Origin of the sequence: Micromonospora sp. CA-246542, from assembly GCF_050942905.1 — a bacterium.
Lineage (GTDB): Bacteria > Actinomycetota > Actinomycetes > Mycobacteriales > Micromonosporaceae > Micromonospora.
The window spans coordinates 5,474,443-5,926,015 of record NZ_CP192040.1; the positions used below are offsets into that span (position 1 = coordinate 5,474,443).

Consider the following 451,573-nt stretch of genomic DNA (forward strand, 5'->3'; position numbering starts at 1 on the left):
GGGCGGGCTGCGATGTGTTGGGCCGGACGGGCGGTCGGGGCTACGCCGAGGCCGGGCCTCGTCGGTGCCGCGTCGGCCACCTCCGAGGGTCCTGCGGTCAGGGCGCCGGGGTGTCGAGGGCCGCGCCGAGGCGCGCGGCCAGGGCGAGGTGGGCGGCGCGGGCCTGGCCGAAGGCGTACCGGAACAGGGGTGTCGGCGCGCGCAGGGTGATGTCGACGTCGATGCGGACCAGACCGTCCGGCTCGGCGCGCAGCCGCGTGTGGTTGCGAACCGTGGTGGCGGGCCACTGGCGGGCCACGGTGACGATCTCGTCGGGCTCGCTGACCAGCACGTCCGCGTGGTACGTGGTGCGAAAGCGCAGCGGGCCGGCGACCAGTCTGTCGTTGATCGTGTAGCTGGCGCGGGCGCCCGGGCGGGCCGGCACCTCGCGGACCCGCACGATCAGGGGATGCAGTTCACCCTGACGGCTCAGGTCGCTCAACAGCGCCGCCGCGTCGGCGAGTGAGCAGCGGGCCTGGACGGTGTAGCTGAAGGTATCGCTGCTGAGCACACCGTCTCCCGACGTCGCTGGTCGCACGATCGTCCCGTACGCCGCCCAGGCTGGCAACGGCCGGACGGACACCGTGCGTTGTCCCGGCATTCGCGCAGCGTTCCCACTACGGTCGGCTGATGGGTAATCACCGCTTGTGACGAAGGGGGACACATGAACGGTGACGACCGGTGAGCGGGCACGTGATGGTCTTCGCGCCGACGCCGCAGCTGACGGTGACCGTGGACCAGCCGAACGACCAGCCCGAGCTGCACCTGCACCCCGGCGGTCAGGGCGTCTGGCAGGCCCGCATGGTGCTGTCCCTCGGGGTCGACGTGGTGCTCTGCGCCGCGCTCGGCGGCGAGATCGGCCAGGTGCTGGAGCCGCTGCTGGTCAGCGAGGGGGTCGATCTGAAGGTCGTGGTACGCGACTCCGGCAGCGGCGCGTACGTGCACGACCGTCGCGGCGGCTCCCGGCAGGAGGTCGTCGACGTGCCTGGCGAACGCCTGAGCCGTCACGAGTTGGACGAGCTGTACAACCTGGCGCTCGGCGAGGGGCTGCGCGCCGAGGTGAGCGTCCTCAGTGGCCCGAACGCGCCCTGGCTCGTCCCGGCCGACCTGTACCGGCGTTTCGCCGCCGACCTGGGCGCCAACGGCAGCCGGGTGGTCGTCGACCTGTCCGGTGACCACCTCGGCGCGGTGCTGGACAGCGGCGTGTTCTTCCTCAAGGTGAGCCACGAGGAGCTGATCCGGGACGGTCGTGCCCGCGACGGGAGCGGCCCGGAGCTGACGCGGGCGATGTACGACCTGCACGCCGCCGGCGCGGAGACGGTGGTGGTGAGCCGCGCCGAGCAGCCCGCGCTGGCGCTCGTCGACGGGGAACTCTTCGAGGTGGAGATGCCCCGGCTGGAGGCCGCCGACCCGCGCGGAGCGGGCGACTCGATGACCGCCGGCGTGGCGGCCGTGGTCGCCCGTGGCGGCGACATCCGTACGGCCATCCGCACCGGCGCGGCGGCGGGCGCGCTGAACGTGACCCGGCACGGGCTGGGCACCGGACGGGTGGACTCGATCACCGGTCTCGTGGAACGGGTCCGACTCGTCCCGACGGACAGCCGGCGACACGAACGGACCACCCCCGACGAGTTGGCCGACCGGGTGGTGGAGCGATGACGCTGCGGGTGCTCGTCACCAACGACGACGGGATCGGCGCACCCGGCATCCAGGCGCTGGCCCGGGCCGCCACCGAGCGAGGGTTGGACGTGGTGGTCGCGGCGCCGCTGGAAGAAGCCAGCGGCACCAGCGCCTCGATGAGCGCGATCGAGCGGGACGGACGGGTGGTGGTGAACGACCATCCGCTGCCCGACCTGCCGGGGGTGCCCGCGTACGGGGTCGGCGGCTCGCCGGGTTTCATCACGTTGATCGCGCTGCACGGCGCGTTCGGCCCGCCGCCGTCGGTGGTGCTGTCGGGCATCAACCGGGGCGCCAACGCCGGCCGGGCGGTGTTGCACTCGGGCACGGTGGGCGCCGCGTTCACCGCGGCCTCGAACGGGTGCCGTGCCATGGCGGTCTCGCTGGACGTGCTGAGCGCGGGCGAGGCCACGGCGGCCAGCGGTGGCGCCGCCGTGGACGCCGCGGGCCGGGTACGCGACGCCGAGCGGCACTGGAGCACCGCCGCAAGGGTGGCCCTGGACCTGCTCCCCCGGCTGACCTCCGCGCCGCCGGAGAGCGTGCTCAACGTCAACGCCCCCGACCTGCCGCACGAGCGGCTGCACGGGGTACGCCGTGGCGCGCTGGCCAGCTTCGGCCAGGTGCAGATGACGGTGGCGGAGTCGGGTCACGGCTTCGTGCGTACCTCGTTGGAGGAGCCCGGGCAGGCCGCGCAGCCCGGCACCGACGTGGCCTTGCTGGCCGCCGGGTACGCGTCGGTCACGGCGATCCGGGCGGTCACCGAGGTGACCGACGTGGACCTGACCGGTCTGGACGAGCAGGCCTGACGGTGGCAGCCGCGCCTCAGGCGCCGGGAAGCACCTCGGGCGTCGCCGTCCCCGCGAAGTAGGGCTCGGGCGCGCCGAAGAGACCGAGCAGGCCGGTCACCCAGAGCTGACGGTGCACGAACCGGCTCGGCTCGGTGACGACCAGCTTGACGCCACTGACCTCGGCGGTCTGGAAGCCGGCGACCATGGCGCTGATGCCCACGGAGTCGATGAAGGTGACCAGCCTCATGTTCAGCTCGATGCGGAGCGGGCGGCTCTTGGCCAGCACCTCCGCAATCGCCTCACGCACCTCGTACGCTGTGTCGACGTCGATCTCACCCCGCGGGGCGATCTCGACGACACCACCGGACAGGACCGACTTCACAATCGACAGGCTCACGCGAGCACCTCCACCCGCCCGTCCCCCGGGCGCCTCATCAGTACGCGGGCCGCGACCGAGAGTATTCCTCCAACGGCCTCGGTCGCCACCCCTCGGGATGAGCAATTCACGGATCCGAGCGGACAAAGTCGCCCATATCCTCACTTTTCGGCATCTGATCATTCAATACTTTTCGTTATCTGATCAGTCGACGATCGGTCGGAACCGACGCGCCGCCGGACCAGGGTAGCGGTCGCGGTCCGGCAAGCCCGACATCCGTACCGTCCCGCACGCCCGCCCCGCGTGGGACCGGCGTGTCGCGGTCGGACCCGCCAACGTGGTTGCCGACGCTTCCTAGCATCGGCCGGGACACCCACCGTGACGGAGAGGACCTTCGATGATCAAGCGACTGGCCGGGTTGGCCGGCGTCGGTCTGCTGCTCGCCCTCGTACTGGCCTGCGGTTTCGGCGGCGGAGACGACGACGATGACGATGACGACGACTTCGCCCGCGGCGTGGCCGCAGTGGCGGTGCGCTGAACTCCCGCGCGTGCGCCACGCGAGGCCGGGTTTGCGCGCGACCGGCCCGGGGCACTGCGCAGTCAGCGAACCGTGTCGCGCTGGACGGACGCCGAGGTCCGAAGTGGCCGGCGGCTTCGGCACCTGAGGAGGTAACCACGATGTTCGGAACCAACCTGCTGGACCGGCGCAGCAAGCCGGAGCGGATCGCGGACCAGGCGTGGGAGCAGCTGCTCTCCGCCGTCAGCTCCGCGGGCGACAGTGTCCGGGACACCGCGCGGTCGGCCCGTCGCAGCAGCGGCGACCTCGCCGACGGCGCCGGTGACCTGGTGGGCTCGGCGGCGGAGGAGGCACGGCGTCGCGCGTCGCGCGCCTTCGACGCGCTCGCCGGACGCCAGCCGGCGCTGCCGTGGACGCTGCTGATCGGCGCCGCGCTGGTCGGCGCGGCGGTCGGCTGGGCCGTGGGCTCCGCCGCCCGCGCCGCCGGCAGTCGGGACGACCGCGCCGTGGACGACGTCGAGTTCGTCGACGTCGACCGCCCCAACTCCCCGTCGGCCTGGACGACTAGCACCTTCGGTACGTGAGCGGGCCCCGTCGACATCGCGTCGGCGGGGCCCGCTCACGTACCGGTGGCGGCGCTGGGCGGAATTGCGCCCGGTCCGCCGGGGTGCCGGACCCCTCAGGCAGCCCCGGCGGACCGGTGTTCTGGGGTGGCCCGGGCGACGCCGGGCCACCGGGTCAGCGACTCGTGCAGCTCACCGAGGTGGGCGGCGAGTTGGTGCCGGTCCAGGAACCGAGGAAGCCGATCGTGGTGCTTGCCCCGGGGGCGAGCGCGCCGTTCCAGCCGCTGTCCACGACCGAGACGACCGCCCCGGTCTGGGTGTGGGTGCCGCCCCAGAGCTGGCTGACGCGCTGGCCGTTGGGGAAGGTCCAGCCGAGCGTCCAGCCCGCGATGGGCCTGGTGCCGGGGTTGCTGACCACGACCTCGGCCTGGAATCCGCCCGTCCACGAGCCGGTCACCCGGTAGGTCGCCGCACACCCGCCAACCGGAGGCGGCGTCGTCGGAGGCGGCGTGGTCGGAGGCGGCGTGGTCGGAGGCGGCGTGGTCGGAGGCGGCGTGGTCGGAGGCGGCGTGGTCGGAGGCGGCGTGGTCGGAGGCGGCGTGGTCGGAGGTGGGGTCGTGGGAGGCGGCGTGGTGGGAGGCGGCGTGCCGCCGGTGCGGTCGGCCACCAGGATGCCGCGACCGTTGGTGCCCAGGTAGACACGCCCGTAGACCCGGGGATCCCCGGTCAGCGCCTCGGTCGGGTTGCCGTACTGGTGGCGGTCGTCGTTGATGCGTACCCACGTCGTGCCGCCGTCGTCGGAGCGGTGTACGCCGGGCTGACCGTCCACCGTGCCGTAGAGGAAGACGGCGGGGTTGGTCCGCCCCGGCGCGGCCTTGCCGAAGCCGACGTTGCCGGAGGCGCTGACGCCGCCCAGCTTGGTGAAGCTGGCTCCGGAGTCGGTGGACCGCCAGAGCCCGCCCGGACCGGCCAGCCACAGCTCACCCGATTTGCCGGGCAACGCCTTGAAGCGCACGTCGGAGGTGGGCAGGCCGGTCGCCGCCGTCGCGGTGAAGCTCGCGCCGCCGTTGGTGCTCAGGTAGAGCCGGCCGCCGCTGAAGCCGTAGAACCGGTTGGGATCGACCCGGTCGGATTCGATCGTCGCGTTCGCCGGGATGCCGGTGGACGGCGCCCACGAGTTGCCGAAGCCCACCGCGTAGACGACGCGTTGGCCCGCGTCGCCGGGCGCCCAGACGAACCGACTGCCGTCGGCCGCCGCGGCGACCGTGCCGCCGGCGTTGACGCCCGACGGCTCGGTGCCCTGGAACCAGGTGGCCCCGCCGTCGGTGGAGAAGGCGACGTGGCTGTCGTTGGGCCGGTCGGAGTCGGTGAAGTTGCCGGCGCGTACCAGCACGGCGGGCTTGCTCTCGGCGTAGTCCAGGCTCGTGGTGCTGGTGAAGACCGGTTGGGTGAAGAGCATCGACGGGATGGTGTCCAGGTCGGTGTGCCGGAAGCCGCCGACGTCACCGAGCGCGCTGATCAGGGGCGCGCCGCTGGGCGGGCTGACCAGGTCGAGGACGGCCGTCTCCTCCAGGCCCCGGACCATCGGCCGGATCGTGAACTGAGCGCCGGTGTCCCACTTGGTGAGGTCGGTGGTGCCGTAGATGGTGGCGCCGGTGCCGTACATCATGCGGTTGGAGTCGTGCGGGTCGATCTCCACCGACTCGTTCATCCAGCCGAGCTTGGGCGTCTCCTCGGGAGGCGCCGGGTTGGTGCCGAAGGTCAGCCAGGGCACCGAGCTGATGTCCATCGTGTAGCGCTTGGACCGCTGCGGGTAGCTGGTGAAGTCCCAGATGCGGGTCCAGGTCGCCCCACCGTCGGTGCTGCGGAAGAAGATCGCGTCCGGCCACCAGGAGACCTGGGTGGCCACCATCAGTGTGTTCGGGTGCTGCCGGTCGATGGTCAGCCCGCTGTAGCCGAAGTAGTCGTCGCCGCTGGTGGAGGGGATCGGGCTGATCCGCGTCCAGGCCCCGGTGGACCGGGTGAACTTCCAGACGTCGCCCTTGCCGCCGTCGTACGGGCCACCGGTGTCGCTGGTGGCGATGTAGAGGTGACCGCCGACCGGGTCGACGACGCCCTTGTGCGCCAGGTAGCCGGTGGGCTGCCCGGGAATCCGCGCCCAGGTGACACCGCCGTCGGTGCTGCGGTAGACCGGGTTGTCCTTGTCGGCCACACCTACGTAGATCGTCTGCGTGGTGGTGCCGGCGGTGCCGGTGCTCTTGTCGAAGCTGACCCAGGTGAGGCCCTGGTTCTGCCCGTTGTAGCCGTTCGGGTCGCTGGGGTCGGCCCGGTAGTTGCCGACGTTGGGGAAGGCGGTGACCTTGGCCCAGGTCGCCCCGTAGTCGGTGCTGCGCCACAGCCCGTTGCCGCCCTCGGCGCCGTAGTAGAGGGTGCTGTTCCGGTTGGGGTCGACGGCCAGCCGTTCGCCCATGCCCCGGCCCGGCATGTTGCCGCCGTTCTTGAACGGCAGCTCGGTGACCTGCCAGGTGGCGCCCTTGTCGGTCGAGCGCAGGATCGCGCCGTTGTTCGGGTCCCAGCCGTTGGTGTACATGCCGACGGCCGCGTACACCCGGTTGGTCTGCACCGGGTCGGTGGCGATGCTGACCACGCCGTTGTAGCCCCAGCGGTCCGCGCCGACCCAGTCGAGCAGCGGCGTCCACGACTGGCTGCCCTGCTCCCAGCGGTAGGCCCCGCCGATGTCGGTCCGGGCGTAGATCAGATTCTTCTCGGTGGGGTTGAAGACGATGCCCGGCACGAAGCCACCGCCGCCGACCGGCACGTTGCGCCAGGTGTACGCCTCGGCGGCGGCCGGGACCGGCGCCGAACCCGCGGCGGTGATCGGGACGGCCACGACGGCCGTGGCGACGGTCAGCGCCGCGACGACGACGCTGGCCAGTGATCTGGGCATCTGCGTTCCTCTCGGGGGTGGGGACCCGGGAGTCGGGATCGACCGGGGTGGTGTCGCGGCCCGGGGGACGAGCACGGCGACGCGGGGACGGGTCGACCAGAAATGGCGCGTCGGGGCCCGGGGGACGGACGACGACGCGGGGGGACGGATCGGAGCTGCCCTGGCTCCAACCACCCGACGCGAGGCTCCCGCGATCGAGGAACGCACTCACCCTAACCGATCCGACGCCGCTATGGAAGCGCTCCCAACGCCGCTGGCGCGCCCGCCTGGCACGCAGGTCCGCCTGCTGGCCCACCTGCATCGGGTGAGGACGGGTAACCCGCCCGGCCGGCAGGATCGGACCTCGGCGGGCCGGTCACGGCCAACACCCCGGTCCGCCAGGCACGCGAGCGGATGGGAGGGGCAGATGGCCATCGCGACGATCACGCGTACCGACCAGGACATCCAGTCCGCCGTCCTCGACGAGTTGACCTGGGAACCCCGGGTGCAGCCGCACGAGATCGGCGTGACCGTGGCCGAGGGCGTCGTCACGCTGAGCGGACGGGTGGACAGCTACGCGAAGAAGTGGGCCGGGGAACGCGCCGCGCACCGCGTCGCCGGTGTCCGGGCGGTCGCCAACGACCTGACCGTGCAACTGGCCGGCAGCGACGAACGCGCCGACCCGGACCTGGCCGCCGCGGCCGGCGACGCCCTGGAGTGGGACGCGTTCGTGCCCATCGAGAAGCTCCAGGTCACCGTCTCGGCCGGGTGGGTGACGCTGCACGGTGAGGTCGAGTGGGAGTACCAGCGCCGGGCCGCCGAACGAGCGGTGTGCCGGCTGACCGGCGTCCGTGGGGTCAGCAACGGCATCACCGTCCAGCCGAACGCGACGCCGGACGGCGTGAACCTGGCCGAGAAGATCGTGGACGCGCTGGCCCGGGCCGGCGCCACCGAGGCCGAGCGGATCACCGTCCGGGTGCACGGCGACACGGCGGTTCTCGCCGGGTTGGTGCACTCCATGCCCGAACGCGCCGAGGTCGAGCAGGTGGCCTGGTCCGCGCCGGGCATCCGGGAGGTCCAGAACCACATCGCGGTCGCCCCGGTGCTGCGCTGAGCGCGGGTACCACCCGGGACGGGTGAGTCCGTCTCACCCGTCCCGGCGGCAGGCTGGTGGCATGAGTGATCCGAACGGGCTGATCCAACCCGGGCACCCCGCCCCCGGCTTCACCCTGGCAAGCACTCCGGACGGGCGTCAGACCGGCCCCGAGCAGTTCCGGGGTCGCCCGGTCGTCCTGGCCTTCTATCCCGCCGACTGGAGCCCCGTCTGCGGTGACCAGATGTCGCTCTACCAGGCGGCGGCGCCGGTGTTCGAGCAGTACCAGGCCATGGTGCTGGGCATCTCGGTGGACAGCATCTGGTCGCACCGGGCGTTCGCCGAGAACCAGGGCATCACCTTCCCGCTGCTGTCCGACTTCGAGCCCAAGGGTGAGGTGTCCCGCCGGTACGGCGCGTACACCTCGCGGGGTGAGTCGGCCCGCGCGCTGGTGGTGCTCGACCAGGCCGGGACGGTGGCGTGGAGCTACCTGTCGGCCCCCGACGTCAACCCGGGCGCGGACGGGATCTTCGACGCGCTGGACAACCTGACCAACGAGCGGAAGGTGATGGCCCGATGACCACGCCACTGCAGGTCACCGCGCGGCTGCGCGAGCCGCTGACCGTCGAGGACCATGTCCGCGGGCCGTCCGACGCCGCGGTGACAATCATCGAGTACGGGGACTTCCAGTGCCGGTTCTGCGGCGCCGCGTACCCGAACCTGCACGAGCTGCTGCGCCAGCGCGCCGACACGGTACGGCTGGTCTACCGCTACTTCCCGATCGCCAACGTCCACCCGTACGCCGAGCGGGCCGCCGAGACGGCGGAGGCCGCCGCGGCGCGTGGCAAGTTCTGGGAGATGCACGACTGGCTGTACGAGCACCAGGACCAGTTGGACCCTGTGCACCTCTCGCTCGGCGTCGAGCAGCTCGGGCTGCCGACGGACGAGGTGAACGGCGAGGTGGACCGCCGGACGTACGCCGACCGCGTACGTCGGGACTTCGTGGGCGGGATCCGCAGCGGGGTCAACGGCACACCGACCCTCTTCGTCAACGACGTCCGGCACGACGGCGGGTACGACCTGCCCGACCTGCTGGCCGCCGTGGACGCTGCGGCGAACGCCTGACGGCCGTCGGTTGATCCGGGCGGCGAACCGCCGCTCAGATCAGCCGCAGCTCGCGCGCCCGCCGGACCGCCTCGCGCCGGCGGGTCGCGCCGAGTTTGCGGTAGATGTTGCGCACGTGCGTCTTGACCGTGTTGACCGACAGCGACAGCTCGCCGGCGATCTCCACGTTGGACAGGATGCTCTGCAGGTACCGCAGGATGGTCAGCTCCCGCTCGGTGAGCGGCTCGTCGAGCGGGCCGCTCGGCTCGACCGCCGCTCGGGGCGTGCCCTCCTCGACGCCCCGGACCAGGTCACCGACCAGCGGGAAGTGCGCGGTACCCGCGTCGAGGTGGGCGGCCAGCAGGTCCCGGACCGACGGTTGCGCCCGGGTGAACGCCCGACGGGAGCCCTGCGGACCCGCCAGGTCGAGCACCTGTTCGAGGACCCGCCCGGCCCGTCGTCCGTCCCCGGCCCGTTCGGCGAGCACCGCCTCCAGGAGGCCGGCGTCCAGGCGTACCGACAGGGGCCAGGCCGCGGCCGGCGGCCCCTGCCAGTCCGGTAGGGCCCGCCCGGCGGCGCCGAGGTCGCCGGCCCGCAGCTCGACCCGGGCCAGGGCCACGTCGAGCGCCGGGGTGGCCGGGTCGCCGGTGACGTCCGCGAGCAGGCCCCGGGCGGCGTCCAGGTCGCCCCGCTCGGCGCGGGCGTCGGCCTCGGCGGCCCGGAGCAGACTCGACAGTTCGGCGGCGGCCGGCTCGTCGGGCAGTGCCTCGCGCGCGCCCACGAGCAGCCGCTGAGCGGCGGCCGGGTCACCGGCGTCCCGGGCCAGACCCGCACGGCACAGCGCCAGGACCGCCGCCGCCACCGGCTCGTCGCCGGGCGCGTCGGTGGCCGGTGCGGCCAGCGCGAGGTTCGCGGCGACCTCCTCGGGCTGGTCACGGTGCAGGGCCACCACCGCCAGGGCCAGGTACGCGTAGCCGCAGTCGAGCCGGCAGGACCAGCCCCGGCAGGGCGGCATGCCCAGCGCGTCGTGGGCCGCCTGCTCCGCCGCACGCAGGTCACCGCGCACGGCGAGCAGCAGCGCGGTGCGGCTGGCGGCGACCAGCTCGGTACGCGGCCGGCCGGCCTCCGGGCCGCCGCCCGGGCCCGGACGAACCGTGCGTCGGGCAGCCCGCCGGCGGACATCCCGACCAGGCCCAGCGCGGTCCCGGTGAACGCCCGCAGGTCGGCGTCCCCGGGCCGCGAGGAGTCGCTCAGTGGCCCGGCGGGCGGACCGTCGGGTGAGCCGGCGGTCGGTGCGGCGGTCGGGCGGATGCGCAGCAGTCGCGCTGCGGCCGCACGGGTCTGCGGCAGGTCACCGGCGAGCCGGGCCAGGGTCAGCTCCAGCGCGGTCGCCAACCGCAGGAACCGGTCCCGCCGTGGCGTCGGCAGCGCCTCCGCGTACGACGCGGCGGTGCGCAGGTGCCCGGTGGCGGCGCTCAGGTCGCCGGCGTACGCCCGCTCGGCGGCACTGGCCAGGGCCACCTCCGGATCGGCCTCGACCGCCTCCGGGGCGGCGACGGCGGCGGCGGGCCACCGACCGGATCGTGGTCGTAGCGGGTCAGCTCCGGCCAGTTCGCGACGAACAGCTCGGCGGCCAGGTCCCAGCGGCCGGCGGCGAGGGCGTGCCGGAGCCCGTCGGCGGGTCGGCCCGCGCCGGCGTACCAGTCGGACGCCCGCGCGTGTAGCTCGCGCACCTCGTCGCCGGGCAACCGGGCCAGCTCGGCGCGGAGCAGGTCGGCGAGCAGCGGGTCGCAGCGGTACCAGGGTGGTCGGCTGTCCTCCCGGCGTAACGGGCCGCCGGCCCCGGCCAGGTCGGCCAGCGCCTGCTCGGCGTCCGCGCGGCCGGTCAACGCCTCGGCCAGGTCGGCGCAGACGCTCTCGGCGAGGGCCGTACGACGCAGCAGGTCCTGATCGGCCGGGTCGATCGCGGTCAGCACCTCCTCGCGCAGGTAGCCGGCGATCTCCGGCTGGTCGCCGTCGAACTGCCCCACCCACCGTTCCGGGTCGGGCTGGCCGCGCAACGCCAGCGCGGCGATCCGCAACGCGGCCGGCCAGCCTCCGGTGCGCTCACGAAGCCGGTGTACGGCGGCGGCCGGCAGCGGCGCGGCGTGCGCGGTCAGCAGGTCGGCCACCTCGTCGTCGGTGAAGGCCAGCTCGTCCGTGCCGACCTCGGTCAGCTCGCCGGCGAGGCGGAGGCGGTGCAGGGCCAGTGGCAGCCCGGCCCGCGCGCCGACGACCAGACGCAGTCGCTGCTCGGAGTGCCGCAGCAGGAACTCCAACCCGCTCAGCGCGGCCGGGTCGGTGATGCGGTGCAGGTCGTCCAGGACCAGCAGTACGGGCCGCTCGGCGGCGGCCAGCCCGGCCGCCAGCAGCTCCAGCTGGTCGGGGCGCGGCGGGCCGGTCGGCAGGGGCGCGACCAGGTCGTCGTCCGCCGCGCCGGTGGCCGTGCCCAGGGCCGCCGCCAGGTACGCCCACAGCCGGTCGCCGTCGTCGCCGACCTCCACCGAGACCCACGCCGGCGCTGACGCGTCCTCCGGTTCGGTCAGCCGTACCCAGGAGGCGAGCAGGGTCGTCTTGCCCCACCCGGCGGGCGCGACAACCAGGGTGACCGGCCCGGCGCTGCCCTCGTCGAGGAGGCGCAGCAGGCGCGGCCGGGCCACCACCGGCTCAGGCGGCACGGTCGGCGTCAGCCGCGACGACAGCAGCGGCCGCCGCTCCCCGGCCGCACCGCCGCCGTGCCGACCCGCCCGGAATCCTGCTGTTCCGGCACCCGGCTCCCACCCCCACCACCCGCGTTCCGCCCCCGGTCGGCGAGCGGTTACCCGGCGGGGACCGGTTCACCCCTTCCGGGCGAGCCCGCTTCACCCGGGCCCGACCGACGATCGGGGGACGTGGACCGGGAGGACCGATGGGACGCAGGAGACGGCTGGTACGGGCGGGATCGGCCCTCGGCGGCGGCGCGTTGGCCGGGGCGGCCCGGCTGCTGCGCGTACCCCGGTGGCGCGGCCGGTCCGGCGCGGACCGCGACCTCACCTCGGCCGGGTGGGAGGTCGTGACCGTGGATCGGGCCCCGGGGCAGGTGCTTCCCGACGGCCGGTGGCCGGAGCCGTTGCGCCGCCTGGACGGCGTGGTGGAGGTGCGGGTACGACCGGCGCCGGGAGACCGGGGCACCGAGCTGGCCGCCCGGCCACTGGCCCGTGCCGCCGCGACGGCCGGCCTCGCCGCCCACCTCGTCGGCGACGATGCGCGTCTGCTGGTCCGGCGGACCCTGCGCCAGGTGAAGCAGCGCGCCGAGGCCGGCGAGGTGCTGCGCGCGGACCGTTCGGCGCTGGACCGCCCGAGGGTCCCCGGGTGAGGGCGCTGTGCTGGGTGGCCGCCGACGAGCTGGCGGTACGCGAGGTGCCCGACCCGGAGTTGCGCAACGAGCGGGACGTCATCCTCCGCGTCCGCCGCAGCGCCACCTGTGGCGGTGACCTGCCCCTGCTGGCGGGACGGGACCCGCTGCTGCGCGCCGGTGACGTGCTGGGGGCCGAGTTCGTGGGCGAGGTGGTCGAGGCCGGGCCGGCGATCCGGCGGCACCGGATCGGCGACCGGGTGGTGGTCGGCGCGGGCGTGGCGTGCGGTGGCTGCTGGTACTGCCGCCAGGGCCGGCACTCGTGCTGCGACAACGCCGGCGTCGACGTGCCGAGCGTCGATCCGGGCTGGGAACGTGCGGACGCCGGCTGCTTCGGTCGGCCCCGGGCGGCGGGCGGCTTCGCCGGTGGGCACGCCGAGTACGTGCGGGTGCCGTACGCCGACGTCGGCGCGTTCCGGGTGCCGGACGCGGTCGACGACGACCGGGCGCTCTTCGCCGCCGACGTGGCGCCGACCGGTTGGCTCGCGGCCGAACTGGGCGAGGTGCGACCCGGCGACGTGGTGGCCGTCTGGGGAGCCGGCGCGGTGGGCCAGTTGGCCGCCCATGCCGCCGTGCTGCGGGGCGCGGCCCAGGTGCTCGTCGTCGACCGGTACGAGGAGCGACTGCGGATGGCCGAACGGCACGCCGGGGCGGAGCCGCTGGACTACCGCCGGGCCGATGTGACGGCCGAGCTGCGCGAGCGCAGCGGTGGGCGGGGCCCGGACGTGTGCGTGGTCGCCGCCGGTCCGCCGCCACCCCGCTCGGTCGTCGACCGGTTGGCCGGCGGCGGCCGGCCGGACCCGGTACGCGAGGCGGTGCACGCCTGCCGCAAGGACGGCGTGGTGGTGGTGCTCGGCGGCACGCACGGGTCCGTCGACGGGTTCGCCCTGGGCACGGTCACCGACAAGCGGCTCACGGTGCGCGGGGCCCGCCGGCCGGACCTGCGGGACGTACCGATGCTGCTGCACCGGATGGCCCGCGACGAACTGCGGACCGAGCACCTGGCCACCCACCGGTTGCCGCTCGCGGACGGCCCCTCGGGGTACGCGCTGTTCGCCGACCGCGCCGACGGCTGCGTCCGGGTCGTGTTCACGCCGTGACCCGCCCTCGCCGGATCGGCGCGCGACGATGACCGGTGGCAGACTCGGAGGATGACTGGCGAGCGGGCGTACGACGTGGTGCTGTTCGGCGCGACCGGCTTCACGGGCGGGCTGACGGCCGAGTACCTGGCCCGGCACGCGCCGCCCGGGTTGCGCTGGGCCCTGGCCGGGCGCGACCCCGGTCGCCTGGCCGCCGTGCGGGACCGGCTCGCCGCGATCGACCCCACGCTGGTCGACCTGCCGCTGCTGCACGCCGACGTGGGCGACGCCGGGTCGCTGCGGGTGGTGGCCGAGAGCGCCCGGGTGGTCGCCAGCACCGTCGGGCCGTACGTCCACCACGGCGAGCCGCTGGTCGCGGCCTGCGCCCGGGCCGGCACCGACTACCTGGACATCACCGGCGAGCCGGAGTTCGTCGACCTGATGTACGTCCGCCACCACGCCGAGGCGACCCGCACGGGCGCCCGCCTCGTGCACGCCTGCGGGTTCGACTCCGTCCCGCACGACCTGGGCGTCTGGTTCACCGTCAAGCACCTGCCGGCCGGTGAACCGATCACCGTCGACGGTTACGTGCGCGCGGGCGCCCGGTTCTCCGGTGGCACCTACCATTCCGCGCTCACCGCCTTCGCCCGGACCGGGGAGGCCAGCCGGGCCGCCCGGGCCCGCCGGGCGGTCGAGCCACGTCCCACCGACCGCCGGGTCCGCGCGGTACCCGGCCGGCTGGCCCGCTCGGCGGAGCTGGGCATCTGGACCGTGCCGCTGCCCACAATCGATCCGCAGGTCGTCCGCCGGTCGGCCGCGGCCCGCCCGGAGTACGGGCCGGACTTCCGCTACCGGCACTTCGCGGCGCTGAAGCGGCTGCCGACGGTGCTCGTCGGCGCGGTGGGGCTCGGCGCGCTGATCGGCCTGGTGAAGGTGCCGCCCACCCGGCGGTGGCTGCTCGGGCGGCTCGCCTCCGGGCAGGGGCCCAGCGCGCAGCAGCGGGCGTCGTCCTGGTTCCGGGTCCGGTTCGTCGGCACCGGGGGCGGACAGCGCGTGGTCACCGAGGTCGCGGGCGGCGACCCGGGCTACGACGAGACGGCGAAGATGCTCGCCGAGTCGGCGCTGTGTCTGGCGCTCGACGACCTGCCGCCGATCGCCGGTCAGCTCACCCCGGTCACCGCGATGGGCGACGCGCTGCTCGACCGGCTGGTCCGCGCCGGACTCACCTTCCGGGTGCTGAAGCGGGACGAGGTCGCAGCGGGCTCGGCGGCGGCGGGAGCGACGCGCGACACGGCGGCGCGTGGGGCCGGGCCGGCCGCTTGACCCTCGACCAGGTCGAGGGGGCAGGATGCCCGACGTGGTGAGCGACCTGCACAGCATCGGCGAGTTGGCCCGGGCCAGCGGCCTGACCGTCAGCGCGCTGCGCTTCTACGACTCGGCGGGCGTGCTGACGCCGGCCCTGGTCGACCCGGTGACCGGCTACCGCTGGTACACCGACGCGCAGGTCGCCCCGGCCCGGCTGGTCGCCGGGCTGCGCCGGGTCGGTATGCCGGTGCCCGACATCGCCGCCGCCGTCCGCGCCGAGCCGGCCGAGGTGCACCGGCTGCTCGACGCGCACCTGCTCCGGCTGAGCGACGGGCTCGCCGACGCACGCCGTGAGATCACGCGGCTGCGTACCCTGGTCGATCCGGGCCCGGCCGTGGTGACCACGCTGCTGCTCTCCCCCGCCGAGTTCGCCGCCGCGCTCGACGCGGTCCGCTTCGCCGTCGGCGTCGACCCGGAACTGCCGGCCCTGTCCGGGATGCTGCTCGACGTCGAGCCGGACGGGGTGCGGCTGGTCGCCACCGACCGGCACCGCCTCGCGCTGGCCCGGGCCGGGGCCGCTGTCGACGGGCCGCCCGTGCGGGTGCTGCTGCCGGTGGACCTCGTCGACCGCCTGCGCCGGCTGCTGGACACCGAGGACGGGCCGGTACGACTGACGGTGGCCGGGCCCGAGCTGCGGGTCATGGTGGCCGGCCGGACGCTCACGGGCGTCGCCCTGCCGTACGACTTCCCGGACTACCGGCGGCTGCTGCGCGAGGCGGTCGGCGCGCGGCCGGCCGCGTACCGCATCCCGGTGGACGTGGTGGCCCTGCGCGCCGCGCTGCGCGACCCGGCCGCACCCACCCTCGCCCGCGAGTACGCGGGAACGCCGCTGGCGGTCTCCGTCCTGGGCCTCGACGAGGCGGGTGGCCTGCGGCTGCTGCACCCCACCGAGCTGACCGGGCTGCCCGCCGCTCCGAACGGCGAGCTGCGGTTCGGGGTGAACGGCGCGTACCTGCTCGAGGCGCTGGACGCGGCCGGCGGCCCGCAACTGGTGCTGGAGCTGGACGGGCCGATCGCCCCGCTGGCCGTACGCCGCCCGGACGACGAGGACACGTTCTCCGTCCTGATGCCGATCCGGTTGTAGAAACCCCTCGCGCTCCCCGTAGTCGGGTGGAAACGTGCGCGACGGTAACATCTGATGGTTCACCAGTGAACCCCGGACGGAGGCGTACGGAGCAGCATGCTCGACATGGAGTTGATCCGGAAGGATCGCGAGGCGGTGGCGACCGCGCTGGCGAAGCGACTGGATCCCGCCGAGGTCACCCGATCCCTGGACGAGATCCAGCGGCTCGACCAGGAACGCCGCGCCCTGATCACGGAGATCGACGCCGAGCGGCAACGCCGCAAGGCCGAGGCCCGGGCGTACGCGCAGGCCAAGCGCGCCGGCACCGAGCCGCAGGTCTCCGCCCCCGAGGCGGAGCGCAAGCAGCTCGCCGACCTGGAGTCCCAGTTGGACGAGGTGCAGGCCCGGCTGCGCGACGCGATGAGCGAGCTGCCCAACCTGCCCGCCGACGACATCCTCCCCGGCGGCAAGGAGGCCAACCGGGTCGTCAAGACCTTCGGTGAGCCGCCGGTGATCGAGAAGGTCCGCGATCACGTGGAGCTGTCCCGGGCGCTCGGTCTGGTCGACTACGAGCGCGGCGTCAAGCTCGGCGGCTCCGGCTTCTGGATCTACACGGGGATCGGCGCCCGGCTGGAGTGGGCGCTGCTCAACTACTTCGTCGACCAGCACATCAAGGCCGGGTACGAGTTCCTGCTCCCGCCGCACCTGCTGCTCGACTCGGCCGGGTTCGCCGCCGGCCAGTTCCCCAAGTTCTACGACGACGTCTATCACCTGGACGCCGCCTCCGCGCCACGTGGACAGTTCCTGCTGCCCACCTCGGAGACGGCGATCCTGGGCGCGTACCAGGACGAGATCCTGGAGACCACGAAGCTGCCGTTGAAGGCGTTCGCGTACACGCCGTGCTACCGGCGGGAGTCGGCCGGGTCGCACTCGGACGAGCGCGGCACGGTGCGCGGGCACCAGTTCAACAAGGTGGAGATCTTCCAGTTCACCCTGCCCGAGCAGGCGGACGCGGCGTTGGAGGAGATGCTCGCCCACGCCGAGAGCCTGGTCGAGGGGCTGGGCCTGCACTACCAGCGCACGCTGCTCTCGGCCGGTGACGCCAGCGCCTCGATGAAGAAGACCCTCGACATCGAGGTGTGGATGCCGAGCACGGGCAAGTACAAGGAGGTCTCGTCGGTCTCCTGGGCCGGCGACTACCAGGCGCGTCGGGCGGCCATCCGCTACCGCGAGCCGGGTGGCAAGCAGACCCGCTTCGTGCACACCCTCAACGGCTCCGCCCTGGCCACGAGCCGCCTCTTCCCGGCCATCCTGGAGCAGTACCAGCAGGCCGACGGCAGCGTCCTGGTCCCCAAGGTCCTCCAGGACCGCCTGGGCACCGACCGGCTGACCCCCCTGCGCTGAGTCAGTCGACGGCGGGGCTGGTGCGATCCGCACCAGCCCCGCCGTCGTTTGTTCGAACTTTCAGGCGGCGAACACCTCCACGGAGGTCAGCCGGGCGTCACCGGGCCGCCAGTCGGCGACCGCGACTGCCACGTACCGCCCGGAGGACGTGGTCGTGACGGTGGTCTCGGGCTTCGGCTTCGGCACCGAGGCGACCGTCTCGTAGCCGAGTCCGTCGGCCGAGGTGGCCACGGTGATCGGCCGCCGCCGACCGGGAGTCCAGGTCAGGCGGACCGAGGCCAGTTCCCGCGACGATCCGAGGTCGATCACCATTCGGCCGTTCGGGCCGGGTTGCCAGGCGGTCCCCGGGTCGCCGTCGACGGCGGCCGACGGGTCGGTCATGCCGGCCGGCAGCGGTGACGTCGGGTAGGTCGTCCGAGACCGGGCCAGGTCGCTGGTCGGCGTCACCGTTCCACCCGCGAACGCGACGTCCCTGCTGTGTCCGGCGGGAACCGTCACCCGCTGGCGGGCGCCGCCGGCCGCGGACTCCACCTGCACCTTCACGATGTGCCCGGCGGGCGCGGTGACTCGGAGGTGATGTGAGTCGGTGACGTCGAACCGGGTACCGGCGGGAATCGCCTTCTCCGGCTGTGCCGCGGTCACGGTGAACCGGGTCGGCTCGACGCGTGCGGTCGCGGCGGCAAGGTCGACCTGGTAGGTCGTGGTCCCCGATCCGGTGACCTGGCTTCCGTGGTACAGCCGCAGCGTGGCGGGCTGCGCAAGCGTGACGGCCGCCGCCGTGATGGCGCTGTCGGACAGGTTGAACAGGCTCAGGTATCCGTCCGCGTCACTCACCCGCAACGCCTCCGGACCGCCACCGGGCAGGGTTCGGGACGCCGCGGCGGCCAGGGCCGGCCGGCTCGCGCCCGCGTACCCCTCGATGATCAGCCGAGTGCTGCCGGTGGCCGGCCCGCTGGACAGGGTGACGGTGGTGGCGGTCACGGTGATCGGGTTCTTCGCGTTGTGGACCACCAGACCCGCTCGTCCGTCGATGTCCAGCCAGGAGCCGGCGATGGTGGGGCTGTCCGGCACCACCGCCGCGTCGCTCCAGTCGGAGCCGTCGAGAGAGGTCTGGATGACGTAGCGGGTGCCGTACGCCGACTCCCAGTCCAGGCGTACGCCGCTGATGTCGATCGGCTCGCCGAGGTCGACGGCGACCCAACTGTCCGCGCGGGCGCGTTCCTCCCGGGCGACCGCCCAGCGGGTGCCGGGATTGCCGTCGGTGGCGCGCGCTGCGGGGTAGGCGGGGTCGGCGGACGAGGCCGTGGCGGTCCGGCCGGCGGCGCGGTCGACCCCACCGGCGTCGAGCACGGCGAAGGTGAACAGGGAGTAGCCGTACTGGGTGGCGGGGGATCGGCCGAGCATCCGCACGTGCCGGGCGGGACGAGACGCGAAGCTGATCTGGTCGGTTCCGCCGTCGCCGACGCCCGATTGTGCGGCCAGGGTGACGGACCCCTGTTCGCCGGTGAAGGTACGGGTGCCGGTGAGCCCGGGTACGCCGGGCATGTCCAGGTTGAACAGGGTGAGCGTGCCCTCGTCGGCACTGATGCCGGTGGTGGCGTACACGACCGTACCGGTGGGCAGCGTGGCGTACCCGGCGGTGCCGTCGGCGACGCGCAGAACCGTCGCCGTGGCGTCGACACCGTCCCGGGCCACGGTGTACGCGGCGGAGGTGCGGCCGAGGACCGGCGCGGACTGCCTCGGCAGCAGCGAGGCGGCCCGGGTGTCGAACAACCAGTTGTCGTGGGCGGGCGCCCACTGGAACGAGACGAATCCGGTCTTGCTGACCGCCGCGGCGAAGGCAGCCGGGGTCTGTTGGGCGGTCAGCCCAGCCTGCTCCCCGAAGTCGCGGGTGCCCGCCGCCGCCGTGAAGAACGTGGTGCTGGCGACCGGCTGGACCACGCCGCCGTTGGCCGCCCGCCAGGAGTGGAAGAGGTAACTGATCGCGATCTCGGCCCGGGCCTCGGGCTCGTACTTCGGCTCGCCGCTGAACTTGGTGAGCCGATTCTCGGGCGGGTAGTTCAGGTAGGGCATGAGCCGGTCGGCGAGGTCCGCCTCGGCCCGGGCGGCGTGCCGGTCGCCCTGTACCTGCGCGAGGAAGGCGAGCGGCAGGACATCACGGCCGTACAGGTGGTAGCGGTCCGCGACCATCGGCATGAAGGGCTCGCCGGCGTCGCTGGCGAGCAGCCGCATGGTCCGCCACAACTGGTCGCCGCTGGGCTGGCCGGTGAGTGCCTCCGGGAGCGGTTGGCCGGCGGTCAGGAAGTGCACCGCGGTACGACCCGCGGTGCGCCACAGTTCTTCCTGGTAGTGCGGGCCGAAGGAGTTGTGGTTCTCGACGAGGAACGTGTCGTGGATGTTGTGGGCGGTGTTCCAGTCCGCGATGGCCCGCCCGTCGACGACGGCGGGGTTGGCGCGGTCGGCTGCCGGTAGTCCACTCGCGTTGAGCGTCCACATCGAGAACCGCTCGCGCCACGCCGCGGCGGCGGGGTCGTCCGACGCCCAGGCCAGGCCGGGCGCGATCGCCTGGGCGTAGACCCCCATCTCCTCGAGCTTGGTGTCACCGATCCAGCCACCGGTGCGGCCGTTCGGCGTCCAACTGCCGCTCAGCGGGTCGTTACCGGTGCCGAGGGAGTGGGCGTACGCGGCCTGCCCACGGGCGATGCGGTCGACGTTGTTGCGGGTCACCTCGTCCAGGTCGGACCAGAGCAGTCGGGCGGCCAGGACGAAGTACAGCTCGAAGGTGCTGTCCCAGAACAGCTGTCGTCCCCACTCAGTACCACCGGCGAGCCGGTTGGTGGCCGCGAACCGGCGGATGGTGGCGATGGTACGGGCGTGCAGCGTGTCCCGGTCGACGCCGGTCACCGCCGGGTCGTACCCGGGCGAGATGAGCAGGACCGCGTTACCGAGCACGACCGCGAACCGGAAGTCCGCGAGGCGGTACGCGTTGATCGCCGGATCCCACTGCTCCTCGGCCCATCGGGTGTGGGCGAGCAGTAGCGCGTGGTAGGTGTGGGCGACCGGGCCGGTGGCCGCAGCCGGTGGCGTGGCGGCGGCCGACGCGGCCTGGGCGGCGGCGGGTCGGGCGGTGGCGAGTCCAGCGCCGATGGCGCCGCCGAGGATGAGCAGCCGCCGCCTGCTCAGCTCGAATTCGGAGATACGCATGGTGGTCCTTCGGTGGTGACAACGTTGTCAGCCAGGCTCCGGTGATCATCCCCAGATGTCAAGACCCACATCACCGCCTCAGGCCTCCCCCGCGCCAGACCAGCTCACCCCGCCGATCTTGCACTTTCTGTCGTCTCGATGCCCCGATCCGCGTCTTTTGGGGCGACAGAAAGTGCAAGATCGCGGGCATGACGGCGGGAGCGTGCGCTGTGGGCTGCCAGGATGAGCAGCGCTGCCAGGGTGGCCAGGAGCACGGCCGGGCCGGCCCGGTCCACAGTGTCGGCCAGGGTGCGTTGGAGCTGGGCGGCTGCCTGGATGACCGGATCTCGCAGGGCTTCTCGCCGGCCGGCGACCAGCCGTAGCTCGTACCAGCCGTACCACGCGACGTAGCCGCCCGCCAGCAGCAGCACCAGGCCGCTGAGCCGGGGCACCAGCGCGCCGGCGACGCGCAGCCGGGCCACCAGCGAATCGCGCAGCAGCGCCACACCGACCGCGGCGACCGCGACCACCAGGCCCATCCCGAGGGCGTACGCGCCGAACAGCGCCAGCCCACGCCCGGTCGAGCCGGCCTGGAGGCTCGTCACCACGATGGCCAGAAAGGGCGCGATGGCGCACCCCAGCGAGGCCAGCGCGTACGCCGCCCCGAACAGCGCCATCGACGGCCACGACCTGGTCAGCCGGGGCGCCCGGGCGGTCCAGCCCGGCGCGGGCAGTCGTCGGCCGGCGAGCAGCCAGCAACCGGCCGCGACCAGCAGCACCCCGAGCACCACCGTCAGCCACGGCAGCCGGGGCCGCAGCCAGCCGGCCAGCGGCGCGAGCGCCAACCCGAAGGCGCCGAAGACCGCCACGTACCCCAGGGTGAGCCCGGCCGCCGCGGTGAGCGCGCGGCCGACCGCGCCGCGGACGTCCGACGCTCCGGCGACCAGCAGTGAGAGGTACGCGGGCAGCAACGCGAAACCGCACGGGTTGACCGCGCCGAGCATGCCGGCGGTCAGCGCGAGCAGCAGCGGGCCGGTCACGCCCCGGCCAGCGCGGTAACCCGGGCGGTGAGTGACTCACCGTCAAGGAAGCCCTGGTGGACGACCTTGCCGTCCCGGTCGATGATCACGAAGATGCTCTGTTCGGTGACCTTGAACCGCTTCCAGAGCACGCCCTTGCGGTCGTCGATCTGGGGCATGTCGCCGAGGTCGAACTCGGTGACGAAGTTCTTCATGTCGCGCTGCTCGCCCAGCCCGGCGACGCCGACGATCGGCACGGTTTCCCGGTACTTCGGGGCGATCTCGGCCACCGTCCAGGCCTGGCTGGCGCAGGTGGCGCACCACGGCGCCCAGAACCAGAGCACCACCGGCCGGCCGGCCAGGCGCGTCCCGTCGAAGGCGCCGCCGGCGAGGGTCGTGCCGGTGAAGCGCAGGGTGTCCGGGACCGGGGCCGCCGGGGCCGACGACGCCCCGGCCGAGGGGGCAGCCGAGGGGGTCGGGGAGCTGGTCGGGGCCGGCGTGGTCCCGGCGGCGGCAGCGTCGGGCGGCACCGTGCCGGTGCAGGCCGTCGTGGTGAGCAGGGCGGCGACGAGTACTGCTGCCGCCGTCGGCCCGATCCGCTTGTGCATCCGTGCTCCTCCACAGTCGTAAGGAAGGGCCCCTTCCTATACACGAGGCGTTAAAAAGGTGCCCTTCCTTATTCGGCCTTGGCGAGGCGCAGGGCGAGTTCCGGGCAGACCTTGACCGCCTTGAGGGCACCCTCGCGCAGCCAGGTCGGCACGGGCGTGGCGGGGAAGGCGGGGTAGCCGTTGGCGTCGAGCCGGATGAAGTCCGGCACCACGTGCGCGCAGAGGCCGTGCCCGTCACAGCGGGACCAGTCCAGGGTGAGCTTCTGCGGGTTCGGGTCGGGTGCGCCGGGCAGCCCCATGACGCCCTTGACCCGCCGACCGCAGCCATCGCCGGTGCTGTGCAACCGCAGGTCCTCGGCGAAGACCTCGATCGCCGAGAGCGCGAACCGGGCCGTACCGTCGGGGTGGCTGCACGCGCCCCGGCCCTTGACCTCGCCCGCGGCGGCGCGGACGACGTCGGCCGGTTGGCTGCCGGCCACGGCCAGGTCGACCGCGCGGGCCAGGTCCGGCAGGCCCATCTTGCACGGGCCGCACTGGCCGGCGGACTCGCCGGCCAGGTAGCGCACCACCTGCGCGGCCTCCCCGAGCGGGCAGGTGTCCACCCCGATCGGAATGATGATGCCCGCGCCCAGGGTGCCGCCGACCGCGGCGAGGCCCTTGCGGGAGACCTCGGCCTTCTCGGCCGCCTCGGCGGTGATCCACTTGCCGTGGTAGCCGCCCATCAGAATGCCCTGTACGTCCGGGACCTCGCACAGGTCGAGGACGTCACGCAGTGGCATGCCGGCGGTGCACTCCACCACGGCCGGCCGGGCCGCCGCGCCGGTCACCGTGAGCAGCACGGTGCCCGGCTCGTCGTCGGTGCCGAGGGCCGCGTACTCGTACGGGCCGAGTCGCGCGCCGACCGCGAGCTGTGCGTACGTCTCGGCGTTGGACAACAGGGTGGGCAGGCCACTGACCCCGGAGTCGCTGGAGCGCTTCTTGGTGCCGGGCGGTATGTGCGGCAGCCCGTTGATCCCGTTGACCAGGGCGCCACCCTCGCCGGAGATGAACCGGTGCGGCACGGTGACGATGGTGGTCGGCACCGGCATCCGGCGCTCGTCGAGGGCCTCCATCAGCGAGTCCCGGCCGACCCCGTCGTCCGCCACACCGATCACGATCTCGTCGGCGTCCAGCGCGTACGCGGCCAGCGCCGCCCCGTCGAGGACCAGGTGCGGGGCGCGGGTCAGCAGTACCTTGTCCTTCCAGCTCGCCGGCTCGCCCTCGGTGGCGTTCACCACCACCACCGCAGAGAGGTCCTGCCGCTCGCACGACTCCAGCACGGCGCGCATCTTGCGGGCGAACGGGAAGCCCGCGCCGCCCTTGCCCTTGAGCTGCATGCCCTCGGCGAGCCGGAGCAGCTGCGCCGGCTCCATCGGGCCGATCGGTCCGTGCACCTCCTCGTGCGCGGCCAGGTCGAGGCGTCCGAACTCGGCGAACCCGGCGGTGAGTCGAGGCTCACCGACGCAGGCCACCGGGGGGACGGTCGTCCGCATCACTTCGCCTCACCCCGCAGTCCGGCCCAGTACGCCCCGTCCACGGCGTCCGCGCTGGCCTTGCGGCGCTTGGCGGACCGGCCCTCGGCCCGCCGCGCGCGACGAGATGCCAGGTCGACAAGGGTCGGAGTGTCGTCGACGGGCGGCGGGACCTCGTCGGGGACGTACCGGGCCGGCGGGCGCCAGTAGTCCGGCTCCTCCGGCAGGTCGTCCTCCGCGCTGTGCCGGCCGCTGCCGCTGCGCGGCGCCGCCGAGATCGGACCGGCCGAGATCGGGCTGCTCGAGATCGGGCCGGCCGAGATCGGCTCGACCGAGACCGGACCTGCCGAGATCGGCTCGGCGGCCTGCCAGCGGCGCGGGCTGTCCCACGGCTCCTCCGGCTCGTCCACGGCCCGGCGGGGCGGGGCCGAGTACCGGGTGCCCTCGTCCTCGGTGCGGGACCGTCGTCCGCTCCGCTCGGCCGCCGGCTCCTCGGCGCGCCGCCGCCGGGTGGGGGCGGTCTCCTCGTCCCGGTCGCGGCTGCGCGACGCGCGCCGCCGGGTCACGGGCTCCATCTCCTCCTCGTCGCTGCGGCGGGCGGAGCGGCGGGTCGCCGTCGTCTCCATCTCTTCGCGGCGGTCCTGCCGGGCGGCGGGCTCCTCGTCGCGGCGACGGCGACTCGACCGGACCGGCTCGACCAGCGAACCGGGCTCGGGCACCACCGGAACGGTGAACCGCTCGGGGTCCCGCCGCCGCGGACCGGTCGGCGCCGTCCACGTGGCGGTGGTGGCCTCCGCCCAGGCCGGACGCTTGTCCTCGCTCTTCTCGCGGCGGCGACCCAGGCCGGCCAGCAGCGAGCGTCCACGGCCCTCGTCGGTGGCCCTCCCGGCCATCGCCGCGTTGCGCACGGCGGCCTGCTGCTGCTCGCGACTGCGCCGGCCGATGGTGACCGAGAGCCGCACCAGCAGCGCCAACACGACGAGCAGGACGCACGCGAAGTAGCTGAGGACCACCCAGGACGCCGCAGCCCGACCGGCGTTGAGGCCGTGGAAGATCGCGAACGGCCAGGCGAGGTAGGCGGCGGAGTGCAGCGTGCGCCACAGCCACTTTGGACCGACGCCGGCGAAGCGGGCCCGGATGATGCCGGTCCAGATCACGCTGACCATGAGCAGGGCGGCCACGGTGCCGAGGCCGACGTAGAGCCCTCGGCCGCCGATGAACGGCACGAGTGAGTCGGTCGGCGCGGCCCGACCCGTGGCGATCTTGGTGAGCACGTGGAAGACCAGTCCGGCCGTGCCCAGGACGCCGGTGGCGCGGTGCGCGGACTGCATCAGCACCCGGTGCGAGATGTTCAGCACCAGCCGGTCGGTGGCGAGCAGTCCCAGCATCACGGTGAGACTCAGCGACACCAGGGCGATCACGCCGGCGAAGAACTCGGTGAAGAAGAAGCCGTACGCGTACGCCATCTGACCGGCGCCGGTCAGCATGGTCGCCGCCCAGAACGCGGCGAGCAACGAGGCGATCAGCATCATCGTCGCCGAGCGGGACCGCGTCCGCACCCCCCGACTGCTGGTGCTGGTCCGGACCTCGGTGGCCTTCTGGTTCTGCTTTGCCCGGGCCATCTGCTCCTCGATCGTCTCGCGGCGGCGTACCACCGGCCGACCCCTGCTCCCCCATCCAGTACGGACCGGCGGCGCGCGCGGATCATCCGGGGGCGAAAAATTCTGGGCCGCCATCGAACCAAGTGACGTCGCGGTGCGTTGTGCACGCTTCCCGGCGCGTGACAGGCAGTGACGCAGGTCCATGCATTGACAGTCCTTGCAACACGCTTGTAACCTTTCGGCAAATTTTCAGCACGGATTGCAAGATCCGAGCAGTACTGCGCTCCCCCGGCACCACCACCCCCACCCCCGCTCCCGTCAGGAGTCCCGATGCGCCAACGTCGACGCGGCTCGGCGATCCTCGCCCTCGGCCTGGTCGCCAGCCTGTTGGTTCCCCTCACCGCGACGGCGTCCCCGGCCGCCGCCAGCCCGTCCGGCGCGAAGAAGGTCATCGTCCAGCTCTTCGAGTGGAACTGGCCGTCGGTCGCCAGCGAGTGCCAGAGCACCCTCGGCCCCAAGGGCTACGGCTACGTGCAGGTCTCGCCCCCGCAGGAGCACGTGCGGGGCAACCAGTGGTACATGGCGTACCAGCCGGTCAGCTACCGGATCGAATCCCGCAAGGGCACCCGGGCCCAGTTCCAGTCGATGGTGAACACCTGCCACGCGGCCGGCGTCAAGGTGATCGTCGACGCCGTCATCAACCACATGTCCGGCCAGGACAACGGCGGCACCGGTTGGGCCGGCTCGTCGTACGCGCACTACGACTACCCGGGCATCTACCAGACCCAGGACTTCCACCACTGCGGACGCAACGGCGGCGACGACATCGCCAACTACAACGACCGGTACGAGGTGCAGAACTGCGAGCTGGTCAACCTGTCCGACCTGAAGACCGAGTCGGACTACGTCCGTACGAAGATCGCGTCGTACCTCAACGACCTGCTGTCCCTCGGTGTGGACGGCTTCCGGATGGACGCCAGCAAGCACATGCCGGCCGCCGACATCGCCGCCATCAGGAGCAAGCTGTCCCGGTCGGCGTACATCGTGCAGGAGGTCATCTACGGCGCCGGCGAGCCGGTCCAGCCGACCGAGTACACCGGCAACGGCGACGTGCACGAGTTCCGCTACGGCAAGGACCTGGCCCGGGTGTTCCGCTCCGAGCGGCTGGCGTACCTGAAGAACTTCGGCGAGGGCTGGGGGCACCTGCCCTCCGGCTCGGCCTCGGTGTTCGTGGACAACCACGACACCCAGCGCGACTCCAGCGGCGTGCTGACCTACCGCGACCGGGGGATCTACGCCCTCGCGAACGCCTTCATGCTGGCCTGGCCGTACGGGTCGCCGACTGTCATGTCCAGCTACACCTTCAGCGACCGGGACGCCGGCCCACCCTCGGACGGCGGCAACAAGACCCTCAACACCACCTGCTACTCGGGCTGGGAGTGCGAGCACCGTTGGCCGGTGATCGCCAACATGGTCGGCTTCCGTAACGCCACCGAGGGTGCCGGCGTGGCCAACTGGTACGACAACGGCAACAACCACATCGCGTTCAGCCGCAGCGGCAAGGGCTACGTCACCGTCAACGACGAGGACGGCGCGGTGAACGGCCGCTCGTACTACACCGGACTGCCCGCCGGCCGGTACTGCGACGTCATCCACGGCACGTACGCGAACGGGTCGTGCAGCGGCCCGGTGATCACCGTGGACGGTAACGGCTGGTTCGCTGCGAGCGTGCCGGCGCACGACGCGGTGGCCATCCACATCGGCGCGCGGCTCTGACCGACTCCGGGGCCTCCGGTTGGCGGGTATCGCCGAACCGGGGGCCCCGGACCGTTCACCGCCCTAGAGTGGTTTAGTGCCGTTTGACCGAATGTCCCCGTCCCGTCGTCGCGCCGGCTGGATCGCCGGCGCGGTCGCCGTACCCGTGCTGCTGGTCGCCGCGCTGCTGATCGGCCAGGCTCTCACCCCGCGCTCGACGGCCCCCGACGAGCAGAACGTGGTGGTCGCCGACCCGACGCCGAACAGCGTCGAGCAGAGCCTCCAGGAGTCGGTCCCGCCGGCCGCGCCCGCTCCGGACGGGCTGCCGGTGCTCGACTACGACCCGGCGCCGAAGGGCTTCCCCGCCGATCCGGCCACGATGGACATCACGCCGCTGACCGAGGGCGTGCACCCGACCCGGCGGATCGCCGCGTACGACGCTCCCGGTGGCCGGCCGCTGGCTTTCGTCGAGCCGACGCTCGCGGGGGTCGAGCTGACCGTGCCGATCGCCCAGCGGCGGGCCGGCTGGACGGCCGTCCTGCTGCCGTCGGCGAACCGGCAGCTCGCCTGGCTGCCGCCGGGCGGCTTCGACACCGTGGCGCTGCGCGACCAGATCGTGGTGGAGCGCAAGGTGCACCGGCTGACCTGGTACCGGGCCGGCAAGGCGGTGCGCTCCTGGAAGACGAGCCTCGGCCAGTCGGGGCAGGAGACGCCGCTCGGGCGCACCTTCATCCTGGGCCGCACCCCGCCACCCGAGGCGGTCTACGGCGGCGTGGACATCTACGCCCTCGGCTCGGTGCCGGACGACCCGGAGGCGGTGCCGACCGGGCTCAAGGGCGCGCACATCGGCCTGCACACCTGGCAGGACGACGACGAACTGGGCGAGAACACGACCAACGGGTGCATCCGGGTGACCCGCAGCGGTCAGCGGGAACTGCTCGCCGAGGTCCGGCCCGGTAGCAGCCTGGTGGTCGTCGACCAGCTCCCCACCCCGCCGTCGACCGCCTGACGGGTCGCTCAGTCGCCGAGCAGCCAACCGTTCTGCTCGGCGATGCGTACGGCCGCCGCCCGGTTCCGCGCACCGGTCTTGCCGATCGCCGCCGACAGGTGGTTACGTACCGTCCCCTCGGACAGGTGCAGCGTCCTCGCCAGCTCGGCGACCGCGCCGCCGCCCCGCGCCGCCCGCAGCACCTCGGTCTCCCGCTCGGTCAACGGGCTCGCTCCGGTCGCCAGCGTCTCCGCGGCCAGGGTCGGGTCCACCACCCGCAGGCCGGCGTGCACCCGTCGGACGGCGTCGGCGAGCTGCCGGGCCGGCGTGTCCTTGACGACGAACCCGTTCGCGCCGGCCTCCATGGCACGACGCAGGTAGCCGGGCCGACCGAACGTGGTCACCACGAGCACCCGGCAGGACGGCAGCGCGGCCCGCACGGCCGCGGTGGCGGCGATGCCGTCCAGGCCGGGCATCTCGACGTCCAGCAGCGCCACGTCGGGCGTGTGCCGGAGCGCCTCGGGCACCACCTCGTCGCCCCGGCCGACCTCGGCGACGACGGTCAGGTCCGGCTCCAGCGACAGCAGCGCGGCCAGCGCACCCCGGACCAGCGCCTGGTCGTCGGCGAGCAGCAGCCGGATCGGCGTCGACGAGCCGCTCACCGGGCCTCCCCCGGGGCGTGCACCCGCAACACGAAACCGGTGCCGTCGCTACGCCGGCCCAGGGTGACCACGGCATCCAGCCGGCGGGCGCGCTCCCGTAGGCCGACCAGACCGTACCCGGCGGCGTCGGGTGTGGACGGGCCTCGCCCGTCGTCGCCGATCTCGACCCCGTCCGGGCGTACCCGGATCGTGCAGCACCGCGCTCCGCTGTGCCGGACCACGTTGGTCACCCCTTCGCGCACCGTCCATCCGAACAACCGGTCCCACTCGCGCGGTAGTTCCGGCACCTCGGCCGGCACCTCGGCCGCGATGCCCGCCGCGGCGAGCGCGGACCGCGCGCCGGCCAACTCCCCGGCGAGGGTGACCTCCCGGTACGCCCCGACGGTCTGCCGCACGTCCGCGAGGGCCTCCCGCGCCAGCCTCTCCACCTCGGCGATCTCGGCGGCGGCCCGGGGCGGGTCGACCTCGACGAGCCGCCCGGCCAGTTCGGCCTTGATCGCGACCACGGTCAGCGAGTGTCCGAGGATGTCGTGCAGGTCGCGGGCGGCGCGGGCCCGCTCCTCGGCGACCGCGAGCCGGCCGATCTCCTGCTGGGCCGCCTGTAGTTCGCTGTTGCGCTGGGCCAGCCGCGACACGCCGAACATGGCGAACGAGGCGAGCAGCACCGCGAAGACGATGCCGTTCTCCGCCTCCCATCCGCTCACCAGCCAGGACGTCAGCGCCGGGGTCACGGCGCAGAGCGCCACGGTGGCCGCCGCCTCCCACGCCGGCAGCAGGAACACCCCGGCCGCGGCCACGTAGACCAGCGTCGCCAGCCAGTCTCCGCCGGTGCCCGGGATGCTGACCAGGCCCACCGCGAGCAGCAGTAGCAGGCCCACGCGCGCCCGCCCGGCCGGGATCGGCAGCAGCAACTGACGCAACCGGCGGGCCCACTGGAACAGCAGCACGTAGCCCAGGCCGAAGAGGAGCAGGGCGGCCCCTCCGACGATCCGCCGCCACGGCTGCGGCTGGTGCAGCGCGGTGGCGAGCGGCACGTTGAGGAAGAACAGCCACACGGCGGCCAACAGCCAGCCGATGACCCGCCAGTGGCGGGTCATCGGCCGGGGCTGCCCCGCCGGGAGATCCATCGAGTCCACGCTAGCGGTCGCGGCCGTCAGACCCGAGCGGTGTCCCGACGGAACAGCCGGGTCGCGCCGACCCCGAAGGCCAGGGTCCAGATGACGATGTTGGCCACCGCCGCCATGCTCACGCCGTCGCCGGTCAGTGGCGAGCGGGCCAGCTCACCCATGCCGTACACCGGGGTGAACTTCGCGACCTGCTGGAGCACGTGCGGCAGCACGTCGACCGGCACGAACAGACCGCCGAACATGGCCAGCACCGCCAGGATCGGCCCGATGAACTGCATGACGTTCTCGGCCGGCACCAGGTAGCCGATGAACAGGCCGAACGCGGCGAACACCAGCGAGCCGACCCAGGCGGCCAGCCCGGACAGCAGCCAGACGTCCAGCGGGAGGCGGACGCCGGCCGCAGCCCCCACCAGGAACTCCACGACCACCGCGAGCAGGCCGAGGGTCATCGCGGTGGCCAGCTTCGTCGCCACGTACGCGGTCGGCCGCAGCGGGGTGAGCCGGAGCTGCCGACTCCACCCCAACGCCCGCTCGGTGGCGACCGCGCCACCCGCGCTGGTCGTCGCCACCATCGCCGCGTACACGGCGAGGCTGATCATGACGTACGCCGTGACGGGGCGGCCATTGTCGAGAGTCTGCCCCCGCTGCGGCAGACCGAAGATGAGGAAGAAGACGCCCGGCATGATCAGCGTGAAGGCGAGGGTGCGGCGGTTGCGCAGCACCCGGCGCAGCTCGATGCCGAGAACCGCCGGGGCGAAGCCACCCAGAGCGGACGGGCGGCGATCGGGCCGGGCAGGACGGTCGGTGCTGGTGGCCATGGGGGTGGACATCGTCAGGCTCCGATACGTTCGGTGGTCAGGGCGAGGAAGGCGTCCTCGAGGTTGCGGGAGGTGATCTCCACGTCCCGGGCGGCGGTCCGGGTGAGCAGGTGCCGGGCGATCGCGTCCGAGTCGCCGGTACGCACCAGCACGCTGTCGCCGCGTACCTCCACGGCGTCGACGCCGGGCAGCGCGGCGAGCGCGGCCTGGTCCGCGCCGGGCAGGGTGGCCCGCACCGTACGGCCGGCGGCCAGGTTCTTGATCTCGGCGGTGGTGCCGTCGGCGACGACGCGGCCCTGGCGGACCAGCACGATCCGGTCGGCGTACGCGTCCGCCTCGTCCAGGTAGTGGGTGGCGAAGATGACGGTCCTGCCGTCACGCGCGTCGCGGCGCAGGGCCTGCCAGAAGTCCCGCCGACCCTCGACGTCCATGCCGGTGGTCGGCTCGTCGAGGACCATCAGGTCCGGGTCCGGCAGCAGCGCCAACGCGAAGCGCAGCCGCTGCTGCTGACCGCCCGAGCACCGCCCGACGATCCGGTCGGCGATGTCGGCGATACCGGCGCGCGCCAGCACCTCGGCCGCCGGTCGGGTGTGCCGGTAGAAGTGCGCGGTCATCCGTACCGTCTCGCCCACGGTGAGGTCCTTGAGCAGGCCGCCGGTCTGGAGCACGGCGGCGATCCGTCCCTGGGCCACCGCCTCGTCGGCGGTGCCACCGAGAACGCGCACGGTGCCCGCGTCCGGGCGGGCCAGGCCGAGCAGCATGTCGATCGTGGTGGTCTTACCCGCCCCGTTGGGGCCGAGGAACGCCACCACCTCGCCGGGCTGCACCCGCAGGCTCAGTCCGTCGACCGCGGTGACCGTACCGAAGGTCTTGGTGAGGCCGTTCAGCTCGACGGCCGGATGCGTACTCGTCATGGCATTGATCCTGGGGTGTCGCGGACCTCGACTCCTGAAGCGGCCGTCACGTTCCGACCGTGACATTTGTCAGGGCCCGGACGGCACGGCGCAGAGCTGGGCCGGCACGCAGCGTGACGGGCCGGCGGGCGAGGACCCCGACGAGCGTGATGCCACCCAGTCATCAAGATGCCCCTGAGTCATCACGCCCACCGGCACATCCGCCCCCGACACAGGCATTCCGCGCCCGGCAGCGGGTAAGCGCGCCGCCGGACGCCGCGACACCGGGAGGACGCGATGGGTGCCACACCGCAGGGCCAGGTCGACACGATCGTGCTGATCCACGGGCTCTGGATGACCCCACGGAGTTGGGAGGGGTGGGCCCAGCGATTCACCGAGCGCGGCATGCACGTGATCGCCCCGGCCTGGCCCGGGATGGACCGGTCCGTGGAGCAGTTGCGCGACGACCCGAGCCCGATCGCCGAGCAGAGCATGGCCACGATCGTCGCCCACTACGACCGGATCATCCGGGCGCTCCCGCGTCCGCCGATCATCATGGGCCACTCGTTCGGTGGGCTGTTCGCCCAGGTCCTCGCCGACCGGGGCCTCGGCGCGGCGGTGGTGGGGGTGCATCCGGCGGCGATCAAGGGGGTGCTCAAGGTGCCGTTGAGCCAGTTGCGCTCCGGCTTCCCGATCCTGCGCAGCCCCGCCAACCGTGGAAAGGCCGTCCCGTTCTCCCCGGACGACTTCGCCTACACCTTCGGCAACACGCTGAGCCGCGAGGAGTCCGACCGGGCCTGGCAGCGGTACGCGGTCCCCGGAGCGGGCCGGGTGTTCTTCGAGGGCGCGTTCGCCAATGTCGACCCGCGCTCGCCCGCCCGTGTCGACACCGGACGCGTCGACCGGGCGCCGCTGCTGCTGATGGCCGGCGGGCAGGACCACGTGGTGCCGGCGTCGGTGGTCCGTGCCAACGCGGGGCTCTACCAGAAGTCCCGCGCGCTCACCGCGTACGAGGAGTTTCCCGACCGGTCGCACTTCACGGTCGGAGCGCCCGGCTGGGAGGAGATCGCCGACTACGCGCTGGACTGGGCGATGCGGGCGGCGGCGCTGCCCCGCGAGGCGACCATCGCCAGCGAGACGCCCCGCCGCTGACCCGTGCCGAGAGACGATCCCAGCCCAGACAAGGACCACCCGAGCGCCGCGTGTCGCATGGCTCGGCTGACCCGGGGTAAGAGCCCAGGATGAGGGCGAGTTTCCGGATCGGTCGGATCGCGGGAGTGCCGGTCGGCGTCAACTGGAGCGTGCTGGTCATCTTCGCGCTGATCGCGTGGGGGCTGGCCGCCAACCAGTTTCCCCGGTCGTACCCGGATCGCTCGCCCGTGGCGTACACCCTCGCCGGCCTGGCCGCGGCGGTGGTCTTCTTCGTCGGCCTGCTCGCCCACGAGGTGTCGCACGCCGTGGTGGCCAAACGCAACGGGCTGGAGGTCGACGGCATCACGCTGTGGCTGTTCGGCGGCGTGGCCGAGCTGAAGGGCGAGCCGCGTGACCCGGGCGCGGAGTTGCGCATCGCGGGCGTCGGCCCGCTGGTCAGTCTGCTGCTCGGGGCGTTCTTCGGCGTCATCGCGCTGCTGTTCGCGCTGGCCGGGCAGGGTGGGCTGCTCTTCGGGGCGATCGCCTGGCTGGCCGGCATCAACGTGCTGCTGGCGATCTTCAACGTGCTGCCGGCCGCGCCGCTGGACGGCGGTCGGCTGCTGCGCGCGGCGGTGTGGAAGGCCACCGGCGACCGGACCCGGGCGTCAGTGGTCGCCGCGCGGGCCGGCTGGGTGCTCGGCGCGCTTCTCATCGGCCTCGGGCTGTGGCAGTTCCTGTCCGGCGTCGGCTTCGGCGGGCTGTGGCTGGCGCTGATCGGCTGGTTCCTGATCGGGGCCGCCGGGGTGGAGGAGCGGCAGGCCCGCACCGGGACCGCGCTGCGCGGAATCCGGGTCGGCGACGTGATGACACCGCAGCCGCAGACCGCGTCGGCGGACATGACGGTCGCCGACTTCGTCGACCACTACCTCTTCGCGTACCGGCACTCGGCGCTGCCGCTGACCGACCAGGGGCGGCCGACCGGCCTGGTCACCGTGGACCGGGTGCGGGGCGTACCGGCCGAGCGGCGCGCGTCGACCACGCTGGCCGAGGTGGCCTGCCGGGCCGACGAGCTGGTGCTCGCCCAGCCGGGTGAACAGCTCAACGACCTGCTCCCCCGGCTCACCGAGTGCGCCGACGGCCGAGCCCTGGTGGTAGCCGAGGACGGCCGCCTAACCGGAATCGTCTCCCCCAGCGACATCAGCCGCGCAGTCCAACGCGCCACCCTACGCACCCCCACCCCTTCCCGCTGATCATGAAGTTGTTGCGCCGACACGCCGCGCCCAAGGGCAATAACTTCATGATCACCGGTGGTCCGGACGCCGGGGTGGGCCCGGGCGGGTCAGCGGGGGAAGTAGTGGTTCAGCTGGTCGGTTCCGAACTTGTTTTTCGGGTCCAGCTTCGTGAGCAGGGACGTGAAGTCGGCGTACCTCGGGTAGCGGCCCGACAGGTCCTCCGGGTCGGTGACGAAGACCTTGCCCCAGTGCGGGCGCGGAGCGAACGGGGCCAGGCGCGCCTCCACCTCGGCCAGCACGGGCAGTACCGCGTCGGTGTCGGCGACCCAGGTGAAGTGGACGACGAAGCTGTCCCGCTGGTGGTTGGGGCTCAGCCACAGCTCGTCGGCGGCCACCGTCCGCAGCTCGCACACGTGCAGGACCGGGGCGATCAGGTGCGCCACGTCGGCCAGGGCGGCGAGCGCGTCGGCCACGGCGGTACGCGGCAGGTGGTACTCGGACTGCAACTCGTCACCGCTGCTCGGGGTGAAGCCGAGCTTGAAGTGCGGCAGGCGCTCGTGCCACGGGCCCGGCTCGCCGAGTTGCGGGGTGCAGTTCTCCGGCGGCATGCCGAGCACCGGGTGCCGTGGCTGGTCGGCCGGGGTGGTGCCGAGCCAGTCCGCCGCCGGCGGCGGCTGGTCCGCGAGCTGCTTGCGCCACACCTCCCGCAGGCGCGGCGTACGCCAGTCGGTGAAGACACTCACGCTGTACGCCGAGTCGAGCGCCTCGTCCAGCGCGGCCGGGTCGAGGTCGAGCCGTACGTACTGGCGCAGTTCGAAGGCCGGCACCAGGTCCAGGGTGACCCGGGTGACCAGGCCGAGCGCGCCGAGCCCCACCACCATGCCGGCGAACGTGTCGTCGTCGCGGTCGACCCGCAGCAGGTCGCCGTCGGCGGTGACCAGCTCCAGGCCGGCGACGGCGCTGGCCAGGTTGCCGTGGGTGGGGCCGGAGCCGTGGGTGGCGGTGGCCACCGCGCCGGCGACCGAGATGTGCGGCAGCGAGGCCATGTTGGCCAGCGCGTACCCCTGGGTGTGCAGGTGTCCGGCGAGGTCGCCGTAGCGCATCGCGCCGCTCACGGTGACCTGACCGCGTTCGCGGTCCACCTCGACGGTCGGCGGCAGACCGGCCAGGCTCACCAGGTCGCCGTCGGTGTCGCCGAAGCGGTTGAAGGAGTGTCCCGTGCCGAGGGCGCGGACGCGCCGGCTGCCGGCGACGAGGCGACGCACCTCGTCGAGGGAGGTCGGTCGGTGGAACGTCCGGGCCGCGTACCGGACGTTGCCGGCCCAGTTGCGGCGCGGCACCTCGGAAGCTGCGGTCGACGTGGCGTTCGGTCCCGGGGTGGTCACGTGGCGGTCTCCCGATCGGTGGACTGCTGGTCGCTCAGAGCGGCGAGGAGGGCGTCTAGAACCGTATCCACCTGGAACGTGTGGTAACCACGTTGGGCGCGCGGCAGACCGGCCGCGGCGGCGCGTTCGATCTCACCGCGGGCCGCCTGCCGGGCCGCCTCGTCGCCGGACAGCAGGGCGTCCTGGCCGCGCCGGATCAACCGATCGACCCGGTCCATGGCGTAGCCGCGCAGGCCCACCGTGATGTCCGGGACGGCGAACGCGGCGCGCCGCAGAGCGAGCAGGTCGACGAAGCGGTCTCCGGCATGCCGGGTGAGCGCTTCGGACACCTGCTCGGGTTGCTCGCGGACCTGGTCGAGGACGAGCAGCTCGATGGCCGGCCGGCCGTCGAGCGGGTGGCGGGCGGTCACCAGCTCACGCGGCACACCCTGCGCGGGCACCAGCAGCAACCTCGGCGGGGTCGGGTAGCCATCCTGTCGAGGCGGCTCGTCGAGGACCACCGTGTCGACCTCGGCCCACCGGAACTCCCGGCGCAGGCCCGGCCGCCGGATGCTCAGACCATCCGCGTGGATCCCGAACCGGAACGGCCGCAACGCGCTGACCAGCGCCACCGCGCCGAGCGCGATGGCACCCACCGCGATGATCGTCCGTAGCAGGGCGCGGTCGCTGGGATAGGCCAGCAGGATCACCCCACCGAGTACGCAGGCCAGGGCGAGCGCACGGGCCCCCCGATTCCGGCGCAATTCCACCCGCGGACCCCCGTTTCATGACCGTGGCGTCGGTCCCGACATCTTCCGCCAGACCGGGCACCGAGGACACCCCACGATCGGGCACGGTTGTTCTCGCCGTCGTCGGGGAACCCTACGACCATGAGCAGCTACCGTGATCCGGCCGCGCGAGGTGACGTCTTCCCGTCGGAGGAGGAGCTGGACCCGACCGGCAGCGCGGTCGAGCCGGCCAGTGCGCCGCCGGGCGTCCGGTTGCCGAACCATCCGGCGCCCACACCCGGTCCCCGGCCGACGCCCGCTCCCGCGCCCGCCCCGACGCCCGTACCGTCGCCGGGGCCGCCGCCGCGCGAGCCCGGCGGCGAGTCGCGGTCGATCGTGACGAGGCACCTGGACGGGTCGGTCGAGATCGTCACCGACCTCGACGGCGATGGCGTGGCCGACGTCCTCCAGATCGACGTGGACGGTGACGGCGTACCGGACATCACCTATGTGGACAGCGACCGTGACGGCCGGTTGGACACGGTGCTGCGCGAGCCGGGCCGGCACGCGCAGTACCGCGCCTGACGGGTCACAGGTTCGCCAGTACCTCGCTCGCGACCAGGTCGAGGTGGTCGAGGTCGGCCAGGTCCAGCACCTGGAGGTAGATCCGCTGGCTGCCGATCTTGGCGTACCGGTCGATGGTGTTCAGGACCTCGTCGGGCGTGCCGGCGACGCCGTTGGTCCGCAGCTCGTCCGGGTCACGGCCGATGGCGGCGGCCCGGCGGGCCACCTCGGCGTCGTCGCGTCCGCAGCAGAGCACCAGGGCGTTGGACCAGACCAGTTCCGCCGGGTCGCGGCCGATCTCCGCGCACGCCGCGCGGACGCGCTCGAACTGCGCCGCCGAGTCCGTCGGCGAGGCGAACGGCAGGTTGAACTCGTCGGCGTAGCGGGCGGCCAGCCGGGGCGTCCGCTTCGGCCCCATCCCGCCGAGCAGGATCGGCGGGCGGGGCTGCTGCACCGGCTTGGGCAGGGCCGGCGAGTCGGTGACCGGGTAGTACCGGCCCGGGTGGCTGAACGTCTCGCCCGCCGGGGTGGACCAGAGGCCGGTGATGACCGCGAGCTGCTCCTCCAACCGGTCGAACCGCTCGCCCAGGGCCGGGAACGGGATGCCGTACGCGGTGTGCTCGTCGCCGTACCAGCCGGTGCCGATGCCCAGCTCCACCCGACCGCCGCTCATCTGGTCGACCTGCGCCACGGTGATCGCCAGCGGGCCGGGCAGCCGGAACGTGGCGGCGGTCATCAGCGTGCCCAGCCGGATGCGGCTGGTGTCGCGGGCCAGACCGGCCAGCGTCGTCCACGCGTCGGTGGGGCCCGGGTCGCCGCTCACCGAGCCCATCTTCAGGTAGTGGTCGGAGCGGAAGAACGCGCCGAAGCCGGCGTCCTCGGCACGTCGGGCCACCGCGAGCAGTTGGTCGTACGTGGCGCCCTGCTGGGGTTCGGTGAAGATCCGCAGTTCCATGCTCCGAGCATAGATAGCGGCCTCCGCCGCCGCTCCGGGACGGCGGCGACAATCGTATGCCTTGACAGACATATGACTGACGAGACATATTGGGGAGGTGTCCACCGACGCGTTCACCGTGCTCGCCGAGCCCACCCGACGCCGGATCCTCGACGCGCTCCGCGAGCGCGACCACAGCGTGAACGAGCTGGTAGACGGGCTCGGCGTCAGCCAGCCGGCCGTCTCCAAACACCTGCGGGTGCTGCGCGAGGCCGGCTTCGTCTCCTGCCGGGTGGCCGCCCGGCAGCGGATCTACCGCCTCGACCCCGGCCCGCTGCGGGCGGTCGACGGCTGGCTCGACCCGTACCGCCGGCTGTGGAGCCGGCACCTCGACGCCCTGCAACGGCACCTCGACAGTCAGGAGCAGTGAGATGGACCGCGACGCGTTCCGCCCCAGCCCGCCCGGCAAGGCGTGCACCGAACACGCCGACAGCGGCGCGACCCTGGTGCTCGTCCGCGACCTGCGGCACCCACCCAGCGCGGTCTGGGCCGCGCTGACCGAGCCGGCCCAGCTCGCGCAGTGGGCGCCGTTCCTCGCCGACCGTGACCTCGGCAGCCCCGGCGCCGCCGTGCTCACCCTGGTCGACGGCGAGACCACCGCCGACCAGACCGCGGTGGTACGCCACGCCGAGCCACCCCACCTGCTCGAATACACCTGGGGTGAGGACCTGCTGCGCTGGGAGCTGACCCCCTCGGGGGACGGCACCCGGCTCACCCTGCGCCACACCGTCGCGGATCCGGGCGCGCTGCCGATGGTCGCCGCCGGCTGGCACCTCTGCCTGGACGTGGCCGACCGGCTGCTCGACGGCGATCCGGTCGGCCCCATCCGGGGCGCGGAGGCCAAGGACTTCGGCTGGCCCGAGCTGCGCGACGCGTACGCCGAGCAGCTCGACGCCGAATGACCGGTCAGACGTACGGTCGGGTGGCGTACGCGGTGCGTAGCGCGGCCAGCCCGGCCGCCTTCGGCGACAGGGTGCCCCACCCGGAGTTGAAGTAGTTGGTCCGCGCGATGAGGGGACCCCGCTCGCCGTTGAGCTGCGCGATCGCCGCCGGAACGGTGGCGATCCAGGCCGCCTGGTCGGGAATCTCGGCCGAGCGCACTCCGTACTCGGCGATGATCACCGGCTTGGACAGCGCCACCGGGCCGAGGTCAGCCACCGCCCAGTCCTTGGTCCGGCGGAAGCGGGCCAGCGCGGTCTGCCCGACGGCTGTCGCGTAGGCGTTCCACTGGAGGTAGTCCAGCCGCGACATCAACGACTCGGGGTGGGTGCGCTGGAAGCACGCCCGGTCGAAGCCGCCCAGACCGACCGAGAAGGTCGTGCCGGTGGGCAGGGTCCGGGCCTTGAACCAGGTGACGATGTAGTTCACCGCCTGCACCGCCCGCGCGTCGGATTCGGCCCAGGTGTACGCCTTGCCGGCCTCGGTCGTACCGAACTCGTGGTCGGTGTCCAACTCGGACGCGAGTTGGATGTTCACGCCGAAACCGAGCGACCGGTACTGCGACAGGGCACGCGCGAACAGGCCGTCGCACTGGCCGTTGAGCACCTGGGTGTACCCGTACGCCTTCGGCCACGGGGTGACGCCCGGACGCTGCTGGATCGTCATCGACGGCGCGGGCACGGTGTAGGTGACGCCGTCCACGGTGAAGGTCTGCGGCCCGGCGTTGGCGGCGCCGTAGTGCTTCAGCTCCAGGACCATGTTCATCTGCACGCCGGCCTTGCCCAGATTGATCAGCCACGGTCGGTTGTAGCCGGGAAAGATGTACCCGTCGGCGAAGCTGCGGTACTGGGTCAAGGAGCGGAAGTTGCCGCCGGCCATGTCGGCGGTGGGGTCGGCCCCGCCGGACAGGTAGTAGCCGCCGAGCACCGGTTGGCGCACGGTGTAGTCGACCCCGGCCGTCGCCGTGTGTCCGGCGGCGTCGCGGACCTGGACGGTGACCCGGGGCATCACGCCACCGCCCGGTACACGGCAACCGAGCCGTTGTCGGAGACCCGGGTCCAGGTACGCCCGGAGTTGTCGGAGACGGTCACGGTGAGCGGGTCGATGACCGCGGTGACCTTGACCGGCGCGCTGCTGTTGCCCTGCGCGTCGGTGACCACGATGGTGACGGTCAGCGGTTTGGTGTCGGCGTCGGAGTACGTGACGGTCAGCAGCATCTGGTCACCCGGCGAGAAGACGGATGCGTTCAGGGCTGCGGTCGCGGTGGGAGCCGCCATGACAGGGCCTCTCTGATTCGGTCGCCCGGTCGGGCGCGCGGGTGAGCGACGCCGAACAGGGCGGGATCCACGATGCGCGTGGTCGACAGGGCACGTAGGCGACGTACCGGTGGGCGACGTCGCCGGCGGTGGACGGTGACACCGCTGCGGGCGCCTCCAGCGGTGTGGGACGGCCGAGCCGTACGCGTCGTCGGGCCGGCGGCTGTGCCGGGCCCGCACCGGCGGGGCCGGGCCGGCGAGGGCGGCACCGGAGCGGACGATGCTGTCCGTACCGGGCGCGCGGGTGGGGATGTGGCCCGACATCCCTCGCCCTCTCGCCTGCCTCAAGGGTCCTCTACCAGGGGCTTTACCGTCTTGTCCGGTTAGCGACATCTGTCCTCGACGGACGAATTGCCGACCTGCGCGGCCGGCCACCGCCGCGGCGCGGCGCACGGCGCGAGCGCTGACACATTCGTAAACTTGGACGGCAACTCGGCGGAAATGTGGCGGTTTCTACTGCGGATACCATGCGGTCGTCTCCGTCAGGTGCGACCGAAAAGGTGCCGAGTGCTCAGGACGGCGAGAAGAGTCAGCACGACGATGAGCATCTGGCGGCAGGGCCTGTGGCGGTACCGCCTGACCGCCGCTGGCGTCGGCCTGGCGATCCTGAGCGCGGCGACCGCCACGCAGAGCCCACCGCTGGCGCTCAGCGTCGCGGCGGCCACGGCGGGTCTTCTGGTCTCGACCCTGGAGATCCTCGCCAACCGTCGACGGACCCGGCAGTTCCGCTTCCATCCCCGCGACGGCGACGACTATCGGGACATCGTCGAACAGGTCCGGTACCCGAAGCGGGTCCTCACCAGTGCCCACAGCACCGGCATCATCCCCACCGACGAGAGTTCCCGGCTGCGGGGCCAGCGCATCCGCTGCGTCGTCTCGCCGACGAGCTACGTCCTCGGCCGGGACCTGCGGCGCTGGTCGTTCGACTTCCTGGCCCGGCACGCCCGGACGGCCGCCATGTACAACGGAGCGGTGTTGGGCCTCGCCGACGACCTGCCGACCGGTGCCGACGACCCGGTCGTCACGCTGCGGCCGGCGCACTACTTCGACTTCTTCTGCAGCAACCTGCTCGCGCCGTACGACGTCTACGAGGCAGGTCGGGACACTCGGCCGATGCGTGGCCGCGACCTGATCCTCGACCACCGGGACCGGCTGCGACGGTTCGCCGACAGTCGGCTGGCGAACGTGGTGGGCATCTCCACCCTGGCGTTCACCCTCGACGGACGGCTGCTGCTCGTCGCACAGACAAGGGACAACGTGGGCAGCCCCGGGCTCATCGCACCCTCCGGATCCGGTTCGTTGGAGCCCGGGGACGCGGCGGCGACGGTTACCGCGCCCAGCCTTCAGGAGGTCATCGTCGCTGGCGCGCTGCGTGAGCTGCGCGAGGAGTGCCACCTCGAACCACACGAGATAGCCGAGAGCGTGGTCCTCGGCTTCGGGCGGTGGATCAGTCGGGGCGGCGTGCCGGAGTTCTGCACGGTCACCCTGCTCAAGGTCACTGCCGAAGAGGTGCTGCGGCGGGCCGTCCTCTGGACGGAACGGCCGTACGTGGGTGAGGTACTCGCCGTACCCGTCCCGACCACCACACAGTGGGATCCCGACGACCCTCTCGCGCTGCTGCCCGCCGAGAACCGGCACAGCGTCTCGTGGCCGCTCGCCTTCGGTCTCTCCTGCCTCACTGACTGCATGACCGACGAGGCGTGGCCACAACGCGCGGCCCTGACGGCGCTCGTCGACCAGTAGGGGCGTAGGTCAGAGGCTCTGGTCGAGGTGGTCGGCGGGGGCCGACTGGAGCAGCCACGCCAACGGCATCTTCGCGTGCTCCTCGTACGACCCGCCTCCACCCAGCCGGTAGAGGGTGACCGTCTGCGCCCCGTCGCGGTCCACGACCCAGTACTGCGAGATGCCGGCCGACGCGTACTCACGGACCTTGGTCACCGAGTCCATCGCCTCCGAACCCGGCGAGACGATCTCCACTACGAGCGCGACTTCGGTCACCGACGCCCAGACACTGCGGCCCGGCGGCTTGTGCCAGACGCTGAGATCGGGAATCCGGCCACCGTCACCATCCGGGCCGGAGATCCGCACACCGACGGCTTGAAGCACCTGCTCGGCGGGCCAACCAGCCATGATCAGCCAGGCGAAGAGCCGGCTGGCGATCGTGGCGTGTTCCGAATCGGGCGGCGGCATGACCGACAGGACCCCCTCGGGGCTGGTCTCGTAGCGGTGGCCGTTCGGGTCGGCGGAGTTCATCGCCGCCACGTCGTCGAGCGTCACGACGGCGGGCATGTACATGCCTACGGCCTCGGCGCTCATGGCCCACATCCTAACGGCCGGTAGTGGGATCTGCGGCCGCGCGACAGGCGCGGTTACTGTCGAGCCATGCCACTGCGTTCCGACGAGGTCGAGGTGTTCGAGCGCTCCCGGCCCCGCCTGGAGGCGATCGCCTATCGGCTGCTGGGCTCGGCCAGCGACGCCGAGGACGCGGTCCAGGACACGTTCCTGCGCTGGCAGGCCACCGACCGGGAGCGCGTCGAGACGCCCGAGGCCTGGCTGACGAGGGTGCTCACCAACCTGTGCCTGAACCAGCTCACCTCGGCGCGCGCCCGCCGCGAGACCTACGTGGGCACCTGGCTGCCCGAGCCCGTCCTCGCCGGGGATCGGATGCTCGGCCCGGTCGACACCGTCGAGCAGCGTGAATCGGTGTCGATGGCGGTGCTCACCCTCATGGAGCGGCTGTCGCCCAACGAGCGCGCGGTGTACGTGCTGCGCGAGGCGTTCGGCTACCCGCACAGCGAGATCGCCGAGATCCTCGACCTCAGCGAGTCGAACTGCCAGCAGATCTACCGGCGTGCCAAGCAGCACGTCGCCGCCGGCCGGGCGCGCGGCGAGGTGGACGACGCCGCCGCCCGGAAGATCGTCACCGAGTTCCTCACGGCGGCCAACAGCGGCCAGATCCAGCGCCTGGTGGAGTTGTTGACCGGGGACGTGACGAGCATCGGTGACGGCGGCGGCAAGATCCCGGCCCGCACCACGCCGGTCGTCGGCGCGCTGGCGGTGGCGAAGTTCCTGCGCGGCCTCTTCCGCCCCAGCGACGTGAAACGGAACCTGGTGGGCGGCAGCAGCCCCGCCCTCTACGCCGAGGTCGTCAACGGCGGCCCCGCGGTCGTCGTCGTGACCGGCGAGCAGGTCGTCGGTGTCATGTCCCTGGAGATGACCCCCGAGGGAGTCGCGGCGATCCGCGTCCAGGTCAACCCCGACAAACTCGAACGCGTCACCCGCCAGTGGTCCGTCACCGCACACTCGGAGCCACTCCTGCACGTCTGGTGACCCAGGTCATAGCCGTCTTCTGTCAGCAACGGCGTCGCCGCCCGGTTCAGGTAGCGACCATCGCCGAGACAGGAGCGCCGCCATGAAGCACCGCATCGTCGTCCTCGGAGCCGGCTACGCCGGAGCAACCGCCGCCGGCCGCCTCGCCCGCCGGTTGCACCCCGACGACATCGAGATCACCGTTGTCAACGCCGAGGCCGACTTCGTCGAGCGGGTACGCATGCACCAGCTCGCCGCCGGCCAGGACCTCACGCGCCGCGAGCTGAGCCGGGTGTACGCGGGCACCGGCGTGCGGGTCCGCGTCGCCCGGGTCACCGCCGTCGACGTCGACCGCCGGACCGTCGCGCTGACCGACGCGCACGGCAACGACGAGATCGCGTACGACACGCTCGTCTACGCCCTCGGCAGCGCCTCGGCCGACCACGGCGTTCCCGGCGTCGCCGAGCACGCGTACGACCTCGCGGGCCGACCGTCGGCGCTGCGGCTGCGGGACCGTCTCGCCCACCTCGCGGCCGGGCAGCGGGTGCTCGTGGTCGGCGGGGGCCTCACCGGCCTCGAGGCCGTCACCGAGATCGCCGAGGCCCGGCCCGACCTCGACGTCGCGATCGCCGTCCGCGGCGGTCTCGGTGACTGGCTGAACGACAGGGCGCGACAGCACCTGCGGGGCGTCACGAACCGGCTCGGCATCTCGGTGCACGAGCACACCGACGTCGTCCGGGTCGAGCCGGCCGGCGTGGTCACCGCCGACGGCACGACGATCCCGGCCACGGTGACCGTGTGGACGGCCGGCTTCGCCGTCCACCCCATCGCCGCCGCCACCGGTCTGACCGTCGCGGCCACCGGGCAGATCATCGTCGACGACACCATGCGGTCCGTCTCGCACCCGGACGTGTACGCGGTCGGCGACGCCGGACTCGCCGCCGGGCCCGGCGGCAAGCCGCTACGGATGTCGTGCGCCTCGGGAACTCCGATGGCCTGGCAGGCGGCCGACGCCATCGCCGCGCGCCTGACCGGCCGGACGAAGATGCCGAATGCCCCGCTGCGCTACTTCAACCAGTGCATCAGCCTCGGCCGCCGCGACGGCATCATCCAGTACGTGACCGCCGACGACCGGGCCAAGCCGTCCCAGCTGACCGGGCGGCTGGCGGCCCGCTACAAGGAGGTCGTCTGCAAGGGCGCGGCCTGGGGGATCTCCCACCCGATCCCGTACCCGGTGCGCCGCCGCCGGGTCGTCGCGACCCGGACGCGGGCCACCGCCTCGAGGTGACCTCAGGAGAATGTGCGGCGTGCCCACGTCCGGAAGTCGGTCGTGGGCAGGCCGAGCGCCCGGGTGATGTCGGGACGGGCGGGGCTGCCGTTCTCGTTGATCCGCTCGACCGAATTGACCATGGCGGGAAGCAGTCCGCGTTCGACGGCTTCCCGCGGAGTGAGCACGGGCGCGGAGATCGTCCGGCCGGTGACCTCGCTGAGGATCGCGGCCACCTCGGTCATGGTGAGCAGGTCGCCGGCGAGTTCGACGTCCAGGCCGTCGAGCCGTCCCGGGTCCGTGAACGCGATCGCTGCGGCCTCTCCGATGTCGTCGACGGCGACCCAGGGAAGCTGGGTGTCCGCCGCGAAGCCGGTGATGATTGTGCCGCTGGACCAGTCACCGAAGAGGTACGACCAGCCGACGAGGTTCTCCATGAACGTCGAGGGCGCCAGGACGGTCCAGTGCGCGAAGCCACCGGTGCGGACCATCTCGTCGATCGCCGCCTTGCTCTCCCAGTAGTGCCGGTCCCAGCGGCCCTCGGCCCAGCCGGGCTGGCTGCGGTGGAAGTCGCCCGCGCCGGACACGCTGCTGTGTACGACGTGTGCCACGCCGGCCCGGCGGGCGGCCTCGACGACGTTCCGACCGCGCGTCAGCTCGGCGTCGCCCCGCAGGTTCGCCACGTCGGGAAACGGGATCGAGAAGAGGCCGTCCATCCCCTGGGCCGCGGCGAGCAGCGACGCGGGATCGTCCAGGTCGCCCTTGACCAGTTCGGCGCCGCGCGCGGCCAGAGCCTGTGCGCTGTCGGTGGCGACGTCGCGGACCAGGGCACGGACCACGACGCCACGGTCGAGCAGTGCTCGGGCGGTAGCCCCTCCCTGCTTGCCGGTCGCGCCGATGACGAGGACAGCCATGATGCCTCCAAATAAGTGGGGCGTCCCCCCACTTGTCGCCGGCTACGATATGGGGGACCACCCCACTTTGGCAAGGGCGGGCCATGAGAGCCGACGCACAACGCAACTACGACCTCATCGTGAAGGCGGCCGCCGAGGCGATCGCCCGCGATGGCGCGTACGCCTCGCTGGAGGAGATCGCCCGCTCCGCCGGGGTCGGCTCGGCGACCCTGCACCGGCGCTTCCCGTCCCGGTGGTCCCTGCTCCAGGCCGTCTTCCGGACCTGCGTGCAGAACCTCGCCGGTCGCGCCGAGGACCTGCTGGCCGAGCCGGACGCTCTCGCCGCCTTCACCACCTGGTTGCGGGAGGTCACCGTGTACGCCACGACGACCCGTGGGCTCGCGGTGACACTGCTGAACGCGCCACCCGAGGAGAACGAGACCTGCGGCGCGACGCTCAGCGCGGCGGGCGAGAAGCTGTTGCGTCGGGCCGTCGAGCAGGGAACCGTACGCGCGGATGTCGTCATGGCGGACGTGATGACCCTCGCCAACGCCATCTCACTCGCCGCCCAGCCGGCTGACGCCACGAAGGCGGAACGACTCCTGGCCCTCTCCCTGGCGGGAATCCAGCCCCCCGCACGGTGACCGACCTCGCTCCACGATGGAGTGTTCGGGGCCGGCGAGCTTGACTCGATCGTCATGCTGGAAGCCGATGCCCGCGCCCGTACCGTCGTTGGAGGACCCGTGCGCAAGCCAGCCAGGACCGCAGCCGTCCTCGTCGGGCTCGGCGTCGGCGGCGCGGTCGGTCCGGCCCTGGGGCCGGCCGCCCTCTGGTCCGGTGTCGCGGTCGCCGCGATCGGAGTCGCGCTCTCCCTGATCGGCACCGGCGAGTCCCACCTCGTCGAGGACGGCCTGGCCGACCGGGGAGAGGACGACCAGGCCGCCGCCGCTCCGCGACGACGCAAGCGGGAGACGCCGGCCCTCAGCGGCCTGGGTACCCGGGTGGAGCAGATCCTCGACCTCGCCGAGAAGCAGGCCGAGGACCACCGCGCCGTCGCGCGACTCGAGGCGGAGAACATCGTGACCGCCGCGCGGCGGGAGGCGGAGTCGATCCTCAACCGCGCGCACGAACAGGCGGCCGGGATTACCGGTACCCGCTGGGAGCCGCCTTCCTACGGCGTCGGCTCGCCGTAGCGTCCGAAAGGCGGGCGCGCGGGTCCGCGTGCGATGTCACGGGCCGACGATGCTCAGTGGTCAGTGCCGCACAGCGCCGTCTCGACGCTCTCGTTCACCTCGGCGAGCATCTGCTCACCGGTCGGCAGGCCGGTCACGGCGACCACGGCCCCACGGCCGTCGCGGGTCACCAGGTTGCGGGTCTCGAAGCCCTGGATGTCGCCGCCGTGGCCCCAGGCTTCGACGCCGCAGGGCAACTCGTGGCTGGCGATGCCGAGCCCGTACGCGTACTCGCCGGTCGGCTCGAAGCCGGGCGCGGGCACGGTGGTCATCATCGCCTTCTGCTGCGCGGGCTTGAGCAGGCGGCCGTCGACGAGCGCCTGGAAGAAGGTCCGCAACTCGTCGGGCGTGGAGACCAGTTGACCGGCGGCCCAGCCCAGCGACGGGTCCATGTCGGTGACGTCCACCCACGGTGCGCCGGGGGCCACTCCGACGTAGCCGTGCGGGTGCGTACCCCGAAGAGACTGCTCCCCCACCCCCGGCCAGTAGGTGTCGCGCAGGCCGAGTGGCCTGATGATCCGGTTGGTGATCTCCTCGCCGATGGGACGCTCGGTGACCTGCTCGACGATGAGCCCGGCGAGGACGTAGTTCGTGTTGCTGTACTCCCACCTCGCGCCGGGCGCGAAGTGCGGCGCGTTCGTCAGCGCGGCATCCACCAGCCGCCTCGGCTGGTAGTACGAGTGGCTCTTGTCGACGAGGTCCTGTGCCTCGGTGAACAGCACGTCGTCGTAGTCCGGCAGGCCGCTCGTCTGCTGCAACAGCTGACGTACGGTGATCGCGTCGCCGTCGTTGCCGTGACCTCGCACGACTCCGGGCAGGTAGTGCTCGACCGTGGCATCCAGGTCGATGCGCCCCTCCCCCACCAACTGCAGGACGACCACCGCGGTGAAGGTCTTGGTGTTGCTGCCGATGCGGACCTGGCCGTCCCGGGGAACCGGGCGACGCGTCTGGAGGTCGCCGACCCCGGCGGTGTAGTCGCGGACCCGGCCGTCGGCCCCCCGTACGGAGGCGAGGACGCCGGGGAAGCCGCTCTCGCTGACCAGGCCATCCAGTTGCCGTTGCACGGCATCGGGTGGCCCGGCCGGGCGACCGCTGTCGGTGGCGGCGAACGCGGCGGAGCCGGTCAGAATGGTGGCGGCGGCCAGTGTCGCGGCGACCGCCCGCAGGGCTCGGCGGCGCGTGGACGTGACGGCGTACGGCGGCATGACTGCTCCCTGAGGTTCGGAAACGCTTGACGCCATCAAGGGTTCAAGAATTCCGATCCAGGGACGATCCCCCCAGCTGCCCTCCTGCTGGTACAGCCTGCGCTACCGGGCCCACCCGGGTCTGCTCGACCGACCGCACCGGCGCTGGCGAGCGGTATACCTCGGTGGAATGGTCATTCCGCTGAGGTATACCGCTCCGCCAGGATCTTCCCGAGGAAGGTCACCCTCGACGGTCGGCGCGGCGGAGCATCTCCTCCATCTCGGGGTCGGCCATGATCTCCCGGACCTCCTGGGCGCAGCGGCAAGCGGCGGCGAACTTGGCAGCCCACCCGAGCGCCTCCTCGCGGGTTGCCACGTCGACGACCACGAACCCGCCGATGACCTCCTTGGTCTCCGGGTAGAGGCCGTCGGTGACCGACCCGTCCGTGGCCACGATGCCGGCCCGCTGCCGTTGAAGGCCGCCGCCGAACACCCAGACGCCCGCGTCCACGGCCTCCTGGAGCACGGCATGCGCCGCCTTGCCCACCTCGGGCAACTCCTCGGCGGGGATGTGGTCCATCGCGCCGTCGTTGAACGAGATCAGGTACCGCGCCATCTCAGAACTCCTCGTCTCCCGGGCGGCCTTCGCCGACCACCTCCACCCGTACCACGAACGGCCCGACCCCGATTCGACGGCGTGGAGTGACGTCCGTGGCAGCAACTTCGGGGATGTTGCTGTCTCCCGCGTGGCTGAGGCAGCAGCAACATCGGGGATATTGTGCAGATCTTGGCGTCGATCCGACCCCGTCAGCCGGTCTCCCGTACCAGGCGGTACAGGTCCTGGCGCACCGCCGGCCACTCCTCGCCGAGCGCATGCCGCGCGGCGCCCAGCGCGTCGACGCCGGCCTTACCCGCGCCCAGCGCCGCGTGCAGGGCGTGCGCGGCGTCGGCGCCGGCCCGGACGTCACCGACCCGCGCCGTGAGGCGGGCGATCCTCCACCGGGTCTCCGTGTCCACGCTCAGCCCCCGCTCGACGGCCTCGACCGCCTGCCTCGCCAGGTCGTCGTCGCTGAACCGGAGCCGCGTGGTCACCGCCCGTACGGCGTGCGCCACCGCCGCCCGCCGTACCTCATCCGGCGCGGCCCGCAGCCGCGCGTCCAGGTCGGGCTCGTAGTGACCGAAGTTCGACGGCGGCCTGGGGTCGGCCGGGATGTGCGGCAGCCGCACCGTCACCCACGGCCCGGCCTGCGGATCGGCCCCCTCGTCGCTCATCCACTCGGCCGGCAGCCGCACCCCGGTCCGCCGCTCGACGAACGCCATCGCCGCCGACCGCACGTACCCGGTTCCGCGCGCGGCGCGTACGTCGTCCAGGTCGTCGGCGAACGCGGACGGGTCGTCGCCGTGCCGCCGCTCCGGGTCGTTCAGGTCCATCCAGGCGAGCACCCGGCCGTACACCGCGTACGTCAGGCCGCCGTTGCCGTTCACGGTCCACTCGACGGTGTGCACCCGCGTACCGTCGCTGAGCCAGCGCAGCACCTCGGGCCGACTCAACGCGCAGCCATTGTCCTGGAACACCAGCACGTTCGGGCCGACCTGGGCCAGGTCGGCAAGCTCACCCGCCTGCCCGTCACCCGGCTCGACGCGCCTGGCCCGCAGCCGCTTGACGACCCCGTCGACGGTGGCCTCGGCACTCGCCGGCTGCACCACGGCCCAGCTCAGCCCCTCGGCGAGCCAGTCCCGCTCGGAGAGGAAGTCGTCGTAGTACCGCACCGCGTCCGAGACCATCGGAACACGGTACGACGATCATCGACGGCGATGGTGCCCCTGTTCCACCCGGTGATCTCCGGTGATCCCTACGAGGCTCGCAGCGCTTCCAACCGGCTGCCGAGCCGGCCGAGGAAGTCGCGGAACGCCGCCTCTCCGTGCGGCGTCTCGATCTCGTCGGTCAGCGGGCCGTCGTACCGTCCGGCCTGGACGATCGCGTAGGCGTAGGCGTCGGGACCGGCACCGAAGTAGCGGCGCTCGACCATCGCCGTAGCCATCTGGTCGGCCGTGTCGTCGTTCAGTTGAGGGGTGAACATCAACCCGTACAGGATCTGGTTGATGACGCCCTTCCATTCATCAGTGGCCACGCGCGGAAACCTTTCCCGGTCTAGGGCTGCACGTCGTTGGAAAGGTTTATCCGGATCCCCGTGTTGCGGTACCCGGCGCGACGGAAGGCGGCCGCCATGGGCGCGTTGCCCATGTCGGTGGTGGCGGTGATGCGCGACTCCCCGTTGGCCGCGTGAAAGCGGGTGATCTCGGCGAGCACTTCGTCCACGTAGCCGCGCCCGCGGAACTCCGGCACCACCCCGAGATAGCCGACGTTCACGTTGTACGCGGTCGCGGAGGGAATCGCCAAGCCCGCCACCTCCTCGTCGCGCGTGTGGGCGATCCGCCACCACTCCCGCTTGCCCGGCGCCCTGAGATAGAAGTCCATCTCCTCACGCGCGGTCTCGTCGATGCCCTTGGTGGCCAGGTTCGCACGGGTCTGGGCGTCCAGGCTGCCCTCGGCGATTCTCCTGAACACCGCGAGGAACTGCTCGTCGGAGGCCTCGGTGAACCGCAGCCGGCCGGTCAGGGGAGGTACCCCGTCGGCGGGTGCCCACTCGAACTGCAGCCGCTCCACCTCCCGGGTGAGCCCCGCCGCGTGCGCCGCCGCCCGTCGCCACTCGACGGCCGCCGAGGTGGCGGGATCGTCACGCCAGCCACCCGTGACGTTGATCCTGTACTGCACCGGTTGCGGAAACCCGGCCAGCGCGGCCCTCATCAGTTCGGCCGCGACGGCGGAACGGTCGCCCACGGCAGGATTCACGTCGAGGCAGTCGAGCGCGACCGGATGCGGGCTGCCCTTCGGACCCCACCACAACGCCCGCCCCACGACCCGGCCGTCGTGCTCGGCGATCCATGTCCATTCCGGCCGGTACATGCCGTCGGCCAGATCGGCCAGGTAACGGTCGGCGGGAATCCACCCAACGGGCTCGGTTCCGACCCACGCGGTCACGCGATCGAGGTCTGCGGGGGTGCTAGCGCGGTAGGAGATCACGTGCAGAGGCTAGCGATGCCGCGCTGCTGATGAACGCCGCCCAGGCGGCCGGCGCGAAGCTCCAACGCCGATCGCGTCGCTCCCGCGGAGACGCGGACCCGCCCCGTCGCCCGGGAGGCGCTGACCGCCGCGCTGCGAGCCGGCCCGACAACAGCCGACGTGGCCCGCTTGGCTGCCGCCGTCGGACTGTCCCGGCGATAGGTCGCTGTTCGAGTCGCAGAACATCGACGACCGTAGACTGCCCGCCGTGGGATATTCGGTGTGGCCATCGGGCCGTCTGCACCTACCGGAATCGGACGACGCCGCCGCGACGGCCGCCGCCAAAGCCGCCATGGCCGAACAGAGTCGCTGGTACGAGCCCGACATGGGTGAGGTGAATGATCGGCTCGTCGACATCGCGTGCGAGGCCAGGGCCTCGATCACCCGCGACGGGGACTGGATCGAGTTCGATCACGACGACGAGGGCGACCCCAAGTGGTCGAAGCAGGCCATCGCCTTCTACGTCGCGATCGCGCCGTTCGTTCGCTCGGGGGTCGTCCATTTCGAAGGTGAGGACGGCTCCCGCTGGTCCTACGTCTACGCCGACGGACGGATGACCCAACAGGGTTGGCTCGGGTGGGACGGATCGGTCGAGCCGTTCGGCGAGTACGTGGATCCCCCTTCCCCGAAGTAGGGAGGGGCAGAGCCTCGAGGTCTTGCTGCCCTAGCCTGGCCGCTCGCAGAAACCACCGCGTGCCGGAAGCATGGATCCGAGGCGTTCGCTGCCAAGCCAGAGGCGCATGGAAGATCGAATAAGCTGCCCGCGTGACGCGACACGTCCGTGACGCACCGTCCAGCCTGAGTGCCCGGGCTCGCCGCTTCGTGGCAGTCCATGGAGTTTGGCTCGACGTGCCCTCTATCAGTGACTGGCGCGAGCAGTGGGAGGCCAACGGCATTCCGTCGGAAGTCGTCGACCGGGCGGAGAGCTATCAGGCTCGCTGGGGCGGACTCGCCCTACCTCCGTCGTTCAGCTACGACGGAGGGCCGCGAATGCTGCGCGCCGACACACCGGAGTGGGAGAACGACCTCCCCGAGCCGGGCTGGTGGTTCGAGGCAGGACCGCAACGGACGGCGTTGCCGTACTCCTTCCTGATCGGACCTGACGGAGGCTTCGGCATCGCCATGGACAGCTGGGTGCCCCTGCACGTCCGCATCGAAGGCTGGGTCGAGTCACTGGCGCTCGCCCAGTCGGCAGAGCAGATCGCAGAGACGGTTACCAGGCTTTCTGGCGACGCGGTTGCCGACCTTGACCTCTCCGGTATGCGACGCGTGCCAGAGACTGCCGGCATTGTCGACACCTGGTGGCATGGGGCAGGCTCTCTGATCGCGATCTACAACGGCGAAGCGGAGCTGTTCGGACGTCCCGACTATCGGGTTGCGCGCGTCTACTCCGGCAACATCGACATGGAGTGGCTGTAGGAGGCATGGATCCGCGGCGTCCGAGGAGGCTGTCGCCCGTGGCAGAGCGGGATGAGCTCGATGTGGCCCGCCGTCGCTTGCCCGTGGGTGAACACGTCACGGGCCAGGTCGTCCACATACCGAGGCCCGGAGCGATCGGGCTGCTCGTGGACCTGGGCCAGGATGTGGAGGGCTTCGTCGACGTCCTCGTCCTGCCTCACGACCCGGCCGAGTGGCCCTCGGTTGGCGCAGTGCTGACGTTCGAGGTTCTCCAGCACCGGCCAGGTCAGGTGCGTCTCTTCCCACTCGACGCGTCGTTCCGCTCCCGGACCTACCTCCCCACCAACCTCAGCCCCGAGGAGTGGCTGGCCCTCAAGATGCGCTTCCCGACCGGCTCTGCGGTCACCGCCACCGTCACTCACCTCTTCACTTCGAACAGGGAGTACGTGGTGCGGTTCGAAGATTGCTCAGCAGCCCTGGAATGGACCGGCCAGGTCCCGAGGGTTGGCGCCACCGGCAGGTACACGATCACGCGCCACCTGGATCACACTCGACGCGTCGTGCTCACGCCGACCGATTCAATCCAGGATTGATCTGGACGGGGGATCCTTGCGAACCGCCCGCTCATCATCGGCATGACTTGATCAGCTCAGGGCCCGTCCGCGACCGCACTGCATTGCACCGGTGGAGATCTGGAACGGACGCTCGATGTGAGCCTTGCTCGGCGTTGCTAGCGTCGTGGCTAGGTCTGAGGGCGAACAGGTAGGACGGACGCCATGGCCAGCAGCGGAGGTACGGCTAGCTCGGCGAATCGGCCTGCTCGCGCGCCGATGTTCGTGATCGGCAACGTCGTGGCGTTGGCCGCCCTCATCGCGCTGGGGTACCGGCTGAGTACCGACCCGCGGGTCGGGCACGGAGCGGGCGTCATCCGCGTGGTGCTGGCTCCGGGAGCCTTTCTGGTGCTGTCCTGGCTCGTCCGCCTGGTTCAATGGTGGGGTGCCGCTCGTGCTCCCGCGAGGCGCGTCATGGTGACCGCGCATCTGGCACAGGGGAAGCAGCCGGGAAGCGCGGGGCTGGTCACCGCAGCGGCGCACGCGGTAAGCGCCGCCGGCGGGATCAACACCAGCCCCAAGGGATACTCCGTGTGGCTGACGGTGGGCGGCCGGGGCAGGGGCGTCGTCCTGCACCAACGTGTCGTCTGGGAACCGTGGTTGCGCGAGCTGACCAGGTCGCGTCAGGCTACGATCCGGCACGGGCCCGGCGTCAGCGTGGTCGACGTGGCCGGGTACGGGCGGCTCTGGCCGGCGAGTTTCACGCTGCTCCGTCGTCCCTACGGGGTCAGCCTCATTCCGATCCGCAAGGCCCATGAGTTGCCGAAGAGCGGGAGCCTCTCGTACGGCCGTCTGGCCTACCTTTTTCTCGTGTTCCTCGCGCTCGGCCTGGCCGACCTCGTCGGCCACGGTATGTGGGCGCTGCTCGGGTGGTGGGCGGCGTACCTCATCGCCTCAATGGCCGCCATCGGAGCCTGGTTCGGCCTCGTTCCGCCCGGCGTGCGTTGGGAAGCAGCTTCTCGGGGCCACGCCCCGACGACCTCCTGACCACGTACGCGATCGAGCGATCAGGCCGCTGCTGCGGACTGGGGGCGTCGGTCCCGACCTCGACGCTGGCCCGTCCGGACTGTCGGCGGCATGGCTGACCAGAGGGGTACGTGTTGGGGCGGGCGGGACTCGAACCCGCGACCGAGGGATTATGAGATCCAATTACCAGTGCCGGCGACCTGGACACGTCGGGTCTAGCAGCGGGAATCTCTCTCGACATCTCACACCGCTCCCCCGCTGTCCGTCGACCTCTTGCGGACCAGATGCGGACCGCTCTCCCTTTGGTCCGGGGGCCGAAGTCGGTCGACGTCTGGCGGGGTCAGCCGTTTACTCGGCGAAGCGGCTGCCACCCCCACCCGGTGAGCTTGGCCAGCACCGCCTCCCACGCAGCCGCGGTCAACTCCCGGGCGTGTTCGTCGCACAGCACCAACCGGACCGCGAGGTCCTGGACGGAGAGTTCGAGCTTGATCCCCTTCTGGTACTGCTCGATCCCATCCAGCGGTTCGTCGGTCCACGCCTGTCCACGCGTCGCCGAACGATGACAGCCATTCACCACGCAAGCCAGCATCAGACGATGCTCTCCCGCCGGCAAGACGGTCACCATCCAGGTCACCGACACCAAGCTGGCCATCGCCTGCGACGACGGCACTCGCATCAGACGACGGCACCCGCATCGTCCGACGCACCACCAGCCGGTCCGGAACCTGAATGCCAGCCAACCCCGCAAAGCGGCTGCCGGTGTCTAGGGCATCCGCAGCGCGCGGGCCACCTTCCGCTGCACCACCCGCAACAGCTTGATCGTCTCCTCATCGGAAAGCCCAGTGGTGATCGACCAATCCCAGCCAGAACCCACCACGTCGCTCGCGAAGACGATCTCAGTGGCCAGCACCGCCCTTCGCCACTGCGACCTCGTCAACGGCTCCCCGTGGTCCAGCGCCTCTCGCAGCCTGCGTCCCTCGCCTCGCCACAGGTCCTCCTTGCTGACGAAACCCATTGCCCGTGCGAGGTCATCCGTTGGATTGGCGGGTCCGCCCCACTCACCCAATCCTCGGCTCAACAGGAACCGCTCGTCTGCGGTGAGTTCGACCGCTACAAGGTCAGAAGCGCTCATGGGCACGATTCTGAGGCACAGCCCTACAGGGACTCACTCCGCAGGCCACATCCAGCAATGGTGGGATTAGACAAGGTGTCTGACCGACTGTCCTCCGTCGTCTGAGGTGCGACAGTCGTCCGCCAACTGATCCGCGACGTCAGCGCGGATGGTGGCAGGACAGACACTTCTGGGCCAGCCCGGTAAGCGCCGATCGCGTACCTTGCACCCATGCCAGTGCGAGCCCCCGACACGACGCAGGAGGCGGCGGTCCCTCCCCCACCACATCGCCGCCTCCCCACGGTTGCGTTCTCTCTGGCGCTGGTCGCCGTAGGGCTGATCGGCGGCTTCGGGGCGGCCAAGCTCGGCGACGAACCGCACACTGCCAAGGCGGAGCTGCTCGTCGGGACGGTCACCTGGTCGAACGACGAGACCAGGTCCATCGCGTTTGCCGAAGACGGGGCGCTCCGGAACCCTCTCGATGGCGACACGATCTACTCCGTGATCGCCGAGAGCTGGCAGGACGCGCGCGGGACACTGCACAACGACGGCACGTATCCCACCTGCCTGGTCGGCGAGGAGAACGAGCCCGCCTCAGCGGACCGGCGCCGTGTCGAACTTGAGGTCCTACACCGAGACACGGGCGGCGATCAGCCACAGCACATCGCCGTTCACGTCCACTGCCTCGATTGATGGCATCGGACCTCGATGCGGCTCGCCTGGTTCGTCGAAAGCATGGCCGACCAGAGGTAAGTGGTGGGGCGGGCGGGACTCGAACCCGCGACCGAGGGATTATGAGTCCCCTGCTCTAACCGGCTGAGCTACCGCCCCGGAACCGCGCGGATCTTATCCCGCCCGGTGGATCACGGGCCAGCGCCGATGCGGCCCCGTCCCATCACCGCCGCCGTCGCCACAGCAGCACGATGGGCAACGCGAGGATAACAGTGAGCAGCCAGCCTGCCACGACGACGCCCCAGAGCCACTCTTCGCCCGGCTCGGTGCCGGCGGCGACCATGACGTAGGTCACCAGGAGGCTCACGGCACCCGCCACGAGGACGGCGACGCCGCTGACCACGATCATCGCGACCTCCCACCAGGGGCGGTCGCCGGGCGCACGGGCCGGCTTCTCCGGCGCGGAGGGCTGCGGGATCTCGTCCGGCGTACGTGCCGGCATGCTGATGTGCCGGTCGGCCGGCACCTGGGCGTCGATGACCGGGAGCGCCGCCGGGTGCAGGTGGAACATCGTCGGCTCGATGTGCAGCACGATGGCGTCCGCGCCGATCAGTTGCCGTGCTCCGTCGGGCCAGGTGAGCATGGCGGCGCAGTCGGCGTAGCGGACGGTCAGCGGCTTGTCGCCCTGGAGCAGCGTCACCCCGTCGACGCCGATCCGCAGGGCGGCGTTGCCCTCCTTCGCCGAGTAGCCGGTGCCTTCCAGGACCTCCGTGGAGTGAGTGGGCGCGGCGACGAAGCCGGCCCAGTCGGCGGTGAGCCCTCGCGGCACCATGAGCAGCGCGGAGCCCATCACCTCGCCGGCGACCTCGTGCAGGTCGGCCAGGTTGACGGCCTTCAACTCGGCCCGGTGCTCGTCGATGGTGAGGTTGGGCTCCCCGGTGAGCACGTTCAGGGCGTACCCGGGAAGTCGCGCGGCATCGACCTCGGCGGTGCCGAGCAGATCCTCGCGCTTGGCCACGGTGGCGTCCAGGTCAGCCTGCTCGATCCGGCCGACCCGCAGCTTGGCGAGCACGTCGACGAAGCCGCCGAGAACAGCGTCCTGCTTCTCCGCCAGCGCGTCGGCGAGCGCCCGCAGCGTGGCGTTGCCGTCGCCGCGCGGGTCGTACCCGGTGGTGGCGGTGTAGGAGAGACCGGATTCCTGGCGCAGCGACCGGTACAGCTCCCGTTCGAGCACACCGGCGAAGACGGCCGCGGCGGCGCTGCGCCGCACCACGGCGTCGAGCACCACGGCCCGGGCGCCGTGCACGAAGTACGCGGGGGTCTGCGGCAGCGCCGACGAGACCGCCGGGACCGGCTGGCGTACCCCGGTCGGCAGCGGCAGCCGGAGCCCCGCGGGCACGCGGTCGCCGCAGATCCACAGCACCGCGTTCTCCCGGGTGAACCAGCGGGCCGTCCACTCGCGCAGGTCGTCGGCGGTCAGCGCGCCCAGGCCCCACTCCGGGTAGCTGCTGAGACCGAAGTCGCGGGCCCCGTGTCGCCACAGCGGGATGTCGTCGATCGCGGCGGCGCCCCGGCTGCTCCACTCGGTACGCAGGATGTCCTTCTCGACGTCGAGTCGCGCGACCGGCAGGTCGGACAGGTGCCCGCAGACGGCGGTCAGGAACGCCGCGATGTCGGTCTCGGAGCCCTGCGTGTGGAACATGGTGAACGCCGGCGCGGTCACGCCGTTGACGTGGTAGTCGGCCAGGCCGAGCGGCGCGAGCGCGAGGTGCTCGATGAGGTGGGTGGTGCCGGCGCGGGCGAGGGTCTCGTCGGCGGTGCCGACCCGGAAGGTCAGCCCGGCGCGCATCGGCCCACCGGTGGGGGCGAGCAGCGTGGGCACCCCGTCCACGTCCAGGTGCTGGATCACGACTGGCCACCCTTCGCGTACGCCTTCGCGCGGTACTTCGTGTAGCCCTCGGCGTCGTCCGCGTACGTCCAGGGGAATTCCGAGCCGAGGTTGCCGAGCGCTCTGAACTGGCTGGCCGCCGCGGACCACTGCTCGGTGAGGCTGAACACCAGCGCGAACGACGAGCGGACCCAGACCCAGCCGGGCCGGTCGACGAAGTCCGGGTGCAGCACGGACCGCTGCCCGGCCTGCATGATCTCGTCCACGACGGGGGCGCTGCGCACGTACGCGGCGCGTTCCCGCTCGGTGTCGAAGTCGAGCCAGCGTTCCAGGTGCGCCTCGGCGAGCACCACGGCGTTGGGCGCGCCGGCGGGCGCGGCCTGCGCGCACTCGCGGGCGAAGGCGAAGGCGCGGTCCCAGTCGCCGCTCCACTTCGGGCAGAGCTGCTGCAACAGCGTCGCCTGGGCGGGCGCGTGGTGGGGGTGGTGCTGGGCGAGTCGGTCGTAGCGGCGACGCGCCTCGTTCTGGCCCAGTTGCAGACCCCGGGCGATGGTGATGCGCTGGGTCCAGGCGGCCGCGTCGTCGGGGTGCCGGGCGGTGACGTCGATGAGGACCCGTTCGGCGCGACGCAGATGGTCGTGGAACTGGTCGAACTGCTCCCGGCTGACGTACCGGGCCCGGTAGCCGCTGCGGATCCGCCAGCCGGCGCGGATGAGGTGGTTGCCGAGCAACGTCCCCGCGAGCTGGTCGGTGGGGTCCGCGTCGTACACCTGGCGCAGGAACGACTCGGTCCCGACCTTGTCGCCGGCCGCGGCGACGAGCAGCGTGCGGCCGTCCGGGTCGCGGTCCGCGAACACCGCCCGCACCGCGGGCCAGTCGGCGGCGTCGAGCGCCTTGTGCAGGTCACTGACCTCGGGGTACGCGTCGGCGACGTCGAAGGTGGGCGCCGGGAGGGTGGCGGGCATGGCGGCGATCATAGGTGATCATTTACGGCTGCGGTGTCCTCTTTCGAGGCGCGGGGTCAGCCGGCGCGCAGCTCCTCCAGCACTGCGCCGGCGGCACGCCAACCGCTGGCGAGAGCGCCCTGGATCGATGGGCTGTCCCGGTGGTCACCGGCCACGAACAGCCCCTGCCCGAGCGCGACCGGCTTGCGCAGCCGTCCCTGCGGGGGTGGGGCGGCGGGCAGCGCGTCCGGTACGGACACGGTGGTGAGGTGCGTCCAGTCGGCGGTGGATCGTCCGTACAGCCGGGTCAACTCGGCCCGGATGGTCGGTTCGGGCGGGGCCGTCGGGCCGACCACCGAGGTGGCCACGAGGTGCCGGCCGGCCGGGGCGTAGGTCGGCACGGCGTTGCTGAGCACCACCGTGTTCGCCACGATCTCCCGACGGTCACCGTCGACGAGCAGGATCGGCTCGCGGAGCGGTGGTTCGGGAGCGCTGTGGTAGTACGTCGTGTAGCTGTGCATCCGTACCGTCGTCAGAGCCGGCAGCAGCGCGGCCGCGGCGGGCGGATCGACGGCGACCACGACGGCCCGGCATCTGATGTCGCCGGCCTGCGTGCGGACCAGGCCGGGCGCGACCTGCGCGACCGGGGTGTCCAGGTCGAGCAGGTCGACCGGGAGCGGGTCGGCGATGGCCCGGGGCAGCGCGGCCATCCCCTCGGCGGGCAGACCGATGCGGCCCCGGGCGAACGAGCGCAGCACCATCGCGAACACGTGGCTGGAGGTCACCAACTCCCGGTCGATGAACACACCGGACAGGAACGGCCGCAGCAACTCCTCGATGATCGCGTCGGAGAGACCGGCCCGGCGCAGCGCCGTCTCCGTGGTGGTCTCCGACGCGGCGAGCAGGCGGGACGCCGGCAGGGTGGCGGCACCGGTGGCGAGCGCGGCGAAGCGGATCCGGTCGAGCAACGAACCGACGCCGGCGAGGGCGGTACGCGGGCCGCCGGTCGGCTCACGCAGCGGGTTGACCAGCCGCAGCAGGTCGTCGCCCCGACGGACCAGCACGCCGGAGGTGAAGTATCCGAGGTTCAGGCGGTCCGTGTCGAGCAGCGTGCCGAGCTTCGGGTAGGCGGTGTTGAGCACCTGGAAACCACGGTCGATCAGGTACCCGTCGACGACGTCGGTGGCGACCCGACCCCCGAGCCGGCCACCGGCCTCCAGCAGCCGCCAGGGCACGCCCGCGCGGTGCAGCCGGCGGGCGGCGGCGAGGCCCGCCAGGCCACCGCCGACGACCACCACGTCGGTCTCAGCCAGCATCGCGCGCCTCCCGCTCGCCGTTCGTCCGGGACAACCGGCCCGGCCACCAGATCTTCGGCCCGATGTCGTACGTCAGCGCGGGCACCAGCAGCGACCGGACGATGATCGTGTCGATCAGTACCCCGATCGCGACCGCCGTACCCAGCTCGACAAGCACCACCAGCGGCAGCACGGCGAGGGCGGAGAACGTCGCGGCGAGCACGATGCCGGCGGACGTGATCACCCCGCCGGTGACGGCGAGGCCGGCGAGCACACCGGCCCGGGTACCCCGCTTGACCGACTCCTCGCGGACCCGGCTCATCAGGAAGATGTTGTAGTCGATGCCGAGCGCGACGAGGAACACGAACGCGAACAGCGGAAACGAGGAGTCCACGCCGGGAAAGCCGAAGACGTGGCGGAACAGCAGCGCGCACAGGCCGAGGGTGGCCGCGAAGCTGAGCAGCACCGTGCCGATGAGCAGCAGCGGCGCGAGGAGGGCGCGCAGCAGCAGGGCCAGGATCACCGCGATGACCACCAGCACCACCGGGATGATGACATTCTGGTCGCGCTTCGCGGCGTCCGAGGTGTCCACGTTGATCGCGGTGAAGCCGCCGACCACGGCGTTCGCGTCGGGCACCCGGTGTACGGCCTCCCGCAGGTCGCGGATGGTCCGCTCGGCACCGTCACTGTCCGGTGGGTCGGTCAGGGTCGCCTCCAGTTGCACCCGACCGTCGACGACCTTCGGGGCGGCGTTGCGGTCGGGCGGGCCGCCCTGTTGGCCGCCGCCGAACGGGCGGACGGCCGCCACCCCCGGCACGCCCTGCGCCACCTGTGCCACCCGCTGCGCGGACTGCTCGGTGGTGAAGATGGTGGCCGGGCTGCCGGTGCCGGCCGGGTAGTGCCGGGCGATCACCTCCTGACCGTCCACCGAGTCGGTGCGCTGGGTGAACAGGTCGGACTGACCGAGGATGGTCGCGCCGAGCTGGGTGAGGCCGAGCGTCAGCACCGCCAGCACGACGGCCGTGCTCAGCCAGATCGGTCGGGCGTGCCGGGCCACGAAGCCGGCGATCCGGCTCCAGATGCCGTGCTCGGCCTGCGGGTCGGCCTGGTCCACCCGGGGACGTCGGGGCCAGAACGCCCACCGACCGCCCAGCACCAGCAGCGCGGGCAGGAAGGTGAGCATCACCAGCAGCGTGGCGGCGATGCCGATGGCGGCGACCGGCCCGAGCGCCCGGTTGGAGTTCAGGCTGGACAGCAGCAGGCAGAGCAGGCTGACGATGACCGTGCCGCCGGACGCGATGATGGCCGGCGCCGCACCCCGCCACGCGGCACGCATCGCGCCCCACGGGCGGTCGTGCCGGTGCAGCTCCTCCCGGTAGCGGGCGATCAGCAGCAGCGCGTAGTCGGTGCCCGCGCCGAAGACCAGCACGGTGAGGATGCCCTGCGCCTGCCCGTTGAGTTTGAGGACGTCGGCGTCGGCGAGCAGGTAGACGAAGACCGCGGCGAGGGCGTACGACATCCCCGCGGCCAGCAGGGGGAAGACCCACAGGACCGGGCTGCGGTAGACGATCAGCAGGATGACCAGCACCACGACGAGCGTGACGAGCAGCAGCGGCCCGTCGATGGCGGAGAAGACCTCGATCAGGTCGGCGAGCAGACCGGCCGGGCCCGCGACGTCCACGGTTAGACCGTCCCGGTCGCCCCCGGCGATGTCGCGCACCTGTCGGACGACCGCGCCGATCTGCTCACCCTCGGCGTCGTCCACCGGCACGACGACCTGTAGCGCCTGGCCGTCCTCGCTGGGAATCGGCGGGGGCAGCGGCGTGACCACGCCGGGCACCTGGGCGAAGCGGGCCGCGTCGGCGGCGACCCGCTGCCGGTCGGCGTCGGTGATCCCCGACGACCGCTCGTAGACGACCAGCGCCGGAGTGGTCGGCCGGTCGACGAACCCACCGGCGAGATCCTGGGCACGGGTCGCCTCGGCGTCGGTGGGCAGGAAGGCGGCGTTGTCGTTGGTGGAGACCTCACCGAGCCGTCCGGCGTACGGGCCGGCCACTGCGCCGATCACCAACCAGGCCAGTACGACCACCACCGCGACCAGCGTGGCCCGGCCGAAGCCCCCTCGTCCGGACATTCGCGCTCACTCCAAGAATCGACGCAACAATCGACGCAGCGGGAGTCCAGGTCGACATCGTCATCCTGCCGGTCCCACGAGTCCCAAGCGGGCCGAACCTCTCATTCCGCCTCGCGCCTCGCGCCTCGCGCCCCGCGCCCCGCGCCCCGCGCCCCGCGCCCCGCGCCCCGCGCCCCGCGCCCCGCGCCCCGCGCCCCGCGCCCCGCGCCCCGCGCCCCGCGCCCCGCGCCCCGCGCCCAAGATCCTCACAACTTCACCGATGTTGCTGCATCCGCCACGCGGGAAGCAGCAACATCGCTGAAGTTGCTGCCTCGAACGCCGACCTTCCACCCCACACACCCGCGCGCCTTCATGCTTGCCGGCGCGATCGCGTCGATCTTGCACTTTCGGTTGTCGAAAGGCCCACTACATCCCTATATGCCACCGCACCAAGTGCAAGATCGGCGCGCAGGGGTGGGCCGCGAGGCCGAGGCAGGGGTTGGGCCGAGGCAAGGCGAGGCCGAGGCAGTGCCCAGGATGGGGTCGGAGCAGGACCGAGGGTGGAGGAGCCGGGCGGGAGCGCCTTCAGGGGCCAGGGCCGGGAGGGCCCGGCAGTGCCGAAGCGCGCCATGGCCGGGAGGGCCGGGGGCCAGGGACGACCCGAGGGCAGGGACGACCCGAGGGCAGGGACGACCCGAGGAGGCTGAGAGGGTGGGGATACGGGAACGCCCGTCGGCGTGGGCCGACGGGCGTTGGGTGGAGAAGCTCCCCCGATTGGACTCGAACCAATAACCTGCCGGTTAACAGCCGGCTGCTCTGCCAATTGAGCTACAGGGGATCGTGCACCGCTTGGTGTCCGGATCTCGCCGGCACCGTGCGACGGGGACAAGAGTACAGGACATCCCCGGGTGGTGGTCCAGTGGGTTCCACCCGCAGCCCACCAGCGGCACACCCCCAATCCACCCGCAGCCCACCATGATCCAGATCCGCAGGTCAGAGCTGGGAGCGCGTTCACAATCAGGGCAAATCGCCATCCGGGCACAAGCAGGCTTGAGCGGAGAGCAGGATGGGTAGTTAGCTGCGGACAGAGGACGCAGGCGCGGATTGGTCGCGTCCGGCGGGGCGACCCGACGGGGCGACGGCGCGTCAGGTACGGAAGGAGCCGCCATGCGCGGAAAGATCATGTTTCTTGGCGGGCTGGCTGCGGGATTCGTCCTGGGCGCCCGTGCCGGCCGGGAGAAGTACGAAGAGCTCGTGGTCCGGGGCCGCAAGGTGCTCGACCACCCGACCGTCCAAGAGGCGGCCGGGGTCGCGCAGGCCCAGGCCAACCGGCTCTACAGCGAGGGCAAGGACAAGCTCGGCCAGACCAAGCTGGGCGAGAAGCTGGGCAACGGCAGCACCGGCAAGCAGGAGCTGACCGCCGCCGACGACGCGTTCGCCGGCACGCCCGCCACCGTGGGCGCCAAGGCGGGCAGCAGCCCGGTCGGCACGACCTCCGGGTCGCCGTCGGCCACCACCCCCCGCACCAAGCCGTCCGGCTCGGGCACCAACGCAAGCACGCTCTGACCCACCCGCACGTCAACGGGCCGGCCGCCGCGAGGCGACCGGCCCGTGCTCTGTCCAGACCGTGCTCCGGCCGACCAGCCACCGGGCGACTGAGCCATCCGGCCGCCGGAAAACCTAGCCACCGGCCAACCGAGCCACCAGGCCACCGGGGGCCACCGAGCTACCGAGCCACCAGGCCACCGGGGGCCACCGAGCTACCGAGCCACCAGGCCACCGGGGGCCACCGAGCTACCGAGCCGCCGGGGCACCGAGCCACCAGGCCACCAGGCCAGACGAACCCGGCCCGGCCCGGTTGTCGCCGGGCCGGGCGGTGGCTCGTCAGTCCTTGCTGCTGAACGCGGCGTCGAAGGCGGCGCTCGGGGCGTCGAAGGCGAGCCGGCGGACGAACTGCAGCGCCTCGGGGGCACCGACCAGGCGGTCCATGCCGGCGTCCTCCCACTCGACCGAGATCGGGCCGTCGTAGCCGATCGCGTTCAACGCCCGGAAGCAGTCCTCCCAGGGCACGTCGCCGTGGCCGGTGGAGACGAAGTCCCAGCCGCGGCGCAGGTCGGCCCAGGGCAGGTGCGAGGCGAGCCGGCCGCGACGGCCATCGCCGGTACGCACCTTCGCGTCCTTGCAGTCGACGTGGTAGATGCGGTCGGCGAAGTCGAAGATGAAGTTCACCGGGTCCAGCTCCTGCCAGACGAAGTGCGACGGGTCCCAGTTGAGCCCGAACGCGGGCCGGTTGCCGATCGCCTCGAGCGTCCGCTTCGTCGTCCAGTAGTCGTACGCGATCTCGCTGGGGTGCACCTCGTGCGCGAACCGCACCCCCACCTCGTCGAAGACGTCGAGGATCGGGTTCCACCGGTCGGCGAAGTCCTGGTAGCCGCGCTCGATCATCGACGGCGGCACCGGCGGGAACATCGCGAGGGTGTGCCAGATGGACGAGCCGGTGAAGCCGACGACGGTGTTCACACCGAGCTTCGCGGCCGCCCGAGCGGTGTCCTTGATCTCCTCGGCGGCCCGCTGGCGTACGCCCTCGGGCTCCCCGTCACCCCAGATGCGGCCGGGCAGGATGTCCTTGTGCCGCTCGTCGATCGGGTGGTCGCAGACCGCCTGACCGACCAGGTGGTTGGAGATCGTGAAGACCTGGAGGTTGTGCTTGGCCAGGGTCTCCTTCTTGCGCTCGATGTACGAGTCGTCGGCGAGCGCCTTGTCGACCTCGAAGTGGTCGCCCCAGCAGGCGATCTCCAGACCGTCGTAGCCCCACTCGGAGGCGAGCCGGCAGACCTCTTCGAACGGCAGGTCGGCCCACTGGCCGGTGAAGAGCGTGATGGGTCGCGCCATTGTCCTTCTCCCCTGATGTGATGGGGATTCCGTTGTGCGGACCGGGGCGAGGGTGACCGGTCAGACCGGTACGTGGCATCGGGGCGGAACGCCGGTGGGTGCCGAGCGCACCTGAGCCCGGCGGGTTGCGCCTCCCACCGGGTCACCGGCCACCGTCACGGTCGCCGCCCCCACCCTATTTCCGCCGGGCCCATCGCGAAAGCCCCCGGCCGTCACCCGACCGCATCGCGAAGGCCCCCGACTGTCACCCGACCACTTTGCGAAGCCCCCGACCGTCAGCCGGCCGCATCGCGAAAGCCCCCGACCGTCAGCCGGCCGCATCGCGAGAGCCCCGGACCGTCACCCGGCCACTTCTTCGGGGGCCGGCAGGACCGCCCGGACGGTGAAGCCGCCGCCCGGGTTCGGGCCGGCGCTCAGGGTGCCGCCGACGCGCTCGACCCGACGGCGTACCGCGACCAGGCCGCCACCGGTCCCCGCCGGGCTCCGCACCGCTGCCGCGCCGTCGTCGCGTACCTCGATGGTGATGCCCTCGTCGTCGTAGCGCAGGCGGACCGCGACGGCCGCGCCCGGCGCGTGCCGGCACGCGTTGGTCAGGGCCTCTTCGATGACCCGGTACGCCGCCACGTCCACCGCCTCGGGCAGCGGCCGGGGCGCCCCGGCCAGGCTCCAGCGCACGGGCTGGCCCGCGACGAAGCCCTCCACCAGGGCATCGAGGCGGTTCAGGCTGGGTGCCGGCCCGGTCAGTGGGTCGGGCTCGTCGGCCGGGCGCAGCGCGTCGTGCAGCCGGCGTCCCTGCGCCTGGACCATCCGGCGCCATCGCGCGTAACGCCCCATGCCGGTCAAGGTACGGCAGCCGACTGGCAGTCGATCCGCGGCATCGGTCCGACGCGCGGTACGCCGTCGGCGCGGCGGCGGTGAGGTACCGCCGCGCCGACGGCGTCATCGGGTGGTACGCCGGGGCCGCCGGTCACGTCCGACGGCCCCAGCGGGCTCGGTGGGTCAGGGCAGGGTCCACTTCTGGTTGGCCGCGCCGTTGCAGGTCCAGAGATGGACGACGGTGCTGTCGGCGGAGTTGTTGCCGGACACGTCGAGGCACTTGTTCGAGGACGTGTTGCGCAGGCTGCCGTCGGACTGGGCCGCCCAGTTCTGCGCGCCGGTGCCGTTGCAGGTCCAGAGCTGGATCTTGGTGCCGTCGGCGGTGCCGCCGCCGGAGACGTCGAGGCACTTGCCGAGCGCCTTGATGGTCGAGTTCGGTGTCACGGTCCAGGTCTGCGCCGTACTGCCGTTGCAGGTGTAGATCTGGATCTGGGTGCCGTCGGCGGTGGCGCCGCTGCGGACGTCCAGGCACTTGCCGGCGAGCCCCTTGACCGGCCCGACGCCGGAACCGCCGCCGGTGCCCTTGACGAGGGTGAAGTCGTCCACGTCGAAGAGGCCGGTGCCGCTGCCGTTGAACGTCAGGTACAGGTTCTGGGTGCCGGAGGGGACGTTCGACAGCGTCGTGGTGACGTTGGCGTACGTGCTCCAGCTACCGGTGTTCGGCACCGTGACCGTGCCCAGCAACGGCCCGGTGGCCGAGCCGGTACGGACTCCGATGGTGCCGCCTGCGCCGCCCGAGACGACCCGGGTGGTGAACGAGGTGACGCCGGTCAGGTCCACGCCGTTGTACGCGGCCCAGTCGCCCGGTTCGATGTAGCCGAGCGTCTGTCCGCCGTTGGCGCCGGCCTTGGTGAACGCGCTGACGCCGTTGGCCGAGCTGAACGCCTCGGCCTGGACCGTGGTGTTGCCGGTCGGCGGGTTGCTGCCGCCCAGCTCCTTGATCCGGATGTTGCGGAAGTAGGCGTCGTCGCCCGTACCGTGGTTCTGGATGCCGATGTGGCCGGCCAGCGACCGTACTGGATTGGTGTTGGTGAAGTCGTTGATCTTCACCCCGTTGAGGAAGACCTGGAGCCGTTCCCCCTCGACCAGCAGCTCGTACGTGTTCCACTCCCCCGGCGCGTTGAGCGCCGCGTCCCGAGCCGCGATGTCGGCGGCCTTGTACGTGTAGACCGCGCCGGTGGTGCGGTCGACCGCGTCGGTCGCGTCGATCTGGACCTCGTAGCCGTTGTCGATCGCCGACTGCGGGTCGCTCGACGGCGGGAAGCCGATGAAGATGCCCGAGTTGTCGTCGCCGGCCAGCTTCCAGTCCAGCTTCAGCGAGTAGTTGGTGAACTGCTTCGCGCTGTACCAGTACAGGCCCATGCCGCCGACCGAGGTGAGGGTGGCGTCGGAGTTGGTGAAGTTGCCCGGGCCGGCCTGCGACCAGCCGGTGGTGGAGCCGTTGTAGAGCGGCGTGTAGCCGGTCTCGGGCCGGCAGTCGGCCTTGCTCCGGCCGGCCGCGTACCGGATGCCACCGAGCAGGTGGTTGCGGAAGGCCGGCTCGGCGTACGACGCCTGGGTGTGCCCGCTTCCGGTGTAGAAGGAGCGGCCGCCGCTGTAACTCTTGCACCAGGAGTGCGGGTGGTCCGTGCCCATCCCGCCGCCCGAGTACGACGACTCGTCGAGCGTGGCGAGCACGTGCGCCGTGGACCGGGCGTTGGTGCGGTAGTTGTACCACTCGTCGGTGCGGGTCCAGGTCTGCGGCAGGTGCCCGGTCGCGGCGTGCCCCCGGTCCTCCACCTTGACGTTGGCCTGCTGGATGGCCGGGTGCGAGGCGAACCACGCGCCGACCAGGTTGCCGTAGAACGGCCAGTCGTACTCGGTGTCGGCGGCGGCGTGCACGCCCACGTACCCGCGGCCCGAGCCGATGTACGACTCGAAGGCGGTCTGCTGGGTGGCGTTGAGCACGTCGCCGGTGGTGTTGAGGAAGACGACCGCCTCGTACTGGGCGAGGTTGCTCGTGGTGAACGCGGCGGCGTCCTCGGTGGCGGTGACGGTGAAGTTGTTGGCCGCGCCCAGGTCACGGATGGTCTGGATGCCGACCGGGATCGCGTCGTGCCGGAAGCCGGCGGTCTTGGAGAAGACCAGCACGTCGTACGGGGCGTCGGCGGCGCTGGCCGGGGTTGCCGGGGTGGTGCAGGCGATGACGGCGAGGACGGCGGCGCTCAGGCCGACCGTGGATCGCAGGAGTCTGCGCATGTCGCTCTCCTTCGGGACGGTGGGGAGGGGCTCCCGGGACGGTGGGAGCCCCTCCGCTCAGCTCAGGGCAGGGTCCACTTTTGGTTCGCGGCGGCGGTGCAGGTCCAGAGGTTCACCACGGTGCTGTCCGCGGAGTTGCTTCCGGACACGTTCAGGCACTTGCCGGACGCCACGTTGCGCAGCGTGCCGTCGGCCTGCGCGGCCCAGTTCTGCGCCCCGGTGCCGTTGCAGGTGTAGAGCTGGATCTTGGTGCCGTCGGCGGTGCCGGCGCCGGAGACGTCGAGACACTTGCCCAACGACTTGATGGTGGAGTTCGGCGTGACCGCCCAGGTCTGGGCCGCGCTGGCGTTGCAGGTGTAGATCTGGATCTGCGTGCCGTCGGCGGTGGCGGCGTTGCGCACGTCCAGGCACTTGCCACCCAGGCCCTTGATCGGGCCGGTCCCACCGGTCGGGGCCGAGCCGGTGACGAAGGTGAACGCGTCCAGGTCGTAGAGCGCGCCGGTGCCCGTACCCGCGAAGGTCAGGTAGAGCGTGGTGGTGCCGGTCGGCGGGTTGGTGATCGTCCCCGTGACGGTGGTGAACGTCTCCCAGCCACCGGTCACCGGGACGGTCGCGGAGCCGAGCACCGTGCCGGTGGCCGAGCCGGCCCGCACCTGGAGGGTGCCGCCGCTGCCCGCCGAGGAGACCCGGGCGGTGAACGAGGTGACGTTGCCGAGCCGGTACGGCTGGAACGAGATCCAGTCGCCGTTGTTGATGTCGCCGACGGTCTTACCGCCCTCGGCCGGGGTCTTGCTGAACACGTTGATGCCGGAGGAGCTGCCGAAGAACTCGGCCTGGCGGTGCCGCGGCGGCAGGGTGTGCTGGGTGTGCGTGGTCAGGCCGCCCGCGTCGGTGTACTCGGCGTCGAAGATGGCGAAGATGTTCGCCGCGTCGTCGTGTTCGCCGTCGACGGGGATGGTGATCGAGCCGGAGCAGCCGTTCTTCGAGGTGATCTGGTGCCCGTGCTGGTCGTGCCCGAGCACGTAGGTCATCTTGACCTTGGTGCAGTCGATCGTGCCGTCCTCCGGGTCGGTCACCGTGATGCTGTACGGCACGGTGTCACCGAAGCTGAACAGCTGCCCGTTGCCGGGGTTGTTGATGGTCACCGTGGGCGCGGTGTTGCCGACGTTGATCTGCACGCTGGCGCTGCCGGTGGCACCCTGCGGGTCCCGTACGGTCAGCGTCGCCGTGTACGTGCCGTTGGTGCTGTAGGTCTTCGTCGGGTTCGCCGCCGTGGAGGTGGTGCCGTCGCCGAAGTTCCACGAGTAGGTGAGCGTCCCGCCCTCGGGGTCGGACGAGCCGGCCGAGGAGAACGTCACGGCCAGCGGGGCCGCGCCGGACGTCTTGTTGGCGCTCGCCGAGGCGCTGGGCGCCCGGTTGCCGCCGCCGACGTAGTCGAAGCGGTAGAGCGCCGAGTTGGCGTCACCGTTGAAGTAGCCGGTGCCGTAGTCGAGCACGTAGTACGAGCCGTCCGGGCCGAACGCCGAGTCCATCACCTGCTTGCCGACCCACGGGAACGTGTCGATGGCGCCCCGGGAGCCGTCCGAGTTGACGTGGATGGGCTTGATCCAGCCGCGGCCGAACTCGGTGGCGAAGAACTGCCCGTCGAACGACTGCGGGAACTTCGTGGTGGAGGTCGACGAGGCGTTGTACCGGTAGACCGGGCCACCCATCGGCGACTCGGAGCCGCCGCCGAACTCGGTCGGGGTGCCGGCGTCACCGGCGTACCGGATCCAGGCCGGCTGGGCCGGCGGCAGGGTGGTCAGGCCGGTGTTGCGGAACGAGTTGTTGGTCGGCCCGCCGGTGCAGTTGTACTTCGCGCCGCCGGTGTTGGTGGCGAAGTCCCACTCGTTGTACGTCTCGGTGCTGGTGTTGGTGCCGGTGCAGTACGGCCAGCCGTAGTTGCCCGGGGCCGCGACCCGGTTGAACTCCACCTGGCCGGACGGGCCACGGGTGGAGCTGGTGGAGCCGGCGTCCGGCCCGTAGTCGCCGACGTAGACGACCCCGGTGCCCTTGTCCACGCTGATCCGGAACGGGTTGCGGAACCCCATCGCGTAGATCTCCGGCCGCGTCTTGGCGGTACCGGGCGCGAACAGGTTGCCCGAGGGGATGGAGTACGTCCCGTTGGTGTTCACCTTGATCCGAAGGATCTTGCCCCGCAGGTCGTTGGTGTTGCCGGCGCTGCGCTGCGCGTCGTACGCCGGGTTGCGGTTGGTCCGCTCGTCCAGCGGCGAGTAGCCGGCGGACTCGAAGGGGTTGGTGTCGTCGCCGGTGGACAGGTAGAGGTTGCCGGCGGCGTCGAAGTCGATGTCACCGCCGACGTGGCAGCACAGGCCGCGATCGGCGGGTACGTCGAGGACGTCGACCTTGCTGGACTGGTTCAGCGTGAAGTCGCTGTTGAGGGTGAACCGGGAGAGGCGGTTCACTCCCTGCCAGGCCGAGAAGTCGGTGCCGGTCGCGGGGGCGTCGCCGGCGGGGGTGGACAGCGGCGGCGCGTAGTAGAGGAAGATCTGCCGGTTGCTGGCGAAGTTCGGGTCGACGCCGACGCCCTGTAGGCCCTCCTCGTCGTGGTTGTAGACCGACAGGGTGCCGATCACCGAGGTGGTGCCGTTCGCGTCGGTGCGGCGCAGGGTGCCGTTGCGGGCGGTGTGCAGGACCGAGCGGTCCGGCAGGACGGCCAGCGACATCGGCTCGCCCATGTCGGTGACGCCCCGGGCGAGTTCGACCTGCTGGAAGTCGCTGGCGTTGATGGTGTGCGCCTGGGCCGGTGTCGCGCTGGCCGTGAGGGTGACCGTGCCGGCCGCGGCCACGAGGAGCAGGGCCGATCCGGCGGAGAACCATCGTCGGGACCGTTGGGTGGGTCTGTCCTTCATGGACATCTGTGCTGTCCCTTCCTGACGAAGAGGCCAGGGCGGGGCGCGCGCCGTCGCGCCGGATGCCGTAGCGGGTGGTGGGGTCGATGGGTTACCGCGCCGCCGGTTCACCTCGACGAAACATTGCTGTGTTGGCCCCGACACTAAGTCGCAAGTGTCGATGTGTCCATACCTTCCGGTGGTACGGCATGAACTTTCGTCGATTTGATCGAAAGTCGGCCGGTCAGGCGCGCCGGTCGATGGCCTGTCCGGCCAACGCGACCAGGGCCGCCCGGGCCTCCTCGTTCACCGCCGCGCTCCGCAACGCGGTCAGCGCGGCCTCGGTGCGGACCCGGATCATCTGCTCGATCCGGTCCCGCGCGCCGGTGGCCTCGATGATCTCGCGCAGGTCCGCCGCGCCGTCGGTGTCGAGCGACGGGTTGCCGAACAGTTCCTTCAGCCGCGCGGTCTGCGACCGGTCCGCGGAGCTGCGGGCCAGCGCCATCATCACCGTGGGCTTGCCCTCGCGCAGGTCGTCCAGGATCGACTTGCCGGTGACCGCCGGATCACCAAAGACACCCAACACGTCGTCGCGGAGCTGGAACGCGTCCCCCAACGGGTCGCCGAACTCGCCGAGAGCGGCGATCAGCTCCGGTCCCCCGCCGGCGAGCGCCGCGCCGATCTGCAACGGCCGGGTGACCGTGTACCGGGCCGCCTTCATCCTTATCACGGTGAGCGCGCTGGCGACCGAGCCGTCGCCCACCCCGGACACCAGGTCCAGGTACTCCCCCGCGATGACCTCGGTACGCATCAGCGCGAACACCGCGTACCCCCGGTGCACCTGCTCGGTCCCCAGCCCACACTCGTGGAACATCTGATCCGACCAGGCCGCGCAGAGGTCGCCGCAGAGCAGGGCGGTGTTGCGCCCGTACGCCTCCGGGTCGCCCCGCCACGACGACCGGGCGTGCAGGTCGGCGAAGAGCCGGTGCACCGACGGCTCACCCCGGCGGCGGTCGCTGCCGTCCAGGATGTCGTCGTGGATCAGCGCGAACGCGTGGAACAGTTCCAACGCCGCCGCGGCCACCACGATCGGGGTGGCGTCGGCCGCCCCGGCGCCGCGCCAGCCCCAGTAGCAGAACAGCGGGCGCAGCCGCTTCCCCCCGGCCAGCACGAACCGTTGCAACGCGGTGAACACCCCCCGGGGCGCGCCGTCGGGCCAGTCCGGCCCCTGCCGGTCGAGGAAGGCCGCCAGCTCCGCGTCGAAGCGCGCCCGCAGACCGCTGGTGTCGGTGGGCGCGACGGTGACGGTCACGTCCGATCTCCCGGACCCTGCGCACCAGCGGCGCTTAAACCGGCCAGCTCCAGTAACAAGCCCTTGACCTCGGTGGCCGCGATCCGGTCCCGGGCCGCGGACGCGTCGGAGCAGAGCAGGACCGGGGCGTCCGCCGGGTCGGTGGGAAGCCGCCCGTGCGAACCGCGGATCGCCCGGGCACCGGCGTCCAGGCCGACGGCGCTCATCAGGTAGCGCATGCCGAGCTTCTTCCGGGCCAGCGCCACGCCGGCGCGAGCCTTGGCGGCACCGGGATTGGCCGGGTCGAAGAACAGCTCGGCGGGGTCGTACCCGGGCTTGCGGTGGATCTCGACCAGCCGGGCGAAGTCGGGCGCGTTGGCGTCGTCGAGCCAGTAGTAGTAGGTGAACCAGGAGTCCGGCTCGGCCACCAGCACCAGTTCGCCGGCGCGCGGGTGGTCCAGCCCGTGCGCGGCCTTGCCGTCGGCGTCGAGCACCTCGGCCACCCCGGGCAGTCCGGCGCAGAGCTTCGCCACCGCCGGCACGTCGGCCGGGTCCTTGACGTAGACGTGCGCGATCTGGTGGTCGGCGACGGCGAACGCCTTCGACGTCCAGGGGTCGAGGTACTCCATGCCGGCCTGGGTGTGCACCCGCAGCAACCCCTCGCTGCGCAGCAGCCGGTTGACGTCGACCGGCCGGGACACGTCGGTGATGCCGTACTCCGAGAGCACCACCACGGTGGCGTCCCGAGCACGGGCGGCGTCCAGCAGCGGCCCGAGGACGGCGTCCAGCTCGGCCGCCGCCGTGGCGGCCTGCGGCGACGAGGGGCCGTACCGTTGCAGGTCGTAGTCCAGGTGGGGCACGTAGACCAGGGTCAGGTCGGGTGACACGTCGGCCAGGATCTGCTCGGCCGCCTGGCAGATCCACTTCGACGACGGCAGCGCGGCCGTCGGCCCCCAGTACGTGAACAGCGGGAAGGTGCCGAGCCGCCCGGTCAGCGCGTCGTGCAGCTCCGGCGGATCGGTGTAGCAGTCCGGCTCCTTGCGCCCGTCGGCGTAGTACACCGGGCGGGGCGTGACGGTCCAGTTGACGTCGGCGCCCATGGCGTACCACCAGCAGACGTTGGCGACCGTGTAGCCCGGCTCGGCCCGGCGGGCCGCGTGCCAGAGCTTGTCCCCGCCGACCAGCGCGTTGTGCTGCCGCCACAGCAACACCTCGCCCAGCTCCCGGAAGTACCACCCGTTGCCGACGATGCCGTGCCCGCTGGGCTGCTCGCCGGTGAGGAACGTGGACTGCACCGAGCAGGTCACCGCCGGCAGCACCGTGCCCAGCTCGGCCCGGAAGCCACCGTCGGCGACGCCGCGCAGTCGGGGCATGTGCTTCAGCAGTCGCGGGGTCAACCCCACCACGTCGAGGACCACCAGTCGCCGGCTCATCGCGTCACCTCCATGCTCGCGGTTCGGTCTGCGGTCAGCCCGAGGCCGACCAGTTCGTCGCGGGCGAAGGCCAACTCGGCGGCGATGCCGGCGGCCAGCTCCGCGTCGGTGCCGGGCCGCCGTGCGGCCGGCAGGACACCCCAGGTGTACGTCTCGACGTCGAGGTGGTCGCAGCCCGCGACCGACCCCTCGAAGAGCGCTCTCAGGGCCGCACGGAGAACCGGCAGGGTCGAGCCGAGCGGCTCCTCGGGCGGGGCGTGCAGGGGCACGTGGTAGTGCACCCGCCACGGACCGGGAAGCTCCCGGTCCAGGGCCTCGTCCAGATCGTCGGCGGCGTACGCCTCGTCGGCCGGGTCGGCCACGCCCGCGCAGCCGGCGCTGCGGGTCTGGTGCAGGAAGCGCGGCTCCACCCAGCGGCGCAGCGCGTCGGCCCCACCGGCCGGGTCGGCCGCCTCGACGGCGGCGGAGACCTGCACCTTCACCACCGGCAGTCCGGCCGCCCGCAGCCGGTCCAGCGCCGCCGCCGGCTCCTCCCACGCACAGGCCAGGTGCGCGAGGTCGAGGCAGACCCCCATCCGGTCGGTGTCCATGCCGGACAGCAGCTCGGCGGCCTGCCCGGTGCTCTCCACCACGCAACCGGGCTCCGGCTCGAACGCCACCCGCACCTCGCGGCCGGTGTCCCGCTGCACGTCGGCCAGGCCGGCCGCGAGCGCATCGAGCCGCCGCCGGGCGGCGTCCGCCAGGTCGGAGTTCCACGGGCGCCGCCAGGCCAGCGGCAGGGTGGAGATCGAGCCCCGGGCCGCGTCGTCGGGCAGCAGGTCGGCGAGCACCCGGGCCAGATCCAGGGTGTACGTCAGTCGCTGCTCGGTCGTCCAGTCCGGGTGGTACACGTCCTGCTTCACGACGGGGGCCTGGAAGGCCGCGTACGGGAAGCCGTTGAGGGTGACCACCTCCAGACCGCGCGCGTCCAGTTCGGCGCGGAGCCGGCGGCGCAGCGCCGGGTCGGCGGCCAGTTCGGCGGCGACCGGGGCGGCCAGCCACAGGCCGAGCCCGAGCAGGTCGCTGCCGAGCGCCTGACGCACCGGCACGGCGTAGGTGTCCAGTTGGGCGAGGATGCCGGCCAGGTCCTCGGCGGGGTGCACGTTGGTGCAGTAGCCGAGGTGGACCGTCTCGCCGCCGGCATGTCGCAGCCGCATCAGCTACCACCGCGCAGGATCGAGTTGCCCGTCTGCGGGTCCACGGCGACGGGCGCCTCCACGTCGCCGAGGTCGAGCCGACCCGACTGCCCGTAGAACTCCACCGGGTTGCGCCACAGCACCTTATCGACGTCGTCGTCGCTGAAGCCGGCCGCACGCATCGCCTCGCCGGTGGCCCGGGTCAGCAGCGGATCGGAGCGTCCCCAGTCGGCGGCCGAGTTGACCAGCATCCGTTCGGTGCCGTACTCGCGCAGCAGCTCGACCATCCGCGACGGGGTCATCTTGGTGTCCGGGTAGATGGAGAAGCCCAGCCAGCAGCCGCTGTCCTTGACGAGCTTGACGGTCACCTCGTTGAGGTGGTCGACCACCACGCGACCCGCGTCGATGCCGGACTCGGCGACCACGGCGAGGGTGCGTTCGCAGCCCCGGGCCTTGTCGCGGTGCGGGGTGTGCACCAGCGCCGGCAGGTCGTACGCCACGGCGAGGGCGAGTTGCGCGGCGAACGCCTCGTCCTCCTCGGGGGTCATCGAGTCGTACCCGATCTCGCCGACCGCCACGACCGCGTCCTTGTCCAGGTAGCGGGGCAACAGGTCGAGCACCGGGCGGCAGCGCGGGTCGTTGGCCTCCTTCGGGTTGAGCGCGATGGTGGCGAAGTGACGCACGCCGAACTGCCCGGCCCGGAACGGCTCCCAGCCGATCAGCGAGTCGAAGTAGTCGACGAACGACGCGGCGCTGGTGCGCGGCTGCCCCAGCCAGAACGCCGGCTCGACCACCGCGAGGACGCCGGCGCCGGCCATCCGTTCGTAGTCGTCGGTGGTGCGCGAGGTCATGTGGATGTGCGGGTCGAAGATGCGCATGTCACGCCTCCCGGGGCAGTGCGGCGGTGAGCCGGTGGAGCAGGTCGGTGGCGTCGGCGGGCAGGTCCCGGCCGGCGGCGTGCCGTTCGGCGGCGAGCGCGGCGAGCATCGCGGCCAGCTCACCGTCGGCCCGGCCGTCCAGGTCGGCCACCGCGGCGAGGGGCACCCCGCTGAACACGCACTTGAGCACCGCCTGCCGCCAGGCGGCCGCGTCGAGGTGCCGGGCGTACGGGCCGAGCGCGGCGGCGACCAGCCGGGTGTCGTTGGTCCGGATCGCGTCGTGCAACAGCGGCACCGCCTCGGCGCCGATCGGCAGCAGCGGCAGGGCCCGCAGCACGGCCCGCCGTTCGGCGGCGTCGCCGTGCCGGTAGAGGCTCTCGGCGTACGCGGCGTGCTCGCCGGGCAGGCCGGTGAGCAGCAGCACCCGGGCCGCGTCGTCGGCGGTCCAGCCGGGTGCGTCCGGCAGCGCGGCCCGACCGCACCGCCGGCCGGCGGCCGGAAAGAGCCGGGTGATCGCGGTGGGCTCGGCCGCGACCCGGCGCAGCGCCGTGTCCAGCCAGTCGGGATCGGGTACGCCCCGCAGCGCGGCCCGCAGTGAATCCGGTGTCATCCCGTCTCCTCCCCTTGTACTGCTGTGCTGCTGTGCTGCCGTCCTGCCGTGCTGCCCTGCGGCGGTCCTGCTGTGCCGCTCGGCGGGCACCCCGGGCTTGCCCTTTGCTCTGCTTCACTCCAGGAGACGGCCGGTGTTCGAATATCGGACGGTCGCTGTTTCCTCCGTTGAAGCAGAGCAAAGGACGTCAGCGGGGACCTCGCCCCCGGTGGGCCGGGCACCGGCCGTCGCGGCGGCCGAGGCGGCTACGGTGGCCGAGGCGGCCGATGTGGCTGCGGCGGCGCGTAGGAACTCGATCGACCGGGCGGCCACGGCGGGTGCGGCGTGCGAGTCGCGGGGTAGCTCGACCGCGACCAGGCCGCGGTAGCCGGCATCGGCCAGGGCGGCCAGCACCGGCGGGAAGTCGATCTCGCCGGCACCGAACTCCAGGTGCTCGTGCACACCCCTGCGCATGTCGTCGATCTGCACGTTGACCAGGTGCTCGGCGACCTCGGCGACGCACTGCGGCACCGGCTGAGGCTCCAGGCACCGGCAGTGGCCGATGTCGAGGGTGATGCCGAGGCGGGCCGGGGCGCCGAGCGCCGCGTGCAGTCGACGCCAGTCGGCGATGTCCTGCACCAGCATCCCCGGTTCCGGTTCGAAGCCGAGCGTCACACCCGCGCTGTCGGCGGCGTCGACCACGGTGGCGCAGCCGGACACGAGCCGGTCCCAGGCGCACTGCGGCGACACCGCCTCGGGCCGTACGCCGGCCCAGAACGAGACGGCCTCCGCGCCCAGGTCGGCGCCGATCCGTACCGCCCGGCGCAGGAACTCGATCCGCCGGGTGGGGTCGTCGTGCAGCAGCGTCGGGGCGTGCTTGTGCCACGGGTCCAACAGGTAGCGGGCCCCGGTCTCGATCACCACCGCGAGACCCAGCTCGGACAGCCGGCGGCCGACCGCGGCGATCCGGCGGGTGAGGCCGGGCGCGAACGGGTCCAGATGATCGTGGTCCAGGGTGAGCGCCACCCCGTCGTAGCCCAGGTCGGCGATGACGGCGAGCGCGTCGTCGAGCCGGTGGTTGGCGAAGCCGTTGGTGCCGTACCCGAGGCGCACCGTCGTCGCGTCGGCCCGGACCGCGTCGGCCTGCGCGATGTCCGGCCGGTCGGGGTCGAGCTGGGCCCGGCGGGACTGGGGCACGGTCATGTCGGCGAGACCTTCCGGGCCAGCCGACGGCCCAGTGGCGCGGCCGCCGCGACGGCCAGCCCGAGCAGTCCCGCGCCGCCACGGGCGGTGAGCGCTCCCTGGAGGGCGGGCAGGCCGGTGATCCCGGCGCCCACCGCCGCGCGGACCTTCCCGGCCGACGGATCCCGGACCACCTGCACCTGGGCCGCGCCGTAGCGGGCGGCGTACCACCCGGCCAGCACCGCCGGCAGCGCGGTGGCGATCCCGGTCGACCAGGCTCGGCCCGCGCCCGCGGCACCCCGCGTGTCGGTACGCCCGGGTACGGCGACGGCGGCGCTCGCGGCGACCACGGCGGTGCCGGCCAGGGTACGCATCGGCAGGGCGGCGTCCGCGCCACTGACCTCGCGACGGGACAGCGCGGTGACCGTCCAGGTGTGCGCCGCCACGGTGGCCGCCGAGGGCAGCGCCCGCGCCAGCCGGCCGCCGGATGCGCCCAGCAGCACGTCCAGCCCTCGGCAGGCGGCCATCACGGCGGGGCCGGCGGCGGTGTTCTTGGCCAGCAGGTCGTACCCCCAGATGCTGGCGGCCAGCGGCACCGCGAGCGCGGCGGCGCGGCGACCGCCCACGGCGGCGGCCAGGCCCACGCCGGCGGCGGTGAGGCCGGCGGCGAGACCCAGCGCGGCGTTCGGGGTGACCCGGCCGCTGGGGATCGGGCGCTCGGGGCGTTCGACGGCGTCGAGCCGCCGGTCGGACCAGTCGTTGGCGGCCATGCCGGCCCAGTAGAGCAGCACCGACGCGCCCGCCAGGGCGGGAGTACGCGGGCTCAACGCGCCGGCCGCCGCCGCGCCGGCCACGACGTCCCCGGGGACCGAGAGCGCGGCCGGCGCGCGGACCAGCTCGGCCAGGTCAGCCAGCGTGGTCATGGCCACCGTCCGGGCCGGCGTGCAGTCGCTGGGCGAAGTCGGTCAGCCGGGCCCACTGCTCGGCCAGCGAGTGGGTCGGCGTGCCGAGCGGGTCCTTGAAGAAGAAGCCCAGGTCGGCCAGCGGCCCGACGTGCCCGGCGGCGTGCGCGGCGGCGGTGAGCCGGGCCAGGTCGAGCACCAGCGGCGCGGCCAGCGCCGAGTCGCAGCCGTGCCAGGTGAACTCCATCCGCATGCCGGTGCCGAGGAAGCCGGCGAACGTGATCAGATCCCAGGCGGTCTTGAAGTCGCCCAGCTCCTCGACGTACTCGATGCGGGTGTTGCCCTGCGGCACGTAGCCGAGCGTCTCGCCGAGCACGCGTTGCTTGCTCTGCACCTTGGCCGCGTTGGCGGCCGGGTCGGCGAGGGTGGCGCCGTCGCCGCCACCGAGCAGGTTCATCCCGGACCAGGAGCGCACGGCGAGGTTGCGCATCGCGAACATCGGCGCGAGCACCGACTTGACCAGGGTCTCGCCGGTCTTGCCGTCGTGCCCGGCGTACGGCAGGCGGCGCTCCTGCGCCAGCGCGGCCAGCGCCGGCAGTCGCAGGCCGGTGGACGGCGTGAAGTCGACGTACGGGCAGCCGGCCAGCAGCGCCGCGTACGCGTACAGGGAGCTGGGCGGCAGCACCTCGTCGGTGCCGTCGAGGGCGGCGCGTAACGCGGCCGGGTCGGCGTGCCCGGGGTGCGGTCGGGGCACGGCCTCGGTGGCGGAGACGTTGACCACGACCACGCGATCCAGGTCGTGGCGTTCCCGGAAGCTGGTCAGGTCGCGGACCACGGCCGCGGCCCGGTCGGCCTGGGTGTCCCCGACCGGCGCGGGGCGCAACTCCTGCTCGACCACGCCCAACTCGTCGCGGAGCGCGGCGACCAGCCGTCCGGGGATGACGCCGGCGTCGGCGAGCGCCTCGGCGCGCTTGCACAGCGGGGTGGTGGCCACGTCGTGCCCGCCGAAGACCAGGTCCGCGAAGGACGGCAGGGCGGGACCACGCAGGTCCGGTAGCTCGGTCACACAGCCGGTGGGCCCGGCCAGGCCGGCTCGCAGCGCGAGCCCCCCGACGATGCTGGTGGTCGCGACGGAACCGCGCGCTCCTACCAGCCAGACACCTGTTCGCATGGTGCTCCTTCCCCATTTCCGAGGAACCGTCGGTACCGCTAAATATAGGAATATCAGAATATGTTTCGGAAAGATACGGCCCGGTTTCGGAAAAGTTTCGGGCCGGATGGATGGGCCCCGCCCGCCCGACCCGTACCGGTACGACGCCGGCCCGGCGTCGGCGTCGGCGGCGACGACGACGGACCGGATCTCGGCACGGGTACGGACAGACGGGGCTGGCAGGCAGGGTCGGTCGGCGTCTCGACCCTGCCTCCCCCGCATCCGCCGGCCGGGGCGTTGGCATGCCCCGACCGGACGTCTCAGGTTGCCGCGCCCACCGGATCCTCGACCGGGGTGCGGTCCGCCGTGCGGTGGCAGGCGGAGGCGGTACGGGTGGGGGCAGCGGCGGGCGATGTCATCGGGTCCTCCGGATCGCCGGGGGGTGGTGGTGGCGGTCCTCCGGTGCGGCCGGGGAATCCCGGTCCGGTCGCACCGGACGACCGTCCTATCCGTGCGCCACCGGGCCTCGAGGGCCCGGCTGCACACTCTCCGGAGCCGACCTCGTCCCGGCCGCGGGGCGCAAACCGCGGCCGGTCCCTCGCCGGTCGGCTCCGGAAAGCCGGTCGGGCGACGGCGGCGCGAACACCGCCGTCGCGGATGGTCAGGGGGTCAGACGGCGACCACGGTCAGCGCCGGTTCCACGTCGGTCCACGAGGAACCGGTCTCCGCCGAACGGGTCACCGCGTCCAGCACGAGCTGGACCTGCAACGCGTCGGCGAACGAGGGCGCCGGGTCGGTGCCGGTGGCGATCGCCTCGATGAGATCGCGCATCTGGTGGGTGAAGGAGTGCTCGTAGCCGATGATGTGACCCGGAGGCCACCACGCCGACATGTACGGGTGGTCGCCCTCGGTCACCAGGATCCGGCTGAAGCCCTGCTCCAGCACGGGCCGGGTGGCGTCGTAGAACTCCAACTCGTTGAGACGCTCCAGGTCGAAGACCACGCTGCCCAGCGAGCCGTTGATCTCGACACGCAGGGCGTTCTTGCGGCCCGTGGCGAAACGGCTCGCCTCGTACGTGGCCAGGGCGCCACCGTCGAGCCGGGCCACGAAGACCGCGGCGTCGTCGACGGTGACCGTCCCGGTGGCCGGAGCGCCGCCGTCGGCCGACTCGCCGTCGACAGTGGCCGCCAGCCCGCTCGACTCGGCCGGCAACGGCCGCTCCTTGACGAACGTCTCGGTGATCGCGCTGACGCCGGTGATCTGCTGGCCGACGACGAACTGCGTCAGGTCGATGATGTGCGCACCGATGTCACCGAGCGCGCCGGAGCCCGCCCTGTCCTTCTGCAACCGCCAGACCAGCGGGAACTGCGGATCCACGATCCAGTCCTGCAGGTACGACGCTCGGACGTGACGGATCACCCCGAGTCGTCCCTCGGCGACCATCTGGCGCATCATCGTGACCGCGGGGACCCGGCGGTAGTTGAACCCGCACATCGACCGCACCCCGGCGGCGCGTGCGGTGTCCGCCGCGGCGGTCATCGCCCGTGCCTCGGCCACCGTGTTGGCCAACGGCTTCTCGCACAGCACGTGCTTGCCGGCGGCCAACGCGGCGAGGGCGATCTCGGCGTGACTGTCGCCCGGGGTGCAGACATCGACAACGTCGATGTCGTCCCGGTTGACGAGGTCACGCCAGTCGGTCGTGTACGCGTCCCAGCCGAGCCGGTCGGCGGCGTCGGACACCGCTGTGGTGTCCCGGCCGCAGATCAGCGCCATCCGGGCCCGCGCCGGCAGGTCGTACACGCGGTTCACGGTGCGCCACGCCTGTGAGTGCGCGGCGCCCATGAACGCGTAACCGACCATGCCGATCCGCAGTTCTCTGTCTGTCGTGGACAAGGTGGGTCTCCCCCCGGTATGTCAGAACCCGAGCTTGTCGTAGCTGCTCGCGTTCTCCTTGGTGATCGTCTCGGAGGCGAGGGTCACTTCCTTGGGCACCTGCAGCTCCGTCAGGTCGCCCAGGCCCCGGCCCTGCGCGATGAGCCGCGCGAGCGAGATCGCCGAGGACGCCATCGACGGGTTGTAGGTGACCGTCGCCTTGAGCACCGAGTTGTCGGCCTTGATCGCGTCGATCGCGAGCTTGGAACCCGCGCCGCCGACCATGAAGAACTCCGACCGGTTGGCCTGCTTGACGGCCGCGAGCACACCGATGCCCTGGTCGTCGTCGTGGTTCCAGATCGCGTCGATCTTCGGCAGAGCCTGGAGGAGCTGGGCCGCCTCGCGCTGGCCGCTGTCCGAGGTGAACTCGGCCGAACGCCGGTTGCTCACCTTGAACCCGTAGGTCGCCAGGGCGGCCTTGAAGCCCTCGCTGCGCTCGACCGTCAGCGGGATCTCCAGGCCGGCGATCTCACCGATGACCGGGTTGGCGACGCCCTTGTCCTTGAGCTGCTTGCCGATGAAGTGGCCGGCGGAGACGCCCATGCCGTAGTTGTCACCCTTGATCACCAGCCGCGAGGCGAGCGCGTCGGGGAACGCCCGGTCGAGGTTGACGATCGGGATGCCGGCCTGCATGGCCTGGAGGGCAACGGCGTTGACCTCCTTGCCGTCGTGCGGCAGCACGACGATGATGTCCGGCTTCTGGGCGATCAGGGTGCCGAGCGTGGAGCGCTGGGCCTCCGAGTTCGACCCGCCGTCGACCTCCTTGAACTCCACGTCCGAGTACGCGGCGGCCTGCGCCTTGGCGTTGGCGTGGATCGCGCCCATCCAGCCGTGGTCGGCGGCCGGGGCGGAGAAGCCGATGACGACCTTCTTGCCCGGAGCGTTGTTGCCCTCGGCGTTGCCGGCGGCCTTGGTCTGGGTGCTGGCGGCCGGGGTGTCGTTACTGGTGCAGGCGGTCAGCAGGGTGGCGGCGCCAACCGCGGCACCACCGAAGAGCAACCGGCGGCGCGACAGGTCGCGACTGTTCTGGGTCATGAACGACCTCCTGGGAGCGGGATTTCATCTGGGTGAGGGTGTGCGAGGTCCGGCCACCGTCGAAGATCTCGACGTCGCCAGGACAACGGTGCGGTGCGTCAGGTTGTGGTGGTGACCCTGTTCCGCGCGAGGAGCCGGGTGACTGACTTGAACTTGAACTGCTGGATCAGGACGGCGGCGACGATAATGCCGCCCTTGACCATGTTCTGCGCCTCGATGGAGAGGCCGTTGATGGCGAAGAGGTTCGTGATCGTGGCGAAGATGATGACGCCGAGCAGCGAGCCGACGATCGTGCCCCGACCACCGCTGAGCAGCGTCCCGCCGATGATCGCGGCGGCGATCGCGTCCAACTCGTACAGGTTGGCCATCGCCGCCTGCGCCGAGGTGGCCTGCGAGGTGAGCATGATGGCCGCGATGCCGCAGCACAGACCGGAGAGCGCGTAGAGCAGCATCGTGTGCCGGCGGACGTTGATGCCGGCCAGTCGGGCCGCCTCCGGGTTACCGCCGACGGCGATGGTCCGCCGGCCGAAGGTCGTCCGGTTGAGCAGGACCCATCCGGCCAGTACGACCGCGCCGAGGATGTAGACCAGGATCGGGACACCGATGATCTTGCGGGCGGCGATGTCGTTGATGAACGTGCTGCTCGACACCTGCGTCTGCTTGTTGGAGATCGAGGCCGCCAGGCCGCGCGCGGCCACCAGCATCGCGAGGGTCGCGATGAAGGGCACCAACCTGCCGTACGAGATGAGCACGCCGTTGACCAGGCCGACGCAGATGCCCACCACGAGGGCCGTGAAGATCATGCCGCCAGCGCCGTAGCTCTGGGTGGCCACCGTGGTGCACCAGACCCCGGCCAGCGCGACGATCGCTCCGACCGACAGGTCGATGCCACCGCCGATGATCACGAAGGTCATGCCGACCGTGACCACGCCGACGACCGAGGCGAGTTGGAGGATCGCCAGGACGTTGTTCCAGACCCAGGTCGGGTCGCCGTACAGGTCCGGCTTGGTGATCGCGCCGACCACGACGAGCGCGGCCAGCACGCCGATCAGGCCGAGGTTGCGCTTCGCACCGTCGCCGCCGTCGCCCCGCCACCAGGAGAGCTTGCCGGTGGATGCCGTCTTTTCGCTGGCCACCGCCGTCTCCGCCGGGTCCACCGGCGGCGACTGGGCCGGAAGCTGCGGGCGCTCCGGTGTCGCGGTGGGTGTGGGAGTCGCGTCGCTCATGCCGGTGCGCCTTCCATCAAGGACCCCGCCATAACGAGGTCAAGCACAGTGTTCTCGTCCAGTTCGCCGGCCGCGGCCTCGCGGACGACCCGGCCTTCGCGCATCACCAGCACCCGGTCGGCCAGGCCCAGCACCTCGGGTACCTCGCTGGAGACCAGCAGCACGCCGACGCCCTGCGCGGCCAGTGAGCGGATCACCTGGTAGAGCTCGGCCCGGGCGCCCACGTCCACACCCCGGGTGGGCTCGTCGAGCAGCAGCAGCTTGGTGCCGCCGAGCAACCACCGGCCGACCACGACCTTCTGCTGGTTGCCGCCGGACAGGGTGCGTACCGGCCGGTCGACGTCCCGGGGACGCAGCTCCAGGGTCTCGGCGATCCGGTCCGCCTCGGCGCGTTCCGCCGCCGCGTTGGTGAAGCCGAGCCGCGCGTACCGGCCGAAGGTGGCCAGCGTGACGTTGCGGTAGATCGGCTCGCCCAGCAGCAGCGCCTGACTCTTGCGCTCCTCCGGGGCCATGCCCATGCCGGCCCGCACCGCCGCCCCGACGCCGGGGCGAAGCACCTTGCCGTCCATCCGCACCGTGCCGGCCTCCGCCAACCGGGCGCCGTAGATCGTCTCCAGCAGCTCGGAACGGCCGGAGCCGACCAGGCCGGCGATGCCGACGATCTCCCCGGCCCGCACGTTCAGCGAGACGTCGGCGAACTCACCGGTGCGGGTCAACCCCTCCACCTGGAGCAGCTCGTTGCCGGCGGTGTCATCGGTCGGCCGGTCCGGGAAGACGTACTCGATGGTCCGGCCGGTCATCCGGCTGACCAGGTCGCGGGTCGGGGTGTCGCGCGCCGGCAGGTTCGCCGCCGTGGTTCGGCCGTCCTTGAGTACGGTGACCCGGTCGCCGATCTCGCGGATCTCCTCCATGCGGTGAGAGATGTAGATGACGGCGATGCCCTGAGCGGTCAGCTCGCGGATGATCCGGAACAGATTGCCGACCTCGTCGTGGGCCAGCACCGCGCTCGGCTCGTCCATGATGATCAGTCGCGCCTCGTGCGACAGCGCGCGGGCCATGCTGACGATCTGCTTGCCGGCCGCCGGCAGCGAGCGGACCATCCGACCGGGCGGGATCTCGCCGTGCCCGAGCCGGCTGAGGATCTGCCGGGTGTGCCGGGCCATCCGGCCGCGCCGGACGAAGCCGAAGCTGCGGTACTCGTGCCCGAGGAACGCGTTCTCCGCGACCGAGAGGTCTTCGACGAGGTCGAGTTCCTGGTAGATGGTGGCGATGCCGGCCTTCATGGCGGCCTGCGGGTTGGTGAAGGTGGCCGGTTCGCCGCGCCACTCCACCAGCCCGGAATCCGGCTGGTGCACGCCGGCCAGCACCTTGATGAGCGTGGACTTGCCAGCGCCGTTCTGCCCCAGCAGGCAGTGCACCTCTCCGGCGCGTACCTCGAGCTGGACCCCGTCCAGGGCGCGTACACCGGGGAAGGTCTTGACCACGTCGGTGAGGCGCAGGACCACCTCGCCCGCGACGGTGTCGGGCGGAGCTTCGACCAGCGGCGCGGCGGCGTCGGCGTCGGCCGACCCGGTGGTGGCGGTCTCGTCGGACAGGGCCACGGTCTCCTCCTCGCTCATGATGCTTCCCCGAAGGCGACGTCACTGGCGAGCACGGCCGCACCGGCGACACCGGCCCGGCCACCCAACTCGGACAGCACGACGGGCAGGTTGCCGGTAGCCAGGGGCAGTGACCGGCGGTAGACCACACTGCGGATCTCGGCGAGCAGGATGTGCCCGAGCTGGGCCAACCCGCCGCCGATCACGATCATCGACGGGTTGGTGAAGCTGACCAGCCCGGCGAGCACCCCGCCGACCCGGCGTCCGCCGTCGCGGATCAACTGGATGCAGGTCACGTCGCCCTCGACGGCGCCCTCGGCGACGTCCAGCGCGGTCACCGTGCCCCGCGTGCTCAACCGCTCGGCCAGGGCCGGCGACGCTCCGCTGCGGGCCGCGACGAACGCGTCCTTGGCCAGCGCCGCGCCGCTGAACAGGGCCTCCAGGCAGCCCGCGTTGCCGCAGGAGCACATCGGACCGTGCGCGTCGACCTGGATGTGGCCGATGTCCCCGGCGCAGCCGTCGGTGCCCCGGTAGACCTCGCCGGAGAGGTAGATGCCGCAGCCGACACCGGTGCCGATCTTCACGAAGAGGAAGTCGTCCACCGAGTGGGCGACCCCGCCGTGGCGTTCCCCGATGGCCATGATGTTGACGTCGTTGTCGACCACCGCCGGGCAGGCGTGCTCGCGGCTGAGCAGCTCGCGGACGGGGAACCGGTCCCAGCCCGGCATGATCGGCGGCGACACCGGCACGCCGTCGCGGAAGCTGACCGGCCCGGGTACGCCGATGCCCACCGCGTCCAGCCGCTCGTACGCGCCGTCGACGCGGGCCTTGTGCAGCAGCTCGTTGACCCGTTGCAGGGTGACCTTCGGGCCGCTGCGGATGTCGGCCGGCTCGGCGTAGTGGGCCACCGGTTCGAGGCGACCGTTGACCACCTCGACGTCCATCGAGCTGGCGCCCAGGTCGACGGCGGCGAAGCGCAGCTTCGGGTTCAGCTCGACGAGCGTCGAGCGACGCCCGCCTCGGGACGCGGCGAAACCGGCTTCGGCGACGTACCCGAGCGCGACCAGCCGGTCCAGCTCGGCCAGCAGTCGCGGGCGCGGCATCTGGAGCCGGTCGCCCAGCTCGGCGCGGGACACGGCCCCCTCGTCGCGGAGCAACCGCAACAGTCGGACGTGCAGGGGGTCGACGGTCCGCACGCGCGGTTCACCTCTTCATCGGACTCGTTCACATCGACGCAATGTCGATGTGTTGTGTCCGACACAGTAGGAGCGCTCTGCGCCGCGTGTCCAGAGCTTCAGCCGTTCCGTTCCCAACTTTTGTCCGAAGGAACAAAAGCTAAAAGTGGATCAAGAAAAGGATAACGGCGTGCCCGCAGGCGCTCGCGTGCAGTTTCATCGACCGACACGAACCCGCCCCGCCAGCGGGTCCGTGCTGGCGGGGCGGGTTCGTGTCGGTCGGCGCTTGATCCACTCCAGGTCGGCGATGTGGTGCCATCCGGTACGGGGGATGCCGCCACGTCGGCGATCTGGTGTCGGTCAGGCGGTGCGGTCCCTCTTGCGGAGCTTGCGGTCGTCGCGCAGCTCGACGTACGGCTCGTCGTCCACCGGGTGACCGGCCGAGATGGCCCGGCCGCGCTCCAACTCCGCGTCGAACTCGGCGCCCAGCAGGATCGCGATGTTGCTCAGCCACAGCCAGACCAGGAAGATGATCACCCCGGCCAGCGCACCGTACGTCTTGTTGTACGAGCCGAAGTTGCTCACGTAGAAGGCGAAAAGACCGGAGATCACCAGCCAGATCACCACCGCCAGCACGCCGCCGGGGCTGACCCAGCGGAACCCGCCGTGCCGGGCGTTCGGCGACGCCCAGTAGAGGATGGCGAACATCAGGCTGACCAGGAGCAGCAGCACCGGCCACTTGGCGACGTTCCACACCGTGACCGCCTCGGAGCCCACGCCGATCGCGTCGCCGACCACCTCGGCGAGCCGGCCGGTGAACACCACGATCACCGCGCTGGCCAGCAGCAGCACGCCGATCACCGCGGTCACGCCGAGCCGGATCGGCAGCGTCTTCCAGATCGGCCGGCCCTCCGGCACGTCGTAGATGGTGTTCGAGGCGCGCATGAACGCGGCGATGTAGCCCGACGCGGACCAGAAGGCGGCCACCAGACCGATGATCGCCGCCACGCTGGCCAGCCCACCGCTGCCCTGCGCCTGCTTGATGGCCTCCTCGATGATCTTCTGGACGCTGTCGTTGGGCACCGCCTGGTTGACCGTGTCCTTGACACCCTCGGTGGCGCTGGTGCCCAGCAGCCCGAGGATCGAGATCAGCACCAGCACCCCGGGGAAGATCGACAGCACCCCGTAGTAGGTCAGCGCCGCCGCCCAGTCGGTCAGGCTGTCGTCCTGGAACTCGCGGACCGTACGACGCAGCGCCGCCTTCCAGCCACTGCCGGGCAGGTCGGTGGGGCTGTCCGGGCCGTCGTCGGGCCCGACCGGCCCGACCGGCGCGCTGGCCCGGTCCCGCTCGGTGCGGGCGCGCGTGCGGGGGTCGTGCTCGCTCCGGCCGTGCTTAGGATCGCGGGCGGTGCCGTCGTGCGCGGCGCTGTCGTGGGCGGTGTCGTCGTGGGCGGTGTCGTCGTGGGCGGTGTCGTCGTGGGCGGTGTCGTCGTGGGCGGTGTGCTGGCGCTCGCGCTGGGCGGAAGACTCGTCCGAGGCCATCGCCCCTCCTCGTCGTCGGCGGTGTCACCTGCCGACATGCCCCGTCGACGGCCTCCGATAACCCCCTACTTGTAGAGCATCCTGCCCATCCGGCGCGAGGCCACCAGCAGACCGACCGCCATCATCGCCAGCAGGTAGAGCACGTCGAGCAGCCAGAGCCAGCCGCCGGTGCCCACCGTGAGCCCGCGGAGCAGGTGCACCGCCCGGTACAGCGGAGTGACCTCGACCAGCCAGCGCAGCAGGGTCGGGTAGGCCTGCGCCGGCACGAACGTGCCCGAGAAGAAGAACAGGGTGAACTGGACCGACCCCACCAGGTCGAAATCCTGCCAACTGCGCATGACGGTGGCGACCGCCATGCCGAGCCCGCCGAACGCGAACCCGACCAGCACCGCCGCCGGCAGCGCGGTGACGGCCCGGGTCACGGTGGTCAGGTCGAGCGCGACCATGACCCCGAGGAACGCCGCCGAGTACGCGCTGCCGCGCAGCATCGCCCAGCCCAGCTCGCCCAGGGCGATCTCGAACGGGCGGATCGGGGTGGCGATCATCCCGTCGTACAGCTTCATGTACTTCATCTTGCCGAAGAAATTGAATGTGGTCTCCGAGATCGCCCCGGTCATCGCGGAGGAGGCCAGCATCGCCGGGGCCACGAACTCGGCGTACGACACGAGCCGCCCGTCGGGCAACGGCAGGTCCCCGACCAGCGTCCCCACACCCAGACCGATGGAGAGCAGGTAGAGCAGCGGCTCCACGAAGCCGGAGAGCAACAGCAGCCAGTAGACCGCCTTCAGGGCCGTGACGTTGCGCCCGATCACCGACGCCGACCGGCGGGACGCGCCGGAGACGTCGATCAGCCGGGGCAGGACCAGCGTGACCACGGGTTCCCCCTAGACGACGAGCTTGCGGCGGAAGGTGCGCAGAGCGAGCAGCCACCCAGCGACCGCCCAGGCGGCCAGGTAGAGCAGGTGCCCGACGATCGACCACTGTGGGGAGACCCCGAGCGTGGCAGCCCGGCACAGGTCGACGGCGTGCCACAGCGGCGTGGCGTACGCCAGCCAGCGCAGCGCCTCGGGCAGCGACTCGACCGGGAAGAACACCCCGGCGAACAGGCTCATCGGGATGACCGCGAACCGGAACAGCATGGCCAACCAGCTGTCGCTGGACACCGCCGCGGCGTACGCGAAGGTGGGCGCTGCCACGGCCAGCGCGAGCAACGCCACCACCGGCAGGGAGACCACCGCCCACGGCGACCGCAGCGCCCCGAACAACCCGGTGACCAGCAGGAACACCGCGATCGTGGTGACCACTCGGAACAGCACGAAGGCCAGGTGCCCGGCCAGGATGTCGCCCACGCGCAGCGGCGACGCGCTCTGCGCCTGGTAGCTCTTGACCCACTGGAAGTTGCTGAACACCGGCCACGTCGAGTCACCCACGGTCACCTGGAGCGCGGTCGAGGCGATCAGCCCGGGAACCAGCCACTGCAGGTAGGGCACCCCGTCGACGCCCTGGTCGATGTAGCCCCCGACGCCCACGCCGAACCCGAGCACGGTCAGCAGCGGCAGCAGGAACGACGAGAACACCCCGGCCCGCCAGGTACGCCGCAACCCGACCAGGTAGTAGCCGAACACCGCGGACGCCGGCGCCCACGGCGGTCCCGGTCTCGCCCGCGTCCGTTCCGCCACGCTCACCGCGCCACCTCCACCCGCGTCGACCACGACCTGTCTACCCAAGGGGTACGACAGACCGCGACCCGTTTACGCCGTGACCGGCCCGTCGCTGGTGTGACCGGCCCGTCGCTGGCGTGACCGGCCCGTCGCTGGCGTGACCGGCCCGTCGCTGGCGTGATCGACTCGGCTTCCCGGAAGTCGGGGTGTCAACGGCCGGGGGAAGCCCCAACATCCGGGAAGTCGAGTGGATCACGCCGCGCCAAGCCGGCGAGGGCCGCCCGCGCGATGATCCACTCCAGGTCGGCGACGTGGCGGCATCCCATCGCGCGGATACCCCCAGATCGGCGATCTGGTGTGGATCACGCTCGACGAGCAGCGTCGGACTCGACGAACGCGCGCCAGGCGTCGACCGTGAAGACCAGCGCCGGACCACCGGGATCCTTGAAGTCACGGACAGCCACCACCCCCGGCAGGTTGTCGGCCACCTCCACGCAGTTGCCGCCGTCCGGGCCGCTGCGAGTGCTCTTGCGCCACCGGGCACCGGTCAGTCCCATGTCTCCGCCACTTCCTTCGCCTTCGTCGGATGACTGCTGCTGCGGTAGTGCCTCATTGCAGATCAACTCGGGCTCGCAGAAAGCGGGGCGTCCCGGTCCCGCAGACACCCCGATTCGCAGGAAGCCGAGTGGACCTTGGTGCTGTGCAGAGCCAGACGGTCGGACCGCGCGACCGCTCAGGGGCCTACCGGGCCGGCGACCTACCGGACACCGGCACCGAGCCCGACGAACGCGCGCCACGCCTCGGGTTCGAAGACGAGCACCGGGCCATCCGGGTCCTTGGAATCGCGCACGGCCACCAGGCCCGGCAGGTTTTTGGCCACTTCCACGCAGGCGCCGCCGCTGCCGTTGCTGCGAGTGCTCTTGCGCCATCGGGCACCGGTCAGTTCCATGTCTCCGCCACTTCCGCGATCAGGTCGAGGGACTGTTGCTGCGATAGTGCCTCACCCCGGATCGACTCCCACACCTCGACCATCTGACGCACGTAGTCGGACCGGTCGATGACCTGCCCATGACGCTGCCCGTCCAGGTAGACGACATCTTCACCGGTTGCCGCCGTGGCGATCACGAAGGGGCCATCGAGCCCAGCGTAAGCACCAGTGGACAACGGCACGACCTGGATTCTGACCCGGGGTAGGGCCGAGCCGAGCTTCACCAGGTGCCGCAACTGCTCGCGCATCACCTCCGGCTCGCCGACGCGGCGGCGCAGCGCGTACTCGTCGACGACCACGCTGAGCAACGGCGGTCGGTCCCGGGTGAGCACGCCCTGCCGGTCGAGTCGGGCGGTCACCTGCTGCTCGACCTCATCAGGTGCGAACAGCCCGGCACCGGCCAGGATGGCGCGCGCGTAGCCCTCGGTCTGTAACAGGCCCGGCAGGTAGAGCGGCTCGAACCACCGCAGTGCCGTGGTTTCCTGCTCGATGCCGGCCCAGTCGCGGAACCACGGCACGACGGTCTCGCGGCTGATCCGCCGTTGGATGCGTTCGAACCGGCCGTCGGCGGCGAGGACGACGTCGCAGCGGCGCGCGAAGTCCAGGCTCGGCCGGCGTTCGGAGGTCTCCACCTTGGCGACCAGCGCGCCGGAGTAGCTCAACGCCTCGGCCAGCGCCGCCTGAGACAGGCCCCGGTCGGCCCGGGCCAGCCGTAGCTCCTCCGCGAAGTGTTCCAGCATGGACGAACTCTCCACGGACAACCTCCGTACATCTTCGTACCGTGCCGGGCCGACCGTCGCACGCGCTGGTCGTCGGCGCGCGGAACCTCCCACCGTAGTCGCGTCATCACCAGACTGTCACGCAGCGGAACCGCTCACGGGATCGGACGGCGGGCGGAACCAGGCCGGGGGCGCCCCGTGACCCCCGATCCGGGGCGCTCCCACCCATCGAGCACACCGGTTCACGACCATTGGAGGCGCCGATGCCCCGCTACCGCCCGCACGTGGCGGCGCGTCCGTCGTGGCGTTGCCGGGTCTGCGGTGCCGCGTGGCCCTGCTCGCCGGCGCGGCTGGCGCTGCTCGGCGAGTACCGCGAGAACAGGACCGGCCTGCTCATCTACCTCGCCACGCTGCTCGACGAGGCAACCGCAAATCTCCCCAGCACGGACCCCGAAAGCCTGACCAACCGCTTCCTCGCCTGGGCCAGAGCCCGATGAGCGAAGCTCACCGGCACACGTGGAGCAGATCTTGGACAGTTTCCGTTAGCTGCTAACGGAAACTGTCCAAGATCTGCTCAGCGGCCGCCTCAGTCGACGAGGGTGCGGCCGGTCAGGTGGAGGAAGACGTCCTCCAGGCTGCTGCGGCGGACCAGCACGTTGGCCGGCTGCAACCCCAGCGCGGTCACCTCGGCGACCGCCGCGTCGCCATCGGGCACGTAGAGCAGAACGCGATCGGGCAGCACCTCGACCCGCTCCCCCACGCCGTCCAGCTTGTCGGCGAACGGCGCCTGCGACTCGGCCGCGAAACGCAGCTCGACCACCTCGCGGGTGGAGTATCGCTCGATCAGTGCCCGGGGTGAGCCCTCGGCAACAATCCGCCCGCCGTCCATCACCACCAGCCGGTCGCAGAGCTGCTCGGCCTCGTCCATGTAGTGCGTGGTGAGCACCAGCGTGACGCCCTGCTGCTTCAGCCGGAACAGGCGCTCCCACACCAGGTGCCGCGCCTGCGGGTCGAGCCCGGTGGTCGGCTCGTCGAGCAGCACGATGTCCGGGTCGTTGACCAGGGCGCGGGCGATGGTCAGGCGTCGTTTCATCCCGCCGGAAAGCGGATCGACCTTGCTGTCGGCCCGCTCGGTGAGCTGGACGAAGTCGAGCAACTCGTCGGCCCGCGCCCGTGCCGCCCGGCGCGAGATGCCGAAATAGCGGGCGTAGACGGTCAGGTTCTCCCGGACGGTCAGCTCCGGATCGAGGTTGTCGAGCTGCGGGCACACCCCGAGGCGGGCACGGATGGCCGGCCCGTCGACCACCGGATCCAGACCGAGGATGCGCAGCTCACCGGCGCTCGGTGGCGAGGTGCAGCCGACCATCCGCATGGTGGAGGACTTGCCCGCGCCGTTCGGTCCCAGAAAGCCGAACGCCTCACCCGACTGCACCTCGACGTCGATGCCGTTCACGGCGGTGAAGTCACCGAACCGCTTCACCAGCCCACGAGCCTGAATCAGTGGTCGCCCGGTAGTCACCGCCCGACCCTAACCGCCGGGTCCGACACCCCTCCACGCAAATACGCGCGCGCCCGACCCGCCCGAAACGAAACGCCGATCAATGCCCCACGCCATCGGCCAATCGACAGGTATCGTCCCCCTGTGTCGCCCGCCAGCTCGCCCGATGGTCCGCCGCCACCCGCCCGACCAGCCAACTCACCCGGCGACGGGCCCGACACGAGTTCCGCCGACCGACCCGTCCCGAACGCCGCCGACGAGCCAGTCACGAAGGCCGCCGACGGGGCTGTCACGACTGCGGCCGACGGACCGCCCCGACCACGCCCAGCGGCCGAGACCGCAGAACCAGTCGACACGACAGAGCCCACCGAGACCCAAGAACCGACCGAGACCGCGAAACCGACCCAGACCGCAGCGCGGACCCAGACCGCAGAGCCGAACCGCACCGCACAACCGACCGAGACCCCAGAACCGACCGAGACCCCAGAACCGACCGGCCCGGGCAGCGCCGCCGAGCGGGCCACAGCCGCCGAGCTGGCCACAAGGGACATCGCGGCCCAGTTCGAGGACGAGAAGCCCGGCCGGGTGTTGGCCGGTCCCACCGCCCTCCTGCTCGGCACGGTGGCGCTGGCGGTCGGCGCGCTCGCTCTCTGGCAGGTGTTCCGCCCGCTCTCGCAGGGCAGCAAGTACTACCTGATCATCTTCTTGGCCGGTGTGCTCCCGCTGGTCTTTCTCGCCTACCCGGCCGACCTGCCGCGCTGGACCCGCCCGCCCAAGCGGCGACAAGCCGCCGACAGCAACCGACCCGCAGACAGCACGGCACGCCCCGACCACACCCGCCCCGCAGACAGCACGGCACGCCCCGAACACACCGACAGCACGGCACGCCCCGAACACACCGACAGCACCCGACCGGCAGACAGCACGGCACGCCCCGAGCGCACCGCCAGCACCCGACCCACCCTCGTCGACTGGCTGCTGGCCGCCCTGGCCGTGGCGGCCTGCCTCTATCCCGTCGTGCCGATCACGATCGGTACGGGTGGTGGCGGCTACAACGCGTTCCTCGACCGGCAGGGCCTGCTCGCGCCGATCGACCTGGTGCTCGGCACCGTACTGCTGCTCCTGCTGCTGGAGGCGTGCCGGCGTACGACCGGTTGGATCCTGCCGGCGGTCTGCCTGCTGTTCCTCGGGTACGGCTACTACGGCGGGTTGCTGCCGCAGTCGTGGCCGGTCGCGCACGCCGGGCTCGACTTCCGTCAACTCGTCGACGCGTTCTACAACTCCGACAGCGGTTTCTACGGCACCCCGTTGGACGTGGCCGCCTCGTACATCGTGTTGTTCACCATCTACGGCGCGGTGTTGGAGCTGTCCGGGGCCGGGCGGTTCTTCGTCGACCTGTCGGCCGCCGCGTTCCGCCGTTCCCGGACCGCCGCCGGTCGGACGGCGGTGGCCTCGGGTTTCCTGCTCGGCACCGTCTCCGGCTCGGGTGCGGCGACGACGGTGAGCATCGGCGCGGTCACCTGGCCGCTGCTGCGTCGCGCCGGCTATCCACCGGAGCGGGCCGGCGGCATGCTGGCGGCGGCCGGGGTGGGCGCGATCCTGTCCCCGCCCACCCTCGGGGCGGCGGCGTTCATCATCGCCGAGTACCTGGGCGTCTCGTACCTTCAGGTGCTGGGTTGGGCGACGGTGCCGACGGTGCTCTACTACCTGGGCATCCTGCTCTCCGTCGAGATCGACGCCCGCCGGTCCGGTGTACGTCCGGTCGTGCTCGACGTCGGCTCACCGTGGCGACTGCTGGGCCGCTTCGGCTACCACTTCGCCTCGCTGATCGCGATCATCGTGTTCCTCGCGGTCGGCGTCTCCGCGACGAGGGCCGTGGTGCTCGCCATCGTCCTCGCCGCCGTGCTGTCGTGGCTGGACCGCGCGCACCGGCTCACCCCGGCCCGGCTGGTGACCGCCCTCGTCACCGGCGTACGCGGGGTGCTCGCCGTCACCGCCGTGTGCGCCGCCGCCGGCATCATCACGGCGACCACCACGAAGACCGGGCTCGGGCAGCAGGCGGCGGCGCTGCTGATCGGCGGGGCGAAGGCGGTCACCGCCGACCCGACGCTGGTCCTGGTGCTCACGGCGCTGCTCGCGGCCGTCGCGCTCAGCCTGCTGGGCCTGGCCGTGCCGGTCACCGCCTCGTTCGTGATCGGGTGGGTGATCGTCGGCCCGGCCCTGCTCGACCTGGGCGTGGCCGCGCCCGCCGCGGCGATGTTCGTCTTCTACTTCGCCGTGCTGTCCGAGGTGTCCCCGCCGACCGCGCTCGCCGCCGTGGCCGCGGCCGCCGTGACCGGGGGCCGGCTGGTGCCGACCATGTGGCAGACCCTGCGGTACGCGCTGCCGGCGTACCTCACCCCGATCGCGTTCGTCATCACCCCGACCGGGCTGGGCCTGCTCGGCATCGGCGGCGTGCCGCGGATCGTCGTCGCCGCCGTGGTGACGGCGCTCAGCGTGTCCGTGCTGGCCGTCGCCGCGGGTGGCTGGCTGCCCGGCGTGGGTCCCGCCGGCGTACCGGAACGGGTGCTCGGCGTCATCGCCGGCGTCACCCTGCTCTGGCTGGAACCCGTGCCGGTCGCGGTGGGCGTGGCGCTGGCCGCCGTCGCGGCGGCGGGAGTGCTCGTCCGACGCGGAACCACGGACCGACCGCGAACAGCGACAGAGGGCCGACCGCGAACACCAACAGAGGAGAGACTGTGAGACGAACCGACGTACGGCTCGCGGCGGGCGTGGGCGCGCTCGCCCTCGTCCTGGCGGGCGTCACCGGCTGCGGCGGCCAGCAGGGCGACGCGGCCAAGGACAACACCGCCAGCGCGGTCACCTGCGAGGTGACCCGGGAGACCCGCGTGGGCATCGCCACCGGCAACTCGACGGGCGTCTACTACTCGGTCGGCAACGCCCTGGCCGGGCAGTTCTCCGGGGCGACCGGAGGCAAGCTCACCGGCACCGCCGCCGAGACCGGCGCCTCGGTGCAGAACGTGGAGCAGTTGGTCGGCGGCCAGTACGACGTGGCGTTCTCGCTGTTCGACACGGCGGTCAACGCGGTCGAGGGCAAGGGCAGCTTCAGCGCCCCGCAGCCGGTGCGCGCGTTGGCCCGCCTCTACGACAACTACACGCAGGTGGTGGTCCGCAAGGACGCCGGCATCACGTCGCTCGCCGGCATGCGCGGTAAGCGGATCTCCACGGGCTCTCCGAAGTCCGGCACGGAGGTGATCGCGAACCGCCTGCTGGAGGCCGCCGGACTCGACCCGGCCAAGGACGTCCGGGCGCAGCGACTCGACCTCGCCAAGACGGTCGACGGCGTCAAGGACGGCAGCATCGACGGGTTCTTCTGGTCCGGTGGCCTGCCCACCAGTGGCCTGACGGACCTGTTCACCACCGCCGGCGACACGGTGACGTTCGTCGACATCTCGACGCTGCTGCCGAAGCTGACCGCGCTCGGCCCCGGCTACCAGGCCGGCACGATCGGTCGGGACGTGTACCGGACGGCGAGCGACACCCCGACCATCGTCGTGCCGAACGTGCTGCTGGTTCGCGAGGACCTGGACGCCAACGTCGCCTGCGTGATCACCCGGACGGTGTTCGACAAGCGCGACGCCCTGGCCCAGGCCAACCCGGCGGCCAAGGGGATCACGCTGGAGAAGGCCCGCCGGACCCTGCCGGTGCCGCTGCACCGGGGCGCCGAGAAGGCGCTGAACGACCTGGGAGCGAGGTGACCGTCGGTCAGAGGTCGGTCGGCGCGGTGGCGGCACGGGCCACGCCGACCAGGCGGTCGGTCTCGGCGAGCAGCGCCTCGTCGTCCGCCGGTGTGCCGGGGTCGAGTCGGACCGTCCAGGTCAGACCGTCGGCCCCGGCCGCGCGGCGGGCCGCGACGCGCGCCGCGCCGCCGGGCACCGGGTGGTGTTCGGTGTACGCGACGGAGCGGGTCACCCGGGCGCGCACCTGGTGCGGCAGCTCACCGGGGTCGAGCAGCAGGTATGTCTCGGCCGGCCCGTCGGCGACCACCAGGTAGCCGTCGCGCTCGACGACGGTCTCGGCGGGCGTGACGGTCAGCTCCCGACCGGACCAGACCGCCTTGATCAGGTCGTGCCAGCCGATGCGGTGCCCCCGACCGGGCAGCCACAGCCCGAGGTTGCTGGCCACGACGACCCCGTCGCCCTCGCCGTTGCCCGCCGCCGCCCAGGCGAGCACGCGCTCGTCGGCGGCCAACGGCGGCCGGTCGGCCGGGGGCAGCTTCGGCTTGCGGCTGAACAATCCCATCTAGAGCCCTCCCGCGGCCTGCTCGCGCAGCGCCCGGGCGTGCTGTTCCAGCGACAGCAGCTCCCCGAAGGCGGCGAAGTACTCGTCCTTGTTGTTGACCGGGTTGATCCGCTGGATCCGCGACTTGAGGTCCCGGATGCGGGCCGTCACCGACCCGAACTGCACCCGGGCCATGGTGATCGACACGTAGCGCGGGTCGGGCTCACCGTCGATGCGGAGCGGCTCCACGGCCAGCTCGCCGACCAGCGCGGCGGCGGCCAGGTCCTCGCAGGCGTCGCGGACCTTCTCGATCCAGACCGCGCCTCCGGTCGCCGACGCGGCCCCGCCGGCAGCCGACACCGCCGCGCGGACGGCCACGTGCACCGGGTGGCGGTACTCGGTCGCCTCGACCGCGTCGAACATTGGCCCGGCCAGCACGGGCTGTTGCAGGGCGAGTTTCAACGCCTCGCGCTCGACCATCGACTGTGGGCTGTCCACGGCCGGCTCGGGGCGGGCCGGGGCGGGCCGTGCAGCGGGCGCGGCGTCCCGACCGCCGGACGGCGGAGTGTTGGCGGCGGCGAGCACGGCCCGCTGCACCGGCTCGATCTCCATCCCGAGGTCCATGGCGAGCTTGCGGACGTACTCTGGGCGCTTTTCCCGGTCCTTGAGTTGCGCGACCAGCGGCGCGGCCCGGCGCATGGCCTCGACCCGGCCGTCGACGGTGTCCAGGTCGAAGCGGCTGATCTCGTGCCGCAGCGCGAAGTCGACCAGCGGTTCACGGCGGGCGACCAGGTCCCGCACGGCCAGGTCACCCTTGGCCAGGCGCAGCTCACACGGGTCCATGTTGTCGGGGCTGACCGCGATGAACGTCCGCCCGACGAAGCGCTGGTCGTCGCCGAACGCGCGCAGCGCCGCCTTCTGACCGGCGGCGTCCCCGTCGAAGGTGAAGATGATCTCGCCGGCCACCGAGTCGGTGTCCAGCAGGAGCCGGCGCAGCACCCCGATGTGGTCCGCGCCGAACGCCGTGCCGCAGGTCGCCACCGCCGTCGGCACGTCGGCCAGGTGACAGGCCATCACGTCGGTGTAGCCCTCGACGACGACCACCCGGCCCTGCTTGGCGATCTCCCGCTTGGCCTGGTCGAGGCCGTAGAGCACGTGCGACTTCTTGTAGATCGGCGTCTCGGGGGTGTTCAGGTACTTCGGTCCGTCGTCGTCGTCGAAGAGCTTGCGCGCCCCGAAGCCGATCACGTCGCCGGCCAGGTCGCGGATCGGCCAGAGCAGCCGACGACGGAACCGGTCGATCAGCGTGCCCGAGCGGGACTCCCGGGACAGCCCGGCGGTGACCAGCTCCTGGTGGGTGAAGCCCTGCTGACGCAGGTGCTTGGTGAGCAGGTCCCAACCCTCCGGCGCGAACCCGCACCCGTAGCGCTCGGCGGCGGCCCGGTCGAAACCACGTTGGGCCAGGAACTCGCGCGCCGGTCGGGCCCCGGCGGTGCTGAGCTGCGCCCGGTAGAACTCGACGGCGGCGGCGTGCGCGGCGACCAGTCGCTGGCGCTGGCCCTGCTGCGGGCGCGGACGCGGGGTGCCCCGGTCGTCCTCGACGTAGCGGAGCTGGATGCCGGCGCGCCCGGCCAGCCGCTCGACGGACTCGACGAAGCTCAGGTGCTCCGCGTCCATCAGGAACTTGATCGCGTCGCCGCCCGCCCCGCAGCCGAAGCAGTACCAGACGTTGCGGGCCGGCGAGACGTTGAACGACGGGCTCTTCTCGTCGTGGAACGGGCACAGGCCCTTGAGGTTGCCGCCCCCGGCGGACTTCAGGGTGACCGTCTCGGAGATCACATCCCCGATCGAGGTGCGTTCCCGGACCAGCGCGATGTCCTCGTCCCGGATCCGCCCAGCCATGCGCCACCCCCTCGCCGTACATCCTGCCCTGCCGGGCCGACGAGACGCCGTCCGGGGGACGCCGGTGTGGCGGAGGCCGCCGCCGGGGTCACCCGTTTCCGCCCGACAGCCGGGTCCGCGCGGGGACCATGACCAGATGCGCAGGGTACGCGCCAACGGGCCCCGGCCGCCGCGATGGGTGTCCGGTCGGCTGCGGATGCGCGGGCAGGGTCCGCAGACGGACGACACCGGTGAACGGCACGCGACCTGGTTGGAGCTGTTCCTCGACCTCATCTTCGTGTACGCCCTGGCGGCGGTGGTACGCCGGCTGGGCGACGATCCCACGCCGTCGCCCAGCGCCGTGCTGGCCGTGCTCGGGCTGTTCGTGGTGGTCCAGTGGGCCTGGTTGGGCCAGGTGTTCTACGACACCCGCTTCGACCCGGACGACGTACCGCACCGGCTCCTGGTGTTGGTCGCGCTGGTCGGCGCGGGCACGATGACGCTCGGGGTGGACGAGGTGCCGGAGAGCGTGCTCCTGCCGGTGGGCTACCTGGTCGTGCGGGGTGTGCTGCTCGTGCTGTACCTGCGGGCCCGCCCGACCAGTCCGCAGGCGCGTACGGTGACCACGATCTACCTGTGCGGCTTCGGGTCGGGCTGGCTGATCTGGCTGGCCTCGCTGGCCGCCCCGGCATCCACGCGGCCGACGTTGTGGATCGTCGCCATGATCATCGAGCTGGCCACCCCGTGGGTGGGCAAGCGCTGGCTGAACCGGTTTCCGGTCGACGACCAGCACCTGCCCGAGCGGATCGGGCAGTTCACCATCATCGTGCTGGGCAGCGCGCTGGCCAACCTGCTCTTCGCGGTGCCCGACCATCCCCGGCCGCACATGATCGTGACGGCCGGACTGGCGTTCCTGGTGCCGGCGGCCGTCTGGTGGGTCTACACCACCTTCGTCACCACCCGCGAGACACGGCGACGGCTGCGCGGCGGCCAGACGTACGCCTACCTGCACATCCCGCTCGGCGCGGCGCTGCTGCTGCTCGGCTGGGCGCTCGGGCAGATGGTCCGGCTGGCCGACGACGCGGTGGTGCGGCTACCGATGGAGCTGCGGCTCGTCCTGGCGGCCTCGATCACCGTCTGGATGCTCTGCGGCCTGGCGTTGCACTGGGTGTGGAACCGGCCGAGTATCGGCCGCCTGGGCATCGCCGGCTACGGCATCGGCTCGGCCGTCCTGATCACCACGGTGGTGCACGAGCCGAAGCTGATGCTGGCCCTGCTCTCGGTGGCGGTCGTCGGGTACGCGGTGCTGCTCACCCGACGACTCAGCACGACGGCCGAGGATTGAGCCGACCGACGCTCAGGCGGCGGCCGGCTCCTCGACGCTCAGGCGGCCGCCGGCTCCTCGGCGGCGACCTGCCGGTTCCACTCCTGCTTCGACGAACGCCAGCCCTCGTCGTCCATGCCGCGTCGCCAGTAGCCGGAGATGGAGAGCCGGTCCAGCGGTACGCCACGCTCGCCGCGCAGCAGCCGACGCAGGTCCCGGACGAAGGCTGCCTCGCCGTGCACGAAGGCGTGCACCTGGCCGGCCGGGAACTCCAGCGAGCGCACCGCGTCGACCAGCGCCTCGCCCACCGGGCGTTCGCCGCGGTGCAGCCACGTGAGCGTGACCGCTCCGGGGCTGAGCAGCTTCTGCTCGTCCGCCGGGTCGGCGATCTCCACGAAGACGTGTGCCGGCGCGCCCAGCGGCAGCCGTTCCAGCGCGGCGGCGATCGCCGGCAGGGCGCTCTCGTCGCCGACCAGGAGGTGCCAGTCCGCGTCCGGGTCCGGCGCGTACGCCCCGCCGGGGCCGACGAAGTGCACCGGGTCACCGGGGCGCAGCGCTGCGGCCCACGGCCCGGCCAGGCCCTCGTCGCCGTGGTGCACCACGTCGACGGTCAGCTCGCCGGCGCGCGGGTCCCACCGGCGCACGGTGTACGCGCGCAGCCGGGGCCACTGCTCGCGGGGCATGTCCCGGCGGATCGCGGCGAGGTCGAGCGGCTCGGGGTACGCGACACCGGACTGCGGGAAGACCAGCTTGATGTAGTGGTCGGTGAACTCGCCCACCGGCAGGCCGTCCAGTTCGTCCCCACCGAGGACGAGCCGGATCAGGTGCGGGGTGGGTCGTTCGGTGCGCAGCACCCGGACCGAGGTGACGTTCCTGGGACGTTCCGTCATGCGGTTAGGCTAGCCTAAGTTGTCGAGCTGTCCACCAGACGGGTGTGCCAGTTCACCGCCGCCGGGTCGGTGAGCGAGGCGACCTGGTCGATCACGACGCGCAGCCGGGCGTCGTCGTCGGGCGCGGCCCGCCACAGCGGAGCGAAGATCGGATCGAGCCCGTCCGGCGCCCGCCGGACCAGTGCGGCGACCAGTTCGGCCAACATCGTCCGCTGCCGCTCGTAGCGACCCCGGAACCCGCTGCGCCGCATCACGTACCGCAGGGCGATGCCCTTGAGCAGCGCACACTGCGCCCGGACCCGCCTCGGCACCACCAGATCGGCGGCGTAGCGGCGGTGCGGTCCGGGGCCGTACCGCTCCTCGGTGGCCTCCACCGCCGCCGACACGAACCGGCCGGTCAGCCCGCTCGTGGTCGCCTTCAGCGCGACCTGGGCACGATGGCTGCCGTCGTACGCGGCGAGGGGAGCGAGCAGCGGGTCGGCCAGCAACGCGACCAGCACCTCGGCCAGGTCGGTCGAGGACTCCCCCGAGTACGTGGCGGCCACGTCGGCGCAGAGCGCGGCCCGTTCGTCGGCGTCGGCGAGCAGCGGACCCAGCGTGACGTACCCGCCGTGGATGCCGTCCTCGACGTCGTGCACCGAGTACGCGACATCGTCGGCCCAGTCCATCACCTGCGCCTCCAGGCAGCGCCGGTCCCCCGGCGCACCGGCCCGGAGCCACTCGAACACCGCCGTGTCGTCGGCGTACACCCCGAACTTGCGCTGCCCCGGGCGGCGCGGCCACGGGTACTTGCCGATCGCGTCGAGCGACGCCCGGGTCAGGTTCAGCCCGGCGGACGACCCGTCCGGGGCGAGCACCTTCGCCTCCAGCCGGGTCAGCACCCGCAGCGTCTGCGCGTTGCCCTCGAAGCCACCGCAGGGCGACGCGAGCAGGTCCAGCGCGGCCTCGCCGTTGTGCCCGAACGGCGGGTGCCCCAGGTCGTGGGCGAGCCCGGCGACGTCGACCACGTCCGGGTCACAGCCCAGCCGGGCGCCCATCTCCCGGGCGATCTGGGCCACCTCCAACGAGTGCGTCAGCCGCGTACGCAGGAAGTCGTCGGTGCCGGCGGTGTGCACCTGCGTCTTGGTGGCCAACCGGCGGAACGCGGCCGAGTGCAGCACCCGGGCACGATCACGCTCGTACGGCGACCGGCGGTGGCCGGTGTCCTTGGGCGGCTCCGTCACCAGCCGCTCAGCCGGGTCGCAGGGCTCTTTCACTGCTCAGGGAGCCGCTGTTGTTCGCGACTGCGGGGCTCGCAAAACCGGCTCACTCCTCGCGCTCAGGGAGCACGCAGAACTCGTTGCCCTCCGGATCGGCCAGCACCGTCCACTCGACGTCGCCCTGGCCGATGTCGACGTGCCGGGCGCCCATGTCGACCAGGCGCTCGACCTCGGCCTCCCGGTTGGTGGGGCGCAGGTCCAGGTGGAGCCGATTCTTTCGCACCTTGCCCTCGGCGACCGGGCCGAAGAAGATGGTGGGGGACCGATCCGGCGACTGGCGGATCTCCACGCCACTCGGCTTATCGGAAATGATCTGATAGCCGAGCGCCTCGGCCCACCAACGGGCCAGTCGGGCCGGATCACGGGCATCGACGGTGAGGCTCTCCCAGACGCTTGTCATTCAGTCACCCTTCCCGTTCGACGGCGTGCACAATCAGCCGTTTGCGAGCGAGCCAAGGTTACGCCCGTCACGGCCAATCGACGCGCCCCCGCCGCTTCGGCGAGTGCCGAGCGCCGACGGTGGCCGGGTGGTCCCCGGCCGCCGCGGCGCTCGGCGTCAGCGACTGTCCGAGCCGTCGGTCTCCACTGCCGCCCGGCCGGCCTCCAGGCGTGCCACCGGCACCCGGAAGGGCGAGCAGGACACGTAGTCCAGGCCGACCTCGTGGAAGAAGTGCACCGAGTCGGGGTCGCCGCCGTGCTCGCCGCAGACGCCGAGCTTCAGCCCGGGGCGGGCGGCCCGACCCTCCTCGGCGGCGATCCGCACCAGCCGGCCGACGCCGTCCCGGTCGATCGACTCGAACGGCGAAATGCCGAAGATGCCCAGCTCCAGGTAGCGCCAGAAGAACGCGCCCTCCACGTCGTCCCGGGAGAAGCCCCAGCCCATCTGCGTCAGGTCGTTGGTGCCGAACGAGAAGAACTCGGCGGCCTCGGCGATCTGACCGGCGGTCAGCGCCGCCCGGGGCACCTCGATCATGGTGCCGATCAGCACCTCGACGCCGCTGTCCCCGACCACCTCGGCGATGATCTTTTCGGCCTCGGCGCGTACCGTCTCCAACTCCTGCACGGCCCCGACCAGCGGCACCATGATCTCGGGGCAGGCCCTGCCGCCGGCGCGGACGACCGCGACGGCGGCCTCGGCGATGGCCCGGACCTGCATCGCGAACAGGCCGGGGATGACCAGGCCGAGGCGTACGCCCCGCAGCCCGAGCATCGGGTTCTCCTCGTGCATCCGCCGGACGGCCGCGAGCAGCGCCTCCTCCTTGGCCACGTCCTCGCCGCGCTCCTGGGCGACCGCCACGTTGACGGCGAGCTGTTCCAGCGGCGGCAGGAACTCGTGCAGCGGCGGGTCGATGAGCCGGACGGTGACCGGCAGGCCGTCCATCTCGCGGAAGATCTCCTCGAAGTCGGCTCGCTGCATCGGCAGCAGCGCGGCCAGCGCCTCGTCGCGCTCACCCTCGGCGCGGGCCAGGATCAGCCGCTCCACCAGCTCGCGCCGTTCGCCGAGGAACATGTGCTCGGTGCGGCACAGCCCGATGCCCTCGGCGCCGAAGCGCCGGGCACGGGCCGCGTCCGCGCCGGTGTCGGCGTTCGTGCGGACCGCCAGCCGCCGCTTCCCGTCGGCGTGCGTCATGATCCGGTGTACGGCCCGGACGAGAGGATTGTCGACGTGCTCGGCGTCGAGGCTGCCCTCGAAGTACTGCACGACCTCCGACGGCATGACCGGCACCTCGCCCAGGTACACCTTGCCGGTGGTGCCGTCGATGGAGACGACGTCGCCCTCGGTGACGGTCCGCCCGGCTACGGTGAACCGTTTCGCCGGCACGTTCACGTCGATCTCGTCCGCGCCGGAGACGCAGGTCTTGCCCATGCCCCGGGCCACCACCGCGGCGTGGCTGGTCTTGCCGCCGCGCGAGGTGAGGATGCCCTTCGCGGCGATCATGCCGTTCAGGTCGTCCGGGTTGGTCTCCCGGCGGACCAGGATCACCGACTCACCCTCGGCGGCCAGCTCGACGGCCCGCGCGGAGGTGAAGACCACCTTGCCGGACGCCGCGCCGGGTGACGCGCCGATGCCGGTGGCGACCGCGTCGAACTCGTGGTCGAGCTGGAAGCGGGGGAACATGAGCTGGGCGAGCTGCGCGCCGTTGACCCGGTGCAGCGACTCGTCCTCATCGATCAGGCCCTCGTCGACGAGCTGCCCGGCGATGACGAACGCGGCGGCGGCCGTCCGCTTGCCGACCCGGGTCTGCAACATCCACAGCTTGCCGCGCTCGATGGTGAACTCGATATCGCACAGGTCCCGGTAGTGCTCCTCCAACCGGGCCATGATCGACAACAGCTCGTCGTAGGAGGACTTGTCCAGCCGCTCCAGCTCCTGCAACGGCACGGTGTTGCGGATGCCGGCGACGACGTCCTCGCCCTGGGCGTTGGCCAGGTAGTCGCCGTAGATGCCCTGCGCGCCGCTGCCCGGGTCGCGGGTGAACGCGACGCCGGTGCCCGAGTCCGGGCCGAGGTTGCCGAAGACCATGGTCACCACGTTGACGGCGGTTCCGAGGTCGGCCGGGATGCGCTCCTGGCGGCGGTAGAGCACCGCTCGCTCGGCGTTCCACGACTCGAAGACGGCCCGGATCGCCAGGTCGAGCTGCTCACGCGGCTGCTGCGGGAACTCCCGTCCGGTGTGCTTGGCGAAGATCTTCTTGTACGCGTCGACGAGCCCGCGCAGGTCGTCCGCGTCCAGGTCCAGGTCGTTGTGCGTGCCCTTGGCGCTCTTGACCTCGTCGAGGGCGTGCTCGAACTCCTCGCCCGGCACCTCGCAGACGGTCTTGCCGAACATCTGGATGAGTCGGCGGTACGAGTCCCAGGCGAAGCGGTCGTTCTGGCCGGCCTGCGCGGCGAGTCCCACCACGCTCTGGTCGTTGAGGCCGACGTTGAGGACGGTCTCCATCATGCCGGGCATGGAGAACTTCGCGCCGGAACGGACGGACACCAGCAGCGGGTCTCCCGGATCGCCGAGGCGCTTGCCCATCTCGCGCTCCAGCGCCCGCAGGTGCGCCTCGATCTGACCGGCGAGGCCGTCGGGCTCCCGGCCGGTCGCGAGGTACGCCTGGCACGCCTCGGTGGTGATGGTGAAGCCGGGCGGCACGGGCAGGCCGAGGTTGGTCATCTCGGCGAGGTTGGCGCCCTTGCCCCCGAGCAGGTCCTTCAGGTCCTTGTTGCCCTCGGAGAAGTCGTAGACGTACTTGTGATCGTCGGTCTCTTGCGCTGCCACCAGAGCCTCCCACGCGCGCCGGATTGACACTTAACGAAGGTTCAGGGCGAAGGTTAAGCGAAGATCGGGTGACCTGGGACCGTTCGGTGACAATAGGCACAGCCATCACGACTATCCGCGTTCGTACCGGTTTTTGGGAACGCTTCCACGCGCACGATCACGCAATATCTCCGGTCCTCGTATTGTTGACGCCACTGGTTCTGCCGAAGCTCGCTTTTGCCATATCCAACGCGAAATAACCCCTTCCGGAGCCGTCGTCGTGTCCTCCCTCCCGATCTCCTCCCCCACCCCGGACCCGAGCACCGCCCCTCACCCCGCCGCCGCCGACGGGATCGCGCTGCCCGCGCACCAGCCGGAGGCCGGTGACCTGGCGGCGCTCGCCGCCCGGGCGGCCGGTGACGACCTGCTCGCCCCGCCGGTCCGCCTCGACGACGTCGTGCCGGCACCGGAACGGACCGAAGCGGACCCGGGGGTGACGTTCGTGCTCGACGGGGACACGGCCATCCAGGTCACCGCTACGCCGGGCACCCGAGAGGTGGCCGACCACCTGGCCCAGCTGCTGCGCCCGGCGACCGGCTTCCCGCTGCCCGTCGCCGACACCCTCGCGGCGGAGCCGGCCGGCACGGTGGCGCTCACCCTGGCCGGCACGACCCCGACGACGTTCCCCACCACCCCCGGCGAGAGCGCCGACCTCGGGGCGGAGGGCTACCGGCTCGACGTGACCACCACCGCGGTACGCGTCGTCGCCGAGACCGCCACCGGCCTCTTCTACGGCGTCCAGACGCTCCGGCAGCTCCTCCCGGCCGCCGTGGAGAGCCCGACCCCGGCGGCCGCCCGCTGGGCGTTGCCCGGCGGCACGATCCTGGACCGCCCCCGCTTCCCGTACCGGGGCGCGATGCTCGACGTGGCCCGACACTTCTTCGCCGTCGAGGACGTCCTGCGGGTGATCGACCACCTGGCCCGCTACAAGCTCAACCACCTGCATCTGCACCTCACCGACGATCAGGGCTGGCGCATCGCCGTCGACTCCTGGCCGAGGCTCGCCACCGTGGGCGGGGCGACCGAGGTCGGCGGCGGCCCCGGCGGGCACTACACCAAGGACGACTACCGGCGGATCGTCTCGTACGCGTCCGCCCGGCACGTCACCGTCGTCCCGGAGATCGACCTGCCCGGCCACACCAACGCGGCGCTCGTCGCGTACCCGCGCCTCGCGCCGGACAAGGTCGCGCCCGCGCCGTACACCGGCACCGAGGTCGGCTTCAGTTACGTCGACCCGGCCGACGAGCAGACGTACGACTTCATCGCCGACGTACTCAGCGAGGTCGCCGCCCTCACCCCGGGGCCGTGGCTGCACATCGGCGGCGACGAGGCGTTCAAGGTCAAGGGCGGGGTCTACACCGGCTTCGTGGAGAGGGCGCAGCGACTCGTCGCCGACACGGGCAAGACCGTGGTGGGCTGGCACCAGCTCGCCCCGGCCGCACACGTCGACGGGCGGGTCCTGCAGTGGTGGGGTACGAACACCGACGACCCCACCACCGCCGACGCCGTCCGGCGGGGCGCACGACTGATCGTCTCCCCCGGTAACCACGCCTACCTGGACATGAAGTACGCCGAGGACACCCCGATCGGGCACGACTGGGCCGGCCTCATCGACGTACACCGCGCGTACGACTGGGATCCGGGCACGCACGTCGACGGCGTGCCCAGCACAGCGGTCCTCGGTGTGGAAGCCCCGCTGTGGACCGAATCGGTCACCTCGCTGGCCGACATCGAGTTCCTGCTGCTCCCCCGGCTCCCCGCCATCGCCGAGCTGGGTTGGTCGCCCCGGGCGACGCACGACTGGGCCGGCTTCCGGGATCGCCTGGCCGGGCACGGCCCGCGCTGGTCCACCGCCGGGATCACCTTCCACCGCAGCCCCGAGATCCCCTGGCCGGCGACCCCCACGATCCCCCGCCAACACCGCGCGCCCCAGGACGACACGACAACCCACTGACGGCGCGGCACACCCCGGAGTTGCGGTCAGCGGCGGGCCGCCCCACCGACGGACACCGTGCACGCATGACTCGGCGGGCATGATCGTGCTCGATCCTGGATGTAGTGGCCTCGCCGGCTGGGTGAGGGCCCCTGTTTCCTGGATCGAGCACGATCATCCGGTGCCGTGGGGCCGCGCGGTGGTGATCCACTCGGGTTCGGCGATGCCGGGGTGTCCCGGGCGCTCGGATACCCCGGTATCGCCGATGGCGTGTGGATCAACTCCCGGCGGTGGCGGGTGTCCGTTTCCGGTGGGTGGTTTGGGTGGATTCGGCATTGCCGTCCCGTGGTCGGCGGCACCCTGGGGGCGGAATCGGGGACCCGGCGGGGTCGTTATACCTGGCATGGCGCCGCGAGCCTCGGGCTTCGGTGGCGCGGCAGCCGCCGGGAACACCCGCCCGGCCGCCACGGTTACAACCCCGCACCGCCGAACGGCACCACCGGCCCGGCCCGTGTGACAGCCGCCGGGAACACTCCGCCGGCGGCCACGGTTACACCCCGGCACGGCCGAGCACCACCGGTCGTCCCCCGGTCCGGGAAGAACGTCGGCGGAATGATTCGCCACCCCGGACCGTTGCACCACCCTCCGGGACACCCCCGTGCAGGCCCTCGCCGGGTCGCCGGGCCACGTCCCGCCGTGAACTTTCCCGCTCGGCACACGACCCCCGTTTTGTGTGTCGTTGCGGTATCCCCCGATGCAGAGGAGCACGCCATCATGCGTACCGATCTGATGCGTAAGACCGCTCTGACCGCTGCTGGCCTCGCCTTCACCGGCGGCGCCATCGCCGGCCCCATCACCACCGCCTACGCCGCGTCCGAGGCCAAGCCCGCCACTGCGACGCAGGCCGACCGCAAGCCTGCGGGTGAGCGTCAGCTGGGCGTGCGCTACGAAGCTCAGCCGAACTTCTACTACTGCGGCCCCGCCGCCGCCCGTAACGCCCTGAGCGTGCAGGGCAAGGACATCAGCGTGGACGCCATGGCCAAGGAGATGGGCACCACCGAGGCCGGCACCAACAGCATCAACGACATCACCCCGGTGCTGAACAAGGAGACCGGCAAGACCGACGCCTACCACAGCGTCGAGATCAGCAAGCCCGACGCCGACGCCACGCAGACCGACAAGCTGCGCGCCGACATCGTCAAGACCGTCGACAACGGCCGCGCCGTGGTCGCCAACATCGCCGGCACCAGCACCGACACCGACGGTGGTATCCACTCGTTCGAGGGCGGGCACTACATCAGCGTCGTGGGCTACCGCGACAACGGCAACGTGGTGCGGATCGCCGACTCGGCCGACCCGAACACCGCCGCCTACGACATCACCGTCGAGCACCTCGCCGACTGGATCGCCACCCGCGGCTACGCCACCAGCTGACCCACACACCAACACCAACCGACAAGGGCCGGACCCCACCACGGGGTCCGGCCCTTGTCGGCATGCCCGGGGTCATTCGGCCGCGAAGCGCGTCTCCGCCCCGCGCCGAACGGCCCGGTTCCTCAGCCCACTTGCCCAGGGCGTGAGCAGATCTTGGACAGTTTCCGTTAGCAGCTAACGGAAACTGTCCAAGATCTGCGGCGTTACGGTTGGACGACCGAGCCGACCCGCGGCGGCGCGGGTAGGGAAGTCCCCCTTGGCCATCGGAGCCACATCAGTGCCGGCGTCGGCTGGCACGACCGGCAGCTCGCGACGCATGGCCCGACCGGGGCTTCGGTAGGCCACCCGCGGCCACGGCCCAGCCCGCGCCGCCCAGCCCGTGCCGCCCAGCCGGTAGGCCACTCGCGGCCACGGTCCAGCCCGCGCCGCCCAGCCCGTGCCGCCCAGCCCGTGCGGCCCAGCCGGTGCGGGTCAGCCGGTGCGGGTCAGCCGGTGCGGGTCAGCCGGTGCGGGTCAGCCGCCGGAGTCGTCCATCTCGGCGCCCTCCGGGACGGTGTCGTCGTCCCGGCTGGCCAGCCAGCCGTCCGGCAGGGCGACCTTGCCCGGCGAGTTGGTACGCCCGCGCGGCTGACCCAGGGCGGCCACCGGGAACGGCTCCGCCGGGTCGAGCTTGCCGAGCAGGTCGTCGAGCTGGGCCAGGCTCTCGATCATCGCCAGCGAACGGCGCAGCTCGCCGCCGACGGGGAAGCCCTTCAGGTACCAGGCGACGTGCTTGCGGAAGTCGGTGCAGCCGTCGCGCTCGCCCCGGGCGGGGTTGCGGGCGCCGGCCACGAACTGGTCGACGAGCAGCTCGGCGTGCCGGCGCATGGTCAACGCCACCTCGCCGAGGGTGGGCAGCCGCCGCTCCGGCCGACCGTTGAAGGCGGCCTCCAGGTCGGCGAAGAGCCACGGCCGGCCCAGGCAGCCGCGGCCGACCACCACACCGTCGACCCCGGTGTGGGCGACCATCCGCAGTGCGTCGTCGGCCTCCCAGATGTCGCCGTTGCCGAGGACCGGCACGTCGAGGGCCTGCTTCAAGGTGGCGATCGCGTCCCAGTCGGCGGTGCCCGAGTAGCGCTGCGATGCCGTACGCCCGTGCAGGGCCACCGCGGCGACGCCGGCCTCCTGCGCGGCGAGCCCCGCCTCGACGTACGTCAGATGGTCGTCGTCGATGCCCTTGCGCATCTTGACCGTGACCGGCACGCCGGAGGGTGCGGCGGCGTCCACCGCAGCCCGCACCAGGCGGGCGAAGAGCCGGCGTCGCCACGGGAGCGCCGCGCCGCCGCCCCGCCGGGTGACCTTGGGGACCGGGCAGCCGAAGTTGAGGTCGATGTGGTCGGCCAGGTTCCGCTCGACGACGATCCGCACGGCGGCGGCGGTGATCTCCGGGTCGGTGCCGTAGAGCTGAAGGCTGCGTGGCTGCTCGTCGTCGCCGAAGGCGATCATGCGCAGCGTCTTCGGGTTCCGTTCGACCAGCGCCCGGGTCGTGATCATCTCGCAGACGTAGATGCCGCCGCCCTGCTCGCGGCAGAGCCGGCGGAATCCGACGTTCGTGATCCCGGCCATCGGCGCGAGCACCACCGGCGGCGACACCTGGTACGGCCCGAGGGCCAACGGGCGCAGCGCGGGAACGGTCGAGGCGGTCACCGCACAAGTGTACGGGGCCCCGACCGGCGCTTTCCGCGTCGGCCGGGGCCCCGTGCCCACCGTCTCAGCAGCCGGGGAGGCGCTCGATCAGGTAACGCTCGACCTGGTCCAGTGAGACGCGCTCCTGGCCCATGGTGTCCCTGTTCCGCACCGTCACGGCGTTGTCGTCCAGCGTGTCGAAGTCGACGGTCACGCAGAACGGGGTGCCGATCTCGTCCTGCCGGCGGTAGCGGCGACCGATCGCCTGCGAGTCGTCGAACTCCACCACCCAACGCTTGCGCAGCAGCGCGGCGAGGTCCTTCGCCTTGGGTGACAGCGCCTCGTTACGCGACAGCGGCAGCACCGCCACCTTGACCGGGGCCAGGCGCGGGTCGAACCGCATGACCGTGCGCTTGTCCACGCCGCCCTTGGTGTTCGGGGCCTCGTCCTCGTCGTACGCCTCGAGCAGGAAGGCGAGCACCGCCCGGGTCAGACCGGCGGCCGGCTCGATGACGTACGGCATCCAGCGCTCGCCCTTGGTCTGGTCGAAGTACGACAGGTCGACGCCGGAGTGCTTGCTGTGCGTGGAGAGGTCGAAGTCGGTGCGGTTGGCGACACCCTCCAGCTCGGCGAACTCGGTCCCGCCGAACTGGAACCGGTACTCGATGTCGACGGTGCGCTTCGAGTAGTGCGACAGCTTCTCGGCAGGGTGCTCGTACAGGCGCAGATTGTCCGCCGAGAGGCCGAGGTCGAGGTACCAGTTCCAGCGCTCCTGGAGCCAGTACTCGTGCCACTGCTCGTCGGTGCCCGGCTCGACGAAGAACTCCATCTCCATCTGCTCGAACTCGCGGGTCCGGAAGATGAAGTTGCCCGGGGTGATCTCGTTGCGGAACGACTTGCCGGTCTGCGCGATACCGAACGGCGGCTTCTTGCGGGCCACCGTCTCGACGTTCTTGTAGTTGACGAAGATGCCCTGCGCGGTCTCCGGGCGCAGGTAGTGCATGCCCTCGTCGCTCTCCACCGGGCCCAGGTACGTCTTCATGAGGCCGTTGAACATCTTCGGCTCGGTGAAGGTGCCCTTGTTGCCGCAGTTGGGGCAGTTGACCTCGGCGAGCGAGGTGGGCGCGTGGCCGTGCTTGGCCTCGTACGCCTCCTCGATGTGGTCCGCCCGGAACCGCTTGTGGCAGAACTGGCACTCGGTGAGCGGGTCGACGAACTCGGCGATGTGGCCGGACGCCTCCCACACCTTGCGGGCCAGGATCACCGCGGAGTCGAGGCCGACGACGTCGTCGCGCTGCTGGACCATGGTCTTCCACCACTGCCGGCGGACGTTCTCCTTCAGCTCCACGCCGAGCGGACCGTAGTCCCACGCCGACCGGGTGCCTCCGTAGATCTCGCTGGAGGGGAAGACGAAGCCTCGGCGCTTCGCGAGGCTGACGACGGCGTCGATACGGTCGGCTGGCATGTTTCCTCCTACGCCGGCTGGCGGTCGGCGGGGGCGAGATGTGGATGGAACGGTCGGTTCGGAACAACGGTACGACCACCGTCGCCCCGAGCCCAGCAGAATACCGGGGGCGGGTCAGCTCACCCCGCAGACCTCCATGCCACCGGTCTGACCGTCCTGACCCAGGCTGACCTGCTGCCGCTCCCGGTCGCCGCCGTCCAGCGTCACGTCCACCGGCACGGTCAGGTTGGTGGTGTCCACCTCACCCACCCGGAACGCGGTGACCTGCGGCTCGGCGGCCGCCCGCCGCTCGAACTCGGGGCGGGACTCGCGCCGCTGCGCGTCGTCGCAGAGCTGGTCGTACGCCCGGCCGTAGTTGCGCTCGACGAGCGCCTGGTAGTAGTCGCCGGTCACCGTGCGGCCCTGCTCGCGTACCGCCTGCACGCCGCTCACGGCCAGGCCGACGATGGCCGTGCCACCTCCGCCGCAGCAGAGCAGCACGGCGAGGGCGCCGACGCCGAGGCCGATCCAGAGCCGGGTACGACGCCCCTCGGTGGGAGGCGCGGCGAAGGGCGGAGCCACACCGGGACCGGGCGGCGGGGCGGGTGCGGTCATAGGAGCAGGGTAGTGCCCGAGTCTCAGCGGTAAGGACCTGCGGCCCGATCACTCTCGGCGACCACCACGGCTCCGCCCGGCGCGGCGCTGGCCAGCGCCTCGTACGCGGACGGCTCGTCCACCGACTCGGCGAGCAACGGCACCGCGCTCACCTTGACCTCGAACGCGCCCAGTGCCCGCCGGTAGGTGCCGACCGACTCCCACTCGGTGACCAGGGACCAGTACCGGGGGTCGTCCAGGGCCCGGACCAGTTGGCCGCGCAGGTAGCCGGGGCAGGCGGCCAGCGCGGTCAGGGCGGCGTGCGCCCGTTCGGTGAAGCCGTCGGCGACATCGACGTCGACCACGAACCGGTTGGTCACCAGCACCAGGGGTTCCTCCTCGTAGAGTCTGTGGGATGCAGCGTACGCAGCGCCCTCTGCTGGCCCGGTTGGCCGGGGCGAACCCGACGTCGGTGTTCCTGCTCACCCTGGTGCTGGTGCTGGTGGCGTTCTTCACGCCGGGAGTGGTCGGCGGCCTGCTGACGCTGGCCCTCGCCGCCGCCCTGATCGCCCTGTTGGTGACGACCTGGTCGGTTCAGGCGCCGCAGACGAGGGTGCTCCGAGTGCTGATGCTGACTCTGCTGGTGACGGTGGGCCTGGCGAAGCTGCTCTGACATGCAAGCATGCGTTTTTGACAATCATTGTCGTTACCACGGACAGTTGGCGACATGAGCAACCGCACCACGTCCCGCGTCCTGGCCGCCGCCGCGACCGCCCTGATCGCCCTGGGCGCCGCCACCGGCTGCTCCACCGGCGGCCCGGCCGGCGCCGATCCCCAACGGGTCGACGTGGTGGCCGCGTTCTACCCACTCCAGTTCGTCGCCGAGCGCGTCGGCGGCGACCTCGTCCGCGTCACCAACCTGGCCAAGCCGGGCGCCGAGCCGCACGACCTGGAGCTGAGCCCACGCCAGGTCGGTGAGATCACCGAAGCCGAACTGATCGTCTACCTCAAGGGCTTCCAGCCCGCGGTGGACGACGCGATCGCGCAGGACGACGACGCACCCGTGTTCGACGTGGCCAGCGTGCAGCCGCTGATGGACGCGAGCTCCGGCGGCCACAACCACGAGGGCGACGAGGAGGGCGACCAGCGGCCCGGGCACGCCAAGGACCCACACGTCTGGCTCGACCCGATCCGGCTCGCCACCATCGGCGACAAGCTCGCCCAACAGCTCGGCACGGTCGATGAGAAGCACGCCGCCGACTACACCGCCCGCGCCGCGACCCTGCGGGCCGACCTGACCACCCTCGACGGCGAGTTCACCAAGGGCCTGGCGAACTGCCAGCGACGCGAGATCGTGACCAGCCACACCGCGTTCGGCTACCTCGCCGACCGCTACCACCTCGACCAGGTCGGCATCACCGGGCTCAGCCCCGACGTCGAGCCCTCGCCACAGCGACTCGCCCAGGTCATCGAGGAGGCGAAGGAACACCACGCCACCACGATCTTCTTCGAGGCGCTGGTCAGCCCGAAGGTCGCCGAGACCATCGCCGGTCAGGTAGGCGCGAAGACCGCGGTGCTCGATCCGATCGAAGGACTCGCTGCGGGCAGCGACGCCGACTACTTTTCGGTGATGCGTACCAACCTGCAGACCCTGCGGACGGCGTTGAGCTGCTCATGAGCACCCCTGTCATCGCCGTCGAGCACGGCGCGGTCGGCTACGACGGCCGCAACGTACTCCGGGACGTCTCGTTCACCGTGACCGCCGGGGAGGTGGTCGCGGTGCTCGGCGCCAACGGCTCCGGCAAGTCCACGCTGATCCGCACGATCCTCGGCCTGGTGCCGCTCAGCTCCGGCTCGATCACCCTCTTCGACCGGCCGTTGCGCCAGTTCCGCCAGTGGCAGCGCATCGGGTACGTCCCACAGCGCCTCGGCGCCGGGTCGGGCGTGCCCGCCACCGTCCGTGAGGTGGTGGCCTCCGGCCGGCTGGCCCGCCGGGGCATCCTGCGCCCTCCCGGCGCCGCCGACCGGGCCGCCGTCGACGCGGCGCTGCGGGCGGTCGGGCTCGACGACCGGGCCACCGATCCGGTGTCCACCCTCTCCGGCGGTCAGCAGCAGCGCACCCTGATCGCCCGCGCGCTGGCCGGCAAGCCGGAGCTGCTGATCCTCGACGAGCCCACCGCCGGGGTGGACGCGGCCAGCCAGGAGGCGTTCGCGGGCGCGTTGCGCGACTTCGTCTCCGACGGCGGGACGGTGCTGCTGGTGGCCCACGAGCTGGGCCCGCTGCGACCGGTGATCAGCCGGGCGGTCGTCGTCCACCAGGGCGGCATCTGTCACGACGGCCCGGTTCCGGACCCGGCCGGTCACCACGCCGAGCCCGACCACGACCACGTGCACCCGCACGGTCCCGACGAGCCCGCCGGGCTGTGGAGCAACTGACGATGGAACTCTTCCAGTACCCCTACATGCAGCGTGCCCTGATCGGCGCGCTGGTGATCGGCCTGGCCGCTCCGGCGCTCGGCATCTACCTGGTGCAACGCCGACTGACGTTGATCGGCGACGGTATCGGCCACGTGGCGTTGACGGGTGTCGGCGCCGGCCTGCTCCTGAACCGCTCACCGGTGCTGGTGGCGGTCATCGTCGCCACCGTCGGCGCGATCGCCATCGAGCTGGTCCGCGCCCGCGGGCGTACCTCCGGCGATCTGGCCCTGGCCCTGCTCTTCTACGGCGGCATCGCCGGCGGCGTCCTGCTGGTCGGCCTCTCGGACGCGACGAGCGCCAACCTCAACGCCTACCTGTTCGGATCGCTGCTCTCCACCTCGACCGACGATCTGATCACCGTCGGAGTGCTCGGTGCGGCGATCCTGATCACCATGATCGCCCTGCGGCCGGCGCTCTTCGCGATCAGCCACGACGAGGAGTACGCCCGCGTCTCCGGCCTCCCGGTGCGCACGCTCAACCTGCTGATCGCGGTCACCACCGCGGTCACGGTGACCATCGCGATGCGGGCCGTCGGCGTGTTGCTGATCAGCGCGCTGATGGTGGTTCCGGTGGCCGCCGCCCAGCAGGTCACCCGGGGCTTCCGCAGCACGATGACCGCCGCCATGGCGCTCGGGTTCCTCGCCGCCGGCTCGGGTGTCTGGGTGGCCGCCAGCGCCGACACCCCGCCCGGGGCCTCGGTGGTACTGCTGGCCATCGCCTCCTTCCTGGTGATGGCCGTCGCCGGCACGATCTGGCGGAGGTTGCACCGCCGCACCGCGCCGGCGCTCGTACCGGCCGTGGAGCCGCACGAGGTCGTCCTGGACTAGGGCGTGTGTCAAAGCCCTCGGCCGGCCGGGGGCATTGGGCACACGCTCCGAGCCGGATCGGCGGAAGTCGGTGGTATTGGTTACCGTTGCAAGATGACCAGCGCAACAGGCTACGAGGGTTTCGACGGAGCCAGCGAGTTGCTTCGGGCCCTGTCAGCGCCCATCCGGCTGGCCATCGTCAGCGAACTCGCCGACGGCGAACGGTGCGTACACGAGCTGGTGGAGAAGCTGGGCGCAGCGCAACCGCTGGTCTCCCAGCACCTGCGGGTGCTGCGCGGAGCGGGCGTGGTGCGCGGCTCGCGTCGAGGCCGGGAGATCGCCTACAGCCTGGTCGACGAGCACGTCGCGCACATCGTGGCGGACGCGGTCAGCCACGCGGGGGAGGGATCATGAGCGAGAGCGGCGCCGCCGTGCGCAACACCCGGCAGCGCTCGGCGGTGAGCGCGCTGCTGGGCGAGATGGAGGGCTTCCACAGCGCCCAGGATCTGCACGCGATGCTCCGGCAGCGCGGTGAGCGGGTCGGCCTGACCACCGTCTACCGCACCCTCCAGGGGTTGGCCGACGCGGGCGAGATCGACGTGATGCGCCCACCGGGCGGGGAGCACCTCTACCGCCGGTGCAGCGAGGGCCACCACCACCACCTGGTCTGCCGGGTCTGCGGCCGTACGGTCGAGGTGGCCGGCCCGGCGGTGGAGAGCTGGGCCGACCGGGTCGCCGCCGAGCACGGGTACGCCGACGTCAGCCACACCATGGAGATCTTCGGCACCTGCCCGGCCTGCGTCCGATGACGGGCCTTCGGTTCACTCCCGTCCAGTCCGCGGGCACCGAGACGGCGCTGCGCGACTGGCAGCACATCCACAACTCGATCATCCCGACTGCGCCCCTGTCCGCCGACGAGATCGCCGCTCGCGCCCAGCGCCACATCCTCGAGGTCGCGTACGCCGACGGGGTGGCCGTGGGCTGCTCGACCGTACGCCCCCCGGCGCCCGACGCCGCGACCGTGATCGCCCGGGTGCTGCCCGGGAGCCGCCGGCACGGCTACGGGGAGCAGATCTACCAGCGCGGGCTGGCCCGGGCCCGTGAGCTGGGCGCGCAGACCATCGAGACCGTCATCCTGGCGTCCAACGACGAGGGGCTGCGGTTCGCCCGCCACCACGGCTTCGTCGAGACCGATCGGTACGTCCTGCCGGGCGACACCATCGCGTTCGTGGACCTGCGGCTCGCCTGATCGACGGCTGACTCCCGCCGTCCGGTCCGGCCACCGAATCGACGGGTGCCGGGCCGGAGCCGTTCGTGGCACGCTGTCCGGCGTGAAGATCTACGCCGATCGGTTTCCGACCGCCGTCCGCCAGTTGCTCACCGACCTGCTCGTCGTCGTCTGGGTGTACGTCGCGATCCGCGCCGCCCTCTGGCTGCACGACCTGGTGCAGAAGCTCGCCGTACCCGGGCAGAAGCTGGAGGGCGCGGGCAGTGGCCTCGCCGACAACCTCGCCGACGCCGGCGGCAAGGTCCGCCGGGTGCCGCTGGTCGGTGACGAGCTGACCGCGCCCTTCCAACGTGCCGCCGACGCCGCCCGCGGGCTCGCCGACGCCGGCCGGGAGCAGCAGCACCTGGTCGACCAACTCGCCCTCGCCCTCACCGTCGCGGTGCTGATCTTCCCGCTCGGCCTGGTGCTCTTCGGTTGGCTACCGCTGCGGCTGCGCTGGATGCGGCGTGCCGGATCGGCCGCGAAGCTGGCTGCCGGCCCGGCCGGACGAGACCTGCTCGCGCTCCGCGCGCTGGCCACCCAGCCGCTGGGCCGGCTCACCCGGATCGCCCCCGACGTCGCCGAGGCGTGGCGACGCGGCGACGACGACACCGTCGACGCCCTGGCCGCGCTGGAGCTACGCCAACTAGGCCTCCGCAACAAAGCCCGCTAATCCCACCCCCACCCCCACCCCCACCCCCACCCCCACCCCCACCCCCACCCCCACCCCCACCCCCGCCCGCGCCTCTGTCCCTGCCTACGCCGCGCCGATGTCCCCGCCCCGCCCCGCCCCGCCCCGTCGATCATGGAGTTGCGGTGGGTAACAAAACGCTAGCCAAGACCCGAAAACGGGCACCACAAGTCCGTGATCGACGAGAGGTCGGGCGGCGATCGCCCGCGATCTTGCACTTTCTGTGGTGACTTAAGGGGCGTATTACCCTGAATCGGCGACTGAAAGTGCAAGATCGGCGCGACTGGGGGTGTGGTGGGTGCTCGGGTCCGCCAGGGTGGGGCCGTTAAGGTCGTCGGGTGTTCTACTTCCTGATCGTCATCGCCGTACTGCTGCTCGGCTACGCCGCCGTCCTGGTCTCCTTCGTCCGCCGGGGCAAGAAGATTCCACCTGCGGCGTACCTCGCCCTGGCCGGGCTCAACGGTCTGATCCTGGCCGGGGTGCTGGCCTGGGCGGTCGCCCGCTGACACACCACGCCACAAGATCGTGCTCGAACCAGGAAGTAGTGGCCTCGCCGTCGGACGGATGCCACTAGATCCAGGATCGAGCACGATCTTGCGCCGCGACCAGCGAGCGCCGCGACCAGCGACCGGCGAGCGCCGCGACCAGCGAGCGCCGCGACCAGCGAGCGCCGCGACCAGCGACCGGCGCGAGCGGCGACCGGCGCGACCAGCGACCGGCGCGAGCGGCGACCGGCGCGAGCGCGCGGCGGGTTACGGCTTCGGGGGGATGCGGCGGCGGACGTCCTCGGCGGTGGACGGGCCGGGCTCCCAGCGGGCCACCCAGGGCAGTTCGGCGGACGGGGTGACGACGCCCTCCTCCACGCTCGCGTAGCGGCCCGCGAGGATCCGCTTGGCGGCGGCGGTGTCGACCGAGTCGGTGTTGTCCCAGAGGGCGGCGAACAGGGCGTCCACCCGAACGCGGGCCTGCCGGCAGAACAGGTCGGCCAGTTCGACGTTCTCCGGGTGGGTGTCACGTTCGGCGGTCGCTCGCACGCAGACGGCGGACATGGCGAACAGCTCCGCGCCGATGTCCACGATGCGCCCGAGGAACGCCTGCTTGCGCTCCATCTTTCCCTGCCAGCGCGACATCGCGTAGAACGTCGAACGGGCCAGCTTGCGCGAGGAGCGTTCCACCTGGCGCAGGTGGCCGGCGAGGGGGCCGAACTCGGCGTACGCCGATGGGCTCTGGCCCTTGCCGACCGTGAGGGTCGGCAGCCACCGCGCGTAGAACGCTCCCGCCCGGGCGCCGGCGCGGGCCTTGCGGCCGATCCCCGCCTCCGGGTCGATGATGTCGCCGGCCACCGACAGGTGGGCGTCGACGGCCTCCCGGGCGATCAGCAGGTGCATGATCTCGGTGGAGCCCTCGAAGATCCGGTTGATGCGCAGGTCGCGGAGCACCTGCTCGACGTTGGCCGGGCGTTCGCCCCGGGCGGCCAACGAGTCGGCGGTCTCGTAGCCGCGCCCACCCCGGATCTGGACCAGCTCGTCGGCGATCTTCCAGGCCATCTCGCTGGCGTAGAGCTTGACCAGCGCGGCCTCGATCCGGATGTCGTTGCGGTCGTCGTCGGCGAGCAGGCAGCACAGGTCGAGCATGGTCTCCATGCCGTACGTGGTCGCGGCGATGAAGGAGAGCTTCTGGGCGACGGCCTCGTGCTCGCCCACCGGCCGTCCCCACTGGACGCGGTCGGCGGCCCATCCCCGGGCCACGTGCAGCGCCCACTTGCCGGCGCCCACGCACATGGCCGGCAGCGAGAGCCGGCCGGTGTTCAGCGTGGTCAGGGCGATTTTGAGGCCCTTGCCCTCGCCGCCGATGACGTTCTCGGCGGGTACGAACACGTCGTGGAAGCGGGTCAGACTGTTTTCCAGGCCGCGCAGGCCGACGAACTCGTTGCGCCGTTCCACGGTGATACCGGCGCTGTCACCGTCCACCACGAACGCGGTGATGCCACCGCGTCGACCGTCGGCGGCGGGCACCCGGGCCATCACCACCAGAAGGGTGGCCACGGTGCCGTTGGTGGCCCAGAGTTTCACGCCGTTGAGCCGGTAGCCGGTGCCGTCGTCGGTCGGTTCGGCGGTGGTGGCGAGCCGGGCCGGGTCGGAGCCGACGTCCGGCTCGGTGAGCAGGAACGCGGAGACCTCACCGGCGGCGAGTCGGGGCAGGAAGCGCTGCTTCTGCTCGGCGGTGCCGAACATCTTCAGCGGTTGCGGCACGCCGATCGACTGGTGGGCCGAGAGCAGCGCCCCGATCGCCGGGCTGGCCGAGCCGGCCAGCATCAGGGCCCGGCAGTAGTGCAGGTTGCTCAGCCCGAGGCCGCCGTACTTCCGGTCGATCTTCATGCCGAACGCGCCGAGGTCGGCGAGGCCGTGGAAGACGGAGTCGGGGATGGAGGCGTCCCGCTCGATGGCCGCGCCGTCCACCTCGGAGGTGATGAAGGAGCGCAGCTGGTCGAGGAACTCCTCGGCGCGGGCCACGTCGTCCGGGTCGGACCGCGGCCACGGGTCGATGAGGTCGAGCCGGAACCGGCCGAGGAACAGTTCCTTGCCGAAGCTGGGACGGTCCCAGGTGGACTCGCGGGCGGCCTCGGCGACCCTGCGGGCCTCCTTCTCGGAGACCTGGCCCGCCTCGGCGGGCAGCGGCGCGGCGGTGCCGGCCGAGGCACCGGGTTCGGGGGCAGGACCGGATTCGGGGCCGTCCGGTGCCGGTCGGCCGTCCTGTGTCGTGGTCACGGCTGCCCCCTCGAAGCTCGGTGCGGCTGCTCAACGTGTGCGACTAACGCCACGCTACCCCCGGTTGTTACCCAGGGGTAGCGTGGCGTGAACATCGACGGAGGTCAGCCGACGGTGGGCGTCTCCGGGTCGTCGTCCTCGTCGTCGATGTCGTCGTCACCCCAGTTGCGCCGGGCGAACGGCAGGAGCACCCAGAAGACGAGGAACCAGAGCCCGGCCAGCGCGCTCAACACGAAGGCGATCGGCCGGTCCAGCACGAAGTCGGTGATCAGCAGCACCGCGCTGACCATGGCGATCAGCATGAAGGCGAGGCCGCCGGTCGCCATGCGGTGCGCGAACCGCACCAGTTCCGGCTTGCGCCCCTGGCGGAACAGCGCCCGGTGGAACGCCACCGGCGAAATGATCATCGCGGTGGCGGCGGCCGCGGCAAGCAGGGCGACGATGTAGACGTCGCGCTGGAACTCGCTGGTCCGGGTGAAGCCGTTGCTGAACGGCAGGGTGAGCAGGAAGGCGAAGAGGATCTGCACGCCGGTCTGGGCGACCCGCAACTCCTGGAGTAGATCGGCGAAGTTGCGCTGCCAGCGTTGCTTCTCGGTCTCCTTGGACACGCGCTACCTCCGGTAAGACGGTACTGCCGACGGTCCTGGCCGCCGGCAGCAACGCCAATGCCCCACACGACCGAGCGCGAAACAGGCTCACGACACCTGCCGTTCATCGCGCGGCAACGTCAGGAACCGCGACGGATCCGTCCGGCGTACCGGGCCTCCAGCGCGTTGTTGTGCGCGTCCCCGTCCGGGATGTTCGCCGACAGGTAGACCGGGGGCCGCTCACCCACCGCGAGCAGCCGAGCCACCACCTCCACGGTGATCTGCTGAGCCAGCAGCGCGGCCGTGATCGAGGAGACCGCGCCGACCGCGCCCCCGTCGGGCAACGGCAGCGTCGCGTCGCCGTACGGGGCGCCGTTGTCGAGCACCACGTCGGCGAGGTCGGCCAGCTTGCGCCCGGACGGGTGGCGGGAGCTCATCCGGCCGGAGTGCTGTGCGGAGGTGATCGCCACCAGCTTGTGGCCCCGTTCCTTGAGCAGCGTGGCGAACTCGACCATCGCGCCGTTGACCCCGGAGTTCGAGGCGAGCACGAAGATGTCGGAGGGCCGTACGGGAGCCAACGCCCAGAGCCGGTGCGCCACCGCCGGGTCCCGTTCCAGTAGCGGCCCGAGCACGTCGGCCGGCTCGCCGCCGAGCAGCACCAGGTCCCGCAGGGCGATCCGGTTGGTGGGTACCAGCCCGCCGGCCCGGCCGGCGATCTCCATGGCGAGGGCCTCCGAGTGCCCGGTGCCAAAGGCGTGCACCACCCCGTCGGCGCGTACCGCGTCGGCGATCAGGTCGGCGGCCCGGCCCACGGCCTCGGCCTGGCTGGCGGCCACCCGGGACATCGTCTCGGTCACCACCCTCAGGTAGTCCTCGGCGCTCACCGGCTCGCCAGGTGACTGACCACGAACCGTCATACGTCCTCCGTCCGTCTGTTGCGGGCGAACCACCGCACCGCGAAGTCGACCGCCGCCCGCTGGCGTACCAACCTCGCCGTCCCGGCGCCCACCGGACCGACGCGGACCACCGTCGTTTCGTCGAGGTCGCGGCCCAGCGCGCCGAAGTCGCTCCCGTCGATCCGGACGTCCTGCCACCACACCCATTCGCGGCCACCGTCGGCGGTCCGCACCGCCGCGCCCAGTCGCTCGCGGACGAGGGCGGGACGGCGGTACTCGGCCAGGTGCAGCGAGGTGTTGACGCTGTGGTCGACCCCGAGCAGCAGCACGTCGGCGTCCAGGTCGTAGAGCCGGGCCAGCGGTGAGACCTCGCCGAGCATGTCGGCCAAGGCGTGCCCGGCGACCACCCGCTCGGCCGTCGGGCCGAGCGCCGCGAACGACACGTGGGGGTGCGTGCTGCGGAGTGCTCCCGGCCAGCAGCGGACCGTCTCGGCGAGGACGCCCATGTAGCGGCTCGGCGTGACCGCCGGGTCGAAGCCGGGCATCTCGGCGCGGATCAGCGGCCACCAGTCCACCGGCACCGGCGGGTTGCGCCACTGCGCGGGGTCGCTGTTGTCGGGGGTGTGGGTGGGCACCGCGATCGTGCCGTCCGGGCCGAGCGCGTCACGCAGGGCGAGCACCAGCGCCTGCGGCCCGCCGCAGACGTAGCCCAGCGGACGCATCCCGGCGTGCACCAGCACCGTCGATCCGGGGCGTACGCCCAGCAGCCGGAGTTGCGCGGCGATCGACCGGCGGGTGCCCGGCCCGCCGACGGGAACGGTCACGGCTCTCCTCCGCCCGGCACGGCTCAGGCCGTCCCGGCGACCCGCGCCAGGACCGCCTCGGCCAGCGCGGCGGGCGCGGCGTCCGGGATCCAGTGGCTCACCCCGGCCAGGGGTACGAAGCGATAGTCGCCGGTCACGTGGGCGGCGCACGCCTCGGCGGCGGTCCGGCCGATCGCGACGTCCCGGTCGCTCCACACGTAGGTGGTCGGTACGGCGACCGGGCCGACGGCGGCCAGGTCGGCGCGGGACATGGCCCGGTACCAGTTCAGAGCGGCGGTGAGCGCGCCCGGCTCGCGCATCGGCTCGGCGTAGCGGTTGACCCGGGTGGCGTCGCCCACCCCGCCCAGCAGCTTGCGCAGCGCTGTCGCGTGCCAAGCGAGCAGCACCTTCTCGGCCTTGCCCGGCTTGCGGAACAGCGCGATGTACGACGACCGGGCCTTCTGCTGGCCGTCCGTGGCGAGCGCGTGTGCCATGGCCGCCGGATGCGGCACCGACACCGCCGTCAACGTACGGACCCGCTGCGGGTGCGCGGCGGCCACCGCCCAGGCCACGACCGCGCCCCAGTCGTGGCCGACGAGGTGCACGGCGTCCAGACCGAGCGCGTCGAGTACCGCGACCGCGTCGGCGACCAGCTCGGGAATCCGGTACCCCGCCACCTCGGCGGGGCGCGCGCCCGGCGAGTAGCCCCGCTGGTCGAGGGCGTACGTGCGCAGGCCGGCGGCGTGCAGCGGCGGGACGACCTCGTCCCACTCGCCGCTGTGCTGCGGAAACCCGTGCAGCAGCAGGACGGGGACGCCGTCGGACGGGCCGCCGGTGCGTACCTCGAATGTCAGACTCCGCGCGTCGACCTGCATGATCGTCAGCCTACCCAGCCGTCGTCGCGTCGACCCGGATGCGCCGGCCGCGGGGACGCCCTGCTGGGCTGTTACCCCTGGTCGGTGCTAGCGTCAGCGAGACAACTTCACATCCGACAGGGGAGCGCACAGCGCTGAGAGTGCGGGCACGCCCGCAGACCCTCGAACCTGATCTGGGTAATGCCAGCGCAGGGAGTTCGGTCGACCTCCAGCCGCGCCGTGGGTCCGGTGCCACCGGACGCGCGGCGTGCGTCTTCTCCTGGTTCGTTTCACTGAACTGGGAGCACAGCATGGACAACACCACCAACCGTTGGCGCACGATCGACATCGTGGTCGCCTCGGTGATCGCCGTCGCCTTCGGCGTCATCTTCTGGGCCTGGGGCCTGGTCTGGAGCGCCACCGAGGGCGCGTTCGCCTTCTTCCCGCCGGCCCAGACGCTGATCTACGGCGTGTGGCTGATGCCGGCCGTGGTCGGCGGGCTGGTCATCCGCAAGCCCGGCGCCGCGCTCTACTGCGAGACGGTGGCCGCGGTCGTGTCCGCGCTGCTGGGCAGCCAGTGGGCCGGCACGGTCATCCCGCAGGGCATCGTGCAGGGCATCGGGGCCGAGCTGGCGTTCGCCGCCTTCCGGTACCGGTCGTACCGGCTGCCGACCGCCGTGCTGGCCGGCGCGCTGACCGGCCTCAGCGCGGCCCTGTTCGACTTCTTCGTCTGGAACGCCGAGTACGCGCTTGGCGACTACCGCATCCCGTACGCGCTGCTCACCATCGTCAGCGCCACGATCATCGCGGGCGTCGGCGGCTGGGCGCTCACCCGCGCTCTGGCCAACACCGGCGCCTTGGACCGCCTCCCATCAGGCCGAACCCGCGCGCTGGTCTGACGCTGTCCCGTCCGACCCTGTCCCGCCCGACCCGGCCTCGTTGATCAAGAGGTTCGCGTCACCGCGAGGCGAAATTCTGACGCGAACCTCTTGATCAACAGGGGGACGATCCGGGAGGAGGGGTTGTGGGGGTACTGCTGCGGGATTTTGGGTGGCGGCACGCCGGGCGGCGGGCCTGGGCGCTGCGCGGGGTTGATCTCCGGGTGGAGGACGGGGAGCGAGTGCTGCTGCTCGGGCCCTCCGGGGCCGGCAAGAGCACCCTGCTCGCCGCGCTCGCCGGGCTGCTCCCGGAGGACTCCGGTGAGCAGGAGGGCACCGTCGAGATCGACGGGCTCGACCCGCGCAAGGGCCGGGAACGGGTCGGCATCGTCTTTCAGGACCCGCAGACCCAGTTGGTCATGGCACGCAGCGGCGACGACGTCGCGTTCGGGTTGGAGAACCGGGGCGTACCCACGGATGAGATCTGGCCGCGCGTCGACGAGGCGCTGCGGCGCGTCGGCTTCCCGTACCCCCGCGACCGCAACACGGCCGCCCTCTCCGGCGGCGAGCAGCAGCGCCTCGCCCTGGCCGGCGCGCTGGCGCTGCGGCCCGGCCTGCTGCAGCTCGACGAGCCGACCGCCAACCTCGACCCGGACGGCGCCGCCCTGGTCCGGGGCGCCGTGGCGGGCGCGCTGGACGCCGACACCACCCTGATCCTCGTCGAACACCGGGTGGCCGAGGCGTTGCCGCTGGTCGACCGGGTGGTCGTCCTGGAGCCTGGCGGCGGCATCCGCGCGGACGGGCCACCCGACGCGGTCTTCGCCACGCACGGCGACGCCCTCGCCGCCGAGGGCGTCTGGGTGCCCGGTCACCCCATCGCGCCGCGCCGGGCCACCGCCGCCGCCGGCGACGTGCTGCTCACCGCCGACCGGCTCGGCCTGCCGTCGCGGCTGGGGCCCACCGATCTGACGGTACGCGCCGGAGAGGCCCTCGCCGTACGAGGACCGAACGGTGCCGGCAAGTCGACCCTGGCGCTGCTGCTCGGCGGGCTGCTCAAACCGGGCACCGGCCGGGTCACCGCCTCGGCCGAGCTGGCCGGCGTCCACCATCGCACTCCCCCGCACCGCTGGCGCGCGCCCACGCTGGCGCGGCGCATCGGGTCGGTCTTTCAGGACCCGGAGCACCAGTTCGTCACCGGCACCGTCTTCGACGAGCTGGCGCTCGGCCCACGCCGGACGGGTCAACCCGAGGCAGCGGTCAAGGAGACGGTGGCCGGACTACTCGAGCGGTTACGACTGACCCGGCTCGCGGCGGCCAACCCGTACACCCTCTCCGGTGGGGAGGCGCGACGCCTCAGCGTGGCGACGGCCCTGGCCACCGCGCCACGCCTGCTGATCTGCGACGAACCCACCTTCGGCCAGGACCGGCGGACCTGGGGCGAGCTGGTCGACCTCTTCGCCGACCTGCGCGACGCCGGGCACGGCGTCGTCAGCGTCACCCACGACCCGGACTTCGTCGCCGCGCTCGCCGACCGCACCGTCACCCTGGAGCGGTCGTGAGCGCGGCGGCGCGCAACCGTCACCTCGGAGCGATCGTGAACGCGGCGGCGCGCCGCTACCGACGCCGCAGCGCCGAACAGGAGCCACGCCCATGATCAGCATCGAGCCGGTCGCCCGGCCCGGAGCACCGCTGGCCCGCCGGAACCCGGTGGCGAAGCTCGCCGCCGCGCTGGTCTTCTCGTTCGCCCTGCTGGCCACGCTCGACCCGGTGGCGCCCGCGGTCGCCATCGCCGTAGAACTCGCCGTGCTGCCGCTGTTCGGCCTGCGCTACCGGGTACTGGCCCGGCGGGCGCTGCCGCTGCTGCTCAGCGCCGTCGGCATTCTGGTCACGCTGGTGCTCTTCGCCGCCGACCAGTCCGGCCGCGTCCTGCTGCACGCCGGGCCGGTGCTGGTGAGTACCGGCGTGCTGCTCACCGCTCTCGGCCTGGTGCTGCGGATCTTCGCGGTGGCCCTGCCCGGGGTGATCGTCTTCGCCACCACCGACCCGACCGACCTGGCGGACGCGCTGATCCAGAACGCGAAGGCGCCGGCGCGGTTCGCCATCGGGGCGCTGGCCGCGTTCCGGCTCGTGCCGCTGCTCGGGCAGGAGTGGCAGATGATCAGCATGGCCCGCCGGGCCCGCGGCGTCGACGCGGGACGCAACCCGGTGGCCAAGCTACGACTCTTCGCGTCCACGGCGTTCGCACTGCTGGTCGGGGCGATCCGCCGAGGCACCCGGCTGGCCGTCGCGATGGACGCGCGCGGGTTCGACGCCGGCACACCCCGTACCGTGGCTCGCCGGCAACGCTTCCGGCTCGCCGACACGCTGCTGGTCGTCGGCGCGGCGGCGCTGGCCGGCGCGGCCCTGACGACGAGCATCCTGGCCGGAACCTTCCGCCCCCTACTCGGCTGACACCGGCCACACGCCAGGCCGGTCGCGCGCCAAGGCCCAGGCGCGCTGTGTCCCCGTGCGCCCGGCCGCTGGCAAGATCCGCGCAACTTCAGGGATGTAGTGGCCTCCCACACTGGCGAGGCCACTACATCCCTGAAGTTGTCGTCACCGAATCGTGCGCCCGCGCGGGCGCAACGGCTCGGTCAGCTACGCCGGAAGGCGTAGCGGCGGGTCTGCCCGGCCGGCTGGCTACGGCCGCCGGCCGAGCGGTTGCCCGCGCCCGTGGGCGGTCCGGCCGTCGGTGCCGAGGGTCGGCTGGCCGGCGTGCGCAGATCCTCCACCGCTGGCGCGTCGACAGCCGCCGGCACGTCGACAGGTAGCGCCGCGTCGGCCGGGACAGCTCCCGGCCGGAGCGGCTCGCCGGTAGCCGCCGGGTCGACCAACGCCGCCGCCAGTGGCAGGGGCTCAACCAGCGCTGCCAGTGGCACGGGCTCGACCAGGGCCGCCGGCAGCGCCGGCTCGACCGCGACATCGGGGCGGGTCGGCAGGGTCGGGCCGCGACCAGCCGCCGGGCCATCCCCGGCCACCGGACCGTGGTCGGCCGCCGGGATCTTTCCGGGCGGCGTTGTCTTCGGGGTACGGGACTTTCTCGGGTTACGCCTGGCGGGCATCCGGGCCTCCTTCGGTGCTGACCGTCCCGGCCGTTCCCGCGCTCCGGCGGTCGGTCGGGTCGGCTGGTGACCGTCGCGGCGCGACGGTTGGGTGGGAAGGGACTGCTCACCGGGGATCAGGCAGGCTCGACGCCGTCGAACGGCGGGGAGGGAGACGCGCGACGCCCGGGAGCGCACGGACCGCGACGCGGGGCGGCGGACCGGCTCGGAAGTGGGGCGTCAGTTACGCATGCCGGAACCCTAACCACCGGCTGGGCAGACGCGCATCCGAATTTACTGGCACGATCGGCAGATGCTGATCGCGTTCTCGATCACCCCGCTGGGCGGCGGCGACTCCGTGGGCGACCTCGTGGCAGAGGCGGTACGGGTGGTCCGCGAGTCCGGGCTGCCGAACCGGACCGACGCCATGTTCACCACCGTCGAGGGCGAGTGGGACGAGGTGATGGCGGTGGTCAAGCGGGCCGTCGACGTGGTGGCCGCGCAGGCGCCCCGGGTGAGCGTCGTTCTCAAGGCCGACGTCCGGCCCGGAGTCACCGATGCGCTCACCGGGAAGGTGGCGCGTGTGGAGGAACGACTGGCCCAGGGGTGAGCGGGTACCTCGGTCCGCCGGTGGACGCGGTGGACGGACGGGCCGCGACCAGGTAGTGACCCGCCGTGGGACGACCTGCCCGTGAGGCCGGATGCCGCGATACCGTCGCAGGGACAGTTCGACGGCGAGAGGTGGCGGCACGAATGGCTCAGCAGGCGACAGCGCAGATCGGCGTGACCGGGCTGGCGGTGATGGGCCGGAACCTGGCCCGCAACCTGGCCCGCAACGGCTTCACCGTGGCGGTGCACAACCGGTCCCCGGAACGCACCCGCAGCCTCGTCGCGGAGCACGGCGACGAGGGCACCTTCGTGCCCGGTGAGTCGATGGCCGACTTCGTGGCGTCGCTGGAACGACCCCGCGCGGTGATCGTGATGGTCAAGGCCGGTGCGCCCACCGACGCGGTCATCGACGAGTTGGTGCCGCTGCTGGACGAGGGCGACATCATCGTCGACTGTGGCAACGCCCACTTCGCCGACACCCGCCGGCGGGAGGAGTCGCTGCGCGCGCAGGGGCTGCACTTCAGCGGCACCGGCGTCTCCGGCGGCGAGGAGGGCGCGCTGCTCGGCCCGAGCATCATGCCGGGTGGCTCGACCGAGTCGTACGCGAAGCTCGGGCCGATGTTCGAGAAGATCGCCGCCCAGGTGGACGGTGTGCCGTGCTGCACGCACGTCGGGCCGGACGGCGCCGGGCACTTCGTCAAGATGGTGCACAACGGCATCGAGTACGCCGACATGCAGCTCATCGCCGAGGCGTACGACCTGCTGCGGGCCGGGCTGGACGTCACCCCGGCGGAGATCGCCGAGATCTTCCGCGAGTGGAACAGCGGCGAGCTGGAGTCGTTCCTCATCGAGATCACCGCCGACGTGTTGGCGCACACCGACGCGGCGACCGGCCGGGCGTTCGTCGACATCGTGCAGGACCGGGCCGAGCAGAAGGGCACCGGCCGGTGGACCGTGCAGAGCGCCCTGGACCTGGGCATTCCGATCACCGGGATCGCCGAGGCGACGTTCGCGCGCTCGCTGTCCGGGCACGTCGACCAGCGCGAGGCGGCCCGCCGGGCCTTCCCGGACGCCGGTGAGAAGTGGCAGGTGGCCGACCGGGACGCGTTCGTCGAGGACGTCCGCCGGGCGCTGCTCGCTTCCAAGATCGTCGCGTACGCCCAGGGTTTCGACCACATCCGGGCCGGCAGCAGCGAGTTCAACTGGGACATCGACCTGGGCGGTACGGCGACCATCTGGCGGGGTGGCTGCATCATCCGGGCCCGCTTCCTGAACCGGATCCGCGAGGCGTACGACGAGCAGCCCGACCTGCCGACGCTGCTGGTGGCGCCGTACTTCGCCGAGGCGGTCAGCGCGGGCGTGCCGAGCTGGCGGCGGGTGGTGGCCGACGCGACGCAGGCGGGTGTGCCGACGCCGGCGTTCTCGTCGTCGCTCGCGTACTTCGACGCGCTGCGGGCCGAGCGGCTCCCCGCCGCGCTGATCCAGGGCCTGCGGGACAACTTCGGCGCGCACACCTACCAGCGCGTGGACCGCGAGGGCTCGTTCCACACCACCTGGGCCGGCGACAAGACGGAGTCCCCGGCCTGACGACGCGGGCATGATCGCGCTCCAACCATGATGTAGTGGCCTTCCGCCGCCGGGAGGCCACTACATCCATGTTCGGGCGCGATCGTGCGAGGCAGCGCGAGCGCTCAGGCGACGGTGGCGTGCATCTCCCAGACGAGGATCTCCGCCGGCTCGTCGGCGGTGACCCGTCGACCGCCGGTCATGGTGAGCCTCGCCGCGTCGCCGGTGCCGAGTGGACCGCTGCCCTCCAGGGTGACCGTGCCGTCGGGCACGTACACGTGCACGAAGGGCGCGTCCGGGATGGTGACCTCGTCGCCGGGGCGGAGGCGGGCGGCGTGCAGGGTCGCGTACCGGTTGCGGATCCGGATGGCGGACGCGCCGTCGTAGCGGTCCCTTCCGGAGGCGATCGGCACCAGGCCGCCGCGCAGCAACTCGTCCTCGATCTCCAACTGTTCGTAGCCGGGGTCGACACCCTGCTCGTCGGGGAGCACCCACATCTGCACGAAGTGCACGGGGTCGCTGTGCGGCTGCTGGTTGTCCAGGCGCCAGGCGTCGTTCTTCTCCGAGTGCAGGATGCCGGTGCCGGCGCTCATCCGCTGCGCCAGGCCCGGATAGATCACCCCGGAGTGGCCGGTGGAGTCCTGATGTACGAGTGAACCCCGCAGCACCCAGGTGACGATCTCCATGTCCTGGTGCGGGTGGGTCTCGAAGCCGGCGCCCGGCCGGACCACGTCGTCGTTGTTGACCAGCAGCAGCCCGTGGTGGGTGTTGGCCGGGTCGTAGTGTCGGGAGAACGAGAAGGAGTGCTTCGAGTCCAGCCAGGAGATCCGGGTGGCGAAGCGATCCTCGGCGCGGCGTACGTCGACCGTCGGGGCGGGTGCGGTCACCAGGCACGCTGCCCGGCGTCGGGGATCGACGGCGCCCAGGTCAGGGCCGGCTCTCCGGTGGCCAGTTCGGCGATCTCACCGGTGCGCAGCGCGGGCGTGTGACCGAACTCGGCGCAGTGCTGCTCGGCGATCTCGGCACAGATCTCGGCGACCTGCTCGCAGATCGGGTCGCCCAGGTCGGCCGCGTTCAACGCCATGATCATCTTGTACCGCAGATCCCGCACACCCACCCCCACCCGACAGTTCCCGCTCCCCCTTGTCGAACCCTACCGACCCCCACCCCTCCAAGCCCCAAAACCCAAAACCCACCAATCCCCACCCACGCGCCCCACCCCACCCCACCCCGCCCCGCCCCGGCCCGCCCCGCCGATCTTGCACTTATGGTGGTCGATCGGTCCGGTTATACGCCTTTCGTCACCACCGAAAGTGCAAGATCGGCGGGGCGGGGGCGGCGCGGGGCGGGGGCGGCGCGGGGCGGGGGCGGCGCGGGGCGGGGGCGGCGCGGGGCGGGGGCGGCGCGGGGCGGGGGCGGCGCGGGGCGGGGGCGGCGCGGGGCGGGGGCGGCGCGGGGCGGGGGCGGCGCGGGGCGGGGGCGGCGCGGGGCGGGGGCGGCGCGGGGCGGGGGCGGCGCGGGGCGGGGGCGGCGCGGGGCGGGGGCGGCGCGGGGCGGGGGCGGCGCGGGGCGGGGGCGGCGCGGGGCGGGGCGGGGGCGGCGCGGGGCGGGGGCGGCGCGGGGCGGGGGCGGCGCGGGGCGGGGGCGGCGCGGGGCGGGGGCGGCGCGGGGCGGGGTGACGCAGCCGGTCCGTCATCCGGGGACGGAAGACGGACCGGTGGGGTGCATGGCGAGGCGGCGCCTCGCACGGTCAGCGCGAGGCGGCGCTGGGGTGGGTGGGTGGCGTTACCAGAACCGGCGACGCTTGGCTTTCTGCGGGCGGATCAGGTCCGCGCCCCTCGTCAGCAGCCGGGTCGCCCCGGAGGGACCACGGCGGGCCTCCAGGGTGTGGCTGAGTCGACGCGCGCCGGCCGCGGCCAGTGGCGCCGCGACGGCCATCACCGCCCACTGGGCAATGCGCTTCTGGATCATGTGGGTTCACCTCCGTCATTGGCTCCTGACGTTCCTGATACCCAGCGTGACGTGTGGGTAAGCCTCGCTCAGGCCGTCGGAGCCACCGGATTGGGCAGCGCGCCCCCGAAGCGCCGGTCCCGCTGGGCGTACAGCTCGCACGCGTACCAGAGGTGGCGGCGGTCGAAGTCGGGCCAGAGCGTGTCGAGGAAGACCAACTCGGCGTACGCGGTCTGCCAGAGCAGGAAGTTGGAGATCCGCTCCTCGCCGGAGGGACGCAGGAACAGGTCCACGTCCGGGATCTCCGGGTGGTAGAGGTACTTCGCGATGGTCTTCTCGGTGACCTTCGCCGGGTCCAGTCGACCGGCCGCGACGTCCCGGGCGATCGCGGCGGCGGCGTCACCGATCTCGGCGTGCCCGCCGTAGTTGACGCAGAACTGCAGGGTGAGCGTCGAGTTGTCGCGGGACATCTCCTCGGCGGTCTGCAGCTCGGAGATGACGCTCTTCCACAACCGCCCCGGGCGCCCCGACCAGACCACCCGGACGCCCAGGTCGACCAACTGGTCACGGCGTCGACGGATGACGTCCCGGTTGAACCCCATGAGGAACCGGACCTCGTCGGGCGAGCGCCGCCAGTTCTCGGTGGAGAAGGCGTACGCCGACAGGTAGGGGATGCCCATCTCGATGGCGCCCTCGATCGTGTCGAAGAGGCTGTGTTCCCCCGCCTCGTGCCCCTTGGTGCGGGGCAGACCACGGTCCTTGGCCCACCGACCGTTGCCGTCCATCACGATGGCCACATGCTTGGGCACCGCCCCCGCGGGCAGCGCCGGCGGCCGGGCTCCGGACGGGTGGGGCGTCGGTGGCGTCGGCTCGCGCCGACCGGACCTCGTCGATCGGATCACTCGGCTCTCTCCTTGCTCGTGCCGTCCGCTCCGGAACCGGCGTCACCGCCCGGCCGGAGCATCGCAGCCCCGGACCCCACGTCACCGCCCGGCCGGAGCATCGCAGCCCCGGACCCGACGTCACCGCGTGGGCGGAGCATCCCCGCCCCACCGCCACCCGGCGGCGGGACCGTACCGGCGACCGGGGTGGTGCTCCGGTCGACCAGCGGCAGCGAGCGTAACGCGCGTTCCAGGTGCCACTGGAGGTGCGCCGCCACCAGGCCGCTGCACTCCCGTCGTACCCCGGTGTCGGTGGCATCGGCGACCACCCAGTCGCCGGTGGTCAGCGCGGACATCAGGTCGATGGTGGCCGGCGCGGGGTGGGCCGCGCCCGGCGGCCGGCAGTCCGGGCAGACCGCGCCGCCGGCCGGCACGGAGAACGCGCGGTGCCGCCCGGGGGTGCCGCAGACGGCACAGGCGGTCAGCGCCGGCGCCCAGCCGGCGAGGGCCATCCCCCGCAGCAGGTACGCGTCGAGCACGAGGGTGGTGTCGTGCTCGCCCCGGGACAGCGCCTTCAACGCCCCCACGGTGAGCTGGAACAGCCGCAGCGAGGGTTCCCGCTCGACGGGTGTCAGCCGCTCGGCGGTCTCGGCGATCGCGCTGGCCGCCGTGTAGCGGGGGTAGTCGCCGAGGAACCGCTTGCCGTACAGGTCGATGCCCTCGACCTGGCTGACCGTGTGCAGCGAGCTGCCGTGGTTGCCCTTGGGGTCACCGGCGAGTTGCAGGTCGATGTGACCGAACGGCTCCAGGCGGGCGCCGAACTTGCTCATGGTGCGCCGGACCCCCCGGGCGACCGCCCGCAGTCGGCCGTGCCGGCGGGTCAGCAGGGTGATGATCCGGTCGGACTCGCCGAGCTTCTGCACGCGCAGCACCACCGCGTCGTCGCGGTAGAGCTGTCGGCGGTACCCGGCCATCGGACCATTCTCCCTCGGGGTGTGAAATCAGGGTCGCTTCGGGGTGGACGCGAGGATGAACCCCGATGTGCCGGGCCGGCGACCGCCCGTAGCGTGCTGGCCATGGCACCGCACCAGAGCACCGCCGTCCGTCGTCGCCGCGCCGCCGCGCCCGTCGCGTTGGCGTTGTCCACCGCCCTCATCCTGCTGGCCGGGTGCGACAACCTGTCGTTCCGTCGGCTCGACTACGACGACACCGAGCCGGTGAAGATCACCACCATCCGGGTGGACGGGGGCTCCGGGGACGTGATCATTCGAGGCACCGGCCCGGCGGGCGAGGCGCGGATCAAGCGGGTGGTCCGCTACCAGGGCGGCGAGCCCAAGGCGCGGTACGAGATCAAGGACAGCGAGTTGGTGTTGAACACCGACTGCGGTGACCGGTGCAGCGTCTCGTACGAGGTGACCGTGCCGGCGGGCGTGAGCGTGCAGGGCGACAGCGGCTCGGGCGACGTCGAGCTGACCAAGGTGGGCGCGGTGAAGCTGCGGCTGGGCTCGGGTGACGTGCGGATCACCGAGGTCACGGGGTCGCTCGACGTGGAGACCGGCTCGGGCAACATCGACCTGAGCGAGGCCGATTCGACGGTACGGCTGCGGGCCGGCTCCGGCGACGTCAGCGCCCGCCGGGTGGCCGGCGCGACGGACGCCGAGGCCGGCTCGGGCAACGTGACCATCGAGTTGGAGACGCCGACCTCGGCGCGGGCGCATGCCTCCAGCGGGGACGTCAGCGTGCTCGTACCGGCAGGCAGCTACCGGGTCCGCTCCAGCACCGGCTCCGGCGACGCGCGGATCACCGTGGCGGACGACCCGGCGGCGTCCCTGGTGCTCGACGGCTCGGCCGGCAGCGGCGACGTCACCATCAGCCAGCGTTGATCTCGACCGTCGCCGCCTCGGTGGGCAGCCGCTGCGCCGGCACGGTGGCCGGCCCCACGGTCTCGCCGACCGCACGCCGATCCGTCCCGCCGTTGCCGGAGACGGCCGGCGAGCCGACGGGAACCAGTTCCGGGCGGCGGCGGGCGGCGACGTCCTCGACCCAGCCGACGGCCAGGGTGACCAGACCGACCAGCGCGAAGACCAGCAGCACCCGTACCGCCAGTCCCACCGGATCCTGGTGGGACCAGCCGACCACGTCGACGAGCGGGGTGAGCGCCACCACGAACGGCATGTGCCAGAGGTAGATGGTGAGCGCCCGCCGGTTGACCACGGTCAGCGCCTGGTCGGCCAACCGGCTGCGCGACAGCCAGGCCACCCCGGCCGGCGCCCGGCCCAGGACGACCAGGATGAACGCGGCCGACCAGACGGCGTTGCCCAGGTGGTTGTCGTTGAGGTCGTACCCCCGTGGGCCGGGATGCGTGACGATCCAGGCCCCGCCGACGACGGCGAGGGCCAGCGCGAGCGGGTACAGCACCCGGCCGGTGAGGCGGCGCAGCATCCCGGCGTGGTGGGCGAAGCCCAGCACCCACGCGCCGAAGTACAGCCCGAACTCGCGCACGACCGCCGGCGCCGGGTAGATGCCCACCTCGATGGTCACCAGCAGCAGGTACGGGGCGAGCAGGGTGGGCAGCGGGGCTCGCCGGAACAGCCAGAACGCGACCGGTGAGGCGAGCACGAACCAGAGGTAGTCGCGCAGGTACCAGATGACGCTCAGCGCCAGGGCGCCCCAGTTGTTGGCCGGTGGGTCGGCGATCGGGAACAGCCACAGCAGCACCCGTGGGGACAGCGTCATCCCGGTGAACAGCATGGCCGGCACGAAGACCACCGCCACCACCCACAACGACGGCAGCAGGCGGCGCAGCCGACGGAGGACCGCCGCCGGGCCGGACCGGTCCAGCGAGGCGGCCATCAGCGAGCCGGCCAGCGCGAACATCACCGACATGGCGGGGAACACCAGGGTGAGGGTCGCCCACCCGGTGACGTGGTAGACGACGACTCGGACGATGGCCAGGAAACGGAGCAGATCGAGATATCTGTTGCGCATCAGCCTGCATCTGGATCGGGGGCGCGGGGGTTGCCCTCTCCCCTACCCGGCCCGACCCACGAGCCAAACGACGCCTCAGAAACCCAGCTTGCGCAACTGCCGTGGGTCGCGCTGCCAGTCCTTCGCGACCCGGACGTGCAGGTCCAGGTAGACCCGCGAGCCGAGCAGCTCCTCGATCTGACGGCGGGCGTTGGTCCCGACCTCCTTGAGCCGGCTCGCCTTGTGACCGAGCACGATGGCCTTCTGGCTGGGCCGCTCCACGTACAGGTCGGCGTAGATCTTCATGACCTGACCCTCGGGGATCATCTCCTCCACGACCACGGCGATGGAGTGCGGCAACTCGTCGCGCACCCCTTCCAGGGCCGCCTCCCGGATCAGCTCCGCGACCAGCACCTGCTCCGGGTCGTCGGTCAGCATGTCGTCCGGGTAGAGCTGCGGCGACGGCGGCAGGTACTTCGTCATCACGTCGACGAGGGTGTCCACCTGGTGCCCGGAGACCGCGCTCACCGGCACGATTTCGGCGAACTCTCCCAGCTCGCTAACCGCGAGCAACTGCTCGGCCAACCGGCGCTTGTCCACCAGGTCGGTCTTGGTGACGACCGCCAGCACGGTCGCCTTCAGCTCGGCCAGCTCGCCCGTGATGAACCGGTCACCGCGCCCGACCGGCTCGTCCGCCGGGATGCACAGGCCGATGACGTCGACCTCGGTCCAGGTGGAGCGGACCAGGTCGTTGAGGCGCTCGCCGAGCAGCGTACGGGGTCGGTGCAGGCCCGGCGTGTCCACCAGGACCAGCTGCGACTCCGGGCGGTGCAGCACCGCCCGGATGACGTGCCGGGTGGTCTGCGGCTTGTTCGACGTGATCGCGATCTTGGTGCCGACGATCGCATTGGTCAGGGTGGACTTTCCCGCGTTGGGCCGGCCGACGAAACAGCCGAACCCGGCCCGGTACGGGCGGGCCTCCGGGTCGCGCACCGGGCTCACTCGGTCACCGTGCCGAGGACCGTGCCGTCCGGGGCGGCGACGTGGATCGGCGCGTCCGGGGCGAGGTCACGCACCACCGCGTGCCCCGCGCCGTCCAGCGTCGACGCCTCGGTCACCACCGCCGCCGCCTCCAGCCGACTCGCCCCGGCGGCGACCGCCGAGGCCACCGCCAATTGCAGCGCGGTGAGGGTCAGCGAGGGCAGCGTCACGCTCGCCGCCGCGTACGTCCGACCGTCCTGATCCCGGACCGCGGCGCCCTCCACGGCACCGACCCGCGCACGGGCGCCCCGGGCCAGGACGACGAGCTTGCCGTCCTCGGCGCTCAGCGGCGCCGGCGCGCCGGGGTGGGCCGGGCGGTGGGCGCGGCGGGTGTCTCAGGCATCGGCGGCTTGCCTCTCGTCGTCTCGGTAGTGGTTCGGGTCGCTGCCGGGACCGGCGTGGTCGCCGCGCCCGGTGGCGTCCTGCGTGTCGCCCGACTCCACCCTGCTCACCAGGACGGTGTCGATCCGGTTGCGTCGACCGGTGGTGCCCTCGGCGACCAGCCGGAGACCGGCCACCTCGACCTCCGCTCCGGGGATCGGCACCCGCCCCAGCGACTGGGCGAGCAGACCACCGACCGTCTCCACCTCATCGGTGGGCAGGTCGGTGTCGAACAGCTCGCCCAGGTTCTCCACCGGCAGGCGGGCCGTGACCCGCACCGAGGAGTCCGCGAGGCGCTCGACCGGCGGGCGTTCGACATCGTACTCGTCGGTGATCTCACCGACGATCTCCTCCAGGATGTCCTCGATGGTGACGAGGCCACCGGTGCCGCCGTACTCGTCGACCACGATGACCAGGTGGTTGCGTGCCGCCTGCATCTCCGACAGCAGGTCGTCGACCGGCTTGGACTCCGGCACGAAGGTCGCCGGGCGCATCAGCTCGGCCACCGGCACCTGCTCGGCGCCCGGATCGCCGCCGCGCGACCGGCGGATCAGGTCCTTGAGGTAGAGCACCCCGAGTACGTCGTCGACGCTCTCGCCGATGACCGGGATGCGGGAGAAACCCGAGCGCAGGAAGAGCACCAGCGCCTGGGCCAGGGTCTTGCCCTCCTCGATCCACACCATCTCGGTGCGCGGCACCATCACCTCGCGGGCGATGGTGTCGCCGAGCGCGAAGACCGAGTGGATCATCTGGCGCTCGCCGTGCTCCACGACGCCACGCTGCTCGGCGAGGTCGACCAGCTCACGCAGCTCCACCTGGCTGGCGAACGGCCCCTCTCGGAAGCCGCGCCCCGGGGTGACCGCGTTGCCGATCAGGATGAGCAGCGACGCGAGCGGGTTGAGCGCGCGGCCCAGCCAGCGGACCAGCGGCGCGACCGCCCGGCCCACGGCGTACGCGTGTTGCCGGCCGATGGTGCGCGGGGCGACACCGACCACCACGAAGCTGACCACCGTCATCGCGCCCGCGGTGACCAGCGCGGCCCGCCAGCCCGCGCCGAAGCTGTCCACCGCGACCAGCGCCACCAGCGTGGTGGCGGTCAGCTCGGCGAGCAACCGCAACAACAGCAAAAGGTTGAGGTGCCGGACGACGTCCCCGGCCACGACCTGGAGGGTACGGGCGCCGCGCACGCCGTCCCGGGCCAGTTCGGCGGCCCGGGCCGGCGAGACCGCGGCGAGCGCCGCCTCGGTCATCGCGATCACACCGGCCAGCACTACCAGGCCGGCCGCGAAGACGATCAGTTGCAGGTCGGGAAGGCCGGCCGTGGGGCCGACCGCCAGTAACACAGACGTGGACATCACGGGGTACGGGTCGACCGCCAGCTCGTCAGCAGTCGCGCCTGGAGGCCGAACATCTCCCGTTCCTCCTCCGGCTCCGCGTGGTCGTACCCGAGCAGGTGCAGCACCCCGTGCACGGTGAGCAGGTGCAGCTCGTCGGCCGGGGCGTGCCCGGCGGTCGCGGCCTGCTTGGCCGCCACCTCGGGGCAGAGCACGATGTCGCCGAGCAGGGCCGGTTCGCCGCCGGCCGGGGCGCTCTCGCCCGGACCGTGGTCGACGCTCCCCTCGTCCATCGGGAAGGCGAGGACGTCGGTGGGGCCGTCCCCGCCCATCCAGCGGTGGTTCAGCTCGGTCATGTAGTCGATGTCGACCAGCAGCACGGACAGCTCGGCGAGGGGGTTGACCCCCATCTCGTCGAGGGCGTGCCGGGCGACGGCGAGCACGGCGTCGGTGTCGACGTCGACACCGGACTCGTTGGCGATCTCGATGGACAACTGCTTTCCTCTGCTTTAGCGGCGGCGGCCGGCCCGGCCGCCCTGGGCGGGTCGCCCGGGTACGGCATGGACGCCCTGCGCCTGCTGGTTCTCCCGTTCGGCGTCCCAGCGGGCGTACGCGTCGACGATCTCCCCGACCAGCCGGTGACGCACCACGTCGGAGCTGGACAACTGGGCGAAGTGCACGTCGTCGACGTTTCCCAGGATCTCCCGGACGACCCGCAGCCCGCTGCTGGTCCCGCCGGGAAGGTCCACCTGGGTGATGTCACCCGTCACGACGATCTTGGAGTTGAAGCCGAGCCGGGTGAGGAACATCTTCATCTGCTCGGGCGTGGTGTTCTGCGCCTCGTCCAGGATGATGAACGCGTCGTTGAGGGTCCTACCGCGCATGTACGCCAGCGGGGCGACCTCGATCGTGCCGGCGGCCATCAGCTTCGGGATCGACTCCGGGTCGATCATGTCGTGCAGCGCGTCGTAGAGCGGGCGCAGGTACGGGTCGATCTTCTCGTTGAGCGTGCCGGGCAGGAAGCCCAGCCGCTCGCCGGCCTCGACCGCCGGCCGGGTCAGGATGATCCGGTTGACCTGCTTCGCCTGCAACGCCTGGACGGCCTTCGCCATGGCCAGGTACGTCTTGCCGGTACCAGCCGGGCCGATGCCGAAGACGATGGTGTGCGAGTCGATCGCGTCGACGTACCGCTTCTGCCCGAGCGTCTTCGGGCGGATGGTGCGCCCACGGCGGGAGAGGATGTCGAGGGTCAGGACCTCGGCGGGCCGCTCGGCGCTGCCCTGCTCGAGCATGCCGACGGTACGCCGGACGGCGTCACTGGTCAGGGTCTCGCCTTTCTCGATGAGTTCGAGCAGCTCACTGAAGACCCGCTCGGCGAGGGCGTTGTCGGCGGGAGCGCCGGTGATGGTGATCTCGTTGCCGCGGACGTGCACGTCACTGGCGACCGAGCGTTCGACGAGGCGCAGGATCTCGTCACCCGCGCCCAGCAGATTGACCATGATCTTGGGGTCGGGCACGGTGATCCTGGTCTGCACCCGGGGCGGGCCGGGAGGTGGGGTGCCAGTCATAGGTCGGGCCGAGGGGCCCTGCGCACCTGCTCTCAATCTCGGCGCCGGCCCAGCTGGCACGGCGTGCGGACGTTACACCCATCGTATCGGGTCAACGCGGGCCGCATCGCGCCCATTTCCGCTGGCCGCGATCAACTCGCGACCTGCGGTCAAGAAGCGTCAGGGGCGGTGATTCGGGGGTTCGGTTTCCGCGTCCTCGCTCAGGGCCGAGGCCCACGCGTGGGACCAGCGGACGAGCGGGCGCAACGCCTGGTAGGCGCCGCGCCCCAGGTCGGTGAGCAGGTAGGCCGTGTCCGGCTGCTGGGCGACGAGCTGGGCGTCGAGCAGTTCGGTCAGCCGCTGCCGCAGGACGCTTGAGGACATGTTGTCGCAGCGCTGCTGCAACGCGCGGAACCCGAGCGGCCCGTGCTGCAACTCCCAGACGATGCGCAGGTTCCACCGGCGGCCGAACAGGTCGAGGGCGGCCATGAGGGGTCGCCCGGTACCCGATCCGCGTACCGGCTGGCCGGGCCTGGGTACCGTCATCGCCTTTGCGCCCCTCTTGATGCTCGATGTCCGATACGGCAGCGTCCAGTGCGTTGATTCGTCGCCTCAGTCACCGTCGCGGACGACCGCCAACCCGCCGACCCGCGTCGTGATGCCCGCCGGCCCCCGTCGGGCCGAAGCGAGCACGCTGGCCGGTCGACCGAGGGTGTCACCCTGCTCCACCTCGATCGCGACCGCCTGTGCCCCGGTCGAGTCGAGCAGGTGGGCGGCGAGGCAGCCGGTGCTGTTGGCGTTGGCGACGTCCTCGTCGACGCCGATGGCCGGCGCGAACATCCGCGCCGCACCCGGTTGGTCGCCCATCGGGGGTACGTAGACGAAACAGCCGAGGAGCCCGTACCGCCGGCACGCCGCAGCCAGTCCGCCGAGGTGTGGGCGGACTCGGACCAGCGCCGACCGGTCGCGGACCGGTACCAGCATGCGCGGTGCGCCGGGCACCGCGATCCGTGGCACGTCGTCCGGATGCGGATCGTCCGCCCTGAGCCCGAGCGCGTCGACGATCGCGGCCCGCTCGTGCGGTGCCGGGTGACGCAGTGCGACGGGTCCCTGGTCGAACCACACCTCGATGCCGCCGGGGCGGCGGATCGCGACGGTGTCGAAAGTGCGCCCGCCGGTGCGTTGGCGATCGGTGAGCTCAGCGCCCCCGGTGCGGGTCAACCGGACGGCCTGCGCGGCAACGGTGCCATGGCCGCAGCCGGACAGCTCACCGGCGGCGGTGAAGAACCGGACCGGCCAGGCGCCGTCCCGCGTCCGCCCCGGGCCGACGATCGCCGCGTGCGAGGTGCCGGCCGCAGCAGCCACCGCGCACCGGTCGGGGTCCGTCGCCGCCGGGTCGTCGTCGGTGACGGCAGTGGGGCTGCCACCCCGACCGTCGCGCCGCACGCACGCATCGACAACCGTAATCTCCGGCCAGACTACGTCGTTCACGGGTGCGCCCTGTCCAGCCAGTCGGTGATGAGGGGGATGGTGTCGCCGAGGGTGTCGACGCGGTGGTGTGCGCCGGCGAGTTCGTCGTCGGGATGGGTGGTGCGTACGGCGATCACTGTCATGCCTGCGGCTCGGGCTGCTTCGATGCCTGCGGGGGCGTCCTCGATCACCAAGCAGTCGGACGTCGGGAGGTGGAGTAACCGCGCCGCTTGCAGGTAGCCCTCTGGATCGGGTTTGCCGAGCCGGACGTGGCCGCTGTCGACCAGCACGGGAGGATTGGGTAAACCGCCTACGAGCAGGCGGTGCAGCACCGTCGGAGCTCGGCCGGAGGTGACGACGCCCCACCGCCGGCCCGTCAGCAGACGCAATACCGCGGCGGCATCGGGATACACGGGAAAAGCGTCGCCCTCGTCGGCCATGATGTCGCGGACCAGCCGGTATTCCGCTTCGGCATCGAGCTGCGGTGCAACGACCGCGATGGTGTCGACGGGCCGGCGGCCATGGGTGTGTGACCAGACCAGGTCAGGGTCGAGGTTGCGTTGCGTCGCCCATCGGCTCCAGATCCGGCGGTAGGCAGGGTACGAATCGACGAGCACACCGTCGACGTCGAACAACACCGCCTTGTCGGCAACGCCCGTGCCGATGTCGTGCAGCTGGTGTGGCCCTTGAGCCATCACACCACCAGGTCGTGCAGAACGCCGACCGTGGTGGCCGCCTGTACGGCCATGTCGTGGACCAGCCGGGCGGCGGGGAGGACCTCGTGGACGAGGTGAACCGACTGACCCGCGTACAGCGCCATGTCGTCCAGGTCGCCCGTCATGTCGGGCAGTGGCATCAGATCCCCGTACCGATAGTGGCTCCTCTCGGCCGCGTCCACCGCCACGACATCGCCCTCGCCGGGCCGATGCGGTGCCTGCGGCGAGCCGGCGGCCTCCCATCGGCGGAGGGTCGCGTTGCGCAACGCGCGGTGCGGCGCGTGCGGCCAGCCGCCGTCGAAGCACCGGGTGTACACGGCGTCCACGCCGGCGGCGGTGATCAGCTGCCGCCGATACACCTCATGCGTGGCAGCCTCAGCGGCAGCCAGGAAACGGGTGCCCAGCATGACGCCCTGGGCGCCGAGCGCCAGCGCCGCCGCGACCCCCCGGCCGTCCGCGATCCCACCGGCGGCAACCACGGGTACGGGGCCGACCGCGTCGACGACGGCGGGCACCAGGGCCATCGTGGACGTGCTGCCGCAGACATGACCGCCGGCCTCCCAGCCCTGCGCCACGACGACGTGCACGCCGCCGGCGACCGCGTGGACCGCTTCGGCGACCTCGCCGACCGTGTGCAGATGCAGCGCGGCCGCCTCGCGGATGCGGCCATTCACCGGCGACGGGTCTCCCCAGAAGGTGGAGATGATCGGCACTCCCTCTTCCAGGCAGACCGCCAGCTGGTCGTCCACCGGAAAATCGAGAACCAGGTTCGCGCCGAACGGTCTCGTGGTGAGCTCCCGAGTTCGCCGGATGGTGCGGCGCGCCTGCTCGGGGCTCTGCCAGGTCAACGCCAACATGCCGAGGCCGCCGGCCTCGGATACGGCTGCGGCCAGGTCCGGTCCCGCAGCCGAACCCACCGGTGCCTGGATGATCGGCAGCCCGATGCCCAGCCGTTCGCACAGGGTGGTGCGCAATCCCCTCACGACTCCCCCGACTGCTTCGGAAATCGAATCGATCGGCTCGGACGTTACTGCGTCGGACATCGAAGCGTCAACAGGGCGTGACGGGCCGTCAGCGGTAGTACTGGACCAGGCAGAACTCGTGGTCCTCCGGGTCAGCCATGACGACAACCACGCCCTCGTCGTAGTCGTGCCGCTCGCCGGTGTACCGACCACCGAGATCGACGACCAGGGCCATGGCCTCGTCGATCCGGTCGACGGAGATGTCGAGGTGGATCCGTACCTTGCCGGTCCTGGCCTCCGAGACCGGCTGGAACACCAACCGTGGCTGAGGCTCACCACGTTCACCGAGGTAGACCCAACCGTCCTGGGACGGACCGGGCTCGCGACCGAGCAGGCCACTCCAGAATCGGGCTACCCGCTCGGGGTCGAGGCAATCGATCGTCACACCGGACCAGACGTTGGCCATCCGCCGATCCTGGCAGAGCGTCGGGCCGGCCGTCAGGTCAGATCTCGGGCGAGCATCGGGCCGAGTGGCGCGCCGCCGAGCAGGTGGGCGTGCGCGTGGAACACCTCCTGCCCGCCGTACGCCCCGGTGTTGAACATCAGCCGGAACCCGTCGCCGAGCAGCCCCTCGTCCTCGGCCACCTCGGCGGCCGTGGCCAGCACCGCCCCGGCCAGCGCTGGGTCACCCTCGGCGAGGGTGGCCACGTCGGCGTAGTGCTCCTTCGGAATGACCAGGACGTGCACCGGCGCCTTCGGGTCGATGTCGCGGAAGGCGAGCGTGGTGTCGGTCTCGCGGACCACGGTGGCCGGGATCTCCCCGGCGACGATGCGGCAGAACAGGCAGTCGGATCCCATCGGGGCAGTGTAAGGAAGGGCACCTTGCTAACGCCTGAGGTATAGGAAGGGGCCCTTCCTTTCATCTGGGGGTTCTGGGGCAGGATGGCCGGCATGACGGATCGGGCGGTTCTGGTGACGGGATCCTCGCGCGGCATCGGCCGGGCGGTGGTGGAGGCGTTCGCCGCCAGTGGGGACCGGGTGGCGATCCACCACCGCGACTCCGCCGAGGCGGCCGAGGCACTACGCGCCGGGCTGCCCGGGTCGGGGCACGTGGTGGTCCGCGCCGACCTCACCGACCCGGACGCGGTCCGCAGCATGGTCGACCGGGCCGCCGAGCAGCTCGGTGGCCTGGACGTGCTGGTCAACAACGCCGGCACGTACGGCGACCGGGACGTCCCGCACCCGATCTTCGGCACCTCGTACGAGGAGTGGCAGGCTCGCTGGCGGCAGGTGCTGGAGACCAACCTGACCGGTGCGGGGAACGTGATCTGGTGCGCCGCCCAGCACCTGCGCGAGCGGGGTGGCCGGATCGTCAACGTGTCCTCCCGCGGCGCGTTCCGGGGCGAGCCGGAGCAGCCGGCGTACGGCGCCAGCAAGGCGGGGCTGAACGCGCTCGGTCAGTCCCTCGCCGTGGCGCTCGCGCCGTACGGCATCACGGTCGCCACGGTGGCGCCGGGTTTCGTGGCGACCGACATGACGACCGAGCACCTGCGCGGCGAGCGGGGCGCGGCGATCCGGGCGCAGAGCCCGTTCGACCGGGTGGCCCGCCCGGAGGAGATCGCGGCCGCGGTGCACTGGCTGGCCTCGCCCGAGGCCGAGTGGGCCTCCGGCACGATCGTCGACCTCAACGGCGCGTCCTACCTGCGCAGCTGACCGCCCGCTCCCGGCGCAGCTCGCGGCCGAGCACGGCCTTCGGGCCCCTGGCCTCCGGGCCACTCATCGCCTCCTTTGCTCTGCTTCCATCACGGCAACACTCGAGGGTCGAAACTGTTGCCTCCGCTGAAGCAGAGCAAAGGACGCCGACGAGGTTGCCGGGAACCGAACGCGACGGCCGAACACGGCGAGCGGGCACGCACGGCGGCCCGCCGCGGCGGAAGGTGGAACTACCAGCGGCCGAGGCGGGTGGCGAGCACGCTGAGCGCGGCCACGCCGGCCGTGGAGGTACGCAGCACCTCCGGCCCGAGGCGTACCGGCCGGCCACCGGCCTCACGGAAGGCCGTCAGCTCGGCCCGGTCGATGCCGCCCTCCGGGCCGACCACGAGGACGATCTCCCCGCCCGACGGCAGGTCGACGCCGGTCAACGGCTCCTCGGCCTCCTCGTGCAGGATGAACCCGGCGGCGGCCCCGGCGATCCGGCGGGCGACCGTGGCGGTGGATTCGTCCGGCGCTCCGGCCACGACGGGCAGCCAGGGCCGACGGGCCTGTTTCGCCGCCTCGCGGGCGGTGGCGACCCACTTCTCGCGTGCGCGTACGCCCCGGTCGCCGCGCCACTGGGCCACCGAGCGCGACGCCGCCCAGGGCACGATCTCGTCCACCCCGACCTCGGTCATCGCCTGCACGGCCAGCTCGCCCCGGTCGCCCTTGGCGATGCCCTGCACGGTGACGATCCGGGGTACGGGCGCGTCCGCGTACCCCCGGGAGGTGACGGCGACCTCCAAGCTGCCCCGGCCGACGGCGGTGACCACGGCGGCGGCCGTGCCGCCCCGACCGTCGGCGAGCAGCAACTCCTCGCCGACGCGCAGCCGCTGCACGGTGGCGGCGTGGTGCCCCTCCGGGCCGTCCAGGGTCAGCGCGTCACCGATGGGCAGCGCGTCCACCAGGAACAGCGGCGCCGACACCTCAGGCGTGCCCGTTGAACGCGTCGCGCATCCGGGAGAAGAAGCCGCCCTGCTTGGTCAGCTCGGCGACCTCCTCGCCCCGGGTCTTGGCGAAGTCGCGCAGCATCTTCTCCTGGTCGGGGTCGAGCTTGGTGGGCGTCCGGACGTCCAGGTGCACGTAGAGGTCACCCCGGCCGGTGCCGCGCAGGTGCGGTACGCCCCGGGCGCGCAGTCGCAACGTGCTGGCCGGCTGGGTGCCGGCCTTGACGTCGACGGTCTCCTCGCTGTCCAGCGTCTTGATGGTGAGCCGGGTGCCCAGCGCGGCGGCGGTCATCGGCACGGTGACGCGGCAGTGCAGGTCGTCACCCTTGCGGGAGTAGACGTCGTGCGGACGCTCGTGGATCTCGACGTAGAGGTCGCCGGCGGTGCCACCGCCCGGGCCCACCTCACCCTGCTGGGCCAGCCGGATCCGCATGCCGTCCTCGACCCCGGCCGGGATCTTGACGGTGAGCGACCGGCGGGTGCGTACCCGGCCGTCGCCGGCGCAGGTCGGGCAGGGGTGCGGGATGGTGGTGCCGTAGCCCTGGCAGACGGTGCACGGCCGGGCCGAGACCACCTGGCCGAGGAAGGTGCGCTGCACCGACTGCACCTCGCCCCGGCCGGCGCACGCCTCACAGGTGGCCAGGTGGGTACCGGCCGCGGTGCCGGCGCCCGAGCAGGTGGTGCAGAGCACGGCGGTGTCGACGGTGATCGGGGCCTCGACGCCGAACGCCGTCTCGTGCAGGTCCAGTTCGAGGCGCAGGATCGCGTACGCGCCCGGTCGGGTCCGTGGACGCGGCCCACGGCCGGCGCCGCCCGCGGCGCCACCGAAGAACGCGTCCATGATGTCCTGGAAACCGACGAACGGGCCGGCTCCCCCCGGACCACCCGGGCCGCCCGCGCCCCCGCCGCCGGGGGCGAGCGGGTCGCCACCCAGGTCGACGATCTGCCGCTTCCGGTCGTCCGAGAGGACCTCGTACGCGGCGTTGATGTCCTTGAACTTCTCCTGGGCCTCCGGGTCCGGATTGACGTCCGGGTGGAACTGGCGCGCCAGCTTGCGGTAGGCACGCTTGATCTCGTCATCGGAGGCTTCCCGGCTGACACCGAGGATGCCGTAGTAGTCCCTGGCCACTGCGTTCCGTGTCCTCATGTTCGTCTCGCGTTGCGCCGACCGGCGGCCGCAGCCGGCCGTCGGCCCTGACTGGTCAGTTCTGGGCCAGCAGCTCGCCCACGTAGCGTGCCACGGCGCGCACCATGGCGATATTGCCGGGGTAGTCCATCCGGGTCGGCCCCAGCACTCCCAGGCCGCCCACGATGGTGGCCCCCGGGCCGTACCCGGTGCTGACCACCGAGGCGGCACGCAGGTTGTCGAACTCGTTCTCGTCGCCGATCAGCACCCGGGTCGTGCTGGGCTCGGTCTCGCCGATGAGCTTGAGGAGCACGACCTCCTCCTCCAACGCCTCCAGGATGGGCCGCAGCGAACCCTGGAAGTCGAGCAGACCGCCCCGGGTCAGGTTGGCGGTGCCGGCCAGGGCGATGCGTTCCTCGTGCCGCTCGACGAGCGTCTCCAGCAGGACGGTGGAGAGCGTGGTCATGGCCGGGCGTAACTGCACCGGCGCCTCTTCCACCAGCGCCTGCACCAGCGGCGGGGTGTCCGACATGCGCTCGCCGGCGAGCTTCTCGTTGACCAGGCGACGCAGGTCGGTGACGTCGTCGGCGGGCACCGGCCCCGGCAGCTCCACCAGCCGCTGCTCCACCCGGCCGGTGTCGGCGATCATGACGAGCATCAGCCGGGTGGTGGAGATCGGCACCAGCTCCAGGTGTCGCACCGAGGAGCGGGCGAGGCTCGGGTACTGCACCACGGCCACCTGGCGGGTCAACTGGGCGAGCAGCCGTACGGTGCGGTGGACCACGTCGTCGAGGTCGACGGCCCCGACGAGGAAGCGCTCGATGGCCCGGCGTTCGGCCGGGCTGAGCGGCTTGACCCGGGACAGCCGGTCGACGAAGAGCCGGTAGCCACGGTCGGTGGGCACTCGGCCGGCGCTGGTGTGCGGCTGCCGGATGTAGCCCTCCTCCTCCAGCACGGCCATGTCGTTGCGGACCGTCGCCGGGGAGACCCCGAGCTGGTGCCGCTCGACCAGCGCCTTGCTGCCGACCGGCTCCTGGGTCGAGACGTAGTCCTCGACGATGGCGCGGAGCACGGCGAGTTTCCGGTCGTCCAGACCCATCCTCCGCACCTCCTGTCGCACGTCGGCCGCCGGCCCACCCGGGCCGACGGACCGTCCTGGCACTCGACTGTAACGAGTGCCAGTCTACGTCGGCGTGCCCGCCGACGCGATGATCAACGAACGCCCGTGACATCCCGCGCGGGCCGATCGGCCCGGACGGCAGGGCGATGTCGCTCTGGTGCGACGTTGCCAACGGCACCTACCGTGACAACCATGACTGAACCACCTCGCCCTCCCGGCGCGGGAGACCCCGGCAACTACCCGCCGGAGCCGAATCTCCCCGGCTCGTCCTCGTCGGCCGAGCCGCCCACCGCACCACTGTCCGGGGCGCCCGGCCCGGGCGGCTATCCCCCAGCCGGTGACTATCCGCCGCCCACCGGTGACCAACCGCCGTCGGGCGGCTACCCTCCGCAGGGCGACTACCCCCCACCTGGCGGTTACCCCCCGCCCGGTGGTTACCCCCCGCCGGGCGGCCCGACTGGCGGGTATCCGACCGGCGGAGCGTACGGCGGCCCCGGCGGCGGTTACGCCAACAACGAGGACAAGACCTGGGCGCTCGTCGCCCACTTCGGCGGCGCGGCCGGGATGATCATCAGCGCTGGCGTGCTCGGCTGGATCGCCCCGCTGGTGGCGTTGCTGGCCCGGGGCAGCCAGTCCCCGACCGTCCGGGCGCACGCCGTGTCGGCGCTCAACTTCCAGCTCATCTGGTCGATCGTCGGCCTGGTCGGCTGGGTGCTGTCCTGCATCGTCATCGGCTTCATCGGCGTCGTGGCGGCCGTCGTGCTCGGGGCCGTGTGCGGCATCCTCGCCGGCATCAAGGCCAACGAGGGGCAGCTCTACCGCTACCCGCTCTCCGCCAACTTCATCAAGTGATCCGGGCCGGCCGCTCCCCCGGCCGGTCCGGCACACCGCCGCCGGCCGGGCGGGCGTCCGGCTCAGGGCAGCAGGTCCCGCACGACCGCGTCGGCGAGCAGCCGGCCGCGCAGGGTGAGGACCGCCCGTCCGGCCGCGTACCCCTCGGCGTCCAGCAGACCGTCGGCGAGGGCCCGCGCGGCACCGGCCCGACCGGCGCCGTCGAGCACCCGCAGCGGCAGTCCGCTGGCGAGCCGCAGCCGGAGCATCACGTCCTCCATGTGCGCCTCGTCCGTGGTCAGCACCTCGCGGGCCAGGCCGGGTGACGCGCCGGCCGCCAGCCGCTGGGCGTACGTGGTGGGGTGCTTCACGTTCCACCAGCGCACCCCGCCGACGTGGCTGTGCGCGCCCGGGCCGAGGCCCCACCAGTCGGCGCCGGTCCAGTAGAGCAGGTTGTGCCGGCACCGGGCCTCGTCGGTGCGCGCCCAGTTGGACACCTCGTACCAGGAGAGGCCCGCCGCATCGAGGGCGGCCTCCGCCGCCAGGTAGCGGTCCGCCGCCACGTCGTCACTGGGGTACGGCAACTCGCCGCGCTTCATCCGCGCGGCGAGCCGGGTGCCGTCCTCCACGATGAGGGCGTACGCGCTGACGTGGTCGACCCCGGCGGCCACGACCTGCGCCAAGGTGGCGGCGAAGTCCTCGGCCCGTTCCCCCGGCGTGCCGTAGATCAGGTCCAGGTTGACGTGGTCGAACCCGGCCTCGCGCGCCTCGCGGGCGGCGGCGGTGGCCCGGCCGGCGCTGTGCTTGCGGTCGAGGATCGCCAGCACACCGGGCGACGCGGACTGCATGCCCAGCGAGATCCGGGTGTAGCCGGCCGTCCGCAGCAGCTTCAACGACTCCGGGGTGACCGACTCCGGATTCGCCTCGGTGGTCACCTCGGCGTCGGCGGCGAGCCCCCAGGTGCGGTCGATGCCCTCGAGGATGCGGGCCAGGTCGTCGGCGGGGAGCAGGGTGGGCGTGCCGCCACCGACGAAGACGGTGTCGACGCGGGGTGGCGGGTTGTCGCCGAGCACCCGGGCGGCGAGCGCCAGCTCGGCCAGCACGGTCTCGGCGTACGCCTCACGGCTCGCGCCCCCACCCAGCTCGGCGGCCGTGTACGTGTTGAAGTCGCAGTAGCCGCAGCGACTGGCACAGAACGGGACGTGGACGTACACGCCGAAGCCGCGCGCGCCGACCGCCGTGGTAGCGGTGGCGGGCAACGATCCGTCGACGGGGACGGTCTCACCATCTGGAAGGACGCCGGGCATGGCCACTAGTGTGCCCGGCATGACCTCTCCCGACGTGCTCGTGCGGGTCGCCACGGCCCGTGGGGTGACCACCCTCACCCTGGACAGCCCGCACAACCGCAACGCGCTCTCCACCGCCCTGATGACCCAGTTGCTGGCCGGGCTGACGGACGCGGTGGCCGACGACGCGGTCCGCGTGATCGTGCTCGACCACACCGGGCCGGTCTTCTGCTCCGGCGCGGACCTGAAGGAGACCGCCGCGGCGTACGCCAGCGGAACCGTGCCCGCCGGCATGCTGGGCGACGTGCTGGCGGCGCTCTGGGAGTGCCCGAAGCCGATCCTGGCCCGGGTCGCCGGGCCCGCGCGGGCCGGCGGACTCGGCCTCATCGCAGCCGCCGATCTCGCGGTCTGCGCCGACGAGGCGACGTTCGCGTTCACCGAGGTCCGCATCGGGGTGATCCCGGCGGTGATCTCGGCGACCGTGCTGCCCCGGCTGCACCCCCGCGCCGCCGCCGAGCTGTACCTGACCGGGAACACCTTCGACGGGCGGCGGGCCGTCGAGGTCGGACTGGTGACGGCCTCGGTGCCGGCCCAGGAGCTGGACGACGTGGTGCGGGGTTACTGCGACTCCCTGGTCCGTGGCGCGCCCGGGGCGCTGGCCGGCACGAAGGATCTGCTGCGCCGGCCGGGCACCGCCGAGCTGCGTGGCGACCTGGCCCGCCTCGCCGCGCTCTCGACCGGCTACTTCCTCTCCGAGGAGGGCCGCGAGGGGGTCATGGCGTTCCGGGAGAGGAGGTCGCCGCGATGGGTGGCCGCTCTGGACGCCGAACGCGGTGACCAGGCCGGGTAGGACCGGGGACGTCGGCCGGCTGCGGTGGCGGCGGGTGCCCATGCCCTCCCCACGTCCTTTGCTCTGCTTCAACAGAGGCAACACCCGAGGGCTCCGAGTGTTGCCTCCGGTGAAGCAGAGCAAAGGCCCCTCGATGGGGGTCGGGGCCCCGCCTGGAAGCGGCGGCGCCCCGAAGGGTCACCACGCCGTCGCGCCACCGTCGACCGCGTAGTTGGCGCCGGTGATGTACGACGCCCGGTCCGAGGCGAGGAAGACCACCAGCTCGGCGACCTCCTCGGGGCGGGCGAAGCGCTTGAGCAGCGTCTTCGCCGTGATCGCGTCCCGGGCCTCCTGGTCGTCCCCCAGGTCGCGTTCACTGGCCGGGGTGAGGATGGGCCCGGGGCTGACCGCCACCGCCCGGATGCCGTGCGGAGCGCCTTCGAGCGCGAGCTGGCGGGTCATGCCGATGACGCCGGCGTTCGCCGCCGTGTGGCCGACCATCGGCGGGACGTGACCTGCGATCATCCCGGCCATCGAGGCCGCGTTGATGATGACGCCGCCACCGCGCCGGACGAGGTACGGCCAGGCGAACTTCGACACCAGGTACGGAATGTCGAGTTCACCGGCGATCGTGTACCGCCAGTCGTCGACCGAGAAGTCCGGCAGGGGGCCGAAGCGCAGCGCGGCCGCGTTGTTGTAGACGACGTCGAGCCCTCCGTACGCGGCCACGGCGTCCTCGACGAGCTGACGGACCTGTTCCGGGTCGGTCAGGTCGACGGGCGCGATGCTCGTCATCTCCCCACCGGCGGCCCGGACGAGGTCGACCGTCTCGTTGTTGCCGTCCACCTGGATGTCGGCCCCGACGACCTTCGCGCCCTCGCGGGCGAAGGTCAGCGCAGCGACGCGCCCCAGACCACCGCCCGTGCCGGTCACGAGTACCACCTTGCCGTCCAGCGTTCCCATCGAATTCCTCCTCGGCTCTGGCACGTCCGATTGACGTGTCAACCGGGAAAGGTCCTTGGCCAGGCATTCTCTTCCGGCTGTTGACGACGGGTGACGCGGCAGACACGATCTCCATCCGCAGGTGAGTTCCGCGCGCCAGCGGGAACGTCCCGATCGGCACGTGACGGCCGAGCGAAGCCCGAACCGGTCGAACGGCCCGGATGACGCCGGCGGGGACGTACGCTTGTCGAACTGTCGATCAGGAGGTGTGGGTGCGAACTCGGGCAGCCGTGGCGGGCGGAGTGGTGCTCATCCTCGTCGCCGTGATCGCGATCTGGCTCGTCGCCCGGCGGGTTGGGGACGAACTGCGGCTGCCGCTGGCCGGACGCACCTGCACGGTCCAGGCCGACGGCCGGGTGGTCCTGGACGTGGAGCAGATGGCGAACGCGGCCACCATCGCGGCGATCGGCGTCCAGCGCGGTATGCCCGAACGCGCCGTGGTGGTCGCGCTGGCCACCGCGTACCAGGAGTCGGGGCTGCGCAACCTCGACCACGGTGACCGCGACTCGCTCGGGCTGTTCCAGCAGCGTCCGAGCAAGGGGTGGGGCACGCCGGAGCAGATCCGCGACCCCCGGTACGCGGCGAACAGGTTCTACAAGGCGCTCAAGAAGGTGCGCGGCTGGGAGAAGATGCGGGTCACCGATGCCGCCCAGCGGGTGCAGCGCTCGGCGTTCCCCGAGGCGTACCAGAAGTGGGCCGACGACTCCGAGGTGCTCACCAAGGCCCTGCTCGGCGACGCCACCGAGGCGGTGGCCTGCACGGTGGGGCGTACCCCGGTGATGCACGGCGCGGCGGCGGCCGCGCAGCTGACCCGCAACCTGGCGCTGGACTGGGGTGTGTCGAGCGCCGAAAAGGCCAGCCAGACCGGGCTGGCGGTGACCGCGCAGGACCAGCGCGACGGCTGGCGGTACGCGCACTGGCTGGTCTCGCACGCCCAGGACCACGGGGTGAAGCGGGTCCGCTTCGGCGACCTGGAGTGGACCGCCCGCAACGGCACCTGGGGCCAGGTGGCCGGCGAGCAGGGCCCCGCCGGCCAGGTGGTGGCCGAGGTCTTCGCCGAAGGCTGACCGAGCCCGGATCTCTTAACCGGCAGTGACCGCACAATCGGACAAAGACCAACAGACCTGGCCGGTGATCACGTAAATGTGACTCCCCGCACTGGTTCCGCTGCGCGCGGTCCGACCCCGGGCCGTACCGTCGCCGCTCGCCCTCCCACCGCCCCGGCACTCGCGTTACGATCGGCGGCCTGTGCCAGAAATGGTTTCACCTCATGGGGAGGGGTACGACGCGGTGTTCGATTACGGCGACCGGACCGGCTACGAACCGATCAGCGACACTGACCGCAAGGAGTTCCACGAGCAGGGCTTCCTCCTGCTGCGCAACGTCCTGACGGAGGACCACCGGGCGGCGCTGGAGGCGGCTGTCGACCGCGTCTACGCGGAGGAGCAGGCCAAGGGCACCACCAAGAAGGACGGCACCCTGCACCTGCTGGGCTTCCTGGAGCGCGACGAGCTCTTCGGCGAGCTGCTCACCCACCCGATCGCCTTCCCGTACATGTGGGGGCTGGCCGGCTGGAACATCTACACCCACCACAACCACCTGGACGTCACTCCGCCGGCCGCCGAGCCGGAGAAGCCGTACTGGGGTTGGCACCAGGACGGGTACCGCCAGAACTCCGACCCGGAGACGATGGACCCGAACCTGCCCCGGCCGATGTTCTCGCTGAAGGTCGGGTACGTGCTCTCCGACCTGTCGGAGACCGGCCGTGGCGCGACCAAGGTCATCCCGGGCAGCCACCTGTGGAACTCGCTGGACCGTCCCAAGGACCTCAGCGTGCACAACCCGGACCCGGAGGGCACGGTGGAGATCACCGCGAACCCGGGCGACGCGTTCATCTTCGACCGCCGGCAGTGGCACTCGCGCTCGACGAACCTGTCGACCATCACCCGCAAGATGCTGTTCGTCGGCTACACCTACCGGTGGATCCGGCCGCTGGACGAGCTGCACCCCGACGTGAACGGCGAGTGGTACCGCAACCGCACGCCCGTGCAGCGCCAGCTGATCGGTGAGGGCACCCACACCGCCAACTACTGGGGCATCAACTGGGACGGGTACGTCGACGACGAGATCCCGCTGCGCAAGGAGCTCAAGGAGCGCGGTCTGCTCGACCGCAACATCCCCTGGCTGCGCTGATCACCCGCTGCTGAGAACGGCCCCCCGCCACCGTCGGCGGGGGGCCGTCGCCGTATCCGCTTCCGGACCACCGGGTGCCGCGCTGTCGGTAGCGTGAGGGGTAGGCAGAGCCGGGGCGCGGCGCTCGGGCGGGCGCGGGGTGGCACAGGAGGCAGCCGCGATGACGTCCGCTCCCCTCCCCCGGATCCTTCGCCGTCGCGGGGAGCCGGAATATCCGACCTTCCTGGAACTCTTCTTCGACCTGGTCTACATCTTCCTGCTCTCCCGACTCTCCGCCAGCCTGGGTGATGACCTCAGCATCCGGAACGCGGCGCAGACCGCCGTCCTGCTGCTGGCCGCCTGGTGGGTCTGGGTGCTCACGGCCTGGCTCACCGACCTGTTCAACCCCCGGCTGCCGATCATCCAGGCGACCGTCCTGCTGGTCATGCTCGGCGCCCTGCTGATGGCCATCGCGACACCACACGCCTTCGGCCGGTACGGGTGGCTCTTCGTCGCCGCGTACTTCGGCATCCACCTGGTCCGGGACGCCGTCCTGATCCCCGGCACCCGGATCAACCGCCCGATCCAGGCCCGGAGCATCCGGGTCTTCTTCTGGTTCGGCGTCACCGTGACCCCATGGGTGGCCGGGGTGTTCGTGGACGGGACGGCCCGGCTGGCGCTGTGGTCGCTCGCGGTGGCGGTCGACCTCGGCTCGGCACGGTTCGGCTGGCCGACGCCGGGGCTGGGGCGTACCGAACTCGCCAGCCAGATCTTCACCGGGGTGCACCTCTCCGAGCGGCACCGGGCGATCTTCATCGTCGCGCTCGGCGAGTTGATCCTGACCGTCGGCACGGGGCTGGCCGGCAGCGGATTCACCGTCGGCCAGCTGACCGCCAGCGCGGTCGCGTTCGTCAGCGCGGTCCTGCTTTTCCAGCTCTACTTCCAGCGCGTCCGGCGGATCCTGGCCCCACCGGGCGTCACGACGGTGGAGCGGGTCCGCTCCGGCACCTCCACCTCGTACACCCACCTGGTGATGGTGGCCGGGGTGGTGCTGGTCTCGACCGGCACCTCGATGGTCATCGCCCGGCCGACCGGTCACGCCCCGGCGGACGTGATGGCGGCCATCCTCGGCGGACCGGCGCTGTTCCTGCTCGGCAGCGTGCTGTTCGACGCCGTGGTGACGGCCCGGATCCTCTGGTCCCGGGTGCTGGCGATCCTGCTGCTGGCGGCCGTGCTGCTGTGCGCGCTCGTCGCGCCCGACGTGTTCCGGCTGCCGCCGTTGGCCGTCCTGGTGGTGGCGAACCTGGTTCTGCTGATCACCCTGACCGGGGAGGGGCTGGCCGCACGTCGCAGCCTGGTCGAGGCCACCGCGCCGGCCCGGTGAGCGGTCGCGCGGGGTCTCACCCCAGCGTCGGCGGCGTCGGCGTACGAGCGTGTCGTCGGGTGCTGACCGTGTTCGCCACGGCGATCAGGGCCAGCACGACCATGGCGAGCAGCGCGACCCCGACCGGCGGTAACACAGCGGTGGCGGGCGCCAGGCATGCCAGCAGCACGATGCCAGCCAGCCGGGACCGTGAGATGCGTCCGAACACGGTGACGTCGAGCAGGCCCCGACCGAGCAGGTACAACGCGGGGCTGCCGAGGATGACCGCAGCCCAGGACGGGGGTGTCCCGCCCATCGGGCGACCCACCACGAGGTCGCTGGTGATCGCCGCACCGGCGATGCCGGCCACCATGATCAGATGGGTGACCGCGGCGGACTGGGTGAGCAACGCCGGGTCGGTCGACCGGGCGATCGCGTCGGTCAGCAACTCACCGGCACGGTAGATGTAGATCCGCCACATCAGCACCACCGTGCTGAACACCACGAGCAGCGCCCAGACCCTGTCCCGCGTGTAGTCGCCCCGGCTGAAGGTCGTCCCGGTGGCGAGGATCGACACGCCGAGCGCGATGATGACGAACTGCCGGTAACGCTCGACCACCCGCTCGTGAATGAGCCGCCAGTCGCGGGGGCGTGAGCGGCCGATCCGGGGCAGCGGCCAGCCACACGCCGCCCCGACGTACTCGACGACGATCGCGACCGCCCAGATCGGCAGCTGGGCCGGGCCCCCGACAAGCGCCCCGGCGATCCAGCCGACGCCGGTGACCGCCTTCCAGGTCTGGATCCGGATGGTCGAACGCGGCAGGCTCCGGCCCCTCGACACGACAACGGCGTAGTAGGCGCTGGTGCTCAGGGGAATGAACACGAACGTGATCGCGAAGATCAGCGCGTGCTCGTCGTACGCCTCGGCCGCGACCGCGGCCAACAGCAGGCTGGACGCGGCCACCCCGATGAGATGCCCCTGCCCGGACGGGCGGTCCAGGTCGATCGTGTCCGCCGTCCAGACGGTCAGCGCCCAGATCATCGTGAAGGCGAGCAGCAGCACCAGCGCCCTGGCGACGCCCGTGGCGGTCAGGTCGTCGGCCAGCATGGTCGCCAGGGTGACCAGCGCGAAGACGTAGACGAGGTCGAAGAAGAGTTCCAGGAACGCGGGACGCCCCAGGCTCGGATCGGTCGGCACCGTCGCGCCGCCGTCCGTTGCCCTCGACATCGCGCTCCACCCGGCCGCCACCGCATGCTCTCCAGGGGGACGATACGGGCACCGGGTCGCCCTCGGCCCCGTCATGCGGTTCTTCGCCGGCCGCCGGCCATCCCGACCTCGGCCGGCCCCGGTCAGCCGCGGGAGGCCAGGCGGCGGCGCGTCCTCTCCCGGATGGGCTCCGGCAGGTCGGTCGCGTCGAGCAGGCGGGGCAGCAACTCCGGCTCCAGGCTGGTCGCCCGGAACACCTCGCCGATGGTCACGCCGTGCGCGGGCCGCTCCACCACCTCGACCGGGTCGCCGGCGCCCACCTCGCCCTCGCGCAGCACCCGCAGGTACGCCCCCGGGGTGGCCCGGACCGTGAAGCGCTTGATCAGATCCGGTACACCCCAGAAGCCGGCGAACGTGGTGCACGGGGTGCGCGGCATGGTCACCTGGAGCAGCGCCGTACCCACCGACCACTGTTCGCCGATGACCGCGCCGGTTACGTCGACCGCGTAGGTGGTCAGGTTCTCCCCGAAGCCGCCCGACCGGATCGACCGGCCGATCTCGGCCGCCCACCACGCGGCGTCCTCCTCGGCGTACGCGTAGACGGCCTTGTCCGGCCCGCCGTGGTGGGCCCGCTCGCCGATGAAGTCACCGACCAGGCCCTCGGTCAGCAGCGACACCGGCCCGTCGACCGGACGCTTGTCGATGCCGCTGCGACCGCTCGCGTCGCCGGCCCACTCCGCCTCGGTCACGATGCCGAGGTTCACCGCTGCCACCCTGCCCGTCATGACGGCCAGCCTAACGGCGGCGCGGGCCCCCGACGGGCCCCGCGCTCAGCCCTTGACGGCGCCGGCCACCAGACCGGAGACCATCTTCCGCTGCACCAGCAGGAAGAAGATGATGACCGGCAGGGTGAACAGTGTGGAGGCGGCCATGACCGGCCCCCAGTTGGTGTCGTCGCGGCCGAAGAAGAACGTCATCGCCACCGGCAGGGTGTAGCGCCCCTGGTCGTTGATGAACGTCAACGCGAAGATCAGCTCGTTCCACGCCGTGATGAAGGAGAAGATGCTGGTCGCGACCAGACCGGGCGCGACCAGCGGGAACAGCACCCGCCGGAACGTCTGGGCCCGGCTCGCGCCGTCGATGGCCGCCGCCTCCTCCAGTTCCTTGGGCACGGCCGCGACGAAACCGCGCAGCATCCACACCGCGAACGGCAGCGAGAAGCCGAGGTACGTGAGGATCAGGCTGGGCAGGGTGTTGTAGAGCCCGAGCCGCTGGATCATCAGGAAAAGCGGGATGACCAGCGCCTCCAACGGGATCATCTGCACGATCAGCAGCATGATCAGGAAGCTGGTCCGGAGCTTGAAGCGGAACCGGGCCACCGCCGTCGCGGCGAGCAGGGCGACGAGCCCACTGAGCACCACCGTGGACACCGCGACGATCGCGCTGTTCACGAAGAAGTCGAGGAAGGTCACCCCGGGGATCAGGTTGCCGGTGAGGATCTCCCGGTAGTGCGCGAGCGTCGGATGGGTCGGCACCGGCTGCGGGGTGGCCGAGAAGATCTCGTTGCTGGGCTTCAGCGACGTCGAGATCATCCAGTAGACCGGGAAGGCCGCGAAGAGCGCGACCAGCAGCCCGGCGGCGTTGAGGGCGACCTTCTTCACGACTCGTCCTCCTGCTTGAGCACCATCCGCACGTAGAAGCCGGTTACCACGAGCAGGATCAGCGTGAGGATCACCGCGATGGCCGCGCCGAGCCCGTACTTCGGCGGCGGCGAGAAGGCCTCAGCGTACGAGTAGATCGAGAGCATGAACGTCGGCCGGTCCTGGGTGCCACCGGCCAGCACGAACTGCTGGGTGAAGACCTTGAAGTCCCAGATGGTGGAGAGCACGATCAGGATTCCGAAGACCGGTCGCAACAGCGGGAACGTGATCTTCCAGAAGACCCGCCACGGGCTCGCGCCGTCCACCCGGGCCGCCTCGTGCAGCTCACTCGGCACGCTCTTGAGGCCGGCGAGGACGCTCACCGCGATGAACGGGAACGAGTGCCACACGACCACCAGCGTGAGGATCGCGAAGAACAGCAGCGGCGAGTTGAACCAGCCGTAACCGGTCCAGTCGCTGCGACCGAACAGGGCGTTCGAGAATCCGTCGGGCAGAGCATTGAACAGCCAGGTGACCAGGCCGCTCGTGTCGTCGAAGATCCACTTCCAGACGATCGTGCCGGTCAGCGCGGGGGTGGCCCAGGCGAGCATCACGCAACTGGCCACGAAGGTCGCCATCTTGCGACCGAGCCGGTTGAGCAGCAGTCCGACCAGGGTGCCCAGGACCATCGTGAGCAACACGTTCGCCGCGGCGAACAGCACGGTGTTGCGCAGGACGGTCAGGAAGAACGGGTCCGTGAGGATGTCGGTGTAGTTGCCGAGCCCCACCCACGGCCACTCCCGGTCGCCCCGCAACTGCCGGACGCTGTTGAGCCGGTAGAAGGACATCGCCACCACCTGGCCGAGCGGCCAGAGCAGCAGCACTCCGATGATGACGAGTGCGGGCAGGAGCAGCAGGTAGGGCAGGCGGTCGACCCGGCGACGCCGCCGCGCGGGGTTCTCCCGCGCGGCGGACGTCTCCGGCACCTCGGTCAGCGTGGTCACTTGGAGTTGAGGATGCTTTCCATCTCACCGGCCGCGTCGGCGGTAGCCTTCTCGACCGTCTTCTGACCCTTCATGACCGAGCTGTTCATCGCCTGGGTCACCGTCTTCGTCCGGCTGACCTCCACCCACTTCGGGGTGAGCGGCGTGAGCTTGGTGTTCTGCATGGTGGTGGCGAAGGCCGCCATCACCTTGTCGTTGGCGTACGTGTCGCTGGCGACCAGGTCCTTGTAGACGGGGAAGAACCCGAGGCTGCTCGCGAAGCTCTGCGCGTTCTTCTTGTTCAGAAGCACGGTCAGGTAGTCCCAGGCGAGGTCCTGCCGCTCGCTGTCCTTCCAGATCGCCACGTCGGAGCCACCGGCGAAACCGGGCGCGGCCTTGCCGTCCGGGCCGGGGATCGGGAACGTACCCCAGACCTTCTCGATCTCGGGGTTGTCCTTCTTGATGGCGGCCTGCTGCCAGCTACCGGCGAACGCCATCGCGGCCTTGCCGGTGGCGAACTGCGTCCGCGCGTCGATCTCGTTCCAGCCGGCGGCGGCCGGTGGGGCGACCTTGTGGACGGTGACCAGGTCGGTCCAGTACTTGACGGCCCGCTGCGCCTCCGGCGTCGAGTAGCCGGACTTCCACGCGCCACCCTGGTTGGTGGCGATCTCCGCGCCAGCGCCCCAGAGGAAGGAGTAGAAGGGCAGTTCGGAGTTGCCCGGCAGCGCGATGCCGTAGGTGCCCTTCTTCTTGGCCTGCACGGCCTTGGCCACCGTCACCAGCTCGTCCCACGTCTTCGGCGGCTGCACGCCCGCCTCGGCGAACCAGTCGGTGCGGTAGTAGATGGCCCGCACGCCCGCGTACCAGGGGACGCCGTACTGCTTGCCGTCGAGCTGCGCGTTGCGCACCAGGTCGGGTAGCAGGTCCTTGCCGTCCGCCCAGCCACCCATCCGACCGCTGACGTCGGCGAGCGCCTCCTGCGCGGCCCAGCCCTGGGTCTCGGTGTTGCCCAGTTCGGTGATGTCCGGGCCCTCACCGCCGGCGAGCGCGGCCTGGAACTTCTTCGGCGCCTCCAGCCAGGGGATGTACTGCACCACCACATCGGTGTCGGGGTGCTTCTGCCGGAACTCGGTCTCCACGCCGTCGAGGAAGGCGTTCTGGGCGTCGCCACCCTCGCCCATCATCCAGACCGTGAGCTTGCTGTCGTCGGTCGCTTCCTCGCCGGAGCCCCCACAGCCGCCCAACACCATGGCGACCGAGGCCACCACGGCAGTGACCGGGGCCAACCGCTTCCACCTGTTCACGCCACTTCTCCCCTCGCGTCGCCTGGCACTAACCTTCTCCGCCGCACCTTAGTACGAAGAAATCCTTTACGACAGTGGGCGGGCAGGCCGAAGCGTGGCGACCGTACCGCAGGTGGACGGTGCCGCTGCTCGTGGAACCGGGCCGAACCCGGGCATTGACGTCACGAAAGAGCGCCCAGCCGTTTGGCCGGGCGCTCTTTCGAGTGGTGCGGTGATGCCAGGTTGTTACCGGGTGACGCGGCGGCGGCCACCCACACCGGCCACCAGAGCAACCGCGATAGCGGCCACCACGACCTGCACCAGCAGCTCCGTCCAGTCGATACCAGCGGTCTCGGTCGCGATACCCATCGCCCGCGCCAGCAGCGTACCCAGCAGAGCCGCGCCGACACCGATCAGCAGGTGCAGCCAGATCGGCATGTTCTGGCGACCCGGAACAACCAGGCGGCCGAGCGCCCCGACGATGAGACCAACAACGATGGCGGTGATGATGCCCCACACGGTGAGCTCCACGGTCGCCCTCCTTCTAAGAATGTCTGACACACAACGTGTGCTTCCTGTCGTGACCGCTAAGTTCCCGACCCACCAAAAAACCAAACCGACTCACCCGCACAAGAAGTTGCCGGTGTCGATGCCGATCGGCTGCGTCGGTTGGCACGGAGACACGTCCACACAGCTCAGACAACATGTTGCCCAGGGCGACAACCCCAGACCCCAACCAAAAAAAATCCGCCCCAACCCCCGACCACCGGCCGGTGATCAAGAGGTTCGCGTCAGAATCCGGGCTTCGGATGACGCGAACCTCTTGATCACCGCGGTGAAGGGGTGGGGAGGCCGGGGCGGGGTTACTACTTCTTGCCGGTGGTTTTGGCGTCGCCGGAGTCGGACGACAGGGCGGCGATGAAGGCCTCCTGGGGCACCTCCACGCGGCCGACCATCTTCATCCGCTTCTTGCCTTCCTTCTGCTTCTCCAGCAGCTTGCGCTTACGGCTGATGTCACCGCCGTAGCACTTGGCGAGCACGTCCTTGCGGATGGCGCGGATGGTCTCCCGGGCGATCACCCGGCTGCCGATGGCCGCCTGGATGGGCACCTCGAACTGTTGGCGCGGGATCAGCGTACGGAGCTTCGCGGCGATCGTGACGCCGTAGTTGTACGCCTTGTCCTTGTGCACGATGGCGCTGAACGCGTCCACCGGCTCGCCGTGCAGCAGGATGTCCACCTTCACCAGGTCGGACGCCTGCTCGCCGGAGGGCTCGTAGTCCAACGAGGCGTACCCCTTGGTACGGCTCTTCAACTGGTCGAAGAAGTCGTAGATGATTTCGGCGAGGGGCAGCGTGTAGCGCAGCTCCACCCGGTCGGCGGAGAGGTAGTCCATGCCGAGCAGGCTGCCGCGCCGGCCCTGGCACAGCTCCATGACCGCGCCCACGTAGTCGTTGGGCGTCAGCACGGTGGCCCGCACCACCGGCTCGTACACCTCGGCGATCTTGCCGGTCGGGTACTCGCTCGGGTTGGTCACGACGATCTCCTCGCCGTCGTCCGTGATCGCCCGGTAGACGACGTTGGGCGCGGTGGAGATCAAGTCGAGGTTGTACTCGCGCTCCAACCGCTCCCGGATGATCTCCAGGTGGAGCAGGCCGAGGAAGCCGCAGCGGAAGCCGAAGCCGAGCGCGCCGGAGGTCTCCGGCTCGTAGTCCAGGGCGGCGTCGTTGAGCTTGAGCTTGTCCAGAGCCTCGCGCAGGTTCGGGTAGTCGGACCCGTCGATCGGATAGAGGCCGGAGTAGACCATCGGCTTCGGGTCCTTGTAGCCGCCCAGCGGCTCGGCCGCCGGCCGGGCGTTGATGGTGACCGTGTCACCGACCCGGGACTGCCGGACGTCCTTCACACCGGTGATCAGGTAACCGACCTCGCCGACGCCGAGCGCCTCGGCCTTGACCATCTCGGGTGAGATGACGCCGATCTCCAGCAGCTCGTGCACGGCACCGGTGGACATCATCTTGATCCGGTCGCGGGCGCTGATCCGGCCGTCGATGACCCGGACGTACGTGACGACGCCACGGTAGACGTCGTACACCGAATCAAAGATCATCGCCCGGGCGGGCTCGTCGGCCTCGCCGACCGGTGGGATGAACTGCCGGACGATCTCGTCGAGCAGGTGCGGTACGCCCTCGCCGGTCTTGCCGGAGACCCGGATGCAGTCGGCGGGGTCACCGCCGATGAGGTGGGCCAACTCCTCGGCGTACTTCTCCGGCTGCGCGGCCGGCAGGTCGATCTTGTTGAGCACCGGGATGATGCGCAGGTCGTTCTCGAGGGCCAGGTAGAGGTTGGCCAGGGTCTGCGCCTCGATGCCCTGGGCGGCGTCGACCAGCAGCACGGCGCCCTCGCAGGCGGCCAGCGACCGGGACACCTCGTACGTGAAGTCGACGTGCCCCGGGGTGTCGATCATGTTGAGCACGGCGTGCTCGCCGGCCCGCTCGCCCTCGCGGATGGTCCACGGCATGCGAACGGCCTGGCTCTTGATGGTGATGCCGCGTTCGCGCTCGATGTCCATCCGGTCCAGGTACTGCGCGCGCATCTGCCGGGGGTCGACCACGCCGGTGAGCTGCAACATCCGGTCGGCCAGGGTCGACTTCCCGTGGTCGATGTGGGCGATGATGCCGAAGTTCCGGATGCGACCGGGGTCGGTGGCACCAGGGGCGTTCGCGCCGGGATCGAGCTTCGGTGGCACAGCGGTCCGTTCTGGTCGGCTGACGTGAACAGGCCGGCGCGCCGCCGACCCCCTCCATGTTCCCACGCCGCCGGGGTACTCCCACTGCGCGGGCGACGGATCGGTCCCCGGGACGCCTCACTCCATCGGCGGCTCCACGAAGAGCGCGGCCAGCCGGGGCAGCCGGCGGCGGGCCTCCTCCTCGTCGTCGAAGTCCCAGAAGTCGTTGAGGTCCGGCGTCCGGACCGGCTCGCGGTCCGTCGGCAGCTCCGACGCGGTGGCCTTGCGGTACGCGTCCCACGGCACCGCCAGCATCTGCTCGGCGGAGAACTCCTCCCCGCTGAGCGACGCGGCCCGCACCTGGGGCAGCTCGGCCAGCGAGTCGGGGTCGCCGACCGCGCGGGCGAACACCGCCCGACCCTGGGTCATCAGCCAGCCCCGGAAGTGCTCGAAACCCTCCGCCGACGCCCCACCGTTGATCAGGTACGCCGCGCCCCACAGGTCCGCCTTGTGCGAGGCGGCCAGCACTCTGACCTGGTGCTGGGCGTACCCGACGATGTCCTCCGGATCGCGCTCGGCGAGCAGCGCCACGGCCCGCGCGGCGACCGGCCCGGGCTCACCCCCGCCCCCGGCGCGGGCCTGGTCGATCAGCTGCCAGAAGTCCTCGGTCCTCATGGCTTGGCAGTCTGGCAGTGTCGCCGCGCGCCGCGCACGTACCCCGGGGCAGCATGGTGGGGTGTCCTCCCCGCTGCCGCCGGTGCCGTACCACGCGAGCGCGTCACGCCCGTCGTGGCCGGAGCTGCCGGCGGCGCTGCGGGCCGCGATCGCCGACCGGCTCGGCGCGCCGGTGGTCACCGCCCAGGTCGCCACCGCCGGCTTCACCCGGGGCTTCGCCGCCGTGCTGCACACCGCCGACGGCGGTCGGGCTTTCGTCAAGGCGGCACCCGCCGTCGCGCAGCCGGGCCTGGTTCAGGGGTACGCCCGGGAGGCCGCGATCCTCGACCGGCTGCCGGCCGGCCTGCCCGCGCCCCGCCTGCGGTGGACGCTGGACGGGGCCGGCTGGTTCGCGCTCTGCGCCGACGCGGTCGACGGCCAGCTCCCACGCCTGCCCTGGGCGCGGGCCGAGCTGGACGCCACGCTCGCGGCGTACGCCGAGGTCGCCGCCGCGCTCGCCGATCCACCGGCCGGCCTGACCGCGCTCGGCCTCCCCGCCTGGCCGACCTGGCCCGCTCGGACATCCTCTGGTGGGAGGAGGTCGCCGCGGGGCGGGAGCCGCTCCCCGCGCTGCCCGCCGCCGCCCGGGGCAGACTCCCCGAGCTGGTGGCGCTGGAGTCCCGCCTCCCCGCGTACGCCGACGGGGCGACCGGCGTGATCCACGGCGACCTGCGGGTGGACAACGTGCTCATCGGTCCGGACGGCCGGGCCTGGATCTGCGACTGGACGTGGGCCTGCACCGGGCCGGCCTGGTTCGACCTGGTCACGCTGCTGCTCACCGCGTACGACGGCGGCCTGGACGTCGATCGGATCTTCGCCGCGCACCCGGCGAGCGCGGGCGCTCCCCCGGACGCGCTGGACGCCACCCTCGCCGCGTTGGCCGGCTACTACCTCACCGGGGCGGACGCGACACCGGTGACGGCCTCGCCGCACCGGCCGGCGCACCAGCGGTCCAGCGGCGGACAGGCCCTCGGCTGGCTCGCTCGCCGGCAGGGCTGGCGATGACAGCGCGGGCGCGGGCGTCCTCGCGCGGGCCGTCCCGTGATCCACCCCGGCTTCCCCGAAATCGGGCGGTCAGCGGGCGGCGGATACCCTGGTCTGCAGGAAGCCGAGTGGATACGGCTCAAGCGCCCGGCTGGGCGCGGGAGTCGAGCAGGCGCGCTCGGGCGGAGCCGTTTTGGCTCGTCCGGGGCGACCTGGTAACCTGGCTTTTCGCGCGGCGATGACTCGTGTCGTCATTCCGCGCTCAAGCTGACCAACCCGAGCTATCAAGACGAGGCTGTCGCGTGGCGAACATCAAGTCCCAGATCAAGCGCAACCGGCAGAACGAGAAGGCCCGGCTGCGCAACAAGTCGGTCAAGTCGTCGCTGAAGACCGCCGTCCGGAAGTTCCACGAGGCCGCCGAGGCCGGTGACGTCGAGAAGGCCACCGCTCTCATGCAGGATGCCTCGCGCAAGCTGGACAAGGCCGTCAGCAAGGGCGTGATCCACGCCAACCAGGCCGCGAACCGCAAGTCGGCGATCGCGAAGCGCGTGGTGACGCTCTCCGCCTGACGCTTCATCGTCAGACTGATTCGGAAAGCCCCGGACCTCGGTCCGGGGCTTCCGTGTGTCCACGAACCGCCGCCCGACCGGCGCGCGCCTGCGCTTCGGCGGCCGTCAGTCCAGCGGGTCCCTGCGGCGTCTGGGCCGCACCGGGTCGGGTCGGACCACCACCGGAGTCACGGCGCTCCACTCGACCCGGGCCCGGCCGACCACCGGCTCCATCTGCCGGCGGAAGCGGTCCCGCTCCTGTTCGGGTACGAGCGCTGCGGAACGGACCACCACCGCGGCCACCATGTCGTTGAGCTTGACCATCGCCGCCACCACCACGGGCAGCACCAGCACCGCCCACCAGGTGACCAGCTCCGCGAGAGCGAGCAGCACGGCCAGGGCGATGGCGCCCTCGAAGAACAGGAAGCAGAGCACCCCACCGGGGTTGACGAACCGCAGGCCGAGGAGCCGGGCGTAGAGCGGCCGGTACCGCTCCTCGTCGGCGGACACGGTGGCCCACGCCGTACGGTTCGGCCCCGTCACCGGCTGCTGCCCTGCCGGGCCGCCGCCACCGAGAAGACCGCCCGTTCCAGGGCGTACGCCCGGTCGTCCGAGCCGCCCTTGACGGCCGCGTTGCACTCCGCGGCGACCTGCATGGCGCGGACCAGTCCTTCCGGGGTCCAGCCGCGCCCCTGTCGCTGCGCCCGTTCGATCTTCCACGCCGGCATGCCGAGGCTGCTGGCCAGCTGGTACGCGTTACCCCGTCCGGCCGACGCCACCCGGGCCACCGTCCGCACCCCGTCGGCCAGGGCGTCGGCGATGGGCACCGGGTCGACGCCGACGTGCAGGGCCCACCGCAGCGCTTCCAGGGCGGCCGGCACGTCGCCGACCATGGTGGCGTCCGCCACGGTGAAGCCGGTCACCTCGACCCGCCCCCGGTAGTAACGGGACACCGTCTCGGCGCTGATCCGCCCGTCGGTGTCGGCCATGAGCTGGGAACAGGCGGCGGCCAGTTCGCGCAGGTCGTTGCCGACCGCCGCGATCAGCGCCTCGGCGGCGTCGTCGGGGCACCGGCCGCCGGCCCGGCGGATCTCGTCGCGGACGAAGGCGACCCGGTCGCGGTGGCCCTTGAGCTTGGCCGCCGGAACCACCGTCGCGCCGGCCGACCGCAGCCCGTCGGCGAACGCCTTGCCCTTGGCGCCGCCCAGGTGCAGCACCAAAAGCTGCACCTCCGGGTCGGGATTCTTCGCGTACGCCAGCAGCGCGGCGACCAGGTCCTTGCGGGCGTCCTGGCCGGAGCGCAGGATGAGCAGCCGCCGGCCGCCGAACAGCGACGGGCTGAGCATCTCGGCTATCTCGCCGACGGTGAGCGCGGCCGCCTGGTACTCGCGAACGTCCACCTCGGGGTCGGTGGCGCGGGCCCGTTCGACAGCTTCGGAGACCGCGCGCGTGGCGAGCAGCTCCTCGTCGCCGAGGACGAGCACAATGGGGGCGAGGCTGGCGGGGGTCACGTCGCCCATATTCGCACGGCCCACGGCGGGTACGGGCCTGCTCATCCACCGCCCGGTCGGCGCAGCCCGCACTTAGCGCAAATCCAGACATTTATCTCGGTTCACCACCTAATCCGCAAATGACTGGGAATCCGGGTCGAGTGCGCGCAATTCCCACCCGATCGGCGGTCCCACTCACGGTGGCCGTCCCGGCGGTACCCCTCGACGGGCCACCGCCAGTCCGTCGGCGGTCCGGATCGCCGCCACGTCGCCGTCGGTGTCGGTTCGCAGGACCCGGGCGCCGTGTCGGCTCAACCGGGACAGCAGCGCCGGGTTCGGATGCCCGTAGGTGTTGCCCGTGCCGACCGGCACCAGCGCCACGGCCGGCCGCACGGCGGCGAGGAAGCTCTCGTCCTGGTATGCCGAGCCGTGGTGCGCGACCTTCAGCACGTCCGCCCGTAGCTGGTCGGGCGGCGTCCGGACCAGGACGGCGTGCTGCTCCTCGGTCTCGGCGTCGCCGGGCAGCAGGACCGAGACGCCGGCGACCGTGGCGCGCAGCACCAGCGAGTTGTTGTTCGGGTCCGAGCGGGTGCCGGCCAGCGGATACGGCGGTCCGAGCACCAGCAGCTCGACACCGCCGACCCGGTGACGTGCCCCGGCGCTGGTGTCCCGCATCGTGGCCCGGCCGTCGGTCGCCGCCACGCGGACGGCCGCCCGACCGCTCGCCGGGTCCGGCGACGGCAGGGTCAGCACGGCGGCCACCCGTCGCCCCCGGAACGCCCCGGCCACCCCGCCCACGTGGTCGAGGTGGAAGTGGCTGACCACCAGCAGCGACACCTCCCGGATCCCGAGCCGTCGCAGACAGGCGTCCACCGCGCCCGGCTCCGGCCCGGTGTCGATCAGCACCGCCCGTCCGGGCGCGACGGGCAGCACGAGGGCGTCCCCTGCCCCACGGCGCAGGCCACCACCACCCAGCCGGGCGGCGGCCAGCCGCTGGCGACCAACCGGACCCCGACAGCGCCCACCAGTACGGCGACCGCGACCACCGCCACCAACCGGCGCACCAGCGGGCGGCGCGCGGCCACCAGCAGCGCCACGGTCAGCCCGGCCAGCAGCAGGGCACCCCAGACCCCGCCCGGCCACGCCAGGGTGCCGGCCGGCAGGCGGGCGCCGTGGCGGGCGATGACGACCAGCCACCAGGCTGGCCAGCTCGCCAGCCACGCGACGAACCCGGCCCCGGCCGGCCAGAACGGCGACAGCATGGCAGCCGTCACGCCCAGCACCGTCGCCGGTGCGATGGCCGGCACCGCCAGCAGGTTGGCCGGCACCGCCACCAGGCTGACCGTGCCGGAGATCCCGGCGACGACCGGCCCGCAGGCCACCTGGGCGGCCGCCGGTACCGCCAACGCCTCGGCCAACCCGGCCGGTACGCCCCGGCGGCGCAGCCCGTCGCGCCAATGCGGCGCGAGCAGCAGCAGACCCCCGGTGGCCAGGACGGACAGCGCGAACCCGGCGTCGCCCGCCAACTCGGGGTCGACGAGCACCAGCACGGTGACGGCGGCGGCCAGCGCGGGCAGCGCGGCCCGGGGTCGACCGGCGGCCAGCGCGACGAGGCCGATCGCCCCCATCGTGGCGGCCCGTACGACGCTCGGTGACGGACGCACCAGGATGACGAAGCCCACCAGCGCCACCCCGCAGAGCACACCGGCGAGCCACGGGCCGGCGCGTGCCCAGCGCGCCACCAGCAGCACCGCACCCACCACGATCGCGACGTTGCTGCCCGAGACGGCATTGAGGTGCGTCATGCCGGTCGCCCGGAAGTCCTCCTCGACGGCGGGCGGCAGGCGGCTGGTGTCCCCCACCACCAGTCCCGGCAGCAGACCACCCGGGTCGTCGGGCAGCGGCGCGCAGGCCCGTTGCAGACCCGCGCGCAGGGTGCCGGCGGCGCGCTGTGCCCACGACGGCGTACCGCGCCGCTGGGGTGGACCGGTGGTCGCGAGGACCGCCGCGGTGAGGTCACCGCCGCGCGGCACGCCGAGCCGCCCCTCGGCGGTCAGCCGCTGCCCTGGCAACAGCCCTCGCCAGGCGGGGTCGGTGGCGAGGACCAGCACCCGTACCGACGCCCGGAGCGGCTGGCCGTCCGGGCCGGTCAGCCGGATCAGCTCGCCCGACACCAGCAGCATGCCGGGACGCCCGGCGGAGCGGATCGGGCGCGGATCGTCCCGCACGACGAGGTCGGCGGTGACCGGTGCGTGCTTCTCGGCCAGGGCGCGGACCGGCGGGGCGTCCCGCACGAGCAGCCGGGCCGAGGTCGCCGCCGCGCCGCAGAGGACGCCGAGTCCGACCGCGACGACGATCCAGCCGAAACGGCGGGCGAGAGCCCCTGGGCGACCGAGCCGACCGAGCAGTTGCAGGGTGCTCAGCGCGGTCGACACGGCTGCCCCGCCGGCCACCAGCAGCAGCGGTCGGGGGCCGAGGTGCAGGCCGGCGAGCGCGGTGAGCCAGGCGGCCACGGCCAGCCCGGCGAGCCGGAGGTCCGGTGGCGACGGGTCACCGACGACGGGTGGGACGTTCACACCGTCACCAGGTCCTTGAGCTGCTCATAGCGCGCGTCGCCGATGCCCTCGACCTGGCGCAGGTCGCCGACGGCCGAGAACCCGCCGTGCTGGTCCCGGTAGGCGAGGATGCGCTGGGCGAGCACCGGCCCCACCCCGGGCAGCGCGTCGAGCTGGGCGAGTGTCGCGGTGTTGAGGTTCAGCGCCGCGCCGGGGGCCGGCGCGCCGGCGGGGGCCGGACCGGCGGCGGGTCCGGGTGCCGGCGGGGGCGTCACCCCGACGACGATCAACTCACCGTCGGCGAGCTTGCGAGCGGGATTGAGCAGCGCCACGTCGACGCCGGGCAGCGGGCCACCGGCCTCGGAGAGGGCGTCGGCGAGTCGGGCCCCGGCCGGTACGCGCACCAGCCCCGGTCTGCGCACCTTGCCCGCGACCGTCACCACCAGCTCACCGGACGCCGACGCGCTGGCCTGCCCGGTCACGACGGCCGAGGTGGCCTCGCCGACCGGTGGGGTGACCGGTTCCGCGTGCGGTCGGGACCGCCAGGCCCAACCGGCCGCGGCCAGCACCACCACGAGGGCCACGGCGGCCAGCGCCCGTACCCCGCGTCTGCCCGGGTCGAATGCTCCGGGGCCGGGCAGCCGTGCCATACCGCCGGGATCGGCGGGCACGTCCGCTGCCGACGCGTCGACCCCCGAGGGAAGCGGCGCCGCGGCGGTCAACCGGCGCAGACGCTGGCGTACCGCTGTCTCCTCGTCCTCTGCCACGCCGCGACGCTAGGACGCCGGACGCCACGACGGCCGCCTCGCTGGCCCGACCTGTGGACAACCGAGGCCTCTGTGGACAACGCCCTGATCATGCGCGTGTCTGGTACGGCGCAGGGGCCGTCGGGAGGTAGCGCACATTCATGGATGAGGATTAATGTTAGCGCTATCATCACCCCCCACCACCACCGCCACCTGAGGGGAACCATGGACGTGAAGAGAAGGCTGCACCGCCTGCTGGCCGCAGCGGGGACCCTGCTGGTCCTCGTCGCCGGGGCCGGCGGCTACCTGCTCACGGAGACGCCCGGCGTCGCCCGGGCGGCCGGCACCGGCCCGTGCGACATCTACGCCTCCGGCGGGACGCCGTGCGTCGCCGCGCACAGCACCACCCGGGCCCTGTACGGCGCGTACAACGGACCGCTCTACCAGGTCCGCAGATCATCGGACAACACCACCCGCGACGTCGGCGTGCTGAGCGCCGGTGGCCTCGCCAACGCCGCCACCCAGGACACGTTCTGCGCCAACACGAGCTGCGTGATCACGATCATCTACGACCAGTCCGGTCGCAACAACCGGCTCACGCAGGCACCTCCCGGTGGCTTCACCGGCCCGGCGCCCGGCGGGTACGACAACCTCGCCGACGCGAAGGCGGCACCGGTCACCATCGGCGGCCAGAAGGCGTACGGCGTCTACATCGCCCCCGGCACCGGCTACCGCAACAACAACACCAACGGCGTCGCGACCGGCGACCAGCCCGAGGGCATCTACGCCGTCGTCGACGGCACGCACTACAACCAGTGGTGCTGCTTCGACTACGGCAACGCGCAGACCAACGTCCAGGCCGACGAGCGCGCGATCATGGAGACGGTCTACTTCGGCGCGAACAAGCAGTGGGGCTACGGAGCGGGCGCGGGTCCCTGGATCATGGCCGACCTGGAGTGGGGCCTGTTCTCCGGGGTGAACGCGGGCTACAACAACATCGCGTCCATCAACCACCGCTTCGTCACGGCCATGGTCAAGGGCGAGCCGAACCACTGGGCGATCCGCGGCGGGAACTCGCAGTCGGGGGGCCTGACCACCTACTTCGACGGTCGGCGGCCCAATGGCTACAACCCGATGAAGAAGGAGGGGGCGATCCTCCTGGGCATCGGGGGTGACAACAGCATCACCGGCCGCGGCACCTTCTTCGAGGGCGTGCTGACCTCCGGCTACCCGACGGCCGCCACCGAGGACGCCGTGCAGGCGAACATCGCCGCTGCCGCCTACACCCCCGCGAGCGGCGGCAACCCGCAGCAGAACGCCCAGATCGTGGGCGCGCAGTCCGGTCGCTGCGTCGACGTGCCGAACGGCGCCACCACCAACGGCACCCAGGTGCAGCTGTGGGACTGCATCAGCAACAGCGCCGCGCAACGCTGGACCTACACAGCCGGCAAGCAGATCCAGGTGTACGGCAACAAGTGCCTCGACGCCAACGGCCAGGGCACCACGAACGGCACCCAGGTGATCATCTGGGACTGCCACGGCGGCGCGAACCAGCAGTGGAACGTCAACGCCAACGGCACCCTCACCGGCGTCCAGTCCGGGCTCTGCCTGGACGCCAACGGCGCCGCCACCGCCAACGGCACCAAACTGATCCTCTGGGCCTGCAACGGTGGACAGAACCAGCAGTGGTCCCTGCGAAGCTGAGCGGACAGCAGTCGGGCCGTCTCCGGAGGGAGGCGGCCCGAGTGCACCGGATCAGCGGGCCTCCGGGTCGAGGCCGAGCACCGCCCGTCCCCCGTCCACCGGCAGGGTCACCCCGTTGACGAAGCTGGCGGCCGGCGACAGCAGGAACGCGACCACCTCGGCCACCTCGTCGGCACGCCCGATCCGGCCCATCGGGTGCAGCCGGGTCAGCTCGGCGTCGATCCACTCGGCCCGGGTGGGCTCCTGCGCGGCGAGGTACTCGGCGTGCCGCTCGGTGGCGATCGAGCCGAGCGCGACGGCGTTGGCGCGGATGCCGTGCCGCCCGTACTCGACGGCAAGCGCCCGGGTCAGCCCCTCCACGGCGGCCTTCGCCGTGGCGTACGGCAGGGCGCCCGGCACCGGCCGGCGGGCCTGGTGCGACGAGACGTTCACGATCGCGCCGCCCGTGCCGGCGGCCAGGAAGCGGCGCACCGCCACGGCGGCGCCCACCACGGCCGGGCGCAGGTTCAGCCCGATCAGGTCCAGCACGGTGTCGGCCGACGCCGTGTGCAGGTCCGCGTCCCGGAAGATCGCCGCGTTGTTCACCCAGCCGGTGAGCGGGGCGACGCGTTCGGCCACCTCGGCGGCGTGCGCGGCCACCCGCTCGTCACCGGCGTCGCCGACCACCGCGAGCAGGCGATCGGCGGCCGGATGCCCGGCGAGCCAGTCCACCGCCTCGGCGTCGCGCTCCACGACCACGACGGTCACGCCGGCAGTCACCAGCCGTTGCGTCACGGCCCGACCGACGCCACGGCCACCACCGGTCACCACGCACGCGCCGGCCACGATCTCAGCTGCCGGGCCGGCGGTGCACGACGACACAGGCCAGACCCGGCCCGGCGTGCGCCGCGACCACCGCGCCCGCCTCGGAGACGTACGTGTCGTGCACCCGTTCGCCCAGGCGCGCGGTGAGCGCGGCGAGCAGCGCCTCGGCGCGCTGCGGCGCGGCCAGGTGGTGTACGCCCAGGTCGACGTCGTCGTCGCCGGCCGCTTCGACGGCCAGGTCGACGAGCCGGGAGACTCCCCGACTGGCGGTCCGCACCTTCTCCCGCAGCTCGATCGCGCCGTCCGGCATGTGCATGATCGGCTTGACCGACAGGGCGGTGCCGAGCAGCGCCTCGGCGGCGTTGATCCGGCCGCCCCGGCGGAGGAACTCCAACGTGTCGACGTAGAACCAGACGGTGGTCCGGGCGACCGCGGCGAGCGCCGCGTCGCGTACGCCGACCAGGTCCGCCCCGGCCTCGGCGGCGGTGGCGGCGGCGATGGCCGGGAAGCCGAGGCCCATGCCGGCGGAGCGGCTGTCGACGACCTCGACCCGACCGCCGAGGTCGACGGCGGCCAGGCGGGCGGCCTCGACGGTGCCGGACAGGCCGGCGGAGATGTGCACCGAGACGACGCCGTCGGCGCCGTCGTCGAGGAGACGGCGGTACGTCCGGGCGAACTGTTCCGGCGCCGGGCGGGACGTGCTGGCCGACACCCGCCGCTCACCCAGCGCGCGGGTGGCGTCGGCGGGTTGGGTCTCCACCCCCTCCAATCCCTCCGCGCCGTTGAGCACGACGGTCAACGGGACGACGGTCAGCCGGTGCCGCAGCACCAGCTCGGGTGGGAGGTAGGCGGTGGAGTCGATGACAACCGCGACGGGCATGCCCGGCACGCTAGCCGATCACGACCCGCCGCGCCGAGGTGCGAGCGCCGACCCGGGCCGGATCGACGCTCAGACCGCGTCGACGACGGCCGGGGCGGTGACGAGGCCGACGTTGTGGCCACGGAGCTGCCAGCCCCGGACGTCGTCGTGTCGCAGCTCGGTCCAGTGGCAGTTGGCCAGTGAGCCGATGGTGCGCAGCACCTCGGGAGGCCAGCCGAGCAGGTGGCCGACGCCCTGGCGGGAGGCGCCGCCGTGAGTGGCGAGGACCACCGTCCCGCCGGGCGTCGCGTCGGCCGCCGCCAGTAACGCGGCGGCGACCCGCTCGCCCAGCTCGTGCAGCGGCTCCAGATCCGCGCCCGGCACCGGGTCGCCGGCCCGCCAGCGCGCGTACTCGCCGGGGAACCGCTCGGCGACCTCGGTGAGGTGCAGGCCCTGCCACCGGCCGAAGTGCCGCTCGCGCAGCCGGGCGTCGGTGCGTACCCCGAGCCCGGTGAGCGCGGCCAGCGCCGCGGCGGTCTCCGCGGCGCGGCCCAGGTCGCTGGAGACGATGGCGTCCGGTCGCAGCGACGCGAGCAGCGGCGCGGCGGCGCGGGCCTGGTCGCGGCCCAGCTCGTTGAGGGGTACGTCGGTCTGCCCCTGGACGCGGTTGGCGGCGTTCCAGTCGGTGTTGCCGTGCCGCCAGACGATCAGCCGGGTCATTCGGCCGCGGCGGACCCGCTGGCGTCGGCCTCGACCAGGTCGCGGTCGACGAACGGGATGGTGGGGCAGTCCTTCCAGAGGCGGTCGAGCCCGTAGAACTCGCGCTCCTCGGTGTGCTGGACGTGCACCACGATGTCGACGTAGTCGAGCAGCACCCAGCGGCCACCCCGCTCACCTTCGCGCCGGATCGGCTTGGCCTTCTCCGGAAGCTCCAGCAGGCGCTCCTCGATGGCGTCGACGATGGCGAGCACCTGGCGCTCGTTGGGGGCGGCGGCGAGCAGGAACGCGTCCGTGATGGCGAGCTGGTCGCCGACGTCGATGATCGCGATGTCCTGCGCCTTCTTGTCGGCGGCTGCCTGGGCGGCGGCGATCGCCAGCTCGTGCGCGCGTTCGGAAACTGTCACCGTTCTCCTTCGATCAGGCGTGCGATCCTCCAAGCGTCTCACACCCGGCGAGGTCCCGACCCGTCAGTTCTGGTCGGTTAGACGCACCAACCGGCACATACCGGACGTGATCAGGACTGATAGAGGCGTCGCTTGGCGATGTACTGCACCACACCGTCGGGCACCAGGTACCAGACCGGCTCACCCCGGGCCACCCGGGCACGGCAGTCGGTCGACGAGATGGACATCGCGGGCACCTGGATCAGGCTGACCGTGTCCGCCGGGAGGTGCTTGTCGGTCAGCGCGAAACCGGGACGGGTCACACCGATGAAGTGGGCCAGCTCGAAGATCTCGTCCAGGTCCTTCCAGGACAGGATGCGTTGCAGCGCGTCCGCTCCGGTGATGAAGAAGAGCTGGACCTTGGAGCCGTACTCGGCCTGGAGGTCGCGCAACGTGTCGACGGTGTAGGTCGGGCCGCTGCGGTCGATGTCGACGCGACTGACCTGGAAGCGGGGGTTGGAGGCGGTGGCGATGACCGTCATGAGGTACCGGTCCTCGGCGGGGCTGACCGGCTCGTCGGCCTTCTGCCACGGCTGCCCGGTGGGGACGAAGACCACCTCGTCCAGGCCGAACCGGTCCGCCACCTCGCTGGCCGCGACGAGGTGCCCGTGGTGGATCGGGTCGAAGGTGCCACCCATGATCCCGACCCGCCGGATATCTTCCTCCACCCGTTGATCGTAGGCCGGACGTCCGAACCGGTCGTACCAGCCCGAGGGCTGGCGACACGGATACTCGCGTGCGTATACTCGTCCACGAGTATTTGGGAGGTGCGTCATGCCGAAGCGGCGCAAGGTCGGCAATCTGCTGGCGCTGGCCGTGCTCTCCGCCCTCGTCCAGCGGCCCATGCATCCCTACGAGATGGCCAGCACACTGCGCGCCTGGGGCAAGGACCAGGACATGGAGTTCAAGTGGGGCTCCTTCTACACGGTGATCCGCAACCTGGACAAACACCAGTTGATCGCCGCCGTGGAGAGCGTCCGCGAGGGCCGACGCCCGGAACGCACCGTCTACCGGATCACCGACGCGGGCCGCGCCGAGCTGGTCGACTGGGCGCGGGAGCTGGTCGGCATGCCCATGGCGGAGCATCCCCGCTTCCGGGCCGGCCTCTCCGTGCTCGCCGCCCTGCACCCCGACGAGGCGACCGACCTGCTCCGGCAGCGGCTCGACCGCCTGGACGACGCGCTCCGCCGGGACCGCGAGACGCTCGACGCCCACCTGCGCGAGATCCCGCGACTGTTCCTGGTCGAGAACGAGTACGACCTCGCCATCCGGGACGCCGAGGCCACCTGGCTGCGGGCCCTGCTGGCGGAGCTGACCTCGGGAAGCTACCCGGGGCTGGACACCTGGCGGGCCTTTCACGAGACCGGCGAGATGCCGGCCGAGCTGGCCGAGCTGGCCGCAAGGACCAGCAGCGACCCCGACACCGCCGACTGAGAAGACAGCTCCGGCGGGGTGCGCCAACACCCCGCCGGAGCCCTACCCCGAACCGACACCTGAGCAGGCACCCGGCCCGAAGCGGCAACCACGAGGATAACCGGGTTCCCTCCCAGGACGGTTCGTCCGCACCCACGCGACGACACCAGGGAGAAAGAGCATGACAACGGTACGAACCGCACTCGTCATCGGCGGCGGCATCGCGGGGCCCGTGGCGGCCCTCGCCCTCCAGCGCGCCGGCATCACCGCCACCGTCGCCGAGGCGTACCCGGCGACCGCCAGCGGAGCCGGCGGCATCGGTGGCACCCTCGCGCTCGCGCCCAACGGCGTGGCAGCCCTCAGGGCCGTCGGCGCGGACGAGGCGGTGACGGCGATCGCCACCGGGATCCACCGCAGCGTCATGGCCGTCGGGGCCCGACGGATCGACCTGCCGATGCTGGCCGGAGTACCGCCGCTGCGCGTGGTGCACCGGGCCGAGCTGCACCGGGTGCTGCACGACCGGGCCGTCGCCGAGGGCATCACCTTCGCCTACGGCAGGCGACTGGTCGACGTCACGCAGACCGACGACGGCGTGACCGCGCGTTTCGAGGACGGCAGCACGGCGACCGCCGACGTCCTGGTCGGCGCGGACGGCATCCGCTCCACGGTCCGTGGCCTCATCGACCCGGCCGCGCCCGGCCCCCGGTTCACCGGACTGCTCGGCTTCGAGGCGGTCGCCCGGCACGAGGTGGACGCCGAGGAGGGCACGATGACGTTCGCCTTCGGACGGCGCGGCTACTACCTGTACTGGCCGGAGCCGGGTGGCGGCACCCGCTGGGGGGCCAACCTGCCGGGGCAGCGGCCGATGAGCCTCGTCGAGGCCCGTACGGTGCCCGCGCGGCAGTGGCTGGACACGTTGCGCGCCACCTACGGCGACGACGACCCGGGCCGGCAGCTGATGGCCACCAGCGCCGCCGACGACCTCCAGGTGGCCGGCGCGTTGCAGATCATGCCGCCCGTGCCGCACTGGCACTGGGGTCGCATGGTGCTGGTCGGCGACGCCGCGCACGCGCCGTCGAACAGCTCCGGGCAGGGCGCCTCGCTCGCCATCGAGAGCGCGGTGCAGCTCGCCCGCTGCCTGCGGGACCTACCCGACGTGACGTCGGCCTTCGAGGCGTACGTGCGGCTGCGTCGTACCCGGGTCGAGAAGGTCGCCGCCCGCGCCGCGCGGATCAACCACACCAAGGCGCCCGGACCGGTCGCCCGGACGCTGATGCCGCTGCTCATGCCCCTGCTGGTGCGCACGGCGATGGACCCGGAACGCACGATCGCCCACGAGCAGCGCTACGTCATCGACTTCGACGCCCCGGTCACGGCGGAACCCGCCCTGCGCTGAGCACGGGCGCGGGGTGGCCGCTCGGGCCACCCCGCGCACCGACCATCGCAAGCCGGGCCGCCCAACCACGGCGGCCGGCCGACCTCAGGCCGAGGCGGCGGCCACCGCCGTGCGCGCCACGAGCGCCCGCCGCAGGTCGTCGTCGGCGTCGGTGACGACCCGCCGCAGGCCCGCCGTCAGGTCGTCGCGGGCCAGCAACGCCGCGGCCGCCTCCCGGGTCGGCTGCGCCACGGCGTAGCGGGGAAACGCCAGCTTCGCCACCCGGTCGGCCGTCCAGGGGGTACGACGACGAGCGGCGGCCGGCATCTCGGCGAAGTACCGCCCGACGTACGCGGCGGTCAGCTCGGGCTGCTCTGGCTGCCAGAACCCCTCCGCCGTGGCCTCGAGCAGCCGGTTGGACAGCTCGGTGTCCCGCATGAGGATCTCCCATGCCGCCTGCTTGGCGGCCCGGTCGGGCCGGGCGGCCCGGCAGTACGCGGCCTGTTCCGCGCCGGCGGAGCTGACGTCGGCCCGCGTCTCTTCGGCGATCTCCGCCTCGCCCGCCGCGCCCAGCACCACGAGCCGGCGCAGCACCGCCCACCGCAGCTCCGCGTCGACGGCCAGCCCGGCCGGTACGTCCCGGCCGGCGAGCCAGCCGACGAGCAGGTCGCTGTCGGTGGTCGCGGCGATCCAGCCCCGGGCGGCGGCGAGCTGCAACGACTCCCCCGCCGGCGCGCCGTCGAGCAGACGCCGGCACGCCTCGGCGACCCGGGCCAGCGCCGCCGAACGGGCCAGCGGGTCGAGGTAACGGTCCACCAGCGACCGGCTGAGGACGAGCACGTCCTCCGCGATGATCACCTCGGTCTCGGCGGGCAGCGCCGCGACCATCAGGTCGACCAGGCCGACGACGGGCCGTTCGCCGTCGGTCACCGCGTCCAGCGCCTCGCCCCAGAGCACCGCCCGGGCGAGCGGATCGGTCAGAGAAGGCAGCACCACCGCGACCGCGTCCGCCGACGCCGCGTCGAGGCGTACCTTGGCGAAGGTCAGGTCACCGTCGTTGAGCAGCAGCACCTCGGCCGCCGGCTCGCCCGTCAACGCGCCGAGCACGGTACGACCGCCGTCGACGGCCGGATCGAGATCGACCTCCGTGCGCTGGACGGCGCCGTTCGCCGCGTACCGACCCACCCCGATGCGGTGCGGACGCAGCACCGGGTGCGACTCCGGGGCGGTCTGCACCACGGCGACCTCGGTGTAGCGCCCGTCGGCGTCGACGTCGACCTCGGCGCGCAACGTGTTGACCTGCGGCCGGCGCAACCACAGCTCGGCCCAACCGGACAGGTCCCGGCCGCTGGCGGCGGAGAGGCTGGTCAGCAGGTCGGCCAGGGTGGCGTTGCCGAAGCGGTGCGCGGCGAAGTGCGCGTTCAGGCCGGCGAGGAAGGCCTCGTCGCCGAGCCACGCGACCAGTTGCCGCAGCACGGCGGCGCCCTTGGCGTACGAGATGCCGTCGAAGTTGAGCAGGCCCTCGTCGGCGTCGGCCACCTCCGGCGGCGCGACCGGGTGGGTGGAGGGACGCTGGTCGGCCGCGTACCCCCAGGCCTTGCGGCGCATGGCGAACGTCGTCCACGCCTGGTCGAAGCGGGTGGCCTCGGCGGTGACCCGGGTGCCCAGGTACTCGGCGAAGGACTCGTTGAGCCACAGGTCGTCCCACCAGCGCATGGTGACCAGGTCACCGAACCACATGTGCGCCATCTCGTGGGCGATGGTGGTGGCCCGCACCTCGCGCTGGGTGTCGGTGACCGCCGAGCGGAACACGTAGTCGTCGCGGAAGGTGACGATGCCCGGGTTCTCCATCGCGCCGGCGTTGAACTCGGGCACGAACGCCTGGTCGTACTTGCCGAACGGGTAGCGCTCGGCGAAGAGCTGGTGGAACCGGTCCAGGCACCGTCCGGTGATGTCGAAGATCTCCTCGGCGTCGGCGTCCAGGTGCTCGGCGAGCGACCGTCGACAGTAGATCGCCAGCGGTATGCCGTCGTGCTCTGCGTGGCGGACGTGGTACGGCCCGGCGATCAGCGAGAAGAAGTACGTCGCCAGCGGCGCGGTCGGGGCGAACTCCCAGCGCCCCGGGGCCGGGGTGGCGACCACCTCGGCGTTGCCGGAGACCGTCCACTGCGGCGGCGCGGTGACCGTGAGGGTGAACGGGGCCTTGAGGTCGGGCTGGTCGAACGCGGCGAAGATGCGCTGGGCGTTGTCGAGGAACGACATCGCGTACAGGTAGGTCTCGCCGTCCGCCGGATCGACGAAGCGGTGCAGCCCCTCCCCGGCGTTGGAGTACGTCATCTCCGCCTCGACGACGAGGGTGTTCGTCGTGTCGAGATCGACCAGCGGCAGCCGGTTGTCGGTCAGCGTGGCGGGGTCGACGGCACGGTCGTTGAGGCGTACCGCGAGGAGGTTTGTCGGCCTGACCTCGACGAAGGTGGCGGCCCCGGCGGTCGCCCGGAAGCGGATCTCGACGCGGGACCGGAACAGATCGCCGTCGCCGGTCAGGTCGAGGTCCACCTGATAGGACTCGACAGTAATCGCCGCGCCACGCGCGGTCGCCTCTACACGGGTCAGGCTCGGCATCCGCTTATCCTGCCCGATGGGGATCGGCAGGCGGTCCCCACCTGGCCCCCTGCAGTGGAGGAAAGAACCATGGCGCAGCACCCCAAGGGCGATTTCGACCTCTCCCGCGCGGTCTGGCAACGGGCCGAGGGGGACACCTCCGAGAGCGCTGTCGAGGTCGCCTTCGTCGACGACCTGATCGGGATGCGCAACTCAGCCGAGCCGCAGGGCCCGGTGCTGGTCTTCACCCAGGCCGAGTGGGACGCGTTCGTGGCCGGCGCGCAGGACGGCGAGTTCGACCTCGACTGATCGACCGTGGCAGGTGCCGGTGCCCTCTTCGAGGAGGACACCGGCACGGGTCCCGCCGTTGGCTGCGGACACGCGGTGGGGGTTTCTCAGCGGGGTTAGGGCGGCTGTCAAAGCCCCTGGCCGGGGGACCGTGACACCCGCCCTAGTCGCCGTCGCCCCAGCCCAGACCGCCGGGGCCCGGCGCGTGGTGGAAGCCGGGATGCTCGGCGACGTCGACGCAGCGCTCCCCGTCCGGGCCGACCGCGCCGCAGAACAGCCGCTCGGCCCGGTGCCAGGCATCGGCCGGCGACAGGGCCGCCGCACCGAGCGCCAACTCCGGACGGAGCAGGCTCAGCGCCTCCGCGTACGCCACCGCCTGTTCGAGCGCCTCGGCCGTGCCCGGCGCGGTGAAGCCCAGGTGCACGGTGAAGAACCGGCGCGGTCGGGCCGGCCGGCCCGGCGGGCCGATCAGCGGCCGCCCGGCCCGGCCCGCACCCGGCGTCTCGACCGCCCGGCGCTGCCGCCAGCGCGGCGGCCTGTTGTCGTTCATGCGTCCTCCCCGTGGTCGTGGACACCTCGGCCCGACGGGGGGTCGCCACCGTCGTCCGACGATGCCGACCGGCGACGGCCCCACCGGCTAGCCAACCAGGTTCCGCCGCCCGTGGGAGGGGCCAGCGGACGCGCTGTCGACGCGGGGATTGCACGGCGGCCACGAGGGTAGACGTGCCCCGGCGGCGACGCGGGCCGCCGCCGGAACCTCGAGGAGGCCCGATGGCGACCATGCCGGCCGACCGCAGCCCGGACAGCACCCTCGCTCTGCTGCGCGCCGGCTACCGGTTCATCGGAGAACGCTGCGACCGCCTGGGCAGCGACGTCTTCTCGACCCGGATCCTGCTCGCGCCGACCATCTGCCTGCGGGGTCGGCCGGCCGCCACCCTGTTCTACGACAACGAGCGCTTCCAGCGCGAGAGCGCCATGCCGCTGCGGATCCAGCGGACCCTCACCGGCCGGGGCGGCGTGCAGGGGCTGGACGGCGCCGCGCACACCGACCGCAAGGCCATGTTCATGTCGATCATGACGCCAGCGGCGATCGGGCGACTCGGGCACCTCTTCGACGCCGAGTGGCGGGCACGGATTCCCGCCTGGGAGGCGGCCGGCGCGGTGCCGCTCTACGACGAGTTGGGCCGGCTGCTGACCCGGGTGGTCTGCGCCTGGGCCGGCGTGCCGCTGGCCACGTCACAGGTCGACCGCCGCGCCGTCGACCTGCACGCCATGATCGAGGGCCCGGCGGTCGTCGGCCCACGGCACTGGCGGGGCCTGCTCGCCCGCCGCCGCGCCGAACGCTGGATCGGCGACCTCGTCGAGCGGACCCGTGTCGGCATCCACCCGGCCCCGGCCGACAGCCCGCTCCGGGTCGTCGCCGAGCACCGCGACACGCGCGGGGCGCTGCTCCCCCGCCGGATCGCCGCCGTCGAACTGCTCAACCTGCTGCGTCCCACGGTCGCCGTGGACCGGTACATCGTCTTCGCCGCGCTCGCTCTGCACGACCATCCCGCCTGGCGACAGCGGGTCCACGGCGACGACGGGGCCACCGAGCAGTTCGTCCAGGAGGTACGCCGCTACTACCCGTTCTTTCCGATGGCCGCGGCCCGGGTCCGGCGCCCCTTCGACTGGCAGGGCCACCACTTCCCGCAGGGGCGGCGGGTGCTGCTCGACCTCTACGGCACGAACCACCACCCGGCGCTCTGGCCCGAACCGGAACTGTTTCGCCCCGAGCGGTTCGCCGACCGACGCGTGGACCCGTTCGCGCTGATCGCGCAGGGCGGCGGCGACCACAGCACCGGGCACCGCTGCGCCGGCGAGTGGATCACCATCGACCTCATGAAGCGGGCGGTCACCCACCTGACCGGCGGCATGCGCTACGACGTGCCGCCGCAGGATCTGCGCCTGGACCTGCACCGGATGCCCGTCCTGCCGCCCGGCCGCATGACCGTCACCAACGTACGCCGCGCCTGAGGTCGTCCCACCGGCGTTGTTCGGTGTCGGTGCTTCGCGCCGGTTTGGACGTCCGCCGTGCGGGCAGGTGCAGCGGACGACCGCGCACCGTACCCACCTGCCCAGGAGGCGCGATGCTCTCTCCGGCCCCCGGTGACATCCCGCGCACCGCGCGTCACGACACCGGCCGAACGCCTCTGCCGATGGCGTACGTCCTGCCGCTGCGCTGGCACACCGACGCCGGCCTGGACGAGCTGACCGGCTACCTGCGCCGGCTCAGCGGTCTCGTCGACGTGATCGTGGTCGACGGGTCACCTCCGGAGTTGTTCGCCCGGCACGCGGCGACCTGGCGCCCGCTGGTGCGGCACCTGCCGCCCGACCCCGCCCGGCGAGGGCTCAACGGCAAGGTGGTAGGGGTGCACACCGGCGTGGGCGTGGCACGGCACGAGCACGTGGTGATCGCCGACGACGACGTCCGGTACGACGAGGCCGGGCTCCACGCGGTGCACCGGCTGCTGGGCCGGGTCGACCTGGTCCGGCCGCAGAACTACTTCGATCCCCTGCCCTGGCACGCCTGGTGGGACACCGGACGGACGCTGCTCAACCGAGCCCTCGGAAACGACTACCCCGGCACCCTCGCGGTACGCCGCAGCACGTTCCTCGCCATGGGCGGGTACGACCCCGACGTGCTCTTCGAGAACCTGGAGCTGATCCGTACCGTCCGCGCCCACGGCGGCGTCGAGGCCGCGCCACCCTGGCTGTACGTACGGCGGCTGCCGCCGGACGCGGCGCACTTCCGGGGCCAGCGGGTCCGCCAGGCGTACGACGATCTGGCCCAGCCGGCCCGCCTGCTGACCGCGCTCGCGGTCCTGCCCGCGCTGGCCACGGCGGTCGCGACCCGCCGGCCGGGGCTGCTGCTCGGCATGACGGCCAGCGTCGTCGCCCTGGCCGAGGCGGGTCGCCGCCGCGCGGCCGGTGCCACCGTCTTCCCACCGACCACCACGCTGGCCGCCCCGCTCTGGCTGCTCGAACGCGGCATCTGCAGCTGGCTCGCGGTAACCCAGCGCCTGCTGAAAGGCGGAGTCCGCTACGGCGACACCAGAATCCGCACCCCGGCCCACCGCCACGAAGTCCCCGCGATCTTGCACTTTCTGCTGGGACAGAAGCCCCGTTAGCCGACAGAGCGGCAACCGGAAGTGCAAGATCGCGGGGAGATACGTCGACGTCGGTGGGTTTCAGGAACTGACCTGCTGGCGGGCCTGCTGTGCCTGGTCCTTGACGTCCTGGGCGGCCGAACGGCCGTCGTCCTTGACCGCGTGCACGGCGTCCTGGGCGGTGGACTTCACCGACTCGGCGGCGTGCTGGGCCGGCTCGCGCAGCTCGTCCTTGAGTTCGCTGGCAACCTCGCCCAGCTTCTCCTTGACGACTCCGCTGTGCTCGCCGACCTTCTCCTTGACCTGGGCGGCCGCCTGCTGCTCCCGGCGGGAGGCGGGGATCAGCGAGGAGGCCAGCCAGCCCACGCCGAAGGCGATCAGACCGGCGGCGAGCGGGTTGCCCTGCGACTTCTCCCGGATCACGCGGGGCGCGCTGTGGGCGGCGTCGCTCACGGAGGAGGCCGCCGAGTGCGCGGCGTCGTTGACGCTGGACGCCGCCGACGACGCGCGGTCGCCCACCGAGTGGGCGGCGTGGCCGGTGCCGTGGCCGAGGTCGGAAGCGGTTCCCATGACCTTGTCCCTCACATTCTGCAGCGCGGAGCGGGCCCGCTGCTTACGGTCGTCGACGATGCGGCTGGGGCTGACCTTGTACGCCAACGCGTCCACATCGGAGCTGAGGCTGTTGCGGGTGGCTTCGATCTCCCGGCGGATCTGGTCGGGGTCGGTGCTCATCGGGTGACTCCCTCCGGGTGGGGCTTGAGCGCGTCGGGGATCCGCTGCACGCTGTCGTTGGTCTGCTTGAGCCCGCGTACGTGCTGGGCGTTCTTCTTGGCCGCCGAGTAGAGGACGGCGGCGACCACGGCCCAGACCACGGCCACGATCAGCGCGGCGAGGCCGGAGTCCATGACGTTGTCCAGGAACTGCCAGATGGCGATCGACACGAAGAGGGCCACCATGTAGCCGCCGAAGCCGGCACCGCCGAAGAGGCCCGCGGCCTTGCCGGCCTTCTTGCCCTCCTGGCGGATCTCGGCCTTGGCCAGCTCGACCTCCTGGCGCATCAGCGTCGACAGGTCGGTGGTGACCTGACGCATCAGGTCACCGAGCGAACTGCCCTTCACCTCGGCCGCGGTGTGCGGGGCACCCGCGTCGGGGTGGTAACCGGAATCCAGTCCGGACCCCTGCGTCGGCATGCTCATGCCGCCGCCTCCCTTCGGATGACTCGGCGCCTCACGGGCGGGGGCTGCCGCTGGACGGCACGCCCGGCAGCGGGTCGGTCTGGGTCACCGGCGGCAGCGGCTGACCGGTGCTCGCCGGCTCGGTGTAGCCGCCCTGGCGGGCCGGGTCGGTGTACCCGCCCGGCGTCGGGTCGGTGTAACCGCCGGAGGTCGGCTCGGTGTAGGTGCCCGGGGTCGGGTCGAGGTAGCCGCCCGCCGGGGTGGCGTCCGCGGCCGTACGGGGCGCCGGCGGCGGGGTGGGGATCACCGCGGTCTGCTCCGGGTCGTACGCGCCCGCGCCGCGGTAACCCGCGGAACCGTTGCCGGAATCGTCACCGGAGGCCGAGATGCCCTTGGTCAGTCGACCGGCCAGCACACCCAGCACCGCCGCGCCGACCAGGAAGGTGCCCGGGTTACGTCGCGCGTAGTCGCGTACCTCGTTGATCAGGTCGCCGGGCTGGCGCTCCTCGAGCCAGCCGGCCACGCCGTGCACCCGGTCGGCGGCCTGGCGGGCGAGCTCGCTCACCGGACCGGCCTGGCCACCCTGCTCGGCCATCGTGCGCATCTCGTCGGCGATCGACCGCAGTCCGCCGGCCGCGCGGCGCTGCTGCTCACCGGTCTGGCTGGCGAGCTGCGTGCGGGCTTCGCCGTAGAGGTTGCGGGCCTGCCGGACGGCCTCACGGCCAACCTCGGTGCCCTGCTCCTTGGCGGTCTGGGCGACCGCGCCACCGGCGTGCGCCGCCTCGGACCCGACGTGCCGGGCCTGCTCGCGGACGCCGCCGCCGTTGGTGGACTCCTGGCCGTAGGTGGAGGAGGTGGGTGACAGATCGTAAGTCATGATTTCCCTTCCGCTCGGAAGTGTCGTCGCGGTTGTTCTGGGGGATGCGGCCGTGTCGCCGTGGCCGCTGACAACTCACCTACCCGGCGTTTTGGCTTCCATACCTGTTCGTGCATTTCTCTGCGCGAGGGTCGGGAGGGACTTCAAAATGGAGGATCGTCGGGCTGCGTCACGTCGCCGCTGCGGACAGCGACGTTCGCGGGACCGGGCAGATCCACGAAAGGGGCACCGATGGCACGAGACGCGCGGGGTGGCCGACCGGCCGCGCCCCGACCGCGGGTGCAGGTCGCCGCGCTGGTCGTGGCCGGGGTCTTCCTGCTGATCGGTGTCCTCGGCTACATCCCCGGCATCACCACCGACTACGGCGATCTCGCCTTCGCCGGGCACCACTCGGACGCCAAACTGCTCGGCGTGTTCCAGGTCTCGATCCTGCACAACGCCGTACACCTGCTCTTCGGGCTGGTGGGTCTGGTGTTGGCCCGCAGCGTCGCCGGCGCGCGGGTCTTCCTGGCCGGGGGCGGCGCGGTCTACCTCGCCCTCTGGCTGTACGGCCTGGCGATCGAGGCGATCGACGAGGAGGGCGGCGCGAACATCCTGCCCGTCAACGGCGCGGACAACTGGCTGCACCTCGCCCTCGGCTTCGGCATGCTGGCCCTCGGCCTGCTGCTGTCGAACGAAGCCGGGACCGGCGGACGCCTCGACACCCCGATCGACCGCCCCTGAGCTGCTACTTCACGCGTTTGAAAGCGAGCAGGCGCGGGGTACGTCACGGATGGTGATCCGTGAAGGGGGTCGATGATGCCTCGCTGGATACGCGACAACGCGCTGGCCGCCGCGATGCTGGGCGCCTTCGGAGTGTTCCTGGTGCTACAGAGCATCTTCGGCTGGCAGACCCACAACGAGGAGCTGGTCGAGTTCGGCGCGGCTCCGCTGAGCTGGCCCTCGTACCTCGCCAGCGGGCACTTCGCCGAGGCCGTCTTCGAGAACTGGGAGTCGGAGTTCCTTCAGATGGGCGGGTACGTGCTGCTCACCGCGTACCTGGTGCAGCGCGGCTCGGCCGAGTCGAAGCCGGTCGACCAGACCGACCGCCCGGAGGACGACGAGCGCCACGCCACCGCGCGGTCGCCGTGGCCGGTACGCGCCGGCGGCCTGCCGCTGGTGGTCTACCGCAACAGCCTCTCCATCGCGCTGCTGTTGATCTTCGCCGGCTCGTTTGTCGGGCACCTGCTCGGCGGCACGGCCGCGTACAACCAGGAGCAGGCGTTGCAGAGCGGAGCGCCGCCGATCAGCGCGTGGGACTTCCTCGGCACGAGCGACTTCTGGTTCCAGTCCATGCAGAACTGGCAGAGCGAGTTCCTGGCGGTCGGCGCCCTGATCCTGCTGAGCATCGTGCTGCGCCAGCACGCGTCACCCGAGTCGAAGCCGGTCACCGTCGCGCACGCCGAGACCGGCGCCTGACGCCGGCCGGACACCCGACGGATCGCCGACGGCAGCCGTCAGGCCGCGACCGGGAGCCGTTTGGCGAAGCAGACGCTGTACGGGTTGCCCACGTACTCGCCGTACACCGGGATCGGTTCGTAGCCGCACGACGTGTACAGCCCGACGGCCGCCGGCAGGTACGTGCCGGTCTCCAGGCAGACCACGGTGTGCCCCTGCTGGAACGCGCACTCCTCCAGGGCGGCGAGCAGTTGCCGGGCGATGCCCCGGCCCCGGTACGCCGGCCGCACGTACATCCGCTTGACCTCGCCGGTGACGGCGTCGAGCGACTGGAGCCCGCCACAGGCGACGGCCCGACCGCGTACCACCACGGCCAGGTAGCGGATGTCGTCGTGGGTGACGGTGACCTGCCCGTCCAACCCGCCGTCAGCGAAGCGCAGCTCACGCTGCTGGGCGACGACCAGGGCGGCGACTTCGGGATCGATGGCGGGCCGCGACTCGATCAGCATCACCCGACGCTAAGCGGGATGGATTTCGCGGAGGTTTCCGGCAATCAACCCGATCACGGAGCGCAACCGGCTACTCGGCGTCATCCTCGATGTCGTCGTCGCCCACGTCCGCGCCGATCTCGTCCGCGCCGGCCTCGTCCTCCGGGCGCACCCGGCGGGCCTTGCGCGCGGCGAGCCGATCCGCCGCCGACGCCCGGCTCGACTTCTCCTCCAGGCGTACGTCGGTGCCCCGGTTACCGGGCACGAACTCCACGCCCGCGTAGAGCGTCGGCTGCCAGTCGAACTCGCGCTCGCCGATCCGGACCAGGTCACCGGGCTCGGCGCCGGCCTTGGCCAGCTTGTCCTCGACACCGAGGCGGGCCAGCCGGTCGGCGAGGTAGCCGACCGCCTCGTCGTTGTCGAAGTTGGTCTGCTTGACCCACCGCTCCGGGCGTACGCCGCGCACGGTGAACGACCCGTCGGCCTCCGCCGTGATGGTGAAGCCGGCGTCGTCCACGGCCATCGGCCGGATCACGATCCGGGTCGGCTCGGCCGGCGGGGCGGCCTTACGCTCGGCCTCGACCAGCTCGGCCATCGCGTACGTCAGCTCCTTGAGCCCTTCCCGGGTGGCCGCGGAGACCTCGAACACCCGGTAGCCGCGCTCCTCGAGGTCGGGGCGGACGATCTCGGCGAGGTCCCGGCCGTCCGGCACGTCGACCTTGTTCACGGCCACCAGTCGGGGGCGGTCGGTCAGCCCGCCGTACTGGCTCAGCTCGGCCTCGATCGCGTCGATGTCGGCGACCGGGTCGCGACCCGGCTCCAGCGTCGCCGAGTCGATCACGTGCACCAGGACCGCGCAGCGCTCGATGTGCCGCAGGAACTCCAGGCCCAGGCCCTTGCCGGTGGCCGCGCCGGGGATCAGGCCCGGCACGTCGGCGACGGTGAAGGTGTGGTTGTCCAGCCGGACCACGCCGAGGTTGGGCACGAGGGTGGTGAACGGGTAGTCGGCGATCTTCGGCTTCGCGGCGGAGATCACCGAGATCAGCGACGACTTGCCGGCCGACGGGAAACCCACCAGGCCCACGTCGGCGACACTCTTCAGCTCCAGCACGATGTCGAGCTGGTCGCCGGGCTCCCCCAGTTCGGCGAAGCCGGGCGCCTTGCGCTTGGCGTTGGCCAGCGAGGCGTTGCCGCGCCCACCGCGCCCGCCCCGGGCCACCTCGAAGGTGGTGCCGGCGCCGACCATGTCGGCCAGCACGGTGCCGTCGGTGGTCTGCACGACCGTACCGTTGGGCACCTTGAGCACCAGGTTGTGGCCGTTGGCCCCGTCCCGGTTCGACCCGGCGCCGCCCTTGCCGTTGTCGGCCTTGACGTGCGGGTGGAAATGGAAGTCGAGCAGCGTGGTCACCTGCGGGTCGACCACCAGCGACACGCTGCCGCCGTGGCCGCCGTTGCCGCCGTCCGGCCCTCCGAAGGGCTTGAACTTCTCGCGGTGGATCGAGACACAACCGTGCCCACCATCGCCGGCCTGCAGATGCAGGACGACCCGGTCAACGAACGTCGCCACGGCGTCAATCCTTCCAGCGAGGGTCGTCCCCGCACTTCGAAAAAACCAAGCGGGCCGGGACCCGGAGGTCCGCGGCCCGCTCAGCGAAGAGAACTACTGCTGCGGAACAATGCTGACGGTCTTGCGACCGCGCTTGGTGCCGAACAGAACCGAGCCGGCGGCCAGGGCGAACAGCGTGTCGTCGCCGCCACGGCCGACCAGGTCACCGGGGTGGAACTTGGTGCCACGCTGCCGGATGAGGATCTCACCGGCGCTGACGACCTGACCACCGAAGCGCTTCACGCCGAGTCGCTGGGCCGCGGAATCGCGACCGTTACGCGAGCTGGACGCACCCTTTTTGTGAGCCATTGGAGGACGACCTACTTCCCGCTGGAGATGCCGGTCACCTTGACCTGGGTCAACGGCTGGCGGTGACCCTGGCGCTTGTGGTAGCCGGTCTTGTTCTTGAACTTGTGGATCCGGATCTTCGGGCCCTTGGTGTGCGCGGCGATCTCGCCGGACACCGCGACCTCGGCAAGCTTCGCCGCGTCGGTCACCAGGTCGTCACCGTCGACGAGGAGCACCGCGGTGAGCTTCACCGCGTCACCGGGGGCACCGGTGAGCTTCTCGACCTCGATCACGTCGCCCTCGGCGACCTTGTACTGCTTGCCGCCGGTCTTGACGATCGCGTACATCGGAGGCGGACTCCCTGTCGTTGAGGCTGCTGACTGGTCGTCCCCGCGGCGGCTCGCCGGGTAGCAGTGCACGGCGGCGCGGGCACGCGGGAACTCGGCACACCAAAGGTGGGCCGTAGGCAAGAGTACGGCATGGCGGGCGCGGACCCCAAACCGGCCCGCCCTGGTCACCGGCCGCAGAGCTGATCGAGGCGCTGCTGGAGCCGGTCCAGTTCGGTCTCGTCGATCGACTCGACGTCGACCCCGAGGGCGGTGACCTCCGTGCCGAGGTCACTGAGCAACGTCCTGAGCTGCGCGTCGGTGGCCTGAGCGCCCTGCTCCCGCAGCGCCGCCCGCCAGTCGGCCAGGGCCGCCTGCGCCCGGCTCCGGGCCGCGTCGGCCGTCACGGTGTCACCCGCGCCCACCGCGGCGACCATCTGGCCCAGCCCCTCGACATATTCCCGGACGGCGGTGGTCCCGGCCCGCCGCGCCTCGGCACAGACCCGGGCGTCACCGCCCGCCGCGCCACCGCCCAGCGGCGTAGCGGCCGAACCCGTCGGCGCGGGACCCCCGGTCGGGTCCGCACCACCCGGGCGGCCGTCGGAGCAGGCCGCCGAAGCCAGGAGTACGGCTACCAGCAGGGTACGAGCGAGCAGGCGACGCATCTTCTTCTCCTGACCGGGGCCGAGCGTTCCCGCGTCGCGGTGACCCGAGCGACGAGGTCCCTCCCCCGTCACATTGCCGGGAAAGGGACCTCGTCAAACACCGGGCCGGTCAGCCGTCAGGGACGGCGGGCGGGTCAGCCGTCAGGGGCGGGTCCGTCGGCGGGCGCCACCCCGGCGGGAACGACGACGTCCGGTGCCACCCTCGGCGGCCTCCTCGTCGCCGTCGGCGTCGGCGAGAGCGTCCGGGTCGTCCGCCGCGGCCAGCCGGGCCGACTCACCCCGCTGACTGTCGGACACCGCCGGAGCGGCCTCCGTCTCCGTCTCGTACCGGGACAGGTCGTACCCCATGGTGTCCTGGTAGTCGGCGTCCGGTTCGGCGAGGTTGTCGGTGTCGACGACCTCGACCACGGCGCGCTCGGCCGGGGCGCTCTTGCGCGCCCGGCGGCGGGAGGACGGCGTGCCGTTCTCCGCGGCCGGGGCGGCCGGGGCGGCGGACGGCGTCGACGACGCGACGGCCTTGACCTTCTCCGCGGCCCCGCCGTTGCGCGGCTTCTCCGGCACCGGCTCGGTGTGGATGATGACGCCCCGGCCCTTGCAGCAGTCGCAGGTCTCGCTGAACGCCTCCAGCAGGCCCGCGCCGATCCGCTTGCGGGTCATCTGCACCAGACCGAGCGAGGTGATCTCGGTGACCTGGTGCTTGGTGCGGTCCCGGCCCAGGCACTCGGTGAGCCGGCGCAGCACCAGCTCCCGGTTCGACTCGAGCACCATGTCGATGAAGTCGATCACCACGATGCCGCCGATGTCCCGCAGCCGGAGCTGGCGGACGATCTCCTCCGCCGCCTCCAGGTTGTTGCGGGTGACCGTCTCCTCCAGGTTGCCGCCGGAGCCGGTGTACTTGCCGGTGTTCACGTCGACGACCGTCATGGCCTCGGTCTTGTCGATCACCAGCGAACCACCGGACGGCAGGAACACCTTACGGTCCAGACCCTTGATGATCTGCTCGTCGATCCGGTACTCGGCGAACACGTCGTTCGTACCGACGTGCCGGCGGACCCGGTCGACCAGGTCCGGGGAGACGTGCGACAGGTACGACTCGACCATGCCGTACGACTGCTCGCCCTCGATGACCAGCTCGCGGAAGTCCTCGTTGAACAGGTCGCGGACCACCCGGATGACCAGGTCGGGCTCCTCGTAGAGCAGCACCGGGGCGCCACCCTCGGCGGCCTTGGCCTGGATGTCCTCCCACTGCGCCTGCAACCGCTTGACGTCGCGGGCCAGCTCGTCCTCGCTGGCGCCCTCGGCGGCCGTCCGGACGATCACGCCGGCGCCGTCCGGAACCAGCTTCTTGAGCACGTCCCGCAGCCGCTTGCGCTCGGTGTCCGGCAGCTTGCGGCTGATCCCGGACGCGTTGCCGTTGGGCACGTAGACCAGGTGCCGGCCGGAGAGCGCGATGTGGCTGGTCAGCCGTGCGCCCTTGTGCCCGATCGGGTCCTTGGTGACCTGGACCAGCACCGAGTCGCCGGAGCGCAGCGCCTGCTCGATCGAGCGGGCCCGCCCCTCCAGCCCGGAGGTGTCCCAGTTGACCTCGCCCGCGTAGAGCACCGCGTTGCGGCCCCGGCCGACGTCGACGAACGCCGCCTCCATGCTGGGCAGCACGTTCTGGACCTTGCCCAGGTAGACGTTGCCGGCCATGGTGCCGGAGGAGTTGCGGGTGACGTAGTGCTCGACCAGCACCCCGTCCTCCAGGACGGCGATCTGGGTACGGTCGCCGCGCTGCCGGACCGCCATCACCCGGTCCACCGCCTCCCGGCGGGCCAGGAACTCCGACTCGCTGAGGATCGGCGGCCGCGTACGGCGCTGCTCCCGGCCGTCCCGGCGACGCTGGCGCTTGGCCTCCAGCCGGGTCGAGCCGGACACGCCCTGGACCTCGTCGACCGTACGACGGGGTTCGCGGATCTTGACCACGGTCGGCACACCGTCGTCGGCGGCCCCCTCGGTGTCACCCGCGCCCCGGCGACGACGCCGACGGCGACGACGGGTCATCCCGTCCCCGCCCTCGGACTCCTCGTCCTCGTCGCCCTCGCCCTCGGACTCGGCCTCGGCGGTCTCCTCGTCGGCCTGCGCCGCCTCGTCGGAATCCTCGTCCTCGGCGTCGTCAGCGCCACCCTTGCCCCGGCCCCGACCACGGCGACCACGGCGACGGCGACGGCGCGCGGCGGCGCTGTCCTCGTCGTCCTCGTCCGCCTCGGTGGCCTCGTCGGCCTCCTCGGTCGGCTCCTCCTCGGCCTCGACGGCCTCGATCGGCTCCACCGGCTCGACCGGCTCCGCGTCGCGGCGGCCGCGCCGCCGACGACGGGAGGGCTCGGCCTCGACGGCCGGCTCCTCGGCGACCGGCTCGGGCTCGGCCGGGCGGGTCACCGGCACGGCGTCCGGCTGGGGTGCCATGAACAGCACGGTGGGCGCGGAGAGCGCGGCGCGACGACGGCGGGTCTTCGGCGGCTCGGCCTCGATGGCCTCGGCCGGCTCGACCGGCTCGTCGGTCACATTCGCCACGGCGACACCGGGCGCGACATCCCCGAACGCCTGCTCGGCCGTGCTCGGCGAGGTCTGCGCCTCGTCCAGCTCGGCTTCGGCCTCCCGCAGGTCGGACTCGGCCGGCGTCTCGTCGGCCGGGACGGGCTCGGTGACGGCGGCCGGCTCCTCGGCGGCCGGCTCCGACTCGACGGCGGCGGGCTCCGGCTCGGTGACCGCGGGCGTGGCCTTCTTCCGCCGGGTGCGGGTCACCTTGACCGGGGGAACCACCTCGGGGGACGACAGCTCCGCGCTGGCCGCGGCCAGCGGCTCCTCGGCGGTCGTCTCGACCGGAGCGGCCTTACGACGGCGGCGCGGGGTCTTCGGCGGGACGTCGAGGTCACCGGAGATCGGGGCGAAGACCTCCGCCTGCGGCGACTCGACGGCGCCGAGCCCACCGGTGGACGCCTCGACGGGCGCCTCGGCCTGTTCCGGCTGGTTGAGCGGGGCGGCCCGACGCCGGGTGGCCCGCGCCCGTCGCGGCTTCGCGGCGGGCTCGGCGCTCTCCGTCCCGGCCTGCTCCGCGCCGGCGGCCTGCTCGGTGCCGGCGGTGCTGTCGGTGCTGCTCTGCTCAGCGGTCTCCCCGGCCGGCTGTGAACCGGTCCGTTCGCCGCCCTCGGGCTCGTTCTCGAGCATGGACGTTCTCCAGTTCTGGCTGCCCCGGGCGCGGGTGAGCGCTGCCACGCAGGGTCGCCGCAAAAGTGTTTCCGCCGGGCGCGCGTGGTGCGCGACCGCCGAAGTCTGCCTGCAAGAGCGCTGACCGTCGGTCAGTGCCCAACGATGGCTGCCCCGCCGCGGTCCGCATCCAACGGATCCACGATCGCACCCTGCGCGGTCAGCGTGCCCTGAGCCAGCCGGGTCACCCTCGGCGAGACCGGCGGCTCCAGGTCGGCCACCACGCGGAGGCCGGAAAGGACGTCATCGGGTCGCACGGACGGAGTGACCTGCCGTACGACCAGTTCGAGTATCGCACACGGTACGGCCGGCACCCCGGAAGGCGTCTGCGTCGAGGGGAGGGCATCGATCGATATGACTGCCGCGCGAGCGTCGAAGGTGCGTCGCCCCTGCTTGGTCATCCGCTCGACCAGAACCTCGTCGGCGGCGGTGAACGCGTCCACGGCGGCGCGCAGGGTCTCCGTGTCGACCTCGGGCAGCTCGATGTGCCAGTGCGACGCCTCGATCCGGTCGGCCAGGCTGCCACCCTCGGCGATCACCACCTCCAGCACGTCCAGCCCGGGTGAGAGCGCGGCGTCGAGCGCGGCGCGCAGCGCCTCCGGGTCGACCGGGGCCTGAAGGCCGATCTCCAGGTACTCCGCCTCGCTGGCCACCCCGGTCGGGGCGGCGCTGGCGTAGGAGATCTTCGGGTGCGGGGTGAAGCCCTGGGAGAACGCGATCGGTACGGCGGCACGACGCAGCGCGCGCTCGAAGGCCCGGGCGAAGTCCCGGTGCGAGGTGAACCGCAACGGCCCGCGCTTGGCGTACCGGATGCGGGCGCGCTGGACGATCGGCGCCTGCCCACCCTCCGGCTGGTTTCTCTTACTGATCGTCTCGCTCCTCGAAACTCAGCACCTCGTTGATCATGAAGTTATTGTCGGCGACACGCCGTGGCGCGGGCAACAACTTCATGATCGACGCGAGCGACCCGTCGGGGTCGGTCAGGGGGCGGGGGTCTTCAGGGGGGTGATCGGCGTCAGGGGGAGGAGTTTCTTGCCCGTCGGGCCGATCTGGATCTCGGTGTCCATGGAGGGGCAGACACCGCAGTCGAAGCACGGGGTCCACCGGCAGTCGTCCTGCTCGAACCCGCTAACCGAATCCTGCCAGTCCTGCCAGAGCCAGTCCTTGTCCAGGCCCGAGTCCAGGTGGTCCCAGGGCAGGACCTCCAGCTCGTCGCGCTGGCGGGTGGTGTACCAGTCGAGATCCACCCCGAACGCGGGCAGCGTCTCGGCCGCCGCGTCCACCCAACGCTGGTACGAGAAGTGCTCGCTCCACCCGTCGAACCGGCCGCCGTTCTCCCAGACCCGGCGGATCACCGCGCCGACGCGGCGGTCACCCCGGGAGAGCAGCCCTTCGATGAGCGAGGGCTCGCCGTCGTGGTAGCGGTAGCCGATGGCCCGGCCCAGCGAGCGGTCCGCGTTGATGGCCTGCTTGAGGATCTTGAGTCGGTGGTCGATGACCTCCGGACGCTCCATCGCGGCCCACTGGAACGGGGTGTGCGGCTTCGGCACGAACCCGCCGATGGAGACCGTGCAGCGGATGTCCTTGGAGCCGGTGGCGGCCCGACCGGCCCGGATCACCTCGTGGGCCATCTCCGCGATCTCGAGGACGTCCTCGTCGGTCTCGGTGGGCAGGCCGCACATGAAGTAGAGCTTCACCTGCCGCCAACCGTTGCTGTACGCGGTGACGACCGTGCGGATCAGGTCTTCCTTCGACACCATCTTGTTGATGACCTTGCGGATCCGCTCCGACCCGCCCTCCGGGGCGAAGGTCAGACCGGTACGCCGCCCGTTGCGGGACAGCTCCTGCGCGAGGTCGATGTTGAAGGCGTCCACCCGGGTCGACGGCAGCGACAGCGAGACGTTCGTGCCCTCGTACTGCTGGGCCAGGCCCGAGCACATGTCGCCGATCTCGGAGTGGTCGGCCGAGGAGAGCGACAGCAGGCCCACCTCGTTGAAGCCGGAGAACTCCAGGCCCTCCCGCACCATCTGCCCCACCGTGGTGATCGACCGCTCGCGCACCGGGCGGGTGATCATGCCGGCCTGGCAGAAGCGGCAGCCCCGGGTGCAGCCCCGGAAGATCTCCACGGCGTACCGCTCGTGCACCGTCTCGGCGAGCGGCACGAGGGGCTTCTTCGGGTACGGCCACGCGTCCAGGTCCATCGTCGTGCGCTTGTGCACCCGGAACGGCACGTCCGCCCGGTTCGGCACGACCCGCTGGATCCGGCCGTCCGGCAGGTAGTCCACGTCGTAGAAGCGCGGCACGTAGACGCTTTCGGTGCGGGCCAGCCGCAGCAGCAGCTCGTCGCGGCCACCCGGGGAGCCCTCGGCCTTCCACTCCCGGACGATCGCGGTGATCTCCAGGACGGCCTCCTCGCCGTCGCCGAGCACCGCGGCGTCGATGAAGTCGGCGATCGGCTCCGGGTTGAACGCGGCGTGCCCACCGGCCACGATCACCGGGTCGGCGTCGGTACGGTCGGCGGCCAGCAGCGGAATGCCGGCCAGGTCGATCGCCGTGAGCATGTTGGTGTAGCCCAGCTCGGTGGAGAAGGAGATGCCGAACACGTCGAACTTGCGCACCGGCCGGTGCGCGTCGACGGTGAACTGCGGCACGCCGTGCGTGCGCATCAGGCTCTCCAGGTCGGGCCAGACCGCGTACGTCCGCTCGGCGAGGGTGTCGGGCAGCTCGTTGAGCACCTCGTAGAGGATCTGCACACCCTGGTTGGGCAGGCCCACCTCGTACGCGTCGGGATACATCAGCGCCCAGCGCACCGTCGCCGCGTCCCAGTCCTTGACGACCGCGCCCAGTTCACCGCCGACGTACTGGATCGGCTTGGAGATCTGCGGGAGCAACGGCTCGAGCCGGGGCCAGATCGACGGCTCCGAGCTGGAGCCGTCGCTCGAATTGGTCGCGGCCGCGCGCGGCGTCGTGGACGGGGCACTCATGATGCCCAAGGGTACGCGCCCGCCCGACGGTGACCGCGCGCACGCCACGATGCCGGCCGACCGGCCGCCCCGGGCACGCGCTCGGTGCCCGGGCGGCGGTGGTGGCGGCACGGTACTAACCTCGGACCGGCGCGAGAGGAGATTGCCGCGATGCCGGAGCCCCAGCCGGGAGCACGGCCGGCCGACGGGCGCACCCCTGGCCCGAAGCCGGACGACGCGCCGGCGGTCGCCGACGAGTCGACCTCCCCACCCGTACCCCGGATCAGCCTGCCGTCCCCGACGGCCCGGAGCCCCGGTCGAACCGACCGCCGCCGCCCCGGCGGAGGCGGCGACGCCCGAGCCCGCGGCGAAGCCGGACCCGACGCTGCCCGAGCCGGCAGCCGAGCCGGACCCGACGGCAAAGGAGCCGGCAGCCGAGCCGGACCCGACGGCAAAGGAGCCGGCAGCCGGGCCGGACCCGACGGCGAAGGAGCCGGCAGCCGAGCCCGAGCCGGCCGACAAGCCCGAGCCGTACCCGACTGCCCCCGAGCCCGCGGCCGAGACCAGGCCGGCTGCCGGGCCCGAGCCCACCGCCCGCGAGCGTGTGGGTGACGGCCCCGACTCCCCGCCGCGCCGCCCGCGCCCCGGTGGAGCGGGTCCGCGCCGGTTCCGCCTCCGCTGCCGCGTCGGCGCGCCTGGGGGAGTCGGCCGAGCCGACCCCGCCACCGCCGTTGCCGGAGCAGCCGCTGGAGCACCGCACCCCGGTCGACCCGTGGGCCGGGGTGGACACCGGTGGCTGGGACCTGCCGTCCGCCGAACTGCCCCCGCTGCCGCCGACGCTCGGCTACCCGGTCCCGCCGGCCACCCGGCAGTGGCCCGGGCCGCCCGCCGGCGCGCACCCCGTCTCACCACCGCCCGTCGGGACGCACCCCGTCTCGCCGCCGCCTCACCACCAACCCGCCGCCCACCCGCCACCGCCGGCCTACCTGCCGCCGGTCGCCTACCCGCCACCGCACGCCCGACCTGCCCCACCGCCTCCACCCACCGCCGCCGGGCCCGCCGCGCCGGTCCGGCCGGCGCCGCCCGCCCGGGTGCCGAAACAGCGCCGGGGGCGGGGTCCGGCCACGGCGCCGCCGGGTGGGGAGGCCTCCAAGGGGTACCCGCCCCCTCGACCACGCCGCCGCCGGCGTCGCTGGCCGTGGCTTCTGCTGCTCAGCCTGGCCTGCTGCTGTGGTTGCCCGGCCTACTACGGCCTGCCGATCTCGTCCCAGTACCCGGCCAGCGCCGCGCTGCCCGAGCAGGTCGCCGACCTGAGCCTGCGGCAGGACGACAGCAGCTCCGAGACGGCCAAGCAGTTGGAGAAGGAGGTACGCCAGGAGCACCTGCTGGCCGAGGACACCTTCGCGGGCGTCTACCGGACGGCGGATGGCAAGCAGGTGACGGTCTTCGGCGGCACCGGCTTCCGGCTGACCCCCGAGGCGGACGCGGACGAGGAGATCACGCGGCTCGGTGAGCGCTACGCGCTGGAGGCCCCCGAGACGGTGCGGACCGGCGTACGGGGTCGGTACGAGCGCTGCGCGATCGGTCGGCCAGCCGAGGGTGAGGTGGTGGTGTGCACCTCGGTCGACCACGGCAGCATCGCCACCGGGGTGTTCACCCGGCTCTCTGTCTCGGACAGCGCGACGTTGCTGGACACCCTGCGCACGCAGATCGTCCAGCCCAAGCAGGGCTGAGCCGCATCCGTGACGCTGGGTGAGGTCACGCGGACGACGTGGGGCGGGGCAGAGGTCAGACCTCGCTGGCCGGGTCGGTTTCGGCGCGCTTCGGGGCGTAGCGGGGGATGTACTCCTGGCCCGTGAGCTTCTGGATCTCGCTCATCACCTCGTCGGTCATCTGCCGCAGCGAGGTGCGATCGTCCGGGCGGCCGGTGAAGTCCAGCGGCTTTCCGAACTTCACGGTGATCTTGGCAGTGCCGGGGCGGGGTACCCGGGCCCCGATCGGCTGCGCCTTGTCCGTGCCGATCGTGCCCACCGGAATGATCGGCACACCGGCGGCGATCGCCAGCCGGGCCGCCCCGGTCCGGCCCCGGTAGAGCTTGCCGTCCGGGGAGCGGGTGCCCTCCGGGTAGACCACCACCAGATCACCGCCCCGCAACGCCGGGATCGCCGCGTCGAACGCGGACAGCGCGGCACGCCCACCGGCCCGTTCGACCGGGATGGCGCCCAGACCGGTGAGGACGAACTTCGAGAACGCACCCTTCGCGCCGGTGCCGGTGAAGTACTCGGACTTGGCCCAGAACGCCAGATGCCGGGGCACCACCGTGCCGAGGAACAGCTCGTCCGCCACCGAGAGGTGGTTGCCAGCGAAGATCGCGCCGCCGGTCTCCGGCACGTGTTCCAGACCCTCCACGGTCGGGCGGAACGCCAACCGCAGCGCGGGCGCCACGGTGAGCTTGCCGATGGTGTAGAGCAGGGGCACTGGTCCTCCGGCAGATGAGGTGCGAACAGGCGGTGTCACGGTAGCGGACGCCCCCACACCCCGCCGACGGAGGTGGGAGGCGTCCGCGTGCGTGTTCTACGACCGACGGACGGTGACCGTCACCCGCTCACCCTCGCCCACCTCACCGGCGAAACCGTCGAGGCCCTCGGCGAAGTCGACCGAGTCGGCCAGCACCTCACCGGCGACGAAATCGACGTACGCGCTCACCGCCGCGCGTACCTCCTCGGACGCCGACACCGACACCACGATGCGGTCCGAGACGTCCAGGTCGGCGTCGCGGCGGGCCTGCTGCACCACCCGCACCACGTCGCGGGCCAGGCCCTCGGCGGCCAGCTCCGGGGTGACCTCGGTGTCGAGCACCACCACGCCCTCGCCACCGGGCAGCGGCGCGGAGTGCTCGGCGTCGGCGGCCACGAGACGCAGCTCGTACTCGCCCTCGGCCAGGGTGATGCCGGCCGCCACCGGAGCGCCCTCGACCAGCTCCCAGTCGCCCGCCTTGACCGCCTTGATCACCTGCTGGACCTGCTTGCCGACGCGCGGGCCGAGCGCCCGCGGCACCACGGTCAACACCTGCTCGCAGTACGCGGACAGCTCGGCACTGAACTCCACCGCCTTCACGTTGACCTCGTCGGCGATCAGGTCGGCGAACGGGCGCAGTTGCTCCGCCGCCGGGGACGCCACGGTCAACGTCGACAGCGGCAGCCGTACCCGCAGCCCCTTGGCCTTGCGCAACGACAGCGCCGCCGAGGCGACCGCCCGCACGTTGTCCATCGCCGCGACGAGGTCGTGGTCGGCCGGGAACTCCTCGGCGGACGGCCAGTCGGTCAGGTGCACCGACCGCTCGCCCGTCAGGCCACGCCAGATCTCCTCCGCGGTCAGCGGCGCGAGCGGCGCCACCACCCGGCAGAGCGTCTCCAGCACCGTCGACAGCGTGTCGAAGGCGTTGGCGTCACCCGACCAGAACCGGTCCCGGGACCGGCGCACGTACCAGTTGGTCAGCGCGTCCAGGTAGGACCGGACGGTGGCGCACGCGCCCGAGATGTCGTACGCGTCCATCTGCGCGCCGACCGTCGCCACCAGCTCGTTGGTCTTCGCCAGGAGGTACCGGTCGAGCAGGTGCGTCGAGTCGGTGCGCCGCCGCGCCTGATACCCGTCGGCGTTGGCGTACAGCGAGAAGAAGTACCAGACGTTCCATAGCGGCAGCAGCACCTGGCGTACCGCGTCGCGGATCAGCGTCTCGGTGACCGCCATGTCACCGCCGCGCAGCACCGGCGACGACATCAGCATCCAGCGCATCGCGTCCGACCCGTACGAGTCGAACACGTGGTAGACGTCCGGGTAGTTGCGCAGGCTCTTGGACATCTTGCGCCCGTCCGAGCCGAGCAGGATGCCGTGGCTCAGGCAGTTGCGGAACGCCGGCCGGTCGAACAGCGCGGTGGCCAGCACGTGCATGGTGTAGAACCAGCCGCGGGTCTGCCCGATGTACTCGACGATGAAGTCACCCGGGTAGTGGTGCTCGAACCAGTCCGCGTTCTCGAACGGGTAGTGCACCTGGGCGAACGGCATCGACCCGGACTCGAACCAGCAGTCCAGCACCTCCGGCACCCGGCGCATCATCGACTGCCCGGTCGGGTCGTCCGGGTTGGGGCGGACCAGGTCGTCCACCGCCGGTCGGTGCAGGTCGCTCAGGCGTACGCCGAAGTCCCGCTCGATGTCGGCGAGCGATCCGTAGACGTCCAGGCGCGGGTAGTTCGGGTCGTCGGACTTCCACACCGGGATCGGCGAGCCCCAGAACCGGTTCCGGCTGATCGACCAGTCCCGGGCGTTGGCCAGCCACTTGCCGAACGAGCCGTCCTTGATGTGGCCGGGCGTCCAGTTGATCTCCTGGTTCAGCTCGACCATCCGGTCCCGGAACTGGGTCACCGCCACGAACCACGACGACACCGCCTTGTAGACCAGCGGGGTGTCGCAGCGCCAGCAGTGCGGGTACGAGTGGGTGTAGGTGTCCTGCCGCAGCACCACCCCCCGCTCCTTCAGCTCCCGGATCACCGGCTTGTTGACGTCGAAGACCTGCTCACCCTGGTACGGCGGGACGAGCGCGGTGAACCGCGTGTGATCGTCCACGGTGACGATGGTGGGGATGCCGGCGGCGTTGCAGACGTTCTGGTCGTCCTCACCGAACGCCGGGGCGAGGTGCACGATCCCGGTGCCGTCCTCGGTGGTGACGAACTCCGCGCCGAGCACCTGGTACGCGTTGTCGCCCGCCCGCTCGACGAGGAAGTCGAACAGCGGCGTGTAACGGCGTCCGACCAGGTCCCGGCCGTACACCGTGCCGACCTGCTCGTACCCGTCCAGTTCCTTGGCGTACGCGGCCAGCCGCGCCGCCCCCACCACGAACCGCTCCCCGCCCCGGTCGAGCACCGCGTACTCGATGTCCGGGCCGACGGCGAGCGCCAGGTTCGACGGCAGGGTCCACGGCGTGGTGGTCCAGACGCCCAGCTTGACCGGCCCGCGCAGCAACTCCGGGGCGGACTCGTCGGCGGTCAGCCCGAACCACACGGTCAGCGTCGGGTCGTGCCGGTCCCGGTAGACGTCGTCCATCCGGGTCTCGGTGTTCGACAGCGGCGTCTCGCAGCGCCAGCAGTACGCCAGCACCCGGAAACCCTCGTAGATCAGACCCTTGTCGTGCAGGGTCTTGAAGGCCCACATGACGCTTTCCATGTAGTCCAGGTCGAGGGTCTTGTAGTCGTTGGTGAAGTCGACCCAGCGGGCCTGCCGGTTGATGTACCGCTCCCAGTCCTGGGTGAACTCCAGCACCGACGTGCGGCAGGCCTCGTTGAACCGGGCAACGCCCAGGTCGATGATCTCGGCTTTGCTGGTGATGCCGAGCTGCTTCTCGGCCACCACCTCGGCGGGCAGGCCGTGGCAGTCCCAGCCGAAGCGCCGCTCGACGTGCCGGCCGAGCATGGTCTGGTAGCGCGGCACCACGTCCTTGACGTACCCGGTGAACAGGTGGCCGTAGTGCGGCAGGCCGTTGGCGAACGGCGGCCCGTCGTAGAAGACGTACTCATTCTTGCCGTCGGTCCCGGCGGGACGGGCCTCGATGCTGGCCTCGAAGGTCTTGTCGGCCGTCCAGTGCTCCAGCACCCGGCGCTCGACCGCGGGCAGGTCCGGGCTCGCCGGGACACCGGCGGCGGTCGGGTCGTGCAGTGGATAGGCCATCGCCTGTCGCTCTCCTCGCAGCTCACTCAACGTGGGTCTGCGAGGACGAACCGCCGGGGTACGCCGACAACGACGCTCCCCGGGTGGCCCGCGGTACCACCCCGCTTGGCGGTCAGGATCGACCGCCCGCTCATTGGCCGGCTGTGACGGGCCGGACCCGTCCGGTTCTACTGGGCCGGTCACCCGGCTGTTCTTCCGGAGGCTCACCGGTGATAGCCGGTTCATCGCCATACGAAACACAACGATACAAGACCCACCCCCACCCCCGCTCCCGCTCCCGCCCCCGGTGATCAAGAGGTTTGCGTCAAATTCGCGCCGGATCCTGACGCGAACCTCTTGATCACCAGGGCGAGGCTCCGGGTGGGGTGGGGTGGGGTGGGTCAGGGGGTTGGGAGGGTGGTGGTCCAGAGGGACGCGCCGTCGCGGTCGCGTAGGTGCACCGTCAGGGCCCCGGATTCGCCGTCGATCTGGACCTCGCCGAAGTGCTGGAAGCCCTCGGCCGGGGAGGTGTTCGCGCGCGGCGGGGCGTGCACGAAGACCGCCTGCGGTCCGAACGTGCCGTCGAGGGCGTTCGGGCCGAACGCGCCGGCGTGCGCCGGGCCGGAGACGAACTCCCAGAACGGCGTGAAGTCACCGACCGCCGCGCGGGACGGGTCGTAGTGGTGCGCGGCGGAGTAGTGCACGTCGGCGGTGAGGAAGACCATGCCGGTCACCCCGGCCCGGTGGGTCGCCCGCAGCACCTCGGCGAACTCCAGCTCACGCCCGAGCGGAGCGCCCGGGTCGCCCTGCGCCACGCCCTCCTGCGCCCCCGGACCGTCCGGCACCACGACGCCGATCGGCAGGTCGTTGGCGATCACCTTCCAGGTCGCCGTGGAGCGCTTCAGCTCCCGGATCAGCCACTCCCGCTGCTCGCGGCCGAGCAGACCGCGCTTCGGGTCGGCGTACGTGTTTCCGTCGTTGGGGTCCTTGTGCGTCCGCATGTCCAGCACGAAGACGTCCAGCAGCGGCCCGTACGAGATCCGCCGGTACAGCGGCCCGTTGTCCGGCACCGGCAGCCACTCGTGGAACGCCTGGCTGGCCCGCGCGGCGAGCACGTCGACCCGCTGCTCGGTGTAGCGCGGGTCGTCCAGGATCTCCCCCGGATACCAGTTGTTGAGCACCTCGTGGTCGTCCCACTGGTTGATCTGCGGCACCGCCGCCGCGAACTCTCGCAGGTGCTCGTCGAGCAGGTTGTAGGCGAACTGTCCCCGGTACTCGGTCAGCGTCTCGGCGACCTTGCTCTTCTCCGGGGTGACCAGGTTGCGCCAGATCCGCCCGTCGGGCAGCGTCACCGACTCCACGAGCGGGCCGTCCGCGTACACGGTGTCGCCGCTGCACAGGTAGAAGTCCGGACGGGTCGCGCCCATCGCCCGGAAGATCGACAGCCCGCCGAAGTTGGGATCGATCCCCCAGCCCTGCCCGACGATGTCCCCGGTCCAGACGAACCGCACGTCCCGGCGGCGGTGCCGACCCGGGGCGGTGGTGAACGACCCGGTCGACGGCTCGCTGACCACGCCGTGCCGGTCCAGGCTCTCCACCCGCACCCGGTAGTGCAGCCGCTCGGCGTCCGGCAGGCCCCGCAGCCGGACCTTGCCGGTGAAGTCCGCGTTCGGGCCCAGCACCGGGCCACGGAGCTGCCGCGCGCCACGGAAATCGGGGCGGCGGCTCAGTTCGACGAGCATCCGGCCCGGGCGGTCGGCCCGCGTCCAGACCAGCGCCGAGTCCGCGGTCACGTCGCCGCTCTGCACCCCGTGGGTGAGCACGGGGCGTCCCGCCGGACGCCAGGCCGGAGCGGCGTTCGCGCCGGCGCCGCCCAGCAGCGCGCCGCCGGCGACTCCGGCTCCGGCCACGAGGCCGGCCCGCAGCAGGGTACGTCGATCAAGCTCGGTCATGCTTCCTCCCGGTCATGGGTTGACCCCGTGGGTGTACCGGGCGCAGATGACCGCGGCCGGCGATCCGGGTGACCGGCGACGGAACGCCTGTTGTCCGAAGGACACGAGCGGGCGGCCAGCGCGGCTTGACCCCGGTGGCGGGCTCGCGCAGACTTCGCCGGTGCGTCCGCTCAACCACGACGAGTTCCAGGCCATGCGTCGATTCCCCGCGCTGGACGGCCTGCGGGCCGTCGCGGCCGTGATGGTCTTCGCCTTCCACTTCGGCGGCCCGTCCTGGGCCTGGTTGACCGGCTGGATCGGCGTACATCTGTTCTTCGTGCTCTCCGGCTTTCTGATCACGACGCTGCTGTTGCGGGAGGAACACCGCTACGGTCGGGTCTCGCTGCGCGCCTTCTACCTGCGGCGGTTCTTCCGGATCATGCCGGTGTACCTGCTCGTGCTGTTCCTGACCTGGGGCCTGGCCCGGCTCAACGGCACCGCCGACGCGGTCGAACGCTCGCTGCGCTACTACCTGCTGCTGCTCAACGACTTCCTGCCGGCCAACGCCCCGTACCTGCACTCCTGGACGATCGGGATCGAGCAGAAGTTCTACCTGCTCTGGCCGGCGATCGCCTTCGTGCTGGTGACCGTCGCCTTCCGTCGCCGGCTCGCCGTGACCCTCGGGCTCCTCGTGCTCCTCGTCGCGCTGATCCCCCCGGAGATCGGCTGGCTGAGCTGGCCCATCCACTACGTGGCGATCCTGCTCGGCTGCCTGACGGCCGTGCTCATGCACCACCCGCGTGGCTTCGCCCTGTTCCGGCCGCTGACCCACCCGGTCACCGCCAGCGTGGTGATCGTGGCCTTCGCCGCGGTGCAGGTGGCGGTGCGGTACTGGCCGGCCCGCTTCGGCCAGGAGGCGCTGATCGGCTGCTACGCGGCGGCGGCCGCGCTGCTGCTGCCGGCGCTGCTGTCGCGCAGCGTCCTGGCCCGTGTGCTGGGGCTGCGGCCGCTGGTGTTCGTGGGCGAACGGTCGTACTCGATGTACCTGGTCCAGGCCATCGCGGCGCGGGCGGCGGTCGGGCTGCTGCCCGCGGTGGGGCAGCACAACACCACCATCTTCGTGGCCGCCGTGGTGGTGGCGTTGGTCCTCGCGGACGTGCTCTACCGCTGGGTGGAGCTACCGATGATCAAGGTGGGTCGTGACCTGGCGGCACGGGTGTCCCGACCCGTACCCCGCGACCAGGACCGCCCGTCCGGTGACGTCGACGGCGTCGTCCGGATCCCCCGGCCCCGCGAGGTGCTCCCGGACACCGTCCCCGCGACCCGCGGCTGACCCCCTCGACGTGACCGGGCTCATAGCCCCGGTTGTCACAGCGCGACCGGTCGGACCGTCGTAGCGGTGTCGAACCGATCAAGGAGGTTGCCGTGCAACGGATGAAGCTTTTCGAGGTCGCGCCGCAGGGATACCAGGCCGTGTCAGGTCTGGAGAAGTACGTCCAGGCGAACGTCGACCACACCGTGCTGGAGCTGGTCAAGCTGCGGGCGTCGATACTGAACGGCTGCGCTTACTGCGTGGACATGCACAGCCGCGACGCCCTCGCCTCCGGCGAGTCGAGCCGGCGGCTGTTCGCGGTGGCCGCCTGGCGGGAGGCGCTGTCGTTCTTCGACGAGCGGGAGCAGACCGCGCTGGCGCTCACCGACGCGGTGACCCGGCTCGGCGAGCACGGGGTGTCGGACGAGGTGTGGGACGCCGCCGCGAAAATCTGGTCGGAGAAGGAGTTGGCCGATCTGGTCCTCGCGATCGCCACAATCAACGTGTGGAATCGCATCGCCGTGACGACGCACACGGAGCCCCCGGCGCAGGTGTGACGACCGAGGCGGCAGCGGCGGCCGGTGCGCTCCAGGCGCACCGGCCGATGCTGCTCGGACTCGCCTACCGGCTGCTCGGCAGTCGACACGACGCCGAGGACGTGCTCCAGGAGACGTACCTGCGCTGGTTGGGCGTGGACCGCTCGACGGTGGCCGAGCCCCGCCGCTACCTGTCCCGGGTGGTGACCCGGCTCGCGCTGGACCGGCTGCGGGCCCGGCAGGCGGCCCGCGAGACGTACGTCGGACCGTGGCTGCCCGAGCCCGTGCCGACCGAACCCTCGCCGTTCGGCCCGCTGGACCGAGCGGAGCTGCGGGACTCGCTGTCCACCGCGCTGCTGCACGTGCTGGAACGGCTGACGCCGCCGGAGCGCGCCGTGTACGTCCTGCGCAGCGCGTTCGACCTGCCGTACGCCGAGATCGCGGAGATCCTGGACCGGACCCCGCAGGACTGCCGTCAGCTGTACCACCGGGCGACCACGCGCGTACGTCAGGAGGACCGCCGCTTCACGACCAGCCGGTCCGAGCGTGAGCGGTTGCTGGAGGCGTTCCTCGCCGCCGCCCGGAACGGGGACCTGGCGACGCTCACGCACCTGATGGCCGCGGACGTCACGGCGTGGAACGACGGCGGCGGTCACGTCCGCTCCGCGCGCAACCCGGTGCGGGGCGCGGACCGGGTCGCCCGCTTCTACGCCGGGATCTGGGGCCCGCGCCGTGGGTGGACGGCGCGTCGGCTGGAGTTGAACGGCGAACCGGGCATCCTGCTCACCCGCGCCGACGGCGGCCGGTACACGCTGACCGTCGCCGCGGCAGCCGGCCGGATCACCGAGGTCTTCGTGGTGGGCAACCCGGAGAAGCTGCCCCCGGCCGACTGAACCGCGAGGCCGTCAGCCCAGCTCGGGGAACCAGAGCGCGATCTCGCGCTTGGCGCTGTCCGGCGAGTCGGAGGCGTGCACCAGGTTCTCCCGGTTGGAGAGCGACAGGTCACCCCGGATGGTGCCGGCGGCGGCCTTGCGGCCGTCGGTCGCGCCGACCAGCCCACGGACCACGTCGATGACCTGGTCGCCGGAGAGGACCAGGGCGACCAGCGGCCCGCCGGTCATGAAGTCCTTCAGCGGCGGGTAGAACGCCTTGTCGACGTGCTCGGCGTAGTGCGCGTCCGCGAGCGCGGCGTCCATGGTCCGGTGCACCATCGCGTCGATCCGCAGCCCTTTGCGCTCGAAGCGGGAGAGGACCTCGCCGACCAGGCCGCGGCGGACCGCGTCGGGCTTGATCAGCACGAGGCTGCGCTCTTCCGGGCTGTCGTTGGACACGCTGGGTTCCTCCTGTACGCGCAGAACGCTTGGGCTCGGTACGGTCAGCCTAGCGACCCGGTCCCGGCGCCGGCGCGGCGGCCGGTCTTTCCTCCGGTGGCCGATCCGGCCTAGCCTGGCCCTGACCCCCGGGAGGTCCACTGTGGCGAATGGCGGGAACCGGCCCATCGCGCCGGTACGCAAGCTGATCGGCACGGTGCTCGGCACCGTGGCCACCTTCGTCGTCCTCTTCGGGCTGGGCATGACGAGCTGGGCCATCGTCGCGCTCGGCGTCGCCCTGCTGGTGCTGGCGATCGCGCTGGCCACCGTGAAGGGCGGCGGACGCACCTGGGTGGTCGGCGTGGCGCACGTGCACAGCGCCTCCGAACCACCCACCCAGTACGCATTCGGCCGGTGCGAGCTGCAACTGGTCATCGACGCGCCCGGCCTGCCGCCCCGATCCAAGAAGATCATCGAGCCGCGGGTGCCGGTCTCCAAGTGGCCGTCGTTGGGCCAGACCCTGCCCATCCGGGTGGCGCTCGACGACCAGCGGCACGTCAAGGTTCTCTGGGACGAGGTGCCGACCCACGCCGAGACCGCCGCGGCCGTCGCGGACCTGCCGCCCGAGTTCGGCGACATCGACCCCGTGGACGAGGTGCTGATCGAGCAGGACGCCCCGCCGTGGGCGGACCGCGCGCCCGACGACGACTTCCGGGACGCGCGCGGCGGCGACCCGTTCGGCCCTGACCCGTTCGGCGACCCGCGCGGCCCCGATCCGTTCCGCGACCAGCGCGGCGGCGACCCGTTCCGCGACCAGCTCGGCCCCGACCCCCTGCGCGACGACCGGTCCGTCGTATCCGACGAGCGCGAGCCGGTGGTGGTGAGCCAGACCCCGGGCGGCCCGGTGGTCCTCGAAGGCGTCGTCGTCGAGCAGCAGCCCGGTTCGGGACTGCCCCGCCGGGCCACTCCCGCACCCCGGCCTCCGGCCGAGGAGCACTTCGACCAGCCCGACGTCGACCCGGCCGACCCGGACGACGTCCGTGCCGCCGAGTCCGACGACGACCGCGTGGACGCGGCAGCGCAGGCCCGGTCCGCGCCGAGCGCGGACCGGCCGGCCGACGCCCCGCCGGCGCAGCGGACCGGCCCGCTCGCTACCGACCCGCTGGACCCGCTGGACCTGCCGCTTGACGACCCGACCCCGGCGGGAGCGGCCCGCGAGACCGTCACCGCCGAGGCCCTGGACGAGGCGATCTTCGGGTACGACGGAGCGTCGGCGGCGGATCCGGCCGGTCCCATCAGCGGCGTCGGCCTGACCCTGCTGGTCACCGACCTGGCCCGGTCGCTCGGTTTCTACCGGGACATGCTCGGCTTCACCGAGGTCGACCAGGGCACCGGCAACGCGGTGCTCGCCTTCGGCTCGACCCGGCTGGTGCTGCGCGAGGTGACCGGGGCGGCGCCCATCAGTCGCCGGCTCGTGCACGTCAACCTCGAGGTGGACGACATCGAGGCGGCGTACGGACGGCTGCGCGGATCCGGTGTCCGCTTCACGTACGCCCCACGCGTGGTCAACCGGGGCAGCAGGCTGGAGGTGTGGGCGGCGGCCTTCCGGGACCCGGACGGCCACGGCATCGCCCTGACCCAGTGGCGCGAACGCGCCGACGCCTGACCGGACCCTCGGGCGTCAGCCGAGGATGACCCGGCGGACGTGCAGCGCGTACGCCCAGACCAGCGCGAAGATGATGCCCAGCACGAGCAGCGACCAGTGCAACAGCCCGGCCAGCATCAGCAGGCCCTGCAACACGGTGCCGGCGTGCCAGGCCCAGGGACGCCGCATCATGCCGGCCAGCAGGATGGCGGCCACCGCCAGCGCCACCACCACGGCGATCGCCGCGCCGCCCAGATCACCGCCGACCACCCGGATCGGTTGGATGGCCAGCAGCAGCACCAGCGCCTCCAGGCCGAGCGTTCCCGCGCCGAGACCCCGTACGGCCGCCTGCGGGTTCCGCAGGCCGGAGCGCCGTACCTGCCCGGCTTCCGGCTCCCCCGCCGTCGATGCGGCCGTGTCCTGGTCCAGAGCGCTCCGATCGCGGTCCGGACCGGTCGCCTCGTCGGTAGCGCGCGGGTCGCGGTCCAGGTCGGTCGCGTCGGTGGCGCGGGGGTCGCGCTCGGGGCCGGTCATCGCTTCAGCAGCCGGCGGGCGTCGGCGACCGTGACCACCGAACCCGTCACCAGGACACCGACGCCGCTGAGCTCACCGGGTACGTCCTCCTCGGCCAGCGCGACCGCCAGTTCGATCGCGTCCGGCACCTCCTCGGCCACCTCGACGCGTTCCTCGCCGAAGATCTCGACGGCGAGCGCGGCGAGCTCCTTCGTCGGCATCGCCCGTGGCGAGCTGTTGCGGGTGACCACCACGACGTCGGCCACCGGTTCCAGCAGCTCCAGCAGGCTGCTCGCGTCCTTGTCGGCGAGAACACCCACGAGCGCCACCAGCTTGCTGAACGCGAACTCCTCCTGGAGCGCGGTCACCGTCGCGGCCATGCCGTGCGGGTTGTGCGCACCGTCCAGCAGGACGGTCGGGGCGCTACGGACCCGCTCCAGCCGACCCGGGGAGCTGGCCGTGGCGAACCCCTCCCGGACGGCTTCGACGTCCAACTGCCGGCGGGCCCCGGCACCGAGGAACGCCTCCACGGCGGCGAGCGCCACTGCGGCGTTCTGTGCCTGGTGCGCGCCGTGCAGGGGGATGAACACGTCGTCGTAGACACCGCCGAGGCCCTGCAGCTTGAGCACCTGCCCACCGACGGCGACCGCCCGGCTCAGCACGCCGAACTCGGCGCCCTCGCGGGCGATGGTGGCGCCCACCTCCGAGCAGCGTTCGAGGAGGGGACGCGCGGCCTCCTCCTCCTGCGCCGCCGAGATCACGGTGGCGCCCGGGTGGATGATGCCGGCCTTGGCCAGCGCGATGTCCTGGAGCGTGTCGCCGAGCCACTCGGTGTGGTCGAGGCCGATCGGAGTGATCACGCAGACGCCGGCCTGGATGACGTTCGTGGCGTCCTCGGCGCCACCGAGACCCACCTCGACCACGGCGATGTCGACAGGCGCGTCGGCGAACGTCGCGAACGCCAACGCGGTTGTCATGTCGAAGTACGTCAGCGGCTCGTCCGAGCGCGCGTCGACCAGCTCCGCCAGCGGCTTGATCTCCCCGTACACCGCGGCGAAGCGCTCCTCGCTCACCGGTTCGCCGTCCAGGCTGATCCGCTCCCGGACGGTCTCCAGGTGCGGACTCGTGTACCTGCCGGTGTGCAGCCCGAACGCCCGCAGCAGCGAGTCGATCATCCGTGCGGTGGACGTCTTGCCGTTGGTGCCGGTGAGGTGGATCGACGGGTACGCCCGCTGCGGACTCCCGAGCAGGTCGAGCAGCGACTCGATACGGTCCAGCTCGAACACCATGCGGGTGAAACCGCGGGCGTTCAGCTCGGCTTCGGCGGCGGCGAAATCGGTACGGTCGGTCACGAGGTAAGCGTCTCCAGAGCGGCGTCGATCCGGACCAGGTCGGCCTCGGCGGTGGCGAGCCGGTCGCGGATCTTCGCGACGACCGGCTCGGGGGCCTTGCCGATGAAGGCCGGGTTGTCGAGCTTCGCCCGGGCCTGCGCGACCTCCTTCTGGGCGGCCGCGCGGTCCTTGGTCAGCCGGGCCCGCTCGGCGGCCACGTCGATCGACCCCCGGGTGTCCAACGCGACACCCACCGCGCCGGGCATGGCCAACGTCGCGCTGGCCTGGAAGTCGTCACCGGCCGGGTCGAGGCGAACCAGCGACCGGATCAGCGGCTCGTGGGCCGCGATGCCGGCCCCGGCCAGCCCGTCGAGGCGGGCCGCGACCCGCTGCGTCGGGCGTAGCCCCTGGTCGGAACGGAACCGGCGGATCTCGGTGACGACCCGCTGCACGGCGGCCAGCTCGACCTCGGCGGCGTCGTCGACCAACGACCGGTCGGCCACCGGCCAGGCGGCGGCCTGCACCGTCTCGCCGCCGGTCAGCGCGAGCCACAACTCCTCGGTGACGAACGGGATGACCGGGTGCAGCAGCCGCAGCAGCTGGTCGAGCACGTGGCCGAGAACCCGGCGGGTCACGTCGGCCCGCTCACCGCCCTCGGCGAGCACCGGCTTGCTCAGCTCGACGTACCAGTCGCAGACGTCGTCCCAGGCGAAGTGGTAGAGCAGATCACAGACCTTGGCGAACTCGTACGCCTCGAACTGCTCGTCGACCTCGGCGGTGACGTGCGCCAGCCGGGACAGGACCCACCGGTCGACGGTGGAGAGCTGCTCGACGGGCGGCAGCTCGCCGGTCGTGTGCGCGCCGTTCATCAACGCGAACCGGGTGGCGTTCCAGAGCTTGTTGCAGAAGTTGCGCGAGCCCTGGCACCACTCCTCGCTGACCGGCACGTCCTGGCCGGGGTTCGCGCCCCGGGCCAGCGTGAACCGGGTGGCGTCGGCGCCGTACCTGTCGATCCAGTCCAGCGGGTCGACCACGTTGCCGAACGACTTCGACATCTTCTTGCCGAACTGGTCACGCACCATCCCGTGCAACGCGACCACATCGAAGGGAGGCCGGCCGTCCATCGCGTAGAGGCCGAACATCATCATCCGGGCGACCCAGAAGAACAGGATGTCGTACCCGGTGACCAGCACGCTGGTCGGATAGAACTTCGCCAGGTCCGGGGTCTCCTCCGGCCAGCCCAGGGTGGAGAACGGCCACAGGCCGCTGGAGAACCAGGTGTCCAGGACGTCCTCGTCCTGGTGCCAACCCTCGCCGGTCGGCGGCGTCTCGTCCGGGCCGACGCACACGATCTCGCCGGCCGGGCCGTACCAGACCGGGATGCGGTGCCCCCACCAGAGCTGGCGGGAGATACACCAGTCGTGCATGTTGTCGACCCAGGCGAAGTAGCGCTTCGCCAGCTCGGCCGGCTCGATACGGACCCGACCGTCGCGCACCGCGTCTCCGGCGGCCTGCGCCAGCGGGGCGGTGTTGACGAACCACTGCAGCGACAGCCGCGGCTCGACGGTCGTCTTGCAACGCGAACAGTGACCGACGGCGTGCACGTACGGGCGCTTCTCGGCGACGATCCGGCCCTGCTCGCGGAGCGCGGCCACGATTGCCGGCCGCGCCTCGAACCGGTCCAGTCCCTCGAACGGGCCGGGCACGGTGATCACGCCGCGCTCGTCCATGACGGTCAGCGAGGGCAGGTCGTGCCGCTGGCCGATCTCGAAGTCGTTCGGGTCGTGGGCGGGGGTCACCTTGACCATGCCGGTGCCGAAGGACGGGTCGACGTGCGCGTCGGCGACGATCGGGATCCGTCGGCCGGTGAGCGGCAGCTCGACCTCGGTGCCGATCAGGTGCTGGTAGCGCTCGTCGTCAGGGTGCACCGCCACGGCGGTGTCGCCGAGCATCGTCTCGGCCCGCGTGGTGGCCACCACGACCTCGTCGCTGTAGCGGATCGAGATCAGCTCACCGTCGTCGTCGGTGTGCTCGACCTCGATGTCTGACAGTGCGGTCAGGCAGCGCGGACACCAGTTGATGATCCGGTTGGCCCGGTAGATGAGGCCGTCGTCGAAGAGCTTCTTGAAGATCGTCTGGACCGCGCGGCTCAGGCCGGCGTCCATGGTGAAGCGCTCCCGCTCCCAGTCGACGGAGTCGCCGAGGCGGCGCATCTGGCCGAGGATCTTGCCACCGGACTCGGCCTTCCACTGCCAGACCCGCTCGACGAACTTCTCCCGACCGAGGTCGTGCCGCGACAGCCCCTCGGCGGCGAGCTGACGCTCGACCAGGTTCTGGGTGGCGATGCCGGCGTGGTCCATGCCGGGCAGCCACAGCGCCTCGAAGCCCTGCATCCGCTTGCGCCGGGTCAGGGCGTCCATGAGGGTGTGCTCGAACGCGTGGCCCATGTGCAGCGAGCCGGTGACGTTCGGCGGCGGGATGACGATGGTGAAGGGGGGCTTGTCGCTGTCGGCGGAGGCCCGGAAGTGCCCAGCGGCTACCCACTGCTCGTACCGCCGCTGCTCTACCTCGCCGGGCTGGTACTGGCCGGCAAGCGTCGGGGCGTCGGGGCGTCGGGCATCCAGTCTCTCGGTCACCCGACAAGTCTACGAAGGGCTTCCGCGGACCTGACGTGCGCCACCTCTCGTTCGCGTACGGTGTCGGCTATGTCCGACGCACATCTCACCGACCGGTCGCTCGACCACGGCCGCGAGCCGGTCGAACTGACCGAGGAGCCGATCCAGCTGAGCACTCGGGACACCGGCGGCGATCCCGACGAGCGGTCCGGTGGCTGGTCCCGCCGCCGCAGGATCGGCTGGACGGTCGCCCTGGCCGTCGGTCTCGCGGGCGCGGGTGTGCTGGGAGTCGGTGGGTGGCGTGTGGCGCAGCAGAAGGACACCCGGCTGACCTCTCCCGAGCGGGCGGCGGGGTTGACGCGGGACGACAGCGAACGCGCCAAGAGCACGGCGGACTACCTGCGCAGCGGCCTGGCCGCCGACATCGACCTGGACCGGAGCTTCGGCACCGTCTACCGCGACCCCGCCGACGACAAGCGCGCGGTCCTGATCTTCGGCGGCACGACGCTGCTCTGGCAACCCGAGCGCGACCTGGACAGCCTCTTCGGCCTGATGTCCGACGAGACCGGGGCGGTGACAGGGCTGCGCGAGGTGCCCGCGGGCAAGCTGGGTGGCGTCATGAAGTGCGGCAGCACGAGCGGTGAGGGCGGCGACTTCGCGGTGTGCGGTTGGGCCGACCACGGCAGCGTCGTGATGGCGATGTTCCCCGGCAGGTCGGTGACCGACGCGGGCGCCCTCCTGGGCGACCTCCGCAACGAAATGCAATCCCGAACCTAACCCCTCCAGCTCCCCGCCAGACTCCCCCTCGCCCCGCCCTCGGCGGGTTGATCATGAAGTTGTTGCCACTGTCGTCGGCGGGTCGAGGCACTAACTTCATGATCACCGGCGCTGGGCGGGACAGGAACCGAGGCCGGGGGCGCCGAGCGCGGGTGGGGATTGTGGTGGGGGGATGCAGAAATGGCCACCCCCGATGGGGGTGGCCATTTCTGGAAGATTGTCCGGCGGTGTCCTACTCTCCCACACCCTCACGAGTGCAGTACCATCGGCGCTGGAGGGCTTAGCTTCCGGGTTCGGAATGTGACCGGGCGTTTCCCCTCCGCCATGACCGCCGTAACTCTATGAACATATCAACCATCACCAACACGGGTGGGTGTTTGTTCAGAGTTGCACAGTGGACGCGTAGCAGCTTAGTAGTCAAGTCCTCGGCCTATTAGTACCGGTCAACTGAACCCGTTACCGGGCTTACATTTCCGGCCTATCAACCCAGTCGTCTAGCTGGGGGCCTTACCCCACCAAAGGTGGGTGGGATACCTCATCTTGAAGCAGGCTTCCCGCTTAGATGCTTTCAGCGGTTATCCCTTCCGAACGTAGCTAACCAGCCGTGCCCTTGGCAGGACAACTGGCACACCAGAGGTTCGTCCGTCCCGGTCCTCTCGTACTAGGGACAGCCCTTCTCAAGTATCCTACGCGCACGGCGGATAGGGACCGAACTGTCTCACGACGTTCTAAACCCAGCTCGCGTACCGCTTTAATGGGCGAACAGCCCAACCCTTGGGACCTGCTACAGCCCCAGGATGCGACGAGCCGACATCGAGGTGCCAAACCATCCCGTCGATATGGACTCTTGGGGAAGATCAGCCTGTTATCCCCGGGGTACCTTTTATCCGTTGAGCGACACCGCTTCCACTCGCAAGTGCCGGATCACTAGTCCCGACTTTCGTCCCTGCTCGACCTGTCAGTCTCACAGTCAAGCTCCCTTGTGTACTTGCACTCAACACCTGATTGCCAACCAGGCTGAGGGAACCTTTGGGCGCCTCCGTTACCTTTTAGGAGGCAACCGCCCCAGTTAAACTACCCACCAGACACTGTCCCTGAACCGGATAACGGTCCGAAGTTAGATACCCAAATCAACCAGAGTGGTATTTCAAGATTGCCTCCACCCATACTGGCGTATGGACTTCACCGGCTCCCACCTATCCTACACAAGCTAACTCAAGTACCAATGTCAAGCTATAGTAAAGGTCCCGGGGTCTTTCCGTCCTGCCGCGCGTAACGAGCATCTTTACTCGTACTGCAATTTCGCCGGGCCTGTGGTTGAGACAGTGGGGAAGTCGTTACGCCATTCGTGCAGGTCGGAACTTACCCGACAAGGAATTTCGCTACCTTAGGATGGTTATAGTTACCACCGCCGTTTACTGGCGCTTAAGTTCTCCGCTTCGCCCCCGAAAGAGCTAACAGGTCCCCTTAACGTTCCAGCACCGGGCAGGCGTCAGTCCATATACATCGAATTACTTCTTCGCATGGACCTGTGTTTTTAGTAAACAGTCGCTTCCCCCTGCTCTCTGCGGCCATACAACGCTCCACCCGCGCGGGGCTTCACGTCTCCGGCCCCCCTTCTCCCTAAGTTACGGGGGCAATTTGCCGAGTTCCTTAACCACAGTTCGCCCGATCGCCTCGGTATTCTCTACCTGACCACCTGTGTCGGTTTGGGGTACGGGCCGCTAAGAACTCGCTAGAGGCTTTTCTCGGCAGCATAGGATCACTGACTTCACCTGAATCGGCTCGGCATCACGTCTCAGCCTCCATGTGTCGCGGATTTGCCTACGACACGGCCTACACGCTTACCCCGGCACAACCACCGGCCGGGCTCAGCTACCTTCCTGCGTCACCCCATCGCTTGACTACTACCCGCCAGGTTCCCACGCTCCCCAACCTTGACCCGAAGGTCGCAGCCGGTTTGGGTGGTTAGCACAACGAGGTTCATCAGGGACGCTCTTTCGCGGGTACGGGAATATCAACCCGTTGTCCATCGACTACGCCTCTCGGCCTCGCCTTAGGTCCCGACTCACCCAGGGCGGATTAGCCTGGCCCTGGAACCCTTGGTCATCCGGCGGAAGGGTTTCTCACCCTTCTTTCGCTACTCATGCCTGCATTCTCACTCGTGCCGCGTCCACAACTGGGTCACCCCGCTGCTTCACCCCCGGCACGACGCTCCCCTACCCATCCACACACCTGCACAAGGAATCAAGTCCAAGCGAGGTTAAAATGTGAATGCCACAGCTTCGGCGGTGTGCTTGAGCCCCGCTACATTGTCGGCGCGGAACCACTTGACCAGTGAGCTATTACGCACTCTTTAAAGGGTGGCTGCTTCTAAGCCAACCTCCTGGTTGTCTATGCGACCCCACATCCTTTTCCACTTAGCACACGCTTAGGGGCCTTAGCTGGTGATCTGGGCTGTTTCCCTCTCGACTACGAAGCTTATCCCCCGCAGTCTCACTGCCGCGCTCTCACTTACCGGCATTCGGAGTTTGGCTGATTTCGGTAAGCTTGTGGGCCCCCTAGACCATCCAGTGCTCTACCTCCGGCAAGAAACACGCGACGCTGCACCTAAATGCATTTCGGGGAGAACCAGCTATCACGGAGTTTGATTGGCCTTTCACCCCTAACCACAGGTCATCCCCCAACTTTTCAACGTTGGTGGGTTCGGCCCTCCACGCGGTCTTACCCGCGCTTCAGCCTGCCCATGGCTAGATCACTCCGCTTCGGGTCTAGAGCATGCGACTAAAGCGCCCTATTCAGACTCGCTTTCGCTACGGCTCCCCCACACGGGTTAACCTCGCCACATGCCACTAACTCGCAGGCTCATTCTTCAAAAGGCACGCCGTCACCCCGCAAGGCTCCGACGGATTGTAGGCGAACGGTTTCAGGTACTATTTCACTCCCCTCCCGGGGTACTTTTCACCATTCCCTCACGGTACTCGTCCGCTATCGGTCACCAGGAAGTATTTAGGCTTACCAGGTGGTCCTGGCAGATTCACGGCAGATTTCAGGGGTCCGCCGCTACTCGGGAACACCCACAGAAGGTCAACAGCTTTCACCTACCGGACTCTCACCGTCTACGGTCAGCCATTCCAGACTGTTCGACTAGCCATCAACTTTGTAACTTCTCCAACAGATGTCAGTCTGTTGAGCAGGGTCCCACAACCCCGACCACGCAACCCCTGACAGGTATCACACGCAGCCGGTTTAGCCTCAATCCGCTTTCGCTCGCCACTACTCACGGAATCACTAAATTGTTTTCTCTTCCTACGGGTACTGAGATGTTTCACTTCCCCGCGTTCCCTCCACACACCCTATGTGTTCAGGTGTGGGTGACACCACATGACTGGTGCCAGGTTTCCCCATTCGGACACCCTGGGATCACAGCTTGGTTGACAGCTCCCCCAGGCCTATCGCGGCCTCCCACGTCCTTCATCGGCTCCTGGTGCCAAGGCATTCACCGTTCGCCCTTGACAACTTGACCACAAAGATGCTCGCGTCCACTGTGCAATTCTCAACAAACAACCAACCCACAACCCAACACGCCCCACACCAAACCCGAACCAACGTTCGGCGGTATGTGAGGCCAGGCCATGCCTGGCAGACTCCCAGCCCCCACCAAGGAGGGCCGGCCAAGTCTCCGAAAGAAACAACCAAAGGTTGTTCTTTCAGGACCCAACAGGGTGCTTACATCCTTCCCCAGCCGCACCAGAACCCATCCGTTCCCACCACCCGAGGGTGGCTGTACTAGGTAGTCCCGGCCGTTGCCACGGACAGACTTGCCAGTGTCTCCGCCATCTGAGCACCCCGGTCCAACATTCGTGGACCGCGGGCTCCTTACCACCTTTCGGTGGAAGGTGCTCCTTAGAAAGGAGGTGATCCAGCCGCACCTTCCGGTACGGCTACCTTGTTACGACTTCGTCCCAATCGCCAGCCCCACCTTCGACGGCTCCCTCCACAAGGGTTGGGCCACCGGCTTCGGGTGTTGCCGACTTTCGTGACGTGACGGGCGGTGTGTACAAGGCCCGGGAACGTATTCACCGCAGCGTTGCTGATCTGCGATTACTAGCGACTCCGACTTCACGGGGTCGAGTTGCAGACCCCGATCCGAACTGAGACCGGCTTTTTGGGATTCGCTCCACCTCACGGTATCGCAGCCCATTGTACCGGCCATTGTAGCATGCGTGAAGCCCTGGACATAAGGGGCATGATGACTTGACGTCATCCCCACCTTCCTCCGAGTTGACCCCGGCAGTCTTCGATGAGTCCCCGCCATAACGCGCTGGCAACATCGAACGAGGGTTGCGCTCGTTGCGGGACTTAACCCAACATCTCACGACACGAGCTGACGACAGCCATGCACCACCTGTGACCGCCCCCGAAGGACCCCCCATCTCTGGAGGTTTTGCGGCCATGTCAAACCCAGGTAAGGTTCTTCGCGTTGCATCGAATTAATCCGCATGCTCCGCCGCTTGTGCGGGCCCCCGTCAATTCCTTTGAGTTTTAGCCTTGCGGCCGTACTCCCCAGGCGGGGCGCTTAATGCGTTAGCTGCGGCACAGGGAACCGGAGAGGCCCCCCACACCTAGCGCCCAACGTTTACAGCGTGGACTACCAGGGTATCTAATCCTGTTCGCTCCCCACGCTTTCGCTCCTCAGCGTCAGTATCGGCCCAGAGACCCGCCTTCGCCACCGGTGTTCCTCCTGATATCTGCGCATTTCACCGCTACACCAGGAATTCCAGTCTCCCCTACCGAACTCTAGCCTGCCCGTATCGACCGCAGGCTTGGGGTTGAGCCCCAAGTTTTCACGGTCGACGCGACAAGCCGCCTACGAGCTCTTTACGCCCAATAAATCCGGACAACGCTCGCGCCCTACGTCTTACCGCGGCTGCTGGCACGTAGTTGGCCGGCGCTTCTTCTGCAGGTACCGTCACTTTCGCTTCGTCCCTGCTGAAAGAGGTTTACAACCCGAAGGCCGTCATCCCTCACGCGGCGTCGCTGCATCAGGCTTCCGCCCATTGTGCAATATTCCCCACTGCTGCCTCCCGTAGGAGTCTGGGCCGTGTCTCAGTCCCAGTGTGGCCGGTCGCCCTCTCAGGCCGGCTACCCGTCGTCGCCTTGGTAGGCCATCACCCCACCAACAAGCTGATAGGCCGCGAGCCCATCCCAAGCCGAAAAACTTTCCACCACCAGCCATGCGGCCAGAAGTAATATTCGGTATTAGCCCCCGTTTCCGAGGGTTATCCCAAAGCTTGGGGCAGGTTGCTCACGTGTTACTCACCCGTTCGCCGCTCGAGTACCCCGAAGGGCCTTTCCGCTCGACTTGCATGTGTTAAGCACGCCGCCAGCGTTCGTCCTGAGCCAGGATCAAACTCTCCAACAAAAAACTAGTTGAACAGCTATCCCGGCAACAAACAAATGTTGCCAAAGGAATCCCAACCAACAACCCACCAAAAGCAGGCTGCCAGTCCGGGGTATAAATCATAATTGGCACTGGCTTTACAAGCACCCTGTTGAGTTCTCAAAGAACAACCACACACCGATCAGAAGCTCCACATTCCGTGGAACCCCGTTTCGGGGCAACCTCTCAAACCTACTTGGTCGAACTTTCATTGTCAACCTCGTATTCGAGGTGATCAATCTGGTTCGTCCGGACCCACGATGACGCACGCCGTATCCGGCGGTCGTTACTCTCGTGGGAAGCCGCAGACCGGCCGATCGCCGCTGCGCGGCTCTCCGCCCGGCTCCTGCCGGCCTCAGAACTCTACCCGGTCGGCTTCGCGTCCGCAACCCCGTCTCCGAGGTGTTTCGCACCGCCCGATCTCAGTCTCGCTCGGCGTCTCCGCCACGAGCCTGGCGCCCGCTCTCGGCCGGTTTGTCCGGCCTCCCTCGTGCAGAGAGAAAGTTACGCGGACGGCCGGTAGAAGGCAAATCAGGGTTCATCACTGGTTCGGGTCACGTCGACCGGCGCGCTCTCCACCGTGGTCGGCGACGCGGCACGCGTCGGCGTGCCAGAGTGTCAGTCATGGATGAGTCCGGGCTGGGGACCGCGGTGTTCGCCGAGGAAGCACTGCTCGGCATCCTCCTGCCGTTCTGGCAACTGGTGATCGGCGCGGTCGTGCTGGTGGTCCTGTTCTTCTCGGTCGGACGTCTGGCCCGCCGCGGTAGGTCCCGGATGACAACGGCCCTGCTGGTCACCGCCGCGGTGATCGCCGGGCTTGCGACGATCGGCGTCCTGCTCGAGGGCTGACTCTCAGAGCCGGCGGTTGGCGAGGCTCGGCAGCTCGGCCCGGATCACGGACAGCCGGTCAAGGTCCAGGTCGGCGACGGCCACCCCCGGCCCGTCGGGCAGCTGGGTCAGGACCGTCCCCCACGGGTCGACCACCATGCTGCGTCCGAAGCAGGTGCGGCCCGGCTCGTGGTCACCGGTCTGACCGGCCGCCGCCACGAAGCACTGGTTCTCGATCGCCCGGGCCCGGAGCAGGACCTCCCAGTGGTCCCGCCCGGTGTGCATCATGAACGCCGCCGGCACCACCAGGAGCTGAGCGCCGCCCTCGGTGGCGAGCCGCCGGTACAGCTCCGGGAAGCGCAGGTCGTAGCAGATCGACAGCCCGACCCGGAGGCCCTCCACGTCCACCACGACGGGTTGGGTGCCGGGCGCGACGGTCTCCGACTCCCGGTAGGAGACGCGACCGGGGATCTCCACGTCGTACAGATGGATTTTGCGGTAGCTCGCGGCCAGGCTGCCGGCGCGGTCGAAGACCAGCGAGGTGTTCCAGGTGTGCGCGGGGTCCGGGCCGGCTTCGTGGAACGACCCGGCCAGCACCCACATGCCCAGCCGCCGTGCGACCCCGGCGAAGAAACTGCCCACCTCGCCGCCGACCGGCTCCGGCTCGGGCAGACCGGCCTCCGGGCCGAGATAGTCGACGTACTCGGGAAGGATGGCCAGGTCCGCGCCGCCGTCGGCGGCGCGTTCCAGCAGCAGCTCCGCGGCGGCCAGGTTGGCCTTGCGGTCGTCCCGGGCATTGAGCTGGCAGACGGCGACGCGCATGAGAGAAGGGTACGACCGGACCGGCCGGTCTGGACAGCCTCAGATGCTCGCCAGCACGAGAGCCCCCGCCGCGAACCCGAGGCCGGCGACCTGGACCGGCCGCAGCCGTTCGCGATCGACGGCGAGCGCGAGCAGTACCGTGCTCGCGGGGTAGAGCGCGGCGATCGCCGCCACGATGCTGAGGTGTCCTCGCGCGGCAGCGGCCAGGAAGAGCGCGTTGGCGGCGCTGTCGAGCAGACCGGCGAGGGCCGCCCAGCCGAGCACCCGCCGGCCGAGCCGCAGTCGCACACCGGTGCCGGCGGCGAGGAGCAGACCGAACGCGATCGAGCTGGTCCGGACCGCGGCCACCGGCCACATGCCCGCGCTCTCGCTGGCCTGACCGAGCAGGGTGAAGAAGACGCCGAAGAGCGCGCCGGCCGCGAGGGCGAGCCCCACCAGTCGGGCCGGAACCCTCGAGCGACCACCGCCCTCGCCGAGGCTGACCAGGGCGATCGCCACCACCGCGAGGCCGGCGCCGGTGAGCGCCGGAGCGCCGGGGAAGGTGCTGGTGAACAGGCCGGCGACGATCGGCACCACGGCCGCAGTGATCGCGGTGACCGGCGCCACCACGGCCATCATCCCGCCGGCGAGCGCCCGGTAGAGCAGCACGATGCCGCCCGCGCCCGCCGTCCCCGCGAGCAGTCCCCAGGCGATGTCGGCGACCGTCGGTGACCCCGGCACCAGGAGCACCAGAGCGACCAACAGGGGGACGGTCAGCAGCTGGGAGATCACGGTCACCGCGATGGGGTCGGCGCGGCGGGACGCCTTTCCGCCGGAGAAGTCGGCGGTGCCGAACGCGACCGCGGACACCGCTGCCAGGAGAATGGGGAACATGCCACTGTCGTACCATAATAGTGACCGTGAAGGATAGTTTGATGACCGACGCAGGTGGCCGGGTCAGTGCGGTGACGGCCGCGGTGGCCCGGCAGGTACGGGAGCTGCGCGCCGCCCGGGGCTGGTCCTTCGAGGAGTTGGCCGGCCGGTCCGGCGTGAGCAAGGCGATGCTCGTACAGATCGAGAGCGCACGCACCAACCCCAGCGTCGGCACGCTGTGCCGGGTCGCCGACGCGTTCGGCGTCAACATCGCCCGGCTGCTCGAGCCCGACGAGGAGCAGACCGTGCGGATCAGCTCCACGGCCGAGGCGCCCGTGCTCTGGCAGGGCGAGCACGGCGGCACCGCCCACCTTCTCAGCGGGCTCGGCGAACCCGACCTCGTCGAGTTGTGGGACTGGCGGCTGGAACCCGGAGAGCGACACCGCTCCGCCGACCACCCCCGGGGTACCCGGGAGGTCCTGCACGTCCTCGCCGGGGCGGTGGTCGTCCACGTGGACGGGCAGGATCACGCCGTACGGGCCGGGGACACGATCGAGTTCCACGCCGACCGGGAGCACGGCTACCGCAACGACGCCGACGAACCGGCTCGGCTGATGATGGTGACGGTCACCCCGTCGGGTGAGTGGGACCGCCGGACACGGTCACGCCGGCCGCGTCAGTGACGGACGGCCGGCGTGACGTGAGGAGGATCAGGCCGACTTCTCCTCGCGGTCCCGCCGGGCCCGACGCCCGGTGAACTCGCGCGGAACGATCGTCGGGTTGACGTTCTCCAGGACGACCTCGCGGGTGATCAACACCCGGGCGGCGTCGGGGTTGCTCGGGACCTCGTACATCGCGGAGAGCAGGACCTCCTCGATGATGGCCCGCAGGCCACGGGCGCCGGTGCCCCGCAGCATGGCCTGGTCGGCGATGGCCTCCAGCGCCGGCTCGTCGAACTCCAGCTCGACGCCGTCCAGCTCGAACAGGCGCTGGTACTGCCGGACGAGGGCGTTGCGCGGCTCGGTGAGGATGCGCACCAGGGCGCTGCGGTCCAGGCTGCGCACGTTGGTGATCACGGGAAGCCGGCCGACGAACTCGGGGATCAGCCCGAACTTGAGCATGTCCTCCGGCATGACCTGGCTGAAGATGTCGTCGGTCGACCGCTCGGACACCGACCGCAGGCGGGCGCCGAAGCCGGTGCCACCCTGCCCGGTGCGGGACTCGATGATCTGGTCGAGGCCGGCGAACGCGCCACCGCAGATGAACAGCACGTTCGTGGTGTCGATCTGGATGAACTCCTGGTGCGGGTGCTTGCGGCCGCCCTGCGGCGGGACGTTGGCGACCGTGCCCTCCAGCATCTTGAGCAGGGCCTGCTGCACACCCTCGCCGGAGACGTCGCGGGTGATCGACGGGTTCTCCGACTTACGGGCGATCTTGTCGACCTCGTCGATGTAGATGATGCCGGTCTCGGCGCGCTTGATGTCGTAGTCGGCGGCCTGGATCAGCTTGAGGAGGATGTTCTCCACGTCCTCGCCGACGTAGCCCGCCTCGGTCAACGCGGTGGCGTCGGCGATGGCGAACGGGACGTTCAGCATCCGGGCGAGGGTCTGCGCCAGGTGGGTCTTGCCGCACCCCGTCGGGCCGAGCAGCAGGATGTTGGACTTGGCCAGCTCGACGGCGTCACTGCCGGAGCCCGGCGCGTTGGCCGCCTCTGCCTGGATGCGCTTGTAGTGGTTGTAGACCGCGACGGCGAGCGCCTTCTTGGCCTGGTCCTGCCCCACGACGTAGTTGTCGAGGAACTGGCAGATCTCCATCGGCTTGGGAAGCTCTTCCCACTTCACCTCGCCGGACTCGGCCAGCTCCTCTTCGATGATCTCGTTACAGAGATCGATGCACTCGTCGCAGATGTAGACCCCTGGGCCCGCGATGAGCTTCTTGACCTGCTTCTGCGACTTACCGCAGAAGGAGCATTTCAGTAGGTCGCCGCCGTCACCGATCCGTGCCACCTACGTTCTCCCTGCACTCATCGGCCGGAGACCCGGCCCTGACCTGCGGACGCTGCGCGCCGCCCGGCTTGGTTCGCTTCGCTGGCCCGACCGGCGAAGCGGTACGGACCCGACGTTACCCGTTGGCGGGGCATTCTCCGACCCCCAAAACGGGTGTGTCAGAGGCCGGCCGGGAACTTCACGCCCCGGCCAACCTCTGACCCGGTACAGCTCAGCTGGCGGAGTGGGTCGCCAGCAGACCCTTCTTGCGGCTGGTCAGAATCGTGTCCACCAGCCCGTACTCCTTGGACTCCTCGGCCGTCATGATCTTGTCACGGTCGATGTCCTTGCGGACCTGCTCGATCGGGCGGTTGCAGTGGCGGGACAACATGTCCTCCAACTGCGTCCGCATCCGCAGGATCTCCCGGGCCTGGATCTCGATGTCCGAGCCCTGCCCGTAGCCGCCCTCGGTGGCCGGCTGGTGGATGATGATCCGCGAGTTCGGAAGCGCCATCCGCTTACCCGCGGTGCCCGCCGACAGCAGCACGGCCGCGGCGCTGGCCGCCTGCCCGAGGCAGACCGTCTGGATGTCGGGGCGGACGTACTGCATGGTGTCGTAGATCGCCGTCATCGCGGTGAAGGAGCCACCCGGCGAGTTGATGTACATGATGATGTCGCGGTCCGGGTCGGTGCCCTCCAGCGTGAGCAGCTGGGCCATCACGTCGTTGGCCGACGCGTCGTCCACCTGAACACCGAGGAAGATGATCCGGTCCTCGAAGAGCTTGTTGTACGGGTTCGACTCCTTGACCCCGTACGACGTGCGCTCGACGAACGACGGCAGCACGTAGCGGTTGTGCACGGCCGCGAACTGGGGCGGCAGGCTCAGGTCGGTCATCGTCAGCTCCTCAGCTCAGGGTCCCGGCGCCATCCGGAACCTGAGCGGCCCCGATGATCACCTTGTCGATGAAGCCGTAGTCCATGGCCTCCTGGGCGGTGAACCAACGGTCCCGGTCCGAGTCCGCCTCGATCTGCGACTGGTCTTGGCCGGTGTGGTGCGCGACCCGCTCCTGGAACATCCGCTTCGTGTAGAGCATCTGCTCCGCCTGGATGGCGATGTCGGACGCCGTGCCGCCCAGACCACCGGACGGCTGGTGCATCATGATCCGGGCGTGCGGCAGGGCGTAACGCTTGCCCTTGGTGCCCGCGCAGAGCAGCAGCTGACCCATCGAGGCCGCCATGCCCATCGCCACGGTCGACACGTCGTTGTCGATGAACTGCATGGTGTCGTAAATCGCCATGCCCGAGTAGACCGAGCCACCCGGCGAGTTGATCCACAGGTTGATGTCGCGGTCCGGGTCCTCCGCGGCGAGCAGCAGCAGCTGCGCGCAGATGCGGTTGGCGACCTGGTCGGTCACCTCACTGCCCAGGAAGATGATGCGCTCCTTGAGCAACCGGTTGTAGACCGAGTCGTCGAGGTTGCCAATGGAGTCGCCACCGCGCGCGTCAATCGCCCGGAGCGACTTCTTGGGGATGTGCATGTCGGTCATGGCAGCCCTTCGCTCTCCGTACCGTCTTTCCCGACACTAACCGCTGTGCGGGGCCGCAGAGTCCCGGTCGGGGCACTGTTCGCTCTCAGCGCAGCTGTGTCGGGCACCCGCGGCGCGGGCCTTCCGGGCGTACCCCGGCAGCGCTCAACTCCGGACGTACCCGGCAGCGCTCAACTCCGGGTGTCCCCGGAAAGGGTTTGGCCGCCGTGCACCGCGCAGCGGCGGACGGCGGCCGCACCCGACGATCAGTGCTCGTGGTTGTGCTCGGCCTCGTTGGCGGCGCGCAGCGCGTCCAGGGTGACCGGGTTGCCGGCCGAGTCCTTGATCGTGATGCGCTCCATGACGGCCGCGAGCGCCTTGCCGCGCCGGACGTCACCGAAGACCGCGGCGGCGGCGCCGGAGCGCACCAACTGGTCGTAGTACTGCTGCGGGGCCATCCCGGCGCGCTGCGCCCGGTGCACGATCTCGTGCCCGAACTCGTCGTCGGAGACCTGCACGTCCTCCGCGTCGGCCAGCGTGTCGAGCAGGAGCTGCACCTTGACGCCCTCGGTGGCCGCCTCGGTCAGCTCGGCGTCGATCTGCTCCTCGGTCTTCTCCTCGGCCGCCAGGTATTCCTCCAGGGAGGCGCCGATCCGCTCGAGCTGGTCGACCATCGCCTGCTTGCGGCTGGCGACCTCCTCACGCACGACACCCTCCGGCGCCGGCACCTCGGCGGTCTCGACCAGCTGCGCCAGCGCCTTGTCCCGGGCGGCGTAGATCTGCTCGACCTGCTTGCCCTGGGTGACCCGGGACCGCAGGTCGCCGCGCAGCTCCTCGATCGTGTCGAACTCGCTGGCCATCTGCGCGAACTCGTCGTTCAGCTCCGGCAGCTCCTTCTCCTTGACCGTGCGCACGGTCACCGCCACGTCGGCGTCGCGGCCGGCGAAGTCGCCGCCCACGAGCTGGGTGGTGAAGGTGGTGCTGTCGCCGGCGGCGAGGCCGACCACGGCCTCGTCCAGGCCCGGCAGGAGCTGCTTGCTGCCCACCTCGTGGGAGATGTTGCTGGCCTGACCGCCCGGCACGTCCTCGCCGTCGACGGTCGCGTTCAGGTCGATCTGCACGTAGTCGCCCTCGGCGGCGGCCCGCTCGACCGTCTTCAGGGTGGCGAACCGCTCCCGCAGGTTCTTGACCTGCTCGTCGATCTCGCTGTCGTCGATCTGCAGCTCGTCGACGGTCACCTCGATGGTGGACGCGTCCGGGATGGTGATCTCCGGACGGACGTCGACCTCGGCGGTGAAGTTCAGCGAGTCACCGTCGTTGAACTCGGTGATCTCGACCTCGGGACGCCCCAGCGTCTTCAGGTCGTGCTCGCGTACCGCGGCCATGATGTTCTCCGGGATGGCCTCCTGGACCGCCTCGTTGAGGACGGTGCCCCGGCCCACCCGCTGGTCGATCACCGCGGTCGGCACCTTGCCCCGGCGGAAGCCCGGGACCTGGACCTGCGAACCGATCTCCCGGTACGCCTTCTTGAGGCTCGGCTCGAGCTCGACGAACGGCACCTCGATGGCGAGCCGCACGCGCGTCGGGCTCAGAGTCTCGACGGTGCTCTTCACAGGCGTACTCCTTGACGGATCTGGGTTTTGATTCTGGGCCTTCGATTGGCCCATCGAGTGTAGGCGAGCCGGCGGGGCCGGCCCGCAGCGCCCGGGGAGACCGGACGCGGACGACAGTCGGGGTGGCGGGATTTGAACCCACGGCCCCTCGCTCCCAAAGCGAGTGCGCTACCAAGCTGCGCCACACCCCGTGGCGACGTGCAGTCTATGCCGTCGCCGCGCCTCAGGCAGTGCCGGGGCGTCCGCCACCCGGACACATCCCCCATCTCATCCTTTTTCGCTGTTCAAGATCCGCGCGACCTCGGGGAAACTGCGGCTTCCCGGCGCGCGGATGCCACCACCTCGGTGAAGTTGTGCGGATCTTGAAAGGCGCCCCGTGGCGTCGCGACGACACGACGCCACGGGGGCGGTGGCGCGGTCGCGCGCCCAGGACCGGCATTGGGTACGCTGTCGGCGCGCCCCGTTCCGGCGGGGCCGAGCGCGGGCGTAGCTCAATGGCAGAGCTTCAGTCTTCCAAACTGACGGTGCGGGTTCGATTCCCGTCGCCCGCTCCACCCATGAAGCCCAGGCTCAGCGGCACATCCGCTGAGCCTGGGCCTTCCCCGTTCAGTCCTCGACGCGTTCCAGGACGACCACGGGGATCTCCCGGGTGATCCGCTGCTGATAGGCGGCGTACTCCGACCGGGCCGACACCATCAGACGCCACAGGCGTGGACGTTCCCGCGTGGTGGCGGTGCGCGCCCGAGCGGTGAAGGTCTCCGTGCCGACCTGCACGGTGACGTACGGGTCGGCGAGCAGGTTGAGGTACCACGCGGGGTGGTGCTCCGCGCCGCGGTTCGAGGCGGCCAGCACGTAACGGTCGCCATCGCGTTCGTACACGAGCGCGGTGCGGCGCAGCTCGCCGGTTCGTCGGCCACGAGTCGTCAGGAGCAGGTCGTGCACGCCCGGCCGTGGTCTGCCGCCGGTCACCTCGAAACGGCGGATGTGCTCGGCGACCCAGGTGTTCGGGCTGTCGTGGACCTCGGGCATCACACCTCCCGAACACTCAGGGCGGACCGGTGGTGGCGCGGCGTCTCGATCTCGTCGAGCAGCGCTATCGCGAAGTCCGGGTAGCTGATCCGGCTGGCCGGGTCACCGTGCTCGGCGACCCGACAGCGGCCGGTACGCGTGCCGTCGTGGTCGAAGTCGCCGGCCGGGGCCACGTACGCCCAGTCGAGATCGCAGGTCCGCAGCTCGTCGAGGCCCGCCGCGTGGCCCAGGTAGAAGGAGCGGTACTCGTCGGGGTAGCCGGGCTCGTCCATCAGGGCGACGCCGGACGCCCCGGGCATGATCGACGCGAGGCCCACCACCACCAGGCGGCGCACGCCCGCCTCGGCCAGGCCGGCGGCCAGGGCGCGGGACGACATCGGAAAGAAATCGCGTGGTGGCCGGGACAGGTCCACGGCGGCGCTGATCGCGGCGTCCTGCCCGGCGGCGGCGCGCGCGACGCTCGCGGCGTCCGTGACATCGCCCGCCACCACGTGCGCGTCGCCCAGGTCGCCGTGGGCCGCCGGGTCACGCACCACGGCGGTGACCCGATGGCCGCGAAGACGCGCCTCGGCGACGGCCTGCCGCCCGGCCCGGCCACCCGCGCCGAAGATCACGATGTTCATGGCGAACGCCTTCCACCAGGGCCGGAACCCGTACGCCCGGCCGGTTCGCCGACGCTATCGCCGGGGCTGGTTACCGCCGGGATACCAGCTATCGCCGGGCCTGGTCACCTCCGGGATACCAGCTATCGTCAGGCCATGAGGCAACCCCTGCCCGCCGACATGTTCGACGAGCTGTGCCCCTCCTCGCTCAATCCGATCCGGTTCGGTGACAAGTGGGCGGCCCTCGTCATCCGCTGCCTGGAAGACGGGCCCCGCCGCTTCTCCGAGCTGCGCGTGCCGCTGCGACGCGTCACACCCAAGGTCCTCACCCAGTCGCTGCGCTCCCTCGAACGGGACGGGCTGGTCAGCCGCACCGTCCACGCCGGAGCGGCCGCGCACGTCGAGTACGAGCTGACGCCGGTGGGCCGCAGCATGCTCGAACCGATCGCGGTCGCCTGCGCCTGGGTGGCGCAGCACTGGGACGAGCTGCTCGACGCCCGCGAGTCGTACGACAACGGGACCGCGATGCGCTGACCGGCGCCCCCGCACGGGCACGACAGGCGCCGGTCGCTCCGGTCGCGGGTCAGCTCGTCGGCACCAGGAGGTAGGCCCGGCGCGCGCGATCACCGCCCTCGGCGCAGTCGACGGGGCAGGCGAGGCCCACGATGACGCCGTCGTCGTTGACGTCCTCGGCGGAGCGCAGCGTCACCGTCGGAGGAAGGTTCCGCACCCGGGTGTTCAGGTCGACCATCCGACCGCCCTGCCAGAGGAACGCCCGCTCGTTGTAGAAGTCGGGGCTGCTGGTCCGGGCGATGCCCACCACCTGGCCGGTCTCGTTCACGGCCCGCGCCTCGGAGTAGTTGCCGCCGAGGGACCCGAGGTCGCGGATGGTGCCGTTGCGCCAGAGCGTCGCGCGCAGCTGGCCGGTGGTGTTCTGCGAGACACCGACGACGTGACCCCGGTCGTTGATGTCCCGGGCGTACGTGGACTCCGTGACACCGCCCAGGGTGCCGAGGTCCGTCAGCGCCCCACCGGAGTAGACGAAGGCGTGCAGGCCGCCGCTCGGCACGGCGGCGCCGCCGACGACATGCCCGGACGAGTTCACGCCGTAGGCGATGCTGTCCGTGCCCCAGGGGCCCGCCTGGCCGCCGAGCGTGCCCAGGTCGACGACTTTGCCGTTGCGCCAGACGACCGCCCGGGTCGGCGCGCCCTGCGTCTCGAACCGGCTGCCCACCACCACGCCGTCGTCGTTGACGTCGTACGCCGAGCTTCCGCTGCCCGCGCCGTAGCCGGTGCCGAGGTCGGTCATGACCCCGCCGGCAGAGCGGAAGGCGTGCGGAGGCTCCGTCGCGTTGACGTGGGTGGCCCCGACGACGACGCCCCGGTCGTTGATGCCCGCCGCGGAGCTCGCGCCGTACGGTCCGGTGTACAGGGCGCCCAGGTCGCTCATCACCCCGTTCGTCGAGGCGAACGCGTGAAAGTTGTAGACACCGTCGATCGTGGAGACGCCCACCACGGTACGGGCGTCGTTGAGGGCGTAGCCGTCGCTGGTGGGCGGTTCCCCCGTACTCGGCACACCGAGCGTCCCCAGATCCACGAACGTGTACGTGGGCAGCGCCGCGGCTGCCGACGCGACGCCCGGTGCGGTCGTCAGACCGGTGGTCAGCACGATCAGGAAGGCCAGACTTCTCCGTAGTCGACTCATCGACGGTCCCCTCGTTGGCAACGGATGGGGGAATGATGTCCGTCGACGTGACCGGATGACCTTACGTCGCCCTTACCGATCAGGAACCTTGACATGTGTCGATCGGTGCACTGGTGTAAGGACCACACGCATCGACGTCCGTCACAGGAGGGCACATGATCGTCCGACGACGGTGGACGGCTGCCGCCACCACAGCGATCCTGATCAGCGCGGCACTGTCCCATCCCGGCACCGCGACGGCGGCACCCGTCGCCGACACCGCCCCGATCACCCTGGCCGCCACCGAGACCGCTCTGGTCCGGGTGCAGTTGCGCGATCAGGCCCAGCTCGACAGGTTGGTCGCCAGCGGCGTCGACCTCGCCAACCGGCCCCGGGCACGGGACGGCCGGATCATCGCCGACCTGGTGTTGACCGGCGCGCAGCTCGCCGACCTCACCGCCCGGGGCGCTACCGCCACGCAGGTCGTGCAGCGGGCCGGCGACGGCAGCCGGCACTTCGCCGACAGTGTCCGCGCGGCGCGGGCGCGTACCGCCGCCGGGCTCGGCGCACCGGCCGCCGGCCAGCGGACCAGCAGCACGCCCTCCGCCGTCGACACCCTCGCGGTCCAGCAGGCGTACTGGTGGACCACCGGCGGGCAGACGTTCCTCCAGGCGCAGGTGGCCACCACCGCCACCGACGACCCGGACGTGGAGATCACCGTCGGCTGGCGGACCGCCGACGGCGCCACCGGGTCGTTCCCGCTCTACCGGTTCGAGGACTCGGGCGAGTACCAGTACCACTACAACGTCCCCCAGCCGGTGCCGAGCCGACCGGTCCAGCTGACCGCCACGTCCAGCCTCGGCGGCGTCAGTCGGGCCGTCACCCCGACGCTGTGGCCGAACGCCACCCCGCCGCCGCTGCCGGCCGGCTACCAGAAGGACTTCATCGACGCGTACCTGACGCCGGTGGACATCCAGGCGCGGATCAAGCGGCTGGCCCGCCAGTACCGGGACCTGGTCGACGTCATCAACCTGCCGAACAAGACCCAGGGGTACCGCCGGAACGCCGTCGCGTACCTGGGCGACCCGGCGGTCGCCGCCGTGGTCGTGGAGTCGGTCCGCTTCGGCGACCAGGGCATGAACGGCGTGCAGGTGCGCACCGTCGACCCGGGCCGACCCAACCGACCGCTGACCGTCGGCTACCGCGACCGCGTCCTCACGGTCACGCTCGCCACCGACACCGCGGGCAAGACGGTGAGCACCACCGACGACGTCGCGGCGGCCGTCAACGCCCGACAGGCGAACCGGTTCCGGGCCGCCGTCGAGGACGGCTCGACCGGGCTGCCGATGCCTGTCGCCGGCCCGGCCCGCCTCGACGACGGGCTCCAGGGCACCGAGGTGCCGGCGAAGCCCTGGACGGTGCAGGCCCTGCGTCTCGGCGTACACCGGGACGGCTCCCGGGTCGGCGTGCTGGCGTACTCCCAGGAACACGCCCGGGAGTGGGCCACGCCGCTGGTGACGCTGGAGTTCGCCGAGCGCATGCTGGCGAACGCCCGTACCGACCCGGCCACCCGTGAGCTGCTGGAACAGGTCGACGTGTTCGTCATCCCGACGGTCAACCCGGACGGCGCGAACTACTCGTTCAACGACTACAACTTCCAGCGCAAGAACCTGGTCAACCACTGCGAGGGACCGGCACGGGACCCGAAGTACCGCACCTCCTGGGGCGTCGACGTGAACCGGAACTACACCGTCGGGTCGTACTTCGACGGGTACGTGGGCGCAAGCGCGAACTGCCTCTCCGGCAACTACGCCGGTACGGCGGAGCTGTCCGAGGCGGAGAGCGGCAACGTCATCGCGCTGGCCAAGGCCCATCCCAACATCAGGTTCGCGATGAACGTGCACTCCTACGGCGGGTACTTCATGTGGCCGCCGGGCGCGTACCGGGCCGACGGGCGGATCACCCTGCCCCGGCCGTCGATCGACGAGTCGACGCTGTTCCTCGACAGCGCCCGGCGGATCGTCGGCGCGATCGCCCAGGAGCGCGGCACGGTCACCTGGCCGTCGCAGACCGGTCCGGTCGCCGACGTGCTCTACTCCGCCGCCGGCAACTCGGCCGACCAGCTCTACTACGAGCTGGGCATCTTCGCCTGGGACTTCGAGGTCGGCAACGACCGCTGGAACCCGACCACCGGCGAGTGGGAGGGCGTCGGCTTCCAGCCGCCGTTCGACGAGGCGCACGGTGAGTCCCAGGAGTACGCGGGCGGCCTCGTCGAACTGGTCCGGGTGGCCCGCGACCACGCCGCCGCCGAGGCCGCCGCCGGCTGACCCGCTCCCGGCTGACCCGAACGACGGACGCTCCGGCCGGCCACGGATGAACCGTGGCCGGCCGGGTAAGCAGCGGCACTGCCTGGTGGGGAGACGACCGGGTGCACGGGCGGGCGGCGCATTGCCGGCCCGTCCGTGCACGCCTCGTCACACGTTCGAGGTGATCCAGTTCCAGGCCGACACGACCCACTCGGTCTGCTGGAGCCAGGCCACGCCCAGGCCGACGAGGAAGACTCCGGTGGCCAGGTGAGCGCCCCGCGCGCCGCGCCGGACCCGTCCGAGCTGCCGCTCCAGCACCAACCGCCCCACGGCCCGGGCCAGGGCGAACAGGCCGACCGCCACCAGCAGGCTCAACACGAGCACGAGCAGCGGGCCGGACAGGTCGCCACCGCCGGAGAGCGCCCAGATCCCCCAGCACACGAAGGCGAACAGGCCACCCGCCGTGCTCCACTCGCCGCCGCGACGCAACTGCGCCAGCCGCCAGCTCAACGGCCGGCGCGGGGCGGGTTCGCCCGGCCAGCCCGTGCCGGTCGGCTCCTCGACCACGGGGAACGGTTCGGTGCGCGGGGTACGCGGTTGACCCACCGGCGCCACACCACGGCGGAAGCCGTCCCGCTGCGCCGGCACATCGACGCCGGCCTGCGGTGGGACCTCGACGGTTCGCTCCGCCCACGGCTGCGTCTGGTCTGCCATCTCGTCCTCCCCCTGACGGGCGGCCTCAGCACCGCCCGAACCCGAGGGTAGCCAGCCGGCAAATCGGTCGCAGACCGCCGTCCGGCGCGAACCCGGCACGCGTGCCGAATCCCACACCCCGCGAGGTACGGTCGGACGATGGGTGACCCGGACCGACGCCGGCGACGGCTGCGCCACCACATCGACTCCGACGCGGCCACGCGCAGCGCCGACGGCTCGACGGCCAGCACGGCGGGCGTCCACGACGGCGCAGACCCGCCACCGCGACGTCGAGGTGCCGGCGGCGACGACCGCGACGGCGAGCGGGGGCTACGCGGGCTGGTCGGCTCCGGTTCGTCCCAGGTGGGGCTGAGCGCGGCGCTGCGGGCCCGCGACGCCGCCCGGCCGAGCGACGACGACCTCGCCGACGCGGAGGCGCGGGTGGTGGTCGTGCGCCGCAACTGGGTGCCCCGCGAGGACCTGCCCCGCCCGCCGCGCTGACGGCGGGCGACGCGGGTCAGCAGGGTCAGGGCAGCTCGGGCAGCTTCCGGGTCTGCTCGTACTCGGCGACCTGGATGATCCGGCGGGCGTGCCGCTCGTTCCCGGAGAACGGCGTGTTCAGGAACGCCTCGACGATGCCCGTGGCCTCGTCCAGCGTGTGCTGGCGGGCGCCCACCGCGACGACGTTCGCGTCGTTGTGCTGCCGGGCGAGCTGAGCCGTCTCGACACTCCAGGCCAGGGCGGCACGAACCCCGGCCACCTTGTTCGCGGCGATCTGCTCGCCGTTGCCGGACCCGCCGATGACGACCCCCAGGGAGGTCTCGTCGGCGACCACCCGGTCACCGGTGTGCAGGCAGAACGTCGGGTAGTCGTCGTCCGGGTCGTAGCTGTGCGGGCCGACGTCGACCACGTCGTACCCCTGCTTGGCCAGGTGATTGGCCAGGTGCACCTTCAACTCGAAACCGGCGTGGTCGGATCCCAGGTAGACGCGCATACCGGGCAGTCTGTCAGGCCGCGCTCTCCAGCGCCGCAGGGGCGGCGCTGGAGAGGCGGGTACGTCACACGGTCGGGCGGTACGCGGTCAGCGGGGAAGCTCGGCGACCACCAGGCCACCGCGCGCCTTCGGGGTGAACCAGGTGCTCTTGCGGGGCATCTTCTCCCGGGCCAGGTTCACCGCGACGAAGTCCGCCACGGTCACCGGCGCGATGAGGACGGCCAGCTCGGCACGCCCGGCATCGACCTCCCCGGTGAGCCAGCTCGCCGGGTAGTCCCCGCCCACGTAGGTGATCCGCTTGTCGCCCGGGTCCAGACCCAGAGCGTCACGCAGCAGCAGCCGCTCGACCAGGGCGTGGTCCAGGTTCTCCAGGCGGGCGTCGGCGGTGGCGGGCAGGCGCACCGCGTACCCCTGGTCGGCCAGCCGGAGGTGGACGGTGCCGCCGGCCGTCGGGACCTCGACCGGGCCGTCGATCGGCTCGACCTCGGCGCCCGCGGCCCGCAACCGGTCGAGCAGCTCGCCCGGCGTGGTGGTCAGCTCGCTGACCAGCCGGTTGTACGGCTGGATGGCCACCGACGCCGGGGTGGTCACCACGGCCAGGAAGCGCGACAGCCCGCCGGTCTGGGCGGCCAGGCTGCGGTGGTTGCCGTCGGCGACGACCAGCTCGCCGCCGCCCGCCAGGGCGGTCAGCGCGTCCTGCTCCGGGCCCGGGCCGAGCAGCCAGATGGCGTGGGTGCGGCCCGCCTGGTCGGTGTCGGTCGCGGCCGGCGCCCCGGCCGCGTCGGTCGCCGCCGCGAGCGCGGCGTGCAGCTCGTCGCCACTGCCGGTCTGCAGCAGGAGTACGGGTGACAGCAGGTGACCCAGCGCCTCGGCCAGCGCCACACGCTCGCGCACCTTGGCGATGAACACGTCCTCGTTGCGGATGACCAGGCCCGGCTCGTCGGCGCTGGTGGAGATCTGGTCGGTGTCCACCATCGCGAACAGCCCGTACGCCGGTTCCTCACCCGGCGCGCTGATCCGGTACAGCACGACCACCTGCTCGGCGGGTGTGTAGCTGCCGTCGGCCTTGGCCTCGGCGAGTCGGGCCACCGAGGCCGGCAGCGCGTCGAGGAACGACGTCCCCAGGCTGTCCGGAGCACGGTGCGGCATCTCGATGCCGAGGGCACTGTGCGGGTTCGCCTCGATGATCGCGGTGATCTCCGCGTCGTCGGCGAACTCGTCGTAGTTCTGCGCGCCGGTGCCGCCAGTGGTGATCCAGGCCCGGGCGATCGGATGCACGACCGTCATGCCCACTGACGCTACCGGCGTCGTCGGACCGGACGACGGGGACCCGCGCGGCGTCCACCAGATGAAAGCGCCCGCACGTCGGCGCGTGGTCAGCCGGCGCGGCCGGACGCGCCGTTGTGCCGGCGGTGCCGGCCGGCGACGACCGGTCCGGCGTTGCCGCGCCGGCCGCCCCCGACGGGACCGGTGATCGCGTTTCGGCGAGGCGAGGCGGGCGGCCCCGGCACGGGACGCTCGGGCGGCGGCGCCGGAACGGGCCGCGGGTTCAGCGGCGGAGTGGGCACGGGGCGCGGCGCGGTGGGCGCCGGCGGGGGCGGAGCCGGTTCGGCCGGCGCGGCCGCCACCACGGCGACCGGTTCCAACGCCGCCACGGCCGGTTCCAACGCCGCGACGACCGATGCCGACGCCGAGGGCGCCGGGTCCACCGGCACGGGCGTCGCCAACGCGGCCCGCGCGGGTGTCAGGCGCGAGGTGACCGGCACCCGGGCCACGCCGACCACGATGGGCGGCGCGAGCAGGTCCGCCACGTCGGCGGGAAGGTCGGGGCGGACCGTCGGCCAGCGGGAACCGTCGACCGACCAGTACGCCGCGCCGGGAGTCTCGATCACCCCCTGCCGGGTCAGCTGATCGTCACCGGACGCACGGTGCTTGGCCATCGGGACTGCCTCCACGAGCTGCGGTGTGCGGCCCTGCCGGGCCACTGCGCGGACACCGAGGGAAACGACGCCCCCCGCCCAGCGGTGACGCTGTGACCGTTTCCGACCCCCGCAGCCGCGTCGGCCCCCCGGCGCGACGCACCCCCGCCCGGACAACCGACGGGGTCCGGACGGGGGCGTGTGGCGGTCGTGGTCAGTCGAAGATCGGGGACTGTTCGCGGGTGCGCTTGAGCTCGTAGAAGCCCGGGGTGCCGGCGACCAGGAGGACGCCGTCCCAGAGCCGTCCGGCGGCCTCGCCCTTCGGGCGCGGCGTGATCACCGGGCCGAAGAACGCGACCGGCTTGCCGTCCGGGCCGGGCGCGTGCACGACCGGGGTGCCGACGTCCTGCCCGACGGGGCGCATGCCGGCCTCGTGGCTGGCCCGCAGCGCCTCGTCGTACTCGGTGCTGTCGGCGGCGGCGGCCAACGCCGGGTCCAGGCCGGCCTCGGTCAGCGCGGCGGTGAACAACTCCGGCCCGAGCTGCTCCTTACCGAGGTGGATGCGGGTACCCAGCGCGGTGTAGAGCCTGCGGAGCACGTCCGAGCCGTAGCGCTGCTCGGCGGCGATGCACACCCGCACCGGGCCCCAGCCGTTGTCCATCAGTTCCCGGTACTCCGCTGACAGGTCCCGACCCTCGTTGAGCACCGAAAGGCTCATCACGTGGTAGCGGATGTCCACCTCGCGGACCTGCTCGACCTCCAGCAGCCAGCGGGAGGTGATCCACGCCCACGGACAAATTGGGTCGAACCACATGTCGGCGGTGACACGATCGGTCACGGTGAGGTCCCTTCGCGACGGGTGGCGCCGGCAGTCCGGCGTCTCACCTCGAATACTCACCCCACGGCGCATCGGCCGGCACCCGAATGAGAGCGTGACCTCGACCACCGATGGCAGGCCGTCCGTGGAAGACTCGGACCGGGCCGGACGTCACGAGCGGTCGGCAGACGGGCGCCGCCGGGCGTACGGCGAGACGTGGGATGGAGACGAACAGTGCCGGGAGTGCGTAACCTGACGCAGGTCGAGGCGACCGAGCGGGCCCGCCTGCTCGAGGTGACCGGATACGACATCAGGCTGGACCTGGCGACCGCCGTGCTGGCCGCCGACGGCCGCACCTTCTCCTCGACGACCGAGGTCAGGTTCCGCTGCGCCGAGCCGGGGGCGAGCACGTTCATCGAGGTGGCCGCCGAATCGGTGCGGTCCGCCACGCTGAATGGCGCCCCGGTGGACCTGTCCGACTGGTCGGCCGAGAAGGGCCTGACCCTGACCGGACTGGCCGGCGACAACACCCTGGTCGTCGACGCGGACTTCGCCTACTCCAACAGTGGACAGGGCCTGCACCGCACCGTCGACCCGGTCGACGGCGAGACCTACCTGTACAGCCAGTTCGAGACGGCCGACGCGCAGCGGGTGTTCGCCTGCTTCGACCAGCCCGACCTCAAGAGCGTCTACACCTGGCACGCGACGGTTCCCGCGCACTGGCGGGTCGTGTCCAACATGCCGGTGCGAAGCGAGGAGCCGGCCGGCGAGGACCTCAAGACTGTCCACTTCACCGAGTCGGCCCGGATGAGCACGTACATCACCGCGCTGTGCGCCGGCCCGTACCACGAGGTGCGCGACAGCCACGACGGCATCGACCTGGGAGTGTTCTGCCGGGCGTCGATGTCGCGCTATCTGGACTCCGACGACCTGTTCCTCATCACCAAGCAGGGCTTCGACTTCTTCCACGAGAAGTTCGGCGTGCGCTACCCGCTGCCGAAGTACGACCAGCTGTGGGTGCCCGACTTCAACGCCGGCGCGATGGAGAACTTCGGCTGCGTCACGCACGCCGAGTCGCACTACCTGTACCGCTCGCAGGTCACCGACTACGAGTACGAGCAGCGGGCCAACACGATCCTGCACGAGCTGGCCCACATGTGGTTCGGTGACCTGGTCACCATGCGCTGGTGGAACGACCTGTGGCTGAACGAGTCGTTCGCCGAGTGGGCCAGCCACTGGTGCAACACCAACGCCACCCGGTTCACCGAGGCGTGGACGACGTTCCTGTCGATCCGCAAGAACTGGGGTTACCGGCAGGACCAGCTCTCCTCCACCCACCCGGTCTACACCGAGATGCCGGACATGGAGGCCGTCGAGGTCAACTTCGACGGCATCACCTACGCCAAGGGCGCGAGCGTGCTCAAGCAGCTCGTCGCGTACGTGGGCGAGGAGCCGTTCGTGGCCGGGCTGCGGGCGTACTTCGGCAAGCACGCCTGGGGCAACGCCACCTTCGACGACCTGCTCACCGAGCTGGAGGCGGCCTCGGGCCGGGAGCTGCGCAAGTTCGCGGCGCAGTGGCTGGAGACCGCGCAGGTGAACACGCTGCGCCCGGAGGTGACCATCGGCGCCGACGGCACGTACGAGCAGGTCATCGTCCGGCAGGAGGCGCCGACGGCGTACCCGACGCTGCGCACCCACCGGATCGGCGTCGGCCTGTACGACCTCACCGACGGTCGGCTGATCCGCCGCGAACGGTACGAGGTGGACGTGACCGGTGAGCGGACCGAGCTCGCCGAGCTGCGCGGCCTCCGGGCGGCCGACGTGCTGCTGCTCAACGACGACGACCTGAGCTACACCAAGCTGCGCCTGGACGAGCGGTCGCTGGCGACGGTGGTGCGGCACATCGGTGGACTCGACTCGTCGCTGGCGCGCGCGCTGTGCTGGACGGCCGCGTGGGACATGACCCGCGACGCCGAGCTGGCGACCCGCGACTACGTGGCGCTGGTCCTGGCCGGGCTGCCCGCCGAGACCGACATCAACCTGGTCACCGCCACCCTGCGCCAGGCCACCACCGCGCTGACCCTCTACGCCGACCCGGCGTGGGCGGCCACCGGCTGGGCGGGACTGGCCCGCACGGCGAAGGACGCGCTCGCCGCCGCCGAGCCGGGCAGCGGCTTCCAGCTCGCCTGGGCCCGGGCGTTCACCTCGGCGGCCCGCTCCGAAGAGGACCTGGCCACGCTGCGCGGCTGGCTGGACGGCACCGGCGCTCCGGAGGGCCTGACCGTGGACACCGAGCTGCGCTGGACGGTGCTCGGCGCGCTGGTGGCCAACGGCGCGGCCGGCGCGGCCGAGATCGAGGCGGAGCTGGCCGGCGACCGTACGGCCAGCGGCGAGCGGGAGGCCGCGTACGCGCACGCGCTGGTGCCGACGGCGGAGAACAAGGCGGCCGTGTGGGCGCTGCTGACCGGCCCGGACGCGCTGCCGAACTGGCGGAACCGGGCGCTGTTGCAGGGCCTGGCCCACCCGGCGCAGGTGGAGCTGGTCACCCCGTACCGGGAGCGGTACTTCGCGGCGGTCGGGCAGGTGTGGGCCAGCCGGGACAGCGAGCCGGCGCAGGAGTTCGCCCAGCTCGCGTACCCGACGTACCTGGTGGACGACGAGACGGTGGCGGCCACCGACGCGTGGCTGGCCGGGGACGGCAACCCGGGCCCGCTTCGTCGCCTGGTCGCCGAGGGCCGTGACGGCGTGCTGCGGGCGCTCAAGGCCCGCGCGAAGGACGCCGAGCAGAGCTGACCCGGCGAGTACGCGGCCCGGGCCGGCGTGGGTGCGAACCCACGTCGGCCCGGACCCGTCCTCCTGGCCGCGCTGAGACAACCCCCGACACGTTGAAGCCCGACCCGCTGCGAGCGGGTCGGGCTTCGTCGTACGAGGGAGGAATCAGCCCTTGCCGGCGTGGCTGGCGAGCTGGTCGAGCCCGTTGATGATGCCGCCGGCGAGGTCGCCGCCACTGAACGCGCCGACCATCGAGAGCGCGGCCAGCTTGGCGTACGTGTCGGGGATGCGCTTGCGCGCGTGGCGCCCGGTGACGATCTCCAGCTGCCGCTGGTTGGGCGACAGGGCGATCAGCACCGACTTGTCCGGGTCGGCGAGCTGGCGGTGCAGCCGCTGGGCGTGCTCGCGGATCGGCTCGTCGAGGCCGCCGACGAACACCGAGAAGACCAGGCCGGTGCCCTTGTCGGCCAGGCGCAGGGCCTCGTCGATGCGCAGCAGCTGACGGGTCGAGAAGGGCCCGTCGAGCACCTCGGGCGGATTCTCCGTCCCGGTCGGCTTCTCACCAACGGTCACTTGCGCCTCCGGTTCCACCGGCCGGCGCCTCGACGCTGGCCTGCTCTAGCTTGTGGCTGGTCAGCGCGGGCGCCTGCGCGCCCGCCGTCAGCGCGGTGCCGGCCGAGTCGGCCAGCTGCTCCGGGCGGCCCAGGAACCAGACCGGAGTGAAGTCGAAGGGCCGGCCCGGCCGGTAGCGCTTGGCGCCACCACCACCGCCGGTGGCACCCCCACGGCTACCGGCGTACGACAGGCCGGCGATCACCAGCACTGCCGCCAACGGGATGCCGACGAAGACCAGCACCGTCTCGGTAACAGACAATCCCAACGCCCCCAGGCGGAAGAAGGACCTCGAACAAGCGGGTCGGATGGACGATCATGATGGCGACCGGCCAACTCCGTCGCCATTCACGTTAGCGGAGTCGACGGCCCGCCAGATTGCGGGGTGCCGATCCCATCCGTCACTGGCGTGCTCCAGTTGCGCAGCGGTAGCGATGAGCCGCGCGTCGTCGCCGTATCGGCCGGTGAGCAGCACCCCGACGGGCAGCCCGTCGGTGGTCGTGGTGCCCAGGGGCAGGGAGACCGAGGGGTCGCCGGTGACGTTGAAGATGGCGCAGTAGGGCGAGAAGCGGCGCTGCCGGTCGAAATCGGCCGCCGGGTCGCCGTCGGCGGTGAACCAGCCGACGGGCGCCTGCGGGGCGGCCAGAGTGGGGCAGAGCAGGAGGTCGCAGTCGGCGGTGCGGGCCGCGCCGAGGCGTACCTGCGCCTGTAGTTCCCCGAGGGTCGCGGACAGTGTCCCCGCGGACACCTCGGCGCCCCGGGCGCGGAGCAGCCGGGTCAGCGGCAGCAACTCCGGCTCGCGCTGCGCCGGGACCGGTGCGAGCGCGAGGACGTACCAGATGATCTCGAACAGCGGCCACACCGCCGGCGTGAGCGGCGGCGGCACCTCGACCACCTCGTGGCCGGCGGCGGCGAGCAGCGCGGCGGCGGAGTCGACGGCCGCGACGCAGTCGGGGTGCACCGGCTCGTCGGCGAGCATGGGCGTGGTGAACCGGCCGATCCGCAGGCGGCCGGGCTCGGCCCGGCGGGCGGCGGCCAGGTATCCGCCGGGCGGCGCGGGCGGCGACAGGTAGGGCTCGCCGGGCACCGGGACGGCCATGACGTCGAGCAGCGCGGCGATGTCGGCCACCGTCCGCCCGATCGGCCCGCTGGTGGGCAGCCCGAACGCGCCGGAGCCGAGCGGCCCGCCGGAGACCAGGCCACGGCTGGGCTTGTAGCCGATCAGGCCGCAGAGCGACGCCGGGATGCGCAGCGAGCCGCCGCCGTCGGACCCCTGGGCGACGGGCACGAGGCCGGCCGCGACCGCCGCCGCCGCGCCGCCACTGGAACCACCGGCGGTGTACGCCAACTGCCACGGATTGCGGGCCGGCGGCGCGACGCGGCCCTCCGAGTAGAGCGAGCAGCCCAGCTCCGAGGTGGTCGTCTTGCCGAGGCTGACGAGGCCGGCGGCCTTGATGAACCGGACCACGTCGGCGTCGACCGGCGGGACGAAGTCGGCGAAGGCGGCCGACCCGAAGGTGGTGCGTACCCCGGCGGTGAGGGTGAGGTCCTTGATGGCGGTCGGTACGCCGTGCAGCGGCCCGCGCGCCCGCGCCGGCGCGGCGTCGGCGGCGCGAGCGGCGGCGAGGGCCAGCTCGGGGTGACCGTGACGAACGCGCCCACGGTGTCGCCGAGCGCCGCCACCCGGCGCAGGGAGTGCTCGACCAGCTCGACGCTGGACAGCTCGCCGCGGGCGATGGCGGCGGCCTGTTCCAGCGCGGTCAGGTCGTGCGGCTCGGCCATGTCCTCATCCTGCCCGCTGGGAGCGGCTGTCGGCGGGTCGACACGGCGGTCGCCCTTCGCGGCGGAGGCTGCTGCTCCCGATACCGACCCGGCCGTGTCGGGAGGCAACCCCCTCACCGGTCGCCCGCTCGTCCGCCCGGCGGCGGGCCGACTACTGCCGGCGTCCTTTGCTCTGCTTCAACGGAGGCAACACCGGCGGCGGGTCGACTCCTGCCGGCGGCCTTTGCTCTGCTTCAACGGAGGCAACAGCCGATGTCCGTTTATCGGACACGTGGTGTTGCGTGGGTTGAAGCAGAGCAAAGGCAACAGAACAGGGTCCGTCGGCCCGTCGCGGCCGTCCGTCGTGCGGGGGCACCACCGGGGGTACGCCGTCAGCGCCGCCCGTGCAGGAAGCGCAGGGCGTTCGTGGATCGGAGCTTGTCGCGCTGGGCGTCGGTGAGGAAGTCGGCCGCGTCGACCACCGCGCCGACGGGCCGCTCCCCCAGCGGGTACGGGTAGTCGCTGCCGACCAGCACGCGGTCCTCCCCCAGCGTGTCGACCAGCAGCCGCAGCGCCGGCGGCGTGAAGACCACCGAGTCGACGCTGAACCGGTCGACGTAGCTGCTCGGCGGGGCGGCGGACGCGCCCCGGACCAGGTCGCCACGGCGGTGCCAGGCGTTGTCGGCGCGGCCTAGCCAGAAGGGGAAGCTGCCCCCGCCGTGCGCGAAGCAGATCCGCAGCGTCTCGGGCACCCGGTCGAAGACGCCGCCCAGGATCATCGCGAGCACCGACAGGTGCGTCTCGGCGGGCATGCCCGTGAGCCAGCGGGCCATCCAGCGGTCCAGCCGGGGGCTGCCGGGCATGTCCCAGGGGTGGACGAAGACCGGGGCGCCCACCTCGGCGCAGTGCTGCAGGAACGTCACCACCCCGGCGTCGTCCAGGTCCCGGTCGCCGACGTGGTTGCCGATCTCCACGCCCACGTGCCCGGCGGCGAGGCTGCGGTCCAGCTCGGCGCAGGCGGCGTCCGGGTCCTGTAGGGGCACCTGGCAGAACGGCACCAGCCGGTCACCGCCGGCCGCGGTGACCTCCAGGGTCAGGTCGTTGAAGATCCGGGCGACCTTGACGGCCTGGTCGGCCGGACGGTCGTAGCTGAAGAAGACCGGCGTCGGCGACACCACCTGCACGGCGACACCGTCGGCGTCCATGTCGGCCAGTCGGCGCGACGCGTCCCAGCACTCGGCGCCGATCGGCCGGAACTCCGTCTCCCCCACCATGATCATGGCGGCGCGCTCGGAGTCCACCCGCAACCACGGCCAGCCGGACCCGCCGCACGCCGCGCCGAGGTCCGGCCACCCCTTGGGTACGACGTGCGTGTGCACGTCGACCACATCAGCGGGCATCAGCCCTTGCCCGGGTGCAGGGTGCCGCAGTTCGCGCAGGTACGCGCCGACTCGTCCGCGTAGAACGCCTGGAACACCGGCGGCAGGTCGGCCGCGATGTCGCGGACCTGCAACTCCACCTCGTGCACCTTGTGCCCGCACTCCGGGCAGTACCACTGGAACGTCTCCAGCGTGCCCTCCTCGCGGACCCGCTCCACGACCACACCGATCGAGCCGGCCTCCGGCCGCTGCGGCGAGTGCGGGGTGTTGCGCGGCAGCATCCACATCTGACCCTCGCGCACGTGCACCGTACGCGGACCCTGCGGGGTCATCAGGTTGATGTGCATGTTGCCCTTGACCTGGTAGAAGAACTCCTCGTACGGGTCCACGTGGAAGTCGGTGCGCTGGTTGGGGCCGCCCACCACCATCACGATGAAGTCGTCCCCGCCGGGGAACATCTCCTTGTTGCCCACCGGAGGCTTCAGCAGGTGCTGGTTCTCCGCGATCCAGCCGGGAAAGCTGAACGGTTCGGCGATCTCACTCACGACTGACCTCCCGAGGGAAGAAGGGCCACGGCCTGGATCTCGATGAGCAGGTGCGGGTGCGGCAGCTGGTGCACCGCCACCGTCGTACGGGTCGGGCCGGACGCGTCGAAGAACTCCGCCCAGACCTCGTTGTAGCCACCGAAGTCGTTCATGTTGACCAGGTACGACGTCACCTGGACGAGGTCGGTGAGGTCCGCGCCGACCGACCGCAGCAGGTCGCCGATGTTCTCGATGACGGCCCGCGTCTGCGCCCGGATGTCCAGGTTCGTGGTGCCGAACTCGTCCACCTGGACGCCGGCGAAGCTGTTGTCCGGCCGCCGGGACGACGTACCGGAGACGAAGACGAACCCGCCCGCCACCTTGACGTGCGGAAAGGCCCCCCGAGGGACGGCCTTGCCGGCGACGACGACCCCGCTCACGACGACGCCCGCAGAGACGCGGTGCCGAGCTTCTCGACGACCGCGCGGACGTGCGCGCCCGGGCGCAGCGGGACGGCGGCGGTGGCCGCGCCGGCCAGGAACACCCAGCCCGACTCCAGTCGCACCCCGTGCCGGCCCGCCAGTCGGATGCCCTCGTCGAGCGCGCGGCGCGGATCGCCGAGGATCGCCGCCGTCGAGCCGACCTGCGCCACCCGGCCGTCGACCTCCAGCAGCACGCCCAGGTTGTCCAGGCCCGCCGGCACCGGGGACCACGGGCCGATCACGAACGCGGCGGCCGAGGTGTTGTCCGCGATGACGTCCGGCAACGAGAAGCGGAAGTCCGCGTACCGGGAGTCGATCAGCTCGATGGCCGGCGCGGCCGCGCGCACCGCCGTGGCGAAGTCGCCGACCGGCTCACCCGGCTCGGGCAGCCGGTCCAGCAGGAACGCCACCTCCGGCTCGACCCGGGGATGGATGTACGCGGCCGGGTCGACCGCGCCACCGTCGGGCACCCGCATCGCGTCGGTGAGCCGTCCCCAGATCACCTCGTCCACGCCGACCTGGGCCATCTTCGCCTTGCTGGTGAGCCCCATCTTCAGCCCGACCAGCCGCTCGCCGCGCTCCAGCCGGCGCTGCACCAGCGCGGCCTGCACGGCGTACGCGCCGTCCACGTCGAGGCCGGTCTCGGCGGCGAGCTGCGGGATCGCGGTGGCCGTGTCGGCCGCCGCGCCCAACTTCTCGGCGATCCCCGCGATGTCCGGTCCGATCATGATTGCTGCTCCTTGCCGGCCAGGTCGAGTGCGACGTCGACGATCATGTCCTCCTGGCCGCCGACCATCCGACGTCGGCCCAACTCGACCAGGATCGAGCGCACATCCACGCCGTACTTCGCCGAGGCCCGCTCGGCGTGCCGCAGGAAGCTGGAGTAGACCCCGGCGTACCCGAGGGAGAGCGTCTCCCGGTCCACCTGGACGGGCCGGTCCTGCAACGGGCGGACGATGTCGTCGGCGGCGTCCATCAGCGCGAACACGTCACAGCCGTGCTTCCAGCCGTGCAGTTCGGCGACCGCCACGAAGACCTCCAGCGGCGCGTTGCCGGCGCCCGCGCCCATCCCGGCCAGGGAGGCGTCGACGCGGACGGTCCGACCCGACGGCGACCCGAGTGGACCGTCACCGAGGACCCGGCCGTGCTCCACGGCGAGCACGCTGTTGGCAACGCCGAGGGACAGGTTGTGGTGCGCGTGGATGCCGATCTGCGTCTCCGGGTCGAGGACCTGCCGGTACGCGTCGACCCGCTGCGCCACGTCGGACATCAGCAGCCGGCCGCCGGAGTCGGTGACGTAGACGCAGTGCGCCCCGTACGACTCCATGAGTTTGGCCTGCCCGGCCAGCCCGGCCGGATCGTTCATGTGCGACATCATCAGGAACCCGGCCACGTCCATGCCGTTCTCCCGGGCCCAGGAGATGTGCTGGGCGGAGATGTCCGCCTCCGTGCAGTGGGTGGCGATGCGGACGCTCGTCACCCCGAGCGCCTGGGCGGCCTTCAGGTCGGCGATCGTGCCGATGCCGGGCAGCAGCAGGGTAGTCAGCTTCGCCGAGGTCAGCACCTCGGCGGCCGCGGAGATCCACTCGGCGTCGCTGGCCGCTCCGTGGCCGTAGTTGACGCTGGATCCGGCGAGCCCGTCGCCGTGCGCGACCTCGATGGCGGCCACCCCGGCGGCGTCCAGCGCGGCGGCGATCGTGCGTACCTGCTCGACCGTGTAGCGGTGGGCGATGGCGTGCATGCCGTCGCGCAGGGTCACGTCCTGGATGTACAGGTCGGTCATGCCACCGCTCCCGTCGCGCGCAGGGCCACCAGCCGCTCGGCGGTCCGCAGCGCGGCCGACGTCATGATGTCCAGGTTCCCGGCGTACGCCGGGAGGTAGTGGCCCGCGCCGGAGACCTCCAGGAAGACCGACACCTGCAGGGCGGTGAGCTGCCGTCCGAGCGACGGCAGGTACGCCTGCACCCGGTCGAACTGCACGTCCTGCTTGAGCCGGTAGCCGGGGACGTACTCCTGCACCCTCGCCACCATGTCGCTGACCGAGGCGGCGATGGCGGCGCGGTCGGCGTCGGCGTCCGGGCAGAGGCAGTAGACGGTGTCCCGCATGAGCAGCGGCGGGTCCGCCGGGTTCAGCACGATGATGGCCTTGCCCCGCTCGGCCCCGCCGACCACCTCGATGGCTCGCGCCGTGGTCTCGGTGAACTCGTCGATGTTGGCCCGGGTGCCCGGCCCCGCCGACTTCGAGGCGATCGACGCGACGATTTCCCCGTACGCCACCGGGGTGACCCGACCGACGGCGGCGACGATCGGCACGGTCGCCTGGCCGCCGCAGGTCACCATGTTGACGTTCGGCTCGTGCAGGTGCTCGTCGAGGTTGACCGGCGGCACCACGTACGGGCCGATCGCGGCCGGGGTCAGGTCGACCACGGTGCGGCCGTGCGCCCGGAGCACCTCGTCGTGACGGCGGTGCGCGCCGGCCGAGGTGGCGTCGAAGACCAGTTCGACGTCGGCGAACTCGGGCATCGCGACGAGGCCGTCCACACCGTCGGCGGTGGTGGCGACGCCGAGGCGACGGGCCCGCGCCAGGCCGTCGGAGGCCGGATCGATACCGGCCATCGCCACCATCCGCAGGCTGTCACTCAGCCGAAGAACCTTGATCATCAGGTCGGTCCCGATGTTTCCGGAACCGAGCACCGCCACACCGGTGGTCATGCGGACACCCCCTTGCTGAAGCAGGTGCGCACCGAGCCGAGCCCGGAGATCCGGGCCTCGTACGCGGCCCCGGGGGTGACCGGGACCATCGGGCCGAGCGCCCCGGAGAGCACCACGTCACCGGCGCGCAGCGGGTCACCGGCCCGGGCGAGGGTGGCCGCCAGCCAGTGCAGGGCGTGCAGCGGGTTCCCGAGGCAGGCCGCGCCCGCGCCCACCGAGACCGGCTCACCGGCGTGCTCCAGCACCATCCCGCACAGTCGCAGGTCGACGTCGGCGAGCCGCCGGGGCGTGGTGCCCAGCACGAACAGCCCGCTGGAGGCGTTGTCGGCGATCGTGTCCACGATGGAGATGTCCCAGCCGGCGACCCGTGAGTCGACGATCTCGATGGCGGGCAGCACGTGGTCGACCGCGCGGATCAGGTCGACCGTGGTGATCCGCTCCTCGGCGAGGTCGCCGCCGAGCACGAACGCGATCTCCGCCTCGACCCGCGGCTGGAGCAGCCGGTCGATCGGCACCTCGACGCCGTCGCCGACGGCCATCTCGTCGGTCAGCATCCCGAAGTCCGGCTGGAACACCCCGAAGGTCTCCTGCACCGCCCGGGAGGTCAGCCCGATCTTCGCGCCGACGCGGCGCTCGCCCCGGCCCTGCCAGGCCCGCGTCTGCAACTGCTGCACGCGGTACGCGGACTCGACGTCCCCCTCCGGCAGCAACCGGCCGCGCAGCGGCGGGCACGGCTTGCCGCTGCTGCGGGCCTCGGCCAGTTCCCGGTTGGCGGCCTCGATGTCGGCTTCCACGTTCACTCCCCCGGTCACGACAGGTCCACGCAGACGTTTGTGAGTTCGGAGTAGAAGTCCAGCGAGTGCACGCCGCCCTCCCGACCGATGCCGGACGCCTTCACCCCGCCGAACGGGGTTCGCAGGTCCCGCAGGAACCAGGTGTTGACCCAGACGATGCCGGCGTCCAGCCGCGCCCCGGCCCGGTGCGCCACACCGACGTCCCGGGTCCACACCGTCGCCGCCAGGCCGTAGTCGGTGCCGTTGGCCAGGGCGTACGCCTCGTCCTCGGTGTCGAACGGCGCGACGTGCACCACCGGGCCGAAGATCTCCTCCCGGTTGGTGCGGGCGTCCGCGCCGAGGCCGGCGAGCACCGTGGGCTGCACGTACGAGCCGCCGTCCCGGGCGTCGCCGAAGGTGGGCGTACCGCCGCCGGTCAGCACCTCGGCGCCCTCGGACCGGGCCAGGTCGTACGCGCCGAGCACCTTGGCCCGGTGCTGCGGTGAGATGAGCGGCATGGTGGCCGTGGCCTCGTCGGTCGGCCAGCCGTACGCCAGCTCGCCGGCCCGCTTCGCCAGCCGGGCGGTGAACTCCTCGAAGACCGGCCGCTGCACGTAGATGCGTTCGGTGCAGAGGCACACCTGACCGCCGTTGGTGAAGCTGGACCGCACCGAGCCGGCGATCGCCGCGTCCAGGTCGGCGTCGGCGAAGACCAGGCCGGCGTTCTTGCCGCCCAGCTCGAAGCTGACCGCCTTCACCCCGTCGGCGGCGGCCCGCATGATCGCGCCGCCGGTGGCCGACTCGCCCGTGAAGGTGATCGCGTCCACGCCCGGGTGGCGGGTCAGGAACTCCCCCGCCGAGTCCGGACCGAAGCCGTGCACGAGGTTGAACACACCCTCGGGTACGCCAGCAGCGGCCATCACCTCGGCCAGCACCGTCGCCGAGGCGGGTGTCTCCTCGCTGGGCTTGACCACCACGGCGTTGCCGCAGGCGAGCGCCGGGGCGACCTTCCAGGTGAGCAGCAGCAGCGGCAGGTTCCACGGCACGATGACCGCGACCACGCCGACCGGCTTGCGGACCGCGTAGTTGAGGGCCCGGCCGCCGGTCGGGGTGACCGTGGTGAACGACTCGGTGGGTGCGGTCGCCACGATCTCGGCGAACGCCCGGAAGTTCGCCGCGCCGCGCGGGATGTCCAGCGTACGGGCCTGGGCGATGGACTTGCCGGTGTCGGCGACCTCGGCGGTGACCAGGTCGTCGAAGCGGCGTTCCAGCTCGTCGGCGACCCGACGCAGCACCTCGGCGCGCTCGCGCTCGCCCATCCGGCCCCACGGCCCGCGCAGGGCCGCGCGGGCGGCGGCGACCGCGTCGTCCACGGTGGACCGTGACGCCTCGGCCACCTCGAAGACCGGCTCGCCGGTCACCGGGCTGACCTTGGTGAACGTCGACCCCGCGTCGACGAACTCGCCGCCCACGAAGTTGCGCAGCCGTGGCAGCCCGGCCGGCGCGTGGCCGGTCATCAACGTCGGGTCCCAGAGGTTCGTCACGCGCGCCTCCCTCGGTTGAGCACCGCCGTGATCGCACCGGCCAGCAGCAGCGCCGCCCCACCGGCGACCGCGCCGAGCACCCGGTGCTGCCGGCGCACCCGGCGGCGCACCTCGGCGTACGGGGTGGTGGAGAAGGACACCAGCTCGTACTGCGAAACGTACCGGCCGGGCAGGGCCCGTTCCAGCGCGTGCTCCACCCGCCGTCGTGCCTGGAAGACCGGGGACGCGACCTTGTCCCGCATCTCCACGAAGTTGGTCAACGCCATCTGCGCGATGGCCTCGGCGTTCTCCTGCCGGCGGCGCTGGAACAACGGCAGCGCCGCCGTCCACTCGTCGGCGCACTCGTCGAGGCAGCGGTCCAGCTCGACGACGTCCTCGAAGGCGCAGTTCGCGCCCTGGCCGTAGAACGGCACGATGGCGTGCGCGGCATCGCCGATCAGGCCGACCGTACCGTTGACCTGCCAGGGCGTGCTGCGGACCGTGCCCAGCACACCCACCGGGTTGTGCTGGTAGTCGTCCACCAGGGCCGGGGCCAGGGGAACCACGTCCGGGTACCGCTCGGCGAAGTGCGCCCGGATCGCGGCCGGATTGTCCAGGGCGGCGAAGCTGCCGGCCCCCTCGTTGGGCCAGAACAGCGTGCAGGTGAACGAGCGGTCCGGGTTCGGCAGCGCGATCATCATCGACGTGCCGCGCGGCCAGATGTGCAGGGCGTCCGGGTCGAGGGCGAAGTCCCCGCCCAGCGGCGGGATCGTCAGCTCCTTGTAGCCGTAGTCGAGGAAGTCCACGCTCTCGCTCAGCAGCCCGTGCGCCAGGAGCTGCCCGCGTACGGCGGAGCCCGCGCCGTCCGCGCCCAGCACCACGGACGCCTTGGCGGCGACCGGGCCCTGCGGGGTGTCGAAGCTCAACGAGCCGTCGGTCGGGTCGAGCCCGACGAGACGGTGGTCGAAGACGACCCGTACCCCGGGCAGCGCGGTTGCGGCGTCCAGCAGGGCGTTGTTCAGCGCGCCCCGGCTGATCGAGTTGATCGCCCGGTCGCCGGCCGCGCTGTACGACTGGAACTGCGGCTCCCCCTCGACCGGGTGGATCATCCGGCCGCGCATCGGCAGCGCGTCGGCCATCACCTGTTCGGCCAGGCCGATCCGGCGCAGCGCGTCCAGCCCGCGCTCGGAGAGCGCCAGGTTGATCGAACGCCCGCGCTCGGCCGTGCCGGTGCGCGGGTCCGGCCGCCGCTCGTACAGGGCCACCGGGTAACCCCGCCGGGCCAGGAAGCAGGCGGCCAGGCACCCGGCCAGGCCGGCGCCGATGATCGCGACCTCGTCGCGCCGGGCCGTCACGGGTTCACCTGCCCCACGGTCGCGGCCAGTGCGGCGGCGGCCCGCCAACAGTCGAGGTACGTCGAGTAGAGCGGCACCGGGGCGAAACGGACCACGTCCGGCTCCCGGGCGTCGGCGATGATGCCGTGTTCGTACCGTAGGCGTTTGGTCAGCTCGGCGGCGCTGCCGGCGCCGATGCGGACCGAGAGCTGGCAGCCCCGCCGCGCCGGGTCGCGCGGGGTGACCACCCGCAGCGGCCGGTCGACGGTGACCTCGTCGAGCAGCGACTCCAGCCAGCCGGTGAGGCGCAGGCTGCGGGCGCGCAGCGCCGGCATGCCGACCGCGTCGAACACCTCCAGCGAGGTACGCACCGGACCCATCGCGAAGATCGGCGGGTTGGAGATCTGCCACGCCTCCACGGTGGACGGTGGGCGGGACACCGGCGTCATCTCGAACCGGGTGGCCGCCGCGGTGCTCCACCAGCCCTCGAAGCGCGGCAGGTCCTCATCGCCGAGGTGGCGCTCGTGCACGAAGACGCCGGCCAACGCCCCGGGACCGGAGTTCAGGTACTTGTACGAGCACCAGGCCGCGAAGTCGACGTCCCAGTCGTGCAACGCGAGGGGCACGTTGCCGACCGCGTGGGCGAGATCCCAGCCGACCACCGCGCCGGCCGCGCGGCCGGCGGCCGTGATCGCCGGGATGTCCAGCAGCTCACCGGTGAGGTAGTTGACGCCGCCGAGGAGGACCAGCGCGACCCGGTCGCCCTCGGCGGCCAGGTAGTCGGTGACGTCCTCGGTGCGCAGCGCGTCCTCGCCGGGGCGGGGGCGCAGCCGGACCACCGTGTCGTCCGGGTCCAGGCCGTGGAACCTCGCCTGGCTGCGCACCGCGTAACTGTCCGAGGGGAAGGCGCTGTCCTCGATGACGATGCGGGTACGCGCGCCGGCCGGGCGGTAGAAGCTGACCATCAGCAGGTGCAGGTTGACGGTGAGCGAGTTCATCACCACGGCCTCCGCGGGCCGGGCGCCGACCAGTCGGGCGGCCGGGCCCGTCAACAGCTCGTGGTACGGCAACCAGGCGCGCTCGGCCTCCAGGTGCCCCTCGACGCCGAGCCGCCCCCAGGCGTCCAGGTCGGCGAGGAGCTCGTCGCGGGTGGCGCGGGGTTGCAGACCGAGCGAGTTGCCGGCCAGGTACGCCGATTCGGGGTGGTCGCCGCCGTCGGCGGGCGGCACGTGGAAGAGGTGCCGGTGACCCGGGTCGGCCTCGTCGAGGCGGTACGCCTCGTCAACAGGAATGTGCATGTCTCGCTCTCCGGTCACATCGCGGTGCGGGCCGACCACAGCTCCGGGAAGACCACCCGGGCCATGCTCCGTTGCAGCCACGCCAGGCCGGCGGAACCGCCGCTGCCGACCTTCGCGCCCATCGTCCGCTGCACCGCCTTGACGTGGTTCCAGCGCCAGTCGCCGAACTCCTCGGCGACACCGCTGAGCGCCTCGCCGAGCAGCCGCAGGTGGTTGTCGGGGCCGTTCTCGGCGTAGATCCGCACCCAGGCGGCCTCGACCTGCGGCTGCGGGTCGTGTTCGACCGCCACGTCGCGGTCCAGCACGTCGGCCGGGATGTCGAAGCCGCGCCGGGCCAACAGCGCGACGACGTCGTCCCAGAGGCTCGGGGCGGCCATCGCCGCGCTGAGGGCGGCGTGCACCTCGGCCTGCCGACGGAACGGGCGGATCAGCGCCGGGTCGCGCAGCCCGAGCAGGAACTCGAGGTGCCGGTACATGGCGGACTGGAAGCCGCTGCCCTCGCCGAGCAGGTTGCGGAACCGGTTGAAGTCGGCCGGGGTCATCCAGCGCAGTCCCTGCCAGGCGGCGTTCAACCCCTCCAGGTGCAGGGTGGCCCGGCGCAGCGGGGCCAGCGCGTCCCAGATCCGGTCGGCGCGCAGCAGTCGCTGGGTCTCGCGCAGTTCGTGACAGGTCAGTCCGAAGTACAGCTCCATGATCTGACTGACCATGAGGAACGACATCTCGCCGGGGTCGTCACTGAGAGGTTGCTGCAACTGGTGCAGCGCGCTGGCCCGCACGTACGCGTCGTACGGCACCAGGTCGGCGAACTCGAGAGTCGGCTCACCGCCGTTGCGTGCGGCGCGTGCCGCCCGTTGTCGCGGGGTCACCGGTCGCACCGTGGCGACGCGGTTCGAGGCCCGCCGCTCCGTCGATTCCACCAGTCGTCTCCCTTCCCCGAACTGCCGACGTCATGATCTCGCGGTGGGATCGGCGTACGGAATGCCGGATCAACGGGACTTGCCGTCCTGACCTGACGAACGGAAGGCAGCTAGGCGAATCCGGTTCACGAAAGTAAGGTGCGAGCGTGGACGACATGGACTGGGCGCTGCTGCGCGAGTTGCAGGCCGACGCCCGGCTCTCCTTCAGCGAGTTGTCCCGCCGGGTGCACCTGTCCCCACCGGCGGTCGCCGAGCGGGTCCGCCGGCTCGAGGAGACCGGCGTGATCACCGGCTACCACGCCCACGTCGACCTGACCCGGGCCGGCCGTACGGTGGTCGCCCTGATCCGGATGTCCTGCTACGGGTCGCGGTGCATCCTGCACGACCCGGAGGTGTCCCACTGGCCGGAGATCCTGGAGATCCACCGGATCACCGGTGACGCGTGCAGCATGCTCAAGGTGGCCGCCGGCTCGATCGGGGACTTCGAAACCGTCATCGACCGCCTGGCCCCGTACGGCCAACCATCGAGCACCATGGTCCTGTCCTCCCCCCTCCCCTGGCACCCCATAACCCCCCACCCCTAACCCCCCTCCCCCCCGCGCCCCCCGCGCCCGCCCCCTCTCCGCGCCGATCTTGCACTTTCGGTCGCCGAAATACGAGGAATGCCCGGGTATGCGGCGACAGAAAGCGCAAGATCGCGGGACCCCAGGCGTTGGCTCGGGGTCGATCATGGAGTTGTGGTGGGTAGATGGTGCTCAGATGCGCCTTTTGCGGGGCACCACAACTCCGTGATCGACGCGTGGGAGGGGCGGGGGCGGGTGGGGGTGGGGTTTGCCTTTGGGGTGGGGGGAAAGCAGCGCGCGTGCCCAGGGGAGGGTTCCGGCGGTCGTCGCCGGTTGGGGGGAAATCATGCAGGGTCTTCGCACGATCAACCGCGCGCTCTCGTCCGCTCTGACACTGGTCGGACTCATCGGGGCGTTCGTCCTGCTGTCGGTCACGCCGGCCCACGCGGGTGAGAACACCTTCGTCGAAGTGACACCGAACAGCGTCCCGGCGGGCAGCCGGGTCACGATCCGCGCGAGCTGCGACAACAACAACGACCGGCAGGCGAACGTACGCTCCGACGCGTTCGGGCACGTCATGCTCAGGCCGGACAACGGCTTCCTCAAGGGGGAGGTCACCGTTCCGGGCAACAAGGAGCCCGGTGACTACCAGGTCGACCTGCGTTGCCAGAACAACCAGACCGCGCAGACGATGCTGACCGTGCTCAACATGGCCTCGCCCAGCAAGGGGCCGGCGACGGGGGGCGGCGGCACCGCCGGCGGCCGGGGAACCGGCTCGGTCCTGGTCCTCGGTGGCGTGGCGCTGGTGGCCGCCGCGGTCGCGCTCGGCATGATGGGCGGTCGGCGTCGGCCCGGAGCCGGCTCCTGACCCGGAGCTGCCATGACCCGCAGATCCGCGCGTACGCGGCCGGACGGCCCTGCCCACTCCACGCGGCCGGATGGCCCGGCCCGCTCCGCGCGGTCGGACCGTTCGGCCCGCTCGACGCGGTCGGACCGTTCGGCCCGCTCGACGCGGCCGGACCGTTCGGCCCGCGTTCGGGCCGCGAGGACGCTGCGCGCCACCGGTCGGCTGGTGGCCCGGGCCTCGGGCCGGCTGCGGCGGGTCGCCGGGCAGGCGGTCTCCGCCAGTGTCGCCACCACCGACCCGGACGCGCGCCCGCTGCCGCCACGCCGTCCGGGCGGGCCGCCGTTGGCCCGCCGTCGGCTGGGCGGCGACGGGCCGGGGTTGCCGGTCCTGGTCATCGCCACGCTGATGGTGCTGATCGTGGCGATGCTCGGCGTCGAACGGGTGACCGGGGTGAGTCTGCTGCCGGACCGGATCAGCGCGGGCCTGCGGCCGCCGCCGAAGAAGTTCCCGGTGCTGCCGGCCAGCCCGCCGACCACCCTCGCCATCGACACGATCGACCTGCGGGCGCCGCTGCACGACGTGGGCATCGCCCCGGACGGCACCATCGCCGTGCCCGACGTGGCCCGCGCCCAGGAGGCCGGCTGGTACGACCAGGGCCCCACCCCGGGGCAGTACGGGCCGGCGGTGATCGTCGGGCACGTGGACACGACCACCGGGCCGGCCGTGTTCCACCGGCTCCGGGAACTGCGCTCCGGCGACCGGGTCGACATCACCCGCGCCGACGGTCGGGTGGCGGTCTTCGAGGTGGATTCGGTGGAGCGGTTCAGCAAGGAACGGCTACCGGTGGACGAGGTGTACGGCGACTTCAGCCGTCCCAGCCTGCGACTGATCACCTGCGGTGGCCGGTGGGTGGGTGGTGAGACCGGTTACTCGGACAACCTGGTGGTCTTCGCCTCGCTGGTCGAGGCCCGTGGCGGGTGACCTCCCGCGCCGTCGTCGAGGTACGCGGCGAGCCGGGCGGCTGCGGTGAGCATGGCCCGGCCGCGCTCGGTGAGCCGTCCGCGCCACTGGGCCAGCGACGCGGCCAGTGGTTCGGCACCGCCGGCGTCCCGTACGCGACGCAGCACGTCGGCGATGTGGCTCAGCCGGTACCCGCCCCGGCGCAGCAGGTGGGCGAGTTCGGCGTCCCGGACGTCGTCGGGCGAGTAGACGCGATGGCGGGTGACCCGGTCACGCTCCGGTCGCAGGATTCCGGCCGACTCCCACTTGCGCAGCGTCGCCGGTCGTACGCCGAGCCGATGCGCGAGCGCGCTGATCGGTACGGCCCGCCGGGTCTGCGGCGCGGGCTTCGTGGCGGTGAGCGTGCTGACCGCCACCTCGACCGCGTCCAGGGTCTCCCGGTCGCGTCGTAGCAGGCCGTGGCCGTCATCGATCGCCCGCAAGGCGGTGTCGAGCTCGCCCCGGTTGACGGCGCGCATGATGTCGCCGCCGGCCGCGTGACCGTGGCCCGCGACGAGGGCGAGGTAGGCGTCCAGTGCCCGGGCGTGCGTCTCGGTGAACCGGCGGTACCCGCTGGCGGTGCGCTCGGCCGGCGGCAGCACACCGTCGCGTTCGTAGTTGCGGACGGCCTGCGCCGACAGCCCGTGCCGCCGCGCGAGGTCGATCGGCCGGCGTACCCCCGGGTTTGAGGGTTTTGGGGTGACCACCGTGCTCCCCTGCTCTGAAGTCTCAACCGCTGGTTCAACGATACGGTCGATGCAATGACCACTCTTCTCGACCTGCTCGGCGGCTCACCGACCCTGCTCGCGATCGGCGAGCCGACGCATGGTGAATCCGCCTTCCTCCAGATCCGCAACGAGGCCTTCCTGACGCTGGCCGAGCACGGCTACCGCTCCATCGCCGTGGAGAGCGACCGGGCCGCCGGGTTGCTCGCCGACGAGTTCGTAAACGGCGGAGGCGTGCCGCTGGACCGCGCGCTCGCCGAGGGGCTCAGTCACGGCTTCGGCGCCGCCCCGGCCAACCGTGACCTGCTGCTGCGTATGCGGGAGTGGAACGACGGACGACCCACCGGGCAGCGCCTGCGGTTCCACGGTTTCGACGCGCCGCTGGAGATCGAGGGCGCCCCGAGCCCGCGCCGACACCTGACGTTCGTGTGCGACTTTCTCGGCCTGGACCGGTCGGCGGAGATCGACGACCTGGTCGGGGACGAGGCCCGGTGGAGTGACACGGCCGCCGTGTGGGAGCCGGGCCGGTCGGTCGGACGCTCGACGGACGCCCAGCGGCTGCGGGTTCTCGCCGACGACCTGCTGACCGAGCTGTATCTCCAGGCGCACCGCCGGTCCGCGGGCTGGCGGGCGGCCCACGTGCACGCCACGTCCGCGGTCGCGTTGCTGCGGTACCACGCCACCGCGGCGGCCGACCTCGCGCAGGAGGAACGGTTCGCGCGCCTGGCCGGCGTCCGGGACGCGCTGATGGCCGAGAACCTGCTCGCGATCCGGGCGGTCGAGGCCGATCGGGGACCGACGCTGGTCTTCGCGCACAACACGCACCTGCAACGCCATCCGGCCACCATGACGATCGGTGGCGCGACGGTGTCGTGGGCCGGCGCCGGCGCGATCGTCGGGGCGCTGCTGGGTGAGCGGTACGCGGTGGTGGTCGGCGCCCTCGGCGCGAGTCCCGCGCTCGGCATCGACGCGCCCGCCGCGTCGACCTACGAGGGTCGGCTCCAGCAGCGGGGCGACCTCCCCGGGTACGTCCCGACGGCCGACGTCGCGCCGGCCGAGCGCAGGACGCACGACTACCGCTACGTCCCGCTGGACCAGGCGACCATCGACAACGCCGACGCGGTGCTGCACATCCCGACCGGCGTCGACGCGGCCGTGCTCGCCGAGCGGATCGGCGCGCTGCCCGGCGTCGAACAGGTGGTGGCGAGCGCGGAGAACGGGTCACCGGAGGCCGCGTGGGGTGACCGCTTCTTCCACGTCGGGCCGGACCGCCGCCAACCGTTCGCCACCATCGTCGAACACGACGTGCCCGACTTCGACGAGGCCGGGCAGCTCGACCGCCCCGGCGTCTTCCGGCTGAACCTGGAGCTGGGCCGGACCGAGTTCGAAAGGGCGTTCGGCTTCGCGCCGGCAGCCTTCGAGGAGCACCGGGACGACTTCGACTACGCCCGGCTGGACACCCTCACGCCGCACCCGGGCTACGCGCTGTACGGATTCGCCAGCATCGTGATGCCGGGTCCGCAGATGCTGCCCGAGGTCGACCGGCTCCTCGCGATCGCGCACCGGCGGGCGGTCGACCGGCACGAGCGCGCGTCGCGTCGGGCCGCCGACCAGCAGGACTGAGCCCAGGCCGCTCGAACCAGACACGGAGCGCCCGACGCCGGGCCCCGGAAGGCCGTCCTGGGCCGCGGGGCGCGCGGGTGCGGCCGGGCCCGCACGGGTACGGGTCAGGCTGCCGCTTCGGGCTCGCGCAGGTCGAGCCAGTCGGCCCAGCGCGGGTCCGGAGCGCGGTGCCCGAGGACCCGCCACGCGGTGCCCTTCGGCGCGGCCGGCAGGGCGTGCAGCCGCCAACCCAGCTCGGCCGGGGTCTTGTCGCCCTTGGTGTGGTTGCACCGCGCGCACGCGGCGACCACGTTCTCCCAGGCGTGCCGGCCGCCCCGGCTACGCGGGAAGACGTGGTCGATGGTCTCGGCCGGGCCCCGGCAGTAGGCGCACCGCCAACCGTCCCGGGCGAAGATCGCCCGGCGGGACAGCCCGACGTGGGTGCGGTAGGGCACCCGGACGAAGCGGGTCAGCCGCACGACCGACGGCACCGGCAGCGCGTCCCGGGCGCTGTGCAGGATGCCGTCGCCGTCGGCGACGCAGACGGCCTTGGCCGAGAGGACGAGGATCGCGGCGCGACGCACCGACACGACACACAGCGGCTCGTAGGTGGCGTTGAGAACCAGCGCGCCGGAGCCCACCGTGGGTCGTATGTCAGGCATCGCGATCACCCTCCCGGTTCAGCGGCTGCTGCGAACCCGCCGCCGACCGGAGTTGGGCACGAGGGCCCGCACCGTCGACGCCCGTTCGATCACCGACGTCCGTTGCGCCAATAGTCCCTGATCGGACCCCGGATTGCACGTACTAATCCGGGGTCGGATGTGAAGCTCTTTTCCGCACCTGTCACGATGGCCGGTTCGCCCCGGTCCGACCCGGCGCTCGGGCGCATCTCACCCGGCTGGTGGGTCGGCGGCGGCCGGTCCGAGGTGTTGCGGTACGAAGACAGGGTGAGTGCCGCCAGCGTGACGCCCCTTGCCCTGCCCGACGCCGTCTCGGTGAACTGTCAGGGCAGCACATCCTGCGAGTGGATCTACGGGATCACCCGCTCGGCGTGGTTCGCCGAGGGCAGCTACTGGATCCTGCTCAAGCCACTGCGGGTCCTACTGATCGTCGTGCTGGCGATGGTGGCCCGTTGGGCGCTGCACCGCACGATCAACCGGCTGGTCCGGACGACCACCGACGGCGCGGTGCCGACGATGCTGCGCCCGCTGCGCGAGCGGGTGCCCACGGCGGCGGTCGACCCAGCCGAGTTCGTGCCGGAGCGGCGGCGGCAGCGGGCCGAGGCGATCGGCTCGGTGCTGCGCAGCCTGACCACGGCGTTCGTCTTCGGCATCGCACTGTTGATGATCCTGCGCGAGTTCAGCTTCGACCTGGCGCCACTGCTGGCCAGCGCCGGCATCGCCGGCGTCGCGCTGGGCTTCGGCGCGCAGAGTCTGGTCAAGGACCTGATCGCCGGTCTCTTCATGCTCATCGAGGACCAGTACGGCGTGGGCGACAACGTCGACCTCGGCGAGGCGACGGGCGTCGTGGAGTCGGTCGGGCTGCGCGTCACCACGGTCCGGGACGGACGTGGCGTGCTCTGGTACATCCGCAACGGCGAGATCATCCGGGTGGGCAACAAGAGCCAGGGCTGGGCGCTGGTGGTGGTGGACCTGCCGATCGGCTTCAGCGGTACGGAGGAGGCCAGCGCGGTGCTGCGTACGGCCGCCGCGTCGGTGGCGGTGGACCCGGACCTGTCGCCGGAGATCGTGGAGGCGCCGGAGGTGCTGGGCGTCGAGCAGATGACGGTGGACGGCGCCGTGATCCGGACGGTGGTCAAGACGACCGCCGACGGCCAGTTCGCGGTGGCCCGGGAACTGCGGCGCAGGCTGGCGGAGGCGTTGGAGAACTCGGGGATCACCGCGCAGATCGCCGCCGCCCGCATCTATCCCGGTGTGCCGAGCCGGCCCCTGCCGGAGGGTGAGACCGGTCAGGGTGGCGCCACCTGACCCGGTGGCACTGACCGGCAATCCAGGGGTCGCGGTCCGCCCGGCCCCTGGAGTATCGTCCGTTCGTTCAGTCGGGGATGCGACGAACGATCCGTTCGCCCTAGCTAGTCGTCGGACGATCGGGCAGAATCCCGAAGCACGCGTTCCCGCTGGAGCGCGGTCACGTCCTCGCTGATCCGACAGATCTGACGAGTGTTCCCGGCCCGGCGGCCACAAGCAGCCGTGCCCCGGGGGCCCGATGGAGGCGACGGTGCCCGACGAGCGACCTTCCGCGGAAGGTCCGGCCACTTTTCGCGAAGTGTTTGCCCAACGTGAATTCCGGGCTGTCTTCACCGCCGGGTCGCTGTCCTGGGTCGGTGACTACGTCGCCAAGGCCGCCGTGACCCTCCTCGTCTACCAGCAGACCAGGTCCGTCGCGCTCTCCGCCGCCGCGTTCGCGGTGAGCTACCTACCGTGGCTGCTCGGTGGTCCGCTGCTCGCCGCGCTGGCCGAGCGGCACCCGTACCGGCGGGTGATGGTGGCGTGTGACGTCATCCGGATGGTGCTGATGGTGCTCATCGCCCTCCCTGGTCTGCCGGTCCCGGTCGTGCTGATGCTCCTCTTCGCCACCACGCTGGCCAACCCGCCCAGCCAGGCGGCGAAGTCGGCGCTGATGGCGCGGATCCTCACCGGAGACCGGCTGGTGGTCGGACTCTCGTTGAACGGCAGCGTCGCGCAGACCGCGCAGGTCGTCGGCTATCTGTTCGGCGCCGCCGTCGCCTCGATCGATCCGACCGTCGCGCTGCTGTTCAACGCCGCGACCTTCGGCCTCTCGGCGCTGCTGCTGCGCTTCGGCGTCCAGAATCACGCCGCGATGGCCACCGCGCACCGCGGCCACCTGCTGCGGGAGACCGCCGAGGGCTTCGGGATCGTCTTCCGTACGCCGGTGTTGCGGGCCATCGCGGTGCTGGTGTTCAGCGCGATGCTCTTCTCGATCGTCCCGGAAGGGCTGGCCGCCGCCTGGGCCAACGAGGACGCCAGGAGCGGCATGGCCGCCGGTACCGCGCAGGCCGTCATCATGGGCGCCAGTCCGGTGGGCTTCATCCTCGGCGGGCTGCTGGTGAGCCGGTTGTGCGGCCCGGCCCGCCGGTTGGCGCTGATGCGCCCGCTCGCGGTGCTCGCCCCGCTGGCGCTGGTGCCCGCGCTGTTCGATCCGCCACCGCTGGTGGTGGCGCTGCTGGCCGCCCTGTGCGGCTTCGCGGTCGCCGGCATGCTCCCGATGGCCAACGGGCTGTTCGTCCAGGCCCTGCCGGACGGGTTCCGGGCTCGCGCGTTCGGCGTGATGGCCACCGGCGTGCAGGTCATCCAGGGCGTCGCCGTGCTGGTCACCGGGTTGCTCGCCGAACGGTTCCCCCTCCCGGTGGTGGTCGGCCTCTGGAGCGCCGCCGGGGTGCTGCTGATGGCTGTCGCCACCCTGCGCTGGCCGAGCCGGCAGACGGTGGAGGAGGCGGTGGCGGCAGCCACGGCCGCCAACGTCGCGCAGGCCCGCGCGGTGGGCGATGTCGCCGTCAACGGGACGACGGCGCTCACCGACCCCCGGGCAACCGGAGGCCACCGTCGGCACGCGGTCACGTGATCCACAGGGTGAGCCGACGCACGGCCTCCGGGTCGGGTCCACGGCCGGCGCACCTGGCAGGATGGAATGGTGAACCCCGCAGGTGAATCCGACCGTCCCGACGCGTCGATGACGCTCTTCGAAGCGGTCGGCGGCGAGCCCACCTTCCGCAGGCTCGTGGACGAGTTCTACGTCGGCGTCGCCAGCGACCCGCTGCTGCGACCCATGTACCCGGAGGAGGACCTGGGCCCGGCGGCCGACCGGTTGACCCTGTTCCTGATGCAGTACTGGGGTGGGCCGAACACGTACTCCGCGCAGCGCGGTCACCCACGACTGCGGATGCGGCACGCCCCGTTCCGGATCGGTGTGGCCGAGCGGGACGCCTGGCTGCGGCACATGCGCCAGGCGGTGGACCGGCTCGACCTGGAACCGCCGCTCGCCGTCGCCCTCTGGGACTACCTGGAGCGGGCCGCGTACTTCATGGTCAACGCCATGGAGGACCCGGCCGAGCGCGCCTGACGGCGCGCACCGGGCGTGCGGGCCGTCTCAGAGCAGGGCGCCCTCGTCGTGCAGCCAGTCCACGAAGCTGGTGGCCACGGCCGCGCCGCAGTCGAGCATCTCGACCAGCAGCGCGTCGTGCGTACCGGCGCCGAGGGGGACCTGCAGCTCGGCGTAGATCGGTAGCTGCCCGCGCTCGGTCGGATCGCCGATGTACGCCTTGCAGAAGCGGCGGGTGTGGTTCCACTCGTTGACCACCCGGTAGGCCCGGTCGGCCCAGTCCGGCGGGACCGTGGCGTGCGGGCGGGCCCGCATCACCAGGATCTCGTCCTCCGGACCCTCGAGGGTCACCAGCACGGCGTGGCGCTCCCACATGGCCAGCAGGTTGCCGTCACCGTCGGCCAGGTAACGCACGTCGAGCAGGTCGAGTGCGTCACAGACCCGGCGCAGGCTCACCGGCTCGATGGTGGCCGCCATCTCGGCCAGTACGGGTCGGTCGCTGCCCGGGCAGTCGTCCCCCGGCTGGCGAGGACTCGGCGGCCCGACCCGGACCGCGCTCTCCACTGTGATCCCGCTTCGGGTTTCCGGATCACCGCCGTCGGCGGGACCGGGGCGCCATGACCACCACGGCATCGCTCGTCGCACCTCACTCCCCAGCGGATCCAGACGCCTACGGTGCGTTGGATCCGAGGATGGACGGTACCCGGACAGCCGGGTTGAAGCACCCCCCCAACGACCCCACCGGCCCAGAAGAATGAATGGGGGTCATCCGTTCGGACGAGTAGATAGGGGAGTCACGGCGAGATCGGTGGCCTTCTGCAACCAGGCCGCTCCGTACGGTCCCACCAGGCCCACCCAACGTCCGGCGACCCTCACCCGCACCCCGGCGCTCGCCAAAGGGGCAGCCGGCTCGTCGACCGCGCCGAGGAAGCCCATCCGGACCAGTCCCTGCACCAGTCGCTGCGGCACCTCGACCGGCGGGCCCGGCGGATCGTCCGGCGTGACCACCACGGCCACGTGGTCGAGCAGCGCGTCGCGCAGGGCCCGCTGACCCACCGCGCGGCCCGCCACCCCTCGGCACTCGCCGTACGCAGGGTGCCCGCCGCCGCGTCCGCGATCCGGCGCATCTCGACGCCGGGCAGCACCTCGACCGGCTCGCTGCGCGCGGGCGGCAGGGGCCAGCGCCACTGCGCGTCCCGGCGCGCCGGCAACGCGGTACCGCCGCGTCCCAGCTCGGCCAGCAGGTCGGCCGCGCCCACGGTGACGTCCCCGGCGGCGTCGCCGGCCACCGTGGAGGCGACCAGCACCTGCCACGGCAGCCGGGCCCACAGGACGACCCGCCCGGGAGCGCCGGCCGGCCGCAGCCGCACCGGCGCCGCCGGGTCCAGCCGGACCAGCCGGGCCAGGAAGGCGCCCGCGTCGGCCACGCCGGCCAGGCCGTGGCCGGACGGCGACGCCGCTACCCGTTCCGGCCGCGTCACGATCCGCCGCCCTGCGGGGCGTACGTCAGCAGGAAGTCCCGCTCCTCGACGGTGATCCGCCGGGGCACCTGACGCGTCAGGTCGAACGGCACCAGCACCGAGCGGGCGCGACTGGCCAGCACCTCACCGTCGTACAGCTCGTAGGCGACGGTGAACCGGGACGCCTTGATCTCCTCCACCCACAGCTCGATGCGGACCGTCGGCGCGGACTCCGCAGTGGCCCGTCCGAGCGCGTAGTCGACCGGGCGCAGGTAGTCGACCTCGTGCCGGCGGATCACCACCCCGTCGGCGAACGAGCCCACTCCCCAGGCCCGGCCACCGGCGAACATCAACGCCACCCGCGCCTCCTCGTACAGCGTGAGGAAGCGCGAGTTGTTGACGTGTCCGTACGCGTCCAGGTCGGACCAGCGCAGCGTGCAGTGGTAGACGAACCGGTCAGTCACGGGTCAGCTTGCGGTAGGTCACCCGGTGCGGTCGGGCGGCCTCCGCGCCGAGGCGGTCGATCTTGTTCTTCTCGTACGCGTCGAAGTTGCCCTCGAACCAGAACCACTTGGCCGGGTCCTGGTCGTCGCCCTCCCAGGCCAGGATGTGCGTGGCGACCCGGTCCAGGAACATCCGGTCGTGGGAGATGACCACGGCGCAGCCGGGGAACTCCAGCAGGGCGTTCTCCAGGCTGGACAGCGTCTCCACGTCCAGGTCGTTCGTCGGCTCGTCGAGCAGGATGACGTTGCCGCCGATCTTCAGGGTCAGCGCCAGGTTGAGCCGGTTGCGCTCACCGCCGGAGAGCACCTTCGTCGGCTTCTGCTGGTCCGGCCCCTTGAAGCCGAACGCCGCGATGTACGCCCGCGACGGCATCTCGACCTTGCCCACCATCAGGTAGTCCAGACCGTCCGAGACGACCTCCCAGACGGTCTTGTCGCCGTTGAGGCCCTCGCGGTTCTGGTCGACGTACGACAGCGAGACGGTCGGACCGACCCGCACCTCGCCGCCGGTCGGCTCCTCCAGCCCGACGATGGTCTTGAACAGGGTGGTCTTGCCGACGCCGTTCGGGCCGATGATGCCGACGATGCCGTTGCGCGGCAGCGAGAACGACAGGTTGTCGATGAGCAGCCGGTCACCGAAGCCCTTGCTGAGGTTGTTCGCCTCGATGACCGTGCCGCCCAGGCGCGGGCCCGGCGGGATCTGGATCTCCTCGAAGTCCAGCTTGCGGGTCTTCTCCGCCTCGGCGGCCATCTCGTCGTACCGGTCGAGGCGGGCCTTGGACTTGGTCTGCCGCGCCTTGGCGTTGGAGCGGACCCACTCCAGCTCCTCGGTGAGGCGCTTCTTCATCTTGGCGTCGCGGCGGCCCTCGACGGCCAGCCGGGCGGCCTTCTTCTCCAGGTAGGTGGAGTAGTTGCCCTCGTACGGGTAGGTCCGGCCGCGGTCCAGCTCCAGGATCCAGTTGGCCACGTTGTCGAGGAAGTACCGGTCGTGCGTGATCGCCATGACCGTGCCGGCGTACTTGGCCAGGTGCTGCTCCAGCCAGGAGACGCTCTCCGCGTCCAGGTGGTTGGTGGGCTCGTCGAGCAGCAGCAGGTCGGGCGCCTCCAGCAGCAGCTTGCAGAGCGCGACCCGGCGCCGCTCACCACCGGAGAGCTGGGTCACGTCGGCGTCCGGCGGCGGGCACCGCAGGGCGTCCATGGCCAGTTCGAGCTTGGAGTCGACGTCCCACGCGTCGAGGTGGTCCAGCTCCTCCTGGAGCTTGCCCATCTCCTCCATCAGCTCGTCGGAGTAGTCGGTCGCCATCTGCTCGGCGATCTTGTTGAACCGCTCCAGCTTGGCCTTGGTCTCGGCGACCGCCTCCTCGACGTTGCCGAGGACCGTCTTGGCGTCGTTGAGCGGGGGCTCCTGCGCGAGCATGCCGACGGTGTAGCCGGGCATGAGCCGGGCCTCGCCGTTGCTCGGCTTGTCCATGCCTGCCATGATCTTGAGGAGGCTGGACTTACCGGCGCCGTTCGGGCCGACCACACCGATCTTGGCGCCCGGCAGGAAGTTCAGCGTCACGTTGTCCAGCACGACCTTGTCGCCGTGCGCCTTGCGCGCCTTTTCCAGGACGTAGATGAACTGGGCCACGGTGCGGGCTACCTCCGTCGGTTTGCTGTCGCCTGAGTGGGCGGCGCGGCGCGAGCTGACACCTCCGCCCGCCGCCGCCGGCCGGGAGCCGGCCGCGCGCACGCCATCGTCAATCCTGACAGGTACGGCGCGCTTCGCCCACATCACCCCGCCCCAGGAGTACGCCGGCGAGCCGCGCCGCCTCCAATCGTCGGGCTGTCGACAAGATCACCTTCAGGATTCACCGCACACTGGGCGGGTAGGAGACTCCGGCACGGGGGCCCAGACACCGCAGCTACGCTCAGTACGCTCATCGCGGTGGACCCGTCAGTACCCGGAGGTGGCCGATCGTGACCGTCCGTAGCTCCTTTGTCGTAGTGGCGAACCGTCTGCCGGTCGACGAGGTGAGCACACCCGAGGGACGGCAGTGGCGACGCAGCCCCGGTGGGCTCGTCACCGCGCTGCATCCCGTACTCGCCGAGCACCAGGGCACCTGGGTCGGCTGGGCCGGCGGCACCGGCGCCGCTCCCGAGCCGTTCGACCTGGAGGGCATCCGGCTGCACCCGGTCCCGCTGAGCGCCGAGGAGTTGGAGCGCTACTACGAGGGCCAGTCCAACGCGACGATCTGGCCCCTCTACCACGACGCGGTGGAGACACCGGCGTACAAGCGTCGCTGGCGTGAGGCGTACCGGCTGGTCAACGCCCGGTTCGCGGAGGCCGCTGCCGACGTCGCGGCCGAGGGCGCGACGGTCTGGGTGCAGGACTACCAGCTCCAGCTGGTGCCGGCCATGCTCCGCGAGCTGCGCCCGGACCTGCGGATCGGCTTCTTCCTGCACATCCCGTTCCCGCCGATCGAGCTGTTCATGCAGATGCCGTTCCGTACCGAGCTGCTGCGCGGTCTACTCGGCGCGGACCTGGTGGGCTTCCAGCAGCGGTTGGCCGCGCAGAACTTCGTCCGGCTGGCCCGGCACCTGCTCGGGCTCCGGTACGAGGGTCAGATGATCCAGGTCGACGGTCGGCAGGTGAAGGCGGGCGCCTTCCCCATCTCCATCGACACGCAGGAGATGGAGCGGATGGCGGCCGACCCGGCGATCCAGGCGCGGGCCAAGCAGATCCGTGCCGAGCTGGGCGACCCGAAGACGATAATCCTGGGCGTGGACCGGCTCGACTACACCAAGGGCATCGAGTTGCGCCTGAAGGCGTTCCGCGAGTTGCTTGCTGACGGAAAGTTGACAGTTCCGGACGCCGTTATGGTGCAGGTGGCCACGCCGAGCCGCGAGCGCGTCGAGCACTACCAGGCACTTCGGGTCAAGGTGGAGCGCGAGGTTGGTCGGATTAATGGCGAATTCGGCCGAGTCGGCGTGCCTGCCGTGCATTACCTCCATCAGTCGTACAGTCGCAGTGAACTGGCCGCGATGTACGTTGCTGCGGACGTGATGATGGTGACCCCGCTGCGAGACGGCATGAACCTCGTGGCCAAGGAGTACGTCGCATCCCGTGCCGACCAGGGCGGTGCGCTCGTGCTCAGCGAGTTCGCTGGCGCCGCAACGGAGCTGCGCCAGGCATTCCTATGTAACCCGCACGACCCGGACGCGGTGAAGGACGCCCTGCTCCGGGCCGTGCACGTGGAGAAAACCGAGGCACGCCGCCGGATGCGGACAATGCAACGTCACCTGCGTACCCACGACGTGGGGCACTGGGCCAAGTCTTTCCTCTCCGAACTGGGAGTTTCCGAGGCGGAGGCCGCGTGAACACGGCCGTCAACGACGGAACGGCGATCGCCACCGGGGTGATGGACCCCGAGCTGCGATCCGCCATCGGCCGGATCGCCCGGGTTCCGCAGCTCCTGATCGCCTGCGACTACGACGGCACACTCGCGCCGATCGTGGAGGATCCCAGCACCGCCGTACCGCTGCCCGAGTCGGTGGCCGCGATCCGCGCGCTCGCGGCGCTGCCGCAGACGAGCGTGGCCGTGGTCTCCGGCCGCGCCCTGCGCGACCTGGCCGCGCTCTCCCGGCTGCCCAGCGAGGTACACCTCGTCGGCAGCCACGGCTCCGAATTCGACATCGGCTTCGTCGAGCGCCTCTCCCCCGAGCTGGTCGCGGTCCGCACCCAGGTGCGCAACGCGCTGCGCGAGATCGCCGCCGAACACCCGGGCATCCGGCTCGAACGCAAGCCGGCCAGCGTCGCGGTGCACACCCGGGGCGTCGACCCGCAGGTCGCCGCCGCCGCCATCGAGGCCGTCCGAAACGGCCCGGCCGCCTTCGACGGCGTCACCGTGACGCAGGGCAAGGAGGTCATCGAGCTGTCCGTGGTGGCCACCCACAAGGGCACGGCCGTCGACCAGCTACGGACCCAGCTCTCGGCGAGCGCGGTGCTCTTCATCGGCGACGACGTCACCGACGAGAACGCCTTCGGCAACCTGCACGGGCCGGACCTCGGTATCAAGATCGGCCCAGGCGACACCAAGGCGAGCTTCCGGGTGGCCGAGCCGATCGAGGCCGCCCGCGCGCTCGGGCTGCTGCTGGAGACCCGCCGGCACTGGCTGTTCGGCGAGCGGGCGGTGCCCATCGAACGGCACTCGATGCTGGCCAACGGTCGTACCGTCGCCCTGCTCACCCCCGAGGCGAAGGTGAGCTGGCTCTGCCACCCCAAGCCGGACTCGGCGGCGATCTTCGCCGACCTGGTCGGCGGCAGCCCGGCCGGTCACTTCAGCATCGCCCCGGAGCGTGGCGGCATCCCGCTGGGCCAGCGCTACCGCTCCGGCACGATGACCGTCGAGACCCGGTGGTCCGGGCTCACCGTCACCGACTGGCTGGACAAGCCGGCCCGCGAGACGACGCCGGACGGTCCCGCCGTGGTCACCGGCGACTCGACCCTGGTCCGGGTCCTCAGCGGCAACGGCCGGGTCCGGGTGGAGTTCGCGCCGCGCCCCGAGTTCGGCCAGGTGGCCGTGCAGTTGCAGCCCGTCGGCGACGGCCTGCTGGTGCTCGGCTCGAACGAACCGGTCGCCCTCTACTCCCCCGGGGTGGAGTGGCAGGTCAACAACGACGGTGGGTACGAGACCGCCAAGGCGGTCGTCGATCTCTCCGCCGCTGGTGGGCAGGTCGTGCTGGAGCTGCGCTTCGGCACGCACAGCCTGGAGCACCACCGGGTGCCGATCCACGAGCGGCAGGCCGCTGCCGAGCAGCCGTGGAAGGACTGGGTGGCCTCGCTGCGGCTGCCGTCCACCTCCCGTGACCTGGTCGCGCGCAGCGCCCTCACCCTGCGCGGGCTCTGCCACGAGACGACCGGCTCGATCCTCGCCGCGGCCACCACCTCCCTACCGGAGGAGCTGGGCGGCGTCCGCAACTGGGACTACCGCTACTGCTGGCTGCGCGACGCCGCGCTGACCGCCCGCTCGCTCGTCGACCTCGGCTCCATCGACGAGGCCGAGGCGTTCCTGCGTTGGGTGGACGGTTGCATCGAGCGCACCGGCGGCCACCCGGAGCGGCTGCACCCGCTCTACACCATCGACGGGTACGAGCTGGGCGCCGAGGCGGTCATCGACACGCTGCCCGGGTACGCCGGCTCCCGTCCGGTCCGGGTCGGCAACCTCGCCAACCACCAGCTCCAGCTCGACGTGTTCGGCCCCATCGCCGACCTGATCGCGGCCGTCGCCGACGCCCGCGGCTCGGTCCGCGACGACGAGTGGCGGGTTCTGGAGAACATGGTCGAGGCGGTCCGCCGCCGCTGGCACGAGCCCGACCACGGCATCTGGGAGGCGCGGCTGCCACCCCGGCACCACGTCTTCTCGAAGGTGATGTGCTGGATGACCGTCGACCGGGCGCTGCACGTGATGCGCCAGCACGGCGGCGAGGACCGGCCCGAGTGGACGGACCTGCGCGACCGGATCGGCGCCAACGTGCTGGAGCACGGCTGGCACGACGACGTCGAGGCGTACAGCGTCGCGTACGGGGACGAGGACATGGACGCCTCGTCGCTCTGGATCGGCCTCTCCGGCCTGCTCCCGGGTGACGACCCGCGCTTCCTGTCCACGGTCCTGAAGATCGAGGCGGACCTGCGCAGCGGCCCGGTCGTCTACCGGTACCACTGGGACGACGGCCTGCCCGGCCGCGAGGGCGGTTTCCACATCTGCACGGCGTGGCTGATCGAGGCGTACCTGCGCACCGGCCGCCGCACCGACGCGGAGGAGCTGTTCGCGCAGATGGTGCTGACCGCCGGTCCGACCGGCCTGCTCCCCGAGCAGTACGACCCGCTCGCCGAGCGTGGCCTGGGCAACCACCCGCAGGCGTACAGCCACCTCGGGCTGATCCGCTGCGCCCTGCTGCTGGACAACATGCTCAAGCAGTAGTTCGACTCGTACGACGATCGGGGCCGCAGGCGCTTACGCCCGCGGCCCCGATCACGTTGTGCCGTCCCAGCGCGGGATCAGGGCGGGACCGGGGCGGGGGCGCGAGGGTGCCGTGGTCGTCCTTTGCTCTGCTTCAGCCGAGGAAACGGCCGCCGTCCGACAGTCGGACACGGGGTGTTGCCTGGGTTGAAGCAGAGCAAAGGACCGACAGGCAGCCATCGGGGGCCCGCCCGATCCGAGGTAGGGGACCCGCAGCGCCGCCGTCACTCGTCGAGCGCGCCCACCACGTCGCCCACCACGACCACGGCGGGTGGGCGCACCTCGGCCGCGTCCACGTCGGCGGCGACCGCACCGAGCGTGGAGCGCAGCACCCGCTGGGCGCCCGTGGTGGCCTCCTGGACGACGGCGGCCGGCGTGCCCGGCGGTCGGCCGTGCGCGATCAACGTCTCGGTGATGGCGGCGAGGTTCTTGAGCCCCATCAGGATCACCAGGGTGCCGCGCAGGCCGGCGAGGGCGTCCCAGCGCACCAGCGACGCCGGCGAGTCGGGCGCGACGTGCCCGGAGACCACGGTGAACTCGTGCGCCACCCCCCGGTGGGTGACCGGGATGCCGGCCGCGGCCGGCGCGGCGATCGAGCTGGTCACCCCCGGCACGACGGTCACCGGCACACCGGCCGCCGCGCAGGCCAGCAGCTCCTCGCCGCCCCGACCGAAGACGTACGGGTCGCCGCCCTTGAGCCGCACCACGGCAGCGCCGGCCATTGCCCGGTCGACCAGGATCTGGTTGATCTCCTCCTGGGCCCGGGACGGGCCGTAGGGGATCTTCGAGGCGTCCACCAGCTCGACGTCGGGGCGCAGCTCGTCCAGGAGCAGGCCGGGCACCAACCGGTCGGCGACCACCACGTCCGCCTCGGTGAGCAGCCGCCAACCCTTCACGGTGATCAGTTCCGGGTCACCCGGCCCGGACCCGACGAGCGCCACCCGGCCGCCGGTCGAGTGAGGAAGGGCCCCTTCCTCTACCCCAGGCGTCAGTAGGGGGCCCTTCCTTGCACCGAGCAGGTCGCGGATGGCGTCGCGGACGGTCATCGCCCGGCGGGGGTCACCGCCGCCGAGCACCGCGACGGTGACCGGGCCGTGCCGGGTGACCGCCGGAGTCCAGGCGGTGGCGGCCGCCCGGTCGTCGGCGCGTACGCAGAAGATCCGCCGCTCGTCCGCGACGGCGCTGACCGCCGCCGCCGCGATCGGATCGTCGATCGCCACCTGGACCAGCCAGGCCCCGTCCAGGTCCTCGGGCACGAACCGGCGCGGCACCCAGCGCAGCCGGGCCGCGTCGACCCGGGCCTGCAACGCCGGGGTCAGCTCCGGTGCCACCAGCAGGACGTCCGCGCCGGCGTCCAGCAGCGCCGGCACGCGCCGGGTGGCGACCGCGCCGCCACCCACCACGACCACCCGCCGTCCGTCGAGCCGCAGACCAAGGGGGTACGGGTTCGCGCTCATCCGGCACCACCGGACCGCTCGTTGGACGCGGTCACTTCTCGGCCACGCCGGCCGAGTCGAACGTGGCCACCTCGTGCAGTACCCGGACCGCGCCGGTGACCACCGGCAGCGCCAGCAGTGCGCCGGTGCCCTCGCCGAGGCGCAGCCCCAGATCGATGAGCGGGTCGAGGCCGAGGTGTCGCAACGCCACCGTCGCGCCGGGCTCCGCCGAGCGGTGCCCGGCGACCATGGCGGCGACCGCGTCCGGCGCGAACGCGGCGGCGGCGAGCGCGGCGGACACCGCGATCACCCCGTCCAGCAGGACCGGCGTACGACGGGCGGCGGCACCGAGAATCAGCCCGGCCAGGGCGGCGTGCTCCAGGCCGCCGACGGCGGCGAGCACACCCAGCGGGTCGGCCGGGTCGGGCTTGTGCCGGGCCAGCGCGGCCCGCACCACGGCCACCTTGTGGGCGTACGTCGCATCGTCCACTCCGGTGCCCCGACCCGTGGAGTCGAGCGGGTCGACGCCGGTGAACGCGGCGATCAGCGCGGCGGCCGGGGTGGTGTTGCCGATGCCCATGTCCCCGGTGAGCAGGATGCCGGCGCCGGCGTCGATCAGCTCGTCGGCGACCCGGACGCCGGTCAGGATCGCCGCCAGCGCCTCGTCCCGGGTGAGCGCGGCGGTCACCGACAGGTCGCGGGTACCGCGGCGTACGGATGCGTCGATCAGCCGCGGCGCGCCCAGATCCGACGCAGGCGCGGGCAGCGGGTGGGCCACCCCGACGTCGACGACGGTGACCGACGCGCCGGCCTGCCGGGCGAACGCGTTGACGACCGCGCCACCGGCCAGGAAGTTGCCGATCATCTGCGCGGTGACCTCCTGCGGCCACGGGGTGACGCCCTGGGCGTGCACCCCGTGGTCGCCCGCGAAGATCGCCACGGCGGCGGGCTCGGGCACCGGCGGCGGGCAGGCTCCGGCCAGTCCGGCGAGGCGTACCGACAGGTTCTCCAGCAGGCCCAGCGAGCCCGCCGGCTTGGTCAGCCGGCCGTGCAGCTCGCGGGCGGCGGCCATCGCCGCCTCGTCCGGGGGCCGGATCGCCGACGTCGTGGTCTCCAGCATCATGCCTCCATGATCTCGCGCAGCACCGCGATGAACGAGTCGGTGGTGTCTCGGTCGCGTACTGCCACCCGCAGCCAGTCCGGGCCGAGCCCGGGGAAGGTGTCGCCCCGGCGGACCGCCCAGCCCCGGTCGCGCAGGGCGGCCCGTACCCGGGTCGCGTCGGGCAGGCGCAGCAGGACGAACGCGCTGGCGGGGCGGCCGGCGACGCGTACGCCCGGCAGGTCGGACAGGCGGGCGACCAGGTGGTCGCGGTCGGCGGCGAGTTCGGCGGCGATCGCGCGTTCGGCCTGGACCGCGACGGGCGTGGCGCAGGCCTCGGCGGCGGCCAGCGCGGGCGTGGAGACGGCCCAGAGCGGCTGGACGGCGGCCAGGCGGGACAGCAGGCCGGCGTCGCCGAGCAGGTAGCCGATCCGCAGGCCGGCCAGGCCCCAGGTCTTGGTGAGGCTGCGCAGGACGAGCAGCCCGGGCAGGTCGCGCCGCTCGGCGAGCGACTCCGGTTCGCCGGTGTCCGCGCCGCCCGTGGTGTCGGCGAACGCCTCGTCGACGACCAGCACCCGGCCGGGACGGGCGAGCGCGGCGATCGTCCGCGCGGGGTGCAGCACCGAGGTGGGGTTCGTCGGGTTGCCGATCATGACCAGGTCCGCGTCGGCGGGCACCAGGGATTCGTCGAGGCGGAAGCCGTCGGCGGGGTCCAGCAGGACCCGCTCGACCGGGTGCCCGGCGGCCCGCAGCGCCGCCTCCGGCTCGGTGAACTGCGGGTGCACCACCACGGGCCGGCGCACGCCGCGCAGCGCCTGGGCGATGAGCACGAAACCCTCGGCGGCCCCGGCGGTGAGCAGTACCTCGTCCGGGTGACGCCGGTGCCGGGCGGCGACGGCGGCGCGGGCCGGGGCCGGGTCCGGATAGCGGGCCAGGTCGGTGAGGGTGGCGGCGATCGGATCGGCCAGCCAGGCCGGCAGCGGCGCCCGGCGGACGTTGACGGCGAGGTCGACCAATCCGGCGCTGGCCTCGGCGTCGCCGTGGTGCGCCAGGTCGGGCTCGGCGTCGACGAACGGCGACACCCCCCACGGCTGATCACGCATGTCCGCGATCCTGCCGGGAAGGCGGCCGGCGGGACAGTCGATGTCGACGTAAGCCATGTCACCACCTCGCGGGTTTATGAGTTCTTCTCATGTACGAATCGGAAATGTCATAACTTTGCGACGTGAGCAACCGACCCCTTGCTGCCGCTGGTCGTCTCGTTCCTCTCCTGCGCGCCGGACTCATCGCCGGCATCGTGATCGCTGCCGCCGCCTACCCGCTGGTCGCCCTCACCGGGCTCGGCGCGAAGGCCACCGCCCACGCCACGGAGCAGAAGACCCGGCTGCTGACCAAAGCCCTGCCCGCCGAGACCTCCTACCTGTACGCCCCGGACGGCAAGACCGTGCTGACCATGTTCTACGAGGAGTACCGGCAGTACACGAAGCTGTCGGACATGTCGCCGAACATCCAGCAGGCGATCGTGGCCGCCGAGGACTCCCGCTTCTACCAGCACCACGGCGTCGACCCGAAGGGCGTGGCCCGCGCCTTCGTGGCCAACGCCCACTCCAGCGGGGTGTCCCAGGGCGCGTCGACGCTGACCATGCAGTACGTCCGGATGGCCCTGCGGGACAGCGCCACCACTCCGAAGGAGGTCCAGGAGGCCACCCAGCAGACCAGCCTGCGCAAGGTCAAGGAGATGCGCATGGCGCTGGACCTGGAGAAGGAGATGAGCAAGGAAGACATCATGGAGCGCTACCTGAACTCGGCGTACTTCGGTCACCGGGCGTACGGCATCTACGCGGCCAGCGAGATCTTCTTCTCCAAGACCCCGAAGGACCTCACCCCGGTCGAGGCCGCCACCCTCGCCGGGCTCGTCAAGTCCCCCTCCGAGTACGACCCGGCCGACTCCGACCAGAAGGAGGCCACCGGGCGGCGCAACTACGTCCTGGACCGGATGAGCCAGCTCGGTTACATGTCCCCCGACTCGGCCGCCGCCGCGAAGTCCGAGCCGATCCGGCTGAAGCTCACCACTCCACCGAGCGACTGCGCCTCGATCATCGAGAAGTACCAGAGCTGGGGCTTCGCCTGCGACTACGTGAAGAACTGGTGGAGCGCGCAACCGGCGTTCGGCAGCAACCCCCTCGAACGGATGGACAAGCTGCGCCGGGGCGGCTACCGGATCGTGCTCAGCCTCGACCAGAAGGTCCAGGAGGCGGCCGAGAAGAACGTCGGCGCGAAGGAGGGCACCGGCAGCCCCTTCGCCAACGGCATCGTGGTCTCCGAACCGGGCACCGGGCGGGTCAAGGCGATGGCGGTGAACCGGAACTACTCCCTGGACCTGGCCGACAATCCACCCAGCTCCAATCCCGAGGCCGGGCCGAAGGTCAAGGCCAACTACCCGAACACGGTGGCGCCACTGCTCGGCGGCGGCGACCTGCCCGGCTACCAGGCCGGATCGACGTTCAAGATGTTCCCGATGCTGGCCGCGCTGGACTCCGGGATGACGTTGTCCACCTCGTTCAACGCCCCGTACCGCTACAAGTCGTCCGTCTACGACGGCTGGGCGCCGTCGAACGCCAGCGGCGCGATGACCGGCCAGCAGACCATGTGGTCGGGCTTCGGCAAGTCCGTCAACACGTACTTCGTGTGGCTGGAGGAGAAGGTGGGCGCGGAGAAGGCGGTCCGGCTCGCCGAACAGCTCGGCCTGCGCTGGCGCACCGACGTCGACCGGGAGCAGGCGTCACCGGGCAAGGCCAACAAGTGGGGCGCGTTCACCCTCGGCGTCTCCGACGCCACCCCGCTGGAGATGGCGAACGCCTACGCGGCCATCGCGGCCGACGGCCGCTACTGCGAGGCGATACCCGTACAGGCGATCATGAACCGGGACGGCACGCCGGCCACGTACGCCACACCGGGCGGCATCCAGCGCGAGGTGGCGAAGCCCCGCTGCCGCCAGGTGGTCAGCGCCGACGCCGCCCGCGCGGCCACCGACGCCGCCCGCTGCCCGACCGGGGACACCCCGGCACGCGGGGGCTGCGGCGGCTGGTCGACGGCCGACAGCGTCCGGGGTACGGTCGGCCGCCCGGTCGCCGGCAAGACGGGTACCACCGACAGCACCCGGTCCGCCTGGTTCGTCGGGTTCACACCGGAACTGGCTGCGGCGAGCTTCATCTCCGACCCGGACAATCCGTTCAACGCCGTCGGTGACGGGCAGTCCCAGATCCCGATCGCGGCGGTGGCACAGACACTGCGCGACGGCCTCAAGGGCACACCGACCCGCCAGTTCACGCCACCCTCGGACGCCATCGTCGGGTGACGGCGGGGGTCGGCCAAGATCCGCGTGGCGGCGGGGATCAGCGCAGACTCCGCCTCGCGGCGGGGTCAGCGCAGATCCGCCGCCACGAACGACCAGACTTCGAGGTCGACCCGGCCACCGCCGACGAAGCCGGCGTTGCGCAACAGGCCCTCGTAGGTGAAGCCGGCCTTCTCGGCGACCCGACGGGACGCCAGGTTGCCGGGCGCGACCCGCAGCTCGACCCGCTGGAAACCGTGCTCCAGGATCAACGCGATGGCCACCGCGTCCACGGCCTCGGCGGCCAGGCCGAAGCCCCGGGCGTGGGGGGCCATCGCGTAGGAGACCTCGGTGAGGCGGGCGCCCCAGTCGGTACGCCGGGTCCAGAGGGAGCCGACGACCTGGTCGTCCTCCCGGCGGATCACCGCGTAGTGGTCGCCCTCACCGCTGTCGCGTCGCTGCCGGGCCAGGTCGGTGCACCAGGCGTGCCCGTCGATCGGGCCGGAGTCGCCGGGCAGCGGCAGCCAACGCCGGGTCAGCTTGTCGGCGAAGATCTCGCCGGCCGCCGCCGCGTCGGCCGCGGTGAGCCGGCGCACCTCCGTACGCGGGGTGGAGACGGTCAACGTCGGAAACCGGCGGACCGCCACCTGACCGATCACGCGGGCACCACCGGCGGTGACACCGCCTCGGCTGCTGGCTCGCCCACCGCCGCGGCCACCACCCGGGCGGCGGCCGCCGGATGACCGGCCCAGTGCAGGGTGAGCTGCGAGGCGTGCACGTTGCGCCAGACGAACCCCTCCGGCGTGCCGCCGTCCCAGCTCCACGCCGGGCGCTGACCGGCGCGCGGGGTGAGCACCGCCCGGTGCTCCTTGTGCCCGACGACCACCGTGCCGCTCTCGGCGACCACGCTGTCGGTCCCGGCGGTCGCCTCCCGGTAGCCCACCACCAGACCATCGCGGCTCGCGCCCACCGCGTCCAGCACACCGCACATCGGCAGCCCGTCCAGCTCCCGGGCCAGCCAGAGCAGACCGGCGCCCTCGGCGACCACCGGCCGGCCGGTACGCGCCAACTCGGCCACCGCGATGCAGAGCCGACGGTTGGCCGACAGCTGCTCGGCGTACGCCTCGGGCAGCGCTCCCCCGACGACCAGCGCCCGGGTGCCGACGGGCAACGCCTCGTCGCGCAGCGGGTCGACCGTGACCACCTCTGCCCCGGCCGCCGTCAGCAGCTCGGCGGTCTCCGGATGGCTGAAGCTGCCACCCGGACCGCCCGCCACCGCGACCAGCGGACGCATCGCCGGCACGACCAGCTCACCGAGCGCGTCCCCCGGCGACCAGGCCACCGCCGGCAGGGGCGGAGCGGAACGGGCCAGCCCGAGCAGACGTTCCAGGTCGACGGTGGCGGCGACGGCCTCACCCAGGCGACGCACCGCGCGGACGGCGTCGGCCGAGGAGTCGACGACCGGCGCGACCCCGTGCCGGCGGGACGGCAGCACGGCCGGCAGGTCCTGGCGGCGCAGCGCGCCGTAGACCGGCACGCCCACGTCGTCCAAAGCCTCGCGCAGCATGCTCTCGTGCCGCGACGACGCCACCCGGTTGAGGATCACCCCGCCGAGCCACAACTGCTCGTCGTACGAGCGGAAACCGTGCACCAGCGCGGCCACCGACTGACCCATCGCGGCCACGTCGACCACCAGCACCACCGGGCTGCGCAGCGCCGCCGCGGCGGCGGCCGTGGACTCCTGCTCGGGCCGGCCGCCCACCGAGTCGTACAGGCCCATGCTGCCCTGCACGACCGCGAGACCGGCACCGGCGGCGCCGTGCGCGACCAGCGGGGCGAGCCGGTCGACGCCGACCAGCCGGGGATCGATCACCCGGCCCGGTCGGCCGGCGGCGAGACCGAGGTACGCGGCGTCGACGTGGTCCGGGCCGAGCTTGAACCCGGCGACGTCGACACCCCGCTCGGCCAGGGCGGCGAGCAGCCCGATCGCCAGCGCGTTCTTCCCGTGCCCGGAGGACGGCGCGCTGAGCACCAGGCGCGGCACGACGGTCATCATCGACTCCTCGCGGGCGGCGGCGGGTACGCGACGGACAACCGAGGGGGTCGATCCGTCGGCGTGACGATACCCGCCCGCACCGACGGGCGAGCACCGCCAACCGGGGGTCGGCGGACCGTCCCGGCCCGGTCGCGGTGAGTGGTCCCGGTCATACGGGTAGCCTCGGTGCCGTGTACCGGTTCCTGCTGAGCCCACGCTGGTTGGGCGCCCTCGCGCTGACGCTGGTCGCCGCCGCCGTCATGGTGTGGCTCGGCAACTGGCAGCTGGACCGCTACCGAGGTCGTACCGAGATCAACGAGCGGATCGACGCGGGCGAGCGGATGGCCCCGGCGCCCCTTGCCGACGCGTTCCGTCCGCCGGCCGGTGGCCCCGGCACCGCCGGTCCGGCTCCCGCGAAGGACCGGGTCTGGACCCGCGTCACCGCCACCGGCCGGTACGACACGTCGAACACCGTCCTGGTGCGGGGCCGGACGGTCGACAGCCGGGTCGGCTTCGAGGTGCTCACCCCGCTCGTGCTCGCCGACGGCACCGCGCTGCTGGTGGACCGGGGCTGGATCCCGCCCGCGCCGGGCGGCGCGACCGCCCAGCCGTCGGTGCCCACCCCGCCGGGCGGCGATGTCACGGTCAACGGCCGGGTGCACGAGACCGAGAGCGGCGCCGGCGCGGTGGACCGCCGCGACGGGCGGCTGGAGACGCGCCGCATCGCCGTACCGCGGCTGGCCCGCGAGCTGCCCTACCCGGTCTACGGCGGCTACCTGCTGCTGGACGAGCAGACCCCGGCCGCCGACCCGGCGTTCAAGGCCGTTCCGGTCGGGCACACCAACAACTGGCAGAACTTCGGCTACGTCGTGCAGTGGTGGCTGTTCGCCGCGATGGCGATCTTCGGCTATGGCTGGGTGGCCCGCCGCGAGGCACGCCGGGCCGCCGGCCTCGACGGCGCGCAGTCCCCGCGGGACCGGGCGGCCGAGCCGACGCCCAGCGCGTCCGCCTGACCCCGCCCTGCCAGCCTGGACCGGCGTCCGCCGGTGGGCTGACCTGGACCGGCGTCCGCCGGTGGGCTGGCCCCGCCCGGCGTCAGCCGGTGACCCGGCCCGCGTGGATGGCGCGGACGGCGTCGATGGTGTCGGCCTCGGCGGCGGACTTGTCGTCCCGGTAGCGCACCACGCGGGCGAACCGCAGCGCCATTCCACCGGGATAGCGGGTGCTCGTCTGCACCCCGTCGAACGCGATCTCCACGACCTGCTCGGGGCGTACCCGGACCACCCAGTCGCCGCGCTCGACGGCGAGGCCGAGGAAGCGCTCGGTCTGCCACCGCAGCAGCTCGTCGGTGAGCCCCTTGAACGTCTTGCCGAGCATCACGAAGTCGCCCGTGCGCGGGTCACGGGCGCCGAGGTGCAGGTTGGAGAGCCAGCCCTTGCGCCGGCCGCTGCCCCACTCCACGGCGAGCACCACCAGGTCGAGGGTGTGTCGGGGTTTGACCTTGACCCAGGCCGCCCCACGACGGCCGGCGTCGTAGGGGGCGTCCGGCGCCTTGACCACCACGCCCTCCTGGCCCGCGTCGAGGGCGGCGGCGAACGCCGCGCCGGCCTGCTCCGGACCGTCGACCTCCATCCGACCGACCAGCAGCGACGCGTCCACCGCGCCGGCGAGCGCGGCCCACCGCTGGTGGCCGGGCAGGTCGATCAGATCCTCACCGTCGAGGTGCAGCAGGTCGAAGAAGTACGGGGTGAGCACCGTCGTGCCGGTGCTGGCGGCGGCCGCGAGTACCGCCGGGGCGACCGGCGTACGGCCGGTGGTGCTCGGTGTGGTGCGCCGGGCGGCCCGGCTGGAGGTCTGCTGGAACGGCAGCGGGCGGCCCGTCTCGTCCAGACCGATCGCCTCGCCGTCGAGCACCAGCTCCCGGCCGGGCAGGGCGCGAACCGCCGCGACGACCTCGGGCACCCGGCTGGTGATCTCGTCGAGGCTGCGGGTGAACACGGCGATGTCGGCGCCGGAGCGGTGCACCTGGATGCGGATGCCGTCGAGCTTCACGTCGACCACTGCGGGCGTGCCGGTCGCGGCCAGCGCCTCGTCGACCGAGGGTGCGCTCTGGGCGAGCATCGGCGCGAGCGGCCGGCCGACCCGCAGGCCGAAACCGGCCAGCTCTGCGGCCCCTCCGCGCAGCGCGGCCACCGCCACGGCGCGCAGGTCACCGGCGAGCAGCAGGGCACGGCGGACGGTCGCGACCGGCACCTCGGCGGCCCGGGCCACGGCATCGGCGAGCAGCCCGGCCTGCGCGCCCTGGCGCAGTTCACCGCCGAACAGGCCGGTCAGCAGCCGTTGCTCGTCGGCGGTGGCCGCCGCGTAGAGGGCACCGAGCAGAGCGCGGCGGCGGGCCTGTGCCCCCGAGCCGTGCACAGCGGCGATCTGGGCGATGGCCGCGTCGACGGCGGCCACGGTCAGCGTCGGCTCGGCGGCCGGCGCGGGCAGGTCACGCAGGCTCGCGTAGCCCACACCGGTCTGGCGTTGCCGCAGCTCGCCAGCGAGATAGCCGGCGCCGGGCTCCACCTCGGCCGGGTCGAGCCGGCGCAGGGCGTCGGCGAGCAGCTCCACCTTGGCCCGTCGGCCACTGGTGGCGCCCACGGCGGCGGAGGTGGCCGCCAGGTCGATGAACCGCACGACGCTCATCCTGCCAGTCACCTCCGACACCGCCCGGGCATTGCCGTGCCCGGGCGGTGTCGGCGCGGTGCCGCAGCCCGCTGGCCCTGGTTCTCAAGGCATTCAAGGGGCGGCGGGAATCAGGCGGAGACGGGCTCCTCGATGCGCAACCCCCGGGCGCGGACCTCACCGGCCACCCGGGAGAGCACCGAGTCGAGGGCGACCAGGGCGGCGGAGAGCTCACCGAGCTGTTCGTTGAGCGTGTCCTCGGACCACGCGGAGACGTCGACGTCCCCCAGTGCGCTGACGGCGGCCCCCAACCGGGCCATCACCTCGTTCGTACTCATGTTCGAAAGCCTATAACAATCCCATCGACGACACGCCGTAAACACGCAGTTCAGCCGCAAACTTGCCGTTATCACTCGGCCGCTGCGGCCACCTTGCCCAGCAGCAGGGCCTCGGCGAGGCAGACCTTGGCGAACTCGCCCAGGTGCAGGCTCTCGTTCGGACCGTGCGCGCGGGCGTGCGGGTCCTCCACCCCGGTCACCAGGATCGCCGCCTGCGGGAACATCTCCTGGAAGGTGGCGATGAACGGGATCGAACCGCCGATACCGATGTCCACCGGCTCGGTGCCGTCCCAGGCGGCCTGGAACGCCGAGCGGGCGGCGTCGAACATCGGCCCGGACGCGTCGATCACGCACGGGTCGCCGTCGTGCTCGATGGTGACCGTCACCTGCGCCCCCCACGGCGCGTGCTTCTCCAGGTGGTCGCGCACCGCCGCGTACGCCCGCTTGGGATCGTCGCCCGGGGCGAGGCGGACGCTGAGCTTGGCCTTCGCGGCCGGCACCAGGGCGTTCGGCGCCTCACCGGTGGCCGGAGCGTCGACACCGAGCACGGCCACCGCCGGCTTGGTCCAGATCCGGTCGGTGATCCGGCCGGTGCCGATGAAACGCACACCCTCGGCCAGTCCGGACTCGGCGCGCACCCGGTCCTCCGGGTAGTCGACAGTCGCGCCCTCGCGACTCACGAGGCCGTCCACCGCCACGTCGCCGGCGTCGTCGTGCAGGGTCGCCAGCAGCCGGACCAGCGCGGTCAGCGCGTCCGGGACGGCGCCGCCGAACATGCCGCTGTGCACGGCGTGGTCCAGCGTGCGCACCTCGACGAAGCAGTTGACGATGCCGCGCAACGAGGTGGTCAGCGCCGGTACGCCGATGTCCCAGTTGCCCGAGTCGGCGATCACGATCACGTCCGAGGCGATCTCGTCGCGGTGCTCGACGAGCAGCCGCTCCAACGAGTCGGAGCCGAACTCCTCCTCGCCCTCGATGAACAGCACCACACCGACCGGCAGCGCGTCCCCGTACGCCCGCAGGGCCGCGACGTGCGCCATGATGCCGGCCTTGTCGTCGGCCGCGCCCCTGGCGTACAGGCGGCCGTCGCGCTCCACCGGCTCGAACGGGTCGGACTCCCACAGCGACCGGTCGCCGACCGGCTGTACGTCGTGGTGGGCGTAGAGCAGCACCGTGGGCGCGCCGGGCGGGGCCGCGCGCCGGCCGATCACGGCGGGCTGCCCGCCGGAACGCACGATGTCGACGTCCAGGCCGCAGCCGCGCAGCAACTCGGCGACCGCCTCGGCGGAACGCTCGACGTGCGAGTGGTCGAAGCCGTCGAAGGCGATGCCGGGAATGCGGACGAGGCGTTCGAGGTCGGCCCGGACGCCGGGCATCTCCCGCTCGACGGCGGCCCGCACCTCGGACTCGGACATGATCGGTGAGGTCATGACCGGCATCGTATGCCGGCCTTACCCAGGCCGGCCGGCGGAGCCCGTACCCGCTGGGGGGACCCGCACGAAGTAGCGCGACGCGTCGAGCGGCAGCGTCGGCGCGCCGTCGACCACCAGGTCGGCGTGCGCGACGGTGTCGTCGGCGGCGAAGTGCGCCCGCTCGCCGGCATGCCAGCGGCGCAGCTCCGGCAGGATCTCCGGCCCGTCCCGCTCGACCGCGCGGGCCAGCCGCAGCGGCGCGGGCGCGGTCACGAAGACGGCGAGCGTCAGCTCCGGCCGGACGACGGCACGGGCGGCACTGACCCCCTCCACGATCAGCACCGGCGTCACCGGCACCGGCACCGGGCTGGGCAGGAAGGACCGCCGCACCCAGCTGTACCGCCGGTACGCGCCCGGCTCACCCTGGCGCAGCCGGGCCAGCACCTCGCCGTCGAGCCGGGGCCAGAAGGTCAACTGGTCGTCCCAGCCGTCGAGCAGGTCGTCGGTGTGCACCACGGGCGGCCGCCCGCCGGGCAGCGCCGCCAGGGCATCCGCGAGGTGCGCCGCGAACCGGCTCTTGCCCGCGCCGCTCGGCCCGTCGACGGCGACCAGCCGGGTCCGTCCCAACCGCGCCGGGCCCGCGAGCACCCGGCGCGCGACCTTGGTGTACGCCTCGACGACTGCCACCGGCGCCACCTGCGCGGCGGAACCCTCGGTCGGGCCGTCGGCGTCGTCCCGGTGTCGAAGGGTGCCGGGCTCACGCAGCGGCGGACCCTTACGGCCGAGCGGTCCCCTGGCGGCGAGTCCGTGCACGACCGCAGTATGCCGCTAGTCCACGCTCGCCGGGCCAGCCTTGATCAACTCGGTTTCACGGATGTCGCTCTCTTGCGCCCGCCACGACACCCCAACCTCACGGAAACCGAGTCGATCACGCCGATCTCGGCCGTATGACATGTCTGACTGAGCCTGTTGGGGCGGCCATTCTCACGTCCGGGGGAATTGGGGTGGCGAGGGGTGACGGGCGGTGCGTTCGCCGCGCGGGCCGGTACCCGAGTCGGCATGATTCGGTGGTGCTCCGAGACGTGATGAGCCCCGGCATCGACGCCCTGCTCGAACAGGCCCGCGCCGGGCTGCACCGACTGACTCCACAGCAGACCGTCGAGGCGGTCCGCGGTGGCGCTCTGCTTGTCGACACCCGTACCGACACGCAGCGCCGCGAACAGGGTGACCTTCCCGGGGCGGTGGTCATCGACCGCACGGTGCTGGAGTGGCGGCTCGACCCGGCCAGCGCCTGGCGCATCCCGGAGGCCACCGCGTACGACCGGGAGATCATCGTGGTGTGCCGCCAGGGCTACAGCTCCAGCCTGGCCGCCGCCAGCCTCCAGACCCTCGGGCTGCGCCGGGCCACCGACATGATCGGCGGCGTCGACGCGTGGCTGGCCGCCGGCCTACCGACCACCGACCGCCCCGCCGACATCCGCCTCTGACCCGCCCGCCCGTTACCCCGCCCCGCCGATCAAGTAGTCGTGGTGCCGGACGTAGGGCGCTATCAGCGACATATCAGGCACCCCGACTTCATGATCGACGCCGGAGGCGGTGGTCCGTCGCGGGGGTGGGGCTGTTGACGCCGGAGGCGGTGGTCCGTCGCCGGGGTGGCGTTCAGGTGGGTGGAGCGCCGGGCGGGATGAAGGGGAGAGTCTCGGGTGCGCCGGTCTCGATGAGACGCCAGAGGGCGTCGGTGTCGAGGTGCTCCTCGACGAGGTCGCCGAGCAGGTCGAGCGAGCGTTCCCGGGCGGCGGCGAAGCTGGTGGCCGGCGCGACCCGGAAGCCGGTACGTCCGGCCAGCCGTGCCGCCTCGGTGAGGAACCAGCGGCGGAAACCGTCGGACTCGAACGCGCCGTGCCAGTGCGTGCCGTGCACCGCGCCGAGCATCGCTCCCTCGCCCGCGCCGTCGGCCCCGGTCAGCAGCGGGGGCAGGTCCGGGTCGGCCTGCGACACGTACCCGTGGTGGATCTCGTAGCCGCGGACCGTCACGTCGCCGGGGCCGGCGCCCACCGACTGCCGGACGGTCTTGCGGGGATCGAAAGTGATCTCGATGGGCAGCAGACCGAGCCCGGGTACGCTGCCCTGCCGACTCTCGACCGGGTCGTGGATGGCTCGGCCGAGCATCTGGAACCCGCCACAGAGGCCGAGCAGCGGCTTGCCGGCTGCCGCGTGGACGGCGACCGCGTCGGCGAGGCCGGTCTCGCGTAGCCAGGCCAGGTCCGCGACTGTCGACTTCGAGCCGGGTAGGACGATCACATCGGCGGAGGCCAGTTCGGCCGGCTCGACGGTGAGACGCACCCGGACACCCGGCTCGGTGGCGAGCGCCTCCACGTCGGTGGCGTTGCTGATGCGGGGCAGCCGGACGACGGCCACGTCCAGCCATTCGGTGCCGTGCGGTGCGGCGGGACGACCGAGTACCCGGCCGTAGGCGAGGGAGTCCTCCGCGTCCAGCCACAGGTCGAGCGACCACGGCAGCACCCCGTACGTGGGACGGCCGGTCACGTGACGCAGCATGTCCAACCCCGGCTGGAGCAGGCCGAGGTCGCCCCGGAACTTGTTGATCACGAAACCGGCGACGAGAGCCTGGTCGGCCGGGTCGAGCAGGGCCACCGTGCCGAACATCGACGCGAAGACGCCGCCCCGGTCGATGTCCCCGACCACGATGGCGGGCAGGTTGGCGTGCCGGGCGAGCCCCATGTTGACGTAGTCCCCGGCCCGCAGGTTGATCTCCGCCGGGCTGCCCGCGCCCTCGCAGATCACCACGTCGTACGCCGCGCGCAGCTCACCCAGCGCCGCGTACGCGGTCTCGGCGAGCCGGGGTCGCAGCTGCCGGAAGGTGCCGGCGGTGATCGTGTCGACCGCTTCGCCGAGGAGCACCACCTGACTGGCGAGATCACTGCCCGGCTTGAGCAGCACCGGGTTGAAGCGCAGGTCCGGTGCGAGCCCGCACGCCGCGGCCTGCATGGCCTGGGCGCGGCCGATCTCCCCACCCCGCCCGTCCGGACCGACCACGACGGCCGAGTTGTTCGACATGTTCTGCGCCTTGAACGGCGCCACCTTCACGCCCCGCCGGTGCAGCCAGCGGCAGATGCCGGCGGTGAGCACGCTCTTGCCGGCGTCCGAGGTGGTGCCGGCGACCAGCAGCCCGCCGCTCATCGCCCGCTCCCCCGCCCCGTGACGCCGCCGATCCGGCCACGCTCCGCCCCGACGGGCCCTGGGCGGCCCGCCCATCGGCCACGCTCCGCCCCCACGGGCCCTGGGCGGCTTGGCCATCGGCCACGCTCTGCCCCGAGGGGCAGCGAGAGGCCTGTCCACGGGCCGCGCTGAACCGCCTCTCGGGCCGGCACAGGGCCGGCACCCCGCCCGGTCACCGCTCGCACGCCCCGCCGCGCGGCCGCGCCGGTGAGACGACCGACGGTCAGCGGGTAGGCGGCGGCCAGCCCGAGGGCTGCCAGGCCGACAGCACCGGAGATACGCGCGGCCCGCTTGAGGTGTCGCGCCTCGGGACGGGGGCCGTCGCCCAGGAACGGGCGGACCTCGGAGCGCCCGAAGTACCTGTTGCGGCCACCGAGGCGGACGCCGAGCGCGCCGGCCATCGCCGCCTCGCACTGGCCGGCGTTGGGGCTCGGGTGGTCGTTGCGGTCCCGCCGCCACACCCGCCAGGCGCGGTCCCGGTCGCCGTGCGCCACCGGAGCGACGGCGATGGTGAGGAGCCCGGTCAGCCGGGACGGCACGAGGTTGAGCAGGTCGTCGAGCCGGGCGGACGGGGTGCCGAACCGCGCGTAGCGCTCCGACCGGTGCCCGACCATCGCGTCCAGGGTGTTCGCGGCGCGGTAACCCAGCAGCCCGGGCAGGCCGGCGACCGCGCCCCAGAGCAGCGGGGCGACCACCGCGTCGGAGGTGTTCTCCGCGACCGACTCGACGGTGGCTCGGGCCAACTCCGACTCGTCCAGGGTCGACGGGTCCCGGCCGCAGAGGTTGCCGAGGCGTTCCCGCGCGGCGGGCAGGTCGCCGTCGCGCAGCGTCCGACCCATGATCGCGGCCTCGCGCCGCAGGGTGCGGCCGCCCAACACGGTCCAGGTGCCGGCGGCGACGAGGACCGCGCGGCTCACCGGCCGGTGCCGGGTGGCCAGCGTGGCGGCCACCCCGAGCGCCACGGGCCCACCGACCGCCAGTGCCGTGAACGCCGCCCCGGCGGTCCGGTCCGGGCGGTGCAGGCGACGCTCCAGAGCGCCGGCCACCTGGCCGAACCCGGCGACCGGGTGCCACCGGCGGGGGTCGCCGAGCAACCGGTCCAGGGCGTAACCAGCCACCAGGCCCACCGCGTTCGCCACCGGTGCTGTCCGTCGCACGCTCACCACCCCCGGCCGGCCAGCCTAGACGAGCACCGCATGCGCCAGCCGCGCCTGCCGTACTCCACCGGACTCTCCTCCACCCGCGCTGCTCACGCGGGGTGACGACGCGAGCCGCGCCGCCACCCCGCCCCGTCGTGCCCCCGGCGCGTACGCCGTCGGCCTCAGGCGGCCGCGCTGCCGCCCCGGGACCGGACACTCATGCCGGCTGCGGCACCCGGCCTCGGCCCCGCCGGCCCCGACCGGACGACGGGACACCCGGCTGGCCCTCGTCGGGTACCGGCCCCAGCTCGTCGTCGGGGTCGTCCTCCGGGTCGGCGTCGTCCGCCGTCGCCGCGAGTGTGAGCCCGTCGTCGTCCAGGGCGACGTCGAGCGGACCGTGGCCCAGCGGACTGGTACGCGGTGCGGCGTACTCGGGCAGCTCGAAGTCGTCGTCGAGCGGGCCGTCGTCGGGCAGTGCCGGGGCCTCCTCGGCGGGTACCGGCTCGGTGGGCTCGCCGTGCACGCGGCTCTCGGTCGCGGCGTCCTCGACGATGCTGGTGGTCATGGTCGGCCGGTTACGGAGGAAGCGGGCGCGCCCCCGGGACAGGTCGTGGCCGACCGCGACCGCCTCCAACTCGTAGAGGGTGCGGTGGGTGCCGGCCTCGTCGATCCAGTCGCGGGTGTAGAGCCGACCGCAGACCACCACCGGGTCGCCGACCATCACCGACGCGGCGACGCCCTCGGCGAGCTTGCGCCAGCAGTTGACGCGGACGCGCAGCGAATTCCCGTCGACCCAACGGCCGCTGTCGCGGTCGAGGCGGCGTGCGGTGGAGGCGACCTTGAAATTGGCCACCAGCGTGTTGCTCTCCTTGGTCCGACGCCACTCGGGCGCCGTCAGAATATTGCCGACGATCGTGACGTACGTGTCGAACATCGTCCCTCCAGGGGATCGGGGGTGTGCCAGCTCGAGTCGACTCGGCATCGAGCCTGTGCGATGTCGACGGCCACCGCCAGCGCCGCCACCCGGACCTGTGGACAACGGGCCACCTGTGGACAACGCCCTGATCAAGCCCCTGCTGTGGTACGGCCGACCCACCTGAACGGCCGAGGGCGGTTCCGGAGCCGACCGAACTGGGTATGGATTTGATCAACGCACCACCGACAAGCTCCACGTCGACGAGAGGTCAGCACCATGACGATCACTACTTTCGGCTCCGCGACCGTTTCCGAGGTGCGGCGATGAGCGCCGTGGCGAACCCGGCGACCGTGGGCGAGTGCCTGCGGGTCGGCGCGGGGTTCTCGCAGGGCGACCGCAACTGGATCGCCGAGCAGTTCGCCACCCTCGACGCCCGACTGGCCGGGTTCCACGCCGACGCCACCGAGCTTGAGGTGTCGGTGAAGGACCGGGAGGCGCGGGGTCAGAAGGTCACGCTGGAGTGCTGGATCGCCGGCCGGCAGAAGATCGTCACCACCTCCACCGAGGAGGACCTGCACGCCGCCCTCAACGACGTCCGCGACGACCTGCGTCGCAAGCTCAACGACGCCAAGACCCGCCAGGAGCCGAGGAACAACAAGCACCTGCGCGACATCCCGCAGCCCCAGGGCGAGCCCGACCCGATCGACGAGGACCCGGCCCGCGCCGACGCGGAAACGGTCTGACCCACCCACGCCCGGCCCGCCCAACGCGCCCGACGCGCCCGACGCGCCCGACGCACCCGACGCGCCCGCGATCTTGCACTTTCGGATGCCAATATGCGGCTTTCCAGTAGTTATGCCGCAACAGAAAATGCAAGATCGCGGGCGGGGGCGAGGCTGGCGCGGGCGGGGGCGAGGCGGACGCGGGCGGGGGTACCGCTGGGTAGGCAGGGCGGCGTAGCGTCGCGGTTGTGGAACCGGACGTGTTGGGGCTGCCCTACGAGCGGCGGACGATCGACCTGGGCACCGACGACGAAGGTCCCGTTGTCGCGACCCTGGTCCGGCGGCGGGCCGAGCGCCCCACCGGGCGGGCGGTGCTCTACGTGCACGGGTTCGTCGACTACTTCTTCCAGACCCACCTGGCCGACTTCTTCGCCGAGCGTGGTTGGGACTTCTACGCGCTCGACCTGCGCAAGTACGGTCGTAGTCTGCTCGCGCACCAGACGCCGAACTTCTGCCGCGACATCAGCGACTACTTCCCCGAGCTGGACGCCGCCGCCGAGATCATCCGCGGTGAGGACGAGCATGACACCCTGCTGGTGATGGGCCACTCCACCGGCGGCCTGATCATCTCGCTCTGGGCGGACGCCCGCCGCGACGCCGGTCTCGTCGACGGTCTGGTCCTCAACAGCCCCTTCTTCGACCTCAACGCTCCCTGGGCGGTCCGTCGACCCCTCGCGGCCGCCGTCGCCCGGCTGGGCCGCAGGGCGCCGCACCGCGTCCTGCCGTTGGGCCTGGGCACGGTGTACGGCGAGAGCCTGCACGCCGACCACCGCGGCGAGTGGACCTATGACCTGGCCTGGAAGCCGCTGGCCGGGTTCCCGGTGCGGGCCGGCTGGCTGAACGCGATCCGCACCGGCCAGCGTCGGCTGCGCGCCGGCCTGGACATCCCGGTTCCGGTGCTGCTGGCCTGCTCGACCCGCTCCTTCCGGGGCAAGAAGTGGCACGACAACGCCACCCTGGCGGATGCGGTGCTGGACGTCGGCCACATGGTGAAGTACGCGCCCCGCCTCGGCCAGCACGTCACCCTGGCCCGCTTCGACGGCGGGTTGCACGACCTCACGCTCTCCGGCCCGGCTGTACGGGCGAAGGTCTTCGACGAGGTCGGCCGCTGGGCCGAGGCGTTCCTGGCCGCCGGCCCCACGGCTCCGGCCGACGACGATGCCGACACCGACGCGCCTCCGCTGCCGCACAGCCGCCGCCCGTCGACCGACACCGCCGAGGTCACAGCGGTGGGCGACTGAGCGGTAGAGCCGGGTTCAGGCGTCGCCGCGCGCGGCCGACAGGACCGCGCCGATCCGGTCGAAGGTCGCCACCGGGTGCCCGCCGACGCCGGGCAGCACCAGGCCGAGGCAGTACAACGACACGTCCCCCGTGGCGTCGGCCCGCACGACGAAGACGGGCGCGCCCACGTACCCCGGTGGTAGTTCCGTGGTGATCCGCACGTCGTCCCCGTCGCGGACCACGCGCTCGATCGCCACCTCCAGGGGGCGGGAGCCGTCCTCTCGTACCCCATGGGCCAGCACGAAAGCGGAACTGGCGTCGGCGCCGAGGTCGGCGACGGCCTCGGGCCCGGCGGCGATCCCCGCCGGTACCGGCTGCACGCGCCACCGCCAGCCGCCGTCGCCCGCGTAGCGGTGCAGGCCGGCGGTCGGCAGCACCGCGACCCCGTCGCCCGGAAAGCTGGACCAACCGGGCACGATCTCGCCCTGCGCGACGGCGTCCGGCGCGACGCCCGCCGGCTCGGTGACGCTGGCCCGCAGGCCCAGCTCACCGCCCACCGCGCCGACGAGGTCGGCCGCCGTCAGCAGCGCCTCCCCCACCGGGTCGTCGCCACTCTGGAAGAAGAAGGCGGTGCCGTAGGCGTCGGCCGCCCGGTAGGGCAAAATCGCCCGACCGACGACCTGGCACAGCTCGTAGGCGACGCTGCTCTCGGCGTCGGGGTCCAGCAACACCAGCCGAGGGTACGGGGAGACGACCGGCCTCCTCGCGGGAACCCGGATGCCGACCGGAGCCGCCTCGTGAGACTCTGCACGGCAACGTGGAGGCGGCACCCGTCGACCTGACGCGCGGCGGGTCGGCGGTACCCTTCTGGCGCGACTTCCACGCCGCGCGCCCGTAGCTCAGCGGATAGAGCAGGGGACTTCTAATCCCAAGGCCGCAGGTTCGAATCCTGCCGGGCGCACCACCGTTATCGCGTGTCGGCGGCTTGGCGCTTCGGTCGATTCGATCACCACGGCCTCCCGACGAAGAGATCAACTCCAGCGCTTGGCGCTACGCCACTAGGGTGCGACGGTGCTCACCATCCGGATGAACGAAGCCGGCGCAACCGCACTACAACCACTGGCGGCCACTGAGTTGCCAACCCTGTGCGACGCCCTCGACCAGGACCTGCAAAACCTGCTCGCGTGGGGACTCACGGACAACGAAGGCGCTCTGATCTTCACCGCGCACAAGGACCGTTGGCCCGCTGCGCCAGCCTCCGCATCTGACGCCGTCGCCAAGATGGGCTGGCAGGATCTGACCGGCTACGAGTGCAACTACAACAGCTTCCACCTGGAGGACTACGCCCCGGTACAGGTCACGATCCGCGACGATGGGCAGCCCCAGATCAGCACTGACGACCAGGGCGTTCTGCTACGGCTCGGCATGGTCGTGGCTGACGCCGTGCTGCGCCTCGTCCGAGCCCTACCGCGACCAACAGCCGTACGCTGCATCATCCTGGCGAACGACACCAACGGCACGTTTCGATTCCACCGAATCCGACCAGGCGAAGACTGGATCGACCTTGAGGACCTGGAGCGGTACCCGAGGGAGATGACCGTCGTCGTCGACAACCAGCCGTGATCGGCTGACCGCTCCAAGAGGGCGGAACGAGCCCCCGGCGCCCGGCATACTTCCCCGCATGAGTTACGACCTGGCGGTGTGGGAGGGCGACAAGCCCGACGACGATGCGGCCGGCGAGCTGTACGAAGCGCTGTACCAGCAGTACTTCGAGTACGAGGAGCTGCCGCCGACGCCCCGGATCCGCGCCTACGTCGACGCCGTCGCGGAACGCTGGCCCGACCTCTACGGCCACGACGCCGGGCTCTACCCCCTGTCGAACGGACTCGTCGACGAGGCGTCCGGCCCGATGGTCTACTTCACGATCCCCTTCAACCGGGCCGACGAAGTCTCATCCGCAGCAGCGCAACTAGCGGCCGATCATGGGCTCGTCTGCTACGACCCGCAGGGGGAACACCTACGGCCCGCGGCCGCTCACGAAACCTGAGCCGGCGGCTGACCGGGGTGACGTACTCATTCACCGGCCAACCCGACACGGGCGCGGTCGCGTGATGCTCCGCTGACTGCTCAGGATCACGGCGACCCACCTCGGCATCCTGGATGCCGCCGCGCTGCTCGTGCCGAGCGTGACGGACGCGCAGCGGGTCCGCTGATAGCGTCGCCGCGTGTCGATGTTCCGAACCCCTCAGGTGATTCTCTTCAGCGAGGACGTCCCTCGCGCCGCCGAGTTCTATAAAGGTCTCGGCTTCGCCGAGACCTTCCGGGTGCCGACCGAGGGCGAGCCGATCCACATCGACCTGACGCTCGACGGTTACAAGATCGGTATCGCCTCGGTGGCCTCCACGCGCGAGGACCACGGACTCGATCCTGTGCCGCAGGGTCAGCGGGCGGCGGTGATCCTCTGGACCGACGACACCGCCGGCGCGTACGCGGCGCTCACGACCAACGGGGCCCCCGCCCTGGCCGCACCGCACCGGTGGCTCGACCGCCTGCTGATCGCCTGGACGGCCGACCCGGACGGCAACCCGATCCAGATCGTCCAGCAGCTCTGACGACTCCGATCGTCTGCGGCGAAAGGCCTAGCGCCTACTCGTAGAAGCAGCCGGCACGCAGGGCGTCCGCGAGGAGTTGCCAGGTCGGTTGCGCCGGGAGAGGTTGGCCGGCACGTTTCTGCACGCGGCTCCGGTCCTGGAGGTACGCCGCGCACGCCTCCAGGTAGCGGTCTGTGGTCATGTTCTCGACCGCGTCTGGATCGCGAGCGACATCATCAGCTATCCATCGCAGCCAGGTGACCAGGTCGTCCAGGCTGTCGACCCGCTTCAGCGGGCGGTCGTCGTCCTCGGTCATTGCCGCCTCTCTCGCATCCCGCCGCCACCATCCGCGATGTTCTTCTCATTACGGCGCCGCAGGTTCGAATCCTGCCGGACGCACCCTCATCACCACAGTCCAGCGGCTTGCCTGAAGATGCATCGGACGGCCCTACGTGATCGTGAAGAGCTGCTTGAGCCGGGCCTGGATCAGCGGTAGACCGGCGGTGGAGACGTCGTAGTGGCCCGCCCCTTCGAGGACGGCGAGGTTGACGTCGTTGTCGTTGATCAGCATCTTGTTGACGACGTTCCAGGTGACCGTGGCGGGGCTGGTGATGTCGTCGGTCCCGTACAGCCAGAGGATCGAGCCCGGCAGCGTCGCGTTCTCCAACCTGCCCTGGTTCTCCGCGTAGAACCGCCTGTTCTCCGGCAACGAGTTCGGTGTGTCGCCACGGATGCCGGGATAGGTGGTGAGCCGGTTCGCCGGGGACGCGGCCAGGTAGTTCTGGATGTCCTGCTTGACCAGGCGGTTGAGGTCGTCCAGGCAGGTACGCCAGTTCTCGCGGTAGAACCTCAGCATGTTCGGGCCGTAGATGGCGGTCGGGTCGATGTCGTAGCCCGCGTAGCGTTCGGTCCTGGTGAAGTAGATGGTTTCCGCGTTGGCGAAGACGAGCTGTTCGATCTGGTGTTCTGTCGGTGGCAGTCCGGAACGCGCGGCCTGCTCGATGTCGTTCCACAGCACCCGGTTCATGGCGGGCACGTCCGGTACGGGAGCGAGGGTGATGGTGCCGCGGTACTCCAGGGCGGGATCCGCCATCGCGGCCCGGTCGGAGTAGTACGCCGCGGCCAGGGCGGCGAAGCCCCCTTCCGACCATCCGGCCGGCGCCCATTGACCCGACAGCCGGTCGCCGAGGAGTCGCTGCGCGGCCACCGCCGCGTAGACCATCGAGTTTCCCTCGCTGGCCAGGTTGTAGTAGCCGTGCCCCTCCGGAACGCCTTCGGCCACCGGACCGAGTCCTTCGTAGTCCGGGGCGACCACGGCGATGTTCATTTTCAGGATGGCCGCCAACAGGGCGGCGTTCGGTCCGTCGGCCCACTTGCCGTGCTCCTGGAGTTGCACGCTGGGTGCGCACTCCGGGGCCCACCCGACGGTGCCGTGCCCCCAGACCACGAGTGGCCAACCGCCGGCCGGGGGTGCCTGCGTGGGCAGGAACAGCATCGCGGTGGCGTTGATCTGGTTTCCCTGAATGCCGGGCATGCGGTAGACGATGAGTTCGCCGTCGGCCACGTCGGCGATGACCGAGGGGACGTTGCGCAGGGGTGTGGGAGAGCCGACCACGTCCCCGTCGGAGGCCACCTCGACGGTGCCGGTCGGACCACCGTCGGCACCCCACGCCGGCGGGGCGGCGTTCAGCAGCCCGGCCAGCAGAAGCACCAGCGCGACCCGGGACCGGAAGCGGCCTTGGTGTGCGCGTTGTGCGATGGGGTGGCTGGTCATCGTGCCCCCGTCGTGGTGAGGAAGCGGTGCCGTCGGGCGTGACGGGGATCCGGATCGGAGCGCCAGGACGGCGTGGCAGACCGCGCGATCTAGCCACCACGTCTTTCGTACCTTTTCAGGTGTCTTTCCCACCCGTGGCAGGAAGCGAGGATCCTCCGGATTCGGTGCCTACCGGATGAGAATAAGCAGGTGCGGGCGGTGGGGCGGTGGTTTTCCCCGGCTGGCCCCGGGCGTCATGGCGAATCGACCCCGGCGCGGCCGCACCGACGAATCTCGCTCGATGTGCTGGTCGGTAGGTCGATAGCGGCTTACGGAAGACTGGCACGATGCGGAAACTGACCTTCGGTATGAGCGTGAGCCTGGACGGCTACGTCGCCGCGCCCGGTGACGACCTCGGATGGGGTGTGCCGAGCGACGAGCTGTTCCAGTTCTGGTCCGACCGGGTGGCGGCGACCGGCACGGCGCTGTACGGGCGCAGGCTGTGGGAGGCGATGAGTTCCCACTGGCCGACCGCCGACCAGCAGCCGGGTGCAACACCGGCGACGATCGAGTTCTCCGGCCGCTGGCGGGACATGCCGAAAGTGGTCTTCTCCTCGACGATCGACACGGTCGACTGGAACGCCCGCCTGCACACCGGCGACGCGGTCGCCGAGATCACCCGGCTCAAGGACGGGGACGCCGGTCCGCTGGACATCGCCGGCGCCACCCTCGCGGCGGCGGCGATGCGGGAGGGGCTGATCGACGAGTACGTGCTGGTCACCCACCCGGTCCTGATCGGCGGCGGCAAACCGTTCTTCACCGCCCTCGACAAGTGGGTGAACCTGAGCCTGGTGGAGACCCGGACGTTCCCCGGCGGCGTGCTCCTGACCAGGTACGAGACAAGAAACTGAGGTGCCACCTCTGTCGGGGTCAGGAGCGGTGTGGGCTCAGGTCGACGTGATGCTCGACCGAGCGACGTACCGGCCCGGTGTATTCGGTGAGCATGAACCGACGATGGTCATCCGAGGGATGAACGCTGACCGCGACATTGCTCTCGTCCTCGAAGCGCAGCGTGAAGACGGGATCGAGATCGCACAGGAAGGCAAAGCCGTCGCGGTCGTCGTCCGAATCGCTGACTCGATCCGCTGTCTCCGACGCCGATGTACGTGCAGCTCGCAGACGTGATCGCCAAACGGATCGAGGCCGGCGAGCTGCCACCCCGGCGGCCGATCCCCAGCGAGTCCACGCTTCAGCAGGAGTACGGCGTCGCCCGCGGAACGGTCCGGGCGGCAGTGCGCCTGCTACGCGAGCGCGGACTGGTCATGACCGTGCCGCAGCGCGGGACCTACGTCAGCGACAAGTAGTCGGAACGGGTGTCTACGGGCGGCCCGGCCGCCGGCGTTAATAGGGCGTGACGTTCGAGGAATACGCGTTCGCCCGCACTTCGGCGCTGGTGCGGCTCGCGCGGCTGCTGACCGGCGACGAGCATCGGGCCGAGGACCTGGTTCAGGATGTCCTGGCCCGGGCGTACGCCCGCTGGGGGCGAATCTCGCGGACGGATCAGCCGGATGCCTACGTCCGGCGCATGCTGGTCAACGCCCACCACTCGTGGTGGCGTCGTCGTAGCAGCCGGGAGGTCACCGTCGCCGCCGTACTCGATCGGGCGGGTGACGTGGACGAGGCCGCCGGCGTCGCCGAGCGCGACGCGCTGTGGCGGCTCGTGTCCGACCTGCCGGCGCGTCAGCGCACCGTGATCGTCCTGCGCTACTACGAGGATCTCGACGACACGGCGATCGCCGGGATCCTCGCCTGCTCGACCGGCACGGTACGCACCCACGCGAAGCGCGCCCTGACGACGCTGCGCAGACGGCAGGAAGCACCAACCCCCGCACGGGCAGGAGACCTCTGATGGTCAGCGACCTCGATCGGCGGCTCGCCGCCACGCTCGCGCATCGCGCCGGTGGTGACATCGACCCGACGCCCATCGTCGAACACGCCCGCCAGGACGGTCGTCGTCTGCGGCGACGTCGTCGTGGGCTGCTCGCCGCGAGCGCGGCGGCGGCGTGTGTGGCCCTCGCCGCGGTGGGCCTGACCATCCCCAGCGCCGATGACCCGATGCCGCCAGCCACAACGCTCCTGCTGCCGGAGGCAACCGTGCAGAACGGGCTGGCCGTCGGCGCCGACCCCACCACCGTGCACTTCTCGGCGGACGCGCTGGTCGATGGTGCCGAATACGCGACGTGGCGGGCGGGGCGCGGCTCCGAGAGCGTCGAGTTCCGGGGCCCGGACGGCGCGGCGCGTTTCGCGCTGGCGCGCAGCGTCGCGGCGCTGGACGCGTTGCCGCAGACCCTGTCCTCGTCCGGCCGGCCGCAGCCCCGGACCGACGTGCGGGTCGGCGACCGGCCAGGGGTCGCCTGGTTCGATCCGTCCGGCGACCAGAAGCTGTGGGTCGTCCGCTGGCAGCCCGCCGACGGGCTCTGGGCGCAGCTGGACACGTACGCGGCCACCAGCGACGAGGCCATCGGCACGGCGGGCCGGGTGCGGTTCGACGGTGCCCGCCGCTGCGTGGTGCCGTTCCGCCTGGAGGCGCTGCCGGCCGGCGCACGGCTGCTCGAATGCTCGGTCACCCTCGGCCGGTCCGAGAAGGGCGCCTTCGTCGAGGGTTCGCTCGTCGTCGGCGATGACGCCGGCCGCTGGCTGACGGTGCGGGCGCAACCCGCTCCGGGCCAGCAGGTCAGGTCCGCCGACCTCGTCGCGGGTCCCTACCGGGCTCGTCGCCAGGGCAGCGACGTCCTGGAGATGACCGTCGAACCCTGCTTCGTCGAGGCGTTCCGCAAGGGCTGGGGAAACGGCTACACCGAGGCGGACGGCCTGGTGATCCTCGGCGGGTACCGGCCGACCGGCGACCTGGTCCGCCCCGACACCTGGCGGTAAGGCCAACCAGGCCGCACCGGAAGTCGGTGCCGGTCCGTCGCGGCGGTGCCATATGCTGCCCGCGTTCGACACGGGGGCACGGGGAGAAACACATGCGACGGTACGGCTGGACGGCGCTCACGGCTGCGTTCCTCACGCTGGCGCTGGCGGGCTGCGGCACGCCGGCCGGCACGGACGGTGACCTGTTCGACGACTGGCAACCGATGGCGGCGGCGCAGCAGTTCGTCCCGAAGGCCGACGAGTGCCACCTCATCGACGAGGCCACGTCGTACCTGAGCAGCTACTCCCCCGTCGACTGCGCGAAGACGCACAAGGTGGAGACCTTCCACGTCGGCACCTTCACCGGCGCTCTGGCTACCCGTACCGCTCCGCCCAAGACGGAATCGGCGACGATGCGGTCGACCTTCGCCGACTGTGACAAGCGTGCGAAGCAGTTCGTGGGCGGCGACTGGCGCGATGCCCGCCTGTCGGTGCAGGTCGCGCCAGCGTCGCCGGCCGCCTGGTCGGGTGGCGCGCGCTGGTACCGGTGCGACATCTTCGAGCTGGACGAGGTCAACGGCCCGAACGGCGAGAGCGATGCGGCGATCCAGCGGGGCGGATCGCTGCGCAACGCCCTGGCCAGCCGCTCCCCGCTGCACTACGGGTGCATGAACGAGGACAAGTGGCAGATGCTGCGGCCGGTCGCCTGCACCGCCGGACATCAGTTCGAGTACGCCGGCACCTGGATGGCGCCGGATCGCTCCTGGGCGGACGCGACCCGGGACGAGGACTCCATCCACGCGGCCTGCCGGAAGGTCATCGCCCGCTACGCGAAGGTGCCGGTGGACGGCGATCTGATCTACCGCACCGGCACCTCGTACCGCTTCCCGAACCGCCTGCTGTGGGAGCGCGGCGACCGTGGCGTGCGCTGCTACTACTGGTCCGGCGGCACCAACGTCAAGCGATCGATCGCCGGCGGCGGCGTGAAGGCGCTGCCGATCCGCTGAGCCGGGTCAGCTCGGTCCCAGCAGCGCCGCCAGCGCGGCGTCGCCCTGCCCGAGCTGCGACCCGCCGGGCGGTGCCACGACCAGGAAGCGCCGGCAGGCGTCGAGTTCGACGTACCACTCGGGGCCGCTCCCGTCGACGCCCTGGAGCACCGCGAAGCGGGACGCCGGGGTGGCGCATTCAGCCGCCGGTGGGGTGCTGGCCAGCGCCCGCAGCACGTCCGCCTGTCGCTGCGGTGGCAGCGGCCGGCCGTACACGAAGTCACCCCCCGGTTTGCCGCTGCCACGCTCGGACGGTGGCACCTGGTAGACGCAGAGGCGCAGCGGTCCGGCCTTCGGGCCGGCGCCCGGCGCGACGCGGCCGGGACGGCCGAGGGTGGCCTCGACCCACACCATGTCCGACCAGCGCTGCGCGCACCCGGCGGCCTCGGCCTCCGAGGATTCGACCTGCCCGACGGTACGGCTGTCGACAGTGGTCAGCCGCAGCCCGTCCAGCGCCGCGCGGACCTCCGGGCGAGGCTTGCCACAGGCATCCGTCGGCAGGTACGGCCGCAGCCACCGACCCCGGTCGTCGAGCAGCGCCAGCCAGGGTGGGACGAGCATGTCGGCGGTGCAGGCGACCTCCCCCCGACCCCGTTCCTGGTCGGCCAGGCCCAGCGCGGCGACGAGCGGGCCGATGTCGTCGGCGCGGCGTTCGGTGGCCACCTGCTCGCGGCCACCACCGGCCTTCGGCACGACGTCACGGCCGCAGAGCACGGCGGTGGACGGGACGAAATTCCCGTCGATCCGCCCGGCCCGCGGCTCGACCCCGGCCGGCGTCGCCGACCCGCCCGCCCCCGGGGGTACGGGCAGCACGGCGCCCGCCTGCGGCGCGATCTTGGCGCACGAGGTCCACTTCTCGACGATCTCGGCCGGGCCGGGATCCTTCGACGTGGTGCCCGGGCCCCCGGTGTCGGCCGGGCCCGCGCAGCCGGCCAGCACCAGGCCGCACAGCCCCATGCCGAGCAGCGCCGCGACCAGAGTCGTTCCGCCTGAGCGCATCCCGCTCACCACCTCTCTGCCGTCGGATCAGACGAGTGGGAACCCGGCGCGGTTCCAGCGTGACGCCGCCGACCATGGGCGACGCTGCCCGCCGGGGCCGGAGCGCCCGTCGGCAGAATGGCCGGATGGCACATCTGGGACTGGTCGCGCTGCTGGTGAACGAGTACGACGAGGCGATCGACTTCTACGTCGGCGGGCTCGGCTTCGAGTTGGTGGAGGACACGCCTCGCCCGGACGGCGCACGCTGGGTGGTGGTGCGCCCTCCCGGCGCACGTGAAACGGCCCTGCTGCTGGCCCGCGCGAGCGACGCCGAGCAGCGGGCGCGGGTGGGCGATCAGACCGGCGGCCGGGTCGGCCTGTTCCTGCACACCGAGGACTTCGCCGCAGCTCACGCCCGCATGGTCGGGGCCGGCGTGCGGTTCCTGGAGGAGCCGCGACACGAGGCGTACGGGTCGGTGGCGGTCTTCGTCGACCTGTACGGCAACCGCTGGGACCTGATCCAGCCCCGCAGCGCAGAGTGACGACAAGGCGACACCACGCGCACGATGGGTGAACGCTCGGCATCCGCCATGCTATTCTCCGATGTCGATCTCCGCCGTGCGGACCCGGGACCGGGTCGTTGTCGGAAGGACACCTCCCGATGCCGGCGACTGCCGCCCCGACCGTGCCACCGCCCACCCTGGACAATCCCGCCGGCGGGGCGTTCAGTTTCATCTTCACCACCCTGCCGGCCCTGCTGCGGCTGACGTGCGGGCTGGTCGGCGCCGCTGTGGCGTTGTCGGTGCGTACCCCACCGGTGGACGCGGCCCTGCTGCTGCCCGGCGTGGCCGCGCTGACCGGGTGGTCGCTCTGGTACGCGGTCCGCGCGCTGCGCCACGGGATCACGCCGGCGCTGGTCGCCGGTGACGTCGCGATCACCGCGGTGGCCTGCCTGCTCATTCCCCACCTGGTGGCGCCCGAGGTGTTGCCCGGCGAGGGCAGTTGGATCGCGGTGCTCGCCAGCACCACGGTGATCAACGCGCAGGCCACCGCTAGGGCCCGCTGGTCGATCCCGGCCGGGCTGCTGGTCACCGCCGCCTACGTGGCGGGCGCGCAGGCGGCCGGCGACGTCACCGAGGCCCGGGCACACGCCGCCACGCTGCTCGTGCAGACGGCCTGCACCGCGATGATGACGGGGGTCATGCGCCGCCGGATCGGCCGGGCCGACCACGCGTTCGCCGAGCACCAGCGGCTGACCCGGGAGGCGCTGGTCGCCCGGACCGCCCGGCAGGCCGAGCGCCAGCAGAACCGGGACCTGCACGACACGGTGCTCGGCACCCTGACCATGGTGGGGCTGGGCGCGGTTCCCGGCCCGTCGGCCATGTTCCGCGAGCGGTGCGCCGCCGACCTGCGTACCCTCGTCGCGTTGACCGACCGCGGCCCGACGCCCGGCGACGGCCCGGTGCCACTCGACGAGCGGCTGCGCACGGTCCCCGACCGGTTGCCCGAGCTGCCGGTGAGCCTGGAGCTGACCGCCTGCGCGGTGCCCGCCGGGGTGGCCGACGCGATCACCGAGAGTGCCTACGCGGCGCTGTCCAACGTGGTCCGGCACGCCCCGGGCGCGCGGACCACACTGCGGCTGAGCCGCCACGCGGTCGCCGTCGTGGCCGAGGTGGTCGACGACGGCCCCGGCTTCGACCCGGCCACCGTCCCCGCGCACCGGTACGGTCTGCGCGAGTCGATCCAGGGGCGGATGGCGGCGGTCGGCGGGCGGGCCGAGGTGTGTTCCGCGCCCGGCGCCGGCACCCGGATTCGACTGGAGTGGCCCGGTGGCGGCTGACCTCGGCGCGACGGCGGACCGCGCCGGCATTCGTTCCCTACCGGTGCCTCGACCCGGCCCGGTCGACGGGCCCGAGCAGTCGGTGCTCGCCGCGCCCGCCGCCGTGGCCCAGGCCTCCGACCGGGGCGCCCGGATCGTCGCCGTCGCCATCGCGCTGGCCTGGCACGTCGCGATCGGACTGCCCGCCGTGCTGGCGACCCGCGCGCAGTTCTCCGCACCGACCGTCGTGCTCGGCGGCTGGGTGCTGGTCGCCGTGGCCGGAGCGGTGGCCGGCGTCCGGCTGCTGCGCGGCACGCCACTGCCGCCGTGGCCGCTCGCCGGGCTGCTGGTCGCCGTCGACGCGGCGGTCTTCGCGGCGGTCGGCGAACGACACCTGTTCACCGCCGCCAACTGGGTGTGGGGCACGCTCGGCTGGTTCTTCGTGCTCGCCATGTGGGGGCGGCGGGTCGGCGGTCTCGTCGCGCTGCTGACCACCCACGCGACGATCGCGCTCGCCGCCGTCCTCGCGTACGCGCCGAGCGCGGCCGACCTGGCCCGCTACACCATGTACGTCTACGGCACCTTCACGCTGCCGGTGGCGGTCTTCGCCGGCAGCGCGGTGATCGTCGGCCTGGCCCGGGACCGGGCCGCCGCAGCCGCGGCGATGCACACGATCGCCGCCGAGCGGGCCGCCGCCGAGCAGGGCCGGCAGGAACGCCGTGACCGGCTCGCCCTGGTGGGCGCTGCGGCCGGGCGGGTGCTCGGCGAGCTGGCCGACGGGGAGGCGGACCCGGCCGACCCGGAGGTGCAGCGCCGGTGTGTACTGGCCGCGGCCCGGCTGCGCCGCCTGATCGCCGAATCCGACGACGTGCCCGACCCGCTCCTGCACGAGCTGCGGGCCGCCGTTGACCTGGCCGAACGCAACGGGCTGCCGATCGACCTGGTCGCCATCGGCAACCCGCCGCCGCTGCCGGTGGAGGTCCGTCGCCGGCTGGCCGACCCGCTCACCAGCCTGCTCGCCGACGCCGGGGGGTGGGCCCGCCTGACCGTGGTGTCCGGCCCGGACGAGGTGGTGGTCAGCCTCGTCACGCCGGATCGGGAGGGGCCGGACGCGACCGGCCCGCCCACCGAACACCAGGACGGGCCGGTGCGGCACCTTTACGAACGGGACGGGGACATCAGATGGGCGCAGACCCGGTGGTCGGGGTGACCGGTGACCGGCCGGTCGGGGTGGCGATCGTGGACGACCATCCGGTGGTCGTCGACGGGGTACGCGCCTGGCTCGCCAGCGAACCGCGACTGACCGTGCTGGCCACCGGGGACGACCCGGACGAGGTGCTGCGCGCCGCGCCGGACGCCGACGTCGTCCTGCTCGATCTGCGGCTGCACGGCCGGATGGCGCTGGACAAGCTGGCCGAGTTGAGCGCCACCGGGCGGCGGGTGGTGGTCTACTCGGAGCACACCGACCCGGAGACCATGCTCGCCGCGCTGGACGCCGGGGCCGTGGCGTTCCTAGCCAAGCACGAGGGCCGCGAACACTGCGTGGCGACCGTGCTGGCCGCGGCGAGTGACCGCCCGTACGTGCCTCCGGCGCTGGCCGGCGCGATGGTCGGCGACCCGAGACCGGACCGACCGGCACTGTCCGACAAGGAGCGCGAGGCCCTGCTGCTCTGGTTCCAGTCGATGTCCAAGGCGTCGGTGGCGCGTCGCATGCAGATCAGCGAGCACACCGTGAAGCAGTACGTCGACCGCGCGCGGATCAAGTACACCCGCGCGGGGCGGCCGGCAGCCACAAAGGCGGCGCTGCTCGCCCGTGCGATCGAGGACGGCCTCGTCCGCCCGGAGGAGATCGGCATCTACCGGTCACAGGCGACGCACGACCGGCCGACCCCCTAACGGGCGTCATGACAGTGGCCGACGAATCGGCGAAGCTCAACGCACAGCCAGTTCACCGGGAGGTCGTGACGATGCAGGCCGACGCGTCCCCCTTCTTCATCGGCCCGCACCGGTTCGACGCGCCGGACGACGACGCCGGCCCCACCCTCGACCGGCGGTACGACATGCGCCCACTGCCGGGCGAGAAGGTGCTCGGGCGGCACCGGCTGCTCGTGGCGGGCTACCTGCTCGGGCCGACGGAGACACGATGCGCCTGGCAGCTCCCCGGACCGGTCTCGGTGACCGTTACCGACCAGCGGATCTGCTGGGTCGGCACCGGTTCGCAGCTCTCGCTGGTCGCCGACGACACGCCCCGGCCCCGGCCCACCGGCCGCGTGACCGGCCTGATGACCGGCCAGATCCGCTGGCAGTGGCCGTCCCGGCTGGAGCTGCCCGCCGAGCCGCCGCAACTGATGATCGTCTGCGACGCGTTGCGGACGATCCAGCAGCCGGCGCTGGCCCTGGGTGGGTCACCGGGCGAGGTCGTCGCGCTGGCCCAGCAGGTCCGCCGGGCGGTGGCCATGTTCCGCCTCACCCGCCCGCAACTGGTGGACCTCTCCGCCCAGGAGCGCGACGTCCTGCTACTGCGGGCCGGCCCCGCGCTGCTCGCCGGGGACACCCGGATCACCCTGCCCGGCTCGCTGCCGGTGGAGTTCCGCTCCCGCGACGACTACTACCGCTCGGGGCCGGAACCCAGCTCGTGGGACGGCTTCGCCGACGGCACGTCCGGGCGTCACTGACGCGAACACCGGCCGCCGCCGGCGTACCCGGATGTCGCGGGCTGCGTCCGGCGGTCACCGGCGGCGTGCACGGCCGTCAGCGGTGGCGTAGCCGGGCACGGCCGCGCCATTCCGGGCGTCCTCAGACGCTGGGGGCGCGTTCCTCCCCTTCGGCGTCCAGCGCGGCAGCCTCCTGCGGCGTCGGCGCGCTCCCACCGAGGTGAGCCGGCAGCCACCAGGTGTCCTCCGGGCCGGCCGGCGCGTCCGGGTACTCGCGCTGGGCCCGCTCCACGAGCGCGCTCAGCCGGGTGGTCAACTCGGCGGCCAGCACGTTCGGGTCCGGAAAGTCCGCCGGCAGGATCGGCTCGCCGATGAGGATCGTGATGGGCGTGTGCCGGCGGGTGAGGGTGCGGGGACGGCCCTTGGTCCAGAGTCGCTGGGTGCCCCACAGCGCGACCGGCAGGACCGGCACCTTCGCCGAACGCGCCATCCGGACGGTGCCGCTCTTGAGTTCCTTGACGGTGAACGACCGGCTGATGGTGGCCTCGGGGAAGACGCCCACCACCTCCCCGCGCTTGAGCGCGTCAACGGCCGTACGGAACGAGGCCGCGCCGGCCTGCCGGTCCACCGGGATGTGGCGCATGCCGCGCATCAGCGGGCCGGAGATCCGGTGCGCGAACACCGACTGCTTGGCCATGAACCGGACGAGCCGACCCGAGGCGTTCGCGCCCAACCCGGCGAAGATGAAGTCGAGGTAGCTGACGTGGTTGCTGGCCAGCACCGCCCCGCCCGTGCGAGGCACGTGGTGGGCGCCCTCGATGGTGATCTTCAGGTCGAGGACCCGGAACAACGTCTTGGCAGCGGCGATAACGGGCGGGTACACGAGCTCCGGCATCCGCAGAATCTACCGTGCCCGGCTGGGCATCGCCTGGGTGGCGGCCCGGCGGCGACGCGGGTGGCGCGCCGCCGCCGGTGCGCCTCGCGCGCGGCTCAGTCGGCGAGGCTGTGCAGATCGAGCCGACCTCGGGCGAAGGCGTCCACCCGCCCCCAACGGCCCGGAATGTCCAGGACCTCGATCCGGCCCATCCCGACCGGGAGACGCGGCTCGACCGCCAGGTGCCCGTCGTGCGGTTCGAGACCGAGCATGGTGCGCAACAGCAGCAGCGGCGTACCCGTCGACCAGGCCTGCGGGCTGCACGCCGTGGGGTACTCGACCGGGAACTTGGTCAGCTCCCGCGGGTAGCCGCCGAACGCCTCCGGTAGCCGCCCGTCGAAGTAGGTGGCCGCGTCGAGGATGCCGTTGGCGATGGTGGCGGCCTCCTCGGCGAACCCGTAGCGACGCAGGCCCCAGGCGATGAACGAGTTGTCGAACGGCCAGATCGTGCCGTTGTGGTAACCGATGGGGTTGTACCGGGCCTCCCCCTCGGCGAGCGTGCGCACCCCCCAGCCGGAGAACAGTCGCGGCCCGACCAGGTGCGCCGCCAGCTTCTCGGCCCGCGCCGGATCGACGATCCCGCTCCACAGCAGGTGACCGATGTTGGAGCTGAGAATGTCGCACTGGCGACCGTCCGGGTCCAGGGCCAGCGCGTAGTACTCGCCGTCGTCCACCCACCAGTCCCGGTTGAACCGCTCCTTCAGCTCCGCCGCCTCCCGCTCCAACTGGTCGGCGAACTCCGGGTCGTCCCAGAACAGGCGGGCCATCCGCGCCGCGCGGACCTTCGCGTCGTACGCGTACCCCTGCACCTCGCAGGTGGCCCGGGGAAACGGCGGCAGGGTGCCGTCGGAGTAGGAGATCGAATCCCAGGAGTCCTTCCAGCACTGGTTCTCCAGGCCGGTCTCGGTGTTGCGGCGCTCGTACCAGATGTAGCCGTTGCCGACCAGGTCGGCGTAACTGTCGATCCACTTGAGCGCGGCCCGGGACTCCTGCTCCAACTCCTTGACCAGCGCCACGTCCCCGCTCCACCGCTCGTACTCGTCGAGCAGCACGAGGAACAGCGGAGTCGCGTCCACCGATCCGTAGTACGGCGAGTGCGGCTGCTCCTCGAAGGCGGCGGTCTCGCCGTACCGCATCTCGTGCAGGATCCGCCCCGGGTCCTCGTCCCGGAAGTCGTCGAACCGACTGCCCTGCAGGGACGCGAGGATGCGCAGCGTCGTCTTCGACAACTGCGGCGTGAACGGCAGCGTCTGGAGGCAGGTGAGGATGCTGTCCCGGCCGAACATGGTCATGAACCAGGGCAGACCGGCCGCGGGCAGGGTGGCGCCCCCGAGCGACAGCGGCGAGAAGCGCAGCGCCGCGAGGTCGATCAGACTGCGTCGGTACGTGCTGGCGACCCGTCCGTACTGACTGTTGACCTTCGGCGCGTCCGCGATCCACTGCTCCAGGTCGTGTTGCAGGGCCAGCCGCTCGCCGCCGTGCACGCGCAGACCCATCCGCAGGTCCCGGTCCCCTGGGCCGACCGCGCGCGTCTGCACGTCGATCTGCGCCTCCCACTGCTCATTCGGTTCCAGGCGGATGGTGTACGTGAAACCCCGGTTGTCGTAGCGCGGCGACATCGACGAGGAAATGATCGTTTCGCGCCGGAAGTTGCCCCGGCGGTAGCCCAGGCGCAGCTTGTCGGCCTCGACCTCGGTATAGATCTCGCCCTTCTTGTTCAGGATCTCGTCCTTGACCTGGAACAGGTCCGCGAAGTCGGCCGCGGCGTCCATCCGTATCTCCAGATCGACCGCCTTCTCGTCGTGGTTGAGGATGGTGAGCTGTTCACAGAAGCTGCCGCCGACCGCGCGCTCGCGGATGATCGACAACTTCGCGTCCACGTAGTGGGTGGCCATCCCCGGCACGAGGAAGAACCGGGACTCGAAGTACTGCAGGTCGTCGTACGAGAGCGAGTTGAGGCGTTCTCCGTTGACGCTCAGCACCCACGTCGACAGGAACCGGGTGTCGAGGGAGAAGAGCCCGGTCGGTTCGCTCGGCGTCGCCTCGATGTCACCGGTGTCCTCGCAGACGACGAACGTGCTGCCGTCCAGGATCCGGATCGTGTTGCTCTGCCCCATCACCGCACCTCCCCAGCGAATCGGCGACGCGGCCCACGGGCGTCCGGCGACCCGGGGAAGATCCGCTCCACCTGCACCACCAGCCGGGCGTCCCCCGACACCGTCATGTCCCCGCGCAACAGCGCCGCCAGGCCGTGCTCACGGCCGGCCGCTATCTCGTCGAACAGCATCGGGCTGGCACCGATCACCGTGTCGGCCTCGCTGTCCTCCTGGCTCACGTTGAGCCGCCCACGGTCGATCTTCAGCAGCCAGTGCCGGGTCTGCGCCCCCTCGTGCAGGTCGATCCGCAGTGTCCCGGAGGTCTTCGCCAGCAGAGGCTCGTACCCCCGCCGGTCCAGCTCCTCGAAGAACCTCGTGGTCGCGTCCACCATCGGGTCCACTCCTTCCAGTCGGCCGGGCCCCGGCGATCACACCCGACGCGCCACGCGTCCCGCGATGCACGTCCCCGCACGGGTCCCCCGACCCCAGGACCCCAACCTCGCCCAAATAGGGTGACCGCCCCTCCCGCCCCCGCCCTCCCACCCCCTCTGCCCCTCCGCCCCGGTGATCAAGAGGTTCGCGTCACCGTTCTCGGCGTGTCGTGACGCGAACCTCTTGATCACCGGACCGAGGCGGACCGAGGCGGACCGAGGCGGACCGAGGCGGACCGAGGGCGGACCGAGGGCGGGCTGGGGGCGGGCTGAGGGCAGGGCATGGGCGGGTGGGGGCGGAGGGCAGGGGGGCGCCGGCCCTTCCGGGATGGGAGGGCCGGCGCTCCTGTGCTGCCTGCGTCAGTTGTTCGGCTCGTCAGCGCTGATGTCGGCCAGCACCGACTGCGGCTCACGCTCGACCGCGAGGTCGCCCATCGAGACCAGGCCGATCAGGCGGCCCTCGTCGACCACCGGCAGCCGGCGTACGGCGTAGGTACGCATCAGGTCAGCGGCGGACACCGCGTCGTCGTACTGGCTCACCGTGATCACATCGCGGCTGGTGATCTGGTTCAGCCGGGTCGAGCCCGGGTCCATGTTCTCCGCGACACCCCGGACCGTGATGTCCCGGTCTGTGACGATACCGACGACACTGTCGCCATCGGTCACCACCACGTCACCAATGGCGCTGTCGCGCATCTCCTGCGCGGCGGCGATCAGCGTGTCGTTGCCGTCCATCGTCACCAACCGGGTCGTCATGAACTCTCCGACCGTTGTCATGGTGCTCCCCTCTCGGTGTCGGCACGGCCCGTCTACCCGCCGCCCCGCAGGGGGTAACACCATCGGTCGGCCGGCTATCCGTCCGGCCGGCGCAGGCGGCGCAGTTCGTACCGGCCACGGCTGGTCAGGGTGCAGAACATCGGCAGCAGCGCGTACCCCAGGATGCCGACCGCGGCCCGTGCCCGCGCCGTGGGGCAGCGTGCCCCGGCGACGCCGCCTACCGTGGACGAGGTGCTGACGGGTGAGCGTGAACTGCGGGAGCTGATCGGCGGCAACGCCTGGCTGACCCGGGCGCTGACCGTGGTCCGCGACTCCGGCCTGCCCGACGCCTGGATCGGCGCGGGCGCCCTGCGCGACCTCGTCTGGGGCGAGCGGTACGGCGACGGGTTCGACCCGACGACCGTTCGCGACGTGGACGTGGTCTTCTTCGACCCGGCGAGGTTGTCCCGCGAGGACGACCAGCGGGCCACCGACCGTCTGGTCGCCGCCTGGTCGGCCCCGCCGTGGCAGGCGCGCAACCAGGCAGCGGTACACACCTGGTACGCCTCGAAGTTCGGCGGGGACCCGATCGCGCCGTACCGGAGCGTCGCCGAGGCGGTGGCCACCTGGCCGGAGTACGCCACCGCCGTGGCCGTGCGCCTGGCAGCGGACGGTGACCTGGAGATCTGTGCCCCGTACGGCCTCGCGGACCTGCTCGGCGGGGTGTGGCGGCACAACCCGGCCCGGGTGGACGTCACGGTGTCCCGACAGCGGCTGGCCCGCCACCGGCCCGCGCAACGCTGGCCCGGGGTGACCGTGGTCGAGCCGGGCTGAGCCGGCAGCCGCCGGCGATCCCTCAGGAGCGGGGCGGTATCCCGTACATCCGCTCCACGTGCAGGCGCAGCACCAGCCGCTGCTCGGCGACCATGGCGCTGCGGTATTCGGCCCAGTCCGGGTGCTCGCCGCGCAACGACCGGTAGAGCCCGACCAGTTCCTCGACCGTGGCGTCCTCGACGTCGGCCGCCGTGGCGGTCAGCTCGGCACGCCCCTCGACTACCGCGTACGCCCAGCCGTCCTCGCTGCTGACGTGGAAGCTGGCGCGCGGGTCCCGACGGAGGTTGGCGGTCTTGGCCCGGCCGTCGGTGACGGACACCCGGATCAGGCCGGCAGCGGGATCGAACGAGTAGACCACCGTGGACAGTTGCGGTCGCCCGTCACGTTTGATGGTGGCGAGCACGCCCATCGAACGACCGGCGACGAGGTCGGTCAACGCCTGCTGATTGGGGTCCTCCGGCACAGCTTCCTCCAGGTGGCGTGGTCGGCTTCGTCCATCCAAACACGACCGGCGCGCTCCCGCTCCAGACGTGCCGGCGCCCACCACCGACTGCGGGCCCGGACCGTGACCGGCCGGGCCCGCAGGGGACGGTGATCCTCAGCGCCGTTCGGCGGCGACCAGCTCGGCGAGCTGTACGGCGTTGAGCGCCGCGCCCTTGCGCAGGTTGTCGTTGGAGCAGAACAGCGCCAGCCCGTACTCGACGGTCTCGTCGGCGCGGATGCGACCCACGTAGGTCGGGTCCTGCCCGGCGGCCTGCAACGGCGTCGGCACGGCGGTAAGCGCGACGCCGGGCGCGTCGGCCAGCAGCTCGTGGGCCCGCTGCGGCGTGATCGGCCGCGCGAAGCGGGCGTTGATCTGCAGCGAGTGGCCGGTGAAGACCGGCACCCGGACGCAGGTGCCGGACACCTTGAGGTCGGGGATCTCCAGGATCTTGCGGCTCTCGTTGCGGAGCTTCTGCTCCTCGTCGGTCTCGAACGAACCGTCGTCGACGATCGAGCCGGCCAGCGGCAGCACGTTGAAGGCGATCGGCTCGGCGAACGAGCGCGGCGCGGGGAACTCGACGGCCGACCCGTCGAAGGCGAGCCCGGCGGCGTGCTCGGCGACCTTGCGGACCTGCTCGTCCAGTTCGGCGACGCCGGCCAGCCCGGCGCCGGAGACCGCCTGGTACGTCGAGATGACCAGACCGATCAGTCCAGCCTCGGCGTGCAGCGGGCGCAGCACCGGCATCGCGGCCATCGTCGTGCAGTTGGGGTTCGCGATGATCCCCTTCGGGCGGTCGGCCGCGGCGTGTGGGTTGACCTCGGCGACCACCAGTGGCACCAGCGGGTCCATCCGGAACGCCGACGAGTTGTCGATCACCACGGCGCCGGCCTCGGCGACCCGGGGAGCCAACTCCCTGGCCGTGCCCTTACCGGCCGAGAAGAGCACGATGTCCAGCCCGGAGTAGTCCGCCGTCGCGGCGTCCTCGACGGTCACCTCCTCGTCGCGCCACGGCAACGTACGCCCCGCGGACCGCGCCGAGGCGAACAACCGCACCTGCTCCGCCGGGAACTCCCGCTCCGCCAGCACCTGCCGCATCACGCCACCGACCTGGCCGGTGGCCCCCACAATGCCGATCCTCATGCCCCGGAGGCTACCCACCCCACCCCCGAAACCGGGACCCCTTTCCCACCTCCCGGGTCCCACCTCACACCGGACCGTGCCCGCAAGGTTGATCAAGAGGTTTGCGTCAAGAAGCGCGTGCAATCTGACGCAAACCTCTTGATCAACGCGCCTACAGCAGGTGTAGGTCTCCCAGGGCTGCGGACTCCAGGTCTTCTCGGATCACTGCCGCGTCGCCCTCTACCACCAGGGTCAGCGCGTCGGTGTGGAGGTGTTGGGCCGCGGCGGCGGAGACCCGCTCCACGTCGGCGTTGAGCAGTTCCTCGCGCAGCCGGGCGTGGTAGTCGTCCGGCAGGTCGTGCACCACGAGCGTGGTCAGGGCGGACGCGATCGCCCGAGGGCTCTGCAACTCGACCGAGAGCTGCCCGGCCCGCCAGGAGCGGGCCACCGCCAGCTCGTCCTCGGTCACACCCTCCGCCTGCGTACGGGCGATCTCACCCACCGCCTCGACCAGGGCCGGCGTGGTGACCGCGGTCTGCACGCCCGAGCTGACCGCGAACCGGCCGAACCGGCGGGACGAGGCGAACTCGCCCCGGATGCCGTACGTGTAGCCGCGCACCTCGCGGATCAGGTGGTTGAGCCGGGAGGTGAACGCCCCGCCGAGGACCGTGCCGGCGAGGGTCATCGGCACGTGGTCGGGGTGCGCCCGGTGCGGCGCCGGGTGGCCCAGCCGCAGCGTGGACTGCACCGAGCCCGGCCGGTCCACCAGGATGATCCGCCGGCCGGCGCGCAGCGGCACCTCGACCGGACCGCCGAGCTCGGCCGGACCGCCTCCGGTGCCGGCGAACGCCGCGGCCGCCAGAGCGTCCAGGTCGATCCGGTCCAGGTCACCGGCGACGACCAGGGTGCCGGGCCGCAGGAACCACTCGGAGTGGAAGACGGTGATGTCCTCCACGTCCAGGGCGGCCACCGAGTCCGGGTCGCCGTACATCGGTCGTCCCCACCGCGTGTCGGCGCCGAACAGGTCGGCGCGCAGCGCGGCGTCGGCGCGCGGACCGGGGTTGGCCCAGTCCATGCGCAGCGCGTTCGCCTCGTCGTCGCGGACCCGCCGCACGTCGGTCGGGTCGAGTCGGGGCGTCCGGACGGCCTCGGCGAGCAGTTCCACGGCGGCGGTCAACCGGTCCACCGGGACCTGCACGCTGACCTGGAACGAGTCCCAGTCCAGCCCGGTCACCAGTTCGGTGCCCAACGCCTCGATGGCCAGCGCGTACGCGGTGGCGTCCCGCTGCGCGGTGCCCTCCTCCATGGCCTTGGCGAGGACACCGCCCAGGCCCTCCTTGCCGGTCAGCTCGCGGCCGGCACCGGCGTCGAGCAGCAGCAGCGCGACGGCGAGGTTCTGCCCGGGCAGGTGCGCGGCGACCACCTGCCCGCCGCCTACCGCGCGGCGGACCACCGGCGGGAACCGGTACGGGCGAGCGGCACCCGGGCCGGGACGGTCGGCGATCAGCGTCATGCGGTCTCCTCGGGCACGTAGGTCAGGGTCACCCGGTCGGCGGCGCCGAGCACCTCGGCGGCCGTCTCGGCGATCTGCTCGGCGGTCACGGCGAGCCAGGCGGGCAGCCGGTCGGCGGCCCGGGCCGGGTCACCGAACTGGGTGGCGTACCGGCCGAGCGTGTCCGCGCGGCCGTCCACCGTCGACATCTGCCGCCACCACGCGGTGCTCAGCAGCGCCTTGGCCCGGTCCAGTTCGGCGGCGGTGACCGGCACGGTGGCCAGCTCGTCGACGACCTCGGCGAGCCCTTCGGTCAGCCGTTCGGCGCTCACCCCGGGCCGCGCCGTGGCGGTGGCGATCAGCGGCGCGGGCGCGTGCGCGAGGTCCACCCCGTACGCGCCGACCAGGTCGGGTTGGGCGATCCGCTCGCCGTCGGCGAGCCGCTGGTAGAGCCGACTGCCCCGACCGCTGCCGAGAACCGTGGCGAGGACGGTGAGCACGTCGTACCCGGGGGTGCCGAACGGGTGGCCGCGGTGCGCGACGTAGACGCGCGGCGCGGGCACGTCGGCGGTCACCGTCTCCACCGCGGGCTGCCCGGTGGCGGGGACGCTGCGGCCGTCCGGGGCGGCCGGGATGTCGTCGCGGGCGGGCAACGCGCCGAAATACTTGTCGGCCAGCGCGAACACCTCGGCGGCCGTGGCGTCGCCGACGACGGTGAGCACCGCGTTGTTCGGCGCGTAGTACATCTCGTGGAACGCCTGGAAGGTCGCGAGGTCGGCGGCGTTCAGGTCGGCCATGGAACCGATCGTCGAGTGGTGGTACGGGTGCCCAGGCGGGTAGAGCAGGGGCAGCAGCCGCAGCCAGGCGTCCCCGTACGGGACGTTCTCGTAGCGCTGCCGGCGCTCGTTCTTGACCACCTCGCGCTGGTTGTCGAGCGTCTCCTGGGTGAGCGCCGGGACGAGCCCGCCCATCCGGTCGGCCTCCAGCCAGAGCGCCAACTCCAGGTGTTCCGCCGGGATCGTCTCGAAGTAGTTCGTCCGGTCCGGGTTGGTGGTCGCGTTCAGCGAGCCGCCGGAGCCCTGGATCAGCTTCATGTGTTCGGTCTTCGCCACGTTCACCGAGCCCTCGAACATGAGGTGTTCGAAGAGATGGGCGAAGCCGGTCTGCCCGGCCGGCTCGTGCCGGGATCCGACGTCGTACCAGAGGTTCACGGCCACCGCGGGCGCGGTCCGATCCTCGCTCACCACCACACGCAGGCCGTTGTCCAGTCGGGACGTCTCGATGGGCCAGGGGTAACCACTGTCGGGCATGGCACGACGCTATCCGATCTCGCGGACGGAAAGGTGACGCGCGGTGCGTCGGCGAGCCGACCCGCCCGCCCGCATCGAGTCCGCCGCTCGGGGTACCGCAGGGGTATGACCCCACCCACCGCCGGACCAGCCGCCCGCGCCGTCGAACGCGCGAGCGCCGCGCTCGGCCGCCTGCGCCGCGGCCGGTTGCTGCATCCGTCGGGCGCGTCGTTCTCCGCCGTGGTGACGATCTGGGGTACGCCCGGACCGCCCGTCGGGGTCGGCCTCCTGGACGACCCCGGTGAGTACGCGGGCACGGTCCGCCTGTCCCGGGGGACGCCCACGCCGGGCGGGTGGCCGGACGTGCTGGGCCTGGCACTGCGCGTGCACTGCGGCCAGGGACGCCCGTTCGACCTGCTGGTCAGCTCCAGCGGCGCCGCCCCGGTGCTGCGGAACCTGCCGCTGCCCCGCCGGGGCTTCTCCGGGACGTACAGCACGATCATGGGCTATCGCGCGGGCCGCCGCCGACTCTGGTTGGCCGCGTTGGACGACCCGGAGGCGGTCGACCTCGGTCGCACCCTGTCCGCCGTCACGGCGGCGGCCCAGACGGACGCGCCGCGCCTGGTGCTCGCGGTCGCGTCCGCCGTGGGGCCGTGGCGGCCGTTCGGCCAGGTCGGCATCGGCGTCCCGCTGGACGCCCGTCAGGACGCCGCGCTCGCGTTCGACCCGGTGCGCAACCTGCCGGCCGGCCTGCGGGCGGCGGGTCCGCTCACCTGGCTGCGCGAGCAGACCTACCGGGGGTCACGCCGGGCCCGCGGTGCGACGGTTCAGTCCGGCGGCTCGACGGCCACCACGGTCTGATCCGAGGTACGCCGTTCCAGCACCGTGTCGGGGGCCGCGTTCTGATCCGCCTCGCGCAGGTCCGAATCGGCGAGGATGGCCTCCGCCTGCGCCTGCGGATCGTCACTGCCCGCGGCGACCTCCTCGGGAAGGAGGTGGTGGGCGCGGGACTCCGCCCGCTCCTGATCGCTCTGCTCGTCAGTCATGGCACCCCTGTTACCCCGGGCCCGCCCTTCGCACGCGGTGTCCACTCCGCATCCTGGGACGAGGGACCGGCGAGCCCGGCCGGGTCGGGTAGGCTGGCCCGGTGATGAGGACGTATCCATGGTTTAGGCAGCCGGCTGGCACGCCGGTGACTTCACCATGATCTGACGTCACCACGGACCGAGCCGGCCGGGCAGGAGCTGTCGTTCCCGCCCCTCTGCGTACGAGCAGCCGGCTCGTCCCGGGCACCGGCCCCGGGCACGGTCGGCGAAAGGATGCCCACCGTGACGACCCCGGAGACCGATCGGGTCAGCGACCAGCGGATCGACCGCGTCGTGCCGCTGACCACACCCGCCCTACTGCACCACGAGTTGCCCCTGGACACCCCGCTCGCCGCGGCTGTGTTGAACGACCGCCGCGCGGTGAGCCGGGTGCTCGACCGCGAGGACGACCGCCTGCTGGTGGTCGTCGGCCCGTGCTCGGTGCACGACCCGGCGGCCGCGCTGGAGTACGCCGAGCGTCTGCGCGCCGCCGCCGACCGGCTCGCCGACGACCTGCTCATCGTCATGCGGGTCTACTTCGAGAAACCCCGCTCGACGGTCGGTTGGAAGGGCCTGATCAACGACCCCGGGCTGGACGGCAGCGGGGACGTCAACACCGGCCTGCGCCGGGCCCGGGCGCTGCTGCTCGACGTCCTCCGGCTCGGCCTGCCGGTGGGTTGCGAGTTCCTCGACCCGATCACCCCGCAGTACATCGCCGACACGGTGGGCTGGGGCGCGATCGGCGCCCGCACCGTGGAGAGCCAGGTGCACCGGCAGCTCGCCTCCGGCCTGTCCATGCCGATCGGCATGAAGAACCGCCCCGACGGCAGCATCGGCACGGCCGTGGACGCGATCCGCGCCGCAGGAGTCCCGCACGTGTTCCCGGGCATCGACTTCTCGGGCACCCCAGCGATCATGCACACGCGGGGGAACACCGACGGTCACCTGGTGCTGCGCGGCGGCGGCGGTCGGCCGAACTACGACGCGGCGTCGGTGGCGGGGGCGCTCGACCTGCTCCGCGCCGCCGGGCTGCCCGAGCGCCTGGTGATCGACGCCAGCCACGCCAACAGCGGCAAGGACCACCGCAACCAGCCACTGGTCGCCGCCGACGTGGCCGCCCAGCTGGCCGCCGGCCAGCGCGGGATCACCGGCGTGATGCTGGAGTCGTTCCTCCTGCCCGGCCGGCAGGACCTCGACCCCACCCGCGAGCTGGTGTACGGCCGCTCGGTGACAGACGCCTGCCTCGGCTGGGACGACACCGCCGAGGTGCTCGCCGCCCTGGCCACCGCCGTACGCGCCCGCCGGGCCACCCTGCCCACCCACGCGTAGGGCGTGTGTCAAAGTCCTCGGTCGAGCAGGGGCTTTGAGACACGCCCTGGAGGTGTGACGGCCGGCACTACGGAGCACGGAACACGACCGGGCGGTGCCTGGTTAACTGAGGTGTCGGTGTGCTCAGTGTCCCCGGGCCTCACCTAAATAGCCCTCGCGGAATACCGTTCGGCTGGAGCCGCGTCGCGCCACTCGCCGAGAGGCGACCTACACACCGACACCAGCGCCGCCCCCGGCTCACGAGGCCGGGGGCGGCGCTGTCTGTGCTGTCCCAGGTCCGCTGCTCGCGCCTCTCGCGTGCTCGCGCCTGCCGGGCCGCGGGCGTGACGTTTGACCGATTCCGGCCCGGGTAGCTGACCAACGTGACCGACGACGCATCCGTGGCCGACGAGCCGGACACCCGCGCTCTCGACGACCTGCTCGACGACATCTACCGGGGTCAGGAGCGCATCCAACAGGCGGAGATCTACCGCCGGGCCGTCGCCGCCGAACTCCCGCCGGACCTGCTCGCCCGCATCGACGCGTTGCCCGAGGGCGAGTACGCGGTGGACGAGGCCAGCGACCTGCTGGGCGGCAGCGTCGCGTGAGCGGAACGAGCGCAGCCAGCGAGCCCAGCGACGCGAAGGGACGACACACCATGACGCACCACGAGGACCACGACGAGAAGGTCCCGGCGCTGGGCCAGCCACCGGAGGGCCGGGACACCACGCCCGAGCCGGACTTCGCCAACGAGCACGACCGCACGGCGGTGGACCGGGACATCATCACGGGCGCGGACGAGGACGAACGTGAGCCGGAGTCGCCGCACGGCTGGTCCGGTATGCAGCGTTGACGCGTACGACAGGAGGGGGCCGGCAGATGCCGGCCCCCTCCTGTCGCGTCTGCTCGTCAGTCGTCGTCGTGTCCGCCCTCGGCGGCCTGCTGGGCCGAGGCGTACGCCATCTGGAGGAAGTCGGAGGCTGCCACGGCGGTGAGCGCGGTCGCCACCAGGCGTGTCAGCCGGGGGGCGAGCACCAGCCCCCCGGTGAGCCCCGTCGCCACCCAGACCGCCAGGCAGAACGGGCAGCTCAGCAACTCGCCGATGGCGTGCCGGGTGGAGCTGCCCGAGTCGCGGACCTGCTCCATCACCTCGCCGCTGCCGATCGGCCGGTCGTACCGGGTGAACGGGGCCCGCAACGGGCTGGTCACCGCGTCCTTGGACAGCAGCCGGCTGAGCTTGTGCGTGGCGATGGAGAGGAGCACCACATCGGCGACGGCGGGGCGCTCCGGCACCGTCCGCCCGGTCACCTTGACCAGGCCGGCGAGCGCTCCGGTGACGCCCGCGTAGGTGCCCATCGCCGCCAGGTAACCGCCGAGCGGTCGATGCTCGTGCGGCGCGTACGCCCGGCGCAGCCGCGCCACCCTCTGTCGCAGGCCAGTGTCGGTCACCGGTCTCCTTCCATGTCGTCGTGGTGTGAGAGTTCCGAACGGTCGGCGTGTCTCAACCGGCCTGGAGGTTGTCGGCGACCTCGCGGGCGAGGTTGGTCAGCGCCTCGTCGGCCAACTGATCGGGGTCGGCACCCGAGCCGTCGGTCAGGTCGAGCTGGATCCGCGCGCCGCCGGCGTCGGCCGGATCCACCCGGATCTCGGCTGCCCAGTCGGCGTCGCCCCAGCGGGCCCGCAGCTCCTCCCCGCTGACCTCGGCCGGAGGGCTTCCGTCGGACCGCAGTGGCGCGGGTAACCAGGCCGAGGCTCGGGCCGGGTCGGTGGCCGTGTTGAAGACCACCTCGGGCGGCGCGGACATGCCGCGCACGGCTCGCGCCGCCATCAGGCGTCCCGCAGACGGCTCGGGTCGACCTCCCGGCCGGGGTGGCGGGCGAGGTACTCGGTCTCCAGCTCCGCCGTACGCCGCAGATGGTTCGCGAGCGCGGAATCCGCCGCGTGCCGCAGCGTGTCCAGCCGGGTGCGGTGCAGGCTGTGCATCTCGCGGATCAGATCGTCGTCGGTCAGCTCCGTCGGGTCGACGCCGACCTCGTCGCCGTCAAATCCGACGCCGACCGCGTCGCCGTCGAGTTCGGCGCCCCCCGGGTCGGCGAAGTGGTCGCCGTCCCACTCGGGCACCCGCTGCTCCGGGCTCATCTCCGTACCGCCGTTGGACGCAAACCCGTCCTCGCGTACCGATCCGGTCATCATCGCCCCCCTGGTCTCGTTTGGGCTGGCGCCTAGACGGATGCCCACCCGGGGTGACACCAAACCATCGCCTCCGCGCGCCAACTACGACGCCGTGTCGGAGAGCGCCGCCGTCCCCGGTACCCTCGACGCCATGAGGTGGCTCTGGACCCCGGCGTGGATCGCACGTCACGTGGCCATGGTCGTGCTGGTCGGGAGCTTCCTCGGGCTGGGCTGGTGGCAGATCAGCCGGGCGACCGCCGGCAACAACCTCAGCTGGGGGTACGCCGTCGAGTGGCCGATCTTCGCCGGCTTCGTGGTGTACGTCTGGTGGCGCGAGGTTCGGCTGGCCCGGCGTGCCGCGCAGGGCGGCACGGTGTCCCCCGGCGCTCCGGCCGACGAGCTGGCCCCGGCCCCGGCCGCGAGCGCGGACTCCCGACCGGCGGTACGCCGACCGGTGCGGGTGACCAGGGCGCCGGTCGACGCGACGCCCGACGCGGCGCTGGCCGCGTACAACGACTACCTGTCATGGTTGAACGCCAATCCGGGCGCCCGGCCCGGTGACTATCCCGGCTGAGCCGGGCCTGAAGAAGGACGGACGAAGTGGGCGCAGCCCTTACCCGGTACCGCGTGATCGCCTGGATCGTGGGCGTGGTGCTGATCCTGCTGGTCGTGATCGGGATGCCGCTGAAGTACGCGTTCGACAACCCGACGGTGGTGGAGACCGTCGGCCCGGCGCACGGCTTCCTCTACATGATCTATCTGGTGGCCGCGTTCGACCTGAGCCGCCGGGCCGACTGGCCGCTGAAGCGGATGCTCCTGGTGATGCTGGCCGGCACCGTGCCGTTCGTCTCGTTCTACGCCGAGCGACGCGTCACCGCCTGGCTCGACCGGCCGGCCACCCGTACGCCGGAGCCGGTCGCCGGCTGACCGGGGCCCTGAGGGGCCGTCCGGTCAGCGGTTCGGCCGCCAGGGGTCGGCCGAGGCGACCGGGTCGACCCAACCGCCGTACCGGTTGACCTCCCGGGCGCGCAGCAGCGCGCGGGTGACCTGGCCGAACTGCCGCTCGTCGTCGGCGCTGAAGAGCAGCACCTCCGCGCCCCGGTGCCATCCCCACAGCTCGTACGGCGGTGGCCGCCAGCGGTCACCGACGAGGGCGAGGGTGGCCGGCAGCAGGAGGACCGCTCCGAGGATGAGGTACGCCCCGGCGGTCAACCGCTGTAGGCCGCCGCTGAAGCCGAGGAGCAGGCCGACCACGCCGATCATGGAGGCGGTGGTCACGACGGCCCGGACGGCGATCCGGTCGTGCGGCCCTCGGGTGGTACGCAGGTGGGTCAGGTCGGGGATGCGGTAGCTGGTGCGGCCGACGGTGAACCGGTCGACGGTGACGATGATGCCGGGTCGCGCGTAGAGCAGCGTGGACCTGGCACCGGGCACCGTTCGCTGCGGTCGCGTCGTTGCGCCTTCACGATTCACGGATCCTCCCGCGGGTGCGGCCTGTCGGGTCGGATCCCGTGACCACCGGTGTGAGCCTCCGATGACGGGATTCCCGGCCCCGGGCTCCATTGTGTTGGGGCACCGCCACTGCACCTGGGCATTTACGGCAGCGGACGGCTCACCCGTCCGGGCGACATCGTCGCGAAACAGCATCCATTTCACCTTTTATCGGGTATGGCGCGCTGTTAACCGGCGGCATGCGCCGGGAACGACGAAAGTCGCATATCGGTCAAAATCGCAAGCAAAAGCGCCGCAGGAGCCTTCACCCCCGTGTCGGCGGCCCCGTTGACGCTGTGGTTCCGCAGTGGCACTTCCTGCCACTTGGTCAACATTCGCCCCTGCTTCAACTGCGCAGCACAACCGTCCCGGGTTAGGTTGAGCGAGCCGGTCCGGCCCAGTGTCGTCCACCCGGACGACCCCGACCGGTGTCGCCGAGGGCGTCAGCAGCCCCGTCGGCGGCCGTGGGAGAGGAGCCTCTCGCTCTTGTCATCCCTGAGAACCCTGCTGCGTACCGTGGCGCTGGTCGGCCTGTCGGCCGCCCTGATCGCCCCGACGGCGGCGGCGCACGCCGAGCCGTCCCCCGCCGACCTGACCCGCCGGATCGAGACGTCCTCGGCCGAGCTGGAGCGGGTCGTGGAGTCGTACAACAAGCTCACCGAGGACATCAAGGTCAACAAAGCCGCGGTGGCCCGATTACAGGCCCGCATCGGCCCGCTCGAACAGCAGGCCGAGCAGAGCCGGGCGGACGTCGCCGCACTCGCCAACAGCGCGTACCGAAGCGGCGGTCTGCGTACCGCCGACGCGTTGCTCCGGCCCGGCGGCGCCGCCGCCATGCTGGACCGGCTCGGCACCCTCGACCAGCTGACCCGACAGCGTCAGGAGCGCATCTCCGGCTTCACCGACAACCAGCGGCGGCTGCTCGACGAGAAGAAGCGGCTGGACGCCACGCTGGCCCGGCAGGCCGCCCAGGCCCGCGAGTTGGCGGCGGGCAAGACACGCATCGAGAAGGACCTGGCCGAGCTGTACGAGCTGCGCCGACAGGCGTACGGGGCGGCCACCGAGCGACCCGCGCCCAAGGCGGCGGAGGCCGAGGTCCGGAATGTTCCGGCGGTCGCCGGAGATGCCGGCGCGGCGGTGCGCTACGCCTTCGGCGCGATCGGCAAGCCGTACGTCTGGGCAGGTGAGGGGCCGGGCGGCTACGACTGCTCCGGGCTCACCCTGGCCGCCTGGCGGGCGGCCGGACGATCGCTGCCACACAGCGCGCGGATGCAGTGGGGGGCGGTCGCACACATCGGCCGAGGCGACCTGCGACCCGGAGACCTCATCTTCTACAGCGGTCTCGGGCACGTCGCGCTCTACGTGGGCGACGGCCAGGTGATCGACGCGCCGAGCGCCGGTCGCAACGTGCTCAAGCGCGGCATGAACATGATGTCGATCCACGGGTACGGCAGGGTCCGCTAAACGGTGAACGGCCGGCGTCCCCCTATCGGACGCCGGCCGTTCGCCGTCATTACTACCAGGTCAGGCTGCCTGCAGCCCCTCGGCCCGAGCCAGCTCGCGGAGCCGGCCGAGGGCCTGGATCTCGAGCTGCCGGATCCGCTCGCGGGACAGCGAGAAGCGGGACGCGACCTCGGTCAGCGAGTGCTCGCGGCCGTCCTCCAGGCCGTAGCGGGCCCGCATGATGCCGGCGGACCGGTCGTCGAGGTGGTTGAGCAGCCCCTCGATCCGCTGCCGCTCGAGGCCGCTCAGGACGATGTCCTCCGGCGACGGCGCATCGCTGTCGGCGACCAGGTCACCGAGGTTGGTGTCGCCGTCGTCGCCGACCGGGGTGTCCAGCGAAACCGTGTCCTGCGACCAGCGGCGCAGCTCATTGACCCGCTCGACGGTGACGCCGAGTGATGCCGCGATCTGCTCCGGCTCCGGGTCGCTGCCCAGCTCACGGGTGAGCTGCCGGGTCACGTTCCGCATCCGGTTGACGTCCTCCACCAGGTGCACCGGCAGACGGACGGTGCGCTCCTGCTGGGCGATCGCCCGGCTGATGGCCTGGCGGATCCACCAGGTGGCATAGGTGGAGAACTTGTAGCCACGCTCGTAGTCGAACTTCTCGACCGCTCGGACGAGGCCGGTGTTGCCCTCCTGGATCAGGTCCAGCATGGGCATCCCCGAGCGTACGTAACGACGCGCGATCGACACGACCAGTCGCAGGTTGGCGCGGATGAAGAGGTCCTTCGCGCGCTCACCCTCGGCAACCAGCCGATCCAGGTCGGCCCGGTCGACACCGTCGGGAACGGCATCCTCGCCGAGCAGGTGCTCGGCGTAGAGGCCCGCCTCGATCGCCTTGGAGAGATCGACCTCCTTGGCGGCGTCCAGCAGTGGCGTCCGGGAGATCTCGTGCAGGTAGACGCCGACCAGGTCACGCTCCTCGGCGACCTCGTCGGTACGCATGCCGATGTTCTTGTCCACGTTGCCCACGGTCCCCTCGCTCGCGCCGGTTGCCCGGTTCCTTGCCATTCCCCACGTCCGGTCAGCCCTGGTAACTTCTGCTGTGCCCACCGGTGCTGACACCTACACAACAGATGAGACGTGTCGGGTGTTCCTTTTCGTGAGTCGAAAGTGTCACGAATGCCTGAGTAGTTGCTGAGAGCACGGTCCACGTTTGCTGTCAGCACCCGTCGGGTGGCGCGCCGCTGGGCACCTCGGACGGGTTGGCGGATCGACGGGTCACCGATCGCCCGCACCATAGGCAACACCGCCCGCCGCGCCGGCACAGCGACCCGGGTCACCACCACGCTGCGATCCTGGTCACTGCCAGATACGCAGCGGTGGACCGGTCGGTTCATCCACGAGGGTGTTATTACCCTCCGACCCGGTGAACAATCCGGAGCCCCATTCGCTTCCCGGGTGGGGCGAACTCAGGAGGCGAGCAGGGCGAGGGCGCCGCGTACCTGGTCCGCGGATCGGGCGAGGGCGGCGCGCGCGGCGGTCACCTCGGCCCCGGAGACCAGGGTGACGAGCGCGGTCTTGAGGTCGCCGTCGGCCTCTCCGAGGGCCCGCCGGGACACCTCCTCGGAACATCCGGTCGCCTCGACCAGGATCGAGATCATTCGGCCCCGGAGCTTGGCGTTGGTGGCAACCATATCGATCATGAGGTTCGAGTAGACCCGACCCAGGCGCACCATGACGGCGGTCGAGAACGCGTTCAGCACCAACTTCTGCGCCGTGCCCGCCTTCATCCGGGTCGACCCGGTGACCACCTCGGGTCCGGTGTCCACCCCGATGAACACGTCGACCGACCGGGCGGCCTCCGCCTCCGGATTGGCGCAGAGCAGCACCGTCGAGGCGCCCGTGACGCGGGACGTGGCGAGCGCCCCGAGGACGTACGGGGTGCGTCCGCTGGCCGCCAGACCGACCACGAGGTCGCCGGTTCGCACACAGCCGGCCGCCTCGATCGCACCGCCCCGGTCGTCGTCCTCGGCGTCCTCCACGGCGCGCAGCATCGCGTCCGGGCCACCGGCGAGGTGGGCGCAGAACCAGTCCCGGGGCGAGTTGAAGGTGGGCGCCAGTTCGGCCGCGTCGAGCACGCCCAGCCGGCCGGAGGTGCCGGCCCCGAAGTAGTGCACCCGGTGACCGCCGCGCAGCGCCGCGACGGCCAGGTCGACCGTGGCGGCGATCTCGTCGAGCACCGCGGCGACCGCCGCGGGCACCCGTCGGTCGGCGTCGTTGATCACGGTGAGGACGTCCCGGGTGGACATCAGGTCGAGGTCGACGCTGAGCGGGTTACGCCGTTCGGTGGGCGCGGCCACCCGGACCGTCGGGCGGGTGGGTGGTGCTGCCTTGTCCCTGTCCGGCTCGACCGAGCCGGGCGTCATGCCCGCCTCCGGCTCGCGCCCACCCGGTGCGACTGGACCGCCTCTGCGGTCGCCTCGAGGGCCTTGCGGGCCCGGGACCGGTTGCGGGCGGCCACCCCGACGAAGAGGCAGTCGACGACGGTGAGCTGCGCCAGACGGCTGGCCGTGGCGCCCGAGCGGTAGGTCGTCTCGCGGGCCGCGGTGGTGAGGACGAAGTCGGCGACCTCGGTGATCGGCGAGCGCGGGAAGTTGGTCAGCGCCACGGTGCTCGCGCCGCGCGTCCGGGCCTGTTCCAGCACCTCGATCACGTCCGAGGTGGTGCCGGTGTGCGAGATGCCGATCGCCACGTCGCCGCGACCGAGCAGGGCGGCCGAGGTCAGCGCGGTGTGCACGTCCGGGAAGTAGAAGGCGATCCGGCCGATGCGGTGCAGCTTCTGCTGGAAGTCCGAGGCGACGAACCCACTGGCCCCGGCGCCGTAGATGTCGATCCGGCCAGCGCCGGCGATCGCCTCGACGACCTGCTCGCAGACGGCCGGGTCGAGCTGTTCGGCGGTCTCCTCGACAGCTCGTGCGTCGTTGAACGCGATGGTGGCGATGATCTGGGCGAGATCGGCGCCGGGCGGGATGTCACCGCCGACGACCCGGGCGTCCGGAGGTTCGACGCGACGGGCGGCCTCGGCGGCGAGCCGGATGCGCAGCTGCGGGTAGCCGTCCATCCCGACCGACCGGCAGAACCGGATGACGGTCGCCTCCGATGTCTCCGCTGCGGTGGCGAGGTCGGTGATTGTCCTCCGCGCGGCGGCGGCCGGGTCGGACACGACAAGCCGGGCGACCCGCTGCTCGGCGGGCGACAGCGACGGCAGAAGCCCGCTGATGTGGACGATCAGTCCACCAGGCTCGTGACTCGCAGAAATCTTCGGACTCTTCGCCACGGGTGAAACTTACTTTCACTAAGCGTGAGCGTCAACCATCACCGTACGTGGTGGGAAAGTGTCGACGATCCGGATCACGCCTTTCGCACAGCGTGCCACGTACCCAGGACCGCCGCCTCATCCGCCGGGTCGAGTCCACCCTGCGGTACGTCGCCCGGGTGGGCGCTCATCCAGGAGGCCGTCACCCGAACGGTGTCGGCGAGCGGACGGACGACCAACCCGGCGGCCAGGGCCGCCGAGACGTCCCGGTCCATCAGGCCGGCGGACTCCGGCAGCCGTACCCACAGTGGCAGCGCCCGCTCCCCCCACCACTCGCGTACGTCGTGCTCGCGCAGGAAGTCCTGGTCGACCCAGGTGAGACGGGGATCCTCCACGCCCAGCCCGGCGGCCACCCCGGCCAGCATCTCCGCCCGGGACATCGTCGGTCCGTTCCCGTCGTACGTGCCGCTGAGCCGGGTGTCGCCGGCGTGCAGCAGCCAGCCGGCCAGATCCTCGACATCCACGAACTGCACCCGGTCGGTCGGCTCCCCCGGCGCGAGAATTTCGCCGCCCCGGGCCAGCCGTCGCACCCAGTACGGGAAACGGTTGCTCGAATCCTCGGCTCCGACGATCAGCCCGGCCCGACAGATGAACGACCTGTCCACGCCCATCCGCTCGCGTACCAGCTGCTCGATGGCGACCTTGCACTCGCCGTACCAGCGGAAGTCCGGGCCCGGTCCGTCCACGTCCGACGGTGGGGGCGGCAACACCGGCGCGTTCGTCGCGGAGAGACCCGGGGTCGTGTTGTCCGCGTACACCGACATCGTCGACACGAACGACCAATGACCGACGTGGTCGGCCAGCGCGGCGAGCGCGTGCCGGGCGTGGCTGATCTGGCGCGTCACGTCCACCACCGCATCGAAACCCTGACCGGCGAGCGGCGTCAGCGCCGCCGGGTCGTCGCGGTCCACCGACACGAACCGCACCCCCTCGGGTACGGCGCCGGACACGCCCCGCGCCGCGCAGGTCACCTCATCCCCCCGCGCGACGGCGAGCCGAGCCACCGCCCGACCAAGAAACCGGGTACCCCCAAGAACCAGAATCCGCGCCATGCCCCGATCCTGCGCCGCCCCACCCCGAAAAACCCACCCCCTCTGCTCTCAGCAGACACCCCGCCCCCGCCCCGCCCCGTCTCGTCGATCATGAAGTTGTTGCCCTCCGGATCGGCGTGTCGCGGCAATAACTTCATGATCGACGAGGTGAGCCGGGGTGCGGGGGTGGTTGGGGGGGTGGGGGGCGGGGGGTGGGGTTAGCGTTTGGGGATGGTGGGGCGGAGTGTGGTGGTGACCGGTGGGGGCGGCGGGTTGGGCGGTGCGGTCGTCGCGTCCTTTGTCGAGGCGGGCTGGCGGGTGGTCGTACCACGACGGGGTGGGTCCGCCGGGTCGGCGCCGGCGGCGGACGGGCTGGTCTCGCTCGGCGCGGACCTGACCGACCCGGCGGACGTGGCCCGGGTGGTCGAGGCCGCCGCGGCCGATCCGGCGGCTCCGCTGCGGGCGGTGGTGAACCTGGTCGGCGGGTACGCGAGCGGCGGCCTGGTGCACGAGACACCGGTCGAGGAGTTCGAGCGGATGCTCACCGTCAACCTGCGCCCCACGTACCTGGTCACGCAGGCCGCGCTGCCGCACCTGGTGGCGGCCGGAGGCGGCGCGGTGGTGTGCGTCTCCGCCCGCGCGGCGGTCAGCCCGTTCGCCGGGGCGGCCGGTTACGTGACGGCCAAGGCCGCGGTGCTGGCCTTCGCCAACGCCGTCGCGGTGGAGTACCGCTCGCGCGGGGTCCGCTGCAACACCGTGCTGCCCAGCGTCATCGACACGCCGACGAACCGGGCCGCGCAGCCCGACGCCGACCACTCGCGGTGGGTCGGCCCGGCCGAGATCGCGCCGGTGATCCGCTTCCTCGCCTCGCCGGACTCGGCGCCGACCAGCGGAGCCACCGTTCCGGTCTACGGACGCGCCTGAACCAGCAGCGGCACGTCGCCGGGCCCGGCCTGATCCGGTATCGGTGGCGTTCCGGTCGACGGCCGCGCCGGGTCGCGTCGGCTGTCCGACGGCAGCCAGGACGACAGGTGGGCCTGGATCTGCTCGGTCACCTCCTCGGCGGGACGGCCCGCGTCGACGAGTACGAAGCTCGGGTACTCGGGCAGCGTCCGGTAGGCGGTGTCCGCCGCGGTCAGCCAGCCCATCGACTCGTGGTCGGTGCCGCGCTCCTCGATGCGCCGGTAGGCCTCCGCCGGGTCGACGGCGAGCAGGAAGGTCACCTGCGGCGTCGGGAACAACCGGTAGCCGGCCCGCGCCAGTCGTTCCCAGCGGTGCCCGCCGTGGGCGCGGATGCTGGCGTACTGGCAGGCCGAGTAACGGTCCATGACGGCCGTCCGGCCGGTGAGCAGGCAACTGAGCAGGGCTGCGGCGATGGCCAGCCAGCGCAGTACGGACTCCACCGCGAGGACACCGTCGCGCCCGACGAGGCGTTGCGCGTCCGGTAGGCCGAGACGGTGGGCGAGCCGCCCGAGCCAGCGACGCCCGCTGGCGTTGCGGCGGTACGTCGCGGGGCGGCCGGCGGCGTTGAGCGCGTCCGCCAGTCGGTGTGCCTGCGTGGTCTTGCCCGAGCCGTCGATGCCGATCAGAGCGACGGTGCGCAACCGGGCCTTGCGGCGTCGCGTCCCCGATGGTCTGGCCACCCTCGACAGGTTATCCGACCGATGCCCGCCTCCTGCGATCTTTGTTCCCGTTTGCTCCGGTTGGCACCCGACCGCGACCAGAGCAGGTGTGGGCGACCGGAATGCCGGGTACGGGGGTTCGAATCCAACCGCCTGTCCACCACGACACGACCGACGGGAGACCCAGATGGCTGAGCGCGGGGACGAGAGTCTGGTGCACACCCTGAAAAAGGTCGCCGCCGTGCTCAAGCAGTCCGAGATTCCGTTCGCCCTGGGCGGCAGCTTCGCTGTCTACGCCCACGGCGGCCACTCCAGCGACCACGACGTCGACTTCCTCATCCGCGAGGCCGACGTCGAAAGGTCGCTGGAGGCGCTGGTCGCCGCCGGCTTCCGCGCCGAGCGACCGCCGGAGGACTGGCTCGTCAAGGTCTTCGACGAGGAGCGGATGGTGGACCTGATCCACCGGCCCATCGAGACGCCGGTGACCGAGGAGACGTTCGCCGACACCGTCGTGCGGCCGGTGGACGCCATCCACATGCCGGTCCTGTCCGCCACCCAGCTCATGGTGCACAAGCTGCTGAGCTTCTCGCAGCACTACTGCGACTTCGCCCGCGGCCTGCCGCTGGCCCGGTCGCTGCGGGAGCAGATCGACTGGGAACGGGTACGCAAGGAGACGCAGCACTCGCCGTACGCCGAGGCGTTCCTGGTGTTGCTGGACCGGCTGGAGGTGGTGTCGGAGCCCGGCACCCCGGCAGGAGAGGAGACACCGTGACGAACGATCAGGCCGGTGGCGCGGCGCCACCCGACGAGTACGTCGAAGCGGAGATCCAACGGTCGCTCACCGAGGATCCGGCCGTCGCCGAACAGGGGATCACCGTCGTCCGACGCGATGACGTGCTGGTGCTCCACGGCGAGGTGGAGAGCCCGCACCGGCGGGAGGAGATCCTGCGTCTCGTGGCGGAGCGTTTCCCGGACGTGCCGATCACCAGCGACATCGGGGTGATCCGCGTCCAGGCGCCCACGGAGATCGAGCAACTGCCCTGAGGGAGGTTTCATGGTGATCCGGATCGCCGCCGTGGGCGACGTGCATCTGGACGAGGACGTGGTCGGCCGGTTCCGCCCGGCGCTGGAGGAGCTGCCGGAGTGCGCCGACGTGCTGCTGCTGGCCGGCGACCTGACCCGGCACGGCACCGAGGCCGAGGCGCGCTGCGTGGCGCAGGAGTTCGGTGGACTTGCCGTACCGGTGGTCACCGTGCTCGGCAACCACGACCACCAGTGTGATCAGGTGCCACAGGTGGTGAAGGTGCTCGAGGACGCGGGCATCACCGTGCTGGAGGGCAACGGCGTTGTCCTGGACTGTGCGGGCGGCCGGCTCGGCATCGCCGGGGTCAAGGGCTTCGGCGGGGGGTTCGCCGGCCGGTGCGCGAGCGACTTCGGCGAGCCGGAGATGAAGGCGTTCGTCCGGACCACCAACGAGAGCGCGGACCGCCTGGGAGAGGCCCTGCGCTCGCTGGAGTGCGACATGCTGGTCGCGCTCACGCACTACGCCCCGGTCCCCGACACGCTGGTCGGCGAGCCGCTGGAGATCTACCCGTTCCTGGGGTCGTACCAGTTGGGGCAGGCGATCGACTCGGCGCCGACCGCCCTGGCCCTGCACGGACACGCGCACGCCGGCACCGAGCGCGGGATGACCCCGGGAGGGGTACGCGTGCGCAACGTGGCGCACCCGGTGATCAAGCAGGCGTACAGCGTCTTTCATGTCGGGGATCAACTCGACACGGACCAGGTTTCCCCGATCGGAGGGTCGGGTATTCAGAGGTCATGGAGCTGATTCTCTGGATTCTCGCAGTCGTACTCGTGGTCGCCGGCATCCTCGCGCTGTTCCGCCGGCAGATCCTGTGGGGCATCGTCCTCATCGTCGTCGGGCTGCTCGTCGGCCCGGGTGGTGTCAGCATCTTCAATTGACGCTCGTACCTCATAACCACATCCTCACGAACACCGGGACCCGTCGGGGTCGCCGCGACCGGAGCTTCGTCCTCCCGACAGAAGCACCGGCCGCAGCGGCCCCGGCGCTTTTTTGGGTTTGACCGGACGCCGGGCGGAAATATCTCGACGATGGAGATATCTCGCGAGGCAGGGCCGACCTCCGGCCGACGATCGCGCTGGGCGCTCGCCGCCTTCGCGGCGGCGGTCTTCGTCGCGGCCGCGATCGGCGGGCTCGGTGTGCGGGGCACCACCGACGAGTACGCGAGCCTGCGCCAGCCGGACTGGGCGCCGCCGTCGTGGCTCTTCGGCCCGGTCTGGACGGTCCTCTACGCGCTGATCGCGGTCGCTGGTTGGCTGGTCTGGCGTCGGGTCGGCTTCTCCCCCGCCCTGTGGGCGTGGTCCGCGCAACTCGTGCTCAACGCCATCTGGACGCCGCTGTTCTTCGGCGCGGGCCAGTACGGGCTCGCGTTCGGCGAGATCGTGGTGATGTGGCTGGCGATCGGCCTCACCGTTGTGCTCTTCGCCCGGGTGTCCCGGGTCGCGGCGGCGCTGCTGCTGCCGTACTGGGCGTGGGTCACCTTCGCCGCCGCGCTGAACCTGTCGATCTGGCGGCTCAACGTCTGACCGCCCGACCGGTCTCCGGCGGGTCACCCCGCCGGAGACCACCAGAGGTCAGCAGCGGGGCACGTTCGGGATGTATCCGTCGTAACCGGTGTAGACGTACGCGTCGGCGATGTAGCGGCCGCTACCGATGCGGTCCCAGATCGAGCTGGTGCCGTAGGTACCGGTGACGGTGGTGCCGCTGGTCTGGCAGGAGATGGTCACCCGGGTGCCGTCGGCGACGGTGCCCACCGAGGCGTACCCGGTGCCGGGGCCGGAGCGGACGGTCAGCGGCGTGCCACTGGTGTCGACCGTGCCGTTACCGCTGCCCGACGAGCAACCGTTGTCGCTGGTGTAGGTCTTGGTCCCCCAGTACAGGCCGAGGGTGCCGTTGAACCGGACCTGCACGTCGTTGCCGTTGAGGCGCTGCTCGTAGTGCAGGTGCGGGCCGGTGGACCCGCCGGTGCTGCCGACCCAGCCGATCACCTTGCCGTACCCGACGGTCTGCCCGACCGAGACGTTGAAGCCGTTGAGGTGGGCGTAGTAGGTCGTGTAACCGCCACCGTGGTCGATCCGGACGTACTTGCCGTAACTGGTGCCGCCGAGGTCGGTGACCCGGTCGACCGTGCCGGGCGCGCTCGCCACCACCGGGTCGCCCAGGTCGTCGGTGCGGTTGAAGTCGACGGCGTACGCCGGGCTGTGGTCCGACCGGGTCTGCCCCGACCAGGCTTGACCGCACGGGAACGGCACCTTGAAACTCGGGGCGGCCAGGGCCGGGCTCGCCGGCGCGACGGCCCCTCCGACGAGCAGGCCGGTCACCAGCAGGCTGATCCACCGCTTACGCATCCAGCTCCTCCTATGTGCAAAACCTTCGATGAGGTGGCCCCAGCCTGACAGATATCGCCAGTCTTCGAAAGAGGCCGGATCTGCGCCCGGGGACGCGCCCAGCCGGCGGACACGAGGTTTCGGGATTGTTACTCGCTCGTGTCTGACAGGGGGTGGACCAGACCTGATGCAAGCGCTTACATGTGTGCACGCCCAATCGGACCGGCGCGGGTCACCAGCGGAGACCACGCCGGCTAGGAAGGAGGACGGCATGGCGGTCTTTACCAGACCACGCCAGGCCTTCGTGATCGCCGGTGTACTCGGGCTGGCGTTCAGCGCCACCGCTTGCGGTACCGGCAATGACAAGAAGAGCGACAAGGCGGGATCCGCCGAATGTGCCCCGTACGAGAAGTATCAGGGCAACGACGGCAAGAAGGTCTCGATCTACGCGTCCATCCGTGACGCCGAGGCCGACCTGCTCGAGCGTTCGTGGTCGCAGTTCACCGACTGCACCGGCATCGAGATCGCCTACGAGGGCAGCGGCGAGTTCGAGGCGCAGCTCCCCGTCCGGGTCGACGGCGGTAACGCCCCCGACATCGCGTTCGTGCCCCAGCCGGGCCTCGTGAAGCGGTTCGCGGACGCCGGCAAGCTGAAGTCCCTCGGCGCCGACACCAAGACCATGGCCGAGCAGAACATGCCGGCCGACTGGCTGAAGTACGGCACCGTCAACGGGACGCTCTACGGCGTGCCGCTCGGCGCGAACGTCAAGTCCTTCGTCTGGTACTCCCCCAAGACCTTCAAGGAGAAGGGCTGGGAGGTTCCGACCACCTGGGACCAGCTCATCGCGCTGAGCGACAAGATCGCCGCCAGCGGCATGAAGCCGTGGTGCGTGGGCGTCGAGTCCGGTGACGCCACCGGCTGGCCGGCCACCGACTGGATCGAGGACGTGATCCTGCGGACGCAGGGCCCCGAGGTCTACGACCAGTGGACCACCCACGCCATCCCGTTCAACGACCCGAGGATCGTCGACGCGGTCGACCGCGCCGGCAGCATCCTCAAGAACGAGAAGTACGTCAACGGCGGCTTCGGCGGCGTCAAGAGCATCACCACCACCGCCTTCCAGGAGGCGGGTCTGCCGGTGACCACCGGCAAGTGCGCGATGCACCGGCAGGCGTCGTTCTACGCCAACCAGTTCCCCGAGGGCACCAAGGTGGACGAGAACGGTGACGCGTTCGCGTTCTACTTCCCGACCATCGACCCGGCCAAGGGCAAGCCGGTCCTGGGCGCTGGCGAGTTCGTCGTCGCGTACGCCGACCGTCCCGAGGTGCAGGCGGTGCAGACCTACCTCGCCTCCGGCGAGTACGTGAACAGCCGCGCGAAGCTCGGCAACTGGGTCACGGCGAACAACAAGCTGGACATCGCCAACGTGGCCAGCCCGATCGACAAGCTGTCCGTCCAGATCCTGCAGGACAAGACGGGCACCTTCCGCTTCGACGGATCCGACCTGATGCCGGCCGCCGTCGGCGCGGGAACGTTCTGGAAGGGCATGGTCGACTGGCTGAACGGCAAGCAGACCGCCCCGGTGCTCCAGGGCATCGAGAGCAGCTGGCCGAAGTGATCACGGCGGTGGCCCGGTTCGCGTACGCGAACCGGGCCACCGGCCGATCCGGACCCGAGAGGGAGGGTTGATGGAGTTCGACTTCGCCGACGAGCAGCCGAAGCTCCTCATGCTGATGTACGGGCTGGTCGCCTTCGTGGTGGTGGTGGGCGGTCTGCTCCTGCTGCTCGACGTGGTGCCTGCCTGGTTCGCCCGACGGCGGGAGGCCCAGCTCGTCGCCGCCTCCATCAGCGGCACGCCGCTGACCCGGCGACCCAAGCAGCGGGAAGGGCTCTTCGCCCTGTTCTTCCTGCTGCCGACGCTGCTGCTGCTCACCATCGGTCTTGTCGTACCGGCCATCCGCACCATGCTGCTCTCGCTGATGAACGGGGGCAGCACCGAATGGGTGGGGCTGCGCAACTACAGCTGGATGTTCTCCGACAACTCCATGGTCCGGGTCCTGATCAACACCCTGGTCTGGGTGCTGCTGGTCCCGCTGGTGGCCACCGCGTTCGGCCTCATCTACGCCGTACTCGTGGACAAGGCCCGCTTCGAGGCGATCGCCAAGTCACTGATCTTCCTGCCGATGGCCATCTCGTTCGTCGGCGCGAGCATCATCTGGAAGTTCGTCTACGCGTACCGCGGCGACGGCGACCAGATCGGTCTGCTCAACCAGATCGTCGTCAGCCTCGGCGGTGAGCCGAAGCAGTGGCTGCTCGAGTCACCGCTGAACACGCTGCTGCTGATCGTCATCATGGTCTGGATCCAGGCCGGCTTCGCCATGGTGGTGCTCTCCGCCGCGATCAAGGCCATCCCCGGCGACATCGTCGAAGCCGCCCGGCTCGACGGCGTCAGCCCGTGGCAGATGTTCTGGCAGATCACCATGCCGAGCATCCGGCCGGCGCTGATCGTCGTGGCGGTGACGCTCACGATCGCCACGCTCAAGGTCTTCGACATCGTCCGGACCTCGACCAACGGCAACTACGACACCAGCGTGATCGCCAGCGAGATGTACAACCAGGCCTTCCGGTACGGCCAGAACGGGCAGGGCTCCGCGCTCGCGGTCTTCCTCTTCATCCTGGTCATCCCGGTCGTGATCTACCAGATCCGCAACCTCCGTCGTCAGCGGGAGGGCTGAGATGACCACCGCAACGCCCACCGTCGCCGCCGGCGCCCAGAAGACCGCCGACGGGACGTCCAGCACCGCCGGCCGGGTCCGCAAGCGGCTGAACAGCCGTACCGCGACGCTCGTCTCGATCGTCATCGCGGTGGTCTGGACCATCCCGACCTTCGGCCTGCTCGTCTCCTCCCTCCGACCCGAGGACGAGATCAAGACGACCGGCTGGTGGACGGCGTTCACCAATCCGCAGTTCACCTTGGAGAACTACCAACAGGTCCTCTTCGGGCGGTCCGCGTCGTCGGGGCAGCTCGCCAGCTACTTCATCAACTCGCTGGCGATCACCATCCCGTCGGTGCTCTTCCCGCTGGCCTTCGCCTCGCTGGCCGCGTACGCGCTGGCGTGGATCAACTTCCGCGGGCGGGACTGGCTCTACATCGCGATCTTCGCGTTGCAGATCGTCCCGCTGCAGATGGCCCTGGTGCCGCTGCTGAAGTTCTTCTCCACCGGCGTCAGCCTCGGTGGCGTCACCCTGATGCCGGCGTGGGACCTGGTTGACGAACAGAAGTTCGCCCAGGTGTGGTTCGCGCACACCTGTTTCGCGCTTCCGTTCGCGGTGTTCCTGCTGCACAACTTCATCTCGCAGCTCCCCGGAGACCTGATGGAGGCGGCCCGGGTCGACGGGGCCACGCACCCGAAGATCTTCCGCACCATCGTGCTGCCGCTGATCACTCCGGCGCTGGCCGCGTTCGGCATCTTCCAGTTCCTCTGGGTCTGGAACGACCTGCTGGTCGCGCTGATCTTCGCCGGTGGCGGCAACGAGACCGCGCCGCTCACGGTCCGCTTGGCCGAGATGGCCGGCACCCGGGGCAACGAGTGGCAGCGGCTCACCGCTGGCGCGTTCGTCTCGATCGTCGTACCGCTCGTCGTATTCCTGTCCCTACAGCGCTTCTTCGTGCGAGGTCTGCTCGCCGGCAGCGTCAAGGGCTGACCCGCTCGCCCGTCGCCGTCCGGCCCCTGAGGGCGGCGGCGGGCAACGGGTACCGAGCGGGGGAACCGTGACGAAGATTGATGATGTCGCCCGGCTGGCCGGGGTCTCCACGGCCACCGTCTCGCGGGCCCTGCGCGGGCTGCCGACGGTCTCGGCCGCCACCCGACGCCGCGTGCTGGCCGCCGCCGAGCAACTCGACTACGCGGTATCGCCGAGCGCGTCCCGGCTCGCCGGTGGTCGCACCGGGACGGTCGCGGTGGTCGTACCCCGGATCACCCGCTGGTTCTTCAGCACCGTCGTCGAGGCCGTCGAGGAGCACCTCCACCAATCCGGCTACGACCTGCTGCTCTACAACCTCGGCGGTCGGGAGCAGATCCGCCAGCGGGTGCTGCGTACGGCCAACCTCCACAAGCGGGTGGACGCCATCATGCTGGTCGCCACGCCGCTGCGCCCGGCCGACCTGACCGCCCTGGCCGCCCTGGACCTGCCCGGCGTGACCATCAGCTCGGGGAGCCGGGTCCCCAACTGGCCCTGCGTACGCATCGACGACGTGGCCGCCTCACGGATGGCCACCCGGCACCTGCTCGACCTCGGCCACCGTCGGATCGCGCACATCTCGGGCGACCCCGACGACGAACTGGCCTACACCACCCACCTCGACCGACGCCGGGGCTACCAGGCCGAACTGCGGTCCGCCGGCCTGCGCCCCGATCCGAGCCTCGACGTCGACTCGTCGTTCACCATCGACGGTGGCAACCGGGCCGCCGCCGAACTACTGGCCCGCGGTGAGCCACCGACGGCGATCGTCGCGGCGTGCGACGAGATGGCGATGGGCGCGATGACCGCGCTGCGCGATGCCGGTCTGCGCGTACCGCAGGACGTCAGCGTGGTCGGCATCGACGACCACGACCTCGCCGGCGTGCTGGGCCTCAGCACGGTGGCCCAGCCGGCCGCGGAACAGGGCCGGCTGGCCGCCCGGATACTGCTCGACCCGCTCGGGGCCCGCACGCTGGGCCCGGTCGTCGGTCAACGGACCGCCGAGGGCGACTCGCCGGTGATCCTGCCCACTCGGCTGGTCGTCCGGGAGTCCACCGCACCGCCCCGGGCACACTGAAACATCAACCACGGCACGACACGGGAGACGACCCTGAACACCGACCCGACGCAGCAGACCGCCACCGGCTGGTGGACCGAGGCCGCCATCTACCAGATCTACCCGCGTTCGTTCGCCGACTTTAACGGCGACGGAATCGGTGACCTACCGGGCATCACCGCCCGCCTCGACCACCTGGTCGAGCTGGGGGTGGACGCGGTGTGGCTGTCCCCGTTCTATCCGTCGCCGCAGGCCGACGCGGGCTATGACGTGGCCGACTACCGGGACGTCGATCCGCTGTTCGGCACCCTCGCCGACGCGGACAAGCTGATCGCCGAGGCCCGCTCGCGCGGCCTTCGGGTGATCGTCGACCTGGTGCCCAACCACACCTCCTCGGCGCATCGCTGGTTCCAGGAGGCCCTGGCCGCCGCCCCGGGCAGCGCTCAGCGGTCCCGGTACATCTTCCGGGACGGCCTCGGCCCGGCCGGGGAGCAGCCGCCGAACGACTGGCAGAGCGTCTTCGGCGGTCCGGCGTGGACCCGCACGGTCGACCCGGACGGCCAGCCCGGCCAGTGGTACCTGCATCTGTTCGACACCGGCCAGCCGGACCTCAACTGGGACAACCCGGAGGTGCACGAGGAGTTCCTGGACGTCCTGCGGTTCTGGCTGGACCGGGGGGTGGACGGTTTCCGCGTCGACGTGGCGCACGGCCTCATCAAGCAGGCGAACCTGCCCGACTGGCAGGAGCCCCAGGAGATCCTCTCCGGCAACGAGATCGACAAGCCGCGACCGCCGATGTGGGACCAGGAGGGCGTGCACGAGATCTACCGGCAGTGGCGGCAGGTCCTGGACAGCTACCCCGGCGAACGGGTGCTGGTCGCCGAGGCGTGGGTCGAGCCGGCCGAGCGGCTGGCCCGCTACGTCCGCCCGGACGAGATGCACCAGGCGTTCAACTTCGAGTACCTGCTCGCCGCGTGGACCGCGCCGGCCCAGTACGCGGTGATCACCCGGTCCCTGGAAGCGACCGACTCGGTGGGCGCGCCGACGACCTGGGTGCTGTCCAACCACGACGTGGTGCGGCACGCCTCCCGGCTCGGCCTGGCGATCGGTGGCGGCCGGCCCAACGGCATCGGCATCGGTGACCCGCAGCCGGACGCCGCGCTCGGCCTGCGTCGGGCTCGGGCGGCCACCCTGCTGATGCTCGCCCTGCCCGGCTCCGCGTACCTCTTCCAGGGCGAGGAGTTGGGCCTGCCCGAGCACACCACCATGCCGGACGAGGCCCGCCAGGACCCGACCTGGGCGCGCAGCGGGCACACCCAGCGGGGCCGGGACGGCTGCCGGGTGCCGATCCCGTGGGAGGCCGACGCCCCGTCGTACGGCTTCGGGCCCACCGACGCCAGTTGGCTGCCGCAGCCGCCGTCCTGGGCGGAGTACGCGCTCGACCGGCAGCGCGACGTGCCCGGCTCGACGTACGAGCTGTACCGCGCGGCGCTGCGGCTACGCCGCGCCCACGGTCTGGGCCGGGGCACGCTCGAGTGGGTCTCCTCCAATGACGAGACGCTGGTGTTCCGCAACGGCGACCTGACGGTGCTGACCAACTTCGGAGACGCCCCCGTGCCGGTACCGGCCAACGCCGAGGTGCTCGCGGCCAGCGCCCCGCTGACCGACCAGGGCGCGGTCCCCACCGACGTGACGGTCTGGCTGCGCGGCTGACCCACCCGATCGACCGCTGCACACCGCGCCGACCGCCCCACCGCCCCGACCGACCACCGCTTTTAGCGCGCCGGGTCGGTGGGGCGGTCCGGGGGGCGGGGTGTACATCACGCCCTTTGCTCTGCTTCAACCCAGGCAACACGTAAGGGCGCCGACTGTTGCCGGGGTTGAAGCAGAGCAAAGGAGGCGCTGGCACTACCCGGACCGGGGAGAGGCGGCCCGATGACCGGGTGGTGAGAAGGAGGTCCAAGCCCTCCAGAAGACCGGCCAGCGAGCCGGCGCGGGCACGCGGCGGCGGCGTCAGAGGCGTTCGGCTCGGGTGTGGAGCAGGTTGTGCACGTTGTCGATGTCGGTCGGCGAGCTGCGCGAGGCGAGCCAGTACATGACGCCGGTGGGAATGAAGAAGAGTTGGAACGCGGCCAGGCCGACGGCGAAGTTCAGGGGCGGCGGAAACGCCGTTCGCAGCCCCTGGAAGGCTCCCCAGACCAGCCCGTTGCCGGCCGCCCGGCCGACGCCGTTGACCAGGTTGCCGAGGCTGTAGACGGTCCCCCGGTGCTCCGGCGGGTTCACGTCGGCGATCAGCGCGAACCAGTTCGGCGAGTTGGCCGACGTCAACGCGAGCGCCACCACGGCGGTGAGCAGGCTCAGCCCCACCGACGGCTCGGTGAACACACTGACCAGCACCGCGCCGACGACCGCGCCGCCGCTCCCGCCGTCCGGCACGTCGATGGTCACCGGCACGAAGAACAACACCAGGTAGAACGGGAGCGCGGCGAGGATGCCGACCGCCGCGACCACTGCCCGACCCCGGGGGGTACGCCGCTGCGCCGCGTCGCCGACGAGGCCGCCCACGATGGAGAGGACCCCGCCGAGTTGGAACAGGGTGGCGAAGACGCTGCCGACCACCACGGCGGTCGACTCCGAGTAGCCCTGGGCCTCGGCCCGCTCGGCGAAGAGCCTCGGCAGCCACACCAGTGAGCCGAAGGCGGCCTGCGCGGTCAGGCCCTGCAGGATCAGCCACCGGTTGGTCCGCCGGTCCAGGATGCGCGGCAGGTCGGCCCGGCTGATCCGGTAGTCGTACTCGGCACCGGAGTCCAGGGCGTCCACCAGTTCCGGTTGGCTCTGGCCGCGACGGATGTCGTACGTGAACAGGTACGCCACGGTGGCGGTCAGCCCCACCCCGGTCAGCAGCAGGAACGGCCGCCGCCAGTCGGTGGCGCCGAGCAGCCCACCGACGAGCGTGCCGGCGAGCGTGCCGACGCCCTGGGAGAGCCCCCAGAAGCTCATCACCAACCCACGGCGGGCCGGTGAGATCAGGTCGGTGACCACCGAGAAGCCGACCGAGCCGACCGCGCCGAGGCCGACCGCCGCGACGAACTGGGCGGCCAGGAACGTGAGGTACCCGCCGGCGAGCGCGCTGCCGCCGGTGCCCGCCGCCCAGAGCAGCGTGCCCACCATGAGCAGCGGCTTACGGTTGCCGCGGTCCCCGACGTACGCCCAGCCGACGGCGGCTACCGCGCTGACCAGGAAGCTGACGGCGGTGACCACGCCCAGCAGCCCGGTCGACACGTCGAACGTCCGGGCGATCGGCCCGTACAGCGGTGGGACCAGTCCGATCGCCACGTTGTCCAACGAGGCGAGCACCACGAACACCACGACGCTGTACAGCCGGTGCGCCGGACCACCGCCCCGGCCGCGCGCGCGTTGCTCCCGCCCGCCACTGGTCACCGTCATGACCCGCAGCCAATCAGACCCGGCCGAGCAGGTCGGCACGCGGGTGGGCGTCGATCACCGTTGACCGACGCCCACCCGGTCGACCCGACGCTCAGCGCCGGTCGAGCACCAGCCCGCGAGCCGCGGCGTACTGGTCACGGACGGCGGGGACGGGCTCCGCCGCGTACTCCTCGGTTCCCTTGACGTCCCACTGCGGCGGCGTCGGACCGCCCAGGGCGACCCAGGCGGCCTGGCGGGCGGCCCCGTCGGCGACGTACTCCCCGGCGGGCGGGACGACGACCGGGCAGCCGAAGACCTGCGGCGCGATCCGGCGGACCGCGGCCGACCGTGCCCCGCCGCCGACCAGGATGACCCGGCGGACGGTGGCCCCCTGCGCGGTCAGCGCGTCCAGGCCGTCGGCGAGGGCGCAGAGCATGCCCTCCACGGCGGCCCGGGCCAGGTGCGCGGGGGTCGAGGTGCGCAGGGTCAGGCCGTGTACGGCACCGGTGGCCAGCGGACGGTTCGGCGTCCGCTCGCCCTCCAGGTAGGGCACCATGACCAGCCCGTCCGCGCCGGCGGGGGCGGAGAGGGCCAGCTCGGCGAGCTCGTCCAGGCTGACGCCGAGCATCGCGGCGGCGGCGTCCAGCACGCGTGCGGCGTTGAGCGTGCACACCAGCGGCAGGAAGCGACCGGACGCGTCGGCGAAGCCGGCCACGGCACCGCTGTCGTCGGCGGCCGGAACGTCGGCCACGCTGAAGACGGTGCCGGAGGTGCCGATCGAGACGACCACGTCGCCGGGACCGGCGCCGACGCCGAACGCCGCGGCGGCGTTGTCGCCCGTGCCCGCCCCCAGCAGGGCGTCACCCCACTCCCCGGTCAGCCGACCGGCCGACTCGGCCGGGCCCAGCACCTCGGGCACCACGAGCTGCCGGCCGAACGCCCGTTCCAGCAGGTCCGGACGGTAGGTGCCGGTGGCCGGGGACCAGTAGCCGGTGCCGCTGGCATCCCCCGGTCGGTTCGCAGCGCGGACAGGCCGGGCGCGCCGGCCAGCCGCCAGGTCAGCCAGTCGTGCGGCAGGCACACGGCGGCCACCCGGGCGGCCTGCTCCGGCTCGTGCCGGGCCAGCCACCGCAGCTTGGTGATGGTGAAGCTCGCCACCGGCACGCTGCCGGTGGCGTCGGCCCAGAAGCGACGCCCCGCCTCGCCGCCGCCGGCCTCCTCGACGAGGTCGGCGGCGGCGTCGGCGGAGCGGGTGTCGTTCCACAGCAGGGCCGGACGGACCACCTGGCCGCCCTCGTCGAGGCAGACCATGCCGTGCTGCTGGCCGGCGACCGAGACCGCCGCGACGTCGGCCAGCCCACCGGCCTCGTCGACGGCGCCGCGAAGCGCCTGCCACCAGGCTTCCGGGTCGACCTCGGTGCCGTCCGGGTGCGGCGCCCGGCCCTGCCGGAGCAGAGCGCCGGTCTCCGCGTCCCGGATGACCACCTTGCAGGACTGTGTCGACGAGTCAACGCCCGCGACCAGCGGCATGGCGGGGCCTCAGCGGGCGCCGAGCAGGTGCTCGACGGCGAGCTGGTTGAGCCGGACGAAGGCGAAGCCCCGGGCGGCCACCGCGTCCACGTCGACGTCCTCGAACGCGGAACGGTCGGCCAGGAACTCCTCGTAGCCCTCGCCGTCGCCCAGCGTCGGCGTGCTCAGCTCGCCCACCTTGCTGGCGGCCAGCGCCTCGACGACCTCCGGGTCGGCGCGGAACGCCGCGGCGCGCTCCTTGAGCAGCAGGTACGTGCTCATGTTGGCCGCCGCCGACGCCCACACCCCGTCCATGTCCTCGGTACGCGACGGCTTGTAGTCGAAGTGCCGGGGACCGTCGTAGGTCGGCCCGCCGTTCGGGCCACCGTTCTCCAGGAGGTCCACGAGGGCGAACGCGTTCATCAGGTCACCGTGACCGAAGACCAGGTCCTGGTCGTACTTGATGCCACGCTGGCCGTTGAGGTCCAGGTGGAACAGCTTGCCCTGCCAGAGCGCCTGGGCGATGCCGTGGGCGTAGTTGAGCCCGGCCATCTGCTCGTGTCCGACCTCCGGGTTGAGGCCGACCAGCTCCGGGTGCTCCAGCTGGGAGATGAAGCCGAGCGCGTGCCCGATGGTGGGCAGCAGGATGTCGCCGCGCGGCTCGTTCGGCTTGGGCTCCAGGGCGAAGCGCAGGTTGTAGCCCTTGTCGATGGAGTACTGGGTGAGCAGGTTGACGGCCTCGCGGTAGCGGTCCAGGGCGGCCTGGACGTCCTTGGCGAGGTCGTACTCGGAGCCCTCGCGGCCACCCCACATGACGAAGGTGCTCGCGCCCAGCTCGGCGGCCAGGTCGACCTGGCGCAGCACCTTGCGCAGCGCGAAACGGCGGACGTCGCGGTCGTTGCTGGTGAAGCCGCCGTCCTTGAAGATCGGGTGGGTGAAGAGGTTGGTGGTGACCATGGGCACCACCAGGCCGGTCTCGTCGAGGGCCTTGCGGAACCGCGCGATGTGCTGGTCGCGGGTCGCGGAGTCCGCGCCGAACGGGATCAGGTCGTCGTCGTGGAAGGTGATGCCGTACGCGCCGAGCTCGGCGAGCCGGTGCACCGCCTCGACGGCGTCCAGCTCGGGGCGGGTCGCGTCGCCGAACGGGTCGCGGGCCTGCCAGCCCACGGTCCAGAGCCCGAAGGAGAACTTGTCGGCGGGGGTGGGACGAGGTGCCATGGGTGACCTCCGGGATGGTGGTGTCAGGTATTTGTTCAGCGATTGAATTATTTGCCCGCCCTATGGCAGTGTCAAGGGGTGAGCCCCACCCACGCCCCGGTCGGCGCGGCCCGTCAGGGCAGCCTGCGCGAACTCAACCTCGCCCTGGTCCTCGGCCGGATCGCCGCCGCCGACCGACCCCCGTCCCGCGCCGACCTGGCCACGGCCACCGGGCTGACCCGGGCCACCGTCTCCGCGGTCGTCGAGGACCTGCTCGCGGGCCAACTGGTCAGCGAGGCCGAGCCGGCGCCCTGGGCCGGCGCCGGCCGCCCGGCACGCGGACTGGTCCTGGCCGACCAGGGCCCGGCCGGGCTCGGGCTCGAAGTCAACGTCGACTATCTGACGGTATGCGTCGTCGACCTCGCCGGCCAGGTCCGCCACCGCACCGTGCACCGCGCAGACCTGCGCCCCGTCGCGCCCGAGGACGCCCTGGCCCGCCTCGTCGACCTGGCCCGGCAGGCCCGCGCCGACGCGGCCCGGCAGGGCCTCACGCTCGCCGGGGCCGCGCTCGCCGTACCGGGCCTGATCGACGACTCCGGGCAGGTCCGGCTCGCGCCGAACCTCGGCTGGCGGGACGTGCCGGTGCCCGAGCTGCTGAGCGCGCACCCACCCCTCACCGATCGGGTACCGGACGTACCGGCCCTGGTGGTGGACAACGAGGCCAACCTCGCCGCGCTCGGCGAGCTGCACTCCCGACCGCCCGGCCCGGCCAGCTTCCTGCACATCTCCGGCGAGGTCGGCATCGGCGCGGGGATCGTCCTGGACGGCGCGCTGTTCCGGGGCGTACGCGGCTGGAGCGGCGAGATCGGGCACCTGCCGGTACACCCGCAGGGGCGGCCCTGCCGCTGCGGGGGGCGCGGCTGCCTGGAGCAGTACGCCGGTCAGGAGGCGATCGTGGCCGCTGCCGGACTGGTACGAGCGGAGCTACCCGCCGACACCGCGACGGCCCGCCTGGCCGAGTTGGCCGAGGCCGGCGAGCCGGCCGCGCTGCGCGCCCTGAACGACGCCGGCACCGCCCTCGGGGTGGCGGTCGCCGGTGTGGTGAACCTGCTGGACCTGGACACCGTGGTACTCGGCGGCGGGTACGCCCCGCTCGCCCCCTGGCTCTGCCCACCGGTGCTCGCCGAAATCAAGGCCCGGGTGCTCACCGCCGCCTGGTCACCGGTCACGGTCCGCCCGTCGACCCTCGGGCCGGAGGCCGCCGCCGTGGGCGCGGCCGGCTCGGTGGTACGGCGGATCGTCGCCCGACCCGCCGGCTGGCTGAACCGCGCCGGCTGATTACCGGCGACGCGGTCTGGGAGTGTGTCGGTGCGGCTCGGTACCCTTGCCGTCGAGCAACGATCGGCAGGCGAGGAGCGCGGGAGCGGTATGCGTACAGGTCGTCGGACGCGGGCCGGCGTCGGGCGGTGACCACGACCCAACGGGGCGGCTCGGCCGGTCCGGTCGGCGGGGACGGGCAGACATCGCGCCGTCCGACCCGCCACCCCGGCACCGGGTTGCCCGCCGACCCGCCGCTGGCCCGCGAGCTGCTCGACGGGCTCGCCGAGGCGGTGCTGACGACCGACGCGGACGGCCGGGTGACCCTGGTCAACGCCCGGGCGGTCGAGCTGCTCCCGGAGATCGTCGCGGGCATCGAGCTGTCCGGGTTCCCGATGACGGCGCTGGCCCGAGCCGTCCGCGACGGCACCGCCGCGTTCGAGGCCGAGCACCACGGCCGCCACCTGCGTGGCACCCGGCGGCAGCTCGCCGGCGACCGGTACGCCTGGTACGTCCGCGACGTCACCGAGGAGCACGCCCGCACCGACGCCCTGCTGGCCGAACGCTCCCGCACCGCCTTCCTCGCCCGGGCCGGCAGCCGGCTCGGGCTCTCGCTGCACCGGGACCAGACACTCCGTACCACCGTGACCCTCGCCGTGCCGTACCTGGCCGACGCCGCCGTGGCGCTGCTCCGCCCGCCCGCGCCGGCCGAGCCGCACCCCGCTTCACGCGGTACGCCGACGACGAGCCGGCCCCGGTGACCGGGTTGGCCGATGAGGAGCTGAGCGACCTCGTCCCCGATCTCGGCGCGGCGTTCGACGGCGACCTCGGCGAGCCGACCCAGTGGCCGGACGCCCACGTCGCCGGGCTGACCGCCCTGCTTCCGCCCAGCTTCGGCCGGCCCGGCGCGGCGCTGGTCAGCCCAATGCGTGGCCCCGGCGGCCCGGCCGGCGCCCTGCTGCTCGTCCGCCGTGCCGGGCGGGCCGACTTCGACTCCCGCGACCGCGAGCTGGCCCGCGAATTCGCCGCGCGGGCCGGCGCGGCGCTGGCCGCCGCCGAGCTGTACGGCGAGCAGGCCCACCTGGCCCGGGTGTTGCAGACCAGCCTGCTCCCGCCGGAGCTGCCGACGGTGCCCGGCGTACGCATGGCCGGCGGCTACCGGTCCGCGGGCGACACACTTCGCATCGGTGGGGACTTCTACGAGGTGTTCCCGCACCCGCGCGGCGCACTGTTCGCGCTGGGCGACGTGTCCGGCAAGGGTGTCGGCGCGGCTGTGCTGACCGGGCGGGTCCGCCAGTCGCTACAGACGCTACGGCTCGTCGAGCAGCGCCCCCTGGAGCTGATCCACCTGCTCAACCGCACCCTGTTCGACGCGCCCGACGCGGCACGGCGCAGCCAGCTCACCACCCTGCTGCTCGGGTGGATGGAGCACGGACCGACGGGGGTGGATCTCCGGATCGCCGGCGGCGGCCACCCCGCGCCGCTGCTGGTCACCGCCGCCGGTTCCGTCACGGGCGTCCCGGTCGGCGGTATGCCGGTCGGCGCGCTGACCGACGCCCGGTTCACCGAGGTACGGGTGCACCTCGATCCGGGCGATCTGCTCCTCGCGTACACCGACGGGGTGACCGAGGCGAGCGGCGGCCCGGCCCACGCGGAGAAGTTCGGCGAACGCCGGCTGCGCGGCGCACTCGCCGCGGCGGCCGGTCTGCCTCCGGCGGTCCTGGTCGACAGGCTGCTCCAGGTGGTCGACGAGTGGGTGGGCGGGCAGGCCGCCGACGACATCGCCATGCTGGCGGTGTGCGCGTCGACACCGGGCTGAACCCTGCGGTTCGACCCTCAGGCGGTCCGCGCCACCGGTGGCTCGCCGGCGGACCAGTCGCGGGGCGTGCCCACCGTCCGCTCCGGTTTTGCCGCCCCGCCCTGCCACACCCCTCGACTGGGCTGGTCCGGGTGCTCCGACGACTTCCGCGCCGGGCCGTCGGGCCGGTCCGGGTCCTGCGGCCATTCGTCCCGCCCGCGCGGGGAGTCCCCGTCGTCCGGCGCTCTCCGCACGCGCTGCCGGCGGGCGACCTCGTCGAACTCCCGCACCCCGCTCACCAGCGCGGCGCGACCCGCCGGGCTCATCGCGGCCAACACGGCGGCCAGCCGCTCCTGGCGGTCTTTGCGCAGCTCCGCGAGGAGTCGCCGGGCCTCCGGGGTGAGGTGCAGGGAAATTTCCCGCCGGTCGAAGCGCCCCGGCTCGCGCTCGAGCATGCCCGCCGCCACCAACCTGTCACACAGGCGGCTGGCGGAACTCAGCAACATGTCCAGACGGGTGGCGAGCCGGCGTAGGTTGATCCCGTCGTACTGCTCGACCACCATCACCGCCCGTAGTTGGGCACCGGAAACCCGGCTGGCGGTCGCCTCGCGGGCGGAATCCCAGACACCCAGCAGGGCACCCGCCGCCGCGTCCAATGCGGCAGCCATACTCGTCGTAGGGTCCGGCGGACCGTTGTGTTCGGCCATGGTGGCCCGAGACTACTCCGAACCCAGAGGTGGTCGAGCTCGGATGAAAGAGGCCTGATGAGCGAACCGGTCAATCGGGCACGACGCAGCCTGAACGAGACACCCGCCGACCGTCTCGTGGCTGGGGTCCGCACGGTTCTCGACGAGGCGTACGGGATCTCCGAGGCGGAGCTGTACCAGGTCGACTACCGCCTCGCGGAGCTGCTGCCCCTCACCGAAGGTGATTCTCTCCGGGGCGCCGGCCACCCCGCGTGGCGTGCCTTCGACCACCAGTCCCCCGTCCTGGTCGACGGCGTCGCCTGGCTTCCGGTGAGCATGCGCGGCGAACGCCGGGGCGTCCTGCGCCTGGCGCCGGTGGTCGACGACCCCTCGGTGCTCGCCGCGCTGGCCGACATCGCCACCTCGCTCGCACACGAGGTGGCCGCCGTCTCCCCCGGCACCGACGTCTACAGCGTGGCCCGACGCAGCCAGCGGCTCACGCTGGCCGCCGAGATGCAGTGGGACCTGCTGCCCGGCCGGAGCCGGGTCCGCCCCTCGTTCAGCCTGGCCGGGCAGCTCGAACCGGCGTACGCCGTGCGTGGTGACAGCTTCGACTGGTCCGACGACGGGGAACGGCTCTGGCTCTCCACGGTCAACGGCAGCGGTGAGGGTGTCGCGGCATCGCTGCTCACGTCGCTGGCCACCCACGCGCTACGCAACGCCCGCCGGGCCGGCCTCGGCCTGGGCGATCAGGCCGCCCTCGCCGACCAGGCCATCTACGACGAGTACCGGGGCAAGCGGCACCTCTCCGCGCTGCTGATGGAGCTGGACCTGCGCTCCGGGACGATGACCGTGGTGGACGCCGGCTCGCCACGGCTCGTCCTCCTGCGCCGGGGTGAGGTCACCGAACAGCCGCTGGAGGCGCAGTTCCCGCTCGGCATGTTCGAGGCGACCGACTACCACGAGCAGACGTTCACACTGGAACGCGGTGACCGGCTGTTCGTCGTCAGCGACGGCGTCGTGGACGCCACCGGGCAGAGCGTCCGCTACGGCGAGACGGCACTGGACCGGTTCCTGCGGCGGACGGGGCCGATGGAGCCGCTGGACGCCGTCCGGTCGCTCCTCGGCGACCTGCGCGCCTTCGTGGCCGGCGACCTCGTCGACGACGCCGTGGTGGTCTGCCTGGACTGGACCGGCCCGCAGCAGCAGTGAGCGTGGCGGTCAGTAGGCGCCGCGACTGTTCAACACCGCGCCGGCGGTCTTCCAGAGGATGGTGAGGTCGGCGGCGAGCGACCAGTTCTCCACGTAGTAGAGATCGAGTCGGATGCCGTCCTCCCAACTGAGGTCGGACCGGCCGCTGACCTGCCACAGCCCGGTCATGCCGGGCTTGACCAGCAGTCGCCGGGCCACATCGCCGTCGTAGCGGGCCACCTCGGACGGGAGCGGCGGACGCGGCCCGACGAGGCTCATCTGGCCCAGCAGGACGTTGACCAGCTGCGGCAGCTCGTCCAGCGACCACTTGCGCAGCAGCCGGCCGACCCGGGTCACCCGAGGGTCGTCGCGCATCTTGAACATCAGGCCGTCGGTCTCGTTCCGGGCCACCAACTCGGCGAGCAGCGCGTCAGCGTTGATCACCATCGTCCGGAACTTGAACACCCCGAACTCCTGCCCGCCCCGCCCCACCCGGACCTGCCGGAACAACACCGGCCCGCGGCTGTCCAGCTTGATGGCCAACGCGATGACCGCGATCAGCGGCAGGAGCAGCGCCAGGGCGACCGACGAGATCGACCGGTCGACGAAACCCTTGACCAACTTGCGCGCGCCGCGGAACTCGGGCGCCTCGACGTGGATCAGGGGCAGCCCGGCGACCGGGCGGGTGTGGATCCGCGGACCCGCCACGTCGGTGAGGGCGGGGGCCACGACGAGGTCGACGCCGGTCCCCTCCAACTGCCAGCCGAGTCGACGCAGTCGGGCCGCGGTCAGCTCACCGGAGGCGGTCACCGCCACGGTGTCCGCGCCGATTGCGGTCACGGCCTCCGGGATGCCCCGGAACGATCCCACCACCGGTACGTCACCGAGCCGCTGCGCCACCGGCGCCAGCAGCGCGTCGGGGATGCACGCGCCGACCACCTGGTAGCCGGCGTACGGCTCGCGACGCAGGGTGTGCACCAGTTCCAGGACGTGCGCGGTGTCGCCGACGACGAGCACCCGGCGGGACCAGCCGGCGCCCTTCGAGCGGGCCCGGTGCAGCCGTTTGCGCGCCGCGAACCGGGTCACCTCCAACCCGACCGTGCCCACCGCGAAGGAGATGCCGAGGAAACCCCGGGAGACGCCGACGTCGGCGATGTAGCCGGCGATGGCGATCGCGCCGGCCAGTCGCAGGCTCGCCGAGCTGACCCGCCGGTACTCGTCCGCCCCGTAGCCGACGACCCGGTCGTCGTAGCACCCGAGCGCCTTGAGGGAGATCAGCCAGGCCAGGACCAGGCCGGGGGCCACCAGCACGTACGGGATCTTGGAGCCGACCGGCTCCTCGTCACCGAACCTGCCGACGTATCCGACGAGCAACGCGATGATGAGGACGGTGGTGTCCAGCACCACCAGGACCCGGATGTAGGAACGTTCGTCGGCACGGGCCACCAGTCCGCTCGGACGGTCCTTCGGCGGCGCCGAGGTGTCGGCGGGGGTCAACAGTGTCGCGGTCGTCACCGGCCCTCCCACTCTGTTCAGGACGGCCCCGGCCGACGGGTCGGGCCGAAGGCGGACCGATTGCCGGAACACGTCGACATCCTGCCCTGACAACTATGACTGCCGATTGCTTCCGACGTATTGCCGTCACTTTTCTTCAACCCCCTGGCCACACAAGGAACCCGCCGTACCGGCTCACCGGTACGACGGGTTCCTTGTTGCTCAGCGGCGGCTCAGCGCGGGGCTGGGGGACGCCTCGCGATGGCGGTGAGGAAGATGCTGCCGATCTCGCTCGGGTCCTTGGTGACGAAGACGTCCCCGCCGGTCACCTTCGTGATCGACTCCAGTTCGGCCTTGCTGACGCCCTCGCCGATACCGATCATGATGACCTGCACCGGCCGCTCCGGATCGGCGATCTGCTTGAGCTTGGCGAGCAGCTGCTGCTGGTTGATGCCGTTGTCGTCCTCGTTCTTGCCGTCGGTGAACAGCACGATCGAGTTGACCCGGCCGGGCTGCCAGTCCTCCTGCACCGCCTGGTACGCGGCCAGCATCGTGTCGTACAGGCCGGTGTCACCGTTGGACGGCTTGACGGTGGCGAGCGCCCCCTCCAACTGGGCCCGCTGGCCGGAGAGCGGTCCGATCGGCACCAGTTCCCGGTAGTCGCGGTTGCCGACCAGCTTCGTGGAGAAGGTCCACAGGCCGATGGACCAGGAGTCGTCGAAGAGCCCGAGACCGCGGCGGGCCGCGTCGACGGTGACCTCCTCCCGGCTGCGGTTGTTGGCGCTGGGCACCTCGTCCTTCATCGAGCCGGAGACGTCGATGACGGCGAGCATCCGGCCGGACTGGGTGGCGATCGACCAACTGGACACGACACGCTGTATCGCGGCCGGGTCCAGGCCGCCCGCCGCGGTGCCGCCGGCCGCCGGGGCGGTCGATGCGCCACCGGCCGGGCTCGGCGCGCCCTGCGGGGCGTTGAAGCCGGCACCCCAGCTGCCGTCCGGTCCACGCAGCGACTGCGCCGCCAGGCGGTCCCGGAACTTCGGCGCGGTGAGCAGCTCGTACAGCACCTTCGCCGCCGCCGCCTTGGTCGGCTCGATGCCGGGCAGCACCGCGTACGGGTAGTCCAGCGGCATCGGCGCCGGCTCCATGTAGAGCGCGGCGAGCGGCACCGGAGGCTTCTTGCTGTTGTACGCGATCACGTCTTCCTCGGACAGCGCCGCCGCACCGAGAGCGCTCGCGATCGAGGTCGGGTCCGTGGCGGTCGGGAAGCGGGCGAGGAGGTCGTTGCGGAGCGAGGAGCGACCGGTGGCCAGCGCCCGCAGCGCGCCCACGGTGTTGCGCTGGGCGTCGCCGCCCGCGCCACTGGCGGCCGTGGTCAGCGAGAGCAGGCCGGACAGCCCGGCCGCGTCGCGGGTCGGCTCGACGATCCCGGTACGCAGCGGCTTGCTGCTGTTGACCTGCTTGAGCAGATCGGCCCAGGTGAACTTGGCGTTGGGCCAGCCGAGCCGCGTCGCCACCGGCTCGGGCATCGCCACGACGACGGGGCTGCGCGCGATGGAGGCCCCGTTGGTCGGCGCGAACGCCGTGGCGTCCTTCTTGAGACGCAGCAGCCAGGTCGAGGAGTCCGGCACCCAGACGTCCGGGGTGACGGCCGTGCCGCTGGCCTGGCCGACGCCGGCGAGTACGGCACCGTGCTTCGCGGCCACCACGGCGGCCACGTCGACCGGGTCGGATGCCGAGACATCGACGCGGATGCAGGTGGGGCCGACTGCGGCGCCGTCCTTGACCCACTGGGAGGCGGCGGCGTCCACCGCGGGCGCGAGCTCGGTGGCGACCGCCACGGCGAGTCGGATCTCCCCTGAACAGCTTGGCTGGATCAGCTCCTTGTAGCCGAACCAGACGCCGGTCGTGACGACGAGAACCGTCGCCGTCGCGGCGGCGGCTGCTAGATGGAGTTTCGAACGCATTCGATGGCGGCCTGCAGACACGCTGACCATCTTGCGTATTAGGTGCCGTCTCTGCCACATCCGTTCGGACTAAAGTTACGCAGGAGAAACAGTTGATCACCATTTAACAACAGAGAGTGATGGATCGGCCCCACGGCGTTGCTAAACCTGCCCCGCTCTCGCATTCGCTTCCGTCATTCCGTCCGCTCACGGCAGGACGCACGTCGGGCTCGCCAGCGGTACGGGCTCGCCCACCGGAGCCGGTACGCCCGTGCTCGGGTCACGTCGGAACACCCGCACCATGTCCGCCCGCTCGTCGGCGACGTAGAGATGCTCGCCGATCAGGGCGAAGTGTCGCGGCCACTCCCCGCCGGTGTCCACCTCGGACACCAGCGCGGGCAGGTCACCGGTCAGGTCGAAGACGGCGATGGTGCCGATACCGCGGTTCGCGACGTAGAGCAGACGCCCGTCCGGGTCGACAGCGACCTCCGACGGCTGGACGTGGCCGGTCCGCCCGCTGGCGTCGACCCGGCCACGCTGGTGCAGTGACCCGTCCTCGGACAGCCCGTACGCGGTGACCGTGGCGTCCAACTCGCCGACCAGGTAGCAGCGCCGCCCGTCGGGATGACGGGCCAGGTGCCGGGGCCCGACGCCCGGCGCCGTACGCATCCGCGGGCCGCGTGGCACCAGCCGCCCGCTCGCGTTGTCCAGGTCGTACCGGTAGACCGAGTCGGTGCCCAGGTCCACCGCGAGCAGGGGCTCGGGGTCCCGGCCGGGAGAGACCATGTGGGCGTGCGCCCGCTCCTGGCGTTCCGGGTCGGCGCCGTGGCCCTCGTGGACCACGAGATCGGTCCGTTCGCCGGGCACGCCCTGCTCGTCGAGTGGGAAGACCGCGACGCTTCCGCTGCCGTAGTTGGCCGCCACCAGGTGCCCACCGTCGGGCAGCACCGCCAGGTGGCAGGGCTCGGCGCCGCCGGTCGAGAAGCTGCCGAGCGCGTCCAGCGCGCCGTCCGAGGAGACCTGCCAGGCGCTGACCAGACCCTCGGTCAACTCGTTGACCGCGTAGAGCACCGGCCGCGTGGGGTGCCGCGCGAGGAACGACGGCGACGGCGTGACCGCCACCGTGCCGAGCGGGGTGAGTGCCCCGGTGGCCGGGTCGCGGCGTGCCGCGACGATGCCGTCCGCCCGCCCGCCGCTCTGCGCGGTGTAACCCCCGATGTGGACGATCTCGCCCGGACCAGTCACGCTGCACCCCTTCGCCGACATCCTGGAGTAGATCCAACCAGAGCTGCCCAGGAAGCCGACCGGCTAACCGGCTTTTCGACGCCAGCCCGGTCCGCCGAACACGCGGTGGCGGTTCAGGAGGCCGGCACCGGCTCGCCGCGCTGCCGGGCCACATGCTCGACCAAGGAGATCAACACCAGCTTGCCGGACTGACGGTCCCGGGCGTCGCAGAGCACCATCGGCACGTCCGGGTCCAGGTCGAGCGCTCGGCGTACGGTCTCCAGGTCGAAGCGACGGGTGTCCTCGAAACAGTTCACCCCCACCACGAACGGGATGCCACGCTGCTCGAAGTAGTCGATCGACGGGAAGCAGTCGGCCAGCCGCCGGGTGTCGGCGAGCACCACCGCGCCGAGCGCGCCGAAGGCCAGCTCGTCCCAGAGGAACCAGAACCGGTCCTGGCCAGGGGTGCCGAACAGGTACACCTGGAGGTCGTCGTTGATGGTGATCCGGCCGAAGTCCATCGCCACGGTGGTGGTCGTCTTGCCCTCCACCCCCGAGAGGTCGTCGGTGCCGATGCCGGCGTCGGTCAGCACCTCCTCGGTCTGCAACGGCCGGACCTCGCTCAACGCGCTCACCAGCGTCGTCTTGCCGGCGCCGAAGCCCCCCGCGATGAGGATCTTCAGTGCCAGCGGAACGGTGACGGCTGAGCCCGCATGGTCATAGCGCACGGAGTCCACTGACCACCGCCTTGAGGATGTCGTCGTTGGGAAGATCGCGGCTGGCCGGCGGCTCGTGCACCGCGACCAGGCCCTGCGCGAGGAGGTCGCCCAGCAGCACCCGGATCACACCGACCGCGAGGTCCAGCTCGGCCGCCAGCTCGGCCACCGAAACCGGGTGACTGGCCAACGCGACCAACCGCCGGTGCTCCGGCGGTAACTGCGGCTGGGCCGCCGGGTCGAGGTCCGCGGCGGCCAACACGAACGCGACCAGGTCGAAGCCACCGGCGGCGGAGCGCACCCGGCCACCGGTGAGCGTGTAAGGGCGGACCACCGGGCCCGCGTCGCCGTCCAGCCACTCGTGCTGGGGGCCGGGCGGCTCAGTCCGCATCACCGGCGTCCGCGGACGGTCGGGCCGACGCGGTCAGGTTCTCCCCCACACGGATGACCAGCATCGCCATCTCGTACGCGACCAGGCCGATGTCCGCGTCCGCGTCACTCACCACGGCCAGGCAGGCGCCCTGGCCGGCGGCGGTGACGAAGAGGTACGCCGACTCCATCTCCACCACGGTCTGCCGGACCGGACCGCCGTCCACGTGGTGGCTCGCGCCCCGGGCCAGGCTGGAGAAGCCGGCGGCGAGCGCGCAGAGGTGCTCGGCATCGGCGCGTTCCAACTCGGCCGAGGAGCCGAGCAGTAGGCCGTCGGCGGAGAGCACGACCGCCTCCCGGGCGGCCGGAACCCGCTGCACCAGCTCGTCGAGCAACCAGTCGAGGCTGGCGCTCTGCTTCGTCGTTTCCCGCACTAGGCGTCCCTCTCAGTCGCTGTCGGATCGAAGGCCTTCGGGGGCGCGGAAGATCCCGAATCGGCAGCGGACCCGGTCTCGGGGGCCGCCGCGGATCGCTGAGCCGGGACCGCCGCCGGCGCAGCGGCCGGGATCGCCGGCGCTGCGGAGGGCGGGGGCGTGGGAACGCGGGTCGGGGCCGCCGGGGCGACCACGGTCGCCCGACCCCGGGCGGTGCCGGCCTGCAGGGACGCCATCACCCGGCGTACCTCCTCCGGCGAGCGGGGCGACGGCGTGTCGGCGGCGGTGGGCCGGGGCAGGGCGTTGGGGGTACGTCGCCGTACCCGCCGGGGCAGCCCCTCCAGGTCGTCCGCCGTCCCGTCGGAGGGCGGCTCGTCCGCGGCGGCCGGCAGATCGGACGTCGGCCCCGTGGGCAGGACGAGGGTGGGCGGGTCACTGGTGACGACCGGGGCCGAGGTGGTACGACCGGCGCGGGACCGGGGTGCCGTCGTCCGGCGTACGGGTCGGGCCGGTCGCCGGTCACCGGGCGCGGCGGCGGGCGACGCCGGGTCGGGGCCGGCCGGTGGCTCGGCGGTGACCAGGTCGGTGGGGATCAGCACCACGGCGGTGACGCCGCCGTCCTCGGGCGACCGCAGTCGCACGCGTACGGAGTGCCGCGCCGCCAGCCGGGCCACCACGAACAGACCGAGGCGGGCGCTCTGCGCCGGATCGAACTCGGGCGAGCTGGTCAGCCGGGTGTTGGCGTTCTCGAGCGCGGTGGCGGACATGCCCAGCCCCTGATCGGTGACCGACAGGACGTACCCGTCGGCGCCCTGCTGCCCGGTGATGGTCACCCGCGTGTCCGGCGGGGAGAAGGCGGTGGCGTTCTCGACCAGCTCGGCGAGCAGGTGGATGATGTCGCCCACCGCCCGGCCCAGCACACCGGCCGGCTGCACGACGGTGATGTCCACCCGGTCGTACGCCTCGACCTCGCTGATCGCCCCGCGGACCAGGTCGACCATCGCGACCGGGTTGCGCCACCCCCGGCCCGGCGCGGAGCCGGCCAGGATGACCAGGTCCTCGGCGTGCCGGCGGAGCCGGGTGGCCAGGTGGTCCACCTGGAACAGCTCGGCCAGCTCGTCCGGGTCCTCGGCGCGTCGCTCCATCCGGTCCAGCAGGTGCAACTGCCGGTGCACCAGGCCCTGGCTGCGGCGGGCGATGTTGAGGAACACCTCGTTGAGCCCCCGGCGCAGGGTGACCTCGTCCACGGCTGCCTGGACGGCGGTGCGCTGCACCTCGGTGAAGGCCCGCCCGACCTCGCCGATCTCGTCGTGGCCGTACTCCAGGGGTGGCGCCTCCCGGGCGACGTCGACGTGCTCGCCGCGACGCAGCCGCGCGACCACGTCGGGCAGCCGGTGCTCGGCCAGTTCGAGGGCGGCGGTACGGACTCCGCTGAGCCGCCGGACCAGGGTGCGGCCGACCCGGAGCGCCACCAGCACCGAGACCACCACGGCGACGAGACCGAGCACCCCGGCGGCGGCGAGCCGGACCAGGATCCCGACCGCCATCGGCACCGAGCGGTCGGTGAGGTTGTCGGCCTCGGCCAACTCGAAGTCGCGCAACTCCTGCTGCACGGCGTCGTGGCTGGCCTGCCACACGGCGGCGTCCACCGGTGGACGACCGGACCGGTTGGCGCCGATCAGCGCGTCCTGCATGGCCCGCAGGCTGGTGAAGTCGGGACTCTCGGTGAGTCGCTGGTACGCGGCGCGCCCGGCCTCGGGCAGGTCGGCCACCGCGCTCTCGGTGAGCCACCGCTGGTTGCCGATGGTCTGCACGAGCAGCGCGTGCTCCCCATTGGCGAACTTCCCGGCGGTCAGCACACCGGCCAGCATCGCGTCGGTCTGGCCCAGCAGCTCGCGGGATCGGCCCAGCGTGGTGAGGGCCAGCGCCTGCCGGTTGATGGCGGGGTCGCTGAGGTTCGCCATGGCGGAGAACGCCTGGAAGGCCGCCGAGACCATGCCGCTGTAGAGGCCGATCGCGCCCGCGCGGTCCATCATCCCGTCGTCGATGAAGTCCCGTCCGGTCGGCAGCGCCGCCAGGGCGGTGACCAGCCGGTCGACGCGGTCCTCCAGCAGGTCGTCGGCGGCGGAGCGCAACGCCTCCCCGTCGACCCGGCGACGCAGCTCGGCGACCGCCCGGTCGGTACGCAGGCGCTGCTCGGCCAACGCGGGCAGTTCGGTGTCGCCGGCGAGCTGCACCACCGAGAGGCGACGCTCGCGTTGCAGCTCGGTGACCACCGCCTCGCCGGGGCGGCCCAGGTCGTAGAGGAGGGTGCGCGCGGAGAGCAGGTTCAGGGCGGGGCCGAAGGTCAACGTCGTCGCGAAGATCCACAGCGCGAGGAGCGCGGTCACCGGCGCGACGACCAATGCGGTCAGCTTCGAGCGGATAGGCCAGTCGCGGGTTCTCATCAGACCTCGCCCGTCAAGGGTGGCAGGAGGGGCGCCGGCACCGCCGGGCAGCGCGCTCGCCGGTCGCGTACCCGGTCGTCGGGCCGGGCACCGGCGCGCGCGCCTTGGGCAGGATACGTAATCACGCCCGGTTGCACTACCGCCGTCGGACGGCGTCCGGGCTGCGGAGCGCGCTCCCGCGAGTACGACGAGCGCCCCGCTGTCGCGCTCCCCGGGGCGCTGGTGCTGGGCGGGAAAGGATCAGACGTTGCCGGCGATGCCGTATGACGGGGGCCAGTCCACCCACGCGGACTATCTGGAATGAGTCAGGTTTCTGTCAGCTACCGCCGCGCCGGACCGCGATCGGCGAGGAAAGTCCCCCGGATCGGGATTGGCGATCAGTACGCGGAGGGAATACCAGATGACGAAGGAGGAGCCCATGTCGCCCACGCAGATAGTCGTCATCGTGCTCGTCGTGCTGGTGGTCATCGCGGCGATCGCCGTGGCCGTCCGGACGATCGGTCGTCGCCGCGCGCTGCAGAGCCGGTTCGGACCGGAGTACGACCGGGTGGTGCAGGAGCAGGAGAGCCGGTCCGCCGCGGAGCGTGAGCTACGCGACCGGGAGCGCCGGCACGCCGAGCTCACGCTCACCCCGCTCAGCCCGGAGTCGCGAGCGCGGTACGCCGCCGCCTGGGAGGAGCTCCAGATCCGCTTCATCGACTCGCCGGGTGAGACCGTGGGCGACGCGGACGAACTGGTCACCCGACTCATCGAGGAGCAGGGCTACCCGACCGGTGAGTTCTCCGACCAGATCGCGCACCTCTCCGTCGAGCACGCCCGCACCCTGACCAACTACCGGGACGCGCACGAGATCCACCTGCGCAACTCGCGGGGTGAGGCGACCACCGAGGAGCTGCGTCAGGCGGTCGTGCACTACCGGGCCCTCTTCGCCGACCTGCTCGGCGAGGAGCCCGTCGGTCAGCGCACGCCCGAACAGCGTTCCCACCCGGACACTCCGCACGACGCCACGAGCCGCTGAGGAGGCCACCGATGCGCCACGAAGAGCAGCAGGTGAGCAACGACCATCCGGAGGCCGTCCGGTCCGCGCCGGTGCCGGTCCCGCCGACCGGTGACCGGGCCGCCCACTCGGACGTACCCGAGGATGCCCTGGACGACCGGGGCACCTTCGACGATCCGACCATCGGCGACGAGCGGAGCGCCGACGACGTCCCGACCACCGACCACGAGCGGACCAACGGCACCGATCCGGGCGTCCGGCATGACCGGGCCGACGACGAGGGCGGCTTCCACGAGCCGGGTCCGCTGCCGACCGCGTTCGGCGCCACCACGGTCGCCGACGCGGTGGCCGCGTCCGCTCTGGCCAGCCCGCGTCCGCAGGACCAGCCCGACCCGCGGGCCGAGCGGACCGCCGCGCCGGGCGACGGCGCCGAGGACGGCGAGCGGGAGGGCCTGCGCGCCGACCCCACCGCCGAACTGCACCGCCGCGACGACTTCGCGGAGACCGACGAGGACACGACGCCGGACGCCGACGAGGCTGCCGACCCGGACATCGACGACCGACGGGACCGTACCGACACCGCGCGAACCGTCGTCGCGCCGGGGAGCACGGAGGGCGCGCCGGAGCGCCGAAGCGACCTGACCGACTGGGCCGGCGATCCGGACGCGGCCGCGGCGGGCGCGGCCGGCTACGGCAGCGCGTCGCCGGAACTGGTGGACCCGGACGCGGACGGCGAACCGGTCGCCACCGAGGGCGCCGCAACCTCACTGGAGTCGGCCGGCACCTCGCGACCCGCCGGTTCGACCGTCGCCACCGACGCGGCCACGCTCCTGGACGGGGACACCGCACAGGGTTTCCGGGACCGCTGGCGGGACGTGCAACTGCGGTTCGTCGACGATCCTTCCGCCGCAGCGGGCGAGGCGCAGTCCCTGGTCGAGGAGGCCATCCAGGCACTCGCCTCGGCGCTCGCGGCGCAGAAGAACACGCTGGGCGGCTGGCAGGACGCCGGCTCGGCGGACACCGAGCAACTGCGCATGGCGGTCCGTAACTACCGGGACTTCCTGGACCGCGTCCTGGGTCGCTGACCTACCCGGACCACCACGGGACGCTCGGCCGACACCGGCCGGGCGTCCCTTTTCGCGCCCGCACCGGCCCGCACCGGCCGGGCGCGGGCCAGCGCCGGCCCGCGCCGGCGCCGGGCCGCCGGCCGGTAGCCGGCTACCGGTCTGGCCCTTTGCTCTGCTTCACCATAGGCAACACCCGGTGTCCGGATACCGGACGCCCGCTTGTTTCCTCCGCTGAAGCAGAGCAAAGGACTCGGCCAACCACCGCGGGCCCATCCACCCCCGCCGCGTCGCCGCGTCGCCGCGTCGCTGCGTCGCCGCCGCTGCGGCAGCCGGGGCAACCCGAAGCGGGGTACGCCACGAAAGACCCCGGGAGTGCCGGAACCACACCGATCAGACAGGCAGGCGTGAAACCTCGCGCAGCGGGTAATAGGGCGCGCGCATCGAATGCGGTGCCCACGGCGGACGAGGGGTGACGAGATGGACGGCGGCGGCCTCCGGCTCAACATGAACGGGCTGGACTACCTGATCCTCGCTCTGTACTTCGTCACCGTCCTCGGGGTCGGCTTCGCCGCCCGTCGGGCGATCCGGACCAGCGTCGACTTCTTCCTCTCCGGCCGTTCCCTGCCGGCCTGGGTGACCGGCCTCGCCTTCGTCTCGGCGAACCTCGGGGCGCTGGAGATCATCGGCATGGCGGCCAACGGCGCCCAGTACGGCGTCATGACGGTCCACTACTACTGGATCGGCGCGGTGCCGGCGATGGTCTTCCTCGGCATCGTGATGATGCCCTTCTACTACGGCTCCAAGGTCCGCAGCGTCCCCGAGTACCTGCGGTTGCGCTTCAACCGACCGACGCACCTGCTGAACGCGCTCAGCTTCGCCGTCGCCCAGGTGCTGATCGCCGGTGTGAACCTCTACGCGCTGGCCCTGGTCATGCAGGCGCTGCTCGGCTGGCCGCTCTGGACGGCGATCGTGGTGGGCGCGGCGATCGTGCTGGCGTACATCACCATCGGTGGCCTGTCCGGGGCCATCTACAACGAGGTCCTCCAGTTCTTCGTCATCCTGGCCGGCCTCATCCCGGTCACCGTGATCGGTCTGGTCAAGGTCGGCGGCGTGAGTGGGCTGATGGACGCGGTCCGCGACTCGAAACTCGGCGAGGCGGGTCTGCACGCCTGGCAGGACACCGGCAGCACCGACAACCCCCTCGGCGCGCAGTGGATCGGCATCGTCTTCGGCCTCGGTTTCGTGCTCTCGTTCGGCTACTGGACGACGAACTTCGCCGAGGTGCAGCGGGCCCTGTCGGCCAAGAACATGAGCGCCGCCCGGCGTACGCCGATCATCGCCGCGTACCCGAAGCTCTTCATCCCGCTGGTCACGATCATCCCCGGCCTCGTCGCACTCGTGACGGTGAAGGGCCTCGGCGCGGAGAGCGGCGACCTGCAGTACAACAACGCCATCCCGCTGCTGATGCGGGACCTGCTGCCCAACGGCGTGCTCGGTGTGGCGGTCACCGGCCTGCTCGCGTCGTTCATGGCCGGCATGGCGGCCAACGTGAGCGGCTTCAACACCGTCTTCACCTACGACATCTGGCAGTCATACGTACGCCGGGGCCGGTCCGACGAGTACTACCTGCGGATCGGCCGGTGGGCGACCGTCGCGGCCGTGGTGATCGGCATCGGGACGGCGTTCATCGCCTCCGGGTTCAGCAACATCATGAACTACATCCAGGCGCTCTTCTCCCTGTTCAACGCGCCGCTGTTCGCCACCTTCATCATCGGCATGTTCTGGAAGCGGATGAGCGCCCTCGCGGGCTTCTGGTCCCTGCTGCTCGGCACCCTGGCGTCGCTGGCGACGTACCTGCTCTACAAGGGCGGCGTCATCGGCTTCAACTCCGACCTGGAGGAGAGCTTCTGGGGCGCCGGCATCGCGTTCGTCACCGTGGCGGTGGTCGCCGCCATCCTCACTCCGCTCACCGCGCCCAAGCGCGACGAGGATCTGCGCGGACTGGTCTACGGGATGGGCGGCGTCGACCTGAAGGGCGACGTGCTCGCCGGGGACGCCGTCTGGTACCGCTCCCCCGTGCTGCTCGGCCTGATCGCGGTCGCGCTGGCCGCACTCTTCTACATCCCGGTCTTCTAGGAAAGGAGTCGGCAGATGAGCAACGACGGCCAGCCGGCGCAGGACCCGCTGATCGACGAGACACAGTCGGAGGAGCGTCGCTCCGCCGCCGCCCGTCTGTTCGACATCCGTCGGGTGATCGGTGGGCTCTTCGTGGCGTACGGGATCATCGTGACGCTGATCGGCATCTTCGACAGTCGAGCCGAGATCGACAAGGCCGAGGGTGTCCGCATCAACCTGTGGGCCGGCCTGGTGATGCTCGCCTTCGGGCTGGTCATGCTGCTCTGGCAGTGGCTGCGGCCGGCGGAGGCGCCGTCCGCGAACGAGTCGCAGTCCGACCGCTGAACCCCGCTCCGCCGCCGGCGCCGTCCACCGGGACGGCGCCGGCGCCGCGCATGGGCACCCGCGCACGGGGTACGCGACGGGGATCAGGCACCGTGTCGGACACAGGAGGCAGCACGATGACCGATCGCGACCGCCGACCGCTGGAGGAGAGCCCGCAAACGGCCGCTGCGGTGGACGACGACAGCACCGTCCCGGAGCTGCGGACCGGGGGTGGCCCCGACCGCGACACGCCGACCTTCACCGAACCCCGCGAGCGGCAGCCGGACCTTGCCCCGGACACCGACGACCTGATCGGCGACCCGTACGGCGCCGGAACCGGCGCAACCGGGACGGGCACCGGCGCGGGCGGCGACAACATCCGTACCGGCGCCGAGCAGCCCTGGGAACCGGAGGACCTGGTGATGGCCCGTGGGCAGGACCTCACCCCGGAGAACCTGGAGAAGGCCCGTCGCGACCTGGCCGAACACGGCCGCGCGGCGATCGAACGCACCGTGCCCTGACCCGGCACGGACGTGGAAAAGGGGGGTCCCCGGCCCGACCGTGATGGTCGGACCGGGGACCCCGGGGAAACCTGCCCCCGGCAGTGCCTCACCTACTGCCGGAGGCAGGTTGGCGCGTGAGCTACCCGATCAGAGCGCCGGGTAGGCGTTCTGCATCAGCTCCCGGAACTGGGCCGAGAACCACGCTCCGGAGATCGGCGCGTTCCCCAGCGCCCCGCTCGGGTTGTTGCCGTTGCGGGCGTTACCGCCGTACGTCGGGTCGCACATCCGGTCGAAGCCCTTGCCCTCGTTGTTCGGGATCTCCGAGCTGGAGCCGTCCGACTCGCCCGGAGGCTTCACCCAGACGTAGGCGTCGATGCCCGTCGCCGGGTTCGCCCGCGGCCGCTCGCCGAGACCCGCGCCGGCCTGGTTGCACCAGTTACCGGCGTGCGCCCGACGGTCGACCCGGCCGCCGTTGACGTACGTGTCGACGCTGGTCGTCGCGCCCGGGCCGGTGGGCCGGTTGGCGCCGCCCCAGCCGTTGCGGGACGTGTCGATCAGCATGCCGATGTTGGAGTTGAAGCCGACCGAGACCAGCTTGGTACGGAACGCCTGGGCGAAGGACAGCTCGTCGACGTAGTAGTTCCAGTCGACCCACTTGGACTGCCGCACGGTCTGGCCGTTCACGTTGTCCGTGATCTTGAAGTACGGCTCCGTGAGCGCCGAGTAGTTCGCGGTGTTGGTGATGAAGCCGTGCACGTTGTTGACCGTGCTGCCGGAGGCGACCGCGGCGGTCTTCAGGATGTCGGCGGTCGGGCCGAAGTTGGAGTCCCAGCCGAGCCAGCCGTGGTGCCCGGCGTCGATGTAGTTGTAGACGTTACCGATCGCGCCCAGCTTGGCGAGGGCGTAGCCGACACCGTTGACGTACGCGCCGTTGGCCTTGACCGTGTCGCACATGACCGTGCCGCCGGGCTGACCCGAGGTGTTGGTCACGATGTTCGGCAGCGAGTCGATCTCGATGATGTTGATGATCCGGATGTTCCGGTACTTCGAGTCGGACTGGATCGCGGCGATCGGGTCGATGTACTCGGCCTTGTACCGGGGCAGCTCGTCCGGGCCCAGCTCACCGTTGGAGGAGAGCGCCGAGCAGTCGCGGCCGGGCAGGTTGTAGATGACGAACTGGATGTAACCGGCGCCCTGGCGCAGCGCCTCGTCCAGGTGGTCCTTCACCCCGAAGGCGCCGTTGGAGCTGCTGTTCGGCGTGCCGTTGATCGCGGCGATCCGGTCCAGCCACACTGCGGTGGGGTTGTTCGAGACGCGGCTACCGCCGGGCTCGGCGTCCGCCTTGGCCTTCCACTCCGGGTTCACGTACCCGGGCACACCGGCGTACGGGTTGTCGACCTTCACACCGGGGGGCGGGGTGGTCGGCGGCGGCCCCGTCGTGGGCGGCGGGGTCGTGGGGGGAGGCGTGGTGGGCGGTGGCGTGGTCGGCGGAGGCGTGGTGGGCGGTGGGGTGGTCGGGTTGCCGGTGCCACCGTTGCAGACCACACCGTTCAGGGTGAACGAGGTCGGCTTCGGGTTGCTGCCGCTCCACGCTCCGTTGAACCCGAGGGTCGTCGACGCGCCGGTCGCGAGGGTGCCGTTGTAGGACATGCTGCGGGCGGTGACCTGGCTGCCCGACTGGGTGTACGTGGCCGACCAGCCCTGCTGCACGCGCTGGCTGGAGTTGGGGAAGGTCCAGCCCAGCGTCCAACCGTTGACCGGGTCGCCGAGGTTCTTGATGGTGATGTTGGCGGTGAAGCCACCCTGCCAGTCATTGGTCGAGTACGCGATGTCGCACTGCGTCGCGGCCTGCGCCGCGGTGACCGGGATCGTCACCAGCCCGCCGGCGACCAGAACGCCCGCGCCGGCGAGCGCGAGGGTCCGGCGGGGGCCGGACAGCCTTCTCCACACATTCATGCCACTGATCTCCTTGGGCGAGACCGGGCCCGCGTACGGCCCGGCGAGACGGCCCGGCGGGCGTCCTGCACGGACGGCCTCCGGCGCCACGGGATTCTTTGGGGTGCCCGACCCGGACGGGCGGTGGTGGTGGTTGGTGGTGATTGGCCGGCGCGTGGCCGACCGATCGGCGGCCGGTTGTCGTCCGGTGAACCGGATGCCCTCGACGCCCCGCCTGCGCGGTGTGGCTCCCCCGAACCGCGTGCGCCGATTCTTGCATGGGAGCGCTTCCATGGCAATGGCTCGATGCGTCGTCACCCTCGACTCGGACGATACCTCCGAGGTGACGCGGGTGGCACCAGCCGTCCGTTACCGGTCGACCGCAGCCGCTAGCGCGCGGCAGGCCCGGAAGGCCGCGACCGACCCGATCGGGCGGTGAGCGCCCGGCGTGGCATGGCGGGCAAAGAAAGCCGCGTATCACTCCTTCGCCGCTTACCACCAGCAAAGGTCAAAACGCGAATCTTTCACTTCATAGGTCATGAAAAGGTCTAACGTCGGTCTTAGCTCGGTTGTCGCCGGGCTCAGGACAACAGGGATGGAGTGACGCAGGTCATGGCTAAGAAGATGCTCGGGAAGGTCGTTGCGGGCGCCGCCCTCGGTGGCGCGTCCCTCCTGGTGTTTGCGCCGGGGATCGCGTTCGCTGAGGGTCACCACGACGAGGACGGCAAGGTCTACGCCAAGCCGCACATCGTGAAGGCCGGTGACGAGGTCAAGCTCCTCGAGATCTGCCCGGATCGCCAGGAGCACGCCTACGTGTGGTCCAAGGTCACCGGCAAGGTCAAGCTCAAGCCCGCGCGCGACGACCGGGGCGAGGACCGCGGCGAGTGGAGCGAGGAGGACGACTCCTACGACCACGACGACAAGGGCAAGGACGAGCACGGCAAGGACGAGGACAAGGGCAAGGACGAGCACGGCAAGGACGACAAGGGCAAGGACCACGAAGGCAAGGGCGACGAAGGCAAGGACGACAAGGGCAAGGACGACGAGGGCAAGGGTGAGCACGGCGACGCCCAGCCCGGCGGCCAGGGCGGTGGCGCTGCCGCCGACGCCTATGAGGACGAGGACAGCAAGGACTGGAAGGGCGAGGAGCACGGCCAGGACGCCCAGGACGACGAAGGCAAGAAGGACTGGGAGTCCAAGGACGAAGGCAAGAAGGACTGGGAGTCCAAGGACGAGGACAGCAAGGACTGGGAGTCCAAGGACGAGGACAAGAAGGACTGGGAGTCCAAGGACGAGGACAGCAAGGACTGGGAGTCCAAGGACGAGGACTACGGCTCGGACGACGAGTACGGCTCGGACAAGGGCTGGGAGTCCAAGGGCCACGAGTCCGAGGGCCACGAATACGGCTCCGACGACGAGTACGGCTCCGACAAGGGCTGGGAGTCCAAGGGCCACGAGTCCGAGGGCCACGAATACGGCTCCGACGACGAGTACGGCTCCGACAAGGGCTGGGAGTCCAAGGGCCACGAGTCCGAGGGCCACGAATACGGCTCCGACGACGAGTACGGCTCCGACAAGGGCTGGGAGTCCAAGGGCCACGAGTCCGAGGACCGCGACTACGGCTCCGACGACGAGTACGGCTCGGACAAGGGCGGCCGCGACGACGAGCGCGAGTTCGTCTACTACGGCGAGGCCAAGGTCGACAAGGACGCCAAGCCGGGTCGCTACGAGCTCAAGGGCTCGTGCGGCGAGGGCGAACTGGTCGTCCTGCCCCACGGCGGGGTCGACGGTGGTGACGGCGGCGTCAGCACCGGCACCGACCGTGGCCTGGCCACCGGCGGCGCGAGCCTGCTCGGCGCTGCCGCGCTCGGCGGGATCGTGCTGATGCGTCGTCGGCGGACCGATGGTTCGCTCGCCTGACGTGACGGCGACACCGGCCGGCGGCCGTCACGGGAGACCGTGGCGTGCCGCCGGCGCGGCCGTCGTCATCACCCTCGCCATGATCGGCGCCGGCATGATCGGCGCCTCGTTGCAGACCACGCCCGCTCCCCGACCCCCACAGCCGCTCGCCCAGGCCGGCCCCGAGGTCACCGGGTCGGCGGTCCCCGACAGCGACATCCCACCCGTCGACGGCGAAGCCGCGCCGACCGCTCTGACCCGGTCCGCTCCGACCACCATCGAGATCCCCCGGATCGGCGTCGACGCGACGATCATGTCGCTGGGCACCAACCCGGACGGCACCGTCCAGGTCCCCCCGCTGGAGCAGGCCGACCAGGCCGGTTGGTACGAGCCGGGCGCCAGCCCCGGTGAGACCGGTAACGCGGTCATCGTCGGGCACGTGGACTCGGCGAAGCTCGGCCCGGCCGTCTTCTTCGACCTCGGCGCGCTCGTGCCCGGTGACACGATCACCGTGCGGCGGGCGGATGGTCAGCCGGCGACGTTCCGGGTCGACTCGGTGAAGTCGTACCCGAAGACGGCCTTCCCCACCGAGTTGGTGTACGGGCCGAACGACCGGCCTGGCCTGCGGGTGGTGACGTGCGGCGGTCAGTTCGACGAGACCGTGCGCAGCTACCCCGACAACGTGGTCGTCTTCGCCACCCTGGCGGCGTGACCAACCCGTACACAAGCGGTCCGGCCGGTCGGGTCACCCCGACCGGCCGGACCGTGTCCGACAGAGCGACTCAGGCGGCGGCGGAGGTCCGCACCAGGGTGCGGATCTGGCGCAGCAGCACGGACAGGGCAGCGAGATCGGCCCGCGACTCGTCGAACTCCCCCATCGCCTGGCGGGCCCGGTGGATCGACGTGGCGTTCGACTGCTCCCACTGCTGCACCCGCTCGTGCGGCGGCAACTCGTCCCCGGTGGAGTCGAGAACCTCGGCGGTGAGCGCGGCCAACGCGGCGTACAGGTCGTAGCGCAGCGCCATCCGCGCGAGGGTCTGCCAGCGGTCCTCCCGGGGCAGCAGGGAGATCTTCGACAGCAGCGAATCCACCCGGAACAGGTCGGAGAGCACGAAGTAGACCGAGGCCACCTCGCCGACGTCCCGTCGGGTGCGGGTCGCCGTCTCCACCACGTCCAGCAGGCCGAAGCTGTACATCAGCCTGGTCGCCTGCTCCGCCAGGTCGCGGGGCAGCCCACGCTCGGTCATCGAGTCGATGTGCGCCGCGATGGCCTGCCGCTCGCCGCCGTAGAACAGCTCCTCCAGACCCGGCAGGAGCCGGGCCACCCCGTCGCGCAGCCGGGCGATCTCGGTGGGCACGTCGATCGGCGAGCGCCGGTTGGTGACCAGCCAGCGCACGGCCCGGTCGAGCAACCGACGGGTGTCCAGGTAGACGCTGGTCTGCAACTCCGGCGAGACCTTGTTGTCCAGCGCCTCCACCGCATCCCAGAGGTCACGCAGCCCGAACACCTCACGGACCACCACGTACGCCCGGATCACGTCGGCGGCGCTGGCGGCGGTCTCCTCGACGACCCGGAAGACGAACGAGATACCGCCCCGGTTGATCGCCTCGTTGACCAGCACGGTGGTGACGATGTCGCGCCGCAGCCGGTGCCGGCCCATCCGGTCGGCGAACCGCTCACGCATCGGCGTCGGGAAGTAGTTGACCAGAACCTCGGACGTCCACTCCTCGTCGGCCAACCCGTCGGTGAGGATCTCCCGCTCAAGGACGATCTTCACGTACGCGAGCAGCACGGCGAACTCCGGCGCGGTCAGCCCGGACTCGCTGCGTACCGCCAGCTCCTCGTCCGGCGGCAGCGCCTCCAGCGACCGGTCCAACGCGCCGGACCGCTCCAACTCGTTGATCATCCGACGGTGCACCGGGAGCAGCGACGCCGCCTGTGCCTGGGCGTTGTTGATCGCCCGAGCCTGGTCGTAGTTGTCGCGCAGCACCAGCTCGGCGACCTCGTCGGTCATCCCGGCCAACAGCTCGTCCCGCTCGGCGGTGGTCAGCTCGCCGTCGGCCACCGCGGTGTTCAGCAGGATCTTGATGTTCACCTCGTGGTCGGAGGTGTCCACACCGGCCGCGTTGTCGATGAAGTCGGTGTAGATCCGACCACCGGTCAACGCGTACTCGATCCGACCGAGCTGGGTCCAGCCCAGGTTGCCGCCCTCGCCGGCCACCCGGCAGCGCAGGCTCCGCCCGTCCACCCGGATCGCGTCGTTGGACTTGTCGCCCACCTCGGCGTTCGTCTGGCTGGAGGCCTTGACGTACGTGCCGATGCCGCCGTTCCAGAACAGGTCCACCGGGGCGGTGACGATCGCCTTCATCAGGTCCTGCGGCGAGATCTGCGTGACGTCGTCGTCGAGGCCGATCGCCGCCCGGACCTGCGGCGTGATCGGAATCGACTTCGCGGTACGCGGGAAGATGCCGCCGCCGGCCGAGATCAGCTCCTCGTTGTAGTCCTCCCAGGAGGAGCGGGGCAGGTCGAACAGCCGCCGACGCTCCGCGTACGAGGTGGCGGCGTCCGGGTCCGGGTCCAGGAAGATGTGCCGGTGGTCGAACGCGGCCACCAGTCGGATGTGCTCGGAGAGCAGCATTCCGTTGCCGAACACGTCACCGGACATGTCGCCGACGCCCACCACCGTGAAGTCCTGGGTCTGGGTGTCCAGGCCCAGCTCGCGGAAGTGCCGCTTCACGGACTCCCAGGCGCCACGGGCGGTGATGCCCATCTTCTTGTGGTCGTACCCGGCCGAACCGCCGGAGGCGAACGCGTCGCCCATCCAGAAGTTGTGCGCCAGCGAGATCTCGTTGGCGATGTCCGAGAACGTCGCCGTGCCCTTGTCCGCCGCGACCACCAGGTACGGGTCGTCGCCGTCGTGCCGGACCACGTCGTCGGGCGGCACGATCTGCCCGCTGACGATGTTGTCGGTGACGTCGAGCATCGCGCCGACGAACTCCTGGTAGCAGGCGACCGCCTCGTCGCGGTCCCCCGGCTTCTGCTTCAGCACGAAGCCGCCCTTGGCGCCTACCGGCACGATCACCGTGTTCTTGACCATCTGCGCCTTGACCAGGCCCAGCACCTCGGTCCGGAAGTCCTCCCGACGGTCGGACCAGCGCAACCCGCCCCGGGCCACCGGCCCGAACCGCAGGTGCACGCCCTCGAACCGGGGCGAGTACACGAAGATCTCGAACTTCGGTCGGGGCGCCGGCAGGTCCGGGATGGCCTGCGGATCCAGCTTGAACGCCACGTACGCCTTCGGCCGCCCGCCGACCGGCTTCTGGTAGAAGCTGGTCCGCAGGGTCGCCTCGATCAGCGTCAGGTACGAGCGCAGGATCCGGTCCTGGTCGAGGCTCGCCACGTCGTCCAGCGCGCCCCGGATCGTCTCCACCAGCTCGCCGCTGCGCTGCTGCCGCTGCTCGGCGCTCAGGTCACCCGGCGCGAACCGGGTCTCGAACAGCTCCACCAACAGGCTGGCGAGCTTCGGGTACGCGATGAAGGTCTGCTCCATGTAGTCCTGCGAGAAGACCGTGCCGGCCTGCCGCAGGTACTTGGCGTACGCCCGCAGCACCACCACCTGCCGCCAGGTCAGTCCGGCGCGCAGCACCAGCTCGTTGAACCGGTCCACCTCGGCCTCGCCGCGCCAGGCCGCCGCGAACGCGTTCTCCACGTGCGGACGGACCTCGGCCAGCTCGTGGTGCCCCTCGGGCAGCATCAGGCCGAAGTCGTACAGGTAGACCCGACCGTCGATCCGGTCCACCTCGTACGGGTGCTCGTCGACCACCCGTACGCCGAGCGAGTGCAGCACGGGCAGCACGGCGGAGAGCATCATCGGCTCCCCGTACCGGTAGACCTTGAACCGCACGTTCATGTCGTCGGGCAGGTCGGCGCCCGGCACGCGGGTGCCCGGCCGGGGCGCGAGCTGCTTGCGGAACAGGTGCATCTCGAGCTGGCCGGGCTCCTCCAGCAGCTCCAGCTTGGCCAGGTCCTTCATCGCCTCGTACGGCGTGTGCCCGTCCTTGTAGCCCTCCGGGAACGCGTCGGCGTACCGGGCGAACAGGTGCTTGGCCTGCTCGTCGCCGAGCTTGCGCTCCAGCACCAGCCGGTAGTCGTCGTCCCAGAGCCGGGTCGCGTCGGCCAACTCCTCGGCCAACAGGTCGGCGTCGATCTCGCCGGGCGGCCGGGTCGGGTCGGTACGGACGATGAAGTGGATCCGGGCGAGCATCGATTCGGTGACCCGGGTCGTGTAGTCCACCCCGACACCGTTCAGCTCGCGCAGCAGGATGTCCTGCATGCGCAGCCGGTTCTGCGTCGTGAACCGGTCGCGGGGCAGGTAGATCAGACAGGAGATGAACCGCCCGTACGCGTCGCGGCGCAGGAACACCCGCAACTGCCGGCGACCCGCCATCCGCAGCACGCCGATCACCGCGTGGTACAGGTCGTCGGTCTTGATCTGGAACAGCTCGTCGCGCGGGTAGGTCTCCAGGATCTGGAGCAGGTCCTTGCCGGAGTGGCTGCGCCGGCTCAGGCCGGAACGGTCGAGCACCTCGGCGACCTTGCGTCGCACGACGGGCAGCTCCCGGACGCTGGTCCGGTACGCGGCGGTGGAGAACAGCCCCAGGAAACGCCGCTCGCCGATGACCTCGCCGGCCTCGTTGAAGATCTTGAAGCCGATGTAGTCCAGATACGCCGAGCGGTGCACGGTGGCCCGCGAGTTGGCCTTGGTGATGATGAGGAGGCGCTTCTCCAGCACCTTCTCGTGTGCCTCGGGCGTCATCGAGGCCAGCGACCGGGCATCCGGGGAGTCCGAGCGCAGGATGCCCAGCCCGGTGCCGAGCACCGCTTCGAGGGCCTTGCCGTCCACCGGGTCCGCGGGGTTTCCGTCGGGGGCGTCGACCAGGCGGTACTCGCGGTAGCCGAGGAACGTGAAGTGGTCGTGCGCGAGCCAGCGCAGCAGCTCCACCGAGTCGGTGATGTCCTTCTCCGGCACGGGCGGGCGGTTGTCCGAGGTACGGGCCGAGGCCAGCTCGTCGGCGAGGGCGAGGGCCCGCTGACGCATCTTCGGCCAGTCCTCCACGGCCTCCCGTACGTCGGTGAGCACCCGTTGCAGCTCGCGCCGCAACCGGTCCCGCTCGGCCGCGTCCCGGACCGGGTCGATCTCGATCCGCATCCAGCTCTCGACGATGTCACCGGCGATCGCGTCGTCCGGCTCCACGTCCGCCGAAACCTCGGTGAGCTGGCCCAGCGGCTCGCGCCGAACCACCACCAGCGGGTGCACCAGCAGGTGCACGTCCAGGTGGTACGAGTTGAGCAGCGCGGTCACCGAGTCGACCAGGAACGGCATGTCGTCGGTGACGATCTCGACGACGGTGTGGTGCTGGTCGGCGTGCGGCTCGTGGATCCGCAACTTCAACTCGCCGGGCACCCGCTGCTGCGCGAGGTCCCGGTGCGCCCGGGCCGCGTCGAGCATCTCCTCCGCCGTGAAGCCGACCAGCTCCTCGTCCGGGGCGAACCGCCAGAAGCGGCCGACCAGGGTCGCCGCGTCATGGTCGTCCCCGGCGAGCGCGACGGCCTGGGCCACCAGCCGCTCCGCGTTGGGTACGGGTTCGTCGAGCTCCGCGTCCTCCACGTCGTCGGTCAACGCCTCGGTCGGCAGACCCAGATCGTAGATGGTGTCGATGCTCGACCCGGTCAGCCCTGTGACGCCGGTGTCGAGCCGGCCGTAGCCGTCCCCGTCGGTCGCCGAATCGAAGCTGTCCTCGTCCCGCCCGGAGTCATCCGGTCGGAGGTCGGGTTCCGGTTTGATCGCCGGACGCCGGTCCATCGGTGCCACTCCCCTCGACCCACCGCGTTGTGGGTCACTCTGCCGCCCAGCCTAGGCCTGCCGTTTGCCGCCATCGTCGGCGGACCACTGGCGGGACGTCCGGATCGGGACTTCGTCCTTTCACCCGTTGCGGGTCCGAGGTTGGCCGGTTGCGGGATACCCCGCCGCGCGATGTTCATCACACCGGCTCGGTCCGTCTTTCCGCACGTCGAGGACTTCTCGGGACGTTGGGCACAGCGTTCGCGTACTACCGTGCAGGGCAGCACGAGATCGGAAGGACCGCTTCATGACCTTGTCCTACCCCCGCCCAAACCGGTCGAACCGCGCCCGCCGGGTGGCCGCGCTCACCGCGTCCCTGCTCACCGCCGGTGTGCTGGCGGCGTGCTCGGGAGACGACGGCCCGGAGCGCAGCGCCGACGCCTTCCTCGCCGGTTGGCGCAGCGGCGACCTGCAGGCGGTCGCCATGGTCGACTCGACCGGCGCGAAGACACCGGCGGCCGAGGTGAGCAAGGAGATCAAGGAGCTGTCCGGCGAGCTGGCGACGACCCCGCCCACGCTGACCCGGCAGGGCGAACCGAAGATCACCAAGAACATCGCGACCACCACCATCCGGGTGGACTGGACGCTGCCGGGCCAGACCCACTGGACGTACGACCGGGAGCTGCGGCTCATCCAGGGCGACGACGACCAGTGGCGGGTGATGTGGGAGCCGCGGGTCCTGCACGAGCAGCTCACCAGGGGCGACCGGCTGGCGCTGCGCCGCGACGCCGGCCCGCGCGCCGGCGTGCTGGACGCGGCGGGCACGCCGATCGTGTCACCGCGGCCGATCGTGCGGGTGGGCGTGCAGCCCAACCAGGTCACCGACATCAAGAAGCTGGTCAAGGATCTCGACGCCGCCTTCAAGGCGATCCGTCCGGCTCTGGTCCCCGGCGTCGACCTGGCCGACCTGCCCAAGCGGGTCGCCGAGGCCGATCCGGGCGCGTTCGTCGAGGTGGTGACCCTGCGCGAGGACGCGTACAAGCAGATCAAACCTCGCATCTACGACCTGCCCGGCACCAAGTTCATCTCCGACAAGCTCGACCTTGCACCCACCCGGGAGTTCGCCCGCGCGCTGCTCGGCAGTGTCGACCAGGCGCAGGCCGACGACCTCACCGCCCACCCTGACAGGTACGTCGCCGGCGACCTCGTCGGACACGGTGGCCTGCAGGGCCGCTACGACGAGCGGTTGCGCGGCGCCCCCGGGCTGACCGTCCTGGTCGAGCGGCCCACCGAGGACGGCAAGCTCGCGCCCACCGGCACCGAGTTGTTCCGCCGCGAACCCCAGCCGGGCCAGGCGCTGAAGACCACCCTGGACGTGGCCACCCAGAACGCGGCCGACGGGGCCCTGCGCGCGGAGCCGCGCCGCTCCGCGCTGGTCGCGGTTCGGGTCAGCGACGGCGCAGTACTCGCCGCCGCGAACGGTCCCGGCCCGGCCGGCGAGAACCTGGCGTTCAGCGCACAGGTGCCGCCGGGCTCCACCTTCAAGATGGTGAGCGCGCTGGGCCTGCTGGACCGGGGCGCGGTCACTCTGGACGGCCCGGTGGAGTGCAAGAAGACCTTCACCGTCGACGGCCGGTCCTTCAAGAACTCGGACAACTTCGAGTTGGGCTCGGTGCCGTTCCGCACCGACTTCGCGAAGTCCTGCAACACGGCCTTCGCTTCGATGGCGCCGAAGCTCGGCGGCGACGGGCTGGCCGCCGCCGGCCGGTCCCTGGGGCTGGAGGGGCAGTGGGACCTCGGCGTGGATGCCTTCACCGGCAAGGTCTCCACCGGCGGCAGCCCCGCCGAGCAGGCCGCCGCGTCGTTCGGCCAGGGCACCACGCTGGTCAGCCCCCTGGCCATGGCCGGTGCCACCGCGGCCGTCGCCCGGGGCCGCTTCGAGCAGCCGAAACTGCTGGTCGACCCCGCGCCGGCCAAGCCGGCCCCGCCCGGCGAGCAGCTCAAGCCCGAGTCCGTCACGGCGCTGCGCACGATGATGCGCGAGGTGGTCACCGCCGGCACCGCCAGCGCGCTCAAGGACGTTCCGGGCGGCGAGGTGTACGGCAAGACCGGCACCGCCGAGTTCGACGACAACCCGGCCCACACGCACGCCTGGTTCGTGGGTTGGCGGGGTGACGTCGCGTTCGCCGTGTTCGTGGAGAAGGGCGGCGCCAGCACCGCCTCGGCCGTCCCGATCGCCGAACGCTTCCTCCGCGCCCTGCCCACCTCCTGAACCACCCGGTGCGGGCCTTGATCCACTCGGTTTCGCTGAAACCGGGGCGTCCAAGCCGTCCGGACACCCCGGTTTCGCTGACACCGAGTGGATCACGGGTCGGGTGGCCGCGAGCGGGTCAGGCGGTGTCGGTCTGGGGCCCTTCGGGTGCGTTCTGGGCCGGCGGGGAGGGCCGCCGCAGCAGACCCGGGCCGGCCGACGCCGGCGGACCGACCGGCTCGCGCTCGACCGTGCCCGCGATCTGCGCCGCAAGGCCCGACGGCTCGACCGTGCCCGCGATCTGCGCCGCGAGGCCCGACGGCTCGACCGTGCCCGCGATCTGCGCCGCGAGGCCCGACGGCTCGACCGAGGCCGCGATCTGCGCCGCGAGGCCCGACGGCTCGACGGAGGCCGCGGGACCCGGCGGCTCGGCCCTGGCCGCGATCTGTGCCGCGGGACCCGACGGCTCGACCGAGGCCGCCATCTGCGCCGCGAGGCCCGACGGCTCGGACGGGGACCGGTCGCGGATCACGGATGGCTCGGCCTCCGCCGTGACCTCGTCGGCCGCCTCACTCCTCGACAGCGGAATGCGGGAGGAGCCGAGGCCGGGAGAGGCCGCGCCGGAGGTGTCGTCCTCGTCGAGGCCCTCGCCGTCGAACTCATCGAACCGGGCAGCGCCCGCGACGGTGCCCGCACCGCGATCAGGGCCGGCAGATTCCGGGACCCCCGCGGCACGATCAAGCCCGGCCGACCCGCCATTGCGCTCGGCACGGTCGGACCGGCCGGCGGCGGTCCGCTCGGTGGCACGTCGCGCGGCGGGCGTGGGCCGGGGCGACAGCAGCCGCGGCGGCATCGCCTCCGGGGCGGTGACGGGCGCCAGACCGGCGACCACGGTGTTGACGATCTCGGCGGCGTACGAGCCGTCCGGGTCGTAGTCGGGGTCGAAGACGGTCAGTTCGACGCCGAGGCAGTGTGGCGTGTCGACCAGGCCGGCGAGCAGGATCTCCAGCTCGGCGAAGGCGATGCCGCCCGGGTCGGGGGCGTCGACGGCCGGCATCACCGCCGGATCGAGGACGTCGACGTCGATGTGTACCCAGTAGCCCGCGCAGTCGGCGAGCTGCTCGTGTGCCCACTGGGCCGTCCGGGCGGCGCCCTCGGCGCGCAGCGCGGGGACCGGGCGGGTGGTGATGCCGGCGGCCTGGAGGTCGAGGCGGTACTCGTCCTGCGCACGGATGCCCAACACCACCACGTCGATGTCGCGGAAGTAGGGCCGGCGACCCTCCAACGCGGCCAGGTCGGCCTGCCCGCGCCCGGTGACCAGGGCCAGGTCCTCCCCGGCGGCCGCGCCGACGTAGGAGGCGTTGCCGGGGTGCCGGAAGTCGGAGTGCCCGTCGACGAAGACCAGTCCGATCCGCCCGCCGACCGCCTCACCGAGGCGGTGCATGGCGAGCGCGGAACCGAGCAGCACCGAACAGTCGCCACCCAGCACCACCGGGAACTCGCCCCGGTCGATGATCGAGCCGATCCGCTCGGCGAGCGCGAGCGAGTAGTCGGCGATCTCCCGGGCGTGGCACACACCGTCCCCGGGCCGCCAGTCACCGGGGTCGTACCGGGGTGCGGTGAGGCACCCGGCGTCGCGGGCCCGCAGCCGGGCCAGCAGATCGTGGTCGCGCAGCGCGCCGGGCGCCTTGGCGCAGCCCGGCACGGAGGTGGACGTCGGCGGTCGCAGGCCGAGGTTTGTCGGCGCGTCGAGGACGGCGATCCGGCGCATCATGAGCTCCCGTCCCCGGTGGTCGGGCGGGCCGGCGAACGCCGGCCCGCGCTGGCGTACTACGCATGCACAGTCGTGCTGCGAACTCAGAACAGGGCGCTGGCCAGTGCCCTGCGGGCCGAGGCGACCGCCGGATCGTCCGGGCCGGCGATGGAGAAGAGCGACACCAGGTGCTGGCGGACCGTCTCGCGGTCCTCGCCGGCGGTGCGCCGGACCAGACCGACGAGGCGGGCGTACGCCTGCTCGGCCAGCCCGCTGAGCACCTCGATGTCGGCGGCCAGCAGTTGGGCCGCGACGTCGTCGGGGGCGCTCTCGGCGGCGGCCAGGGCGGTGGCCGGGTCGGCGCCCGCCACCCGGCGTGCCACGCCGACCTGGGCGAGGCCCGCCGTGGCCGCGGCGTCCGCGGGGGCGTCGGCGAGGATCTTGCGGTACGCCTGCTCGGCGGCGTCCAGGTCGCCGCTCATGAGCGCGTCGTCCGCCTCGTCGAGGCGCGGGTCCTCCGGCTCGGCGACGGTCACGCCGCCGGCCTTGAGAACGGCCTGGATCCACTGGCGGAGCTGGGCCTCGGGCACCACACCGGAGAAGGCGTCGATCGGCTGGCCGCCGACGACCGCGTAGACCGTCGGGACGCCCTGGACCCGGAACATCTGGGCGATCCGCGGGTTTTCCTGCACGTCGACCCGGGCCAGCAACCAGGTGCCGCCGCCCTCGGCTGCCAGCCGCTCGAGCACCGGGGCGAACTCGTCGCTCTCCGGGAAGCCGGCCGCGCCGAAGAAGACGATGACGGGCATGGCCATCGACTGCTCGAGCACCGCGGACTGGATGGTCGCTTCGGTGACGTCGACGATGGAGGCGTTGTCGGCGGTCGGTGCACCCGGTGTGCCGGCGGACGGGCCGCCCTGCGGGGGTGCGCCGGGGCGGGTACCGGCTGGTGCGGGGCCACGCAGCGTGCTGAGGTCGACCGCGCCGCGGGTGAAGATCGACGAGGTGATCCGTGGGTCGCTCATGGTTACCTAGTCTCGCACGTGGGCCCGCGTTCCCGGCTCACCCACAACTCCAACGTCGCAACTCTCACGCCTATCGGACAACGCGAAACGGCCCCCCGTTCCCAGCCCCGCCGATCTTGCATTTTCGGTTGGCGCTACGTCACTTTCGCGGCTTATGCCGCGACAGAAACCGCAAGATCGACGGGGTGGGGGGCCGGGGGTGGGGAGCGGGGTCAGAAGCGGGCGGGTTCGCGGTAGGTGCCCCACTCGGCTCGCAGGGCGTCGCAGATCTCGCCCAGCGTGGCCTCGGCGCGGACGGCGTCGAGCATGGCGGGGATCATGTTCCCGTCGGTGCGGCTGACCTCGACCATCCGGGTCACCGCCGCGCGCACCGCGGCCTCGTCCCGTGCGCTCTTGCGCTCGGCGAGCACCCGGCGCTGCTCCAGCTCCACCTCGTGCGAGATGCGCAGGATCTCCAGCTCCTTGGCGACCGTGCCGGTGTGCCGGTTGACGCCGACGATCTTCTTGTCGCCCTTCTCCAGGGCCTGCTGGTAGACGAACGCCGACTCGGCGATGTGCCCGGTGAACCAGCCGTCCTCGATGCCGCGCAGGATGCCCGAGGTCATCGGACCGATCTGGTGCGGCCCCTCCCCGCCGAGCTGGCGGATGCGGGCGAAAATCTCCTCCGCCTCGGCCTCGATCTTGTCGGTCAGCGCCTCGACGTACCAGGAGCCGCCGAGCGGGTCGGCCACGTTGACCACGCCGGTCTCCTCCATCAGCACCTGCTGGGTACGCAGGGCGATCTCGGCGGATTCGTCGGTGGGCAGTGCCAGGGTCTCGTCCAGCGCGTTGGTGTGCAGCGAGTTCGTGCCGCCGAGCACCGCCGCGAGCGCCTCGACGGCGGTGCGTACCACGTTGTTGACCGGTTGCTGGGCGGTCAGCGACACCCCGGCGGTCTGCGTGTGGAAGCGCAGCCACAGGGCCTTCTCACTGGTCGCGCCGTACACGTCGCGCAGCCAGCGGGCCCAGATCCGGCGGGCGGCGCGGAACTTGGCGATCTCCTCGAAGAAGTCGAGGTGCGAGTCGAAGAAGAAGCTCAGCCCGGGCGCGAACACGTTCACGTCGAGCCCGCGCGAGAGACCCAGCTCGACGTAGCCGAAGCCGTCGGCCAGGGTGTACGCCAGCTCCTGCGCGGCGGTCGAGCCGGCCTCGCGGATGTGGTAGCCGGAGACCGACAGCGGCTTGTAGCGCGGGATCTCGGCCGCGCAGTACTCCATCAGGTCGCCGATCAGGCGCAGGTGCGGCTCGGGGTCGAACAGCCACTCCTTCTGCGCGATGTACTCCTTGAAGATGTCGGTCTGCAACGTGCCGTCCAGCGTGGACAGGTCGGCGCCCTGCCGCTCGGCGGCGACCAGGTACATGCAGAACACCGGCACGGCCGGGCCGGAGATCGTCATCGAGGTGGTGACGCCAGCCAGGTCGATGCCGTCGAAGAGCGCCTCCATGTCGGTGGCGGTGTCGATGGCGACGCCGCAGTGCCCGACCTCGCCGAGCGACTGCGGGTCGTCCGAGTCGCGGCCCATCAGCGTCGGCATGTCGAACGCGACCGAGAGACCACCGCCGCCGGCGCCGAGGATCATCTTGTATCGCTCGTTGGTCTGTTGGGCGTTGCCGAAGCCGGCGAACTGCCGGATCGTCCAGGTCCGACCGCGATAGCCGGTGGGATAAAGACCCCGGGTGTACGGGTACTCGCCCGGCCAGCCGATGCGCTCGAAGCCCGGGTAGGAGGCCCCCTCGGGCGGCCCGTAGACGGGGTCGACCGTCATCCCGGAGAGCGTGGTGAAGTCGGCGTCCCGCTTGCGCGCGGAGTCGTACCGGGCCTGCCAGCGTGCCCGTCCGGCGGCGATCTCGTCGGCGTCCATGCGCGGGGCTCCTCCTCGGTTCCTCGACCAGCACACCGAGTGTAGAGCCCTTGCCTGAACGATCGCTAAGTCGCGTCGTACCGGCGGGTAACCAGGCGGTCCACGGTCAGACGGCGGCGCCCGGCTGGTTCATCTCGATGTCGTCCACCGTGACGTTGACCTGCGTGACCGACAGGCCGTACTTCTCCACCGCCTCGATGACCGCGGCCCGCACCGCCTCGGTCACGTCGGCCACGACGGAACCGGCGTCGATCACCAGGACCACGTTGATGACGGCCGAGGTGCCCTTCACGTCGGCCGAGACGCCCCGGCGGGCGTCGCCCACCTCGTCCAGGCCGACCTTGTCGAGCACGCTGTTGAAGAACCGGGCCACGTCACCGCCGAGGTCGGCGACACCGGGAACCGCGCGAGCGGCCGCACCGGCGATCTTCTCCACCACCTCGTCGGACACCGACGTCACACCCCGGGCCGCGCCCGTCGTCGGCTGCGTCGTGCCGGCGTTCTCCACCGCGTCCGTCATGCTCACGTCTCCCCTGGTCCGGTGCACTGTGGACCGACCTGATCGTCGGCCCGCCGCGTGGCAGCTCGCTGCCGGCCGCGAGCCTACTAAAACCGGAGGGCGCTTCGCGTCCAGGCGCGCGCATCGCGCGGCCGTTGACGCCGGGTCAGTTCGCCAGTTGGGCGAGCAGCTCGTCCGCCGCCGCGTACGGGTCGAGGTCACCGGCAGCGACGGAGGCGGCGAGCGTGCTCAACTCCGTACCATCGCGCAGTGAGCCGATCCGGGCGCGGAGGGCGCCGAGCGCGATGGCCTCGATCTCGGCGGCGGCCCGCGCCTCCTGCCGGCGACGCAGCTCGCCGTGCTCGACCAGCCAACCGCGGTGCTTGTCGATGGCGGCGGCGATGTCGTCGATGCCCTCGCCCCGCGCGGCGATGGCACGGACCACCTGCGGTCGCCACTGGCCCGGTCCGCGCTCGCCAAGCGCGATCATGCCCTGGATGTCGCGGACCGTGGCGTCGACGCCGTCCCGGTCGGCCTTGTTGACCACGAACACGTCGGCGATCTCCAGGATGCCGGCCTTGACGGCCTGGATCGCGTCGCCCATGCCCGGGGCGAGCAGCACCAGCGTGGTGTCGGCCAGCGAGGCCACCTCCACCTCGGCCTGCCCGACGCCGACGGTCTCCACCAGCACCACGTCGCAGCCGGCACCCTCCAGCACCCGGACCGCCTGCGGCGTCGCCGCCGCCAGCCCGCCGAGGTGGCCCCGGCTGGACATCGACCGGATGTAGACGCCCGGGTCGGTGGCGTGGTCCTGCATCCGCACCCGGTCGCCGAGGATCGCCCCGCCGGTGAACGGGCTGGACGGGTCGACCGCCAGCACGCCCACCCGATGGCCCCGCGCCCGCAGCGCGCGGACCAGCTCGTTGGTGGTGGTCGATTTGCCCACCCCGGGCGAGCCGGTCAGCCCGACCACCTGGGCCTGCCCGGCGTACGGCGCCAGCGCGGCGGCGATCGCCGGCAGCAGCGCGTCGCCGTTCTCCACGAGGGTGATCAGGCGGGCCACCGCCGGGGGTCACCGGTGCGGGCCCGCTCGACCAGCAGCGGCACGTCCCGGCTACGGCGCACCGATGTGACTCCCGCCGCCGGAGCGTGCCCGGTCGCCTCGCTCACTGCGCCGGAACGTGGATGATCAGCGCGTCACCCTGGCCACCGCCGCCACACAGCGCCGCCGCGCCGGTGCCACCGCCGCGCCGCTTCAGCTCCAGGGCGAGAGTGAGTACGAGACGCGCGCCGGACATGCCGATCGGGTGCCCCAGGGCGATCGCGCCGCCGTTGACGTTGACCTTGTCCGGGCTGATGCCGAGGTCACGCGTGGACTGGATGCCGACCTGCGCGAAGGCCTCGTTGATCTCGATGAGGTCCAGGTCCTCGATGCTCAGGCCGCCCTTCTTGAGGGCGTGGTTGATCGCGTTCGACGGCTGCGAGTGCAGGGAGTTGTCCGGACCGGCCACGTTGCCGTGCGCGCCGACCTCCGCCAGCCAGGTCAGGCCCAGCTCGGTGGCCTTGGCCTTGCTCATCACGACCACCGCGGCGGCGCCGTCGGAGATCGGCGAGGAACTGCCGGCGGTGATGGTGCCGTCCTTGGTGAAGGCGGGCCGCAGCTTGGCCAGCGACTCCGCGGTGGTGTCCGGCCGGATGCCCTCGTCGTCGCTGATCACCAACGGGTCACCCTTGCGCTGCGGGATCAGCACCGGGGTGATCTCCTCGGCGAAGTGGCCGTTCTTCTGCGCGGCGGCGGCCCGCTGGTGGCTGGTCGCGGCGAACGCGTCCTGCTCCTCGCGGGTGATGCCGTGCTTCGTGCCGAGCCGCTCGGTCGACTCGCCCATCGAACAGCAGTCCCAGGCGTCGCTGAGCCCGTCGTGCGCCATGTGGTCCTTGACCACCACGTCGCCGTACTTGTAGCCGGTGCGCTGACCCATCAGCAGGTGCGGGGCGTTGGTCATCGACTCCATCCCGCCGGCCACCACGATGTCGAACTCGCCGGCCCGGATGAGCTGGTCGGCGAGGGCGATCGCGTCCAGGCCGGACAGGCAGACCTTGTTGATGGTCAACGCCGGCACGGACATCGGTACGCCGGCCTCGACCGCCGCCTGCCGGGCCGGGATCTGACCGGCGCCGGCCTGGAGCACCTGGCCCATGATCACGTACTGGACCTGGTCGGGGCTGACACCCGCCCGCTCCAGGGCCGCCTTGATGGCGATCCCGCCGAGCTTGGTGGCCGGGAGATCCTTGAGGTTGCCCAGCAGCCGGCCCATGGGGGTCCGCGCGCCGCTGACGATCACCGAAGCCATGCCTGCCTCCGAGGGGGGTGCCGAGCTGTACGCCTGAACGATGGTTCGGCCAGACTAGCGCCATGACAGAGAACTCCCCCGTCGAGCCCGGTGCGGACTACGTCACAGACATCGGACTTCGCAAGATCGACCACGTCGGCATCGCCGTCGCCGAGCTGGACGCCGCGATCGACTTCTACCAGCGGACCTTCGGGATGCGCTGCGTACACGTCGAGACCAACGCCGAACAGGGCGTACGGGAAGCGATGCTGGCGGTCGGGCCGACCGCCGAGGGCGGCTGCGTGCAGTTGCTCGCCCCGCTCAGCCCGGAGTCGACGATCGCGAAGTTCCTGGATCGCAACGGGCCGGGCGTGCAGCAGGTCGCGTACACCGTGGCGGACATCGACGTGGCCTGCGCGGCACTGCGCGAGCGGGGGATGCGGCTGCTCTACGACGAGCCGCGACGCGGCACCGCGGACAGCCGGATCAACTTCGTCCACCCCAAGGACGCGGGCGGCGTCCTGGTCGAACTGGTCCAACCCGCCGCAGCGCACTGACGGCGGCCTCTGTCGCCCACTCCTGCCGCCCGCCCCTGTTGATCAAGAGGTTTGCGTCATTTCCGGGCCCGGAGATGACGCGGAGCTCTTGATCACCGGGGACGCCGCGAGGGTTTGTGCGCGGTTCTCGCGCTGGTCGGGCACCTTCACGCATCGGCGGATGCAGTTTTTCACAGAGGACTTCCGGCTTTAGCTACCGTTCAGTAACGTCCCGGCCCACAGGAGCGCGGCCGGTGCCGGATGTGTCGAATGCCGACATGGCGGTCGCGTCCCACCGGCGCCGACGATGGCAGCACCCGGGCCCGCGCGGGTGTGGGACGAACCGGAGGTCACCGTGCAGGACATCCTCGAAGCGATCATGGCGGCGGAGGAATCGAACGACCCGGACCGGGAACTGGCCGGCGTCGCCGGACTCCCCGTACCGGAGAGTTACCGGGGCGTGGTCGTCCGCGCCGAGGAGTCCCGGATGTTCGACGGCATGTCCACCCGGGACAAGGACCCCCGCAAGGCGCTGCACGTGCAGGAGGTGCCGACGCCGGAACTCGGACCGGGCGAGGCGCTGATCGCCGTGATGGCCAGCGCGATCAACTACAACACGGTGTGGACCAGCATCTTCGAACCCGTGTCCACCTTCCGGTTCCTGGAGCGCTACGGCCGGGTCTCCGAGCTGACCCGCCGGCACGACCTGCCGTACCACGTGGTCGGTTCGGACGCGGCCGGCGTGGTGCTGCGTACCGGTCCCGGGGTGACCCGGTGGGTGGCCGGTGACGAGGTCGTCGCGCACTGCCTCTCGGTCGAGCTGGAGGACGCCGCCGGGCACGACGACACGATGCTCGACCCGCAGCAGCGGATCTGGGGATTCGAGACCAACTTCGGCGGGCTGGCCGAGCTCGCCGTGGTCAAGGCCAACCAGCTCATGCCCAAGCCGCGCCATCTCACCTGGGAGGAGGCCGCCAGCCCGGGGCTGGTCAACTCGACCGCGTACCGGCAGTTGGTCTCCCACCACGGCGCCAACATGAAGCAGGGCGACGTCGTGCTGATCTGGGGCGCGTCCGGTGGCCTCGGCGGGTACGCCACCCAGATGGCCCTCAACGGCGGCGCGATCCCGGTCTGCGTCGTCTCCTCGCCCGAGAAGGCCGAGCTGTGCCGCAGCATGGGCGCGGAGCTGGTCATCGACCGGGCCGCCGAGGGCTTCCGGTTCTGGAAGGACGACCAGACCCAGGACCCGGACGAGTGGCGGCGGTTCGGTGAGCGGATCCGCGACCTCACCGGCGGAGAGGACCCGGACATCGTCTTCGAGCACCCCGGTCGGGAGACGTTCGGCGCGAGCGTCTACGTGGCCCGGCGCGGAGGCACCATCGTCACCTGCGCGTCCACGAGCGGTTTCCAGCACCAGTACGACAACCGCTACCTCTGGATGCATCTCAAGCGGATCGTCGGCAGCCACTTCGCCAACTACCACGAGGCGTGGCAGGCCAACCGGCTGGTCGCGCTCGGCAAGGTGCACCCCACGGTGTCCCGCACCTACTCGCTCGAGCAGACCGGTCAGGCCGCGTACGAGGTGCACCGCAACGCGCACCAGGGCAAGGTCGGCGTGCGCTGCCTCGCGCCGACGGACGGGCTGGGCGTCCGGGACGGGGAGCTGCGTGCCCAGCACGAAGCGGCGATCAACCGGTTCCGGGGGCACTGAGCGGGACACCGGCCGGACGGATGAGCACCCGATGGCCAATGCGGTGATCGGCCATTGTTCTTCCACCCCCAATTGCCCGAACCCATCCGGGTCGAACAAAGGGCCACGGGAGACACCCCGTGGCCCTTTTTCGCGTCACGCTGCGTGGCGTCCGCCCGGCCCGGGACCTGCCAAGATCGCCGATTGGTCCGACCCCGGAGTCCAGGGCAGTTGACCATGTAAAGAGGAGACGAAAGCTTCGTACCGCTCTTGCGAAGCACCCTGGGGCGTCTGCCAGTATGTCCCAATGCCCCAGCAGCAGTCCTCCCCTCTCGCGTTCTTCGATAACGCGAACTCGCAGCCAGATTTCACCGTTGGCCTGCGCGGATACAACACTCACCAGGTCGATGACTTCATCGGCCGGATGACCGCCGCGCTGACCCAGTCCGAGCAGGCCCGTGCCGAGGCCGAGCAGCGGATGAACGACGCCCAGCGTCGTCTCCGCCAGGCCGAGCAGCGCATGAGTGCGCTGGAGCAGAAGCTCACCGACACCAACAAGCAGCTCGAAGAGAACAGCCGGCCCACCCTCTCCGGTCTCGGCACCCGCGTCGAGCAGATCCTCCGGCTCGCCGAGGAGCAGGCCAACGACCACCGCAACGAGGCCAAGCGCGAGTCGGAGGGCATCCTCTCCGCCGCCCGCCTCGAGGCGCGGGAGATCACGGACAAGGCCCGCGCCGAGGCCGCCGCGATGAAGGCCACCGCGGAACGCGAGGCGGGCAACCTGCGTACCGCCGCCGAGCGGGAGGCCGCCGAGGTCCGGGTGCAGGCCCGCCGCGAGGCCGACACGCTGCGCGCCGACGCGGACCGCGAGACCAAGCAGCTGCGGACGGTCACGGCACACGAGGTGGCCGAGCTGAAGTCGACCGTGGAACGGGAGGTGGCCACCCTGCGTGCCACCGCCGAGCGGGAGATCACCCAGCAGCGGGCCAAGGCCGCCCGCGAGGCCGAGGAGAAGCGCGCCGAGGCCACAAAGCTGCTGACCGACGCCCGGGACAAGCGCGACAAGGACCTCCAGGCGCTGGAGCTGCAACTCGCCGAGCGGCGCGAGAAGGCCGAGCGCGAGGAATCCGAGCGGCACGCCGCCCAGGTGGCGCAGACCCAGAAGATGGTCAGCGAGGCCGAGCAGCGCGCCCGCGCCGCCCAGGAGCGCGCCAAGGAGATCGAGCAGCGCGCCGAGGCCCGTCGCGTCGAGTCCGAGCGCCACGCCAACGAGACGATCGACAAGGCCAAGGCGCTCTCCGACAAGACGCTCAACGAGGCCAAGGCCGAGTCGCAGCGTCTGCTCACCGAGGCCCGCACCGAGGCCGAGCTGACCACGCAGGCCGCCCGCCGCGAGGTCGAGGACCTCACCCGGCAGAAGGACGCGGTCACCTCGCAGCTCGGGCAGATGCTCTCCGGGCTCGCCGGCATCGTGCCCGGCGTTCCCTCGTCGCCGCCCGCCGCGGCGGCGAAGTCCGAGACGAAGAAGACCGACGGCGCTCAGGAGCGGGTCACCGCGGAGACCGCCGGCTGACGCGAGGCGTCAGGTTGGGGCATCGACGGCGCGAGGTGACACCGGGTAACCGGTGTGACCTCGCGCCGTGTGCGTTTCCCAACCCTTGGTGTGGTGCCCTCGCCACGGAGTGAAGTAGGTCCCACAAGCGGCGTCCGTATCGCCCCAGCCGCGGGCGATGCGTGTGAGGATGGGGGCATGTCGCACGGCGAGGAACTGTTCGCTCTCGGCGGGGACGTGACCACGGAGCCCAGCTTCGAGTCCGCTCTCCGGGGGTACGAGAAGAAACAGGTTGACCGGTACGTCGCACGTGCCGAGCACGAGATCGCGACTCTCGCCGCCGAACGGGAACAGGCCTATACACAGATCCACAAGCTCGCCGGCCAGGTCGAGGTGCTGCAGCGGGATCTGACCCAGGTCCGCAAGCAGATGAACGTGGTCGACCGGGCTTCCTTCCGGCATCTGGGTCCCCGGGTCGAGTCGATCCTCACCCTCGCCGAGGAGCAGGCCGAGCAGATCCTGTCCGCGGCCAACGAGGAGATCGACGCCCGTCGGGCCGCCGCCGAGCACATCATCGAGGAAGCCCGCGAGCAGGCCGCCCGGGCATTGAAGGACTTCGAAATCGCTCTCGCCGCTCGGCGGCAGGAGGAGGAGCGGCACAGCGCCTCCCGCCGCGCCGAGGCGGACGCGACCCTGCGCTCGGCCAAGGACGAGTCGGCAAAGCTGCGCAAGGCGGCGCAGGACGAGCTGGCCAAGGCCCAGCAGGAGGCCACCCAGCTGCGGGACGCCGCCAAGGAGATCCACACCCGGGCCCAGCAGGAGGCCACCAAGCTACGCGAGGAGGCCCGCGAGGCGCTGGCCACCGCCCGCCAGGAGGCGGCGGAGCTGCGCGAGGCGGCCAAGGAAGTGCACGTCAAGGCCCAGCAGGAGGCCAAGCGGCTCACCGACACCGCGACCGAGGCGGGCCGGGCGACCCACGCCAAGGCCCAGCAGGAGGCCAAGCAGATCATCGACGACGCGTCGATGGCCGGCCGGGCCACCCGGGCCAAGGCCCAGCAGGAGGCGGAGCGGCTCACCACGCAGGCGTCCGAGGCGTCCAAGCGCAGCCGGGCGGAGACCGAGGCGTACGTGCAGCGCATGCGCGGCGAGACCGAGGCGTACGTGCAGCAGTCCCGAGCGCAGACGCAACAGGAGCTCGGCGCCTGGCGGGCGGGCGTGGAGCAGGAGGTCAACTCCCGGCGCGAGGCGGCCGATCGGGAGCTGGCCCAGCGCCGGTCCACCGCCGAGCAGGAGTTCGCCAAGCGCCGCGACGAGCTGGACAAGCAGCACGAGTCCCGCCAGCAGGAGCTGGAGTCGGGCTGGACCGCACGCCGCGACGAGCTGGAGACCTCCTACACCGCACGCCGCGACGAGCTGGAGACCGAGTACACCACCCGCAAGAACGAGATCGAGCAGGGCGCGGACGCCATCCGCCAGGCGGCCGAGGCGGACGCGGCGACCCTGCGCCAGCGCGCCGAGACCGAGTCCGCCGAGATGCTGAGCCGCGCCGAGACCGAGGCGGGCGACAAGCGGCGCAAGGCCGACGAGCACGTCGCGGCCTCGCGCCGCCAGTTCGAGGAGTACGCGGCCACCACCCAGCAGCATCTCGCGACCACGCAGCAGCACCTGGCGGCGACGCAGCAGGAGGCGGCGGCGGGTCGACAGCAGCTCGCTCAGGTGATGTTGGAGATCGCGCAGGCCCAGCAGGAGCTCGCCGACCTGCGGCAGGAGACGTGGAAGGCCCGGCAGGAGTCCGACGAGGTCGAGCGCCAGATGGCCGAGCTGCGGCTGCGCACCATCACCGGCCCGGTCGACGGTCCGACGTCACCGGCGACCGGCGACCGCCCCGACGCGCCGGCCAGTGCCGCGACCGTGACGGCCAACGGCAGTGCCGCGACCGTGACGGCGGGCAGCGGGACCGGTCCGGGCGACGGTTCCGCCGTGTCGGCCGGTGCCGCGACCGTTTCGGCCAGCGGGGCAGCGGCCCGGGCGACAGTGACGACGCCACAGCCGGTGACGGTGCGGCCAGCGGAGCGACGGGTGACGGTGCTGGCGGTAGCGATTCGGCGGGTGGCGGTGCTGGCGGTAGCGATGCGGCGGGTGGCCTCAAGGCCGCGCCCGCCGATGTCCGGCAGCCGGCGAACGCCAGCGCCGACGAGGCCGGCACTCGACCGGTGGCCGAGCCGGTGACGACTGTCGACGGTGGCACGGCCAGCGCCGGGGTGGACGGCGAGCCGACGGTGGCCGCTGTTCCGGGCGAGGGTGGCCGGGGCGCCAAGCCGACCAAGATCACCAGTACGGGTGAGAACGGCAAGCGGCCCACCAAGCCGACCACCGACGAGCGCAGCGCCAAGCCCAGCAAGGTCACCATCGAGAAGGACTGACTGGCGCCCGCACCCGAGCATCGAGATCTTGGACAGTTTCCGTTAGCGCTTGACGGCAACTGTCCAAGATTCGTCCACGCGGGAGTCGGGCCAGGGCTGGGGCCCGCACCGCGGGCATGTCGATCGGAAGTCGCCGCAGGGTGGTCCGCGCGGCACGGCGGTCTGCCGGCACCAGCACGTGCAGCGGTTCTCACCGCAGTCCCCGTACCCCGGCTTCGGCGGCGGTTGCCTCTGCCAGCACCGCGCCCGGCCCCGCACCTACCCCTCGCTGAGCAGCCCGGAGACCTGGGTGGTCGTCACCACGCCCCCTGTTCGAAGGCGAGCCAGTCGAGTGCGTCAGCGTCATCGGCGGGCAGCATCCCGACAGCTCTCGCCGTCGACCCGCTACGTCACCACCAGATCTTGGACACTTTCCGTTAGCTCGTGACGGAAAGTGTCCAAGATCTGCACGGGTACGGCAGGGCCTAGCTGACACCCGGGGGTGGATCGATGATCGGGCGGCGGAACGGCCCCCACGCCACGAAACGTTCGAACAACTCTCTGGGCGTCGGCCCGTCGTAGGGATTGAGCTGGTAGAGGTCGTGCGCTGCCTCGTGGTAAAGCCCGGCCAGGTAGATGGTCAGCGCGGCAGGGTCTTCGTCGAACTCCGCCTTGAGCAGCAGCCGGGCGTCCGACAGGGCCACGGTCGACCGTCGGCCCGGCAGCACCACATGGGTCGCAGCGGAGTGTGCGGCGTCCGCGCACCGCAGGGTCTGGGGAACGCGGGGTACGGTCCAAGTCGCGGCTGAGGCAGCCCCGACACCGGTGTACGACCCCGGTCACCCGATCCAGAGCCCGACGGCGTGCATCTCGACCGGGACGCTGCGGTTACGGGCAGCGCGCGACCGGCACAGCGAGAACCGGGCATGGGTACCTCCTCGACTGGAAGCGGTTGCGCCGCCGGGGACAGGGCTCAGGACGACGACAGCCGCGTGATCCGGTACGTGACAGTCTGCTGATCAGACCACTACGGTCGGAAGGCATCACCGTGTTCGGCGGCGGCACTGTGTCGACGGCGTGGCGCGCCCGGGACGGTCGGTGGAATCGACCCTCGACCTGCGGAGGCACTGTGGAAGGCGACACCGCGCTGACAGCCGACATGATCCGCGCGCAGTTGCGCCGGCTGCGGACCGCCGCCGGGATGAGCCAGGAGGATTTCGGCCGGCTGGTCCACTATTCCGGCTCGATGGTGTCGGCGCTGGAGCTGGGCCAACGCCCCCTGGACCGGCTGTCCTGGCCCGCGCCGACGAGGTGCTGACCACCGACAGCCTCCTCGTCCATCTGCTCAAGCTCGCCGAGCGGGACGGTCAGCCGAGTTGGTTCCGTCCGTGGCTGGATGCCGAGCGGAGCGCCCGCCAGCTGCGGTGCTTCCAACCCACGCTGATCCCGGGGCTGCTTCAGACCGAGAACTACGCCCGCGCCGTGATCCGTTGCGACGACCTGCTCAGCGACGACGCGGTGGAACGCCGAGTCCACGCCCGCCTGGACCGCCAGTCACTGCTGACGCAACCCGATCCGCCGCAGTTCGTGGCGGTGGTGGACGAGTTGGTGCTGCGGCGTGCCGGGGAGGAGATCCGCGGTTCGATGGTCGAGCAGCTCACTCACCTCGTCGCCAGCCTGGAACGACCACACGTCAGCCTGCACATCATTCCGGCCGACGCCGGGCTGCACGTCGGCCTCTCCGGACCGTTCAACCTGGCTCGCGGTGCCGATGGTGGTTGGGTGGGGCACATGGAGCACCAGATTGACGGTCTCGTGGTCGATGGCGAACATGAGGTGGCTACGCTGCTGGCGCGTTGGGAGATGATCAGAAACAGGGCGTTGTCCCGCCGCCAGTCGATCGAACTGATGAAGGAAGTTGTGACCTCATGGACCTGATCGGCGCGCTCTGGCGCACGTCCAGCCGTAGCGGCAACGGCGAGTGTGTCGAGGTGGCGGACAACCTGCCCGGCGTGGTGGGGGTGCGGGACAGCAAGGACCCGTCCGGCACGGTCCTGGTCTTCGCGCCGGCCGCGTGGCGGACGTTCGTGGCCGCCACCCGTCGTCTCCCCGCCGCCTGAGCCGGAGGTCCTCGGTGCCGCAGCGCGACCCGTCCGGCGACGACCCCGCCATGCCCCCTGGTCCCCCGTCAGCGAAAACCCCACCGCCAGCGGAGACGCCACCACCAGCGGAGACGCCACCGTCAGCGCAAACCCCACCACCAGCGGAGACGCCACCACCGGTCCCGGTGCCGGCACCGGGATTCGACCCGGACGAGCCTCCGGCGGTCCCGTCGGGAAAGTTCGGCACGCCAGGGCGTCCGCTGCGGCGCAGCAGTTTCCTGGTCGGCTTCACCGGCGCGTTGGGCGTGCTGCTGGCGTACACCCTCTATCTGGGGATCCGGAATGCCGGCGGCATTCTGGTGCTGGTGGTGATCGCGCTCTTTCTGGCGGTGGGCCTCAACCCGGCGGTGGTTCGCCTGCGCACCTGGGGTGTACCCCACGGCCTGGCGGTGACGGTGGTGGCGCTGACCGTGGTGCTGCTGCTCTGCGGCGGCATCGTGGCGCTGGTTCCGCCGATCGTGACGCAGTCCGGGCAGTTCATCGACCAGATCCCGAGCCTGCTCGACGAGTTGCGTCGCAATCCGACGGTCAACGACCTGGTGGAGCGGTACGACGTGGTGGAGCGGGTGCAGGGCGCGGCCAACGCCGACACCATCGGCCGGGCCCTCGGCGGGGTCCTCGGTGGCGCCCAACTGATCTTCGGCACGGTGTTCCGGACGCTGACCGTGCTCGTGTTGACCATCTACTTCCTGGCCTACTTCGACAAGCTGCGTTCCCTGGGCTACGCGCTGGTCCCCCGGTCGCGTCGGGAGCGAGCGGCGTTGATCGGCGATGCGATCCTCACCAAGGTGGGCGCGTACATGGTCGGCGCGTTGAGCATCGCAGTGCTGGCCGGCGCGACCACGTTCGTCTTCGCGCTGATCGTCGGCCTGCCGTACCCGTTCGCGCTGGCCGTGGTCGTCGCCGTCACCGATCTGATCCCGCAGATCGGCGCGACCCTGGGCGCGGTCATCGTGAGCCTGGTCGGCTTCGCCGCCGACCTGCCCACCGGCATCGCCTGCGCGGTGTTCTTCCTCGTCTACCAGCAGGTCGAGAACTATCTGATCTACCCGAAGGTGATGCGGCGCTCGGTCGAGGTCAACGAGGTCGCCGCCCTGCTGGCGGCGCTGCTCGGCGTGGCGCTGCTGGGCGTGGTGGGTGCGCTGATCGCCATCCCCACGGTTGCCGCGCTGCAACTGATCCTGCGTGAGGTGGTGCTCCCCCGCCAGGAACGCAACTGACGCCACCGCGAGCGGAACGGACGCCGCCTCGAGCGGAACTGCGCGGGGTCAGTCGGCGGGGCGGGGTACGGGCGTGTCGGCGAAGGCGGCCACCGTCCGGTCGGCGTACGCGCTCACGTCGCCGGTCTCCATCGGCCCGTCCCAGGTCGTCGGCAGGGGCACGGCGACCCCGGGGTTGACCCGCTTGACGATCTCGTCGAGCACCGTCTCCGCGTCGCCCACCCAGAGGTGCTTCGCGCCGGGCACCCCGACCACCTCGGCCTGCGGCACCGCCGCGAACCGCTCCCGCGCCTCGGCCGGACGCAGGTAGTCGTCGAACTCCGGCACCAGCGCCACCAGCGGCCGACCGGACGTGGCCCAGGTCGCCAGGTCGTCCGGCGTCGAGAAGCGCAGCGGCGGGGAGAGCAGGATCGCTCCCGCCACGGCCGGGTCGCAGCCGTACCTGAGGGCCAGGTCGGTGCCGAACGACCACCCGACCAGCCAGATGTTGGGCAGTTCGGCGAACTCGGCGTACTCGATGGCGGCGGCCACGTCGTACCGCTCGCCGACCGCGCCGTCGAACGCGCCCTCGCTGGTGCCGCGGACGCTGCTGGTGCCCCGGGTGTTGAACCGCAGCACGGCCAGGTCGGCGAGCGCCGGCAGCCGCCAGGCCGCCTTGCGGAACACGTGGCTGTCCATCATCCCGCCGTGCGTGGGCAGCGGGTGCAGGCAGACCAGGGTGGCCACCGGAGGCCGGTCGGCCGGCAGGGCCAGCTCGCCGACCAGCCGCAGCCCGTCGGCGGTGTGCAGCTCGATGTCCTCCCGGCGGCCGGGCAGGATCGACGACGCGCGGATCGCTGTGCTCACCGCCCCAGTCTGTCGCGAAGTCGGCATCGCCGCCCGCCCAGGCACGAACAGCGTGATCCAGATCGCTGAGCCGTGGCGCGAGGTGCCCCGGCCAGGTCGCTCAGCCGTGGCCCGAGACGCCCCGGCCGGGTCGCTCAGTAGCGCGGCGCTCCCCGGCCGCGCTGCACCGACGGGCCACGCCGCTCCCGGGCCCGCCAGCAGCCGCTGTGCCAGTGCCGGCGGTCGGTCAGGTCACCCAGACCGTCGGCCGGCCAGGCCACCAGGTGCGCCACCCCGGGCCGGATCTCCTGGTCACACCCCGGACAGCGGTACGTCTTGACCGACGCGCCCGCCCCGATCCCGCGTACCTGCCAGGCGCCGTCGGTCCACTGCTGCACCGAGGCGACACCCTGGCGAGCCCGGTCGGCGTCCAGGTTGGCGTTCTCGTCCCGGCGAGGGCGATTGCGACGGGGGCTCACGCACCCAAGGTTACGGTCACTCCCAGCTGGCCGGCTCGCCAAGGTCGTCGGCCACCCGGAGCCCACCGATCACCGTGCTGACCTCCGCGTCCGTGGGGGACCGCTCCCAGCGGTTCTCGTACCCCATCGACAGCAGCGTGTTGGGGATGCCGAGCACGTGCCAGAAGTCGCCCATGTCGAACACCGGTCTACCGGCGATCTCGCGGTTGGCTTTCCCTCGGTCGCCGGAGAGCGGACGGGGTGAGTAGTACAGCCGTACGGGCAGGGTGGCCTTGCCGTCGAGCTTGACGATCAACGCCACCTCGGTCTGGTCCGAGACGCCTCCCGGCATCTGCGTCGGAGTCGTGGTTCCGGTCACGTTCACGGTGCGTGGCCAGGCCAGCCGCCGTACCGTCACGTCGCATTCGCTGATCCGGGCGCCCTGCGGCAGAGCGGTCAACCGGATGGGCGCGACACAGCGACGGGCCTCGTCGAACCGAAGCGCCGCCGCCGTTCGGCGGATCTCGGCGTCGGTGTCCCCGAGTGCCGCGACCCGGACGTACAGGCCCGGGGCGGGCTGCCAGCGCAGTACCCAACCCCGCGCGGGCCGGTCCAGCCGACGTATCACCCCGTTGTACCTCGAACCGGGGTCGGACCGGCCGGTCAGGTCGGAATCCTTGTCACTGGTGGAGTCGCCCGTCCGGTCGGGGCCGATGTCATGAACCTGGCTCGGGTCGCCGATCTCGGCCGACTGCGGGTCGGCGGCCACGATCGCCATGGCCTGCACGCCGCCACCCAGATCCAGTCGCATGCTCTCGGCCTGGCCCGCCGAGCGCCACGCAACCGGCTTCGCGACCGTCGGGTCGATGCCGAAGTGCAGCAGCCCCGGGTCCGTGCCAACCAGGTCAGGACGCGTCGCTGCCCCGGGGACCCCCGGCGCCAGCGGTGGCGTGACTACGACGGGACTGGGCGTGACGGTCGGCTGTGGCGGTGCGGCCGAGGGCGTGCGTAGTGCCACGCCGGTCCCGAGTACCACCGCGACGCCGAGCCCGGCCCCGATGACGGCACGTCGACGCCGTCGACGGGCCCGTCCCCCGTTCACCGCCGCCGTCATCAGGCGGTCGGTGTCCACGGGCCCGTCGGCGTGCTCCCGCATAGCCCGTGCGATCCACTCGTCGAGGTCGGTCACGGCCGGCTCCCGTTCGTCGTGGAAACGCCGTGGCGCTCCCGCAGCTGGCTGAGCGCCCGCATCGCATGAGTGCGGACGGTGACCGGAGAACAGCCGAGGATCTGGGCGATGGTGAGGTCGTCGAGGTCCTCGTAGTAGCGCAGCACGAGCACCGCACGCTGCCGGTCCGGCAGGCCGAGGATCAGTCTCCACATCTCGTCCCGGTCGGCCGCGTCGCTGCTGAAGTCGCCGCGCCCCGGCCGGTCGGCGAACTCCGCCGTGGCCATCTCGCGGCTGGATCGGCGACGCCACCAGGAGGTGTTGGCGTTGACCATCATCCGGCGCACGTAGACGTCCGGGCGGTCCGCACGGGAGATCTTCCGCCAGTGCACGTACGCCCGGGACAGCACGTCCTGGGTAAGGTCCTCGGCCCGGTGCTCGTCACCGGTCAGCAGTCGAGCCAGCCGGACGAGCGCTGGCCCGCGACTGCTGACGTACTCCTCGAAGGTCACATCACTCAGACGCCGCCGCCGGTGCCCGGCGTTGACGCGGTCAGCGGTGCGAGTGGTCGCGGAAGCCGCGACGGGTCTTGCGACCCAGGTAGCCGGCGGTTACCAGGTGTTCCAGCAGCGGCGCGGGCGCGAAGCCCGGCTCGCGCAGCTCCAGGTACAGCTCCCGCTGAATTGCCAGCGAGACGTCCAGTCCCACCACGTCGAGCAGCTCGAACGGGCCCATCGGGTAGCCGCAGCCCAGCTTCATGGCGTGGTCGATGTCGTCGGCCGTGGAGTAGCTGGCCTCCAGCATCTTGACCGCGTCGTTCAGGTACGGAAAGAGCAGCGCGTTGACGATGAACCCGGACCGGTCGCCGCAGACCACGCCGGTCTTGCCGAGCGCCGCGCAGACGGCCCGCGCGGTCGCGGTGGTCTCCGGTGAGGTGCGGATGGTGCGGACCACCTCGACCAGCGGCATGACCGGCGCCGGGTTGAAGAAGTGCAGGCCCACCACGTCGGCCGGCCGCTGGGTGGCCATCGCCACGTCGATCACCGGCAGGGACGAGGTGGTGGTGGCCAGCACCACGCCCGGCTTGCAGATCTCGTCGAGGCTGGCGAAGAGGGCCTTCTTGACGCTCAGCTCCTCGACGACCGCCTCGACGACCAGGTCGACGTCGGCGAGGTGGTCGAGGGTGGCCGTCCAGGTGATCCGGCCCAGCGCGGCGTCCCGGTCGGCCTCGGCGAGCTTGCCCCGGACCACGCCCTTGTTCAGCGACGTCTTCACGGCCTCACAGACCGACGCGGACTTCTCCGCGCCCCGGGTCACCGAGACGACCTCGTACCCGGCCCTGGCGAACACCTCGACGATCCCGGTGGCCATCGTTCCGGAGCCCACGATTCCGACCTTGGTGATGGCGCGCGCGCCGTCGGCGAGCGCGGCGTCCGCCGCCGGCGGCGTCGTTCCATCGGGTACGACCTTCGGCGAACCGGGCCGCTCGTAGGTGTAGAAACCACGACCGGACTTGCGGCCCAGCAGCCCCGCCGTGACCATCTGCTTGAGCAGCGGCACCGGGGCGTGTCGGCGGTCCCGGCCGCCCCGCCGGTACATGGTGTCCAGGATCTCGTACGCGGTGTCCAGGCCGATCAGGTCCATCAGCGCCAGTGGGCCCATCGGCAGGCCGCAGCCGAGCTTCATCGCGGCGTCGATGTCCTCCCGCGTCGCGTAGTGCGACTCGAACATCCCGACCGCGTGGTTGAGGTAGCCGAAGAGCAGCGCGTTGGCGATGAAACCGGCCCGGTCGTTGATGGTGACGTCGACCTTGCCGAGCCGGGCGCACAGCGCCTCGACGTCGGCCACGACCTCGGGCGCGGTGACGACCGTGCGGACCACCTCGACCAGCTTCATCACCGGGGCCGGGTTGAAGAAGTGGATGCCGATCACCTGGTTGGGCCGGCTGGTGGCCACCGAGATCTCGGTGACGCTCAGCGACGAGGTGTTGGTGGCGAGGATGGCCTCCGGCTTGCAGACCCGGTCCAACTCGGCGAAGATCCGCTGCTTGAGGTCCAGGTGCTCGGGCACCGCCTCGATGACCAGGTCCACCGAGTGCAGCGCATCCAGCCCGACCGCGAAGCGCACCCGCTCGTGCAGGGCGTCGCGGTCCGCCTCGGCGAGTTTGCCCTTGGCGACCGCCCGGTCGGTGGAGCCCTTCAGGGTGGCCCGACCGCGCTCCAGCGCCGGCTCGGCGATCTCGACCGCGACGACGTCGATGCCGTTGCGGGCGAAGACCTCGACGATGCCGGCACCCATGGTGCCCAGCCCCACGACACCGACGGTGCTGAACTCGCGCGCCACGACCGGCCTCCCCAGACACTCCGCACGGCCACTGAACGGCCGCTAAGGTATGCGCGCGAGTCTGCCACGTGCCGCAGGCTTGTCGAGACGCCGTGGGATATTTCACCCACGACGCGGCCCTAGCCGGCCCGCGCGTCGGTCAGCGCCAGCAGCTCCGCCACGAACTCCCCCGGGCGCTCCAGGTGCGGGCTGTGCCCGCAGCCGGGCAACACCACCTCACGGTACGCGCCGCCGGCCGCCGCGTACCGCTCCAGCACCGCCCGGGTCTGGCCGACCATCGGTTGCGGCGGGCAGGCCTCCGCCCCCGGCCATCCGGGTACGACGCCCAGCGAACCGAGGTACGCCAGGTCCAGCAGCGACGTGTCCGAGACGATCACGTCGGCATCGCCGCGTACCCAGGTGACCGGAGGCTTCTCGGCGACGGCCACCAACTCGTCGGCGAGCCGGAACCAGGTCGGCGCGAGCGCGTTCAGCACGCCCCGCTTCCCGGGCACGGTGCCGGGCCAGTTCTCCGACTCCGCCGATGTGCCGGGGTAGTTGTCCTCGCCGATCGCGGTGGACAGCACACTGTCGAGCAGCAGCTCCTCGTCGACGCCGAGCGAGGCCGGATCAGCCACGTAGGTCGCCCGCAGCACCTGACGCGGGCTGGCCGGGCCCTCGGTGCTCCGGTCGCCCGCGGCGAGCCGGGCCACGAAGTCCCGGTTGGCGGTGCCCGCACCGGTACCGGCGAAGTCGGGCGTGGTCGGCGTACCGCTCAGGTCGCGCGTGCCACCGAAGCCGTACGGCGACACGGGCGCGGACAGCAGTAGCGCCCCCACCCGGTGTGGGTGGTCGACCAGCAGCCGCATGGCGACTCCCCCACCGAGGGAGTGCCCGACCACGACCGGCCGGACCCCACCACCGGTGTCGACGCCACTGCTGTCGACACCGCTGCTGTCGCTGTCACTGCTGTCGGCGCCGCTGACGTCGGCGCCTGGGAAGAGCGTCGGGTCGTCCAGCAGGGCGGCGACGTCGTCGGCGAAGTCCCGCAGGCCCCGGGTGGCGTCCACTCCAGCGGTCGCCGAGTCGCCGAACCCGCGCAGGTCGGGAGCGACGACCCGCAGCGTCGGTGGCAGCCGTCGGATCAACGGCTCCCAGAACAGCGAGGAGGAGCAGTTGCCGTGGACCAGCAGCACCGGAGTTCCGTCCGGCGGACCGGCCACCCGCACCGCCTGGCGTACACCGTTCGCCGTCACGAACCGCTGCTCGGTCTCCATCCGCGGCATGCTGCCATGTCGGTCCACGTGGGTCCAGGTGTCGGACAGCCACCGGGCGGTACCGCCGGAGTGTGGCCGACGGCCGGTGTTCGTCCCGGCCGGGTCAGCGGCGGACGCCAGGTGGCGAAGCCAACGGCAGTGGCAGCGTCGGTCGGATGTCGCGTCGGGACACCCCGAAGCTGAGCCCGACCGGATCCGTGTGGGCGACCCCCGGATCGAACAGGCGCAGCTCGGTGCGGCCGAGCCGGATCACGTCGCCGTCGCTGAGGCGCTCCACCTCGGTGATCCGGCGGTCGTTGAGCCAGGTGCCGTTGGTCGAGCCCAGGTCGCGCAGCGACGCGCCCTCCGGGGCCAGCCACACCTCGGCGTGCCGGCGACTCAGATGCGGGTCGCTGATGACCACGTGACCGGTCGGCGCGCGACCGATCACCTGCGGCTCGGCCCGCACGCGGAAGCTCGCTCCGCGCATCGGCCCACCGGCGACCGTCAACAACGGCATCAGTTCCGGATGTTCCTCCATGGACAGTCAGCCCTCCACCCCACACCGTTACTCCGCGCGTCAGCCTGCCATCAGACGGTAATCGTCAATACCGACCGGCCGGTCAGCTCCTCGTCACCTCCCGGTCACCCGCCGTTCGACGATTCGGATGGCCACCCCTCGGCACTGCGCACCTGACCTGCACTGATCAACGAGTGGACGAGTGGACGCGACTCCCACCCCGGCACCCGAAATCGCGGCCTACCGATGAGTAATCTTCGGGTCTAGACTTCCGCCATGACGGCTGTGCATGTCCCCGGCACCCCCCTGATCGAGGCGCACGAGCTGGTATCCACCAGTCCGGCCACCGGTGTCGAGGCCGGCCGCCTCCCGGCCGCCAGCGACGCGGACGTACGGCAGGCCGTCGAGCGTGCGCGTTCCGCCGCCGAGTGGTGGGCCGGTCTGGGCTTCGGCGGCCGTCGCCAGCGGATGCTGCGCTGGCGCGCGCTGCTCGCCAAGCGCGTCGAGCAGCTCGCCGAGTTGATGCACGTCGAGGGCGGCAAACCGGCCGCCGACGCCATCGTCGAGATCGCCAGCGCGATCGAACACGTCGACTGGGCCGCCCGCAACGCGGGCCGCGTGCTCGGCCCACGCCGGGTACGGTCCCGGCTCGTCCTCGCCGAGTTCTCCGCGCACCTGGAATACCAGCCGCACGGCGTGGTGGGTGTGATCGGGCCGTGGAACTACCCGGTCCTCACCCCGCTCGGCTCCGCCGCGTACGCCCTGGCCGCCGGCAACGCCGTCGTGCTCAAGCCCAGCGAGTACACGCCCGTCGTCGGCCAGTGGCTGGTGGACACGTTCGCGGAGGTGGTGCCCGAGCAGCCGGTGTTCACCGCCGTACACGGGCTCGGCGACGTCGGGGCGGCGCTGTGCCGTGCCGGGGTCGACAAGGTGGCCTTCACCGGCTCGACCGCGACCGCCCGCAAGGTGATGGCCGCCTGCGCCGAGACGCTGACGCCGGTGCTGATCGAGGGCGGCGGCAAGGACGCCATGATCGTCGACAGCGACGCCGACCTGGACGCCGCTGCCGAGGCGTGCGTCTGGGGCGCCATGACCAACGCCGGCCAGACCTGCATCGGCATCGAGCGCGTCTACGCCGTCGACACGGTCTTCGACGCCTTCGTCGACAAGGTGGTGACCCGCGCCGGCCGGCTGACCGTCGGCCCCGACGGCGCCGACATCGGCCCGATCACCATGCCCGGCCAGATCGACGTGATCCGCCGCCACATCGAGGCCGCCGTCAGCTCCGGTGGTCGCGCCCTGGTCGGCGGCCCCGACGCGGTGCAGCCACCGTACGTGCATCCGACCGTGCTGGTGGACGTACCGGAGGAGTCGGCCGCCGTCCGCGAGGAGACCTTCGGCCCGACGGTGACCATCAGCCGGGTCCGCGACGCCGACGAGGCCGTGGCCCGCGCCAACGCCGTGTCGTACGGCCTGGGGGGTTCGGTCTTCGGCCGGCAGCGTGCCGTAAGCATCGCGCGGCGCCTGCGCTCGGGGATGACCTCGGTCAACTCCGCCCTGACCTTCGCCGGGATGTCCACGCTGCCGTTCGGCGGCGTCGGCGACTCCGGCTTCGGGCGGATCCACGGCGAGGACGGCCTTCGCGAGTTCGCCCGCGCCAAGGCCATCACCCGGCGTCGGGCGCGCTCACTGCTGCCGTCGATGACGTTCGACCGCACCCCGACCGACGTGGCACGCCTCGTCAAAGCCATCAAGGTGATGTACGGCAGGTGAGTGTCGGATAGCCGATCTGCGCCGTGATCGGCGTATCCACATGTTTATACGTCGTAGGCGCGGCGGTACATTGCGTTAAATGGGCCACAATCGATTGCGACACAGCCTTGTCGACAGTGACCAGTCGTGGAGCGCCCGGCAGCGGCGTCGTCGTTCGGAGTGGCTGGCGCGCACCTTCCCCGACATCGGCGACATGCACGTCGTCGACCTCGGCGGCCGGCTCGGCACCTGGCACCGCGCCACCGTCCGGCCGGCCCGCGTCACCGTGGTCAACCTGGAACAGCCGCCCGCCGCCGTACCCGAGTGGGCCCACGTCGAGCAGGCCGACGCCTGCGACCTACCACCCCGCGTCGCCAACGGCGCCTACGACCTGGTCTTCTCCAACTCCGTGCTGGAACACGTCGGCGGGCACGAGCGCCGGCTGCGGTTCGCCGCCGCAGCCCGTTCGCTGGCCGATCGGCACTGGGTGCAGACGCCCTACCGCTACTTCCCCATCGAGCCGCACTGGATCGCGCCGGGGATGCAGTTCCTGCCGATCCGGATGCGCACGGCGCTCGCTCGCCGTTGGCCCCTCGGCCACAAACCGACCCGCAGCCACGAGGCCGCCATCCACCAGGTGCTCTGGACCGAACTGCTGGACCGTTCGCAGATGCGCCACTACTTCCCCGACTCGACGATGCTCGTCGAGCGGGTCTTCGGCCTGCCGAAGTCGTTGATCGCCGTAGGGACCGGGTCGTGAGCTCCGGTCAGAAGAGGGTCAGCTCGTCCTTCTCGATGCCGCGCAGCCGGTCGTAGTTGACGACGACGCACCGGATGCCCCGGTCGGCGGCGAGCACCCGGGCCTGCGGCTTGATCTCCTGCGCGGCGAACACCCCGGTCACCGGGCTGAGCAGCGGGTCACGGTTCATGAGTTCGAGGTAGCGGGTCAACTGCTCCACGCCGTCGATCTCGCCACGCCGCTTGATCTCGACGGCCACGGCACCGGAGTTGGCGTCCCGGCACAGCAGGTCCACCGGGCCGATCGCCGTCATGTACTCGCGGCGCACCAACGTGAACCCCTCGCCCAGCACGGTCGGGTTGGCCGCCAGCAACTCCTGCAGGTGCGCCTCCACCCCGTCCTTGCGCAGGCCAGGATCCACACCCAGCTCGTACGAGGTGTCCTGGAAGACCTCCTCCAGGGTGATCCGCAACTCCTCGCCGGCCTTGTTGACCACCCGCCACACGCCGGGGGCCTCCTCCAGCCGGCACGGCGGGCTCATCCAGTTCAGCGGCTTGTACGCACGGTCGTCGGCGTGAATCGACACCGACCCGTCCGCCTTCACCATCAACAGCCGGGTCGCCGGCGGCAGGTGAGCCGAGAGCCGTCCGACGTAATCCACCGAGCACTTCGCAATGACCAACCGCACCCGACGAGGGTAGCCGAGCACCCCGCAGCCGCCACCGAGCGGCACTGGCGCGTCGGTGCGATGCTGAGATCGTGTTCGAAGTCCTCACCGGCACCGGCCTCGCCGCCTCGGCGGGTCTGAACGCCTACATACCCCTGCTCGTCCTCGGCCTGCTCGGCCGCTACACCAACCTGATCGACCTGCCCAGCGGCTGGACATGGCTCGGCAACGGCTGGGTCATCGTCATCCTTGCCGTCCTGCTCGCCGTCGAGATGGTGGCGGACAAGGTGCCGGTCGTCGACCACATCAACGACGTGGTGCAGACCGTCGTCCGGCCCACCGCCGGTGGCCTCGCCTTCGGGGCCGGCTCGTCGTCGGAGACCGTGACCGTCAGCGACCCAGGGAGCTTCTTCTCCAGCCACCAGTGGGTGCCGGTCGCCACCGGCGTACTCCTCGCCTTCGGTGTGCACCTACTCAAGTCCGCCGCACGCCCGGTGATCAACGCGACGACCGCCGGGTTCGGTGCCCCGGTGGCCAGCACCGCCGAGGACGCGACGAGCGTGGTCATGTCCCTGGTCGCGGTCATCCTGCCGGTTCTCGTACTCGCCTTCCTGGTGGGTCTTGTTGTCTTCGTCTACTGGTTCCTACGTCGACGCTCCGATCGCCGCCGGGAACGCGAGGCGGCCCGCGCCGCCGGCTTCCGCGTCTGACCTCCGGCGCGCCCTCCGCACTGGAGGACGCGCCGGCCGCGCGTTGGCAATCTGAAGGTACGGCGATGGCCGGCACCCGTTGTCGGGTGCCGGCCATCGGTGATCTCTTAGCTGTTCCAGTACTGGCCGACGAGGTTGGTGGCCTGCTGTTCCCACTGGGCGTACGCGTCCGGGTAGGCCGAGACCTGCACGGTCTGCGCGGCGTCGGTCAGCGGCATGTCCTGCCAGCCGTCAACCTGCTTGAGGCCCTTAAGGAACGCGGTGGTGGAGTACTCCGGGTTGGTGATCTGCTCGGGCGTGCCCCAACCGCTGGACGGGCGCTGCTGGAACAGACCCAACGAGTCGTGGTCGTTGGCGTCGCCGAGGTGACCCAGGTTCTCCAGCTTCGACTCCTGCAGGCTCGTCGCGATCGAGATGACCGCGGCCCGCTCGGGCAGACCCGCCTTCTTCGTGGCGGCGATGATGGCCTTGACGTTGGCGGTCTGCTCGTCGTTCAGGTCGATGTGCGACTGGTCGCCCTGCGGCTTGGGTGCGGTGGTCTGCACCGCCGCTGCGGTGGCGGGCTTGGCGTCCACGGCCGGGGCGGCGTGGGCGGCGATGGGGCCGGCGAAGACGCCACCGGCGAACGCGAGACCAGCGATGGACAGCATGCTCTTGCGGAAGATCGTGTTCATCAGGGGTTGCTCCTTCGGGGGTAGGAAACACCCACACACCACCCGTTGCGGGGGATTGGTGACGCGGGGTGTCAGCACCTCGTCCGGGCGCTCAAAAGTCTTGGGAGGGGGGCGGCCTGCGAGCGGGGGGCTCGTGGCGGCCGGTCCGTGTGTAACGACCCGGGGGTCGGGGCCATTCCCGCCGGCTTGGCGGCCTGCGAGCGGGGGGCTCGTGATGGCCGGTCCGTGTGCAACGACCCGGGGGTGGGGGCCATTCCCGGGGGGCTTGGCGGCCTGCGAGCGGAGGGCTCGTGGCGCCGGGACCGTGTGTAACGACCGGTGGTCCGGGGCCATTCCCGGGGGCTGACGACCCGCAGGGAGCGGGGCTCGCCGCGCCGGGACCGGGTGTAACGACCCGCGGCTCGGGGTCATTCCCCGGGGCCGGGGGGGCGGTGACCCGCCTTTGCTCTGCTTCAGCCGAGGAAACACCTGCCGTCCGATAATCGGACACCGGGTGTTTCCTGGGTTGAAGCAGAGCAAAGGACGCGAGGTGATGGGGCGCGACCTGACGGGCGGCGGGCGGTGACCTGCGCTCCTGCGATCGTCCGGGGGCCACGACCGCCGGCGCCCCAACAACTCCCCGCCCACGGGGCACCGGGTCACCTCGCGAAGACACCCACAGCCGGACATACCCCCGGGCGGCGCGATCGGCGGGGGCGCAACCGAGGGTTGATCCGACTCGACATCGCCGAAGTTGGGGTGTCCGGGGCCGGTTGACAGCGCGGTATCGGCGATCTCGTGTCGATCGTGCCGGCATGGCCGGTAGGGCTGATGGCCAGACGGGCGTATCGGGGTCAGCGCAGGCTGGCAAATGCCTAATATCGGGACAGGAGCCTAGAGGAGGTTGGCATGACCACTGCAATGGAGATGCCCCGAGTCCAGGAATGTGTCGTCGCGGCATGCGCGTACAACCAGGGCGGCGACTGCCACGCCTTCGCGATCACCATCGGCAGCATGGACCACGCGCACTGCCACACCTTCGTCGAGTCACCCGTCCGGGGCGGGGTGGACGGCCTCACCGCGCAGGTCGGCGCCTGCCAGCGTTCCGACTGCCGGCACAACGAGCAGTTGGAGTGCCACGCCTCGTCGATCAAGGTGGGGCCGGACAACGACCTGGCCGACTGCATGACGTACGCCGGTCGCTGATCCCTCCGACGGAACCGGTCAGGGCAGGTCGTTGGCCTGCCGGATGACCGTCACCAGGTCGTCGACGATCCCGGTGAGGGCGAAGTCCTTCGGGGTGAAGACCCGGGCCACCCCGGCGGCGAGCAGGGTGTCGGCGTCATTGGCGGGGATGATGCCGCCCACCACCACGGGCAGGTCCGCCCGGCCGGCGGCACGTAGCCCGTCGAGCACCGCGGGCACGGCCGCCAGGTGTGAGCCGGACAGCACGGACAGCCCGACCAGGTCGACGTCCTCCTCGACGGCGGCGGCGACGATCTGGCCGGCGGTCAGCCGGATGCCCTGGTAGACGACCTCGAAGCCGGCGTCGCGGGCGCGTACCGCGATCTGCTCCGCGCCGTTCGAGTGCCCATCCAGGCCGGGCTTGCCGACGAGCAACCGCAGCCGTCCGCTGCCCAGCTCGCGGGCGGTGGCGGCAACCCGCTCGCGGACCGCCGCGAGACCCGCGTCGCCGCCGCTGCCGGTGGCGCCGGACAGGCCGGTCGGCGCCCGGTACTCACCGAAGACCCCGCGCAGCACGCCGGCCCACTCCCCGGTGGTCACCCCGACCCGCACACTCCAGGGTCGCCGGCATCAGGTTGGCGGTGGTCGCGGCGTCCGCGCGGAGCCGGGCCAGTGCCGCGTCGACCGCCGCGCCGTCCCGCCCGGCACGCCACTCGCGTACGGAGGCCACGGCGGCCGCCTCGACCAGGGGATCGACCTGTTCGACGGCCTCGGCGCCCGCCGCCGTCAACGGGGATGATTCGGTCTCGGCGAAGCGGTTGACGCCGACCACCACGTCGAGTCCGGACTCCATCCGGCGGCGGCGCTCGGCCAGCGAGGCGACCAGCGCGCTCTTGAGATAGCCCGTCTCCACGGCGGCCACCACACCGCCCATCTCCAACACGGCGTCCAGCTCGACGCGCGCCCCGCCGACGATCTCCTCGACGAGTGCGGTCATCACGTGCGAACCGGCGAAGAGGTCGGGGTATTCGAGCAGGTCCGACTCGTACGCCAGAACCTGCTGCATCCGGAGCGACCACTGCTGGTCCCAGGGCCGGGGAAGACCGAGCGCCTCGTTCCAGGCCGGCAGTTGCACGGCACGGGCGCGCGCGTCGCGGGACATCGTCACGCCGAGCATCTCCAGCACGATGCGCTGGATGTTGTTCTCCGGCTGCGCCTCGGTGAGGCCGAGCGAGTTGACCTGTACGCCGTAGCGGAACCGCCGCTGCCGGGCCTCGGTGACGCCGTACCGCTCCCGGGTGATCTCGTCCCACAGCACGCCGAACGCGCGCATCTTGGCGATCTCCTCGACGAAACGCACCCCGGCGTTGACGAAGAACGAGACGCGCTGCACCACGTCACCCATCCGCTCGGCGGGCACCTGACCGGAGTCGCGGACCGCGTCGAGGACGGCGACGGCGGTGGCCAGCGCGAAGCCGACCTCCTGCACGGGCGTCGCGCCAGCCTCCTGGAGGTGGTACGAGCAGATGTTGACCGGGTTCCACCTCGGCATCGTCGTCAGGGTGTGCGCGATCACGTCCGCCGTCAGCCGCAGCGAGGCCGCCGGCGGAAAGATGTACGTCCCCCGGGACAGGTACTCCTTGATGATGTCGTTCTGGGTGGTGCCGGAGAGCACGTCGGCGCTCGATCCCTGCTCGGTGGCCACGGCCGCGTAAAGGGCGAGCAGCCACATCGCCGGCGCGTTGATGGTCATCGAGGTGTTCATCCCGGCGAGCGGGATGCCGTCGAAGAGAGCCCGCATGTCGCCGAGGTGGGCCACCGGCACGCCGACCCGGCCCACCTCACCGGCGGCCAGCTCGTGGTCGGGGTCGTAGCCGGTCTGGGTGGGCAGGTCGAAGGCGACCGACAGGCCGGTCTGCCCCTTGGCGAGGTTGCGGCGGAAGAGCGCGTTGGTCGCGGCGGCCGACGAGTGGCCGGCGTACGTGCGCATGACCCACGGGCGGTCCCGCTCGGGCAGCCGGCTCGGCGTCTCATCCATGGCCGGAGTCTAAGTTACCGTTCAGTAGAAGAGGTTGTGGAAAACCACACAGGTCCATGTCGAGGACGGCCGGGTGCGAAGCGCCCGCCGTGTCGCGGAACGCCACACCCCGGGCACCCGCGGATCGCCGCCAGGACGCACACTGGACGGCATGGATGACGAGCTGGCCATCTCCGTCCGAGGGCTGCGCAAGGCGTACGGCGACAACGTGGCGGTGGCGGGCGTGGACCTCGACGTCCACCGGGGCGAGGTGTTCGCGTTGCTCGGCCCGAACGGCGCGGGCAAGACCACGACCGTGGAGATCCTGGAGGGCTACCGGCACCGGGACGCCGGCGAGGTGACCGTGCTCGGCGCGGACCCGGCCCGACCGGACGCCGGCTGGCGCTCCCGGGTCGGCATCGTGCTCCAGGGCACCGGCGAGTTCGACGAGCTGACCGTGGCCGAGGTGGTTCGGCACTTCTCCGGGTTCTATCCCGACGCGGACGACCCCGCCAAGGTGATCGAACGGGTCGGGCTGGCGGCGAAGGCGAAGGCTCGTACGCACACCCTCTCCGGCGGGCAGAAGCGCCGCCTCGACGTGGCGCTGGGCATCATCGGCCGCCCCGAGCTGCTCTTCCTCGACGAGCCGACCACCGGCTTCGACCCGGAGGCCCGCCGGGAGTTCTGGGAGCTGATCCGCGACCTCGCCGCGGCCGGCACCACGATCGTGCTCACCACCCACTACCTCGACGAGGCGGAGGCGCTCGCCGACCGGGTCGGCGTGATCGCCGGCGGCCGGCTGGTCGAGGTGGCCGCGCCCAACCGGCTGGGCAACCGCCAGGATGCGCTCGCGACGGTCTCCTGGCGTACCCCGGAAGGGACGTGGGAGAGGGCGCAGAGCGCGACGCCGACGGCCCTCGTGGCCGACTTGGCCGCGCGCTACGGCGGCGAGGTCCCCGGGCTCACGGTGACCCGGCCGACCCTGGAGGACGTCTACCTCACGATGATCGGACACGCGCGATGACGACCACGACGAAGCCGGCGACGCCGGTCGCCGCGACCCCGGGCCGACGGCCGGGCGTCGGCACGCTCGCCCTGCGCCAGGGCCGACTGGAGATCACCCAGTTCCTGCGCAGCCGGGAGTCCGTGGTGTTCACGATGGGCTTCCCCATCATCATGATCCTGATCTTCGCGTCGATCTTCGACGGGACGATCGGCGGCGGAGTCAAGTTCACCCAGTACTTCATCACCGGCATGATCGCGACCGGCCTGATGACGGTGAGCTTCCAGAACCTCGGCATCTGGATCCCGATCGAGCGGGACCGGGGGGTGCTCAAGCGCTACCGGGGCACGCCGATGCCGAAGTGGGTCTGGTTCGCCGGCAAGGTGATCATGGTGGTGGCGATCGGGATCGCCGAGACCGCGCTGCTGCTGGCCGTCGCGGTGGCGCTGTTCGATCTCGACCTGCCCGGCACCGCCGGGAAGTGGTTCACCTTCGGCTGGGTGTCCGTGCTCGGGGTGACCGCCTGCACCCTGTGCGGCATCGCCATCTCGTCGCTGGCCCGCACCGCCCGCAGCGGTTCGGCAGTGGTGACCCCGGTCGCGCTGGTGCTCCAGTTCATCTCCGGGGTGTTCTTCGTCTTCACCGACCTGCCCACCTGGATGCAGCAGGTGGCGGCGTTCTTCCCGCTCAAGTGGATGTGCCAGGGGCTGCGGGCGGTCTTCCTGCCCGAGAGCTTCGGGGCGCAGGAACCGGGCGGCTCCTTCGAGCTGGGGCGGGTCGCGCTGGTACTGGCCCTGTGGTGCGTGATCGGGCTCGTGCTCTGCCTGACCACCTTCCGCTGGACCACCAAGCGCGACGGCTGACCGGACGACCGGGGCGGGCATCCCGCCCCGGTCGCGCCACCAAGTCAGTACGTGTAGAAGCCCTTGCCGGTCTTGCGGCCCAGGTCACCGGCGGTGACCATGCGCTGGAGCAGCTCCGGCGGGAAGAACTTCTCGTCGGCCGTGTCGGTGTAGATGTTCTTCGAGGCGTGCAGCAGCACGTCCACGCCGGTCAGGTCGGTGGTGGCCAGCGGACCCATGGCGTGCCCGAAGCCGAGCCGGCAGGCGGTGTCCAGGTCCTCGGCGGACACCACGCCCGACTCGACCAGCTTGACCGCCTCCATGACCAGGGCGGAGATCAGCCGCGTGGTGACGAAGCCGGCGATGTCCCGGTTGACCACGACGACGGTCTTGCCGATCTCCTCGGCGAAGGCGCGCGCCGTGTCAAGCGTGGCGTCGCTGGTCTTGTAGCCGCGTACCAGCTCACAGAGCTGCATCATCGGCACCGGGGAGAAGAAGTGGGTGCCGACGACGGCCTCCGGCCGCTCGGTGACCGCCGCGATCTGGGTGACCGGAATGGCCGACGTGTTGGTGGCGAGCACCGCGTCGGACCGGCAGATCTTGTCCAGCGCCCGGAACACCTCGTGCTTGATCTCCAGCCGTTCGAAGACCGCCTCGACCACGATGTCCGCGTCCGCCGCGGCCTCCAGGTCGGTGGTCGGCGTGATCCGCGCGAGAGTCGCCTCGACGTCGGACGCCTCGATCTTGCCCTTCTCGGCGAACTTCTCCAGCGACTTCCGGATGCCGCCGAGCCCCCGGGTGGTGGCCGCGTCGTCCAGGTCGCGCAGCGTCACCTGCCAGCCCGCCTGCGCCGCCACCTGGGCGATGCCGGAGCCCATCAGCCCGGCCCCGACGACCGCGAGTCGACCCGCCATCTGCTTCTCCCTCGCTGCGATTGACTGCCTGCCTGCACCCTAGTCGGCGAGCCTGAACGACGACTAAGGGCAGGTGACGGATCCACGACTCGCCGGAGCGAACAAACTCCCGAGTGGGTGCATCGAACCCTACGACAACCAACAAGTGGCAACAGCCAGGAGCTCATGATGCGCGCAACGTCCATGGTCGGAACCCTCACCTGCCTCCTGCTCGTAGCGGCGTGCTCGTCGCCCGCGCACCAGGACGGCAACGCCGCGCCGGCCGGCTCGCCCGACCCGACCACCAGCGCGGCCGCCACCGACAGCCCCACTTCGCCGACCCCTTCCGCCTCGTCGACGCCGTCCGCCCGGCCGTCCAGCGACGCGACCCGCCCCACGTCGCTCGTCCTGGGTCCGAACGGCATCGGTTCACTCAAGCTCGGCATGACCCGTCAGCAGGCCACCGGGACGGGACTGCTGCGGGCGTTCGGAAACAACGGGGGCGGCTGCGCGCCGGCGCAGCTGCGCGCTGCTCCGAGCGATGATGCTGTCGTCCTCCTCTCGCCGACGCTGGGTATCGCCACCATCGACGCGTACGAGGGGATCAAGACGCCCGAGGGTGTGCGCATCGGCATGTCGAGCGCCGAGATGCTGCGGATCTACCCGGACTGGACGAGGGCCGACGGAGACGCCACGAATGGTCGCGGATTCGCGAAGACCCCCGGCAACAGCAAGGCCGTCTACCGCATCGAGATGAGCAAGGGCAAGGTCATCAACCTGACCCTCCAGTACGCGAACCAGGACTGCTACGAGTAGACGGACCCGAAACGGCCGGCCTGCGGCGCCAGCGCGCTGGACAACCGCAGGCCGGCCAGGATCTCGTCGGTCAGGTCCGCGTCGCCGACCTGCTTGATCTGTAGGTAGACGCCGTAGCGACGCTGCGGCACGGCGATCACGACCTCGCTGAACGAGACGGAGGCGGCACACGAGGTCCACCGCCGTACCAGCGCCCGGTCGCCGCCCACGTCCACGGTCCGGTCGGGCTGCTGGACACAGGAGGCGTGGCTGGGTAACGCCGGCGCCGGGTCGCCGCCGAGCAGGGCCCTGCTCACCCCGACGAACACACCGGGCATTCCACTCGCCGGATCCGGCCAGACGGCGAGATCCGGGGCCACCACGAGACCCGGCGCCTGGCCGGCCGCGAGGCGCAGCACCGAAGGGTCCCAGCCGGCGTCCTTCACCTGGCCGGCCCAGTTCGCCGGCACCGCGACCGAGAGGGCGCCGGAGACATCGTGTACGCGAACCCACCCGGACCGTTCCGACAAGGTGGAGCTGGAACCGGTCGTCGCCAGCAGGGCGCCCAGGGCGACCCCGACGCCGACGACCCTCCCCAACTGCCGCACGAACCGACCACGGCCGGCCTCCCGCTCCGTCGACGCGATGACCCGCTGGAGTTCCTCGAGCATCACCGCGGCGGACGCCCAGCGTTGCCGCGGGTCGGGATGCAGCGCACGCCGCACCAGGTCGTCCACTTCGGAGGGGACTCCGGGCCGAAGCTGGGACGGACGGGGGAGAGCGCGCCCGGCCCGGCCCGATCGGCTGCCGCCGGACCGTGCCGGGTCGGGCGGCCGGCCGGTCAACATGTGGTAGGTCGTCGCGCCGATCGCGTACACGTCCGCGCGGATGTCCAGACCGCCACCGGCGGTGGCCTGTTCGGGCGGCATGTAGCCGGGTGTGCCGGCCGCGATCGTGAAGCCGGACGCGTTGGCGAGCGCCTTGGCCAGGCCAAGATCGGCGACGAGCACCCGATCCCGACCCGCCGCCGGCTGAAACAACACGTTGGACGGCTTGAGATCCCGGTGCAGCACGCCGGCCTCGTGCAGCACCATGACGGCCCGGGTGATGTCGGCCGCGACGAGCAGCGCCTCCCGGACGGACATCGGTCCGGCGGCGAGTCGATCCGCGAGGGTGCCACCGGCCGCGTACGGCATCACCAGGTACGGGCGTCCGTCCGGCAGCTCACCGACGTCGAGCACACGCACGAGCAGGCTCGAGTCCGTCCGGCGCATGATCCGCGCCTCCTGCTCGAACCGCTCCCGCAGATCGGAGTGGTACGACCAGTTGTCGGCCAGCACCTTGATCGCGACGGAGGCGTCCAGAGCATCGTCGGCGCCGAGCCACACGGTGGCGAACGCTCCGGATCCGATACGCCCTACAACGCGGTATCGGCCGATCTTGCCGGGTACTGACACGCCCGTATTATGGCCGACTAAACGCTGAGGAACGGGGCCTGAGCATGCCAGACGATCTTGATATCGAGGAGCTGGCGGATCGTGCCGCCAAGGGGGACGCCGCCGCACTCGACGCGTTGCTGATCAGGATCGGCCCGCAGGTCATGCGGCAGTGCCTACGCCTCCTACCCTGCCGGCAGGACGCCGAGGAGGCGTGCCAGGACGCCCTTCTGCAGGTCGCCCGCAAGATTGACAGCTTCGCCGGCCGGTCGAAGTTCTCCACCTGGCTGCACATCGTCACCGCCAACTGCGCCCGGCAGACGTATCGGAGCCTCAAGCGTCGGGCCGAGGAGCAGTCCACGCCACAGCTTCCGCTCGACACCGCTGACCCGCGCACCACGAGCGTGATCGCCGGTTCCCGGCTCGACCTGCTCGACGCGCTGGAACGGCTGGAGGCGCACCGACCCGAACTGGTCGCCCCGCTCGTACTGCGTGACCTGTGCCAGTTGACCTACGACCAGATCGCCGACCACCTCTCCATCCCGGTCGGCACCCTGAAGTCACGCATCCACGACGCACGACGGCACGTGCGCGCCTCGCTGCAAGCCACCTGAGACCGCCAGAGGCGCAGCGCGACCTCAAATCTCCAGCGACGGCTCCTCGGGCGCGGTCCCCCGCTCCACCGCCACGCCGAGCGCACGCAGGTCGGCCACGAAGTCCGGGTACCCCCGGTCGACGTGGTGCACGTGCGAGACCTCGGTGGGTCCGTCCGCACAGAGCGCGGCGATGATCAGTCCGGCGCCGGCGCGGATGTCGGTGGCGCGTACCGGCGCCCCGGACAGCCGCTCCCGGCCCCGGACCACGGCGTGGTGCCCGTCGGTCTTGATGTCCGCGCCGAGCCGCATCATCTCGTTCGCGAACATGAACCGGCCGTCGAAGATGTTCTCCGTGATCAGGGATGCGCCGTCGCTGACCGAGGCCAGCCCGATCGCCATCGGCAGCAGATCGGTGGCGAAGCCGGGGTACGGCAGGGTCACCACGTCCACCGCGCGGGGCCGGTCGTCCATGCGTACCCGGAAGCCGTCGCCCCGCGTCTCGACCAGGCCGCCGGCCGCGACGACCTTGTCCAGCGCGACCTCCAGGTAGGCCGGGTCCAGGCCGGTGACCGTCACGTCGCCGCGCGTCATCGCGGCGCCGAACGCCCAGGTGCCGGCGACGATCCGGTCCCCCACGGTGGCGTGCCGCACCGGCCGCAGACCGGGCACGCCGGTGATCCGCAGGGTGGACGTGCCGGCGCCGGAGATCCGCGCGCCCATCTGGTTGAGCATCGTGCAGATGTCGACGATCTCCGGCTCCCGGGCCGCGTTGTCGATCGTCGTGGCGCCCTGGGCCAGCACCGCTGCCATGACCAGGTTCTCGGTCGCGCCCACGCTGGGGAAGTCCAGCACGATGTCGGCGCCGCGCAGCCCGTGCGGGGCCTCGGCGATGACGAACCCGTGCTCACCGGAGATCTCCGCACCCATCCGGGTCAGCCCGGAGATGTGCATGTCCAGGCCACGTGAGCCGATCGCGTCACCGCCCGGGTGGGCCACCCGCACGTAGCCCCGACGGGCCAACAGGGGGCCGAGCACGCAGATCGACGCGCGCAGCCGCCGGACCAGGTCGTAGTCGGCCTCCGCGCCCGGCTGCTCGGGTACGTCGATGGTGACCGAGCGGGACCGGGCGACGCCGCCCCGCACCACCATCGGATCGACGGGGTCGTCCGCGTCGAACCGGACGTCACAGCCCAGCCGCCGCAGCACCTCCCCCATGATCGCGATATCGGTGATCCGCGGAACGTTGGTGATCACGCTGCGTCCGGGAGCGAGCAGCGCGGCGGCCATCAACTTCAGCGCCGAGTTCTTGGCGCCGACGACGTGCACGGTGCCCGCCAGTCGGGCCGCACCGCAGACCCGGATGACGTCGACGTCGTTGACCGCCGTGTCACCGGCGTCGCCCGGACCCACCACCGCAGGCCAGCCGGCTGTCGTGTCCGGCCGAGCGGGGATCGTGAGTTCCGGTATCCGTAGGCTGTGCGTCATGGCCGTCCACCTCACGCGCATCTACACCAAGGCCGGCGACGCCGGCATGACCAGGCTGAGCAACAACGAGCAGGTCCCGAAGACCGATCCACGGATCGCCGCGTACGCGGATGTCGACGAGTGCAACGCGGCGATCGGTGTCGCACTCGCCCTGGGCCAGCTCGACGAGGAGCTGCGGGCCGTCCTGGCGTCGGTGCAGAACGACCTGTTCGATGTCGGCGCCGACCTGTCCACGCCCGTGGAGCCGGAGCCGAAGTACCCGCCGCTGCGGGTGACCGAGGAGTACGTCGAGCGCCTGGAGGGCTGGTGCGACGAGTACAACGCGCGCCTGAGCAAGCTCGACTCCTTCATCCTCCCCGGCGGCACCGCTGGCGCGGCGCTGCTGCACGTGGCGCGGACCACCGCCCGGCGAGCCGAGCGGGCGGCGTGGGCGCTGGTCAGCCACGATCCGGACCGGACCAGCCCGCTCCCGGCAAAGTATCTCAACCGGCTCTCCGATCTGCTCTTTATCCTCTCAAGAACGGCAAATCCGGCAGGCGATGTGCTATGGGTCCCCGGCGGCAAGCGCTGACGATGGGCGAGTTCCCGCTCTAGCCGCCCTCACGCGTCCCGGCGGCCGGCACCTCGCCCAGTCAGCCTTGATCGGCTCGAGTTCCATGAAGTCGGGTCATTAGCGTCGCCCGAACACCCCAAGTTCAAGGAAGCCGAGTCGATCACCCCCCCGGCAACGCATGAAGGCGAGACCCAGCGAACCCGGTAACGGCAGGTGGTCAAAGAACCGGACCGGACCGACGCACCGCGCCGCGGACGGGTTTCCGGGGCAGCCCGCCCGGCGCAGGGATCAAGCCTGACCGCCCGGAGCCGGGCGGGCTGCCCCGGAAACCCCGAAGAGCGACCACAGAAGCTCCAGAGCGACCAGAGAAGCCCCAGAGCAACCAGGAGCGATCAGGCGGCCGGCCAGTCCTGGGAGGCCAGACGCGGCGAGACCGCCCCCGGAGGGGCGGCCTCGAGCCAGGAGAGGAAACCGGTCACGGTCGATCGCGCCATGGCGATCTCCACCGGTGCGTGGTGACTCGTACAGCGGAGGATCACCCAGTCGGCCGGCATGGAGAGCCGTTCCTGCCCTTCGGGCAACCGCCGGCGTTCGACCGCGAGATCCTTGCGGGAGAGAACCCGCTTGGGGCGGATCGCGAAGCTGAACATTCGATACCAGCGCAGCTCGTCAGCGGCGAACCGGCCGAAGCCGGGTGACCAGCCACGCCCGTCGAGCACGGTGGTGACCCGGACGCTGAGCCGGATGATGCCACCGCTGCGGGTCACGAGAGCCCGCCGGACGAAGAGTACGAGAAGTGCGACGAGGATGACGGCGACGCCGATCCCGATCCCTTCGACGATCTCCATCCCCGGTGTGACTCAGCGGCTCTGCGCGGAAACCGGGGTCGCGCTCTCGGCCAGCACGGTGACGCCCTCGGCGCTCACCGAGAGGAAGCCGCCGTCCACCTCGTACGAGACCTGCTCGCCACCGGCCAGCTTGATGCGGACCTGGCCGGGCTCGGCGAGCTGGCCGAGCAGCGGCGCGTGACCCGGCAGGACACCGAGTTCGCCCTCGGTGGTCCGGGCGACGACCATCTCGGCCTCACCGGACCAGACCTTCTCCTCGACGGCGACGAGCTCGACGTGAAGCTGCTTTGCCACGCTGTCTCCTTGCTGCGGCGGCGGATTGCCGAAAGTCTAGTCGTGCCGCCGCGCCGCCCCCAACGCGGGTGGCGAGAGCTGCGCCACGGCTACTTGGTCTTGTTCTGGAATTCCGGGTGCTCGAGAAGGAACGGGTCCAGTTGTTCATTCTGCAGGGCGGTGAAGAAGTCCGGGACGCCTGCCTGGAACTGCTCACCCAGGTATTTCTTACCCTCGTAGACCCCGCCACCGGGGAGCTTGATCATCTGGATGGTGTTCGGGCGGATGTTCTTCAGGGCGAGCCCGAAGTCGACAACGCTGTTGCCCCGGCCGTTGAAGATCAGCGACTGGCCGGCGGCGCGCAGCACCTTGTCCAGCTTGATCGGGTTGGCCACCACGTCGGCGCTGAACGCCTGACCGACCATCGCCTTGACGAACTGCTGCTGATGGCGCTGCCGGCCATAGTCCGAGTCCGGGACGCCGTTCTTCGGGTACCGCTGCCGGACGTAGTCCAGCGCCTGCCACCCCTTGAGGTGGTGGGTGCCCTTCGTGTAGACCGCCTGCGGCCCGACGTAACCCTCTCCGTACGTCTTGCCCGGCCGCGGGGTGCCGTCCGGCTGCTTGTGCTCGGACCGCACCTCCCGCTCGACGTACATGTCGACGCCGCCCATCGCGTCGACGATCTTCTGGAAGCCGGTGAAGTTGATGATCGCTCCGCCGTCGAACCGCTTGATGCCTGTCACGTTCTGCACGGTGGTGGCCAGCAACTCGAACCCCCGCGCCGCGTCGGGATTCTTGCCGGGCACCTGACTGCCGAACGACATCGCAGCGTTGATCTTGGTCTTCTCGCCGGAGAAGTTGGCCTTCTTGAAGGCCGGGATCTGCACGTAGAGGTCCCGCGGCACCGAGAACAGGTAGGCCCGGTCCATCGAGGCGGGCACGTGCAGCACCATGATCGAGTCGGCCAGCGGCGCCGCCGTCGGCGTACGCGGGTCGATGCCCACCAGCAGGAGGTTGAGCGGCCCCTTGATGTCGCTCTTCTTCTCCTTGGCGCCCGCCGCCTGGTCACCGAAGAGGTCGGCCTTGCCGACGGCGCCCTCGTAGCGGGCCATCAGCACCTCGGTGCCGACCAGCACCCCGCCGCTGAGCATGGTCAGCACCAGGCCGAACACGGTGCACACCTTGGCCCAGCGCGGCACGCCCCGCCACATGGACGACTTGCGGCCCTTCTTGCCGGCCTTACCCACGTCATCTCCGTTCGCTACGCCCACGCAGAGGAGACGGGCTCACGTCGTCGAAAGGTTGCACTCGTCCGCGCCCGTGAAGGTGAACGCGCGGACCGACCGTATCTCGGCCGCCACGTGAGTGACGACCACGAGTAACGGACCGCGACGATGGTAAGACGTGAAGATGAACAAAAGACTGCCCCGACATTGCCGGGGCAGTCTTTTGCGGTACGGGTACGACAAAGGCTGTCAGGCCTTCATCAGCTCCTCAGCCTTGGCTTCCAGGTCCTCGAGACCGCCGCACATGAAGAACGCCTGCTCGGGGAAGTGATCGTACTCACCCTCGCTGATCTTGCGGAACGCCTCGATGGTCTCCTTGATCGGGACCGTCGAGCCCGGCACGCCGGTGAACTGCTCCGCCGCGTAGGTGTTCTGCGAGAGGAAGCGCTCGATCCGCCGGGCCCGGGCCACGGTGATCTTGTCTTCCTCGGAGAGCTCCTCGATACCGAGGATGGCGATGATGTCCTGCAGGTCCTTGTAGCGCTGCAGGATCCGCTTCACCTCGGTGGCGACCTGGAAGTGCTCCTGGCCGACGAACTCCGGGGCGAGGATCCGGGACGAGGACGCCAGCGGGTCCACGGCCGGGTAGATGCCCTTGTCGGAGATCGACCGCTCCAGGTTGGTGGTCGCGTCGAGGTGGGCGAACGTGGTGGCCGGGGCGGGGTCGGTGTAGTCGTCCGCCGGCACGTAGATCGCCTGCATCGAGGTGATGGCCTGGCCCCGGACGGAGGTGATGCGCTCCTGGAGCTCGCCCATCTCGTCGGCCAGGGTCGGCTGGTAACCCACGGCGCTCGGCATCCGGCCGAGCAGGGTGGAGACCTCGGACCCGGCCTGGGTGAAGCGGAAGATGTTGTCGATGAAGAGCAGCACCTCCTGCTTCTTCACGTCGCGGAAGTACTCCGCCATGGTGAGCGCGGAGAGCGCGACCCGCAGACGCGTGCCCGGCGGCTCGTCCATCTGGCCGTAGACCAGCGCGGTCTTGTCGATGACGCCGGACTCGGTCATCTCGGCGATCAGGTCGTTGCCCTCACGGGTGCGCTCACCCACGCCGGCGAAGACCGAGGTACCACCGAAGTTACGGGCGACCCGGGTGATCATCTCCTGGATGAGCACCGTCTTGCCCACGCCCGCGCCGCCGAACAGACCGATCTTGCCGCCCTTGACGTACGGGGCGAGCAGGTCGATCACCTTGATGCCGGTCTCCAGCATCTCGGTCTTCGGCTCCAGGTCCGCGAAGGCCGGGGCCTTGCGGTGGATACCCCAGTGGTCGTCCGGGGTGAGGGTCTCGCCCTCCTTGAGGTTGAGCACCTCGCCGATCGCGTTGAACACGTGGCCCTTGACCGCGTCGCCCACCGGAACGGTGATCGGCTTACCGGAGTCACGAACCTCCGCGCCGCGAACCAGACCGTCCGTCGGCTGCATCGAGATCGCGCGGACCAGGTTGTCACCCAGGTGCTGGGCGACCTCCAGGGTCAGCGTCTTCTCACCGCCGGACAGGCTCACGGTGACGTTCAGGGCGTTGAACAGGGCCGGCATGGCGTCGCGCGGGAACTCGGCGTCGACGACCGGGCCGATGACCCGGACCACGCGACCCGTGGCCGTCTTGGTCTCTACTGGTGCAGTCATCACACTTCACTTCCCGACGCGGCCAGCGCGTTGGCGCCGCCGACGATCTCGCTGATCTCCTGGGTGATCCCGGCCTGACGGGCCGAGTTCATCTCACGCGTGTACTTCTCGATCATGTCTTCGGCGTTGTCGGTGGCGCTCTTCATCGCCCGCCGCCGTGCCGCCGACTCACTCGCCGCCGACTCGAGCAACGCCGCGTAGATCCGCGTGTTGATGTACCTCGGCAGGAGCGCGTCGAGCAGCGCCTCCGCCTCCGGCTCGAACTCGTACGCCGGCAGCAGCCCCTCGGAGCGCGGCCGGTCCTCCACCTGCATCGGACCGATGACCTTGGTGACCGGGTTCTGCGTCATCAGCGAGTGGAACTCGGTGTAGACGATGTGCAACTCGTCCACGCCGAGGACCCCGTCCGCGCCAGCGCCGCCGTCGGCGTCGTCGGCACCGGCCGTGAACGCCTTGATCAGCGTCTCACCCACGGCACGGGCGTCCTCGAACGACGGCTGCTCGCTGAACCCGGTCCAGTTCGCCTCGATCGGCCGGTCGCGGAAGCGGTAGAACCCGACGCCCTTACGCCCGATGACGTAGAGCACCGGCTCCTTGCCGTCCGCCCGGAGGCGCGCGATCAGCGACTCGGCCATCCTGATCGCGTTGGAGCTGTAGCCGCCGGCCAGGCCACGGTCGCTGGTGACCAACAGGACGCCGGCCCGCCGCACCCGCTCGCGCGGGGTGAGCAGCGGGTGGTCGATCCGCGCGTTGGACGCCAGCGCCGTGAGCACACCGGTGATGGCCTGGGCGTACGGCAGGGACGCCTGCACCCGGGCCTGGGCCTTGGCGATCCGGCTCGTCGCCACGAGCTCCATCGCCTTGGTGATCTTCTTCATCGACTTCGCCGAGCGGATTCGTTGACGAAGAACGCGTACCTGGGCCGCCATCAGATCAGCTCTCGGCCGGGCGGTCGGTCGCGCCGTCGCGGAAGCGGGTCACCGTCTCGCGGTTCTCGTCACCCTCGAGCGGGGCGGCCGGCGCGTCGTTGACCTTGCGCTCGTCCTCCTTGCCCAGGAAGACCTGCTTGAACTCGGCGATCGCCGCGTCGAGCGAGCCGGTGATGTCGTCGTTCCACTGGTTGTCGGCGATCGACGCGAGGACACCCTCGTGCTTGTGCCGCAGGTACTGGAGGAACTCGGCCTCGAAGCGCCGGATGTCACCCACCGGCACGTCGTCCAGCTTGCCCTCGGTGCCGGCCCAGACCGAGACGACCTCTTCCTGCACCGGGTACGGCGAGTAGTTCGGCTGCTTGAGCAGCTCGACCAGCCGGACGCCACGGTTGAGCTGGTTCTGCGAGGCGCGGTCCAGGTCGGAGGCGAAGGCGGCGAACGCCTCCAGCTCGCGGTACTGGGCCAGGTTGAGCCGCAGCGACCCGGAGACCTTCTTCATCGGCTTCACCTGGGCGGCGCCGCCGACCCGGGAGACCGAGGTGCCGACGTTGATCGCCGGACGGACGCCCTGGTTGAACAGGTCGGTCTCCAGGAAGATCTGGCCGTCGGTGATCGAGATGACGTTGGTCGGGATGAAGGCCGAGATGTCGTTGGCCTTCGTCTCGATGATCGGCAGACCGGTCATCGAGCCGCCACCCAGCTCGTCGGAGAGCTTCGCGCAGCGCTCCAGCAGGCGGGAGTGCAGGTAGAAGACGTCACCCGGGTACGCCTCACGGCCCGGCGGGCGACGCAGCAGCAGCGACACGGCCCGGTACGCCTCGGCCTGCTTGCTCAGGTCGTCGAAGACGATCAGGACGTGCTTGCCGCCGTACATCCAGTGCTGTCCGATGGACGAGCCGGTGTACGGGGCCAGGTACTTGAAGCCGGCCGGGTCGGACGCCGGCGAGGCGACGATGGTGGTGTACTCCAGCGCGCCCGCCTCCTCCAGCTGCCCCTTGATCGAGGCGATGGTGGAGGCCTTCTGGCCGATGGCGACGTAGATGCAGCGGACCTGCTTCTTCGGGTCGCCGGTGCGCCAGTTCTCCCGCTGGTTGAGGATGGCGTCCAGGGCGACGGTGGTCTTGCCCGTCTTGCGGTCGCCGATGATCAGCTGGCGCTGGCCACGGCCGATCGGGGTCATCGCGTCGATCGCCTTGATGCCGGTCTGCAGCGGCTCGAACACCGACTGCCGGGACATCACGTTCGGAGCCTGCAGCTCCAGCTCGCGGTAGCCCTCGTCGGCGATGTCGCCGAGGCCGTCGATCGGCTGGCCGAGCGCGTTGACCACGCGGCCGAGGAACGCGTCGCCGACCGGAACCGAGAGCACCCGGTCGGTGCGCTTGACGCGCTGCCCCTCCTCCAGCTTGGCGGAGTCACCCAGGACGACGACGCCGATCTCCCGGACGTCGAGGTTCAACGCCACGCCGAGCGTGCCGTCCTCGAACTCCAGGAGCTCGTTGGTCTTGGTCGAGGGCAGGCCCTCGACGTGGGCGATGCCGTCGCCGGTGTCGGCGACGGTGCCGACCTCCTCGCGGGAGACGTCGGACGAGTAGGAGGAGACGTAGCGCTCCAGAGCGCCGCGGATCTCCTCCGTCGAGATGGTCAGCTCGGCCATCCTCTGCTTCCTTAAAATTCAGGGGCCCGGGATACCTAGTACCAACCGGTCCGAATGGCGTCTGTCAATCCGGGCGCTGCGGCGGCGGAGCCGCCCCAACGGTGAGGCGGCGGAACCACCGCATTGCTGGCGGCGAAGCCGTTCAGCGCTTCGCGAGCGCGTTGCGGGTCTCGTTGAGGCGGCGCAGGATCGTGCCGTCGTACAGGTCTGAACCAACCCGGACGCTCACGCCACCGAGAACGGCGGGGTCGACCGTCTGCTTGACGGACACCTCCCGACCGTATATCGCGGCGAGGCTCGCACCCAGTCGACGCTCGTCCTCGTCACTCAACGGGGCCGCGACGGTCACGTACGCCACCTGCCGGTCCCGCCGGTCGGCGGCCAGCTCGACCAGCCGGGTGAGCGCTCCGGTGAAGGAACGCCCGCCGAACCCGGCGAGCGCAGCCTCGACGAGGCTGACGGTGACCGGCCGGGCCTTGCCGGCGAGCAGCTCGCGAGCCAGGGTGGCCCGCTGCTCGACCGGGGCGACCGGGTCGGCGAGAGCGTTGCTCAGCGCCGACTGACCGGACACGACCTGACCGAAGCGGAACAGCTCGTCCTCCACCTCGCCCAGCTCACCGGCGGAGTCGGCGCTGGCCAGCAGCGCCTCCACGCCGAGGCGCTCGGTGCCGTCGAGCAACTCCGACGGTGCCGACCAGCGGCCCGAGACCAGCGTGACGAGCAGGTCGAGCGCGTCCGCGCCGATCCGCCCACCCAGCATGTCACCGAGCAGCGCGCCCCGGTCCGCGCCGGGACGAGCCGGGTCGGAGAGCGCCCGACGCAGCCGCGGCTCACGCCGCAGCAGGGTCGCCACGGAGAGGATGGCGTCGGCGGTGGCGGCCACCGCCGACGGCTCCGCGCCGCGGACGTACGCGTCGAGGCCTTCGGCCGCGACCTTGTACGACTCCCGGCTGGCGGCCTGCATCAGCGGGCCCCCGTGCTCTCGAGGCCGCTCAGGAACCGGTCGACGGTGCCCTTGCGCCGCGCCTCGTCGGCCAGCGACTCGCCGACGATCTTGCTGGCCAGGTCCACCGCGATGGTGCCGACCTCCGCGCGCAGCTCGCGCACGATGGTGGCCCGCTCGGCGGCGAGTGCGTCCTTGCCGGCCTGGATGACCCGGTCGGACTCTTCCCGCGCCTTGGCGAGGATGTCCTGCCGGATGCCCTCGGCGTCGGCCCGCGCGTCGTCACGGATCTTGGCGGCGTCGGTCCGCGCCTCGGCGAGCTGGGCGCGGTACTGCTCGAGCAGCTGGTTCGCCTCGGCCTGGGCGGCCTCGGCGCGCTTGATGCCGCCCTCGATCGCGTCGACCCGAGCCTGGAACGTCTGCTCCATGCGCGGGAAGACGAACTTCATCAGCACGAAGCAGAGCACGGCGAAGGCGACCGTGCCGACCACGATCTCCTGCCAGATCGGAATGATCGGGTTGTGGTCTGACTCACCACCCTCGGCGGCGAGGAGGAACAACATGGGTGACCTCCCGGTCGGAAGGGGCGGGTACTACTTGGCCCAGATGAAGCCGAAGGCGATGCCGAACAGGGCGAGCGCCTCGATGACGGCGAAGCCGATCCAGACGTACGGCAGGGTCATGCGCGACGACTCGGGCTGCCGGGCGGTCGACTGGATGTAGGCGGCGAAGACCAGGCCAACGCCGATGCCCGGGCCGATGGCCGCGAGGCCGTAGCCGATGGCGGCGGTGCTGCCGTTGACCTCGGCGAGAACGCTAACGTCCATTGGTGTGGTTCCTCCTGGTTATCACGCGTGACTCTCACGCGGGACGACAACGGTTGGTGCGTGGATCAGTGCTCTTCGGCGAGCGCGCCCTGGATGTAGCTGGCGCTCAGGACCGTGAAGACGTAGGCCTGCAGGACGATGACCAGCGCCTCGAGGAGGGTCAGCGCCACGGTCATCACCCAGGAGACCACCGAGACCGGCGCCAACCAGGCGTTGGCGTTGAGCATCGCGAAGCCGCCGAGCGTGAAGACCAGCAGGAGCATGTGGCCGGCGAACATGTTCGCGAAGAGACGAACGGCCAGTGAGAACGGCCGGATGATGAAGGTCGAGAACGCCTCGATCGGGATCAGCAGCGGCAGGATGTACCAGGGTGCCGGCGGGATCAGGGCGTGCTTGAAGTACTTGCCGAAGCCGTGGTGCCGGATGCCGATGTAGTTGAACAGCACGTAGCTGATCACCGCGAGGATCGCCGGGAAGGCGATGTGCGAGTTCGGCGAGATCTGGAAGAGCGGAATGATCGCGAAGGCGTTCGTCACCAGCACGAAGCAGAACAGCGTCGTGAAGTACGGGGCGAACCGCACGCCCTGGTGCCCGATCATGTCGACCGAGATGTTGTTGCGCACGAAGCCGTAGATCGACTCGGCGAACCACTGCTTCTTGGTCGGCACCAGTTGCGGGTTCCGATAGGTCGCCAGGAAGAAAATGATCAGAAAGCCGACCGCGATCCAGATCATCAGCGTGAACTTGGTGAACCACGGAGCGTTCTCCGCGCCCCAGGGCACGATCGCGGGCAGGTAGAAGTCCTCCACACTGGGTGGGAATGCCGCCTGGCCCGCTGCCAGGACGTTCGCCTGTCCGAACACCGCGTCCCTTCCTAAGTAGGCGTGCCGAGTCGGCGGATGACCAGGATGACGCCCCCAGCCATGCCGAGCACGAAGCCGATGCCGGTGGCGACGCCACCGGTGTCGAGCCACTGGTCGACCAGCCAGCCGATGAAACCCCACACGAGCATGCCTCCGATGAGGTAGCTGAGCGCGGTCCAACCCTGACCGGCACCGGACGGATAGTCGTCCGGTTGACCGGCGGGACGGGGGGTTTGGTCATCAGCCATGACGGGGCGAACGATATCAGCCGGGAAGACGAGGCTGTGCCTCACCCCCCGCACAACCGTCGTTGTGTGGGCTTCTCGTGGGCGCCGTCGTCTGTGGGCACGCTACTCCCCTTCCGCCCGTCGGAAAATGACCGGAGGCCGACACATTGCCGCGCGTCCGATAGGTGGGACACCCGTGTCGACGACCAGGTCAGCCGGAGCGGCGGGCGTGCACCGTGGTCAGCCACCAGAGGTGCGCCGCTGTCCACACTGCCACCCCGGCGACGATGCCGAGGCAGAGCGGAACTAACCCCGCCCAACCGGTCGACGCCACCGCCACCAGGACGACACCCAGAAGGGTGAACTTCAGCACGTACAGCCCCAGACCGAGCGGCAGCAGCAACTGCGGGTTGACCTGGTCGGCCCGCGCCAGCACCACCGTCGTGAGGGTGTAGCTGAGCACCGTCACGCCCACCCCGGCCACCGCGCCGAGCGCGGCGGTCGCACCACCGGTCACCCCGCCCACCACGGCCGCGACCACGGCCAGCGCCGCCGACGCGGCCAGCAGCACCGGCAGGTGCCGCAGCCGCCACCGTCCGTCGCTCGCGGGTTCGACCACCCCGGGCTCAGCCACGGGGGTACGCCGGGAAGGCCGCGACCAGTTCGGCCACCTCGGCGCCGATCGTGCTCAGCGCGTCGGCGCCACCCGGTTCACCCGGGTTCGTGCGTACCGCGCGGGCGATCAGGGCGGCCACCTGCCGCAGCTCACCCTCGCGCATGCCCTGGGTGGTGACGCTGGGCGTGCCCACCCGGATACCCGAGGCCACCATCGGCGGCTGCGGATCGTACGGAATGGCGTTCTTGTTCAGGGTGATCGACGCGGCGTCGCAGCGACGCTCGGCCTCGGTGCCGGTCACCCCCAGCTCCCGCAGGTCGATGAGAGCGAGGTGGGTGTCGGTGCCACCGGACACCGGGCGCATGCCCTCGTCGGCCAGCCCGGCGGCGAGCGCCTGCGCGTTGCGCACCACCTGGGCGGCGTACGTCTGGAACTCGGGCTGGGCCGCCTCGCGCAGCGCGACCGCCTTGGCCGCGACCGCGTGCATCAGCGGGCCGCCCTGGGTGAACGGGAAGACCGCCTTGTCGATCCGCTGGGCCAGCGACTCGCGGCAGAGGATCATGCCGCCCCGGGGACCGCGCAGCACCTTGTGGGTGGTGGCGCAGACGACGTCGGCGTACGGCACCGGCGACGGGATCGCCCGACCGGCCACCAGGCCGATGAAGTGCGCGGCGTCCACCATCAGGTACGCCCCGACCTCGTCGGCGATCTCCCGGAACCGCGCGAAGTCGATCAGCCGGGGGTACGCGGTGGCCCCACAGATGATCAGCTTGGGCCGGTGCGCGCGGGCCAGGTCGCGTACCTCGTCGTAGTCGATCAGCTCGGTGTCCGGCCGGACCGGGTAGCCCACCGGGTGGAACCACTTGCCGGAGAAGTTCACCCGGCTGCCGTGGGTGAGGTGCCCGCCGTGCGGCAGGTCCATCGCCAGCACCGTGTCCCCCGGCTGCACCAGCGCGGCGTACGCGGCCAGGTTGGCGCTCGCCCCGGAGTGCGGCTGGAGGTTGGCGTGCTCGGCCCCGAACAGCTCCTTGGCCCGGGCGATGCCGATCTCCTCGGCCCGGTCCACCTCGGCGCAGCCGCCGTAGTAGCGCCGACCCGGGTACCCCTCGGCGTACTTGTTGGTCAACGTCGAGCCGAGCGCGGCCAGCACCGCCGGTGAGGTCAGGTTCTCGCTCGCGATCAGTTGCAGGCCACCCCGCAGCCGGTCCAGTTCGCCGAGGACCACCCCGGCGATCTCCGGATCGGTGGCCCTGAGCTGGGCGAAATCCGGCCCCCAGAAGGTGCTCGTCTCGGTCTCCACAGCGAACGAGTCTAGGGCCTGTCGCACCAGGGCGGCCGAGCCGAGGCGGAGTCCGGGCGGCGATCCGGCAAGGCGCGGTCCCGTCCGGACACCGGTGTCGTATCCGGACGGGACCGCAACGCCGCCGGGCGTCGTCCGGGCCCGCCGCAGGCCGGCCAGTTCTTGTGCGACAGGCCCGCGGCGGCCGCACACTGGGACTCGTGAGATGCCTCGTCACCGGAGCCACCGGATACATCGGCGGGCGACTGACGCCGCTGCTGCTCGCCGACGGGCACACCGTGCGCTGCCTCGCCCGAAAGGCAGGACGCCTGCGCGATGTGCCGTGGGCGGCGGCGGCCGAGATCGTCGAGGGTGACCTGAGCCGGCCGGAGACACTGCCCGCCGCCTTCGCCGACGTGGACGTCGCGTACTTCCTGGTGCACTCGCTGGGCCGGGCGGACTTCGAGGCGGCCGACCGGACGGCGGCGACGAACTTCGCGGCGGCGGCCCGCGCGGCCGGCGTACGCCGGATCGTCTACCTCGGTGGTCCGGAGCCGGCGGCCGACGCGGAGGTCCCGTCGCCGCACCTGCGGTCCCGGGCCGAAGTGGGCCGGATCCTGCTCGCCAGCGGCGTGCCCACGGCGGTGCTCCGCGCTGCGGTGATCATCGGCTCCGGCTCGGCGTCGTTCGAGATGCTGCGCTACCTGACCGAGCGGCTGCCGGCCATGGTCACGCCACGGTGGGTCCGCAACCGGATCCAGCCGATCGCGGTCCGCGACGTGCTGCGCTACCTGGCCGGCTGCGCCACCCTGCCGCCCGACGTCAACCGCGGCTTCGACATCGGCGGACCGGACGTGCTGACCTTCCGCGACATGATGGACCGCTACGCCCGGGTGGCCGGGTTACGACGACGGATCATCGTGCCGGTCCGGCCGCTCACCCCGTCGCTCTCGTCGCACTGGGTCGGCCTCATCACCCCGGTACCGAACAAGATCGCCCGGCCGCTGGTGGAGAGCCTGATCCACGAGGCCGTGGCCCACGAACACGACATCGCCCGGTACGTGCCCGATCCGCCCGGCGGCCTCACCGGCTTCGACGAGGCCGTGCGGTTGGCGCTGGCCAAGGTGCGCGACGCCCAGGTGGAGACGCGCTGGTCCACCGCGAGCGGCACCGACGCGCCCGCCGAGCCGCTGCCCAGCGACCCGGACTGGTCCGGCGGGACGGTGTACACGGACATGCGGGAACGGGCGGTGGACGCGTCGCCGGCCGCGCTCTGGCGGGTCATCGAGGGCGTGGGCGGCGAGCACGGCTGGTACTCGTTCCCCCTCGCCTGGTCGGTACGCGGCTGGCTGGACCGGCTGGTCGGCGGCGTGGGGCTGCGCCGGGGCCGGCGCGACCCGCACCGCCTCCAGGTCGGCGAGGCGCTGGATTTCTGGCGGGTCGAGGAGATCGTTCCGGGCGAGCTGTTGCGGCTGCGCGCGGAGATGCGGCTGCCCGGCCGCGCCTGGCTGGAGATGCGGGCGCTGCCGGCCGAGAACGGCCACAGCCGCTACCAGCAACGTGCCGTCTTCCTCCCCCGCGGCCTAGCCGGCCACGCCTACTGGGGCTCGGTCACCCCGTTCCACGCCGTGATCTTCGGCGGAATGGCCCGCAACATAGCCCGCAACGCCGAACAAACCCCCTAACCCACCCCCCGCCCCGCCCCACCGCGCCGATCTTGCACTTCCTGCTGCCGTTTTGCCGTCTTGGCACCTTAAGTCGCCACCGAAAATGCAAGATCGCCGAGCCCTCACGCCCCACCCACCTGATCACGTCGATCATGGAGTTGTGGTGGCCCACAAAAGGGGCACTGGCGGCTCTAACGCCCACCACAACTCCATGATCGGCGCGGTCAGGGCCGGGCCGGGGCAGGGGCAGGGCCGGGGGCAGGGCGCGGGGTGGGGTGGGGTTAGTTTGTGGTTCGGGCGCCGGTTACCTGGAAGGCGGCGCGTTCGCTTGGCGGGACGAAGTCGCGTACCGGCTGGTCGTGCAGGGCACGGGAGAGGATCTCGCCCACCCCGGTCACCATCCGGGCCTGCACGGCCTGACCGACGGCGTCGCGCGGGTCGTCGGGGTTGGCCGCCATCGAGGCGACCACCAACTGCGGGGTGAAGGCCACCACCGTCTCCGTCTCGTACCGCTCGGAACTGCCGGTCTTGCCGGCCACCGGGCGACCCAGCCGGGAACGCAGATCGGGAGCCGTAGCGCCGTCGCACCGCCCGTACATCGACTGGTCGCCCACCGGGCAGCGGGCCGCGTCCGCCGCCGCCCGGGCCACGTCGGTGTCGAGTACCTGCCGACAGTCCGGCTTGGCGGCATCCACCGGCCGGCCGGCCGAGTCGTTGATCGAGACCACCGGCAGCGGCGCGCACCACGTCCCCTCCGCGGCCACCGTGGCGTACGCCGTCGCCAGGTCCAGCGGGGTCGTCGCGGCAACGCCAAGCGTGAACGGGCCCCAGTCCTTCGCGCCGTAGCGGGCCAGCCGCTCGTCGGAGTCGGCCCGCAGCACGATGCCCAGCCGCTCGGCCATCTCGACCACCCGGTCGGCGCCGACCCGCTCCGTGAGCCAGGCGAAGTAGGTGTTCACCGACCGGCCGAACCCGGTCCACATCGTGCGGGGCCCGTCCATCGCCGACGGACTGGCGTTCGCCGGGCACCAGCGGCCGTCACAGCTACCCGCACCGGTCGCCGGGAAGCTGGTGAGCAGTTGCGTCGGCGCCGTGAACTCGGTCGACAGCGGCATGCCGGATTCCAGCGCGGCCAGCATGGTGAAGAGCTTGAACGTCGAACCGGCCTGATACCCATCGATGGCCCCACCACCGGCCACGAGCTGGTTGACCGTGTTCGGGTGGTTCTTCTGCCCGACCGGGTTGTCCTCGACGCTGTAGTTGCGGTTCACCGACATCGCCAGCACCCGGCCGGTGCCGGGCTGCACCACGGCGGTGGGTACGGCCCGCGCCTCGGTGGGCCGGTAGATGCGCAGGACCTGCTCGGTGGCGGCCTGCTGCACGGCCGGATCCAGCGACGAGACGATGGAGAACCCGCCCCGGCGCAGCGTGCGCTGTCGCTCGTCGGCGCTCGAACCGAACGCCGACTGGCTGCTCCACCAGCGGGTGAACCAGTCGCAGAAGAAACCCCAGTCCGAGTGCCCGTCGGGCACCCCCGTGCAGTCGTTCGGCGTCTCGCTGGGCCGCAACTGCAACGGCTCGGCCTGTGCCGCCGCCGCCGCGTCGGCGGGAACCTGATCCGTCTCGACCAGGCGTTCCAACACGTACGTCCGCCGGTGCAGGGCGCTGTCGGCGTCCCCGTTGATCGGGTCGTCACTGTCCGGCGACCGGACCAGACCGGCCAACAGCGCGGCCTGGGGCAGGGTCAACTCAGCCGGCGAGACCGAGAAGTAGCGTTTGCTGGCCGCCCCGATCCCGTACGCCCCGGCGCCGAAGTAGGCGATGTTGAGGTAGCGGGTGAGGATGTCCTCCTTGCTGAGCTCCCGCTCCAGCGCCAGCGCGTACCGCATCTCCTGGAGCTTGCGGGCGGTGGTGATCTCGGTGGCCGCCTGGCGCTGCCGCTCGGTGAGCCGAGGGTCGCTGCCGAGCACGTTGCGGACGTACTGCATGGTCAGGGTGGAGGCGCCCTGCCGGGTCTTGCCGTCGCGCTTGTTCACCGTGAAGGCACGCACCACACCACGCAGGTCCACCCCACTGTGCTGGTAGAACCGGACGTCCTCGGCGGCCACGATGGCCTGGCGCATCACCGGGGCGACCTCGTGCAGCGGGACGTCCACCCGGTCCTCCTGGTAGAAGGAGGTGATCAGGGTGGTGCCGTCGTTGGCGTAGAGGTTGGAGCGCTGCGCGGTGGGCGGCGTGCGGAGCGTGTTGGGCAGCTCCGAGTACGGCGTGCTGAGGGCGCTGAAGCCGATCCCGAAGACCAGGGCCGCGGGCAGGGCGGCCCCGGCCAGCACCAGTCCGGCCAGCACGCCGGCGATCACCACGGTCAGCAGTTTGTCGAGTCGGGCCCGGATCATCAGCTCTCCCCGCAGGAGCCGGTCACACTAGGACCCGTTCAGAATGACCCGGAACGCCCCTTTCGCCCCTGGTTTTCCCCAAACCCGGAGGAAACTCGCACGGCGCTCAGGGCAGCAGTGCGGCGGCCAGCGGGTGGACCGTCTCCTCGATCTCGTCCGCGACCCGGGTGAAACACTGGTCGCCGCGACCCCAGGGATCGTCGAGATCGTCGGTGGGCAGCGCCGAGGCGCCCAGTCGTTCGTCGTGCGCCGCCGCCACCAGGGCCACGCCACGCGCGTACACCGCCTCCGGGGTCGCCTCGGCCGCCGGCAGCGCGGCGCCGTCCACCGCGGCCAGCAGCCGGCCGAACTCACCCAGCACGAAGGTACGGGCCGCCGCGTCCGGGCGGAGCGCCACCACGTACTCCTGCTGGTCGGCCGTCGCCGTCAGGACCAGGTCAGCGGCGTCGATGTGGTCCGAGCGCAGCTTGCGCGCCGCGAACCCGTCGACGTCACCGCCACGGTCGATGACCTGCCGCGCCGCCGGCGGGTTCATCTCCTCGCCCGCGTGCCAGCCGCCGGTGCCGGCGCTGTGGCTGTGCAGCAGCTCCTCGGCGCCGGCCGGATCCTGCGAACGCCGCGCCAACCGCTCCCGTACCGCGAGGGCCAGCAGTCGCTCGGCCATCGGTGAGCGGCAGATGTTGCCCATGCAGACGTGCAGGACGGTGAACGGGGGCACTCAGGCCCCCTGGTGGACGTCGAGGAGGTCCGGTACGACGTCGCGCAGCTTCTCCAGCGGGATCGCCCCGGCCCGCAGCAACTGCGGCACCTCGCCGGTCAGGTCGACGATCGTGCTCGGCACCGGGTCGGGACAGGGCCCGGCCTCCAGGTAGGCACGCACCGAGTAGCTGAGCTGGTCGCGCGCCTCCTCGGCGGTCACCGCCGCCGGCTGGCCCGTCTTGTTGGCCGAGGAGACCGCCATCGGGCCGGTCTCGCGCAGCACCTCCAGGGCCACCGGATGCAGCGGCATCCGCACCGCCACCGTGCCGGTCTTGTCGCCCAGGTCCCACTGGAGGCTCGGCGAGTGCTCGACCACGATCGTCAGCGCACCCGGCCAGAACGCCTCCACCAGGTCCCGCGCCGCCGAGGGCAGCGAGAAAACCAGGCCGTCCAGGGTGTGCCGCGAACCGATCAGCACCGGCGGGGGCATCTGCCGACCCCGGCCCTTCGCGTCCAGCAGCGCCTTGACCGCGTACGGCGTGAACGCGTCCGCGCCGATCCCGTAGACGGTGTCCGTCGGGAGGACGACCAGTTCGCCGTTCTTGACCGCCTCGATGGCCGCAGCGATGCCGCGGTCCCGATCGGCGGGCGATCGGCAGTCGTAGAGCATCACGAGGAGTCAGTCTGCCACGCCCGCCCGGGCACGGTGTGCTGGCCGTCCGCCCGTCGGGACGCCGTGGCGTACCGGGGCCGGCCGGTGAGGTCCGGATGCTCCGTAACAGCGTCGAAACGGCCGTCCCGGGCGAACAGCTCCGGCACCGCCACGTCGTGCGTGTCGTCGTGCTCGACCCCGATCACGCCGCCGGGTCGCAGCAGCGCCGCCGCCCGGTCGACCACCGGCCGGATCACCGCCAGCCCGTCGGCGCCTCCGAAGACCGCCTCCGCCGGATCATGTGCGGCCACCTCCGGCGGCACCACCACGTCCACGGGCACGTACGGCGGATTGCAGAGCAGCACGTCCACCCGACCCACCAGGCCCTCCAGCAGGTCCGCAGCGGTCACGTCGGCCTCGACCACCTCGATCGGCCGGTCCCCCGCCGCCGCCCGCTCGGCCGCGTTGCGGCGTAACCACGCCAGCGCCGCCGAGGACCGCTCCACCGCGACCACCCGCGCCCCGGGCAGTTCCTGCGCCACCGCCAACGCGATGGCGCCGGTGCCGCTGCACAGGTCCACCACGAGCGGTTCGGATCTGCCCCGGCCCTGCTCGACACCCCATCCGGCCAGCAGTTCCGTCTCCGGGCGGGGCACGAAGACACCCGGACCGACCGCCAGTTCCAGGTGCCGGAAACCCGCCCGACCGGTCAGGTGCTGCAACGGCTCCCGGCCGGCGCGACGCCCGACCAGCTCGTCCAGGCGGGCCAGTTGGGCGTCGTCCAGATCGTCGGCGAGGGCCAGCCGACCCCGGGGGACGTCCAGCACGTACGCCGTCAGCAGTTCGGCCTCCACGCGCGCCGGGCCCACGCCGGCGGCGGCGAGTACGCGGGCCGCCCGCGCCACCGCGGCGGACGGACGGGTGCGGCCTGTCCCTTCGGGGGGGTGTTGCGGCAGAGTGGTCACACGATAATCATGGGGCGTCGCGGGGCGACGCCATGAACGGGTGCGTCGAGGCGCACACGACAGGAGGTTGTGGGTGGGCTGGCTCGACCGGGTCCATGACCAGGTTGACACTCTCTCGCACGCCCGCGCTTTGCAGGAAGCAAGTCGCTCCGCGGAGTCGTACACCCTTCTGGAGCGTGTGATCCGCACCACGTCGGACCCGGCGGCCCGCGCGGACGCCATGGTCCAGCGCCTCTCCGCCTTGATCAATCTCGGTCGGACGGCGGAGTTCACCCGGGCCATCGAGGAGGCGTCGGCGGCCGTCCGCGACCTCGCCGAGCCCTACCTGCACGGGCACCTCAACGCGCTGGCCGCGCTCGCCGCCCACCACCAGGGCGCGCTGGACCGGTGCGTCACCCACCTCGTCAAGGCAGCGCGGGCCCTGAACGCCGTGGACGACCCGGACCGGGACACCGCCTGGGGCTGGCACGACCTGGCGATGGCCTACAGCTACCTCAGCTTCCACGGGTACGCCCTGGGCGCGATCGAACGCGCACGGCAGCTCGGGTTGACCGCCGGGATCCCGGAGGAGACGTTCGCCGCGCCGGGCATCCGGCTGCGCAATGCCGTGGCGCTCGACCACAACGGTGACAGTGACGGTTGCCTGCGCGTGCTGCGCGACGTGGCGACCGACCTGGCCCAGTTCGTCCAGACCGGGCGGGCCGGGCGGCTCCGTCCCAGCAGCCTCGCCGCGTACGGGTACTCGGCGGCCCGGCAGGCCGCGCTCGGCGACACCCTGGAACCGACCGGCGATGCCGTCCCGTCCCGGCTGCTCACCCACGGCGGTGACAGCGCCCGCGCGCGGGACCTGCGGCAACTCGGCATGGTCTGCCTGGCCGTCGCGGACGGTCGGCCGATCGAGGCGGTCGCCCGACTGGACACCATCCGGGTGTCCACGGAGACGCTCGGGGCGGCCGAGCCGGCCCGGCTGCGCAGCATCGCGCTCGCCCGCGCCGGCGACCATTCCGCGGCCCACCGGGCGGACCGGCTGGCGTTCCGACTCGCCGCCCAGCGCAACGACCGGCTGCGCGACGTCTACATCGACGGCATCGCCGCCCGGATCGACCACGAGGAGATGCGTCGCGAGGCGGCCCGGTACGAGGGTGAGGCGTTGACCGACCCGCTCACCGGCCTGCCCAACCGGCGTCGTCTGGAGCGGTACATCACCGCCGTCGTGACCCGGGGCGAGCGGGTCGTCATCGGCGTCTGCGACCTGGACGGCTTCAAGGCGGTCAACACCCGGCACGGCCACCACTCTGGTGACCTGGTCCTGCAACGGATCGCCGGGGTGATCAACCGGGTGATGCGCCGGGGAGACTTCGTGGCCCGCTACGGCGGCGACGAGTTCGTCGTGGTGCTCCCGGACACGGGCATGACCGAGGCCGCCGAGGTGGCCCGCCGGATCGAGGCGGCGGTACGCAACGAGGACTGGGAGTCGCTGGTGCCCGGCACTCCCGTCGGGGTGAGCATCGGCTTCGCCGAGGTCTCCGGCGGTAGCGGGCTGCGCGACGCGCTCAGCGTCGCCTTCGAGCAGGCCGACCGGGAGATGCTACGCGCGAAATCCCGCCCCCGAGCGAGCTGACGACCCCTCCCCCTCCCCCTCCGTCGGGGTCGATCAAGGACTTGTGGTGCCCCACAAAAGGCTCGTGACGGAATAATCCGCGCACCACGATTCCATGATCGGCGGGGCGGGGCGGGGGCCGTTAGCGGCGGGTCAGTTCCGTGTCGCCGGCCAGGCGGGCGGCGCGGTCGGCCTCGGCCAGGGCGTCCAGGACGCCGTCGAGGTCACCGGCGAGCGCCAGGTCCAGGTTGTACGCGGTGTAGCCGATCCGGTGGTCGGTGATCCGGTTCTGCGGGAAGTTGTAGGTGCGGATGCGCTCCGAGCGGTCCACGGTGCGTACCTGCGCCTTGCGGGCGTCCGAAGCGGCGGCGTCGGCCTGCTCCTGGGCGGCGGCGAGCAGCCGGGCCCGCAGGATCCGCATGGCCTGCTCCCGGTTCTGCAACTGGGACTTCTCGTTCTGGCAGGACACGACGATGCCGGTCGGCACGTGCGTGATCCGTACCGCCGAGTCGGTCGTGTTCACCGACTGGCCGCCCGGGCCGGACGAACGGAACACGTCGATGCGCAGGTCGTTCTGGTCGATGGTGACGTCGACGTCCTCGGCCTCCGGCAGCACCAGCACCCCGGCCGCGCTGGTGTGGATGCGGCCCTGCGACTCGGTCACCGGGACGCGCTGCACCCGGTGCACGCCGCCCTCCCACTTGAGCCGCGACCAGACACCGTTGCCGCCGTCCGGCACACCCTTGGTCTTGATCGACAGCGAGACGTCCTTGACCCCGCCGAGGTCGGAATCCTGAGCGTCGATCACCTCGGTGATCCAGCCGTGCCGCTCGGCGTACCGGGTGTACATCCGCAGCAGGTCGCCGGCGAACAGCGCCGACTCCTCGCCGCCCTCACCGGCCTTGATCTCGACGATCACGTCCTTGGCGTCGTGCGGGTCGCGCGGGATGAGCAACTCGGCGAGGCGCTCCTCCAGAGCCGGCAGGGACGCCGCGATGGAGTCCGCCTCAGCGGCGAAGGACGGGTCCTCGTCGACCAGCTCACGGGCTGCGGCCAGGTCGGAGCGGGCCTGCTCCAGCTCGCCGGCGGCCTTGTGCAGCGGCACCAGCTCGGCGTACCGGCGACCCACCCGGCGCGCGGTGGCCTGGTCGGCGTGGATGGCCGGGTCGGCCAGCCGCTTCTCCAGCTCCGCGTACTCGTCGAGGAGTCCGGCCAGACGCTCGCTGCTCATGCTGCGGATGCTCCTTCGACGATGCGGCACCGGGAGGGCCAAGGGTGTTGACGGGCGAAACGCGGACGGCGCCCGCGTCCGGTACAAAACCGGACACGGGCGCCGAACGGGGAGTTACTTGGCCTTCTTGGCCTGAACCTTGGCGTACTTCTGCTGGAACTTCGCGACCCGACCGGCGGTGTCGAGAACGCGCTGCTTACCGGTGTAGAACGGGTGGCAGGCGCTGCAGGTCTCGACGTGGATCGCCCCGCCCTTGGCGGTGCTGCGGGTCGTGAACGTGTTACCGCAGGAGCAGCTGACCTCGGTGGTCACGTACTCCGGGTGGATGTTTGCCTTCATCTCGCCTCGGTCCTCTCGTTGGTGGTCGCCGGGTCGCCGTCATCACTCGTCGCGCCGTACGCGACGGGCTCGGGCGTGAACCGGAACCGGTGTGGCCGATTGACCAGTGTGCCATGGGCCTGAGCCAGCCCGGCAAGCGGGCCGCACACCTCGTCCGGGATCGTCAACACGTGCCTCCCCGTCCTCATTCCCGCCGCCCGGCCGGACATTCGCTCCGCCGTCGGGTACCCCGCCGGGGGTACGGCGCCGCCCCTCACCCGCCCCCTCCGGCCTCCCCCTCCGCCACCTTTGCTCTGCTTCAGCAGAGCAAAGGACGTGTGGAGCACAGGTGGGGTGGGACGGCGTGGCTTGAGGCGGGAACGAAGAGAGGCGCGGCCATTACGGCCGCGCCTCTCTTCGTCGGTCGGTCACCGACGGAGGGTCACTCCCCCGGCGTCGACTTCGCGATCTGCATCAGGAACTCGATGTTGGTGCGGGACTGCTTGAGACGGTCCAGAAGCAGGTCCATCGCCGCCTGCGAGTCCAGCGAGTGCAGCACCTTGCGGAGCTTGTGGATGATGGCCAGCTCCTCGGGCGCGAGCAGGACCTCTTCCTTACGGGTGCCGGACGGGTTGATGTCGATGGCCGGGAAGGTCCGCTTGTCGGCGATCTTCCGGTCCAGCTTCAGCTCCGCGTTACCGGTGCCCTTGAACTCCTCGAAGATGACCGTGTCCGCCATCGAACCGGTCTCCACCAGCGCCGTGGCGATGATGGTCAGGGAGCCGCCGTTCTCGATGTTGCGGGCCGCGCCGAGGAAACGCTTCGGCGGGTAGAGCGCGGTGGAGTCGATACCACCCGACATGATCCGGCCGCTGGCCGGCGCCGCCAGGTTGTACGACCGACCGAGCCGGGTCACCGAGTCGAGCAGCACGACGACGTCGTGCCCCAGCTCGACCAGACGCTTGGCCCGCTCGATGGCCAGCTCCGCCACCGTGGTGTGGTCCTGCGGCGGACGGTCGAACGTGGCCGCGATGACCTCGCCCTTGATCGACCGCTGCATGTCGGTGACCTCTTCGGGCCGCTCGTCGACCAGCACCACCATGAGGTGGCACTCCGGGTTGTTGCGGGTGATCGCGTTGGCGATCGCCTGCAGCACCATCGTCTTACCCGCCTTGGGCGGAGACTGGATGAGCGCCCGCTGGCCCTTGCCGATCGGCATGACCAGGTCGATGACCCGGGTGGTCAGGATGTGCGGCTCGGTCTCCAACCGCAGGCGCTCCTGCGGGTAGAGCGGCGTGAGCTTGTAGAACTCGGGCCGACGCCGCGCCTCCTCCGGCTCCATCCCGTTGATCGTGTCCAGCCGCATCAGCGGGTTGTACTTGTCCCGCCGCTGGTCGCCGCTGTTGCCGCCCTCGCGGGCCGCCCGCACGGCGCCGGTGATCGCGTCACCGCGACGCAGGCCGTACTTCTTGATCTGGGACATCGAGACGTACACGTCGTTCGGGCCGGCCAGGTAGCCGGTCGTCCGTACGAAGGCGTAGTTGTCGAGCACGTCGATGATGCCGGCCACGGGGACGAGCACCTCGTCGTCGCCGACCTGCGGCTCACGGCCGCCGCCGGTGTCCCCGCCGGTCTCGCCGCGCTCGCCACGACCACGCCGACGGTCCCGGAAGCGGCTGCGCCGGCCACGCCGACCGCCGCCCTCGCCGTCCTCGTCGTCGCTGTCGCGCTCGACGCGCTGACCACGGTCGTTGCGGTCGGCGCGCTCCGAACGGTCGTTGCGCTCGCCCCGATCGTTGCGGTCGTTGCGGTCGTTGCGCTCGCCCCGCTCGGCACGATCGCTGCGGTCGTTGCGCTCGGCACGCTCACCCCGATCGGAGCGCTCGCCCCGATCGTTGCGCTCGGCCCGCTCGCTCCGATCGTTACGGTCGCCCCGCTCAACACGGTCGCCCCGCTCAGCACGCTCGCCCCGATCGTTGCGGTCGCCCCGCTCGGCACGGTCGCCCCGGTCGTTGCGCTCGGCACGCTCGGCACGCTCGCCCCGGTCGGAGCGGTCGTTGCGCTCGGCACGGTCACGACGGTTCTCGCCACGCTCGGAACGCTCGCCGCTCTCGACCTCGTCGGTGCGCGCCTCGGCGCCACGCGGCTCGGAGGTGCCGACCTCGGAGGTACGGGCCTCCGCGGCAGCGGTCCGGCTGCGCCGCGAACGACTGCGGCTCTCGGTCTCGGTGGCCGGCTCGGCCGGCGCCTGGTCGGTGCTGCGACCCTCGGCCGCCGGGCGGTCCACGGTCTCCCGCACCTCCTCACGGGCCGGAGCGGCCGCCGCGGCGACCTCGGCCCGCGGTCGAGGGGTTCCGGCGGCGTTGCCGCCCTGCCGCTCGGAGATCGCGGCGATCAGCTCACCCTTACGCATGCGAGCAGTGCCGGAGATGCCGAGCGACGCGGCCAGGCTCTGCAGCTCTGGCAGCAGCATCGCCGACAGACCGGTACCGCTGCGCCGACGACGGGCGGGAGCGGCAGCGGTGGCATCGCCAGCGACGTTGGAAACATCCGACGTCACGTCGGTGGTGTCGCTCAATGGATTCCTTCCCTCGATAAGGCCGGGACTGCCCGGAGTCGGAGCTCAGGTGGCCGGGCGGCCTCGGTTCACCCGCCTCGCAAGGACGCGTCGCGGGAGTCTGTGACACAGCAGCCGGTGGTTTCCCGACCCACCAAACGTCGGTGGGTAGGTCTCGCCGTCTGCGGCGACCTGTGGAAACTGCGGTGCGGCGTGGGCCTTGGCAGGGGTGACGGGCTGACCGCCGAGAGCTTCGGGGGTGCGCCGCCCCGCAGGAGATCGCGTGCTTCGCGGCTGTGCTAGGTCTAGAGCGTAATCAACTCTTCCGACCTGCGGCAACAGGGTCCCGCTCGGCGTGTCCAAGTCTACCCCGGGCGACCCGTGCGCCGCTGACGTCTATCGGTAACTTCCAGATCTGCCAGTCTGTTCCCGCGTCGAAGCCCGCTGGCGGCTCGCCGAACGCCAGCACGCTGGGCCCGGCCCCGGAGACCACAGCCGCCACACCCGCCTCTCGCAGCGCGCTGACCAGCGACGACGTGCCCGGCATCCCGGGCGCGCGGTAATCCTGGTGCAGCCGGTCGACGGTGGCCGGCATCAGCAGCGCCGGGTCCGTGGTGAGCGCGTGCACCAGCAACGCCGCCCGTCCCGCGTTCAACGCGGCGTCGGCGTGGGGCACGGTGGCCGGCAGGGCCGCCCGCGCGGTCGCGGTCAGGCCGCGCTCGGAGGGCACGAAGACAGTCGGTCGTACGGCGTCGGCGACCGGGAGGGACACCGCACGAGCGCCGTCCGTCCCGGTCCAGGCCAGCGTGAAGCCGCCGAGCAGGCACGGCGCGACATTGTCCGGATGGCCCTCGATCTCGGCGGCCAGCCGGAGGAGAGCGGGCTCGTCAAGCCGCTCTTCGCCGTCGGCGACCAGGGCACTGGCCAGCAGCACCCCGGCCACGATGGCAGCCGACGACGAGCCGAGGCCGCGCGCCTGCGGTATCCGGTTGACGCACTCCACGCTCAGGCCCGTGGGCTGCGCGCCGAGGACGTCGAACGTGGCACGCATGGCCCGCACCACCAGGTGCTGGTCGTCGGCCGGCAGCTCACCGGCGCCCTGACCGGTCACCGTCACCTGGACCCCGCCCGACGACACCTCGGCGGCCAGGTCGTCGTAGAGCCCGAGGGCGAGCCCCAGCGCGTCGAAGCCCGGACCCAGGTTGGCACTCGTCGCGGGAACCCGGACCCGGACCGGCCCGGCGGTGAAGTTCGTCGGCACGCGCTCATGCTAGGACCCGACACCGACGATCCGGCCGCTCGCCCGCACCGTGGGACCGGCCGGGTGTCATCCGGCAGCGTCGGAGACGGGTTCGGCGGACGGGTCGGTCAACGAGAGACGACGGGTGGCGATCCGCCAGCCGACCGCGTACACGACGGTGACCAGCCCGCAGCCGGCCAGCACCACCCGCTCGTCCACCACGTCCACGACCAGGGCCACCGCCAGTTGACTCACCGAGATGGCCAGTGTCGCGAGCATCATGTCGGTGGCGAACACGCGTCCGCGCAGCCGGTCCGGCACCTCGCCCTGGAGGGCGAAGTTCGACATCACCCAGTTGCTGCCGCCCGCGAAGTGCGCCACGAACACCAGCAGCAGCACCAGCGGGAACCAGCGGACGATCGACACCCCCACATAGGACAGACCGTAGAGCGACATGGACAGCGCGAGTCCGGGCAGCAGCCAGGCCCGGTTGGTCAACACCCGACGCATCAGGATGGGCCCGACCAACGCACCCGCGCCGCGTACCGCGAAGAGCAGACCGGCACCCAACGAACCGACCCCGTACATGCCGGCGAGCAGCGGAAACACGGTCAGCACGCCGTTGCCCAGGCCGACCGCCGACTTGACCGTCACCAGCGCCAGCACGCGAGGTCGGTGCCCGATGTAGCCGAGCGCCTCGCGGACCGCCGACCAGGTCCGCTGCGCCGGCAACAACGGGTCGCGGGCCACCTGCAACGGCCGGCGGATCCGCGTGGCGAGGCCCGCGGCAACCGCCAGGCCCGCCGCCGCCACCCAGAAGCAGGCGTACGGGCCGGCGGCCGAGCTGAGCACTCCACCCAGCGAGGCCCCCACCACCGTCATGGTGCCCCAGGCCGAGCCGGCCACGGCGTTCCCGGCGGCCAGCTCGTGCGGCTCCAGCACGTTGGGCAGCGCGGCTTGCGCGGCGGGCGAGTAGAACGCCTTGGCGACCGCGACGGCCCCGATCGCCACCAGCGCCAACCAGGCCGTGCCACGGTCGCGGACACCGAGCAGCAGCAACACACCGGCCAGCGCGGCCACGTTCGCGACAATCATGATCTTGCGCCGGTCGAACCGGTCGGCGATGGTGCCGGTGTACGGCAGCAGCAGCGCCACGATGCCGGTGTCCACCGCCAGCACCAGGGCGCCCCAGACGCCGCTTCCCGTCAGGTGGGGCAGCAGCACCAGCAGCGGCACCATGACGAACCAGTCGGCCCCGAAGACCACCAGCTCGGCGAGGAAGAGGTTGCGGAAGCTCCGATTGCCGGTAAGGACCGAAAGGGTGGACGCCACGGACCGGCACCCTACCCGGTGGGCGTGGGGGCTACACCCGCTCCCAGCAGCGACGAGACGGTGACGAAGGTGTATCCGCGCTCCCGGAGCCCGCGAATCATGTCGGGGAGGCCGCGCAGCGCGACCAGCCGCCGCCGCTGACCGACGTCGTGCCCGAGCAGGATCGTCCCGGGCCGGACGCCTTCCACGATCCGACGGGCATGACCGGCCGGGTCGTCGGGAAACTCCCGCTCCACCATCTGCGACGACCAGAGCACCAGCCGGTAGTTCAACCGGGCGGCCGCGTGCAGCACCGCCCCGCCCAGGTGACCGTACGGCGGGCGGACCAGGCGGGGGGCCCGGCCCGTCACGTCGGTGATCACGTCGTGGGTGCGGCTCAGGTCGTCGTACGCCTCGGCGGCGTCCAGCTGGGCGAGGTCCCGGTGCGCCCAACTGTGATTGCCGACCTCGTGCTCGCCGAGCCGGTCGCGTACGAGATCGGGGTGCTTACGGACCTGGCTGCCGACCAGGAAGAACGTGGCGGGCACCCGGTGCTGGGCGAGGGTGTCCAGCACCATGGGCGTCCACTGTGGCGCCGGGCCGTCGTCGAAGGTGAGCGCGACCAGCCGCTGGGTGGTCGATCCCGACCAGACGACCGGCAGGACGCCTGCGCCGACGTCCTGCGCCCCGTTGCCGACGGTGGCGCTGGCCGGGCCGCCGGCGAGCGGCAGCCGCCGGTGGGACAACCAGACGTCCGTGACACCCGCCCCGGCGGCCGCTCCGGTCACCACCAGGGCGCTTCGGCGCAGCAGGTCGCGCCGGGACCACCCGCGCGCGCCCTCGGTCATCCGCCTGCCCCGCTCGTCACCGCCGACATCTACCAGGAGTATGCAAGAAGTGACGCAAAGCTGAGGTCAGGTCGTTCGATCGGTGTGCGCACAACGAGCAGCGCCCCCGACAGGAAAGCCTGCCGGGGGCGCTGCCCGCGATGTCGATCGACTACTCGGTCGGCTCCGACGGGGGCAGCGGCGACCTGCGGCTACGGGGCAGCCGCAGCACCTCGAACTGGTCCGTGCCATCCACCAGCGCACCGGACGGCGCGGGGCGCGCCGCCGACGGCTGCGCGCTCTCGTCCGACGCCGCCGCCGGTGCGCCCGTCGGCACCGCCACCTGGTTCGGGCCGTCCGGCTCGACGGTCTCCGGCCCGCTCGGCACGGCGTCGCCGGAGCGCCGCCGTTGACGCCGCTCCCGCAGCGACTCCTTGGTGTGCTCCACCATCGAGTAGAGCGTCGGCACCAGGACCAGCGTCAGCAGCGTCGAGCTGAGCAGGCCGCCGATCACCACGACCGCCAGCGGCTGGGAGATGAAGCCGCCCTCGCCGGTCAACCCGAAGGCCATCGGCAGCAGCGCGAAGATCGTCGCGACCGCGGTCATCAGGATCGGTCGCAGCCGACGCCGGCCGCCCTCGACCACCGCCTCCTGGACTCCCATGCCCCGCGCCCGGTACTGGTTGATCAGGTCGAGCAGCACGATCGCGTTGGTCACCACGATGCCGACCAGCATCAGCACACCGATCAACGCCGGCACGCCCAGCGGCGTACCGGTGATCAGCAGCAGACCGATCGCGCCGGTGGACGCGAACGGGATGGAGATCAGCAGGATCAACGCCTGGGTGAGGCTGCGGAACGTGGCCACCATGATCAGGAACACGATCGCGATGGCGACGAGCACCGCCAGGCCCAGGTCGCCGAAGGCGTCCGACTGGTCGGCGCTGACTCCACCGATGGTGAAGGTCGCTCCCGGGACGTCGATGCCGTCGAGCCGCTTCTGCAGCTCCTTCGTGGTAGCGCCCAGGTTGGAACCGGTCGCCGCGCCGGTCACCGAGACGCTGCGCTCACCGTCGATCCGGGTCACCTGCTGCGGTCCCTCGGCCTGCGTGACGTCCGCGATGTCGTCGAGCTTCACCGGCCCGACCGGAAGGGCACGCAGCTCCTCCACCGACACCGGAGCGGTCGCGCTCAGCCGCAGCACCACGTCCTGCTGACGCCCGTCGAGCGCCACCTGACCCAGCGGAGCGCCACGGAACGCCTGCGACACGAGCTGGCCCACGGCGGCCTCGGTGAGGCCGACCCGACCGGCCGCGACCCGGTCGACGGTCACGTCCACCCGCGGCACGCGCGCGGCGAGGCTCGTGGTGACGTCCTCGACGTCCGGGACGTCGTCCATCGCCGTACGGGCCGCCTCGGTGGCGCGGGTCAGCGCCTCCGGGTCGCTGGCCTGGACGATCACCTCCAGCTGACTGGTCGACGCGTCCTGGCCACCCCCGAAGCTGACCTCGCCCACGCTGGTGCCGAGCTTGTCGAACTCCCGGCGCAGCTCCTCGCGTACCTGCTTGGCGTCCTTGTCGCCGCCGAGCGCCAACGACCAGCTCGCGACGTTGTTGCCGCCGCCGCCCGCCCATGGGTTGTCGCCGCCACCGGCCGTCACCTGGTACGTCTCGACCCCGTCGATCCGGCCGAGGACCGCCTCGACCTGCTTGGCCGCCGCGTCGGTGGCGGCCAGACCGCTGCCGGCCGGCAGCTCCTGCCGGAAGCTGAGCGTGTCCTGGCCGGAGTCGTCCAGGAAGTTCGTCTCCAGCTTCTGCGCCAGCCCCAAGGTGGCGAAGAGCACCAGCAGGCCGAGCCCGACGGTGATCCAGCGGGTCGACCGCTTACGGGTGGCGAAGCCGATCACCGGCAGGTACGCCCGCTGCAACGGGTTGTGCAGCTCCTTCTCCTCCGCGTCACGACGCACCGCCTCGTCGTCGACGGTGCCGCCACGCGGCTTGAGGAACCAGTACGCCAGCACCGGGATCACCGTCAGCGAGACCAGCAGCGAGGCGAGCAGGGCCACCGTCACGGTGATCGCGAACGGCGCGAAGAGCTGCCCCACGAACCCACCGACCAGCGCGATCGGGGCGAACACCGCGACCGTGGTGAGGGTGGACGCGGTCACCGCGCCGGCCACCTCACGGACGCCGGTGATGATCGCGTGCTGCTTCTCCTCGCCGTACTCCAGATGGCGTTTGATGTTTTCCAGCACGACAATCGAGTCGTCCACCACCCGGCCCACCGCGATGGTCAGCGCGCCGAGGGTGAGCAGGTTGAGCGAGTAGTCGCCGATCCAGAGGGCGATCAGCGCCACCAGCACGGAGAGCGGGATGGAGACCGCGGTGACCACGGTCGAGCGCACCGACAGCAGGAAGACCAGGATGACGATGACCGCCATCACGAGGCCCAGCAGGCCCTCGGTGGTCAACGACTCGATCGACTTCTCCACGAACGGCGCCTGGTCGAACACCACCGTCAGGTCCGCGCCGGAGGCGCTCTTCAGGTCGGCCAGCCGGTCGCGGATCTCGTGGGAGATCTCCACCGCGTTGCCGTCCGGCGAAGCGGTGACGGCGATACCGAGGCTGTCCTTGCCGTTGGTCCGGGTGATCGCGGTGGCCGGGGCGAGCTGCTGCTCGACCGTCGCCACGTCACCGAGGCGCACCGGCGCCGCGCCCGGCGCGACGACGATGCCGCGTAGGTCGTCCACGGTGGCGACCGGCGTTCCGACCTGCACGGGCAGGGCCAGCCCCCCGGAGGTCACCGCGCCGGCCGGGATGGAGACGCCGTTGGTCTTCAGGGCGGCGCCGATCGCGGTCGGCGCGAGCTTCGCCGCGGCCAGTTTCGCCGGGTCCGGGGTGACCACCACGACGTCGTCGCGGGTGCCGGTCACCTCGACCGTACGGACGCCCTCGATGCCCTCCAGCTCCGGCACCACCGTCGCGCGCAGCTTCTCGGCGAGCGCCCGCTCGTCCGCGCCGCCGGCCGCGGCCAGCACCACCGCCGGCAGGTCGTCGGTGCTGCCCGCGATGACCTGCGGGTCGACGCTGTCCGGCAACTGGGCGTCGATCCGGCTCAGCGCGGTCTGCATCTTGTTGACCACGTCGTCCAGGTCGGTGCCGAACTCGTACTCGACCTGGACCGTGGCCGACCCCTCGCGGGACGTGGAGGTGACCTTGTCCAGCCCCGGAATGCCCTGCAGGGCGTTCTCGATCGGCTCGGTCACCTGCGACTCGACGATCTCGGGTCCGGCGCCGGGGTAGGCGGCCACGATGAACGCGGCCGGGAACTCGAGCGACGGCAGCAGTTGCTGCTTCAGCGACGGCACGGCGAACGCTCCGAACGCCGTGGTCACCACCGCGATGAGGGCAACCAGCCCTCGGTTGGCGAGGCTGAATCTGGCGAGCAGCGACATCGGCCTGGCTCACTCCTGAAAGAGAATGCGGGCGGGGATACCTGAAAGTGTGCCGGACTCGATCACCGGAACCCCCGCCGCCCCCGGGGGCGGCCCACCGCCGGCGGCGGCGACGCTCTCAGGCCAGGTCGAGGGCCCGGGCCGCGGCCAACGGATCGTTGCCGATGGTGAGCGGGGCGGGCGCGGTGGAGATCGCCCACTCGGGGTCCTTCAGACCGTGACCGGTCACCGTGCAGACCACCGTCGAACCGGCCGGCACCGCGCCCGCCGCAGCCTGCTGGAGCAGGCCGGCCACGCTGGCCGCGCTGCCCAGCTCGACGAACACGCCCACCTCACGGGCGAGCAGCCGGTACGCCGACAGGATCTCCCGGTCGGTCACCGCCGCGATGAGGCCGCCGGAGGCTTCCCGGGCGTCGAGCGCCTTCGTCCAGCTCGCCGGGTTGCCGATCCGGATCGCGGTGGCGATGGTGGACGGCTCCGGCACCACCTGGCCGGTCACGATCGGCGCCGCGCCGGACGCCTGGAAGCCGTACATCTTGGGCGCGCGGGTGGTGACGCCGGCGGCCTGCTCCTCCGAATACCCCATCCAGTACGCGGAGATGTTGCCCGCGTTGCCGACCGGCAGGCAGTGGATGTCCGGCGCGTCGCCGAGCGCCTCGACGATCTCGAACGCGGCCGTCTTCTGCCCGTGCAGGCGGTCGATGTTGACCGAGTTGACCAGCGCGACCGGGTGGTCCTGGGCGAGCTTGGCGGCGAGCGCCAGGCAGTCGTCGAAGTTGCCGCTGACCTGGAGCAGCTTCGCACCGTGCACCAGCGCCTGGGCCAGCTTGCCCAGCGCGATCTTGCCCTGCGGCACCAGCACCGCGCAGGTCAGTCCGGCCCGGGCCGCGTACGCCGCGGCGGAGGCGCTGGTGTTGCCGGTGGAGGCGCAGATGATCGCCTTGTTGCCGGCCTCGACCGCCTTCGACACCGCGAGGGTCATCCCCCGGTCCTTGAAGGAGCCGGTCGGATTGGCCCCCTCCACCTTCAGGTAGACGTCACAACCCAGCCGGGCCGAGAGCACGGGCGCCGGCAGCAGCGGGGTGTTCCCCTCGTGCAACGTGACGACCGGCGTGGCCGCGGTGACGGGCAGCCGATCCCGGTACGCCTCGATCAGACCCCGCCACATGTCAATCTCCTCGCTTTACCGCAGCTCCGACCCGAGCACCAGGTCACCCTGGACCACCCTGCCGCAGCCATCGATGGCACACCCCGGGTTACCCACCTGGCGGGACGCCCGAGCCGCCCTGATGGTCCAACGACTCAGGCGCCACCCTCGACCCGCAGCACACTCGTCACCGACCGGACGATGTCCAGACCGCGCAGCTCGCCGACGGTCGCGGCGAGCGCGGCGTCCGGTGCCACGTGGGTGACGATGACCAGCTCGGCGTCGCCGTCGCGGCCGGGAGCGCCACCGGCCGAGCCCTGGCGCACGGTCGCGATCGACACGTCGTGCCGGGCGAACACGCTCGCCACGGCGGCCAGCACACCCGAGCGGTCGGCCACGTCCAGGCTGACGTGGTAGCGGGTCAGCGCCTCGCCCATCGGCCGCACCGACAGGTCGGCGTACGCGCTCTCGCTGGCCGCGCGGACACCGGCGAGCCGGTTGCGGGACACCGCCACCACGTCGCCGAGCACCGCGCTGGCGGTCGGCGCGCCGCCCGCGCCCCGGCCGTAGAACATGAGCTGCCCGGCCGCGTCCGCCTCGACGAAGACCGCGTTGAACGCGTCGCCGACGCTGGCCAGCGGATGGCTACGCGGGATCATCGCCGGGTGCACCCGGACGCTGACCGTCTCCTGACCGGTCGTGTCGACGCCCCGGGCCGCGATGCAGAGCAGCTTGATCGTGCAGCCCATCGCCTGGGCGCTGGCCATGTCCGCGGCGGTCACCTCGGTGATGCCCTCGCGGTGCACGTCGGCGGCGCCGACCCGGGTGTGGAACGCCAGCGAGGCGAGGATCGCGGCCTTCGCCGCGGCGTCGAAGCCCTCCACGTCGGCGGTGGGGTCGGCCTCGGCGTACCCCAGCTCGGTGGCCTCTTCCAGGGCCTCGGCGAAGCCGGCGCCGGTGGCGTCCATCGCGGAGAGGATGAAGTTGGTGGTGCCGTTGACGATGCCGGTGACCCGGTTGATCCGGTCGCCGTGCAGCGACTCGCGCAGCGGGCGCAGCAACGGGATGGCGCCGGCCACGGACGCCTCGTAGTAGAGGTCCCCGCCGCCCTCGGCGGCCGCCTCGTGCAGCGCGACGCCGTCCTCGGCGAGCAGCGCCTTGTTGGCGGTGACCACGCTCTTGCCGGCGCGCAGCGCCTCGACCAGCCAACTGCGGGCCGGCTCGATCCCGCCGACCACCTCGATGACCACGTCCACGTCGTCGCGCTTGATCAGCCCGAGCGCGTCGGTGGTGAACAGGCTCTCGTCGATCGGCAGGTCACCGCGGTCGCGGCCGAGTCGGCGGACGGCGATGCCGGCGATCTCCAGTGGAGCGCCGATGCGGGCGGCCAGGTCGGCCGACTGCTCGTGCAGCAGCCGGACCACCTCCTGGCCGACCGTGCCGCAGCCGAGCAGAGCCAAGCGCACAGGTGACGTCATCCCACATCCAATGCCAGCAGGTCCTCTTCGGTCTCCCGCCGGACGATCAGGCGCGCCTGGCCGTCACGTACCGCGACGACCGGCGGCCGGGGCACATGGTTGTAGTTGCTGGCCATGCTCCGGCAGTACGCGCCGGTGCCGGGCACCGCGACAAGATCTCCGGGCTGCACGTCGGCGGGCAGGAATTCATCCTTCACCACGATGTCCCCGGACTCACAGTGCTTTCCCACCACGCGGGCGAGCAACGGCGCCGCGTCCGAGGCGCGCGAGGCCAGGGTCGCCGAGTACGAGGCGTCGTAGAGGGCGGTACGGATGTTGTCGCTCATCCCGCCGTCCACGCTCACGTACGTCCGGATGCCGTCGAGGTCCTTGACCGTGCCGACCTCGTAGAGGGTGAACACGGCCGGCCCGACGATGGCCCGGCCCGGCTCGATCGACAGGTGCGGGACGGCCAGGTTCTCGGCCGCGCACTCCGAGTCGACGATCTTGCGCAGCCGCTTGGCCAGGTCCTGCGGGGCCGCCGGGTCGTCCTGGGTGGTGTACGCGATACCGAAGCCGCCGCCCAGGTCCAGCTCGGGAAGCTCCACCCCCCGGGCGTCACGGATCTGCGCCTGCAGGGCGAGCACCCGACGGGCCGACACCTCGAAGCCGCTGGCGTCGAAGATCTGCGACCCGATGTGCGAGTGCAGGCCGCGCAGCTCCAGCACGTCCTCGTCGAGGATCTTGAACGCGGCGTTGGCCGCCGCTCCCCCGGCCAGGGAGAAGCCGAACTTCTGGTCCTCGTGGGCGGTCGCGATGAACTCGTGGGTGTGCGCCTCGACGCCGACCGTCACCCGGACCAGCACCCGGGGCCGGACGCCGCGCTCGCGGGCCAGCGCGGTCAGCCGGTCGATCTCGGTGAACGAGTCGACGATGATGCGGCCGACCCCGGCGTCGAGCGCCCGGCCCAGCTCGGCGACCGACTTGTTGTTGCCGTGGAAGCCGATGCGCTCCGGCGGCATCCCGGCCGACAGCGCGGTGGCCAGCTCGCCGCCGGTGCAGACGTCCAGGTGCAGCCCCTCCTCGGCGATCATCCGGACCACCGCCCGGCAGAGGAACGCCTTGCCCGCGTAGTAGACGTCCTCGGTCGGGAAGGCCGCCCGGAAGTCGCGGCAGCGCGAGCGCAGGTCGGCCTCGTCGAGGACGTACACCGGGGTCCCGAACTCGGCCGCGATGTCGCGGACGCTCAGGCCCGCGACGGCGACCGCGCCGTCCGCGCCGCGCGTCACCGACCGCGGCCACAGCGCCGGCACGAGGGCGTTGACGTCGACCGGGGTACGCAGCCAGGCCGGCCCCTGGTTGCTGATGTCGGCGTGCAGCGCGCCGGCCTCGTGAGCCCGCATGTCACATCCTCTCGGGGGCGGAGACGCCGAGCAGGCGCAGACCGTTGGCGATCACCGTGCGGGTGGCGTTGTTGAGCCACAGCCGGGCGCGGTGCAGGTCGGTGACCTCCTCGTCGCCCAACGGCAGCACCCGGCAGTTGTCGTAGAACCGGTGGTAGGAGGCGGCGACGTTCTCCTCCAGGTAGCGGGCCACCCGGTGCGGCTCACGCAGCTCGGCGGCCGTGGCCACCACCGCCGGGAACTCGGCGAGCGCCTTGAGCAGCTCGTTCTCCTTCTCGTGCTCGAGCAGCTCGGGGCGGAACGCGTCGGCGTCGCCCGGAACCAGGCCCACCTCGGCGGCGTTGCGGGCCACGCCCGCCGTCCGCGCGGCCACGTACTGCACGTAGTAGACCGGGTTGTCGCGGGTCGCCCGCGTCCACAGCTCGATGTCGATGTCGATCGGGGAATCGCTGGAGTAGCGGGCCAGCGCGTACCGCGAGGCGTCCACGCCGATCGCCTCGACCAGGTCCTCCAGGGTGATCACCGTGCCGGCGCGCTTGCTCATCCGCATCGGGGCGCCGTCGCGCAGCAGGTTGACCAGCTGCCCGATGAGGATCTCCAGGTTGCGCTCCGGGTCGTCGCCGAAGCAGGCCGCCATCGCCTTCATCCGGCCGATGTAGCCGTGGTGGTCGGCGCCCAGCATGATCACGACCCGCTCGAAGCCGCGCTCCCGCTTGTCCAGGTAGTAGGCGCAGTCCGCGGCGAAGTACGTCCACTCGCCGTTGGACTTGCGCAGCACCCGGTCCTTGTCGTCACCGAAGTCGGTGGTCCGCAACCAGGTCGCGCCCTCGGACTCGTACAGGTGGCCCTGCTCGCGCAGCCGCGCCAGCGCGAGGTCCAGCTCGCCCCGGTCGTGCAGGTCCTTCTCGTTGAAGTAGGTGTCGAACTCCACGCCGAAGTCCCGCAGCGACGAGCGGATCTCGTCGAACATCAGCGCGACACCCTCGACGCGGAACACCTCCTGGGCGGCTGCGTCGTCCAGGTCGAGCACGTCGGGCCGGCGGGCCCGCACCTCGCCGGCGATCTCCGCGATGTACGCGCCGCCGTAGCCGTTCTCCGGCACGGCCTCGCCCTTCGCGGCGGCCAGCAGCGACTGGGCGAACCGGTCGATCTGCGACCCGGCGTCGTTGAAGTAGTACTCCGTGCCGACGTCGGCGCCGGTGGCCCGCAGCAGCCGGCTCAGCGCGTCGCCGACGGCCGCCCAGCGGACGCCGCCGATGTGCACGGGGCCGGTGGGGTTGGCCGACACGAACTCCAGGTTGATCTTCTCGCCCGCGAGCCGGTCGCTGCGGCCGTACTCCGCGCCGGCCTCGACGATCACCCGGGCGAGCTGACCGGCGGCGGCGGCGTCCAGTCGGATGTTGAGAAAGCCCGGCCCGGCGATCTCCACCGACTTGATTCCGGGCGCCCGACCGAGCTCGTCGGCGAGGGCGCTGGCCAGCTCACGCGGCGGGACGCCCACCTTCTTGCTCAACTGCAGAGCGAGCGTGGAGGCGTAGTCGCCGTGCTCGGGGTTGCGCGGTCGCTCCACCACCGTGCGCTCCGGCAGCGCGGCGTGATCCAGGCCACGGCCGGTGAAGACGGCGTGGGCGGCGGTGAGGACGACCGAGGCGAGTTCTGCAGGAGTCACCCAACCATGTTATCGGGGGTAGACTCGGGCACTCGGCGGCTACCCTGCGCGTCAACCGGCCCGCCATCTCCCCTGACCGACCGACTTGACGAGGCACGATGAGCATCAGCACCCCGGGTGGCCCAGAGCGCCGCCCGACCGTGGTCAGCACCGGCAAGAAGCCGGCCGCGGGCCGGCCGGCGTCCGGCGCCAAGGCCGGTTCCGGCAAGCCGACGGGCACCCCCCGGGCCGGTGGCAAGGGCCCGCGCAAGCCGGTCGCCCCGGTCAAGGTGAGCCAGGGCCGGGCGTGGGGTCCCATCGCGCTCTTCGTCGCGGTGGGCGTGCTCGCCGCCGGCATCATCGGCTACGGCGCGTGGGCGGCGTTCCAGGGCTCCAAGCCGTGGGACAAGCGGGCCAACGCCATCGACGGCATCGTCAACATCCGCAAGACCGACAAGACGAGCCTCGAGTACGAGTCGCACAAGTCCGGCCCGCTGACCTACAAGTACTCGCCGCCGGTCGGTGGCGTGCACAACGCGGCCTGGCAGAACTGCATGGGTGACGTCTACGACGCCCCGATCGCCAGCGAGCACGCCGTACACAGCCTGGAGCACGGCGCGGTGTGGATCACCTACCGCCCGGACCTGCCCAAGGACCAGGTCGACAAGCTCGCCGGCAAGGTGCGTGGCGTCGAGAAGATGCTGATGAGCCCGTACGAGGGCCTGGACAAGCCGATCTCGCTCCAGGCGTGGGGCTACCAGCTCAAGCTCGACAACGCCGACGACAAGCGGATCGACGAGTTCATCAAGGACCTGCGGGTGAACGCCTCGGTCGAGGGCCCCACGGCGCTCTGCAACCAGGGCGTCACCGCCACCGGCACCACGCCGCGTGAGCTCCAGCAGCAGCCGCCCACCCAGTAAGGACCGCGATGACAGCCCCCACCACCACGGACAGCGAGTACGACGAGACCCAGGCCGCCCCGGACGAGGACGGTCGGGCGCCGGCACGGCGCTACGGGGTGCTCGCGTTGGCCGCCCTGCTGGTGGTGGGGCTGCTGCTCGGGTACGCCGGCGGTCTGCTCACCCCCCGACTCACCCGCCCCGGTGACGCCTCGGTCGAGGCGGGTTTCGCCCGGGACATGACGACCCACCACACCCAGGCCGTGGAGATGAGCCTGATCGCGTACCGGTCGGCGACGCTGCCCGAGGTCCGCCAGATCGCCGTCGACATCGCCACCGGCCAGCAGGGTGAGATCGGCGCCATGCAGACCTGGCTACGCGAGTGGGGGCTGAGCCCGACCGGCTCGCAGCCGCCGATGTCGTGGATGTCCGACGGCGCGGCCGTCAAGGACGGGCTGATGCCGGGCATGGCCACGCCGCAGCAGATGGCCGCCCTGCGCGACGCCAAGGGCATCGAGGTCGACCGGCAGTTCCTGACCCTCATGTACAACCACCACCTGGGCGGAATCCACATGATCGACGCGGCGCTCGCCGAGACCGACAACGCCGAGGTGGTACGCGTGGCGGAGACCATGAAGTCCACCCAGCAGTCCGAGCTGAACAACCTCCGGCAGCTCCAGGCGCAGGCCAAGGGCTGATCCACTCCACGGGCGCACCGGGCCCGCGTCACCGCCGCACCGAGGCGGGACGCGGGCCCGCGCATATTCGGCCCGCGCCCCCGGGGCACGGCACGGCCTCCCGGGAGGGGCACAGAACGCGGCCCGGCCCCCGGGCGGGACGGGGCACGGCCCGGCCCCGGGCGGGACGGGGCACGGCCCGCAGGGCACGGCACGGCCTTGGGGCGGGGCACGAGGTTGGGGCAGGGCACGACTCAGGGGCGCGGCCTCGGGGCGCGGCGGGCGCCGCTCCGCTGATCGACTCGGGTTCCTGCAAGGCGCGGTGTCGGCGCGACCCGGACACCCCGACATCCAGGAACCCGAGTCGATCGTGAGGCCAACTTCGCCGACGCCTGCGTGATCCACACCAGTTCGCCGAGGTGGCGGTTTCCGGCCGCCTGGACAGCGCCACATCGGCGAACTGGCAGCAGGCCAGCCCGGATAGCAGCCGGTCGGCACGGGCCCGCCGGACCGATCCACGGGCCACTGTGCCCTGATCATACCTACTTCACCCCTTATGGGCGTTTTACGTTGGACGGGCGATTACGTTGCTTAGAGAGTTTTCTCCGCACATATCGTGACCAGTTGTGATTCGGGCTCGTTGCCCAAGACGTGGGGGTTGCACTCAGAGACGCACGGCGCTCGGTCACCAGTTGGTGCCGACGCCACACCATCGGCGGTGACGGGGCGGTGGCAGCCGTCCGTCGCGGACAGCGGCAGGGCGAGCCGGGAATGCTCAGCCGCGAGCAGGAACTCGAACTGATCGACACACTCCGGGGCGTCCACCCCGACGAGTTCGGCCTGGACGAGGAGCTGTGGACGCGGCAGAGCCTCACCACGCTCATCCAGCGCCGGTTCGACCTACCGCTGGACGTGGGCGCCGTCGGGGCGTACCTGCGGGCCTGGGGGTTGGGTCCCCGCGAGCCGCGCGAGCGGGCCTGTGGGCTCTGCGTCAGCGCGGTCGAACGGTGGGTCCGCAGCGAGTACCCGGCGATCACCCGGACCGCCCAGGAGCACCTCGCCGAGGTGTATTGGATCGGGCGGGTACGGCTGCGCGGCACGATGCCGGCCGCCGACGTGATCTCCGCCGTGTCGTCCCGGGGCCGGGTGCGCTTCATGATCACGACGCCGACGGTCGACCCGCCGCTCCCCCGCGACTTCGTCCTGCGACTCAGTGGCGAGGAACAGCGCACCGTGCACCTGATCGTGGACGGGTCCTGGCCCCGCAACGAGTGGCCGCGTCGGCTGCCCCGGCGGATCGTCCTGCACCCGCTGCCCAGTTGTGGACGGGCGGTCGCGGCCTGAGTACCGGGTGGGCCGGTCGCCGACACGATCGGCCCACCCGATACCGATTCGGCGTACGCCCAGGAGGTTTGCTAGTCTTCTCCAGTCGCTGAGCCCCCGTAGCTCAGGGGATAGAGCACCGCCCTCCGGAGGCGGGGGCGCAGGTTCGAATCCTGCCGGGGGCACCATCAATGACCAGCACGAAAAGGCCCTTGAACAGGGGAAACCCGGTCAAGGGCCTTACTCGTGTGTCTGGCTGTGTTCGGCCGTCAGCGGCGCGTGGCGGGCGTCTGTGCCATATCCGTGCCAAAGTTCGGCCGCTCGGTCAGTCGTGGCCGAAATGCTCGGTCGACGCGTCGCCGGAGAGCAGCCTCACCGCCGTCTAGGCACTTGGCGTAGATGCTGAGCAGCACCCCCTCCACCGACTGCCCGGCCCAGCCGGCTACCTGGGTCGGCAAGACTCCCCCGTTGAACCAGGTCAACACGGCGCATGTATCGCCGGCCGTTAAGGGGCCAGCGTGGTTCGACTCGGCATGGCCGACCGTCACCTTCCGGCACGACGGATGAACGCCTACCTCGGGCGGCTGCTCGGCGAGGTAGGCGCGGCGCTGCTCAACATCGACGGCTCGGTGTGCGGCAGCTTCGCCGAATACCCGGCGCGCCGACACTTGGGAAGGTGTACTGAGATACCCACCACGATTGCCCGCTGGCCCACCTTTAAAAGAGTGAGGCTTAGATTAACCGACAGAAGTGGGCACGGGAGCGCCTTGCTACCTCCTCTCCAGTCCTTGACACATCAAAATACCGTTGATAGGATCTTGTTAACTTCCATATCTCGATATGCCGCGCTAATCAATGATGAAGGTCCAGAAGTACCGACAACTTCGCAGCATCTTCAGCTTGAGATCGCCGGAAAATCGAGTGCGGGCACAACGAACGGGGAGCGCATATGAGGATCATCCGAAGAGCCATTGCCGTTTTGGGCTTTATAGCGCTAGGCATGGCCGTCGCGCCACCCGTAGCCGCTCAAGCCGCCACCCCGCAGCCGGCAGCAGCCCTGGCAGCTTGGGATTGCCCCTCCGGAAACCTCTGCGTCTGGGACGGCACGGGTGGAACGGGCGCGCGCTGCCTTTGGAGTGACGCCGATGTCGACTGGCGCAGCGGTATCACCTGCTCCTGGTCTCTCAATTGGCCAGTGCGCTCGGTCTACAACCGCGGGACCAGCCCGGCCTACAGTGGCGTCACACTCTACCAAGGCGCGAATTATGTGAATGCTCAACATTATCTTGCGCAAGGCCTGAAAAGCAGCAACGTTAACTACTACGCACGGTCACACCGTTGGCAATGATCCCTACCTGACGGCTGGCAACTCACAAGGTGGTACTGGACGACGCGTCCAACCGCGCGTCGTCCAGTCACCTCAGCAATCAGGGTGGACGGATGGACCCGCCCGAATCGAGTACCAGTAGGCGGCTCTCGGCTTGTTAGCATCGGCTATACGTCGCGCAATCGGCCGCACGCAAGCGGCCGGCCATCGCAGTCCTGCGTGCCGAAGTTCGGCACGGGTCAGCCGTGGCCGAACGCTCGTTCGACGCGTTGCCGGAGAGCAGCCTCACCGCCGTCTAGGCACTTGGCGTAGATCCTGAGCAGCACCTCCACTGACTGTCCGGCCCAGTCGGCTACCTGGTTCGGCGGCACTCCCCCGTTTAGCTGTGTCGACACGCGACCTCTACCGGCATCGAGTTCGCGGTGGGCACCTCGTTGCGGACCGTGCCCGCGCCCACACTCGTCGATGGCGGCATCGGGCTCCCCGACACCACCCACCGGAGGTTCCGGCTGGACGGCGCACGCTGGGAGACGCCAGGCCCCGACGACGTCGAGGCCCTGGT

General features: G+C 71.7%; 404 protein-coding genes, 6 tRNA genes, 3 rRNA genes, 17 pseudogenes and 1 riboswitch (1 of these 431 cut by a window edge). Of the genes and pseudogenes, 163 read left to right on the forward strand and 267 right to left on the reverse strand.

All coding sequences use genetic code 11. From position 1 onward, the window contains the following. Positions 1–97 precede the first annotated feature (97 nt). A complete protein-coding gene (locus ACQP0N_RS25285; protein ID WP_433114622.1) occupies positions 98–550 on the reverse strand; it encodes an SRPBCC family protein in 453 nt (150 codons plus the stop codon). A gap of 185 nt (positions 551–735) precedes the next feature. On the opposite strand from ACQP0N_RS25285, the gene ACQP0N_RS25290 reads away from it, so the two are divergent. Continuing rightward, entirely contained in the window at positions 736–1,698 is a 963-nt protein-coding gene (locus ACQP0N_RS25290) for a PfkB family carbohydrate kinase (protein WP_433121809.1), read from the forward strand. After that, a complete protein-coding gene (surE, locus tag ACQP0N_RS25295; RefSeq protein WP_433114624.1) occupies positions 1,695–2,522 on the forward strand; it encodes a 5'/3'-nucleotidase SurE in 828 nt (275 codons plus the stop codon). Before ACQP0N_RS25290 ends, surE begins: the two co-directional genes overlap by 4 nt. Before the next feature lie 16 nt (positions 2,523–2,538). Here surE and ACQP0N_RS25300 read toward each other — a convergent pair whose 3' ends face one another. Next, the gene (locus ACQP0N_RS25300; protein WP_355051384.1) at positions 2,539–2,901 is read right to left on the reverse strand and encodes an STAS domain-containing protein; all 363 of its coding nucleotides are present in this window, start codon (positions 2,899–2,901) and stop codon (positions 2,539–2,541) included. A 376-nt stretch (positions 2,902–3,277) separates the two neighbouring features. Here ACQP0N_RS25300 and ACQP0N_RS25305 point away from each other — a divergent pair, with 376 nt between their 5' ends. After that, positions 3,278–3,418: a hypothetical protein gene (locus ACQP0N_RS25305; protein WP_355051383.1), complete on the forward strand. Its 141-nt coding sequence runs from the start codon at positions 3,278–3,280 to the stop codon at positions 3,416–3,418. A gap of 140 nt (positions 3,419–3,558) precedes the next feature. After that, positions 3,559–3,981: a hypothetical protein gene (locus ACQP0N_RS25310; protein WP_433114627.1), complete on the forward strand. Its 423-nt coding sequence runs from the start codon at positions 3,559–3,561 to the stop codon at positions 3,979–3,981. A gap of 154 nt (positions 3,982–4,135) precedes the next feature. Here ACQP0N_RS25310 and ACQP0N_RS25315 read toward each other — a convergent pair whose 3' ends face one another. Beyond that, positions 4,136–6,907 carry a cellulose binding domain-containing protein gene (locus ACQP0N_RS25315; protein ID WP_433114629.1) on the reverse strand — a complete coding sequence of 924 codons (2,772 nt, stop codon included), beginning with the start codon at positions 6,905–6,907 and terminating at the stop codon, positions 4,136–4,138. A gap of 406 nt (positions 6,908–7,313) precedes the next feature. On the opposite strand from ACQP0N_RS25315, the gene ACQP0N_RS25320 reads away from it, so the two are divergent. From ACQP0N_RS25320 to ACQP0N_RS25330, 3 genes are all read left to right on the forward strand, one after another. Next, positions 7,314–8,000: a BON domain-containing protein gene (locus ACQP0N_RS25320; protein ID WP_355051380.1), complete on the forward strand. Its 687-nt coding sequence runs from the start codon at positions 7,314–7,316 to the stop codon at positions 7,998–8,000. A gap of 61 nt (positions 8,001–8,061) precedes the next feature. After that, positions 8,062–8,559, forward strand: a complete 498-nt coding sequence (locus tag ACQP0N_RS25325) for a redoxin domain-containing protein (protein WP_355051379.1) — start codon at positions 8,062–8,064, stop codon at positions 8,557–8,559. After that, a complete protein-coding gene (locus ACQP0N_RS25330) occupies positions 8,556–9,104 on the forward strand; it encodes a DsbA family protein (RefSeq protein WP_355051378.1) in 549 nt (182 codons plus the stop codon). The genes ACQP0N_RS25325 and ACQP0N_RS25330 overlap by 4 nt, the downstream gene beginning before the upstream one ends. 34 nt (positions 9,105–9,138) lie before the next feature. On the opposite strand, the pseudogene ACQP0N_RS25335 reads toward ACQP0N_RS25330, so the two are convergent. Next, positions 9,139–11,876: pseudogene (locus ACQP0N_RS25335) on the reverse strand (LuxR C-terminal-related transcriptional regulator). Between the two features lie 154 nt (positions 11,877–12,030). Between ACQP0N_RS25335 and ACQP0N_RS25340 the strand changes: the two are divergent. The 5 genes from ACQP0N_RS25340 to serS all read left to right on the forward strand — a co-directional run bounded on the left by ACQP0N_RS25340 (position 12,031) and on the right by serS (position 17,427). Beyond that, complete coding sequence (locus ACQP0N_RS25340) at positions 12,031–12,477, forward strand: hypothetical protein (RefSeq protein WP_433114632.1); 447 nt, start codon at positions 12,031–12,033, stop codon at positions 12,475–12,477. Then, entirely contained in the window at positions 12,474–13,616 is a 1,143-nt protein-coding gene (locus tag ACQP0N_RS25345; protein WP_433114634.1) for an alcohol dehydrogenase catalytic domain-containing protein, read from the forward strand. The genes ACQP0N_RS25340 and ACQP0N_RS25345 overlap by 4 nt, the downstream gene beginning before the upstream one ends. 51 nt (positions 13,617–13,667) lie before the next feature. Further along, positions 13,668–14,918: a saccharopine dehydrogenase family protein gene (locus tag ACQP0N_RS25350; RefSeq protein ID WP_433114636.1), complete on the forward strand. Its 1,251-nt coding sequence runs from the start codon at positions 13,668–13,670 to the stop codon at positions 14,916–14,918. A 25-nt stretch (positions 14,919–14,943) separates the two neighbouring features. Next, positions 14,944–16,044, forward strand: a complete 1,101-nt coding sequence (locus tag ACQP0N_RS25355) for a MerR family transcriptional regulator (RefSeq protein WP_433114637.1) — start codon at positions 14,944–14,946, stop codon at positions 16,042–16,044. Between the two features lie 96 nt (positions 16,045–16,140). Further along, positions 16,141–17,427: a serine--tRNA ligase gene (gene serS, locus ACQP0N_RS25360; protein WP_433114639.1), complete on the forward strand. Its 1,287-nt coding sequence runs from the start codon at positions 16,141–16,143 to the stop codon at positions 17,425–17,427. A 60-nt stretch (positions 17,428–17,487) separates the two neighbouring features. On the opposite strand, the gene ACQP0N_RS25365 is transcribed toward serS, so the two are convergent. From ACQP0N_RS25365 to ACQP0N_RS25385, 5 genes are all read right to left on the reverse strand, one after another. Then, positions 17,488–20,631, reverse strand: coding sequence for a discoidin domain-containing protein (locus ACQP0N_RS25365; protein WP_433114641.1), 3,144 nt, complete (start codon positions 20,629–20,631; stop codon positions 17,488–17,490). A gap of 104 nt (positions 20,632–20,735) precedes the next feature. Beyond that, positions 20,736–21,650 carry a cytochrome c biogenesis CcdA family protein gene (locus ACQP0N_RS25370; RefSeq protein ID WP_433114643.1) on the reverse strand — a complete coding sequence of 305 codons (915 nt, stop codon included), beginning with the start codon at positions 21,648–21,650 and terminating at the stop codon, positions 20,736–20,738. Then, positions 21,647–22,237 (reverse strand): thioredoxin-like domain-containing protein, encoded by a 591-nt coding sequence (locus ACQP0N_RS25375; protein ID WP_433114645.1) that lies wholly within the window; start codon positions 22,235–22,237, stop codon positions 21,647–21,649. Before ACQP0N_RS25375 ends, ACQP0N_RS25370 begins: the two co-directional genes overlap by 4 nt. A gap of 68 nt (positions 22,238–22,305) precedes the next feature. Continuing rightward, entirely contained in the window at positions 22,306–23,772 is a 1,467-nt protein-coding gene (locus ACQP0N_RS25380; protein WP_433114647.1) for an NADH-ubiquinone oxidoreductase-F iron-sulfur binding region domain-containing protein, read from the reverse strand. After that, complete coding sequence (locus ACQP0N_RS25385; protein WP_433114649.1) at positions 23,769–25,403, reverse strand: hypothetical protein; 1,635 nt, start codon at positions 25,401–25,403, stop codon at positions 23,769–23,771. Before ACQP0N_RS25385 ends, ACQP0N_RS25380 begins: the two co-directional genes overlap by 4 nt. 276 nt (positions 25,404–25,679) lie before the next feature. On the opposite strand from ACQP0N_RS25385, the gene ACQP0N_RS25390 reads away from it, so the two are divergent. Next, a complete protein-coding gene (locus ACQP0N_RS25390) occupies positions 25,680–27,125 on the forward strand; it encodes an alpha-amylase family glycosyl hydrolase (RefSeq protein WP_433114651.1) in 1,446 nt (481 codons plus the stop codon). A gap of 76 nt (positions 27,126–27,201) precedes the next feature. Beyond that, positions 27,202–28,113: a L,D-transpeptidase gene (locus tag ACQP0N_RS25395; protein WP_433114653.1), complete on the forward strand. Its 912-nt coding sequence runs from the start codon at positions 27,202–27,204 to the stop codon at positions 28,111–28,113. A gap of 8 nt (positions 28,114–28,121) precedes the next feature. Here ACQP0N_RS25395 and ACQP0N_RS25400 read toward each other — a convergent pair whose 3' ends face one another. Genes ACQP0N_RS25400 through ACQP0N_RS25415 form a run of 4 tightly spaced genes read right to left on the reverse strand, consistent with a single transcriptional unit; the run spans position 28,122 to position 31,613 of the window. After that, positions 28,122–28,754, reverse strand: coding sequence for a response regulator transcription factor (locus ACQP0N_RS25400; RefSeq protein ID WP_355051365.1), 633 nt, complete (start codon positions 28,752–28,754; stop codon positions 28,122–28,124). Next, positions 28,751–29,881, reverse strand: a complete 1,131-nt coding sequence (locus ACQP0N_RS25405) for a sensor histidine kinase (protein WP_433114655.1) — start codon at positions 29,879–29,881, stop codon at positions 28,751–28,753. The genes ACQP0N_RS25400 and ACQP0N_RS25405 overlap by 4 nt, the downstream gene beginning before the upstream one ends. A 26-nt stretch (positions 29,882–29,907) precedes the next feature. Then, positions 29,908–30,711: an ABC transporter permease gene (locus ACQP0N_RS25410; RefSeq protein ID WP_396798889.1), complete on the reverse strand. Its 804-nt coding sequence runs from the start codon at positions 30,709–30,711 to the stop codon at positions 29,908–29,910. 2 nt (positions 30,712–30,713) lie between these two features. Then, on the reverse strand, positions 30,714–31,613 hold the full coding sequence (locus ACQP0N_RS25415) for an ABC transporter ATP-binding protein (RefSeq protein WP_355051362.1): 900 nt from the start codon (positions 31,611–31,613) through the stop codon (positions 30,714–30,716). Between the two features lie 276 nt (positions 31,614–31,889). Between ACQP0N_RS25415 and ACQP0N_RS25420 the strand changes: the two genes are divergently transcribed. Together ACQP0N_RS25420 and ACQP0N_RS25425 are read left to right on the forward strand one after the other, a co-directional pair. Further along, entirely contained in the window at positions 31,890–32,744 is an 855-nt protein-coding gene (locus ACQP0N_RS25420) for an alpha/beta hydrolase (RefSeq protein WP_433114658.1), read from the forward strand. Between the two features lie 89 nt (positions 32,745–32,833). Further along, positions 32,834–33,973 (forward strand): site-2 protease family protein, encoded by a 1,140-nt coding sequence (locus ACQP0N_RS25425; RefSeq protein WP_433114660.1) that lies wholly within the window; start codon positions 32,834–32,836, stop codon positions 33,971–33,973. A gap of 89 nt (positions 33,974–34,062) precedes the next feature. Here ACQP0N_RS25425 and ACQP0N_RS25430 read toward each other — a convergent pair whose 3' ends face one another. Both ACQP0N_RS25430 and ACQP0N_RS25435 read right to left on the reverse strand, forming a co-directional pair. Continuing rightward, the gene (locus tag ACQP0N_RS25430) at positions 34,063–35,295 is read right to left on the reverse strand and encodes an FAD-binding protein (RefSeq protein ID WP_433121811.1); all 1,233 of its coding nucleotides are present in this window, start codon (positions 35,293–35,295) and stop codon (positions 34,063–34,065) included. Positions 35,296–35,336: 41 nt separating this feature from the next. Then, positions 35,337–36,089: a hypothetical protein gene (locus ACQP0N_RS25435; RefSeq protein WP_433114662.1), complete on the reverse strand. Its 753-nt coding sequence runs from the start codon at positions 36,087–36,089 to the stop codon at positions 35,337–35,339. Between the two features lie 120 nt (positions 36,090–36,209). On the opposite strand from ACQP0N_RS25435, the gene ACQP0N_RS25440 reads away from it, so the two are divergent. Further along, positions 36,210–36,632, forward strand: a complete 423-nt coding sequence (locus ACQP0N_RS25440; RefSeq protein WP_433114664.1) for a hypothetical protein — start codon at positions 36,210–36,212, stop codon at positions 36,630–36,632. A gap of 4 nt (positions 36,633–36,636) precedes the next feature. Here ACQP0N_RS25440 and ACQP0N_RS25445 read toward each other — a convergent pair whose 3' ends face one another. Next, positions 36,637–37,566: an LLM class F420-dependent oxidoreductase gene (locus ACQP0N_RS25445; RefSeq protein WP_433114666.1), complete on the reverse strand. Its 930-nt coding sequence runs from the start codon at positions 37,564–37,566 to the stop codon at positions 36,637–36,639. 97 nt (positions 37,567–37,663) lie between these two features. On the opposite strand from ACQP0N_RS25445, the gene ACQP0N_RS25450 reads away from it, so the two are divergent. Beyond that, positions 37,664–37,975, forward strand: coding sequence for an ArsR/SmtB family transcription factor (locus tag ACQP0N_RS25450; RefSeq protein ID WP_355051353.1), 312 nt, complete (start codon positions 37,664–37,666; stop codon positions 37,973–37,975). A 1-nt stretch (position 37,976) separates the two neighbouring features. Then, positions 37,977–38,507 carry an SRPBCC family protein gene (locus tag ACQP0N_RS25455; RefSeq protein ID WP_433114668.1) on the forward strand — a complete coding sequence of 177 codons (531 nt, stop codon included), beginning with the start codon at positions 37,977–37,979 and terminating at the stop codon, positions 38,505–38,507. Between the two features lie 4 nt (positions 38,508–38,511). Here the strand turns inward: ACQP0N_RS25455 and ACQP0N_RS25460 are convergent, their stop codons facing one another. Both ACQP0N_RS25460 and ACQP0N_RS25465 read right to left on the reverse strand, forming a co-directional pair. Further along, positions 38,512–39,552: a hypothetical protein gene (locus tag ACQP0N_RS25460; RefSeq protein WP_355051351.1), complete on the reverse strand. Its 1,041-nt coding sequence runs from the start codon at positions 39,550–39,552 to the stop codon at positions 38,512–38,514. Continuing rightward, positions 39,552–39,821 carry a hypothetical protein gene (locus tag ACQP0N_RS25465; protein WP_355051350.1) on the reverse strand — a complete coding sequence of 90 codons (270 nt, stop codon included), beginning with the start codon at positions 39,819–39,821 and terminating at the stop codon, positions 39,552–39,554. The genes ACQP0N_RS25460 and ACQP0N_RS25465 overlap by 1 nt, the downstream gene beginning before the upstream one ends. A gap of 579 nt (positions 39,822–40,400) precedes the next feature. Here ACQP0N_RS25465 and ACQP0N_RS25470 point away from each other — a divergent pair. Continuing rightward, entirely contained in the window at positions 40,401–41,603 is a 1,203-nt protein-coding gene (locus ACQP0N_RS25470) for a hypothetical protein (protein WP_433114671.1), read from the forward strand. Positions 41,604–41,612: 9 nt separating this feature from the next. Here the strand turns inward: ACQP0N_RS25470 and ACQP0N_RS25475 are convergent, their stop codons facing one another. Continuing rightward, positions 41,613–42,176 carry a Uma2 family endonuclease gene (locus tag ACQP0N_RS25475; protein ID WP_433114673.1) on the reverse strand — a complete coding sequence of 188 codons (564 nt, stop codon included), beginning with the start codon at positions 42,174–42,176 and terminating at the stop codon, positions 41,613–41,615. 66 nt (positions 42,177–42,242) lie between these two features. On the opposite strand from ACQP0N_RS25475, the gene ACQP0N_RS25480 reads away from it, so the two are divergent. Together ACQP0N_RS25480 and ACQP0N_RS25485 are read left to right on the forward strand one after the other, a co-directional pair. Continuing rightward, positions 42,243–43,190: an RNA polymerase sigma-70 factor gene (locus ACQP0N_RS25480; RefSeq protein ID WP_433114675.1), complete on the forward strand. Its 948-nt coding sequence runs from the start codon at positions 42,243–42,245 to the stop codon at positions 43,188–43,190. Between the two features lie 82 nt (positions 43,191–43,272). Further along, positions 43,273–44,457 (forward strand): NAD(P)/FAD-dependent oxidoreductase, encoded by a 1,185-nt coding sequence (locus ACQP0N_RS25485; protein ID WP_433114677.1) that lies wholly within the window; start codon positions 43,273–43,275, stop codon positions 44,455–44,457. A gap of 2 nt (positions 44,458–44,459) precedes the next feature. On the opposite strand, the gene ACQP0N_RS25490 is transcribed toward ACQP0N_RS25485, so the two are convergent. Further along, positions 44,460–45,350, reverse strand: a complete 891-nt coding sequence (locus ACQP0N_RS25490) for an NmrA/HSCARG family protein (RefSeq protein WP_433114679.1) — start codon at positions 45,348–45,350, stop codon at positions 44,460–44,462. Positions 45,351–45,433: 83 nt separating this feature from the next. Here ACQP0N_RS25490 and ACQP0N_RS25495 point away from each other — a divergent pair, with 83 nt between their 5' ends. Together ACQP0N_RS25495 and ACQP0N_RS25500 are read left to right on the forward strand one after the other, a co-directional pair. Beyond that, positions 45,434–45,973: a TetR/AcrR family transcriptional regulator gene (locus ACQP0N_RS25495; RefSeq protein ID WP_433114681.1), complete on the forward strand. Its 540-nt coding sequence runs from the start codon at positions 45,434–45,436 to the stop codon at positions 45,971–45,973. A 99-nt stretch (positions 45,974–46,072) separates the two neighbouring features. Beyond that, on the forward strand, positions 46,073–46,522 hold the full coding sequence (locus ACQP0N_RS25500; protein ID WP_433114683.1) for a DivIVA domain-containing protein: 450 nt from the start codon (positions 46,073–46,075) through the stop codon (positions 46,520–46,522). Between the two features lie 53 nt (positions 46,523–46,575). Here ACQP0N_RS25500 and ACQP0N_RS25505 read toward each other — a convergent pair whose 3' ends face one another. The 5 genes from ACQP0N_RS25505 to ACQP0N_RS25525 all read right to left on the reverse strand — a co-directional run bounded on the left by ACQP0N_RS25505 (position 46,576) and on the right by ACQP0N_RS25525 (position 50,830). Then, positions 46,576–47,766: a serine hydrolase domain-containing protein gene (locus ACQP0N_RS25505; RefSeq protein WP_433114685.1), complete on the reverse strand. Its 1,191-nt coding sequence runs from the start codon at positions 47,764–47,766 to the stop codon at positions 46,576–46,578. Between the two features lie 220 nt (positions 47,767–47,986). Beyond that, the gene (locus tag ACQP0N_RS25510) at positions 47,987–48,361 is read right to left on the reverse strand and encodes a YciI family protein (RefSeq protein WP_433114687.1); all 375 of its coding nucleotides are present in this window, start codon (positions 48,359–48,361) and stop codon (positions 47,987–47,989) included. A gap of 191 nt (positions 48,362–48,552) precedes the next feature. Next, positions 48,553–49,530, reverse strand: a complete 978-nt coding sequence (locus tag ACQP0N_RS25515) for a DUF6461 domain-containing protein (RefSeq protein WP_433114689.1) — start codon at positions 49,528–49,530, stop codon at positions 48,553–48,555. Positions 49,531–49,598: 68 nt separating this feature from the next. Further along, complete coding sequence (locus ACQP0N_RS25520; RefSeq protein ID WP_433114691.1) at positions 49,599–49,877, reverse strand: hypothetical protein; 279 nt, start codon at positions 49,875–49,877, stop codon at positions 49,599–49,601. 20 nt (positions 49,878–49,897) lie between these two features. Then, positions 49,898–50,830 (reverse strand): GNAT family N-acetyltransferase, encoded by a 933-nt coding sequence (locus tag ACQP0N_RS25525; RefSeq protein WP_433114693.1) that lies wholly within the window; start codon positions 50,828–50,830, stop codon positions 49,898–49,900. Between the two features lie 247 nt (positions 50,831–51,077). On the opposite strand from ACQP0N_RS25525, the gene ACQP0N_RS25530 reads away from it, so the two are divergent. From ACQP0N_RS25530 to ACQP0N_RS25545, 4 genes are all read left to right on the forward strand, one after another. Then, a complete protein-coding gene (locus ACQP0N_RS25530; protein WP_433114695.1) occupies positions 51,078–51,503 on the forward strand; it encodes a hypothetical protein in 426 nt (141 codons plus the stop codon). Positions 51,504–51,634: 131 nt separating this feature from the next. Then, entirely contained in the window at positions 51,635–52,288 is a 654-nt protein-coding gene (locus ACQP0N_RS25535) for a hypothetical protein (RefSeq protein WP_433114697.1), read from the forward strand. A gap of 38 nt (positions 52,289–52,326) precedes the next feature. After that, positions 52,327–52,860, forward strand: a complete 534-nt coding sequence (locus ACQP0N_RS25540; protein WP_433114699.1) for a hypothetical protein — start codon at positions 52,327–52,329, stop codon at positions 52,858–52,860. 183 nt (positions 52,861–53,043) lie between these two features. Next, positions 53,044–53,865 carry a hypothetical protein gene (locus ACQP0N_RS25545; protein ID WP_433114701.1) on the forward strand — a complete coding sequence of 274 codons (822 nt, stop codon included), beginning with the start codon at positions 53,044–53,046 and terminating at the stop codon, positions 53,863–53,865. 319 nt (positions 53,866–54,184) lie between these two features. Here the strand turns inward: ACQP0N_RS25545 and ACQP0N_RS25550 are convergent, their stop codons facing one another. Both ACQP0N_RS25550 and ACQP0N_RS25555 read right to left on the reverse strand, forming a co-directional pair. Next, positions 54,185–54,478 (reverse strand): hypothetical protein, encoded by a 294-nt coding sequence (locus ACQP0N_RS25550; RefSeq protein ID WP_433114703.1) that lies wholly within the window; start codon positions 54,476–54,478, stop codon positions 54,185–54,187. Positions 54,479–54,607: 129 nt separating this feature from the next. Beyond that, on the reverse strand, positions 54,608–54,976 hold the full coding sequence (locus ACQP0N_RS25555) for a hypothetical protein (protein ID WP_433114705.1): 369 nt from the start codon (positions 54,974–54,976) through the stop codon (positions 54,608–54,610). A gap of 210 nt (positions 54,977–55,186) precedes the next feature. Here ACQP0N_RS25555 and ACQP0N_RS25560 point away from each other — a divergent pair, with 210 nt between their 5' ends. Next, positions 55,187–55,648, forward strand: coding sequence for a hypothetical protein (locus ACQP0N_RS25560; RefSeq protein WP_433114707.1), 462 nt, complete (start codon positions 55,187–55,189; stop codon positions 55,646–55,648). A gap of 61 nt (positions 55,649–55,709) precedes the next feature. Here ACQP0N_RS25560 and ACQP0N_RS25565 read toward each other — a convergent pair. The 6 genes from ACQP0N_RS25565 to ACQP0N_RS25590 all read right to left on the reverse strand — a co-directional run bounded on the left by ACQP0N_RS25565 (position 55,710) and on the right by ACQP0N_RS25590 (position 62,705). Further along, positions 55,710–55,786 (reverse strand) — tRNA-Ile (locus ACQP0N_RS25565). 64 nt (positions 55,787–55,850) lie between these two features. After that, positions 55,851–57,536 (reverse strand): insulinase family protein, encoded by a 1,686-nt coding sequence (locus ACQP0N_RS25570; RefSeq protein ID WP_433114709.1) that lies wholly within the window; start codon positions 57,534–57,536, stop codon positions 55,851–55,853. Continuing rightward, complete coding sequence (locus ACQP0N_RS25575; protein ID WP_433114711.1) at positions 57,533–58,480, reverse strand: hypothetical protein; 948 nt, start codon at positions 58,478–58,480, stop codon at positions 57,533–57,535. The genes ACQP0N_RS25570 and ACQP0N_RS25575 overlap by 4 nt, the downstream gene beginning before the upstream one ends. A gap of 56 nt (positions 58,481–58,536) precedes the next feature. After that, positions 58,537–59,775, reverse strand: a complete 1,239-nt coding sequence (locus ACQP0N_RS25580; RefSeq protein WP_433114712.1) for an FAD-dependent oxidoreductase — start codon at positions 59,773–59,775, stop codon at positions 58,537–58,539. Further along, positions 59,765–61,888 (reverse strand): MMPL family transporter, encoded by a 2,124-nt coding sequence (locus tag ACQP0N_RS25585; RefSeq protein WP_433114714.1) that lies wholly within the window; start codon positions 61,886–61,888, stop codon positions 59,765–59,767. The genes ACQP0N_RS25580 and ACQP0N_RS25585 overlap by 11 nt, the downstream gene beginning before the upstream one ends. Positions 61,889–62,632: 744 nt before the next feature. Beyond that, positions 62,633–62,705, reverse strand: a tRNA-Asn gene (locus ACQP0N_RS25590). Between the two features lie 329 nt (positions 62,706–63,034). Here ACQP0N_RS25590 and ACQP0N_RS25595 point away from each other — a divergent pair. Next, a complete protein-coding gene (locus tag ACQP0N_RS25595) occupies positions 63,035–63,433 on the forward strand; it encodes a hypothetical protein (protein WP_355051320.1) in 399 nt (132 codons plus the stop codon). Between the two features lie 318 nt (positions 63,434–63,751). On the opposite strand, the gene ACQP0N_RS25600 is transcribed toward ACQP0N_RS25595, so the two are convergent. From ACQP0N_RS25600 to ACQP0N_RS25710, 23 genes are all read right to left on the reverse strand, one after another. Next, the gene (locus ACQP0N_RS25600; RefSeq protein ID WP_433114716.1) at positions 63,752–64,759 is read right to left on the reverse strand and encodes a sugar phosphate isomerase/epimerase family protein; all 1,008 of its coding nucleotides are present in this window, start codon (positions 64,757–64,759) and stop codon (positions 63,752–63,754) included. Between the two features lie 339 nt (positions 64,760–65,098). Continuing rightward, positions 65,099–65,593 (reverse strand): sensor histidine kinase, encoded by a 495-nt coding sequence (locus tag ACQP0N_RS25605; RefSeq protein ID WP_433114718.1) that lies wholly within the window; start codon positions 65,591–65,593, stop codon positions 65,099–65,101. 165 nt (positions 65,594–65,758) lie between these two features. Continuing rightward, a complete protein-coding gene (locus tag ACQP0N_RS25610) occupies positions 65,759–67,873 on the reverse strand; it encodes a ThuA domain-containing protein (protein WP_433114720.1) in 2,115 nt (704 codons plus the stop codon). A gap of 62 nt (positions 67,874–67,935) precedes the next feature. After that, complete coding sequence (locus tag ACQP0N_RS25615) at positions 67,936–70,791, reverse strand: PQQ-dependent sugar dehydrogenase (RefSeq protein WP_433114722.1); 2,856 nt, start codon at positions 70,789–70,791, stop codon at positions 67,936–67,938. A gap of 217 nt (positions 70,792–71,008) precedes the next feature. Continuing rightward, positions 71,009–72,076, reverse strand: a complete 1,068-nt coding sequence (locus ACQP0N_RS25620) for a polyprenyl synthetase family protein (RefSeq protein WP_355051315.1) — start codon at positions 72,074–72,076, stop codon at positions 71,009–71,011. Beyond that, positions 72,073–73,488, reverse strand: a complete 1,416-nt coding sequence (locus ACQP0N_RS25625) for an alkaline phosphatase family protein (RefSeq protein ID WP_357133355.1) — start codon at positions 73,486–73,488, stop codon at positions 72,073–72,075. Before ACQP0N_RS25625 ends, ACQP0N_RS25620 begins: the two co-directional genes overlap by 4 nt. Then, positions 73,485–74,684, reverse strand: a complete 1,200-nt coding sequence (gene eboE, locus ACQP0N_RS25630) for a metabolite traffic protein EboE (RefSeq protein ID WP_433114725.1) — start codon at positions 74,682–74,684, stop codon at positions 73,485–73,487. Before eboE ends, ACQP0N_RS25625 begins: the two co-directional genes overlap by 4 nt. Then, a complete protein-coding gene (locus tag ACQP0N_RS25635) occupies positions 74,684–75,541 on the reverse strand; it encodes a TatD family hydrolase (RefSeq protein WP_355051312.1) in 858 nt (285 codons plus the stop codon). Before ACQP0N_RS25635 ends, eboE begins: the two co-directional genes overlap by 1 nt. A gap of 1 nt (position 75,542) precedes the next feature. Next, on the reverse strand, positions 75,543–76,151 hold the full coding sequence (locus tag ACQP0N_RS25640) for an EboA domain-containing protein (RefSeq protein WP_355051311.1): 609 nt from the start codon (positions 76,149–76,151) through the stop codon (positions 75,543–75,545). A gap of 114 nt (positions 76,152–76,265) precedes the next feature. Then, the gene (locus tag ACQP0N_RS25645; protein WP_433114728.1) at positions 76,266–77,333 is read right to left on the reverse strand and encodes a sugar phosphate isomerase/epimerase family protein; all 1,068 of its coding nucleotides are present in this window, start codon (positions 77,331–77,333) and stop codon (positions 76,266–76,268) included. Beyond that, positions 77,330–78,235, reverse strand: a complete 906-nt coding sequence (locus ACQP0N_RS25650; RefSeq protein WP_433114729.1) for an SCO3242 family prenyltransferase — start codon at positions 78,233–78,235, stop codon at positions 77,330–77,332. Before ACQP0N_RS25650 ends, ACQP0N_RS25645 begins: the two co-directional genes overlap by 4 nt. Next, the gene (locus tag ACQP0N_RS25655; protein ID WP_355051308.1) at positions 78,219–79,385 is read right to left on the reverse strand and encodes an inositol-3-phosphate synthase; all 1,167 of its coding nucleotides are present in this window, start codon (positions 79,383–79,385) and stop codon (positions 78,219–78,221) included. Before ACQP0N_RS25655 ends, ACQP0N_RS25650 begins: the two co-directional genes overlap by 17 nt. A 648-nt stretch (positions 79,386–80,033) precedes the next feature. Further along, entirely contained in the window at positions 80,034–81,224 is a 1,191-nt protein-coding gene (locus ACQP0N_RS25660; RefSeq protein ID WP_433121813.1) for a Gfo/Idh/MocA family protein, read from the reverse strand. A gap of 54 nt (positions 81,225–81,278) precedes the next feature. Next, complete coding sequence (locus tag ACQP0N_RS25665; RefSeq protein ID WP_425893459.1) at positions 81,279–82,331, reverse strand: substrate-binding domain-containing protein; 1,053 nt, start codon at positions 82,329–82,331, stop codon at positions 81,279–81,281. Positions 82,332–82,429: 98 nt separating this feature from the next. Then, entirely contained in the window at positions 82,430–83,557 is a 1,128-nt protein-coding gene (locus ACQP0N_RS25670) for an ABC transporter permease (protein WP_357175800.1), read from the reverse strand. Continuing rightward, a complete protein-coding gene (locus tag ACQP0N_RS25675) occupies positions 83,554–85,176 on the reverse strand; it encodes a sugar ABC transporter ATP-binding protein (RefSeq protein ID WP_433114732.1) in 1,623 nt (540 codons plus the stop codon). The genes ACQP0N_RS25670 and ACQP0N_RS25675 overlap by 4 nt, the downstream gene beginning before the upstream one ends. Then, complete coding sequence (locus ACQP0N_RS25680; RefSeq protein WP_355051303.1) at positions 85,173–86,351, reverse strand: ROK family protein; 1,179 nt, start codon at positions 86,349–86,351, stop codon at positions 85,173–85,175. Before ACQP0N_RS25680 ends, ACQP0N_RS25675 begins: the two co-directional genes overlap by 4 nt. A gap of 339 nt (positions 86,352–86,690) precedes the next feature. Continuing rightward, complete coding sequence (locus ACQP0N_RS25685) at positions 86,691–87,872, reverse strand: YhjD/YihY/BrkB family envelope integrity protein (protein WP_433114735.1); 1,182 nt, start codon at positions 87,870–87,872, stop codon at positions 86,691–86,693. 65 nt (positions 87,873–87,937) lie between these two features. Then, on the reverse strand, positions 87,938–88,747 hold the full coding sequence (locus ACQP0N_RS25690) for an ABC transporter permease (RefSeq protein WP_433114737.1): 810 nt from the start codon (positions 88,745–88,747) through the stop codon (positions 87,938–87,940). A gap of 9 nt (positions 88,748–88,756) precedes the next feature. Then, positions 88,757–89,557 (reverse strand): ABC transporter permease, encoded by an 801-nt coding sequence (locus ACQP0N_RS25695; protein ID WP_433114739.1) that lies wholly within the window; start codon positions 89,555–89,557, stop codon positions 88,757–88,759. A gap of 338 nt (positions 89,558–89,895) precedes the next feature. After that, the gene (locus ACQP0N_RS25700) at positions 89,896–90,090 is read right to left on the reverse strand and encodes a DUF397 domain-containing protein (RefSeq protein WP_433114741.1); all 195 of its coding nucleotides are present in this window, start codon (positions 90,088–90,090) and stop codon (positions 89,896–89,898) included. Between the two features lie 200 nt (positions 90,091–90,290). After that, complete coding sequence (locus tag ACQP0N_RS25705; RefSeq protein ID WP_433114743.1) at positions 90,291–90,482, reverse strand: DUF397 domain-containing protein; 192 nt, start codon at positions 90,480–90,482, stop codon at positions 90,291–90,293. After that, a complete protein-coding gene (locus ACQP0N_RS25710; RefSeq protein ID WP_433114745.1) occupies positions 90,473–91,276 on the reverse strand; it encodes a helix-turn-helix domain-containing protein in 804 nt (267 codons plus the stop codon). The genes ACQP0N_RS25705 and ACQP0N_RS25710 overlap by 10 nt, the downstream gene beginning before the upstream one ends. Before the next feature lie 227 nt (positions 91,277–91,503). On the opposite strand from ACQP0N_RS25710, the gene ACQP0N_RS25715 reads away from it, so the two are divergent. After that, the gene (locus tag ACQP0N_RS25715; protein ID WP_433114747.1) at positions 91,504–91,737 is read left to right on the forward strand and encodes a flavin reductase; all 234 of its coding nucleotides are present in this window, start codon (positions 91,504–91,506) and stop codon (positions 91,735–91,737) included. A gap of 89 nt (positions 91,738–91,826) precedes the next feature. Here the strand turns inward: ACQP0N_RS25715 and ACQP0N_RS25720 are convergent, their stop codons facing one another. Next, positions 91,827–92,759, reverse strand: coding sequence for an ABC transporter ATP-binding protein (locus ACQP0N_RS25720; RefSeq protein WP_433114749.1), 933 nt, complete (start codon positions 92,757–92,759; stop codon positions 91,827–91,829). Positions 92,760–93,323: 564 nt separating this feature from the next. Here ACQP0N_RS25720 and ACQP0N_RS25725 point away from each other — a divergent pair. Further along, a complete protein-coding gene (locus ACQP0N_RS25725; protein WP_433114751.1) occupies positions 93,324–95,480 on the forward strand; it encodes a TRAP transporter permease in 2,157 nt (718 codons plus the stop codon). Next, positions 95,477–96,496: a TAXI family TRAP transporter solute-binding subunit gene (locus ACQP0N_RS25730; RefSeq protein ID WP_433114753.1), complete on the forward strand. Its 1,020-nt coding sequence runs from the start codon at positions 95,477–95,479 to the stop codon at positions 96,494–96,496. The genes ACQP0N_RS25725 and ACQP0N_RS25730 overlap by 4 nt, the downstream gene beginning before the upstream one ends. Positions 96,497–96,503: 7 nt before the next feature. On the opposite strand, the gene ACQP0N_RS25735 is transcribed toward ACQP0N_RS25730, so the two are convergent. Next, entirely contained in the window at positions 96,504–97,040 is a 537-nt protein-coding gene (locus ACQP0N_RS25735; protein ID WP_433114755.1) for a hypothetical protein, read from the reverse strand. After that, positions 97,041–98,943, reverse strand: a pseudogene (gene dnaG, locus ACQP0N_RS25740) (DNA primase). It abuts the gene before it with no gap. A 114-nt stretch (positions 98,944–99,057) separates the two neighbouring features. Here dnaG and ACQP0N_RS25745 point away from each other — a divergent pair. After that, the gene (locus ACQP0N_RS25745) at positions 99,058–100,245 is read left to right on the forward strand and encodes a low temperature requirement protein A (protein ID WP_433114757.1); all 1,188 of its coding nucleotides are present in this window, start codon (positions 99,058–99,060) and stop codon (positions 100,243–100,245) included. Between the two features lie 38 nt (positions 100,246–100,283). Here ACQP0N_RS25745 and ACQP0N_RS25750 read toward each other — a convergent pair whose 3' ends face one another. From ACQP0N_RS25750 to ppdK, 4 genes are all read right to left on the reverse strand, one after another. Then, on the reverse strand, positions 100,284–101,114 hold the full coding sequence (locus ACQP0N_RS25750; RefSeq protein ID WP_433114759.1) for a siderophore-interacting protein: 831 nt from the start codon (positions 101,112–101,114) through the stop codon (positions 100,284–100,286). 14 nt (positions 101,115–101,128) lie between these two features. Further along, positions 101,129–102,370 carry a deoxyguanosinetriphosphate triphosphohydrolase gene (locus tag ACQP0N_RS25755; protein WP_433114761.1) on the reverse strand — a complete coding sequence of 414 codons (1,242 nt, stop codon included), beginning with the start codon at positions 102,368–102,370 and terminating at the stop codon, positions 101,129–101,131. Between the two features lie 49 nt (positions 102,371–102,419). After that, positions 102,420–102,773 (reverse strand): VOC family protein, encoded by a 354-nt coding sequence (locus ACQP0N_RS25760; RefSeq protein WP_433114763.1) that lies wholly within the window; start codon positions 102,771–102,773, stop codon positions 102,420–102,422. A 156-nt stretch (positions 102,774–102,929) separates the two neighbouring features. Then, positions 102,930–105,638, reverse strand: a complete 2,709-nt coding sequence (gene ppdK / locus ACQP0N_RS25765) for a pyruvate, phosphate dikinase (protein WP_433114765.1) — start codon at positions 105,636–105,638, stop codon at positions 102,930–102,932. Positions 105,639–105,897: 259 nt separating this feature from the next. Here ppdK and ACQP0N_RS25770 point away from each other — a divergent pair, with 259 nt between their 5' ends. Further along, complete coding sequence (locus ACQP0N_RS25770) at positions 105,898–107,631, forward strand: beta-N-acetylhexosaminidase (protein WP_433114767.1); 1,734 nt, start codon at positions 105,898–105,900, stop codon at positions 107,629–107,631. Positions 107,632–108,384: 753 nt separating this feature from the next. Beyond that, on the forward strand, positions 108,385–109,044 hold the full coding sequence (locus ACQP0N_RS25775; protein ID WP_433114769.1) for a C39 family peptidase: 660 nt from the start codon (positions 108,385–108,387) through the stop codon (positions 109,042–109,044). Positions 109,045–109,557: 513 nt separating this feature from the next. Here ACQP0N_RS25775 and dusB read toward each other — a convergent pair. The 4 genes from dusB to ACQP0N_RS25795 all read right to left on the reverse strand — a co-directional run bounded on the left by dusB (position 109,558) and on the right by ACQP0N_RS25795 (position 113,133). Continuing rightward, positions 109,558–110,649 (reverse strand): tRNA dihydrouridine synthase DusB, encoded by a 1,092-nt coding sequence (gene dusB / locus ACQP0N_RS25780; RefSeq protein ID WP_433121815.1) that lies wholly within the window; start codon positions 110,647–110,649, stop codon positions 109,558–109,560. A 145-nt stretch (positions 110,650–110,794) separates the two neighbouring features. Continuing rightward, a complete protein-coding gene (locus tag ACQP0N_RS25785) occupies positions 110,795–112,174 on the reverse strand; it encodes a glycine--tRNA ligase (protein WP_234587283.1) in 1,380 nt (459 codons plus the stop codon). 114 nt (positions 112,175–112,288) lie between these two features. Further along, complete coding sequence (locus ACQP0N_RS25790; protein ID WP_357133299.1) at positions 112,289–112,768, reverse strand: hypothetical protein; 480 nt, start codon at positions 112,766–112,768, stop codon at positions 112,289–112,291. Between the two features lie 23 nt (positions 112,769–112,791). Further along, positions 112,792–113,133 carry an antibiotic biosynthesis monooxygenase family protein gene (locus ACQP0N_RS25795; protein WP_007463893.1) on the reverse strand — a complete coding sequence of 114 codons (342 nt, stop codon included), beginning with the start codon at positions 113,131–113,133 and terminating at the stop codon, positions 112,792–112,794. Between the two features lie 29 nt (positions 113,134–113,162). Here ACQP0N_RS25795 and ACQP0N_RS25800 point away from each other — a divergent pair, with 29 nt between their 5' ends. The 9 genes from ACQP0N_RS25800 (at position 113,163) to ACQP0N_RS25840 (ending at position 118,495) form a co-directional block, all read left to right on the forward strand. Next, positions 113,163–113,420, forward strand: coding sequence for a hypothetical protein (locus tag ACQP0N_RS25800; RefSeq protein ID WP_433114772.1), 258 nt, complete (start codon positions 113,163–113,165; stop codon positions 113,418–113,420). A 54-nt stretch (positions 113,421–113,474) separates the two neighbouring features. Further along, entirely contained in the window at positions 113,475–114,425 is a 951-nt protein-coding gene (locus ACQP0N_RS25805; RefSeq protein ID WP_433114774.1) for a metal ABC transporter substrate-binding protein, read from the forward strand. Further along, positions 114,422–115,183 carry a metal ABC transporter ATP-binding protein gene (locus ACQP0N_RS25810; RefSeq protein WP_433114776.1) on the forward strand — a complete coding sequence of 254 codons (762 nt, stop codon included), beginning with the start codon at positions 114,422–114,424 and terminating at the stop codon, positions 115,181–115,183. The genes ACQP0N_RS25805 and ACQP0N_RS25810 overlap by 4 nt, the downstream gene beginning before the upstream one ends. A gap of 2 nt (positions 115,184–115,185) precedes the next feature. Continuing rightward, positions 115,186–116,052, forward strand: a complete 867-nt coding sequence (locus ACQP0N_RS25815; RefSeq protein WP_396804154.1) for a metal ABC transporter permease — start codon at positions 115,186–115,188, stop codon at positions 116,050–116,052. Between the two features lie 93 nt (positions 116,053–116,145). Further along, positions 116,146–116,445: an ArsR/SmtB family transcription factor gene (locus ACQP0N_RS25820; protein WP_282257156.1), complete on the forward strand. Its 300-nt coding sequence runs from the start codon at positions 116,146–116,148 to the stop codon at positions 116,443–116,445. Further along, entirely contained in the window at positions 116,442–116,840 is a 399-nt protein-coding gene (locus ACQP0N_RS25825; RefSeq protein ID WP_433114779.1) for a Fur family transcriptional regulator, read from the forward strand. Before ACQP0N_RS25820 ends, ACQP0N_RS25825 begins: the two co-directional genes overlap by 4 nt. Further along, positions 116,837–117,280, forward strand: coding sequence for an N-acetyltransferase family protein (locus ACQP0N_RS25830; RefSeq protein ID WP_433114781.1), 444 nt, complete (start codon positions 116,837–116,839; stop codon positions 117,278–117,280). Before ACQP0N_RS25825 ends, ACQP0N_RS25830 begins: the two co-directional genes overlap by 4 nt. Before the next feature lie 82 nt (positions 117,281–117,362). After that, positions 117,363–117,971 carry a hypothetical protein gene (locus ACQP0N_RS25835; protein ID WP_433114783.1) on the forward strand — a complete coding sequence of 203 codons (609 nt, stop codon included), beginning with the start codon at positions 117,363–117,365 and terminating at the stop codon, positions 117,969–117,971. 356 nt (positions 117,972–118,327) lie between these two features. Next, entirely contained in the window at positions 118,328–118,495 is a 168-nt protein-coding gene (locus tag ACQP0N_RS25840) for a hypothetical protein (protein WP_355051277.1), read from the forward strand. Between the two features lie 246 nt (positions 118,496–118,741). Here the strand turns inward: ACQP0N_RS25840 and ACQP0N_RS25845 are convergent, their stop codons facing one another. From ACQP0N_RS25845 to ACQP0N_RS25865, 5 genes are all read right to left on the reverse strand, one after another. Next, positions 118,742–120,757: an acyl-CoA dehydrogenase family protein gene (locus ACQP0N_RS25845; protein WP_433114785.1), complete on the reverse strand. Its 2,016-nt coding sequence runs from the start codon at positions 120,755–120,757 to the stop codon at positions 118,742–118,744. Positions 120,758–120,861: 104 nt separating this feature from the next. Then, complete coding sequence (locus tag ACQP0N_RS25850) at positions 120,862–121,365, reverse strand: DUF6328 family protein (RefSeq protein ID WP_433114787.1); 504 nt, start codon at positions 121,363–121,365, stop codon at positions 120,862–120,864. A gap of 119 nt (positions 121,366–121,484) precedes the next feature. Next, complete coding sequence (locus tag ACQP0N_RS25855) at positions 121,485–122,261, reverse strand: sugar isomerase domain-containing protein (RefSeq protein WP_433114789.1); 777 nt, start codon at positions 122,259–122,261, stop codon at positions 121,485–121,487. Further along, positions 122,258–123,064, reverse strand: coding sequence for an aminoglycoside N(3)-acetyltransferase (locus ACQP0N_RS25860; protein ID WP_433114791.1), 807 nt, complete (start codon positions 123,062–123,064; stop codon positions 122,258–122,260). The genes ACQP0N_RS25855 and ACQP0N_RS25860 overlap by 4 nt, the downstream gene beginning before the upstream one ends. Positions 123,065–123,087: 23 nt before the next feature. Then, positions 123,088–123,918, reverse strand: a complete 831-nt coding sequence (locus ACQP0N_RS25865) for an alpha/beta fold hydrolase (protein WP_433114793.1) — start codon at positions 123,916–123,918, stop codon at positions 123,088–123,090. Between the two features lie 108 nt (positions 123,919–124,026). Further along, a riboswitch (TPP riboswitch) is annotated at positions 124,027–124,131 on the forward strand. Between the two features lie 77 nt (positions 124,132–124,208). On the opposite strand from ACQP0N_RS25865, the gene ACQP0N_RS25870 reads away from it, so the two are divergent. From ACQP0N_RS25870 to ACQP0N_RS25880, 3 genes are all read left to right on the forward strand, one after another. Continuing rightward, complete coding sequence (locus ACQP0N_RS25870) at positions 124,209–124,796, forward strand: ECF transporter S component (RefSeq protein WP_357133270.1); 588 nt, start codon at positions 124,209–124,211, stop codon at positions 124,794–124,796. A 125-nt stretch (positions 124,797–124,921) separates the two neighbouring features. Beyond that, positions 124,922–126,334, forward strand: coding sequence for an ABC transporter ATP-binding protein (locus tag ACQP0N_RS25875; protein ID WP_433114796.1), 1,413 nt, complete (start codon positions 124,922–124,924; stop codon positions 126,332–126,334). Between the two features lie 91 nt (positions 126,335–126,425). Beyond that, positions 126,426–127,226, forward strand: a complete 801-nt coding sequence (locus ACQP0N_RS25880; RefSeq protein ID WP_433114798.1) for an energy-coupling factor transporter transmembrane component T family protein — start codon at positions 126,426–126,428, stop codon at positions 127,224–127,226. 182 nt (positions 127,227–127,408) lie between these two features. On the opposite strand, the gene ACQP0N_RS25885 is transcribed toward ACQP0N_RS25880, so the two are convergent. Next, a complete protein-coding gene (locus ACQP0N_RS25885) occupies positions 127,409–127,876 on the reverse strand; it encodes a hypothetical protein (protein ID WP_433114799.1) in 468 nt (155 codons plus the stop codon). A 292-nt stretch (positions 127,877–128,168) separates the two neighbouring features. Between ACQP0N_RS25885 and ACQP0N_RS25890 the strand changes: the two genes are divergently transcribed. Beyond that, complete coding sequence (locus ACQP0N_RS25890) at positions 128,169–128,465, forward strand: MTH1187 family thiamine-binding protein (protein WP_355053226.1); 297 nt, start codon at positions 128,169–128,171, stop codon at positions 128,463–128,465. Between the two features lie 143 nt (positions 128,466–128,608). Beyond that, positions 128,609–130,051, forward strand: coding sequence for an NADP-dependent phosphogluconate dehydrogenase (gene gndA / locus ACQP0N_RS25895; protein ID WP_433114803.1), 1,443 nt, complete (start codon positions 128,609–128,611; stop codon positions 130,049–130,051). Positions 130,052–130,155: 104 nt separating this feature from the next. Here the strand turns inward: gndA and ACQP0N_RS25900 are convergent, their stop codons facing one another. The 5 genes from ACQP0N_RS25900 to recO form a co-directional block, all read right to left on the reverse strand. After that, on the reverse strand, positions 130,156–130,917 hold the full coding sequence (locus ACQP0N_RS25900) for a pirin family protein (RefSeq protein ID WP_433114805.1): 762 nt from the start codon (positions 130,915–130,917) through the stop codon (positions 130,156–130,158). Beyond that, positions 130,914–131,114, reverse strand: coding sequence for a thioredoxin reductase (locus ACQP0N_RS25905; protein ID WP_357133259.1), 201 nt, complete (start codon positions 131,112–131,114; stop codon positions 130,914–130,916). The genes ACQP0N_RS25900 and ACQP0N_RS25905 overlap by 4 nt, the downstream gene beginning before the upstream one ends. Positions 131,115–131,815: 701 nt before the next feature. Next, positions 131,816–132,001, reverse strand: a complete 186-nt coding sequence (locus ACQP0N_RS25910; protein ID WP_357133257.1) for a hypothetical protein — start codon at positions 131,999–132,001, stop codon at positions 131,816–131,818. A 68-nt stretch (positions 132,002–132,069) separates the two neighbouring features. Further along, positions 132,070–132,882, reverse strand: coding sequence for an isoprenyl transferase (locus ACQP0N_RS25915; RefSeq protein ID WP_355053221.1), 813 nt, complete (start codon positions 132,880–132,882; stop codon positions 132,070–132,072). Further along, positions 132,879–133,835 carry a DNA repair protein RecO gene (gene recO, locus ACQP0N_RS25920; RefSeq protein ID WP_433114808.1) on the reverse strand — a complete coding sequence of 319 codons (957 nt, stop codon included), beginning with the start codon at positions 133,833–133,835 and terminating at the stop codon, positions 132,879–132,881. Before recO ends, ACQP0N_RS25915 begins: the two co-directional genes overlap by 4 nt. A gap of 102 nt (positions 133,836–133,937) precedes the next feature. Between recO and ACQP0N_RS25925 the strand changes: the two genes are divergently transcribed. Continuing rightward, complete coding sequence (locus ACQP0N_RS25925; RefSeq protein ID WP_433114810.1) at positions 133,938–134,744, forward strand: DUF4097 family beta strand repeat-containing protein; 807 nt, start codon at positions 133,938–133,940, stop codon at positions 134,742–134,744. Here ACQP0N_RS25925 and ACQP0N_RS25930 read toward each other — a convergent pair. The 12 genes and pseudogenes from ACQP0N_RS25930 to ACQP0N_RS25985 all read right to left on the reverse strand — a co-directional run bounded on the left by ACQP0N_RS25930 (position 134,731) and on the right by ACQP0N_RS25985 (position 144,137). Next, entirely contained in the window at positions 134,731–135,849 is a 1,119-nt protein-coding gene (locus tag ACQP0N_RS25930) for an acyltransferase family protein (protein ID WP_433114811.1), read from the reverse strand. The genes ACQP0N_RS25925 and ACQP0N_RS25930 overlap by 14 nt on opposite strands. A 75-nt stretch (positions 135,850–135,924) precedes the next feature. Beyond that, complete coding sequence (era, locus tag ACQP0N_RS25935; protein ID WP_433121817.1) at positions 135,925–136,821, reverse strand: GTPase Era; 897 nt, start codon at positions 136,819–136,821, stop codon at positions 135,925–135,927. Between the two features lie 5 nt (positions 136,822–136,826). Beyond that, positions 136,827–137,212 (reverse strand): annotated as a pseudogene (locus ACQP0N_RS25940) (cytidine deaminase). Beyond that, complete coding sequence (locus ACQP0N_RS25945) at positions 137,205–138,629, reverse strand: hemolysin family protein (RefSeq protein WP_355053232.1); 1,425 nt, start codon at positions 138,627–138,629, stop codon at positions 137,205–137,207. The pseudogene ACQP0N_RS25940 and the gene ACQP0N_RS25945 overlap by 8 nt, the downstream one beginning before the upstream one ends. Continuing rightward, positions 138,605–139,078: an rRNA maturation RNase YbeY gene (gene ybeY, locus ACQP0N_RS25950; RefSeq protein WP_433114813.1), complete on the reverse strand. Its 474-nt coding sequence runs from the start codon at positions 139,076–139,078 to the stop codon at positions 138,605–138,607. Before ybeY ends, ACQP0N_RS25945 begins: the two co-directional genes overlap by 25 nt. A 15-nt stretch (positions 139,079–139,093) precedes the next feature. Next, on the reverse strand, positions 139,094–140,152 hold the full coding sequence (locus tag ACQP0N_RS25955) for a PhoH family protein (RefSeq protein WP_433114815.1): 1,059 nt from the start codon (positions 140,150–140,152) through the stop codon (positions 139,094–139,096). A gap of 159 nt (positions 140,153–140,311) precedes the next feature. Then, positions 140,312–140,677, reverse strand: a complete 366-nt coding sequence (locus ACQP0N_RS25960) for a winged helix-turn-helix transcriptional regulator (protein ID WP_433114817.1) — start codon at positions 140,675–140,677, stop codon at positions 140,312–140,314. A gap of 66 nt (positions 140,678–140,743) precedes the next feature. Further along, the gene (locus tag ACQP0N_RS25965; RefSeq protein WP_433114819.1) at positions 140,744–141,577 is read right to left on the reverse strand and encodes a PhzF family phenazine biosynthesis protein; all 834 of its coding nucleotides are present in this window, start codon (positions 141,575–141,577) and stop codon (positions 140,744–140,746) included. Positions 141,578–141,618: 41 nt separating this feature from the next. Then, complete coding sequence (locus tag ACQP0N_RS25970) at positions 141,619–142,296, reverse strand: HAD-IA family hydrolase (protein WP_433114821.1); 678 nt, start codon at positions 142,294–142,296, stop codon at positions 141,619–141,621. After that, positions 142,296–143,300, reverse strand: coding sequence for an NAD(P)H-dependent flavin oxidoreductase (locus ACQP0N_RS25975; RefSeq protein WP_433114823.1), 1,005 nt, complete (start codon positions 143,298–143,300; stop codon positions 142,296–142,298). Before ACQP0N_RS25975 ends, ACQP0N_RS25970 begins: the two co-directional genes overlap by 1 nt. An 88-nt stretch (positions 143,301–143,388) precedes the next feature. Then, entirely contained in the window at positions 143,389–143,745 is a 357-nt protein-coding gene (locus tag ACQP0N_RS25980) for a VOC family protein (RefSeq protein WP_433114825.1), read from the reverse strand. A 32-nt stretch (positions 143,746–143,777) separates the two neighbouring features. After that, positions 143,778–144,137 (reverse strand): histidine triad nucleotide-binding protein, encoded by a 360-nt coding sequence (locus ACQP0N_RS25985; RefSeq protein ID WP_433114827.1) that lies wholly within the window; start codon positions 144,135–144,137, stop codon positions 143,778–143,780. 93 nt (positions 144,138–144,230) lie between these two features. Here ACQP0N_RS25985 and ACQP0N_RS25990 point away from each other — a divergent pair, with 93 nt between their 5' ends. Continuing rightward, positions 144,231–144,992, forward strand: coding sequence for an SDR family NAD(P)-dependent oxidoreductase (locus tag ACQP0N_RS25990; protein WP_433114829.1), 762 nt, complete (start codon positions 144,231–144,233; stop codon positions 144,990–144,992). Positions 144,993–145,222: 230 nt separating this feature from the next. Here ACQP0N_RS25990 and ACQP0N_RS25995 read toward each other — a convergent pair whose 3' ends face one another. The 3 genes from ACQP0N_RS25995 to hrcA all read right to left on the reverse strand — a co-directional run bounded on the left by ACQP0N_RS25995 (position 145,223) and on the right by hrcA (position 148,203). Further along, positions 145,223–145,957, reverse strand: a complete 735-nt coding sequence (locus ACQP0N_RS25995; RefSeq protein WP_433114831.1) for a 16S rRNA (uracil(1498)-N(3))-methyltransferase — start codon at positions 145,955–145,957, stop codon at positions 145,223–145,225. Position 145,958: 1 nt separating this feature from the next. Then, complete coding sequence (gene dnaJ, locus ACQP0N_RS26000) at positions 145,959–147,107, reverse strand: molecular chaperone DnaJ (RefSeq protein ID WP_433121819.1); 1,149 nt, start codon at positions 147,105–147,107, stop codon at positions 145,959–145,961. A gap of 73 nt (positions 147,108–147,180) precedes the next feature. Continuing rightward, on the reverse strand, positions 147,181–148,203 hold the full coding sequence (gene hrcA / locus ACQP0N_RS26005) for a heat-inducible transcriptional repressor HrcA (RefSeq protein WP_355053206.1): 1,023 nt from the start codon (positions 148,201–148,203) through the stop codon (positions 147,181–147,183). A gap of 213 nt (positions 148,204–148,416) precedes the next feature. Here hrcA and ACQP0N_RS26010 point away from each other — a divergent pair, with 213 nt between their 5' ends. Continuing rightward, positions 148,417–149,076, forward strand: coding sequence for a DUF4870 domain-containing protein (locus ACQP0N_RS26010; RefSeq protein WP_433114833.1), 660 nt, complete (start codon positions 148,417–148,419; stop codon positions 149,074–149,076). 62 nt (positions 149,077–149,138) lie between these two features. Here the strand turns inward: ACQP0N_RS26010 and hemW are convergent, their stop codons facing one another. After that, a complete protein-coding gene (gene hemW / locus ACQP0N_RS26015; protein WP_433121821.1) occupies positions 149,139–150,362 on the reverse strand; it encodes a radical SAM family heme chaperone HemW in 1,224 nt (407 codons plus the stop codon). A 19-nt stretch (positions 150,363–150,381) separates the two neighbouring features. On the opposite strand from hemW, the gene ACQP0N_RS26020 reads away from it, so the two are divergent. After that, positions 150,382–151,191, forward strand: coding sequence for an enoyl-CoA hydratase-related protein (locus ACQP0N_RS26020; protein WP_433114835.1), 810 nt, complete (start codon positions 150,382–150,384; stop codon positions 151,189–151,191). Between the two features lie 177 nt (positions 151,192–151,368). Here ACQP0N_RS26020 and ACQP0N_RS26025 read toward each other — a convergent pair whose 3' ends face one another. Then, a complete protein-coding gene (locus ACQP0N_RS26025; protein WP_355053202.1) occupies positions 151,369–152,133 on the reverse strand; it encodes an SDR family NAD(P)-dependent oxidoreductase in 765 nt (254 codons plus the stop codon). A gap of 200 nt (positions 152,134–152,333) precedes the next feature. On the opposite strand from ACQP0N_RS26025, the gene ACQP0N_RS26030 reads away from it, so the two are divergent. The 3 genes from ACQP0N_RS26030 to ACQP0N_RS26040 all read left to right on the forward strand — a co-directional run bounded on the left by ACQP0N_RS26030 (position 152,334) and on the right by ACQP0N_RS26040 (position 155,728). After that, positions 152,334–153,239 (forward strand): hypothetical protein, encoded by a 906-nt coding sequence (locus tag ACQP0N_RS26030; protein ID WP_433114838.1) that lies wholly within the window; start codon positions 152,334–152,336, stop codon positions 153,237–153,239. A 223-nt stretch (positions 153,240–153,462) separates the two neighbouring features. Continuing rightward, a complete protein-coding gene (locus ACQP0N_RS26035) occupies positions 153,463–154,365 on the forward strand; it encodes a phytanoyl-CoA dioxygenase family protein (RefSeq protein ID WP_355053200.1) in 903 nt (300 codons plus the stop codon). Between the two features lie 160 nt (positions 154,366–154,525). Further along, positions 154,526–155,728 carry a low temperature requirement protein A gene (locus ACQP0N_RS26040; protein ID WP_433114840.1) on the forward strand — a complete coding sequence of 401 codons (1,203 nt, stop codon included), beginning with the start codon at positions 154,526–154,528 and terminating at the stop codon, positions 155,726–155,728. A gap of 16 nt (positions 155,729–155,744) precedes the next feature. On the opposite strand, the gene ACQP0N_RS26045 is transcribed toward ACQP0N_RS26040, so the two are convergent. The 8 genes from ACQP0N_RS26045 to ACQP0N_RS26080 form a co-directional block, all read right to left on the reverse strand. Next, positions 155,745–156,935 (reverse strand): low temperature requirement protein A, encoded by a 1,191-nt coding sequence (locus tag ACQP0N_RS26045; RefSeq protein WP_433114841.1) that lies wholly within the window; start codon positions 156,933–156,935, stop codon positions 155,745–155,747. 122 nt (positions 156,936–157,057) lie between these two features. Beyond that, complete coding sequence (locus tag ACQP0N_RS26050; RefSeq protein WP_433114843.1) at positions 157,058–157,699, reverse strand: MOSC domain-containing protein; 642 nt, start codon at positions 157,697–157,699, stop codon at positions 157,058–157,060. A 45-nt stretch (positions 157,700–157,744) separates the two neighbouring features. Beyond that, positions 157,745–158,575 carry a carbohydrate ABC transporter permease gene (locus tag ACQP0N_RS26055; RefSeq protein ID WP_357133209.1) on the reverse strand — a complete coding sequence of 277 codons (831 nt, stop codon included), beginning with the start codon at positions 158,573–158,575 and terminating at the stop codon, positions 157,745–157,747. Next, positions 158,572–159,558, reverse strand: a complete 987-nt coding sequence (locus ACQP0N_RS26060; RefSeq protein WP_433114845.1) for a carbohydrate ABC transporter permease — start codon at positions 159,556–159,558, stop codon at positions 158,572–158,574. The genes ACQP0N_RS26055 and ACQP0N_RS26060 overlap by 4 nt, the downstream gene beginning before the upstream one ends. Then, complete coding sequence (locus ACQP0N_RS26065; protein WP_355053196.1) at positions 159,555–160,841, reverse strand: sugar ABC transporter substrate-binding protein; 1,287 nt, start codon at positions 160,839–160,841, stop codon at positions 159,555–159,557. The genes ACQP0N_RS26060 and ACQP0N_RS26065 overlap by 4 nt, the downstream gene beginning before the upstream one ends. A gap of 225 nt (positions 160,842–161,066) precedes the next feature. Continuing rightward, positions 161,067–161,351 carry a GlsB/YeaQ/YmgE family stress response membrane protein gene (locus tag ACQP0N_RS26070; protein ID WP_433114847.1) on the reverse strand — a complete coding sequence of 95 codons (285 nt, stop codon included), beginning with the start codon at positions 161,349–161,351 and terminating at the stop codon, positions 161,067–161,069. A gap of 335 nt (positions 161,352–161,686) precedes the next feature. Then, positions 161,687–163,564, reverse strand: coding sequence for a translation elongation factor 4 (lepA, locus tag ACQP0N_RS26075; protein WP_433114849.1), 1,878 nt, complete (start codon positions 163,562–163,564; stop codon positions 161,687–161,689). A 117-nt stretch (positions 163,565–163,681) separates the two neighbouring features. Beyond that, positions 163,682–164,218 carry a DUF4240 domain-containing protein gene (locus ACQP0N_RS26080; protein ID WP_433114851.1) on the reverse strand — a complete coding sequence of 179 codons (537 nt, stop codon included), beginning with the start codon at positions 164,216–164,218 and terminating at the stop codon, positions 163,682–163,684. 106 nt (positions 164,219–164,324) lie between these two features. Here ACQP0N_RS26080 and ACQP0N_RS26085 point away from each other — a divergent pair. Both ACQP0N_RS26085 and rpsT read left to right on the forward strand, forming a co-directional pair. Next, positions 164,325–165,262, forward strand: a pseudogene (locus tag ACQP0N_RS26085) (phosphotransferase family protein); the annotation flags it as partial. A 281-nt stretch (positions 165,263–165,543) separates the two neighbouring features. Next, positions 165,544–165,810, forward strand: coding sequence for a 30S ribosomal protein S20 (rpsT, locus tag ACQP0N_RS26090; RefSeq protein WP_355053192.1), 267 nt, complete (start codon positions 165,544–165,546; stop codon positions 165,808–165,810). Positions 165,811–165,915: 105 nt separating this feature from the next. Here the strand turns inward: rpsT and ACQP0N_RS26095 are convergent, their stop codons facing one another. From ACQP0N_RS26095 to ACQP0N_RS26110, 4 genes and pseudogenes are all read right to left on the reverse strand, one after another. After that, positions 165,916–166,332 carry a hypothetical protein gene (locus ACQP0N_RS26095; RefSeq protein WP_357134528.1) on the reverse strand — a complete coding sequence of 139 codons (417 nt, stop codon included), beginning with the start codon at positions 166,330–166,332 and terminating at the stop codon, positions 165,916–165,918. Then, complete coding sequence (gene holA, locus ACQP0N_RS26100; protein ID WP_433121823.1) at positions 166,329–167,309, reverse strand: DNA polymerase III subunit delta; 981 nt, start codon at positions 167,307–167,309, stop codon at positions 166,329–166,331. The genes ACQP0N_RS26095 and holA overlap by 4 nt, the downstream gene beginning before the upstream one ends. 165 nt (positions 167,310–167,474) lie before the next feature. Next, positions 167,475–169,855: pseudogene (locus ACQP0N_RS26105) on the reverse strand (ComEC/Rec2 family competence protein). Continuing rightward, complete coding sequence (locus ACQP0N_RS26110) at positions 169,852–170,601, reverse strand: helix-hairpin-helix domain-containing protein (protein WP_433114854.1); 750 nt, start codon at positions 170,599–170,601, stop codon at positions 169,852–169,854. The pseudogene ACQP0N_RS26105 and the gene ACQP0N_RS26110 overlap by 4 nt, the downstream one beginning before the upstream one ends. Before the next feature lie 204 nt (positions 170,602–170,805). Between ACQP0N_RS26110 and ACQP0N_RS26115 the strand changes: the two genes are divergently transcribed. Beyond that, entirely contained in the window at positions 170,806–172,284 is a 1,479-nt protein-coding gene (locus ACQP0N_RS26115; RefSeq protein WP_433114856.1) for an arabinofuranosidase catalytic domain-containing protein, read from the forward strand. A 51-nt stretch (positions 172,285–172,335) separates the two neighbouring features. Here ACQP0N_RS26115 and ACQP0N_RS26120 read toward each other — a convergent pair whose 3' ends face one another. From ACQP0N_RS26120 to nadD, 5 genes are all read right to left on the reverse strand, one after another. Continuing rightward, positions 172,336–173,109 (reverse strand): SDR family NAD(P)-dependent oxidoreductase, encoded by a 774-nt coding sequence (locus tag ACQP0N_RS26120; protein ID WP_433114857.1) that lies wholly within the window; start codon positions 173,107–173,109, stop codon positions 172,336–172,338. Positions 173,110–173,113: 4 nt separating this feature from the next. Beyond that, complete coding sequence (locus tag ACQP0N_RS26125) at positions 173,114–173,968, reverse strand: DegV family protein (RefSeq protein WP_433114859.1); 855 nt, start codon at positions 173,966–173,968, stop codon at positions 173,114–173,116. 69 nt (positions 173,969–174,037) lie between these two features. Continuing rightward, on the reverse strand, positions 174,038–174,667 hold the full coding sequence (locus tag ACQP0N_RS26130) for a histidine phosphatase family protein (protein WP_433114861.1): 630 nt from the start codon (positions 174,665–174,667) through the stop codon (positions 174,038–174,040). Continuing rightward, on the reverse strand, positions 174,664–175,071 hold the full coding sequence (gene rsfS / locus ACQP0N_RS26135) for a ribosome silencing factor (protein WP_355053184.1): 408 nt from the start codon (positions 175,069–175,071) through the stop codon (positions 174,664–174,666). Before rsfS ends, ACQP0N_RS26130 begins: the two co-directional genes overlap by 4 nt. Before the next feature lie 110 nt (positions 175,072–175,181). Continuing rightward, a complete protein-coding gene (gene nadD / locus ACQP0N_RS26140) occupies positions 175,182–175,778 on the reverse strand; it encodes a nicotinate-nucleotide adenylyltransferase (protein WP_355053183.1) in 597 nt (198 codons plus the stop codon). A 106-nt stretch (positions 175,779–175,884) separates the two neighbouring features. Here nadD and ACQP0N_RS26145 point away from each other — a divergent pair, with 106 nt between their 5' ends. After that, complete coding sequence (locus tag ACQP0N_RS26145; protein ID WP_433114864.1) at positions 175,885–176,544, forward strand: PadR family transcriptional regulator; 660 nt, start codon at positions 175,885–175,887, stop codon at positions 176,542–176,544. Between the two features lie 160 nt (positions 176,545–176,704). Continuing rightward, positions 176,705–177,919, forward strand: coding sequence for an FAD-dependent monooxygenase (locus ACQP0N_RS26150; protein WP_433114866.1), 1,215 nt, complete (start codon positions 176,705–176,707; stop codon positions 177,917–177,919). 84 nt (positions 177,920–178,003) lie between these two features. Here the strand turns inward: ACQP0N_RS26150 and pepN (ACQP0N_RS26155) are convergent, their stop codons facing one another. After that, a complete protein-coding gene (gene pepN / locus ACQP0N_RS26155; protein ID WP_433114868.1) occupies positions 178,004–180,520 on the reverse strand; it encodes an aminopeptidase N in 2,517 nt (838 codons plus the stop codon). A gap of 69 nt (positions 180,521–180,589) precedes the next feature. Here pepN (ACQP0N_RS26155) and ACQP0N_RS26160 point away from each other — a divergent pair, with 69 nt between their 5' ends. Next, on the forward strand, positions 180,590–180,808 hold the full coding sequence (locus tag ACQP0N_RS26160) for a DUF397 domain-containing protein (RefSeq protein WP_355053179.1): 219 nt from the start codon (positions 180,590–180,592) through the stop codon (positions 180,806–180,808). Positions 180,809–180,950: 142 nt separating this feature from the next. Here ACQP0N_RS26160 and ACQP0N_RS26165 read toward each other — a convergent pair whose 3' ends face one another. Then, on the reverse strand, positions 180,951–181,337 hold the full coding sequence (locus tag ACQP0N_RS26165; protein ID WP_433114870.1) for a hypothetical protein: 387 nt from the start codon (positions 181,335–181,337) through the stop codon (positions 180,951–180,953). A 221-nt stretch (positions 181,338–181,558) separates the two neighbouring features. Here ACQP0N_RS26165 and ACQP0N_RS26170 point away from each other — a divergent pair, with 221 nt between their 5' ends. Both ACQP0N_RS26170 and ACQP0N_RS26175 read left to right on the forward strand, forming a co-directional pair. Next, the gene (locus ACQP0N_RS26170; RefSeq protein ID WP_433114872.1) at positions 181,559–182,803 is read left to right on the forward strand and encodes a cytochrome P450; all 1,245 of its coding nucleotides are present in this window, start codon (positions 181,559–181,561) and stop codon (positions 182,801–182,803) included. 113 nt (positions 182,804–182,916) lie between these two features. After that, on the forward strand, positions 182,917–183,957 hold the full coding sequence (locus ACQP0N_RS26175; RefSeq protein WP_433114874.1) for a glycosyltransferase: 1,041 nt from the start codon (positions 182,917–182,919) through the stop codon (positions 183,955–183,957). 60 nt (positions 183,958–184,017) lie between these two features. Here the strand turns inward: ACQP0N_RS26175 and ACQP0N_RS26180 are convergent, their stop codons facing one another. Genes ACQP0N_RS26180 through ACQP0N_RS26190 form a run of 3 tightly spaced genes read right to left on the reverse strand, consistent with a single transcriptional unit; the run spans position 184,018 to position 185,988 of the window. Beyond that, the gene (locus ACQP0N_RS26180) at positions 184,018–184,668 is read right to left on the reverse strand and encodes a DUF3618 domain-containing protein (protein ID WP_433114876.1); all 651 of its coding nucleotides are present in this window, start codon (positions 184,666–184,668) and stop codon (positions 184,018–184,020) included. Beyond that, positions 184,665–185,132 (reverse strand): phage holin family protein, encoded by a 468-nt coding sequence (locus ACQP0N_RS26185; protein ID WP_357397623.1) that lies wholly within the window; start codon positions 185,130–185,132, stop codon positions 184,665–184,667. Before ACQP0N_RS26185 ends, ACQP0N_RS26180 begins: the two co-directional genes overlap by 4 nt. 31 nt (positions 185,133–185,163) lie before the next feature. After that, the gene (locus tag ACQP0N_RS26190) at positions 185,164–185,988 is read right to left on the reverse strand and encodes a hypothetical protein (protein WP_433114878.1); all 825 of its coding nucleotides are present in this window, start codon (positions 185,986–185,988) and stop codon (positions 185,164–185,166) included. Positions 185,989–186,219: 231 nt separating this feature from the next. Here ACQP0N_RS26190 and ACQP0N_RS26195 point away from each other — a divergent pair, with 231 nt between their 5' ends. Then, entirely contained in the window at positions 186,220–186,711 is a 492-nt protein-coding gene (locus ACQP0N_RS26195) for a DUF4383 domain-containing protein (protein ID WP_433114880.1), read from the forward strand. Between the two features lie 72 nt (positions 186,712–186,783). After that, entirely contained in the window at positions 186,784–187,446 is a 663-nt protein-coding gene (locus ACQP0N_RS26200; protein ID WP_433114882.1) for a DUF6766 family protein, read from the forward strand. 38 nt (positions 187,447–187,484) lie between these two features. On the opposite strand, the gene ACQP0N_RS26205 is transcribed toward ACQP0N_RS26200, so the two are convergent. The 8 genes from ACQP0N_RS26205 to ACQP0N_RS26240 all read right to left on the reverse strand — a co-directional run bounded on the left by ACQP0N_RS26205 (position 187,485) and on the right by ACQP0N_RS26240 (position 197,028). Next, the gene (locus ACQP0N_RS26205; RefSeq protein ID WP_433114884.1) at positions 187,485–187,934 is read right to left on the reverse strand and encodes a GNAT family N-acetyltransferase; all 450 of its coding nucleotides are present in this window, start codon (positions 187,932–187,934) and stop codon (positions 187,485–187,487) included. A gap of 70 nt (positions 187,935–188,004) precedes the next feature. Beyond that, positions 188,005–189,480, reverse strand: a complete 1,476-nt coding sequence (obgE, locus tag ACQP0N_RS26210; protein WP_355053170.1) for a GTPase ObgE — start codon at positions 189,478–189,480, stop codon at positions 188,005–188,007. A 93-nt stretch (positions 189,481–189,573) separates the two neighbouring features. Further along, positions 189,574–189,828: a 50S ribosomal protein L27 gene (rpmA, locus tag ACQP0N_RS26215; protein ID WP_043966727.1), complete on the reverse strand. Its 255-nt coding sequence runs from the start codon at positions 189,826–189,828 to the stop codon at positions 189,574–189,576. A gap of 11 nt (positions 189,829–189,839) precedes the next feature. Beyond that, positions 189,840–190,154: a 50S ribosomal protein L21 gene (gene rplU / locus ACQP0N_RS26220; RefSeq protein ID WP_007464063.1), complete on the reverse strand. Its 315-nt coding sequence runs from the start codon at positions 190,152–190,154 to the stop codon at positions 189,840–189,842. Positions 190,155–190,321: 167 nt separating this feature from the next. Beyond that, positions 190,322–190,798 (reverse strand): hypothetical protein, encoded by a 477-nt coding sequence (locus ACQP0N_RS26225; RefSeq protein ID WP_433114887.1) that lies wholly within the window; start codon positions 190,796–190,798, stop codon positions 190,322–190,324. 141 nt (positions 190,799–190,939) lie between these two features. Continuing rightward, complete coding sequence (locus ACQP0N_RS26230; RefSeq protein ID WP_433114889.1) at positions 190,940–194,005, reverse strand: Rne/Rng family ribonuclease; 3,066 nt, start codon at positions 194,003–194,005, stop codon at positions 190,940–190,942. Positions 194,006–194,136: 131 nt separating this feature from the next. After that, positions 194,137–194,832 (reverse strand): TIGR03936 family radical SAM-associated protein, encoded by a 696-nt coding sequence (locus tag ACQP0N_RS26235; RefSeq protein ID WP_433114891.1) that lies wholly within the window; start codon positions 194,830–194,832, stop codon positions 194,137–194,139. 192 nt (positions 194,833–195,024) lie between these two features. Beyond that, the gene (locus tag ACQP0N_RS26240; protein ID WP_433114892.1) at positions 195,025–197,028 is read right to left on the reverse strand and encodes a TIGR03960 family B12-binding radical SAM protein; all 2,004 of its coding nucleotides are present in this window, start codon (positions 197,026–197,028) and stop codon (positions 195,025–195,027) included. 587 nt (positions 197,029–197,615) lie between these two features. Between ACQP0N_RS26240 and ACQP0N_RS26245 the strand changes: the two genes are divergently transcribed. Continuing rightward, positions 197,616–198,740: a hypothetical protein gene (locus tag ACQP0N_RS26245; protein ID WP_433114894.1), complete on the forward strand. Its 1,125-nt coding sequence runs from the start codon at positions 197,616–197,618 to the stop codon at positions 198,738–198,740. A gap of 55 nt (positions 198,741–198,795) precedes the next feature. On the opposite strand, the gene ACQP0N_RS26250 is transcribed toward ACQP0N_RS26245, so the two are convergent. The 3 genes from ACQP0N_RS26250 to ACQP0N_RS26260 form a co-directional block, all read right to left on the reverse strand. Continuing rightward, entirely contained in the window at positions 198,796–199,485 is a 690-nt protein-coding gene (locus ACQP0N_RS26250; RefSeq protein WP_433114896.1) for a lysophospholipid acyltransferase family protein, read from the reverse strand. A 96-nt stretch (positions 199,486–199,581) separates the two neighbouring features. Continuing rightward, on the reverse strand, positions 199,582–202,728 hold the full coding sequence (gene ileS, locus ACQP0N_RS26255; RefSeq protein WP_433114898.1) for an isoleucine--tRNA ligase: 3,147 nt from the start codon (positions 202,726–202,728) through the stop codon (positions 199,582–199,584). A gap of 380 nt (positions 202,729–203,108) precedes the next feature. Further along, complete coding sequence (locus tag ACQP0N_RS26260; protein ID WP_433114900.1) at positions 203,109–204,659, reverse strand: alkaline phosphatase D family protein; 1,551 nt, start codon at positions 204,657–204,659, stop codon at positions 203,109–203,111. 160 nt (positions 204,660–204,819) lie between these two features. Between ACQP0N_RS26260 and ACQP0N_RS26265 the strand changes: the two genes are divergently transcribed. The 3 genes from ACQP0N_RS26265 to sigJ all read left to right on the forward strand — a co-directional run bounded on the left by ACQP0N_RS26265 (position 204,820) and on the right by sigJ (position 207,379). Next, positions 204,820–205,971: an acyltransferase family protein gene (locus ACQP0N_RS26265; RefSeq protein WP_433114902.1), complete on the forward strand. Its 1,152-nt coding sequence runs from the start codon at positions 204,820–204,822 to the stop codon at positions 205,969–205,971. A gap of 101 nt (positions 205,972–206,072) precedes the next feature. Beyond that, positions 206,073–206,507, forward strand: coding sequence for a carboxymuconolactone decarboxylase family protein (locus ACQP0N_RS26270; RefSeq protein ID WP_433121825.1), 435 nt, complete (start codon positions 206,073–206,075; stop codon positions 206,505–206,507). Then, on the forward strand, positions 206,504–207,379 hold the full coding sequence (gene sigJ / locus ACQP0N_RS26275) for an RNA polymerase sigma factor SigJ (protein ID WP_433114904.1): 876 nt from the start codon (positions 206,504–206,506) through the stop codon (positions 207,377–207,379). The genes ACQP0N_RS26270 and sigJ overlap by 4 nt, the downstream gene beginning before the upstream one ends. Positions 207,380–207,391: 12 nt before the next feature. On the opposite strand, the gene ndk is transcribed toward sigJ, so the two are convergent. Then, positions 207,392–207,817: a nucleoside-diphosphate kinase gene (gene ndk / locus ACQP0N_RS26280; RefSeq protein ID WP_355053155.1), complete on the reverse strand. Its 426-nt coding sequence runs from the start codon at positions 207,815–207,817 to the stop codon at positions 207,392–207,394. A 142-nt stretch (positions 207,818–207,959) separates the two neighbouring features. On the opposite strand from ndk, the gene ACQP0N_RS26285 reads away from it, so the two are divergent. Then, positions 207,960–209,462, forward strand: coding sequence for a VOC family protein (locus ACQP0N_RS26285; RefSeq protein WP_433114906.1), 1,503 nt, complete (start codon positions 207,960–207,962; stop codon positions 209,460–209,462). 15 nt (positions 209,463–209,477) lie between these two features. Here the strand turns inward: ACQP0N_RS26285 and ACQP0N_RS26290 are convergent, their stop codons facing one another. The 3 genes from ACQP0N_RS26290 to ACQP0N_RS26300 are packed head-to-tail and all read right to left on the reverse strand — an operon-like array spanning position 209,478 to position 213,921. Next, on the reverse strand, positions 209,478–209,975 hold the full coding sequence (locus ACQP0N_RS26290; protein WP_355053153.1) for a DUF4233 domain-containing protein: 498 nt from the start codon (positions 209,973–209,975) through the stop codon (positions 209,478–209,480). Further along, positions 209,972–211,306 (reverse strand): bifunctional folylpolyglutamate synthase/dihydrofolate synthase, encoded by a 1,335-nt coding sequence (locus ACQP0N_RS26295; RefSeq protein ID WP_355053152.1) that lies wholly within the window; start codon positions 211,304–211,306, stop codon positions 209,972–209,974. Before ACQP0N_RS26295 ends, ACQP0N_RS26290 begins: the two co-directional genes overlap by 4 nt. After that, positions 211,303–213,921: a valine--tRNA ligase gene (locus ACQP0N_RS26300; RefSeq protein ID WP_433114907.1), complete on the reverse strand. Its 2,619-nt coding sequence runs from the start codon at positions 213,919–213,921 to the stop codon at positions 211,303–211,305. The genes ACQP0N_RS26295 and ACQP0N_RS26300 overlap by 4 nt, the downstream gene beginning before the upstream one ends. 69 nt (positions 213,922–213,990) lie before the next feature. Here ACQP0N_RS26300 and ACQP0N_RS26305 point away from each other — a divergent pair, with 69 nt between their 5' ends. Beyond that, the gene (locus tag ACQP0N_RS26305; RefSeq protein WP_433114908.1) at positions 213,991–214,677 is read left to right on the forward strand and encodes a hypothetical protein; all 687 of its coding nucleotides are present in this window, start codon (positions 213,991–213,993) and stop codon (positions 214,675–214,677) included. 219 nt (positions 214,678–214,896) lie between these two features. On the opposite strand, the gene rrf is transcribed toward ACQP0N_RS26305, so the two are convergent. The 3 genes from rrf to ACQP0N_RS26320 all read right to left on the reverse strand — a co-directional run bounded on the left by rrf (position 214,897) and on the right by ACQP0N_RS26320 (position 220,102). Next, positions 214,897–215,013, reverse strand: a 5S ribosomal RNA gene (gene rrf, locus ACQP0N_RS26310). 77 nt (positions 215,014–215,090) lie between these two features. After that, positions 215,091–218,203: ribosomal RNA gene (locus ACQP0N_RS26315) — 23S ribosomal RNA — on the reverse strand. Positions 218,204–218,587: 384 nt separating this feature from the next. After that, positions 218,588–220,102: ribosomal RNA gene (locus ACQP0N_RS26320) — 16S ribosomal RNA — on the reverse strand. Together the 16S, 23S and 5S rRNA genes form the textbook arrangement of a ribosomal RNA operon. A gap of 642 nt (positions 220,103–220,744) precedes the next feature. Here ACQP0N_RS26320 and ACQP0N_RS26325 point away from each other — a divergent pair. Further along, complete coding sequence (locus ACQP0N_RS26325; protein ID WP_433114909.1) at positions 220,745–220,969, forward strand: hypothetical protein; 225 nt, start codon at positions 220,745–220,747, stop codon at positions 220,967–220,969. 3 nt (positions 220,970–220,972) lie between these two features. On the opposite strand, the gene ACQP0N_RS26330 is transcribed toward ACQP0N_RS26325, so the two are convergent. Together ACQP0N_RS26330 and ACQP0N_RS26335 are read right to left on the reverse strand one after the other, a co-directional pair. Then, positions 220,973–221,770 carry a carbon-nitrogen hydrolase family protein gene (locus ACQP0N_RS26330; RefSeq protein ID WP_433114910.1) on the reverse strand — a complete coding sequence of 266 codons (798 nt, stop codon included), beginning with the start codon at positions 221,768–221,770 and terminating at the stop codon, positions 220,973–220,975. 39 nt (positions 221,771–221,809) lie between these two features. Next, positions 221,810–222,643: an EamA family transporter gene (locus tag ACQP0N_RS26335; protein ID WP_433114911.1), complete on the reverse strand. Its 834-nt coding sequence runs from the start codon at positions 222,641–222,643 to the stop codon at positions 221,810–221,812. Between the two features lie 41 nt (positions 222,644–222,684). Between ACQP0N_RS26335 and ACQP0N_RS26340 the strand changes: the two genes are divergently transcribed. Next, positions 222,685–223,305 carry a helix-turn-helix domain-containing protein gene (locus ACQP0N_RS26340; protein WP_355052308.1) on the forward strand — a complete coding sequence of 207 codons (621 nt, stop codon included), beginning with the start codon at positions 222,685–222,687 and terminating at the stop codon, positions 223,303–223,305. 27 nt (positions 223,306–223,332) lie between these two features. On the opposite strand, the gene clpX is transcribed toward ACQP0N_RS26340, so the two are convergent. The 5 genes from clpX to ACQP0N_RS26365 all read right to left on the reverse strand — a co-directional run bounded on the left by clpX (position 223,333) and on the right by ACQP0N_RS26365 (position 227,937). Then, positions 223,333–224,628: an ATP-dependent Clp protease ATP-binding subunit ClpX gene (clpX, locus tag ACQP0N_RS26345; protein WP_145779357.1), complete on the reverse strand. Its 1,296-nt coding sequence runs from the start codon at positions 224,626–224,628 to the stop codon at positions 223,333–223,335. A 211-nt stretch (positions 224,629–224,839) separates the two neighbouring features. Further along, positions 224,840–225,502 carry an ATP-dependent Clp protease proteolytic subunit gene (locus ACQP0N_RS26350; RefSeq protein WP_007464109.1) on the reverse strand — a complete coding sequence of 221 codons (663 nt, stop codon included), beginning with the start codon at positions 225,500–225,502 and terminating at the stop codon, positions 224,840–224,842. A gap of 10 nt (positions 225,503–225,512) precedes the next feature. Continuing rightward, positions 225,513–226,154, reverse strand: coding sequence for an ATP-dependent Clp protease proteolytic subunit (locus ACQP0N_RS26355; protein ID WP_088988027.1), 642 nt, complete (start codon positions 226,152–226,154; stop codon positions 225,513–225,515). A gap of 245 nt (positions 226,155–226,399) precedes the next feature. Continuing rightward, positions 226,400–227,746, reverse strand: a complete 1,347-nt coding sequence (tig, locus tag ACQP0N_RS26360; protein ID WP_355052307.1) for a trigger factor — start codon at positions 227,744–227,746, stop codon at positions 226,400–226,402. A gap of 117 nt (positions 227,747–227,863) precedes the next feature. Continuing rightward, positions 227,864–227,937 (reverse strand) — tRNA-Pro (locus ACQP0N_RS26365). A gap of 289 nt (positions 227,938–228,226) precedes the next feature. Here ACQP0N_RS26365 and ACQP0N_RS26370 point away from each other — a divergent pair. Then, positions 228,227–228,300 (forward strand) — tRNA-Gly (locus tag ACQP0N_RS26370). Positions 228,301–228,352: 52 nt separating this feature from the next. On the opposite strand, the gene ACQP0N_RS26375 is transcribed toward ACQP0N_RS26370, so the two are convergent. Together ACQP0N_RS26375 and ACQP0N_RS26380 are read right to left on the reverse strand one after the other, a co-directional pair. After that, a complete protein-coding gene (locus tag ACQP0N_RS26375; RefSeq protein ID WP_433114914.1) occupies positions 228,353–228,775 on the reverse strand; it encodes a nitroreductase family deazaflavin-dependent oxidoreductase in 423 nt (140 codons plus the stop codon). Continuing rightward, positions 228,775–229,398 carry an NAD(P)-dependent oxidoreductase gene (locus tag ACQP0N_RS26380; protein ID WP_433114916.1) on the reverse strand — a complete coding sequence of 208 codons (624 nt, stop codon included), beginning with the start codon at positions 229,396–229,398 and terminating at the stop codon, positions 228,775–228,777. Before ACQP0N_RS26380 ends, ACQP0N_RS26375 begins: the two co-directional genes overlap by 1 nt. 135 nt (positions 229,399–229,533) lie before the next feature. Here ACQP0N_RS26380 and ACQP0N_RS26385 point away from each other — a divergent pair, with 135 nt between their 5' ends. Then, positions 229,534–229,911 carry a winged helix-turn-helix transcriptional regulator gene (locus ACQP0N_RS26385; RefSeq protein WP_433114918.1) on the forward strand — a complete coding sequence of 126 codons (378 nt, stop codon included), beginning with the start codon at positions 229,534–229,536 and terminating at the stop codon, positions 229,909–229,911. Positions 229,912–229,960: 49 nt separating this feature from the next. On the opposite strand, the gene ACQP0N_RS26390 is transcribed toward ACQP0N_RS26385, so the two are convergent. Then, positions 229,961–231,082, reverse strand: coding sequence for a hypothetical protein (locus ACQP0N_RS26390; protein ID WP_433114920.1), 1,122 nt, complete (start codon positions 231,080–231,082; stop codon positions 229,961–229,963). A 155-nt stretch (positions 231,083–231,237) separates the two neighbouring features. Between ACQP0N_RS26390 and ACQP0N_RS26395 the strand changes: the two genes are divergently transcribed. Beyond that, the gene (locus tag ACQP0N_RS26395) at positions 231,238–233,388 is read left to right on the forward strand and encodes a M14 family zinc carboxypeptidase (RefSeq protein ID WP_433114921.1); all 2,151 of its coding nucleotides are present in this window, start codon (positions 231,238–231,240) and stop codon (positions 233,386–233,388) included. A 147-nt stretch (positions 233,389–233,535) separates the two neighbouring features. On the opposite strand, the gene ACQP0N_RS26400 is transcribed toward ACQP0N_RS26395, so the two are convergent. Continuing rightward, positions 233,536–234,081 (reverse strand): hypothetical protein, encoded by a 546-nt coding sequence (locus ACQP0N_RS26400; RefSeq protein WP_433114923.1) that lies wholly within the window; start codon positions 234,079–234,081, stop codon positions 233,536–233,538. A 138-nt stretch (positions 234,082–234,219) separates the two neighbouring features. Here ACQP0N_RS26400 and ACQP0N_RS26405 point away from each other — a divergent pair, with 138 nt between their 5' ends. After that, positions 234,220–234,561 (forward strand): hypothetical protein, encoded by a 342-nt coding sequence (locus tag ACQP0N_RS26405; protein WP_433114925.1) that lies wholly within the window; start codon positions 234,220–234,222, stop codon positions 234,559–234,561. Positions 234,562–234,586: 25 nt separating this feature from the next. Here the strand turns inward: ACQP0N_RS26405 and ACQP0N_RS26410 are convergent, their stop codons facing one another. The 4 genes from ACQP0N_RS26410 to ACQP0N_RS26425 form a co-directional block, all read right to left on the reverse strand. After that, on the reverse strand, positions 234,587–235,054 hold the full coding sequence (locus ACQP0N_RS26410) for a ribose-5-phosphate isomerase (RefSeq protein WP_355052299.1): 468 nt from the start codon (positions 235,052–235,054) through the stop codon (positions 234,587–234,589). An 87-nt stretch (positions 235,055–235,141) separates the two neighbouring features. Continuing rightward, positions 235,142–236,341: a DUF1015 family protein gene (locus tag ACQP0N_RS26415; RefSeq protein WP_433114927.1), complete on the reverse strand. Its 1,200-nt coding sequence runs from the start codon at positions 236,339–236,341 to the stop codon at positions 235,142–235,144. A gap of 89 nt (positions 236,342–236,430) precedes the next feature. Next, on the reverse strand, positions 236,431–236,994 hold the full coding sequence (locus ACQP0N_RS26420) for a hypothetical protein (RefSeq protein ID WP_433114929.1): 564 nt from the start codon (positions 236,992–236,994) through the stop codon (positions 236,431–236,433). A gap of 193 nt (positions 236,995–237,187) precedes the next feature. Next, complete coding sequence (locus ACQP0N_RS26425; RefSeq protein WP_433114931.1) at positions 237,188–237,811, reverse strand: mycothiol-dependent nitroreductase Rv2466c family protein; 624 nt, start codon at positions 237,809–237,811, stop codon at positions 237,188–237,190. Between the two features lie 222 nt (positions 237,812–238,033). Between ACQP0N_RS26425 and pepN (ACQP0N_RS26430) the strand changes: the two genes are divergently transcribed. Beyond that, positions 238,034–240,583: an aminopeptidase N gene (gene pepN, locus ACQP0N_RS26430; protein ID WP_433114933.1), complete on the forward strand. Its 2,550-nt coding sequence runs from the start codon at positions 238,034–238,036 to the stop codon at positions 240,581–240,583. A gap of 144 nt (positions 240,584–240,727) precedes the next feature. On the opposite strand, the gene ACQP0N_RS26435 is transcribed toward pepN (ACQP0N_RS26430), so the two are convergent. The 14 genes and pseudogenes from ACQP0N_RS26435 to ACQP0N_RS26500 form a co-directional block, all read right to left on the reverse strand. Further along, complete coding sequence (locus ACQP0N_RS26435) at positions 240,728–241,135, reverse strand: DUF5130 family protein (RefSeq protein WP_355052294.1); 408 nt, start codon at positions 241,133–241,135, stop codon at positions 240,728–240,730. Beyond that, positions 241,122–241,436 (reverse strand): aa3-type cytochrome oxidase subunit CtaJ, encoded by a 315-nt coding sequence (gene ctaJ, locus ACQP0N_RS26440; RefSeq protein WP_433114935.1) that lies wholly within the window; start codon positions 241,434–241,436, stop codon positions 241,122–241,124. The genes ACQP0N_RS26435 and ctaJ overlap by 14 nt, the downstream gene beginning before the upstream one ends. Before the next feature lie 54 nt (positions 241,437–241,490). Then, positions 241,491–242,956 (reverse strand): annotated as a pseudogene (locus tag ACQP0N_RS26445) (amidase). 371 nt (positions 242,957–243,327) lie between these two features. Further along, complete coding sequence (locus ACQP0N_RS26450; protein WP_433114937.1) at positions 243,328–244,335, reverse strand: amidohydrolase family protein; 1,008 nt, start codon at positions 244,333–244,335, stop codon at positions 243,328–243,330. Then, positions 244,335–244,859 carry a 3-hydroxyanthranilate 3,4-dioxygenase gene (locus tag ACQP0N_RS26455; RefSeq protein WP_355052291.1) on the reverse strand — a complete coding sequence of 175 codons (525 nt, stop codon included), beginning with the start codon at positions 244,857–244,859 and terminating at the stop codon, positions 244,335–244,337. Before ACQP0N_RS26455 ends, ACQP0N_RS26450 begins: the two co-directional genes overlap by 1 nt. Beyond that, positions 244,856–245,278 carry a RidA family protein gene (locus ACQP0N_RS26460; protein ID WP_433114940.1) on the reverse strand — a complete coding sequence of 141 codons (423 nt, stop codon included), beginning with the start codon at positions 245,276–245,278 and terminating at the stop codon, positions 244,856–244,858. Before ACQP0N_RS26460 ends, ACQP0N_RS26455 begins: the two co-directional genes overlap by 4 nt. Continuing rightward, positions 245,275–246,048 (reverse strand): 2-keto-4-pentenoate hydratase, encoded by a 774-nt coding sequence (locus ACQP0N_RS26465; RefSeq protein WP_433114942.1) that lies wholly within the window; start codon positions 246,046–246,048, stop codon positions 245,275–245,277. Before ACQP0N_RS26465 ends, ACQP0N_RS26460 begins: the two co-directional genes overlap by 4 nt. After that, complete coding sequence (dmpG, locus tag ACQP0N_RS26470) at positions 246,045–247,103, reverse strand: 4-hydroxy-2-oxovalerate aldolase (protein WP_433114944.1); 1,059 nt, start codon at positions 247,101–247,103, stop codon at positions 246,045–246,047. The genes ACQP0N_RS26465 and dmpG overlap by 4 nt, the downstream gene beginning before the upstream one ends. Beyond that, positions 247,100–248,032 (reverse strand): acetaldehyde dehydrogenase (acetylating), encoded by a 933-nt coding sequence (locus ACQP0N_RS26475; protein WP_433114946.1) that lies wholly within the window; start codon positions 248,030–248,032, stop codon positions 247,100–247,102. The genes dmpG and ACQP0N_RS26475 overlap by 4 nt, the downstream gene beginning before the upstream one ends. Next, positions 248,029–248,826: a 2-keto-4-pentenoate hydratase gene (locus ACQP0N_RS26480; RefSeq protein WP_433114948.1), complete on the reverse strand. Its 798-nt coding sequence runs from the start codon at positions 248,824–248,826 to the stop codon at positions 248,029–248,031. The genes ACQP0N_RS26475 and ACQP0N_RS26480 overlap by 4 nt, the downstream gene beginning before the upstream one ends. Positions 248,827–248,840: 14 nt before the next feature. Continuing rightward, a complete protein-coding gene (locus ACQP0N_RS26485; protein WP_355052326.1) occupies positions 248,841–250,322 on the reverse strand; it encodes a 2-hydroxymuconic semialdehyde dehydrogenase in 1,482 nt (493 codons plus the stop codon). 23 nt (positions 250,323–250,345) lie between these two features. Beyond that, positions 250,346–251,683: an FAD-dependent oxidoreductase gene (locus ACQP0N_RS26490; protein ID WP_355052285.1), complete on the reverse strand. Its 1,338-nt coding sequence runs from the start codon at positions 251,681–251,683 to the stop codon at positions 250,346–250,348. Next, positions 251,680–252,960 carry a kynureninase gene (gene kynU / locus ACQP0N_RS26495; protein WP_433114951.1) on the reverse strand — a complete coding sequence of 427 codons (1,281 nt, stop codon included), beginning with the start codon at positions 252,958–252,960 and terminating at the stop codon, positions 251,680–251,682. Before kynU ends, ACQP0N_RS26490 begins: the two co-directional genes overlap by 4 nt. Before the next feature lie 14 nt (positions 252,961–252,974). Continuing rightward, entirely contained in the window at positions 252,975–253,877 is a 903-nt protein-coding gene (locus ACQP0N_RS26500) for a tryptophan 2,3-dioxygenase (protein WP_433114953.1), read from the reverse strand. Between the two features lie 146 nt (positions 253,878–254,023). Between ACQP0N_RS26500 and ACQP0N_RS26505 the strand changes: the two genes are divergently transcribed. From ACQP0N_RS26505 to ACQP0N_RS26515, 3 genes are all read left to right on the forward strand, one after another. Next, a complete protein-coding gene (locus ACQP0N_RS26505) occupies positions 254,024–254,461 on the forward strand; it encodes an Lrp/AsnC family transcriptional regulator (RefSeq protein WP_433114954.1) in 438 nt (145 codons plus the stop codon). A 373-nt stretch (positions 254,462–254,834) separates the two neighbouring features. Beyond that, complete coding sequence (locus ACQP0N_RS26510) at positions 254,835–255,308, forward strand: hypothetical protein (RefSeq protein ID WP_355052325.1); 474 nt, start codon at positions 254,835–254,837, stop codon at positions 255,306–255,308. 183 nt (positions 255,309–255,491) lie between these two features. Beyond that, positions 255,492–256,268: a class F sortase gene (locus ACQP0N_RS26515; RefSeq protein ID WP_433121828.1), complete on the forward strand. Its 777-nt coding sequence runs from the start codon at positions 255,492–255,494 to the stop codon at positions 256,266–256,268. Here ACQP0N_RS26515 and ACQP0N_RS26520 read toward each other — a convergent pair. Continuing rightward, complete coding sequence (locus ACQP0N_RS26520) at positions 256,214–256,993, reverse strand: TioE family transcriptional regulator (RefSeq protein ID WP_433114956.1); 780 nt, start codon at positions 256,991–256,993, stop codon at positions 256,214–256,216. The two genes, ACQP0N_RS26515 and ACQP0N_RS26520, sit on opposite strands and share 55 nt — an antisense overlap. 54 nt (positions 256,994–257,047) lie before the next feature. Between ACQP0N_RS26520 and ACQP0N_RS26525 the strand changes: the two genes are divergently transcribed. After that, positions 257,048–258,634 (forward strand): DUF6194 family protein, encoded by a 1,587-nt coding sequence (locus ACQP0N_RS26525; RefSeq protein WP_433114958.1) that lies wholly within the window; start codon positions 257,048–257,050, stop codon positions 258,632–258,634. Positions 258,635–258,738: 104 nt separating this feature from the next. On the opposite strand, the gene ACQP0N_RS26530 is transcribed toward ACQP0N_RS26525, so the two are convergent. Further along, complete coding sequence (locus ACQP0N_RS26530) at positions 258,739–259,275, reverse strand: HNH endonuclease (RefSeq protein WP_074313833.1); 537 nt, start codon at positions 259,273–259,275, stop codon at positions 258,739–258,741. A 267-nt stretch (positions 259,276–259,542) separates the two neighbouring features. Here ACQP0N_RS26530 and ACQP0N_RS26535 point away from each other — a divergent pair, with 267 nt between their 5' ends. From ACQP0N_RS26535 to ACQP0N_RS26545, 3 genes are all read left to right on the forward strand, one after another. Next, on the forward strand, positions 259,543–260,601 hold the full coding sequence (locus ACQP0N_RS26535; RefSeq protein WP_433121830.1) for a mechanosensitive ion channel family protein: 1,059 nt from the start codon (positions 259,543–259,545) through the stop codon (positions 260,599–260,601). A 238-nt stretch (positions 260,602–260,839) separates the two neighbouring features. Next, on the forward strand, positions 260,840–262,216 hold the full coding sequence (locus ACQP0N_RS26540; protein WP_433114960.1) for an MFS transporter: 1,377 nt from the start codon (positions 260,840–260,842) through the stop codon (positions 262,214–262,216). 66 nt (positions 262,217–262,282) lie between these two features. Beyond that, the gene (locus ACQP0N_RS26545) at positions 262,283–262,714 is read left to right on the forward strand and encodes a globin (protein WP_355052277.1); all 432 of its coding nucleotides are present in this window, start codon (positions 262,283–262,285) and stop codon (positions 262,712–262,714) included. Between the two features lie 27 nt (positions 262,715–262,741). On the opposite strand, the gene ACQP0N_RS26550 is transcribed toward ACQP0N_RS26545, so the two are convergent. From ACQP0N_RS26550 to ettA, 4 genes and pseudogenes are all read right to left on the reverse strand, one after another. Further along, a complete protein-coding gene (locus ACQP0N_RS26550) occupies positions 262,742–263,326 on the reverse strand; it encodes a YbjN domain-containing protein (RefSeq protein WP_355052276.1) in 585 nt (194 codons plus the stop codon). A 132-nt stretch (positions 263,327–263,458) separates the two neighbouring features. After that, positions 263,459–264,177: pseudogene (locus ACQP0N_RS26555) on the reverse strand (hypothetical protein). Further along, complete coding sequence (locus tag ACQP0N_RS26560; protein WP_355052274.1) at positions 264,171–264,617, reverse strand: acyl-CoA thioesterase; 447 nt, start codon at positions 264,615–264,617, stop codon at positions 264,171–264,173. The pseudogene ACQP0N_RS26555 and the gene ACQP0N_RS26560 overlap by 7 nt, the downstream one beginning before the upstream one ends. Further along, positions 264,610–266,286, reverse strand: a complete 1,677-nt coding sequence (gene ettA / locus ACQP0N_RS26565) for an energy-dependent translational throttle protein EttA (protein WP_355052273.1) — start codon at positions 266,284–266,286, stop codon at positions 264,610–264,612. Before ettA ends, ACQP0N_RS26560 begins: the two co-directional genes overlap by 8 nt. A gap of 329 nt (positions 266,287–266,615) precedes the next feature. On the opposite strand from ettA, the gene ACQP0N_RS26570 reads away from it, so the two are divergent. Together ACQP0N_RS26570 and otsB are read left to right on the forward strand one after the other, a co-directional pair. Further along, positions 266,616–268,016 (forward strand): alpha,alpha-trehalose-phosphate synthase (UDP-forming), encoded by a 1,401-nt coding sequence (locus ACQP0N_RS26570; RefSeq protein ID WP_355052272.1) that lies wholly within the window; start codon positions 266,616–266,618, stop codon positions 268,014–268,016. A gap of 41 nt (positions 268,017–268,057) precedes the next feature. Beyond that, complete coding sequence (gene otsB / locus ACQP0N_RS26575; protein WP_396804301.1) at positions 268,058–270,619, forward strand: trehalose-phosphatase; 2,562 nt, start codon at positions 268,058–268,060, stop codon at positions 270,617–270,619. A 263-nt stretch (positions 270,620–270,882) separates the two neighbouring features. Here the strand turns inward: otsB and cobA are convergent, their stop codons facing one another. Genes cobA through cobC form a run of 3 tightly spaced genes read right to left on the reverse strand, consistent with a single transcriptional unit; the run spans position 270,883 to position 274,296 of the window. Next, entirely contained in the window at positions 270,883–272,115 is a 1,233-nt protein-coding gene (gene cobA / locus ACQP0N_RS26580) for a uroporphyrinogen-III C-methyltransferase (RefSeq protein ID WP_433114962.1), read from the reverse strand. A gap of 31 nt (positions 272,116–272,146) precedes the next feature. Then, complete coding sequence (cobT, locus tag ACQP0N_RS26585; protein WP_433121832.1) at positions 272,147–273,214, reverse strand: nicotinate-nucleotide--dimethylbenzimidazole phosphoribosyltransferase; 1,068 nt, start codon at positions 273,212–273,214, stop codon at positions 272,147–272,149. Further along, entirely contained in the window at positions 273,214–274,296 is a 1,083-nt protein-coding gene (cobC, locus tag ACQP0N_RS26590) for an Rv2231c family pyridoxal phosphate-dependent protein CobC (RefSeq protein ID WP_433114964.1), read from the reverse strand. Before cobC ends, cobT begins: the two co-directional genes overlap by 1 nt. A gap of 122 nt (positions 274,297–274,418) precedes the next feature. Here cobC and ACQP0N_RS26595 point away from each other — a divergent pair, with 122 nt between their 5' ends. Then, on the forward strand, positions 274,419–276,551 hold the full coding sequence (locus tag ACQP0N_RS26595) for a transglycosylase domain-containing protein (RefSeq protein ID WP_355052270.1): 2,133 nt from the start codon (positions 274,419–274,421) through the stop codon (positions 276,549–276,551). A gap of 65 nt (positions 276,552–276,616) precedes the next feature. Here ACQP0N_RS26595 and ACQP0N_RS26600 read toward each other — a convergent pair whose 3' ends face one another. Then, entirely contained in the window at positions 276,617–277,186 is a 570-nt protein-coding gene (locus ACQP0N_RS26600) for a GNAT family N-acetyltransferase (protein ID WP_433114967.1), read from the reverse strand. Further along, on the reverse strand, positions 277,183–278,583 hold the full coding sequence (locus ACQP0N_RS26605; protein WP_433114968.1) for a cobyrinate a,c-diamide synthase: 1,401 nt from the start codon (positions 278,581–278,583) through the stop codon (positions 277,183–277,185). Before ACQP0N_RS26605 ends, ACQP0N_RS26600 begins: the two co-directional genes overlap by 4 nt. A gap of 170 nt (positions 278,584–278,753) precedes the next feature. Here ACQP0N_RS26605 and ACQP0N_RS26610 point away from each other — a divergent pair, with 170 nt between their 5' ends. Continuing rightward, positions 278,754–279,575: an SURF1 family cytochrome oxidase biogenesis protein gene (locus tag ACQP0N_RS26610; RefSeq protein ID WP_433114970.1), complete on the forward strand. Its 822-nt coding sequence runs from the start codon at positions 278,754–278,756 to the stop codon at positions 279,573–279,575. Positions 279,576–279,657: 82 nt separating this feature from the next. Here the strand turns inward: ACQP0N_RS26610 and ACQP0N_RS26615 are convergent, their stop codons facing one another. The 4 genes and pseudogenes from ACQP0N_RS26615 to ACQP0N_RS26630 all read right to left on the reverse strand — a co-directional run. Next, positions 279,658–281,250, reverse strand: coding sequence for an ATP-dependent DNA ligase (locus ACQP0N_RS26615; RefSeq protein ID WP_433114972.1), 1,593 nt, complete (start codon positions 281,248–281,250; stop codon positions 279,658–279,660). Between the two features lie 110 nt (positions 281,251–281,360). Then, positions 281,361–281,567, reverse strand: a complete 207-nt coding sequence (locus tag ACQP0N_RS26620; RefSeq protein ID WP_030333429.1) for a hypothetical protein — start codon at positions 281,565–281,567, stop codon at positions 281,361–281,363. 71 nt (positions 281,568–281,638) lie between these two features. Then, a complete protein-coding gene (locus ACQP0N_RS26625) occupies positions 281,639–282,982 on the reverse strand; it encodes a dipeptidase (RefSeq protein ID WP_433121834.1) in 1,344 nt (447 codons plus the stop codon). Continuing rightward, positions 282,975–283,792, reverse strand: a pseudogene (locus ACQP0N_RS26630) (uridine kinase family protein); the annotation flags it as partial. The pseudogene ACQP0N_RS26630 and the gene ACQP0N_RS26625, both read right to left, overlap by 8 nt. A gap of 272 nt (positions 283,793–284,064) precedes the next feature. Between ACQP0N_RS26630 and ACQP0N_RS26635 the strand changes: the two are divergent. Continuing rightward, positions 284,065–284,466 (forward strand): rhodanese-like domain-containing protein, encoded by a 402-nt coding sequence (locus ACQP0N_RS26635; RefSeq protein WP_355052319.1) that lies wholly within the window; start codon positions 284,065–284,067, stop codon positions 284,464–284,466. A gap of 172 nt (positions 284,467–284,638) precedes the next feature. Here ACQP0N_RS26635 and ACQP0N_RS26640 read toward each other — a convergent pair whose 3' ends face one another. The 3 genes and pseudogenes from ACQP0N_RS26640 to ACQP0N_RS26650 all read right to left on the reverse strand — a co-directional run bounded on the left by ACQP0N_RS26640 (position 284,639) and on the right by ACQP0N_RS26650 (position 288,292). Further along, complete coding sequence (locus ACQP0N_RS26640; RefSeq protein ID WP_433114974.1) at positions 284,639–286,180, reverse strand: cobyric acid synthase; 1,542 nt, start codon at positions 286,178–286,180, stop codon at positions 284,639–284,641. 203 nt (positions 286,181–286,383) lie between these two features. Next, a pseudogene (locus ACQP0N_RS26645) lies at positions 286,384–287,358 on the reverse strand (cobalamin biosynthesis protein); the annotation flags it as partial. Positions 287,359–287,575: 217 nt separating this feature from the next. Further along, a complete protein-coding gene (locus tag ACQP0N_RS26650) occupies positions 287,576–288,292 on the reverse strand; it encodes a single-stranded DNA-binding protein (RefSeq protein WP_433114976.1) in 717 nt (238 codons plus the stop codon). A 305-nt stretch (positions 288,293–288,597) separates the two neighbouring features. Here ACQP0N_RS26650 and ACQP0N_RS26655 point away from each other — a divergent pair, with 305 nt between their 5' ends. Beyond that, on the forward strand, positions 288,598–289,017 hold the full coding sequence (locus ACQP0N_RS26655) for an HPF/RaiA family ribosome-associated protein (protein ID WP_433114977.1): 420 nt from the start codon (positions 288,598–288,600) through the stop codon (positions 289,015–289,017). 227 nt (positions 289,018–289,244) lie between these two features. Next, positions 289,245–290,297, forward strand: coding sequence for an alpha/beta hydrolase (locus tag ACQP0N_RS26660; RefSeq protein ID WP_433114979.1), 1,053 nt, complete (start codon positions 289,245–289,247; stop codon positions 290,295–290,297). A gap of 15 nt (positions 290,298–290,312) precedes the next feature. Here the strand turns inward: ACQP0N_RS26660 and ACQP0N_RS26665 are convergent, their stop codons facing one another. Further along, entirely contained in the window at positions 290,313–291,008 is a 696-nt protein-coding gene (locus tag ACQP0N_RS26665) for a hypothetical protein (protein WP_433114981.1), read from the reverse strand. Positions 291,009–291,165: 157 nt separating this feature from the next. On the opposite strand from ACQP0N_RS26665, the gene ACQP0N_RS26670 reads away from it, so the two are divergent. The 4 genes from ACQP0N_RS26670 (at position 291,166) to ACQP0N_RS26685 (ending at position 292,889) form a co-directional block, all read left to right on the forward strand. Then, a tRNA-Arg gene (locus tag ACQP0N_RS26670) sits at positions 291,166–291,241 on the forward strand. 107 nt (positions 291,242–291,348) lie between these two features. Next, a complete protein-coding gene (locus tag ACQP0N_RS26675; protein WP_433114983.1) occupies positions 291,349–291,900 on the forward strand; it encodes a hypothetical protein in 552 nt (183 codons plus the stop codon). Between the two features lie 58 nt (positions 291,901–291,958). Next, positions 291,959–292,324: a hypothetical protein gene (locus ACQP0N_RS26680; protein ID WP_433114985.1), complete on the forward strand. Its 366-nt coding sequence runs from the start codon at positions 291,959–291,961 to the stop codon at positions 292,322–292,324. Positions 292,325–292,508: 184 nt separating this feature from the next. Continuing rightward, complete coding sequence (locus ACQP0N_RS26685; protein WP_433121837.1) at positions 292,509–292,889, forward strand: VOC family protein; 381 nt, start codon at positions 292,509–292,511, stop codon at positions 292,887–292,889. A gap of 34 nt (positions 292,890–292,923) precedes the next feature. Here the strand turns inward: ACQP0N_RS26685 and ACQP0N_RS26690 are convergent, their stop codons facing one another. Both ACQP0N_RS26690 and ACQP0N_RS26695 read right to left on the reverse strand, forming a co-directional pair. Continuing rightward, a complete protein-coding gene (locus tag ACQP0N_RS26690; RefSeq protein ID WP_433114987.1) occupies positions 292,924–293,184 on the reverse strand; it encodes a DUF7660 family protein in 261 nt (86 codons plus the stop codon). A 132-nt stretch (positions 293,185–293,316) separates the two neighbouring features. Further along, positions 293,317–294,642 carry an alpha/beta hydrolase family protein gene (locus ACQP0N_RS26695; RefSeq protein ID WP_433114989.1) on the reverse strand — a complete coding sequence of 442 codons (1,326 nt, stop codon included), beginning with the start codon at positions 294,640–294,642 and terminating at the stop codon, positions 293,317–293,319. A gap of 326 nt (positions 294,643–294,968) precedes the next feature. On the opposite strand from ACQP0N_RS26695, the gene ACQP0N_RS26700 reads away from it, so the two are divergent. From ACQP0N_RS26700 to ACQP0N_RS26720, 5 genes are all read left to right on the forward strand, one after another. Next, entirely contained in the window at positions 294,969–295,532 is a 564-nt protein-coding gene (locus ACQP0N_RS26700; protein WP_433114991.1) for a dihydrofolate reductase family protein, read from the forward strand. Positions 295,533–295,781: 249 nt separating this feature from the next. Beyond that, positions 295,782–295,985, forward strand: a complete 204-nt coding sequence (locus ACQP0N_RS26705; protein WP_433114992.1) for a GntR family transcriptional regulator — start codon at positions 295,782–295,784, stop codon at positions 295,983–295,985. 47 nt (positions 295,986–296,032) lie between these two features. Further along, positions 296,033–296,530 carry a SigE family RNA polymerase sigma factor gene (locus ACQP0N_RS26710; RefSeq protein ID WP_433114994.1) on the forward strand — a complete coding sequence of 166 codons (498 nt, stop codon included), beginning with the start codon at positions 296,033–296,035 and terminating at the stop codon, positions 296,528–296,530. Continuing rightward, positions 296,530–297,555, forward strand: coding sequence for a hypothetical protein (locus ACQP0N_RS26715; protein ID WP_433114996.1), 1,026 nt, complete (start codon positions 296,530–296,532; stop codon positions 297,553–297,555). Before ACQP0N_RS26710 ends, ACQP0N_RS26715 begins: the two co-directional genes overlap by 1 nt. A 92-nt stretch (positions 297,556–297,647) precedes the next feature. Continuing rightward, positions 297,648–298,541: a septum formation family protein gene (locus ACQP0N_RS26720; protein WP_433114997.1), complete on the forward strand. Its 894-nt coding sequence runs from the start codon at positions 297,648–297,650 to the stop codon at positions 298,539–298,541. A 6-nt stretch (positions 298,542–298,547) separates the two neighbouring features. Here the strand turns inward: ACQP0N_RS26720 and ACQP0N_RS26725 are convergent, their stop codons facing one another. After that, the gene (locus ACQP0N_RS26725; protein WP_433114999.1) at positions 298,548–299,579 is read right to left on the reverse strand and encodes a hypothetical protein; all 1,032 of its coding nucleotides are present in this window, start codon (positions 299,577–299,579) and stop codon (positions 298,548–298,550) included. 125 nt (positions 299,580–299,704) lie between these two features. Here ACQP0N_RS26725 and ACQP0N_RS26730 point away from each other — a divergent pair, with 125 nt between their 5' ends. From ACQP0N_RS26730 to ACQP0N_RS26750, 5 genes are all read left to right on the forward strand, one after another. Then, positions 299,705–300,100, forward strand: a complete 396-nt coding sequence (locus ACQP0N_RS26730; RefSeq protein ID WP_433115001.1) for a VOC family protein — start codon at positions 299,705–299,707, stop codon at positions 300,098–300,100. Between the two features lie 119 nt (positions 300,101–300,219). After that, positions 300,220–301,398 (forward strand): sensor histidine kinase, encoded by a 1,179-nt coding sequence (locus ACQP0N_RS26735; protein WP_433115003.1) that lies wholly within the window; start codon positions 300,220–300,222, stop codon positions 301,396–301,398. Then, positions 301,388–302,587, forward strand: coding sequence for a hypothetical protein (locus tag ACQP0N_RS26740; RefSeq protein ID WP_433115005.1), 1,200 nt, complete (start codon positions 301,388–301,390; stop codon positions 302,585–302,587). The genes ACQP0N_RS26735 and ACQP0N_RS26740 overlap by 11 nt, the downstream gene beginning before the upstream one ends. Further along, positions 302,560–303,273, forward strand: a complete 714-nt coding sequence (locus ACQP0N_RS26745) for a response regulator transcription factor (protein ID WP_355052244.1) — start codon at positions 302,560–302,562, stop codon at positions 303,271–303,273. Before ACQP0N_RS26740 ends, ACQP0N_RS26745 begins: the two co-directional genes overlap by 28 nt. Positions 303,274–303,344: 71 nt before the next feature. After that, positions 303,345–304,052: a hypothetical protein gene (locus ACQP0N_RS26750; protein ID WP_433115007.1), complete on the forward strand. Its 708-nt coding sequence runs from the start codon at positions 303,345–303,347 to the stop codon at positions 304,050–304,052. A gap of 121 nt (positions 304,053–304,173) precedes the next feature. Here ACQP0N_RS26750 and ACQP0N_RS26755 read toward each other — a convergent pair whose 3' ends face one another. From ACQP0N_RS26755 to ACQP0N_RS26770, 4 genes are all read right to left on the reverse strand, one after another. Then, positions 304,174–304,926, reverse strand: a complete 753-nt coding sequence (locus tag ACQP0N_RS26755; RefSeq protein ID WP_433115009.1) for a lysophospholipid acyltransferase family protein — start codon at positions 304,924–304,926, stop codon at positions 304,174–304,176. Between the two features lie 95 nt (positions 304,927–305,021). Further along, entirely contained in the window at positions 305,022–307,082 is a 2,061-nt protein-coding gene (locus tag ACQP0N_RS26760) for an amylo-alpha-1,6-glucosidase (protein WP_355052241.1), read from the reverse strand. Then, entirely contained in the window at positions 307,082–307,453 is a 372-nt protein-coding gene (locus ACQP0N_RS26765; RefSeq protein ID WP_355052240.1) for an SCP2 sterol-binding domain-containing protein, read from the reverse strand. The genes ACQP0N_RS26760 and ACQP0N_RS26765 overlap by 1 nt, the downstream gene beginning before the upstream one ends. Positions 307,454–307,852: 399 nt before the next feature. Beyond that, a complete protein-coding gene (locus ACQP0N_RS26770; RefSeq protein ID WP_355052239.1) occupies positions 307,853–308,269 on the reverse strand; it encodes a CBS domain-containing protein in 417 nt (138 codons plus the stop codon). 129 nt (positions 308,270–308,398) lie between these two features. Between ACQP0N_RS26770 and ACQP0N_RS26775 the strand changes: the two genes are divergently transcribed. Then, entirely contained in the window at positions 308,399–309,082 is a 684-nt protein-coding gene (locus ACQP0N_RS26775) for a nucleotidyltransferase family protein (protein WP_433115012.1), read from the forward strand. A gap of 22 nt (positions 309,083–309,104) precedes the next feature. On the opposite strand, the gene ACQP0N_RS26780 is transcribed toward ACQP0N_RS26775, so the two are convergent. The 4 genes from ACQP0N_RS26780 to ACQP0N_RS26795 form a co-directional block, all read right to left on the reverse strand. After that, positions 309,105–309,491: a PPOX class F420-dependent oxidoreductase gene (locus ACQP0N_RS26780; RefSeq protein WP_433121839.1), complete on the reverse strand. Its 387-nt coding sequence runs from the start codon at positions 309,489–309,491 to the stop codon at positions 309,105–309,107. A gap of 189 nt (positions 309,492–309,680) precedes the next feature. Further along, entirely contained in the window at positions 309,681–310,706 is a 1,026-nt protein-coding gene (locus ACQP0N_RS26785) for an aspartate-semialdehyde dehydrogenase (RefSeq protein ID WP_433115014.1), read from the reverse strand. A gap of 151 nt (positions 310,707–310,857) precedes the next feature. After that, positions 310,858–312,198 carry a M16 family metallopeptidase gene (locus tag ACQP0N_RS26790; protein ID WP_433115016.1) on the reverse strand — a complete coding sequence of 447 codons (1,341 nt, stop codon included), beginning with the start codon at positions 312,196–312,198 and terminating at the stop codon, positions 310,858–310,860. Then, positions 312,195–313,487 carry a M16 family metallopeptidase gene (locus ACQP0N_RS26795; RefSeq protein ID WP_433115018.1) on the reverse strand — a complete coding sequence of 431 codons (1,293 nt, stop codon included), beginning with the start codon at positions 313,485–313,487 and terminating at the stop codon, positions 312,195–312,197. The genes ACQP0N_RS26790 and ACQP0N_RS26795 overlap by 4 nt, the downstream gene beginning before the upstream one ends. Before the next feature lie 105 nt (positions 313,488–313,592). Between ACQP0N_RS26795 and ACQP0N_RS26800 the strand changes: the two genes are divergently transcribed. After that, positions 313,593–314,327, forward strand: a complete 735-nt coding sequence (locus ACQP0N_RS26800) for a phosphodiesterase (RefSeq protein ID WP_433115020.1) — start codon at positions 313,593–313,595, stop codon at positions 314,325–314,327. Here ACQP0N_RS26800 and ACQP0N_RS26805 read toward each other — a convergent pair. Further along, positions 314,294–314,512: a hypothetical protein gene (locus ACQP0N_RS26805; RefSeq protein WP_433115022.1), complete on the reverse strand. Its 219-nt coding sequence runs from the start codon at positions 314,510–314,512 to the stop codon at positions 314,294–314,296. The two genes, ACQP0N_RS26800 and ACQP0N_RS26805, sit on opposite strands and share 34 nt — an antisense overlap. Before the next feature lie 273 nt (positions 314,513–314,785). On the opposite strand from ACQP0N_RS26805, the gene ACQP0N_RS26810 reads away from it, so the two are divergent. The 3 genes from ACQP0N_RS26810 (at position 314,786) to ACQP0N_RS26820 (ending at position 316,712) form a co-directional block, all read left to right on the forward strand. Further along, the gene (locus ACQP0N_RS26810) at positions 314,786–315,880 is read left to right on the forward strand and encodes a 3-deoxy-7-phosphoheptulonate synthase (protein ID WP_355052231.1); all 1,095 of its coding nucleotides are present in this window, start codon (positions 314,786–314,788) and stop codon (positions 315,878–315,880) included. Between the two features lie 353 nt (positions 315,881–316,233). Further along, positions 316,234–316,467, forward strand: coding sequence for a hypothetical protein (locus ACQP0N_RS26815; RefSeq protein WP_396804307.1), 234 nt, complete (start codon positions 316,234–316,236; stop codon positions 316,465–316,467). 50 nt (positions 316,468–316,517) lie between these two features. Next, positions 316,518–316,712: a hypothetical protein gene (locus ACQP0N_RS26820; protein WP_355052229.1), complete on the forward strand. Its 195-nt coding sequence runs from the start codon at positions 316,518–316,520 to the stop codon at positions 316,710–316,712. 56 nt (positions 316,713–316,768) lie between these two features. On the opposite strand, the gene ACQP0N_RS26825 is transcribed toward ACQP0N_RS26820, so the two are convergent. The 3 genes from ACQP0N_RS26825 to ACQP0N_RS26835 are packed head-to-tail and all read right to left on the reverse strand — an operon-like array spanning position 316,769 to position 318,052. Further along, complete coding sequence (locus ACQP0N_RS26825; RefSeq protein ID WP_355052228.1) at positions 316,769–317,308, reverse strand: DUF1360 domain-containing protein; 540 nt, start codon at positions 317,306–317,308, stop codon at positions 316,769–316,771. A 52-nt stretch (positions 317,309–317,360) separates the two neighbouring features. Beyond that, complete coding sequence (locus ACQP0N_RS26830) at positions 317,361–317,687, reverse strand: hypothetical protein (RefSeq protein ID WP_433115024.1); 327 nt, start codon at positions 317,685–317,687, stop codon at positions 317,361–317,363. Then, a complete protein-coding gene (locus ACQP0N_RS26835) occupies positions 317,687–318,052 on the reverse strand; it encodes a DUF6158 family protein (protein WP_355052226.1) in 366 nt (121 codons plus the stop codon). The genes ACQP0N_RS26830 and ACQP0N_RS26835 overlap by 1 nt, the downstream gene beginning before the upstream one ends. A 130-nt stretch (positions 318,053–318,182) precedes the next feature. On the opposite strand from ACQP0N_RS26835, the gene ACQP0N_RS26840 reads away from it, so the two are divergent. Together ACQP0N_RS26840 and ACQP0N_RS26845 are read left to right on the forward strand one after the other, a co-directional pair. Further along, positions 318,183–318,605 carry a hypothetical protein gene (locus tag ACQP0N_RS26840; protein WP_433115026.1) on the forward strand — a complete coding sequence of 141 codons (423 nt, stop codon included), beginning with the start codon at positions 318,183–318,185 and terminating at the stop codon, positions 318,603–318,605. A 26-nt stretch (positions 318,606–318,631) separates the two neighbouring features. Then, positions 318,632–318,958: a DUF3817 domain-containing protein gene (locus tag ACQP0N_RS26845; RefSeq protein ID WP_355052224.1), complete on the forward strand. Its 327-nt coding sequence runs from the start codon at positions 318,632–318,634 to the stop codon at positions 318,956–318,958. Between the two features lie 24 nt (positions 318,959–318,982). On the opposite strand, the gene ACQP0N_RS26850 is transcribed toward ACQP0N_RS26845, so the two are convergent. Continuing rightward, positions 318,983–319,465 carry a DUF6232 family protein gene (locus tag ACQP0N_RS26850; RefSeq protein WP_355052223.1) on the reverse strand — a complete coding sequence of 161 codons (483 nt, stop codon included), beginning with the start codon at positions 319,463–319,465 and terminating at the stop codon, positions 318,983–318,985. Between the two features lie 543 nt (positions 319,466–320,008). Here ACQP0N_RS26850 and ACQP0N_RS26855 point away from each other — a divergent pair. Then, the gene (locus ACQP0N_RS26855) at positions 320,009–320,986 is read left to right on the forward strand and encodes an NlpC/P60 family protein (RefSeq protein ID WP_433115029.1); all 978 of its coding nucleotides are present in this window, start codon (positions 320,009–320,011) and stop codon (positions 320,984–320,986) included. Positions 320,987–321,046: 60 nt separating this feature from the next. Here ACQP0N_RS26855 and ACQP0N_RS26860 read toward each other — a convergent pair whose 3' ends face one another. The 4 genes from ACQP0N_RS26860 to ACQP0N_RS26875 form a co-directional block, all read right to left on the reverse strand. Continuing rightward, positions 321,047–322,036, reverse strand: a complete 990-nt coding sequence (locus tag ACQP0N_RS26860; protein WP_355052221.1) for a sigma-70 family RNA polymerase sigma factor — start codon at positions 322,034–322,036, stop codon at positions 321,047–321,049. 401 nt (positions 322,037–322,437) lie between these two features. Next, positions 322,438–323,394, reverse strand: a complete 957-nt coding sequence (locus ACQP0N_RS26865) for an N-acetylmuramic acid 6-phosphate etherase (RefSeq protein WP_433115031.1) — start codon at positions 323,392–323,394, stop codon at positions 322,438–322,440. Then, a complete protein-coding gene (locus ACQP0N_RS26870) occupies positions 323,391–324,305 on the reverse strand; it encodes a MurR/RpiR family transcriptional regulator (RefSeq protein ID WP_355052219.1) in 915 nt (304 codons plus the stop codon). Before ACQP0N_RS26870 ends, ACQP0N_RS26865 begins: the two co-directional genes overlap by 4 nt. Positions 324,306–324,379: 74 nt before the next feature. Further along, positions 324,380–325,396: an NAD-dependent epimerase/dehydratase family protein gene (locus ACQP0N_RS26875; RefSeq protein WP_433115034.1), complete on the reverse strand. Its 1,017-nt coding sequence runs from the start codon at positions 325,394–325,396 to the stop codon at positions 324,380–324,382. Between the two features lie 210 nt (positions 325,397–325,606). Here ACQP0N_RS26875 and ACQP0N_RS26880 point away from each other — a divergent pair, with 210 nt between their 5' ends. Continuing rightward, complete coding sequence (locus ACQP0N_RS26880; RefSeq protein WP_433115036.1) at positions 325,607–326,299, forward strand: SDR family NAD(P)-dependent oxidoreductase; 693 nt, start codon at positions 325,607–325,609, stop codon at positions 326,297–326,299. Here ACQP0N_RS26880 and ACQP0N_RS26885 read toward each other — a convergent pair. Further along, entirely contained in the window at positions 326,284–327,018 is a 735-nt protein-coding gene (locus tag ACQP0N_RS26885; RefSeq protein ID WP_433115038.1) for a dTMP kinase, read from the reverse strand. The two genes, ACQP0N_RS26880 and ACQP0N_RS26885, sit on opposite strands and share 16 nt — an antisense overlap. Before the next feature lie 166 nt (positions 327,019–327,184). On the opposite strand from ACQP0N_RS26885, the gene ACQP0N_RS26890 reads away from it, so the two are divergent. The 5 genes from ACQP0N_RS26890 (at position 327,185) to ACQP0N_RS26910 (ending at position 329,607) form a co-directional block, all read left to right on the forward strand. Next, complete coding sequence (locus ACQP0N_RS26890; RefSeq protein ID WP_433115039.1) at positions 327,185–327,769, forward strand: nucleotidyltransferase; 585 nt, start codon at positions 327,185–327,187, stop codon at positions 327,767–327,769. Continuing rightward, positions 327,766–328,041, forward strand: coding sequence for a hypothetical protein (locus tag ACQP0N_RS26895; protein WP_355052215.1), 276 nt, complete (start codon positions 327,766–327,768; stop codon positions 328,039–328,041). The genes ACQP0N_RS26890 and ACQP0N_RS26895 overlap by 4 nt, the downstream gene beginning before the upstream one ends. Positions 328,042–328,051: 10 nt before the next feature. After that, positions 328,052–328,828, forward strand: a complete 777-nt coding sequence (locus tag ACQP0N_RS26900) for a metallophosphoesterase family protein (RefSeq protein ID WP_396804258.1) — start codon at positions 328,052–328,054, stop codon at positions 328,826–328,828. Next, complete coding sequence (locus tag ACQP0N_RS26905) at positions 328,819–328,962, forward strand: GPGG-motif small membrane protein (protein ID WP_007464364.1); 144 nt, start codon at positions 328,819–328,821, stop codon at positions 328,960–328,962. The genes ACQP0N_RS26900 and ACQP0N_RS26905 overlap by 10 nt, the downstream gene beginning before the upstream one ends. A gap of 150 nt (positions 328,963–329,112) precedes the next feature. Beyond that, a complete protein-coding gene (locus ACQP0N_RS26910; RefSeq protein WP_433115041.1) occupies positions 329,113–329,607 on the forward strand; it encodes a TspO/MBR family protein in 495 nt (164 codons plus the stop codon). A 48-nt stretch (positions 329,608–329,655) separates the two neighbouring features. Here ACQP0N_RS26910 and ACQP0N_RS26915 read toward each other — a convergent pair whose 3' ends face one another. Then, entirely contained in the window at positions 329,656–330,429 is a 774-nt protein-coding gene (locus ACQP0N_RS26915) for a peptidoglycan DD-metalloendopeptidase family protein (RefSeq protein ID WP_355052212.1), read from the reverse strand. Positions 330,430–330,679: 250 nt separating this feature from the next. On the opposite strand from ACQP0N_RS26915, the gene ACQP0N_RS26920 reads away from it, so the two are divergent. The 5 genes from ACQP0N_RS26920 to ACQP0N_RS26940 all read left to right on the forward strand — a co-directional run bounded on the left by ACQP0N_RS26920 (position 330,680) and on the right by ACQP0N_RS26940 (position 336,919). Then, the gene (locus tag ACQP0N_RS26920) at positions 330,680–332,026 is read left to right on the forward strand and encodes an ABC transporter substrate-binding protein (protein WP_355052211.1); all 1,347 of its coding nucleotides are present in this window, start codon (positions 330,680–330,682) and stop codon (positions 332,024–332,026) included. Between the two features lie 70 nt (positions 332,027–332,096). Continuing rightward, a complete protein-coding gene (locus ACQP0N_RS26925; protein ID WP_355052210.1) occupies positions 332,097–333,143 on the forward strand; it encodes a carbohydrate ABC transporter permease in 1,047 nt (348 codons plus the stop codon). Between the two features lies 1 nt (position 333,144). Continuing rightward, entirely contained in the window at positions 333,145–334,113 is a 969-nt protein-coding gene (locus ACQP0N_RS26930; protein ID WP_355052209.1) for a carbohydrate ABC transporter permease, read from the forward strand. A gap of 67 nt (positions 334,114–334,180) precedes the next feature. Next, positions 334,181–335,227, forward strand: a complete 1,047-nt coding sequence (locus tag ACQP0N_RS26935; protein ID WP_433115045.1) for a LacI family DNA-binding transcriptional regulator — start codon at positions 334,181–334,183, stop codon at positions 335,225–335,227. Between the two features lie 33 nt (positions 335,228–335,260). Beyond that, positions 335,261–336,919 carry a glycoside hydrolase family 13 protein gene (locus ACQP0N_RS26940; protein ID WP_433121841.1) on the forward strand — a complete coding sequence of 553 codons (1,659 nt, stop codon included), beginning with the start codon at positions 335,261–335,263 and terminating at the stop codon, positions 336,917–336,919. Between the two features lie 300 nt (positions 336,920–337,219). Here ACQP0N_RS26940 and ACQP0N_RS26945 read toward each other — a convergent pair whose 3' ends face one another. The 3 genes and pseudogenes from ACQP0N_RS26945 to xylA all read right to left on the reverse strand — a co-directional run bounded on the left by ACQP0N_RS26945 (position 337,220) and on the right by xylA (position 341,359). Continuing rightward, positions 337,220–338,653 (reverse strand): MFS transporter, encoded by a 1,434-nt coding sequence (locus tag ACQP0N_RS26945; protein WP_433115047.1) that lies wholly within the window; start codon positions 338,651–338,653, stop codon positions 337,220–337,222. Between the two features lie 91 nt (positions 338,654–338,744). Beyond that, positions 338,745–340,162 (reverse strand): annotated as a pseudogene (xylB, locus tag ACQP0N_RS26950) (xylulokinase). A gap of 9 nt (positions 340,163–340,171) precedes the next feature. Then, positions 340,172–341,359 carry a xylose isomerase gene (gene xylA / locus ACQP0N_RS26955; RefSeq protein ID WP_433115049.1) on the reverse strand — a complete coding sequence of 396 codons (1,188 nt, stop codon included), beginning with the start codon at positions 341,357–341,359 and terminating at the stop codon, positions 340,172–340,174. A gap of 78 nt (positions 341,360–341,437) precedes the next feature. Between xylA and ACQP0N_RS26960 the strand changes: the two genes are divergently transcribed. The 3 genes from ACQP0N_RS26960 (at position 341,438) to ACQP0N_RS26970 (ending at position 344,474) form a co-directional block, all read left to right on the forward strand. Beyond that, complete coding sequence (locus tag ACQP0N_RS26960; protein WP_433115051.1) at positions 341,438–342,676, forward strand: ROK family transcriptional regulator; 1,239 nt, start codon at positions 341,438–341,440, stop codon at positions 342,674–342,676. A 128-nt stretch (positions 342,677–342,804) separates the two neighbouring features. Then, positions 342,805–343,416: a hypothetical protein gene (locus tag ACQP0N_RS26965; RefSeq protein ID WP_433115053.1), complete on the forward strand. Its 612-nt coding sequence runs from the start codon at positions 342,805–342,807 to the stop codon at positions 343,414–343,416. Next, positions 343,413–344,474, forward strand: coding sequence for a PP2C family protein-serine/threonine phosphatase (locus tag ACQP0N_RS26970; RefSeq protein ID WP_433115055.1), 1,062 nt, complete (start codon positions 343,413–343,415; stop codon positions 344,472–344,474). The genes ACQP0N_RS26965 and ACQP0N_RS26970 overlap by 4 nt, the downstream gene beginning before the upstream one ends. Before the next feature lie 17 nt (positions 344,475–344,491). On the opposite strand, the gene ACQP0N_RS26975 is transcribed toward ACQP0N_RS26970, so the two are convergent. Further along, a complete protein-coding gene (locus ACQP0N_RS26975) occupies positions 344,492–345,121 on the reverse strand; it encodes a MarR family winged helix-turn-helix transcriptional regulator (protein WP_433115057.1) in 630 nt (209 codons plus the stop codon). Positions 345,122–345,217: 96 nt separating this feature from the next. Between ACQP0N_RS26975 and ACQP0N_RS26980 the strand changes: the two genes are divergently transcribed. Beyond that, the gene (locus tag ACQP0N_RS26980) at positions 345,218–346,351 is read left to right on the forward strand and encodes a PP2C family protein-serine/threonine phosphatase (RefSeq protein WP_433115059.1); all 1,134 of its coding nucleotides are present in this window, start codon (positions 345,218–345,220) and stop codon (positions 346,349–346,351) included. 9 nt (positions 346,352–346,360) lie between these two features. On the opposite strand, the gene ACQP0N_RS26985 is transcribed toward ACQP0N_RS26980, so the two are convergent. The 7 genes from ACQP0N_RS26985 to ACQP0N_RS27015 all read right to left on the reverse strand — a co-directional run bounded on the left by ACQP0N_RS26985 (position 346,361) and on the right by ACQP0N_RS27015 (position 354,960). Continuing rightward, complete coding sequence (locus ACQP0N_RS26985) at positions 346,361–347,845, reverse strand: sugar transferase (RefSeq protein WP_433115061.1); 1,485 nt, start codon at positions 347,843–347,845, stop codon at positions 346,361–346,363. A 212-nt stretch (positions 347,846–348,057) separates the two neighbouring features. Further along, positions 348,058–349,812, reverse strand: a complete 1,755-nt coding sequence (locus ACQP0N_RS26990; protein ID WP_355052199.1) for a substrate-binding domain-containing protein — start codon at positions 349,810–349,812, stop codon at positions 348,058–348,060. A gap of 165 nt (positions 349,813–349,977) precedes the next feature. Further along, a complete protein-coding gene (locus tag ACQP0N_RS26995) occupies positions 349,978–351,015 on the reverse strand; it encodes a lactonase family protein (protein ID WP_433115063.1) in 1,038 nt (345 codons plus the stop codon). Between the two features lie 113 nt (positions 351,016–351,128). Next, positions 351,129–351,731 (reverse strand): GTP-binding protein, encoded by a 603-nt coding sequence (locus tag ACQP0N_RS27000; RefSeq protein WP_421472855.1) that lies wholly within the window; start codon positions 351,729–351,731, stop codon positions 351,129–351,131. Further along, positions 351,712–352,101, reverse strand: a complete 390-nt coding sequence (locus ACQP0N_RS27005; RefSeq protein ID WP_355052196.1) for a DUF742 domain-containing protein — start codon at positions 352,099–352,101, stop codon at positions 351,712–351,714. The genes ACQP0N_RS27000 and ACQP0N_RS27005 overlap by 20 nt, the downstream gene beginning before the upstream one ends. Next, positions 352,091–352,513 carry a roadblock/LC7 domain-containing protein gene (locus ACQP0N_RS27010; protein WP_433115066.1) on the reverse strand — a complete coding sequence of 141 codons (423 nt, stop codon included), beginning with the start codon at positions 352,511–352,513 and terminating at the stop codon, positions 352,091–352,093. Before ACQP0N_RS27010 ends, ACQP0N_RS27005 begins: the two co-directional genes overlap by 11 nt. Then, positions 352,513–354,960 carry a sensor histidine kinase gene (locus ACQP0N_RS27015; RefSeq protein WP_433115068.1) on the reverse strand — a complete coding sequence of 816 codons (2,448 nt, stop codon included), beginning with the start codon at positions 354,958–354,960 and terminating at the stop codon, positions 352,513–352,515. The genes ACQP0N_RS27010 and ACQP0N_RS27015 overlap by 1 nt, the downstream gene beginning before the upstream one ends. 418 nt (positions 354,961–355,378) lie before the next feature. Between ACQP0N_RS27015 and ACQP0N_RS27020 the strand changes: the two genes are divergently transcribed. From ACQP0N_RS27020 to ACQP0N_RS27040, 5 genes are all read left to right on the forward strand, one after another. Then, complete coding sequence (locus ACQP0N_RS27020) at positions 355,379–355,978, forward strand: hypothetical protein (RefSeq protein ID WP_433121843.1); 600 nt, start codon at positions 355,379–355,381, stop codon at positions 355,976–355,978. Positions 355,979–355,989: 11 nt separating this feature from the next. Continuing rightward, positions 355,990–357,042, forward strand: coding sequence for a hypothetical protein (locus tag ACQP0N_RS27025; protein WP_433115070.1), 1,053 nt, complete (start codon positions 355,990–355,992; stop codon positions 357,040–357,042). 459 nt (positions 357,043–357,501) lie between these two features. Continuing rightward, the gene (locus ACQP0N_RS27030; protein WP_433115072.1) at positions 357,502–359,160 is read left to right on the forward strand and encodes a sodium:solute symporter family protein; all 1,659 of its coding nucleotides are present in this window, start codon (positions 357,502–357,504) and stop codon (positions 359,158–359,160) included. A 15-nt stretch (positions 359,161–359,175) separates the two neighbouring features. Further along, entirely contained in the window at positions 359,176–359,484 is a 309-nt protein-coding gene (locus ACQP0N_RS27035; RefSeq protein ID WP_355052192.1) for a hypothetical protein, read from the forward strand. 116 nt (positions 359,485–359,600) lie between these two features. After that, positions 359,601–359,984, forward strand: coding sequence for a hypothetical protein (locus tag ACQP0N_RS27040; RefSeq protein WP_433115074.1), 384 nt, complete (start codon positions 359,601–359,603; stop codon positions 359,982–359,984). Between the two features lie 129 nt (positions 359,985–360,113). Here ACQP0N_RS27040 and ACQP0N_RS27045 read toward each other — a convergent pair whose 3' ends face one another. Continuing rightward, entirely contained in the window at positions 360,114–361,922 is a 1,809-nt protein-coding gene (locus ACQP0N_RS27045; RefSeq protein WP_433115076.1) for a glycoside hydrolase family 6 protein, read from the reverse strand. A gap of 591 nt (positions 361,923–362,513) precedes the next feature. Here ACQP0N_RS27045 and ACQP0N_RS27050 point away from each other — a divergent pair. After that, entirely contained in the window at positions 362,514–363,821 is a 1,308-nt protein-coding gene (locus ACQP0N_RS27050) for a hypothetical protein (RefSeq protein WP_433115078.1), read from the forward strand. Position 363,822: 1 nt separating this feature from the next. Continuing rightward, the gene (locus ACQP0N_RS27055; RefSeq protein ID WP_433115079.1) at positions 363,823–364,512 is read left to right on the forward strand and encodes a class F sortase; all 690 of its coding nucleotides are present in this window, start codon (positions 363,823–363,825) and stop codon (positions 364,510–364,512) included. A 70-nt stretch (positions 364,513–364,582) separates the two neighbouring features. Here the strand turns inward: ACQP0N_RS27055 and ACQP0N_RS27060 are convergent, their stop codons facing one another. Then, complete coding sequence (locus tag ACQP0N_RS27060; RefSeq protein WP_433115081.1) at positions 364,583–369,664, reverse strand: NAD-glutamate dehydrogenase; 5,082 nt, start codon at positions 369,662–369,664, stop codon at positions 364,583–364,585. A 286-nt stretch (positions 369,665–369,950) separates the two neighbouring features. Between ACQP0N_RS27060 and ACQP0N_RS27065 the strand changes: the two genes are divergently transcribed. After that, positions 369,951–371,915, forward strand: a complete 1,965-nt coding sequence (locus tag ACQP0N_RS27065; protein ID WP_433115083.1) for a penicillin-binding transpeptidase domain-containing protein — start codon at positions 369,951–369,953, stop codon at positions 371,913–371,915. 118 nt (positions 371,916–372,033) lie between these two features. On the opposite strand, the gene ACQP0N_RS27070 is transcribed toward ACQP0N_RS27065, so the two are convergent. The 7 genes and pseudogenes from ACQP0N_RS27070 to ACQP0N_RS27100 all read right to left on the reverse strand — a co-directional run bounded on the left by ACQP0N_RS27070 (position 372,034) and on the right by ACQP0N_RS27100 (position 379,423). Beyond that, positions 372,034–372,426 (reverse strand): hypothetical protein, encoded by a 393-nt coding sequence (locus ACQP0N_RS27070; protein WP_433115085.1) that lies wholly within the window; start codon positions 372,424–372,426, stop codon positions 372,034–372,036. Further along, positions 372,423–373,668: pseudogene (locus tag ACQP0N_RS27075) on the reverse strand (arginase family protein). Before ACQP0N_RS27075 ends, ACQP0N_RS27070 begins: the two are co-directional and overlap by 4 nt. Before the next feature lie 83 nt (positions 373,669–373,751). Beyond that, a complete protein-coding gene (locus tag ACQP0N_RS27080) occupies positions 373,752–374,672 on the reverse strand; it encodes a tetratricopeptide repeat protein (protein ID WP_433115087.1) in 921 nt (306 codons plus the stop codon). Between the two features lie 212 nt (positions 374,673–374,884). After that, positions 374,885–376,573 carry an acyl-CoA mutase large subunit family protein gene (locus ACQP0N_RS27085; protein ID WP_433115089.1) on the reverse strand — a complete coding sequence of 563 codons (1,689 nt, stop codon included), beginning with the start codon at positions 376,571–376,573 and terminating at the stop codon, positions 374,885–374,887. A gap of 106 nt (positions 376,574–376,679) precedes the next feature. Next, positions 376,680–377,093, reverse strand: a complete 414-nt coding sequence (locus tag ACQP0N_RS27090) for an Asp23/Gls24 family envelope stress response protein (protein WP_433115091.1) — start codon at positions 377,091–377,093, stop codon at positions 376,680–376,682. A gap of 145 nt (positions 377,094–377,238) precedes the next feature. Further along, a pseudogene (meaB, locus tag ACQP0N_RS27095) lies at positions 377,239–378,242 on the reverse strand (methylmalonyl Co-A mutase-associated GTPase MeaB). Continuing rightward, the gene (locus ACQP0N_RS27100; RefSeq protein ID WP_355053597.1) at positions 378,239–379,423 is read right to left on the reverse strand and encodes an acetyl-CoA C-acetyltransferase; all 1,185 of its coding nucleotides are present in this window, start codon (positions 379,421–379,423) and stop codon (positions 378,239–378,241) included. The pseudogene meaB and the gene ACQP0N_RS27100 overlap by 4 nt, the downstream one beginning before the upstream one ends. Before the next feature lie 62 nt (positions 379,424–379,485). Here ACQP0N_RS27100 and mce point away from each other — a divergent pair, with 62 nt between their 5' ends. The 4 genes and pseudogenes from mce (at position 379,486) to ACQP0N_RS27120 (ending at position 385,603) form a co-directional block, all read left to right on the forward strand. Next, a complete protein-coding gene (gene mce / locus ACQP0N_RS27105) occupies positions 379,486–379,959 on the forward strand; it encodes a methylmalonyl-CoA epimerase (protein ID WP_433115094.1) in 474 nt (157 codons plus the stop codon). Positions 379,960–380,293: 334 nt separating this feature from the next. Further along, positions 380,294–381,649: a crotonyl-CoA carboxylase/reductase gene (gene ccrA, locus ACQP0N_RS27110; protein ID WP_433121845.1), complete on the forward strand. Its 1,356-nt coding sequence runs from the start codon at positions 380,294–380,296 to the stop codon at positions 381,647–381,649. Positions 381,650–381,935: 286 nt separating this feature from the next. Further along, the gene (locus ACQP0N_RS27115; RefSeq protein WP_433115095.1) at positions 381,936–383,201 is read left to right on the forward strand and encodes a cell division protein DivIVA; all 1,266 of its coding nucleotides are present in this window, start codon (positions 381,936–381,938) and stop codon (positions 383,199–383,201) included. 177 nt (positions 383,202–383,378) lie between these two features. Continuing rightward, positions 383,379–385,603, forward strand: a pseudogene (locus tag ACQP0N_RS27120) (hypothetical protein). A 464-nt stretch (positions 385,604–386,067) separates the two neighbouring features. On the opposite strand, the pseudogene ACQP0N_RS27125 reads toward ACQP0N_RS27120, so the two are convergent. Then, positions 386,068–386,405: pseudogene (locus ACQP0N_RS27125) on the reverse strand (hypothetical protein). Between the two features lie 336 nt (positions 386,406–386,741). On the opposite strand from ACQP0N_RS27125, the pseudogene ACQP0N_RS27130 reads away from it, so the two are divergent. From ACQP0N_RS27130 to ACQP0N_RS27140, 3 genes and pseudogenes are all read left to right on the forward strand, one after another. After that, a pseudogene (locus ACQP0N_RS27130) lies at positions 386,742–387,520 on the forward strand (helix-turn-helix domain-containing protein). Then, entirely contained in the window at positions 387,511–387,702 is a 192-nt protein-coding gene (locus ACQP0N_RS27135) for a DUF397 domain-containing protein (RefSeq protein ID WP_433115097.1), read from the forward strand. The pseudogene ACQP0N_RS27130 and the gene ACQP0N_RS27135 overlap by 10 nt, the downstream one beginning before the upstream one ends. 50 nt (positions 387,703–387,752) lie before the next feature. After that, positions 387,753–388,964: an AI-2E family transporter gene (locus tag ACQP0N_RS27140; RefSeq protein ID WP_433115099.1), complete on the forward strand. Its 1,212-nt coding sequence runs from the start codon at positions 387,753–387,755 to the stop codon at positions 388,962–388,964. Between the two features lie 48 nt (positions 388,965–389,012). Here the strand turns inward: ACQP0N_RS27140 and ACQP0N_RS27145 are convergent, their stop codons facing one another. From ACQP0N_RS27145 to ACQP0N_RS27175, 7 genes are all read right to left on the reverse strand, one after another. After that, entirely contained in the window at positions 389,013–389,810 is a 798-nt protein-coding gene (locus ACQP0N_RS27145) for an alpha/beta hydrolase (RefSeq protein ID WP_433115101.1), read from the reverse strand. A 134-nt stretch (positions 389,811–389,944) separates the two neighbouring features. Beyond that, complete coding sequence (locus tag ACQP0N_RS27150; RefSeq protein WP_355053606.1) at positions 389,945–390,268, reverse strand: hypothetical protein; 324 nt, start codon at positions 390,266–390,268, stop codon at positions 389,945–389,947. A 16-nt stretch (positions 390,269–390,284) separates the two neighbouring features. Further along, positions 390,285–391,436 carry a hypothetical protein gene (locus ACQP0N_RS27155; protein WP_433115103.1) on the reverse strand — a complete coding sequence of 384 codons (1,152 nt, stop codon included), beginning with the start codon at positions 391,434–391,436 and terminating at the stop codon, positions 390,285–390,287. Beyond that, positions 391,433–391,927, reverse strand: coding sequence for a SigE family RNA polymerase sigma factor (locus ACQP0N_RS27160; protein WP_433115105.1), 495 nt, complete (start codon positions 391,925–391,927; stop codon positions 391,433–391,435). Before ACQP0N_RS27160 ends, ACQP0N_RS27155 begins: the two co-directional genes overlap by 4 nt. Before the next feature lie 40 nt (positions 391,928–391,967). Beyond that, a complete protein-coding gene (locus ACQP0N_RS27165) occupies positions 391,968–393,758 on the reverse strand; it encodes a 3-hydroxyacyl-CoA dehydrogenase family protein (RefSeq protein WP_433115107.1) in 1,791 nt (596 codons plus the stop codon). A 119-nt stretch (positions 393,759–393,877) separates the two neighbouring features. Beyond that, the gene (locus tag ACQP0N_RS27170; protein ID WP_433115109.1) at positions 393,878–395,023 is read right to left on the reverse strand and encodes an alpha/beta fold hydrolase; all 1,146 of its coding nucleotides are present in this window, start codon (positions 395,021–395,023) and stop codon (positions 393,878–393,880) included. 94 nt (positions 395,024–395,117) lie between these two features. Further along, positions 395,118–395,534 carry an FHA domain-containing protein gene (locus ACQP0N_RS27175; RefSeq protein WP_433115110.1) on the reverse strand — a complete coding sequence of 139 codons (417 nt, stop codon included), beginning with the start codon at positions 395,532–395,534 and terminating at the stop codon, positions 395,118–395,120. Between the two features lie 255 nt (positions 395,535–395,789). On the opposite strand from ACQP0N_RS27175, the gene ACQP0N_RS27180 reads away from it, so the two are divergent. Further along, entirely contained in the window at positions 395,790–397,286 is a 1,497-nt protein-coding gene (locus ACQP0N_RS27180; RefSeq protein WP_433115112.1) for an aldehyde dehydrogenase family protein, read from the forward strand. 79 nt (positions 397,287–397,365) lie between these two features. Continuing rightward, complete coding sequence (locus ACQP0N_RS27185) at positions 397,366–398,025, forward strand: methyltransferase domain-containing protein (protein WP_433115114.1); 660 nt, start codon at positions 397,366–397,368, stop codon at positions 398,023–398,025. Positions 398,026–398,032: 7 nt separating this feature from the next. On the opposite strand, the gene nucS is transcribed toward ACQP0N_RS27185, so the two are convergent. After that, entirely contained in the window at positions 398,033–398,692 is a 660-nt protein-coding gene (gene nucS, locus ACQP0N_RS27190) for an endonuclease NucS (RefSeq protein ID WP_357134169.1), read from the reverse strand. Positions 398,693–398,763: 71 nt separating this feature from the next. Here nucS and ACQP0N_RS27195 point away from each other — a divergent pair, with 71 nt between their 5' ends. Beyond that, entirely contained in the window at positions 398,764–399,381 is a 618-nt protein-coding gene (locus ACQP0N_RS27195) for a DUF4126 domain-containing protein (RefSeq protein WP_433115117.1), read from the forward strand. A gap of 107 nt (positions 399,382–399,488) precedes the next feature. On the opposite strand, the gene ACQP0N_RS27200 is transcribed toward ACQP0N_RS27195, so the two are convergent. Further along, positions 399,489–400,055, reverse strand: coding sequence for a hypothetical protein (locus tag ACQP0N_RS27200; RefSeq protein ID WP_433115119.1), 567 nt, complete (start codon positions 400,053–400,055; stop codon positions 399,489–399,491). Positions 400,056–400,943: 888 nt separating this feature from the next. On the opposite strand from ACQP0N_RS27200, the gene ACQP0N_RS27205 reads away from it, so the two are divergent. Further along, positions 400,944–401,240, forward strand: coding sequence for a DUF1540 domain-containing protein (locus ACQP0N_RS27205; protein WP_355052875.1), 297 nt, complete (start codon positions 400,944–400,946; stop codon positions 401,238–401,240). 18 nt (positions 401,241–401,258) lie between these two features. On the opposite strand, the pseudogene ACQP0N_RS27210 reads toward ACQP0N_RS27205, so the two are convergent. After that, a pseudogene (locus ACQP0N_RS27210) lies at positions 401,259–403,257 on the reverse strand (protein meaA). Between the two features lie 151 nt (positions 403,258–403,408). On the opposite strand from ACQP0N_RS27210, the gene ACQP0N_RS27215 reads away from it, so the two are divergent. After that, positions 403,409–404,260, forward strand: a complete 852-nt coding sequence (locus ACQP0N_RS27215; RefSeq protein ID WP_355052873.1) for an ABC transporter ATP-binding protein — start codon at positions 403,409–403,411, stop codon at positions 404,258–404,260. Further along, a complete protein-coding gene (locus ACQP0N_RS27220; protein WP_433115121.1) occupies positions 404,257–405,102 on the forward strand; it encodes an ABC transporter permease in 846 nt (281 codons plus the stop codon). Before ACQP0N_RS27215 ends, ACQP0N_RS27220 begins: the two co-directional genes overlap by 4 nt. Before the next feature lie 44 nt (positions 405,103–405,146). Here the strand turns inward: ACQP0N_RS27220 and ACQP0N_RS27225 are convergent, their stop codons facing one another. Continuing rightward, positions 405,147–405,995 carry a 3-hydroxyacyl-CoA dehydrogenase family protein gene (locus ACQP0N_RS27225; RefSeq protein WP_425734120.1) on the reverse strand — a complete coding sequence of 283 codons (849 nt, stop codon included), beginning with the start codon at positions 405,993–405,995 and terminating at the stop codon, positions 405,147–405,149. Positions 405,996–406,178: 183 nt separating this feature from the next. Between ACQP0N_RS27225 and ACQP0N_RS27230 the strand changes: the two genes are divergently transcribed. After that, the gene (locus ACQP0N_RS27230; protein WP_433115124.1) at positions 406,179–406,790 is read left to right on the forward strand and encodes a hypothetical protein; all 612 of its coding nucleotides are present in this window, start codon (positions 406,179–406,181) and stop codon (positions 406,788–406,790) included. Here the strand turns inward: ACQP0N_RS27230 and ACQP0N_RS27235 are convergent. Next, a complete protein-coding gene (locus ACQP0N_RS27235) occupies positions 406,781–408,226 on the reverse strand; it encodes a serine/threonine-protein kinase (RefSeq protein ID WP_433115126.1) in 1,446 nt (481 codons plus the stop codon). The genes ACQP0N_RS27230 and ACQP0N_RS27235 overlap by 10 nt on opposite strands. A 44-nt stretch (positions 408,227–408,270) precedes the next feature. Here ACQP0N_RS27235 and ACQP0N_RS27240 point away from each other — a divergent pair, with 44 nt between their 5' ends. Next, positions 408,271–408,819, forward strand: coding sequence for an RNA polymerase sigma factor (locus ACQP0N_RS27240; protein ID WP_357134008.1), 549 nt, complete (start codon positions 408,271–408,273; stop codon positions 408,817–408,819). Positions 408,820–408,843: 24 nt separating this feature from the next. On the opposite strand, the gene murA is transcribed toward ACQP0N_RS27240, so the two are convergent. Then, entirely contained in the window at positions 408,844–410,286 is a 1,443-nt protein-coding gene (murA, locus tag ACQP0N_RS27245; protein WP_433115128.1) for a UDP-N-acetylglucosamine 1-carboxyvinyltransferase, read from the reverse strand. Here murA and ACQP0N_RS27250 point away from each other — a divergent pair. After that, positions 410,285–410,857 (forward strand): cob(I)yrinic acid a,c-diamide adenosyltransferase, encoded by a 573-nt coding sequence (locus ACQP0N_RS27250; RefSeq protein WP_433115130.1) that lies wholly within the window; start codon positions 410,285–410,287, stop codon positions 410,855–410,857. The genes murA and ACQP0N_RS27250 overlap by 2 nt on opposite strands. A gap of 374 nt (positions 410,858–411,231) precedes the next feature. On the opposite strand, the gene ACQP0N_RS27255 is transcribed toward ACQP0N_RS27250, so the two are convergent. The 13 genes from ACQP0N_RS27255 to glyA all read right to left on the reverse strand — a co-directional run bounded on the left by ACQP0N_RS27255 (position 411,232) and on the right by glyA (position 422,234). Further along, positions 411,232–411,687 carry a DUF2550 domain-containing protein gene (locus ACQP0N_RS27255; protein WP_355052865.1) on the reverse strand — a complete coding sequence of 152 codons (456 nt, stop codon included), beginning with the start codon at positions 411,685–411,687 and terminating at the stop codon, positions 411,232–411,234. 12 nt (positions 411,688–411,699) lie between these two features. Further along, entirely contained in the window at positions 411,700–411,981 is a 282-nt protein-coding gene (locus ACQP0N_RS27260) for a F0F1 ATP synthase subunit epsilon (RefSeq protein ID WP_433115132.1), read from the reverse strand. Between the two features lie 89 nt (positions 411,982–412,070). Further along, the gene (locus tag ACQP0N_RS27265) at positions 412,071–413,171 is read right to left on the reverse strand and encodes an LCP family protein (RefSeq protein ID WP_355052884.1); all 1,101 of its coding nucleotides are present in this window, start codon (positions 413,169–413,171) and stop codon (positions 412,071–412,073) included. Positions 413,172–413,435: 264 nt separating this feature from the next. Further along, positions 413,436–414,872, reverse strand: coding sequence for a F0F1 ATP synthase subunit beta (gene atpD, locus ACQP0N_RS27270; protein ID WP_433115134.1), 1,437 nt, complete (start codon positions 414,870–414,872; stop codon positions 413,436–413,438). Continuing rightward, positions 414,872–415,801, reverse strand: coding sequence for a F0F1 ATP synthase subunit gamma (locus ACQP0N_RS27275; protein ID WP_433115136.1), 930 nt, complete (start codon positions 415,799–415,801; stop codon positions 414,872–414,874). Before ACQP0N_RS27275 ends, atpD begins: the two co-directional genes overlap by 1 nt. A gap of 4 nt (positions 415,802–415,805) precedes the next feature. Then, a complete protein-coding gene (gene atpA, locus ACQP0N_RS27280; RefSeq protein ID WP_433115138.1) occupies positions 415,806–417,458 on the reverse strand; it encodes a F0F1 ATP synthase subunit alpha in 1,653 nt (550 codons plus the stop codon). 142 nt (positions 417,459–417,600) lie between these two features. Continuing rightward, a complete protein-coding gene (locus ACQP0N_RS27285) occupies positions 417,601–418,422 on the reverse strand; it encodes a F0F1 ATP synthase subunit delta (RefSeq protein WP_355052860.1) in 822 nt (273 codons plus the stop codon). Next, complete coding sequence (locus tag ACQP0N_RS27290; protein WP_112584053.1) at positions 418,422–418,961, reverse strand: F0F1 ATP synthase subunit B; 540 nt, start codon at positions 418,959–418,961, stop codon at positions 418,422–418,424. Before ACQP0N_RS27290 ends, ACQP0N_RS27285 begins: the two co-directional genes overlap by 1 nt. Positions 418,962–418,994: 33 nt before the next feature. Next, complete coding sequence (locus tag ACQP0N_RS27295) at positions 418,995–419,228, reverse strand: ATP synthase F0 subunit C (RefSeq protein WP_238677315.1); 234 nt, start codon at positions 419,226–419,228, stop codon at positions 418,995–418,997. Between the two features lie 65 nt (positions 419,229–419,293). Next, complete coding sequence (atpB, locus tag ACQP0N_RS27300; protein WP_433115141.1) at positions 419,294–420,091, reverse strand: F0F1 ATP synthase subunit A; 798 nt, start codon at positions 420,089–420,091, stop codon at positions 419,294–419,296. A gap of 11 nt (positions 420,092–420,102) precedes the next feature. Continuing rightward, positions 420,103–420,339 (reverse strand): AtpZ/AtpI family protein, encoded by a 237-nt coding sequence (locus tag ACQP0N_RS27305; protein WP_355052858.1) that lies wholly within the window; start codon positions 420,337–420,339, stop codon positions 420,103–420,105. Positions 420,340–420,529: 190 nt separating this feature from the next. Continuing rightward, entirely contained in the window at positions 420,530–420,952 is a 423-nt protein-coding gene (locus ACQP0N_RS27310) for a hypothetical protein (protein WP_433115142.1), read from the reverse strand. Next, positions 420,945–422,234: a serine hydroxymethyltransferase gene (gene glyA / locus ACQP0N_RS27315; protein ID WP_433115144.1), complete on the reverse strand. Its 1,290-nt coding sequence runs from the start codon at positions 422,232–422,234 to the stop codon at positions 420,945–420,947. Before glyA ends, ACQP0N_RS27310 begins: the two co-directional genes overlap by 8 nt. A gap of 200 nt (positions 422,235–422,434) precedes the next feature. On the opposite strand from glyA, the gene ACQP0N_RS27320 reads away from it, so the two are divergent. Then, the gene (locus tag ACQP0N_RS27320; RefSeq protein ID WP_433115146.1) at positions 422,435–423,898 is read left to right on the forward strand and encodes an SDR family oxidoreductase; all 1,464 of its coding nucleotides are present in this window, start codon (positions 422,435–422,437) and stop codon (positions 423,896–423,898) included. A 263-nt stretch (positions 423,899–424,161) separates the two neighbouring features. Here ACQP0N_RS27320 and ACQP0N_RS27325 read toward each other — a convergent pair whose 3' ends face one another. From ACQP0N_RS27325 to prmC, 4 genes are all read right to left on the reverse strand, one after another. Beyond that, the gene (locus ACQP0N_RS27325) at positions 424,162–426,276 is read right to left on the reverse strand and encodes a transglycosylase domain-containing protein (protein ID WP_433115147.1); all 2,115 of its coding nucleotides are present in this window, start codon (positions 426,274–426,276) and stop codon (positions 424,162–424,164) included. Between the two features lie 106 nt (positions 426,277–426,382). Continuing rightward, positions 426,383–426,994, reverse strand: a complete 612-nt coding sequence (locus tag ACQP0N_RS27330; RefSeq protein ID WP_433115149.1) for a phosphotyrosine protein phosphatase — start codon at positions 426,992–426,994, stop codon at positions 426,383–426,385. Beyond that, positions 426,995–427,645 (reverse strand): L-threonylcarbamoyladenylate synthase, encoded by a 651-nt coding sequence (locus ACQP0N_RS27335; protein ID WP_355052883.1) that lies wholly within the window; start codon positions 427,643–427,645, stop codon positions 426,995–426,997. Beyond that, the gene (gene prmC, locus ACQP0N_RS27340; protein WP_433115151.1) at positions 427,645–428,592 is read right to left on the reverse strand and encodes a peptide chain release factor N(5)-glutamine methyltransferase; all 948 of its coding nucleotides are present in this window, start codon (positions 428,590–428,592) and stop codon (positions 427,645–427,647) included. Before prmC ends, ACQP0N_RS27335 begins: the two co-directional genes overlap by 1 nt. A gap of 73 nt (positions 428,593–428,665) precedes the next feature. On the opposite strand from prmC, the gene ACQP0N_RS27345 reads away from it, so the two are divergent. Further along, positions 428,666–430,213 carry a GGDEF domain-containing protein gene (locus tag ACQP0N_RS27345; RefSeq protein WP_355052851.1) on the forward strand — a complete coding sequence of 516 codons (1,548 nt, stop codon included), beginning with the start codon at positions 428,666–428,668 and terminating at the stop codon, positions 430,211–430,213. Between the two features lie 121 nt (positions 430,214–430,334). Here the strand turns inward: ACQP0N_RS27345 and prfA are convergent, their stop codons facing one another. The 11 genes from prfA to argS all read right to left on the reverse strand — a co-directional run bounded on the left by prfA (position 430,335) and on the right by argS (position 446,806). Continuing rightward, positions 430,335–431,423 carry a peptide chain release factor 1 gene (prfA, locus tag ACQP0N_RS27350; protein ID WP_433115153.1) on the reverse strand — a complete coding sequence of 363 codons (1,089 nt, stop codon included), beginning with the start codon at positions 431,421–431,423 and terminating at the stop codon, positions 430,335–430,337. A 114-nt stretch (positions 431,424–431,537) separates the two neighbouring features. Continuing rightward, positions 431,538–431,762, reverse strand: a complete 225-nt coding sequence (gene rpmE, locus ACQP0N_RS27355; protein WP_007464546.1) for a 50S ribosomal protein L31 — start codon at positions 431,760–431,762, stop codon at positions 431,538–431,540. Between the two features lie 421 nt (positions 431,763–432,183). Further along, a complete protein-coding gene (gene rho / locus ACQP0N_RS27360) occupies positions 432,184–434,319 on the reverse strand; it encodes a transcription termination factor Rho (RefSeq protein WP_433115156.1) in 2,136 nt (711 codons plus the stop codon). Positions 434,320–434,614: 295 nt separating this feature from the next. Then, complete coding sequence (thrB, locus tag ACQP0N_RS27365; RefSeq protein ID WP_433115158.1) at positions 434,615–435,559, reverse strand: homoserine kinase; 945 nt, start codon at positions 435,557–435,559, stop codon at positions 434,615–434,617. A gap of 66 nt (positions 435,560–435,625) precedes the next feature. Continuing rightward, positions 435,626–436,870 (reverse strand): MFS transporter, encoded by a 1,245-nt coding sequence (locus tag ACQP0N_RS27370; protein WP_433115160.1) that lies wholly within the window; start codon positions 436,868–436,870, stop codon positions 435,626–435,628. Between the two features lie 11 nt (positions 436,871–436,881). Continuing rightward, a complete protein-coding gene (locus tag ACQP0N_RS27375) occupies positions 436,882–437,697 on the reverse strand; it encodes a polysaccharide deacetylase family protein (protein WP_433115161.1) in 816 nt (271 codons plus the stop codon). Positions 437,698–437,848: 151 nt separating this feature from the next. Beyond that, positions 437,849–441,130 (reverse strand): efflux RND transporter permease subunit, encoded by a 3,282-nt coding sequence (locus ACQP0N_RS27380; protein ID WP_433115163.1) that lies wholly within the window; start codon positions 441,128–441,130, stop codon positions 437,849–437,851. Positions 441,131–441,248: 118 nt separating this feature from the next. Then, the gene (gene thrC / locus ACQP0N_RS27385; RefSeq protein WP_357398825.1) at positions 441,249–442,298 is read right to left on the reverse strand and encodes a threonine synthase; all 1,050 of its coding nucleotides are present in this window, start codon (positions 442,296–442,298) and stop codon (positions 441,249–441,251) included. A 134-nt stretch (positions 442,299–442,432) separates the two neighbouring features. Continuing rightward, the gene (locus ACQP0N_RS27390) at positions 442,433–443,743 is read right to left on the reverse strand and encodes a homoserine dehydrogenase (protein ID WP_433121849.1); all 1,311 of its coding nucleotides are present in this window, start codon (positions 443,741–443,743) and stop codon (positions 442,433–442,435) included. Positions 443,744–443,751: 8 nt separating this feature from the next. After that, complete coding sequence (lysA, locus tag ACQP0N_RS27395) at positions 443,752–445,137, reverse strand: diaminopimelate decarboxylase (RefSeq protein ID WP_433115165.1); 1,386 nt, start codon at positions 445,135–445,137, stop codon at positions 443,752–443,754. Between the two features lies 1 nt (position 445,138). Beyond that, complete coding sequence (gene argS / locus ACQP0N_RS27400) at positions 445,139–446,806, reverse strand: arginine--tRNA ligase (protein WP_433115167.1); 1,668 nt, start codon at positions 446,804–446,806, stop codon at positions 445,139–445,141. Positions 446,807–446,904: 98 nt separating this feature from the next. Here argS and ACQP0N_RS27405 point away from each other — a divergent pair, with 98 nt between their 5' ends. The 6 genes and pseudogenes from ACQP0N_RS27405 to ACQP0N_RS27430 all read left to right on the forward strand — a co-directional run. Continuing rightward, a complete protein-coding gene (locus ACQP0N_RS27405; protein ID WP_433115169.1) occupies positions 446,905–447,705 on the forward strand; it encodes a DUF3105 domain-containing protein in 801 nt (266 codons plus the stop codon). Positions 447,706–447,713: 8 nt separating this feature from the next. Continuing rightward, positions 447,714–448,382, forward strand: a complete 669-nt coding sequence (locus ACQP0N_RS27410) for a DUF305 domain-containing protein (RefSeq protein ID WP_355052840.1) — start codon at positions 447,714–447,716, stop codon at positions 448,380–448,382. A gap of 630 nt (positions 448,383–449,012) precedes the next feature. After that, a complete protein-coding gene (locus ACQP0N_RS27415; RefSeq protein WP_355052838.1) occupies positions 449,013–449,705 on the forward strand; it encodes a winged helix-turn-helix domain-containing protein in 693 nt (230 codons plus the stop codon). A gap of 92 nt (positions 449,706–449,797) precedes the next feature. After that, positions 449,798–449,872: transfer RNA gene (locus ACQP0N_RS27420), tRNA-Arg, on the forward strand. A gap of 812 nt (positions 449,873–450,684) precedes the next feature. Beyond that, complete coding sequence (locus ACQP0N_RS27425; protein WP_433121851.1) at positions 450,685–451,032, forward strand: peptidase inhibitor family I36 protein; 348 nt, start codon at positions 450,685–450,687, stop codon at positions 451,030–451,032. 374 nt (positions 451,033–451,406) lie between these two features. Further along, positions 451,407–451,573 (forward strand): annotated as a pseudogene (locus ACQP0N_RS27430) (helix-turn-helix domain-containing protein) (its annotated part continues 343 nt past the right edge of the window); the annotation flags it as partial.

What these genes read in the sequence shown, in the direction of transcription:
- ACQP0N_RS25290 (WP_433121809.1), top strand. Translation starts at nt 736, where the DNA reads ATGGTCTTCGCGCCGACGCCGCAGCTGACGGTGACCGTGGACCAGCCG.
- surE (WP_433114624.1), top strand. Translation starts at nt 1,695, where the DNA reads ATGACGCTGCGGGTGCTCGTCACCAACGACGACGGGATCGGCGCACCC.
- ACQP0N_RS25305 (WP_355051383.1), top strand. Translation starts at nt 3,278, where the DNA reads ATGATCAAGCGACTGGCCGGGTTGGCCGGCGTCGGTCTGCTGCTCGCC.
- ACQP0N_RS25310 (WP_433114627.1), top strand. Translation starts at nt 3,559, where the DNA reads ATGTTCGGAACCAACCTGCTGGACCGGCGCAGCAAGCCGGAGCGGATC.
- ACQP0N_RS25315 (WP_433114629.1), bottom strand. Translation starts at nt 6,907, where the DNA reads ATGCCCAGATCACTGGCCAGCGTCGTCGTCGCGGCGCTGACCGTCGCC.
- ACQP0N_RS25320 (WP_355051380.1), top strand. Translation starts at nt 7,314, where the DNA reads ATGGCCATCGCGACGATCACGCGTACCGACCAGGACATCCAGTCCGCC.
- ACQP0N_RS25325 (WP_355051379.1), top strand. Translation starts at nt 8,062, where the DNA reads ATGAGTGATCCGAACGGGCTGATCCAACCCGGGCACCCCGCCCCCGGC.
- ACQP0N_RS25330 (WP_355051378.1), top strand. Translation starts at nt 8,556, where the DNA reads ATGACCACGCCACTGCAGGTCACCGCGCGGCTGCGCGAGCCGCTGACC.
- ACQP0N_RS25340 (WP_433114632.1), top strand. Translation starts at nt 12,031, where the DNA reads ATGGGACGCAGGAGACGGCTGGTACGGGCGGGATCGGCCCTCGGCGGC.
- ACQP0N_RS25350 (WP_433114636.1), top strand. Translation starts at nt 13,668, where the DNA reads ATGACTGGCGAGCGGGCGTACGACGTGGTGCTGTTCGGCGCGACCGGC.
- ACQP0N_RS25355 (WP_433114637.1), top strand. Translation starts at nt 14,944, where the DNA reads ATGCCCGACGTGGTGAGCGACCTGCACAGCATCGGCGAGTTGGCCCGG.
- serS (WP_433114639.1), top strand. Translation starts at nt 16,141, where the DNA reads ATGCTCGACATGGAGTTGATCCGGAAGGATCGCGAGGCGGTGGCGACC.
- ACQP0N_RS25365 (WP_433114641.1), bottom strand. Translation starts at nt 20,631, where the DNA reads ATGCGTATCTCCGAATTCGAGCTGAGCAGGCGGCGGCTGCTCATCCTC.
- ACQP0N_RS25375 (WP_433114645.1), bottom strand. Translation starts at nt 22,237, where the DNA reads ATGCACAAGCGGATCGGGCCGACGGCGGCAGCAGTACTCGTCGCCGCC.
- ACQP0N_RS25390 (WP_433114651.1), top strand. Translation starts at nt 25,680, where the DNA reads ATGCGCCAACGTCGACGCGGCTCGGCGATCCTCGCCCTCGGCCTGGTC.
- ACQP0N_RS25405 (WP_433114655.1), bottom strand. Translation starts at nt 29,881, where the DNA reads ATGGATCTCCCGGCGGGGCAGCCCCGGCCGATGACCCGCCACTGGCGG.
- ACQP0N_RS25410 (WP_396798889.1), bottom strand. Translation starts at nt 30,711, where the DNA reads ATGTCCACCCCCATGGCCACCAGCACCGACCGTCCTGCCCGGCCCGAT.
- ACQP0N_RS25415 (WP_355051362.1), bottom strand. Translation starts at nt 31,613, where the DNA reads ATGACGAGTACGCATCCGGCCGTCGAGCTGAACGGCCTCACCAAGACC.
- ACQP0N_RS25420 (WP_433114658.1), top strand. Translation starts at nt 31,890, where the DNA reads ATGGGTGCCACACCGCAGGGCCAGGTCGACACGATCGTGCTGATCCAC.
- ACQP0N_RS25425 (WP_433114660.1), top strand. Translation starts at nt 32,834, where the DNA reads ATGAGGGCGAGTTTCCGGATCGGTCGGATCGCGGGAGTGCCGGTCGGC.
- ACQP0N_RS25440 (WP_433114664.1), top strand. Translation starts at nt 36,210, where the DNA reads ATGAGCAGCTACCGTGATCCGGCCGCGCGAGGTGACGTCTTCCCGTCG.
- ACQP0N_RS25445 (WP_433114666.1), bottom strand. Translation starts at nt 37,566, where the DNA reads ATGGAACTGCGGATCTTCACCGAACCCCAGCAGGGCGCCACGTACGAC.
- ACQP0N_RS25455 (WP_433114668.1), top strand. Translation starts at nt 37,977, where the DNA reads ATGGACCGCGACGCGTTCCGCCCCAGCCCGCCCGGCAAGGCGTGCACC.
- ACQP0N_RS25460 (WP_355051351.1), bottom strand. Translation starts at nt 39,552, where the DNA reads ATGCCCCGGGTCACCGTCCAGGTCCGCGACGCCGCCGGACACACGGCG.
- ACQP0N_RS25465 (WP_355051350.1), bottom strand. Translation starts at nt 39,821, where the DNA reads ATGGCGGCTCCCACCGCGACCGCAGCCCTGAACGCATCCGTCTTCTCG.
- ACQP0N_RS25470 (WP_433114671.1), top strand. Translation starts at nt 40,401, where the DNA reads ATGAGCATCTGGCGGCAGGGCCTGTGGCGGTACCGCCTGACCGCCGCT.
- ACQP0N_RS25475 (WP_433114673.1), bottom strand. Translation starts at nt 42,176, where the DNA reads ATGAGCGCCGAGGCCGTAGGCATGTACATGCCCGCCGTCGTGACGCTC.
- ACQP0N_RS25480 (WP_433114675.1), top strand. Translation starts at nt 42,243, where the DNA reads ATGCCACTGCGTTCCGACGAGGTCGAGGTGTTCGAGCGCTCCCGGCCC.
- ACQP0N_RS25485 (WP_433114677.1), top strand. Translation starts at nt 43,273, where the DNA reads ATGAAGCACCGCATCGTCGTCCTCGGAGCCGGCTACGCCGGAGCAACC.
- ACQP0N_RS25490 (WP_433114679.1), bottom strand. Translation starts at nt 45,350, where the DNA reads ATGGCTGTCCTCGTCATCGGCGCGACCGGCAAGCAGGGAGGGGCTACC.
- ACQP0N_RS25495 (WP_433114681.1), top strand. Translation starts at nt 45,434, where the DNA reads ATGAGAGCCGACGCACAACGCAACTACGACCTCATCGTGAAGGCGGCC.
- ACQP0N_RS25505 (WP_433114685.1), bottom strand. Translation starts at nt 47,766, where the DNA reads ATGCCGCCGTACGCCGTCACGTCCACGCGCCGCCGAGCCCTGCGGGCG.
- ACQP0N_RS25510 (WP_433114687.1), bottom strand. Translation starts at nt 48,361, where the DNA reads ATGGCGCGGTACCTGATCTCGTTCAACGACGGCGCGATGGACCACATC.
- ACQP0N_RS25515 (WP_433114689.1), bottom strand. Translation starts at nt 49,530, where the DNA reads ATGGTCTCGGACGCGGTGCGGTACTACGACGACTTCCTCTCCGAGCGG.
- ACQP0N_RS25545 (WP_433114701.1), top strand. Translation starts at nt 53,044, where the DNA reads ATGGCCAGCAGCGGAGGTACGGCTAGCTCGGCGAATCGGCCTGCTCGC.
- ACQP0N_RS25555 (WP_433114705.1), bottom strand. Translation starts at nt 54,976, where the DNA reads ATGAGCGCTTCTGACCTTGTAGCGGTCGAACTCACCGCAGACGAGCGG.
- ACQP0N_RS25560 (WP_433114707.1), top strand. Translation starts at nt 55,187, where the DNA reads ATGCCAGTGCGAGCCCCCGACACGACGCAGGAGGCGGCGGTCCCTCCC.
- ACQP0N_RS25575 (WP_433114711.1), bottom strand. Translation starts at nt 58,480, where the DNA reads ATGCCCGCCACCCTCCCGGCGCCCACCTTCGACGTCGCCGACGCGTAC.
- ACQP0N_RS25580 (WP_433114712.1), bottom strand. Translation starts at nt 59,775, where the DNA reads ATGCTGGCTGAGACCGACGTGGTGGTCGTCGGCGGTGGCCTGGCGGGC.
- ACQP0N_RS25585 (WP_433114714.1), bottom strand. Translation starts at nt 61,888, where the DNA reads ATGTCCGGACGAGGGGGCTTCGGCCGGGCCACGCTGGTCGCGGTGGTG.
- ACQP0N_RS25595 (WP_355051320.1), top strand. Translation starts at nt 63,035, where the DNA reads ATGCGCGGAAAGATCATGTTTCTTGGCGGGCTGGCTGCGGGATTCGTC.
- ACQP0N_RS25600 (WP_433114716.1), bottom strand. Translation starts at nt 64,759, where the DNA reads ATGGCGCGACCCATCACGCTCTTCACCGGCCAGTGGGCCGACCTGCCG.
- ACQP0N_RS25605 (WP_433114718.1), bottom strand. Translation starts at nt 65,593, where the DNA reads ATGGGGCGTTACGCGCGATGGCGCCGGATGGTCCAGGCGCAGGGACGC.
- ACQP0N_RS25610 (WP_433114720.1), bottom strand. Translation starts at nt 67,873, where the DNA reads ATGCGCAGACTCCTGCGATCCACGGTCGGCCTGAGCGCCGCCGTCCTC.
- ACQP0N_RS25615 (WP_433114722.1), bottom strand. Translation starts at nt 70,791, where the DNA reads ATGTCCATGAAGGACAGACCCACCCAACGGTCCCGACGATGGTTCTCC.
- ACQP0N_RS25625 (WP_357133355.1), bottom strand. Translation starts at nt 73,488, where the DNA reads ATGAGCCGGCGACTGGTGGTCCTCGACGTGGTGGGGTTGACCCCGCGA.
- eboE (WP_433114725.1), bottom strand. Translation starts at nt 74,684, where the DNA reads ATGCGGCTGCGACATGCCGGCGGCGAGACGGTCCACCTCGGCTACTGC.
- ACQP0N_RS25635 (WP_355051312.1), bottom strand. Translation starts at nt 75,541, where the DNA reads ATGCGCATCTTCGACCCGCACATCCACATGACCTCGCGCACCACCGAC.
- ACQP0N_RS25640 (WP_355051311.1), bottom strand. Translation starts at nt 76,151, where the DNA reads ATGACACCGGATTCACTGCGGGCCGCGCTGCGGGGCGTACCCGATCCC.
- ACQP0N_RS25645 (WP_433114728.1), bottom strand. Translation starts at nt 77,333, where the DNA reads ATGACCGTGCCCCAGTCCCGCCGGGCCCAGCTCGACCCCGACCGGCCG.
- ACQP0N_RS25650 (WP_433114729.1), bottom strand. Translation starts at nt 78,235, where the DNA reads ATGACCACGCTGGCTGACCTGGCCGAGCTGGTCCGCGCGCCGGCCGCG.
- ACQP0N_RS25655 (WP_355051308.1), bottom strand. Translation starts at nt 79,385, where the DNA reads ATGCGAACAGGTGTCTGGCTGGTAGGAGCGCGCGGTTCCGTCGCGACC.
- ACQP0N_RS25660 (WP_433121813.1), bottom strand. Translation starts at nt 81,224, where the DNA reads ATGGTCGGTTACGCGTTCATGGGCGCCGCGCACTCACAGGCGTGGCGC.
- ACQP0N_RS25665 (WP_425893459.1), bottom strand. Translation starts at nt 82,331, where the DNA reads ATGACCCAGAACAGTCGCGACCTGTCGCGCCGCCGGTTGCTCTTCGGT.
- ACQP0N_RS25670 (WP_357175800.1), bottom strand. Translation starts at nt 83,557, where the DNA reads ATGAGCGACGCGACTCCCACACCCACCGCGACACCGGAGCGCCCGCAG.
- ACQP0N_RS25675 (WP_433114732.1), bottom strand. Translation starts at nt 85,176, where the DNA reads ATGAGCGAGGAGGAGACCGTGGCCCTGTCCGACGAGACCGCCACCACC.
- ACQP0N_RS25685 (WP_433114735.1), bottom strand. Translation starts at nt 87,872, where the DNA reads ATGGCCTCGGACGAGTCTTCCGCCCAGCGCGAGCGCCAGCACACCGCC.
- ACQP0N_RS25700 (WP_433114741.1), bottom strand. Translation starts at nt 90,090, where the DNA reads ATGGGACTGACCGGTGCCCGGTGGCGCAAGAGCACTCGCAGCGGCCCG.
- ACQP0N_RS25705 (WP_433114743.1), bottom strand. Translation starts at nt 90,482, where the DNA reads ATGGAACTGACCGGTGCCCGATGGCGCAAGAGCACTCGCAGCAACGGC.
- ACQP0N_RS25715 (WP_433114747.1), top strand. Translation starts at nt 91,504, where the DNA reads ATGCCCCGCTACCGCCCGCACGTGGCGGCGCGTCCGTCGTGGCGTTGC.
- ACQP0N_RS25735 (WP_433114755.1), bottom strand. Translation starts at nt 97,040, where the DNA reads ATGGGATTGTTCAGCCGCAAGCCGAAGCTGCCCCCGGCCGACCGGCCG.
- ACQP0N_RS25745 (WP_433114757.1), top strand. Translation starts at nt 99,058, where the DNA reads ATGCGCAGGGTACGCGCCAACGGGCCCCGGCCGCCGCGATGGGTGTCC.
- ACQP0N_RS25750 (WP_433114759.1), bottom strand. Translation starts at nt 101,114, where the DNA reads ATGACGGAACGTCCCAGGAACGTCACCTCGGTCCGGGTGCTGCGCACC.
- ACQP0N_RS25760 (WP_433114763.1), bottom strand. Translation starts at nt 102,773, where the DNA reads ATGACAAGCGTCTGGGAGAGCCTCACCGTCGATGCCCGTGATCCGGCC.
- ACQP0N_RS25775 (WP_433114769.1), top strand. Translation starts at nt 108,385, where the DNA reads ATGCGTACCGATCTGATGCGTAAGACCGCTCTGACCGCTGCTGGCCTC.
- dusB (WP_433121815.1), bottom strand. Translation starts at nt 110,649, where the DNA reads ATGGCCGGGATCACGAACGTCGGATTCCGCCGGCTCTGCCGCGAGCAG.
- ACQP0N_RS25785 (WP_234587283.1), bottom strand. Translation starts at nt 112,174, where the DNA reads ATGCCAGCCGACCGTATCGACGCCGTCGTCAGCCTCGCGAAGCGCCGA.
- ACQP0N_RS25790 (WP_357133299.1), bottom strand. Translation starts at nt 112,768, where the DNA reads ATGACCGCACCCGCCCCGCCGCCCGGTCCCGGTGTGGCTCCGCCCTTC.
- ACQP0N_RS25800 (WP_433114772.1), top strand. Translation starts at nt 113,163, where the DNA reads ATGCAGCGTACGCAGCGCCCTCTGCTGGCCCGGTTGGCCGGGGCGAAC.
- ACQP0N_RS25805 (WP_433114774.1), top strand. Translation starts at nt 113,475, where the DNA reads ATGAGCAACCGCACCACGTCCCGCGTCCTGGCCGCCGCCGCGACCGCC.
- ACQP0N_RS25810 (WP_433114776.1), top strand. Translation starts at nt 114,422, where the DNA reads ATGAGCACCCCTGTCATCGCCGTCGAGCACGGCGCGGTCGGCTACGAC.
- ACQP0N_RS25815 (WP_396804154.1), top strand. Translation starts at nt 115,186, where the DNA reads ATGGAACTCTTCCAGTACCCCTACATGCAGCGTGCCCTGATCGGCGCG.
- ACQP0N_RS25820 (WP_282257156.1), top strand. Translation starts at nt 116,146, where the DNA reads ATGACCAGCGCAACAGGCTACGAGGGTTTCGACGGAGCCAGCGAGTTG.
- ACQP0N_RS25825 (WP_433114779.1), top strand. Translation starts at nt 116,442, where the DNA reads ATGAGCGAGAGCGGCGCCGCCGTGCGCAACACCCGGCAGCGCTCGGCG.
- ACQP0N_RS25830 (WP_433114781.1), top strand. Translation starts at nt 116,837, where the DNA reads ATGACGGGCCTTCGGTTCACTCCCGTCCAGTCCGCGGGCACCGAGACG.
- ACQP0N_RS25855 (WP_433114789.1), bottom strand. Translation starts at nt 122,261, where the DNA reads ATGACGGTTCGTGGTCAGTCACCTGGCGAGCCGGTGAGCGCCGAGGAC.
- ACQP0N_RS25865 (WP_433114793.1), bottom strand. Translation starts at nt 123,918, where the DNA reads ATGCAGGTCGACGCGCGGAGTCTGACATTCGAGGTACGCACCGGCGGC.
- ACQP0N_RS25870 (WP_357133270.1), top strand. Translation starts at nt 124,209, where the DNA reads ATGGACAACACCACCAACCGTTGGCGCACGATCGACATCGTGGTCGCC.
- ACQP0N_RS25880 (WP_433114798.1), top strand. Translation starts at nt 126,426, where the DNA reads ATGATCAGCATCGAGCCGGTCGCCCGGCCCGGAGCACCGCTGGCCCGC.
- ACQP0N_RS25885 (WP_433114799.1), bottom strand. Translation starts at nt 127,876, where the DNA reads ATGCCCGCCAGGCGTAACCCGAGAAAGTCCCGTACCCCGAAGACAACG.
- ACQP0N_RS25890 (WP_355053226.1), top strand. Translation starts at nt 128,169, where the DNA reads ATGCTGATCGCGTTCTCGATCACCCCGCTGGGCGGCGGCGACTCCGTG.
- gndA (WP_433114803.1), top strand. Translation starts at nt 128,609, where the DNA reads ATGGCTCAGCAGGCGACAGCGCAGATCGGCGTGACCGGGCTGGCGGTG.
- ACQP0N_RS25905 (WP_357133259.1), bottom strand. Translation starts at nt 131,114, where the DNA reads ATGGCGTTGAACGCGGCCGACCTGGGCGACCCGATCTGCGAGCAGGTC.
- ACQP0N_RS25910 (WP_357133257.1), bottom strand. Translation starts at nt 132,001, where the DNA reads ATGATCCAGAAGCGCATTGCCCAGTGGGCGGTGATGGCCGTCGCGGCG.
- recO (WP_433114808.1), bottom strand. Translation starts at nt 133,835, where the DNA reads ATGGCCGGGTACCGCCGACAGCTCTACCGCGACGACGCGGTGGTGCTG.
- ACQP0N_RS25925 (WP_433114810.1), top strand. Translation starts at nt 133,938, where the DNA reads ATGGCACCGCACCAGAGCACCGCCGTCCGTCGTCGCCGCGCCGCCGCG.
- ACQP0N_RS25930 (WP_433114811.1), bottom strand. Translation starts at nt 135,849, where the DNA reads ATGCGCAACAGATATCTCGATCTGCTCCGTTTCCTGGCCATCGTCCGA.
- ACQP0N_RS25955 (WP_433114815.1), bottom strand. Translation starts at nt 140,152, where the DNA reads ATGACTGGCACCCCACCTCCCGGCCCGCCCCGGGTGCAGACCAGGATC.
- ACQP0N_RS25960 (WP_433114817.1), bottom strand. Translation starts at nt 140,677, where the DNA reads ATGACGGTACCCAGGCCCGGCCAGCCGGTACGCGGATCGGGTACCGGG.
- ACQP0N_RS25970 (WP_433114821.1), bottom strand. Translation starts at nt 142,296, where the DNA reads ATGGCTCAAGGGCCACACCAGCTGCACGACATCGGCACGGGCGTTGCC.
- ACQP0N_RS25980 (WP_433114825.1), bottom strand. Translation starts at nt 143,745, where the DNA reads ATGGCCAACGTCTGGTCCGGTGTGACGATCGATTGCCTCGACCCCGAG.
- ACQP0N_RS25985 (WP_433114827.1), bottom strand. Translation starts at nt 144,137, where the DNA reads ATGGGATCCGACTGCCTGTTCTGCCGCATCGTCGCCGGGGAGATCCCG.
- ACQP0N_RS25990 (WP_433114829.1), top strand. Translation starts at nt 144,231, where the DNA reads ATGACGGATCGGGCGGTTCTGGTGACGGGATCCTCGCGCGGCATCGGC.
- hrcA (WP_355053206.1), bottom strand. Translation starts at nt 148,203, where the DNA reads ATGGGTCTGGACGACCGGAAACTCGCCGTGCTCCGCGCCATCGTCGAG.
- ACQP0N_RS26010 (WP_433114833.1), top strand. Translation starts at nt 148,417, where the DNA reads ATGACTGAACCACCTCGCCCTCCCGGCGCGGGAGACCCCGGCAACTAC.
- hemW (WP_433121821.1), bottom strand. Translation starts at nt 150,362, where the DNA reads ATGCCCGGCGTCCTTCCAGATGGTGAGACCGTCCCCGTCGACGGATCG.
- ACQP0N_RS26020 (WP_433114835.1), top strand. Translation starts at nt 150,382, where the DNA reads ATGACCTCTCCCGACGTGCTCGTGCGGGTCGCCACGGCCCGTGGGGTG.
- ACQP0N_RS26025 (WP_355053202.1), bottom strand. Translation starts at nt 152,133, where the DNA reads ATGGGAACGCTGGACGGCAAGGTGGTACTCGTGACCGGCACGGGCGGT.
- ACQP0N_RS26030 (WP_433114838.1), top strand. Translation starts at nt 152,334, where the DNA reads ATGACGCCGGCGGGGACGTACGCTTGTCGAACTGTCGATCAGGAGGTG.
- ACQP0N_RS26040 (WP_433114840.1), top strand. Translation starts at nt 154,526, where the DNA reads ATGACGTCCGCTCCCCTCCCCCGGATCCTTCGCCGTCGCGGGGAGCCG.
- ACQP0N_RS26045 (WP_433114841.1), bottom strand. Translation starts at nt 156,935, where the DNA reads ATGTCGAGGGCAACGGACGGCGGCGCGACGGTGCCGACCGATCCGAGC.
- ACQP0N_RS26050 (WP_433114843.1), bottom strand. Translation starts at nt 157,699, where the DNA reads ATGACGGGCAGGGTGGCAGCGGTGAACCTCGGCATCGTGACCGAGGCG.
- ACQP0N_RS26080 (WP_433114851.1), bottom strand. Translation starts at nt 164,218, where the DNA reads ATGAGGACCGAGGACTTCTGGCAGCTGATCGACCAGGCCCGCGCCGGG.
- holA (WP_433121823.1), bottom strand. Translation starts at nt 167,309, where the DNA reads ATGGGCGACGTGACCCCCGCCAGCCTCGCCCCCATTGTGCTCGTCCTC.
- ACQP0N_RS26115 (WP_433114856.1), top strand. Translation starts at nt 170,806, where the DNA reads ATGGACGTGAAGAGAAGGCTGCACCGCCTGCTGGCCGCAGCGGGGACC.
- ACQP0N_RS26125 (WP_433114859.1), bottom strand. Translation starts at nt 173,968, where the DNA reads ATGCCCGTCGCGGTTGTCATCGACTCCACCGCCTACCTCCCACCCGAG.
- ACQP0N_RS26130 (WP_433114861.1), bottom strand. Translation starts at nt 174,667, where the DNA reads ATGACCCGGCTGATCGTCTGGCGGCACGGCAACACCGACTGGAACGCC.
- ACQP0N_RS26145 (WP_433114864.1), top strand. Translation starts at nt 175,885, where the DNA reads ATGCCGAAGCGGCGCAAGGTCGGCAATCTGCTGGCGCTGGCCGTGCTC.
- ACQP0N_RS26150 (WP_433114866.1), top strand. Translation starts at nt 176,705, where the DNA reads ATGACAACGGTACGAACCGCACTCGTCATCGGCGGCGGCATCGCGGGG.
- pepN (WP_433114868.1), bottom strand. Translation starts at nt 180,520, where the DNA reads ATGCCGAGCCTGACCCGTGTAGAGGCGACCGCGCGTGGCGCGGCGATT.
- ACQP0N_RS26160 (WP_355053179.1), top strand. Translation starts at nt 180,590, where the DNA reads ATGGCGCAGCACCCCAAGGGCGATTTCGACCTCTCCCGCGCGGTCTGG.
- ACQP0N_RS26165 (WP_433114870.1), bottom strand. Translation starts at nt 181,337, where the DNA reads ATGAACGACAACAGGCCGCCGCGCTGGCGGCAGCGCCGGGCGGTCGAG.
- ACQP0N_RS26170 (WP_433114872.1), top strand. Translation starts at nt 181,559, where the DNA reads ATGGCGACCATGCCGGCCGACCGCAGCCCGGACAGCACCCTCGCTCTG.
- ACQP0N_RS26175 (WP_433114874.1), top strand. Translation starts at nt 182,917, where the DNA reads ATGCTCTCTCCGGCCCCCGGTGACATCCCGCGCACCGCGCGTCACGAC.
- ACQP0N_RS26180 (WP_433114876.1), bottom strand. Translation starts at nt 184,668, where the DNA reads ATGAGCACCGACCCCGACCAGATCCGCCGGGAGATCGAAGCCACCCGC.
- ACQP0N_RS26185 (WP_357397623.1), bottom strand. Translation starts at nt 185,132, where the DNA reads ATGAGCATGCCGACGCAGGGGTCCGGACTGGATTCCGGTTACCACCCC.
- ACQP0N_RS26190 (WP_433114878.1), bottom strand. Translation starts at nt 185,988, where the DNA reads ATGACTTACGATCTGTCACCCACCTCCTCCACCTACGGCCAGGAGTCC.
- ACQP0N_RS26195 (WP_433114880.1), top strand. Translation starts at nt 186,220, where the DNA reads ATGGCACGAGACGCGCGGGGTGGCCGACCGGCCGCGCCCCGACCGCGG.
- ACQP0N_RS26200 (WP_433114882.1), top strand. Translation starts at nt 186,784, where the DNA reads ATGATGCCTCGCTGGATACGCGACAACGCGCTGGCCGCCGCGATGCTG.
- ACQP0N_RS26205 (WP_433114884.1), bottom strand. Translation starts at nt 187,934, where the DNA reads ATGCTGATCGAGTCGCGGCCCGCCATCGATCCCGAAGTCGCCGCCCTG.
- rpmA (WP_043966727.1), bottom strand. Translation starts at nt 189,828, where the DNA reads ATGGCTCACAAAAAGGGTGCGTCCAGCTCGCGTAACGGTCGCGATTCC.
- rplU (WP_007464063.1), bottom strand. Translation starts at nt 190,154, where the DNA reads ATGTACGCGATCGTCAAGACCGGCGGCAAGCAGTACAAGGTCGCCGAG.
- ACQP0N_RS26225 (WP_433114887.1), bottom strand. Translation starts at nt 190,798, where the DNA reads ATGCGTCGCCTGCTCGCTCGTACCCTGCTGGTAGCCGTACTCCTGGCT.
- ACQP0N_RS26230 (WP_433114889.1), bottom strand. Translation starts at nt 194,005, where the DNA reads ATGCTCGAGAACGAGCCCGAGGGCGGCGAACGGACCGGTTCACAGCCG.
- ACQP0N_RS26240 (WP_433114892.1), bottom strand. Translation starts at nt 197,028, where the DNA reads ATGAGTGCCCCGTCCACGACGCCGCGCGCGGCCGCGACCAATTCGAGC.
- ileS (WP_433114898.1), bottom strand. Translation starts at nt 202,728, where the DNA reads ATGGCCTATCCACTGCACGACCCGACCGCCGCCGGTGTCCCGGCGAGC.
- ACQP0N_RS26260 (WP_433114900.1), bottom strand. Translation starts at nt 204,659, where the DNA reads ATGACCGAGCTTGATCGACGTACCCTGCTGCGGGCCGGCCTCGTGGCC.
- ACQP0N_RS26270 (WP_433121825.1), top strand. Translation starts at nt 206,073, where the DNA reads ATGAAGCTTTTCGAGGTCGCGCCGCAGGGATACCAGGCCGTGTCAGGT.
- ACQP0N_RS26290 (WP_355053153.1), bottom strand. Translation starts at nt 209,975, where the DNA reads ATGACCGGCCCCGAGCGCGACCCCCGCGCCACCGACGCGACCGACCTG.
- ACQP0N_RS26305 (WP_433114908.1), top strand. Translation starts at nt 213,991, where the DNA reads ATGTCCGACGCACATCTCACCGACCGGTCGCTCGACCACGGCCGCGAG.
- ACQP0N_RS26325 (WP_433114909.1), top strand. Translation starts at nt 220,745, where the DNA reads ATGGATGAGTCCGGGCTGGGGACCGCGGTGTTCGCCGAGGAAGCACTG.
- ACQP0N_RS26330 (WP_433114910.1), bottom strand. Translation starts at nt 221,770, where the DNA reads ATGCGCGTCGCCGTCTGCCAGCTCAATGCCCGGGACGACCGCAAGGCC.
- ACQP0N_RS26335 (WP_433114911.1), bottom strand. Translation starts at nt 222,643, where the DNA reads ATGTTCCCCATTCTCCTGGCAGCGGTGTCCGCGGTCGCGTTCGGCACC.
- ACQP0N_RS26340 (WP_355052308.1), top strand. Translation starts at nt 222,685, where the DNA reads ATGACCGACGCAGGTGGCCGGGTCAGTGCGGTGACGGCCGCGGTGGCC.
- ACQP0N_RS26350 (WP_007464109.1), bottom strand. Translation starts at nt 225,502, where the DNA reads ATGACCGACCTGAGCCTGCCGCCCCAGTTCGCGGCCGTGCACAACCGC.
- ACQP0N_RS26355 (WP_088988027.1), bottom strand. Translation starts at nt 226,154, where the DNA reads ATGACCGACATGCACATCCCCAAGAAGTCGCTCCGGGCGATTGACGCG.
- ACQP0N_RS26375 (WP_433114914.1), bottom strand. Translation starts at nt 228,775, where the DNA reads ATGCCCGAGGTCCACGACAGCCCGAACACCTGGGTCGCCGAGCACATC.
- ACQP0N_RS26380 (WP_433114916.1), bottom strand. Translation starts at nt 229,398, where the DNA reads ATGAACATCGTGATCTTCGGCGCGGGTGGCCGGGCCGGGCGGCAGGCC.
- ACQP0N_RS26385 (WP_433114918.1), top strand. Translation starts at nt 229,534, where the DNA reads ATGAGGCAACCCCTGCCCGCCGACATGTTCGACGAGCTGTGCCCCTCC.
- ACQP0N_RS26390 (WP_433114920.1), bottom strand. Translation starts at nt 231,082, where the DNA reads ATGAGTCGACTACGGAGAAGTCTGGCCTTCCTGATCGTGCTGACCACC.
- ACQP0N_RS26395 (WP_433114921.1), top strand. Translation starts at nt 231,238, where the DNA reads ATGATCGTCCGACGACGGTGGACGGCTGCCGCCACCACAGCGATCCTG.
- ACQP0N_RS26400 (WP_433114923.1), bottom strand. Translation starts at nt 234,081, where the DNA reads ATGGCAGACCAGACGCAGCCGTGGGCGGAGCGAACCGTCGAGGTCCCA.
- ACQP0N_RS26405 (WP_433114925.1), top strand. Translation starts at nt 234,220, where the DNA reads ATGGGTGACCCGGACCGACGCCGGCGACGGCTGCGCCACCACATCGAC.
- ACQP0N_RS26410 (WP_355052299.1), bottom strand. Translation starts at nt 235,054, where the DNA reads ATGCGCGTCTACCTGGGATCCGACCACGCCGGTTTCGAGTTGAAGGTG.
- ACQP0N_RS26415 (WP_433114927.1), bottom strand. Translation starts at nt 236,341, where the DNA reads ATGACGGTCGTGCATCCGATCGCCCGGGCCTGGATCACCACTGGCGGC.
- ACQP0N_RS26420 (WP_433114929.1), bottom strand. Translation starts at nt 236,994, where the DNA reads ATGGCCAAGCACCGTGCGTCCGGTGACGATCAGCTGACCCGGCAGGGG.
- ACQP0N_RS26450 (WP_433114937.1), bottom strand. Translation starts at nt 244,335, where the DNA reads ATGCCCGCTGATGTGGTCGACGTGCACACGCACGTCGTACCCAAGGGG.
- ACQP0N_RS26465 (WP_433114942.1), bottom strand. Translation starts at nt 246,048, where the DNA reads ATGATCGGACCGGACATCGCGGGGATCGCCGAGAAGTTGGGCGCGGCG.
- dmpG (WP_433114944.1), bottom strand. Translation starts at nt 247,103, where the DNA reads ATGACCGACCTGTACATCCAGGACGTGACCCTGCGCGACGGCATGCAC.
- ACQP0N_RS26475 (WP_433114946.1), bottom strand. Translation starts at nt 248,032, where the DNA reads ATGACCACCGGTGTGGCGGTGCTCGGTTCCGGAAACATCGGGACCGAC.
- ACQP0N_RS26485 (WP_355052326.1), bottom strand. Translation starts at nt 250,322, where the DNA reads ATGACCGGCCACGCGCCGGCCGGGCTGCCACGGCTGCGCAACTTCGTG.
- kynU (WP_433114951.1), bottom strand. Translation starts at nt 252,960, where the DNA reads ATGCACATTCCTGTTGACGAGGCGTACCGCCTCGACGAGGCCGACCCG.
- ACQP0N_RS26525 (WP_433114958.1), top strand. Translation starts at nt 257,048, where the DNA reads ATGACCACTCTTCTCGACCTGCTCGGCGGCTCACCGACCCTGCTCGCG.
- ACQP0N_RS26530 (WP_074313833.1), bottom strand. Translation starts at nt 259,275, where the DNA reads ATGCCTGACATACGACCCACGGTGGGCTCCGGCGCGCTGGTTCTCAAC.
- ACQP0N_RS26540 (WP_433114960.1), top strand. Translation starts at nt 260,840, where the DNA reads ATGGAGGCGACGGTGCCCGACGAGCGACCTTCCGCGGAAGGTCCGGCC.
- ACQP0N_RS26545 (WP_355052277.1), top strand. Translation starts at nt 262,283, where the DNA reads ATGGTGAACCCCGCAGGTGAATCCGACCGTCCCGACGCGTCGATGACG.
- ACQP0N_RS26550 (WP_355052276.1), bottom strand. Translation starts at nt 263,326, where the DNA reads ATGCCGTGGTGGTCATGGCGCCCCGGTCCCGCCGACGGCGGTGATCCG.
- otsB (WP_396804301.1), top strand. Translation starts at nt 268,058, where the DNA reads ATGGACCCCGAGCTGCGATCCGCCATCGGCCGGATCGCCCGGGTTCCG.
- cobA (WP_433114962.1), bottom strand. Translation starts at nt 272,115, where the DNA reads ATGAGCGCGAACCCGTACCCCCTTGGTCTGCGGCTCGACGGACGGCGG.
- cobT (WP_433121832.1), bottom strand. Translation starts at nt 273,214, where the DNA reads ATGCTGGAGACCACGACGTCGGCGATCCGGCCCCCGGACGAGGCGGCG.
- cobC (WP_433114964.1), bottom strand. Translation starts at nt 274,296, where the DNA reads ATGCGTGATCAGCCGTGGGGGGTGTCGCCGTTCGTCGACGCCGAGCCC.
- ACQP0N_RS26605 (WP_433114968.1), bottom strand. Translation starts at nt 278,583, where the DNA reads ATGATGACCGTCGTGCCGCGCCTGGTGCTCAGCGCGCCGTCCTCCGGG.
- ACQP0N_RS26615 (WP_433114972.1), bottom strand. Translation starts at nt 281,250, where the DNA reads ATGAGCGTCGTGCGGTTCATCGACCTGGCGGCCACCTCCGCCGCCGTG.
- ACQP0N_RS26620 (WP_030333429.1), bottom strand. Translation starts at nt 281,567, where the DNA reads ATGAGTACGAACGAGGTGATGGCCCGGTTGGGGGCCGCCGTCAGCGCA.
- ACQP0N_RS26625 (WP_433121834.1), bottom strand. Translation starts at nt 282,982, where the DNA reads ATGTCCGAGTCCGAGGTGCGGGCCGCCGTCGAGCGGGAGATGCCCGGC.
- ACQP0N_RS26635 (WP_355052319.1), top strand. Translation starts at nt 284,065, where the DNA reads ATGAGCCCCGGCATCGACGCCCTGCTCGAACAGGCCCGCGCCGGGCTG.
- ACQP0N_RS26640 (WP_433114974.1), bottom strand. Translation starts at nt 286,180, where the DNA reads ATGAGCGGCGGGCTGCTGGTCGCCGGCACCACCTCGGACGCCGGCAAG.
- ACQP0N_RS26650 (WP_433114976.1), bottom strand. Translation starts at nt 288,292, where the DNA reads ATGTTCGACACGTACGTCACGATCGTCGGCAATATTCTGACGGCGCCC.
- ACQP0N_RS26655 (WP_433114977.1), top strand. Translation starts at nt 288,598, where the DNA reads ATGAGCGCCGTGGCGAACCCGGCGACCGTGGGCGAGTGCCTGCGGGTC.
- ACQP0N_RS26680 (WP_433114985.1), top strand. Translation starts at nt 291,959, where the DNA reads ATGAGTTACGACCTGGCGGTGTGGGAGGGCGACAAGCCCGACGACGAT.
- ACQP0N_RS26685 (WP_433121837.1), top strand. Translation starts at nt 292,509, where the DNA reads ATGTTCCGAACCCCTCAGGTGATTCTCTTCAGCGAGGACGTCCCTCGC.
- ACQP0N_RS26690 (WP_433114987.1), bottom strand. Translation starts at nt 293,184, where the DNA reads ATGACCGAGGACGACGACCGCCCGCTGAAGCGGGTCGACAGCCTGGAC.
- ACQP0N_RS26695 (WP_433114989.1), bottom strand. Translation starts at nt 294,642, where the DNA reads ATGACCAGCCACCCCATCGCACAACGCGCACACCAAGGCCGCTTCCGG.
- ACQP0N_RS26700 (WP_433114991.1), top strand. Translation starts at nt 294,969, where the DNA reads ATGCGGAAACTGACCTTCGGTATGAGCGTGAGCCTGGACGGCTACGTC.
- ACQP0N_RS26705 (WP_433114992.1), top strand. Translation starts at nt 295,782, where the DNA reads ATGTACGTGCAGCTCGCAGACGTGATCGCCAAACGGATCGAGGCCGGC.
- ACQP0N_RS26715 (WP_433114996.1), top strand. Translation starts at nt 296,530, where the DNA reads ATGGTCAGCGACCTCGATCGGCGGCTCGCCGCCACGCTCGCGCATCGC.
- ACQP0N_RS26720 (WP_433114997.1), top strand. Translation starts at nt 297,648, where the DNA reads ATGCGACGGTACGGCTGGACGGCGCTCACGGCTGCGTTCCTCACGCTG.
- ACQP0N_RS26725 (WP_433114999.1), bottom strand. Translation starts at nt 299,579, where the DNA reads ATGCGCTCAGGCGGAACGACTCTGGTCGCGGCGCTGCTCGGCATGGGG.
- ACQP0N_RS26730 (WP_433115001.1), top strand. Translation starts at nt 299,705, where the DNA reads ATGGCACATCTGGGACTGGTCGCGCTGCTGGTGAACGAGTACGACGAG.
- ACQP0N_RS26735 (WP_433115003.1), top strand. Translation starts at nt 300,220, where the DNA reads ATGCCGGCGACTGCCGCCCCGACCGTGCCACCGCCCACCCTGGACAAT.
- ACQP0N_RS26745 (WP_355052244.1), top strand. Translation starts at nt 302,560, where the DNA reads ATGGGCGCAGACCCGGTGGTCGGGGTGACCGGTGACCGGCCGGTCGGG.
- ACQP0N_RS26750 (WP_433115007.1), top strand. Translation starts at nt 303,345, where the DNA reads ATGCAGGCCGACGCGTCCCCCTTCTTCATCGGCCCGCACCGGTTCGAC.
- ACQP0N_RS26755 (WP_433115009.1), bottom strand. Translation starts at nt 304,926, where the DNA reads ATGCCGGAGCTCGTGTACCCGCCCGTTATCGCCGCTGCCAAGACGTTG.
- ACQP0N_RS26760 (WP_355052241.1), bottom strand. Translation starts at nt 307,082, where the DNA reads ATGGGGCAGAGCAACACGATCCGGATCCTGGACGGCAGCACGTTCGTC.
- ACQP0N_RS26765 (WP_355052240.1), bottom strand. Translation starts at nt 307,453, where the DNA reads ATGGTGGACGCGACCACGAGGTTCTTCGAGGAGCTGGACCGGCGGGGG.
- ACQP0N_RS26770 (WP_355052239.1), bottom strand. Translation starts at nt 308,269, where the DNA reads ATGACAACGGTCGGAGAGTTCATGACGACCCGGTTGGTGACGATGGAC.
- ACQP0N_RS26780 (WP_433121839.1), bottom strand. Translation starts at nt 309,491, where the DNA reads ATGGGCGTGCTCGCCACCATCAAACGTGACGGGCGACCGCAACTGTCC.
- ACQP0N_RS26785 (WP_433115014.1), bottom strand. Translation starts at nt 310,706, where the DNA reads ATGAGGATCGGCATTGTGGGGGCCACCGGCCAGGTCGGTGGCGTGATG.
- ACQP0N_RS26790 (WP_433115016.1), bottom strand. Translation starts at nt 312,198, where the DNA reads ATGACGCTGATCGCCGACCGTCCCGGCCCGGGTGCCGCTCGCCCGTAC.
- ACQP0N_RS26795 (WP_433115018.1), bottom strand. Translation starts at nt 313,487, where the DNA reads ATGCCCGACAGTGGTTACCCCTGGCCCATCGAGACGTCCCGACTGGAC.
- ACQP0N_RS26800 (WP_433115020.1), top strand. Translation starts at nt 313,593, where the DNA reads ATGACCCCACCCACCGCCGGACCAGCCGCCCGCGCCGTCGAACGCGCG.
- ACQP0N_RS26805 (WP_433115022.1), bottom strand. Translation starts at nt 314,512, where the DNA reads ATGACTGACGAGCAGAGCGATCAGGAGCGGGCGGAGTCCCGCGCCCAC.
- ACQP0N_RS26810 (WP_355052231.1), top strand. Translation starts at nt 314,786, where the DNA reads ATGCCCACCGTGACGACCCCGGAGACCGATCGGGTCAGCGACCAGCGG.
- ACQP0N_RS26820 (WP_355052229.1), top strand. Translation starts at nt 316,518, where the DNA reads ATGACGCACCACGAGGACCACGACGAGAAGGTCCCGGCGCTGGGCCAG.
- ACQP0N_RS26830 (WP_433115024.1), bottom strand. Translation starts at nt 317,687, where the DNA reads ATGGCGGCGCGAGCCGTGCGCGGCATGTCCGCGCCGCCCGAGGTGGTC.
- ACQP0N_RS26835 (WP_355052226.1), bottom strand. Translation starts at nt 318,052, where the DNA reads ATGATGACCGGATCGGTACGCGAGGACGGGTTTGCGTCCAACGGCGGT.
- ACQP0N_RS26840 (WP_433115026.1), top strand. Translation starts at nt 318,183, where the DNA reads ATGAGGTGGCTCTGGACCCCGGCGTGGATCGCACGTCACGTGGCCATG.
- ACQP0N_RS26860 (WP_355052221.1), bottom strand. Translation starts at nt 322,036, where the DNA reads ATGGCAAGGAACCGGGCAACCGGCGCGAGCGAGGGGACCGTGGGCAAC.
- ACQP0N_RS26865 (WP_433115031.1), bottom strand. Translation starts at nt 323,394, where the DNA reads ATGACGCCCGGCTCGGTCGAGCCGGACAGGGACAAGGCAGCACCACCC.
- ACQP0N_RS26875 (WP_433115034.1), bottom strand. Translation starts at nt 325,396, where the DNA reads ATGGCGCGGATTCTGGTTCTTGGGGGTACCCGGTTTCTTGGTCGGGCG.
- ACQP0N_RS26880 (WP_433115036.1), top strand. Translation starts at nt 325,607, where the DNA reads ATGGTGGGGCGGAGTGTGGTGGTGACCGGTGGGGGCGGCGGGTTGGGC.
- ACQP0N_RS26890 (WP_433115039.1), top strand. Translation starts at nt 327,185, where the DNA reads ATGGCTGAGCGCGGGGACGAGAGTCTGGTGCACACCCTGAAAAAGGTC.
- ACQP0N_RS26900 (WP_396804258.1), top strand. Translation starts at nt 328,052, where the DNA reads ATGGTGATCCGGATCGCCGCCGTGGGCGACGTGCATCTGGACGAGGAC.
- ACQP0N_RS26905 (WP_007464364.1), top strand. Translation starts at nt 328,819, where the DNA reads ATGGAGCTGATTCTCTGGATTCTCGCAGTCGTACTCGTGGTCGCCGGC.
- ACQP0N_RS26910 (WP_433115041.1), top strand. Translation starts at nt 329,113, where the DNA reads ATGGAGATATCTCGCGAGGCAGGGCCGACCTCCGGCCGACGATCGCGC.
- ACQP0N_RS26915 (WP_355052212.1), bottom strand. Translation starts at nt 330,429, where the DNA reads ATGCGTAAGCGGTGGATCAGCCTGCTGGTGACCGGCCTGCTCGTCGGA.
- ACQP0N_RS26920 (WP_355052211.1), top strand. Translation starts at nt 330,680, where the DNA reads ATGGCGGTCTTTACCAGACCACGCCAGGCCTTCGTGATCGCCGGTGTA.
- ACQP0N_RS26925 (WP_355052210.1), top strand. Translation starts at nt 332,097, where the DNA reads ATGGAGTTCGACTTCGCCGACGAGCAGCCGAAGCTCCTCATGCTGATG.
- ACQP0N_RS26930 (WP_355052209.1), top strand. Translation starts at nt 333,145, where the DNA reads ATGACCACCGCAACGCCCACCGTCGCCGCCGGCGCCCAGAAGACCGCC.
- ACQP0N_RS26945 (WP_433115047.1), bottom strand. Translation starts at nt 338,653, where the DNA reads ATGACGGTGACCAGTGGCGGGCGGGAGCAACGCGCGCGCGGCCGGGGC.
- xylA (WP_433115049.1), bottom strand. Translation starts at nt 341,359, where the DNA reads ATGGCACCTCGTCCCACCCCCGCCGACAAGTTCTCCTTCGGGCTCTGG.
- ACQP0N_RS26975 (WP_433115057.1), bottom strand. Translation starts at nt 345,121, where the DNA reads ATGGCTGCCGCATTGGACGCGGCGGCGGGTGCCCTGCTGGGTGTCTGG.
- ACQP0N_RS26980 (WP_433115059.1), top strand. Translation starts at nt 345,218, where the DNA reads ATGAGCGAACCGGTCAATCGGGCACGACGCAGCCTGAACGAGACACCC.
- ACQP0N_RS27005 (WP_355052196.1), bottom strand. Translation starts at nt 352,101, where the DNA reads ATGCGGACTGAGCCGCCCGGCCCCCAGCACGAGTGGCTGGACGGCGAC.
- ACQP0N_RS27015 (WP_433115068.1), bottom strand. Translation starts at nt 354,960, where the DNA reads ATGAGAACCCGCGACTGGCCTATCCGCTCGAAGCTGACCGCATTGGTC.
- ACQP0N_RS27020 (WP_433121843.1), top strand. Translation starts at nt 355,379, where the DNA reads ATGTCGCCCACGCAGATAGTCGTCATCGTGCTCGTCGTGCTGGTGGTC.
- ACQP0N_RS27025 (WP_433115070.1), top strand. Translation starts at nt 355,990, where the DNA reads ATGCGCCACGAAGAGCAGCAGGTGAGCAACGACCATCCGGAGGCCGTC.
- ACQP0N_RS27030 (WP_433115072.1), top strand. Translation starts at nt 357,502, where the DNA reads ATGGACGGCGGCGGCCTCCGGCTCAACATGAACGGGCTGGACTACCTG.
- ACQP0N_RS27035 (WP_355052192.1), top strand. Translation starts at nt 359,176, where the DNA reads ATGAGCAACGACGGCCAGCCGGCGCAGGACCCGCTGATCGACGAGACA.
- ACQP0N_RS27040 (WP_433115074.1), top strand. Translation starts at nt 359,601, where the DNA reads ATGACCGATCGCGACCGCCGACCGCTGGAGGAGAGCCCGCAAACGGCC.
- ACQP0N_RS27045 (WP_433115076.1), bottom strand. Translation starts at nt 361,922, where the DNA reads ATGAATGTGTGGAGAAGGCTGTCCGGCCCCCGCCGGACCCTCGCGCTC.
- ACQP0N_RS27050 (WP_433115078.1), top strand. Translation starts at nt 362,514, where the DNA reads ATGGCTAAGAAGATGCTCGGGAAGGTCGTTGCGGGCGCCGCCCTCGGT.
- ACQP0N_RS27060 (WP_433115081.1), bottom strand. Translation starts at nt 369,664, where the DNA reads ATGGACCGGCGTCCGGCGATCAAACCGGAACCCGACCTCCGACCGGAT.
- ACQP0N_RS27065 (WP_433115083.1), top strand. Translation starts at nt 369,951, where the DNA reads ATGACCTTGTCCTACCCCCGCCCAAACCGGTCGAACCGCGCCCGCCGG.
- ACQP0N_RS27080 (WP_433115087.1), bottom strand. Translation starts at nt 374,672, where the DNA reads ATGAGCGACCCACGGATCACCTCGTCGATCTTCACCCGCGGCGCGGTC.
- ACQP0N_RS27085 (WP_433115089.1), bottom strand. Translation starts at nt 376,573, where the DNA reads ATGGACGCCGACGAGATCGCCGCCGGACGGGCACGCTGGCAGGCCCGG.
- ACQP0N_RS27090 (WP_433115091.1), bottom strand. Translation starts at nt 377,093, where the DNA reads ATGACGGACGCGGTGGAGAACGCCGGCACGACGCAGCCGACGACGGGC.
- ACQP0N_RS27100 (WP_355053597.1), bottom strand. Translation starts at nt 379,423, where the DNA reads ATGGCTTCGGTGATCGTCAGCGGCGCGCGGACCCCCATGGGCCGGCTG.
- mce (WP_433115094.1), top strand. Translation starts at nt 379,486, where the DNA reads ATGACAGAGAACTCCCCCGTCGAGCCCGGTGCGGACTACGTCACAGAC.
- ACQP0N_RS27115 (WP_433115095.1), top strand. Translation starts at nt 381,936, where the DNA reads ATGCCCCAGCAGCAGTCCTCCCCTCTCGCGTTCTTCGATAACGCGAAC.
- ACQP0N_RS27135 (WP_433115097.1), top strand. Translation starts at nt 387,511, where the DNA reads ATGGACCTGATCGGCGCGCTCTGGCGCACGTCCAGCCGTAGCGGCAAC.
- ACQP0N_RS27140 (WP_433115099.1), top strand. Translation starts at nt 387,753, where the DNA reads ATGCCCCCTGGTCCCCCGTCAGCGAAAACCCCACCGCCAGCGGAGACG.
- ACQP0N_RS27170 (WP_433115109.1), bottom strand. Translation starts at nt 395,023, where the DNA reads ATGCCGCGGATGGAGACCGAGCAGCGGTTCGTGACGGCGAACGGTGTA.
- ACQP0N_RS27175 (WP_433115110.1), bottom strand. Translation starts at nt 395,534, where the DNA reads ATGGAGGAACATCCGGAACTGATGCCGTTGTTGACGGTCGCCGGTGGG.
- ACQP0N_RS27180 (WP_433115112.1), top strand. Translation starts at nt 395,790, where the DNA reads ATGACGGCTGTGCATGTCCCCGGCACCCCCCTGATCGAGGCGCACGAG.
- ACQP0N_RS27185 (WP_433115114.1), top strand. Translation starts at nt 397,366, where the DNA reads ATGGGCCACAATCGATTGCGACACAGCCTTGTCGACAGTGACCAGTCG.
- ACQP0N_RS27200 (WP_433115119.1), bottom strand. Translation starts at nt 400,055, where the DNA reads ATGAACACGATCTTCCGCAAGAGCATGCTGTCCATCGCTGGTCTCGCG.
- ACQP0N_RS27205 (WP_355052875.1), top strand. Translation starts at nt 400,944, where the DNA reads ATGACCACTGCAATGGAGATGCCCCGAGTCCAGGAATGTGTCGTCGCG.
- ACQP0N_RS27215 (WP_355052873.1), top strand. Translation starts at nt 403,409, where the DNA reads ATGGATGACGAGCTGGCCATCTCCGTCCGAGGGCTGCGCAAGGCGTAC.
- ACQP0N_RS27220 (WP_433115121.1), top strand. Translation starts at nt 404,257, where the DNA reads ATGACGACCACGACGAAGCCGGCGACGCCGGTCGCCGCGACCCCGGGC.
- ACQP0N_RS27225 (WP_425734120.1), bottom strand. Translation starts at nt 405,995, where the DNA reads ATGGCGGGTCGACTCGCGGTCGTCGGGGCCGGGCTGATGGGCTCCGGC.
- ACQP0N_RS27230 (WP_433115124.1), top strand. Translation starts at nt 406,179, where the DNA reads ATGGTCGGAACCCTCACCTGCCTCCTGCTCGTAGCGGCGTGCTCGTCG.
- ACQP0N_RS27240 (WP_357134008.1), top strand. Translation starts at nt 408,271, where the DNA reads ATGCCAGACGATCTTGATATCGAGGAGCTGGCGGATCGTGCCGCCAAG.
- ACQP0N_RS27250 (WP_433115130.1), top strand. Translation starts at nt 410,285, where the DNA reads ATGGCCGTCCACCTCACGCGCATCTACACCAAGGCCGGCGACGCCGGC.
- murA (WP_433115128.1), bottom strand. Translation starts at nt 410,286, where the DNA reads ATGACGCACAGCCTACGGATACCGGAACTCACGATCCCCGCTCGGCCG.
- ACQP0N_RS27255 (WP_355052865.1), bottom strand. Translation starts at nt 411,687, where the DNA reads ATGGAGATCGTCGAAGGGATCGGGATCGGCGTCGCCGTCATCCTCGTC.
- ACQP0N_RS27265 (WP_355052884.1), bottom strand. Translation starts at nt 413,171, where the DNA reads ATGTGGCGGGGCGTGCCGCGCTGGGCCAAGGTGTGCACCGTGTTCGGC.
- atpD (WP_433115134.1), bottom strand. Translation starts at nt 414,872, where the DNA reads ATGACTGCACCAGTAGAGACCAAGACGGCCACGGGTCGCGTGGTCCGG.
- ACQP0N_RS27275 (WP_433115136.1), bottom strand. Translation starts at nt 415,801, where the DNA reads ATGGCGGCCCAGGTACGCGTTCTTCGTCAACGAATCCGCTCGGCGAAG.
- atpA (WP_433115138.1), bottom strand. Translation starts at nt 417,458, where the DNA reads ATGGCCGAGCTGACCATCTCGACGGAGGAGATCCGCGGCGCTCTGGAG.
- ACQP0N_RS27285 (WP_355052860.1), bottom strand. Translation starts at nt 418,422, where the DNA reads ATGCAGGCCGCCAGCCGGGAGTCGTACAAGGTCGCGGCCGAAGGCCTC.
- ACQP0N_RS27295 (WP_238677315.1), bottom strand. Translation starts at nt 419,228, where the DNA reads ATGGACGTTAGCGTTCTCGCCGAGGTCAACGGCAGCACCGCCGCCATC.
- ACQP0N_RS27305 (WP_355052858.1), bottom strand. Translation starts at nt 420,339, where the DNA reads ATGGCTGATGACCAAACCCCCCGTCCCGCCGGTCAACCGGACGACTAT.
- ACQP0N_RS27325 (WP_433115147.1), bottom strand. Translation starts at nt 426,276, where the DNA reads ATGATCCGGGCCCGACTCGACAAACTGCTGACCGTGGTGATCGCCGGC.
- ACQP0N_RS27335 (WP_355052883.1), bottom strand. Translation starts at nt 427,645, where the DNA reads ATGCTCTACGACTGCCGATCGCCCGCCGATCGGGACCGCGGCATCGCT.
- prfA (WP_433115153.1), bottom strand. Translation starts at nt 431,423, where the DNA reads ATGAGCAGCGAGCGTCTGGCCGGACTCCTCGACGAGTACGCGGAGCTG.
- rpmE (WP_007464546.1), bottom strand. Translation starts at nt 431,762, where the DNA reads ATGAAGGCAAACATCCACCCGGAGTACGTGACCACCGAGGTCAGCTGC.
- ACQP0N_RS27375 (WP_433115161.1), bottom strand. Translation starts at nt 437,697, where the DNA reads ATGACCGAGGGCGCGCGCGGGTGGTCCCGGCGCGACCTGCTGCGCCGA.
- ACQP0N_RS27380 (WP_433115163.1), bottom strand. Translation starts at nt 441,130, where the DNA reads ATGTCGCTGCTCGCCAGATTCAGCCTCGCCAACCGAGGGCTGGTTGCC.
- thrC (WP_357398825.1), bottom strand. Translation starts at nt 442,298, where the DNA reads ATGTGGCGGGGTCTGATCGAGGCGTACCGGGATCGGCTGCCCGTCACC.
- lysA (WP_433115165.1), bottom strand. Translation starts at nt 445,137, where the DNA reads ATGCGGGCTCACGAGGCCGGCGCGCTGCACGCCGACATCAGCAACCAG.
- ACQP0N_RS27405 (WP_433115169.1), top strand. Translation starts at nt 446,905, where the DNA reads ATGAGCATCAGCACCCCGGGTGGCCCAGAGCGCCGCCCGACCGTGGTC.
- ACQP0N_RS27410 (WP_355052840.1), top strand. Translation starts at nt 447,714, where the DNA reads ATGACAGCCCCCACCACCACGGACAGCGAGTACGACGAGACCCAGGCC.
- ACQP0N_RS27425 (WP_433121851.1), top strand. Translation starts at nt 450,685, where the DNA reads ATGGCCGTCGCGCCACCCGTAGCCGCTCAAGCCGCCACCCCGCAGCCG.